The organism is Nitrospira sp. MA-1 (assembly GCA_032139905.1).
GTDB lineage: Bacteria > Nitrospirota > Nitrospiria > Nitrospirales > UBA8639 > Nitrospira_E.
Window position 1 is genome coordinate 1,441,786 of record JAQJDB010000007.1, and the last position, 334,314, is coordinate 1,776,099.

General features: G+C 49.0%; 298 protein-coding genes, 5 tRNA genes and 3 pseudogenes (1 of these 306 only partly in view). 159 read left to right on the forward strand and 147 right to left on the reverse strand.

Annotated elements, in window-relative coordinates:
• Positions 1–414: pseudogene (locus PJI16_19285) on the reverse strand (IS3 family transposase) (it extends 701 nt beyond the left edge of the window).
• Between PJI16_19285 and PJI16_19290 the strand changes: the two are divergent.
• Positions 413–721 carry a hypothetical protein gene (locus tag PJI16_19290; GenBank protein ID MDT3779709.1) on the forward strand — a complete coding sequence of 103 codons (309 nt, stop codon included), beginning with the start codon at positions 413–415 and terminating at the stop codon, positions 719–721. The pseudogene PJI16_19285 and the gene PJI16_19290 sit on opposite strands and share 2 nt — an antisense overlap.
• Positions 722–1,752: 1,031 nt before the next feature.
• On the opposite strand, the gene PJI16_19295 is transcribed toward PJI16_19290, so the two are convergent.
• Entirely contained in the window at positions 1,753–2,499 is a 747-nt protein-coding gene (locus tag PJI16_19295; protein MDT3779710.1) for an iron-containing redox enzyme family protein, read from the reverse strand.
• A 139-nt stretch (positions 2,500–2,638) separates the two neighbouring features.
• Between PJI16_19295 and PJI16_19300 the strand changes: the two genes are divergently transcribed.
• On the forward strand, positions 2,639–2,923 hold the full coding sequence (locus tag PJI16_19300; GenBank protein ID MDT3779711.1) for a hypothetical protein: 285 nt from the start codon (positions 2,639–2,641) through the stop codon (positions 2,921–2,923).
• 97 nt (positions 2,924–3,020) lie between these two features.
• On the opposite strand, the gene PJI16_19305 is transcribed toward PJI16_19300, so the two are convergent.
• Positions 3,021–3,461 (reverse strand): hypothetical protein, encoded by a 441-nt coding sequence (locus tag PJI16_19305; protein ID MDT3779712.1) that lies wholly within the window; start codon positions 3,459–3,461, stop codon positions 3,021–3,023.
• A gap of 62 nt (positions 3,462–3,523) precedes the next feature.
• On the opposite strand from PJI16_19305, the gene PJI16_19310 reads away from it, so the two are divergent.
• Positions 3,524–3,877, forward strand: coding sequence for a hypothetical protein (locus PJI16_19310; GenBank protein MDT3779713.1), 354 nt, complete (start codon positions 3,524–3,526; stop codon positions 3,875–3,877).
• 44 nt (positions 3,878–3,921) lie between these two features.
• Here the strand turns inward: PJI16_19310 and PJI16_19315 are convergent, their stop codons facing one another.
• Positions 3,922–4,548 (reverse strand): hypothetical protein, encoded by a 627-nt coding sequence (locus PJI16_19315; protein MDT3779714.1) that lies wholly within the window; start codon positions 4,546–4,548, stop codon positions 3,922–3,924.
• A 321-nt stretch (positions 4,549–4,869) separates the two neighbouring features.
• Between PJI16_19315 and metH the strand changes: the two genes are divergently transcribed.
• Entirely contained in the window at positions 4,870–8,541 is a 3,672-nt protein-coding gene (metH, locus tag PJI16_19320; protein MDT3779715.1) for a methionine synthase, read from the forward strand.
• A gap of 615 nt (positions 8,542–9,156) precedes the next feature.
• Here metH and PJI16_19325 read toward each other — a convergent pair.
• Entirely contained in the window at positions 9,157–9,669 is a 513-nt protein-coding gene (locus PJI16_19325; protein MDT3779716.1) for a hypothetical protein, read from the reverse strand.
• 356 nt (positions 9,670–10,025) lie between these two features.
• On the opposite strand from PJI16_19325, the gene PJI16_19330 reads away from it, so the two are divergent.
• A complete protein-coding gene (locus PJI16_19330; protein MDT3779717.1) occupies positions 10,026–11,921 on the forward strand; it encodes a radical SAM protein in 1,896 nt (631 codons plus the stop codon).
• A 19-nt stretch (positions 11,922–11,940) separates the two neighbouring features.
• Positions 11,941–13,908 (forward strand): radical SAM protein, encoded by a 1,968-nt coding sequence (locus PJI16_19335; protein ID MDT3779718.1) that lies wholly within the window; start codon positions 11,941–11,943, stop codon positions 13,906–13,908.
• Here the strand turns inward: PJI16_19335 and PJI16_19340 are convergent.
• Positions 13,893–14,156, reverse strand: coding sequence for a hypothetical protein (locus tag PJI16_19340; protein ID MDT3779719.1), 264 nt, complete (start codon positions 14,154–14,156; stop codon positions 13,893–13,895). The genes PJI16_19335 and PJI16_19340 overlap by 16 nt on opposite strands.
• Positions 14,157–14,318: 162 nt before the next feature.
• Between PJI16_19340 and PJI16_19345 the strand changes: the two genes are divergently transcribed.
• A complete protein-coding gene (locus PJI16_19345) occupies positions 14,319–15,554 on the forward strand; it encodes a hypothetical protein (protein ID MDT3779720.1) in 1,236 nt (411 codons plus the stop codon).
• Between the two features lie 398 nt (positions 15,555–15,952).
• Positions 15,953–16,885, forward strand: coding sequence for a PhzF family phenazine biosynthesis protein (locus tag PJI16_19350; protein ID MDT3779721.1), 933 nt, complete (start codon positions 15,953–15,955; stop codon positions 16,883–16,885).
• Positions 16,886–16,979: 94 nt separating this feature from the next.
• Here the strand turns inward: PJI16_19350 and PJI16_19355 are convergent, their stop codons facing one another.
• The 4 genes from PJI16_19355 to PJI16_19370 all read right to left on the reverse strand — a co-directional run bounded on the left by PJI16_19355 (position 16,980) and on the right by PJI16_19370 (position 18,979).
• A complete protein-coding gene (locus PJI16_19355) occupies positions 16,980–17,435 on the reverse strand; it encodes a MogA/MoaB family molybdenum cofactor biosynthesis protein (protein ID MDT3779722.1) in 456 nt (151 codons plus the stop codon).
• 121 nt (positions 17,436–17,556) lie between these two features.
• Positions 17,557–17,883 carry a (2Fe-2S) ferredoxin domain-containing protein gene (locus tag PJI16_19360; GenBank protein MDT3779723.1) on the reverse strand — a complete coding sequence of 109 codons (327 nt, stop codon included), beginning with the start codon at positions 17,881–17,883 and terminating at the stop codon, positions 17,557–17,559.
• 64 nt (positions 17,884–17,947) lie between these two features.
• Positions 17,948–18,391, reverse strand: a complete 444-nt coding sequence (locus PJI16_19365) for a gamma-glutamylcyclotransferase (GenBank protein MDT3779724.1) — start codon at positions 18,389–18,391, stop codon at positions 17,948–17,950.
• 237 nt (positions 18,392–18,628) lie between these two features.
• Positions 18,629–18,979, reverse strand: coding sequence for a retropepsin-like aspartic protease (locus tag PJI16_19370; GenBank protein ID MDT3779725.1), 351 nt, complete (start codon positions 18,977–18,979; stop codon positions 18,629–18,631).
• Positions 18,980–19,965: 986 nt separating this feature from the next.
• On the opposite strand from PJI16_19370, the gene PJI16_19375 reads away from it, so the two are divergent.
• Together PJI16_19375 and PJI16_19380 are read left to right on the forward strand one after the other, a co-directional pair.
• A complete protein-coding gene (locus PJI16_19375) occupies positions 19,966–22,410 on the forward strand; it encodes a TonB-dependent receptor (GenBank protein MDT3779726.1) in 2,445 nt (814 codons plus the stop codon).
• 6 nt (positions 22,411–22,416) lie between these two features.
• Complete coding sequence (locus PJI16_19380) at positions 22,417–22,863, forward strand: energy transducer TonB (protein ID MDT3779727.1); 447 nt, start codon at positions 22,417–22,419, stop codon at positions 22,861–22,863.
• 440 nt (positions 22,864–23,303) lie between these two features.
• Here the strand turns inward: PJI16_19380 and PJI16_19385 are convergent, their stop codons facing one another.
• Entirely contained in the window at positions 23,304–23,759 is a 456-nt protein-coding gene (locus PJI16_19385; GenBank protein MDT3779728.1) for a CBS domain-containing protein, read from the reverse strand.
• Between the two features lie 56 nt (positions 23,760–23,815).
• Positions 23,816–24,136, reverse strand: a complete 321-nt coding sequence (locus PJI16_19390; protein MDT3779729.1) for a hypothetical protein — start codon at positions 24,134–24,136, stop codon at positions 23,816–23,818.
• 523 nt (positions 24,137–24,659) lie between these two features.
• Between PJI16_19390 and PJI16_19395 the strand changes: the two genes are divergently transcribed.
• The 4 genes from PJI16_19395 to PJI16_19410 all read left to right on the forward strand — a co-directional run bounded on the left by PJI16_19395 (position 24,660) and on the right by PJI16_19410 (position 26,899).
• Positions 24,660–24,848 carry a Flp family type IVb pilin gene (locus PJI16_19395; protein MDT3779730.1) on the forward strand — a complete coding sequence of 63 codons (189 nt, stop codon included), beginning with the start codon at positions 24,660–24,662 and terminating at the stop codon, positions 24,846–24,848.
• Positions 24,849–25,188: 340 nt separating this feature from the next.
• Entirely contained in the window at positions 25,189–25,680 is a 492-nt protein-coding gene (locus tag PJI16_19400; GenBank protein ID MDT3779731.1) for an OmpA family protein, read from the forward strand.
• A gap of 357 nt (positions 25,681–26,037) precedes the next feature.
• Positions 26,038–26,412 carry a transcriptional repressor gene (locus tag PJI16_19405; protein MDT3779732.1) on the forward strand — a complete coding sequence of 125 codons (375 nt, stop codon included), beginning with the start codon at positions 26,038–26,040 and terminating at the stop codon, positions 26,410–26,412.
• Position 26,413: 1 nt separating this feature from the next.
• On the forward strand, positions 26,414–26,899 hold the full coding sequence (locus tag PJI16_19410; GenBank protein ID MDT3779733.1) for a MerC domain-containing protein: 486 nt from the start codon (positions 26,414–26,416) through the stop codon (positions 26,897–26,899).
• A gap of 214 nt (positions 26,900–27,113) precedes the next feature.
• On the opposite strand, the gene PJI16_19415 is transcribed toward PJI16_19410, so the two are convergent.
• Both PJI16_19415 and PJI16_19420 read right to left on the reverse strand, forming a co-directional pair.
• Positions 27,114–28,190, reverse strand: coding sequence for a 3-deoxy-7-phosphoheptulonate synthase (locus PJI16_19415; protein ID MDT3779734.1), 1,077 nt, complete (start codon positions 28,188–28,190; stop codon positions 27,114–27,116).
• A 1,166-nt stretch (positions 28,191–29,356) separates the two neighbouring features.
• Positions 29,357–29,515 (reverse strand): flagellar biosynthesis anti-sigma factor FlgM, encoded by a 159-nt coding sequence (locus PJI16_19420; GenBank protein MDT3779735.1) that lies wholly within the window; start codon positions 29,513–29,515, stop codon positions 29,357–29,359.
• A 337-nt stretch (positions 29,516–29,852) separates the two neighbouring features.
• On the opposite strand from PJI16_19420, the gene PJI16_19425 reads away from it, so the two are divergent.
• On the forward strand, positions 29,853–30,752 hold the full coding sequence (locus tag PJI16_19425; protein ID MDT3779736.1) for a hypothetical protein: 900 nt from the start codon (positions 29,853–29,855) through the stop codon (positions 30,750–30,752).
• A 43-nt stretch (positions 30,753–30,795) separates the two neighbouring features.
• On the opposite strand, the gene PJI16_19430 is transcribed toward PJI16_19425, so the two are convergent.
• The gene (locus tag PJI16_19430) at positions 30,796–31,080 is read right to left on the reverse strand and encodes a hypothetical protein (protein ID MDT3779737.1); all 285 of its coding nucleotides are present in this window, start codon (positions 31,078–31,080) and stop codon (positions 30,796–30,798) included.
• 197 nt (positions 31,081–31,277) lie between these two features.
• Entirely contained in the window at positions 31,278–31,718 is a 441-nt protein-coding gene (locus tag PJI16_19435) for a tetratricopeptide repeat protein (protein ID MDT3779738.1), read from the reverse strand.
• A 186-nt stretch (positions 31,719–31,904) separates the two neighbouring features.
• On the opposite strand from PJI16_19435, the gene PJI16_19440 reads away from it, so the two are divergent.
• On the forward strand, positions 31,905–32,996 hold the full coding sequence (locus PJI16_19440) for a hypothetical protein (protein ID MDT3779739.1): 1,092 nt from the start codon (positions 31,905–31,907) through the stop codon (positions 32,994–32,996).
• Between the two features lie 22 nt (positions 32,997–33,018).
• On the opposite strand, the gene PJI16_19445 is transcribed toward PJI16_19440, so the two are convergent.
• Positions 33,019–33,546: a hypothetical protein gene (locus tag PJI16_19445; GenBank protein ID MDT3779740.1), complete on the reverse strand. Its 528-nt coding sequence runs from the start codon at positions 33,544–33,546 to the stop codon at positions 33,019–33,021.
• 113 nt (positions 33,547–33,659) lie between these two features.
• Here PJI16_19445 and PJI16_19450 point away from each other — a divergent pair.
• Positions 33,660–33,863 (forward strand): annotated as a pseudogene (locus PJI16_19450) (DnaJ domain-containing protein).
• 611 nt (positions 33,864–34,474) lie between these two features.
• Here PJI16_19450 and PJI16_19455 read toward each other — a convergent pair.
• Positions 34,475–34,732 carry a hypothetical protein gene (locus tag PJI16_19455; protein ID MDT3779741.1) on the reverse strand — a complete coding sequence of 86 codons (258 nt, stop codon included), beginning with the start codon at positions 34,730–34,732 and terminating at the stop codon, positions 34,475–34,477.
• Between the two features lie 434 nt (positions 34,733–35,166).
• On the opposite strand from PJI16_19455, the gene PJI16_19460 reads away from it, so the two are divergent.
• Positions 35,167–35,931 (forward strand): FAD-binding oxidoreductase, encoded by a 765-nt coding sequence (locus PJI16_19460; protein ID MDT3779742.1) that lies wholly within the window; start codon positions 35,167–35,169, stop codon positions 35,929–35,931.
• Positions 35,932–36,381: 450 nt separating this feature from the next.
• Here the strand turns inward: PJI16_19460 and PJI16_19465 are convergent, their stop codons facing one another.
• A complete protein-coding gene (locus tag PJI16_19465; protein MDT3779743.1) occupies positions 36,382–37,740 on the reverse strand; it encodes a DUF481 domain-containing protein in 1,359 nt (452 codons plus the stop codon).
• Positions 37,741–38,591: 851 nt separating this feature from the next.
• On the opposite strand from PJI16_19465, the gene PJI16_19470 reads away from it, so the two are divergent.
• From PJI16_19470 to PJI16_19490, 5 genes are all read left to right on the forward strand, one after another.
• The gene (locus PJI16_19470) at positions 38,592–38,834 is read left to right on the forward strand and encodes a type II toxin-antitoxin system Phd/YefM family antitoxin (GenBank protein ID MDT3779744.1); all 243 of its coding nucleotides are present in this window, start codon (positions 38,592–38,594) and stop codon (positions 38,832–38,834) included.
• Positions 38,828–39,094, forward strand: coding sequence for a Txe/YoeB family addiction module toxin (locus tag PJI16_19475; GenBank protein MDT3779745.1), 267 nt, complete (start codon positions 38,828–38,830; stop codon positions 39,092–39,094). Before PJI16_19470 ends, PJI16_19475 begins: the two co-directional genes overlap by 7 nt.
• An 821-nt stretch (positions 39,095–39,915) precedes the next feature.
• Positions 39,916–40,209 carry a hypothetical protein gene (locus PJI16_19480; GenBank protein ID MDT3779746.1) on the forward strand — a complete coding sequence of 98 codons (294 nt, stop codon included), beginning with the start codon at positions 39,916–39,918 and terminating at the stop codon, positions 40,207–40,209.
• A gap of 45 nt (positions 40,210–40,254) precedes the next feature.
• On the forward strand, positions 40,255–41,004 hold the full coding sequence (locus PJI16_19485; protein MDT3779747.1) for a hypothetical protein: 750 nt from the start codon (positions 40,255–40,257) through the stop codon (positions 41,002–41,004).
• 742 nt (positions 41,005–41,746) lie between these two features.
• Positions 41,747–42,208 (forward strand): ATP-binding protein, encoded by a 462-nt coding sequence (locus PJI16_19490; protein ID MDT3779748.1) that lies wholly within the window; start codon positions 41,747–41,749, stop codon positions 42,206–42,208.
• A 157-nt stretch (positions 42,209–42,365) separates the two neighbouring features.
• Here the strand turns inward: PJI16_19490 and PJI16_19495 are convergent, their stop codons facing one another.
• Entirely contained in the window at positions 42,366–43,157 is a 792-nt protein-coding gene (locus PJI16_19495) for a hypothetical protein (protein ID MDT3779749.1), read from the reverse strand.
• A 375-nt stretch (positions 43,158–43,532) separates the two neighbouring features.
• Here PJI16_19495 and PJI16_19500 point away from each other — a divergent pair, with 375 nt between their 5' ends.
• The 5 genes from PJI16_19500 (at position 43,533) to PJI16_19520 (ending at position 47,724) form a co-directional block, all read left to right on the forward strand.
• Positions 43,533–44,201 (forward strand): SOS response-associated peptidase, encoded by a 669-nt coding sequence (locus PJI16_19500; protein ID MDT3779750.1) that lies wholly within the window; start codon positions 43,533–43,535, stop codon positions 44,199–44,201.
• Between the two features lie 400 nt (positions 44,202–44,601).
• Complete coding sequence (locus PJI16_19505; GenBank protein ID MDT3779751.1) at positions 44,602–45,087, forward strand: hypothetical protein; 486 nt, start codon at positions 44,602–44,604, stop codon at positions 45,085–45,087.
• 117 nt (positions 45,088–45,204) lie between these two features.
• The gene (locus PJI16_19510; protein ID MDT3779752.1) at positions 45,205–45,516 is read left to right on the forward strand and encodes a BON domain-containing protein; all 312 of its coding nucleotides are present in this window, start codon (positions 45,205–45,207) and stop codon (positions 45,514–45,516) included.
• Between the two features lie 101 nt (positions 45,517–45,617).
• Positions 45,618–45,887, forward strand: coding sequence for a BON domain-containing protein (locus PJI16_19515; protein ID MDT3779753.1), 270 nt, complete (start codon positions 45,618–45,620; stop codon positions 45,885–45,887).
• A gap of 1,258 nt (positions 45,888–47,145) precedes the next feature.
• Positions 47,146–47,724, forward strand: coding sequence for a hypothetical protein (locus PJI16_19520; protein ID MDT3779754.1), 579 nt, complete (start codon positions 47,146–47,148; stop codon positions 47,722–47,724).
• Between the two features lie 200 nt (positions 47,725–47,924).
• Here the strand turns inward: PJI16_19520 and PJI16_19525 are convergent, their stop codons facing one another.
• The 3 genes from PJI16_19525 to lexA all read right to left on the reverse strand — a co-directional run bounded on the left by PJI16_19525 (position 47,925) and on the right by lexA (position 53,117).
• The gene (locus tag PJI16_19525) at positions 47,925–51,083 is read right to left on the reverse strand and encodes a DNA polymerase III subunit alpha (protein MDT3779755.1); all 3,159 of its coding nucleotides are present in this window, start codon (positions 51,081–51,083) and stop codon (positions 47,925–47,927) included.
• A gap of 278 nt (positions 51,084–51,361) precedes the next feature.
• The gene (locus tag PJI16_19530; protein MDT3779756.1) at positions 51,362–52,564 is read right to left on the reverse strand and encodes a hypothetical protein; all 1,203 of its coding nucleotides are present in this window, start codon (positions 52,562–52,564) and stop codon (positions 51,362–51,364) included.
• A gap of 10 nt (positions 52,565–52,574) precedes the next feature.
• Entirely contained in the window at positions 52,575–53,117 is a 543-nt protein-coding gene (gene lexA / locus PJI16_19535; protein MDT3779757.1) for a transcriptional repressor LexA, read from the reverse strand.
• A gap of 379 nt (positions 53,118–53,496) precedes the next feature.
• Here lexA and PJI16_19540 point away from each other — a divergent pair, with 379 nt between their 5' ends.
• Positions 53,497–54,240 carry a TerC family protein gene (locus PJI16_19540; protein MDT3779758.1) on the forward strand — a complete coding sequence of 248 codons (744 nt, stop codon included), beginning with the start codon at positions 53,497–53,499 and terminating at the stop codon, positions 54,238–54,240.
• Positions 54,241–54,358: 118 nt separating this feature from the next.
• On the opposite strand, the gene PJI16_19545 is transcribed toward PJI16_19540, so the two are convergent.
• Entirely contained in the window at positions 54,359–54,925 is a 567-nt protein-coding gene (locus tag PJI16_19545; protein ID MDT3779759.1) for a MarR family transcriptional regulator, read from the reverse strand.
• A gap of 109 nt (positions 54,926–55,034) precedes the next feature.
• Here PJI16_19545 and PJI16_19550 point away from each other — a divergent pair, with 109 nt between their 5' ends.
• From PJI16_19550 to PJI16_19570, 5 genes are all read left to right on the forward strand, one after another.
• Positions 55,035–55,277: a thioredoxin family protein gene (locus tag PJI16_19550; GenBank protein ID MDT3779760.1), complete on the forward strand. Its 243-nt coding sequence runs from the start codon at positions 55,035–55,037 to the stop codon at positions 55,275–55,277.
• A gap of 88 nt (positions 55,278–55,365) precedes the next feature.
• The gene (locus PJI16_19555; protein ID MDT3779761.1) at positions 55,366–55,824 is read left to right on the forward strand and encodes a group 1 truncated hemoglobin; all 459 of its coding nucleotides are present in this window, start codon (positions 55,366–55,368) and stop codon (positions 55,822–55,824) included.
• Between the two features lie 169 nt (positions 55,825–55,993).
• Positions 55,994–56,866 (forward strand): MOSC N-terminal beta barrel domain-containing protein, encoded by an 873-nt coding sequence (locus tag PJI16_19560; protein MDT3779762.1) that lies wholly within the window; start codon positions 55,994–55,996, stop codon positions 56,864–56,866.
• Between the two features lie 70 nt (positions 56,867–56,936).
• Positions 56,937–57,875, forward strand: a complete 939-nt coding sequence (locus tag PJI16_19565) for an RluA family pseudouridine synthase (GenBank protein ID MDT3779763.1) — start codon at positions 56,937–56,939, stop codon at positions 57,873–57,875.
• A 172-nt stretch (positions 57,876–58,047) separates the two neighbouring features.
• Complete coding sequence (locus PJI16_19570) at positions 58,048–58,443, forward strand: hypothetical protein (GenBank protein ID MDT3779764.1); 396 nt, start codon at positions 58,048–58,050, stop codon at positions 58,441–58,443.
• An 84-nt stretch (positions 58,444–58,527) separates the two neighbouring features.
• Here PJI16_19570 and PJI16_19575 read toward each other — a convergent pair whose 3' ends face one another.
• The 11 genes and pseudogenes from PJI16_19575 to PJI16_19625 all read right to left on the reverse strand — a co-directional run bounded on the left by PJI16_19575 (position 58,528) and on the right by PJI16_19625 (position 69,288).
• Positions 58,528–59,685, reverse strand: coding sequence for a phage tail sheath subtilisin-like domain-containing protein (locus PJI16_19575; GenBank protein MDT3779765.1), 1,158 nt, complete (start codon positions 59,683–59,685; stop codon positions 58,528–58,530).
• A 108-nt stretch (positions 59,686–59,793) separates the two neighbouring features.
• A complete protein-coding gene (locus tag PJI16_19580; GenBank protein MDT3779766.1) occupies positions 59,794–60,834 on the reverse strand; it encodes a hypothetical protein in 1,041 nt (346 codons plus the stop codon).
• A 342-nt stretch (positions 60,835–61,176) separates the two neighbouring features.
• Positions 61,177–61,488, reverse strand: a complete 312-nt coding sequence (locus PJI16_19585) for a DUF2007 domain-containing protein (protein MDT3779767.1) — start codon at positions 61,486–61,488, stop codon at positions 61,177–61,179.
• 228 nt (positions 61,489–61,716) lie between these two features.
• Positions 61,717–63,066, reverse strand: a complete 1,350-nt coding sequence (gene mgtE / locus PJI16_19590) for a magnesium transporter (protein MDT3779768.1) — start codon at positions 63,064–63,066, stop codon at positions 61,717–61,719.
• Positions 63,067–63,484: 418 nt separating this feature from the next.
• On the reverse strand, positions 63,485–63,679 hold the full coding sequence (locus PJI16_19595; protein ID MDT3779769.1) for a hypothetical protein: 195 nt from the start codon (positions 63,677–63,679) through the stop codon (positions 63,485–63,487).
• A gap of 783 nt (positions 63,680–64,462) precedes the next feature.
• The gene (locus PJI16_19600) at positions 64,463–64,939 is read right to left on the reverse strand and encodes a hypothetical protein (GenBank protein ID MDT3779770.1); all 477 of its coding nucleotides are present in this window, start codon (positions 64,937–64,939) and stop codon (positions 64,463–64,465) included.
• A 580-nt stretch (positions 64,940–65,519) separates the two neighbouring features.
• Positions 65,520–66,878: a sigma-54 dependent transcriptional regulator gene (locus PJI16_19605; GenBank protein MDT3779771.1), complete on the reverse strand. Its 1,359-nt coding sequence runs from the start codon at positions 66,876–66,878 to the stop codon at positions 65,520–65,522.
• On the reverse strand, positions 66,875–68,272 hold the full coding sequence (locus PJI16_19610) for an ATP-binding protein (protein ID MDT3779772.1): 1,398 nt from the start codon (positions 68,270–68,272) through the stop codon (positions 66,875–66,877). The genes PJI16_19605 and PJI16_19610 overlap by 4 nt, the downstream gene beginning before the upstream one ends.
• A gap of 182 nt (positions 68,273–68,454) precedes the next feature.
• On the reverse strand, positions 68,455–68,784 hold the full coding sequence (locus tag PJI16_19615; protein MDT3779773.1) for a hypothetical protein: 330 nt from the start codon (positions 68,782–68,784) through the stop codon (positions 68,455–68,457).
• A 105-nt stretch (positions 68,785–68,889) separates the two neighbouring features.
• A pseudogene (locus PJI16_19620) lies at positions 68,890–69,135 on the reverse strand (response regulator).
• A 15-nt stretch (positions 69,136–69,150) separates the two neighbouring features.
• Positions 69,151–69,288: a hypothetical protein gene (locus PJI16_19625; protein MDT3779774.1), complete on the reverse strand. Its 138-nt coding sequence runs from the start codon at positions 69,286–69,288 to the stop codon at positions 69,151–69,153.
• Positions 69,289–70,739: 1,451 nt separating this feature from the next.
• On the opposite strand from PJI16_19625, the gene hyfB reads away from it, so the two are divergent.
• The 8 genes from hyfB (at position 70,740) to PJI16_19665 (ending at position 80,776) form a co-directional block, all read left to right on the forward strand.
• Positions 70,740–72,770, forward strand: a complete 2,031-nt coding sequence (gene hyfB / locus PJI16_19630; GenBank protein MDT3779775.1) for a hydrogenase 4 subunit B — start codon at positions 70,740–70,742, stop codon at positions 72,768–72,770.
• Positions 72,771–72,779: 9 nt separating this feature from the next.
• Entirely contained in the window at positions 72,780–73,733 is a 954-nt protein-coding gene (locus PJI16_19635; protein ID MDT3779776.1) for an NADH-quinone oxidoreductase subunit H, read from the forward strand.
• A 1-nt stretch (position 73,734) separates the two neighbouring features.
• On the forward strand, positions 73,735–74,403 hold the full coding sequence (locus PJI16_19640; GenBank protein ID MDT3779777.1) for a hydrogenase: 669 nt from the start codon (positions 73,735–73,737) through the stop codon (positions 74,401–74,403).
• Between the two features lie 5 nt (positions 74,404–74,408).
• On the forward strand, positions 74,409–75,893 hold the full coding sequence (locus tag PJI16_19645) for a proton-conducting transporter membrane subunit (protein ID MDT3779778.1): 1,485 nt from the start codon (positions 74,409–74,411) through the stop codon (positions 75,891–75,893).
• A complete protein-coding gene (locus tag PJI16_19650; protein ID MDT3779779.1) occupies positions 75,894–77,438 on the forward strand; it encodes a hydrogenase 4 subunit F in 1,545 nt (514 codons plus the stop codon).
• A 6-nt stretch (positions 77,439–77,444) separates the two neighbouring features.
• Positions 77,445–79,043: an NADH-quinone oxidoreductase subunit C gene (locus PJI16_19655; protein MDT3779780.1), complete on the forward strand. Its 1,599-nt coding sequence runs from the start codon at positions 77,445–77,447 to the stop codon at positions 79,041–79,043.
• A gap of 147 nt (positions 79,044–79,190) precedes the next feature.
• On the forward strand, positions 79,191–79,742 hold the full coding sequence (locus tag PJI16_19660) for an NADH-quinone oxidoreductase subunit B family protein (protein ID MDT3779781.1): 552 nt from the start codon (positions 79,191–79,193) through the stop codon (positions 79,740–79,742).
• Positions 79,743–79,870: 128 nt separating this feature from the next.
• On the forward strand, positions 79,871–80,776 hold the full coding sequence (locus tag PJI16_19665; protein ID MDT3779782.1) for a carboxypeptidase-like regulatory domain-containing protein: 906 nt from the start codon (positions 79,871–79,873) through the stop codon (positions 80,774–80,776).
• A 649-nt stretch (positions 80,777–81,425) separates the two neighbouring features.
• Here PJI16_19665 and PJI16_19670 read toward each other — a convergent pair.
• The 4 genes from PJI16_19670 to coaE all read right to left on the reverse strand — a co-directional run bounded on the left by PJI16_19670 (position 81,426) and on the right by coaE (position 85,246).
• Positions 81,426–82,244: a hypothetical protein gene (locus tag PJI16_19670; GenBank protein ID MDT3779783.1), complete on the reverse strand. Its 819-nt coding sequence runs from the start codon at positions 82,242–82,244 to the stop codon at positions 81,426–81,428.
• Positions 82,245–82,443: 199 nt separating this feature from the next.
• Complete coding sequence (gene thiI, locus PJI16_19675) at positions 82,444–83,646, reverse strand: tRNA 4-thiouridine(8) synthase ThiI (protein MDT3779784.1); 1,203 nt, start codon at positions 83,644–83,646, stop codon at positions 82,444–82,446.
• Positions 83,646–84,566, reverse strand: coding sequence for a thioredoxin-disulfide reductase (gene trxB / locus PJI16_19680; protein ID MDT3779785.1), 921 nt, complete (start codon positions 84,564–84,566; stop codon positions 83,646–83,648). Before trxB ends, thiI begins: the two co-directional genes overlap by 1 nt.
• 41 nt (positions 84,567–84,607) lie before the next feature.
• Positions 84,608–85,246, reverse strand: a complete 639-nt coding sequence (gene coaE / locus PJI16_19685; GenBank protein MDT3779786.1) for a dephospho-CoA kinase — start codon at positions 85,244–85,246, stop codon at positions 84,608–84,610.
• A 161-nt stretch (positions 85,247–85,407) separates the two neighbouring features.
• Here coaE and PJI16_19690 point away from each other — a divergent pair, with 161 nt between their 5' ends.
• Positions 85,408–86,463 (forward strand): pectinesterase family protein, encoded by a 1,056-nt coding sequence (locus PJI16_19690; protein ID MDT3779787.1) that lies wholly within the window; start codon positions 85,408–85,410, stop codon positions 86,461–86,463.
• Positions 86,464–86,752: 289 nt separating this feature from the next.
• Here the strand turns inward: PJI16_19690 and PJI16_19695 are convergent, their stop codons facing one another.
• The 21 genes from PJI16_19695 to PJI16_19795 all read right to left on the reverse strand — a co-directional run bounded on the left by PJI16_19695 (position 86,753) and on the right by PJI16_19795 (position 107,223).
• On the reverse strand, positions 86,753–87,502 hold the full coding sequence (locus PJI16_19695; protein ID MDT3779788.1) for a retropepsin-like aspartic protease: 750 nt from the start codon (positions 87,500–87,502) through the stop codon (positions 86,753–86,755).
• A gap of 48 nt (positions 87,503–87,550) precedes the next feature.
• Positions 87,551–88,150 (reverse strand): hypothetical protein, encoded by a 600-nt coding sequence (locus tag PJI16_19700; GenBank protein ID MDT3779789.1) that lies wholly within the window; start codon positions 88,148–88,150, stop codon positions 87,551–87,553.
• Positions 88,150–88,722, reverse strand: a complete 573-nt coding sequence (locus PJI16_19705) for a hypothetical protein (GenBank protein MDT3779790.1) — start codon at positions 88,720–88,722, stop codon at positions 88,150–88,152. Before PJI16_19705 ends, PJI16_19700 begins: the two co-directional genes overlap by 1 nt.
• Positions 88,719–89,333, reverse strand: coding sequence for a PilN domain-containing protein (locus PJI16_19710; protein ID MDT3779791.1), 615 nt, complete (start codon positions 89,331–89,333; stop codon positions 88,719–88,721). The genes PJI16_19705 and PJI16_19710 overlap by 4 nt, the downstream gene beginning before the upstream one ends.
• Positions 89,330–90,508 (reverse strand): hypothetical protein, encoded by a 1,179-nt coding sequence (locus tag PJI16_19715; GenBank protein ID MDT3779792.1) that lies wholly within the window; start codon positions 90,506–90,508, stop codon positions 89,330–89,332. The genes PJI16_19710 and PJI16_19715 overlap by 4 nt, the downstream gene beginning before the upstream one ends.
• Positions 90,508–92,235, reverse strand: coding sequence for a GspE/PulE family protein (locus tag PJI16_19720; protein ID MDT3779793.1), 1,728 nt, complete (start codon positions 92,233–92,235; stop codon positions 90,508–90,510). Before PJI16_19720 ends, PJI16_19715 begins: the two co-directional genes overlap by 1 nt.
• A 30-nt stretch (positions 92,236–92,265) precedes the next feature.
• Positions 92,266–93,471, reverse strand: coding sequence for a type II secretion system F family protein (locus tag PJI16_19725; protein MDT3779794.1), 1,206 nt, complete (start codon positions 93,469–93,471; stop codon positions 92,266–92,268).
• Entirely contained in the window at positions 93,471–94,400 is a 930-nt protein-coding gene (locus tag PJI16_19730) for a LysM peptidoglycan-binding domain-containing protein (GenBank protein ID MDT3779795.1), read from the reverse strand. The genes PJI16_19725 and PJI16_19730 overlap by 1 nt, the downstream gene beginning before the upstream one ends.
• A 7-nt stretch (positions 94,401–94,407) precedes the next feature.
• Positions 94,408–94,809, reverse strand: coding sequence for a prepilin-type N-terminal cleavage/methylation domain-containing protein (locus PJI16_19735; protein MDT3779796.1), 402 nt, complete (start codon positions 94,807–94,809; stop codon positions 94,408–94,410).
• The gene (locus tag PJI16_19740) at positions 94,809–95,348 is read right to left on the reverse strand and encodes a type II secretion system protein (GenBank protein ID MDT3779797.1); all 540 of its coding nucleotides are present in this window, start codon (positions 95,346–95,348) and stop codon (positions 94,809–94,811) included. Before PJI16_19740 ends, PJI16_19735 begins: the two co-directional genes overlap by 1 nt.
• Positions 95,326–97,710 carry a cohesin domain-containing protein gene (locus tag PJI16_19745; protein ID MDT3779798.1) on the reverse strand — a complete coding sequence of 795 codons (2,385 nt, stop codon included), beginning with the start codon at positions 97,708–97,710 and terminating at the stop codon, positions 95,326–95,328. Before PJI16_19745 ends, PJI16_19740 begins: the two co-directional genes overlap by 23 nt.
• Before the next feature lie 195 nt (positions 97,711–97,905).
• Positions 97,906–98,547 (reverse strand): hypothetical protein, encoded by a 642-nt coding sequence (locus PJI16_19750; protein MDT3779799.1) that lies wholly within the window; start codon positions 98,545–98,547, stop codon positions 97,906–97,908.
• A gap of 72 nt (positions 98,548–98,619) precedes the next feature.
• Positions 98,620–99,009, reverse strand: coding sequence for a VanZ family protein (locus PJI16_19755; protein MDT3779800.1), 390 nt, complete (start codon positions 99,007–99,009; stop codon positions 98,620–98,622).
• A gap of 59 nt (positions 99,010–99,068) precedes the next feature.
• Entirely contained in the window at positions 99,069–99,776 is a 708-nt protein-coding gene (locus PJI16_19760) for a hypothetical protein (protein ID MDT3779801.1), read from the reverse strand.
• Between the two features lie 107 nt (positions 99,777–99,883).
• Positions 99,884–100,552, reverse strand: a complete 669-nt coding sequence (tenA, locus tag PJI16_19765) for a thiaminase II (GenBank protein MDT3779802.1) — start codon at positions 100,550–100,552, stop codon at positions 99,884–99,886.
• 37 nt (positions 100,553–100,589) lie between these two features.
• Positions 100,590–101,249: a thiol peroxidase gene (gene tpx, locus PJI16_19770; GenBank protein ID MDT3779803.1), complete on the reverse strand. Its 660-nt coding sequence runs from the start codon at positions 101,247–101,249 to the stop codon at positions 100,590–100,592.
• A gap of 114 nt (positions 101,250–101,363) precedes the next feature.
• Positions 101,364–102,317, reverse strand: a complete 954-nt coding sequence (locus PJI16_19775) for an alpha/beta fold hydrolase (GenBank protein MDT3779804.1) — start codon at positions 102,315–102,317, stop codon at positions 101,364–101,366.
• A gap of 2 nt (positions 102,318–102,319) precedes the next feature.
• Positions 102,320–104,197: a sodium-extruding oxaloacetate decarboxylase subunit alpha gene (oadA, locus tag PJI16_19780; GenBank protein ID MDT3779805.1), complete on the reverse strand. Its 1,878-nt coding sequence runs from the start codon at positions 104,195–104,197 to the stop codon at positions 102,320–102,322.
• A gap of 112 nt (positions 104,198–104,309) precedes the next feature.
• Entirely contained in the window at positions 104,310–105,728 is a 1,419-nt protein-coding gene (locus PJI16_19785; protein MDT3779806.1) for an acetyl-CoA carboxylase biotin carboxylase subunit, read from the reverse strand.
• A 117-nt stretch (positions 105,729–105,845) separates the two neighbouring features.
• Positions 105,846–106,742, reverse strand: a complete 897-nt coding sequence (locus PJI16_19790; GenBank protein ID MDT3779807.1) for a substrate-binding domain-containing protein — start codon at positions 106,740–106,742, stop codon at positions 105,846–105,848.
• Positions 106,743–106,929: 187 nt separating this feature from the next.
• Positions 106,930–107,223, reverse strand: a complete 294-nt coding sequence (locus PJI16_19795) for a zinc ribbon domain-containing protein (protein ID MDT3779808.1) — start codon at positions 107,221–107,223, stop codon at positions 106,930–106,932.
• 202 nt (positions 107,224–107,425) lie between these two features.
• Between PJI16_19795 and PJI16_19800 the strand changes: the two genes are divergently transcribed.
• The 10 genes from PJI16_19800 to PJI16_19845 all read left to right on the forward strand — a co-directional run bounded on the left by PJI16_19800 (position 107,426) and on the right by PJI16_19845 (position 114,105).
• Positions 107,426–107,605 (forward strand): hypothetical protein, encoded by a 180-nt coding sequence (locus PJI16_19800; GenBank protein MDT3779809.1) that lies wholly within the window; start codon positions 107,426–107,428, stop codon positions 107,603–107,605.
• Positions 107,606–107,724: 119 nt separating this feature from the next.
• Positions 107,725–107,928, forward strand: coding sequence for a hypothetical protein (locus PJI16_19805; GenBank protein MDT3779810.1), 204 nt, complete (start codon positions 107,725–107,727; stop codon positions 107,926–107,928).
• 77 nt (positions 107,929–108,005) lie between these two features.
• A complete protein-coding gene (locus PJI16_19810) occupies positions 108,006–108,440 on the forward strand; it encodes a hypothetical protein (GenBank protein ID MDT3779811.1) in 435 nt (144 codons plus the stop codon).
• Between the two features lie 157 nt (positions 108,441–108,597).
• Entirely contained in the window at positions 108,598–109,629 is a 1,032-nt protein-coding gene (gene hemE, locus PJI16_19815) for a uroporphyrinogen decarboxylase (GenBank protein ID MDT3779812.1), read from the forward strand.
• A gap of 100 nt (positions 109,630–109,729) precedes the next feature.
• A complete protein-coding gene (gene hemG / locus PJI16_19820; GenBank protein MDT3779813.1) occupies positions 109,730–111,211 on the forward strand; it encodes a protoporphyrinogen oxidase in 1,482 nt (493 codons plus the stop codon).
• Between the two features lie 19 nt (positions 111,212–111,230).
• Positions 111,231–111,521 (forward strand): acylphosphatase, encoded by a 291-nt coding sequence (locus tag PJI16_19825; GenBank protein MDT3779814.1) that lies wholly within the window; start codon positions 111,231–111,233, stop codon positions 111,519–111,521.
• A gap of 85 nt (positions 111,522–111,606) precedes the next feature.
• Positions 111,607–112,122, forward strand: coding sequence for an adenine phosphoribosyltransferase (locus PJI16_19830; GenBank protein MDT3779815.1), 516 nt, complete (start codon positions 111,607–111,609; stop codon positions 112,120–112,122).
• 112 nt (positions 112,123–112,234) lie between these two features.
• The gene (locus PJI16_19835; GenBank protein ID MDT3779816.1) at positions 112,235–112,738 is read left to right on the forward strand and encodes a TraR/DksA family transcriptional regulator; all 504 of its coding nucleotides are present in this window, start codon (positions 112,235–112,237) and stop codon (positions 112,736–112,738) included.
• Between the two features lie 193 nt (positions 112,739–112,931).
• Positions 112,932–113,618, forward strand: a complete 687-nt coding sequence (queC, locus tag PJI16_19840; GenBank protein ID MDT3779817.1) for a 7-cyano-7-deazaguanine synthase QueC — start codon at positions 112,932–112,934, stop codon at positions 113,616–113,618.
• A 58-nt stretch (positions 113,619–113,676) separates the two neighbouring features.
• Positions 113,677–114,105, forward strand: a complete 429-nt coding sequence (locus tag PJI16_19845) for a cytochrome c (GenBank protein MDT3779818.1) — start codon at positions 113,677–113,679, stop codon at positions 114,103–114,105.
• A 109-nt stretch (positions 114,106–114,214) separates the two neighbouring features.
• Here PJI16_19845 and PJI16_19850 read toward each other — a convergent pair whose 3' ends face one another.
• The 3 genes from PJI16_19850 to serS form a co-directional block, all read right to left on the reverse strand.
• Positions 114,215–115,978, reverse strand: a complete 1,764-nt coding sequence (locus PJI16_19850) for a M3 family oligoendopeptidase (GenBank protein ID MDT3779819.1) — start codon at positions 115,976–115,978, stop codon at positions 114,215–114,217.
• A 174-nt stretch (positions 115,979–116,152) separates the two neighbouring features.
• Positions 116,153–116,240, reverse strand: a tRNA-Ser gene (locus PJI16_19855).
• Between the two features lie 260 nt (positions 116,241–116,500).
• Complete coding sequence (gene serS, locus PJI16_19860) at positions 116,501–117,796, reverse strand: serine--tRNA ligase (GenBank protein ID MDT3779820.1); 1,296 nt, start codon at positions 117,794–117,796, stop codon at positions 116,501–116,503.
• Between the two features lie 385 nt (positions 117,797–118,181).
• Here serS and rph point away from each other — a divergent pair, with 385 nt between their 5' ends.
• The 6 genes from rph to PJI16_19890 all read left to right on the forward strand — a co-directional run bounded on the left by rph (position 118,182) and on the right by PJI16_19890 (position 123,101).
• Positions 118,182–118,907: a ribonuclease PH gene (gene rph, locus PJI16_19865; protein MDT3779821.1), complete on the forward strand. Its 726-nt coding sequence runs from the start codon at positions 118,182–118,184 to the stop codon at positions 118,905–118,907.
• A gap of 11 nt (positions 118,908–118,918) precedes the next feature.
• The gene (locus tag PJI16_19870; GenBank protein ID MDT3779822.1) at positions 118,919–119,533 is read left to right on the forward strand and encodes an XTP/dITP diphosphatase; all 615 of its coding nucleotides are present in this window, start codon (positions 118,919–118,921) and stop codon (positions 119,531–119,533) included.
• Between the two features lies 1 nt (position 119,534).
• Positions 119,535–119,611: transfer RNA gene (locus PJI16_19875), tRNA-Pro, on the forward strand.
• 977 nt (positions 119,612–120,588) lie between these two features.
• A complete protein-coding gene (locus tag PJI16_19880; GenBank protein MDT3779823.1) occupies positions 120,589–120,909 on the forward strand; it encodes a hypothetical protein in 321 nt (106 codons plus the stop codon).
• Between the two features lie 885 nt (positions 120,910–121,794).
• Positions 121,795–122,529 carry an EAL domain-containing protein gene (locus tag PJI16_19885; protein ID MDT3779824.1) on the forward strand — a complete coding sequence of 245 codons (735 nt, stop codon included), beginning with the start codon at positions 121,795–121,797 and terminating at the stop codon, positions 122,527–122,529.
• Positions 122,530–122,960: 431 nt separating this feature from the next.
• Positions 122,961–123,101: a hypothetical protein gene (locus PJI16_19890; protein MDT3779825.1), complete on the forward strand. Its 141-nt coding sequence runs from the start codon at positions 122,961–122,963 to the stop codon at positions 123,099–123,101.
• Here the strand turns inward: PJI16_19890 and PJI16_19895 are convergent.
• The gene (locus tag PJI16_19895; GenBank protein ID MDT3779826.1) at positions 123,098–123,724 is read right to left on the reverse strand and encodes a hypothetical protein; all 627 of its coding nucleotides are present in this window, start codon (positions 123,722–123,724) and stop codon (positions 123,098–123,100) included. The genes PJI16_19890 and PJI16_19895 overlap by 4 nt on opposite strands.
• A 563-nt stretch (positions 123,725–124,287) precedes the next feature.
• Here PJI16_19895 and PJI16_19900 point away from each other — a divergent pair.
• Both PJI16_19900 and PJI16_19905 read left to right on the forward strand, forming a co-directional pair.
• Positions 124,288–125,151 (forward strand): DsbA family protein, encoded by an 864-nt coding sequence (locus PJI16_19900; protein ID MDT3779827.1) that lies wholly within the window; start codon positions 124,288–124,290, stop codon positions 125,149–125,151.
• Between the two features lie 149 nt (positions 125,152–125,300).
• Positions 125,301–125,377: transfer RNA gene (locus PJI16_19905), tRNA-Arg, on the forward strand.
• A 187-nt stretch (positions 125,378–125,564) separates the two neighbouring features.
• Here the strand turns inward: PJI16_19905 and PJI16_19910 are convergent.
• Together PJI16_19910 and PJI16_19915 are read right to left on the reverse strand one after the other, a co-directional pair.
• Entirely contained in the window at positions 125,565–126,545 is a 981-nt protein-coding gene (locus PJI16_19910) for a BRO family protein (GenBank protein MDT3779828.1), read from the reverse strand.
• 4 nt (positions 126,546–126,549) lie between these two features.
• Positions 126,550–127,242 carry an IS1595 family transposase gene (locus PJI16_19915; protein ID MDT3779829.1) on the reverse strand — a complete coding sequence of 231 codons (693 nt, stop codon included), beginning with the start codon at positions 127,240–127,242 and terminating at the stop codon, positions 126,550–126,552.
• Between the two features lie 394 nt (positions 127,243–127,636).
• On the opposite strand from PJI16_19915, the gene PJI16_19920 reads away from it, so the two are divergent.
• From PJI16_19920 to PJI16_19930, 3 genes are all read left to right on the forward strand, one after another.
• Positions 127,637–128,359, forward strand: a complete 723-nt coding sequence (locus tag PJI16_19920; GenBank protein ID MDT3779830.1) for a hypothetical protein — start codon at positions 127,637–127,639, stop codon at positions 128,357–128,359.
• A gap of 286 nt (positions 128,360–128,645) precedes the next feature.
• Positions 128,646–129,596, forward strand: a complete 951-nt coding sequence (locus PJI16_19925) for a hypothetical protein (GenBank protein ID MDT3779831.1) — start codon at positions 128,646–128,648, stop codon at positions 129,594–129,596.
• An 11-nt stretch (positions 129,597–129,607) separates the two neighbouring features.
• Positions 129,608–130,306 (forward strand): queuosine precursor transporter, encoded by a 699-nt coding sequence (locus PJI16_19930; protein MDT3779832.1) that lies wholly within the window; start codon positions 129,608–129,610, stop codon positions 130,304–130,306.
• Positions 130,307–130,683: 377 nt separating this feature from the next.
• On the opposite strand, the gene PJI16_19935 is transcribed toward PJI16_19930, so the two are convergent.
• Positions 130,684–130,986 carry a hypothetical protein gene (locus tag PJI16_19935; protein MDT3779833.1) on the reverse strand — a complete coding sequence of 101 codons (303 nt, stop codon included), beginning with the start codon at positions 130,984–130,986 and terminating at the stop codon, positions 130,684–130,686.
• 241 nt (positions 130,987–131,227) lie between these two features.
• Here PJI16_19935 and PJI16_19940 point away from each other — a divergent pair, with 241 nt between their 5' ends.
• From PJI16_19940 to PJI16_19950, 3 genes are all read left to right on the forward strand, one after another.
• Positions 131,228–131,656, forward strand: coding sequence for a hypothetical protein (locus PJI16_19940; GenBank protein ID MDT3779834.1), 429 nt, complete (start codon positions 131,228–131,230; stop codon positions 131,654–131,656).
• A 462-nt stretch (positions 131,657–132,118) separates the two neighbouring features.
• Positions 132,119–134,302 (forward strand): glycoside hydrolase family 31 protein, encoded by a 2,184-nt coding sequence (locus PJI16_19945; GenBank protein MDT3779835.1) that lies wholly within the window; start codon positions 132,119–132,121, stop codon positions 134,300–134,302.
• Between the two features lie 366 nt (positions 134,303–134,668).
• Positions 134,669–135,010, forward strand: a complete 342-nt coding sequence (locus PJI16_19950) for an STAS domain-containing protein (GenBank protein ID MDT3779836.1) — start codon at positions 134,669–134,671, stop codon at positions 135,008–135,010.
• 160 nt (positions 135,011–135,170) lie between these two features.
• Here the strand turns inward: PJI16_19950 and PJI16_19955 are convergent, their stop codons facing one another.
• From PJI16_19955 to rsmD, 6 genes are all read right to left on the reverse strand, one after another.
• The gene (locus PJI16_19955; GenBank protein ID MDT3779837.1) at positions 135,171–135,755 is read right to left on the reverse strand and encodes an OmpH family outer membrane protein; all 585 of its coding nucleotides are present in this window, start codon (positions 135,753–135,755) and stop codon (positions 135,171–135,173) included.
• A 232-nt stretch (positions 135,756–135,987) separates the two neighbouring features.
• Entirely contained in the window at positions 135,988–137,148 is a 1,161-nt protein-coding gene (locus PJI16_19960; GenBank protein MDT3779838.1) for an IS30 family transposase, read from the reverse strand.
• Between the two features lie 199 nt (positions 137,149–137,347).
• Positions 137,348–137,806 (reverse strand): zinc ribbon domain-containing protein, encoded by a 459-nt coding sequence (locus PJI16_19965; GenBank protein MDT3779839.1) that lies wholly within the window; start codon positions 137,804–137,806, stop codon positions 137,348–137,350.
• A gap of 139 nt (positions 137,807–137,945) precedes the next feature.
• Entirely contained in the window at positions 137,946–139,139 is a 1,194-nt protein-coding gene (locus PJI16_19970) for a pyridoxal phosphate-dependent aminotransferase (GenBank protein MDT3779840.1), read from the reverse strand.
• Positions 139,136–139,624: a pantetheine-phosphate adenylyltransferase gene (gene coaD / locus PJI16_19975; protein ID MDT3779841.1), complete on the reverse strand. Its 489-nt coding sequence runs from the start codon at positions 139,622–139,624 to the stop codon at positions 139,136–139,138. The genes PJI16_19970 and coaD overlap by 4 nt, the downstream gene beginning before the upstream one ends.
• On the reverse strand, positions 139,621–140,217 hold the full coding sequence (gene rsmD / locus PJI16_19980; GenBank protein ID MDT3779842.1) for a 16S rRNA (guanine(966)-N(2))-methyltransferase RsmD: 597 nt from the start codon (positions 140,215–140,217) through the stop codon (positions 139,621–139,623). The genes coaD and rsmD overlap by 4 nt, the downstream gene beginning before the upstream one ends.
• 136 nt (positions 140,218–140,353) lie before the next feature.
• On the opposite strand from rsmD, the gene radC reads away from it, so the two are divergent.
• The 12 genes from radC to PJI16_20040 all read left to right on the forward strand — a co-directional run bounded on the left by radC (position 140,354) and on the right by PJI16_20040 (position 149,611).
• Complete coding sequence (gene radC, locus PJI16_19985; GenBank protein ID MDT3779843.1) at positions 140,354–141,076, forward strand: DNA repair protein RadC; 723 nt, start codon at positions 140,354–140,356, stop codon at positions 141,074–141,076.
• Positions 141,077–141,253: 177 nt separating this feature from the next.
• Positions 141,254–141,547 carry an Asp-tRNA(Asn)/Glu-tRNA(Gln) amidotransferase subunit GatC gene (gene gatC / locus PJI16_19990; GenBank protein ID MDT3779844.1) on the forward strand — a complete coding sequence of 98 codons (294 nt, stop codon included), beginning with the start codon at positions 141,254–141,256 and terminating at the stop codon, positions 141,545–141,547.
• Between the two features lie 61 nt (positions 141,548–141,608).
• Complete coding sequence (locus PJI16_19995) at positions 141,609–141,956, forward strand: aspartate 1-decarboxylase (GenBank protein ID MDT3779845.1); 348 nt, start codon at positions 141,609–141,611, stop codon at positions 141,954–141,956.
• An 88-nt stretch (positions 141,957–142,044) separates the two neighbouring features.
• The gene (gene gatA / locus PJI16_20000) at positions 142,045–143,517 is read left to right on the forward strand and encodes an Asp-tRNA(Asn)/Glu-tRNA(Gln) amidotransferase subunit GatA (protein ID MDT3779846.1); all 1,473 of its coding nucleotides are present in this window, start codon (positions 142,045–142,047) and stop codon (positions 143,515–143,517) included.
• Positions 143,518–143,531: 14 nt separating this feature from the next.
• On the forward strand, positions 143,532–143,939 hold the full coding sequence (locus tag PJI16_20005) for a DUF948 domain-containing protein (GenBank protein ID MDT3779847.1): 408 nt from the start codon (positions 143,532–143,534) through the stop codon (positions 143,937–143,939).
• The gene (locus PJI16_20010) at positions 143,929–144,243 is read left to right on the forward strand and encodes a YtxH domain-containing protein (GenBank protein MDT3779848.1); all 315 of its coding nucleotides are present in this window, start codon (positions 143,929–143,931) and stop codon (positions 144,241–144,243) included. Before PJI16_20005 ends, PJI16_20010 begins: the two co-directional genes overlap by 11 nt.
• A gap of 44 nt (positions 144,244–144,287) precedes the next feature.
• Positions 144,288–145,718 (forward strand): Asp-tRNA(Asn)/Glu-tRNA(Gln) amidotransferase subunit GatB, encoded by a 1,431-nt coding sequence (gene gatB, locus PJI16_20015; protein MDT3779849.1) that lies wholly within the window; start codon positions 144,288–144,290, stop codon positions 145,716–145,718.
• Positions 145,719–145,789: 71 nt separating this feature from the next.
• Positions 145,790–147,076 (forward strand): phosphopyruvate hydratase, encoded by a 1,287-nt coding sequence (gene eno, locus PJI16_20020; protein ID MDT3779850.1) that lies wholly within the window; start codon positions 145,790–145,792, stop codon positions 147,074–147,076.
• Positions 147,077–147,085: 9 nt separating this feature from the next.
• Positions 147,086–147,439 carry a septum formation initiator family protein gene (locus PJI16_20025; protein ID MDT3779851.1) on the forward strand — a complete coding sequence of 118 codons (354 nt, stop codon included), beginning with the start codon at positions 147,086–147,088 and terminating at the stop codon, positions 147,437–147,439.
• Between the two features lie 88 nt (positions 147,440–147,527).
• Positions 147,528–148,421 carry a GTPase Era gene (era, locus tag PJI16_20030; GenBank protein ID MDT3779852.1) on the forward strand — a complete coding sequence of 298 codons (894 nt, stop codon included), beginning with the start codon at positions 147,528–147,530 and terminating at the stop codon, positions 148,419–148,421.
• A 62-nt stretch (positions 148,422–148,483) separates the two neighbouring features.
• On the forward strand, positions 148,484–149,248 hold the full coding sequence (gene recO / locus PJI16_20035; GenBank protein MDT3779853.1) for a DNA repair protein RecO: 765 nt from the start codon (positions 148,484–148,486) through the stop codon (positions 149,246–149,248).
• 12 nt (positions 149,249–149,260) lie between these two features.
• On the forward strand, positions 149,261–149,611 hold the full coding sequence (locus PJI16_20040; GenBank protein MDT3779854.1) for a DUF971 domain-containing protein: 351 nt from the start codon (positions 149,261–149,263) through the stop codon (positions 149,609–149,611).
• Between the two features lie 155 nt (positions 149,612–149,766).
• On the opposite strand, the gene PJI16_20045 is transcribed toward PJI16_20040, so the two are convergent.
• The 3 genes from PJI16_20045 to PJI16_20055 all read right to left on the reverse strand — a co-directional run bounded on the left by PJI16_20045 (position 149,767) and on the right by PJI16_20055 (position 153,486).
• On the reverse strand, positions 149,767–150,294 hold the full coding sequence (locus PJI16_20045) for a hypothetical protein (protein ID MDT3779855.1): 528 nt from the start codon (positions 150,292–150,294) through the stop codon (positions 149,767–149,769).
• A 254-nt stretch (positions 150,295–150,548) separates the two neighbouring features.
• The gene (locus tag PJI16_20050; protein MDT3779856.1) at positions 150,549–151,604 is read right to left on the reverse strand and encodes a DEAD/DEAH box helicase; all 1,056 of its coding nucleotides are present in this window, start codon (positions 151,602–151,604) and stop codon (positions 150,549–150,551) included.
• Positions 151,605–151,626: 22 nt separating this feature from the next.
• Entirely contained in the window at positions 151,627–153,486 is a 1,860-nt protein-coding gene (locus PJI16_20055) for a hypothetical protein (protein ID MDT3779857.1), read from the reverse strand.
• A gap of 169 nt (positions 153,487–153,655) precedes the next feature.
• On the opposite strand from PJI16_20055, the gene PJI16_20060 reads away from it, so the two are divergent.
• The 11 genes from PJI16_20060 (at position 153,656) to PJI16_20110 (ending at position 166,734) form a co-directional block, all read left to right on the forward strand.
• Positions 153,656–154,003 (forward strand): STAS domain-containing protein, encoded by a 348-nt coding sequence (locus PJI16_20060; protein MDT3779858.1) that lies wholly within the window; start codon positions 153,656–153,658, stop codon positions 154,001–154,003.
• Positions 154,004–154,678: 675 nt separating this feature from the next.
• Entirely contained in the window at positions 154,679–155,482 is an 804-nt protein-coding gene (locus PJI16_20065) for a carboxypeptidase-like regulatory domain-containing protein (protein MDT3779859.1), read from the forward strand.
• Between the two features lie 148 nt (positions 155,483–155,630).
• Positions 155,631–156,818 carry an MFS transporter gene (locus PJI16_20070; GenBank protein ID MDT3779860.1) on the forward strand — a complete coding sequence of 396 codons (1,188 nt, stop codon included), beginning with the start codon at positions 155,631–155,633 and terminating at the stop codon, positions 156,816–156,818.
• A gap of 40 nt (positions 156,819–156,858) precedes the next feature.
• Positions 156,859–156,990, forward strand: a complete 132-nt coding sequence (locus PJI16_20075) for a hypothetical protein (GenBank protein ID MDT3779861.1) — start codon at positions 156,859–156,861, stop codon at positions 156,988–156,990.
• Between the two features lie 16 nt (positions 156,991–157,006).
• Positions 157,007–157,663 (forward strand): riboflavin synthase, encoded by a 657-nt coding sequence (locus PJI16_20080; protein ID MDT3779862.1) that lies wholly within the window; start codon positions 157,007–157,009, stop codon positions 157,661–157,663.
• A 250-nt stretch (positions 157,664–157,913) separates the two neighbouring features.
• Complete coding sequence (locus tag PJI16_20085) at positions 157,914–159,815, forward strand: PAS domain-containing sensor histidine kinase (GenBank protein MDT3779863.1); 1,902 nt, start codon at positions 157,914–157,916, stop codon at positions 159,813–159,815.
• Entirely contained in the window at positions 159,812–160,486 is a 675-nt protein-coding gene (locus tag PJI16_20090) for a response regulator transcription factor (GenBank protein ID MDT3779864.1), read from the forward strand. The genes PJI16_20085 and PJI16_20090 overlap by 4 nt, the downstream gene beginning before the upstream one ends.
• A 389-nt stretch (positions 160,487–160,875) precedes the next feature.
• Complete coding sequence (locus PJI16_20095; protein ID MDT3779865.1) at positions 160,876–162,546, forward strand: SulP family inorganic anion transporter; 1,671 nt, start codon at positions 160,876–160,878, stop codon at positions 162,544–162,546.
• An 872-nt stretch (positions 162,547–163,418) separates the two neighbouring features.
• Complete coding sequence (locus PJI16_20100; protein ID MDT3779866.1) at positions 163,419–165,116, forward strand: CHASE2 domain-containing protein; 1,698 nt, start codon at positions 163,419–163,421, stop codon at positions 165,114–165,116.
• 82 nt (positions 165,117–165,198) lie between these two features.
• Complete coding sequence (locus tag PJI16_20105; GenBank protein ID MDT3779867.1) at positions 165,199–165,714, forward strand: SH3 domain-containing protein; 516 nt, start codon at positions 165,199–165,201, stop codon at positions 165,712–165,714.
• Between the two features lie 156 nt (positions 165,715–165,870).
• Positions 165,871–166,734 (forward strand): M48 family metalloprotease, encoded by an 864-nt coding sequence (locus tag PJI16_20110; protein MDT3779868.1) that lies wholly within the window; start codon positions 165,871–165,873, stop codon positions 166,732–166,734.
• 125 nt (positions 166,735–166,859) lie between these two features.
• Here the strand turns inward: PJI16_20110 and PJI16_20115 are convergent, their stop codons facing one another.
• The gene (locus PJI16_20115; protein MDT3779869.1) at positions 166,860–167,897 is read right to left on the reverse strand and encodes an iron-containing redox enzyme family protein; all 1,038 of its coding nucleotides are present in this window, start codon (positions 167,895–167,897) and stop codon (positions 166,860–166,862) included.
• A 136-nt stretch (positions 167,898–168,033) separates the two neighbouring features.
• Here PJI16_20115 and PJI16_20120 point away from each other — a divergent pair, with 136 nt between their 5' ends.
• Complete coding sequence (locus PJI16_20120) at positions 168,034–169,032, forward strand: L-histidine N(alpha)-methyltransferase (protein MDT3779870.1); 999 nt, start codon at positions 168,034–168,036, stop codon at positions 169,030–169,032.
• 1,808 nt (positions 169,033–170,840) lie between these two features.
• On the opposite strand, the gene PJI16_20125 is transcribed toward PJI16_20120, so the two are convergent.
• On the reverse strand, positions 170,841–171,011 hold the full coding sequence (locus PJI16_20125) for a hypothetical protein (GenBank protein MDT3779871.1): 171 nt from the start codon (positions 171,009–171,011) through the stop codon (positions 170,841–170,843).
• Between the two features lie 538 nt (positions 171,012–171,549).
• Here PJI16_20125 and hypF point away from each other — a divergent pair.
• From hypF to PJI16_20170, 9 genes are all read left to right on the forward strand, one after another.
• Positions 171,550–173,976 (forward strand): carbamoyltransferase HypF, encoded by a 2,427-nt coding sequence (hypF, locus tag PJI16_20130; protein ID MDT3779872.1) that lies wholly within the window; start codon positions 171,550–171,552, stop codon positions 173,974–173,976.
• Complete coding sequence (locus PJI16_20135) at positions 173,967–174,248, forward strand: HypC/HybG/HupF family hydrogenase formation chaperone (protein MDT3779873.1); 282 nt, start codon at positions 173,967–173,969, stop codon at positions 174,246–174,248. The genes hypF and PJI16_20135 overlap by 10 nt, the downstream gene beginning before the upstream one ends.
• Positions 174,249–174,259: 11 nt before the next feature.
• Positions 174,260–174,952, forward strand: coding sequence for an SIS domain-containing protein (locus PJI16_20140; GenBank protein ID MDT3779874.1), 693 nt, complete (start codon positions 174,260–174,262; stop codon positions 174,950–174,952).
• Positions 174,949–176,094, forward strand: a complete 1,146-nt coding sequence (gene hypD, locus PJI16_20145) for a hydrogenase formation protein HypD (GenBank protein ID MDT3779875.1) — start codon at positions 174,949–174,951, stop codon at positions 176,092–176,094. The genes PJI16_20140 and hypD overlap by 4 nt, the downstream gene beginning before the upstream one ends.
• Positions 176,095–176,182: 88 nt before the next feature.
• Entirely contained in the window at positions 176,183–177,223 is a 1,041-nt protein-coding gene (gene hypE / locus PJI16_20150; protein MDT3779876.1) for a hydrogenase expression/formation protein HypE, read from the forward strand.
• Between the two features lie 12 nt (positions 177,224–177,235).
• Entirely contained in the window at positions 177,236–177,802 is a 567-nt protein-coding gene (locus tag PJI16_20155) for a hypothetical protein (protein ID MDT3779877.1), read from the forward strand.
• Positions 177,790–178,119 (forward strand): hydrogenase maturation nickel metallochaperone HypA, encoded by a 330-nt coding sequence (locus PJI16_20160; GenBank protein MDT3779878.1) that lies wholly within the window; start codon positions 177,790–177,792, stop codon positions 178,117–178,119. The genes PJI16_20155 and PJI16_20160 overlap by 13 nt, the downstream gene beginning before the upstream one ends.
• Positions 178,119–178,964 (forward strand): hydrogenase nickel incorporation protein HypB, encoded by an 846-nt coding sequence (hypB, locus tag PJI16_20165; GenBank protein ID MDT3779879.1) that lies wholly within the window; start codon positions 178,119–178,121, stop codon positions 178,962–178,964. Before PJI16_20160 ends, hypB begins: the two co-directional genes overlap by 1 nt.
• Before the next feature lie 47 nt (positions 178,965–179,011).
• On the forward strand, positions 179,012–179,446 hold the full coding sequence (locus tag PJI16_20170) for a hypothetical protein (GenBank protein ID MDT3779880.1): 435 nt from the start codon (positions 179,012–179,014) through the stop codon (positions 179,444–179,446).
• A 281-nt stretch (positions 179,447–179,727) separates the two neighbouring features.
• On the opposite strand, the gene acs is transcribed toward PJI16_20170, so the two are convergent.
• The 3 genes from acs to PJI16_20185 form a co-directional block, all read right to left on the reverse strand.
• On the reverse strand, positions 179,728–181,614 hold the full coding sequence (gene acs / locus PJI16_20175; GenBank protein MDT3779881.1) for an acetate--CoA ligase: 1,887 nt from the start codon (positions 181,612–181,614) through the stop codon (positions 179,728–179,730).
• Between the two features lie 259 nt (positions 181,615–181,873).
• The gene (locus tag PJI16_20180) at positions 181,874–182,563 is read right to left on the reverse strand and encodes an inorganic pyrophosphatase (protein MDT3779882.1); all 690 of its coding nucleotides are present in this window, start codon (positions 182,561–182,563) and stop codon (positions 181,874–181,876) included.
• A gap of 172 nt (positions 182,564–182,735) precedes the next feature.
• Complete coding sequence (locus PJI16_20185; GenBank protein ID MDT3779883.1) at positions 182,736–184,292, reverse strand: DUF4301 family protein; 1,557 nt, start codon at positions 184,290–184,292, stop codon at positions 182,736–182,738.
• 176 nt (positions 184,293–184,468) lie between these two features.
• Here PJI16_20185 and PJI16_20190 point away from each other — a divergent pair, with 176 nt between their 5' ends.
• On the forward strand, positions 184,469–184,906 hold the full coding sequence (locus PJI16_20190; protein ID MDT3779884.1) for a DUF3015 family protein: 438 nt from the start codon (positions 184,469–184,471) through the stop codon (positions 184,904–184,906).
• Between the two features lie 99 nt (positions 184,907–185,005).
• Here PJI16_20190 and PJI16_20195 read toward each other — a convergent pair whose 3' ends face one another.
• Positions 185,006–185,176: a hypothetical protein gene (locus PJI16_20195; protein MDT3779885.1), complete on the reverse strand. Its 171-nt coding sequence runs from the start codon at positions 185,174–185,176 to the stop codon at positions 185,006–185,008.
• 184 nt (positions 185,177–185,360) lie between these two features.
• Here PJI16_20195 and PJI16_20200 point away from each other — a divergent pair, with 184 nt between their 5' ends.
• Genes PJI16_20200 through PJI16_20215 form a run of 4 tightly spaced genes read left to right on the forward strand, consistent with a single transcriptional unit; the run spans position 185,361 to position 189,275 of the window.
• Complete coding sequence (locus PJI16_20200; GenBank protein MDT3779886.1) at positions 185,361–185,933, forward strand: hypothetical protein; 573 nt, start codon at positions 185,361–185,363, stop codon at positions 185,931–185,933.
• Between the two features lie 57 nt (positions 185,934–185,990).
• Entirely contained in the window at positions 185,991–186,614 is a 624-nt protein-coding gene (locus PJI16_20205) for a penicillin-binding protein activator LpoB (GenBank protein MDT3779887.1), read from the forward strand.
• A gap of 41 nt (positions 186,615–186,655) precedes the next feature.
• A complete protein-coding gene (locus PJI16_20210) occupies positions 186,656–188,176 on the forward strand; it encodes a hypothetical protein (GenBank protein ID MDT3779888.1) in 1,521 nt (506 codons plus the stop codon).
• 13 nt (positions 188,177–188,189) lie between these two features.
• Positions 188,190–189,275 carry an LPP20 family lipoprotein gene (locus tag PJI16_20215; GenBank protein ID MDT3779889.1) on the forward strand — a complete coding sequence of 362 codons (1,086 nt, stop codon included), beginning with the start codon at positions 188,190–188,192 and terminating at the stop codon, positions 189,273–189,275.
• Positions 189,276–189,350: 75 nt separating this feature from the next.
• Here PJI16_20215 and PJI16_20220 read toward each other — a convergent pair whose 3' ends face one another.
• From PJI16_20220 to PJI16_20230, 3 genes are all read right to left on the reverse strand, one after another.
• The gene (locus PJI16_20220) at positions 189,351–189,869 is read right to left on the reverse strand and encodes a hypothetical protein (protein MDT3779890.1); all 519 of its coding nucleotides are present in this window, start codon (positions 189,867–189,869) and stop codon (positions 189,351–189,353) included.
• 33 nt (positions 189,870–189,902) lie between these two features.
• A complete protein-coding gene (locus tag PJI16_20225) occupies positions 189,903–191,006 on the reverse strand; it encodes a HEAT repeat domain-containing protein (protein ID MDT3779891.1) in 1,104 nt (367 codons plus the stop codon).
• A 134-nt stretch (positions 191,007–191,140) separates the two neighbouring features.
• On the reverse strand, positions 191,141–192,247 hold the full coding sequence (locus PJI16_20230; protein MDT3779892.1) for a HEAT repeat domain-containing protein: 1,107 nt from the start codon (positions 192,245–192,247) through the stop codon (positions 191,141–191,143).
• A 353-nt stretch (positions 192,248–192,600) separates the two neighbouring features.
• On the opposite strand from PJI16_20230, the gene proC reads away from it, so the two are divergent.
• From proC to PJI16_20245, 3 genes are all read left to right on the forward strand, one after another.
• The gene (gene proC, locus PJI16_20235; GenBank protein ID MDT3779893.1) at positions 192,601–193,416 is read left to right on the forward strand and encodes a pyrroline-5-carboxylate reductase; all 816 of its coding nucleotides are present in this window, start codon (positions 192,601–192,603) and stop codon (positions 193,414–193,416) included.
• Between the two features lie 61 nt (positions 193,417–193,477).
• Positions 193,478–193,663, forward strand: a complete 186-nt coding sequence (locus PJI16_20240; protein ID MDT3779894.1) for a hypothetical protein — start codon at positions 193,478–193,480, stop codon at positions 193,661–193,663.
• Positions 193,664–194,001: 338 nt separating this feature from the next.
• Entirely contained in the window at positions 194,002–194,736 is a 735-nt protein-coding gene (locus tag PJI16_20245) for a transglycosylase SLT domain-containing protein (GenBank protein MDT3779895.1), read from the forward strand.
• Between the two features lie 236 nt (positions 194,737–194,972).
• Here PJI16_20245 and PJI16_20250 read toward each other — a convergent pair whose 3' ends face one another.
• The 3 genes from PJI16_20250 to PJI16_20260 form a co-directional block, all read right to left on the reverse strand.
• Positions 194,973–195,947 (reverse strand): hypothetical protein, encoded by a 975-nt coding sequence (locus tag PJI16_20250; protein ID MDT3779896.1) that lies wholly within the window; start codon positions 195,945–195,947, stop codon positions 194,973–194,975.
• A 92-nt stretch (positions 195,948–196,039) separates the two neighbouring features.
• Positions 196,040–196,115, reverse strand: a tRNA-Phe gene (locus PJI16_20255).
• 180 nt (positions 196,116–196,295) lie between these two features.
• The gene (locus tag PJI16_20260) at positions 196,296–196,688 is read right to left on the reverse strand and encodes a hypothetical protein (GenBank protein ID MDT3779897.1); all 393 of its coding nucleotides are present in this window, start codon (positions 196,686–196,688) and stop codon (positions 196,296–196,298) included.
• Between the two features lie 604 nt (positions 196,689–197,292).
• Here PJI16_20260 and PJI16_20265 point away from each other — a divergent pair.
• The 12 genes from PJI16_20265 to PJI16_20320 all read left to right on the forward strand — a co-directional run bounded on the left by PJI16_20265 (position 197,293) and on the right by PJI16_20320 (position 211,901).
• Complete coding sequence (locus tag PJI16_20265) at positions 197,293–198,600, forward strand: glutamate-5-semialdehyde dehydrogenase (protein ID MDT3779898.1); 1,308 nt, start codon at positions 197,293–197,295, stop codon at positions 198,598–198,600.
• Positions 198,601–198,710: 110 nt separating this feature from the next.
• Complete coding sequence (locus tag PJI16_20270; protein ID MDT3779899.1) at positions 198,711–200,513, forward strand: hypothetical protein; 1,803 nt, start codon at positions 198,711–198,713, stop codon at positions 200,511–200,513.
• Positions 200,514–200,737: 224 nt separating this feature from the next.
• Entirely contained in the window at positions 200,738–201,289 is a 552-nt protein-coding gene (gene pyrR / locus PJI16_20275) for a bifunctional pyr operon transcriptional regulator/uracil phosphoribosyltransferase PyrR (GenBank protein MDT3779900.1), read from the forward strand.
• A gap of 2 nt (positions 201,290–201,291) precedes the next feature.
• On the forward strand, positions 201,292–202,233 hold the full coding sequence (locus PJI16_20280; GenBank protein MDT3779901.1) for an aspartate carbamoyltransferase catalytic subunit: 942 nt from the start codon (positions 201,292–201,294) through the stop codon (positions 202,231–202,233).
• A 9-nt stretch (positions 202,234–202,242) separates the two neighbouring features.
• Positions 202,243–203,565 (forward strand): dihydroorotase, encoded by a 1,323-nt coding sequence (locus PJI16_20285; GenBank protein MDT3779902.1) that lies wholly within the window; start codon positions 202,243–202,245, stop codon positions 203,563–203,565.
• 3 nt (positions 203,566–203,568) lie between these two features.
• Positions 203,569–204,105 carry a DUF4149 domain-containing protein gene (locus PJI16_20290; protein ID MDT3779903.1) on the forward strand — a complete coding sequence of 179 codons (537 nt, stop codon included), beginning with the start codon at positions 203,569–203,571 and terminating at the stop codon, positions 204,103–204,105.
• Between the two features lie 48 nt (positions 204,106–204,153).
• Positions 204,154–205,338, forward strand: coding sequence for a glutamine-hydrolyzing carbamoyl-phosphate synthase small subunit (carA, locus tag PJI16_20295; GenBank protein MDT3779904.1), 1,185 nt, complete (start codon positions 204,154–204,156; stop codon positions 205,336–205,338).
• 5 nt (positions 205,339–205,343) lie between these two features.
• Positions 205,344–206,300 carry a signal peptide peptidase SppA gene (gene sppA, locus PJI16_20300; GenBank protein MDT3779905.1) on the forward strand — a complete coding sequence of 319 codons (957 nt, stop codon included), beginning with the start codon at positions 205,344–205,346 and terminating at the stop codon, positions 206,298–206,300.
• A gap of 36 nt (positions 206,301–206,336) precedes the next feature.
• Positions 206,337–207,233 (forward strand): M48 family metallopeptidase, encoded by an 897-nt coding sequence (locus PJI16_20305; protein ID MDT3779906.1) that lies wholly within the window; start codon positions 206,337–206,339, stop codon positions 207,231–207,233.
• A gap of 9 nt (positions 207,234–207,242) precedes the next feature.
• Positions 207,243–210,545 carry a carbamoyl-phosphate synthase large subunit gene (gene carB, locus PJI16_20310; protein MDT3779907.1) on the forward strand — a complete coding sequence of 1,101 codons (3,303 nt, stop codon included), beginning with the start codon at positions 207,243–207,245 and terminating at the stop codon, positions 210,543–210,545.
• A gap of 76 nt (positions 210,546–210,621) precedes the next feature.
• Positions 210,622–211,098, forward strand: coding sequence for a transcription elongation factor GreA (greA, locus tag PJI16_20315; GenBank protein MDT3779908.1), 477 nt, complete (start codon positions 210,622–210,624; stop codon positions 211,096–211,098).
• Positions 211,099–211,100: 2 nt separating this feature from the next.
• Complete coding sequence (locus PJI16_20320) at positions 211,101–211,901, forward strand: SAM-dependent chlorinase/fluorinase (GenBank protein ID MDT3779909.1); 801 nt, start codon at positions 211,101–211,103, stop codon at positions 211,899–211,901.
• On the opposite strand, the gene bioA is transcribed toward PJI16_20320, so the two are convergent.
• Positions 211,898–213,277: an adenosylmethionine--8-amino-7-oxononanoate transaminase gene (gene bioA / locus PJI16_20325; GenBank protein ID MDT3779910.1), complete on the reverse strand. Its 1,380-nt coding sequence runs from the start codon at positions 213,275–213,277 to the stop codon at positions 211,898–211,900. The two genes, PJI16_20320 and bioA, sit on opposite strands and share 4 nt — an antisense overlap.
• 96 nt (positions 213,278–213,373) lie before the next feature.
• Here bioA and lepA point away from each other — a divergent pair, with 96 nt between their 5' ends.
• The 9 genes from lepA to PJI16_20370 all read left to right on the forward strand — a co-directional run bounded on the left by lepA (position 213,374) and on the right by PJI16_20370 (position 223,046).
• Positions 213,374–215,188 (forward strand): translation elongation factor 4, encoded by a 1,815-nt coding sequence (gene lepA, locus PJI16_20330; GenBank protein MDT3779911.1) that lies wholly within the window; start codon positions 213,374–213,376, stop codon positions 215,186–215,188.
• Positions 215,189–215,195: 7 nt separating this feature from the next.
• Positions 215,196–215,957: a signal peptidase I gene (gene lepB, locus PJI16_20335; protein ID MDT3779912.1), complete on the forward strand. Its 762-nt coding sequence runs from the start codon at positions 215,196–215,198 to the stop codon at positions 215,955–215,957.
• Positions 215,958–216,011: 54 nt separating this feature from the next.
• Positions 216,012–217,025, forward strand: a complete 1,014-nt coding sequence (rfaE1, locus tag PJI16_20340; GenBank protein MDT3779913.1) for a D-glycero-beta-D-manno-heptose-7-phosphate kinase — start codon at positions 216,012–216,014, stop codon at positions 217,023–217,025.
• Positions 217,012–217,815 (forward strand): 3-deoxy-manno-octulosonate cytidylyltransferase, encoded by an 804-nt coding sequence (gene kdsB / locus PJI16_20345; protein ID MDT3779914.1) that lies wholly within the window; start codon positions 217,012–217,014, stop codon positions 217,813–217,815. Before rfaE1 ends, kdsB begins: the two co-directional genes overlap by 14 nt.
• A gap of 80 nt (positions 217,816–217,895) precedes the next feature.
• Entirely contained in the window at positions 217,896–219,497 is a 1,602-nt protein-coding gene (locus PJI16_20350; protein MDT3779915.1) for a CTP synthase, read from the forward strand.
• 15 nt (positions 219,498–219,512) lie between these two features.
• A complete protein-coding gene (gene kdsA, locus PJI16_20355; GenBank protein ID MDT3779916.1) occupies positions 219,513–220,361 on the forward strand; it encodes a 3-deoxy-8-phosphooctulonate synthase in 849 nt (282 codons plus the stop codon).
• Positions 220,362–220,389: 28 nt separating this feature from the next.
• On the forward strand, positions 220,390–221,010 hold the full coding sequence (pgsA, locus tag PJI16_20360; protein ID MDT3779917.1) for a CDP-diacylglycerol--glycerol-3-phosphate 3-phosphatidyltransferase: 621 nt from the start codon (positions 220,390–220,392) through the stop codon (positions 221,008–221,010).
• A 23-nt stretch (positions 221,011–221,033) separates the two neighbouring features.
• A complete protein-coding gene (gene plsY, locus PJI16_20365; protein ID MDT3779918.1) occupies positions 221,034–221,630 on the forward strand; it encodes a glycerol-3-phosphate 1-O-acyltransferase PlsY in 597 nt (198 codons plus the stop codon).
• Between the two features lie 42 nt (positions 221,631–221,672).
• Positions 221,673–223,046 (forward strand): Do family serine endopeptidase, encoded by a 1,374-nt coding sequence (locus PJI16_20370; protein ID MDT3779919.1) that lies wholly within the window; start codon positions 221,673–221,675, stop codon positions 223,044–223,046.
• 27 nt (positions 223,047–223,073) lie between these two features.
• On the opposite strand, the gene fusA is transcribed toward PJI16_20370, so the two are convergent.
• Entirely contained in the window at positions 223,074–225,176 is a 2,103-nt protein-coding gene (fusA, locus tag PJI16_20375) for an elongation factor G (GenBank protein ID MDT3779920.1), read from the reverse strand.
• A gap of 459 nt (positions 225,177–225,635) precedes the next feature.
• On the opposite strand from fusA, the gene PJI16_20380 reads away from it, so the two are divergent.
• Positions 225,636–227,906, forward strand: coding sequence for a methyltransferase domain-containing protein (locus PJI16_20380; protein MDT3779921.1), 2,271 nt, complete (start codon positions 225,636–225,638; stop codon positions 227,904–227,906).
• A 244-nt stretch (positions 227,907–228,150) separates the two neighbouring features.
• The gene (locus PJI16_20385; GenBank protein MDT3779922.1) at positions 228,151–230,322 is read left to right on the forward strand and encodes an ATP-binding protein; all 2,172 of its coding nucleotides are present in this window, start codon (positions 228,151–228,153) and stop codon (positions 230,320–230,322) included.
• A 158-nt stretch (positions 230,323–230,480) separates the two neighbouring features.
• Here the strand turns inward: PJI16_20385 and PJI16_20390 are convergent, their stop codons facing one another.
• The 16 genes from PJI16_20390 to PJI16_20465 all read right to left on the reverse strand — a co-directional run bounded on the left by PJI16_20390 (position 230,481) and on the right by PJI16_20465 (position 245,588).
• On the reverse strand, positions 230,481–231,506 hold the full coding sequence (locus PJI16_20390; GenBank protein MDT3779923.1) for a class I SAM-dependent methyltransferase: 1,026 nt from the start codon (positions 231,504–231,506) through the stop codon (positions 230,481–230,483).
• A 52-nt stretch (positions 231,507–231,558) separates the two neighbouring features.
• Positions 231,559–232,002 carry a hypothetical protein gene (locus PJI16_20395; protein ID MDT3779924.1) on the reverse strand — a complete coding sequence of 148 codons (444 nt, stop codon included), beginning with the start codon at positions 232,000–232,002 and terminating at the stop codon, positions 231,559–231,561.
• A complete protein-coding gene (locus PJI16_20400; protein ID MDT3779925.1) occupies positions 231,995–232,798 on the reverse strand; it encodes a tetratricopeptide repeat protein in 804 nt (267 codons plus the stop codon). The genes PJI16_20395 and PJI16_20400 overlap by 8 nt, the downstream gene beginning before the upstream one ends.
• 63 nt (positions 232,799–232,861) lie before the next feature.
• The gene (locus PJI16_20405; protein MDT3779926.1) at positions 232,862–233,461 is read right to left on the reverse strand and encodes a hypothetical protein; all 600 of its coding nucleotides are present in this window, start codon (positions 233,459–233,461) and stop codon (positions 232,862–232,864) included.
• Positions 233,462–233,742: 281 nt separating this feature from the next.
• A complete protein-coding gene (locus PJI16_20410; GenBank protein ID MDT3779927.1) occupies positions 233,743–234,297 on the reverse strand; it encodes a TlpA disulfide reductase family protein in 555 nt (184 codons plus the stop codon).
• Positions 234,298–234,409: 112 nt separating this feature from the next.
• A complete protein-coding gene (gene purF, locus PJI16_20415; GenBank protein MDT3779928.1) occupies positions 234,410–235,861 on the reverse strand; it encodes an amidophosphoribosyltransferase in 1,452 nt (483 codons plus the stop codon).
• 79 nt (positions 235,862–235,940) lie between these two features.
• On the reverse strand, positions 235,941–238,214 hold the full coding sequence (gene purL / locus PJI16_20420; GenBank protein MDT3779929.1) for a phosphoribosylformylglycinamidine synthase subunit PurL: 2,274 nt from the start codon (positions 238,212–238,214) through the stop codon (positions 235,941–235,943).
• A 209-nt stretch (positions 238,215–238,423) separates the two neighbouring features.
• Positions 238,424–238,630, reverse strand: a complete 207-nt coding sequence (locus tag PJI16_20425) for a DUF433 domain-containing protein (protein ID MDT3779930.1) — start codon at positions 238,628–238,630, stop codon at positions 238,424–238,426.
• Between the two features lie 73 nt (positions 238,631–238,703).
• On the reverse strand, positions 238,704–239,417 hold the full coding sequence (purQ, locus tag PJI16_20430; protein MDT3779931.1) for a phosphoribosylformylglycinamidine synthase subunit PurQ: 714 nt from the start codon (positions 239,415–239,417) through the stop codon (positions 238,704–238,706).
• Positions 239,418–239,512: 95 nt separating this feature from the next.
• Positions 239,513–239,758 (reverse strand): phosphoribosylformylglycinamidine synthase subunit PurS, encoded by a 246-nt coding sequence (purS, locus tag PJI16_20435; GenBank protein ID MDT3779932.1) that lies wholly within the window; start codon positions 239,756–239,758, stop codon positions 239,513–239,515.
• 115 nt (positions 239,759–239,873) lie between these two features.
• Positions 239,874–240,578, reverse strand: coding sequence for a phosphoribosylaminoimidazolesuccinocarboxamide synthase (locus PJI16_20440; GenBank protein MDT3779933.1), 705 nt, complete (start codon positions 240,576–240,578; stop codon positions 239,874–239,876).
• The gene (gene purB, locus PJI16_20445) at positions 240,575–241,945 is read right to left on the reverse strand and encodes an adenylosuccinate lyase (protein MDT3779934.1); all 1,371 of its coding nucleotides are present in this window, start codon (positions 241,943–241,945) and stop codon (positions 240,575–240,577) included. The genes PJI16_20440 and purB overlap by 4 nt, the downstream gene beginning before the upstream one ends.
• 12 nt (positions 241,946–241,957) lie before the next feature.
• Positions 241,958–242,485 (reverse strand): transcription antitermination factor NusB, encoded by a 528-nt coding sequence (nusB, locus tag PJI16_20450; GenBank protein MDT3779935.1) that lies wholly within the window; start codon positions 242,483–242,485, stop codon positions 241,958–241,960.
• Positions 242,482–242,994, reverse strand: coding sequence for a 6,7-dimethyl-8-ribityllumazine synthase (gene ribH, locus PJI16_20455; GenBank protein MDT3779936.1), 513 nt, complete (start codon positions 242,992–242,994; stop codon positions 242,482–242,484). Before ribH ends, nusB begins: the two co-directional genes overlap by 4 nt.
• A 99-nt stretch (positions 242,995–243,093) precedes the next feature.
• Complete coding sequence (locus tag PJI16_20460; GenBank protein MDT3779937.1) at positions 243,094–244,323, reverse strand: bifunctional 3,4-dihydroxy-2-butanone-4-phosphate synthase/GTP cyclohydrolase II; 1,230 nt, start codon at positions 244,321–244,323, stop codon at positions 243,094–243,096.
• A 41-nt stretch (positions 244,324–244,364) separates the two neighbouring features.
• Positions 244,365–245,588: an MFS transporter gene (locus PJI16_20465; protein MDT3779938.1), complete on the reverse strand. Its 1,224-nt coding sequence runs from the start codon at positions 245,586–245,588 to the stop codon at positions 244,365–244,367.
• Positions 245,589–245,828: 240 nt separating this feature from the next.
• On the opposite strand from PJI16_20465, the gene PJI16_20470 reads away from it, so the two are divergent.
• The 5 genes from PJI16_20470 (at position 245,829) to queG (ending at position 250,934) form a co-directional block, all read left to right on the forward strand.
• Entirely contained in the window at positions 245,829–246,869 is a 1,041-nt protein-coding gene (locus tag PJI16_20470) for an RNA polymerase factor sigma-32 (protein ID MDT3779939.1), read from the forward strand.
• Between the two features lie 257 nt (positions 246,870–247,126).
• Entirely contained in the window at positions 247,127–247,444 is a 318-nt protein-coding gene (locus PJI16_20475) for a co-chaperone GroES (GenBank protein ID MDT3779940.1), read from the forward strand.
• Between the two features lie 75 nt (positions 247,445–247,519).
• Positions 247,520–249,169, forward strand: a complete 1,650-nt coding sequence (gene groL, locus PJI16_20480) for a chaperonin GroEL (protein ID MDT3779941.1) — start codon at positions 247,520–247,522, stop codon at positions 249,167–249,169.
• Positions 249,170–249,498: 329 nt separating this feature from the next.
• Complete coding sequence (locus PJI16_20485; GenBank protein MDT3779942.1) at positions 249,499–249,813, forward strand: hypothetical protein; 315 nt, start codon at positions 249,499–249,501, stop codon at positions 249,811–249,813.
• Between the two features lie 92 nt (positions 249,814–249,905).
• Positions 249,906–250,934, forward strand: coding sequence for a tRNA epoxyqueuosine(34) reductase QueG (queG, locus tag PJI16_20490; GenBank protein MDT3779943.1), 1,029 nt, complete (start codon positions 249,906–249,908; stop codon positions 250,932–250,934).
• Here the strand turns inward: queG and PJI16_20495 are convergent.
• Together PJI16_20495 and PJI16_20500 are read right to left on the reverse strand one after the other, a co-directional pair.
• Complete coding sequence (locus PJI16_20495) at positions 250,926–253,337, reverse strand: Smr/MutS family protein (GenBank protein ID MDT3779944.1); 2,412 nt, start codon at positions 253,335–253,337, stop codon at positions 250,926–250,928. The two genes, queG and PJI16_20495, sit on opposite strands and share 9 nt — an antisense overlap.
• 179 nt (positions 253,338–253,516) lie before the next feature.
• Positions 253,517–253,933 carry a hypothetical protein gene (locus tag PJI16_20500; GenBank protein MDT3779945.1) on the reverse strand — a complete coding sequence of 139 codons (417 nt, stop codon included), beginning with the start codon at positions 253,931–253,933 and terminating at the stop codon, positions 253,517–253,519.
• A gap of 169 nt (positions 253,934–254,102) precedes the next feature.
• Here PJI16_20500 and PJI16_20505 point away from each other — a divergent pair, with 169 nt between their 5' ends.
• The 3 genes from PJI16_20505 (at position 254,103) to PJI16_20515 (ending at position 257,640) form a co-directional block, all read left to right on the forward strand.
• Positions 254,103–255,338 carry a hypothetical protein gene (locus PJI16_20505; GenBank protein MDT3779946.1) on the forward strand — a complete coding sequence of 412 codons (1,236 nt, stop codon included), beginning with the start codon at positions 254,103–254,105 and terminating at the stop codon, positions 255,336–255,338.
• 103 nt (positions 255,339–255,441) lie between these two features.
• Positions 255,442–256,116, forward strand: a complete 675-nt coding sequence (locus PJI16_20510; GenBank protein ID MDT3779947.1) for a septal ring lytic transglycosylase RlpA family protein — start codon at positions 255,442–255,444, stop codon at positions 256,114–256,116.
• Between the two features lie 246 nt (positions 256,117–256,362).
• The gene (locus tag PJI16_20515) at positions 256,363–257,640 is read left to right on the forward strand and encodes a hemolysin family protein (GenBank protein MDT3779948.1); all 1,278 of its coding nucleotides are present in this window, start codon (positions 256,363–256,365) and stop codon (positions 257,638–257,640) included.
• 148 nt (positions 257,641–257,788) lie between these two features.
• Here the strand turns inward: PJI16_20515 and ligA are convergent, their stop codons facing one another.
• From ligA to PJI16_20530, 3 genes are all read right to left on the reverse strand, one after another.
• The gene (gene ligA, locus PJI16_20520) at positions 257,789–259,927 is read right to left on the reverse strand and encodes an NAD-dependent DNA ligase LigA (protein ID MDT3779949.1); all 2,139 of its coding nucleotides are present in this window, start codon (positions 259,925–259,927) and stop codon (positions 257,789–257,791) included.
• Positions 259,881–261,776, reverse strand: a complete 1,896-nt coding sequence (locus PJI16_20525; protein MDT3779950.1) for a hypothetical protein — start codon at positions 261,774–261,776, stop codon at positions 259,881–259,883. The genes ligA and PJI16_20525 overlap by 47 nt, the downstream gene beginning before the upstream one ends.
• 91 nt (positions 261,777–261,867) lie before the next feature.
• Positions 261,868–262,824 carry an AAA family ATPase gene (locus tag PJI16_20530; protein MDT3779951.1) on the reverse strand — a complete coding sequence of 319 codons (957 nt, stop codon included), beginning with the start codon at positions 262,822–262,824 and terminating at the stop codon, positions 261,868–261,870.
• Between the two features lie 242 nt (positions 262,825–263,066).
• Between PJI16_20530 and PJI16_20535 the strand changes: the two genes are divergently transcribed.
• The 10 genes from PJI16_20535 (at position 263,067) to PJI16_20580 (ending at position 272,408) form a co-directional block, all read left to right on the forward strand.
• Positions 263,067–263,723, forward strand: a complete 657-nt coding sequence (locus tag PJI16_20535; protein ID MDT3779952.1) for a LysM peptidoglycan-binding domain-containing protein — start codon at positions 263,067–263,069, stop codon at positions 263,721–263,723.
• 153 nt (positions 263,724–263,876) lie between these two features.
• Positions 263,877–265,373, forward strand: a complete 1,497-nt coding sequence (gene trpE, locus PJI16_20540; GenBank protein MDT3779953.1) for an anthranilate synthase component I — start codon at positions 263,877–263,879, stop codon at positions 265,371–265,373.
• A 20-nt stretch (positions 265,374–265,393) separates the two neighbouring features.
• Positions 265,394–265,981: an aminodeoxychorismate/anthranilate synthase component II gene (locus PJI16_20545; GenBank protein MDT3779954.1), complete on the forward strand. Its 588-nt coding sequence runs from the start codon at positions 265,394–265,396 to the stop codon at positions 265,979–265,981.
• Positions 265,982–266,021: 40 nt separating this feature from the next.
• The gene (trpD, locus tag PJI16_20550; GenBank protein MDT3779955.1) at positions 266,022–267,041 is read left to right on the forward strand and encodes an anthranilate phosphoribosyltransferase; all 1,020 of its coding nucleotides are present in this window, start codon (positions 266,022–266,024) and stop codon (positions 267,039–267,041) included.
• Positions 267,038–267,883, forward strand: a complete 846-nt coding sequence (gene trpC / locus PJI16_20555) for an indole-3-glycerol phosphate synthase TrpC (GenBank protein MDT3779956.1) — start codon at positions 267,038–267,040, stop codon at positions 267,881–267,883. The genes trpD and trpC overlap by 4 nt, the downstream gene beginning before the upstream one ends.
• Before the next feature lie 155 nt (positions 267,884–268,038).
• Complete coding sequence (locus PJI16_20560) at positions 268,039–268,668, forward strand: phosphoribosylanthranilate isomerase (GenBank protein ID MDT3779957.1); 630 nt, start codon at positions 268,039–268,041, stop codon at positions 268,666–268,668.
• 54 nt (positions 268,669–268,722) lie between these two features.
• Positions 268,723–269,916 (forward strand): tryptophan synthase subunit beta, encoded by a 1,194-nt coding sequence (gene trpB, locus PJI16_20565; GenBank protein MDT3779958.1) that lies wholly within the window; start codon positions 268,723–268,725, stop codon positions 269,914–269,916.
• Between the two features lie 63 nt (positions 269,917–269,979).
• The gene (trpA, locus tag PJI16_20570) at positions 269,980–270,837 is read left to right on the forward strand and encodes a tryptophan synthase subunit alpha (protein ID MDT3779959.1); all 858 of its coding nucleotides are present in this window, start codon (positions 269,980–269,982) and stop codon (positions 270,835–270,837) included.
• Between the two features lie 191 nt (positions 270,838–271,028).
• Positions 271,029–271,955, forward strand: a complete 927-nt coding sequence (locus tag PJI16_20575; protein ID MDT3779960.1) for an N-acetylmuramoyl-L-alanine amidase — start codon at positions 271,029–271,031, stop codon at positions 271,953–271,955.
• Between the two features lie 252 nt (positions 271,956–272,207).
• A complete protein-coding gene (locus PJI16_20580) occupies positions 272,208–272,408 on the forward strand; it encodes a hypothetical protein (protein ID MDT3779961.1) in 201 nt (66 codons plus the stop codon).
• A gap of 215 nt (positions 272,409–272,623) precedes the next feature.
• Here the strand turns inward: PJI16_20580 and PJI16_20585 are convergent, their stop codons facing one another.
• Positions 272,624–273,079 carry a metallophosphoesterase family protein gene (locus PJI16_20585; protein ID MDT3779962.1) on the reverse strand — a complete coding sequence of 152 codons (456 nt, stop codon included), beginning with the start codon at positions 273,077–273,079 and terminating at the stop codon, positions 272,624–272,626.
• Between the two features lie 35 nt (positions 273,080–273,114).
• Positions 273,115–273,645 (reverse strand): hypothetical protein, encoded by a 531-nt coding sequence (locus tag PJI16_20590; GenBank protein ID MDT3779963.1) that lies wholly within the window; start codon positions 273,643–273,645, stop codon positions 273,115–273,117.
• Positions 273,646–274,224: 579 nt separating this feature from the next.
• Between PJI16_20590 and zwf the strand changes: the two genes are divergently transcribed.
• Positions 274,225–275,754, forward strand: a complete 1,530-nt coding sequence (gene zwf, locus PJI16_20595; protein ID MDT3779964.1) for a glucose-6-phosphate dehydrogenase — start codon at positions 274,225–274,227, stop codon at positions 275,752–275,754.
• A 46-nt stretch (positions 275,755–275,800) separates the two neighbouring features.
• On the opposite strand, the gene PJI16_20600 is transcribed toward zwf, so the two are convergent.
• From PJI16_20600 to PJI16_20670, 15 genes are all read right to left on the reverse strand, one after another.
• Positions 275,801–277,234 (reverse strand): glycoside hydrolase family 13 protein, encoded by a 1,434-nt coding sequence (locus PJI16_20600; GenBank protein MDT3779965.1) that lies wholly within the window; start codon positions 277,232–277,234, stop codon positions 275,801–275,803.
• Between the two features lie 136 nt (positions 277,235–277,370).
• Positions 277,371–277,916, reverse strand: coding sequence for a hypothetical protein (locus tag PJI16_20605; protein MDT3779966.1), 546 nt, complete (start codon positions 277,914–277,916; stop codon positions 277,371–277,373).
• 23 nt (positions 277,917–277,939) lie between these two features.
• A complete protein-coding gene (locus tag PJI16_20610; protein ID MDT3779967.1) occupies positions 277,940–278,578 on the reverse strand; it encodes a hypothetical protein in 639 nt (212 codons plus the stop codon).
• Between the two features lie 89 nt (positions 278,579–278,667).
• Complete coding sequence (locus PJI16_20615; protein MDT3779968.1) at positions 278,668–279,144, reverse strand: hypothetical protein; 477 nt, start codon at positions 279,142–279,144, stop codon at positions 278,668–278,670.
• Positions 279,144–279,338 carry a hypothetical protein gene (locus PJI16_20620; protein MDT3779969.1) on the reverse strand — a complete coding sequence of 65 codons (195 nt, stop codon included), beginning with the start codon at positions 279,336–279,338 and terminating at the stop codon, positions 279,144–279,146. Before PJI16_20620 ends, PJI16_20615 begins: the two co-directional genes overlap by 1 nt.
• Positions 279,339–279,381: 43 nt before the next feature.
• Positions 279,382–280,842 (reverse strand): geranylgeranyl reductase family protein, encoded by a 1,461-nt coding sequence (locus PJI16_20625; GenBank protein MDT3779970.1) that lies wholly within the window; start codon positions 280,840–280,842, stop codon positions 279,382–279,384.
• Between the two features lie 59 nt (positions 280,843–280,901).
• Positions 280,902–281,630 (reverse strand): hypothetical protein, encoded by a 729-nt coding sequence (locus tag PJI16_20630; GenBank protein MDT3779971.1) that lies wholly within the window; start codon positions 281,628–281,630, stop codon positions 280,902–280,904.
• Between the two features lie 310 nt (positions 281,631–281,940).
• Positions 281,941–282,708, reverse strand: coding sequence for a hypothetical protein (locus tag PJI16_20635; protein MDT3779972.1), 768 nt, complete (start codon positions 282,706–282,708; stop codon positions 281,941–281,943).
• A 24-nt stretch (positions 282,709–282,732) separates the two neighbouring features.
• Entirely contained in the window at positions 282,733–283,446 is a 714-nt protein-coding gene (locus PJI16_20640) for a hypothetical protein (GenBank protein MDT3779973.1), read from the reverse strand.
• A gap of 36 nt (positions 283,447–283,482) precedes the next feature.
• Positions 283,483–283,911: a hypothetical protein gene (locus PJI16_20645; GenBank protein MDT3779974.1), complete on the reverse strand. Its 429-nt coding sequence runs from the start codon at positions 283,909–283,911 to the stop codon at positions 283,483–283,485.
• On the reverse strand, positions 283,908–284,114 hold the full coding sequence (locus PJI16_20650; GenBank protein ID MDT3779975.1) for a hypothetical protein: 207 nt from the start codon (positions 284,112–284,114) through the stop codon (positions 283,908–283,910). Before PJI16_20650 ends, PJI16_20645 begins: the two co-directional genes overlap by 4 nt.
• A 101-nt stretch (positions 284,115–284,215) precedes the next feature.
• Positions 284,216–284,923, reverse strand: a complete 708-nt coding sequence (locus PJI16_20655) for a hypothetical protein (GenBank protein MDT3779976.1) — start codon at positions 284,921–284,923, stop codon at positions 284,216–284,218.
• A gap of 116 nt (positions 284,924–285,039) precedes the next feature.
• Complete coding sequence (locus PJI16_20660) at positions 285,040–285,951, reverse strand: hypothetical protein (protein ID MDT3779977.1); 912 nt, start codon at positions 285,949–285,951, stop codon at positions 285,040–285,042.
• A gap of 463 nt (positions 285,952–286,414) precedes the next feature.
• A complete protein-coding gene (locus PJI16_20665) occupies positions 286,415–287,566 on the reverse strand; it encodes an NAD(P)H-dependent oxidoreductase (GenBank protein ID MDT3779978.1) in 1,152 nt (383 codons plus the stop codon).
• A gap of 81 nt (positions 287,567–287,647) precedes the next feature.
• The gene (locus PJI16_20670; GenBank protein MDT3779979.1) at positions 287,648–287,950 is read right to left on the reverse strand and encodes a cupredoxin domain-containing protein; all 303 of its coding nucleotides are present in this window, start codon (positions 287,948–287,950) and stop codon (positions 287,648–287,650) included.
• Between the two features lie 1,254 nt (positions 287,951–289,204).
• Between PJI16_20670 and PJI16_20675 the strand changes: the two genes are divergently transcribed.
• A complete protein-coding gene (locus tag PJI16_20675) occupies positions 289,205–293,359 on the forward strand; it encodes a filamentous hemagglutinin N-terminal domain-containing protein (GenBank protein MDT3779980.1) in 4,155 nt (1,384 codons plus the stop codon).
• Between the two features lie 271 nt (positions 293,360–293,630).
• Here the strand turns inward: PJI16_20675 and PJI16_20680 are convergent, their stop codons facing one another.
• The 3 genes from PJI16_20680 to PJI16_20690 form a co-directional block, all read right to left on the reverse strand.
• A complete protein-coding gene (locus PJI16_20680; protein MDT3779981.1) occupies positions 293,631–293,972 on the reverse strand; it encodes a hypothetical protein in 342 nt (113 codons plus the stop codon).
• A 180-nt stretch (positions 293,973–294,152) separates the two neighbouring features.
• Positions 294,153–296,129, reverse strand: coding sequence for a cation:proton antiporter (locus PJI16_20685; GenBank protein ID MDT3779982.1), 1,977 nt, complete (start codon positions 296,127–296,129; stop codon positions 294,153–294,155).
• A gap of 391 nt (positions 296,130–296,520) precedes the next feature.
• Complete coding sequence (locus PJI16_20690) at positions 296,521–296,880, reverse strand: sulfite exporter TauE/SafE family protein (protein ID MDT3779983.1); 360 nt, start codon at positions 296,878–296,880, stop codon at positions 296,521–296,523.
• Between the two features lie 354 nt (positions 296,881–297,234).
• Between PJI16_20690 and PJI16_20695 the strand changes: the two genes are divergently transcribed.
• The 3 genes from PJI16_20695 to PJI16_20705 all read left to right on the forward strand — a co-directional run bounded on the left by PJI16_20695 (position 297,235) and on the right by PJI16_20705 (position 300,692).
• Complete coding sequence (locus PJI16_20695; protein ID MDT3779984.1) at positions 297,235–298,092, forward strand: class I SAM-dependent methyltransferase; 858 nt, start codon at positions 297,235–297,237, stop codon at positions 298,090–298,092.
• A gap of 20 nt (positions 298,093–298,112) precedes the next feature.
• Complete coding sequence (locus tag PJI16_20700; protein MDT3779985.1) at positions 298,113–299,648, forward strand: NFACT family protein; 1,536 nt, start codon at positions 298,113–298,115, stop codon at positions 299,646–299,648.
• 576 nt (positions 299,649–300,224) lie between these two features.
• Positions 300,225–300,692, forward strand: a complete 468-nt coding sequence (locus PJI16_20705; GenBank protein MDT3779986.1) for a hypothetical protein — start codon at positions 300,225–300,227, stop codon at positions 300,690–300,692.
• Positions 300,693–300,967: 275 nt separating this feature from the next.
• Here the strand turns inward: PJI16_20705 and PJI16_20710 are convergent, their stop codons facing one another.
• Positions 300,968–301,864: a LysR family transcriptional regulator gene (locus PJI16_20710; protein ID MDT3779987.1), complete on the reverse strand. Its 897-nt coding sequence runs from the start codon at positions 301,862–301,864 to the stop codon at positions 300,968–300,970.
• 140 nt (positions 301,865–302,004) lie between these two features.
• Here PJI16_20710 and PJI16_20715 point away from each other — a divergent pair, with 140 nt between their 5' ends.
• Positions 302,005–303,495: an MFS transporter gene (locus PJI16_20715; GenBank protein MDT3779988.1), complete on the forward strand. Its 1,491-nt coding sequence runs from the start codon at positions 302,005–302,007 to the stop codon at positions 303,493–303,495.
• Between the two features lie 182 nt (positions 303,496–303,677).
• On the opposite strand, the gene PJI16_20720 is transcribed toward PJI16_20715, so the two are convergent.
• The 10 genes from PJI16_20720 to PJI16_20765 all read right to left on the reverse strand — a co-directional run bounded on the left by PJI16_20720 (position 303,678) and on the right by PJI16_20765 (position 312,848).
• Positions 303,678–304,469 (reverse strand): ABC transporter permease, encoded by a 792-nt coding sequence (locus PJI16_20720; GenBank protein ID MDT3779989.1) that lies wholly within the window; start codon positions 304,467–304,469, stop codon positions 303,678–303,680.
• Positions 304,466–305,221: an ABC transporter ATP-binding protein gene (locus PJI16_20725; GenBank protein ID MDT3779990.1), complete on the reverse strand. Its 756-nt coding sequence runs from the start codon at positions 305,219–305,221 to the stop codon at positions 304,466–304,468. The genes PJI16_20720 and PJI16_20725 overlap by 4 nt, the downstream gene beginning before the upstream one ends.
• On the reverse strand, positions 305,221–305,919 hold the full coding sequence (locus PJI16_20730) for a NapC/NirT family cytochrome c (GenBank protein MDT3779991.1): 699 nt from the start codon (positions 305,917–305,919) through the stop codon (positions 305,221–305,223). Before PJI16_20730 ends, PJI16_20725 begins: the two co-directional genes overlap by 1 nt.
• Positions 305,920–305,924: 5 nt before the next feature.
• Complete coding sequence (mobB, locus tag PJI16_20735; GenBank protein ID MDT3779992.1) at positions 305,925–306,428, reverse strand: molybdopterin-guanine dinucleotide biosynthesis protein B; 504 nt, start codon at positions 306,426–306,428, stop codon at positions 305,925–305,927.
• A gap of 81 nt (positions 306,429–306,509) precedes the next feature.
• Positions 306,510–307,739 carry a molybdopterin molybdotransferase MoeA gene (locus PJI16_20740; GenBank protein ID MDT3779993.1) on the reverse strand — a complete coding sequence of 410 codons (1,230 nt, stop codon included), beginning with the start codon at positions 307,737–307,739 and terminating at the stop codon, positions 306,510–306,512.
• Positions 307,740–307,958: 219 nt separating this feature from the next.
• Positions 307,959–308,924, reverse strand: coding sequence for an Mrp/NBP35 family ATP-binding protein (locus PJI16_20745; protein MDT3779994.1), 966 nt, complete (start codon positions 308,922–308,924; stop codon positions 307,959–307,961).
• Between the two features lie 66 nt (positions 308,925–308,990).
• A complete protein-coding gene (locus tag PJI16_20750; GenBank protein MDT3779995.1) occupies positions 308,991–309,470 on the reverse strand; it encodes a MogA/MoaB family molybdenum cofactor biosynthesis protein in 480 nt (159 codons plus the stop codon).
• Between the two features lie 24 nt (positions 309,471–309,494).
• Positions 309,495–310,451: a twin-arginine translocase subunit TatC gene (gene tatC, locus PJI16_20755; protein ID MDT3779996.1), complete on the reverse strand. Its 957-nt coding sequence runs from the start codon at positions 310,449–310,451 to the stop codon at positions 309,495–309,497.
• Between the two features lie 63 nt (positions 310,452–310,514).
• Positions 310,515–312,065 carry a Do family serine endopeptidase gene (locus tag PJI16_20760; protein MDT3779997.1) on the reverse strand — a complete coding sequence of 517 codons (1,551 nt, stop codon included), beginning with the start codon at positions 312,063–312,065 and terminating at the stop codon, positions 310,515–310,517.
• Between the two features lie 426 nt (positions 312,066–312,491).
• Complete coding sequence (locus tag PJI16_20765; protein ID MDT3779998.1) at positions 312,492–312,848, reverse strand: hypothetical protein; 357 nt, start codon at positions 312,846–312,848, stop codon at positions 312,492–312,494.
• A 241-nt stretch (positions 312,849–313,089) separates the two neighbouring features.
• Here PJI16_20765 and PJI16_20770 point away from each other — a divergent pair, with 241 nt between their 5' ends.
• The 3 genes from PJI16_20770 to PJI16_20780 all read left to right on the forward strand — a co-directional run bounded on the left by PJI16_20770 (position 313,090) and on the right by PJI16_20780 (position 315,752).
• The gene (locus PJI16_20770) at positions 313,090–314,043 is read left to right on the forward strand and encodes an alcohol dehydrogenase catalytic domain-containing protein (protein MDT3779999.1); all 954 of its coding nucleotides are present in this window, start codon (positions 313,090–313,092) and stop codon (positions 314,041–314,043) included.
• 84 nt (positions 314,044–314,127) lie between these two features.
• A tRNA-Thr gene (locus PJI16_20775) sits at positions 314,128–314,203 on the forward strand.
• 499 nt (positions 314,204–314,702) lie between these two features.
• Positions 314,703–315,752 carry a formylglycine-generating enzyme family protein gene (locus tag PJI16_20780; GenBank protein ID MDT3780000.1) on the forward strand — a complete coding sequence of 350 codons (1,050 nt, stop codon included), beginning with the start codon at positions 314,703–314,705 and terminating at the stop codon, positions 315,750–315,752.
• 99 nt (positions 315,753–315,851) lie between these two features.
• Here PJI16_20780 and PJI16_20785 read toward each other — a convergent pair whose 3' ends face one another.
• Entirely contained in the window at positions 315,852–317,123 is a 1,272-nt protein-coding gene (locus tag PJI16_20785; protein ID MDT3780001.1) for a transporter, read from the reverse strand.
• 633 nt (positions 317,124–317,756) lie between these two features.
• Here PJI16_20785 and PJI16_20790 point away from each other — a divergent pair.
• Positions 317,757–321,425 carry an SUMF1/EgtB/PvdO family nonheme iron enzyme gene (locus PJI16_20790; protein ID MDT3780002.1) on the forward strand — a complete coding sequence of 1,223 codons (3,669 nt, stop codon included), beginning with the start codon at positions 317,757–317,759 and terminating at the stop codon, positions 321,423–321,425.
• A gap of 98 nt (positions 321,426–321,523) precedes the next feature.
• Here PJI16_20790 and PJI16_20795 read toward each other — a convergent pair whose 3' ends face one another.
• The 4 genes from PJI16_20795 to PJI16_20810 form a co-directional block, all read right to left on the reverse strand.
• Complete coding sequence (locus PJI16_20795) at positions 321,524–324,328, reverse strand: PASTA domain-containing protein (GenBank protein ID MDT3780003.1); 2,805 nt, start codon at positions 324,326–324,328, stop codon at positions 321,524–321,526.
• Positions 324,329–324,527: 199 nt separating this feature from the next.
• Positions 324,528–327,752 (reverse strand): PASTA domain-containing protein, encoded by a 3,225-nt coding sequence (locus PJI16_20800; GenBank protein MDT3780004.1) that lies wholly within the window; start codon positions 327,750–327,752, stop codon positions 324,528–324,530.
• A gap of 296 nt (positions 327,753–328,048) precedes the next feature.
• Entirely contained in the window at positions 328,049–331,822 is a 3,774-nt protein-coding gene (locus tag PJI16_20805; GenBank protein MDT3780005.1) for a PASTA domain-containing protein, read from the reverse strand.
• Positions 331,823–331,985: 163 nt separating this feature from the next.
• The coding region (locus tag PJI16_20810; protein MDT3780006.1) for a PASTA domain-containing protein at positions 331,986–334,314 on the reverse strand (2,329 nt) is incomplete at its 5' end.

A 334,314-nucleotide genomic window follows, 5' to 3' on the forward strand; every position in this document is an offset into this window, starting at 1 on the left:
CACTCACCTCGGCATCACGCACCTGCCAATCAACTGGATATTGGTAGTAGGCTGACCGGGCGAACCCGACAGCGGCACAACTCCGACTCCCCGAGACCCCGTGGGTGTCATGCATCCTCTTAACCGCCGCCCGATTGCCGGACGGCGTGAAAGCTTTTTTTCGATCAAATCCTTCAGCGCCCGATTCTCTAAGGCGAGATCCGCATACATCCGCTTGAGTTTCCCCAGCTCGCCTGCGACTTCCTTAAGTCACGTGAGATCCGACGCCTCCAGCCCGCCGTACTTCGCCTTCCAGTTGTAATAGGTCGTATCGCTGATCCCGTGTTCCCGACACAGATCTTTGACGTTGATGCCGCCGTCGCCTTGTTTCAAAATCGCGATAATTTGGGTTTCGCTGAATCGAGACGTTTTCATGAGAACCTCCTGGGTAAAGGATGCCAGAAAGCTCTACTTTTGGTCTGTCCTCGATATGGGGAAGCTTACAATATTACATGGAACCTTCAGTCGAATTGTGGTCATTGACATCTTAGCTTTCTCAGATGGCGTGTTACGTCAAGTGGGGTTTAATTGGAATGTCGACAATGACCTGGAAATGCTTCGCCAGTTTTGGAATTGCACGGCTCAGGCTCAACTGTCTCTTGTCATTTCTCACAATGGACCGGGCTTTATTTGGCGCTTCAGAAAAACGGTCCATGATTCATCAAGAAAGGTCGCCCTTTGATGCCAATCTACCAAATTTTCCTCCGAGCTCGGGTGAGAGGTCATGCCCAGGCCGGATTGAATTCATTCATGGCAGTAAATGAATGGATGTAGGAAAATGATTTATTCTATCGAGAGGAACTGTCCTGAAGACGTCGAATTTCTTCAGCTTGTTGGTCCACTATTTTTTGGAGTTTTCGTAATTGGGAATTCAGTGAATCCATTGTCATGGGTGGTTCAGCCTTATTATTAGGGCTTGTCTTTGGACCAGGTTGGGTTACTTGATTCTCCTTGTTGTTTGGATTTGAGGGTTCGAGATTTTGATAATTGATGGCAATCCTATGATACGTTGATGGAACTGTCATGAAAGCTTGGACTTCCTCAACCCTTATGACAGCTTCCTGGTGGGAAAAGGTCAGAGAGGTTGTCTGGACATTTCGAAAGGAAGGTTGCATTTTTGGAGATACGGCAGGGTTGGGTTTCGAATCTTTTAAGGTCACCAGTAGAGAGGATGGAGAAAAGTTGGCGAGCGTTCCCTGGACCGGAAAGACCTGCTCATCGTTCGGTGGGCACTTGAAATGGATAACTTCCTCAGGGGTGACTTGAGAAAATGCCATGGATATATGATGTGGCAAGAAATCTATTTGTGAGGGAGAGAATGCTGGAATGGGGTCATAAGTTGAAAGCAGGATTTGTTGGAGTATGCCTTCCTCTTGACTAATGGCTATTCCTTTTAGAATTTTGGCGATAAGAGACTCTGAAAGAATTGCTGGATGACTGGGGGTCTTCTTTAGAATGTGGGATGTTTTTAGTGAAATAATGCACTCGGGCCCGTCCTGGAGAACTGTTTCTACTTCAGGGGTCCAAGAGCACTGCAGATTGAAGGTTGTTAGGGTAGCGATAAGCAGACATCGTCCGGTAAATCCTCTCGGCTTGAAATGATGTAATGAAGGAGTGAATGCCTGTAGAAATGCTTGGATCACTTCACCAGTGGTTCAGAAGTAAGGATCTAGAATTTTAAGGACAGCAATGGAGAAGGAAAGTTGATGGTGCTTAAATCTGTCGAATTCCACAGGCACGCGCAATTCCCTCCTGATATCGTGACCACAAGTTCAATGCTTCTTCGAGGAGAGAGAGAACTTTGACCTGATCATTGCTTTCATCTGTGTGATGGGTAACCATGTCATAGACAGTTTTGCGGGATCCTGCGGAAAACATATGTTGTGCACGAATATAATCCATAAATGCCGGCGATAAGCTTTGGTACTGACTTAAATAATGTTTTCGGACGATATCTTCAATCTCCTCCTGGTTTTGTGCCGGCTTCGGATAAAGCACTTCTTCCGGATCGTTGGAAGTCCCTTTAATGAAAATTGAGAGCACTGCCGCTCCCACCGACCAATCTTCTTCTTGGCATATTTGATTCAACCATTCTCGATATCCACGGCTCGATGCCAACAATTCCACATCCCGAAACCCAGCTCGATCAAACCCAAGTCCATTCATCATGTGGAGAAACAGTTCCTGGTGAGGCTGGCCAAGTGAAAACCCACCGGTTTCTTCTTCATAAATTATTGTGGCGAGCAGCCGGCGTGCTTCCCAAGGAGGATTTTTCCCGAGAATTTGAGCAAGAAGCACAGAGAAATCTCGAACATAGACGACGTATTCCTGATGAAAGTAAATATTCAATTTTTCTTTGGTGATCGTGCTTCCTTCCAAAAATGGAGTAGCCCAATGGTGTTTTCGGCGAAGCACATCAAATATGCGATCACGAAATTGTTCTGGTGAAAGTTTTCTCATATTGAGGGGTTATCCCTTATTACGGTCTATTTTCATGAAAAGAAAAAGGTAGGTTTTGAATAGGCATGGGATTATGGTAGACATGGTAAGTGCCTATGTAATGAAATTATATTATCACATATTAAAGGAGTCAGTAACAATGCAACCCATTAATCTTGCGGATCCTGGTGCCATTTTAGAATTATTAGCAAACGTGACTTTGCGTGGCGAAGGGGTCACTGCAGAGAATCTAATGGAATATGTGATGGATGAAGGATTTACCGAGCCAACTTACTTAAGTGCCAAAGGGGAAGATTCGCTGGCATTTTACCAGGGGCAACCAAATGCTTGGGGAATTTATCAAATCCGTGAATGGAAACGAGTCTTAGTTATTTCTGGAGGAACAGGAAAGATAAGGCGAGCTCAAATTACCGAAACTCCTTAAGCAAATTCCAATCATGGGTTAGATAAGAATGGGGAGTGCCCTGGCCTTTTCTGATGAGTCGTGCTTGACCACAGAATCTGTTTGCCAAGCACATTTCTCAATACCAACCTCCTATTAATTTCCCTTCTTCAAAATAGAGATATCTGTGCTTAATTGTGCTTGAATCCAGCCAGTCTTCATAGACCCATTCTTCTCGTCTGATCCCTTTTTCCGTATAGCTGACATTCATTTGATAGGGGGAGCCCCAGGCATCCATTACTTGCTCACGACTCATGCCAGCCATAACAGATTTATCTTGTAGGTGCTGTTCGAAGGTTGGGTCGAGTAATCGAGGTACGACACCCCATCCGAGCATCCATAGCGCAAAGGCTACCAAAAACCCATAAATTGTGATCCGAACTGGGCGTCGGCAGATCCATGGCGTAACTTGAGATTCGCTGCTTGTCTGCTTGGAAAACTCTTCAGTCTCCTGGGGGGAAATGCTTCCATCTTCAGATAGAGACGGAGGAGAAATTTTTATATTTTCGTGTGTTATCATAATTAAGGTAATTTACTCATTACTCTAGCAATGGATTTCAAGGTGGGTCAAGGAAAAGGTGTATGTTTCTCGAAGTTGAACAGAACCCCAATTTTGAAGGCTCATATTTCCTACGGTTTAAGGAGTTGGGGCCTCCTCGGAGTGTATCACACGTGAAATCCTATGATCGGATTTCCCAGGGAGAATGGTGTGCGGTGACGGGGTGGTGTGAGGATGTTGATCAACCAATCCGACCTGCTTATGCCCAAAGGGTAGAAGATTCCGGTTCCGGTTCAACATTTATTGTTTTTGGAGGCAACTGGGGGATTCGATTGAAATTAGAAAGCGATACCAATAATTGGAATATTGAAGACCCCAATCAATGGGGCGAGGGATATTTATCAATAGGAGAAGAACGGGATCTTCGATATGAGTAACGCTGAGGAGTGGTCAAGTTCCATAAAAAAATCTTTGCAGAGGGTCAATCATCATAGTGAGGTTGAGGAACGGATTTGATCGGTGGCGAAGGAGGAGAAAGACTTTCCTGAAATTCAGGTGAATAGGGATTGAGGGTGGATTCATGGGTTAATCGTTGCTGGGTCCTCACGATTTGGAGGCTTTGAGTGGTGATTTCGAGGCGGTCGATCGGCGTGTCAATTGAAAGAACGCTGGGAATTCCATTAATAGCAAATAATTGATAGGCTAGAGACCATGCGAGATTTCTTTTTCCCTGTTCTTTGACGATGAAATCGGCCTCTCGTGAAGGCTCACCCTTAAAAATCAGGACCCAGAGATTGGATCGAAAGGTTGGGGCCGATTGTTCTGTTGGGGGGATAAATTCAGGGACGAGCGAAGGAATGCTTTTTAGGGGAACCGAAGGGGAAAATTCCACTTCACATCGTTGCACATACAGGGTTGGAATGGTTTTGCCTTCATTTAAATCAGGAATATAAGCGAAGGAATACCGAACTTGGATACCATTCCGAACGTAGGTGTACACATCCTCGCCATTTCCTGGTGAAACCAAACTTTTGAAATATTTTTCCCAATCGGGGAACGTATAATAGCTGAAAACACGAAGGGCGGCCTTTCGTGATCGAACTGCCATCGGTATTCCTAATGTTTGGCGTAGTTCTTCCTGGGTTAAACCTAAATAACCATCTTCGAAGTAGGGTTTGGCTATAGCGGGGGTAGGCCATAAGAATCCCCCTGTGCTACAAAGTAGGGAGGCCAAGATAGCAAAGGCTACCCATGAAGTAGGCCTTTTACAAAGTGAGAAGAAAAATGTCATAAAAGGATGAATGGCAGATTTGTCATCCTATTTCTTGAAATTCCTGGAAGTCAAGATTAATGATGCTTGAAAATGAGGGAATAGGGCTCAGTTGTTGACCGTGAGTTGAGATGTATTTTGATTGATGAGGGGGTAAGAATGAACACACTGGAAGCGGCGTTAGAATCTCGGATCCTTGTGCTGGATGGTGCCATGGGAACCATGATTCAAGCCCATAATTTGAGTGAATCTGATTTTCGCGGGGCACGTTATGCCAACCATGTCTGTGATGTCAAAGGGAATAATGACCTGCTGACTCTGACACAACCAAAGATTATTGAAGATATCCACGTGCAATATCTGCAAGCCGGAGCCGATATCATTGAAACAAATACCTTCAATTCCAATTCGATATCTCTGGCTGATTATCAGATGGAGGGTTTGGCGTATGAATTGAATTTGGCGGCGGGGCAGGTGGCAAAGCGGGCTGTTGCTCGGGTGCAAGCTGAACAACCTGGGCGGACGTGTTGGGTCGCCGGAGCTTTTGGTCCTACAAATCGAACGGCCTCGATGTCACCGGATGTGAATAACCCAGCATTTCGAGCAGTTACCTTCGATGATTTAGAAGCAGCTTACTATGAGCAGGTGCGGGGTTTGGTGGAAGGGGGTGTTGACCTTCTTATTGTTGAAACCATTTTTGATACTCTAAATGCCAAGGCCGCCTTTTATGCAATTGCCCGGTATTGTGATGAAATTCAGCGTCAATTGCCCATTATGGCATCGGTAACCATTACGGACCTTAGTGGCCGTACGTTATCAGGACAACTTATCGAGGCCTTTTGGAATTCTATTTCCCATGCCAATCTTTTGAGTGTGGGGATTAATTGCGCATTAGGGGCCAAGCAAATGCGGCCCTATATTGAGGAACTTTCTAATGTGGCGCCCATCTATATTAGTTGCTATCCCAATGCGGGTTTACCCAATGCCTTTGGCGGGTTCGATGAGACACCAGAACGCATGGGCGCGGATCTCAGGGATTTCGCCAGCCAGGGATGGGTCAATATTGTCGGCGGGTGTTGCGGGAGCACACCCGAGCATATTCGGGCCATAGCCGAAGGGGTCAAGGATTGCGCCCCGCACAAAAAAACGCATGTTCCCCGTATGACTCGGTTAAGTGGGTTTGAGCCTTTAACCATCAGACCGGAATCCAATTTTGTCAATATTGGAGAACGTACGAATGTGACGGGTTCGCCAAAATTTTCAAAATTGATTTTAAACGGAAAACTTGAAGAAGCTTTGGCCATAGCGCGTCAACAAGTCGAAGGGGGTGCGCAAATTATCGATGTGAATATGGATGAAGGCCTTCTGGATTCGGAAAAAGCCATGGTGGAATTTTTGAATCTCATCGGATCCGAACCCGATATCGCTCGTGTGCCAATCATGATTGATAGCTCTAAATGGTCCGTCATTGAAGCTGGCCTGAAGTGTATTCAGGGAAAAGGTGTGGTGAATTCCATTAGTCTCAAGGAAGGCGAAGCTCAATTCCTTGAGCAGGCTCACCTGATTCGTCGCTATGGGGCCGCTGTTGTCGTCATGGCATTTGATGAAACCGGTCAAGCCGATACGCTTGATCGAAAAGTGGAAATCTGTACTAGGGTCTATCGTCTCTTGACCGAAAAGCTCAACTTTCCGCCGGAGGACATTATTTTTGATCCGAATATTTTGACGGTTGCAACAGGCATGGAAGAGCATAACGCCTATGCTGTGAATTTCATTGAAGCCACTAGACAAATCAAAGCCACATTACCTTTCTGTAAAGTCAGTGGGGGGGTCAGTAATATTTCGTTTTCATTCCGTGGAAATAATACAGTGCGCGAAGCCATTCATTCTGCGTTCCTCTACCATGCCATCAAAGCGGGAATGGACATGGGGATTGTGAATGCCGGTCAGTTAGGAGTCTACGAAGAAATACCCAAAGATCTCCTTAATTTAGTAGAGGATGTCCTGTTGAATAGACGGTCAGAAGCCACTGAGGAATTAGTGACCTTTGCTGAGACAGTAAAACAACAGGGCAAAACGATTGTGAAAGATGATGCGTGGCGGCAGGGAACAGTAGAGGAACGTCTGGCCCATGCCTTGATTAAAGGGATTGTTGAATTTATTGATGCTGATGTGGAGGAAGCCCGTCAGAAGCTCAATAAGCCTCTGGATGTCATTGAGGGCCCATTAATGGATGGGATGAATGTGATCGGAGAGCTATTTGGTGCGGGGAAAATGTTTTTGCCTCAAGTAGTCAAAAGCGCGCGGGTCATGAAAAAAGCTGTGGCGTATTTATTGCCGTTTATGGATGCGGAAAAAGTTGAAGGCGAGAGCAGAAGCCAGGGTAAAGTCCTGCTCGCCACAGTAAAGGGTGATGTGCATGACATTGGGAAGAACATCGTTGGAGTTGTACTGGCCTGCAATAATTATGAAATTATTGACCTGGGTGTGATGGTTCCTTGTGACAAAATTTTGCAGACAGCTCGTCAGGAAAAAGTTGATCTGATTGGGCTCAGCGGACTGATTACACCTTCGTTGGATGAAATGGCTCATAATGCACGAGAAATGACTCGAGAAGGTTTCTCTATCCCTCTGTTAATTGGGGGAGCGACCACCAGCAAGGCCCATACTGCCGTAAAAATTGCGCCAGGCTATACCAGCCCGGTTGTACATGTCTTAGATGCGTCCTTGGCGGTCAATGTCGTGCGCAAATTAATGAGTCCGGACGAGAAGGATGCATTTGTGCAGGAAGTTCAAGAAAAACAACGGAAAACGCGAGATGCGTATCTGTCCAAAAACACGGCCAAAAAGTTCGTATCACTGGAGGAAGCAAGAAAGCAGCGGTTCGCCATAGATTGGAAAACGACAAGTATTGCTAAGCCAACTTTCCTTGGTGTGAAAGTTCTTGAGGATGTTTCCCTGGAGACCCTTGTCCCCCTAATTGACTGGTCTCCATTTTTTCGCGCCTGGCAATTACGTGGGAAATATCCAATGATTTTTGAAGACTCGGTAGTTGGGCCAAAAGCCAAAGAACTCTTTGATGATGCTCAAAAGCTTTTGCAGGAAATCATGGACGGAAAGCTCCTCACGGCAAAAGGTGTCTATGGATTATTTCCAGCTAACAGTCAGGATGATGACATCATCATCTATTCCAATGAGACCCGTTCGGAAGCGGTATCGGTCTTTCATACCTTGCGTCAACAAGTAGAAAAACCCAAAGGTGACACGTACTATGCGTTGGCCGATTTTGTGGCTCCAAAGTCCAGCGGTATGGCTGATTATATTGGTGGGTTTGCGGTTACGGCCGGAATCGGCATCGAAGCTGTTTGTCAGCGTTTTGAAAAAGACCATGATGATTATAATGCCATCATGACTAAAGCCTTGGCTGATCGTTTGGCCGAAGCCTTTGCCGAATGGCTCCATCGTGAGGTCCGGCAGGTATGGGGATTTGGCCAAGATGAGCAATTGACAAACGACGAACTCATTCAGGAAAAATATCGTGGAATTCGTCCAGCACCCGGGTACCCGGCCTGTCCCGACCATACGGAGAAACAGCATCTGTTTGACTGGCTTCAGGTAGAGAAAACGGTAGGTATTCAATTGACCGATTCGTACGCGATGTATCCCACTGCGTCTGTTAGTGGTTTCTACTTTGCTCACCCCCAAGCCAAATTCTTTTCTGTTGGTAAATTAAAGAAAGATCAAATCGAGGATTATGGTAAGCGGAAAGGGATGGATGTATCGGATGTAGAACGGTGGCTCTCCTCAAATTTAGGGTATGACCCTACTTGAGGATTGTGGTGTGCAGCTTTTGACTTTTGAATTTACGGGATCGTTCTATTAAAACCTCAAGGAAAAAACCGGAAGAGGAGTGCGATGATGCTGGTTTGAAAGCTACAAGTGCTAATCTGGATCAGAATATCGTTGGCCCCGTTCACCCGACCATTTGGTAATTCCGACCTCTTGAGATTCCCATAAGTCCTGCATTTCTTGGGCTGCCAACTCTGCTTCCTTTGCCCGCTTTTCCACTTCTGGTAGTTTCTGGAATTCTTTTGAACGGGCTTGGTCTGGTTCCGGGCCCCTTCCTCGCGGTGAATTTTTAAGTAATACATTGATTGGCATATTTACCTCATAATGTTTCGTAAGGTTTCATGGATAGCGCCTCGTCACTTGGACTGTCAAGTCTGATGGAAGGAAAGACTGTCTGGCTAGGGTAGCCGGCAATGAAAGTCCCATCTAAGTGAGACCCTTTCTTGTATTTTTGGTGCTTTCCTTCCAAGCAACCCCACGAAAAATTTTGTCCTGGGATGGTCGCGTTTTAATTGAGCCTTCTTTAATGGCCCAAGATGGGAGTAGTTTCGCCCTACCTGGCTCTTTCGCCTGTGCCCTAACAAGTATGCTTAGTCTTTAGACCAGTATCGGTTGGAGGGTGTCGGAGCATTCAAGCATGGAAGATTCAATGGGGTGTCCAATGCTCTGAAGGGCTTTCACGATCCATTGATATCGTTCTTCGGCCCAGTTATCGAACGCAGAGGAATTTTCAAATACCAAGTCCCAGGCTGGCACCGAGTCTAATAGTAACAATTGGTGCGGAGCGTTTTGTCCTGGAAAATACACGACCAAAACTGCCGATTTTCCCATGAGACTGATATCCGTAAACATATGAATCATGGCTTGGCCTGGAATATTAACTGTGCGGGAGGCGGCTTCAACGATTGGTCCATAAATACGGTGGAGGAATTGTTGTATGGTTTCATAAGGGGATTTGCTTTGATGGAGATGCGGATTGGGTGCCTCACCTAGCAGGTTAGTCACGAGATATTGGAGGGCTTCCCATGAGGGCATTGTTCCAGCATTGACTAGTGAATCCATTAAGTACGACATCCAATTCCGGCATCCAGGCATGATTGTATTGCTCATTGTCATTTCCTCACGGCTCATTTCTAGGGATCCTAAGAAATTTAAGAGTTGTTGATGAAGGGTACGCTACCAGACAAGGAAGGAATTCCAAGGGCAGATAAGTGATTTTAATATGAAGATATTATTCGGTCAAATAATTATTCGGTCAAATATTTTAAATTTTCCTATTACGGTTCTCCTATGCAATTGCCCTTGACCATGGTTTTTTCAAGGACTTAGAATGGTGAATCTATCTGATGTAAAAAATATTTAAAATCAATGGGTTAGTTTAGATGTGAATATAGATGAATAGGTTTATCATCATTCTGGTTTGATTGACCTAATCGCGAGTAAACCATTTTACCTAGGGTGTAAAAATGAGGATAAATTATGATAAAGGTGGTTTGATTCGCCCTGATAAAATTCAATTACCAAGATCAACCAACTTTAAAGAGTCATCCAGTAAGGCCAAAATCCTGTTGGTCTTCCCCCCGGACTGGTATCCTTCTGAACCCTATCTGAGCCTTCCAACCCTAACGGCTTTTCTTCGATCTGCCGGTCATGATGTCGTTCAAAAAGATGTTAATTTAGAAATGTACGACTGGTATTTTAGTCGGGATTTCCTCCGTCGCATTCTTAAAAAAGTTCCTCAGCAACTTGATCGCCTCAAAAAGATTGGGAAGAGTCGTGAGTTAACGGATGCGGAAGTGGATCTTCAGTTAGCTCTCTGCAATTGTACCCGAGGCTATATGAGCGATTTAGCTGAAAGAGCTGAGAAAGCAAAGGAAATTGTTCGAAGCCAAGAGTTTTATGAAAGTGAGAAGCTGGAATGGGTGATGAATACCTTTAGGGAGGTGACTGCCACAATATCCTTGGTGTATGCCCCCGCAAGAATCTGCATGCCTCCCATGGAAACTGATTTATCCTATAAGCTGTTTATGTCGTCCGAAGTGCTGGAAGCCGTTGAAGATACTCAAGTCAATGTCTATCGGGACGTATTTGAGGAAATCCTGAAGCCTGCCATTCTAGCTGAAAAGCCCGATGTCATTGGGATTTCAATTGTTCTTCGACAACAATTGTTTTCCTCTATGACATTTTGTGCACTCATTAAGGAGCAATTCCCTGATATTCATATAACCATTGGAGGCAATACCGTAACCCGCCTGAGGGAAGTGCTTCCAGATACTCCAAAGTTATTCGCCTTATTTGACAGCGCGATTGTCTATGAAGGTGAAACTGCCCTGTTGCGATTGTTGGAAGCCATAGGCTCGGATGGGGATTTATCGCATGTTCCTAATTTACTATTCAGAGATGCAGCGGGAATTCATGTGAATTCCGAATCCTACGCCGAAAATATGGGCGAGTTGCCTCCCCCGGATTTCGACGGATTGCCATTAGAGAAATACTTTGTACCTGAGCCGATTCTTCCCTATTTAGCCACTCGGGGATGTTATTGGGGACGGTGTGAGTTCTGTGACCATGGTGAGGGTTATACGGCAGGGTACCGGACCAAAAGGGATTGGCAGATTATTGAAGAACTCACCTATTTGAAAAATAAGTATCATGCCCGGAGTTTTCATTTCACGGATGAGTCTTATCCACCCGCCTTATTCAGGAAGCTTACGAAGAAATTGATTGAGTCGAAATTAGATATTGCCTGGACCACACATATCCGCTTCGAAAAGAGTCTTCTTGAGGATCAAGTCTGGGCGGATGCCCAGACTTCTGGATGCAAATTTCTCCATATGGGCTATGAATCCGGAAGTGAGCGTGTGCTTCAACTTATGGACAAGGCAACCACGACGGAGGTAATCCAGCGAAGCTTGGAGTTGTCCTCCCAACATGGGGTTTGGAATCATGTCATGGGGTTTTTTGGGTTCCCAGGGGAAACATACCAAGATGCGAAATTTTCTATCCAATTTTTAGAAGATAATCGAGAACACGTCCATTCAATTGGATTTGGTACCTTTGATTTGAGCAAGCATACTCCCGTCGCGAAAAATCCTGAAAAATTCGGCATTACCTATTATAAAAATCCGGAATGGGATTTGGCCTTGGATTATTATTTTACGGTGAAAGAAGGATTGAGTGTTGAGGATGCCGAACGGGTATTCGAAGAATTTGAACAAAATCATTATGCGGGGTGGGATTTGAAAATCTTTATTCGGGAATATGTGTTTTTATACGTGACCCACTTCGGAACCAATAAATTACCTTCTCTGCAATTTCGCCTCGACTCACATGATTCCTCATCGAAATTAGCCTCTGTCTAATGTCAGGAGTGTTGATCATATGACTGAATCCTTAATTGAAATCGAGCGTGGTGGTTCCGTCGATAAATCCAGACGGACCTTTAAAACGATGTTGCTCTTTCCTCCGGAATGGGTTCCAACCGCTCCTTATCTTGCCCTGCCAAGTCTAACTGCCGTTCTTCGCTCATATGGACATGAGGTGATACAGAAAGATGTCAACATCGAAATGTATGACTGGTTTTTTAGTGATACCTTTCTAATCTGGGTCAAGCTTCGAATGGATCAGCAGCGACGAACTTTGAACGAACGGGACGCCCGAAATGAATTGACTGATTTTGAACGAGACCGACTGGCCTGTTTGAGATCCCAAGATGCTATAGACGTGATGGAATTGGCTGAACGAGCTATTGAAGCCAAAGTCATCGTGAGAGGCGAGGCATTTTATGATGCAGAAAAATTGGAATGGGCCTTAAAAATATTTAGAGATGTTATGCAATTTATTTCTGCAGCCTATTTTCCTGCTTCCCTCGTCTTCTATCCCATGGAAAGTAATCTGGGGTATCGCTCGGGAGTCTCGACTGAAGTGTTGGCATGCCTGGATGACGATCTTGTCAACGTGTATCGGGATGTGTGCCGCCAGTTAGTGCTCCCTGCCATTCAGAAAGAGAAACCGGAAGTGATAGGAGTTTCCGTCGGAACCCAAATGCAACTCTTGGCGGGCATGACCTTTTGCAAAATGATTAAAGAGGAATTCCCTGACATTCATGTGACGGTGGGTGGCAACGTGATTACCCGGTTAAAAGATGATCTTCCCAAACGGAAGAAATTTTTTACGCAAGTCTTTGACTCGGCCATTTTGTATGAAGGCGAGCATGCGTTGGTTTGGTTGCTGGAAGCTCTGGCGGGGGAACGAGACTGGGAAAAGGTCCCTAACTTGATGTGGCATCAAGAGGGGGAGATTCGTGTGAATGAGGAAATATATACAGAAAAGACGACCGCCTTGCCTCTTCCGGACTTTGAGGGATTGCCGTTGGATGCCTATTTCGTCCCGGTTCGAATTTTACCTTACCTAGCCACACGAGGGTGTTACTGGGGACGATGTACCTTTTGTGATCATGGACAGGGATATTTCGACCAGTATCGTGGAAAACCCGCGCATGATGTAGTCCGAGAAATCAAAGCATTGAAAGAAAAATATCAGGCAGAGCACTTTTTATTTTCAGATGAATCCTATCCTCCCGCGTTATTGAAAAAAGTGTCGCAATTGTTGATTGAGGAGCAGGTGGGGATAAAATGGACGACATTAATCCGGTTTGAGGAATCATTGCAGGATCCTGAAATTTGGAAGCAAGCCGTTCAAGCAGGTTGTTGCACCCTGTATTATGGAATGGAATCAGCAAATGAGCGTGTTTTGGAGCTCATGGATAAGCATGCGAAAAAGGCTGTGATTGAAAACAATCTACGGGAGGCTGCCAAAGCCGGGATCTGGAATCATGTCATGGCTTTTTATGGATTTCCAGGTGAAACACGAGATGAGGCGGAGGAGACACGGGAATTTCTTCTTGATAATAAGCGATATATTCATTCTGTGGAATTATTCTATTTTGTGGCCTACCGGCATACGCCAATGGTTCGGAATCCCGATAAGTTTGGTATCACCATTCATAAGCAGGAAGAGTATGATATGCCTCTCGATTACTATTACACGCTTAAGGAACCTGGTGGGATCACTTGTTTAGAGGCCATGCAATTGGCAGAGGAGTTTTATCAGAAGGACTTTGAACCATGGGCTGTTAGAGTCAATGCTCGTGAGCATGTATTCCTCTACATTTCTAAATTCGGTACGAATTACCTACCTCAGATCTATGCGATGAAAGCCGGGCAGGATGAACCGCGAATCGATGGGGTTCAAGGTCTCATTACTTGGCCTGTGTCTCATGCGCCCTCCGAGAAAAATTCAAAAGGTGAGCCCGGAATGTCCCGGGTGGTCAGTCATTCTGCTCCGTGATCATATTTTTGTGGAGAGGAACCGGAATTCCGCAGATGATCGGATAGAATTTGATAGGCTGCATGAATTTCTTTAGTTTTGGTCTCTCCCTTTTTGTACATTTCCATATATTTCGCTGGATTATTGGTGAGGCCCGCGTAACGTGATGGGAACCAGATTCGCCTGGCATCTTCATAGCGTTGCTGTAAGACATCATGCGAAAACGGCTCGCTTAGATTGAAGAGAAGCAGTGCGTATTCTAGGGTCATAAAGTTTGAATCCCTTGAGAAGGTATGAATTTTTTATCAGAAGGTCTTATAATACTCAGCAGGCCGATTAAGATTCTCAAGTGTTTCAAAGGAGCAGTGGTACTGTCAATTGGATTTCAGGCTACCCACAGTCGGTCTTTTTTTTAGAAAGGGTTGACGATATTGCGTGAACTTCCAATATTAGAAGCTCCAAAGCTATTTGCCGGACACGATTACCGGGACGTGTTGAAGCGGGAAATGGATGCAGGAAAAATTCCATTGAGCCTAGGAAAAGAATGTCCTGTCAAATGTGCGTTTTGTTATGAATTAGATCATTCCTACCGAGAAACGCTGGACCCACCAAAAACCTCCCAAGAGGACTGGCAGTTCATTTTGAATTATATTAGCTCCAAGCCAACGGATCCTCTTCAGTTCTGGTGCCTTGGTGGTAATGAATACATGGAATGGACCGATTTGTTTCTTCATCCAAAGGCCATGGAGTGGATCGAAGATTTTTTGAAATTTACCGATAAAAACATTCAATTTTTTACGGTTGGTTTTGTCCATGTTCCCAAGATTCATCGGTTGGTTGACCAATACCCTGGAAGAATTAATTTTGAGTTATCTGTCATTACCCTTGGAGAGTATCGACAAAAACTGATGCCGCATGCTCCATCTGTGAAACATCTGATGAAGGTCTTGGATGGCCCAGCGGTTTCTTCGGCAAACTTTTATGCTTTTGATAAAAATACGATGTCCACAGATGCGGAAAAGATTTCCCGGATCAATTCTCGATGCGTACTGTGGATGGGATGTTTGACGCCGGTGGGCGGGATTCAAGAGGACACAGCTCGTGTGATGCGACAAGGTAGAAAATATCTTGCTGTTGAAGCGGAAAGAATATACGATGCGGACCTTCCAAATTTTACGACAATTCATACGGAAGCCTATGTGACGGCTTTTTTGAATCGGAAGCGTATTGTTAGTCTCTTTGATTCTTTGGAATTGGAAAAGCGTGATTCAATTGTCATGGCGGGTAGTGTGTATCGGATTTTAGCCATGTTCAGGAAAAATCGAGCCAGGTTCCTCTCTGTTCCGAATGCCACGCTTGGAGGAGATTCTGATTGTACGGTCTTGCTGACCCTGAATGACATAGCCAAACGATTGACAAAGGAAAAATTTATCCATGTCCCTCAATGTATTGTGGAGTCAGGAAGAGGTCCAGGTCGCGATATTGCGGGGGTTCACATTGACGACTTTGTAAGTAAGACCGGAGTGAAAATAAGGATTCTGCCAAAAATTAGTACTAAGTTTGCCAATAATCGATTGTATCGCAATGGATCATTGCAAAACTATGTGGAGGATTATGTGCGTAATCCCTTGGTTCGTTCGTATGAAGCGATCGCGCCCATAGTGTAAATTGTCTTAAAGTTTTGTAATGGAATTTGATGGGAGGGTAGGTGGTCCAAAGCTACCCGACAAATAAAAATTTCTGAGATTATCCTGGTGAAAAAACTAAGAGGATTTTTATTTTTTTTGTTACTACTTGGGGCTATAGGGTGTTCCGGAAATCTGGAAAGCCAAGAGACGTTTAATCTGCAGAAAAATGAAAATGATTCTTTTAGATGTGAAGAAATGACTAATGCAAGGTTAGGGGGTAGAGGCGTTCCTGACTGGCAACGAGTGTATGAAGAATGCATGGTCACGGGAGGGCAGTAAAAGTGTTCGGATATTATGCAAAACCATGTAAGGTTTTGTGGATTTGAAATTCGTGTGACATGTTTCTAATCCGTCCTGAAATGTTTCTCTAGTTGATTATGGATTCTCCTAAAAACTGGCTGCAATTTTATCAGGTTGATGTATTCACAAGTGAGCCGTTTGGCGGGAATCCTTTAGCGGTGTTTCCCTCAGCGGGAGAGCTTAGTGAACGGGAGTTTCAACAAATTGCGCGTGAAATGAATTTGTCTGAAACGGTGTTTGTCCTACCGCCTACCGATCCCAAGGCTGCCGCTAAGGTCAGAATATTTACCCCTCTTCAGGAAATTCCGTTTGCAGGCCATCCAATTTTGGGGACATTCTATGTTCTCGGAACAATGAAACATCTGGCCTTGCAGGAGCCCGTGACGAAAGTTTTCTATGAATGTACCCTAGGCTTGTATGCGCTTGACCTCATTGTTCTGAGGGGGCAAATTGAACAGGTCATTATGTCGCAACCCTCTCCGCAATTTATCGATGTCATCACACAGGCGGAAGCCATTTATGATATTGCCAAGGCTTTGGGAATTCACAGATCGCTCATTGCCGACACAATTTTCCCTGTTGAAGTGGTCTCGACAGGATTGCCGGTGCTCGTTGTGCCTATACGAAGCTTGACGGCCGCAAAATCCATGGAGGTTGATCATTCTGAAGTTCTAGAGATTTGTGCTCGCTTTGGGGCCAATGGAATTATGATCTTCACGACGATGACAGTGGAGGAAAGCGCCACTGTTCACACTAGAATGTTTGCCGATCCAATTGGTATTTCCGAGGACCCTGCAACCGGCAGCGCAAGTGGCGCCCTTGGTGCCTATTTAGTCAAGAATGGAGTCGTGGAAGTTGGTCCAACCACCGAAATAGTTATGGAGCAGGGGTATGAAATTGACCGGCCATCCCGTATTTTGGTGCAGGTTTTTTCTGATGATGATGTGATTAAGGAAATTAAAGTGGGAGGGCAGGTGGTAATGGTGGCGGAAGGAAAGATGGTTTACTAGCGTGTAAAATTCCTCCCCCGCTCGCGTTAGAGGTGTTCTGAATGTTCCATAATGAGGATAAAAACTGAATTTTCAGGAAGATGCTTAGATTTGCCTACTTCGTTAGCTCTCCAGTTATGTGCCCTATTTCAGGTAGAATAAGTTGCTCCATTGCTAGGCGGACCGCCCCTTGAGAACCTGGAATAGAAAAAACGACAAGCTTTCCATGTGTCCCCGCCACGGCCCGACTTAACATGGCGGGGGATCCAATATCTTGATAACTCAAAAACCGAAAAATCTCCCCAAATCCATCAAGTCGTTTTTCTAAAAAGTCATCAACGGCTTCAAATGTGGAGTCTCGCCGTGAGATACCTGTCCCGCCATTGATAATGATAACCTGAAGGGCCTCTTGACCAATGGCTTGGAGAAGGAGGGCCTTAATTTCGGTCGGTTCATCTTTAATGATCCGGTATTCTGCAATGCTGTGTCCTTGCTCTTTTAAAAGATGACAGATTAACTTTCCACTGGTATCAGATTCTGGCGTTCGGGTATCACTACAGGTGACCACCATGCAGGATAAAGAGGGTGCTTCCTGTATTTTGTGTGTGAGGTGAGATGGGGCTACGGTATGGGATCCTTGCCCTTCATGATGTTGGTGGTCACGCATGGTTCCCAAGGTGGCTAAACCTGGCTTAGGCCCAAACGGAATCCGGTTTGAGCTGTGCAGCAGGCTCTCCTTTTTTGATGTGCTCATCTAAAATAACCGCTACATCGGAGTCTTTGACCTGGGAGTACCAAGTTCCTGTCGGATAGACGACCACGTTTGGGCCACTTTCGCAAGGCCCGAGGCAAGTTGTCCCAGTGACTAATACCTCGCCAGGTTGAACCCCACGTTCAATCAAGCCCATATTGAGTGCCATTAATAAATTTTGAGCTCCCGCAGCTCCACATGAAGGCTTGGGATGCCCAGGAGGACGGGAGTTCGTGCACACTAGAATATGATACTTCGGTTTTGGCATAGAAACTCCTTCTTAATGAAAAAATAAAGGTGAATGGAAATTCAATGATAAATGGATAAAAGGCTCATTTTGAGCGAAACAAATCCCACATGTCCACGCATTCATCCGGCAACTTCCAATGCTTGACTCCCGCGAGAATCCAATCTAAATAATGATCTTTGGCCTTAAATCTTCCAATGCTTTGGGCTACATGTGTGCTGACGAATTCCTTTTCTCCATCCTCAGTGAACACATGTACTTCAACATGACGAAAAGCTCCTTCGGGAAGATCTCCCTCGAACTTGTCCATTTCCTGGACATCCTCCGGGGTAAGGTCAAAAACCCCTCCCCACACTCGTTCACCAGCAGAAGGGGCAATAGTGGCCAATCCACAGCGCCATTGGTTAGACCAGCGCCCAAATTTGATGGTGTGGTCTGGCACGTATGCCTTAAATAAAAATTGTGCTTCAGGAGCACGTCGTTTAAGCTGCGTGGGATTCAAATTGTCTGCATAAATGAAAAAGCGCATGGTTTAAGTCCTGTCTGTTTAGGGGAAAGGTAGTATTACCATACTGCCTTCGCGAACTGTCAAGAACTGATTTTCGATATCCTAAGGGCGGTAACTGTATTTTGTATGGTCGGGAAGGATCTGAAGCAGAGCTTATGACCTGGCCATAAAACTCTCAAACCAAGGATTGGGGATGGGACTTAGGTCAAGATTGATGGAAAATGGACATCAAGGTAGAGATGGACCGGGCTCTTAGGCCTAAGTCCTTGGCGAGAGATGTAACTGTTGGTTGGAATGGTCCAGACGAACAAGAAAATGATCAAAAAAACTGAGACCCAGTAGGCCATCAATCCCGTCTGGGAGGTCCGGGATGGTAAATATGACTACCTGGACATTTTCCCTTCCTGTATTTCCCACACGAATTTTTCGTGCGATGCCTAACTCGGCCTGTACTTTTCCCCCAACAGTAAAGAGGGTAATCCGCGAATTTGCCAAATCTGAGCGAATTCCTGCATCAAATGCCAAATTTTCAGAAATGGTCGTATATGTTGCCCCCGTATCAACAATGAGTCTGGATTCATGGAAGTCATTTAATTCCACTCGTGCCACCCAAACACCTCCTAAATGTTCAAGGGGAATCACAGAATCATTGGATTCAGCAGTTATTGGGTTTGATTTGTATGAAGGTAAGCGAATGGAGAAGGGGGATTGGTCTAATGATAGTCGACTGAAAATTGCCTGGCTACCCACCACTGTTACGATGGCTATTCCCAAAAAGGTAATGAAAAGTTTGTTGGCAGTCCCCAATGCTTAAATCCCTTGTTGAAGGAGCAGGTGTTAATGATTCTTTCCTTTGTATGGACCTCAGAACGTTTGTCGGTTGGGTCGGGGATAGCCTTAAAGACTGAAGTGAACAGTGAAATGGTTCTAGTTTTTCTTGATGGAGTGGTGTAGGGGGTTTTATTGGTTTTATAAACGGTTGTCGGAAATTGGTCACAGACCCATGCTGTAAGTAAGGCAATGGTGTAGTTGCGGGCGATTTGATTTTTGTTGCAATTTAGTTGCAATTAATGTTGACTCTCGTAAGGCCATTTGGTATTTTCGCCCGCAAGGCTTTTATTGACCAAAAACTTCATGATCCGAATGCCGCCATCTCCAATTTCTCGATGTAATATCAGCTTATCCCTCGCACTTGCTTTGGTATTGTTGAGTTCAATACCGTTTGTGCAGGCCTTAGAAATCCATCATGTATTTGCTGAGGTGGATTATGATGGGCATCAACATTCTGATGATGATTTGTGCCAATGGGTACAGCACCATACTTCCAATTCCCTAGTTTGGGATGCCACGGGTTTATCTCATTGTTCTGTAGCCTCCGGTTTCCTTTCCCCTGATCGAGAAGAGAGGTATCGGTCTCTCACCATTCCTCTCGGTAACCCTCGCGGTCCTCCAGCTTCCTTCTTCTCCTAATTTTCTTTTCCACAACGGTCTTCCACCGCCGATTCATCCATGCGCGGCTTTCCTGACGGGGGTTGCCTGTGATGACGCAAGGGGAGAATACGCCTAATTGATTATTAGATGCTGGAGGTTTCTGTATGTTGATCGGGGATGGTAAATGGGGGGAGTGGTGTGCCCTTGTTCTCTGGATTTTCGGATTGGGGACGTTTATGGGTGTTGGTCTTGTCCAAGCTGTGGAACAAGACAATGACAAAAAAGTCTGGATTGTAACCGGTATAGTGCAATACGAGGATTTTCGCCGAGTTCCTCAGGTAACGGTGGAATTGCGGGATCAGGAAGGCACCATCATTAATACTCAGGTGTCGAATGAAGGGGGGGAGTTTATTTTTGCTCCTCCTGAGTCTGGTATTTATTCTATTCAAGCAACCCAGTCTGACTTATCGAGCGAGTCCACTATTCTTAAGATTGAAAATGATCCTTTGCTCGAGGTCAAGTTAACCCTGGCACATCGCCAGGAACTCACTCTTGATGTTGTGGCGTCATTGCCTCCCATTCAGAGTCGTCTCTCCGGAGAATCCTATTCGGTGAGTCGTAAGGATATCGAGGAATTACCCCGAGGGAATAATATTGCCCTTAATGATCTGCTTTTAACCCTCCCTAGTGCTGTAGACGGGGGACTGAAGCAAGTGCACATTCGTCAGGATCACGCTAATTTTCAATTTCGGATTGATGGGGTCCCCGTTCCGGATACCGTATCTTCTGTCTTTACGGATGTCATTTCCCCACGTACCTGGGAGCGCGCAGACATTATTTTGGGTGGGCCGGAAGCGCAATTCGGGAATAAAACCGCGGCGGTAATTGACATAACGACGAAAAGCGGGACCCAACCCGACTCTGGCTCATTGCAATTCTTTGGTGGCTCAAACGAAACACTGAACCCTTCTTTTGAATATGGGGGAACCGTCGGCTCAGAATTTCGGTATTACCTGATGAATAGCTTTATCTCTACAAACAGAGGAATTAATCCTCCCACTTTAGGAAAAAGCGTATTTCATGACCAAAGTAACCAAAACCAATCCCTTTTCCGTGGAGATTGGCAGATTGATAATCAGAACAGTGTCACGGTGTTGTTCCTGAATTCGATTGCCAAATTTGAGATTCCCACTCAACCTGGCCTAGCGGCCAATCCTACCTTAGTTGGACTGATCCAGGGAGAGAATCCAGGTTTTGAGCCGGTTAATTCTCAAAATATAAATGAATACCAAAAGGAAAATAATCAATATTCCCAGCTCGTCTGGCGCCAGGATTGGAGTCATGATCGGTTTTTCAGTCTGGCCGGATTTTTTCAGCATTCCCGAGCCACATTCACAACCGACCCCTTCAATGCCTTATCGTATACGTCAGATCCTGACGAACCTTTTTCGGCCGGAGATCAGGACCGATGGGCCTATACTGGAGGGATACGGTTTGATTACAGTCATCGATTAAATTCGAATCATTTAGTGAAAACGGGATTTCAGATTCAAAGGACCCAAGCTGTGAATAAAACCCGGCTATCGGCATTTTTGAGAGATGAAGCCGGTGATCCGGTAGGGGGAGTCATCTCTCGGAATGGCGATAATCGCACCATTGGATGGCGCGAGGAATTCTGGATTCAGGATCAATGGACTCCCTGGGCTCAATGGACCTTTAATCTTGGTGTTCGCTTCGATCAAATCCAGGCGTTAACCAATGATATGCAAGTGAGTCCGCGGATAGGTGCTACATACGCCATGACTCCAAATCATGTCTTTCATGCCTTCTACGGGAGATTGTTTACTCCGCCAAATATAGAAAGTGTGCCTTTTCTTCAACTGAACACGGTAGGAACTACGGCGGAGCCAGAGAATTTGACTAATACCACGGTGAAACCCGAACGGGCTCATTATTTTGAGGTCGGTTCTGCCCATGCCTTGGGGGATTCTTTGTCAATAGAATTGACCGGTTATTATAAATTAAGTAAAAATTTATCCGACGCCGGACAATTCGGAACAACCCCGCTCCTTAATTATTTTGCGTTTAAACGCGGTTGGCAGCGGGGAATCGACTTGGCTGTGAAAGCCAAGTTTTTAGAAAATCTATATGGGCGTGGGAATGTCGCATGGGGCCAGTGTCGAGGGAAAAAGCTTCAATCAGGTTTTATGTTGTTAGAGCAGGAAGAAATTAATGATATCAATTCCAGCAGTGGAGTATATTGTGATCATATGCAACTGGTCACCAGTTCGGCTGTCCTAACTTATCGTCCGTTCACGAAAACAACTATCACTGGGCAAATGTTATTTGGGTCGGGGATGCGGACAACAGACGGGGGAGGAAAAACCAATGCCACCCATAGCCCGTCGTATACCACTTATAATCTTTCCATTGAGCATCTGCTTCCTCTATGGGATAAGTATAAACTGTTGCTTGGGTTTGATGTCATTAATCTGCTCGACCAACATGTGTTTTTAAATGATGGAGAGGGAAGTATTGGGCTTGGTGTGGCACATGCTAATATGCCGCGATCTTTTTTCTTTCGTGGGCAATTCTTTTTCGGTGGATAATTTTTTATGAGTGGTTCGCGAATTCTTGTCTTCTCTTTGTCCATTTTCTGGCTGGTGAGTCTTCCCTGGTCATCGTATTCGGCTGAATCCGATTTTGCGACTCATGATTCTGACCACGAGGATGATCGAGAGGTTGAGACTCTTCCTGCTGTTCATGTTCATGGATTACGACTAAATAAAGACCAACAAATAGGACCGGTCCCTCAACGGACACCCTGGCCGACGGTTCCGCCCACCTTAGATGGGCAGGTCCTAGATGATTGGCTCAAAGCTCGAATTTTGGTTAGTAAATCTTCCGAGGTGACGGTCGTGATCCTTCAACCTGCCACGCATCGAGAACTCACTCAATCCTCATTGGCAGCTCTCAAACAATGGACGTTCTTACCTCAAATGGATGGAGATGAACCAATTGATGGTGAAGTCTCACTCCGTATTCACTTCCGCACTCAGTAAGCCATTCCTGTCCCCTAAATGCAGGACAAGTTGCCGACCAGTTTCCATCAGATGGCTAGAAACCAATTTCCCAATGGTCCTGAAATGTTGCAGTCTTTCAAGAAGTATACTGATTAATTTGATGTGATTGTGGCGAATCGACCCATGCATGGGATGCCGGCCGAATTGCTGGCTCATCAAGTCATGAGGAAATGTCCAGAATTCTCCGTTACTTCGTGGGCAGGATTTTGTTCTACAATGAATAAAGAAAATTTTTTTGCTATGGGTCCCCAAGTGTATTTGTCCAAGCCGTTGTAAATAGTCGATAGAGCGGAGACGCTTCAAGGTAAATCGCGTTCGCTCTTATCCTCTTCAAGACACGTGATTGTTTCTTTGATTTATTTTTCTGTCACGTGTTTGTCCTGATCTTATATTTGAAGCTGCTTGACGATTGATTCAGGTTACTGACCCAGAAACCCTCTCTGGAAAAACAGGCCACGGTTAATATCTCCAATGCTGATCATTCCCAGAAGCTTCCCATTTTCAGCAACCGGGATGCGACGAAAATGTTTTCTCCCCATAAATGAGGGGGCTTCAAGAATTGGGGTATGTGGGGCTACGGTAAGGGGATTTTTGCTCATAATTGATTCGATTTTTTTTCGAAGGATGTCCGGGTATCCCTCCTCCATTTCCGTGAAATCTCGGCTATGAACATTGTCATGTATATAATCCCCAAAATTAGGGAAGAGGGGAAGCATGACATCTCGAAGAGCGACGAGTCCGATTAAGTTTTGATGTTCGTCAATGACAGGTACTGCTCCGCAATGGCGGCTGAGCATTTTAATGACGACTGATCGTACTGAATCTGTTGGTAACGCGGTTACGACTCCAGTGGACAGGACTTCTTGGACTAACATGGCATCCTCCTTCTGTGAACATGATAGAGGGATATCCCCCAGACGGAACCACAGAGTCATGAGGGAATTTCTTTTCTCCTCCTGATGCATCCATCGTGAAGCCAGTTTTTTCTAAATAAGTGCAATTTTAAACAACAATAATGGGAGTGTTTTTTACCTTTGAATTTTACGGCGTTCTTTTCATTCTCCGCAATAACAAGGTCTGAAGGGGTTGGAAGAGAATTAAGGGTTTTTTTTGTGCCTCTCAAATCAGGCATCTCGGATTTTGCTACCGTGCAGGTTAGGGAGACAAGTTCTGAGGATCCCTCTGAAAATGCCTTCTTGAGGTGGAAAATTTCGATTAACTCCGAAATCTTGGTGAGACCATTCGAACTCATCCCAATTAGCTGCCGGCGTGGGTTGCAGTACCCCTACCATAACGAGTCGATGAGCCTATGATGAACCTTCCTATTCAAAAAAGTTGGGATAGTCAAAATTCGATACTATTGGGTCAGGGATTATCTTAGAGCCTTGTTCCGACTGGTCATCAAGAAGACCTCCTATTTCTGATCTACTCTTATTTGAAAACCCATAATCTGTTAGATCTTTTTGTATTTATTTCAAATTTGTCATATTCGCTGACAATTTTTGCATCTGTTTTGTTGACTATGAGGAACTTCTATTTAGATGTTGGCGGAATTACCTGCGTCTTTCCAGGATGTGTCGAGGTGTTTGTCAACTGAGTAAGGCACGGGTGTTTCCGACTCTTCCTCATAAGGACTAGCTGGGAGAAGAGAATTCAGACAAGCAAGTGGAAGTAATGCAAACGAGGCGTTCTGGGAATTCGGTTTACCGTTTGCATTATGGTTGTATACAGCAAAGCCTACAGAACAAAAGTGGTTTTAGAAGGAGATTGCGAGCATGGGTAATTTTTTTTCCAATGACCAGGGGACGGCAGCGATAGAATATTCCCTACTTTTAAGTTTAATCGGGATGGCGGTTATCGGATCTCTTCAGTTATTAGGCACCAATGTGTTTGATGGTATTTCTACTCTGAATCAGGTGTTTGTATCGACCCAATTAAAGGATGACTCGTTGCCTCACCCTTAGAGAGAAATTTCATACCATACCTTAACCCTCTGCGACCTAAGGGGGTACCTTCCTTGTGCTTTTCGGCAATGTATATTGAAACAAATTTCTAGTTCTGTTAGTCGCCAATTTTGGAAAAAATTGGTGAAATCATTCGAGGGTAGGAAAGCAGCTTTTCCTGCTAAAATTTCTAGTAAATGAGGCCAAATAGTCCGATTTAAATACAACGATCTTCTTTAAATCTTAAGTCTAGGGGGTGGCTTACCGAATAAATTGAGAAAAAGAAGGGAGTGTATATATGTTAGTACGATTTCTTGTGATCCTTATGGTGTGCGCCACATGGGGTTGTGAATCATATTCGATGAATCATCAGGCTTTTGATACCTTGACTACAGGGCCACCCCAGGCCACCATGACCTCTCTTTCGACATCGGAACTTCAAGGCTCCTCGAGTCTTACCCAACGGGTGAGCATTTCTCAAGCCGCGAAGAACGGATTATCTCAGGAAAAAGACATAATAGACCCATTCCCCACTGTGTATTTCCCTTTTGATAGTTGGGAGATTTCGTCAGAAGTTCAAGACCGTCTGGATGCCACTGCTAATTGGATGAATCGCTTTCCGAATTATGGCCTCACTATTGAGGGGCATACCGATGTACGTGGTACAGAAAGTTATAACATGATTCTTGGTGATCGACGAGCAAGAGCCGTCAAAGAATATCTAGCGGATCTAGGAATTTCACGCAAACGTCTTGATGTGGTTTCTTTTGGTAATACCTTGGTTCTGTGCGAGATCGATGATGAGCATCAATGTCATCAATTTAATCGACGTGCAGACTTGCTGCTGGAATAATTCATTTCCCTGCTCTTCTCTGCTCTTGACCCTGCTGACTTTAGTTAAGACGAGTGTAATTGACTTTTTGTAATTTTCCACTCTCATCCCTCTTCCAGTCTTTCCTCCCAAATTTTCAAAATTTCGAACAATTCATGTGGGCCTGGTTCTTAACTATTCTTGTTTTTGTATTTTTTTTATCAACAAGGGCGTTTCCCATTTAAGCGGCCTCCCTGAAGTTCTGTCTTGTAATTGACAATCATTTGCTGATATGGTATTTGCAATAGACTTGCAACAATGAGTCACAATGAAGGTTCAAATCTTTTGGTAAAATCTGAAACTAACATCAAAAAGAATCTGCGAGCCACCGGGCGACGCATGACCCGTACTCGCCAAGCGGTATTGGCGTTATTGCAAAGGACTCGCCAACCAGTTAGTGCCAACGAAATTTTTGATCAATTGCAACAGGAAAAAGTGGCAATTGATTTGGTGACCGTATACCGAACCATGCACGTGCTGAAAGAACTGGGCTTGGTTCTCCAATTGGACCTTCATCAGGAAGGTCTCTCAAGGTATGAACTGAAAGAAGGGCGGGAACATCACCATCATATTCGTTGCCAGATCTGTGGTCTTATCGTGGACTTGTTGTTATGCCCATTAAAAAAAGTCACAAAATTGATTGAACAACAGACGCAATTTATCGTGGATGATCATACGTTGGAGTTCACGGGATTGTGTCCACAATGTCAATAATATGATCAACACTCTTGGACCGAGACTTTCAAAAGCTGGCTCTATCGCCTCTCTGGTGTGTGCCGTGCATTGTGCGTTAACGCCTCTGGCATTGATTGCCCTTCCCGTCATTGCCGCACATTCGTGGGATGGTCTTGATGGAATTTTAGGAGCCTTTTGGGCGGATACCACCGAATGGATGTTTTTAGGGGTGATAGCCTTATTGGCAGGTTTTGGATTGTTGGCGACCTATCCTAGGCACCGAGATAGCCGTCCTGCTCTTCTGACTGCTGGCGGACTCGTGGTGTTAATGGCTGCCCATCTCTTTTTTGAATCAGGCGGGGGTGTGGAGATAGTTCTTGATGTGATTGGAGCATCCATGATCGCACTGGCCGGGTTTTGGAATCGACGTTTATGCCACCATTTGGGTTGCCATACTCATGAGCATACGCATGAAGCTGGCAGTCCTAAAATTCAACCTCTTCCCGATTTATCCTCAAATTCTTAAGCTTTCATATCTCAAGTTCGGTTCCTGCCGGCGCCATTAAAGGCATTTTTATCTTGAAATTCTCGTGAGGCGCGTTGCGACCTTTTTATGCAAAGCTTTGCCATAAATAAGGGACAGCAGAAATGGCACTCTTATCATTTGAGGACAGGTGTCAGACCATGCCAGGAGGAATCATGAGAGGGTCTTTGATATTCGTTAAAGAGTATCAAATAAGTTAAGAAGTCAAAATCTTACTTTTAGCCGACTTATCCATTGTTTCAGCCAAATCATCAAGAAGCTGTTCGGTTTCTTCCCACCCGATACAGGCATCTGTAATTGATATTCCCCACTCCAGGGGTTTCCCCGCTTCCCATTTTTGATTGCCCGGCTTCAGATTACTTTCAATTAATAGGCCAAGGATAGCGTTTTGCCCATTGGTGAATTGCTCGACCACGGATCGAGCCACCGGAACCTGACGCGTATGATCTTTTTCTGAATTGCCATGAGAGCAGTCAACCATGATCGGGCGACGAATGCCTTCTTTCGTTAGACAACGCACCGCCTCGGAAATATCTTCCGGGTTATAGTTGACTCGGCCACCGCCACCACGAAGAACTAGGTGTCGGTCTGGATTGCCATTTGTTTTAATAATTGAAGTGAGACCGTCCGCATTTACCCCTATAAAGCTTTGAGGGTGTCGTGCGGCAATCATGGCATTGAGAGCGACTTGGAGCCCACCATCCGTTCCATTTTTCAGGCCAACAGGCATGGAGAGACCACTGGCCATTTCCCGGTGGGTTTGACTTTCGGTGGTTCGTGCTCCAATTGCCGCCCAGCTGATTAAGTCTGAAATATATTGGGGTGTGACAGGATCCAAAAACTCCGTCGCACAGGGCAACCCCAAGTTATTAATCCTGAGTAAAATAGAACGGGCCAGTTCAAATCCTCCTCCAATTTCGCAGGATCCATCTAAATGGGGATCGTTGATAAGGCCCTTCCAACCCACCGTCGTGCGAGGCTTTTCAAAATAGGTTCTAAGGACGATCAGGGCATGTTCCTGAATGCGGTCAGCGACCAGTTTGAGGCGTTCGGCATAAAGGATGGCCGCATCCGGATCATGTATTGAACACGGGCCAATAATAACTAGCAGGCGATGGGAGTCTTGCCCGTGAAGAATATCTCGAATGGCTTGCCGGGACTGAAGAACCATTTGTCCGGTGCTTTCAGGCAAGGGCAGTGAACTTTGCATCTGTTTTGGGGTAGGAAGTGGAGAAATATCGATAATGTTTCGGTTATTAATGGGTTCTGCCATGTGACACGTCCTGGGTAAAAAGAGAGAATATCTGAAACTGCAGAATGAAAGACCGTAAACAAATTATGCCGGAATAAGCGTCATTGTAATAAGAAACCCTATATCCAGGCAACCAGTTAATGGCAGTCTGTCATACTCCTATTGTGAACAGGGTTGGTAGATTTGCTATCAAGGCCGTGCAAAGAGGAAAAGAGTATGAATCATGTAAGAATCCTTGGGATTGGAATGGGAAGTTATTGGGAGCCCCGGGTTCTGTTTGGGGAATGAAAGAGTTCAATTGAGGCTTGATAGCATGTCAGGCAGTGGTGTTTATTAGACTGGCTTGTTGAGAGGTAAACCATCGCATGACATCTCGATTGGCGGGGTCCTGAAGAGAGCTAAATGAAAATTTGGTGCCAATAACTAATTCCGTTGTGGGGTCAACCCACTCAATAGATGCGGAAAATTTTGAAAAGTGGTCGAATCCCGGCAACCGACAACTTATGTGGAGATGTGCTGAAGAGACGAGTGGCCATGCGGAAGGGGAGACACGAAATTGACAGCCCGTTGGAGATAGATTGCAGAGCTGAACAGGCAGTACAGCGAGGATTCTGCCTTTGTCACTGAGAGGCCGGACGGCTCCAGTCATATTGACTGCCAAACGAGGAAATGAGCGAGGATGTTGTCGTGAAACGTTTTGTGGGGCAGCTAATCTAATGATCGGAGGCAATGTGAGTGTTTCTTGAATGACTGTTTCAAATTCATAAATGTCTCCATCGATACATGAACGACCTTTACAAGAGGTCCCACATTTTAGATTGAGGAGTGCCGGATCATTAGGCAGGGCACAGAGGAGGGAGTGATCGGCTCCCAGCCCCAATAAATAGGTTTGGATTAGGAATTTCTCTGGTGTTGAGAAAAAGGTCAACCAAATTGTGTTTGACCCTATTGCCAGGTAGGAATTAGACGTATTCATGAAATCCTTTTCGGTAGCGTGAGGTCATGTTACAAGCCCAAACTCCAGCCCGCAAGATGATATAGGGATAACAAAAAAATACCACCCACAATGTACAGGAACAGGTTGAAAATTTTACAATATTCTCCAAAAGTGCTCATGGGGCGACAGAGTTTTCCACCAGCTCGGGATGGGAATGAGTGAAGCACTAGGCCGTTAAGAGGCGAAAAAATTATGACTTGGTTGCCGGGCGAGTTTCTTGTGGGTGAGGATGAAGTTCCTGAATGAGTGAGTCTGCTAACTTTTCAGCAGCAATAGCATAGGTCTGTGAGTCAATGGCTTGTTGAATCTGTGCAATTCTGGCTTGTCGAACATCCGGAATCTGAGACATGCGCTCGAGGTAAGATAAGACCTCTGGGGGCGGAGTTAAAGATAATAGTCCCTCATCTTTGGCTGGATTTGATGCTATAGCGGATACATTGCTGTTCCCATCAGGAGATGACGAAATTGTGACTTTAGGAGGAAGTGATGGCCTCTCTCCTTGTACTTTTGGGGAGATGGAAGAAACTGGATCCATTATATTGGGTGGTCTCAGGTCGAGAAGAAATTTTAAAGAATATAAATGGAAGAATCAATGACATCGCTAACTCTGCTCTATTGGCGGTGAACTTCTCCCTATGAAATTACTCGTCACTTTTTGAGAGTTCTCATATAGGAATGAGCTGATCATGGAACATGTTGTGGGCGCTCGGATTCAGCAATTACGGACCATTGATCCAGGAGAAATCCGTTTGGTCCGGTTAGCACTGCCTGAGGAGATCGAGATAGCAGGGAAGCTATATGCGATCCGGGATACGATGCGCCCAGGAACAGCGTTTCTCGCCAAGCCCTGGGGAGACCGGACGGGCAAGTATCGAAGACGAATGTATACACGCTCAAACGCCTCCTTTAACGAGCCGCGCATGTTGGAGACCTTCATCAATTATACTCATCGAGAGCAATCGGATACCTCAGGCTGGTGGCAATCAGAAATGGCAACCGACTGGTTTGAGAAGGGAAAGACGGTGGAGGTGCGCCTCCAACTGGACGAGGAAAGGGGCGTCGCGTTGGTTTATGAAAACACCAAGGTTTGTACGCCTGCGAATCTTCGTTTGGAAGATGATGGGATATGGGAAGGGATGCGAATGGTCTGTGTGGCCTTCGGCACGGGAATTACGCCATTTTTATCCTATGCCCGTTATCTAAAAGCCAACAATTTCGGTCGAAAGGGGGCGAGAGTTGGAGCCCACATGACGCTGGTGGCGAGTGTTCGCCATGAGGGTCAGTTAATGCTTCATGAGGAGTTGGCCGATCTTGAACAACAATTTCCCCAACATTTTCGATATCAACCAGTGCTCACTCGATCCTGGCCGACTGCCTGGGCCTATCTGAAAGGACGAATCCTGCGAGTAGCGCAATCCGTGGAGGGGAAGGATCAAATCGATATTGTACCATTCCAAACTATTGTGCCGGATATCACCCAATCGCATCTTCGCGTATGTGGCAGCGTCACGGCCTGCCGACAGCTCACACTGGGCCTTGAACAGGAAGGGCTAATTCCGCTAACGGTGCGCACGGAGTCCTGGTAACAAAATCGTCATGACAAGCCGGAGAATTGGTGGGGATGATTCCCTATTCCCCTGCGGGCCTTGTAATGGAGTCTGGAATCGTGACATTAGGACGGCGTAATAAACGAATCACAGGGCGACCAAGGAAGGTGTAATGTCCACAGATCAGGCAGTGCAAGCTGAGTGTGACAAGAAGTTCCTGCTCCAACTGTTCTAAATGCACTGTTCTCGACCCACATCGAGAACAACGAGGATACTTTTCCGTGGAGGCCTTTTTTGTCAGGGTCTTTTTGGGAGAGTTTTTGGCTGTCCTGCCGATGGGTTGGTCTGGCTGTGCTGACTTTTTCATGAATGAATCCTTGGTCAAGTTATTAGAAGAACTCATCTGGATATAACCAATTCTTGTGCCAAACTTAAACAGGGAAAAGTAGCAGGAAAGTCAAAAAATAGCCTAGAAACAGGATGAAGGAAGCGGACACTGGGTAAAATTTTCCGAAAGAGCAGGGTCAAAAATGCTGACCTGGAGAGCCGTCGTCCGGCTAAATTTCATTGACTGGAAGAGGGAGGCGAGGTTTGAGCGAGGATGGCTTCAGAACGAAGAAGGAGATTCGCCGCTTCCGGTTGTCGGTTAGCTGCTTGCAGCAGTCGTGCATATCGTTGAAGGATGGCAGCCACGTCTGGATGGTTGGGGCCACTCGCGGCTTCTTTTAATTTGAGGGCCCGCTCATATTGAACAGCAGCTTTGTCATATTCTTTCCGATCTTCGTAATAGGTGGCCAGGCTATACAGACTACTTAAGAGCAGGGGGTTCCCCGGTCCTAAGCTTTCAGCATGTTTAACGGTGGCCAATAATTGATTTTCCAGGTCGGGGGTTTGTGACTCCCCGGTTATTGCAGGAAGCGAGGATCTAGAAGGGGGAGAGGGTTTTCTTGACGGGGAGGTACATGCGTTGAGCAGGACCATCAGAAGGATGAAGGTCCACATCATTCCAAAAACACATCGTATATTCCTGTTCATGGAACCCCCCGACCAACGCATTTCAAAAAAAAGACATGAAAAGAAAATCAGAGGTGATTCTATGAACTCTGAGGCTGTTCTCGCAAGTAAACTCCCCGGTTTGTATTTATCAAAATAAACCTTCTCATGGTGGTCTTAAAGGGAGAAGAATAAACAATGACGGTTCTGTGGTGTTCGATCTCGGCCCATGGCTTCGGGCATGCCGCGCAATTAATGCCAATCCTGAATGAATTAGGTGAGGCGGTTGATAACCTGCATGTAATTCTACGCACGAAAGTAGCGGCTGATTTCTTTCAACGGCATCTCCAGGAGATCAGCTGGGAGTTGCAAGATGTCCAACAAGATGTTGGCTGTGTCCAGCGAGGGCCCTTGGACATTGATGTGGCGCGCACATGGGAGGCCTACACCGAATTTCACACAGATTGGAAGTCAAGGGTCGAGAAAGAAGCTAAGGCCATTCGATTGGCCAAGGCGAGTCTGGTGATATCGAACATTTCGCCTCTTGCCATCGCTGGCGCTGCCCACGCGAAGTGCCCGGTGGTGGGGGTTGCCTCGCTATCCTGGGATCGGGTGTTAGAAGCATATGTGCAAGCGGATGTTCCCGGTCATTGTGTGATTCTCGAAACCATCCGTAACAGCTATGCGTTGGCAGACTCTCTCATCCGTCTTTATCCGGGTATTGAGATGCCGGCGTTTTGTTCGATAGTTGATGTGGGACCTTCTGCTCCCGTGAGGAAATCGAATGGTTATGATCTCCGGAAATCCTTGGAGGTGGGAGATCAGGAAGTGATTGTGCTTATTGCCTTTGGGGGTGTACCGCTCAACCATCTTCCGCTAGAGCAGATGGCCGCAATGTCCGGATTTCATTTTCTAGTGAGTGGGCTGCCATCTTCGATTTCTTATGCCCGTGTGCATCGTGTAGAAAATCTTGAGATGCCATTTGGGGAGATCAGTCAACAGGTAGACATCATTATGACCAAGCCGGGATATGGTACCGTGATTGCCGCAGTCCAGGATGAAACGGCCCTCGTCTATGTCCGTCGCAAAATTTTTATTGACGAACAGAGTTTAGTGGACTATACCCATCGACATGGCCGGGGCATGGAGTTATCCCGTGATGACTTTGAATCCGGCAATTGGGAAGCTACGCTTCGAGAGGTGCTTACGGTAGAGTTTCCGTCTGAGCCTCCCCCGTCACCGGGCACGGGTGACGTTGTTCGTCAGCTGAAAAGGTATTTGGCGTACTAAGGGATGCCTGTAGCTGATCTGGTCAAGCATTGTCTGGTACCAGGGAGGGATAGGGGGCGACCGTATGGGCTTCAATCGTATTGATAACGTGTGATCCATTCATTTCTCGATCTTTCCAAAAAACTCCGATCACTTCCACGGAAAGATCCAAGGAAATTGACGGTGGACCTTGCGTCCGATCGTGTTGACCAAAGATGACAATGGATTGTTCACCCTCGGCAAGGCGAAAGACAAAGCGCATGACTAACTCGGAGTCATCAATGTGCAACTCCGGTTGGGTGACTATTCCTCGAACGGCCACGAGTCGTTGATGATAGGAAGCTGGGTTACTGAGCAGCATGGCAATGGAGACCTGTTCGGGTGATGTGGTAAAAGTGGAGGAGGTGAGTGGAGGAGAAAGTGGCCAGAAGAGACTGGGTGTGGATGGTGCAGCGGTTGTGAACTCCTGGGTAGTTTCCCAAGGAATTGCCGGTATATCCGCATAACTCATCCTAACGAACAGGACAACAATCCATACTCCAAAGAACGGGAATTTTAAAAAAATGGTCATAAAAGAAAAATTGTTTTTTAAAAACCCGATGCAGGAGCCAGGGAAATTGAATGTTCCAAACAAACGGTACAAAAGCTCGGGAAAAGAATTTCTTCCTGTAAGGAATCATGTGAATGGCAGTCGTTGATTATTATGCGGTTCTTGGAATCGCGCTTCAAGCCTCGCAGGATGAGATTAAAAAAGCTTATCGCACATTGGCCCTTCAATATCATCCTGATCGCAATCGAGGGAGTCGTCAAGCTGAACAAAAAATTCGTGAAGTCAATGCGGCCTACGAAATCTTAGGAGATTCGGATGCCCGAAAAACGTACGATCGAATGCGACTGGGCTATGCGGAACCGATGGCGCATCGGAGAGATAGAGATCGGGAACCTGAGCCGGAAGAATCCGTTTCTCCTTCAGTGGTCTTGGAACGAATGGAAGGGACTCTCCGGGAAGAATCCCGCAAGCAACTCTTTATGGTGTTGATACGCAATACACAAAAAATCAAAGAAGAATTAGTCATTATTCGGGAACGGGTCATTCGTGCCCAGGGGTATGATACCTTTCTGGAAAAAATTGTCGTGCAGCGAGGCCGGGAAGTGGTAGATGAACTGGTAACCGAGGAGTTTAAGCAGCGTCAAGAGCGCCTTGTGGAGATAGCTGTGGAGATGGTGTGCTCGGCAGTTCCAGGTTCGATTCGAGGCTCAGATCAAATGGATCAGGTTCGACGAAGTTTAGCGCAGGCGTATCAGGAAGGATGGGTTGAAGGGTACGAACAAGCTTGTGAACTGCTATACGAGCGCAGGTAATCAGGCCGGATATATTGAGAAAATCGTCAAGGCATTAAGGAAAGGGGAATGATGGACTCATGAGGCAAGCCTTGTTCAAAGATCGGAGCCAGCAAACGGGATGCCCCATTTGCCGGGCGATCGCAGTTTCAGGAATTTCAGCGATCAAATGGAGATGGGGGCTGCTGAAATGAATTGCTTTTTGAGACCGGATTCCTTGATGTGGCCAATGCCTGAGCCTCACTCGATAAGGTCACCTGGTCCTGAATGGGTGAGGAGACGCCTCGTTCCCGATGGCTTTTTGATTGGCTACTCTCCTCATCAGAATTAAGGGCAGTCACCTGCTTACGTGAATGATCCCCTCCTGATGATGCGGGTTGCAGAAATTGAATAGCGCCTATTTCCGGTAATGTCATGGTCAGGACTCCTTCTCTCTGCCGAATTATTTGGCACACTTCCCTTTCATTACCCTTTGTCGGTAGGTAAACCAAATGCTTGCGAACTGGGCTTGGGCGAGAAAAGCAAAAAGACACGAAATAGAGGACTATCTTCAGAAAACCTGCATGAATCGGATAAAACGCACCCAAGGAAGTATCAGCATCAAATATCCCAAACCGGATAAAAGGCCCGTGTGGCAAAAAGAAACCGGTGAGCAGTGAAACTCCGCCCAGCTGGTTAGGGGAAGTTTCCTCTCTTTCTCCCCTTATTATATTTCCAGATGCATGAGTGCTCTTTGCCTTGCGAAATCAGCCAATGACGGGCAATTGTCATCATTGGTGTTTAGCGCGGCATTTTTCCATAAAATTTTGTATGGGGATTTTGGTTTAGTAATGTGTAATGTAGCTCTCTAGTGAGTGAGCTCAAACTGCAGGGTCCCGAAATAATGCAAGAGTTTAAGGCCCATGTCAGTCGAATCAAGGACCTGACCCCTGATGTCCGGGAGTTGGAACTCAACCTTACCGCTCCGGATTCAATTAAATTCAAGGCCGGGCAGTGGATCTCTCTGAACGTCTGGCATCCGGTTTTGAAACAGCATGTTGCACGTCAGTATTCAATTGCTTCGCCTCCGAGTCAGTCCCATCAGGTCAATCTCCTCTTTAACCGGGTACCCGATGGCCCGGCCTCCAGCTATTTGTTTGGGCTTCATGAAGGGGATCCCGTAACATTTCAAGGGCCCAATGGGTCGTTTTATCTCGAAGAGAAACCCGGACGAGACCTCGTTTTTGTGGCCACCGGCACCGGTATCGCCCCGTTTCGTTCGATGATCTCCACATTCCTAAAACAGCCGGAAGCTGGAATTCTGACGTTATTTTGGGGGTTGCGGAGCGAGCGAGACCTTTACTACCAAGATGAATTGGGAACCCTTGCAGAGCGGTATTCCAATTTCAGATTTATGACCACTCTCTCCCGTCCCCAAAATGTTTGGAAAGGATCGACCGGAAGAGTGACAACATTAGTGGAGAACCACATTGCATCAGTGAGCAATGTGACGTTTTATCTATGCGGAAATGGCGGCATGATACGAGACACGACCGCCATTGTGAGAAAAAAAGGCCTCTGTCCCATTCGCACTGAACAATACTATGACAAAGCCGGGGCCGGAACAGGCGATTGAATCTGGCCCGACTCTACGGATAAAACAGGTTGATGCCAATGATTGTTGAGCCAAACAACAAGAGGAGCTTTTCAGTAAGCTGCCCTGTCATTCCAGAGAGCGAATCCATGTGGTTTATATTGCTGACGGATCCACACCAATAAACACGAGTTTTGTTGAGATTTGGATCGGCCAGCTAACTCCAGAGGTTAAGCCCGTATATTTCGGAAGTTTGTTCTGAAGCAACTCTGGCGGCGTAGTTTGTTAAGCCACTGGGGTACACAACTTGGGCGTGTTCTTTTCTCTCATGAAGTATGTCAAAAAAGGACCCACGAACTCTTGAGTTTTGCCCACATTAGCGGATGTATATCAAGATCAAGGCAGGGATCTTATGGATTTATTTTCCGAGTGCCGGCGGCCTCAGATGTGGTCCGCAGAGGTTGGGAGGAAAGGCGGAAGACTAACCGTAAATTAATTCGAAAACTCATACCCCAGTGCCCAGATGAACGCATCATCCGATTTCTTTTTCCCCGGCTCCGGGTCACTGTTATACCGGTATTCGAACGCCACCTTCAAAAACAAATTTCCATACACTTCTATGCGAGCTCCTTGCTCCGCTGTCAACCGCAGAGCGGTACTTCCCCCTACTCCCAGATCGCGAAATCCTTTTTGGCGGTGATACACTCGTAATCGATCTGAAATCAGATCATAAGTCCAATCCACTCCCCACGCAGCGGTAGCGGTTTTGGTCGTCCCGGTCTCTTGAAATTTTTCGTAAACAAATGCCGGACCAATGGACCCACTTAAGCTATGGCTTGGGGTATCGAAAAATTGATACCCGAGACCCAGGCCGGTCGTACTCCGGAGATCCAATCCCTGAAACTTATCATATTCGAGGAATTCGTAACTGTTGGCAAACAACCTTTTGGTGAAAAAATAATCATAACCTAGTGTGCCTCTGGCATTCTTGGCTGTGTTATCTCCATCCGCCTGGGCAAAGGCATACTTGCCGCTCAAGAGGCCACGGTGTCGTTCTGTCCACACCGTATTGTCGGTTGAGGCGTTCACAGCCGTGGTGTCCGTATTCCCCTTCGTGCGGTTACCTCCCAGGTCGAAGTTTCCTTTATAGCGAAGTTCTGGAATATTGATGGTCTTCACACGCGCCGGCGATAAACCTCCACTTCCGCCTAACGCGTTCATAGTCGTACGGGAGGTTTTGAGAAAACCATCTCCATCGGAATCTTTCTCCTCTTCAAAAACTTGAACAGAAAACGGTGTTCGGGATTGGAGTTGTTCTACCTCATCCCACTGAACCAATATATCCCCCGCATAAGCAGTTTTGAGAGTAAGAGCTTTGTCTTCCATCGAGTCAATGGTTCCGACCAGATGTATGCCATTTTTGAGAGTGATCTCATCTAACTCTTCACTCTCTTCACCCGCCATGGCTTCCTCTTTTGAGCTTTTGATAGCCTTTACGGAATTAAGGGTGATCATCAGGGGATCCGAGTCCTGGTCTCTCAACACCTGGATTGTCCCGGACTCAGCCAATTGGAGTCGGCCTTCATAAATCTCGCCGGTATCCAGAACCACCCTGACCGGCTCTTCAGTCGTCAACCCTGTCACCTCTTTCCAACGAAGCGGAATAGGATTGTGCATACTCGCCGACGCTCTCACCCGGAGGACACCATTCGTCATGCCAAATATCTTGCCTTGGAGAATGGTGCCATCTTTGAGAGAAATCTGTCCTGAGACTGCTGCATAAAGAGGACCGCCCGCACTTATTAGCGTAATACTAAAAAGTACGATGAAGAGTTTCAATCTCAATGTCATGATTCTCCTTGGTAGAGAAAATAACCTTGTGCGTGATCAATCGGATGCTTCATCACAAATCACGGACAATCAATAATCACATCCTATTAAATGTGACTTCGGACTATGTTACGAAACACTGTGTAGAAATTGGGCCTGCAACTGAAAAAATTGGCATGAGCGGACGTTGAGATGGAGCCCACTAACAGTGCACAGTACCCGAAAAGTTTTGGGATTATAGCCACAGATTCACCATAAAGCTACCCTAAAATGGTGCCAGACCAGGTATATTGTATAGCGTGATAAAGAGATATTTCACTTCTATTCAAATGCAAAAAGGGGAAAATCTCTACTGACGACAGGTAGGGAAAACAGAAGGGGATATCGCCTGATGTATTGTGGAGAAATATAAGGGAAGCGTTTCCTTGTGGAGAGAATCTTTTCCTCTTCAGGATGAAGCTTAGGCGGGTTGTACCGGCGTGGTGTTTTTTTCTGAAGGATCCCTCCCTTCTTCAATCATTTTAAAATACCGCTAAAAAATCTTGATATTTTGCTGTCCCTTTTTAAAAAATCCCCCTCATTAAAATCCGCTCCAGTGGATGCCCTGAAATTCCTGATTGAATAAGACTGTCCAGACACGGAATCAATAATTTGTCAGACAAGAACAAAACTGTTAGCGCTTTTTTTTGAAAAGGTGGAGCCAAAGGGAATCAAGTCGGCATAGCGCAAGACTGGAATGGTTACAGCTGTGAATGGCCAAATGGTGCTCCGCCCCCCACTCAGCTGCGGACTCTGTTGACCAATATATGAACTTGACGCATCTGGCAAAATGTCGTACGTTAAATCGTACGCAAATTAATGGAGAAATCACGATGACAAGCATCACTGCCACGGAAGCCCGAAAGCAACTTTACGCGTTGCTTGACGATATAGCGGATTCCCATGAACCGATTCAAATTGCCGGTAAACGCAATTCCGCGGTCCTCGTATCGGAAGAGGATTGGCGTGCCATTCAGGAAACGCTGTATCTCACGTCGGTCCCTGGCATGCGCGAATCGATTGCCAAGGGATTAAAAACCCCGGTTGCGAAGTGCAAACCGGACCTTGATTGGTGAGTTGGACGCTTGTTTATACTAATCAGGCCCGGCGCGATGCGAAAAAGGTCTCGCGGGCGGGTCTTAAACCCCAAGCAGAAAGGCTCCTTGGGATTTTGTCCAAAGATCCCTACCAAACCCCACCGCGCTATGAGAAGCTTCTCGGTGACCTTGCGGGAGCATGCTCCCGAAGAATTAATATTCAACATCGTCTCGTCTACCAAGTTCTCGACGACATCAAAACCGTCAAAATCATCAGAATGTGGACACACTATGACTAAGACAGGGGAATTTCCGCTTGTAGCGGAACGTCGCCTAGGCGCCCCTTCTGAACCGCGTCCGCGTTTGGGACCTCTTCCCAGCCGACGATTCTGATGCATCCACCCGAATCGACACGGGTCACATGATCCTCAATACATTCAAAAAAGATGACGTGATACGGTCAGCCCGACAAGGGGTTTATAGTGATTCCAAGTTATTTCCCAAGGATTCCCCTCTTGGAATCAAGCCAATATAGGTCACCTTGTCTTTGGAATTCCCTGTCGTTTCTCTTTCTCCCATTGTCCGACGCCTGCCGTTCGGCTCTATGGGAGGATGCTCTTTTTCTTGGCGGGCCTTGTCTGAGTCTGGTGAGTTGGCCCGCCCTCTTCCCTGCATCCACCCAATCCACTGAGGCCGAACGGGGCGTCAATGATTTTGGGTCCTTTTGCCGAAACAAAAGGACCTCGGCTGCCGGGCCGAAACCCGGTAACACAGAACATCACGTTGACACGAGAGCTGGGTAGGCACCTGCGATGCTTTCACCTACCAGCGCTTTTTACTGGCAAACCCCAAGAAAGATTTCTGACGCACATCGTAAAGCTGTAAGGCCAGAACCATACATTCTAAATAATCCCTCCCTTCCTCAGAACCATTTGTACCAATACCCATCAAGTGTTTCTTGACATTTTTCCTTCCTTGTTAAAGAATCCCCTACATTGAGATCGTCAGGTTTTAAGCATCAATAACAATTTCTCGCAAAGTCATAGAGCAACTGGAAGTCTGCGCACCTGGCCGCTACGTTATTGTCGCGCTGCAAAAGCTTCTAACCAAGGATGTATACTTGCTCAAGGTCGATGCCAATGAACGCTCTATCTTCTACCGTTTTGGCATGTATTTGCAGCAAGAGCTAATCGACTATTCCGTTGACTGTGAGTACAACAGAGAAGGAATTAAGCCAAAGGGCATCGGCCATCTTGATCTGCGTCCGGACGCAGAGGACACAGAGGGTAAGACTGTGTTCCCTGACATTGTGGCTCACGTTCGTGGGCAGAAACAGAACTATCTGGTTATTGAGATCAAGAAAAGCACCAACAAGGTCAGTCGTACCGTCGATTTCCAGAAGCTTCGCGGGTAGGCTAAATTCAGGAGTTAGGCATTTTAATATAGAAGGGGAGGCAACATGCAGATTTATCGAATGCGTTTGCCACGAGCTGCCCTACAACAGCTGCCCGAAGCTGAGCGCGCGTTCTTTCTGTTGGCTGGACATATGCAGAACGAGCTCAATTCGCTACATAAGGTGTTTGCGTGGTGTTTGCAAAACCAAGCGAAAACTCCAATCGAAAGCTTAGTCAACGGGGTGCAGGCGCAACTCTATGCCCGTCTACTTGCCGGCAAGCTACTCGAAGCGTGGAATGCACTGAATACGTCGTTTTTTGGTACAAAAATTTCGCAACGGATCGAGGCGTCTTTGCATCCATCTGCTCAGGAAGCACTTGTAAGCCTGAAGGCTTACTTCCGCAAGTCAAACCTGATCCACCGCGTCCGCAATTCCTTCGCCTTTCATTATGCAGCTGAGGAGTTTGAGCACCATTGGTTGGAGGTTTCTGACGATCCGAATTTCGAGGTGGTTCTAGGTGGCACCGTTGGGAACAATATGACTTTGGCCTCTGAACTTGTCGTGAACACAGCAGTACTCAACTCCGCCAATCAAGGTGATCAATCAGCGGCGCTGCAAAAATTCCTTGAAGAAGTGCAGTTAACAGCTAACCATTTTACCAATTTTCTTGAAGGCGTGACCCTTGTATTCCTTACGTCCGTATACCCCTCCCCAATACGAGCACAAGGGAGCATTGAAGTCATTGATCCCCCGTTCCAGTTTGAGGGTATCGCCATTCCACATTTCTACGACCATGGCCTTTCGGACGATTAACCTGCGCATCAACATGGACATGTAAACAAGTGCGCTTCGTATTTCTGCGCCGCTGACTCTCCTCTTTCTGCTTTACCAAGCCGAAACAAAAAGGATCACCTATCCCCCAACACATTCAAAAAGATGACGTGATACGGTCAGCCAGACAAGGGGTTTATAGTGATTCCACTTTGTTTCCCGAGCATTCCCGTCTTGGAGTCAAGCCAATATAGGATATCTAGTAATATGGATTTTTCTGTAGTCTCCATTTTTTCTATTGTTCGAAGCCTGCCGTTCGGCTCCATGGGAGGATGCTCTTTTTCTTGGCGGGCCTTGTCTGAGCTTGGCGAGTTGGCCCGCCTTTTTCCCTGCATCCGCCCAATCTTATGAGGCCGAACGGGGCGTCGCTGGTTTGGGTCCTTTTGCCGAAACAAAAAACCTGTCCTGAGCCCTGCCGAAGGAGACCTCGGCTGCCTGGCCGAAACCCGGCACTTAAACGTTATTAGCATTCCGGAAAGGAAATGAGCGAGAATGGCCATTCAACGCCATTTTTCTTATTTTTTACAGAAATAGTTTGGCGTTGAGAGAGCATTCTCTTTTTCTTGCTCTGAAGCGTCATTGAAGGGGAGCTATGGCCAATCCGTGTCCACCATCGAAACCCAAAACACTTGTTCCTGCTGGAACCGGCTCAGATCTAAAATTTGCAAAGGCGCAGATTGGCCTCTTAAGACAAATGGCTCGGGATTTCAGGAGCAGGTTTAAGGTGGCTCTCTTTCGCAATAAAAAAGATGAGACCGTTCAAGGAACTCTGGCCCTTTTTTCGGGTCCAAGTGGCACTGGAAAAAAGATAGCAGCGGAAATCGTGGCCAAAGAGTTAAGACTTCCGATCTATCCCGTGAATCTCAACAAGGTCGTGAAAAAATATATCGGGGAGACGGAAAAGAATCTGGCGCGCGCGCTGAAGACTGCTGAAAACAAAAAGGCGGTCTTGCTGTTTGACGAAGCTGATGCCTTGTTTGGGAAACGGAGTGAGGTGAGAGATACCGCTGAGGGGTATGCGAATATCGAAGTCAGTTATTTTTTGAAAAAGTTGAAGGCCTATCCCGGACTGGTCATTTTGGTTTCCAACCAGAAGGCCGGCCTTGACCCTCAAACGGGATGTGGCTTGAAATATCATTTCAAGTTTTCCGCTCTGCGTTCCACATCTCCCTCAAAGAGAAGATGAACCGGAGAAAATAAATAGGGATTGGGTTCCACGTTTCACATCAAATACACTCGAAAGTTAGTGAAGGCTACATGTAAATGGGGACTGGTTGCTTTGAGGCCAACGTAACCCGAAAAAGATCCGATCCTGCCATCTTACATCACCCGACTGTGTCTACTTAACCGGGCGACTGACCGTTGCCGCAGCCCTGCCCTTTGGCTCGGATCTGAAGGAAGTCTTGATGTACGGGAATGCGATAGCCTCCACCGGGAATGGCAAAGTGGGCCTCAATATAGGCTTCGACGTCTTTTCGGCTGGGAGCATGCTCGATTTCGAGCAGATTGAGCATGAATTCGGCGACGGCATAGGTGGTGGAGAGGTCGGGGGTGTCGACATGTGCCGGATCGAGGGTAGTCATGACCTCGTACTGGTTGCCGTGGTTGGCCCGGAATTGTTCGGCGGTCCGGCGGAGTTCAAACCTGTGGGAGAAGAAATGATGAAACATGTTCATGCAGCCGCTCTCGCGATTCTGGAGGACGATGATGGTGACGCCCGTCGGGGACATCCAGGATACGAGGCGTTCGAGGTGCGCGAGCCATTCATCGGCACGGATGTAATAAAATGTATGGGAGGAGAGCACCAAATCGCCAGGGGTGGATGGCTGGGCGGACAGTATTGGCAGACTTATCGCTTCTGCAGTGGGAATGGCCTGTTGTAGTTGATTCAGCAGAAAGGCGTTTGGTTCGATGGCAATGGTGCGGTCGAAGGCGTCGGTGAAGGCGCGGGTGAGTTCGCCGTTCCCGGCCCCGGCATCGACGAACACCTGTCGCCCCGGCAGATTGTTTATGACTTGCTGCAGCCAACGCTTTGCGTTCCGTTTTTGGTCGGTATGATTTAAGAAAATTTGAAAGGCCTGCTTGTAGGCCTCCCCCTGGGAATCAAAGATGCGAATGTGTTCCTGGTCGGTCATCGTTGGGGCCTCCGGTGATCTTTCGCAATGAAGAGGTATTTCCTGCAGTTTCCTGGAAAACGAAAACATGGTCCTGTATTTTTTGGTTCCACATCCGTGAATAACAGATAGTTTGTGACCTGGAAAAATTACGCTCAAAAAAATCTCAACAACCGCGATGAAAAGAATGATATCAGGAACCAGGGAATTTAACATCCATGATTGGTTAAAGAAAAAACGAGGTTCAGTCATCCCACATACATATGGTCGAGTTGAATAACCGTGAAACAGACCCTCGACTCTTTTTCGTTAATGGCGGCCTTTATGAATATTCTTCCATTTATTCCCATTTTTTTGTAGGGTTGGGTTCAACCGGAAACTTCATAGGACCCAATTATGTGCGGTCGCTTCACACGCAAAGAGAATTTTCAGCATTTGGCGAAACAATTGGGGCTACAGGGCCTCCCACCAATGGGTCCTCGCTATAATATCGCTCCCTCGCAGTTCATAGCCTGTGTACGCACCAATTTTGAGACTCGACAACGAGAATGTACGGAATTGAAATGGGGACTAGTGCCCTCCTGGGCCAAGGATCCCGGCATCGGAAATAAGTTGATTAATGCCCGTGGAGAGACTGTGGCGGAGAAGCCAGCCTTCCGCAAAGCGTTCAAACACCAACGCTGCCTGGTCTTGGCCGACGGCTTTTATGAATGGAAACGGGAAGGGAAAACAAAGCAACCTTTTTACGTTCGCTTCAAAGATCATCGGCTCTTTGCGTTCGCAGGCTTGTGGGAACGGTGGAAGCAAAACGAGACGGATACTTTGGAAACCTGCACACTTATTACGACTACTCCCAATGCGGTTATGGAACCTATCCATCATCGTATGCCGGTTATATTATCTTCCAGGGACTTTGCTGACTGGCTTGATCCAACTGTGCAAGCTGTTGAGCGAGTCAATACGTTGCTCAGACCATTTCCTCCCGAAGAGATGGAAGCCTACCCCGTCAGTCAACTCGTGAATAATCCCAGAAATGATCGCCCCGAGTGTATAAACCCCATTTAGTCGCCCCACTGGTCAAATCCCCCTCTTTCTCATTCAGATGAAAGAGAGGAAATGACCAATCTTATTCTTGAAGGAAGTCTTTTTTTGTTTGCCCCCATGTGGAATGAACCCACTATCGCCAATCTGCATCCACTGTCTATCCAAACCATTTAGCTCCGTTTTGAAAAAACCGTCGGGTCATGGTGATGACACGTCACGATTCCCTGCCTCTTACGAATCCCTCCCATTTCGTGTAGACGGGCATTATACGATGCCGTTCCATTTTTAGGATCTTTTTTAAAGACCGGGAAAGCAAGGGTTTCTGTCAGTTGGTCTGAACATTCCCCCGTGGTACTCATAGGGTATACACAGTGTCACCCCCCGATCGGAATTAACCACAAATGTCAAGGATGGAGGTTTTATGAAAATGCATACGTCGAAGTCAGTTTGGTCGCTCACCATGTTTCTGGTGCTTTCATTGGGTATGTGGGGGACGTCTACCTCTGCTCAAGAATCTGAATCGAAAGAGTCGGCAGCATTTTCGGACGTGGGGCCTTCCCTGCAGGAACTAGGGGAAGCCCAACGGGACATTGATCGGTATGAAGAAGCACAGGACAATTTCAATGAAAATGTTGATCAATTTATGAATGACCGGATGCGGTACAACGAAGCCAGGGCAAAATTTGATCGATCGCGATCCATATATGAACAGGAAGAGCATCGGTTCAATAAAACCTATGAAAAATTCAGCCGAGACCGCGATCGGTATTTAGAGGCACGGGACAAATTTGTGGGTGCCCGAGAAAGATTTCAAGATGCCCGAAGTAATTTCTTTGGTAGTTCGATTAACGCATCCAGCCGGTCTAATGACGGACGCATGAAGGATAACCCGGTCGATAAGCGGTAACCTGTTTATCGAGGAACAGGGAAGGAACGAAGGAGTACTGATCTTACAAACTTTCAGCGAGACATTCTGATGAATTGTTTCATTCACGAATGAATTTAAAATAAGGAGTAAAGGTTTATGAAATATTCAATCAAGATGAAAATGGTTGCTTGTCTTTTCTTTGTATTTTTGGCGGTGGGATGCGCGGGTGGTCCTCAAAAGGAAAGTTTCGGGGAACATATTGACGACAGTGTCATCACGACCAAAGTCAAAACCGCTCTTCTCAGTGATCCCGAAGTGTCTGGCACGGATATCAATGTGACGACCTTCAAAGGTCGGGTACAATTAAACGGTCTTGTGAATGACGCTCAGCAAATTGATCAGGCTGTACAATTGGCACGGCGGGTCGGTGGGGTCCAGGCAGTCGAAAACAATCTGTCCATCAAGTAAATGAACCATGTCACGATGAGTTCAACTTGAATATCAAAGGTTTTTACTACGAGGAACCGTAGAAAATGCAAAATGGCCTGGTTATCGGCGGGATCACTTTCATGATGATGATGTCCATGGGATGTGCAAGCAGTCCTCTTCATGAAAGTACGGGAGAATACCTTGATGATAGCGTCATTACCACGAAAGTGAAGACCGCTCTTCTCCGATGTCCCCTGGTGTCGGGTACCGATGTTCATGTCGAAACATTTAAAAATCGTGTTCAACTCAGCGGGTTCGTGGATGAAATGAGGCAAATTGACCATGCGATCCTCTTATCGAGAGAGGTGGAGGGAGTGGGCCTGATTGAAAATCGAATGAGTGTTAAATGAAGAATACCTTTTCGGTTGAAATGGATTAAAAATATGCAGTGAGTGAAGGTGGCTCAGGAAGTAAAGGGGACCTTTGGTATTGTTCCTCTTATGGGAGTTTCCTTGGTCCTACATGAGAAGAAAAAATTGCTCGATGGACCTTGTTCATCTTTGCGTGCCCTTCGTTTTAAATCAAGGGATGGGGGCCTTCCCCCATCCTTAGGCAACAAATTTTAAACGCCTATTGCCAAATCCAGTGATATGCCGACAGGCTTTCCGGCGTGGCCCTGAATTCCAGATAGAACGTAGCAAACATAAAAAACAATACCCCAAAAACAATTAAAATTATACGTTCCGTGAAAGATGGGGGTTGTTTCCTCCATGAACGGACTAAATGTGTTTGAGATTCATTCCTTCGTTCAAGGAGGATTTTCCCGCGATCCTCCCGAAAAAAATAGTCCTCATACATAACTGTTTCCTCCATCAAAGAATTTGGAATTTCAGGCGATGCCTATAATTCAAAAATACGCGTGGTTGCCATACTGGGTGGTGTGATGACAGATCTCATCTTTTCTTTAAGGCATCTTAACGAAGAAACCCCGTCAGCTTGGTGCCGGGCTCTTCATTATGAATAGCATTTTCCAGGCCCAAAGAACCCACCATAAGGTATTAGCACAACATTCTAATATTTCATTGGTGGAATGACACGTTTTGAGAATTTCAAAAGAACCCGGAAATCATTCTCTAAGGGTCCACGCACTCAAATCCATTCATTATTGACCAGGATAAAATGGCAGACCATGCTGTTTAACTTAAAAAGTTGTTGCACCTGTGAACAAGTCCGAACCTCTTCCGGAAAATATTGTAATCATAAAAATTTATAAAGGGGCAGGGATGAGTTCCTCTGTTCCTTATAACGCGACCAAGAAATGTTTCTGGTCACGGACCAATCGTAAAAATATCACGGTGAGAAGGGGTTTCTGAGAGGCGGATCGAGCACTTATTGGATCAAAATCGCACAGTGTGCTCACTGCAAAATCAATCATCTCTTGAAATCAGGGTAGTGGGAATGAAGAATTTGGAAGGGGGAGAGTCGTGGCACCAGATGGTTGTCGGGGATGTCATGGAAGAAATGCCCTATTCTGAAGACGTGAAACGAGAATCAGTTGCTAGCATCCTGATTGTTTTCAGGTCTGAATGGAAAAAATACCGATTCAAAATCTTCGGAAATGTTTAATTTATTTTTGAGGCACCAGCTTTGATATGGTAGAATCAGGCCATGCGTCACTGGATTCTTAGTGGAGTATTGATTGCGAGTGGTCTTTTCTCAGGCCTTGAGGCGTGGGGATTGGAATTTACTGCAGATCAGATCGTGAAGGTTGGGCGGAAGACCCAAAAGGCCAACCTGTACTATCGGGATGACCGGTGGCGGTTAGAGCACCAGTCGATGGGTCCGGTCAACGTCACCATTGTGCGTAAAGACAAACAGGTGATGTGGCTGCTCCTCTCGCGAGTGAGGCACTTCAAGACCCTCCCCTATGATCCTGCACAGGAACCGAAATTGAGCGAGCATCTGGAGGGGGAAGTCTCGCGGGAAGAGATTGGAAGGGAGACGCGCGAAGACCACCCGACGATCTTATACGAGGTGACAGTGAAGGAGGGCGATCAGACCGATGTCTACTACCAATGGTTCGCCACCGACATTCAGTTCCCGATGCAGTTGACCAGGAAGGACGGGAGCTGGAGCGTGGAGTACCGACATGTGAGGTTGCGGCCGGTGACCGACTATTTATTTCAACTCCCACTGAATTTTCAGCCGCTGGAAGAGTTCGACCCGCCAAAGAAAGAAGAATCCTAACCGCATTCAATGTCCTCACCTATTCGTTCAAAGGCGAGGTAGCCTGCGCCGGCTGTAATATCTCCTGATCACTAATTTCTCTGTCCGGACACAAACCCTCCCTCGTTGGCGAAGGGTGATAATCTGTTGTGGCTTTTCCTGAGCCCGTAACGTTCGGTCCATGTTTGAATGCTGGAATGTATGTTTAGACAGATGAGGTGTTAACCGATCACTTGCATATGCTGCACGGTCAGTGTTGTCGCGGTAAAGTCTTCCTCCACCAAGCCCTCCAGAAGAAGTGGCCGTTCGTTTGTCAGTAGCGGTCCGTATCGTTGAAATATTTTCGGGAACAGCGTGGCGTCATAGAGCCCCGTGGTATCTTCGAGCGTGATAAATTCCATCGATTCGCCGTGTTTGGTCGATGCGGCTTTTTCCGTGATCAGCCAGCCAACCATCTTTACCCGACGGCCGATATGCATGGCCATCTCAGTCGCGCGGGTGATCTGCAGGTCTTGTAAGTGTTTCGCGTAGAGCGTTAATGGATGGCAACGGAGCGGAAAGCCGAAGAGCTCAATCTCATGCTGGATCAGCCGATCTGTGGCATATTCGTGGGGAATCGGGAGCAGACGGGCCGCAGGCAACAGTGGGGTGGCGTGTGGTGTCACTGCTCTGAGCGAGGAGATCCCGCCGGTTGGATGATCGGCGTAGACGCGCCAGAGGAGGCCGGGGCGAGTCACCTCACCGGCAATGGCATCGAAGCAACCTGCCAGAATCAATAGACGCGTTTGTGCCGGCTCGGGGTCGAGCCTACACAGAAAATCATGCAACGACTGAAACGTGCCGTGGCGATGGCGTTCTTCGAGAAGCCGATCAATGAATCCTCGTGCGATGTCTTTGATTTGCATCAAGCCCATGCGAATGGTCGTTCCCGCTCCCTCATATGCCCATGTGCTGGCATTGACGTCCGGGGAGAGAACGGTCAGCCCCATCCGGCGGGCTTCTGATACATAGGCGAAGGTGGAATAAAATCCACCCTGATTGCTGATGACGGCAGCCATGAATTCAGCAGGGTAATGGGCACGGAGATAGGCTGACTTACATGACACCTGCGCATAGCTGGCTGAATGAGGCTTGCAAAAGCTATAGCCCGCAAAACTCATCGTCATGGCCCACACCTGCTCAATGGTCCGGACATCCACCCCGCGCGCGCGCGCGCCGTCGATAAACTGCCGTTGATAATCACGAAGCCGTCGTTCTTTATGCTTTTTGCTGAGGATTTTCCGGAGTTGATCGCCATCTTCTACGGAAAACCCCGCCAGGCCCATGGCCACTTTGGTGACGTCTTCCTGATACACCATGATGCCGTGGGTTTCCACGAGCACGTCTTCCACTAACGAATGCAAGGGGCGATAAGCACCGCCATGCGCCCGCCGGACAAATTCTTGAATGAACCGGTTCGCGGCTGGACGAATCAATGATGAGACGATGATCAGATACTCAAAGACGTCGGCGCGCGCGCGCTGATCGGCGGGCATGCCTGTCCAGAGTTTTCTCAGAAGCAGGCGGGTGGCGGGTGATTCAATATAAAAACACCCGATCGTTTCGCCTCGTTGAATGAACTGTTGCGTCCGGTGATCGGTTAACGGGTCCCAGGTGGCATAGTCGATGTGTCGACCGGTATGTTCCGCAATTGCAGCAAGAGCATCCCGAATGACGGCTAAAGACCGATTGCCCAGGAGATCGATTTTGACCAGGCCGGCATCCTCCGTTTGATCCTTTTCCCATTGAATGACCGGAATACCCTTTGCCGCCACTTCCACCGGCACATAGCGGCGGATGTCGTCAGGGACAATCACGATACCCCCGCAATGCAGCGACAGGTGACGGAAGCGTCCCTGAAGTTGAAGAGCGAGTCTGACAATTTCCGGCCATGGCTCGCGCAAATCGGTGAACGCCGAGACTCCATCAAGGGGTGAATGTGGTCTTTTGCCATTAGGTGGCGTTGAAGACGTTGTGGATGGGGAAGCGCGAGGTTTTCCATTTTCTCGACTGGTAGGAGGACGGGGAGGCTGCCGGGTTCCAGATTGGGGGCAAGGGGATGCGGAGGACTGTTGAGCCGGCAAATCGGTGAGCGGGAGGCGGGTCAGCAGTCGACTCATCTGCTGAATTTCCGCCGGAGGCATGCCATAGACTTTAGCGACTTCCCGCACGGCCGCCCGGAGCGCGAGCGTATTTTGATTGGCCACCATGCCGGCCTGCTGGCTGCCATAGCGCGCGAAGACAAAATCTATAATGCGGTCCCGCTCATCCCAGGGAAAATCCACGTCGATATCCGGTGGATCGTGACGCCCGGGATTCAAAAATCGTTCAAAAAACAGATTGTGACGGATGGGATCCACATGGGTAATGCCCAGGCAATAGGACACGATGGATGCCGCAGCCGATCCTCTGCCGCAGGTGCGAGGCGCCTGGCGGACAATCTCGTCGACTACCAGAAAATAATGGGCGTAGCCTTTATCCCGGATGACGCTCAACTCGCGTTCGATTCGATCGATCACGACCGGTGTCAGTGAACCGTACCGCCATCGGGCTCCGTTGTAGGTCTTCTCGCGTAGCAGAGTGAAGGCATGTGGGTCGGAGAGTTGGCGAAAATTCGGAAAAATCGTCTCTTTGAACGACCACTCGGTCTGGCACTGTTGCGCGATTTTCGAGGTGTTGGCCATCGCGTGAGGCACATGGGGAAACTGGGGAGCCAGTATCGCAGGCGGCACCAACCAATGGTTGGGTGCACAGCAGGCGTCCGGCGGTAATTGAGAGAGAGTCGTGTTCAAGGCGATCGCGCGAAGGATTTGATGGAGAGGGAACTCCTGCGGGGTCACGAAATGCACCCGGTTGGTCGCGACGGGAGGAATGTGTGTGCGGCGGCTAAAGGCCAGGGCCTGGTGCATGAGTGCGCCAGGCGAGAGCTCTACGTATAGATCTTTAGGTGAGTGACGTTTCCAAGCGGTCAGTGCGGGAAGGTCATCAGAGAGAATGATCAGTCCTTTTCGGTGTTCCTGAACTGAGGCGATGCCGTCAAAGTCAGCATCGCAATGGCGTTGGGAGAGCAGGCGGCAGAGGTTGGTATAGCCAAAAGAATCTTTAACCAGGAGCACGGCGCGGTGCCGGTTGTGGGTCAGTTCGGCTCCCAGGATCGGGTGTAAGCCATGGGCCTGGGCGACTTCGATAAAGCGAATGGCGCCGTACAGTCCGTTCGTATCGGTCAGGGCGAGTGCCTCGGCTCCCTGTCCACTTGCCGTCTGGCACAAGGCTTCCAACGTGGACACTCCTTGCATTGGGGAGTACTCAGAATGAACGTGTAAATGGACAAAGGCTGACATGAGAAGTAGGGCTTCGACGATTAATTGCGCGCCTTTTTAATTAAAGCATCACTTTACTTTATGTGTATGTTGATAACTTGTTGATGAAAGTAAGGCTTTATTTTTTCTATCTGTGGGTAACTTTATAATTAATGCCATTGTTTATATTTTAGTGTTTAAAAATGTGAAAAGCCTATTATCCATTGGTTATTTTTCATGTTAAGCAATGCCATAAAAAAGGCGATGCTCTCGCCAGATAGGCGAGAGCATCGCTAGGGAATTCCTCAAGATTCGGATATTTAATCTAAACGAGAGGCCATGTGTGAGCGTCCCCATTGTATGACTTTCATGCCGAACCGGGTATGCAAACGATCAAGGGCTAATGCCAAGCGATGGGGACGGGGTGGTTCCTGAGGTTCTTCCTGGTCCTGTGATGGAAAGAGCGACAGTTGTTCGGGCGGGGGACGAAAGCTATTGCTTCGAATGGTCAGTGAGCGAACACGCACGCGTCGTTGGAAGCAACGACGGAATAAGGTCTGAGCTGATGGAAACATATCAACCTCCCAATGTGTGGGTGTGGATAAGATAGATGAGCGGTGAACCCTGAGCTGATCACTAGAGAGTAGTGTCAGTCTGAGGCGATGACACAGGCGCTGTTGCCGACGTAGATCATGGCAGAGAGCATCCAGAAGACATGACAGGCCTCCAAGGAGCCGGTCCTGGTCAATCGTATCCGGCTCAAAGCGATAGGAATGGGTCAACGATAGCGAGGTCTCAGGAGCCACGACCGGCAAGAAATCAATCCCGCGTGCCCACTGGTAGAGCCGATGGCCCCATCGACCGCAGACGGCTTCCAAGGCTTCCAAGCTCACGTCGCCCACATCGCCGATGGTCTGCAGATTCAAATCGGCCAAACGTGTCTGGAGTGCAGTCCCTCCAGGGCCTCGTAGGCCGGGAAGGATTGAGACCGGTAAAGGCGATAAAAAGTCCTGTTCGGAGCCTGCCCGGACATCACAGAGTTGAGGCGGCGTGAGGATGGAACTGGCCATTTGCGCGACAAGTTTGTTGGTTCCGATACCGGCGACGGCTTGGAGCCCAAGCCGTGATGTGACATCGCGCTCTAAGCGCATCGTGGTGTCACGGGTTGGGCCAAAGAGTCGAGTGGTCCCGGTCAAATCCAAATAAAAATGTCCCGGCCTGAACGACTCCCAAACGGGTGCGATCGGTGTCATGAACGACACGAGGGCATGATGGGCTTGGGCAACACGGGTAGGGTTGGGAGGCACGAGTCGAAGTGAGGGACAGCGTCGTCTGGCCCGGTCGGCCGGAAGTCCCGGTATCACTCCCGCGTCTTCGGCTTCGGGGGAAACTTCACGGATGATGGCGCGGGACGCATGCGCGGAAGCCACGGCGACAGGTCTGGTGCGTAAAGAGGGGGTATCGAGGCGCGCCAGGGCCACTTCGAATCGAGGAATACATAAACAGACAATCTGACGATCCATTATTTTTCATCTAGCCACAATGCCGAATGACCCCGATCACCACTCCTTCAATCGCAAATTCATCCTGCGGGGTCACCAGAATGGGAGCCATGGTCACGTTTGCCGGATGCAGTTCTATCTGCCCTTCTTTATTGTAATATTTCTTAATCGTCGCCTCCTGATTCACCAGCGCGACCACAGTTTGTCCATTTCGCGCCATTTTTTGCTTGTGTACAATCACCAGGTCGCCGGGGAGAATGCCTTCATCCCGCATCGATTCACCTTTCACGCGTAACGCGAAATTATCTCCCGTTCGCAGCATGGAGGGTGGAACCTCCACCAGTTCGGTTTGGGGTATGGGTTCAATCGGGTTGCCGGCAGCGACGATACCGGCCATGGGAATTTGTGTCGGAGAGTCCAGGTGGGAGAGGATGGCTTCGACCACTCCAGGAATCCGGCGCATCCCGCACTCATAGCGGGTAATGGTCATGCGGGTGGTGCGGAGGCGTTCAGCGAGTTGGTTTTGGGTTAAACCGAGGCGTTGCCGAATGTGTTTGAAGGTTTCAGGTGTCATGTAACCAATGGTTACATAGCGAGATGAGAAGTGTCAATGATGGTGGTCGGCCAGAGATACACTCAAATTGCGCCAAGTGTGAATCTCGTAACTAGTTAATTTATATATTAATATTTTCAAATATCTCTCATGCTGAATGTGGGGCTCTATCGGGTCATCTATGGACGGCTTTCGAGAATGTCACGCTTAGGACAGCTCATCGTGAGAAGACCCGTCAGCAATGTTTCCTGTTTACGAACCAAGAAGTGATCAAGATCTACCCTATGAAAAAAGCCCGCATGTTCATACCTGCGGATCCTGTACGGTCGTGTAACGTCGTGCAGGAATACGGCTATGGCTCAACACATTCGATGGTCACAAGAAAAAAGAGGAGAATCTGATGTTTGAATGGCTGACAAGTCCTGAAGCATGGATCGCATTAGGCACGTTAACCGCGTTAGAAATTGTCCTGGGGATCGATAATATTATCTTTATCTCCATCCTTGTCGGACGTCTTCCCGAGAGTCAGCGGACGTTTGCCAGAAGAGCAGGGCTTGGCCTTGCCATGGTGGCGCGCCTGGGATTGCTGTTTTCAATTTCCTGGGTCATGGGACTCACCGAACCGTTAGTGACCGTGTTCACCCAGGCGATTTCAGGGCGCGATATTATTCTGGTCGGCGGTGGGCTGTTTCTCATGGCAAAAGCTACGCATGAAATCCATAACAGTCTGGAAGGGCTAGAAGAAGAGAGCGGGCACGTAACTGTAGCGGCCAGCTTGGGAATGGTTCTCGTCCAGATTGCGGTTTTGGATATTGTGTTTTCACTGGATTCAGTCATTACGGCGGTCGGTCTGGTTGATCAGATTTCTCTTATGGCGATCGCCATTATCCTGGCCGTGCTCGTGATGCTGATGGCTGCAAAAGCGATTGGCGATTTTGTCGATGAGCATCCGACCATCAAAGTTCTTGCCCTCTCATTTCTCATTCTGGTGGGTGTGACCCTGATGGTGGAGGGGTTCGAGGTGCATGTCCCGAAGGGCTATATTTATTTTGCGATGGCGTTTTCCGTTACCGTGGAAATGCTCAATATTCGCATGCGGAAAAAACGGGCCCCGGTCAAACTGTTCAAGACGATTTCCGAATAGCCGGAAACAAGCGGATGCCGCAGGAAGCATTTAAAGTCTGCACACAAGAGGGGAGAGGATGTGTTTTGGCCCACCGTCTGTATGGGGAGAGGTCCCAGGTGATGTGGGGCAAGATGTGCTAATGCGGATATTGGTGCTCGCGGCAGATCAATTGAACGTCTTGCATGCTTAATGGTTCTCGTGTCAAACCGCAGACATACCCGTTCTTCCCATGATCTTCATTGAAACGACAGGTGTGGCAGGCACCAAAGGCTTTTCGTCCATTGGCCTGCTGCATCCCTCGCAGGATTGAGCGCAAAGCAGAAGTCAGTTCAGCGATTTTCATGGGGTCCGTCATCGCCAGTGCCGGTTCCAGGTTTCTGGCGAGAAGGGCCTTTTTGCTGAGATTGCTCCCTTTGGTAGTCGGCGCAAGGCGTACGATCCGTTTGTCCTCATTATCCGCCTGCTTCCGCAGGAATCCCTTCTGCTCTAAAACCTTGAGCGATTGTGAGACAGTTCCCTTCGTGAGCCCCAGATACTCCGCTACGGCTTGCGGCGTATTTGAATAGCGGTTGCATTGCGTCAGATATGTGAGGGCTTCCATCTGCACTGGCTGTAATCCGTAACGCAGACCAAACGCCCGTGCCTCCATCCGTTGCAGGTTGCACAATCGCTCTAAGACCTCATTGGCTTCTTGGGTGCTCATAGGCCAATTGTATCGCCTCGATACAGATTTGACAAATGAAAATATCGCTGCTAAATTCCATATAGTTTCGACTCAATACTAATTACTTTTTTTCAAAAGGAGGCAGGTTATGAAGAAAGCCGTGTTTTATCATGCAGGGTGCCCGGTCTGTGTGTCTGCAGAGACGATGGTGACTCAGGCCATTGATCGTCAGCAATACGATTTGGAAATCGTGCACTTTGCGCAAAAACCCGATCGGGTGGGTGAGGCCGAAACGGCAGGGGTGAAGTCTGTTCCGGCGCTGGTGTTAGAGGGGCAGGTGTTTCATGTGAATTTTGGTGCGTCCATGGGTGATGTGAAAGCCAGTCTTTAAGCCGAATGATTTAATTTTACAGAAGTGAGACGGATTGCGATAAATCGTCTGAACCGGATCTCAATTAGCAACGAAAGGAGAAAATAGTATGCGTGTGTGTGTGAAGGGCCTGTATCTCGGGTTAGCTGTGGGGCTGTTCCTGAGTGGGGTTGCCTGTTCAACGGTTGAACCCCCGTCCGGAAAAGTGACGCCATCGTTGTACGACCGGTTAGGAGGAAAGCCGGCGATCACAGCCGTTATCGATGAATTTGTCGGCAATGTTGCCGACGATCAGCGCATCAACGGTCGCTTTGCCACTACCGATATCCCGAAACTGAAGGGACATCTGGTGGATCAAGTCTGTGGAGCGACTGGTGGACCCTGCACCTATACGGGCAGGGATATGAAGACGACGCATGCGGGAATGCGCATCAGCAATGCCGACTTTACGGCGATGGTGGAGGACCTGGTTGCTGCCCTCGATACATTCAAGGTTCCGCAAGCGGAACAGAAGGAGCTGCTCGGGTTGCTCGGATCCATGAAGTCGGATATTGTCGAAATTCCATAACTCTACCTGGGGTAATGAGTTCTGTGATATTCTTGGGGGGATGTGTCTCATCCTCCCAAGTATCCTGGCTTATCCTTATACATTAGGAGCTTTGCTTCAGAGTCAGCGATATCTGTGAATGGCTGTGTCATTGCGCCGGGAGGTTACTATTCAACAAGGAGAATTCAACGTGAGGAATGTTTCGCAAACCGAAATAGGAGTCGTTCAGTCGTTGTGGCGCTATCCAGTCAAGTCGATGAGGGGAGAGGCCTTATCCCTTGCTCAGGTCACCGCCCACGGACTTCAAGGAGATCGGGTCTACGCCATTCTTGATGGGGCCGATGGCAAAGTGGCCACCGCCAAAAATCCCAAAAAATGGCCGAATCTTTTTGCCTTTCAGTCGAGCCTCATGGAGGGAGTCAGTGACAATGAATTGGTGCCTCGCGTCCGCATCACTTTGCCAGATGGCACGATTGTCACCAGCGAGCAAAAGGATTTATCTCAGGCCCTCTCTCAAGCCCTGAACCGTGAGGTCTCACTGGCAGTCATCGAAGAGGGCCGGGTGACCGGAGTTCAATCAGCCATGGCTGGAACCTGGATACCCCAGTCGGAAGAATACTGGCCCGATATGGATGGCCGGGAGAAGCGGGACACGGTGACGGACTTCTCGCTTCCGGCCGGCACGTTTTTCGACGCTGCCATGGTGCATCTACTGACCACCTCCACGCTCAACCAGCTTCGTGGTGCGTATCCGGAAGGGCGGTTCGAGGAGCCGCGATTTCGTCCGAACCTGGTAGTGGAATCTGCAGGGGATGGGCAGGAAGGGTTTATCGAACAAGGCTGGATCGATCATACACTGGGTATTGGGGACGAGGTGCGCCTGAAGATCACCGGCTCCTGCGGTCGTTGCGTGATGACGACATTAGCGCAAGGAGACCTTCCGAAGGACACAGGGATTCTTCGTACCGCTGTCCAACACAATTCCGGCAATGTTGGAGTGTATGCCTCAGTCACGCAGGGCGGTATGATCCACTGCGGTGACCGCATACGACTGGTGGACTAATCGGTCTCTGCATGGTGCTCATAGCCATACGTCCGATCTTCCACTCGTTCACCAATTCTGATTGACTCCTATGATTACTGAATTTGTCGTGACGGCGGGTGAAGCCCGCAAACGCCTTGATCAATTTTTAGTCAATCGGGAGCGGGACATATCCCGTTCCCGATTGCAACGATTGATCGAGTTGGGACGGATCCGTGTCAATGACAGGATGGTCAAACCGAGTCACACCATTCAACCAGGCGATCACATTACGATGGATGTTCCCCAGCCTGGACCGCTCCTGGTCAATGGGAAAGCCATGCCATTGGAAATTCTTCACGAAGATGAAGCCCTTCTGGTGATGAACAAGCCTGCGGGAGTGGTGGTGCATCCCACGTCAGGCAACTGGGTGGGCACCGTGCTCAATGCGCTGTTGGCCCATTTTCCAAATCATGGTGATACAGAAATGTCCAATGGGAATCCGACGCTACCAGGACTGGTGCACCGACTGGATAAGGATACCTCCGGAGTGATGGTGGTCGCCAAGACCGATCATGCCCATCGTATGCTGGCGGCACAGTTTGAAGCACACTCGATCGATCGAACGTACGAGGCACTTGTCTGGGGGGCACCCCGGAATGAGCAGGGAGTGATCGAGTTGCCCATCGGTCGGGATCGGGGAGAACCGAAAAAGGTTTCATCCAAGACCGCACATCCACAACGGGCCATCACGGAATATCGGACTGTGAGAAAATTGGGTGACCTGGCTTCACAAGTGACGTTAGCACCCCGCACTGGGCGGACACATCAGCTTCGAGTTCATCTGACGTCTCTAGGGTGCCCGATTTTGGGGGATGAGACGTATGGCGGTCAGCATGTCTGCCGGGTCGCGGAAACCGACATTCCACGGGTGATGCTTCATGCACGCACACTGGGATTTCAGCATCCCGTATCCGGGATACTTCAGGAATATTCAGTGGACCTTCCATTGGATATGCAAGGGATTTGTCAGTCGTTACTCCGTAGATAGTGTACTTTGACCTCTGCTCCTCTCCTGGATTTTTAGTTAATCCCCATTAAGTTTTTTCTCATCTGACCGTTACAATCGGAGAGCCTCCTTTGCATGAGCTGCCATGGGTTGGGAAAGATTGGGCTTCTAAGAATATCTACAATCAATAGGCATCAAGAAAGAATGAATCAGAATGTGGCGTAAAATCCTCCTGCTGTTGGTGGCGGTGATTGTCGGGTATGTGTCCAATGTGTCCAGTCAAGCCGCCTGTCTTGAGAATGCCACGTTCTGGTACTCCCATGTGATGATGTCGAGTCAGCCGTTTTTTCTGAAATTGGAGCCGGGACAGGATCACGTCCGTCGAGCTTTGGATACTGTCGATGCCCCCTATACTGTGTGGCGTTCCGACTCCGATCAGGAAGCCTATCCACGAGTCGTCATTACGACCAGCTTCTGGTTTCCCTTCTTCGTTTCTGAACATTTTCATACTGAAGGGGATGCTTCAAGACGGGTCGTCTTTACCGCGCACTATTTGGGACTGTTTGGTTTTGCCTTATCGGTAGGGGATTCGGTTGAGATTGCAGCCTGAATCCTGTTTGGGCAAGCACCGTTATTTCCCATATTTTCGAACCTTAAAAAACAGGGGATCCCCAATACCTTTGAAAAAGGGTAATCACACTTGGCCGAAGGGTTTGGCTTTCTGTTGGATGTTAAGAATCATAAATTCAGCCGGTTTGAGTGGTGCGAATCCTATCATGATGTTAACGATGCCGGCAGTCTGGTCAGAGGCCGAAATGGTATCCCGTCCGCATTTGACAAAATAGGCTTCCTGGGCTTTTTGCCCTTGAAAAGCCCCCTGCCGGAAGATTGATTGGAGAAATATTTCAATTGCTTGGCGGATGTGGGCCCACAGGGGTTCGTCGTTCGGTTCACCCACCACCCACCCTAATCCCTGTTGTATGCTTGCTTCCAGAAACAATCCCAGACGACGGACCGAAAGATATTGCCATTCACTGGAAGGTGACAGGGTTCTTGCCCCCCACGCGACAAACTGTGACGGAGATGTTTGCCGGATTGGATTGATTCCAAATTTAGTGAGTTGCCCCATTTCCGATTGCGTCAGTGTCGGTTCGATATTCTGAACGCCATGAAGGATGGCCTCCGTTCCTGCCGGGGCTTTCCATACTCCTTGTTGTTGATCGGTTCTGGCCAAGACCCCAGCCATAGCTCCGCTGGCGGAGATGGTCTGCTGAGGTGCGTTCTTAAGTGACTGGGGGACTTGGACACGCGGAACGTACATAGCCACATTCGGATGGTGAATGTTTGATTGATGATTTACCCAGGTTGTCAGAGCTCTGACCGTTTGTCGGGGGGCATCGCGTTGGGGGACATCCAGGACATACATCGCACGGTGTTTGGCAACAAGGGCAATGGCTGCTTGCATGACTTTGACTGCATGGACATCCGGAAGCTGTTCGGTTTGAGGAATGAATAAAATATTAAAATTTACTATGCGATCGAGAAGAGAAAGGCCTTTGAGAAATGGAGACACACCTTTGATCGGTCTTGTTCCGATGCGTACCACCCAAATGGCCTTTCCTCCATTATTAAAGAACTGTTTGATGCAGTGGGAGGAGAGAGCGTCTGTTGTGAGTCCCCCGTATTCTTTCTCAAATGCCAACCAGTTCCGGACCTGTCGTGGAGACGTCATCGACCCTTTGGGAAATGAACCGATGATGGCCGCGGTTGAGGTGGAAGCCGGTTCGATCGCTGGAGGGAGGAACGAAGGTTTGTGGATAGATGCGCCAGGAGTCGAGTGAAATTTTTTCATAAAAAACCGTTCAATCTCTTTCTGTGGCCCTTACCTTTAAAGGGTATGAACATTGGCATGAATCTGAAAATGGCTATGGAGCAGAATTGCATTCCTGCTTCGAGATCTTCAGGACGAACGGGCTGATGCGGCCTTCAATCGCTTGGGAGAATTCCCGGCATAGGTTTCACCTCTGAGATCCTGATTTCCCAGATAAAAGGCTGCGACCGTCAGACATTCAAGGCCGAACGGTAAATAGCCGGCATACCCGAGGATCGGCATTTCCCCCATTAGGACTGCGTGGACGTAGGGAATTGAATATTCCCAGTGGACAAGGCTGTAGGCATTCCACATCTCCCAAAATACTCCACAGACCAAAGCTGCCAGAGCGGAAAGAATCGCGGGACCCCAGTTTCCTTTGGCCAATGGGGACAGGATGGTTGGAACCCTCCGTATTATTTGTATTCCTAACATGATCAGAAGCGGGCTCACCCAGAGAAGAGAATACAGCAGCGTGGGCCAAATCCCAATCATCAGAAGCCCGAAACAACCAAGGCTGAACATCAGCCATCCGGTGTGCGATTCATTGACTGAAGAGATGGCCAGCCAGTTTTCAAATGGTGCTCTTATCCAGGAAAAGGAAGACAGGTATTCATAGGTACCCAGAACGGCGGGTAGAACCGTCGAAAATGAAAGAGTGAACCAGGAATAGGTCAGAAGCGGTTGAGTTGGTACCAGACCGACATAGTGCCAGTTCTGTACATACTGATTGAGATATTCAAACGTCCACCAGAAGCCTGCACTGAGGAGAAAGAGTTTGAAAAGATAAGCGGGCTGATGCGTGATCATGCACCTGCCGGTTCGAGAAAAGCATAAGGCGTTGATGACCGCGATGTAGCCAAGCCAGAGCAGGGGGAACGTATAGGGCTGCCATTCCTGGAACCAGGAAAAACGTGTCCACGCGAGGATTGAAGCTAGAGTCGTCCATCCTACGGCCATCCAACCCCACCAGGGAAACTTTTTGGTAGAACCGGATTTGTATGGGCTGTGGCACCGGGTTTTCCCGTAACGCCAAAGAAACGGGGTAACCGTTGCGGAAATGAGCAGGGCCAGGAGTCCAAATATCGGCCAGGAAAGAGAGGCGTTTCCTGACTGTAGAGGAATGGGCAATAGAGCCAAATCCTGGGGAAGAGGTTGGCCAGATAGCACAATACCCAGAGGAGGCAGCCCAAGAAGCAAAAAAATAAGAATGCTGGCGTTGATTACCTTTGTGGAAGACATGGGAATGTAAAAAACAGAAATCCACGTGTAGAGATTGAAGGCACACATGAAGCCTTGGTTCAGCTTAAACCAGGCTTGCCTCCTGAGCCAACAGCCAAGAATGTGGGGCAAGGTTAAACCGCCGGAATTTAGCAAGATCCATTATGGAACTTGTCATGTGTGTGCCAAGAGCGCAGAATGCTGGAAACACTTGGAACCTATATAGCCTTGGCGAGCCCCGGCTGAATTCTTTTACCGTCTTTCCATGCCGCATTTCCAGCATGTAGTAAATTCTTTTTGATGCAATTCTCCGCATCCGGAACAGGTCCATTGCGTTGCTTCGAGAGGCTGAGCTTGTTCCCAGTCTTCAAGTAATCTGTTGGCCCGGTTAAAATTCTCGTCCTTCAGCACCCACAGTTCCGGGAAGACCTCAACAAATGGCACTTCCCCTCCCAACATCGCTGAGCGTTGATTCTTGATCGTGGACGGTATCTGGGCCTGATCCAACAGTTCTTTTCGGGATTCCACGTCGATGAGGCTTTGCGAGACGTACAGGTTTTTCATGGTTCATGTACCTGGTGTTGGATAGGCAACAAAGACGAAGAGGGGAATGTGCCAACCAACATATCGGAATGGTTCAGACTAAAGCGATCAAGCTCCATTACACAAATATAAGTAGGGGAAATCCAGTCAAGATCTTTAGTGAGGGGAGAACCTTCGATCCTGTATGGGGCCATGTGGGAAAAGAAGGCAATCTTTTTCGAAATGACTTTGGATGGAAAGGCTTTCTTCTTACATCCACCATCCTGTGCCCCCGCCAATAATAACTGTAGCAATGGAAAAGTAGAGAAGAAGGCTGGTCACGTCGGCAGTCGAGGTGACCATGGGGCTACTTGCAACGGCAGGATCGATTCGGAAAAAATTCAACGCGACAGGAAACAAGACGCCAATCAGATTGGAGACGAGGACAATAGCCGTCGTGGCTAATCCGACAGCGAGTCCAATACTCCAATCGCTTCGGCCAACGCCGATGAGACCCACCCCCATTCCCATGGTAATGCCCAACAGACTTCCCACGCCGAATTCTTTGCCCAAAACCTTTATCCATTGGCTGCCTTTGACATCTTCAGTGGCCAAGGCGCGGACCATTAATGTGGCGGCTTGAGTTCCGGTATTCCCGCCACTGGCCATTAACAATGGAATGAAAAAGACGAGGGCTATGGCCGAGGTTAGAATTTCTTCATATGCGGCAAGCACCACAGATGCGCCCAGATTCACCAGAACCAGTCCGATGAGCCAGGGAATCCGTTTTCGATACAGACCCCAGACACTCGCCTCACGGTAGCTCATCTTGAGTGGTTCAACGGCCGCCCCTTTCTGAATGTCCTCGGTGGCTTCTTCCGTGGCCACATCAAAGACATCGTCGGCTGTGACAATGCCGAGGAGTACCCCATTGGTGTCGACAACCGGCAACGCAAACAGGTCGTATTTTTGCATGATTCTCACGGCTTCTTCCCGATCTTCTTCCGGAGCCAAGGCCACAAAGGAATGATCCATAATGTTTTCAATGGTGGCTGAGGGAGCGGCCAAGACTAATCGCTCCAATCCTAAGGCATTTAACAGTTTCTCTTGAGCATCGGTCACGTAAATGATGCCAATTGTTTCAGCTTCTCTTCCTTTTCGTCGAATATGTTGTAAAGCCCGTTCGATTGTCCAGCTTGGGAGGACGGAGACAAAGTCAGGGGTCATGAGACGTCCGATGCTTTCTTCAGGGTATCCCAGAAGTTTTCTTGCTTCGATCAGGTCAGGAGGACTGAGGAGATTCAGCAGTCTCATGGTGGTCTGACGAGGCAGATCTTCGAGCAAAACGGTACGATCATCCGGACGAAGCTTCGCTAAGAGTTCGCGCGCTTCTTGATCGGTTAATTCCGTTAAGAGAGAATCCTGAATGTCCGGCTCTAGGTAGGAAAACACTTCACACGATTGGGGGAAAGGCAACGCATGGTAAAGAAGGACGCGATGGGTTTTCGCCATGGTAGAGAGCATTTCGGCTATTTCGGGGGAGGGTTTGTCTGTTAAAAGATTCTGGAGTTCCTCCCATTTTTGCTCATTGAATAAAGATTCCATCCGGGTATCTGCCATGATTTGATCTCCTTGATAGGCCTATGCACTCGGCCTGAGTGCCGGGTGAGGATCATATACTGGTAGGGTTGGAGCTGAAAATCAAATATGGAGGAACAGAACACAGTTTGAGGAAAACAATGTAGTCTTCCCCAACTTACTCAGGATGTCTAGTTCTGCTTCCTCTAAGCTTTGAAGATTCGTTGGAAAACAAAGGAGCGAAAGCAGCAAGTAATTATTCCTTCTTTGGATTAGGAATCAATTCAATATCAGAGATATCTCTAGCGCCCATAGCGACAAACTGCAGGCGACTGGGAACCCAAGCCACAGAATTCACCGGCCAATGACGCGAAGTCATGCAATAAGATTTCCACTGGCTATTTTCCACACCCGAATCCCTCCATACCCGGTCCCTGAGACCACCCAGCGGCCCATCGGATCAATGGCGCAACTGCTGCCCCAGGCCTGTATGCCCCTCCAGCGTCCGGAGCAATGCCGGATCGAGCAGATCCGGTATCGGCCACTGTGGCTTGAGATACGGAAAATCAAAAGTCTGTCCAATCCGTTTCGCTTCCTCCTGCAAAGAGGATTGGTCTTGTACCGGGTTTAATAAGGTCGTGTGTACGGCTTCCAAAAAGGTCTGGCCAGCAAACAGATGGGTGTCCTGTGGGATCAGGCGTTGAAGACGGTTGAGACCTTTGTCTTGTTTAGAACCGAGGATGGCACGGGGAATATCCCCCTACGACACTGGTTTTCAGACAATTAAGCTACTCTGGCCGTTCCTGAAAGTGTGGACGCTCGGAGGGCACGCCATACAGCATGCCAAGGGGAGCCGTTTCGTCTTGATTCAAAGTTTTCGGTCCGGGAAACATCCGCAGGGGCACAGGGGGAGTGAGGGTACTGGGTGGATCTCTACTGGTGATGGAAATATGACTTTGATCGGCCTGGGAATGAACTGCGATACATCCCCCTACTTTTGAAATGTCTCTACGAGGGTTTGGGAAATTATCATGAGGGCCGCATGTTGTTCTCGTTCTGAGAATAGATCCAACGGTTCTTGTGGTGGACAAGCCCATTGATATTTGTCTAGGCCCGTGGGTCCCGCCGAACTGGAACTGATCGGCACACAAAACATGGGGATGTGTCCGTTTGCCGCAGCTTCCTCAAACGGAGGCAGTTCATGGTTCATGATAAAGTCTGAGTCAAAAAAATGAGGGCTGAGAAATGAGATTGCGCGTTTCCTGCGGCATAGAAGGTCAGAGAAAAACATTGAAGGGATTGGAATGGTGAACAACCTGTAAAAGGTAGGTTACCGTGAAGGACGAAAATTCACAATATTTTGGAGGAAGCTTGTGAGGGAAAAAGGGAGGCCGATAAATGGCAATGAGAGTAGGTACTCTCTTCCAGGCATACTGTCTTACCGGATGCCCCAATGAATCTGATAAGACAAATCATAACCCCACTCATTTTGTGTCCCTCCCAATACCGATCCGCTGAATGAAATACGATAAAGGCCGCTCTCCTGTATGGGAAATGTTACTGTGCCTCTCCCGGATTGAGAAACCATCTTATGGTAGGGCGTGTCGCCAGATGGCGCAGTTCCAATTTTATACACGTGGATGGTGAGGGACCCTTTGTGTATCACCGTCTCATACTCAGCGAAAAATTCCTGGCCTTTTGTAAAATAAAATGTGTTAAGGCCCCATGAGTAGCCTGATTGAGTATTGGTAATTCCATTTCCCTTGATGTTACGAGATTCATAGCCCAAGGTCTCCATTATGCCGGTGGCCAAGGCCAAAACCATCCCAACGACTAATACGAACAACATTCCGAATCCGCCGACCACGACTTTTCCGGAAATTTGGTTTTGCTTTTCTAGAGCAACATTTTCCATAAATATGCCATGTTGATGTTGGTCTGCCTTTTTTCCATCTCAGTTCTCTCCTGGTGTATCTTTAGGAATTATCGGCCTCGTCCGCTACATCCTTAATCTCCACACGGCAATGTTTATGGGGTATGGGCGGAGACCTATGACGTGGACAGGTACGCTCTACCGAACCAGGTCTGTCCCCCAGCAAGCAAGGACAAGGAACCCATGATAGTGGGGTGATTCTGTATGTGATGGCTGTTCGGATGGGGCCCGTGCATCTGGGTAAACAGCATATGCCACCTATTACCGCAAATCCGGGTAACAGAGCCCCCCAGCACAGGTACATGAGGTAAAAATGGATCGGAAGTTGTTGCTTTTGCTTTTGCGATGTAAAGTTGAAAGAACGACGAAATATTTCGCGTGGATTTCTTCCCGGGCATCAATCATCCCTTTTCGTACTGTGGAACGTCTGGAGGTCTTTAGCGATTATAAAACCACACAGGAAGCGATCCCGAGGTCACCATTGTTTAGTTCTTTTTATACGCAAGTCCTAAAAGGTCAGGTTCCTCCTTTTGTCCTGGTTCCGCTTGTGGGCTTAGGGGTTCTACTCCTCTATCCCATATTCTTTGATTTTATATTGGAGCGATCTCACACTGATCCCGAGGAGTTTCGCAGCCTGTTCACGGTGATGGGTGACTTCCACGAGTGTTCGGCGGATGACTTCCCGTTCAATGTCCTCGAGAGGGGTTCCGAGGGAGATCACCATCCTGTTTGCGGGATTGACACTTGTTCGAATTTCATCTGGAAGTTGATCGGGCTGAATGGAGTGCTCCTTCACCGTGACGACCAGACGTTCAATGACATTCCTGAGTTGACGAATATTACCAGGCCAGTGGTATTGAACGAGAAATCTTAGCGAAGCGGAAGCAAGATTTTTGAGTGGAATCCGGTGCTTCTGTGCAAATTCCTTGAGAAAATAGTCAAGAAGGACAGGGATATCTTCACGACGCTCTCGCAAGGGCGGCAGATGAATCGGCACCACATTTATACGATAGAAAAGATCTTCACGGAACTGTCCGGTTTCGACCAAATGAGCCAAATCGCGGTTGGTGGCGGCAATAATCCGGGTATTGACGGTGATCAGGTTTTTTCCTCCAAGCCGCCGGAATTCACCGGTCTCTAAGACCCGTAGAAAATCTACTTGGGCTTTTAAGGGGAGTTCCCCCAACTCATCCAGAAAGAGCGTTCCCTCATCGGCCAACTCAAATCGCCCCGGCTTGGTTCCAACCGCCCCGGAGAATGCCCCTTTTTCGTATCCAAATAATTCACTTTCGAAAAGAGACTCGGGAAGGGCACCACAATTCATGGTGATAAAAGGTTCATGGGACCGCTGGCCTTGTTGATGAATGGCGCGTGCCACCAACTCTTTGCCTGTTCCACTTTCGCCGCCGATTAAAACTGTGACGTCGTTTTTGGCAACCATTCCAATAACATGGTGAATGCGACGCATCGCTTCACTTTCGCCAATCATTTCCTCGATTCGTTTTCGTGTCTCGAGTTGGTGACGTAAATCCTGATTTTCGGCTGCAAGCCGGTGGCGGTCCAGGGCCTTTTGAACCACAATCGAAAACCGATCGCGGTCAATGGGTTTGGTGAGAAAATCATATGCCCCCAACCGCATGGCTTCCACAGCCGTCTCAATAGAACCATAGGCCGTGATGACGATGATTTCGGTGGCTGGCCAAAGGGATTTTATTTGTGGGACGAGAGCGATTCCACCGATACCTGGCATTTTTACATCCGTAATAAGAAGGTTGCTGGGCGACTCTTTCATCAGAGTCAGGGCGGATTCGGCGGAGTCTGCGCCCTGGGCGCAATAACCAGCCTTTTCCAATATCGTCACCAACGCATTACGAATATTAATTTCGTCATCGACAACCAGAATGCGAGTGTCTTGTTTCACGCACCCTCCAGGAGGATGGTAGGGGCATTCATCACCACTGGTAAGCTCAACGTGACCGACGTGCCATCACCGGGAAGAGCGGCCACGTCAATGCGACCGCCGTGATTTTGTAAAATTCGATGTGCGACCGCCAGGCCAAGGCCGGTCCCGGTTTCCTTTGTCGTGTAAAAAGGATCGAAGATATGGACAAGCGATTGAGGATCAATACCTTGTCCGGTATCGTGAACGGCGATCTCTACCCAGTGACGCTCTTGTCGTTCACGTTCCTGGACGATAATTCGGCAGACCCCACCTGCCGACATGGCCTGGAACGCATTAATTACGATATTGATGAGCGCTTGTGCGATCTGCGTTTCGTCACCCTGGACATCCGGAAGGTTCGTGGGTACTGAAACCTGAAGCTGCTGATCCCTGTCCTGGGCCTCATGTTGTAATAACTGTGTGACGTGCGACACGAGGGACTGAATGTTCACTTTCTGAAATTGAGCAGGCCGTGATTGTGCATATCGCATGATATTGTCCAAAATTGTCGACAGCCGGTTCAATTCGGTATTCAGTACTTGGAAATAGTCATTGGTGCGACTGGACAAGTCGGTTGTCTCTCGGAGTTCTTCTTCAAGTAAATGAAGATTGAGATCCAAGGCGCTGAGAGGATTGCGGAGTTCATGGGCGACACCAGCTGACAACGTATGAAGCGCAGTCAATCTTTGGGCTTCGTTCACCTGTTTTTCGAGGGCTAGCCACTCTGTGACGTCGTGTAGTTGAAAAATCATTCCTGCCGGTTTGCCATTATCTTCCGTCAAATCAACATTGGTAATGCGGATCGTTCGTACCTCTCCATTTTTGGAATCGAAGGTAATCTCTTTCGAATGCATGGATCCGCCATGGTGGAGGATTTGGGAAAGGAGCACCTGAATGGGATGCCCTTCCCCAAACACCACCTCATAATGTTTGCCCAATAGAGAAGCCGCAGGGCGCTCAAGAATGGTTTCAGCTGTTGGATTGGCTGCGGTAAGAACTCCATCCTCACTGACTGTTAACACACCGGTCGGGATACTTTCCAATATGTGCCGGGCGAGCCCCTTGACCTCTTCAAGGTTTTGTTTGGTGTTGGCGTAATGTAGATAAGTGACGACTGCGGAAATACCAACCCCACCGACGATGAAGAGCAGAAGTGTGATGGCGATTAAATCCCGGCGGGATTGTCCGACTGCGGCATTTAATTCCGAGGATACGGTTTTGCCTTCTGTGAGGCCAACCACCACCATACTTTGATGCTCAAGACTAAAAACCAATAACACGCCAATTACTACCCCCACAATGATAAGAATGGGCATGATTTGGCGAATGAGGAGATTGTGAAAAAGTGGTGTTTCAGGGTGAGGGCGGAACATTCTTATTCTCTTTTTTTTTGATTCCTTCAAGAAACTCCTGTGGAATCCTTATCTATCCTTCTCATTTACCATAGCCAAGGAACAAGAGAGGCGCAATGGTCGATATTGTGGTTATGGAGGAGTGAATCGGTGGGTGGGTTCGAAATCATATCGGGATACAAAAGCGTAATTCCCGAAATTCTTTATTCATGATCCGGAAAACATCTGACGCATTTTTTAATCCGTGGGATATATTGATTGCGGCGATGCCGCTTTGGCGGCACATGGGCACGGGCTCTCATCCGAAAGTTGTCAATGACAGCTCTGGCCATGAGGTCATTCGGGTAGATGTTCAGGATGCGCTCACATTCTTCCCTGGCCTTTCCATACCGTCGATTGGCTATTAGGAGAAACACGAGAAAATATCGATATTGGATCACCGTACATTTTCTGTTGATCAAGCTCCGTAGTATAGTCTCCTGACTATTGACCCAGGCTTCATACAAGGGGTTCATGTTTAGAGTTGAGAGCATGGCCTTTCCCTTTCTGAGAAAAATGAGGTCATTCCAGGATTACGAAGAAGCGGTTTCATGGTCGTTTGGGTCTCTTGCCCATTTTTGATTATTGCGGCATATCTCTTATAGATCAGGTTTTAATCCCAGAACCTTCATGACCTGAGCAACCAATTGCTGAAGGTCATAGGTTTTTTTGAGTACCAGGCACGCGCCAGCCTTCATTGCCTGCTTTTGTAGGGTCTCATCCCAATCACTGGTAATCATGATGACCAGTGGAGAGTCGTCTGAGTTTTGCTGCTCAGTCAACTGATCCAGGAATTCCATTCCATCCATGATCGGCATGTGGTAATCCTTGAGTACCAAATCAAAATGCTCATTTTTGAGTTATTCGAGAGCCGCAGTTCTATTCACAGCCTGACGGCATTCGCACCCTTCTGCCTGCAGGGTTTTGCAAATCGATCGCCGAATGGAAAGGGTATCGTCAACGACCAGCACATGTTTGGCAGAATAGTAGACGGCCATATCCCAAAACCTTTTATTGGCAATCTAAGGCATGACTTATTCAGAGATCTTCAAAGGAATGTGACCTCGTTTGCAGAACAAAGGTTATGAAGTGAATGACAACATTCATCGTTGGTCACACTTTGGAATTTCTGCATTACCTTAATCGCAAACTGCAGGTACCCTGACAGAACGTATCGAAAATAAAGATATACACAAGAGCAGTGTTGGTTGGACAAGGATATTTCCTGAAATATTCTCCTATTGGTATTTCAATTCGTTAGAGTTTCAAAGATAACCCCGTAGCACGACATCCCTTCCCCCCGGTCATCATAGTTAATGTGCTTGCATTGAACTATTTCCCCCCAATGTCCTTCTCTCCATATTATTTTGGGCTTTGGCATGGTCATGGGAATTTCATAACAGTGTTTGAACCTTAGGCTGAGCAATGGACATGCCAAATGCCATATGAGACGTCGAACATCGTTTATTGAAGGAGAACTGAGCTTTTCCTCAAATTTTTCGGATTGGATGATTTTTTACTCGCCTATCAAGCAGGGTGTTCATGCAAAAGTTGCATGAGGAAGATCGACTTAGGAGAAAGGTATTTTGAAAAGCCTTTAATCTATACCAAGTTTTGATGAATAAGCATAACTATAGATGTGCAAATTTTGCATCATGACTGAGGAAGTTTTTCAGGAAGATAGAATTTACATGGATCAAGGGTTCACTGGTTTTTTGCATATATGGCGATGTGGACAACGTCTGTCGTGGTCGTTTTGAAGGAAAGGCAATGGGCACAGGAGGAGGTCGATTCCTATTGACGAAAGCCTTGTTGGAAACTTGTATCGATTTGAAGGCCACATGCATTCCTATTGGTGTGGTGGCATGGCTGGAAATATGTTGCACGTTAGCTGGAGGAATCATCGTGACCCAAGACCTGCAAAGTTTGCAGAAGAGATGCGGAAATGCGTTATTTCTTTGGAATTCCTTAACCGACTTCGAGCTATTTCTAGGGTCTTTTGCCGTGTTTCCAAGAACATTGGAGCAAGAACAGAATAAACATTCAAGGTATAGCTTTTGCACTGACATGGATGTGTGCATGAAAATCAAAACACCATTAGAGAATTTGAGGGGACGGTTAAACAGATACTAGTGAGAACGCCAAACTTCGACTCAGGCCATCAGCATGTTGTTTCTTTCCTAGCGTGGATATTTCCCCAATCCCGAATAAATTTTTGCGTGGGTCACCCCTTCAAGGAAACCAAAACCCCCTTGCACCCAACACGTCTACTCACCAAGAAATTTGGTGGTTTCTCCTCTAAGCATGTGTCTCTTTATGCGACGGTCATGAAACGATCTGATGACCAACATTCCTTAGGATATTCCTATTCTCTCAATCAGGTGAGGCCAACTGTCTTGACACTTCCGCTTGCCCGTTTGGTCACTGAAAGTGACACCGTAATCAAGGCATGACGACAATCCTGTTTTTGGCTCTGCTGTTGGCTTATGCGTGTGGGATGCTTCTCCCACTTTGTTTCCCAAGTCGACCGCATATTCAGAATGTGATTGCGCATGGATCAGCGTCCGTGGCCTGTGGCCTGGGGATAGCCCTTGGTCTGATTGGGCTTTTGGCCTCTGAGCCGCTGGTTTGGTTTTGGTCTTCTTCGATTCCTCTTCTGACGTTTTCTCTCCGGCTCGATTCCCTCAGTGCCTTTTTTGTCCTGACGATTTCCCTTGTGGGGTTGGCGGTGTCGGTATTTGCCAGTGGCTACGTCCGGGAATTTTACGGACGTATTCCTGTCAGTCTTCTCGGCTTTCTCTATAACGGGTTTCTTCTATCCATGTTGTTGGTTGTCACGGCGGATAATGCCTTCTTCTTTTTAATCGTCTGGGAATTGATGTCCCTCCTCTCATATTTTCTCGTAGTATCGGAGCATGAAAAACCGGACGTCCGTTTTGCTGGATTGTTTTATTTAATTATGACCCATGTGGGCACGGCATTTATTCTGGTGACGTTTCTCATGTTTTACCAGGAGACGGGTTCGTTTGCCTTTGAGGCATTTCGAAGCGCCGACCAAGCCCTGCCGGAAGGGTTGCGGACCCTGGCCTTTTGGACAGCCCTCATCGGTTTTGGAACCAAAGCGGGCATTGTGCCACTTCATGTCTGGTTACCCTATGCCCATCCCGCCGCACCATCTCATGTCTCCGCGTTGATGTCGGGTGTCATGATTAAAACGGCGATTTATGGCCTCCTTCGGATGTATTTCGATTTTCTTGGCGGACCGTTTCCCTGGTGGTGGGGATTTGTGGTCTTGTTGGTGGGCACGGTTTCGGCCCTTCTTGGGGTGATGTATGCGTTGATGGAACATGATTTGAAGAGTCTTTTAGCCTTTCACAGCGTCGAAAACATCGGCATTATTTTAATGGGAATAGGAACAGGCATGGTGTTCTATGCCTATGACATGCCCCATCTGGCAGCATTGGGAATCATCGCCGGGCTGTACCACACGATCAATCACGCGGTGTTTAAGGCCTTGCTCTTTATGGGCGCGGGTTCACTCCTGTATGCCACCCACACCCGGAACATGGAAGAATATGGGGGACTCCTTCGACGGATGCCCTGGACGGGCCTGTTTTTCTTAATTGGGGCCGTTTCCATTTCGGCCCTCCCGCCGACGAATGGATTTGTCAGTGAATGGCTGGTGTTTCAGGGGCTCTTTTTGAGCTTGGAACTCCCCTCTCTTTTTCTGAAATTGATGCTTCCCATCGCTGCGGCCTTGCTTGCGCTTACTGGCGCGTTGGCTCTTGCGTGCTTTGTTAAGGCCTTTGGGATTTCCTTCCTGGCCCTTCCGCGAAGTCCCCACGCACGAAAAGCTCAAGAGGTTCCTGTCCCTATGCGCGTCGGGATGGGAATTCTCGCCGGCCTTTGTCTGGTTTTAGGATTGGCTCCTGCAGTCGTGGTGCCCCTCCTGGATCGGGTGAGTGAACCCTTTGCGGGGATATCAATTGCCGGGAGGATGTTTGAAATGGGTGGTTGGACACTCGCACCGGTGAGTGGAGAGTTTTCAAGTCTCTCTACTCCAGTTCTGGCGATTATCCTGGTCGGTCTCACAGGATTGGGATGGGGGCTCGCCTATGTTCTGGGAGGGAAAGGGAAAACCCGGTTTTATAAAACATGGGGGTGTGGGTTGAATGTGACCGCACGAATGGAATACACCGCGACCGGTTTCGTGCAGCCCATTAAACGGGTATTTAGCACCATTTATCAACCGACGGTCAAACTCGAAACAGAATTTCTTGAAGAATCGCATTATTTTGCCAAGCAGAGACATTTCGAATTTTCCATCGAACCCATTTTCCTCAAGTATTTGTATCATCCAATCCTGAAATTCTTTTCAACCCTGGCTGATCGTTCCCGGGTGATCCAAGGAGGAAATTTGTCTTTGTACCTGGCTTATATTTTTGTGACGTTGGTGGTTTTACTGGTGGTAATGGGATAGGGCGTATTCATGAGCGCAATCGATTTCCTGCTGATTATTCTGCAAATGTTTCTGGTTTTAGGGCTTTCTCCCTTAATCGTGGGGGTCATTCGACGAGTGAAAGCCCACATGCAATGTCGACATGGGGCGAACGTGTTCCAGCCCTATTCGGATCTTGCCAAACTTTTTCACAAGGAACCGGTGATCTCTACAACAGCCTCGTGGATTTTCCCAGCTACGCCATACATCCTGTTTTCCTCAACCTTGGCTGCCAGTCTGCTTGTGCCCACCATTATTGCGCCCATGCCGCTCAATTTTGCGGGAAATATTATTGCCTTGGTCTATCTTCTGGCCCTAGGGACCTTTTTTCTGATGCTGGCGGGCCTGGATTCCGGATCCGCCTTTGGTGGAATGGGCAGCAGTCGCGAAGCGATTGTCGCCTCACTAACCGAACCGGCCTTGATTCTGTCCTTGTTTGCCGTGGCCCTCACGGCGGGCTCGGCCAATATCAGCGCCATCGTGTACAAGACGGCGATCTTGCAGGGTATTGTGCTGGATCCTCCGCCTCACTTAATGGCCTTGGTGGCTCTGTTTATCATTACGCTGGCCGAAACTGGCCGAGTGCCCGTGGATAATCCGGCCACGCATTTGGAATTGACCATGATTCATGAAGCGATGATTTTGGAATACTCCGGGCGATATCTGGCCCTGGTTGAGTGGGCAGCCGGAATGAAACTCATGATTTTTTTGACCTTGCTGGTCAACATTTTTGCGCCGTGGGGCATTGCCACCACCTTGTCCCCGTCAGCTCTAGGCTTAGGGGTGCTGGTCTTTGTGGGGAAGGTTGTGGGGTTGGCCGTTGTGATTGGTGTGTTTGAATGTATGTTTGCCAAATTGCGGTTGTTTCGCGTGACGGAATTACTTGGGGCAGCCTTTATTCTGTCATTATTAGCCCTGGTGTTTTTTTATATCCTGCGGGTGTGACATGCCAACTCTCCCGGTCAATATTGGTTCGTACCTGGTCAATCTGTGCTCGGCCCTCCTGTTGCTGACGTGTTTTGCCATCGTCGCACAACGGCGCCTGATGGCGTGCGTGGACTTGTTCGCGTTGCAGTCGGGGTTTTTGGCAGTGACCGCCACGCTGGTGGCGTATTTGACCGGCATCCACCATATTTACCTGGCGGCAATACTCACTATCGCCATTAAAGCCATTATCCTGCCACGGATTTTAAAGAAGATCGTGAGGCAATTAAATGTTCAGCGCGAGGTCAGCATGTATGTCAACATTCCAACGGGTTTGTTGATCTGCGGGGGATTGGTGATTCTCGCATTTTTTATTACTCAACCGATTGTTCATCTCGGTTTCCTTCTGACTCAAGATTCTTTGGCGATTGCCCTGGCCATCGTGCTGATCGGATTTTTTATCATGGTGTCCAGGCAAAAAGCCGTCACCCAAGTGATCGGGTTTCTCGTGATGGAAAACGGGCTGTTTCTCGCAGCCACCGCTGCCGCCTATGGGATGCCGTTAATGGTGGAGTTGGGAATCTTTTTCGATGTGCTGGTCGCCGGCTTGATCGTGGGTATTTATACCCATCAGATTCAGGAGACCTTCGGCAGTGTGGATACCAGCCGAATGAAGGCTCTCAAAGAGTAAGTCTCATGATTTGGCCGATAATTCTTCTCATTGCGACCCCGTTCTTGATTGGCGTCAGTGGGCTTGTCGTCCGTCATCGGCAGACGTTGGACGTCCTGCATTGCGTGCAAGCCGGCATCATGGTGGTTTCGTCAATCTTATTGGTCGATGAGGTGTCCCTGAGCGGACCTGTTTCTTTTTTATACTTCCTGCATGTTGATGCCATCAGCGCCTGGTTTGATTTGGTGATCGGGATCGTGGCAGGGACGGGAACCTTATATGCCGTAGGGTATGTGGGGGAGCAGTATGACCGTGGGCACATGTCGCTCAAACGGTTTCGTCAATTTTTTATGTTTTTCGATCTGTATTTGGGGGTCATGCTGTTGGCCGTCAATGTTGAAAATCTTGGGATGATGTGGATTGCCATTGAAGGAGCGACCTTGTCGGCCGCCTTGCTGATCGGATTTGAGCGGAACAAGGGAGGCCTTGAGGCGGGATGGAAATTTGTGATTCTCAGTTCAGTCGGTATTGCGTTGGCCCTTTTTGGGACAATCCTCGTGTATTACTCCTCGGAGCAACTCCTTGGGATTACCGAAGAAGCGCTACACTGGGCAACACTGTATGAGGTTGGGGACCAACTCGATCCTTCCGTGATGAAAATTGCCTTTATTTTCATTTTGGTTGGGTACGGGACCAAGGCGGGTCTGGTCCCTATGCATACCTGGTTACCCGATGCGCATGGAGAAGCCCCCACTCCCGTTAGTGCAATGCTTTCCGCAAATATGTTGACCATGGCGATCTATGCGATTCTCCGGTTCAAGATCCTGACCGATCAGGCGGTGGGGCTGGATTTCACAGGAACCTTGCTCCTGGGATTTGGATTTTTCTCCGTCGCGCTCTCCTCGATTGTCCTGTTGCTTCAAGAAGATTTCAAACGACTGCTAGCCTATTCCAGTATCGAGCATATCGGTATCGCATTAATTGGTTTTGGTCTGGGGGGCTTGGGAGTATTTGGAGGATTGTGGCATCTGCTGAATCATGCCTTGGCAAAATCCGCCGCGTTTTATGGCGCTGGCCTTGTCCTGATTACGCATGAACATAAGTTTATCGCTCGTGTCCCTGGCCTGCTACGTGAGCATCCAGTTGCGGGAGTGGCCTTATTCGTCGCAGGGCTTGTTCTTGCCGGCATGCCCCCCTTCGGATTGTTTGTGAGTGAAATCACGATCGCTGCGAACGCCATGAACACAACCCCATCGATCGCATATGGGTTCCTCGCTGTATTGACTCTGGCTTTTGCGACGCTGTTGTTTCAAATTTTGAGAATGGTCCTCGGTGTGCCCATGGAAACGGCCACCTCCACCGTGGGGCCACGGTGCCGGGCCTTTTCGACCGCCGCGATTGCAGTGAATCTGGGTGCCCTGATTTTTTTAGGGCTCCATGTCCCTGCCGGCCTTCATGATCTTATCGGGGCGATTCTGCCATTTTTTCATGCGGAAGGAGAGTATTTCTAAATGCCGGACGAGAACGATGTGACGCTGATGGTCCTGGCTGCGCCGGTTGTCGCCGCAACACTCAGTCTATTCATCAAAAATATTCGTCTGCTTCACGGCTTGAACGTGATGACTATGGTCATCCTGGTGGTAGCCGCTCTGGTTCTTTGGGCAACCGTAGTTCGTGATGAATCCTTCACGGCACTCGGAAATGTGGTGTTTATTGACAGCCTCTCGATTTTCATTCTCTCAATCGTGGTGGGTATTGGTTTTTCCTGTTCGATTTATCTGTGGTCGTATTTTGATGATGAGGCTATTCAACAGTTAGTTCAACCTCATCGTCTCTGGACTTTTTTCCCTCTGTATCACGTATTTTTGTTTGCCATGATCGTCGCGACCCTGGCGAACAGTCTGGGTGTGCAATGGGTTGCCGTAGAGGCGACGACCCTGGCAACGGTCTTCCTCATTACATTTTTTAAAAGCCGGGAAAGCTTGGAGGCCGGATGGAAATATCTCATCCTTTGCTCGGTCGGTATTGCCCTCGCTTTGTTCGGAACGGTCCTGACCTATTATTCGTCAATTCGTGTGCTTGGGGAAGAAAACGCCGCATTGAATCTGACCAGCCTGTTGCCCGTGGCTGCTCAGATGGATGGACACGTCCTTAAGTTGGCTTTCATCTTTATTCTGGTCGGGTACGGCACGAAGATTGGTCTTGTCCCGATGCATACCTGGTTGCCTGAGGCCTATAGTGAAGCGCCGGCCCCGGTCACAGCTATGCTGGCCGGAGTCCTGGAAACCGTTGCGGTGTATGTCCTCCTGCGGAGTAAATCCATCGTGGATCAGGCCGTCTCACCGGGATTTACAGGGAACCTCCTGATCTTAATCGGATTGGTCTCGTTTGGGACGGCAGCGCTGTTTATCCTGATTCAACGCGATTACAAACGGCTTTTTGCGTACTCCAGTATCGAGCATATGGGATTGGCCATGTTGGGGTTTGGTATTGGGGGACCACTAGGAACCTTCGGTGGGCTATGGCATCTCCTCAACCATGCCTTGGCTAAATCGCTGGGATTTTTTGCCGTCGGCAACATTTTTCGCCGTTATCGAACCAGACAGATTCATGAGGTCCAGGGTATGGCCAAAGTCCAACCCATTACCGCAATCGTCTTTCTAGCCGGTGGCTTGGCTTTGGTGGGCATGCCCCCGTTTTCACTATTTAACAGTGAGCTGTTAGTGATCACTTCACTGGCGCAAATGACCTTTCAATTTGATTCGTTTCATCTGGGGCGATTTCTAACCATCACCGTCTCACATGAAATTCGGAGCCTGGGAATCATCATGATCATTGTTCTGTTCGCGGTGGCTTTATTCGGAGGATTTATCTACCGGCTGACCGGCATGGTATGGGGCACCCCACCTGCAGGGGTCAGGCAAGGGGAGGCCTGGCACATCGGGCAACTCCCACTTGCCTTATCGGTCTTCGCCTTGGTGTGGATGGGATTTTCTCTTCCCACCCAGGTTGAAGCTCTCTTACAACGGGCCACCGACGTGGTGATAGGAAGATAACCAAACATGGAAACGGTATTTCAACCAGTTGAACATTTACAAAGCATATTCGGTCCGGCGATTAACCGTGTCTCCACCGACCACGGTGTTCCTGTGGTCCATGTGAACACCAATCAAATTTTGCCGATTACCCGATATATTCATATCAATGAGGAATTCAGAGGAACTCTTTCCTTGCTATGGGCTGTCGATCACCGTCCTCGTGAGGTGCGCTACGAACTCTGGTACTTATTTACGCTCGGTGATTCCAAGGACTGGCTTATTGTCTCCACGGATCTTCTGGGGGACGAACGGCTCTTTGAGTCCATCACACCCAAAATTCATGCGGCCAACTGGTATGAGCGGGAAATCCGGGATATGTTCGGCCTCATCGCACAAGGGCATCCGGATCTTCGGCGTCTGGTCCGGCACAATCACTGGCCCAAAGGGGTTCACCCCTTACACAAAAATTTCCCATGCAATTCGGTCTTGCAATGGCGCCAACCTCCCGGATCGGTTGATGGTCATTTTATTCACGGGGAAGGCGTGTTCGAAGTGCCGGTGGGCCCCATTCATGCGGGAATCATTGAACCCGGACACTTCCGGTTTACTGTGGCAGGAGAACCGATTATGCACCTCGATCTCCAACATTTTTGGAAACATCGTGGTGTGGAAAAGCTGTTCGAACAACAGACGCTGTCCGATGGCGTGGTATTGGCCGAGCGAATTTCAGGGGACACGACCTTTGGGCATAGCCTGACCTATTGCCAGGCTGTGGAATCGTTAATGGACATTCATGTGCCTCGACGGGCCAGATATCTCAGGAGTTTGTTCCTGGAATTGGAGCGGCTCCACAACCACATTGGTGATGTGGGAGGTCTTTGCAATGACACGGCCTATGCGCTGGCCCATGCCCACTGCAGTCGATTGAAAGAACGGGTGATGCAATTGAACGACCATCTGACGGGCTCCAGGTTCCTTCGAGGGGTGAACTGCGTGGGAGGAGTGGGGATCGATCCCCCGGCGGTTCAATTATCCGACACCGTGACTGAACTTGAACGTATTGAAAAAGATTTTTCCGAACTGGAACAGATTATCGCCGTCAATGCTTCGCTGATCGATCGGTTTGAGAACACGGGTATTGTTAAGAAACAGACCGCCTGGGACCATGGGGTAGTGGGTGTGGTTGGCCGGGCGTCGGGGATTGACCGGGATCTTCGAAGAGATCGGCCTTTTGCAGCCTATGATGAGCTGTCCGTCCGTGTGGCGGGTTCTATAAATGGGGATGTACGGTCCAGGGTACAGGTTCGGATGGCAGAGATCCACGAATCGATTCGATTGATTGGAGAGATTCAGCGTACCCTCCCTGATGGCCCCCTGAAGGGTCGTCGCCAGGTGGTTCCTGTTCCCGGAGCCTGGGCGCTTTCTGCTGTTGAAGGATGGCGTGGTGAAATTGTGTGTTTCCTCATGGCGGGGGAACACGAAGGGATTCATCGTTGTAAGGTCCGTGATCCTTCCTTTGTCAATTGGCCGGCGATTCAATTGGCAGTGATTGGGAATATTATTCCAGACTTTCCTCTCATTAATAAAAGCTTCAGTCTGTCTTATGCGGGGAATGATTTGTAATACATTGCAAGAGGTGCAGTGTGGAGGGTAGGGGAATGGGTGGGAAGCAGGGAAACCAACCACCGTGATGACATGGAAGAACGACGGGGGAGCCCTATTTTCCACTGGACGGCTTAGGGATTTGACCCGCAAAAATGAGGAGAGACCATGTTTGAAATTCTCAAAAAAAGTTTCAAAACAGGAATAGTGACCGACCAATATCCTCCTGCTCCTGCCGGACAGAAAATCTCTGTTGCGCCAACAGCTCAAAAGAAGGCTGAACTGTTTCGAAAGTCGCTCACCATTCGTGAAGTGGATACCGGTTCGTGTAATGCCTGTGAGATGGAAATGAATGCCTTAGCCAATCCTGTCTATGATATCGAACGCCTTGGAATTCATATTGCCGCGTCTCCTCGTCACGCGGATGCCTTGGTGGTGACTGGTCCGGTTACGGTGAACATGGAAGGTCCGCTGAAGGATGTGTACAAAACCACGCCCAATCCAAAATTAGTCATCGCCTTAGGTGATTGTGCAATCAATTGTGGAATCTTCAAAGGAAGCTATGCAGTGACTGGTCCGGTGGATCAACATATTCCGGTTGATGTTCGCATCCCCGGATGTCCTCCCCGCCCGGCCGAAATTATTGAGGCTCTGACGGAGCTTCGGAAAGGCGAAACGACCTTTACCAGGTGGTTTAGAAAATTCTCGGGAGAACCATGAAGAAGTTGTGACATTTACGGTTAACCTGTTCACAAGGATTTTTCTGTGGCCAGAAAAAACAATTTTAAATAGGGCGGTAGTGGCCGGCTGCCGGATTTTAAGGGGTCTCTAACTTTTGGGGGAATATCATGCGCGTATTATTACCCGTACTTGCCATATTTTTGATTCTCGGTGTCGGTCCGTCCTGGGCCTATCAAGAGATCCACGTCTCCAATGGAGGTGCGATTTCCGGAACCGTGACCATTGAAGGAGGGAAACCGCGGCCGATGGCTTTTAATTTGGTCACGATTCCTGATCCAGTGTATTGCGGGAGAATTTCGACGGGAACCGGTTGGCGTCTGGTGGAGGATTTCGTCATTGGGCCTGACGCGGCTCTTAAAGATGTCGTCGTTGTGCTAAAGGAGGTTTCAAAAGGCAAACCCTTTAAGGATGTTTCAACAAGGATTGAGGCCATTGACTGTGATTTTTTCCCGTTTGTGAATGTGGTGCGGGATCAATCGGAAATTACGGTTGTCAATATGGATCCCATCGAACATGATATCCAGGGGTATGAAACGGCTCGCACCCGCGGTGCGCGGGTCCTCTTTAACAGGCCGTTACCGATGAATCCCTTTCATAAAGCCGCAGGGTTCCTGGGGCATCAACATCTGGCCGGGGAGCCCATGGTGGAATCAATTCATCTCAGAAAAGGCCGCAATGTCTTTGTCATGCAATGCGGGTTTCATCCTTATATGTTCTCCTGGGGTTTGGTCGTGGATAACCCGTACTATGGCATCACGGGAGGGGATGGGAAATTTGCAATTGGTGATATCCCCTCTGGAGAATACACCCTTTCCGCCTGGCACCCTGGTGCCAATACCTTCATTGATCAATCTGTTACGGTATTAGCCAATCAGTCGGTCTCAGTTCAGTTAGTATTCGAGGCTCCCCAGGGGAGAAGAAGTGTCCATGAAATGGCCGAGAATCCACGATTCGGGTTGGAACTCCTCGGAGAAGAAGAAATTCATCCCTCGCTTCGTGTGCAAATACCATAAGCCGCTTCCTGATGATTTCCAGAAAATATTTCCTTATGCCTCATTCAATCTCTCTCCCCGAAGGAGTAAATTCAAAAAACGATTTCAGATCTCACCATTCTCTTTATGGCTTGTTCAAGCGGTAAATTTACATTCGTGAGTTGGAATATACTACGAACGGAATTGGCGGATTTTAATTCCCGGCCACGGATCCGTCTCATGCATACTCATATCGTCCCGGACATTTTATCGGGAATTGCCATAGCCTGTATTGCGCTGCTGATGGCGCTTAGGATGTCCTTTAGAAGGCGCACGCCATATTTAAACCGTCCCAAAAATGAGAAGACTGCACAGGCCTTTCACTGGTTCCCAGAACACCATGAGGTTGGGTGAGAGAATTCCGGAAATTCATGGCGTTCGAAATGTGTCCTGATTCTCATGGTGAGCGGGGCGTTGTGTATTTGGTGTGGGGAGGATGCAGGGTGAAGGAGTACTGTTTGAGAATACGGTAGGGTATTGGTCGCTCATCAGACTGCCCTTGAATTCGAGGTTGGTCCGAATCGTTGATTCACGCCCCGAATGATGTCACTCATTCGCTGTGTTGGTATTCGGTAAGAAGCTGATCAATGAGTGGGTTCTCCTTTATTGATATGTAGGGAGGGAACTCTCATTAGGACTCAGAATAGAAAAGTAATTGCACGCCGATTGTGATGACCAGGAGAGCCCAGAGGATTTTGCATCCAAATTTGACGCGGGAGGTCGTCTGCAACGCGGCCTGGGATCGGGGTATGAACTCGCCGACAAACCAGGCTAGCCCACCTGCTAAAGCCAATGTGCCCATGATGTTATGGTGAGTCTGAATGTCGTGGCCACCTGGATGGAGGCCATGCATGTGGCGAAACAACATAAAGCCACCGACCAGGGCAAAACTCGGCAGAAGTGATCGCCAGAACATGTGAGAAAATTTTCCAGCCCGAAGGAACCCTTCCACCAGGCCGACAGCCAGGGCCAGGATGCCGAATATTTTATGTTGCAGAATTTCAGGATCTTTTCCGGATAAGGTTTCGGCTAATGTCCATGAGCCAATGGGCCATGCCAAATGATCGCTCCAGATTAACAGGAAGATTCCTGATCCAATCAGTGAACCCGGCAAGAGCCAACGAACCCACATGAATGCCTGCCAGCCCAGTACTCTTTGCCATTCACTGAGACCCATCAGAATGACACCGACTCCAACGAACGCATGGTTGAATTCGCTATAGGCAATCCCTTCCGGGGAGCCTTCCCATTGTCCGACCTGCGGAGCAGCGTCCGGATGGTGGACGGTGTACTTGTGGTGAGTGTCTTCCTCCGAAATGTTGTGTGGTTCGGCCCAGGCGGAAGGTAGTCCAGGGTACAGCTTGTGGTTTATTGGTTCCCATAGGCCTTGAATTAGTAGTAACCCGAAAAAAACCCGATAGAGCCAGGTAAACAGGATAGTAGGAGGCATGATGCTCACGTGTTCCTCACTGAAGATTTTCCTTTGGTTATGGTTTTTCCAATGTAGGACGGTTGGAGAATTATGTTTTGCTGAAAATGGAAAATAGAATTCTGGCATTTCCCTAAATAGGACTGGTCATATCGTTTATCCAGAGTATGGACGGTTACCGTCACTGGTGTGCGATGGTTTGAACCGGTGAAGCAGCATTCTACTGTGGCGCCCTTCGATCCATCCTCTCTGCATGGGAGAAAGTGACCAATTCTTTCCCTTCTAGGCTTTGCTGAACCAGCTGGGGAATGTCGAGGGCTTGCTCGACTTTGAGTATATGGGGTAGCTGGCATCGTGTTTGTGGATGTTTTGGGACAAAGAGGGTGCAGCAGTCCTGGTCAGGTTCGATGGAGGTTTCGAATGACCCCAGTGCTTGAGCCTGTTGCGTGATTTCCAGTTTATCCATCCCGATAAGCGGTCGAAGAATGGGAAGAGACGTCGCTTCGTTAATTACGGAAATATTTTCCGGGGTTTGGGACGCCACCTGACCCAGGCTGTCCCCGGTCGTGAGGGCCCATGCCTCCTCCTGTCCGGCAATTTGTGTGGCGATGCGGAGCATCAAGCGACGGTAAAGCACGACGCGAACGGGTGGCGGCGTGTTGATGACGATTTGGCTTTGAATATCACCAAAGGGAATGAGATGAAGACGGGAAGAAAGTTGGTACTTCGTGAGCAACGCGACCTGATCGCGGACTTTTTCCTCAGAAACCCGTGAGAGATATGGCCGACCGTGAAAATGCACAAAGACGGCTTTACAGCCACGTTTCATCATGCGATAGGCTGCCACTGGAGAATCGATACCACCGGAAATGAGACAGATGACTTTTCCCCCGGTCCCCGTCGGTAGTCCCCCGGGTCCCGCGTCTCGTTGACAGGAGTAGTAGGCGTAGGGCGGGACTAATTCGATAAAAATCGTCATGGCGGGGTGTGAAAGATTGACTCGCTTGCCGGTATGGTCGGCGACGGCGGCCCCGATTTCTCGTTCCACGTCCATGGAGGTTTTGACGAATCGCTTGTCTGCCCGTTTGGCACTGACTCGAAAGGTAGCGTAAGGATGAGTGGGCAGGTGGGCAACGATCGCATCTTTGAGAACCGTAAGATCGGATTGGTCGTAAGCCAATGGCACGGCTCTGGTCAAAGAAAAATTGACGATACCGAATACGCGCTTGATCTGTTCCTGCAAGCGCGGCCATGCCGCCTCATCCTCGAAGCTCACCCGTATTCGTCCCTGGAGTGCTTCGACATGCACATGTGCCAGGGGTTTCAGGGCCCCTCGTAGATGGTGGACTAACCGGTATTCGAAATGTTTCCGGTTGCCTCCCTTGAGGGCGAGTTCATGATAATGCACTAGGACATGAAGCATTAGTGGAGTGATTCTAGGTATCGCTCGGCGTCGATGGCCGCCATGCATCCCGATCCGGCAGCCGTAATGGCCTGGCGATAATGTGAATCCTGCACATCACCTGATGCAAAAACGCCGGGGATGTTGGTGGTAGAGCGATTTGGCTGAGTGCGGATGTAGCCCTGCTCGTCCATATCGATGAGTCCGGTAAACAAGCTGGTGTTCGGCGTATGGCCGATGGCCACGAAGACGCCAGATAGGGGAATCTCTTCAACCTGGTTGGTTTGGACGTTGCGGACCCGGATTCCCTTCACGACCTCATCACCCAGGACCTCTTCAAGAGCACTATTCCATTGAAAGGCGATTTTTTCATTGTTGATGGCCCGGTCCTGCATGATTTTTGATGCGCGCAATTTATCGCGACGATGAACGAGCGTGACTTTTGAAGCGAATTTTGTCAGGAATGTCGCTTCTTCTACGGCGCTATCACCGCCGCCGATGACCGCAATCTCTTTGCCACGAAAGAAGAACCCGTCGCAGGTGGCACATGTCGAGACGCCATGACCCATGAGGCGGCTTTCGGAGGGTAGGCCTAGTAAATTTGCCGAGGCTCCGGTCGCAATAATCAGAGTTCGAGTTTCCAGAGTGGCTTCATCATCAACCGTGACCTTAAAGGGGCGCACCTGGAGATCTACGCTGGTGACATGCCCCTGGCGAAATTGGGTGCCGAACCGTTCGGCTTGGGCCCGCATGTCTTGAATGAGTTGAGGGCCCATGATGCCTTTGGGGAATCCGGGGAAATTTTCCACATCGGTGGTGATGGTTAATTGTCCGCCAGGCTGCGAACCATCAATGAGCAAGGGGGAAAGATTGGCTCGAGCGGTATAGACGGCGGCGGTTAATCCAGCCGGGCCCGAACCCAGAATAATGACGTCATGCACCATGCGTGAACTCCTTACAGTTAGACATGTAGGTGAACGGTCTATGGGGTATTGAGGCTGCGACGGGTCGTTCGTGACCGCGCCTCACTGTCATATGTCCTATACAATGACTGGACCGCATGGCGCAACCGGGTACGTGACCAAGTTCCATCCAACACGGCGTCGGCATAGTCAAGCTTGCGGCGAAGGGGCATTTGTTGTCTGATTCGCCGGAGGGCTTGGGCCTTGGTCAGGCCATCACGACGGCAGGCGCGAGCGAGTTGAGTGGTCCGGTCGGCGGTGACCACAATGACATGATCCATACGCTTGTGTGCACCGGCTTCCAATAATAACGCGGCATCATAAATGATAACCGCATGAGGATTTTCGTGTCGCATGTTCTTAACCTGTTTGGCCTGTTCGCGGGCGACACGGGGATGGATGATCGCTTGCAAAACGTGTAATTTCTTAGGGGATTTAAACACAATTTCGGCGAGAGCTTGGCGATTAATGGTGTGGTCTTTGGCAAGCACTCGTGGCCCGAATTCCTTGACGATATTCTTCCAAGCAGGTTTTCCAGGTTTGACAACGGCTCTGGCCAGTTCGTCGGCGTCAATAATCCTGGCTCCAAGTGATTGAAATATTTTGGCGACGGTCGTTTTTCCTGATGCCAATCCTCCAGTTAACCCGACAACGACCATAACCAACCTTAGCATAGGGGGTTGGGAGCGACAATAAATGAGGAAAATTTTTGACATTTGCTTGACCGTTCCAAACCCCTTGGGTTATTGACTCGATGAGAGTCCTTTCCTTTGGGTGAGCCGATCGACTGCCAAGAGCTTGATAAGGGGGAATTAACACCGTGAGAGTTCAACAAATGCCGACCACCTTTCGACCAGCTCTCTTTTTTTATGCCCTGTTTTTGTGTGTCCTGCCTGGATTGGGGTTTGCCAATTCTGAGGAACTTTCCCCTTCTGGGGCAATTGCCCCGTCGGTATGGCAGGTTGCCTTGGATGGGTCGGGGCATTTCACCTCGATTCAAGAAGCGATTGATCAGGCTGCATCAGGTGATACGATTTTGATTAAACGGGGAGCCTATGCCGAGGATGTTACTGTGCATAGCAAGGAGGGTTTGTCGATTATCGGTGAAGGCATGGACCTGGTAGTTCTGACCGGAAAAAAGCGTGTCGGGACTCTTCATATTGGCAAATGGCCCTATGGGGCAACGAATGTGACGATTCAAGATCTCTCCGTGATTCAACATGGAGGATTGGGGGTTGGCATTTTTAATGGCAGTGGCGTGCGATTAACACGGATTCGTGTCAATGGCATGGTGTTTAGTCAACAGGTGCAGGATGTTCTTTTGGAAGATTGTGTGATTGGTGACAGTGAAACAACAGGTGTGGCATTTGCGGATTCTACAGGCACCCTATCGGGCAATCTGATTTACCATAATGACCATGGCGTGGCTATCGGGGGCAACTCTGATGTGACCCTCAGACAGAATGTGATAACCCGAAGTCTTTATGAAGCCGTGTTGATGACTGATCAGTCCAAAGCCCGGTTGATTCAAAATACCCTGGCTCAGAATGGAGGTGGGGCTGCTTTTCATGACGATGCGCAAGCCGATGTACAGGGAAATATTATTAGTCAGAGCGCAGTAGGTTTTTTATTTTTTCCGGGGAGTCACACCACGCTGGCCTTTAACGCCTTGTCCAGCAACCAGGGGGATTATGTCATGACCGGAACTCCACCCACCCCGGCTCCGGATAGGGCAGGGAAAACCGATGTACAATTTGCTCCCGGATTTGTCAGTCCTGAAAACGGGGATTTTCGTCTTCAGTCCGATTCTTCCTTGATCCAGGTTGGTGCCTTCCCGTATTTAGGGGCTCTGCCTCCGGTTTCTTCCAACCCGTAAATTCCTTTTCAGTTTCGTCTGTCTGTCCAAGTGTCTGCGGCCTTCTCTTCGAGAGGTCTCAGTGCATAACGGGACCAGTCTTTTTCAACACTCCATGAATGTTCTCCGACTGTTTTTTCTTACCCATGCGTGAATGAGAAAACCAAATATTTGAAACCTTCAAGAGTCTTTTTGGTGGTTGGACATCCTTGGCGCAGAAATCAATAATCTATCCCTCTTTCGCTTTGTACCTACGCAATGCCACACAAACCCCGAGATTCTGAACATCCCGGAACGACGGTATATGAGATTAGGGTTTTTGCTTGGGACGGAGAATCAATTGAGCATGCTCCGCATCCAGCGTCACGAGAAAGTGTTTAAGGAAGGACATGCCGAGAAGACCCTCAATGTGTTCCGGAATATCGGGAAGATCGTGAAGGGCGACGGCGACATTGGTAGCTTGTGCCGTTCCTACCGAGATTGAGGAGAGATAATTCATGTTGACTTGGACTGACCCCCCGGCCGTGTTGACGGTCAAGAGTTCATTGTCGGTGGTTCCAAGGATTCCGAGATCAATGGCGACCTGATTTGAAAGGACTGTCATGGAGGCACCGGTATCCACAATAAGTTGGGCCGATCGTTCCTGGTTCAACACGACCGGAACGATGAATGATCCTCCACTTTTGGTGAGGGGGATGGTGATATCCTCATTGAAAGGCCCATCCTGATTCTCCCCATCCAGGGAGGAGGACAACCCGATAGAGATTTGTGTGTCAGGAGGTGCCTGATTAGGAATGGATTTAGTGGTAGCTTGAAGTGTTGGAACCGTGGATGGTGTTTGATTGGTGAGAGTCGAGCTCTGTGATGGCAATTGCGTGCAGTTGAATAGTTGGACCGGGTTGTCTGTTAATACACGTGCCCCGGATTCATCGAGACAGTCATAAGTCGCTGAAAAGACTGGAGATACCCATAGAACACAGTATGCCAACACTCCAACAAGCCACCACAAGGCGGTGTCCGGAGGATTCCTAAGAAAAAAAACACTGCGACTTTCCAACATAATGGGAAAAGGATACCAATATGCGAGGGGAAAACGCTATGAAGCCGATTACCCGCTGGTGTCGGGTGTTAAGGGAATGGTGGCCTGAACATGAGAGCCGGTTTCCCACACCTGGGTGGACAGGACCACGGTTTCTGGTTCGATCCTGTGCACCTGCACACGACCGTCCAAGATCTCTCCCTGTTTGACGATATAAATGGCCTGCCCATTGGTGAGGAAGGCCTGGCTTTCCCCCCCCTTGGTTAAATACCCCAGGAACCGGAATTGGTTGAGTTGTTCCCTGGCTCGCTGTCCTGCAAGATCGGCAAAAGAAGGACCTGGGGGCGGCGGTTGGGGTGGAGGTGGCGTCGGGGAGGGTGCCGCCTTGGCGAGGCGAGAGGTGGTGGCTTTGTTTGTGTCTTGTCGGGCGATCTGGGCCATGCCCAGAGGTGCAAAAATATTTCGAGGGAGAGAGAACGTGACAGTTTGTCGAGGATTAGGAAAATCCGGGTCTAACTTCAAATCTTTAAGTGGTGGAAGTGGGTTTTCGGACGTGGCAGAGTGAAGCATGGGATCTGTTGGCTCCGAATCCCACAATTGGAAGATTGTCACCATTCCCCAAGCCAATAGTAAGCCCCCCAACATTAGCCATTTTCGTTGATTTGTCATTAGGCTTTCGTCTTTTTGACCGGTTCAGGGAATTCTTTCAGAAAGGTAGAGACCTTTAGCTTAAAGATGACCCCTTTCTGTTTTTTAGATGTTTCAACGGACAGTTTTTCAATAAAGAGGTAGGGCCAGCGTTGCTCTAGTTCGAAAATGAATTTACGAATAGCCTCATAGGGTCCTACGGCTTCAAACGCAAACGTGCCTTTTGTGGCCAGTTTATGGGGGAGGGGTTTGAAGTCGTATCCCATACCTGGAATTTGTACGCGATTTCGTTTTGCTAAATCGGCAATGTCTAAACTTAAATCTGTGAATTCTCCGGAATCCGGAAGCGCGTTCCATATGGTGGATAGAATGGTTTGGGTCTGCCTGGCCGTCTGCATGGTTTTTTGTGTGTGCAGGGAAGCTTGATTCAGGGCCGTGATATGTTCAAAACGGTCCTGGGCCGGGTAAAAGATGAAGGCAAACATCCCGACCGATGACAGTCCTGCAAGGATTGTCACGATGAACAACGGACTTAAAAATTTTGTGATCCGGATCGTCGTCTTTGATCGTTGTATGATCTGAAAGGAATTCATCGTTGCCTGGGAACCCCTGTCAAGTGAGAGGTCGAGCGTCGAGGATCATACGTGACTGTGAGCGTAAACACGCTATGGGAGCCACCTTGATCCTCTTTGGTGTTTTTTGTGGAATGCTGCGATAGCAAGACATTCTGAAAGGCTGCGTGCTTGTCTAGCTGATGAATGAGCCGGTTGAGGTCTGGAAGGGAAGCTGCCGATCCTTGAAGAAGAATCGTGTCGGTTTTTTCATCGAGAGACACCGAGTTCACGGTGATATCCGAGGGAACGGCTGTTTCCAGATCGGTCAGTAATTGTGTCCAGGAAAATCCAACCCGTTCTCGAACCTGTTTCACAAAATTGACTTTTGATGGAATGCTTCGAATGGCCTGATGCGAAAGATCAAGCCCCGCCACCCTGGCTTGAGAGACCAATTGATTGTTGGTGGTCTCGATACTGGATGCTTGGTCTTCTAGAATATCAATCTGTTCATGTAATGACTTTCCCTGCCACCAGAATGAAGCGGTAAGAGCGAGTGTCCCGGCTGTGAGGAGGGTGAGCCCGAGTTGGGACAATTGAAGAAAATGAATGCCGGGTGCAGACAAATTCCTATGTACACGTGGAATCATCATGCCACCATCAGACTGGCATAGCCTGGCAATGCCGCTTCTTCCCGGTTGCTTGCCGCCAGGTGTCTGTTTAATAAATGAAAATGTGAGGCATGAGAAAGCGAGGTGACTCGAATTTGAGGCTCATGTCCTCCACTGGCCTTCAGGGACTGTTGAATGTGGTCGAGAGGCGGCATAAGGCTCTGTCCATAGGGCAGGTCGGTTGTCATGAACAGATTAACCGGAGAAGATGCCGTGGCAGAGATGGGAAACATCTCGAAATAATATTGCAGTGTTGCCAGGATTTCCTTTTCTACCTTCATGGCAATGTACGAATAATAGGGATTATTCCCTGTGTCGGATTCTTGGGGTGCGTTAGAAATCAGATCTTCTGACGTTGTTGTGCAATGTTCTCTGGTTTCCCTGTCCTCCTCAGCCTCAGGATTCACGGAAGAATCTTGAGAGTGATTTGCTTCCGTTTTGATGCCAAGAGCTTTCGTGCGGACGAAGCGTGGACTGCCTTCCTGACAAGCTAAAAAAGTAAAACCCCAATGACTTATGAAGAGAAACATGACGACTGGGGGCGCGGAGGCCTGAGAGGGGTTTTCAGCCGTGAGCATGTCCTGGATGTTGTGGCGGTACAGATCAAAGATATCGAGCCCCGACATTCCCACAGAAGTTGGGATCAGGCCGGCTTCTAAGCACATGTTCTCATATTGTTCAATAATTTCATGGCGAATGGCCGTGCCTAACACTCTGACCTGGCCTCTGTTGCCTGGGGAGGAATCCCTGACCGATGAGGGCACGTAGAGGCCAAAAGCCAGGCGCGATTGGGAGGTATCGAGTTTGAGGTCCTGTTGAAAACGCCAATTCACCAGTGCCGTTTGCTCCGGTTTTTTGGTGGGGAAGGATGCAAAATCAAAAATGCTAGTCCGGGCGCATATGTCGGGGAGACTGAGTGCAATGGAGAGCGGGCGACGATAGGGCTTGACCAGTGCCTTAAGTTGAGTGAGAAATTCATTTGGATTGGCAATGTTGGGTTTTGCCGAAGAGAGGGTGAGGACTTCCGGCGAGAGCGGGAGTCTGGCGATATGCCGGAGCGACTTTTTTCGCCAAGATTTTTTGATTTCCACCAGGCATAGCCCATCCTCAGAAATGGAGAGTGCCACGGTGGGTGCCGAAATGGGAAAAAAATGCATCAGATTTCCTCGATCGGAGTGACCCGATTAATTTCCTTGAGTGTGGTTTCTCCTCGATAGACTTTTTCAAGCGCTGCTTGCCGTAAGGTGCTCATCCCCTGGGCCATGGCAGCCGTGCGAATTTCAGATATGGATTTCTCGTTTAAAATCATTTCCTTGATGGAATCGGTCATATCTAAGAATTCTGTAATGGCCTTTCGGCCGCGGAAGCCCAAGCCGTGACATTCATTGCAGCCTTTGCCTTCATAGAAGGTCAGGTGTTTGACGTCCTCATACTCAATGCCGGATTCTTCACATTGCTCAGGGTGAATCTGGATTGGCACACGGCAGGTTGGGCAAATGGATCGGACCAGACGCTGGGCGAGAATGCAACTCAAGGAAGCCACAAAATTATACGATTCAATGCCCATATTCACAAAACGGCTAATGACATCAAAGGCATTATTCGCATGCACGGTGCTAAAGACTAAATGCCCCGTGAGAGCCGATTGTATGGCAATTTGTGCCGTCTCTACATCCCGAATTTCTCCAACCATAATTTTATCAGGGTCGTGTCGCAAAATGGATCGAAGCCCTCTGGCAAACGTGAGCCCCTTCTTTTCATTGACTGGAATTTGTACGATCCCCTTTAATTGATATTCCACCGGGTCTTCTATCGTAATAATTTTATCTTCATCGGAGTGCACCTCATTGATAGCGGCATACAGGGTTGTGGTTTTTCCGCTTCCCGTGGGTCCGGTGACCAGGACCATGCCATAGGGACGAATGATGGCTCGGCGGAAACGCCGCAGATCCTCGCCGGTATAGCCCAGGGCTTCCAGGCGCAGCCCTTGGACGCCCGCCGAAATATGTTGTTTATCCAAAATTCTGATGACCACCGATTCCCCGTACACACTTGGAAGAATGGAAACCCGGAAATCAATGGTTCGGTGATTCAGAAGTAATTTAAACCGGCCATCTTGCGGCGTACGACGTTCCGCGATATCCAGTTCGGACATGATTTTGAGTCTGGAAATAAGAGAGGGGTGAATGCCGGTATCAAATGGTTCCATCGCTAAATAGAGAACTCCGTCAATACGGAATTTCACATCGACCGTGCGCTCGGTGGGCTCAATATGTATATCACTCGCCTGCTTTTGCAGGGCGGTTAAGATAATCGTATTCACCAGTTTGACTACCGGGCTGAGGTCCTTGGTGATCCGTTCAACGGATAGGACTTCCTCCCCTTTCTCGTCTTCTTTGATCAGGACCGGATCCAGTTCGGCTTTGATGCGCGTGAGCACCTGGCTGTTGCCTTCGCTATTGCCCAAGGCTTCAAGAATGGCTGAGTGAGACGAGACGACCAATCGCAACTCAAATCCCAATTGGTGTTCCAGTTCATCAATGATTCGCAGGTCCTGTGGTTTGGCGATTGCGATTGTCAGAATCGGGCCTTCTTGTTCGATGGGCACAAATTCATACCGATGCATGAGTTCGACCGGGATGGACTCCATCAGCGATGAGGGGATACGAAATTCCTTGAGGTTGTTCCAGGGCAATCCATATTGATCAGCCAAAGCCTGGCCGATCACCTCCTCCGTGAGCGTACCTTGTTCCAACAAAATGGCCGCAATGGTCTGGTTTGTCGTGCGTGCGGTTTCGAGCAGAGTCTCCTTATCCCGTTCCCGGATGAGACCCTTTTCCACCAAGAGGTCTTCGAATGGCATGCGTTTGACGGGTGTAGTCATGGGTATTCTTTTGTTAAGGCCACTTGGTCCTTACACGGCCCCTGCCATTTGAAAAATAGGAAGATAGAGGGCAATCACCACTCCTCCTAAAATAACCCCAATCAGAATAATGAACATAGGTTCGATCCAAGTCATGAGTCGGGATAATTGAAAGTCCAATTCCCCTTCATGAAACTCCGCGACCTCAAAGAGCATGGCTTCAAGTGAACCGGTGGTTTCTCCCACTTCAACCATTTCCAGAGTGAGGCGTGGGAGAAAATTCTCTTTTTTCAATGCCGATGAGAGGCTGGTACCCTCTCGAACATGAACAATAACTGATTGGAGCGCTTGGGCAAAGACTTTATTGGGCATGGATTTCGCTGTTACCTGAAGCGCAGATAACAACGGGATTCCACCTCCAAGAATGGTTGACAGCGTTCTGGCCAAACGAATGACCTGGTTCTTCAAAAACAAGGGACCAAGTATTGGCGCATGGAGATATAACCAATGTATTTGCCATTGACCTTGAGGTGTGTTTTTCCACCAATAGATTACGATGCCCCCAAGTCCCATGAGGATCAGAAGTCCCATCAGCCATTGGGTAGCCGATTGCGTCAGATCAATCAGGAGCTGAGTGGCCCAGGGCAATTCCACGCGACTTTCTTTATAGACTTCCGCAAATGAGGGTAGGACAAAAAATAACAGGCCGATGGTCACCAGGAGTCCAAATCCCAATAAGAATACGGGATAAATAGTGGCTTTGACGACTTTTTCTCGAACTCCGATTAGCATTTTCAAATAGGCAATATATCGGCTCAGGACTTCCGGCAGATTGCCTGCCTGTTCTCCGGCACGTAGTGAGGCCTGGTAGAGTTCGGGGAAATAGGTGGGATGATGGGTCATGGCCTCAGAAATGGCCGATCCTCCTCGAATATGCTCTCGGACCGATTGTAAGGCTTGTTGAAATCCCCCTTGGGTGTTCCGTTCTGCCAGGAGATCAAAACACCGTAACATGGGTAATCCGGCTTTGAGTAACGCTAAAAATTCCTGGTTGAAAATCAGGAAATCTCTGAGCGCTAAAGGGCGTTGCCGTTTTTTACCTGAGACGATCTTTCTGGTGCCAGAGTCCGCCAGGTCAAGAACAAGCAGTCCTTGTGCCTCGAGTTGAGAGCGAAGGGTTCGAGGTGATTCGCCTTCCCCATCGGTTTCAATAATCGTTCCATCCGGACGAGCGGCTTTGTAATGAAACCGGGGCACTAGGGTGACTCAGGCGAATGGGGATTGCCAAGCGAGAGTATATGTTTTGGCTCAGGGACACTTTCCACACGATTGTCCTTTAGGGGAATGGTTTCATGTACCGGTTCAGTCAGGGGCTCTTGGATAGCAGGGGAAGTCGGCACCTCACTTGGACTACTCGAGGTATTTACCGATTTCAACTGGGGGACTGTCGGGGAGGTGACCTGAATTTTCAACCCGGTCATAATTACATCAGAATCGAGATCATTCCATTCGCGTAATTGGGCTATAGAGACTTGATACATTTCCGAGAGTTTCCAGAGTGAGTCGCCACTTTGAATGACGATCTGTCCCTGTGAATCTGGCATGCGTTTATCTCCGGAAGAGACCGGTGGTTGGGAGATTGGGAATTTCGTTTGAAGAGGTTGTCCCTTACCTGAGGGCTTGTGGATTTGTTGTTTAATAAGAGTTACATCAGTGGAAAGCTGTTTTATGCTTGTCATGATCTGGTGAAAAGATTGGTTGAGGGTCTGAATGTCTGCCATGAGTTGCGTGGTGTCCGGAATACTGGCAACCCGGCCTTCAAGTTCCATGTTGTGTCTTCGCAGTTCATCCCGCTCCGCTTGAGAGTTCAGAAGTTCTCCACGAAGGTGTTGCAGTTCAACCCCTTGATTCTGTTCTCGATGCTGAATGGATTGAGTATGGCCTCGTAGCGATTGCAATTCACCGGCTTGTTTGGCCATGAGAACTTTTATTGCCCCTATTTCAGCCCGTAAATTTTCGTTTTCGGTTCTAGCCTCCTGAAGGAGAATCTGATGTTGAGAAGGCTGGGAGGAATGCCCTATTGATGAATCGACCGCGACCGGTTTCGTCAATTTCTGAGTACACCCGCCTAAGGCCAGGATAAATGTGCCGCTCAGTACCATGTGTGTCCAACTATTACGTTTCATATGCTACCTACCATTCTGTATAGGGAGTGCCATCCAGCGCCTGGCCGTTACTCCCACTTTTAATATCAAAAATTCCAGCAGGAGAGTCCTCGCCCTCCTCCTGTTCTTCATAAATTTCGGACCATGTGGTCGAGGACCTGGTAAATGGATCTACCGGGATGGCTCGAAGGTACTTCTCTTCCACCAGGTCCTCCAAGGTTGCGGGATATTCCTTTCTATCCGCATAAAATTGATCGATGACCGCTCGCATTGTGAATAAATTTTGTTTCAGAGCCGCTTCCTTGGCTTTGATTGCCGTGTGTTGAAACGTGGGAATCGCGATGGAAACGAGAATCCCCACGATTGCCACAACAATCATGAGTTCAAGTAAAGTGTAGCCCTTTTTGCCAATAACTACAAAGTGGGTCATTACCATTCACGATAGGGGGTCCCATCAATTGCCTTTTTTTCGCTGGTGGTATAGATGTCAAACACATCTTCCCCGCACCACCGCGTTTCGTCTGATTCATCCTGGAAACACCGGAGCCCCCATTCGGTGGACTCTGTTATTGGATCAAATGGGATTTTCCGGAGGTACCGTTTAATTTCCGATTCCTCACCCAGTTGGGCTTTCTCTCCTGTTAATTTAACCTTCAAGAGTGTTTCCAGCGTCTTAGGATAGCCGGTCGCTCCGGTGGCCTCCTGACATGACGTCACGTTTTCCACGCAGAGCTTCCCTGTACGAACGGTCCCATCTCTCGCCCAATCCAGATGAAACGCATCAATGGCGCTTCGTACTGTTCGTAAGGTATGGCGCAGCTCTAACTCTTGCGATCGTTTAATGCTGATTTTCGCAATGGGTAGGGCGACGGAGGCTAATATAAACATAATGACCAACGTGACTAATAGTTCGATTAAGGTTACCCCGCCTTGAGTTGGCGAGGATTTATTCCACCAAAATTCTGCCATGTTGGACCATGACCGGGATAGGTTGGCCATTGGCTCCCAAGACCGTTGTTTGTTGAATATCAATGTTTGAATTCCCAGCTCCTGCGGCTTCGAATACCACCGTGGCTAGCGAGCCACTTCCTTGTACAGACTTTCCTTGTTGCCCCATTTGGAGCACGATTTTACCAATATTGGGGACGACAGAAACCGTGAGACTGGAGGGAACCGACTGGTTGCTCCAGAAGGGACCTTCCACTGCATTTTTAAAAGTCACAACGGCCGGATCATACGATAGCGTGAGAGACGAATTTCCGGTACTGGAGAAATTTTCCCCTTGAAGAGTAACGGAAATTTCTTCCCCCATTTTAATCGATGCGGCTGACGGTAGTATTTGAAGGTGAGGTTCATCGGCAATCGGCTGAGATGCCTCTGCCGTATCCTGTTCTACAGATTCCTGGGTGGGCGTCTTGCCCTCAGTGAATTGCGGATTTTGCGGAAATTCGGACGGGTCCGAAGAATTGGTCATTTCTGTAGGGAAGTCCTGGGTGTTCATAAGGGCCACAGCCGGGTTTGGTTGTGAAAACAGCGGCTTGGTGGTGTACTGATTGGCCGTCCCGGACCAGAGAGTCTGTTTCGCTAACTGCTGAGGTTGGACGTTTCGGACGATATGGGGGGTAATCACCAAAATGACTTCAGTCGTAATTTTTTCCTTATTGGTGTTACTGAGGAGGTCACCAAGGCCGGGAATGTCATCGACCCCGGGAACGCTATCCCGCGTCTTTGTGTCATCCTCTGAAAGGAGCCCGCCGAGCACGACGGTCTCACCATCCCGCATATTGAGTGCGGTGTCCGCAGTACGGGTTCCAAACTTGAATTGGGTAATTAAGGGAGATGTTTGAAGTATTTCCCTGGCTCCCAGGCGTGTGACTTCTATCTGCAACCGCAGGGAAATGCTGTTATTCAAGTGGATGGTCGGCTCGACGGTGAGTTTGATGCCCGTATCCTTAAATTCAATGGAGGTCACGGTCGAAGTGGTGGGAACTGCACCTGTGGATGCCTGACCTGGTAACACATTCGTGGTGGACAGAAGAATCGGTTGTTTGTCCCCGACATTGATGGAGGCTTTCTGATTATTGAGCACTCTGATTTTAGGCGAAGCCAGGGTTTTGGCCTGAGATTCCTGTTTGAAAAAATTCAGTAGGACACTGCTGGGAAACCGAAAAATAAACGATTCCTGACCAATGTCTGTTAATTGTTTGAACGAAAATGTTGAAGGAAGAGAAAATGCGGGAGATAACGGAGACTCAGTGCCGGGCGGGAAAATACCAAATCCGGCTTCTTTGGCAAACTGTAAGCCCAGGTTTTGTTTGTTGGTACGGTTGACTTCCAGGACTTCCACTTCAAACAGGACTTCCGAGTCGCTACGATCATTGGCCAGGATGATCTGCTCGGCCAGGCTGACCTTGGCCGGTTCGTCTCGTATGACCACGGTGTTCAACGGTTCATTCACATAGACGCGCTTGGTTTCCAGTATCGTCCGGAGAAGATTCGCGATATCTTTGGCCTTGGCATTGGAAAGATAAAACGTGCGAATTTGCAGGTCATCATATTGCTCCCGTTTTTGCTTGGTATCGGGGATGACCAACAGTCGGTCAGGCCCGACGCGTTTGGCAAACAGTTGATTGGTGGTTAATATAAGATTTAGGGCTTCATCGAAGGGGGTGTCTTTGGTGAAAATGGTCACGAGATCATCCCGCACATCCTTATCAAATAAAATATCGATATTGGCGGTTCTCGCCAAAATTTCAAAAACTTGCTTAAGACGGGTATTCTGAAACCGAAGGGTCACGGGTTCCGCCGAGCCACCGATGGCTTGGGTGGTTTTCTGTAATTGGACCACTCTCGTGATGCCCTCAACCGCCTCCGACAGGGAGGGGTCGAATTCCACAGATGATTCATACAGCGTCATGGCTTCGTCATATCGGCCAAGACCTTCCATGTGTTTGGCATCCAGCAAGTTTTGATGAGCGGTCTTTAAACGCCAGACATCGTTGAGGGCCGTATGGTGTTCAATATTCTGTGGATCGAACCCCAGAGCCATTTGAAATTCTTGAAGGGCGTCACCGATTTTCCGCTCTTTTAACATTTGCCTTCCACGGGAGAAATGCTGATCTGCGGCACGGATTTTAACCGATTGGAATTTATCCTCAATTTCTTTATTGAAGGGGTCTTTCCTCAGGGCGTCCCGATAAGCCGCCACGGCTCCATCAAAATCACCTTTTTGTTCAAGTTCATCCCCAAGCTGGGTTTCACGAAGAGTGCAGGACATCAGAAGCATCATAAAAACCATGGCCAACACGCAAAACGGCTTAATTCTAGGCATTATATCCTTCACTATATGTAATGAGAATGACTGGGGGGGTAAGACGAAGATCTCACAAATCCTCCTTACCCTAGCATATTTGTCAAATACGGGCTAGAGTTACTTGCTCGTTTCTTTAAGCTACTCTAATTTCTGTATCGGATATCCCTTCGTCAATATTGAGTCCCGTCCCTGCGGGCTCGAATGGGTTCAGGATTACTGTAAAGGTGAAGTTTCCTCGATTGGGGCTTCTGTAGATGGAGATTGAATCGGGGAATTTGTCGAAGGGGTATTCCCTAGGGAAGGTTCTCCAGAAGGGAGTGTGTTGGCCGCAGGGGCACAGTTGGTTGGCGCATTAGGATTGAGCGGATTGATCTGGCAGTTGGTGTTTCCCTTGGCTTCGAAGCGGATGGCTTGGTAAGTTTTGGCACCCTTGAAGTCATTCTGATTATATGGGGTCTCGGTGCTGGTACTTCTGACTCCATGTATCTCCTGGCCAATTTTTATCAACGCAAATTTGTTTCCGGTTATGGGATCAGCGTAGGACTTCCGGAGATACCGTTTTGGTGACTTCTTCGTTAATTCTTCAAGCGTTCGCGGCCATTGGTTGGGACGTGTGCTTTTCTGAATTTCCCAGTCCGCCACAAATCGCTCAATGGCTTTTGCAATACTAGTTCCACGAAATTGTAGTTCGGCCTCTCGATCCCGTTGCATTATAACCGACCACTGTTGAGTGACTTCCATCGTTCCAATGGACATGACGACAACCAGCATCATGACCAAAAGATAGGTGACTCCATTCTGGTTGCCGAGAATGGCCATCCGGTCATCTGGGGATTTCTTGATAGATTTCCTCATGTAGTGATGCTGTCTGTTTGTTGAGTGCGGATATCAGTTTGGTGACAACTGTGCCATGGTGCTGGGTGAGTGTTACTTGAAGATAGTCAGCCGTTTTCGTCCTTTCTCGGTAATGAGCACCCATCCAAGAATCAGAAAGGCGGCGCCAAAGGTATCGGCGACGAGATCCCAAATGTCAGCCTGACGCTGGGGGACAAACCACTGATGAATTTCATCGGAAATCCCGAATGCGATGACGCAGATGATTGCGAGGCCCATATTTCCAGCCATCGGGGTTGTGTATTTGAATGCCCGATAGAGCAAAATCCCGAGTACGCCATATTCGCAGGCATGTAAAATTTTATCATTAATTTTAAAAAGAAATGAAGGGAGGTGGAGTTGTTGGGCAGGATTGGATTGGGAGGAGAGATATACAATAACAAGAGCATAGAGGACGACTGGCCCCCAATACTTTAATAGCACGAATGGTTTAGATATGGCTTGGGTCGGAGAAATCTGACACGTCCTTTGTTAACAGTGGATTAATGTGATGATGATGGATTCGGGGGGAAGAGGAAATACCTTACACCCTCGATTTGGACGACGGGCAAAATCATTCCGTCCCCCTCCTGATCATGAGAAAAGCTATAGATGAGAGATTCATCGGCAACTAGAGTACCAAAAAAAAGGATGCCGATGGCAATTTGCTTACCCGTTTGTTGCTGACGCCGAATTTGCTTAACCAATTCAAGAGAGGGGATGGCCACCAAATAGTCGGGCAAGCCCACAGGCTTAAAGCGCACAATCCCCCACGATGTCGAGGTGAGTTCTGGACCTAAGGCTACGGAATATCCCTCGTATTCCGGCATATATTGCCGGAGAAAGCCTGACCATAGAAAGGCAATGGGTTTTTGAAGGATATTTTTGTGGATGAGGCGGGCCTCGTCCCGAGCGCGATTCAGTTGGAATAGACGCTCGCTTTGCTCAGTGTGATCCGGGCTCTGTAAGGTGGGCCAATCCGGTGGATGGCCTTCAAGTTCCTGAAGAAATGCTTCCTGTTCTTCTGGAAGGAGGAGGGGACGGGTATCCCTGGGGATCAGTTGGTGCAAGGACTGGCCTTCCAGTTGGATAAGGGGTTGGATTCCTTTTGCCATGTGAGGTTGTCCATTGACCTGGACCGGAAATTGAATCCCTGCACATACATTGAATAACACCAGGATATAAAGAAAGGGGAATTGGACTTTTTTCATGTGCTTGCGTTGTCACCGGGAGAAATTGCGTGAATGAACGGGCAGAGTTTTGAAAGCAGTGAATGCTGTCCACGTCATGTTGTTTAAAGATTAAGGAATGTAATGTCCTATATGGGCCATTTCTCTTCCCGCCAGGCCATATCCCAAAACATCCATTCGTATTGTGAACTAATTAAAAAGGCTTCTTCCATTCTGGCTTTTTCTGCCCGGCCTGCTGTCTTGGCGCATCGATCGACGACTTCGCGCATCCATCGGGTGACTTCCGCAAACTCGGGTGACCCATAGAGTTGTAACCAATCATAATACGGATGTGAGCGTTTGGGTGTTGTTTTCCCTAAAAGATGTTGTCCGACTTCACAATAGACCCATGCACAGGGTAGGGCCACCGTGGTGATTTCACCGAGTGTCCCGGTTTGAGCCACGCTTCTCATATGCCGACAATAGGCATAATTCGTCGGGGAAAGGGGGGTGGATCGCATGTCCTTGGCGGAAAGAGCCCATTGCTTTCCATAGGATTCATGAAGGCCTCGTTCGACGGTAATGGTATCTTCAACCAATTTTGCAAAGCGGAGGGCTGTATCTCCATCCGTCGCTTTGGCCGATCCTAGAGCAAAGACTCTGGCCAATTCTTCTAAATACCTGGCATCTTGTAGGATGTAATATTGAAACTTTTTTGCCGGTAACGTGCCTTTCCCCAATGCCACGACGAAAGGATGCCTTAACTGGGCAGTCCAAATAGGGGCGGCGCGATTTCGTAATTGTTCTGAAAACGTCATGAGAGTAAGTGGCGAATGTTTATGGACGTGCGTGGTGTCACGAGTTTGATAGTACGGATCGCGCTACTTGAAAGGCTCTCTCCATATCCGGCATATGGCCGAGATCGGGAGTGACCTGGAGATAGCGGATCACATTATTCGCATCGACAACCATGACGGCTCGAGCTAGGACATGGGGTCTCTCCAAGAGTAATCCATGCGAGATGCCAAACTCTCCACCTCGAAAATCTGACAGAAATTCAACATTGGCAATTCCTGCTTCTTTCGCAAATCGTTCTTGAGCGAAAGGCGTATCGACGCTAATGGTTATCAGTGACACCTGCTGATCAAGACCCTTGTTTTTTTCACTCAGGTAATGTGTTTGTTGTTCGCAAACTTTCGTGTCGAGGGAAGGCACGATACTGATGATGCGGACTTTCCCTTGAGATTCATGTATGTTCACGAGGGATAAGTCACCTTTTGCCAATGGGACCGCACGAAGAGTCTCCCCGATTTTCACTTCCATACCACTCAGCGGCAAGGGGGTACCTCGAAAAAGAATGGTCGACCCTTCTCCTGTCCTGGCGGTTTCTTTATCAATCGGAATGTTTTTATAGGAAAAATTCTGGTCTGATTGGCCATTCAGGGTGGAACATCCAGCTAATGAGGAAGCCGCTAGGATAAAAAGTAACGACATAATGGAGGAATTTTTTTGCATGATGATGCTCCTTCTATCCAACTCGATGATCCGGGTTAAGCTATCGGTGTTATATAGAGAATACCATTTTCTCAGATACGCGTGGGATAAATACCCGGTTGAGTGATGTGTCCTTTAGAAATCTCGTTCTAAAAATGAGAGGATAAATTGATTCACCATAGTAGGTGCTTCCCACTGGGCAAGATGCCCCGCTTCCGGGATGACATGCCATTCGACATGAGGTAATTGGTCTTTTACCCGTTCACCCACATCGAGCGGAAACACTCGGTCCTGATCTCCCCAGAGTAGCAGGACATGATGAGAAATCTGCTGAAACCTATTTCCATATTGTCCCTCCCATGTTTTGATATTGTCCATCAATGAATAAAGGGGGACAAGAAAATCGCCTCTTTGTCGATTGTGAAATGAACGGTCAATAATGGCAGGGGAGATGAGTGCGGCATTATAGATAATTTCTTTGAGAATATATTCTGTGGTCCTTCTCCCGGCCATCCAGTTTCCTAATTTTGCGAGCCAAATGGGAGGGCGGTGGTGGAGAAAGCGTTGGTAATGTGGTGAAGCGATGCTGTTCTCAACGTGGGCGGGAAATCCCGAGATGAGCACAAGTCGATCCACTCGCTCCGGATAGTCAAGGGCCATGGCCATCGCCAACCCGGCTCCCATGGAATTTCCGACTAACGTCGCTCGTGGAATATTGAGGGCATCCATGAATTGGCGAAAAAACTCCACGAGATATTTTGGCGTATACGCATCATCGGGTTTATCAGAGAGCCCAGAACCGAGCAAATCCAGGATGATGACCCGGTGAGTTTGGGCTAGAACCGAATATTGATGCTCCCATTGCCATATCGATCCGCCAAATCCGTGGATGAGGATAAGCGGCGGACCTTGCCCAACGTCAAGATAGGCAATGCGATGGGTGTTGACTCTGGTGGTCTGATAGGGCACACGTTGGATCAGGTCGATTCCGGAAGGGAGCGTTTTGAGGGAAGAACAACCCAAAATCGTCAAGCATCCTAGCACGACCATGAAAAGGAGAAATAATCGAAAGTGAGAACAGCCCCGCATTATTATTCCAGATGAATCAGCGTTTCATCAGGATTCACTTCATCTCCTTCTTTGACGTAGATGGTGATGACGGAACCGGCAATCGGCGATTGGACTCGATTCTCCATTTTCATGGCTTCCACTACCAGCAGGGAATCACCCACGTTGACAGTGGAACCCTCTGTCACCAGGACTTTGACCACCCGGCCGGGCATGGGTGTGGTCACGTCTCCAGGTTGTGATGGCTTGGGACGTTTCTCCGTCTTTGATGCCTGGGATGGTGGAGGGTCAGGTGATCCGGCTAAGACTTCTTGAATCGGTTCAAGATACACTTCTTCAAGTTTGTCATTCACTTTAATGTAATAGGGTTTCACGCCGTCTACTGTCTGGCCGGATCCCGACACGCGAATATGATAGGCTTCGCCGTGAACGGTGACGTTGAATTCTACCGGAGCTAAATGTAGATCGTGAGCCACCGCCGGCCCACTCTCCGGGGAGGCGTGAAGGGGTTCGGGTTTGAGTTCCCCTCGCTCCCGTTCATCAAAAAATTGCAAGGCCACGGACGGGAGGAGCGCATAGGAGACAATGTCCTCTTCAGCCATTTCCCGTCCTACGAGTTCCTGCGTTGCATCTCCCAGCTCAGGATCAAGGTTGTCAGCGGGACGACCGGCTACAGGCACGTCGCCTTCCAATGCTTTTTGCCGAATCTTCGAGTTGAGGGTACCAGGTGGTTTCCCATACAAACCCTGAAAATAGTTTTTGGTTTCATTCGTAATCACTTTATAACGCTCGCCGGTCAAAATATTCAGCGTCGCCTGCGTTCCCACAATTTGGCTCGTGGGGGTGACCAAAGGGGGGTATCCCATATCTTTTCGCACGCGTGGAATTTCTTCCAGCACTTCTTTGATTTTTCCCAGCGCATTTTGTTCGGCCAGTTGGGCTGCTAAATTCGAAAGCATTCCCCCGGGCACTTGGGAGAGGAGAATGTCCGTATCCACACCGGTGAAATCGCTTTCAAACTGCCGATAGCGTTTACGGGCTTTGCGTAATTTATCTGCAGCCGGGGCGATTTGTTCAAGATTTAATTTCGTGTCATAGGGAGTGTTGCGAAGGGCGGCAATAAATGATTCGGTCGGGGGGTGAGAGGTGCCGCCGGAGAGGGGGGATAATGCGGTATCCAATATATCCAACCCGCCCATAATGGCCATGAGGGAAGACATGGAAGCCATCCCAGAGGTGTAATGGGTATGCAGGTGAATCGGAACCCGAACGGTTGCCTTTAAGCGGGAGATCAGTTCATAGGCTTCAAAGGGAGGAAGAAGTCCAGCCATATCCTTGATACAAATGGTGTCTGCCCCGAGGTCTTCGAGTTGTTTAGCTTGTTCCACAAAGTGATTCAGACTGTGGACCGGACTGACCGTATAACAAATAGTCGCTTCAATATGCTTGCCGCAGGCCTTCACAACTTCCATGGCCGGTTTGATGTTTCTGATGTCATTCAGGGCATCAAAGATTCTAAAGACATCAATACCATTTTGCGCCGATAATTCGATGAATTTTTCAAGGACATCGTCAGCATAATGTCGATACCCTACAAGGTTTTGCCCACGCAAGAGCATTTGAAGACGAGTTTTCGGCATGGCTTCACGAAAGGCTCGAAGGCGCTCCCAAGGATCCTCTTTAAGGAACCGGAGACACGAATCGAAGGTTGCGCCGCCCCACACTTCTAGTGACCAAAATCCGACTTCGTCTAATTCTGAAGCCACGGATAAGAGATCCTCTGTGCGCATACGCGTCGCTAAAAGGGACTGGTGTCCGTCTCGTAGAGCCACATCTGTTAAAAAGACCTGCCGCTTCGGAGACGCTTCGATATCCAGGGCCGGAGCGGCATCCAATTTCATCCGGGTAGGGACCGGACGACTGGGCTTCTTGCTTTTATGGGTGTGTGATGTTTTTCGTGACATAAGGAGACCTTTCACATGGGCAATGGATCATAACGTTTCATAAAGGGTGTTATAATCCTTCAAATGCGGCGATAGCTGCGGATAGGGCAATGACGAGATCTTCCGGTTCTTCCGCCTCTTCATATTCAAACAGTTCGGGATGGCGTTCAAGATAGGAGGTATCAAATCGCCCGGCCCGGAAATCCGGTTCTTCCATGAGTTTTGCCATAAATGGAATGGTAGTTTTGACACCTCGCAGGACAAATTCCTCAAGGGAGCGATGAGTTCGGCGAACAGTTTCGTCCCAGGTCCGACCATGAACGGTCAACTTGGCGAGAAGGGCATCATAATACGGAGGGACGGTATAATCCTTGTACACCGCTCCGTCAATCCGAACTCCAACACCACCCGGGGACAAATAGGCGGTAATTTTTCCCGATGATGGGCGAAATCCATTTTGGGGATCTTCAGCATTTACCCGACATTGAATGGCATAGCCCTGGAGATTGACCTCATGCTGCCCGAAGACCAGAGGACGCCCTGCCGCAATCCATAGTTGGGATTGCACAATATCAACGGTAGTAATCTGTTCCGTGACAGTATGTTCCACTTGGATACGAGGGTTCATTTCCATGAAGTAGTAACGTCCATCGGGATCTAACAAAAACTCCACGGTGCCGGCATTATAGAACTGGGCGGCGCGAGCGATGGCGATGGCGGCTTCTCCCATTTCTGCTCTTAGACGAGGGGTTAATACAAGTGACGGGGCAATTTCTATCAATTTTTGATGGCGCCGTTGGATAGAACAATCACGTTCTCCCAAATGAATCACATAGCCGTTTTTGTCTGCCAGCAATTGAAATTCAATATGGTGTGGACGTTCCACATATTTTTCAAGAAATAAATCACCATTGCCAAAAGCGGCGAGGGCTTCTCGAGCCCCAGCTTCCATTGCCTCTTGTAATTCATCGTCTGATCGCACGACGCGAAGGCCTCGCCCTCCACCCCCGGCGCTGGCTTTGACCATGACCGGGTATCCCGCCTTATGGGAAAATGTCAGTGCCTCTTCCAACGTGCCAACACTGCCGTCAGTCCCGGGAACAACAGGAACACCGATTTTAATGGCCAGTGCTCGAGCCTGGACCTTATCGCCGAGTAGTTCAAGTGAGTGCGGAGATGGGCCAATAAAGAGAATGCCTGCCTCTTCACAAAGCCTGGCAAAATCAGCGTTTTCAGCCAAAAATCCATACCCTGGATGAATGGCATCGGCTCGAATACGCTTCGCTAATCCTACAATCTGTCGAGCATCAAGATAGCCTTGCACAGGACCCGGACCGACTAAATATGCTTCATTCGCTTTTTTGACGTAAATGGCGGTGGCGTCACTTTCCGAATAAATCGCCGCCGTGGCAATGCCGAATTCTCGACATGCCCTGATGACGCGCATCGCAATTTCTCCCCGATTGGCAACCAAAACTTTTTTTAACATACGATTCTAGTGTTCGTGTCTCAACTTTAGGAATGCATGACCGTGCCGATCGTGTTCTGAATTTTTCGAGGCCAGATGGTATCAGAAGATAAGCTAACGAATCAGGGATTCCGCGAATTATTGGTCCTTCAGAAGTGGATAATATTTCCCTTTTCGCATTAGGTTTTGGCCTTCTGGGGAAAGGGCAAACTGTTCAAAGGCCAGAACCTGCTGTGAGGGACTGGATTGAGTGATGAGCATCACCGGTCGTTGGAGTGGATAACGATTGTCCAATATGGTTTGCACTTCAGGCTCCACCCGATTGATAAACAGAAGATTTATCGCGATCCCATCTTCTTTGGCCCGGAGGGCTGGGGTCATGGATACAAAGGTAATGGCCTCTAAATTTCCGCTCACTGCTTTAATGGCTTCATTCTCGGTTCCCGCCCTATGAGCGGAACGCGGAATCCCATCTGGAATATGTAATGTTTTTTCGAAACCTTGTCGAATATTTTCATTAGGGGTGCGATTGATCAGCACAATTTTGGTTTGAGGGGCTTCCTCATGGACCTGAGACCAATAACGAATTTTTCCGGAAAAGACATCCGCAACTTGCTGGATAGTCATTTCTTTTACCGGGTTTGAAAAATTGGTTAAGACGGCAATGCCGTCTCTGGCAATGACCGTGGATCGGAGCGAAGGGACCTCCTCGCCCGTGATCCCAATATCAGCTTCATTAAGTTCGATGGTTCTGATTGGTTTGGCATTAGGATGCCAGAAAATATCAACGGAGACAGAAGGATGGCGGGACTCAAATCCCGCAGCCAGAATTTCCAGAAGATATCGCTCAGGTCCATTGCCAACAATGAGAATCGTTCCGGAAATCGTCCCTGAATCCGTAATCGGAGGTTCCGATTTAGTAGATTCCTTGGAATGAACCGGGCCTAAGGGAAATATCAGTCCACAGAGAAAAACGATTCCGATCAGAAAAGTTATCTTGACAGCATTATATTTACAAATCCTGATGGCCGCCATAATTTTTATCATCCCTACCAAAAACAACGGCCACGCCAGTGGTCGAAAAACCAGGTTACGATATGACCAAGAATAAAAAAACGGGCACATCTTTCCGGTTTATAGAAATAAATGTCAAGGGGCGGGAATTGTGGAGGATAGAATACCTTGAGCGGTCAGCTTTATACATGTCCGCCCAAGCCTCATCCTATTCTCCTGCTGGGGGGTTAAAATTTGACTCGGTCGGCTCTGCGCGTTGGCCCATAATAGGAGGGAGTTTGGAAAACTTATCCATTCGTTCATTCAACATGTTATAGGCTTTGCCTTCTGCAAATCCTGGTTTATGTGTTCCCACAATTTTCGACGCAAACGAGGACATGATGCGTCGGCTTTTGGTGGTGTTGCATTTAGGGCAAAGAGTTTCTTCTGGTTTCACGCTAAGCGCTTGCATGGCCTCATAACGATGATCGCAACCTTCGCAGACATATTCATACAATGGCATACCGGACTCCTTTGAAATTATACGATGAACATGATTAATATCGAGTCTGTCAGGACCCCAGTATATCGAAGAATGCCTAGGCGTGGCCAATGGATAAACGTAGTGACTATGGAAATGTCCAAAAAAATATTGACGGCAAGTTTATGATTTCACTATAATTTTTCGTTGGTCTTTTTACAGTCAAATTTTGGAGGAATGAGTCATGTCGGTGTTAATTAGGAAATTTAAATTGCCCACTGGAATGGTCAAGGAGGAACGTATTGACGATCCGGATCGCATTGAGCGGTATATGCAGTTTTTTGATAAGGAACAGCAAGCCAAGCTTGATGCGGGGCAAAAAGTTTTTTTAGATAAAGATGAATGGCAATTTGTCGATAACTGAATTCCTGCAGGTCAGGCTCCCTCTTCGTTAATATTCCTGACAGGTTGTTTTCACGTAAATCTTTGATCGTGCCTGTGGGGCAGGCTCGGCGTACCATCCAGTGAAGGAGCATCACGACTATGGGGTATTGGATCCATCTGAAACGATCACTTGATGAAGCAATGATCCATCGGGATCGTTGTCCGGAGGTGCCTTCAGGCCCGCATCGGGCGGACTTTTGGGAAGGCGGATGGACCGAATATCCAGATAAGGATACGGCTCTGGAAAATTTGGAAAATACGGATGCCACCCTCCAACTCAAATGTCCTTTATGTAAACCGTAGCTCGTGGGTTCTGATTTTGTGACTTTCAGTACAACCAGTCCGTGAGAGGGATTTTTCTTTTTTAAATAGTATTTGTTATGGCGGAAACATTTGCTAGCGCCCGGTGGGTGAAGGAAGGTTTTTTAGACAATCGGATTGTCGGATCGGTCGTTGGGCAAATCACCTTAGCTGGACTGGAAACCGTGGATGTGTATTTGGTTGGAGATTTTGTTGGAGAGATTGCCGGAAAAATCGTGGGTTTTCAAAACCCACGATTTTTAGATGATCCTCAAGCCGGAGGATCGCTTTATGATTTTTCCATCCCTCAACTAGGCAAAGTCAGTCTCATGTCGTTTGATCCGCACCCTCTTCTTGACCCCCACCCTTACTTTGAATGGTTTTCGACTGATCAACAACATTATCGCATTGAACTGCAACCGGATGAGGCGTGGGTCATGTCTGGTGATCAACGAGATGTTGTGGAGGGTCAGGCCCAGAGAATTCGCCAAGAGCTGGCACCTCTTTTACCATGAACGGAAATGGATTGGTGGTATCCCGTCGTATTTAACAGGTAAGAGAGGGAGATCATTTTTGATTAGAAAGACAATCTGCCGAACATAATAATAACCAGCATCACTTTGTGAACGTTATTGATTGACTCGCTTTTTCTCCATTCGTAGAATGCCAGCCATGAATGACCGATTTATAAAAGCCTGTATGCGACAGCCTGTAGACCGGACCCCGGTTTGGTTTATGCGTCAGGCAGGGCGGTACATGGAAGAGTACCAGGCTATCCGACGCAAGTATTCGATTTTAGAAGTATGCAAAACACCGGCGTTAGCTGCCGAAGTCACCCTTCAACCGATTAATCGCTTTGATCTGGATGCGGCAATAATTTTTGCGGATATTTTATTGCCCCTCCAAGCCATGGGATTAAACCTGGAATTTGTTGAGGGGAAGGGTCCGGTTATTGATAATCCGATACGAGGTGAGATGGGCATTGTGGACCTGCGTCAGGTCGATGGGGAGGCCTTCGCTTATGCCGGGGAAGCCATTCGCCAGACACTTCAGGCCCTCGATAATCGAGTCCCCTTACTTGGATTTGCCGGGGCGCCGTTCACGTTAGCCAGTTACGCCATTGAGGGCGGAAGCTCACGTGACTATGCCCGAACCAAACATTTGATGTTCTCGCAGCCAACCGTGTGGCATCAATTAATGTCCAAACTGTCTGTGGTTGTCGTGGAATATCTACGGGTGCAAAGTCGAGCAGGCGCCCAAGCTATTCAGCTTTTTGATAGTTGGGTCGGAAGCTTAAGTCCTGGCGATTATGAAGAATATGTCCTTCCTCATGTTCAAAATATTTTTTCAGCCCTACGCGTTGAAGGGATTCCCCTTATCTATTTTGGAACAGGGACGACTGGGCTTCTTCCACTTATGCGAAAGGCTGGAAGCGATGTCATGGGCGTCGACTGGCGTGTTCGTTTGGATGAAGCATGGAGGACCATTGGGTTTGATGTGAGTATTCAAGGTAATCTGGACCCCCTGGTACTGTTTGCCCCTGAAAAAGAAATCGAGCGTCGGGTGAAGGATATTATGCAGCAAGCTGGCGGCCGACCCGGTCACATATTTAATTTAGGTCACGGAATTCTTCCTAATACCCCTTTGCACAGCGTTGAATTTGCCATTGAATGTGTTCGCCGGTTTTCCACGGCTTCCTCGTAGGTGCTTTTTCCTGTCAGCTTTTCCCATCCCTCCATGAAAACCTGTTTATTTCAATTTCTCACCACGTTCTAGCATTTCCTCGTTGATTGCTCGAGACTTCATGAGGAAGACACCGTACCAAGTGGTTATTGTGGGAGGAGGGATATCCGGCCTCGCCACGTCGTATGCCATCATGGAAGAAGCTGAGAAAACCCAGACGGCCGTACAATGCACAGTCGTTGAACGAGATCCCAGATGGGGTGGGAAAATTCTGACACATGTCACAGACAAGTATCTGATTGAAGGGGGACCTGACTCCTTTCTCACTTCAAAGCCGTGGGCGCTCGAATTGTGCCGGACCCTGGGGCTTCAAGATCAATTAATTTCTACCAACTCACAACACAATCAAACGTTTTCATTTTGCCGGGGTGCCTTGAGAGAACTTCCACAAGGATTATTGGCCTTTCGGCCACGACGGGTTGATACCCTTGTTTCTAGCGGACTCTTGTCCTGGGGTGGAATGCTTCGGATGGCGGCCGAGCGCTTTTGGCCAAGGCGGAATCCTTGGCCGGCAGACGAATCAATGGGCGAGTTTTTTCGTCGACGGTTTGGGACTGAAGCCTTCGAAAACCTCATTGAACCATTGGTGGCAGGCATCTATGCCGGGGATGCAGATGAACTGAGTATTGAGTCGACCTTTCCTCGATTTCGCGAATTAGAGCGAGAACATGGCAGTGTCATTAAAGGAATGCGGAAGGCTTTGGGCGCCGCGCCAGCCGCCCCGCGTTCCTCCGGTGATACTCCCACGATGTTTATGTCGCTTCGAGGGGGATTAGGGGAGCTCATTCGAACCTTAGTGGAGGCATTGCGCAGACGTGGAGTAGAATTAATTGGAGGTGCCGAGTGTCAGGAAATTCAGTCTCCGGCTCCTGAGTCTGGCGTATTTCACGTTATGTTGGATAATGGAGATCGGCTTCCAGCTGATGCCGTTGTGTTGGCCACTCCCGCCTATCAGACCGCTCAGTTGCTTCGTGCCATTCAGCCTGAAGCAGCGAGTCTGTTAGATGGCATTCCCTATGCCTCGACGGCTACGATTTCTATGGCCTATCCCCCTGAATCCATTAGGTCGCAGATTCGAGGATTCGGATTTGTTGTTCCTCGAAAAGAACAACGCCCATTGCTTGCGGCAACCTGGACTTCGTTAAAGTGGCCGGATAGGAGCAGGGCTGGAGAAACTCTGATTCGTTGTTACATCGGTGGTCGAGGGCGAGAGTCGGTTCTTGAGCAGGATGATGACTCACTTGTGGAGTGTGTTCGGGGAGAATTAACGTCTTTGGTCGGGATCACGACCGCTCCGACCTATACAGAAGTCCATCGATGGAAGCAGGGAATGCCTCAATATGTGCTCGGACATCGGGACCGGTTGGCGAAGCTTCAGGAACACTTAGCTCATTCGCCAGGTCTCTATGTGACAGGAGCAGGAATGTATGGCATCGGTATCCCTGATTGTATCCGAGAAGCCACGAGGGTTGGAAAACAGCTACTACAGGATTATGCTGCTCACCATTCAGCAAAGAAATCTGGACGCACGGTATCCGGTTGAGGAGGAACTGAAAGAGCAGATGGAAGAGATTGTTCGGGCTCATGCCTGTGTGAGTGGAACAGTTCAAGGAGTCGGATTTCGAGCATTTGTACAAATGCAGGCCAACAGGAGGTCATTGCATGGATGGGTGCGAAACCGCGCTGGAGGAGAAGTCGAATTGGAAGTGGAGGGGCCACACGCCTCTGTTCAGACCTTTCTCCACACTCTCCACAAAGGGCCTCCTCTCTCTCAAGTTCTTCAGGTAATAGTTGACTGGAAAGACCCAAACAGGCAAACTGAAGGGTTCCAAATCCTTCGTACTTTTCTGTAAGGGATAGAGGGCGGTGCGGATCGGATAATTCCGATATAAAAGTTAGAAGAAACCACAGGTCTTATCAAGATTGAGTAGTTTATCTATGGACTATAAAGCGCATATTCGAGAGGTTCCTGATTTTCCTAAGCCGGGTATCCTCTTTTATGATATTACGCCCTTATTAAATAATCCTGTTTGCTTTCGTTCCATTATTGATGAATGCATTCGACACTACCAGGATGCCGGTATTACCAGGGTGGTTGGGATTGAATCACGAGGGTTTATTTTAGGAAGCCCATTGGCGTATCACTTGAATGCCGGATTTGTCCCTGTCCGGAAGCCTGGCAAATTACCGGCCGATGTGTTTGAGGTCAATTATAATTTAGAGTATGGCTCGACGACGTTGTCGATTCATCGTGATGCGATTCAAGAGGGAGAGCGAGTGCTTGTGGTTGACGATCTCCTTGCGACTGGAGGAACGGCCGGGGCGACAGTCCATCTCATTCGGCAACTGGGTGGAGATATTGCCGGCGTGGTGTTTTTAGTGGAATTACTTGGGCTTGAAGGACGAAACAAATTAAACGGGTGTGAAATTCACTCCCTGATTACGTATGAATAAGGACAAAGACTTTACTCGTATTGCATGATGCAACGGGGAAGGTGTGCGCAGACATTGATCCTCCAGTCGTGTGAGAGAATGGTTAACTTTCGAAGGAAGAAAGGAATGTAGTATGGCCGAAAGACCAGTAAAGAAAGAAACGAAAGCGACGGTCACCGCCGGGACGAAAAAAACCACAGCAAAAGCCACTTCCACAACCCCTGCTCCGCGGAAGCCGGCGAAAGCTCAAACAGAGGATCGTCATGTGGCGTTAAAGGAAATTCTCTTGGCCAAACGGGAAGCGCTGATTCAAGAAATCAAACAACAGCTTGGTCAATCAGTGACAGAAGAACAACAACGCCGGCTGGAAGCGGCGATGGACAGCGGGGACCAGGCGCTGGTGGATTTGGATCGCGAAATGGGGATTTCGCTTCAAGAAATGCGAAATCGCGAACGACAACTGATTGATGATGCCTTGGATAGTTTGGATGAAGGCACCTATGGTGTGTGCGCAGAATGTGGGGGCGAGATCAATGAAAAGCGTTTGCAAGCGCTTCCGTTTGCGCGTTTGTGTGTCGAGTGTAAATCCAAACGAGAACTGATGGAAAAAATTGAACGATCGGAACAGCGGCAATAATCAGAAGGATTGCTGCATCTGCTCTCTGACCCTGTCTAATTGGGAGTGGCATACACTCATCCAATTCGACAAATGCGTTTTGCGCCTTCAACTTTCTTTCCAACAAAACCTGAGGCCGTGACTGATTTTTCCTTATACCCCTCTGCTAACCATCTGATAGGCGAGAGGAAAAGGGTTCAGGGAACATTCTCGTATGCCTAAGTCAAGAATTGTTGTTCTAGCAAGTGGCGGGTTGGATTCCACGGTGACGGCCGCCATTGCCAAATCAGAAGGACATGAGCTGTATTTCCTGACTATTGATTATGGACAGCGTCATCGAACGGAAATTGATTGTGCGCATAAAATTTCTGAATATTTTGAGGTCAAAGAACACAAAATAGTCCAACTGGACTTACGAACGTTTGGGGGATCGGCCTTAACCGATCAGATACCGGTTCCCGCCCATCAGCCCGCACGGGATCGTGAACGGCAGATTCCCATCACCTATGTTCCGGCCAGAAATACCATTTTCTTAAGTTTGGCGCTGGCCTATGCCGAGGTGTTGGGTGCCACCAGTATTTTTTTTGGGGCCAACATTCGTGACTATTCCGGCTATCCGGATTGTCGGCCGGCATTTATTGAGGCATTCAAGGAGGTGGCCCGTCTCGGCACACAAATGGGATTGGAAGGTCGACAGATCGACATTCTCGCTCCGCTGCTCTTTTTGACCAAACGTGAAATTATCCAAAAAGGACATGCCTTAGGGGTGCCTTTTCAATGGACGAATAGTTGTTATAATCCAGGACGACATAATCAACCGTGCGGACAATGTGATAGTTGCGTAATTCGTCAAGAGGGATTTCAAGAGGCCCAACTTCCCGATCCGCTACTGGCCGGATAAATATGAGGCTGTGGCCACGTCTGATTGTGACCGAGTATGGGTGTAAAGGAATTTGGACATGAACCATCATTCTAAAGGGACAATTCTCCGGGGTTTTGCAGGGCTTCTTTGTTGGTTTGTTATTGGCTGTTCTGAGAATGGGACGAGTGCCGGGGAATCTTCTGCTCCCGCATCCATCGCACAAATATCGGTAGTAAAAGATCTTCCAACAGAATTCAAAGAAGGCGAGGAAAAATTTAATGCCTTTTGTTCTCCTTGCCATGGTTCCCAAGCCTCGGGAACGGGTCAAGGTCCTCCATTAGTTCATAAGATTTATGAACCCAGTCATCATGCGGATTTTGCTTTTCAGCGGGCTGCGGCCCAGGGAGTCAAAGCCCACCATTGGAAGTTCGGGAACATGCCGAAGATCGAAGGCGTGACCGCCGATGATGTCACGCAGATTATTGGCTACATCAGGTGGCTTCAACGCCAAGCAGGAATTTCCTAAGGCACCCCAGGGCGTCGTCCAGTTCGGCTTTCTTCTGTCACCATGGCCATCGTGGGAATACTGCCTGTTGTTTAATCTCACGGATTGACCCCGTTTAAAGCCAGATCCTTCACGGCATACTTCGTTCCAGTTCATTGACCAGTCCTTGGATTCTTGTAAATCCCGCTTGCCAGAAAGTCGTGGAGTTGATATCCACCTGTAGGGGTTTGAGCAAGTCTTGTGGGCTGGCCGACCCACCTCCTGAAAGCAATTGTAAATATCGAGGGACGAAGGAGGATCCTTCTGTTTGATAGCGTTGAAAAAGCGACAGTACTAATAAACTGCCAAAGCTGTAGGCGTAGCAATAAAACGGACTGCCAAAAATATGGGGAATGGCTAGCCACTCCCATTGAAACTCCTGGTCCACGGGTAAGCGAGGCCCGAATTGCTCACGAAGGAGTGCCAGGTAGGTTTGAGCAAGAGCATCAATGGTCGCGCCTTGTTGAACCATCTGATGAGCTTGCCGTTCAAATTGAACAAAATAGGCCTGTCGCATAATGGTGGCATACGCATCGTCGAGTTGATCGACAAGAAGTCCCGCCTTGACCTTAGGGTCCTTTTCCTGTTGGAGAAGTAAATCCGAAAGCAGGTGCTCGCCAAACACAGAGGCCGTTTCCGCCAGAGGGAGCGACGAATGAAATGTGAAAATGGAATGCTCCTTTGCCATCATGGCATGAACGGCATGTCCCAGTTCATGGGCTAGCGTCGAGACATCACGTGGCTCTCCCGTAAAATTCACCAGTACGTAGGGAGTCTGTGTCGGGAGGACGCTATAGCAAAAGGCCCCACCCATTTTCCCTGGTCGAATCGCAGCATCAAGATGGTTTTCTTCAAGAACCTGCTTCGCCCGTTGAGCCAATTCAGGGGAAAAGGCTTGATAGGCTTCCATCACAAGTTCTTTCGCCCTGGCAAATGAATATTTTGATTTCTTCGCCGTGAAGGGAGCATACAAATCGTATCGTTGAAATTGTTTCATCTTCAGCAGCCGTCCCTTTAACCGAAAATATTCCTGGAAAATGACGGCATTCTTTCGACAGGTTTTGAGCAGAGCATCAACGGCTTTTTCGGGGACATCATTTGTGACATTGCGCACGGCCATAGGCGAGGCGTAATGCCGCAAGGTGAGACCTTCATTACCCCAATCCTGAACCAGGCTTTTATACATTTCTCCAAGAGCATCACGGTGTTCACCGTAGACCTTAAAGAGGGCATGGTAGGCTTCTCGACGAACCGAAGCTAATGGATGCCGGACATATCCCATGAGTTGTTCGCGGGTCAGACGGGTAGTCCGGCCTTTTATTTTCATAGGAAATGTCAAACTATTCGTGGTAACGCCATACAATGTTTCGAGAGCCTGGCGACCGGTCGTACTTTTAATGGTTAAAATTCGTTCCTCAGACTCACTCAAGGTATGCGGTGTGAATCGAGTCAAGGTGTCAAGATGATATCGAAATCGCTCGGCTTTTTCGGTCAGCCGGGCCGCGTTGGTGGGATCGAGGCTTTGCCACCAGAGGTCAAGAAAGACCAGTCGATTTGAAAAATCTGTCAGTCGGTTCCGTACCTGGGTGTCAAACGCCCGGGCTTCCTGATTTTTCGTATTTTCCGAAAACCATAAAGACGAAAAAGCCCGCAACGTCGTCATTTGCTCGGTGACGGTTTCGTATTGCTCCCAGATTTTTTTGAAACGGGCGGCAGAAATATCGGGGCATAAATGCGGTCGTACGGCCTCGAGTTCAGAAATCAGGGAGTCAAGCTTTTTGGTGATCCGCTTGAAGTCTTTGGTCGGATGGCGCAAGAGACCTTGAAGGTCCCAGGATGGAAGAGTCTTCGACATATGTGCTCCTTTTTGAGGCTATAGTGAACGGTATATTCTATTTGGAAGGGTGGTTGTGTCCTCCTTCGCTAAAGCTTCGGCGGACAGCCTTCGTCCTTTCTACTTCGGTAGTTTACTTGGTGGAATTTTGGCTCTCTTCTGTGCTGGCTTGCCAGCCGAAGCCTTGGCGAAGGCTGGCGGAGGGGGTGGGATTCGAACCCACGGTCGCTTTCACGACGCCGGTTTTCAAGACCGGTCTATTCGACCACTCTAGCACCCCTCCGAATCATTTAGAGTCAAAAACTTGAGGATTGTTGGTAGGACTGACTCTCACCTAATTGCGGACCTAGCTCTTATTGCTCGACAAGAGGCTCCTTTTAAAGGGAGATGACTTGAATCTCACCACGCTCATCTCCATACAAGCCTATAGTAGCCGACTGAGGCGGGAATGTGAACTCTCCGGCTTAAGCAAATTTGTTGAGAGTTGGTGGAAAGATTGTGTCATTTCACCAGTCTGAAGATCACATGCATGTTTGGGGAACATCAACATTTTCCTGCTGGAACAGCACCCGGACTGATGACGCTAACCCCGTTCATATAAGGTTGCAATGCGGGGGGAATTTTTACGGTCCCGTCGGCTTGTTGATAATTCTCCAGAATTGCGACCACGGTTCGACCAATAGCCAGACCTGAGCCATTGAGCGTGTGGAGGAATTGAGGCTTGTCCTTCTTGGAGCGGAAGCGAATATTGGCTCGGCGGGCTTGAAACGCCTCAAAATTACTACAGGATGAAATCTCTCGATACCGTTGCTGCGAGGGAACCCAGACTTCAAGATCGTAGGTCTTCGCGGCGGAAAATCCCAGGTCGCCGGAGCATAAGGCGACGACACGATAGGGGAGTGCCAATTTTTGGAGAATGGATTCGGCCGCTTGGGTCAGTTGTTCCAGCTGGTCATAGGAATCCTCTGGTTGGACAAAGTTGACCAGCTCCACTTTTTGAAATTGGTGCATGCGAATCAGACCTTGTGTGTCTTTTCCGTATGATCCGGCCTCTCGGCGAAAGCAGGAGGTATACGCGACGAAGCGAATCGGGAGCTGTTCTGCATCTAGGATTTCTTCTCGAAACAGGTTGGTGACGGGAACTTCTGCCGTGGGAATGAGAAAGAAATCTTCTTCAGAAAGATGAAAGAGATCCTCGGCGAATTTGGGTAACTGGCCGGTGCCTGTCATGGAGGGCCGGTTGACGAGCATGGGGGGCAGCACTTCGGTATAGCCGTGTTCTTGGATATGGCAATCAAGCATGAAATTGGCCAGGGCCCGTTCCAATTGCGCGCCAAGGCCCATCGACACGCAAAATCTGGCTCCGGCAATTTTAGTGGCCCGTTTGAAATCGAGAATGCCGAGTGCCTCACCCAGATCTTGATGCGACCGGGCTTCAAAAGGAAATTTCTGAGGCGTGCCCCATTGTCGCACCTCCACGTTATCGTGTTCGTCCTTCCCCGGCGGGACCGACTCATGCGGAATATTGGGAATTCTGAGGGCGTGGTCTTGTAGTTGTTCTTCGGTGGTGCGTAATTCTACGTCCATGGTCTGGATGCGGTCACGAATGTCGCGAAGAGCGGTTGTGGCATCCTCACTGGGTTGTTTGGTACGTTTCAGTTCGCCAATTCGATCCGATCCTTTTTTGAGCTGGTGGCGAAGTTCTTCGCTTTGGGTGATGAGCACCCGTCGCTGTGCCGCTAGGGTCTGGACGGTTTCCCAGGGAATATCGTCGGCTCTAGCACCGAGTTGGGAGCGGAGAGAGTCGAGTTGGTCGCTAAGGATTCGGATATCGTGCATGGTGGCCTGGCAGGGAAATCGAATCTATCATGAGTCCCCATCTCAGTCAATGAATGAAAACCTGAAAATCCTTTTCATTCCGGCCGCAGCCTAGCACTCATGCCCTATATCTTTCCTGCTGAAGACGTGTTTGTGGTCCTGGTGAGTTTGGTCATTGCGGGATTGCTGCTTTTTCGCTGGTATATAACTCAGAATCGTAAGAAATGATTCCCGTTGCCAACGAAAATAAAAATGCAGATGGTACGTTATCACCATCCTATTAGATCAGCCATTCTTTAAAATTCCTGAGGTTAACGTGTCTGGCGCATTTGTGTTTTGTCTGAGCCCTCTTTATAATTCAAACCCTTTTTTTTTAATGTGAGGAATGATGTTACCGACACTTGGAATTTCGCGAACAGATAATCGACGGGCGGATGAACTCCGACCTGTCAAAATTACCCGTCCCTTTACCAAATATGCGGAAGGGTCAGTGCTCATTGAAATGGGAGAGACGAAGGTCGTCTGTACGGCTTCAGTGGAAGAAAAAGTCCCCCCATTTTTACGGGACAAGGGGCAAGGCTGGATTACCGCTGAGTATGGGATGTTGCCTCGTTCGACCCATGACCGGATGTCCCGTGAAGCCAGCAAAGGCAAGCAGGGCGGACGAACATTGGAAATCCAACGGTTAGTGGGACGAGCGTTACGAGCCGTCACGGATATGCGTCAAATGGGTGAACGCTCCATTTGGATTGATTGTGATGTGATTCAGGCGGATGGGGGAACCAGGACTGCCTCTATCACTGGCGCCTACATTGCCCTAGCTGATGCCTTTTCGACTTTGAAGGAGAAAGGTTTGATCAAGCAATGCCCGCTTCTGGATTATCTGGCGGCTATCAGTATCGGAAAGGTGGCCGGGGAAATCCTGTTAGACCTGGCCTACGACGAAGATTCCAAAGCTGACGTGGATATGAATTTAGTTATGACGGGGAATGGCCGGATGGTCGAGGTGCAAGGAACGGCCGAACAGTCTCCCTTTTCCAAAAAAGATTTGGATGAGTTTTTGGCAATGGGATGGGGAGGTATTCAACAATTGATTACCTTGCAGAAGGAACTCATCGGCTCTATTTCCTAATTTTGGTCCCCATGCCGGTCATCGCCTCATTAGTCCTGGCGACAGGAAATCGACATAAAGTTGAGGAGATTCAATCCATTCTCAATGATGTGGACATTCCTATGCTTACCTTGAATGAATTCCCTGATTTTCCCGCTGTGGAAGAAGATGGCGACACCTGTCAAGCTAATGCCGTCAAAAAGGCCGTAGCCACAGCAAAATATACCGGACACTGGGCCTTGGCCGACGATACCGGGTTGGAAGTGGATGCGTTACAGGGACGTCCAGGGGTCTATGCGGCCAGATACGCGGGTGAGCATGCCACCTACGAACAGAACTGCAAAAAATTATTGCAGGAATTACACGGGGTGCCTTCAGACCAGCGAACCGCCCGATTTATCACCGTGGTGGCGCTGGCCAATCCTGATGGGCAGACAGAAACCGTTGAAGGCGTGTTAGAGGGAATTATCACCCAGGAGTTTCATGGGACAGGTGGATTCGGGTATGATCCAGTATTCTATGTTCCTCAACTAGGAAAAAGCTTAGCCGAGATGACCTTTGCAGAAAAAAACCGCATCAGCCATCGAGCTCAAGCGGTCACCAATGCTAAGAGTCTTCTCACCGCAGACCGCCATCTAGCAAAATAGTCGGGGCGTAGCGCAGCCCGGTAGCGCGCCTGCTTTGGGAGCAGGATGTCGGAGGTTCAAATCCTCTCGCCCCGACCAATATAAACAAGACCTTACGCAATCTCCTATTCCTCGTTTACTCCCGCTGTCACGGTTTTTGTCATAGTATCGTTTTCAATTCCTTCCGAAAAAGGCCCCAGTCCTCCCCTCCTTTTCCTTCACCGTTCCATACCTCGCGATCGCTTCAATAGCTTCCTTCAAATGGGTAGGGGACAGGTGGACATAAAGCTGCAACATAGCTGTCCAGGTATGTCGAAAAGCAGGGCTGCGATCGTGCGGTCGCTTTTTACAATCGTCATTAATTGACAGCCAAGGGTATGCAGGGTGAAAAGCTACTTAAACGGGAGTGTGCCTTTTTTTAGGGATTAAAAAATTGACAGAGATTAGGATTCCACGTTATTCAGGCATGGACGGAGAAATGCCGAAGAATACGGCTAAGAATTAATCAAGTGATATGGAAAAATTATATTTTCATCGGCGGGTTGTCGAATATTTTCCCCACCTAGGGCACAATATTCTCACGTTTTATGTTTTCATTCGGTTGTTTCAATGGTCCATTACCTTTTTCAGCGACCCTCCTCGTGAGGTGATTTTCAATATCGATCCTGAGATATATAATATGGGAATTCTCCACCTTGTCTCTTTAATGGTTGGCCTTTTCTTGATATTTAAAGTGCGCTGGAGTCCGCTGCTAGCTCAATTGTACCAACTATTTCTTGTGGCTCATCCCATTTTTTTGCCGTCAAAAATGTCTGAGCTGATTGCGGCCGTCCTTATCCATGGTCTTTGGATTTTCTACTTTAGTTTCTCCCCAATGGTGAGAGACTTGTATGGCCCCAATGTGGGGTCGTTTATTGTTAAATCTCCCACCACATGAGAAAAATGCGTCCTTTTAATCTTCCCGAAAGTGAATGGGCCAAAATGAAGCATATCCATTCTCATCCTGGTGGAAATCAAACAATTATTCATCATTGGAAAAATCTAATAAACGGTTCAAGCCAAGGATTTAAGTTTAAATGAAAAGAAAAGTTTTGCAATTGGCGGCAGCCAATTTGGTCTTGGGCTTGCTCAATGGGAAAAATCTACCTGATATCGCAACAGAAGCTCTGGTGGAAGGAGAGGATTCCCATTCCTTGAGAATTTTGGCTGGCCTCCTTGAGCCATCTTCCTCAGAAGGACAAATACTTCTAGAAAAAGTATTTCTGGAACTGGCAATACTCAAGCCAAATCGAATCGAGGCTGTCCTTCACCTCTCAAAAGAAATTGCAGGAAAAATACTTGAAGGGCAACCTTCACCCTATCAAGGGTCCAAAAAGTTAGTGAGATTTCTTTATTAGTTCCTTCGGAAGACATTCTTCCCCTTCACCCCTTTATTTATCGGGCTAGTGAGTGGGAAGAGCGCCCAGAAGATCACGCTTTTATGGATAATGCAATTATTGAAGCGGCAAAAGATTTAAATTCCCATACTGAAAATGAGGAGAAGCAGTAGGTAGCTTGGGGATTAGGAATAGGTTGAATGTAATTATCTCGAATGTATGCCGGAGATGTTTGTTTTTGACTGTATTCGGGGATATCTCAGAGAAATACGTCGATCATAGTCATTGGCCCGTTGACTTGCCATGTTTTGCCTCACGGCAGAGATCAGGCGTCGCATGCAGGTCACGAAGTCGCTTAATGAATGCGAGACAGAGAATTTCCAACGCCCAGGTTTGGGCAATAGAGGGTAGGGGAAGGGGAGAGAATTTTTAGGAAAAAATTGTCACGGTTAGGCAATGCCACATGGTACTATTGCAACGAACACCAAGCATCGAAAGACCTTGTTGCTATTGATGAATCTGTGATACTGTGCCGCACCATGTTGACTGGCGTTGCAATATACAATCTCCTTTGGGAGCAGGATGTCGGAGGTTCAAATCCTCTCGCCCCGACCAAATTCTTCAGTTCTTCCATCATCTGATCTTCACGATCAGGACACCAACGTCTACTTTCGCCAGCCTTTGCCTTCCTAGCTCGGTGAGAGAGACCTCTTTAAATAAGTCAGGCACTGTGTCTGCATGACCCCGTGAACTTGATTGTGTGTGCTTGGGTCGAGAAGAAGCGACCGCTCGCCGTCGCCTCGTTATCTGAGGTAAGGTACCACTGCTCCGACTTGACCAGGCGAGATTACATCATAGGCAGGTTCTTGAAGATACGATCCATAGATAGACGCACGCCCACCACTTATGTCCGTTATTTCTAGTCATACCGTTCGGGCTTCCGTTTTTGCGAAGTACCAACCCATCATCGATCTCACTACCAATCGGATCGTAGGCTGTGAAGCCCTCGCCCGCTGGCGAGCGGACGATGGCCGTGAGACCAGCATTGAACCCCTCATTGAGGAGCTCGAATCGCAGGAGGACTTGGCCTTAGAGTTAACCACCTGTATGTTTACGTGTCTTAAAGCGGATTTAGGCACTCTGCTGGTCGAACATCCCACATTTTCTGTGAGCGTGAATCTGCCCCCTATTGTCATGGGGAAAAACAAGATTTTGCCGGTGCTTGAGAAATTAGCGTTGATGGACCATCTCCCGCAGCTCACCGGGGAAATCACTGAACGGCAAGCACTCAATGAGCAAGGTCGGGAGGCCATCCGCCAGGCTCGGCAACTTGGCGCCCGAGTGGCCATTGATGACTTTGGCACCGGTCAGTCTGGACTCCAACAACTCATTGGACTGGAAGTGGACACGATTAAAATTGACCAATCCTTTATTCGGCAGCTGGGGACTAATATGGCGGCGGAACGGCTGGTGCGTGGGATTGCAGCCCTGGCCGCCATCCTGAACGTGGATATTGTGGCCGAGGGTGTTGAGACCGCCGAACAGGCTTTCTTTCTGCGAGCCATCGGGATCGAAAAGGGGCAAGGCTGGTTGTGGGCGAAAGCCCTCACCCCCACTGAACTACGCAAGTGGCTGAGCTAGCGAGGCGCGATCATCTGGCTACCATGCCGGGCATGGCGGTCGTTGTCTAGAAAAGCCAAATAATCAAAGTCCAACCATTGACCTTCTCATGAGCCTGACTCCTCACGAAGTCGGGTTTTGTTGTGTGAGGCAAACTTAGGGATGGAGTCAAAACAAAAAAATCCTAGGCTCCCTCATGCGTACGGGATCCGATAGTCCCAAAGCTAGATGGGGCAAAGGTGGGTAGGGTATTCTTGGAGAATTTTGATAGAAAATTGGTCACGTGTTTTGTCACAGTTGAAAATCAAAACGTCTGAATTTTGTTACGCTTAAACTGAACCATCACGTCTCATGCAAGGTCATAAATAAAAACACATTCCCTTGCCATTATTGACGTTTCTATATTCCTTCTCACATTGTGTTGATGCGAGTGGCATTAGGTATTCCTCCTTTTGACGGAGGATATCCGAGGATTCGACGGGACATGGTATGCCGATCCGGCCCCTCATGTCTTGCCAGGTGATCTCCTGGTGAATAATCGGTATCGCGTCAAAATTGGTCGTGAGGTTGGCACGCCCCCCATTGTGATCTAATTATTTTCAAAGATCGGAGGGGCCTCCATATCGGTCTGTCTCCAGTTGAAAAAGAAAAATGCCGTATAGACCGTTTGAGTGACCTGTCCTACCTGCGGCTCCGTTGAGGCAAAAAAACGACCGGATGCTCTTTCGAAAATATCAAAATAAAAGCGCACATAGCCCTGGCTTTGAACACGTTTATAGAAAGCCAATTCTGGTGTGGCGATGGGAAATATCGTGGCCTGGGTGGCTGGCAGCCCCAACAACCTCGCATTTTGGGTCGTTCCTATAGACTCAACGATTAAATGCACACGGTACGTCGCCTCGTTTGCCTCTTCCCGAATGATCACTCCTTGTTGCCCTAGCCACCCGGTCACGACCTGTTTCATATGCTGCTGGATGACATCTCCGTTGAAACTCTGGTCCACCCTCAGATCTGAAGCGGTGAGGAAGATTGATGCCCCTTTAAGAATGCCCACATCAGAACGCTTCAGGCCTTTGTTGATCGCTGAGCTGAATAACAATTGCTCCGTGGGTGTCAGGGGATCCGAAGCCTTCTTGGAGGGTATGGCGCAGGCGGACAACATACTCAGAATCAACCCACAAGTCATGATAAATCGCACCGTCTTTATTCGGGTCATTTTGCCTTACTTCCTCATTTCAGGGTGATGGTCTAACTCCGACTTCCTCAAACCGAGGCGTTCGGCAGGGCCAGAGCTTCGATAATTCTTGCAGGAAGTAAAATGAGTCCATTTCATTGCTGTGGCAATTTGCGATTGGGTTGAGGACGCTATTCCAAATTATTGAAACGGATCTGTTGGCTCCGGATTCAATGCGGACCCGAATTTTTTGTCTGCACGATACGCCCAACACCCTTTTTCTGTTAGTCCGTTGCCGTTTGCCTGATATTGATCAACGCATCGCATGGTATCCCTTGACTGAAAGTCCATCTACCTGACCCAAACAAACCGGCTGATTTTTGATCGGTCAACAAAAAAAGTCAAGAAAAATCTCGTCGAACTCGGTTTCAAGTGGTTGTGGGATCCGCGTTGATCCATGCAATGGAATTCCTCGATCTTCTGATCTGGATTTGTTACCTTCCCTTTGAGATTGGGTTTTTATCGAGGTGGATCGTGATAACATTCGCACGATAGCCTGTCTGATGAATTGGGAATTTTTTATTGAAAGTTATTGAAAGGCGACCATGAATCGACGAATTCAGGAAATTGAGAAGCAGAAGAACACACCCAGAGGACAGGGAGGTCTCGCCCGAGGACTGATCGGCCTGCTGGTCTGTGTCAATTTGCTCATGATCAACCCTGGATTGGGCCAGGCCGTAGTTGAAGACGATGTCCGGGTCCTTCGTGAGGATATGGAGCAGGTGAAGAAGGATCTTGCTGAAATTAAGAGCATTCTTCAGAGTGCGATAAAACGGCCAAGTCCGGAGAAAAGCACCGGCACCGTGGGTGTGACCGGGGGTGCAATGCTGGGGGAAACCGATGCCCCGGTGACGATCGTGGAATTCTCGGACTATCAATGCCCATTTTGCCAACGGTATTCATTGACGGTGTTCCCTGTGCTCAAACGTGAGTATATCGATACAGGAAAAGTCCGGTATGTCTTCAGAGATTTTCCCTTAAGCAGCATTCATCAACAGGCGGGAAAGGCTCATGAAAGCGCACGCTGCGCCGGAGAATTCAATAAATACTGGGAGATGCATGTTGCGTTGTTTCAAAATCAGAAAGATCTCACCGTTCCCTCGTTGAAACAATATGCGGCTGACCTGGGACTGGATTCCACGACGTTCGGGGAATGCTTAGATAGCGGCAAATACGAAGTGAATATTCAGAAGGACGTTGATGATGGTGCTGCGGCTGGCATTAGAGGGACCCCATCGTTCTTTATCGGGAAAAGCGGCTCAGAAGACTCCATCACTGGAACGATTGTCCGTGGAGCACAACCCCTGGCGAATTTTCAAACAATCATTGATCAGCTCCTGGGCGATCATGCAGAGGACGTTGATGCTCCCTCCGTACCCGGTGAACGTTCTCCAGCTCCTCTGCCGTAAGCCCTATTCCCTGTTTACGAATCGGCAGGACTTTGGTGGTCCCTCAGACTAAGAATATTTGGTGCGTCAGTTGAAAATCACAAACATGGCCAGAACAGCGTCCAAGGTCGTTGACTCAAACTCACCAACTATGCGATTTTCCTAACGGGGCGCCCGTAGCTCAGTTGGATAGAGCACCGGCCTTCTAAGCCGGGGGTCGCTGGTTCGATTCCAGCCGGGCGCACCAATAAAAACAACGTCTTGTAAATTTATTCCATATTTGTATTTTCTTTAGGTGCGTATGCGGTGCGAGACGTAAAGCTGGGTATAACTAAATTTTTTTTAAAAATGGAGAAAATGTAGCTTTGGAAATAAATTAAGGAAACTATATACTTGTCGTACCAATTTCATGGAGGTCCAAAAAAAAGGAGTGGCTAGTCAGGAAGTTTTATTTGTTCCGGCTTAGGCCCAGGGAGGAAGTTTTCCTTCGTGACAACTGGCTTGCCCATTTTCTTTTCAATATTTCTTCTTGCACTTCCGGCAACATCCCCCCCAGCTATTGCTGCATTCTTGTTTTCATAGAACCCTTGAGCGTTTTGCGTCTTGGCCATTTCAGCCGTAGTCGTTTCGCCTAACATAGTTAGAGCTAATTCTAGAGGAGACATATGGTCCCTCAGATTGTGTGACTTTTTGAGTCCCTTTTTTGCTTTGTGTTGTTCAACCTGCAAATCAAATGTTCCCTTAGAGATAGTATTACTCAAAATTGCAAATTCAAGTCCCTCTTCCACCCCCCTCTTTTTCCATTCACTTGTTAATTCTTTGCGACTAGTTATTGTCTGCAAGCGTGACCTGACCCACTCATCGGAGTACCCCTTGGCTTTATAGGTGAGCATGGCTCGCTTGATGGCAATTTCTGGATCTTGAATTTCCTGAATTCGCTCATATCCGACCTTGGCTAGCCACTTCTTAAATGGTTGTGCTTTTGGTGACGGGATAGATTGAACAACCCTAAAAACTGTTTCAGCGTTTGCTCCATCTGTCTGGCGCATTTTTCCGTCAGAAGCCAACATTGGCAACTGTACGATTTCATCGTATAGTTCAGAAAAGCCTTCATTTTCAACTAGTTTCCTTTTTAGGTCACTCCAATATTGACTGGGCCTATCAGATCCCGTTAGGGCTCCAATGACATCTACAATTGAAAAAAACCATTCATCATCATGTAAGACTTGGCGAATCTCTTTACCACGAAACATGACTAATTGGGTCTCGCCTTCTGTGACTACTGCCTTGGTCCCGCCCTGCTGGCCAATTTCTTCCTTTGTGACTTTCGCAAATCGCTGTATAGCTTCTTCTGTGCTCATTTCTAGTTTGATGGGCTTTTCGTACACGCTGCTTTCTTCTGGCTTCTTGCTCATGCGACTACCTCCTTGTAAGTAATGCGCCCGCCGCGCATTGGCCCAACAGCCCATTGACTCTTTGCCCTTCATTTAACTGGAGCGTGTTATATCTATAGGAAAATTCGTGCAGGTAAAAAGGCAGGTGTTTTTGGCTAGCATGGTGGTATATTCCGATTTTTCCTCGCTTCAGAAGAGACCAAGCTCCCTCAATGGCATTGGTGTGCCGATCCCCAACGCTATATCCCCCGTCGCGGTGCGTGATAATTTCCTGCTTATTCTTTTCCTTGCCACCAATATAAGTTTCGTCAATTTCTACCGGACCGGCCAATGGCTCCTGAAAGGATTTGGTTTCTGTCGCAAATCTCAACCTTTGAAGCATGAACCAGGCGGTTTTTTGTGTGATCTTAATATCTTTTGCTAATTGGGTTGAAGCAATGCCCTTCTTATGTGAGGAAATAAGATAGATGGCCATAAACCATTTACGGAGAGGGATTTTACTCTCCTCAAAAATAGTCCCAACTTTTATGCTAAAACGTCGCAAACAAATTCCGCATTTGTGGTTCTTGTTATCTGTAAAATGATAAACCTTATTGGCACCACAATGAGGACAGTAGACTCCATTTTTCCAACGAATACTACGAAGATGATTGATGCAGGATTGCTCGTCTTGGAAGGTTTTCATCATTTCGTAAAGGCTGGAAAATTGTTTAATCAAGACTATCTCCTTTTTAGTATAAAAGGAGCATAGCATGAGATTCTAGGTCACACAAGTATATAATAATATAAATCAATTGTTGCTTCCTCGTTCTAACCAGTCAACTTTCCCTCCCTGTTAATTTCCATCTAAGCCAAAAAAAATTATTCTAAAATAACAATTAAATTCTCGATATTATTCGGTTTTTGGTTTAAGCTTCGGACTACAAAAAATAAATCGCCTTGAAACATGGGGTGGCTCAAAGTGTTGAGGCCATAGTGGGTGATTTACTTTAAGGTTTATTGGATCCAAGAGTGAATTCACATTGAATAGTACAGGTCAAAAACCGCATCGCAAGGCAAGATATATCGCAAAGATCGCCACCAGAGTCTAACAATAATGGAATCCACCTAGTATGAGCATCCAAGATTACATTGCTGCTCAAAGGGCAAACATTTCGTCCATCAGTCAGCTGCCGCACTTTTCCAAACTCGGTGATCTCACTTATAGACTCTATGAAAGTGCCGTTTCCCTTGTACCTAGATCTTTCCCCCGGCATTTTGGTCTATTACTCCTCATTTGCCACCGGTCATTTTTGTCAGCACTAACTTTGATTGGTCAGGCTCAGCCAGACGATGCTGCCCCGATTAGCCGACGGGCTATCGAAGCAGCCAGACTTGCCTTAGCCGTCAAGACAAATCCGGAGAGTGCTAGGGAATGGTTTGCTCATGAACAGAGGATGGAGCGTTGGCAAGCTAGGTATAGGGGGGAAAAGCCAAAAAAACCAGTCATACCGAAGCTTGATCTGCCAAGCGGCCATCTGATCTTGGCCAAATTAGAGGAGCATCTTGGTATCCTTTCTGACTCGTCTGTTCATTTTACTCCTGAATATTATGGTTCGCAGCATTGGATTCGAAACGGAACAAAGTACGAACTTCTGGACTTCACTCCCGACCAGAGAGCAATTGAATGCAGTCTGATTATTCTCATTGGGCTACATGGCAGTATATTGCGCATATTTGACGAATGCCTCGATGGTCCCTTTTTCTCGGACGACCAGTGGAAGCAGGTATGGGAGCAGAAAGAGATAATTGGCCGGCAATTAGTTGAAGCAACTGAAGGGCTTGAGGAGGCCTGAAACTACGCCTAGGTAATAGTTGATTTTGAGTTGGCAAGATTGCCGTTGGTTCTCAAATTCATTCAGAGGGTAATGATGCGGGATTTTTTCGGGTTTTTGAACGAGGTATTTTTTCTTATAAAAAATTATAATAATTTGTCGGGAAAAATAGCCGTTTATGATAAATACAAAAATTTGTAATCTAATGTGATTTTCGAATAAAAAACATAAAGGGGAAAAGTTTTATCTCTATTGGTGAGGGAAAGGTTTTGGCCCATGCAGAATAAGTTATTGGATTAGCATTGCCATGAACAATAAAATAATTTTTCTCTTTTCTTTTTTAATTTTTATCCCTTTATTAGGGGTAACTCAGGCAGATTTTACTTCTGTTAAAGCATCGGCCATTATTGACCTTGGCGACTCTCCAGATTCTACGATTGTTAAAGTTTCCTTCGATAGAACAACCTCAGAAGGTCCAGCCCTGCTTGTTACATCTTTAAATCTTTCACACAAAGATTCACCGAAGAGAATGGATCAATTAAAAGTCACCCCTATAAGTAATTACCTTTCACTTCTTACAGGGTGGTTTGTGGTCCAACAAGAAAGCCAAGAATTGTGGGTAGGGATAACATTACCCGCAGGCGAAAATCATGGGGAAATTGAATTAGTTGTTCCGGGGATGTTGAAGCTGGTAAGTGATTATCCAGAGATTTATGAGTTATCTTATCAACCATCTGGCCCAATGCTGTCTCAATTGGCAGGCTCAGCACAAGGAGCTCAACATGCCAGAATGGAATCTATTAGATTATCTTTGCCCAGCTGGGGGGAGATAATTAAGGAAAAATCTACTGGCTGGAAAAGAGTGCGAAGCAATTATTATACGCCAGAAAACAAGGAAGGAATGTTAAGCATTTTAACGGTAAAAAGTAATCCTGGCACTTTTTCAATTTGGATGAAAGGTAGTATGGTGCACTACTTTAGTGCAATGGCATTCGGTGTAATTGCTGTCGGAGTTTTATTTGGACCGCAAGCACATTTAACTAAGAAGCATCGTTACTTATCTCTTGGAATTGTGATGGTAGGATTCACTTTGCTTATATTTTTGGGTGGAGGATTTCCTCCAAATTTAAAAAAAATTATCTTTGATGGAGATTATATTTTAGGGTTTATATCTCCATTTGTTTTAGTGGCTGTATTTCCTTTGGGTTGGAGCGAAACTATAAAGGAGTTTTTTCATGAGGTCCGAAATGCCACATAAGGGATTAGGATATGAACAATGAAATTTTGTTTTTTCTCGTAACAATAATTGATCTTCTTTTTGTTCTGTTGGCCTGGAAGTTAGGCAAGGAGTGGGTCTATATTACAATTGTTGTAAATGTGATATTGGTTTCTACATTCGCTGCCAAACTTATTCCGATATTTGGTCTTGTCACTAATGTATCTAATACCTTTTATGCATCTATTTTCATTGCTACTGATATTTTAACTGAGCATCATGGGAAGAAAGTTGGTTATCGATCTATTTGGATGGGGTTCATTGGATTAGTGCTTTTTGTATCGATGGGACAGTTTGTTTTGAAATTTGAAATAATTCCAGAAAGTGAAAAAGTAGCTATGGCAATGGAAGTGGTTTTTAACGCCGTTCCAAGGATCGCAATAGCATCCTTTATTGCCTATGCTATTGCGCAGAGCTTAGATATTTGGCTTTTTCACTATATTGGGGAGAAATCCAAGGGAAGGTACCTCTGGTTGAGAAACAATGGGAGTACCTTTGTTTCTCAGTTAGTTGATAGCATAGTATTTTTTTCACTTGCTTTCATTGGAACAGTTCCTTTTCCTGTACTTCTGAATATTATATTTACCGGGTACCTTGTGAAATTGATTGTGGCAGTACTTGATACTCCTATTATTTATTTATCCTATACCGTAAAGGGAATTCCTGTGCCGGGGGGAGAGAAAAGAATCTAGGCTTAATTTTGTTTTAGAAAAATGGGTAGTCCAGAATTTTATTTACATTGGCAGTAGAAATATGTGCTAATTTTGCATTGCTAATCCGCGGGCATGAACCCCTAGCAAAAATCTTACTGACGTTTCAATAAATTTTCTTCTGTTCTGGGGCAAGTGTCCTTGCCATCGGCCACCCCCCTTAACCCTTCCACACGAATACCGTAAAAACCGTGACACATGCTTTCCTGAGCAATATCCTAATTTAATTCTCCAAGTAATCTGGCTATCGTAGGTTTCTTATTTGTTTTAATTAGAAAGGAATATAAGATCGGAAATCCCCTTTTAACGCATCATTTTTCTATAGGCGCTGACGCCCTGCCTGTAGAGTGTACTTCCTTCTATTTCTTTTTTACCCTAAAAGACATAATTGCAAAATCTAGTGAGGTAAATGGGGCTTCAAGGAGAGCCGTAGCCGGAGGATTTTCTCGAAGAAAGGTCTTATAAGCCCGGGGGTCGCTGGTTCGATTCCAGCCGGACGCACCACCAACCGCAACATCCACGAGGGAAAAACATCCCGCCAGGTCATTTACACCCTCATCACCAAGCACATTGTTGCCGATCTTGAGCAAGACGTCCGGCCATAGGCCAGAACGTGGAACGCTGAACACATCGCAGGAAAGATTAGCCGGCCATTGCGGCACAACGGAATGCCTTATTTCGGCATGAGTATCCTGGTGCTTTGGTCTTCCGCGTTCCTCTAACCCCTGATTGCCATCGGTGGTTGAGGGCTTTTTATGGTTCCTGCAAACAAAGAATGCAGCTTGGTCTTTCCTATATCTTGTGGGACTTGCAAGGCGACATCCTTTAATCTGTACATGGATTTTTTGAAGAAATTTGCTAGACTTCCCATCCTGTCTTAGGTCTTCATTTCAGGGTGCCTTTGTGGAACTGGATTCCAAAAAACGCCATCTTCTCACCCGACAACGCGATGAGCGGGGTGAGTTGCTTTACGCTCTGGAACTGCTACACGCCAATTTTCAAAAGCAATGTGAAGAGGTTCGGAGGCAGGTGCGGAAAAGCGCCTTTAACCGGGAGATCACCCGCGCAGGCCGGTACAGGGAAGAAAAACGCTTTTGGGAATACGTGAACAATATCATCGAAGATATCCATTTACTCACCTGGAAAAGAGCCGCCATTTCGGTCTGTCAGGCTCAATATGCCAGAAAGCTCAAGGTCTTAGAAGAAGAACTCCGGGAGTTGGAAACCACCCATCGCAAAGAACGCATCAATTTGCGCTATTCCGGTCAGCCGCCCCAGGAAAATTCTTCTGACCACACCAGCATCACGCCTCCCTTTTATTTTCCGCTTTGAGCTTCACACTCCCTTTCCAGACTCTACACGTTGCTCACCACCAGGTTCCCTGCCCTCTCTACAAAAAACTCCCATTGTAAGGTCCAAAGGATATTTCATTCGTAGACTTTCTTTTGGTGTTCCGCATAGTGGTTGCGGTGGGGTTTTTTAAGACCGTCTTTCTTCGTTTGTTGTTTTCCACTATTCACACCAGTCAGGTGTACGCTTCCCCGTCAAGGGGACAGTTGGTACCTAGAGCTTTCAGTTCTCGCTGATCCAGTTTTGCGGGATGACGTCCGTGTTCGTCCTTCGAAAACACTGAATCAGAGGAAGAACGTTTTCAACATTTCCTCCCTAGGAGATTTTTGTGTGTTCCTGCCTTTCCTATGCCGATGTTGGGTTTTAAAGCCAAGTCGTTAAGGTTGCTGCAATTGGAAACCGAGAATGCCTTGGATGGGGTGCACGAAGTTTGACAGGAAAGGAATGATGAAGTTTCTGCAAATTTTTCTGGTTGCGTTATTGCTTGGCAACCTTGCCTGTGCCGCCGAGCCGATACCGTTAACCATTGAGCAAAAGGAAAAGACTTTGGTGGTGTTTCGGAATCAACAACCCATCATGGTGATTCAGGATATCATGCTGGATTTTCACTCCTGGGATGATGTCCAGCTCAACAGGAAAAGTAACAGTTTCTATCGTTTACACCTGACCTACCGTGATGTTGCGAACGAGGATGAGATCGAATCCCTGGAGGATTCCAGAGTCATCATTGATATTGAAGCGGATCAGGCAGGGCTGCATTTCTCCAGTGATGCTGACTGGTTTTCCCATGTCAATATTTTCATGGAAGACCTCGGCGGACATATGTTTGGCGTGAAACAAACCACCGAGCCGTATAACCAAAAAAGCCCGGATTTGCGGGGTTTGGTGCAAGATGTCAATGCGATCGGCGAACACAACCGGTTTAGTTCCGACTTTGCCACCGCGGTTTCACCCATGTTCTTTAGTACGAAGGGGTATGTGAGCTTTTTTAAAACCTTCGCTGAGGGTCGTTATCAATTTGCGATGAATGACCGAACCGAGTTGTACCATGCCGCCACAGAGTTCAATTGGCATGTTCTTGATGCCCCCACGTTGGATCATGCGCTGGTGAATTATTACCGGCTTGTTGGGGCACCCAAACAGGTTCCGCTCTGGAGTACTGGCCCCGTGATCTGGCGTGATGTCCATAAGCGAGGCAAGCAGGATGTTCTTGATGACACCAGACGCTTTACTGAGATGAAAATTCCCTTCACGGGATTGTTTGTTGATCGCCCCTATAGCGATGGCGCCCATGGTTGGTCGGACATGAACTTTGGTCGTGGTTTCTCTAATCCCCAGGAATGGATAAAGACATTACATGAGGATTACCACATCCACTTAATGACCTGGATTGCGCCGATGACTTTTGCCGAACAGAATTTCCCCGGGCGCATGGCAGGTACTAAAGGGTATTTTGATCTCAGCAACCCCAAGGCTGTCAGCGAATTTACGCGGCGTTTAACCGACTTGCAGTACACAGTTGGCGTGCAGGGCCACAAAATGGATCGGGCGGATGAGAACTTTCCCTATGATGAAAGCTGGCACGATGGCACGCCGATTCTGGAGCGCCGCAGTAAATTCATTTGGCTCTATGCCAAACATACCCATGAGGCGCTGGCGGATTACTGGGGCGAAGACCAGTTTAATTTTGCTCGCGCGGCAGTCCATGGCACGCAGCCCCATTTAAGTGCGATCTGGGGAGGGGATGTCCAGACAAATTGGGAGGGCTTGCGCAGCAATATGGCCAATGCCATCCGCGCCAGTTATCTGGGTTTCCCCAATTGGGGGACAGATGCCGGAGGGTTCACCGGCAATACAGGCCTCATTAGTGAAGACCTGTATCTGCGTTGGATCCAATTTGGCGTATGGACCGGGTTTTTTGAGATTAAGCTGGATGGCGCCAGTGGTCACGGCAACGATCGGGCGCCCTGGCGGTACTCGGAATCCTTTCAGGACCGTTACCGGAAGGTTTTCGAAGAGCGCATGGCGTTGATTCCCTATATTTACTCCCTGCTGAATACCGCAGCGGAGCAGGGAACCTTGATGAAACCGCTTGCGGGTATGTACCCCGATGACGAACAAACGTATGCCATCTGGGACCAGTACCTGTTTGGCCCTTCATTATTAGTCGCGCCCATTCATGATCAAGAACCCATCCGGAAAGTCTATCTGCCGGAGGGAAGCTGGATTGATTACTACAACGGCACTATTCATGCCGGTCAACAATGGCTCGAGGTAAAGGTGGTGAGAGAGCATGTGCCGATTTTTGTGAAGGCCAACAGTGTGATGGTCAAAGGAAATATGTATCAGGGTAATGACCGTACTTGGAGCCATGCCACGCCCCATCTGGATATTTTCTATTATGCCCAGCGAAACACGACCGCGAATACCCTTTTTACCGTGGTGGATGCGGGCGATAGCAACAAACACAAGACCATACACGCCAAAATTTCTGGTAACCACGTCACCCTATCGATCCCGGGTAACAGTTATGGCGGGAAGGTGCATATTGTCCCAAGTGATGGACCCACGCTTGTCAGGGACTATTCCGTTAACAAGGACACCTTCATCACCCTTGAGTTGAAATGATGCTCAAAAAAATATTCTTTTTTCTTGTAAAGATTTCCACCTAGGCGGAGGAACCAGTTGCCCTGGTTTCTACACACTTCGTTTTCTCCAAATCTCAATGGATCTTGATAGTTGTGTCTGCCAAAGCAGGAGAAGTCCGCAATAGGGTATCTGGTGAAAAAGCTCAACTGTCCATGGGGTTGGTCCACTGTATCCTGCGGCCATCAAAGGGATGGTGTGAAAGCGAGGCCACTAGGTGGAATGGGATGAGTGCACGTGGCGCTGTACCTCCACAGTCGGGTAGGGGTTTGCCAATTTTGCATCTTCACTGACGGGTAAATTTTCACCGTGTGATTGCCGAAAAGGTCAGTAAGAGGGAAGACTGCGATGCTGACTGTCAGAGAAGATGTTCGCCGGGATACGAAGGTTCTGGAATTATCTGGTCGTTTTGATTGTGACTCGAAGCTTGGGCTTGAAGTCGCTATTCTCGGAGCTCAGGAAATAGGGTGCCAACATATCATTCTCAACTTCTCGAATATTACCTGGATTGACTCGATAGGGTTGGGGCAGATGTTTCTCTGGTACCATCGGATGAAGCCGGACCGGATTCGGTTGAGTATCGTGAGTCCCCAGACACCTGTGAGAGAGTTGCTCGAATGTGCTAATTTGCCACAAGTGATTCCCATCTATCAGTCTGAGGAAGAGGCTGTTGGAGGTATGACGCACTGAAACAATATTCTTTATTCCAGCATTTTTAGAAGATATCGCATTCTGTGATTCCTTGACGGTTGAACACATCTGATCTTTAAGCCCACCCTCCAGATACAAAAATCCCCTGTGAGTCTGACCCACAGGGGAGAATGTTCAAACGCTTTCTCTTAGTCGTTCGTTATTTAAACCGACGGTCAAATTCTTTAACGACTTCATTGGTGAGATCCAACCCATCTCTATTGTACAGCACAATTTTTAGCGTGTTTTCGCTTCCTTTATCAATGACGACATCGAAGCCATGGCGTGCGGCAACGGCTGCGGTCGCTTCTTCGATTTTTTTCATATATTCCTGGACCAGGTCTTTTTGTTTTTGGCCGAGTTCATTCTGGAAATCTTGACCTTGTTTTTGCCAGGCCTGATACTTTTGGGCAAAACGTTCTTGTTTGCGTTTTTGGTCCTCTTCACTCAGCTTGGAGTCCCTGGACTCTCCAGCCTTGAGTTCCTCCTGGAGGGTCTCTAATTCTCTTTGATCATTTTTCATCACGGTTTCTCTGGCTTGGGCATGTTCTTTTAACGCAGCCAGGGCCCGGCTTCCGGCCTTCGATTTTTCGATCACGGTCTGAGGATCAAGGACACCCACGCGGAAGGAATCTTTTCCAGCAGCAAGGGCATGCTGTTCCAAAGACCCGCCTAGGATACAGATGCCGGAGATGAACAGGACCCCAACAATTTTTGTCAAACCATTTACACACATCTTCTTCATGCTTTTCCCTCTAGCGTTTAAAGGATGACCCTCGGTTCGGCCAGAGTAGCCGAAGAGGCAGGAATTACGGGTAAACCTGATGAGAGTAACGAGGGTAAGCGGAGCTGTCAAGAGTCCAACTCCCTTGTGGCTAAACGGTATTGCCGTTTCGAATGGCATTCATTTTTTCTTCTGTCGAAGGGTAGGACACGTCGGCTTTTTATGGGGAAAGGGCCGGGTTTTGACTGCGGTTTCAACCGGTCGCTGCAACACATGGGTTAAATCGTTCAGCAGGTGTTTCAAAGTTTAACGTTTTTCTTGGTCGTTCGTTGAGACGCCGTGCAACGGCGTTTAGCTTGGCTTGTGGAACTCTCGACAGATCCATTCCTTTCGGGAAGTATTGCCTTAACAGACCATTGGTATTTTCGTTGGACCCTCGCTGCCAGGGATTGTGTGGATCACAAAAGTATACCTTTATGTCGGTCGCCAGCGTGAAGCGTTTATGGTCGGCCATCTCTTTGCCTCGGTCCCAGGTGAGTGACTTGTAAAGCTCCCGAGGTAACTTATGCGCTTGCTTGATCAAGGCATTGATCACCGTCTCGGTGTCTTTGCTGTCGACTTTGACCAGCATCAGGTAGCGTGTATGACGTTCGACCAGCGTCGCCATCTGGCTGTTATGACTACCGAATAGCAGATCACCCTCCCAGTGTCCCGGTAAGGCTCGGTCTGCCGCAGAGGCAGGCCGCTCACGGATCGATACGGTGTCGGTAATCCGGCCGTGCTCCTCCGTTTTTTGTGTGTGGTGGCGTGAACGACGCATCATTCGTGTGCGCCTCAAATGCTGCATCAACTCTTTCTTCAAGGCACCACGTGCCTGGATGAATAGGCTCCTATAGATCGTCTCGTGGGACACCTGGTAACGTTCATCGTCCGGATAGGTGTGCTTAAGCCAACCGGCAATCTGCTCGGGTGACCACTCCAATTGTAGCTTCCTGGCTACGATTCGAGCCAGTGCACGGTTCTCTACTAGTTTACAGGTTTTGGGGCGATGGGCCCGAGCCCAGGCCGCCTGATCAGCCTGACTTGCCCGGTAACCGCCTTGCCCATGGTTGCGTTTGATTTCCCGACTGATGGTCGAAGGCGCACGATTCAGGGAGGCTGCGATGGAACGAATGGAGCAACCTGTAGCTATGCCGCGTGATATTTCCTCCCGCTCCGCCAGGGTTAGTGCGCATGATGATCGTCGACGCTCTGGCGGGCGTATCCCCCCATGCTCTCGAAGGATACGTTCAATCGACGGATGATGCCGATCAAATAACCGCGCAATCGACTCCAGAGATTCACCTTTCTTCCAGCGATCCCACATTAAGGCCTTTTGTTCTTCTGTGTAATAAATCCTTGGGCGCCGCTTCATTTTCAACATCCTCCTCTCTATTATTAGAGATTAGATGTTGCAGCGACCGGTTGAAACCGCAACATATTCCAGATGGAGAAATTTGAAGAGGGTATCGGGGGCAGGGCGTGAAAATTTGGCTGGTTATCGTCGTGCAATGATTCCGGTTATTGTCAGAGCTGTTGCGCAGATGCCCGGGGCAATGCATCTGCGAAACAAATCAGGGCTTACTATCGGATGAAGAGGTCGTCCCGGATCCGGTGGAGGCACTCGAACTTGAGGATGTCCCCGATCCTGAAGTTGAACCTGCTCCTGATCCCGAAGACCCGGTAGAAGATGTGGCGGGTGCGGATGTGGATGGTGTGGAACCGGACCCACTATCAGAGCTGGTCGAATTGGTCTTGTTGTCGGTTTTAGCTTCAGACGTGCCGGTGTCAGCGGTTTTCCCTTTGTTCTCCGATTTACTCTCTGGCTCTTTGAGTTTGTCCGAGTAGTCCGTGACATACCAGCCCTTTCCCTTGAACATGATGGCGGGCGCTGAGATGACTTTTGTGACCGGTTCGACTTTGCCACAACCACAGGACAATTGATCGCAGGTTTGAATGGGAGGATCTGACATTTTCTGTTGAATTTCAAATCGTTCACCGCTACCGGTGCATTGATATTCATAAATGGGCACGGCATACCTCCAGAGAGTAAACGTCAATTAAAGAGACTTGTACACATATGTTCATAAGAATAAGGCTGATTCTGTTCAGGTCAAGGTTTCGTGGTGATGGAATTATGGGAAAACGAACCGCCGAATGGGGAGAGGTCGGCTACTCAAGTTTAGCCACGGCCTTGGTCAGGTGGTCTAATCCCTCCTCAATCACCCCTAATGTTCCGGTATACGAGAATCGTAAATGCCCGGAACTCCCAAATGGTTCTCCGGGTACGCACGCGACTTGGGCTTCTTTGAGGAAAAAGTTGGCAAAAGCCAACGGTGTGGACAGGGATTCTCCCTGGAAGCGTCGGCCAAGGAGTTGAGTGACGCTTGGAAATGCATAGAAGGCGCCTGAAGGCATAGGACAGTGAATGCCCGGGATCCTATTTAAACCCTCCACAATGGCTTTTCGTCGAATATCCAACTCTTTTACCATATGTTGAATAAATGCATCAGACTTTCGGAGAGCCCCAACGGCGGCCTTTTGCGAAATGGAGCTGGGGTTTGAGGTACTTTGGCTTTGAATGTCTCCCATGGCTTTGATCAGCCTCTCCGGGCCGGCGGCGTATCCAATTCGCCATCCTGTCATGGAATAGGTTTTTGATACCCCGTTCACAATAATGGTGTTTCTGGCGATGTCCGGGCCTAGCGAGGCAATACTGTGGTGTAGATGCTGGTCATAAATCATCTTTTCGTAAATTTCATCAGAGATAATGAGCAGGTTATGTTGGAGGGCCAATTGGGCAATGCCCTCCAAGGTCTGTCGATCATACATGCTGCCGGTCGGATTGCAGGGAGAGTTCAGGATGATCGCTTTTGTGCGGTCGGTCACTGCCGCTTCCAGCGCCTTCACGTCAATGGCATAGCCTGAGGATTCGGAAGTGGGGAAAAAGACAGGTTTGGCATCGGCCACGAGAATTTGTTCGGGATACGAGACCCAGTACGGAGCGGGAATGATGACTTCATCTCCAGTTTCAAACAAGGCCAGCGCGATATTAAATAATGTGTGTTTGGCCCCACATGACACCAGAATTTGAGATCGCGAGTAGGTTAAACCCTGGTCCCGCTGAAATTTTTCAATGATGGCTTCTTTTAATTCATCAATGCCTGTCACGGCCGTATATTTGGTAAAACCGGAGCGAATCGCTTCGTAGGCTGCTTCTTTGGCCTCCTCGGGGGAGTCTAAAGAAGGTTCTCCGGCTGTAAAATCGAAGACCTGTTGCCCATTCGCGACCAGGGCTTTCACGGTTGCGGAGAGTTGCAACGTAGGGGAGGGGGTAATACGGGTCGTTCTCGAGGCAAGGTTCATTTGGCATTTCTCCGTATTCGGCCCTGGAGGCATTCGGCAACCTCGGGATGAAGGAAATGGTGAAGGGGACCACCAACCGAGGCAACCTCTTTGACCATGCTGGAAGTGAGATACGAATATTCCTCACTCGACATCAAAAAGACGGTTTCCAGGTTAGAGTCAAGTTTTCGGTTCAGCAGGGCCATTTGAAATTCATGTTCGAAATCCGACACGGCTCGTAGCCCCCGGATGATGGCCAAGGCCCCACGTTCCCGCACGTAGTTCACCAGTAATCCATCAAACGGTTCAACTGTGACTCCCTTCAGGTCGCTGGTGGCGATTTTGGCCAATTGTACTCGTTCGTCTAGGTCGAACAAGGGAGCTTTCCGAGGGTTTGGGGCTACCGCTACGACCAATTGCTCAACCAACCTGAGGCTTCGAGCAATGACGTCGGTATGCCCTCGGGTAATGGGATCAAATGTGCCTGGATATATGCCAATGGTCATAGGTCAGAATCTTTTTCGGGTTGGGGCACAGGTCGGTAAAACGTCAAGGCCGTATCCCCATAGCGAGCGGTTCGGATGAGCGCCCATTTCCCAAGAGGAATCGGGGGGATGGTTTTATGGAAATGTTCATAAATGATTCGACCGGTCGGGGCCATGACGTCCGCTTCCTCTAAGTGATGCAAGATCTGTTGTACATTCGGGAGCCGGTAAGGCGGGTCCATGAATATCATGTCAAACGGACGCCATCCTACCAAAATTGAATTTTGTATGGCGAGTGACACATCCTCAATGAGGACCTGGCTTGATGAGGCAATCTTAAATTGGGAAAGCATCCGCTGAATACTCGCTCCGGCCAAAGGATTTTGCTCAACAAAGAGCGCTTTGGTCGCTCCACGGCTTAAGGCTTCCAGTCCCACCGCTCCTGTCCCCGCAAACAGATCGGCCACGGTGGCACCCTGAATCTGGCCACCCAGGATAGAAAAGAGGGCCTCCCTGGCTCGCTGGGAGGTCGGACGGGTGGTTCGCCCCGGAAGGGTAGGGATGGTTCGACCTTTCAATTCTCCTGCAACGATCCGGATAGAAGAGGGTTTCATGGCGAGTGGACGATATCATAGTTTTGGAAACCTCAACAATCTCTATCACAGGGTGGGGAAATGGTTTTTGACGGGGTAAAAAATAGCTGCGTATAGTTCAACGCATGTTCGTATGGGCCCCACTGGCATGACGAGTATGAATGAACCGCAACTCAAAAAAGGGATTCAATCCTGGCCGGAAAGGGAACGTCCCCGCGAACTCCTTCTAAGCCATGGGGCTCAGAGATTATCAGATGCTCAGCTGGTGGCCATCCTCTTACGAATTGGTCGACCCGATTCCTCGGCGGTTGATGTTGCATTGGACCTTTTGACGCGTCTTAAGGGACTGCGGGGTTTAGCCAATCGAAGTCTGCAAGAACTGTGTGTTGTCCCGGGTATTGGTCCTGCAAAAGCCGCCCAGATTCTCGCAGCAGTTGAGTTGGGGAAACGGGCATTAGCGATCCCGTTAACGGCAGGGTTACGAATTCACCATAGCCAGGATATTTATCAGCACTACTATCCTTTGTTGCGAGACCTTCGGCATGAGGTCTTTAAGGCACTGTTGCTAGATGCCAAGCATGGGCTTATTCGAGATGTCACCGTTTCCGAGGGAAGTTTGACGGTAAGTATTGTTCATCCGCGGGAAGTGTTCAACCTGGCCGTACGAGAATCTGCGGCGGCAGTCATCTTTGTCCATAATCATCCAAGTGGTGACCCGCAGCCCAGCGAGGAAGACCATGCCTTGACCCGTCGACTCATGGCGGCAGGGGAAATATTGGGTATCCGGGTATTGGATCATATTGTGATTGGAGATGGGCGTTATGTGAGCTTTGCGGATGAAGGCTTTCTGCTTTCCTCGGCAACCACCTTGGATCTGTGATTGCCTCAAGTTCTTTCTCTGGATTTTCCTGGTCTCTCCCTTTCCCACCCCCGCTTCGATCCTTTGTTTAAGTAGCTTTTCATGAGAATTTCATGGTAGAAATACGTGGTGGCATGTGGTTTTTGCTTGCAATGTTTCAGCATGGTTTTTAAATTCCTGCGTTCATAAGGATCAGATATGGCCTCTATCACTCAAAAAGAAGTCGAACATGTTGCTCAATTGGCCCGTTTGGACCTCACCGAGGCGGAAAAACCCGTATTTGCGGAACAATTGAATCATATTTTAGCGTATGTGGATCAATTGCAAGGGGTGTCGACGGAAGGTGTTCCTCTCACGGCTTCTGTTGTCCATGAGGAACCGGTGCTACGTGAAGATACCCCACGCGAATGCTTGTCCGTGGAAAAGGCGCTGGCCAATGCCCCATTGTCACATAATGGATTTTTTGTGGTTCCGAATATTTTAGGTAAATAAAGGCGACCTGATTAAACAAAAACCCTCGTTTCCGAGCAGGACTAAAAAATTAGGATTTAATATGTATAGACAATTGTTACGATGTAAAATTCACCGGGCGACCGTTACCGATTCCAGTCTTGACTATGAGGGTAGTTTAACGATTGACCAGGACCTCATGGATCGAGCGGGAATCATGGCCTATGAAGCGGTGATGGTCTCCAATTTGAATAACGGGGAGCGGTTTTCGACTTACGCGCTCCCTGGTGCCCGTGGCAAAGGTGAGATCATCTTAAATGGTCCCACTGCCAGGTTGGGAGTGGTTGGCGATAAGGTCATTATTTTTTGTTATGAATTATTTAATGACGAAGAAGCCAAACGGCACGTCCCTCAAGTTATCCAAGTCGATCATCAGAATAAAGCAAAGTAACCAATCTCGTATGAAACGGGTTGCTCCGGTTAAAGGCCGTTTTCGTGCCATCTCCCTATTTATCCACTGATCCCAGATTCTGGTTTGTATGTCTCTATTTAAACTTACGCTAAAAGAGCTTCAGGGGAAATTTACCGCTGGCGAGGTGAGTGCGATGGATATCGCCAGGTCCTATTTGCTGCGACTCAGTCAAGTAGAACCAAAAATTAAAGCCTATATTACCCTGACACCGAAAGAGACTCTGCTTCAGCAAGCCAAAGCGATTGATGATGGCTTGAAAGCCTGGCGAAAAACACAACCGCTCATGGCCATGCCATTAGGCATTAAAGATAATATTTGTACAGAGGGGATCCGGACGACTTGTGGATCTCGAATGTTGGAAACCTTTGTTCCGCCGTATGACGCTTCCGTAATGGGCGGTCTTCGACCTCACCAACCCCTGATTCTTGGCAAAACCAATCTTGATGAATTTGCCATGGGTTCGTCCACGGAACATTCAGCGTTCGGGCCGTCCAGGAATCCGTGGAATCAAAAGTATATTCCCGGAGGATCCAGTGGAGGATCGGCCGCCGCGGTGGCTGCAGATGAATGTGTGGCAGCCTTGGGTTCCGATACCGGAGGGTCGATCCGACAACCGGCGGCCTGTTGCGGGGTGGTGGGGTTGAAGCCAACGTATGGGCGTGTGTCCCGGTATGGGCTCATCGCATTTGCCTCATCTCTGGATCAAATCGGTCCTATTACCAAAACCGTGACTGATGCTGCTATCCTGCTCAATGCCATTGCCGGATTTGATCCAATGGATTCCACGTCTGCTAATCGTGACGTCCCGGATTTCACCAAATCCGTGAAAAAGAAAGACGTCAAAAAACTTATTATCGGAGTGCCGCGGGAATATTTTGCAGAAGGTCTTGATGCTGAAGTCTCCGAGAAAGTTCAAGATGCCATCCTGGTGTTGCAGGAGTTGGGCGGAACGATTCGCGAGGTAACGTTGCCCTTCACGGAACAAGCCATTGCGACCTATTACCTTGTCGCCACGGCAGAAGCCAGCTCTAATTTAGCTCGCTATGACGGCGTCAAGTTTGGGTTTCGTTCAAAGGAGTCGGGAGAGCTGGCAGAGATGTATCGGAGCACCCGGTCTCAAGGGTTTGGGCCTGAAGTGAAACGGCGTATTATGTTGGGGACTTATGCGCTGAGTGCCGGGTATTACGACGCATATTATGGAAAAGCCCAAGCGGTTCGCACCTTGATTCAACGGGAATTTGAGTCAGTGTTCCAGGAAGTTGATCTGCTGGTGAGTCCAGTCATGCCGACGCCGGCTTTTCAATTGGGGGAGCGATTAGACGATCCCTTGCAGATGTATCTATCCGACATCTATACCATTCCTGCGAGTTTGGCTGGACTTCCAGCAATTTCCGTTCCCTGTGGATTGAGTAAAACCGGCCTCCCCATTGGATTACAACTGATGGGTCGTCCCTTTGAGGAAGCCATGGTCTTGCGTGCAGCCTATGCCTATGAACAAGCTACCGACTGGCGAGTGAAACGGCCAGTGATTCGGTCTTGAAAGGATAGCGAGATATGGTGGATTTGGCAGCGATCATCATTGCCGTGGCCTTTGTCGTCTTGGTGGGCTATCTGGTTCCGATGATTCTTCAAGTGAAACGTACAGTTGGGCAATCCGAACGTTTACTTATTCGCTTGAACCATGAGTTGCCGGGATTATTGAAGGACGTCAAGGGAACCAACGAAAACCTTTTAGCTCTTACCGATCAAGCCAAGCTTGGTATTGATCGTGCCACTATTTTCTTGAATGCAGTTGGAGATGTTGGGGAAACCGTGAGTCATGTCCATCAGACCGTTCGTGAGAAAGGGGGAGGCCTTGCTGTGGGCGTTACCAGTTTACTTGCCGGATTCAAAGCAGCGACTTCGACGATGAAGAAACGTATACATAAAGAACAAAAAGGAGGGCCATCCTATGGCAGTTAATCAGTCAGGTGCATCAGCAGGCTCGGTTGCGTTGGCCTTTTTAAGTGGAGCGCTATTGGGAGCTGTGACGGCGATCATGTTAGCCCCTCAGCCGGGAAGAGATTCCCGAGAACGAATTACGGGGTATGCCCGACGCACGAGTGAAGATTTGCGAGACATTAAGGAGCGGGCCACGGATGCTGTGGAAGATGTCGTCGGTCGTGGCCGTGAACTGGTGGAAGAAATTTCCTGTGCCGTGCGAGAAGCGTTAGACGCGGGTCGGGATGCCATGCGCCGTGAACGTGAAATGAAATCCTTGGATTAAGATTCGAAAAAAGGCGAAATCGAGAGGAGTGGCTCTGCTGCGTTATGGCTTATGAACCTGTCATTGGAGTTGAGGTGCATGCCCAACTCCAAACGAAGACGAAATTGTTTTGTAGCTGTCCGACTTCCTTCGGACTTCCTCCGAATACGCAGGTGTGTCCAACCTGTCTGGGGTTGCCTGGAAGTCTCCCGGTGCTGAATCGCCGCGCGGTGGAAATGGCCGTGCGGACCGGACTTGCGCTTCACTGCGAGATCAAGCTGACGAATCAATTCTCCCGAAAAAATTACATGTATCCTGATTTGCCGAAGGGCTATCAAATTTCGCAGTATGATTTGCCGATCTGCGGACCAGGATGGCTTGACATTTCGGTCAACGGCGAGTCGAAACGCGTGCGCATTTGCCGGGCCCATTTGGAGGAAGATGCCGGAAAAAATGTTCATGATGTGCCTGTGGAAGGCAGTGGTGTCGATTTAAATCGGGCGGGAACTCCATTGTTAGAAATTGTCACCGAACCCGACCTGCATTCATCGGATGAGGTTGATGCCTATTTGAAAACACTGCATGATCTCTTGGTCTATCTGGAGGTCTGTGATGGAAACATGGAACAGGGAAGTTTTCGTTGTGAGCCCAATGTGTCGCTCCGTCCCAGGGGCCAGGACCGTCTCGGAACCAAGGTCGAATTGAAAAATATTAACTCTTTCCGTTTTGCCAAAGAGGCATTGGAATTTGAAATTTCCAGGCAAACTGAGGCCTTAACCGAAGGTGAAACGATTCGTCAGGAGACCCGGCTGTGGGATGTGCAGAAAGGACAAACGGTTGTCATGCGAAGTAAGGAAGAAGCCCATGATTACCGGTACTTTCCCGACCCGGATCTGCTCCCCGTTAGCGTGGATGCGGAATGGATGGAATCGCTGCGCCAGACGATTCCGGAACTTCCGGCTGTCCGCATGAAACGGTTTGTGATGGAATATCATCTTCCTGAGTACGATGCGAAGATTCTGACGGATTCAAAAAACTTAGCCGACTATTTTGAAGCCTGTGTGAAACTCTTTCCCCATCCCAAAACGGTCAGTAACTGGGTGATGGGCGAATTACTTCGTGAGCTCAATACCGCTAATACCCCTCCCGAATCCTCCCCGGTAGGCCCCGAACAATTGGTTCAACTCTTACAATTGGTAGAAGAGGGAACCATTAGTTTAAAAGTTGCCAGAGATCTTTTCCCGGAATTTTATGGTAGTGGAAAATCTCCGGATCAATTGGTCAAAGAGAAGGGCCTGGTCCAGGTTTCCGATGAAGGCATCCTGGAAACACTGATTAAAGAGGTGCTGACCCAGCATTCAACTCAAGTGGAGCAATATCGTGGTGGGAAGGAGACGGTGTTAGGATTTTTAGTCGGACAGGTGATGAAGGCGTCGCAGGGAAAAGCCAATCCTGGCAAGGTCAATACTCTGTTGAGACAGCATCTCACGCCTTGATCTAAGGCTCGACTCAGGGTACAAGATAAAGAGGTCGCCATTACTCACCATTACAAGGAATTACAGCTTCTATGAGCCTTATTCAGGATATTACCTCACGGATGATTCTGGATTCTCGCGGGAATCCAACAATTGAAGTGGATGTGCATCTTGCCAGCGGCATGGCTGGTCGAGCTGCTGTTCCTTCCGGAGCTTCCACTGGGACACGCGAAGCCTTAGAGTTACGGGATGGGGATAAAAAACAATGGATGGGCAAGGGAGTGTCTAAAGCCTTAGCCGGAATTCAAAAGCATATACTCCCGGCTCTTAGAGGCATGGAAGCCCAGGACCAGGTGAGTATTGATTCCCGCTTAATCCAACTAGATGGAACCAAGGGGAAAACCAAGTTAGGGGCAAATGCGACACTTGGCGTGTCGTTAGCTGTGGCCCGGGCCTCGGCACAGGAACTTGGAATTCCCTTATTTCGCTATCTTGGTGGAGTCTCGGCTCGAGAATTACCGGTGCCCATGATGAATATTATCAATGGAGGCGCTCATGCAGACAATGGTCTGGACCTCCAAGAATTCATGATCATGCCGGTGGGGGCGACCAGTTTCAGGGAAGCCCTCAGGATGGGAACGGAGATTTTCCACAATCTCAAGGCCATCTTGAAATCAAAAAACATGAGCACGGCGGTGGGGGATGAAGGTGGATTCGCCCCGGCTGTTCGATCAAATGAAGAAGCCCTGGATTTTATTGTTCAAGCGATTCACCAAGCAGGCTATCGAGCAGGGAAAGATGTGGTGTTGGCACTTGATGCGGCGGCCAGCGAGTTTTTTGAGAAAAAGACGTATCATGTGCGTCATGGGGTTAAACCCAAAATGTCTTCGGGGGACATGGTCGAATATTATGCCAAATTAGTGAAGGAGTACCCGATCGTCTCAATTGAAGACGGGCTTGATGAAAGTGATTGGACAGGTTGGAAACAACTGACGGATCACATAGGTGATCGAGTCCAGCTTGTTGGCGATGACCTGTTTGTGACCAACGTCGAGTTTTTGGGACGAGGGATTCGTGAAGGCATTGCGAATGCGATCTTGATCAAAGTCAATCAAATCGGCACGCTCACGGAAACAATTGAAGCCATGCGCATGGCTCAGCGGGCCGGGTATGGAGTGGTCGTATCCCACCGATCCGGCGAGACTGAGGATACGACAATTGCCGATTTAGCTGTGGCGTTAAATGCCGGACAGATTAAAACAGGATCCCTGTCTCGGACCGATCGTCTGGCAAAATATAACCAACTACTCAGAATTGAGGAGACATTAGGCTCATCTGCCTTATATCGCGGGAAAGCCGTTCTGCCAGTACAAGCATGATTTTCAAGTATGCGTCCCAATAATAAAAAACGGACGTCCACCGGGTTTGGGGGTGATCTGTTGGATCGCCTTCCAATGGTTGGGGCATTTTTGATGATGAGTGTAATGGCGGGGACCATGTTTTTTAATTCTGATGGATTGCCCTTATACTTTCATATGCGAGAAACGCGTGAGCATTTGACCGAACAAATCCAGCAATTACAAGATATCAATGCCCTGCTCGAAGAAGATATCACCCGTATTCAGCGGGATCCGCAACGACTGGAAGAGTTGGCCCGTAATCGTTTGGGCATGGTCCGGCAGGGAGAGGTGGTGTATCAATTTGTGGAGCCGGTCCCTTCCTCATTTACGGCCAGACCTTAGCGGCCAGACTTCTTGCGCCAGGCCCCTCCAACCCTTCATACTCATGCATTGATGTTTCTTCCGTTTTCCCATACTTAAAAGTTATTCGATGAAATCAGGTCAATTAGCCATTCTCGGCCGACCCAATGTCGGCAAATCAACGTTGCTCAATGCATTGGTTCGCGAAAAAATCGCCATTGTCTCTGATAAACCACAAACTACGCGAAACCTCATTTTAGGAGTCGGGCATTACCCGGAAGGCCAGCTCATTCTCATTGATACGCCAGGCCTCCATACGCCTCACCATCGAATGAATACACAGATGGTGCAATCAGCGTTAGGCACCCTGACTCAATCTGATGTGGTCTACATGATTGTGGACAGTCAGGTTTTGCCAGGCCCCGGAGACCGACAGGTTATGGAGCAGGTGACCACAGCCCATCAAGAACGACCATTTCAGGGAGTATTTTTATTATTAAATAAAGCCGATGCTGTCGCCAAATCCAGGCTGCTCCCTCTCATTGATCAATACCGCACGTGGTTTCCCTGGAGTGAAATTATCCCCATTTCCGCTAAGACCGGGGTTAATCTTCCCCAATTAGTTGAATTAACCTTTGCGTGTTTGCCCTCATGTCCGGAATTGATGTATGACGAAGATTTTTTGACCAATCAGCCTATGCGTCATATGGCTGCGGAGCTCATTCGTGAAAAAGTTCTAGAACAGACCTACGATGAATTGCCGTATGCAGTGGGTGTCATGATTGAGGAGTTTCAGGAAGAACCAGACCTGACAAGTATTCGGGCCGTTATCCTGGTGGAAAAAACCAGTCAAAAAGGAATCATTATCGGGAAAAAAGGCATGCGCCTCAAAGAGATTGGCCAAAGTGCGCGGATAGATATGGAGCGACTGTTCGGTATGAAGATTTATTTGCGCATGTGGGTGAAAGTGCAGGAGGGCTGGCGCGATAATGTGCAGATGTTAAGCGAATTGGGATATGGATGAACATGGGTGGTAATCACAGTAGTTTTCACATCTGACGTGCAGAGAGTCCTCGTGGAGTTCTCATGCCGCTCCTAAGAACCCGCGCGGTCATTATTCGAAGCCAACGCTGGGGTGATGCTGACAGAATTGTTACCCTGTATTCCCCTGATCTAGGTAAAATTCGTGGCGCCGCTCGTGGTGCTCGCCGAATGAAAACACGGTTTGGCGGGGTTCTTGAGCTCTTTGGGATTGTTGATGTCACCCTGTTCCAGAAAACCCCTGACGCTTTGGGACAAATTAGTCAAATAGATCTTGTCAAAAACTTTAAAGCCGTACGAGAAGATTTGGGCGTAATGGCTGCAGCCGCCAAGATGGTACGTATGGTGGAGATGATTACGGCGGATCGTGATCCCAATCCTGAGATGTATTCAGCACTGGTTTATGGCCTGGAAAGCCTGCTTCCTGACCGGGACCTGGCACTCGCCACATTATTATTTCAAATTCATGTGCTGAGCTATACTGGTTTTCGTCCACAAATTGATCGTTGTACTGAATGCGGAAATATGGCCTCCTCCAAAATGTCTCAGTGGTTTTCCCCTCGATTAGGTGGGATGGTCTGTAACGGCTGTGGTCAAGAGGGGGTAGGCCGATTATTATCCATTTCTAAAGGAAGCCTGGCGTTTATTGAACAGGCTCGACGACTCCCCATGGCCAGTCTATCTCGATTGAAAGCGATTGGAACGGTCCGTATTGAAGTGGAAGAAGCTATTGAAGCCTATTTCCAGGCAGTTGTCGGAAAAGCTCTCCCAACATTTGAACAATGGGTGTCGAAGGATGCCCACTCATAAGGAGAATCGGGTATGAATTCTCAATCGTCACTTGAACCTACAGATATGGAATGGCTGGAAAACGGGGTGTTGGGCATTACCTGGAGTGATGGGCATAAGGGCATCTATCCGGTTCGGTATTTGCGACAACATTGCCCCTGTGCAGCTTGCACGGACGAATGGACCGGTGAGTTGCGTCTCAAGCCGGACTCTATCCCCCTTCTTATTTTATTGCAGGATATGGAGCCGGTTGGGCGCTATGCCTTTCGATTTAAATGGAGTGACGGACATGATACCGGGCTCTATTCCTACACCGCACTGCGCAGCATGTGCCAATGTGATATTTGCCAGCCCAATAAGCCAAAAAGCAAGCAACTCCTCTAGCTTATTCTGGTTTTCTTTTCATCAAGATTCCAGCCAGATAGTGCCAGTATGAACCTATGAAAATGTTTAAAGGGAGGACCGTTACGAAAGATAGCGTGAAGCGGACGACCGAAGCAAAAAAAGGCTTGAGTGAGTGAACCAGGAGGGAACGATTTTTATTGTACCAGGACTTCCTGTGTAGATAGTGAGACGGGCCGAATGGTGGTCAATTGTTCTAACGCATGATTGGCCTTGCTGACGTAGAATGCATATTGAGATTCTGGATAATCTACTATGATTTTCTGAAAGGTGCGCAGAGCCGTTGGCCAGTCTGATGACAATTGGGCAACTTCTGCAAGGTGGATTGAGCATGAGGCAGCCATGGCCCGTGGATCGACTGCCAAACGGGAACCCCTCGCTGTCGATAATTTTTTTAAAAAGGCGGGGACAGGAATAGGAGAATCATCCAGTGAGATCGGTTTAGGTGCAGAGGCTAACACGGAAAGATTGGCCTGCATGCTTTGAATATCAGAACCATCTACGCATTGATTATAGGCGTCCCAAATTCCCAGGAATTCCTGATCCTCCATGGCCAACTCCCCAGGTGATTTTGGCTGAATACTCTGACAGCCAATAAAAATGACAGGAAGTAAGGTTACGAGGAAATACTTGATACATGTGGAAGCAAGAAATCTGGTCTTCATCGTTAAGCCTGGAAATCGAAGTTTAAAAAACATTTTAGGAATTCAGTATTATTAACGCAAAATTCATGCTCAGAAATAATAATTATGGATATGGGTTATTTCCTTAAAATTAACAATAAAAGCAATAGAATGATGGCGGAAGCGTATACTTATTACCACAACATGTGTTTATTTCGGCACAGTTGCTGGTCCCTTGAAATTTAATGTCACACTTGAGATTGCAGGCGATGTAAGTTTTCCCATTAATTCATAAATTATCGAAATGGTTTAATTTCGTATTCGGTGAACAGCTGTCTGGTGTCTGGATGAAATATATAGCCTTTGCCTTGGAGAATATCCTGGTTTTTGAATAATGGAACGAGTTGCCCTGTGGGATGGAGATACAGCCCTCGAAGAGGAACGGATCGTTTGGCATGTCGGATTAGATGGCAGGGAATAGGCCTGATGGCCTGTAGCCATTCGGCCAAATCTTGAGGGTTCCCGATAGATGCAGAGAGGAGGAGGAGCCGTGCCTGTGAGGGACACAAGATAATCGTTTCCTCCCACACCACCCCTCGTTCTGGATCAGCGAGGTACTGCGATTCATCCAGAATGACTAACCCCAGAGTATGCAATCGCAAATCAATCTCCCCACTGGCGGCATCATAGAATAAATTTCTCAAAATTTCTGTGGTCATCACCAATAGCGGAGCTTGGGCATTGTCCCTCCGGTCTCCGGTCAATATCCCGACTTGATCCGGTCCAAAAAGTTGGGTGAATTCCATAAACTTTGTATTCGACAATGCTTTAAGTGGAGAGGTGTATATCACCGTTTGATTGAGTGCCATGGCCTGTTTGATTGCTTGTATGGCGACATAGGTTTTTCCACTTCCCGTCGGAGCGCTGACGATGACATCGGAATGCGCCAGATGCTCTACCGCTTCGGTTTGCCATAGATCAGGAACAAAGGGCTGAGGTTTAGGAACACCAATTCCTTCCAAAATTTCCTGAAGTGTAATCGATGGCTGGGAAGGGCCGAAGTTGGGCTTTCCCTTCATTTGTCGATTTTTTGCTTGAAAGGGGGAAGCGGGCTTTTGATGGCGGGCAGCGGCGCGGACTTCCTGTGCGGCCACTCGTTCCTGTCGAGTGGTCAGTATTTGTTGTAACTCAGTTTCAATGGCCAGAATCTGGTCGGGAGGGAAAGCCAGCATTAATTCAACAAGCCGATGTTTCCCGAGGCGGAAATGTCGATGGATGCGGCCTTTGGCCATATGATGCAAATATTTCACCGGTAAACTCTGGAGTTCATGTTTGAGATCATCAAAATGCATGGCGTTGGGTCCCCATCTTTGGCTATGGAAGTTCCTGCAAGACTTCCCGTCGCATGGTCACCATCGCGGAGTGGGCGGTATCGGCCAAGCCCGGGTGAGTGATCTTGAGTCCATATATTTGAGAGAGAAATTCCAAAGTCCTGGCTAAGAGGCGATACACGTCCCCTTCGGCCATGGATGTGGAGCGAACCAGTGAGGCCCAAGTGAGCTGAGGATTCCCGATCCAGCTTTCCACCAGTGCGGCGACATCTGAGCGTAACAAGGGTGGGGGTTCATACGGACTCAATGAATCAGCCACCGCCCGCACTTGCGTCAACATCGTAGCCAAGCCGGATGGGAGCCGCATGTAGGATCCCGGACGATCATCATCATGGGAAATACTCGCCATGATGCCTGCCAACAATCCTGGAGCAATGCCTGAGAAGGCATCCATACGTATGAGTTCTGTTATGAGCAAGGAATGGTTAATACGAATGAGTCGAGCCCACTCTCCGTCAGCAGTGAGTTGCGAGGAGGCGGTGATATATCCAAATTTGTGGAGCACATCGGCTTTTTGTTGAAATCGGTGCCACAATCCGTCACGGAGTGCTTGAATCGTTTTGGTTAATTGCTGGGATTTCTGTCGGAGTTTCGAAGCCAGGGGAAAGTCTTTCTTACATGCCGAGTGGGACGGGCAGGTGGGACAGGGAAATTCCTCTGTTAATATTTCTGCAAGGAGCGGGTCGTCTGTTTCCTGGGTTTCCGGCAAAATGGGGACTGTCGGCAGACGCGTGGGCAATTGGGAAAGCTCTTTCTTGAGTTGAGAGAGGACCTGTGGCTGACACCAGGGAATAGTGCGAGAGGGCTGAAACTCAAACACCCGGTCGTAAACCTGAGTGACCGAATGAGCGGGACACTCACCCAACGTGCCTTTGGCCCGAATCACGGATAACATAGGGGCAAAGGTTCCACGGCTTCGATACTGACGAAGTATAATCGCCGGACCTTTCGGCAGTCCGATAAGGCGACCTGGAGTCAGAAACGGCAGACAAGCAGTCAAGAATGGCGTGTCATTGGTGACGATGGGATGTCGGTGCGCTTTGCGTCGACGGGCCAGATCAAAGCCCTTCCATTGAGTGATCCAATCGGCGCATTCCCTGGGCCCGTAGGGTTCCAATTGTTCTTTGATCTGATCCAGATGATCTTGATGGATGCCCGATCGTTGATTCAGCTGAAATTGCGCAAAGCTTTTAGCGAGCAGCCCCTCAATTTGATCCAGCGAATGGGCCTTTAGCAGATTTAGGACCATGGGGTAGGACACCACGAATTGACTGTCAATCGGTTCCGGATAGCCTGTGAGTCCTTTGCCAAGGATGTGCAAGTCAATGTACGGGGAGGGGGTAATGACCACGACTCCCACCAAATCTTTTCCCCGGCGGCCTCCGCGCCCGGCCAATTGTTGAATTTCGCTGTTCGTCAAATCCGTGAAATCCTGCGATTTGCGGACGCTGGATTGGGTAATGACGACGGTACGTGCCGGGAAGTCGACCCCGGCGGCCAAGGTCGTTGTGGCAAACACGGCATCCAACAATCCCAGGCGCATGAGTTCTTCAATCGCAATTTTCCAGGATGGGAGATGCCCTGCGTGATGAGCTGCGACTCCAAATTCTTGCACAACCGGAATGAGAGGGTGATGGGTAATACTCGGGAAGTCTTTGGTGAATTTCTCCAGAAATTCCCGGATGGCCTCTGAGCGTTGAGAGGACATCCTGGCTGAACTGTGGGCGAAAGTATCAATGGCCTCATCGCAGGCCCGGCGAGATGTCAAAAAGACAATCGCCGGAGTCAACCGGTGCTGGCGGAGAATTTCTATGAGATCAACGGGATGAATGGCTGGTGGCATGGATGGTGAAATTGTAGCAGGAGTCGGTGGGTGAAAACACTAATATGATACAGGTCGAACAAAAGAAAACGAACCGTGCTCTGTGGGGTTACCATGGATCGCGGAAGCCGAGAAGGCAGGAAACACCCGTTGTTAAGGTCTGGCATATTGGACCGATAAGGTTTCGATTATGGCCATTGAAGTCATTATACGCGGAATTCGAGGCGCCACCGTCGTGGATTTTCATGGCCGGTTGGATATGCATTCCCGATGGCATGTCAAAGCCATTATTAATCAATGTTGCCATACGGAAGAAGAGCACCTGATTCTCAACCTCAAGGGCTTAACATTTCTCGATAGCGCTGGGTTAGGTCTTCTCGTGTTGTGCTCCTATCAATTCAAAGAATTACGTCGCCGCATAACCTGGATTCAGCCACAAGGATGTGTCGGAGAATTGCTTCATAATCTCCAAATCAATGAACTCATCTCAGTGTGCCAGTCCGAACAGGACGCATTATCTTCAGTCTCTCCTTCCTGAAATCCTTCTCATTCCAAGTATTCATAAGATTTTCCGTCTTTGATTGTGTGGGATCCTAATGCCGGGAATTTGGCAAAAGATTTCCGGTTTCCGGACAATCAAAACCTTCTCCTCCCTCATTATTTTTGAAGGATTACCCACATCGACCTCAACGTTTATCTAATCGGGTATGGTCCTGTGATATAAGCCTTCAGGTTATCAGCATAATTCACAGAACCAATATCCTCAGTTCTTTAGCAAAAATGAGAGTTCTTTACTCTTGCCAGCCTGACATATAAAACGGCAAGATGATTTCTGTGAGAATATACCTCAAGAGATACAGAAAAAAAACGATCGTTCCTTGAAAAAAACAAAAGGCCATATTGCGTCCGTTCGAGTGGATATGACATTTTGTTCCAAGGAGTGTAGGAATCACCACGAAGTATTTTGGTCTAAATGCCAGGTACCGTTGTTTTTTGATGTACCAACCTGTGGGAAAATTGACCAAGTGCACTTGAATTCAGTGAGGCTAATCTGGATGGTTGAGTCACTGAATGTGAGACTCTCCGAGAGATTTAATGATCCTCGTTCCCTCCAACGATGTGTAGAGGTTATCCCCCACTAACCCGTCCCATGTGCGTTGGAAGTCCAAGAGGCTTCTTAAGGATAAAATTTATAGGTGAGGAGATTTGTGTCATGAATGGCAATCGGGTCAAAGGCCAGGAAAGAAAATATCCATTCCTATCATTGATCATGGTGGGTGTGATGTGGTGTGCCCTGATGAGCCAACAGACGGTGCATGCCTACCAGGAAGAGGAGGTTGCTGGTGGAGGGATAATTTCCGGTGTGATGAAATTTTCTGGAATTGTTCCATCGGCCAAGACCCATAAAGTCACCATGGGAAGCAATCCAGAATTCTGTCAGACCATTTCTGACAAAAATGGTGTCATTCATATTCCAGAAGTCCGGGTGTCTTCCAAACAACGCTTGGCTGATGTGATCGTGTTTCTTCAAGAGGTTGAGCGTGGCAAACCCGTACCGAAAGAAGGTCCGGTCGTGACGGTGGACCGTTGTCAATTTGCGCCACGAGTCATCGGTGCCATGTACGAACAAACCCTCCGGATAGCCATGCATGATCCGATTCTTCACCAGCTTCGCGGATGGGAGATGTTGGACAAGGGACGCCTGCCACTTTTCCATTTACCCAATCTGGGAGAAGGAGGGGAGGCGACGGTTCCACTCAAAACACGGGGTAGCAGTATTATCAAGCTGGAATGTGATCAACACCGATTCATGCAAGGTTGGCTCCTGCTGGCAGCCAATCCGTATGTGACCGTATCCGATGACCATGGGGTGTTCCGTTTGACGGATGTTCCAGAGGGCACACATACAGTCGGGGCCTGGCATCCGGTGTTGGGTTATCAGGAAGCCAAAGTGACGCTCAGTTCTGGACGGCAAGAGACTCTTGCGCTGACGTGGGTGTCCCCCTTGAAACCCTAAGGCCTTCTGAGGCAATCGAGCTGACCACCTGTCGGTCTTTAAATTCCTCAAAGATTCTGGCGGGTCAGGTTTGACCGTTTCAACCTTCGGTTCTTTTCCTCAATGACGGTTTTCTTCCACCGGCTCACGAACTTGTTCGCTCTCTGATATGAAAGATTCCAAGGCATTTCTCTTTCTTAGTCTTGTCGGATTTTGTAGTTTTGTCAGTTATGACATGGTGCGTCGACCGGCCTTGGCGTTGTTTGTGGAAAGCCTTGGTGCGGGACCTTTTCTTGTTGGCCTATTGGTGGCTGTCTCGACAGTGACCGGAGTGATACTCAAGCTTCCGATGGGATTGCTCTCCGACCAAGTCAATCGAAAACGGTTAATGTTAGGAGGAGTGCTGGCCTTTGCGTTTCCGCCCTTTCTTTATCCGTTCACCTCAGATCTCTGGACATTAGGGGCTCTCCGATTGGTTCACGGATTGGCAACAGCCATGTTTACGCCGCTGGCCTTGGCGATGGTGGCAGAGCTCTTTGCGAAACGGCGAGGCGAAGCCTTTGGTTGGTATACTTCGGCGACCCAAGGCGGTGGGCTGCTGGGTCCGATGATTGGCGGTGCTGTCGTGTATCAATATGGATTTTCGCCCACGTTTCTTTTAGCCGGTGTCTTTGGATTATTAGCGTTGGTCTTCTTCTGGTTGATCCCTCCGACTCAGGCTCCTTCGCGAGTTCATCAACATTCCTCCTCGACCATATGGAAGGAAATGCGCGAAGGCCTCCGCCGGGTCTGTCAGATTCCACCCATTCTCATCACGAGTACCGTGGAAGCGGCCAAGATGATGGGAAACGGCACGCTGATGGCGTTTTTGCCGCTGTATGGTTTGCTCATTGGGTTGAACGCTGCAGAAATCGGGGTTTTGTTTGGAGTGCAGGCGTTGACTTCCTTTATCGCCAAACCGGTGATGGGCCGGATCTCCGATCGTGGGGCCAGGCAACCACTGATTTTTGGAGGACTGTGCCTGTGCGGACTCATGGTGATGTTTATTCCGCACATTCAGGGGTATATTCTTTTATTGGTGGTCGCCGGAACGTTTGGATTTGGGGAGGCGGTGGTGACGTCCTCGACCACGGCCCTGGTTGCTGATTATTCAGAAGGAAAAGATCTGGGGGCTGGTATGGGATTACGAGGGACCATTATGGATATCGGGCATGCGGGGGGACCGCTTTTAGCGGGAATACTTATCCATGCCCTAGGCTATGGAGGCGGGTTTTTCTGTATTGGAAGCTTATTATTACTGACGGCGGCATTTTTTGGTGTCACGATGATAGGGATCAAAAAACCGGTTGTGCTATAATGAACTTTTTCCTGATGGGCAGGCAAAGGAGTCGAACACCATGAATGAAGAAATGGGAACCGGTGATCTTATCATCGGGATTGTGGCGTCCCTCGGTGTCGTAGTCCTGATCGTGGTCTTTGTTGTGATCGTGAAAAAAGTTCTCCTCAATAAAGACAGTCATATCCAATAACCAAAATTGGTGGAATATGTTTAGCGGAATAATCGAGGAAATGGGTGCAATTCAGTCGATTAATAAAGGGTTGACAGGTGCAAAGTTTTCCATTTTGGCTTCTCTGACATTAGAAGATCTGAAACTGGGTGATAGTATTAGTGTCGCCGGTGCCTGCTTAACGGCCAGTCAAGTGGGCGACCTGGGCTTTTCGGTGGATGTGTCGACCGAAACATTGAACTGCACAACATTAGGAACCATTTCCGTTGGAACACCGGTTAATCTGGAGCGGGCCATGAAACTCAATGCCAGGATGGGGGGGCATATAGTCACGGGCCATGTCGATGGAATTGGTCTTTTACGTGCTCGACAACAAGATGGGAATTCGATTCAACTCACCATTGAAGCTCCAGAGGAAATTATGCGCTATTGCGTGGCAAAAGGCTCAATTACCGTGGATGGAATTAGTTTAACCATCAATGCGGTCTCGGAACGTTCTATCGCCGTAGCCATCATTCCGCATACAGCCAAAGTTACCACCATGGGGCTCAAGCAAATTGGGGATACGGTCAATTTAGAATCCGATTTGATTGGAAAATATGTTGAACGCTTGTTACAAACAAGCGGGATGCTTCCCGCAAAGCCCGCCCCAATGATCAATCGAGAATATCTCGAAAAACGCGGTCTCCTATAGTTTTCTTATATATTTCATGTCCCAAAATCTTCCACAAAAAACCAAACATCCCCTTTGGCGTTTGTTTGCAGTCGTCACCCTCTTTGTGATCGTTATTCCCGCAACGTTGTGGGGAATCGTTCAGCTGTATGAAATTATTTGCGCCTGGTGCGGCTGCTGTAGTGCCATCGATCGTCCACGAACCGGGTAGATCCCCACTCAGGCATTCACTGAAACCGCCAATGTATGAGGAGAGCAGGTTTTTCTCCTTATGTATTCAAGCCAATTATACAACCCCAAAGATTTTGTCTTAACCCTTATCCTGGCTGGTGGGGTTTTCACGTTTGATCTCCTTCTTCCACGGGGATTTGCGGAAGAAATGTTGTACACGGGCGTGGTGTTCTTTGCCACACAACGGTTACCACGAAGGATGGTCTATGTTGTGGCCATTGGATGCACCGCACTCACGATCATAGGGTTTGGCCTCACATTTTCCACCTTGAGCGGGGCACCGTCATCCTTGAGTTGGCCATTTCGATTTCCCATCACGAACAGAGCCTTTTGTATTGGCGCCATTTGGGCGATTACCCTCTTGGCTCTTCAACGGAGGCGGGCGCTAGAAGCCCTTCGGACGAGTGAGGATCGATTTGGCTTGGTCGCCGAAAGCATCCAGGACTACGGAATAGTAATGCTGGATCCGGAGGGGAACATCGCGAGTTGGAATGCAGGGGCCGCACACATTTTCGGCTATCTCGCAGGGGATGTTCTGGGTCGGCCTCATTCCCTGTTATATCCACCTTTTGCCATTGATTCCGGCGAACCAACTCATTTTCTGAATGAGGCCAGGGCTTCGGGAAGTGTCATGAAGGAGCAATGGTTAGTGCGAAAAAACGGGGTGAAATTTTGGGGCCATGTTGGCATCACCGTCTTACGTGATGAAACTGATCAACTTCAGGGATTTGCCACCGTGATGGGGGATCTCACCAAACAAAAACAAGAAGAAGATGTTATTCGAGCCCTGCTGCGTCTGAGTGAAAAATTGAATTCCACTTTCGTTCTGGAAACGCTCCTGGACGAATTAGTGACAGAAGCCATTCAACTCGTCCAGGCTCATGCCGGGTTTGCCGGGTTGGTTTCGGGGGAAAAGCTGGTGTGTGAAAAATATTTTCACGGTCAGACAATGAAACTCTGTCATCGTTCGTGGTCCCCTGGGCAGGGATTACCCGGCTGGCTTCTCCTCCATCAGACTGCCTATCTCACGAATCGAGCGCATGAGGACAGACAGATTGAGCAGGATTTCCGACAGGCATTTGAAATTCATTCAGCCTTAAGCATTCCAATTCTCGATGCCAAGGATACCCTTTTGGGATGTATTGAAGTACATAACAAAGAGAAGACGAGTGGCTTTACACGTTTTGATCAGCAAACCATGATCGGGGTTTCACAAGTGGCCTCTATTGCCATTCAGAATGCCTTGGCCTACCAAAAGCTTCAAGAAGCTGAAGCGCTTCATAGCCAATTATTGGAAAAAATCATGACGGCCCAGGAGGATGAGCGGCGACGGATCAGCCGGGAATTACATGATGAAATTGGCCAATCGCTGACCTCCCTTCTTGTTGGACTCCGCGCAGCTGAGAATGATGCCCGTTCAGATGGAATGGCAGCACGGGTGAACGATCTACGAAAGATTACGAGTACGACACTGCAGGAAGTTCAGCGACTGGCAAAAGGTTTGCGTCCGAGCGTGCTGGATGATTTTGGACTGGAGGAAGCCATCGCCCGCTATGGAGGAGAATTTAGTTCAACATATGGCATAGAGGTGGATGTGGCTCAAAATTGGCAAAGTAAGAATCGCCTGTCTCCCGCAGTGGAAACCGCCTTGTATCGAATCGTTCAGGAGGCGCTGACGAATATAGCAAAATATGCAAAGGCCACCACCGTGTCGATCCTTCTGCAGCAAACCCCTACCCAGATTCGACTTATTGTGGAAGATAATGGTCAGGGGTTTGACGCGGAAGCGATTGTCGGGAGAGCTGCGGCAGGTGCCCATCTGGGCCTGCATGGAATGCGGGAGCGAGCGCTGTTGCTCAATGGTTCGATTTCCATTGAATCATCTGCGGGAACCGGAACCACCATCTATGTCAATATCCCTTTAAAGGCTGAGACGGCGTGAAGATTCGCATTTTTATCGTGGATGATCATGCAGTTTTACGATCGGGATTGCGTCTCTTGATCAATGGGCAACCGGACATGGAAGTCGTAGGTGAAGCCGGAGAAGCCCCTGCGGCCCTTGAGGCCGTTCAAAGCCTATTACCTGATATCATCTTGATGGATCTGGCCATGAATGGTCACATGCATATTGATACGATCGGTGAACTGAGAAAATGTTGTCCTTCCGGTTACATTCTTGTCCTGACCATGCACACCGAAAGCGGCTACGTTCGCGGATCCCTTGCTGCCGGGGCTTCCGGGTATGTCGTCAAGAGTGCGGCAGACACAGAATTATTAAGAGCGATCCGCACCATTGCCCAAGGAAAGACCTATGTTGACTGGACTGTGGGGAAAGGGGTGGGGCAGGATCTTCGCGGGGCATCAAAAAAAAGTCTCACCGACAAGGCGCCTGGGTTACTGGGACAACTCAGCCCGAGAGAGCGTGAAATTTTCGGTTTGGTCGCTCAAGGTTTTACCAATCAACAAATTGCCGATCAATTGGGAATCAGTATCAAATCGGTTGAAACCTATCGAGCGAGGGTTATGGAAAAGCTCGGGCTTCGTAGTCGTGCCGACCTTGTTCAGTTTGCCCTGAGCTGTGGTGTGCTGACGCCTGGAAATCCCCTTCACTAATCCCCCATTTGTTCCCTCGATTGAAAATATTCCCATCCCCTGCGTGCAGTATCTTGTCAGGTTTTCCCCTCTGCCATTTCCTCCTGATTCCCGTTATTTTATCCACATAGAGGTTCAAAGCTAGATGTGGGCCCCCTTGTCGTATTCCGGCTATTGGAAATTCAGTTGCTGAAAGGCGGGGCAAGAACGCCTCCTATTCACAGATCAATTCTTTTTCATTGCCCATAATGTTCTCTGAATTATGTACTGTAAAGAACATCTACCGTTTAGATACCCATTTTTCCCCTCTCAGATCAGTCAATAGTCCATGCGCCTCAACACGCTAGTTCGCTCAGTTGCGATAGGTGATGGTTTCGAAAAACCTCATTCATGAAGGAGTAAGAGAGACGATGCCCATGATTCATGGACTGCATTTCAAGAACATTCGAGGAGATATATACGGGGGTGTGGTCGCTGCAGTCGTCGCCCTTCCCTTGGCGCTGGCGTTTGGTGTGGCCTCCGGTGCCGGTGCGATTGCCGGACTGTATGGCGCCATCTTTGTCGGCATGTTTGCCTCCTTGTTCGGAGGAACACCTGCGCAATGTTCCGGCCCCACCGGCCCTATGACGGTCATCATGGCGGGTATACTCGTTCAGTTTTCTGACAATCCCGCCCTCGCGTTTACTGTGGTGATTATGGGTGGTGGATTACAAATTATTTTCGGTTTACTTGGCTTTGGTTATTATATTGCGCTTGTTCCCTATCCGGTTATTTCAGGATTCATGAGTGGAATTGGATGCATTATTCTTATTTTACAGGTGGGACCACTTGTCGGATTAGAGGCCAAACCTGAGGGAATTGTCGAAAACTTGATGGCCATTCCTCAGTTTTTGGCCAATCCTCTGCCTCAGGCAGCGATTCTGGGTGTCGTCACCCTCTCCATTATGTATTTGACACCGGTACGAATCAGTCAATTCATTCCTCCCCAACTACTCGCGTTATGCCTGGGTACCTTTGCCGCCTATATGTTTTTCCCCCAGGTGCCGTTAATCGGGCATGTTCCAGAGGGGTTCCCCTCTCTAATTTTTCCTCATATTGAGCCTCATGCCTTTGTCATCATGGCCGAAGGAGCGGTTGTGCTGGCTCTCCTGGGCAGCATCGATAGCCTCCTGACCTCGCTGGTGTGTGACAATATGACTCGGACCCAACATGATTCCAATCGTGAATTGATTGGTCAGGGAATTGGCAATATGGTGGCAGGGGTATTTGGTGGCCTTCCCGGAGCAGGAGCGACGATGCGGTCCGTCGCGAATATTCGGAGCGGCGGTCGTACCCCTCTGTCAGGGATGCTGACCGCGTTGGTCTTATTGGCCATGTTACTCGGATTGGGGCCCTTAGCGGAAAAGATTCCCTTAGCAGTGTTAGCCGGCATTTTGTTTAAAGTGGGATTGGATATTATTGATTGGAGATTTCTCCGGCATTTACTCAAGGCCCCACGAACAGATGTGATCATCATGGGAGTGGTGCTGGTCATTACGGTTCTCGTGAATTTGATCACCGCTGTTGGCGTGGGAATCGTACTGGCCAGTCTGTTGTTTGTAAAGCGGATGGCCGACCTTGAGTTGGCAAATTTGCGGATCATCAGCGCGCCGACAACCGAAATACCTTTTGGGCCGGAGGAAAAGGCCATTCTTGAACGCAATAATGGTCGAATTGTTTTAATCCACGTGGATGGACCCATGAGTTTCGGATCCGCTAAAAATATGGTACGTCGGCTGGAGTCGATAAAAGGCTTCAACAACTTTACCCATGTCCTTCTCGACCTGTCGGATGTCTCGGCCATTGACGGAACTGCCGCTCTTGCCATTGAAGATATGCTTCGTATGGTTCAGGCACATCGCCAGAATCTTTACTTTGTTGGAATAAATGCTGGAGTGCTTAAAGTTCTGGAAGGATTGGGGGTCTTGGATCAGATTGGCCCTGAACAGCGATACGACCTTCGATTGGATGCGTTGCGCCATGCCGATCAAGGGGATAATTTTTTACCCACAAATGAATTCTCCAGAGCGCAACGGGCATGACTGAAATATTAGCACGCCGCCATCGCCAATGGAGTAACCGGTTGTTCCCAAGGCCGACGCGACCTCAAACAAGAGAGAGAAACGGATGAGGTTCAACCATGGATAAGAAATGCGTGAACAGGGTTACTAGGAACATGGCGAGAAAAATTAAAGCCAGAGCCCGGTGAACGACTATCGTTGGCACCCGGGCAAAAAAATCACGTCTTGACGATGCCGCAAGGCAATACACACAAACCTTCCGATAATTCCGAACGTGGGCGTTTTAATTCCGCCAGCAGTCCCTCCTGCTACCCCCCCGATGAAAATGACAATGAGGTAGAGAGAGGCATTACCCCAAATGATATGAAGCCTGCCGTCCTGGCAGAAACAGTATGAAAGGCTCCCACCAGGACTTTATCCATTATCGGCAAATCCCCTAGCGTTTTAGGGATATTCCATTCAAGGAGTAAGAGACCCAAAGTTCCTCCGACAATCAGCATGCCGGAAATGACAAGCACCAGCTTGGAATGGGCCTGAAGACGGTGACGTTCTCTTCGAAAAATTTGAGCAACCTCAAGCAGGATAATAAATCCCAACCCTCAAAAAACAACCAAAATCTACGTGATGAGATTCACGGTCAGATCGGTCTGATAGGAGATTGAATTGGTTGAAAATGAGGGAAATCCGGGAAGGACAAATCATTAAAAATTCCGCCCCATGTTTCCCCTGTACATTTCTTCAGTTGTTGGCTACCATTTCTACTTGAATGTTTTAATTCCTACCTTTCTGATCACTTCTGCGGGATTTCTGTTTTTTTCTGTTACCCCAGGTCGTTGGTGTCTTGAGATGACAGCGATTCAGCCCAAACCCAGGTTCAAGGTCTTGCTTAAGAGATGAAGAACTTTTCTATCGAAAAACTCATTCAGGTCGGGTATCGCTTTGTCACGAAATCCCAAGGTCATTTTTATCTCTATCTGGCGATTTTCTGTAGCGTTCTCGTGGTCTTGGATGCCGGCTCCGTTGAACTGATTCGGGGAATGAAGCTGAAAACCTTTGATGCGATCATGAAGAACCGGGTGCTGTTTCACAAAGCCGATCCCGACATTGTGATTGTCGATATTGATGAAGCCAGTTTGGAGGCCATGGCTCAAGAATATGGCCGGTGGCCCTGGCCCCGTCAGGTTTTTGCCGAATTTCTGGAAACACTACAGGAACAACAACCCTCAGCCGTGGTGTTTGATATTTTATTTAGTGATTCGGATGTATTCAATAAAGAGTCCGACTCGTATTTCAATGACGTCGTCAGTGGTACGGAAAATACATTTTTCCCCATGATGCGTTTATCGTCAACGAACGATGAGCTCAGCAAGGTGACCCCTTCCATGATTCCCGGCATAGAACCCGTTCCCGGGAAACCCCAAGACGAGAAAGGAATTGCCCTGGTTCTGCCAGCCTTCACCGCCATTCTGGAGAGTGGAAGAATGGGCACCAACAATGTTTATCCTGATCGGGATGGCATTGTTCGACAGTACCCTATCTATCGGGATCACTATGGGTGGCGTGTGCCTTCCCTTCCAGCAAAGCTGGGGGAAACCCTGGGATGGAGACTACCGGATGATTCAGATGTGTATTTGAACTGGCGTGGGAAATTTGGGGCCTTCCGGTCTGTCCGCTTCAGCGAAGTGTTTGATGATTTCTTGCGTAGAGACGGGCAGCGGGCGCCGGATGAATTCACGAATAAAATTGTGATTATCGGGTCCACTGCCTCTGCACTGTTCGATACCAAACCCACGCCTATGGAGAAGATTCATCCCGGCGTGGAAATTCTGGCCACCGCGATCGGGAATATCAAGAATGGAGATTGGATCACCCAACCAAAGAATCCCTGGCTCTTTACCGCTCTGGCGCTTGGCCTTATTTGGGTCACGGCGTTGGCATTTTTAACCGGGGTCAAACGTAAAGCCATTGATATGGTGTTTGCCGGTTCGCAAGTGGGTTTGATGGCCTTTACCTTCTCGAGCTTGAATCTCACCACCTACTATCTTGATTTAACCGCACCCATCACGGCAGGGTTGATCTATTTTTCTCTCGCGCGGGTGTATGCCTATGCCGAAGCCACAATCATGGAAAAATATGTCTGGATTAATGTGGAAGAGGGTGTGGACGGTTGGCAATATACCGTGGTGGTGGTCCTTCAACCGGAGAGTTTGGAAAAAATTTCGGAAGCAAGGTTCCTGACCCTGTTAAAGCGGGGTCTCTATGGCAAAAAAGTCGGGTTTACGATAGAAGCCTTTTCGCGGAAACCTGCCGGCATTGAAAAAGCCTTTCAAAATATGTTTCTCATTTATTGGGTGGAAAATCATGTGGAAACAAAGCCATGGGAGGTGGGGAAATCCGGCGAACAGACGGTATCTCTGGTTCGAGAAGTTGCTCGCAGCATCTGTGAAAACGATAGAATAGGATGTAAGCTCGGATGGTGCCAAGGACCTCTAACGTATGGAAATGAGAAATCGAGGCTGGAGGCTTGGCAACAAATAGTGGTGAAAGCCATGGTGAATCTCAAAGACCAGCCGCTTGTGATTATATCATGATCCGTTATCCTGAGGCCCCATGTCTCAGGTAGTGGTTAACCGGGAACCGCTTGGTCGGTTGCATGCAAGAAGGAGGACGTTGATGAAAAACTGGGTAGCCTTCCTGGCAATTGTCCTTATTTGGGTCCTTCCCGCAGAGGGAAACGCTACGGATCCGGGGATAGCCGTCCGATCCTGCCAAGTCATGAGCGAACCCTTTAAAGATTCTCAAGAAGTGACATCATTGAAAGAAGGCGACACCGTAGAAATTCTGAAAAGGAAAGGTGGATGGTTGCAGGTGTCTCGGAAAGGTCATACCGGATGGGTCAGGATGTTATATATTCGTCGGGGGGCCTCCGCGGAAAATGTTTCGGCCGCGACGGAAGCTTCAGGACTTTTAGGTCTGGCTACCGGGAGAGCTGGGAGTGGAAATGTAGTGGCCGCTACGGGAGTGCGTGGATTAAATGAAGAGGAATTAAAAGAGGCTAAGTTTAATGAACATGAACTGCAGAAACTGAAAACCTATCGGGCTTCAAAAAAACAGGCACAAGAATTTGCTAATCAGGCAGGGTTAACCGTACAAAAGGTTCCGTTCATTCAGCCGACAGACGGGAATTAAAAAATGAGCAATCAGCATACTATGAAGAACTGTCTACCCTCTGAATCTTTACTGCCTGTTTCTCTGATATTCCACAAGCAACAGGCAATTCCGGGCTCGAAAGGATTCCTTCTGCGTGCATTCATTCTGACATGTGTGTTCTCCGGGGTGGCAACCATGACTCATGCCTTTGATCTGGGTGATGCCCTCAAACAATTGGGGCAGCCGAATGAAACCACCATCGGAAAAACCAAGGAAGGGACTCCGGAGAAAAAAGCCGGCAAGAAGGCTCCTTCGCTGACAGACTTGACCGACCTGGTCAAAGGGACTTCCACCGAAGAAGAAATAGCCATAGGGCAAGAGATTGCCGGACGACTTCTTGGAGCGGCCCCCCTGGTCGAGGATGAACGCTTGCAGCGGTATGTCAATCAAGTGGGGAAATGGCTCAGTTTACAGAGTGGAAGAACGGACCTGGATTGGTATTTTGGGGTGATCGATTCCGAAGACATCAACGCCTTTGCGGCGCCTGGGGGATTTATTTTTCTGACGAAGGGTTTATATACACAACTTCATTCTGAAGCGGAGTTAGCTGGAGTCCTGGGGCATGAGATCGGTCATGTTATCAAACAACATCAGCTGACCATTATTAAACAAAGCCAGGCGATTGAGATGGGAAGCAGCCTGTTTTCCCGAAAACTTGGCAAAATGAAAAATGAACAAGCCAAGCAGGCTGTGAATAATGCTATCGGGAGTGGAGCGGAGGTGATGGCTCGTGGGTTGGACAAAGATGCCGAATATCAGGCCGACAGGATTGGGGTGGTCTTGGCCACCAGGGCCGGCTATGACGCTTATGGCCTGCCCATGGTGTTACAGGAAATTGGTCATGCGGGTCTCAATGACAGCAGCGTCGCCTTACTGTTTAAGACTCACCCTCATCCCGACACGAGATTGGCAGAACTCGGCGATTCCATGGGAGAGACCTTTGATACATATTCTGACGGCAAAATTGTGAAGGAGCGGTTTTATAGATTGGGCAAATGAATAAATTAAATTAGTTTTGACCTGATTGGCGGGGAGGATGCCTGTCCTTCTTTAGAGAAAAGGCTGAGTCTTTGGGACTGTTCTCTGGTCTGGAGAGCTGCCGGGTTGACAGGCAGCACATACGATCAGGCGTTCTCGGCTTGTTGGACGGACTTGGCAATAGCCAGACCGGCGCGTGTGCTGAGGGATCGTTGCTGATCATAGCCCATCACAATTTCCCACGCGCTATCTTGATAGCGGGTAATCAGGGGAAGGGCGACTTCATTCAACATCCATTGACCGTGCCGAAGATCCTCCTTAATGTGGATATCCCAGTAGCCGATCGCTTTTTCGCTGAGGCCAAGCCGTTCTCCGGCGATTTTATAATGTTGGAATGCGGCAGGAACAGAGATCTCAAAGTAGAGAAGACTGCCAATATACCGTAAGAAATATTTTTTGCGTTCGGAAACGGTGAAGCTGTGGTTGATATTGGCCAGGACTTCCCATGGCACGATGTCAAAGTAGGCTTCCGGCGTGGGGTCCATACCCAATTCCTTCAGCATCGCCGAAAAAAACGACGTATGTTTTTTCTCTAATTTGGCCCCTCCATACTCCTCAAAGAGAATCTTCGTGAGTATCGTTTGGATTTCATTCCCAACGCCGCCAATTACTCGTGACAATTGACTTGCTTCCACCAAACCATCTAAAGAGGCGATGGCTAACAATTGACGGTAACCCACCGGGGACATGTCGTTGCGATAGAAGGCCCCGGCTTGGGAGAGTTCCGGGTTAAGATCTTCTGCGGCGCGTTCTCGAAGCGCGGCCTCGATGTCCAGTCCCTTTAAGGCAGAGAGATTGATGTTCTGAGCTTCCCAGGCCTGCCAGGCGGTTGCAATCTTTTTCCGTATGGAGAGAAGAAATGCGGAATCCTCATTCGTATAATTCTCAAGGTCGTCATACCAGAACAGTTTCAATCGGTTGATTCGATAGAGAATCTGTTGGAGAAACAGATGTGCCGTGGAAGATGAAGACTGGTCTTCATAGGCCTCCACCATCGCCTGATCTAAGACATCCTCGAACGGCTTCAAGCATTTGGGGGTGTGAGCGACATACTGATCGAGATTCTCCTGCTGAAGGAACTGCGTAAAGATCTCTTGGGCCTCGCAGTATTCGAGGTCAGACATGTTGCGAACGAAAGAAACACTCATCAGGGAAGATAAAAAATTAAAAAGGATGTATAAAGGGTGGGCGACTTCATACTAGCAAGCCTGAGCAGGGGGAGCAAATACCAATCATTTTCACCATGGAAGAAGGAAGCTAATGTCATTTCAATTTCACAATCTCCGATCGGGAGTTGCAGCACCGCCATCTGATGACCTGTTCGCTCAAACTGTGCTGAAAGGGCTGTCGAAAAGTCCGAAATGCCTGCCATCGTGGCTGATTTTCGATGATCGAGGCAGCGAAATCTTTACCGAAATCACCCAATTGAAGGGCTATCATCCCGCTCAATGTGAATATGAGATTTTCAGCAAGCAGAAACAGGCGATCACCGATATCCTCAGGAATCAGACTTTTCGGATGATTGAACTGGGGGCGGGAGATGGAGGGAAAACCCAAATTCTTCTTCAGCACTGCATACAGAGCCAGCTGATATTCGAGTATGTGCCGATTGATATTTCCGAGGGCGCAATCAAGACACTTCTATCTTCTCTTGAGTCACGATTTGGAGAAGGGCCTATGTCGGTGACAGGACTGGCCGCCGATTATTTTGATGGACTCCGCGCGATTGGTGAGCAATCGAGGATCCGGAACTTTGTGCTCTTTTTGGGTTCGACCATTGGGAATTTTGCGTTGCCTGCGGCCGAGGAGTTTATTGGAAAGCTGCGGGAATGTTTGAATGAAGGGGACTATATCATGATCGGGTTCGATCTCATGAAGCACCCGAAGACCCTGTATGCAGCCTATAATGATTCAACAGGAGTCTTCGAAAGATTCAACCTGCATCTTCTTGATGTCATCAATCAGAAACTAGGGGCAAATTTTGTGAAAGAACGGTATGTCCAGCAGGGCCAGTATAATCCACTATCTCATGCGGTCGAAAGCTTTGTTTACAGTACCCGTGAGCAGGTTGTATGCATTGAGACACTGGATAAGGAGTTTCATTTTGAGGCATGGGAACCGATGCAAACCGAGCATTCCTATAAATACACGCAATTAGAGATTGAAATGTTAGCGGAAAAGAATGGGTGCCGGATCGTAAGGCATCTGTTTGATACCAACAACCACTTTGTGAACTCGATCTGGGAAGTGAAGAAATAGTTGCCGTCGGATTGCTGCTTCACGGTAAGTGGTAGAAGAGGAGGTTCAGGTGTGGATCCCTTCTGGTTCCGGCGAGAGTTTCAGGAAAATTCTTTGACGTGGTCGAATCAATAGACGAAAAGGGGCCATGCCGCTATAAGAAACTCAGTCGAGTGCATGGGGTTACTGACCAGTTATTTACCATAATTAAGTATCAACAGTGGCCACATCAGGAAGGAGGGTTCAACTTCGTTACAAGGCATGCCAGAAATGGGTTTGCAGTCTTTTAGAGGAAAAAGCATTTCTACTAAACACTTAAACTGTACCGATGGTTAGGGCCATTGAGTGCGTAGAGACAACACATGGAAGAAGAGTTGAAAACTGTCAAATTAGGACTGGCACTCGTAAAGAATCTTCAAGATAACTTGAGGCTTGGGACGTCACGGGTTTTCTGAAATTCTTTTTACTTACAAAGAATTTCTGCTCATTTTTTAGAAGCCGGGTTCTGGAGTTGAACGTGCTGAAATGAAGAATCCTTACCGAGGACCTCTTGATGCCGGGCTTCTTTGAGAACAGGTGGGGACGATTCAATCCGAGGATTTGAGGATGTATTCGAAATTTTTGAAGAAAAGATAACAGGACTGAATACAAAAAGAAGAAACACGATAGGCCAGAAGACAGGCTTTCTCAACGGACAATACATGCAATCCTCAGAATCTGCGGGTTGGTGTTTGTCCTTCCTTGTTCCTGTTTTGCTATAGCTCATTTGGCGGTTGACCAACCTTTCACGATTTCTTTGGAAGACCATGGCGTTGGTTCTTCCATTTACATTTATCGGAATGTGTTAGGGATGTATTAATACTTCCCTGATTACCTCCTCCATCCGTTGGTCGTTTGGAGAGACACCGACCGCAGGTAAAAAAATATCGTTGGGACGCTGGGGGAGCAGGAAAAATTGGGAGATTCTCATTGATGCGATGTGAAAATTTTGCTGATGTGGAATGACGGGTCACTGAAGGGAGAGTTCAGTAATTCTACCTTCTAGGTTTCAGAAGACGGGTTAAAAACTTGTTATTGGATCTGTTTGTGGTGCCAAGTTGGATTTAAGTAAACGGTGAGTCGCAATGGCAATGCAGGACCCTTCGTTCCTAGTCAGATTTCAAAATATTGCTCCTTCAATTGCTCGCAGGCACCATCTAGGCCAGGAAACATAGAGCCTGCCGTAATTCCCATATATCTTAATTCATTGATGACCTTCTCTCGATCACAGATCGGAAGATCAATTGCTGATAAATAAATTTTCCCATTTGATTCTTTTGATTTTATATAAGATTCTATGTCATCGATATTGGTTACAGTGGAAGCTGCTTGTTGGGAATCATTCGTTCATTCTCAATTGCTAAAAACTCTCCAATTGAAAAATAGGGAGTTGGATGCGATAAAAGCATGCTTTGAGTTCCGTCCTCTTTCCACTGCTCTTGATCGAATATTAGAATTCTAATCGTTTCTTCTCAACGCAGAATGAGGGTTTATTGGCAACAGGAGGCTTGTGCGGAACCGAAGGGAGCGGCTTTTATCAGATGTTTTGAATAAGGCTACCGTAGTTGGGAAATTTTGATCCTGTTCAATTAAATACGCTACCCCTTGGAAGCATGTGGGCCTTTCATCAATATTAAGGATAATAGTTCCACTTGTGTCTCCGATGTAATTTCCTATCCACTGACCCTTGATTAATCAAATTCCCATCCATTTGAAAAATAGTGAAATTAAATTGTCCGTTCAGTGTACTTTCTTAGCACCTCTTATGCTGATTTTTCAAACTTCCCTGGCTAAGTATTCATTTCTTCAGTAGAATTATCCACGGGGTCTTGGCCGAGTTCTTTGGCTTTCAAGATGCGGCGCATGATTTTGCCGGAACGGGTTTTGGGCAGTGAAGGGACAATTTCAATTTTCCGGGAGTTGGCGATTCTGCCTAACTTCCCTAAGATATGATCCTGCAAACTTTTGATGAGGTCGACATTTCCTGCTGACCCTATTTCAAAACTACAAATGCCGTGATTTGTCCTTCTGCGTTTGGGTGTGGATTTCCGATAACGTCGGCTTCCGCCACTGTTCGTGGCTACCTAGAGCCCTTTCAACTTCTGTGGTACCAATCCAGTTCCCGCTTTACAGATCCAGACAAACGGTTCTTTCCCAAAATCAGCCTCCTCTTTATGCCGGTTGTCCTTCTGCGGAGTAGAAACCTCGATTCCTTCTGATGAAATCATTTTGGGGCAGATTCGGTATTTCGAGGATTTTGTTCTTGGTTTTTGGCTATTAAAAAAAGACAAAGCTATACTGGACAACACGCATGGCTTTCTTAGGGTGGTTGGCCGGCCAGCCAACTTTTCAGGCTAAAGGGGACCATCAATGAAGTTTTCCCGTGAGGGGGAGCCTGGGCTAGCCCTATCATGTTCAGGTGTATGACAAGTTTGTAGTGGTGTCGGACTCAGGCAACAACCGTATTCAACTGTGGGACATTGACGGAGCCTGGCTAATATGATGGAAACAGTAACGGTGAGAACCTCAAACGAACAGGCATTCAATATCCAAGTGTCTGGATTGGTCCAGGGTGTCGGTTTTCGTCCGAAGGTCTGGCAACTGGCTCAACGATTTGATCTTCGAGGTCATGTTTCCAACAATGGAAACGGTGTTCAAATTCTGGTGGCCGGCGAGGAAGATAACCTCAGGCATTTCATTCATGATCTGACGCACAATCCTCCACCACTCGCAAAAATTACGGAAATCTTCACAATGCCCATTTCCTTGAGTGAGATCCCTGAAGGCACATTTGTCATTGCCGGAAGCGACAAAAGTGCTGTGCAGACCGGCATTGTGCCGGATGCCGCCCCATGCCCGGAGTGCCTGAAGGAAATATTGGATCCTTTTGCCAGGCGCTTCCGTTATCCCTTTACCAACTGCACGCATTGCGGGCCCCGCCTGACGATTCAGGAAGGGATTCCCTACGACCGGCCTTCCACCACACTGAAGAATTTTCCTCTGTGCGAGGCCTGCCTGAAAGAATATCACGATCCCCGAGACCGGCGGTTTCATGCCCAGCCGATCGCCTGCCACGCATGCGGTCCGAAGGTGTGGCTTGAACGGATAGACGGAAAACCTCTAGCGGTGCATTCCGATATGAAACTTGATGAGGCCGATGCGGTCTGCAGTCTCCTCCGGAAAGGCCATATTCTGGCTATTAAAGGATTAGGCGGTTTTCAACTTGCCTGCGATGCCACCCAAGAAGAGACGGTCAGACGGCTTCGTGCCTTGAAACAACGGGAGGGAAAACCGCTGGCTTTGATGGCACGCGACCTGGAGACCATACGACGGTATTGTGTGGTAGGGGAGAGGGAAGCCGAACTCTTGCAAAGCGCGGCCGCACCCATTGTCATCCTCAAGCGCCATCCGGAGATGACCCTTGCACCGGGAGTGGCTCCCGGCATGTCGACATATGGGTGTATGTTACCCAACTCACCGCTTCACCATTTGATCCTTTGCTGTATGACTCATCCTATTGTATTAACCAGCGGGAACCATGCGGGAGAACCCCAGTGGATCAACAATGACCAGGCCAACGTACATTTGAAAGACATTGCCGAATTTGTGGTTCTGCATGATCGGGGGATTGCCCAACGTATTGACGATTCGGTGGTCAAAGTCATGGATCAGGTTCCACGGGTGCTGCGACGGAGTCGAGGGTATGCACCTTCTCCCATTTGGCTTCCTTCGGGCTTCGAACATTCTCCTGCTATCCTTGCTATGGGTGGTGAACTTAAAAACACCTTCTGCTTACTCAAAGATGGACAAGCCCTGCTCTCCCATCACATTGGAGATTTGGAGGATTCTTTGACCTATGCCGATTATCAACGGGCCATCTCCCATTACCAACGTTTGTTTGAACATAGTCCGGATAGTATTGCGGTTGATCTGCACCCGGAATATCTGTCGAGCAAGCTGGGACGGGCCCAAGCCAACGGTAGCCATCTCCCGATTCTTGAAATCCAACATCACCATGCTCATTTCGCGGCCTGTCTGGTCGAAAACGGAGTTCGCTTAACGACTGAACCGGTCCTTGGCGTTATCCTGGATGGATTGGGCTATGGAGAAGACGGCACGATTTGGGGCGGAGAGTTTTTGCTGGCGGATTATGGGGGCTTCACTCGTCTTGGGTCCTTTAAGCCCGTGCCGATGCTCGGCGGACCTCAGGCAATAAAGGAGCCGTGGCGGAACACCTATGCGCATGTGATGGCAGAAATGGGGTGGGCAGAGTTTGCGATGAACTACTCCGATCTGCCGTTGTTTGATCATTTCGAGATGAAACCTCGCATGATGCTGGACCGCATGCTGAGCCATGGGATTAATAGCCCGCTTGCGAGTTCCTGCGGTCGGTTGTTCGATGCCGCCGCCGCTGCGATGGGTATTTGCACAGAGAACGTTCTGCATGAGGGGCAGGCTGCCATGGAGATGGAAGCTCTGGTGGACGACGAAACAATTCGGCATGAAGACGAATTATTAGCCTATCCATTTTCCATTCCGCGCCTGAAATCCTCTGGAATGCCCTATGTCGAACCGTTAGGAATGTGGCAAGCGCTTTTGGGCGATCTAATCCTCCATACACCGGTTCCGGTCATGGCCGCACGGTTTCATAAAGGGCTTGCCAACGTGATTTGCAGCATGGTCACCCAATGCTCACACCCTCCTGACGGTCACGGCCGGCATCACACGGTGGTCCTTTCAGGTGGCGTGTTTCAAAATCAGGTGTTATTTGAACTCGTAAAACACAAGTTGGAGGTAGAAGGATTCACCGTCCTTTCCAACAAACAGGTTCCAATGAACGATGGTGGCATTGCCCTTGGACAGGCCGCGATTGCCGCAGCTCGTTCCTTGCAAGAGACCAATGAGGTTCGATCCACATGTGTTTAGGCATACCCGGGCAAATTGTAGAAATCAGCAATGTGGAGTATAAGCTCGCGATCGTGAACGTGGGTGGGGTTCGACGGGAAGTGAATATCGCCTGCATTGTCGATGAGGAGCATTCTCCTGTGGCGTGTGTCGGGGATTGGGTGCTGATTCACGTGGGATTTGCCATGAGTCGGATTGATGAAACGGAAGCTAAGCGGACAATAGAGTTGCTGACTGAAATGGGAGAAGTGCAAACCGCAATCCAGGCGATGCGTCAGTCAAATACCTCCTAAAGGATGGCCGCATGTCTAATCAAAAAATATTAGCCTCTCTTTATCCCTTCCTGCAGCCGTCTTCGAAAGATTCGGCATCCGTAAAATCCGGATTACTTGAATCGGTGCGAATGAAATCACAAGATAGCACCCAGGTCATCCAAACATTTTTTGACGCACAGAGCGAAAAAGTCGTGGCCGCTGCCATGGCCGTAGCGGATATTTACCGGCATGAGGGACGGCTGTTTACGATGGGCAACGGCGGATCGAGCTGTGATGCCGCCCATATTGCCGTCGAATTTTTGCATCCAGTGACCACCGGGCGCCCTGAGCTTCCTGCCGTCAATCTTGCGGCCGATCAGGCCATGATGACCGCTGTAGGAAATGATGTGGGGTTTGATCACATATTTGTGCGCCAGTTGATCGCTCAGGGAAAGGCCGGGGACGGGGTGATCGGCGTGTCCACGAGCGGCAATTCCGAAAATATTATGCGGACCTTTAGGAAAGCTAAGGAGATGGGGGTGACCACCATTGGCCTCACCGGGGGACTTGGAGGAGCCATGGCAACCTCTTCTGCAATTGATCATTGCCTGGTTGTGCCTACTGAGAGCATTCACCGGATCCAGGAATGTCACGTCCTGATCTATCACATCCTTTGGGATCTCGTGCACACCCTTCTTGCTGATCATCGCGGCGCGTCGGCCACAAAAAAGGACACTCCATGAAATTCGTCGATGAATTTCGTGATCCCCAAAAAGCTCGGATTCTTCTCCAGGAAATTGAGGGGCTGGTGAAACGGATACCCGTCTGCCGTGATCGCCCCATTTGGATCATGGAGGTCTGCGGTGGGCATACACACACTATTTTTCGCTATGGCCTCAATAAAATGCTCCCGAAGGAAGTAGAGTTCATTCATGGACCGGGCTGTCCGGTTTGCGTCCTGCCACGAGGCCGCGTGGATGACTGTATTGCTCTGGCTGAACGGGACGAGGTGATCATGACCACATTCGGGGATGCCATGCGGGTGACCGGCCTCAAGAAAAATCTCCTACAGGCCAAAGCCGAGGGAGCCGATGTGCGCATGGTCTATTCACCATTGGACGCCTTGAATCTCGCCCGATTGAATCCTGAAAGAGAAGTGGTGTTTTTCGGTCTTGGTTTTGAGACCACCATGCCCAGCACGGCCCTGACCCTTCTTCAGGCGAGAGAAGAAGGGATTAACAATTTCTCGATCTTTTGTAACCACATCACGATCATTCCCACGATCAAGGCCATCCTGGATTCTCCTGACCTTCAGCTTGACGGCTTTTTGGGTCCGGGCCATGTGAGCATGGTGATCGGAACGAAGCCCTACTCCTTTATCGCTGAATATTATCGAAAGCCCATCACCATCGCCGGGTTTGAACCACTGGACATATTACAATCCGTCTGGATGGTGCTTAAACAATTGGCGGAGGGACGCTGTGAGGTGGAAAATCAATATACACGGATTGTTCCTCCTGATGGGAACATGCAAGCGTTACAGGCTATTCAAGAGGTGTTTGAATTGCGAGAGTTTTTTGAATGGCGGGGATTAGGATCCATCGATCATTCCGGGGTCAGGGTCCGTGAGGAATTTTCTGCGTTTGACGCTGAACGAAAATTTCCTCTTCCCAATCTGAAAATTGCTGACCCCACGTCCTGCCAATGCGGTGAAGTCTTGAAGGGGGTGATTAAACCCAGTCAATGTAAGGTATTTGGCACGACATGCACTCCTCAGAATCCCTTGGGAGCGTTGATGGTTTCGACGGAAGGCGCCTGTGCCGCCTACTACAACTACGGCTGGATTCCTGAAGAAGATTTACATCCGGCAAAAAGCCCCGTGTGAGAAAATGGAAAATCTAAAAAATCAGTTGAATATGATGAATCCTTAATCGCTCACTTCTACTCAACCTGCTTTCGTCAAGACCAAGCCCATGCTGAACCGAACCACTAACGATGAACGGATTACCATGGCTCATGGGAGTGGAGGAAAAGCCATGCGGGCACTTATCGAGGACCTGCTGGTTCCAACCTTTAATAATTCTCTTCTCGATACCTTAGAAGATCAGGCCACCATTCCGTTGAGAGAATTACTCCAACATGGTGATCGGCTGGCATTTACGACGGATAGCTATGTCGTGGATCCGTTATTTTTCCCGGGAGGCAACATTGGCGAATTGGCCGTGAACGGGACAGTCAATGACCTGGCGGTCAGTGGAGCACGCCCGCTATTTTTGTCATGCGGGCTGGTGATTGAAGAGGGTTTTCCTTTGGACACACTTACTCTCATTGTCGAAGCCATGAAGCATGCGGCTGATCGAGCTGACGTGTCCATCGTCACGGGAGACACCAAAGTCGTCGAAAAGGGTTCCGCGGACAAACTCTTCATTAACACCGCAGGAATCGGCGTCATTCGAGAAGGTGTGTCCATTGCCGCGACCAATGCTCAACCGGGAGACGCCGTTATCACCAATGGATTTATCGGTGACCACGGGGTGGCCATTCTTCTTGCCAGAAACGAATTGGCCCTGGAAGCCGATGTTCAAAGCGACACTCAGCCGGTCCACGATCTGATTTCCCATATGCTGGATGTCTGTTCCCAGATCCATTGTTTGCGGGATGCCACGCGCGGCGGATTGGCCACGGTCCTGAATGAATACGCTTCCGCCTCGAACGTGTCCATTCAGATCAACGAGCCCCAGGTGCCTATTCGAGAATCCGTTCGAGGAGCCTGTGAAATTCTCGGCCTTGATCCCCTGTACCTGGCCAATGAGGGAAAAATTGTGGCAGTGGTCCCTTATGAAAACGCTCACGAACTTATTAAGGCCATGCGGGACCATCCCCTAGGCAAACACAGCGCCATCATCGGGAGGGTCAACTCCTCACCGGCGGGAATCGTGATACTTGCCACTACCTTCGGAGGTACACGAATTGTGGATACGCTGGTGGGGGATCAATTGCCGCGAATCTGCTAGAGAAGAATAGTCATGAAATTATTGACTCCTGAAATACTGGAAATCCTTGAAGACGGGCAACTCCAACGGTTGACCTATGCGGGACTTCCTGCTTTTCATCGCGGCAACGCCGTTTGGGAAGCATGCGTAGGGTATTGCGCCATGCAGGCAACTGGATGGGCTCTGTCTCATGAGCAATTATGGGATCGAAAGGGTTTATTCGTTGTCAGCGCCCATCCGGGTCCTGGTGTCCGTGATGCCATCGAGTTTGTGACACGGTGTGTGAGTCGAAAGCGGTTTCAATTACTCGAGCCTCACCAACCTGCTGTATGTAATCAGCACATGCAATTTCGTTGGTGGGTCACCCATTACGATCGAACGGTTGACGTGGAATTCAAAAATGGATTTGTCCCTGCACAATTTTTCGACCTCCTGGAGCCGGTGGGATCGGATCGGGAACCGCCTTCAGACTCTCTCAATCTCGAAAAACTGAAAGCCGATCTCACGGAGCGGCTGTGGGATGAACCCTTAACGGCTCTTTTTGACCTGACCCCCAGTGGAAAATCCACTGTTCTGGACCGGTTCGCATGCACGAATTAGGGATCACTCGAAATATTGTGTCCATTGTCACAGAAAAGGCTGGTGGAGAACCGGTGAGGCGAGTGACGATCGCCATCGGTAAACTCAGTGCGGTATTGCCCGAAGCCATCCGGTTTTGTTTCGACATTGTCAGTCAAGGAACCGTGGTGGAAGGCGCTGACTTGGAGATCCTTGAAATTCCGGGAACAGCTGAATGCCGAACCTGTGGAACGCATTTTGAACTCGAGCAACTTTACGGCCGATGTCCGTGTGGTTCTGTCGACATCACACGGCTCACGGGAGAGGAACTGCTTGTGAAACACATGGTGATAGCCTGATGTGTACGACATGCGGGTGCTCCGATTCAGGCAATCCGAGAGTGACGAACTTGCAAACCGGGCCTACCGATAAAACTGCCCATTCGCATTCCTATCACTCACATTCCCATGGTGACCATGACCACCATCACGAGCATGGGCTTGATACTCACCATGACCATCAACAGGGACACGAAACCACTGTTCACCTGGAACAAGCCATTTTAGAGAAAAATGACCGGCTGGCTGAACGGAATCGTGAGTGGTTCCTCGATAGAAATATTGTGGCCCTCAACCTCGTCAGTTCGCCGGGTTCAGGAAAAACAACACTTCTTGAACGCACGATTCATGATTTGAAGCATGCCATACCCATTTCGGTGATTGAAGGGGATCAGGAAACCGTATTTGATGCCGAGCGCATACGAAAGGCAGGGTGTCCGGTGGTACAAATAAATACCGGTACCGGATGTCATCTAGAGGCCGACATGCTGGCACGAGGCATGGAAACGTTGCAGCCTCCATCCAATTCACTGGTACTAATTGAAAATGTCGGCAATCTGGTCTGTCCTGCTCTATTTGATTTAGGGGAACAGGCTAAGGTCGTCGTGTTTTCGGTCACAGAAGGGGAAGACAAACCCTTAAAATACCCGCACATGTTTCAGCATGCGAGCGTCATGATCCTCAATAAAATCGATCTTCTGCCTCACCTCACCTTTGATGTCAAAACATGTCTGGAATTTGCTCATAAGGTGAATCCCAAACTTCAGGTGTTTCAGCTTTCAGCCATTACTGGCGAGGGACTTCAACACTGGTATGACTGGGTGACTTCACAGATCAAAAATTCAAAAAAACAAGTCATTCGCTGATGTTTATTTTATTGAGGCATGGATTCCTTCTTGGAAGGAGACTTGCCATGGAAGCCGACCACGCGGCGGCTGTCGCCACACTCGCGACCAAAACCCAATGTGTGGCCCACACCCTTAAGCAGGGACTAACATGGGGGCTGGGTCACACTATCACGTTACTGTTGTGTGGCTCGATGGTGTTCCTTCCGGAATCTGCGGTTCCGGAGCGATTGGCTAACTGGCTGGAATTGGTCGTTGGCGCCATGCTGGTAGGACTGGGAGGCGATGAATTACGGAAAATCATACAAGAGCGTATACATGTTCATGAACACCATCACCAGCCTCCGCACCTTCATGCCCAATCCCACCGGGAAAAACTCAATCACCGAAAGACTGACCATCAACATTCACATTCAACCGCATTTCCCTACCGCACGTTGTTTGTAGGATTGATGCACGGAATGGCGGGGTCCGCCGCACTCATATTTCTGACACTCTATTAAACGGTTTCTCCGCTACCAGGAATTATTTACATTTCTATATTCGGTTTTGGATCAAGGTGGGAATGGCCTCATTCTCGATGGGCATCGCCATCCCTCTTCGATATTCATCCCGCTCAATACGTTGGCTGCACAAGGTTCTTTTGCTGACCTTAAGCTTTAATTTCGTTTTTCGGCTTCCGATCGCTTCCATACAGGGAAGCAGTGGTCAACCCGCTGATTAGAAATCAGCGGGCTCAGGAAAAAAGAATTGCTCAAAAATTGAAGAAGGAAGTAATCTGGCTTCACTCTTCCAATGTGGAAATATCCCCGGGATCCTGACCGAGTTCCTTGGCCTTTAAGACGCGGCGCATGATTTTGCCGGAGCGGGTTTTGGGAAGCGAGGGGACCACTTCAATTTCCCGGGGGACGGCGATCTTACCCAATTCCTGTAAGACATGGTCCTGCAAACTTTTAATGAGATCGGGCGTTTCCTCCTGCCCTTGCTTCAGGATGACAAAGGCTTTGATCTGTTCCCCGGCGGTCTGATGCGGTTTGCCTATGACGGCGGCTTCCACGACCGCTTCATGACTGACTAACGCGCTCTCGACTTCTGCCGTCCCGATGCGGTTGCCGGCGACTTTTACCACATCATCAGCTCGACCCATAAACCATAAATAGCCGTCCTCATCCTTATGACACACATCGCCTGCGGTATAGACGCCGGGGATGGTATTCCAATACAAAAGATAACGATCCGGTTCTTTGTAAATGGTCCGCATCATTGACGGCCAGGGTTTTTTGATGACGCCGAATCCTCCACCATGCTCTACGGTATTGCCTTTGCGGTCCATGACATCGGCTTCGATGCCTAAAAACGGACGGGTGGCTGAGCCGGGTTTGAGTGGCACGCAAGGGAGGGGTGTGACCATGATCATGCCGGTCTCTGTTTGCCACCAGGTATCCATGATGGGTTTGGTGCCACCCGTCACGCGATGGAACCATTCCCAGGCTTCCGGATTAATGGGTTCGCCCACTGATCCTAAAATTTTCAGGGAAGAGAGATCGTATTTTTTTGGCCAGTCCTCGCCAAATTTCATCAGCAGCCGGATAGCCGTCGGCGTGGTATAGAAGATCGATACCCCATAGCGTTCAATGAGATCCCACCAGCGTCCGGGATTGGGATAGTCGGGTTTACCTTCTGCCGTTAAAATCGTGGCGCCGTTTAAGAGCGGACCATAGACGATGTAGCTGTGGCCGGTAACCCACCCCGGATCGGCTACGCAAAAATAGACATCTTCATCTTTGAGGTCAAAGACATATTTCGTGGTGATATAAGTACCCACCATATAGCCGCCATGGACATGGACCACGCCTTTAGGTTTTCCCGTGGTTCCTGAGGTATAGAGGATGTACAAGGGCGTTTCGGAGTCTAACGCCTCAGCCTCACATTTTGGTGATTGATCTTTGAGCCAATCCTCCCAATCCAATTCTTTGGGAGCCTGAAGAGGGGAGGCTGATTGTTCTCGTTGGACGACAATGACTTTTTCCACTGAGAGACATTTGGCGACCGCTTCATCAACGACCGGCTTAAGGGGTATTTTTCTACTACGGTCATATCCCACATCTGCGGTGATGACCACTCGCGCCTCGCACGCTTCTATGCGTGCGGCCAACGCCGTGGCGCTAAAGCCGGAATAGACCACCGAATGAATGACCCCGATGCGGGCACAGGCCAGCATGGCAACGATTTGCTCGGGGATTTTCGGGAGATAAATCATGACCCTGTCGCCCTTGTTGAGGCCCAGGCTTTTGAGACCATTGGCGCACTTGTTGACCTGCCGATATAACTCGCCATAGGTCAGGATTCGTTCCTGACCTTCCTCTCCGACCCAAATGACGGCCACTTTGTTTTTTCGCCAGGTTTGGACATGGCGATCGAGACAGTTGTAGGCAATATTGCAGGTGCCTCCCACAAACCATTTAGCCCAGGGATAATTCCACTCCAACACTTTATTCCAGGGGGAAAACCAGTGAAGTTCTTTGGCAATGCCGTCCCAGAACTTTTCCGGATTCACGACAGACTGCATGTACGCGGTTTCATAATCCTGAATATGAGCGTTGGCTGTTATGTCGGGGGAGGGAGGAATGACGCGGGTTGATCGTTGCAGGGTTTCAATATTTTCACTCATTAGGTCTATTCCTCCTTAGTTACGCATTTTAGAACACCACCAAGAACGTGTCTTCTCAGCGAATTGGCTGACAAGCCCATTATGCTGCCCTTGGCTCGTTCCTTCAAGAGGGTAGGAATGAAAGTCCGTGATAAAGAGATGGAAAGTGAATAAGGATTGGAGGCGATGAATATGAGAACCGTCGCTGACCGAAAGCTGGTTGCCATTTTTTGAAAAACGAGATTGGGGAAATTCAATGGGTTGAGAGGGACTGGTTATCTCAATTAAGAGCGTGGCGGGGTTTTGCGAGTTGGGCCTGTATGTGTCCATATTTGCCGGCGTAATCCTGTTGACTCCGACGAATCACCTCATGGGCCTCCTCTCGACCATAGACATGCGTGATTTCGCAATTCTTTTTTTGCGAGCCGGGAGCATCTTTGTAGGTCAGGAAGTAATGCATGAGGCGTTCGACAAAGTGAACCGGACAGGCTTTGATGTCTGTCCATTGTTCATGGAGGGCATCGCCTTTGAGAACCGCCACAATTTTATCATCGGCTTCATCCCCATCGATCATCCGCAAGCCACCTATGGGAATAGCTTGCAGCAACACGTCCCCATGGATAATGCTTTTCTCCGTCAGGACACAAATGTCTAATGGATCCAGATCGCCGACGAGGCCAGGCCGATTGGTACAACCGGCGCTGAATTCCGCGACTGATTGACCGCAATAGGTTTGCGGAATTAATCCGTACAGCGTGGGGCACACATTGGAATAGCGCTGAGGCCGATCTACGCGCAAATGGCCTGATTTTTTATCCAATTCATATTTGACGGTGTCCGTGGGTACAATTTCGACATAAACCGTGACGGTGAATGGTGCCTCTGCTCCTATTTCGACACCGTGCCAGGGATGCGATTTACAGGGGAACCCAAAGTTTTGCCAAATGGAGAAAAATTCTTGTTCATTCATAAAAATTTTCCAGGTGTGGGATGAGTAAGCCCAGTCAGGGCGTCATGACCTCCACTAGCTTTCGGTCTGAGACTTCTTCATCTTAACCGGCCACCCGTGCGGGGGATGTGCTGTTACGTATCGGAAAGGAACAAAGAGAAACGAAAAGGATGTTCACCCACGCGAGTGGTGGTTACTTCTGATTCGTCTCAGGTTGATGGGCAGGGTGAAGCCAATCAAGAAAGGTTTTGACGGGATTAAAGTTGGCGCGGGGAATTTCCACGAAAATGGTGATCCAATGCGCCATTCCTCCATTCCACAGGCCTGGCCATTCCAAGGCTTTGAGTGGACGACCCTGGTAGGATTTCATGCCGATGAACCCCGTTCCGGGATCGACGAACTCCAGAAGGTTAAACGGATTGCCTTGAAAGTCACGGACTCCGCAGACCATATCAACCGGATTGAAATGGGTTCCAGAGGCAAACAACTTTTGCTGAGCTTCCGAATCCGGATTGACCTGTGATTGCTCGACGATTTGCCTGGATGGGGCATCCTCAGGGTGGGCCACCCAAAATGGTCCTCCGCCCGGATCGCCCGTATTGGGTACGACACCACAGATCCGGATGGGACGGTCTAAATACTGTTTTAATAATGTGGCTTGATCGGGAAGTGCCAATTCTCGATACGATTGGGGAAGCGGGAGAAGGAGGTCTTGCAGGATACAGGCTTCGGCCTGGTGAACACTTTTTGCATCTGCGGGGAGCGAGCTGAGTTGTTCGATATGTTGAAACACATGTTGTTGAAGATCAACCAGATAGCCTCCTAAGGCCTTTCTCCATGCAACGATCGGATCTTTCAAATGGTCGGGGACGACATTATCAATATTGGAAATGAATACAATGTCTCCCTGGTAGTCATTCAAATTTTCCAATAGGGCACCATGCCCTCCCGGTCGAAAAACCAGAGTGCCGTCCTCAGCTCGAAATGGCTGATTGCCAGTGTCCAGCGCGATGGTGTCGGTTGACGGTTTTTGAAAGGAAACCGTGCAATCGAGTTTCCACCCCTCTCTGGCCAAGGTCTGTCGGATGGTGTGGAGATGGTCCTCAATGGCCTGTTCATATTGAGGAGAAACGGTCAAATGAATTTTAATTGTATGTATTTGATCGGGCTGATATCTAAGGGCTTCATAAATATGTTCTTCCAGTGCGGTGCGCGGGCCTTCTGCGTATCGATGGAAAGAGAGCAGCGCCTTAGGCAATTCGGCATAGCCAAGTCCCGGCGTTTTCAGTACCGCCTGAAGAATCGTGTTGAGATCGTGTGTGTGCTGATCGGTAGGAGGGGGTTGTCCCTGCCCATGAAAATACTTTTCTAAGTCCGATATAAATGGAAAATCCTGCAAGCGGGTCCATGCCTGGTCGACAGCATGGGGAAGAGTCGACGTCTGATTGGAACGGAATTCCGATGAGGCCTCTTCGGACAAAAATTTGAGGAGGTCATTGAACATACGAGTGGCGGCTCCGGACGCAGGAATAAATTTACTGATCCGATCCGCCTGCCGGGCAGCTTCAAATTGTTGTTGATACTGCGGGAAGTGTTCGGGATTAAGTTGAATAATACCATCGTTCACCCGGCATGGACGGATGATGGTGATCGGTGGGACTCCATGACGCAAACGCTGTAGTTGTGATTCCACTTGAAATGTGGAAATTCCACGACGTATTAATTCGAGATGATCCTCAGGGGTAAACATAGGGTTATGTCTATCTCAGTGTGTCTCAAGAATGTTCGGAGAGATCACACCAGACAGGAGTTGTGTTTCAGGACGAAAAATGTCAAAATTTTGATGCTCTCAACCCGACGAATATCCAATTGTAAAGTGTCATGTCGGCTATGTCATGTTCATGAATTAAGTTAAGGAGAATAATCATGATACCAGGCTTTAAAACGTTTCAAGGTCTCGCGGCATTAGGGGTTTTTCTGTTGGGAATTTCATCCGGTTGTTCCATCAAGGCGACATCCGATACCACTTCGGATGCCACCACCAATGTTTTGTCCTCCACCTCCGGCAAATCCTGGTGGACAGAAGATGGGCTTGTCAAACATGGGGAACATGCCAAAGCCTTTGTGGCGGTTAATTATGACACGCTCCTTCAAGAAATAGCCCAAGGTCACGGGGAGTATGTCCAGGCCTTCGGGACGATCTTAGGAGTCCAATCTCAACAACAGGCTCACTTTCAGGAATTAATTCAGAACGAGTATCCCGTGCTTGTTGAGATACCTATTTCACTTGGGGATGATCAGCTAAACAGGTTTATCGCCCATGCCCAGCAAGCAGGAACCCATGCTGCATCCTCAAATCTCTGACCCTGGTACCGTTAACAAACCGGACAGGGTTGTTTCCCTTTCGTGACATTCATCATTATCCAAATAGCAGTAAGGCCATTTGGAGGATGGAGGGCAGGGTCAAGGCTCTGCCCCTCCTTTTAAATAGCCCAGGCCAATCTTTACCGCACGCCTGGTGATTTCTGCCCATCTGGCTTCCGGATATTCCGCCAGGACCTTGGCGGCTTTTGCATCCTGAATGTCCAGGTCTTTCAACCGGATAATGCCATCTTCAATTGTTACATCAGCCACAATACATCCTCCTTGGTTTCCTGCATATCTCGAATGATGATGAATAAAATTCGAGGTAAGACAGAGTAAGACGGTAAAAAGTCCAATTTTCTTGACAGGTTGTAGGTCCGATGCTAGCATTTTCTTGACTCGTCTGACAGGAAACTCTGTTAAAAATTTTCTCAAAAAAGGTTAGGTTACCCTAATGATTGAACAAGCCCATGAAATGCGTCGGATTGTTCTCCGCATCGGAGGGTATGCTCTTCTTGCTTTCATGCTTGCGGCATGTGGAGGTCCTCCCAATTGGGTCAAGGAAGGATCGGGTGTCATGAATGCCGATGACTCCAAGTCTATTTATGGTGTCGGGGCGGTGGTCGGTGTGAAAAATGAACCACTCGCTTGGGAAACGGCTGAAAATCGCGCACGCGCCGAGTTGGCAAAAACCTTTCGCACCTATACGGCCTATCTCATGCAAGACTATGCCGCTTCAACTTCCGGGGGGAATTTCACCAAATCAACCGAAGAGCAAAACATAGAACGAGCGGTCAAGACTTTTTCAGCCGTAACCTTAAATGGAGTTCGCCCCATTGACCGTTACAAGGACGACGAGACCTCCACCTATTATGTGTTGACCAAGCTGTCTTTTGCGGAAATGAAAGAAGCGTTACAACAAGCGCAGGAACTGGACGAAGAGGTTCGGGATTTTGTGCGCAAGAACGCTGAAAAGGCTTTTAAAAAATTGGAAGAGGAAGAAGCCAAGCGCCCGGGAGGTCTTTGATCCTGGTTAAGTGACGACATTTTGCCTTCTTGGTTTATCAACAACAAAGGAATCACCTTGCTCCCCTTACTCCGAATGATCAAATCTTGCGCGATTGTTGTTCCCTGCCTTTCTCTCCTCTTGTTGGGCGGATGCGGAAAAGAAAAAAAGGTGACCAGGGTGGACCCCGGGCTCGTGACCGATTTTAGTGGTCGGTGGAATGATACCGATTCCAAATTAGTTGCGGAAGCGATGATGAAAGAAATGGTCAGCCAACCCTGGTTGGAAAACTTTTCCACCCAATTTAATCGGGTACCCACGGTCATCGTCGGGACCATTCTGAACAAAAGCCAGGAACATATCAATGTGGGCACCTTTATCACGGATTTGGAACGGGAAATGACCAATTCTCAAAGGGTGCTATTTGTGGCGAGTAAAAGTGATCGCGAAGAAATTCGCCAGGAACGCCAGGAACAAGCCGTTCATGCTCGGGAAGATACTCAGAAACGCCCAGGCCAGGAACTGGGAGCGGATTTTATGATGAAGGGAACCATAAGTACGATTGTTGATGAATCCGATGGCGTGAAGGGAATCTATTATCAGGTTGATTTAGATTTGATTAATTTGGAGACCAATGTGAAATCCTGGTACGGACAGAAAAAAATCAAAAAAGTCGTCGAACGGAAACGTCTGCTGTTTTAACGCAATGTCCTCCGGTGAGCCATTTTCATCCCTCGTGGTTCTTGCGTAACCCTCATTCAGCCTTTCCTCAACGTTTTAAATTTTTCCCCATCTCTCCTTTTTCCTGTCGGCTCCATGAGGCGAACTGCTGGTCGTGGTGGCGCCTTGGTCTGCTCGGTTTTGTTTTTCTCCTCGCGGGATGCAACGGAACATTTTCCCATTATAAGGAAGTCGACCACAGTCTCAAAGCGGGCAACCCTGACAAGGCCGTCACCCTGATTCAAGAAGCCGAAGATGACTATGGACGTAAAAACCGGCTTCTTTATCTGATGGACGAGGGAATGGTCCTGCATTTGGCCGGTCGGTATGAAGAGAGCAACACGGTCTTGGAAGAAGCCTATCTACTGGTTGAGGAACTGTATACAACACGGCTCCGGGATCAGGCTTCGGCGATTCTCATCAATGAGACCCAACTTCCTTTTGAAGGGGAGCCCTTTGAACATGTTCTGATCAACGTCATTATGGGATTGAATTATGCGTTGTTACAAAATTGGAATGAGGCATTGGTCGAAGCACGCAGAATCGACCACCGGCTCAATGTTTTGAGTGACCGGGTAGAAGGCGATGCGTACAAGGAGGATCCGTTTGCCCGTTATCTGACCGGGGTGTTGTATGAAATTGCAGGGGATCTGAATAATGCCTATGTGGCGTATCGCAAAGCAGAAACCATTTATGACGAGACTCAGTCCTGGTCCAAGATGCCACTCCCGGATGGTCTGAAGACAGACCTGATGCGGGTAGCCGACATTCTCCATTTGTCAGAAGATCTTGAGGAGTATCGAACGAAATATCTTGAAATGGTCGATGAGGTCCCCCTACCTTATGATGCCGATATGGCTCAACTGATCGTGGTGAGCTACCATGGTCGAAGTCCCAAAAAAGAGGATCTTTTCATAGACGTGCCCATTAGCCTGGATGCGCTGGCGTTGGTTGCCTTGGCTAAATCGGTCGGAGGACAAAGCACACGATCAAACAGAGAAGGAGAGGCGCTGATCTATGGAATCCACGGGCAAATTGCTCGTGTGGCCCTACCTCGGCTCGTTCCACAACATACGAAGATTGCCTACAGCACCATCCAACTGACGGATGGAACGACGACCTTCGACGCGCGCTCCCAACGAGTGTACGATATTGATGCCGTCGCAGAAAAGAATTTGGATGACGAGTATGCCACTCTGGTTTTGAGGGCTGTGGCTCGAACCGCCATAAAAATGGCAGCGGCGGAAGGAATAGGAATCGGCGCCCGGTCCGCGGTATCCAAAAATTCACAAGATTGGGTTGGGCTCGTCGCGGTTATTCTGGCTCGAATTTTCGTGCTAATGACTGAAGAAGCCGATATCCGCTCATGGCGGACTTTGCCGGGAGAAATTCACTTAACCCGCCTGTGGATTCCAGCGGGATCCTATAACCTCATGGTGAACGCGGTTGATCGGCAGGGACGGGTCATTGGACAGCCGAATACCGACCAACTGGATTTTCGGAGCGGAGAGGTTCGGTTGTTGCTCCGGCAGTATTCGGAATAAAAGGATTTTTGTGATGTGGGTCAAATATTTTCTTCCCTTCATTGGTGCTCTGATATTGTCCGGATGCTGGTTTGGAAATACGCCACCTCCTCCCGAATGGATCCTGACCCCACAGAAGGCCTATCCTGCCGATCGGTATTTAGTCGGAATGGGGGAAGGGTCTACCCGTGACCAGGCGGAAAAACGTGCGTATGCGGCAGTGGCACGAATATTTTCTGCTAACGTCCAAGCCAAGTCCCTGGATCAGGAATCGTATTCCCTGACCGAAACAAATAATCAATCTTCGACGCATCGGACCTTGCGAATTGATCAGGAGACTCAGGTGACGACAACCAAGCTCATTGAAAATGTCAAGGTATTGGATGCCTGGTACAGAAGCCTCGATCAACAGTTTTTCGTCCTAGCGGGCTTGGACCGACACCACACGGAGACCCTCCTGGTCGAACGCCTTAGTGATCTGGATGCCACGATTGAACGTTTGGTCGCGCAAGGTCGATCTCATCCTCAAAAACTTCATCGCATTCAAGGATATAAACAGGCTCTTGTTCTTCTGCAACAACGAAAGGTGATGAACACGGATTTGCGGGTCATTCGGGCCAGTGGAGAGGGTATATCCTCATCCTATACCCGTTCACAAATCCAACGAGAATTTATAGATTTTGTCGCCAAAAATTTGCTCATCTCGGTGGCTATTGAGGGAGAATACCATGATGACCTTGAACGAGCGATATTGGAGGGGCTCAAGCAAGAAGGCTTATTAGGCAGTCCCGCCAGTTCAAAGCCCTCTGAGATTGCGGACCTGGCTATTGTTGGGCAGGGAAGATTTTGGACGGTAAATTTGCCGGATCCCTTGTTCAAATATGTGCGCTGGTGTGGCGATATCGATATCTATGAAAACCCTTCGCATCGACTCATCGGTGTGATTTCAGAGACGGGACGGGAAGGGCATGTGACCGAAAAGGAAGCGCGGATTCGTGCCAGCAAAGTCATGCAGGACGTCATCTCCAAGAAAATCGCCCGTCTACTTACTCAATCCATGTTCAGTGCCGAACCGGATTCGTCACAGAGTCAGAGCGTTCCCAACGCCTGTTCTCGCTAACACACAGTCTTCTTGATCTCTTTAAAAAATTTTTTGTTGCGGTAGATGAATTTAGCTGGTCAGGCCGATTAAAGGCTAACAGGACAAGTCTTGCTCCAGGCCTTGGAGGAGTCTTTCCCATTCTTGGGTCTTTCCGATGTGCCTTTGCTGACGATCCCTCAACAATTCATTGGTGAAATCCGCCAAGGCTTTGAGATCATTCTGTGATTGTTTCACCTTTTCAGCAGCATGGGAAAGATATTGACAGACACCCTTGGAGGCCGGTGGCTGACCGCCCGCTCGTTCAAAGAGGGCAAAAGCACGATAGCCCTGTTCTTGGCCTCTAAAGAGGGTTTCTTCCGCCTGATACAGCAAGCGAGTCTGTTGGTGTTCTTCCTTTTGAGCGAGAATTTTTGCCATGAGCGCGGCCTTTCCAATGGAGAGGGCGGCGCCTTCAGGATCACCATTTGCAATAGCATTTTCAGCTTGCTGCTCCAGGCGATCCATCCCCCCAATTTCTCCAGGTACTTGCGCCAGGCCGTTTCCCGCATATGGGATCATGAGTACGATAAGGAGCACCCAAATCTCTGGGGGCTGAGGGAGAACCGGTTTCATAACGTCAGCCGATAAGGCTCAAGATGAGCAGGGCTACTGGATCTGCGAATCCATTTCGATTTGTTTATAGGTCCAACTCGTGGCCTCCCGCAGTTCGGCCATTTCTTTCGAATTGTCATGAATCACCCAAATTTTGTTTTCCAGCTCAGAAATGGGGGCAACAGCTTTTGCATTTCGCAGTTTGCCTAAACTCCACACGACCTCAGTCATAACGGGAAAATCGATGTCCGAAGATGTCTTGATGTGTGAAAGATTCTCAACAACATAGGCAAGCATGGGGGGGGTGATGGTGGGATCTCCGGTTAGCGAGGCAATTTCCCCTAACCCTTTGGCTGCGGCTGCTCGAATCGCCGAGTCCGTCTGGGTGTGAAAAATTTCTGTCAGGAGGGGAATAGCTTCGCTTCCCGCGCTGGACATGGCCACGATAGCTTCTTCCGCTATTTCAGGATCTTGGATGAGTTCTTTCAGTAAGGGAATGTATTGTTGGGATTCCACCTGAGGCATTAAGGAAAAGATTCTAATCTTTCGTTTATTTGGTGTCTGAGGATTATTGAGGAGCTTGAAAAGTCGGGTATTATGTCCCCATTCCGCAGCGAGCATAACGGGGAAATCGAATTCTTGAATTTGCTTGGCTAATTCTTGAATGGCATAGGGACCGGGCTGTGGTGCATTCGCGGCCTGGGCGGCTTGGCCGGAATCTTCAAACTTGGTTCGCGCTTCTTTGTACCAACCCAGGTCTCGTCCATCCAACTGATAGGAAAAAAGACAGGCCGGCCCCTTCCAAAGACGGGAGGGGGACCCGATTTGGTCGGCATCGCCGCCGGCCCGAGTGGTTCCTGACCATGTTTTTTGTTCCTCGCATTTGACGTTTACCCTCACATCGTATGGAACATCCCGACTGGTCACGACGGTGTACCCCAATTCTTCCAATCGCTGTCGTACAACATCTTCTATGACGGTCCCATCTACTTTCCCATGCTCTGTCAACGCCAGGACATGAATCAGAATGGTTTGAATGGCGTCGAGTTTCGCTTTTTGGTCTGCGTCGAGATACGTCCGCCTGGCCAAGCCCTCTGAGCCGAAAAGCCCAACGAGCAAAACTATGGTAATGAATCCACATGTTGCCCATGCCCTCATGCCTGACCTCCCACTGTACAATGTGAAGTGTTAACTGCGTATGATCGCAAATTCCCAACCATCATGACCCTCATGGTGTATGACTTGGTTAACAGGAAATCGTCAAAAATTTCTCAGAATTGTCGAGCCTATGATTAATAAGTTTGCAACATCGCAGCATCCTGTAACGCTATGGCCTTATAGGCCCAACTAGTGGCCTCTCGCAATTCGGCCATTTCTTTCGAATTGTCATGAATCAACCACACTTTATCCTGTAGTTCCGAAATCGGCTTGATCGAGGGGCCCCATCGCAATTTTCCAATTGCCCAGACCACTTCGGTGAGCAAGGGGAAATTAATATCTTCTGAGGTTTTTATATGAGGTAACACTTCGGAAACGTAATGCGCCAAGGGGGGAATTGTGCGGGGATCTCCCGACTTGGAAGCAATAATCCCTAAGGCTTTCGCCGCTTCGGCCCGCAGATTCGATTGACGACTGGTTTGGAATAAATCGATGAGTAATGGAATAGATTCGATTCCGGCACCCGAGAGCGCATTGATGGCTTCTTGCTGTAAGTCCGTGGACTCGAGGAGTTTGGTCAGTTGCGGAAGCGCTTCTTCCGCATGGGCGTCACTGAGGACCGAAAGGATTTTTACCTTCCGCAATTTGGGTGTGTTGGGATTATCCAGCAGTTTGAGCAGGCGATCAATTTGGCCCCACTCGGCAGAGAGCAGGACAGGGAAGTCAAATTCCATAAGCCTTTGGTTGAGATGCTCCATCGCATATTTCCCGGCATCGTCAACTTGGGCCTCTTGGGCGGCCTGCCTGGCATCAGCAAAGTTCGTGCGGACCTCTTTTTTCCATTGAAAATCGTTCTGTTGGAGGAAATAGGTCAACAGACAGGCTGGCCCCTTCCAGAGCCGATCAGGCGCATCGGCCAGGTCCACGTCCCCGCCGCTGGGAGAGGTGCCGGTCAATGTTTTTTGTTCTTCACATTTTACTTTCACTTCCACATCGTACGGCTGAGACCTTTCGGTTGTGACTGCATACCCCATTTCTTCAAAACGCTTCTTGACTGTGGCAGTCAAGGGCTGGGCATCATACCTCCCTTTTTCTGTTAAGGCGAGGACCTCGACTAACACAATCTGAGCGGTTTCTAATTTGGTTTTTTGCTCAGTGGTCGGAGAAATCTGCCGGGCGTCGGATTGAGTGCCATCAACCCACAACATTGCGAAAATCAGGAAAACAGGCCAGGCTTTCATACCTTACCTCCTTGGCTTCTAATTTTTGACCATTGTGGATGGCAACGTAGGCGAAATAGGGACGAAACAAATGTTTCTAAACGAATTTTCCAGGATTTTTTAATATACCCCTCACATTAAGCAAGGGGCAACCCAATGTCGTCGTGAAAACTTTTGACCAGGTTGCTTTGGCAAGCTGCTGATCGTCCTGCCACATGCAGAGGCTTTATTGAAAAAGTTAGTTACTCGATATCAATATTCGTTACAGAAAAAGTCCTCAATGGTTTTGATTGGGAATACGCAGACTGAAGGATTTTATTAATATTACCTGGGGATAAGTTGAACCCCTATCAGTCTCCGGCTATACTCGGCGCATGGCACAGTCACCAAAGTTGGCATTTTTAGGAGCAGGTAATATGTGTGAGGCATTGGTGACCGGCATTTTGAAAGCCAACCTTGCGTCTCCTGCCAATATTTCTGTGACCGATATTTCCTCAATCCGATTAGAACATTTCCAAAAGACATTTCAAGTCCAGGTGGGATCTCATAACGCTGATGAAGTGAAGTCAGCCGATATCATTGTTCTCTGTGTGAAGCCTCAGGTTATGGATATCGTGCTTTCGGAGATCAAAGATCAGCTTTCTCCGAAGCATTTAGTGATTTCTGTCGCAGCAGGCTATCCGTTGGCTCGCATACAACAGCATATCGGGGAAAATGTTTCTCTAATTCGTGCGATGCCCAATACCCCGGCAGTCATTCAGGAAGGCGTAACGGCTTTAGCCGGGAGTTCAGGTCTTCCCTCCCAGCATCTTCTGCTGGCTCAATCCATATTTGAATCGGTGGGCAGAGTGGTCACGGTGGAAGAATCCTTAATGGATGCCGTTACGGGTTTGAGCGGAAGCGGTCCCGCGTATATCTATCTGGTGATTGAAGCACTCACCGATGGTGGAGTGCGGATGGGCATCCCACGGACCGTTGCCACGGTGCTTGCGGCACAAACAGTTTTAGGGGCGGCCAAGATGGTACTCGAAAGTGGGGAACATCCTGCTTTACTCAAAGATCGGGTGACTTCACCAGGTGGGACGACAATTGCCGGACTCCAACAATTGGAAATCGGGCGGATACGGGCGACCTTAATGAATGCCGTCGAAGCTGCTACGGCTCGTTCTCATGAGTTGGGCCAATTATGAACTCGGTCGCACTGACGTGAGATGCACACATGGCATAAGATTTTATTGAAAGGAGTACACGGTGCAGTATTGGGTCAAAGTCATTTTTGTGGATAATAAAGAATTAGAATTCAAGGACGCGATTCGCCATACCATCAGCGATGACATGGAAATTCTTGAAATTGATACTCCCAAGGAAGTCACCATCATTCCCTTGAAGCAAATTAAGTATTTTTCTTGCGATGCCGGAGTCTTTGCCAAAACATAAGTAGAGGCAGTAAATCGGGTCAGGGGTCTGTTAATATTCAGATTGAATTATCCGAAAGGATTTAGGAGGTTCTTGTTCGTTATATGGTCAAATTTCCTATTTTCTTATTTATAATGGAAAGACCCTAAACCTAACCCCTTACATAATCCTTGCCAACAGAAAGGTATTTGATTTCGTCTCTTATAAAGGGAAATAAGAAAAACTCTTCTTGCCTAATTCATCTCTTTATGCCACCATCATATTATTCCTGTAATCCGACGTGGATCTTCTTTCATAAAAACCCCAATTGAAATTTGGAATGACAATTCGTTGAAGACACGGAAGGAATAATCATGATCATGGAAACGATCAAACAGGTTGGTAAACAAATCAGTCTGGTCCTGGTCTTATTGCTCGGGCTGTTGATCCTTTGGGAGCTTCCCCACCATGATCGAAATTACCTCTCCCATCAGGAGCGGACCGCCCAATTAGGAACGAAGCTGCCGTCGTATGAGGTAAAGACCTTTTTGCGCCATATTGAGACTAGGCTTCCTTCCTATCGGGAAGAATTTCAGCAGGCTGAGAAAAAATCAGGGATTTCATGGATGTTATTAGCAGCCATGGCCTATCAAGAATCTCAATGGAACCACAAGGCAGTTAGTCCCACAGGGGTGCGGGGAATTATGATGCTTACACGGTCCACTGCCTCGGATCTGGGAATCAAAAATCGGCTTGACCCTTCAAAAAGTATTGCCGGTGGAGCCCGTTATCTATCCTATTTGCAAAAACGGGTTCCTGACAATATTCGAATGCCAGATCGCATGTTTTTTGCCCTTGCCGCTTACAATGTCGGCATGGGACACATTAACGATGCTCGATTGCTTGCTAAGCGCCTAGGTAAAAACTCTGATCAGTGGGATGACCTTAAAAGCATTCTTCCCCTCCTGGCTCATAAAGAATATTACCAGGATCTGCCACATCGTTATGCCCGTGGATGGGAGCCTGTCAAATATGTGAAGCGTATTCGAGCCTATCGGAACATCCTTCAGCAGGTTATGAAGCGTGAAGGGAAAATGTCTCAAGTGGATATTTAATTCGTTCCTCTGTTGTATTTCAGTTGATCTTCAGCCTCTCTCGGATAACATTTTTCTGGCATTATTCCCTTTATTTTAGTCCTTTCGCATTCCTTGACCTTCCAGATTTCTTCCCTCTTCAAAATATACAGGTGTGAGATTAATGCGCATGGGCGTGACCCCAAAAACAGGGACCATCAAATGTAGATCTTTGAAGGTGAAATGATCGAACATTTGGGAAAAATTAAATCTGATCTCTAGGGCGTTTGGGTCCCAAGGGATTCATCTGGCTTGGCGCGTTCGATGGTTAGTGCAATATCATTTGGTAAAATTTTGGCTTTAATCCTATCTCCAAATTTAAAGGATTCCGAAATGGATGTTTGGGGAGTAACCTCGATACGAATTTCTCCACGGTCGCCTCGGACTATATACATGTTTTCATCAATCATTAAAACCTCGGCCACAACCGTACGAAATTTTGGAGGGGTCTTTGGCGCAGGTGTTGATGTGTCATTTTTGGAAGGAATTGATTCTGATTCTGGAGCAATCACAATGGAAGGTGCCGTCGGAGTTGAGGGTAAAAGCCCTTCTTCCAACCGAATGCCGGGGGATTCATCGGGAGTCGCACGAACAATGGATAATGCTTTATCCTGTGGGGTAACTCTTGCTTTGATTCGATCCCCAAACTCGAAGGATTCTGATAACTTGGTTTGGGGTGTCACTTCAATTTGAATCTCTCCATAGTCGCTTCTGATGATATAAAAATTTTTATCCACCATTAGGATGTCGGCAATAATGATCCGCACATTCGGTGACACAGTTGTAGGGGGAGTTGTCGGTTCTGGCTTATTAGTGCTTGAAGAGGGAGTAGATGGAGGAGGGGGAGACGTGGTGCCGGGAACTCTACTTTGTGTCCCAATCGGTTCGCCTGATTGGGCTTTTGTTATGGCAACTGCCTTGTCGTTTGGTAAGAGAATTGCTTTTATGCGATCGCCAAAGGTGAATGACTCCGTCACTTGAGTTTCCGTGGTGACTTCTATTCGAATTTCTCCACGTTCCCCACGAACCACATAAAACGCGCCATCGATCATCAAGAAGTCCGCAACAACAGTCCTGGTTTTTGGGAGAGGGGAAGGTTGAGAAGAGGCTTGGGCCAATTGCTTACCATTACCTTCATCGGCAAATGGGGCTTGAGGCCCTAGCATTCCCAGGGAGAATAGAAGAATCAACAACGACCCAGAAACATTGAGAGGAGATCTAATTGGAAGGAGGGTTATGAGCTTCATGTGAGTAGGCGAGGGAACAGGGGAAGTTTTTGTTTTCGTGGTGCCGAGGCGCAGAATCGAACTGCGGACACCAGCCTTTTCAGGGCTGTGCTCTACCAACTGAGCTACCTCGGCACATTCATAGAACCTTTAACTTCGACCTGTTTTTATACCATAAAGGATTCTTCCTTTTCCAATCAGTTCCGCAACTTTTTCCTGTTTTGGAGAATTCCTAGGAGCTGATTTTTTTAGGCCATTCTGACTTTGCTTTCGGGTTATTCGGAGACTTATGTTGGTGAGTTGAAGCAATTTTCACTACCAGGTGAACCGAATGAATCCTCCATTGTAATCCGGACTACTGATGGAGGGAGGAAGAAGAAGAGGTTTATCCTGCTTGGGATCCAGACCTTTTGGTAAATTCTCTGAGGGGATAATGGATTCAAAAGCCTTAATGCTATGCATTTCGACTCCTAATTCGATGCCTGGCAGTTTTCCTGGGGATTTCAGGTGAAGCAGAGAGCTATTTTGCGATTGAAATCGGTTATTTTGAAAAGTATTTTGAGAATATGTTTCTCCCAATAACCTTTTCTCCCAACCTTGTGGCTTTCTTACGTCAATAGGCTTTTTTATGGTCGTATTGTCCGTTGGTATCAGCAGATCCCCAGCGGACAACACGTCTTCATTGGCATTCAGAGCTGCCTCAAGCATCGAACTTTCCAATGGGAAGAGAAAAAGACATAAACTGAACGAAATGAATGTGAGTGCCGGGAACGAAAGATGGGCTACTTTTCCTTTTACCATGATGACATCCCTTCCCCTTTCGGAGTCAAAAGATATTTTATCATAGAAATGGGTTGTATGTATTGATCTACCATCTGCCTCCGGGTTTCAAGTCGATGCGCATATCCTGCACCATTCATTGTGCTTTAGCTGTCGGTAGGCATTTCAGGAAACCGTTTCTTGTCTACTTATACCGGGACTGGGATAGGCTCGGGACTGATTTCGAAAAATGAGCGTTTTCCGGTTTTCCTGCCTAAAGGAGCGTCAACTCTTGATAGCAAATTCGGCAGATGGCTTCAGAAGTGGTGAGGTAGGTTAACAGTTGAATCTATGAGCTGCTCAAAGCCAACTCTATGATCTATGATTGCATAAATTTTAATGTTGATTCAGGACGAAACATTTGAACATCCACTCCAAACCTCGCTTCCTTGACGGTTTTTGGAACTGCCAGGTATTCTCAACACTGTTCCGCTCATAATATTGTCACCTCGTTTATCCGCCACAGGCTTCTACCATGGAAAAACATAAGACTATGCCAACAGATGAATCTCAAAATGATATTGAAGTTTCAGCGGAAGAAGAAATCTCCCCAGAGGAATACCTGAAACCCTTACTTCAACGAGCCAAACAGGCTGCCCGCCCATTGAGTGGGTTGATTGCCATGAAAAAGAATGCAGCGTTAATGGCCATGGCTGATGCCTTAGAGGCTGGAGAGGAAGCGATTCTTGAGGCCAACCAAAAAGATCTTTCAGCATTCGAAGAAAATTCCTCACAAACTGCCATGGCGGATCGGCTTCGCTTGACACAATCCAGAATTGCCGATATGGCATTACACATTCGCGAGATTGCGCAATTGCGGGATCCGGTTGGCGAATCGATGGGGCTCTGGCAACGACCCAATGGAATGAGAGTCGGTCGAGTGCGTGTGCCGATTGGGGTGATCGGGATTATCTATGAATCTCGTCCCAATGTGACCGCTGATGCGGCTGCTCTCTGTCTCAAATCCGGCAATGTCTGTGTGCTACGTGGAGGGTCCGAGGCACACCATTCCAATTTGGCTCTTGCGACCATTCTGGAGGAGGCGGCCCAAAAGGCAGGAATTCCAGAAGGAGCGATTACCTTTATCGACAAGACTGACCGTGAGGTTGTTCTTGCTCTACTCAAAAGCCACCGGTTTGTTGATCTCATCATTCCTCGCGGTGGGAATACGCTAATGGACACGGTCACTCAGCATGCCACCATCCCGGTGATTAAGCACGACAAAGGGGTTTGCCATATTTATGTAGATTCGGATGTGGATCTGGCCATGGCCCAACGAGTCAGTTTTAATGCGAAAGTTCAACGTTCCTCCACCTGTAACAGCATGGAAACACTTTTGGTTCATGAGAAAGTGGCTAAGAAAATATTGCCACCGTTGGCCGATGAGTATATTGAGGCAGGGGTCGAAATACGTGGATGTCCGAAAACCTGTCAGATCCTTTCTCAGGCCAAGCCCGCCCAGGATGACGATTTCGGGAAAGAGTTTTTATCCTTAATTGTGGCGATCAAAGTGGTGAAGGACATAGAGAGCGCCATGGATCACATACATCAATACGGTTCCCGCCATACGGACTCTATTCTGACTAATGACTATGATCGGGCTTTACGATTTTTGCGAGAGGTGGATTCCAGTACCGTGATGATCAATGCCTCGACGCGCTTGAACGATGGCTATGAGTTTGGGTTAGGGGCCGAAATTGGGATTAGCACAACCCGTATCCATGCTCGTGGTCCCATGGGGTTAGAGGATTTAACCTGTTCCAAATACGTTGTTTACGGTTCCGGTCAAATCCGGGAGTAAGAGCCCGATCGGTTCGATGCCGTGGTCCCAACAATTTCTCTCACAATGATCCCGTTTTGGATCTTTGTTCTCAGAGACGATCTGCCTTTTGACATTTCTCATTCCTCATCATGAACCTTCAAAGCATATTGGATCATCCACAAGCCCTACGTTTTTCTGCCAATCAGATCTATAGACAGGAATGGAAGTCGGCTGGTGGACAGATCATAGAGCAACCCACTGGTCATTGTGTGTTCTATGGCAAGCATGGGCAACGGATTCTTCTGGTAGATCCAGATGGAAATCCCCTCCATGAATGTTTGTGGGAACAAAAGCCATCGGGTGGGTTCTCCCTGGCATCTGCCCGTCTACGATTGGATTGGGGACAATGGGTCGGGATTAAACCGGAAGGATTGGTCAATACCATTTCCCTGGATTTATCTCGGAGGCAAGGTTGGGAACGGATCACGCAGGACGACTTGCGTCAGATGGCAGCCCGATCCTTGAATTCCGACCTGGCGATGGTCCGTTTTTTTTATCGTGATGAGGATGTCGTCCTTCATGGTGACGGGCAAGCCACGATTCGCCAGGTTAAAGACGCCTTTTATGTCTTGCCAAGTGGATCGTTTGAAGAAGCAAAGTTCATGTCATGTATGAGCCGGATGGAATGGAGTCGAATAGATTACCTGCCAGTGGTGGAATTGTTTTTATCCCTGTTGCCGGGAACCGGTAGTGCGACCTTCGAATTCATCCGAGGTCTCTACGACGATCAAAACATCAACGGGGCACTTCCCTTGCACTACAGCGGTATTCCGGTATATCCCTCCGAAGCAGCGTTCAGACTCTTCAGCCTCTTTTTTACCCCTTCCGTTTCTTCCAGCCAATCCCCGCTGGAAGTGTTTTTGGATGTTGAACGGTCGCATGAAGTCCACTGGCTTCCAGCGTCTGCCTTCCCAGTTCGGTATATGGATGAGGAACAGCATCTTTGCGTCACGGTCCGAAACCAGATGGTTCAAAAAGTCACATGGTGGGATGATCCCTCTGGCCTATCGTTTAACCGAATACCCGAATCAGGTCTTCCGGTTTCCGACAATCGGGGAGTGGAAGTCACGACCGAGGGTTTATGGTTGATTGACGGCCGCGAACGAAAGAAATTGACCATTAGACCATCCTGGCAGCTATCCAAGCTTAACCATTCGGTTTCTTGTCAACCGCTCGAGAGCACCTGGCGGGACGCCTTCCCCATGAGGATGCCGCTACTTACTCCCGTGGAAGCCTTCTCCTCTGTCCTCCTCTATCCACAGAAGTCTGAAATGATTGGCGAACAAGAAAGCCAACCTTTTGTTTTTGATTTTCTAGAGGATTTTCTTGAAGAACACCAAGACCTCTTTCGCGCCAGATCTAACGCCACAGAGGTCTTGCTTTCACTTTGCGAAGCAGGATTGGGTTCGTGTCTTCAATACCAGGAATTTCAAATTCATACGGTTTGGTACAAGTGGCCACATTTTGCGCAAAAACATGCCCAATCTATTTGGAATAGGCTTTCCAGGATGGATCGGTTGGCGTGGTTCCCAAATTTTCAATTTTTACCCTTTGAGCGGCACATGTTGGAAACATTGCCGACCAGATATGATTGGATTTTTCTCTGGATTCCTTTTTCAGATTATTCCAATCACACGATGATCGACTCTTGGGTGAAGTTTTTAAAGACTTCTCTTTCTGAGGGTAGTGTCGGGTGCGTGGCCGGTCCCCCTGTTCTGGAAGGGTACCTCCGGAGCCAAGGGCTTCAGATTCTCCATTCCGCCGCAGGATCTACTTTGCCTCCCTTCCGGATTCACCAAACGATTCTTCCCCATGGATGGTTGAATCCTGAACTGACAGCCTGGATTATTCACAATCCTGCTCCGAATTTGTTTCAAGGATCCCTACCATAATATTTTAAATGTTGGTTGCTCCTCTGGATGAACATGCCTTTTCCGATCTTGACAGCGGAACCTTTCGCGAATAGTATGGGGAAACCTTTAAAACCCATCCGGTGAGGTGGGTAAGGAGAAAAAGAGATGCCGGCCACTAATTGGCCATTTCATGTGTTCCCTTCTCATGTTCTTCTGAGAAGGGTTTTTTTTGTCCTGATGAGGCGTGATAGCGGTCCATTAAGATGAACACTTCTCCACGACCCCACGAACGTCTCTTAATGGATGGTCAGGAAATGTCCAGAACCTTAACGCGCATTAGTCATGAGATTCTTGAGCGGAACAAAGGTATTGAAGGGTTAGCTTTGGTGGGGATCCGCACAGGCGGAGTATTTCTCGCCCAGAGACTTGCGGCCAGAATCCAGCAAATCGAAAAACGGGACGTGCCTCTTGGAGAGTTGGATATCACGTTGTACCGTGACGATCTCTCCATTCGAAAAGATCAGCCGGAAATACGAAAAACGACAATTCCCTTCCATATATCCAATTTGAAAATTGTGCTGGTCGATGACGTGCTGTTTACGGGACGAACTATTCGGGCCGCCTTAGACGGGTTGATGGATTTGGGGCGGCCTGCAGAAATTCAATTGGCTGTGCTTGTCGATCGTGGGCATCGACAGCTTCCCATTCGTGCGAATTATGTCGGGAAAAGCATTCCGACTGCCAGGGAAGAAAACGTCCAGGTCTTTTTTGAGGAATTAGGACAGGATGATCGGGTATCCATTTTAACACCGTAATTATGGGTTTAGAACGCAAAGATTTATTAACTATTGCGGCCTTAACAGCCGAGCAGATTCAACTGATTCTGACGACAGCCGAATCCCTGAAAGAAGTTGGGGGGAGGGATATTAAAAAAGTTCCCGCTTTGCGTGGGAAAACGGTGGTGAATTTGTTTTTTGAGCCTAGTACCCGTACGCGAACGTCTTTTGAATTGGCTGCTAAACGTTTGAGTGCCGATGTCATTAATTTTTCGCCTTCTACCAGCAGTATGGTGAAAGGCGAAACCTTAGTCGATACCGCCAGAAATATTGAAGCCATGCAGGCAGATATTATTGTGCTGCGCCATCCATCTCCTGGTGCCGCAGAAAACCTTGCGCGTTCGGTCAAATCATCGGTGATTAATGCGGGAGATGGGTGGCATGAACACCCCACTCAGGCACTTTTGGATGTCTTTACCATAAAAGAAAAAAAAGGTCGCATCTCGGGGCTCATGGTAGTAATTGTTGGCGATATTGCGCATAGCCGCGTGGCTCGCTCCAATATTCTTGCTCTGACCAAACTCGGGGCGGAGGTGAGAGTCGTGGCACCACCAACCATGATCCCCATCGGCCTCGAACATTTCGGTGTGACCGTCTTTTACAACCTAGATGAGGCATTAATCGGAGCGGATGTGATTATCATGCTACGCTTGCAACGTGAGCGGTTGGGGCAGGCGTTACTTCCCAGCCTTCGGGAATATGCCAAACTGTTTTGTTTGACCCCAGAAAGACTCAAACTCGCCAAACAGGATGCCATTGTGATGCATCCCGGTCCTCTGAACCGTGGCGTGGAAATTTCGCCTTCCGTCGCTGATAGCAAGGTCGCGGTAATTCTGGATCAAGTGACCAATGGGGTGTCTGTGCGAATGGCCCTTATGTATTTATTGTCAGGATCTGGTGAACGCTCAACCCTTAACGAATGATCGGACAACATGACCAAAAAGACCGGACAACATCCCACCACTTCTCATCTCCTGTGTATTCAAGGGGGAATCGTGATTGACCCTGGCCACGTGAATGGACGTGCAGATGTACTCATTCAAGATGGAAACATTCTTGAAGTCGGGTTTCCACTGACGAACCCCCTTAGTCAGGATTCATCGATCACCATTTTTGAGGCCAATGGATGGATTGTGGCTCCTGGCCTTGTCGATCTGCATTGCCACTTACGGGAACCCGGCTTTGAATACAAGGAAACCATCTCGACAGGAGCAGCCTCAGCTGCGGCCGGAGGGTTTACGACTATTTGTTGTATGCCGAATACGCAGCCCGTGAATGATAACGCGGCCATTACCAAATTTATGTTGGCCCAAGGACAAAAGGCCGGTAAAGCACGAGTGTTCCCAATCGGTGCAATCACCAAAAAATCCGAAGGAGAAGAACTTGCGGATATTGGTGAGTTGGTGGAGGCCGGCTGTGTAGCCATTTCGGATGATGGACGGCCCGTGATGAATAGTTTGGTCATGCGACGAGCGTTGGAGTATGCCAAGGCTTTTGGAATTCCTGTTGTGGACCATTGCGAAGACCTGCACTTAACCGATGGCGGATGTATGAACGAGGGCATGGTGTCGACCGAACTCGGGATGCCTGGGATTCCCGATGCCTCAGAGGAGGTAATGGTGGCTCGGAACCTGGCTCTGGCAGATCTTACGGGAGTCCATGTGCATTTGGCCCATTTGAGCACCGCCCGTTCGGTGGAACTAGTCCGTCATGCCAAAGGACAGGGGTTACCGGTGAGCGCAGAAGTCTGTCCTCATCACTTTTCCATTACTGAAGAAGCCGTTCGCTGTTATAATTCCAATGCTAAAATGAATCCACCACTGCGAACGGATGAAGACGTTCAAGCGCTTAAGCAAGGATTAGTTGATGGAACCATTGATGTCATTGCCACCGATCATGCCCCCCATGCTCTTCAAGAAAAACAATTGGAATTTGATACGGCGCCGTTTGGGATCGTGGGATTTGAGACCGCTCTTCCCTTAACCCTCCGCTTAGTGCATGAGGGGGTATTATCACTTGAGCAGGCACTTGAGAAGTTGACCAGATCTCCTGCTCAGCTCTTTCATCTGCCTGTTGGAAGCATTCGACCAGGTGACTATGCGGATATCGTGGTGTTTGATCCTCAGGAAGAGTGGGTGGTGGATCCCAACAAATTTTTATCAAAAAGTCAGAATACGCCATTTGGGGGTTGGAAAGTGAAGGGAAAAGTGAAGATGACATTGGTTGATGGCAAGATTGTCTATGATGCCCGTTAATTCATGCGTATGAAGCGGATCAATTGGGGGGTAGTGGGTTTTCTTTTTGAACTATGCGCCTTAATCTTATGGGTTGGCGGTTTGGTTGTCATAATTGGGTTGGTGATTCCGGCTGTATTTAATTCCTTCGGGATGGAACCGGCTGGGCATTTTTTACGGAGAGTTTTTGATGGTTTTGTCTTGATGAATGTTTGGATTTTGCTTTTGTTGAGTGTGGTGGCCGGGATTCGATTCCTGGCATTTGGCAAAAATCCCTCCGAGATGTTTGCCGTCCCTTCAGTGGAATGGTGGCTTCTGGCTGGAATGGCTCTCATAACGTTTAGCATTCTTGTGGTCCTTGGTCCCCAAGCCATGGCTTTACAGGAAGAGGCCTTTGCGGCGGTCTCGAAAGAGGATAAAGATATCGCCTATGCGAAATTTTTTCGCCTTCATATGATTGTGCGAGGTTGTCACTTGGTGAATTTTGGTCTGGCGGCCTCACTGTTTATTGTCAAGGTTCGGAAAATTCTCTTTTTCCACTCCATGGCTGCTCGATCATAATTACTCTTGGTCGTACGACGGAAATGAGAAGATGATAAAGGAAAGACCATGAAGCCCGCAGTTTTAGCGTTAGCCGATGGAACCATATTCCGAGGACGTGCCCTCGGATTCGAAGGCGAAACCCTTGGAGAAGTGGTATTTAATACTGCCATGACGGGGTATCAAGAAATTTTAACCGACCCTTCATATAAAGGGCAGATCGTCCTGATGACCTCCACCCAAATCGGGAATTATGGGGTCACCCCGGAGGATAATGAGTCCCATCGCGTCTGGGCGGAAGGGTTTATTGTGCGTGAAGCAGCCAGTTGTCGGAGTAATTGGCGAAGCAGGCAATCCTTCGAGGAATACTTAATTGAGCATCGTATTGTGGCGATTCAAGGGATAGACACCAGAGCTCTGACCTGTCATGTCCGTGATCACGGCTCACAAATGGGAGTCATTTCCCATTTAAGTTTCGATGACGATGCCTTACGGCAAAAGGCGAAGGCCGTTCCCTCCCTGATTGGACGTGATTTGGTTAGAGAGGTCACCTGTTCGGAGGCTTACGAATGGACCGAGCGATCCATCGTGATGGACTCGCCTCGTGGTAAATCATCAATTGTTCCTCAGGACATCGCTCAGACACCTTTGAAACTGGTGGTCATGGATTTTGGCGTGAAACAGAATATTTTACGAAGCCTTGTGGATCTGGGATGTCAGGTTCGAGTTGTGCCAGCTTCGACGACAGCCGAGGAAATCCGTCGGCTGCATCCAGATGGAATCGTTTTATCCAATGGACCAGGAGACCCCGAAGGGGTTCCCTATGCGGTAGAAACCGTCAAGCAGCTCTTGGACTGGAAACCGTTGCTGGGGATTTGCTTGGGGCACCAAGTATTGGGATTATCCTTGGGATTGCACACACATAAACTCACATTTGGGCATCATGGGGCCAATCATCCAGTCATGGATCTTCGCACCAGAAAGATTGAAATTACCTCGCAAAACCATAATTTTGCCGTTGGCCTTCCTCACAAGGAAGATGGGTGTACGACGTTGAAGTCTCAACAATTTGACTCTGCCGTTGGACGGATGGAAATTACGCATCGAAGTGTGAATGATGGGTGTTGTGAAGGAATGGCGGGAATAGAGAGTCCGATTCTTTCTATTCAGTATCACCCTGAAGCCTCTCCAGGCCCCCATGACTCATCGTATGTATTTGGACAATTTTTGGAAATGATGAAAGGCCGTGGATAATGATAATGACTCGTGGCTTCCTGATTCTTATTCTGTTTTTGGTCAGCGGGTGCATTCACATCGATCTGCTTCCCGGTGGAGGAAAACTCCATGAAGCCACTCTGTCTGGTGAAGGAGAGGATAAGGTATTGTTGATTGATATCTCTGGCATGCTCACGACAGGCAAATCATCGGGTATCTTGGAGGAACCCAGTCTTCCCGCACGAATCAAAGAGGAATTGACCAAAGCTGAAAAGGATGAACACGTCAAAGCCATCGTCCTTCGAATCAATACTCCAGGAGGATCGGTCACCGCATCAGATTTGGTCTATCATGAGCTGAAAGTCTTTAAGAAAAAACGCTCAGTACCGGTCATTGCCTCTATAATGGATTTGGGTACTTCCGGCGGTTATTACATCGCGATGGCGGCTGACCATATTTTTGCCCATCCCTCGACTATCACCGGAAGTATCGGGGTTATTATGGTAACAATGAATGCCGAGGGTCTGTTGGAAAAAGTGGGGGTTCAACCAGCCGCGATAGTTTCGGGTCCGAAGAAAGCAATGGGTTCTCCGTTTCGGCCGATGAATGATGAAGAGCGGGCAATATTTCAAGGGGCGATTGATCATTTGTATGAGCAGTTCCTTGCGGTGGTTGAAGAGGGAAGACCCGGATTGAGCAAGGAGCACATTCGTATGTTAGCGGATGGCCGGATTTTTACCGCCGATATCGCCAGAGACCAGGGCCTTGTGGATGACATCGGGTATCTGGATGAGGCTCTCGATCTGGCCAAAAAAGAAGCGAAATTGGAAGCGGCCAAAGTCGTGACCTATACCAGGGGAGGGGGAACTCAACAGAATATCTACTCGCAATTCGATCCTCCTCAGATTGAGCCTATCAGGTTTCCCCAAGTCGATACGCAGTCTCTTTTCAAGGTATTGACGGGAGGGACAACACAAATGCTGTACATGTGGATGCCGTAAAGTCTGCTGTTTGCTGATTTGAGGAATGTTTTGCCTATGACCAACGATCCACCCGTTTCTGGAAACCGATTTCAATGCCTGGTGGCGAGTACGGTGTGTGCGCTTCTATTGCTGAGCGTAGCTTGTCAAAAGGCTCCAGGAACAGCTAGAGATCAATTAATTTATATTTCGGAGGAAAAGGAAATTGCCCTGGGACTTGCGGCATTTCGCGAGGTCCTGAAGTCGGCACCATTAAGCAGAGATCCGGAAGTGACGTTAATGGTGAACCGTGTGGGGCAACGCATTGCCAAGGGAGCCAATAAACCGGAATACGTCTGGGAATTCGCCGTCATTGAGGATGATGATCAGGTGAATGCCTTTGCCTTGCCTGGAGGCAAAGTGGCAGTGTTTACCGGAATTTTGAAATACACAAAAACAGAAGCCGGGCTGGCGACCGTCATGGCCCATGAAGTTGCCCATGCGTTGCAACGGCATGGAGCCGAGCGATACAGTCGTGGAATTCTGGAACAAATTGGTCAACTCGGAGCTTTAGCTGGCGCCGCCGCAGGAGGCGTCGACCCAGGTCTTGCTATTGGAGCTATGAGTGCCTATGGGGTGGGTGTGGCCCTTCCCAATTCCCGTGAACAGGAAACTGAAGCCGATTTTATCGGGTTGCAATTGATGGCCAAAGCCGGATATGACCCGCGGGAAGCGGTGCCGTTTTGGGAACGCATGAGCGGGTGCCCGAGAAAAATGATCGGAAAATTTTGCTTTCGTACACAAAATGCCGTTCCGGAATTTTTATCCACTCACCCTTCGGATGTGACCCGGATTAACCGAATTGAAGCCTGGATTCCCCAAGCCATGAAATTTTATCATCCTGAGGGATTACCGCCTGGAGTACCTGAATCCCCGCTCAAAAAACCGACATCTGAATCGGATTTAAAATCCTGAGAGCCCAACATGCCACGAAGAAACGACATCCATCGAATTTTATTAATAGGCTCCGGACCGATTGTCATTGGTCAAGGCTGTGAGTTTGACTATTCCGGAACGCAAGCATGCAGGGCACTGAAGGAGGAAGGCTTTGAAGTCATCCTCGTCAATAGTAATCCTGCCACCATTATGACCGACCCGGATCTCGCGGACCGAACTTATGTGGAACCGATTACGACAGAAGTGGTGGAGGCGATTTTGGAGCGAGAGCATCCTGATGCCCTGCTTCCGACCATGGGCGGGCAGACCGCTCTGAATGTCACTATGGAATTAGTGAAGCGAGGGATTCTGGAAAAACACGGAGTGCAACTTATCGGAGCTTCCTATGAATCGATCCAGAAGGCCGAAGATCGGGAATTATTCAAACAGGCGATGGCACGTATTGGATTAAATGTAGCGGCAAGCGGGTCATTTCGCTCAAGAGAGGAAGCCTTACAGCTTCTTCAAACGATTGGATTTCCCGCTATCGTCCGCCCATCATTTACTCTGGGAGGAGCAGGGGGCAATATTGCCTATAACCGTGAAGAATTTGATAAGTACATTGATTGGGCTCTTGTGACCAGTCCCGTTGGACAAGCCTTGCTGGAACAATCTCTTCTGGGATGGAAGGAATATGAATTAGAAGTGATGCGGGACTCCAAAGATAATGTGGTCATTGTCTGCCCCATCGAAAATTTTGATCCGATGGGTGTGCATACAGGTGACAGTATCACGGTGGCCCCCGCCATGACCTTATCCGATAAAGAATATCAGCACATGCGGGACGCGGCGATACGTATTATTCGAGAAATCGGGGTGGATACCGGCGGGTCCAATATTCAATTTTCCTTGAATCCGGACAATGGGGGCTTGATGGTTATTGAGATGAATCCTCGCGTGTCCAGAAGTTCCGCCTTGGCCTCAAAGGCAACGGGGTTTCCGATAGCCAAAATCGCTGCGAAATTGGCCATCGGGTATACCCTGGACGAAATTCCCAACGATATTACCCAAGTGACGAAAGCCTGTTTTGAGCCGACCATTGATTATGTGGTCGTGAAAATTCCACGGTTTACATTTGAGAAATTTGATGGGGTGGATCGAGTGCTGACCACGCATATGAAATCCGTTGGAGAAGCCATGGCACTCGGAGGCACCTTCAAAGAAGCCTTGCAGAAGGCGATTCGGTCACTTGAAACAGACCGGTATGGGTTGATGTCGTTGCACGGGCTTGATGGGAAAAAAGACACTGCCGGACCGGATCATCCACTACATGACCGCCTTCAATCTCAGGTTCGAATCCCCACTGCCGATCGCCTTTGGTTTCTGGCTGATGGGTTCCGAATTGGGATGTCGGTGGATGAGCTGTATCAATTGTCTCGGGTTGATCGCTGGTTTTTACATGAAATTGAAGAACTCGTAGAATTTGAAGCCCAATGGGTTCGCAAAAGCAAGGAAGAATTTAAGACCGATCGTTCACACGACACCCCCAAAGGATGCCCTGATACTCTGCTGATTCCCCTTGAACAAGCGAAGGGCCTTGGATTTTCCGATCAACGGCTTGGGCAACTCATCGGGAGAGAAGAAGATACCATTCGTCAGTGGCGAAAGAGCAGGGGATCCGGCTATGGCACCGTCTTTAAAAGAGTCGACACGTGTGGGGCCGAATTCGAGGCACATACCCCTTATCTCTATTCCACGTCCGGTTTAACCTGTGAATCCCGCCCTTCCCAAAAAAGAAAAATCATGATCTTAGGGGGAGGCCCGAACCGAATTGGGCAAGGCATTGAATTTGATTACTGTTGCGTGCATGCCGCCATGGCCCTAAAAGAAGAAGGCATTGAAACCATTATGGTCAATTGCAATCCGGAAACAGTCAGTACGGATTATGACATTTCCGATCGCCTCTATTTTGAACCCTTGACGAAAGAAGAGGTCTTGCGAATTATCCTGGCCGAACGTCCGGATGGGGTCGTCGTACAATTCGGTGGACAAACGCCTCTCAAGCTGGCCGTTCCGTTAGAGCAAGAAGGGGTAAGAATTTTGGGGACACAACCCGATGCGATTGATCGCGCGGAAGATCGAAAACGGTTTAGTGATCTATTGATTGAATTGAATCTCCTGCAGCCGCAAAACGGTACCGCACGGTCCTCGCATGAAGCTCATATTATTGCCGTCAATATTGGCTATCCAGTCATGGTACGCCCTTCGTATGTATTGGGGGGGCGTGCCATGCAAATCGTATATGATGCTGACGCGTTGGATGAATACCTTCAGCGGCATGACATGGACTTGGGAAGACATCCCTTGTTAATCGATGATTACCTTGAAGACGCCATAGAAGTTGATGTGGATGCCATTGCAGATGGGACAGACGTCGTGGTGGCTGCCATCATGGAACATGTCGAAATGGCAGGCATTCATTCAGGAGATTCAGCTTGTTCATTACCTGCCCACTCCCTTGGTGCCGATATTCTTGAGACGATCAATCGCCAAACCATTCTTTTGGCCAAGGAGTTACAGGTGACGGGTTTAATGAATATCCAATATGCGGTCAAGGGTGGGGCGGTCTATATCCTGGAGGTGAATCCTCGCGCTTCTCGCACGGTCCCTTTTGTAAGTAAGGTCATTGGTGTGCCCTTGGCCAAACATGCGATGAAAGTTATGGCGGGACGAACCTTGAAAGACTTAGGCTTTACGCAGTCGCCGCTTTTTTCGCACATTGCCATTAAGGAAGCCGTCTTTCCATTTACGAAACTCGGTGTCTCTGATGTATTATTGGGTCCGGAAATGCGTTCCACGGGCGAGGTCATGGGGATTGATCGAAGCTTCGGGTGGGCGTTTGCAAAATCTCAAGCCGCATCAGGAATGCCTTTGCCTTTGGCAGGGACTGCTCTTCTCAGCGTGAAAGATGGGGATAAACCCGCCACACTTGCTATCGCGCAGCGACTGTCGCAACTCGGATTTTCACTGAATGCGACTAAGGGGACTGCGGCCTTTTTGCGGAAACATGGGATCACCGTAGTGACGGTGAACAAACTTAATGCAGCCCGCCCTCATATCGAGGATTTACTCAAAAACAAAGAGCTGTCTTTAGTTGTAAATACGGTAGGTGGTGCCTCTTCCCAGGATGATTCCGCCCCAATTCGCAAAGCGGCTGTCTTCGGCGGGATTCCTTACTTTACGACCATTCAAGCCGCGCAAGCAGCCATATCGGGAATAGAGGCGATGAAGAAAACATCCATAGAGGTTCGCTGTCTGCAGGAATATCATTCTGGATTGCCAGCCGGGTAAGCCAAAAAGGACCGAACGCGATGATGGTTTATGAACCATCCGAGTTTCAGGATCTAATAAAGGGGAGTGTGGTTTCATGAAAATTCCTATCACAAAAAAAGGATATGAGGCACTGCAAGCGGAACTGGCCAGGCTGCGACGGGAAGACCGCCCTAGAAACATTCAGGCCATTACCGAGGCTCGTGAACATGGTGATCTCAAAGAAAATGCCGAATATAAAGCCGCCAAAGAGCAGCAGCAATTTATTGATACACGGATGGCTGAGCTTGAGCATAAACTCAGCATGGCTCAAGTGGTGGAAATAGCCAGCGGGCAGAGTGACACGGTTGTGTTTGGCGTCACAGTCTCCATTGTCAGTTTAGAGTCTCAGGAGGAAAAACGTTATACCCTGGTGGGACAAGAAGAAGCCGATATCAAAAATGGTTCCATTTCGGTTCAATCGCCTATTGGGCGTGCGCTGATTGGGCATCGGGTCGGAGATATCGTTGAAGTGCATCGACCTGCTGGGGTTATTGAATACCAAATCCAGTCCATTTGTTTTGAGGAGCTATAATCATGACTTCCCCCATTTCCTTAGTTACATTGGTCACTGATTTTGGAGATATCGATTATTTTGTCCCAAGTATGAAGGGCGTAATGCTCGGAATTAATTCTCAAATTCGCATCGTCGATCTGACGCATCGAATCCCGGCGCATGGGATTGAACAGGCCGCGTTTTTTTTGAAATCGTGTTATCAATATTTTCCAGATGGAACGGTGCATGTGGTGGTCGTGGACCCTGCTGTCGGGAGTTCCCGACGGGCAATCTTGGCTTCAACCTCCAGACATTTCTTCCTGGCTCCGGATAATGGTGTTCTGAGTTACGTGCTCCAAGAGGAAACGTCGGTTGAAGTTCGATCGATTGAGAATAAACAATACCGATTAGATTCTGCGGGCGGAACGTTTGATGGCCGGGATTTGTTTGCACCCTCTGCCGCCTGGTTGACGAAGGGGCAGGTTCCTGGTTCTTACGGACGACTCATTCATGATTATGTCACGCTTCCCCTAGATCCCCCACGTATGCAACAGCAGGCCCTTCATGGGCGTATTGTCTATGTCGACCATTTTGGTAATGCCATGACGAATATCACCCTGGCCGATATCGAAACATTTCGATCAGTCACCAAGAAGGAATACTCCGGTTTAAAAATTGGGGATGCACTCATTAATGGAATAAAGACCCATTATGGAGAAGGCGCCATGGGAATCCCGGAAGCCTTAATCAATAGTAATGGTCATGTCGAGATTTTTGTGAAGCAAGGGCGAGCGGTGGACCGATGTGAGTTGCACGTTGGCCAAACTGTTGAACTCATCTAGGTTTGAACTGAGAAAGATGGGCGGGATGAACGAACAACTGAAATAGCGAGTTTTAGAATCGATACCATTTGCTCAAGTTCCTTGACGCTGGCGGAAAGTGGAGGCATGAGAATCATAATTGTGCCGATGGGACGGATCAACATCCCCAAGGTTCTGGCAGTCATGGCTATTTTCTGACCGATGCGTTCGTCCGGAGGGAACGGTTTTTTATTAGCTCGATCTTGAACCAGTTCAATCCCGACCATGTAGCCACATTGACGGATGTCGCCCACCCAAGGATCGTCGCTCAACGACTCCAGGGCCTTTCGTAATTTTGGGATTCTTCGTTGAAGCTTTGCAAGTGTGCGTTCGCTCTTAAAAATGCTTAGGTTAGCAAGAGCTGCCGCACAGCCCAAAGGATTTCCTGCGTAACTATGTCCATGGAAAAAAGTTTTGCCTTCATGCCCTTCTCCCAAAAACGCGTCATAAATGGCGGCTGTGGTTAACGTGGCAGCCAAGGGTAGATACCCTCCCGTTAATCCTTTGGCAATGGCCATAATATCCGGAGTTATTTCTTCATGCTCACAGGCAAACATTAAACCTGTTCGTCCAAACCCGGTGGCAACCTCATCGGCAATGAATAAGACGTTGTAGCGCGTGCATAGATCCCTAACGCGTTTCAAGTAACCTGGAGGGGAGGGAATAATCCCGGCGACTCCTTGCACCATGGGCTCAAGAATAAGGCCTGCAATTTCTTGATGTGATGTGTGCAGAAGCTTTTCAAGAGGATCGAGGCAGGCAAGCTGGCATTGGGGAAACTCCATATGAAGGGGACATCGATAACAATGAGGTGGTTCAATGGCGTGGCTTGGAAAGAGGAGGGAAGAAAAAGGTCTACGGAATAGTTCGACTCCGCTGAGGCTCACGCTTCCCACTGTATCCCCATGATAGGATAGGCCTAGATGGATAAATCGAGTTTTTTGTGGCTGGGGCGTTGGACATTGTTGCCAGTACTGGATAGCCATCTTTGCCCCAACTTCAACAGCCGTTGAACCGTTGTCTGAATAAAAGACTTTTCGTAAGCCTTTCGGAGCCAGGCGAATAAGTGCCTTCGCCAATTGAATGGCTGGTGGGTTGGAAAGCCCTAGTAGCGTCGTATGAGCCACCTGGGTCAGTTGCCGACGGATGGCCTGATTAATGCGGGGATGTTGATGGCCATGGACATTGACCCAGATCGATGCTGTGGCATCAAGATAGGCATTGCCGTCCATGTCATAGAGATAAGATCCTTTTCCGCGTCTGATAATGAGAGGAGTCTGGCCCTCCCATTCCTGCATTTGGGTAAAAGGGTGCCAAATGTACTCACAATCGTCTTTTTCTAATGCTGTGTGGGACATTTTTAGATCTCTGGTCCGGTTAAAGACAATAACCTAGCGGAATCCATCAATTTTTGACAACCTTTTAGGGTCACATTACAATCACGGTCACTTCGAATGAGTAAAGCCTTCCCTCAAACACACATCCGCAATTTTTCGATTATTGCTCATATTGATCACGGCAAATCCACCCTTGCTGATCGGTTTCTGGAAATCACCGGTGCCGTGTCGCCACGTGAGGCGCGTGCACAATATCTGGACGCCATGGATCTGGAACGTGAGCGCGGGATCACCATTAAAGCACATGCGGTCACCACGCGGTTTAAGAGCTCGGATGGGCAAGACTATCAATTTAATCTCATTGATACGCCCGGGCATGTCGATTTTGCTTATGAGGTATCGCGGAGCCTGGCTGCCTGTGAAGGAGCCCTTCTGTTGATTGATGCTACTCAGGGGGTTGAGGCCCAGACCATCGCCAATGCCTATCTGGCGATTTCGAATGATTTAGTGATTATTCCCGTCATTAATAAAATCGATTTACCGAGTGCGGATGTGGAGGGCGTAAAGGTCCAAATTCGAGATGTGTTGGGATTGTCGAGTGAGGAAGCCTTTTTAGTCAGTGCCAAGGATGGACGAGGGGTCAAGGAGGTGCTTGAAGGTGTGGTGAAGGTCATTCCGGCTCCAATCGGGTCCATTAATCAACCCCTAAAGGCCCTGATTTTTGACTCCTGGTTTGACAATTATCAGGGAGCCGTGGTGCTTCTTCGAGTCATGGACGGAGAAGTCACCCCCAATATGATGATTAAATTAATGTTTTCCGGACGTGAGTTTGAAGTCCTGGAGGTGGGCGTTTTTTCTCCGAAACGAACCAAGGTAAGTCGGCTGGGGCCCGGGGAAGTCGGGTATATTTGTGCCGGAATGAAAGAGCTATCCGACACCAAAATTGGTGATACCATTACGGATTCAAAGCGCCCCACAAGCGTTGCCCTTCCCGGGTACCGGGATGTCAAACCGGTAGTATTTTGCGGGTTATACACGACGGATAATGCCAAGTTTGAGGATCTGCGGGATTCTCTAGAGAAGTTGCAACTGAATGATTCCTCCTTTGTCTATGAACCGGAAACCTCCCTGGCTTTGGGATTTGGATTCCGATGTGGATTTCTAGGGCTCCTCCACATGGAAATTATTCGAGAGCGCTTGGAGCGGGAATATGGACTGGATCTGATCAGTACCGCCCCAACTGTCGTCTATCGTGTATTAACCACCAAAGGCGAAACATTGGTCATCGATAATCCATCAAAACTCCCGGATCCATCTCAAATCGAACGAATTGAAGAGCCCTATATCAAAGCCACGATGATTACGCCGGAGCGGTATATCGGAAATGTCCTTCAACTTTGCCAGGAGCGTCGAGGCATTCAAATCGGGCTGCAATATCTGGATCCAACCCGGTCCATGTTAACCTACGAAATCCCGCTCAATGAAATTGTGTTAGACTTTTATGATCGACTGAAATCCCGGACTCAAGGGTATGCCTCGTTAGACTACGAATTGCTGGGCTATCGCGAGTCTGATCTGGTGAAATTGGATTTATTGCTGAATGGTGAGACGGTGGACGCTCTCTCCATTATCGCCCACAAAGATAAAGTTCAAAGTCGGGGGCGGCAATTAGCTGAAAAAATGAAAGAACTCATTCCCAAGCAAATGTTTGAAATTGTCATTCAAGCGACGATTGGCAAACGCATTATTGCCAGAGAAACGATTGGCGCACTCAAGAAAAATGTGACGGCCAAGTGTTATGGTGGAGATATTTCCCGAAAACGCAAATTGTGGGAGAAGCAAAAAGAAGGAAAAAAACGAATGAAACAATTAGGACGAGTCGAAGTCCCTCAGGAAGCTTTTCTGGCCATTTTAAAGACCGATCCGAACTGAACCGCTGATGACCACAGAAGATCCACAACAACCTAAAATGACCGAATCTTCCGAAAAAAACATTCAAGAGGAATCCTCGGTTGCCTCAAGTTCCCAGGAGGGTGAGGTATCCAAGAAGTCGATTATTCGAGAATATGCCGAGGCCTTAATCATTGCTATTGTTCTGGCTCTCACCATTCGAGTCTTTGTGGTCCAGGCCTTTAAGATTCCATCAGGGTCCATGATTCCGACCTTGATGATTGGCGATCATATCCTTGTTTCCAAGCTGTCCTATGGGTTTCAGTTGCCGAAAGACTGTGAGTTTCAGGTTTCGTTCCCGCCGGTGACGTGTTTTTCTTCGACGATCGTGATGAATTTTGATCCTCCCTCGCGTGGAGATATTATTGTGTTCCGCTATCCTGAAGATGAAAACAAGGATTTCATAAAGCGGGTGATCGGACTCCCCGGTGATACCATTCATATTCAAAACAAACACGTAATCGTGAATGGACAGCCATTGTTGGATGAAGGATTTACGCAGAGGGTCGATCCCGGAATTATTGATGGTCGTATCAATCCTCGCGATAATCTTGGTCCCTTAACCGTTCCTCCAGAATCATACTTTGTGATGGGTGACAACCGCGACCAAAGTTTGGACAGCCGTTTTTGGGGATTTGTGCGAATGGATAAGATTAAAGGCAGAGCCTTTCTCGTGTATTGGTCATGGAATGGGCAGGGAGCTTGGACCGATTGGATCCGATGGGAACGAATCGGAAAGCTCATTGAATAGTGAGCACACAATCACTTGACCCAACCAAAACTTCAGCCTTGTACTGATTCAAGGATGAAATCGCTATCCGTTGTCCCATCGATTTCCGCTCGGAAATTCAAACAGTATATTCAACGCTTTTCTCGCGCCCGCATTCTGGTTGTTGGAGATCTCATTTTAGATCATTACGTCTGGGGCAAGGTGCATCGTGTCTCCCCTGAAGCGCCTGTACCGATTGTTCATGTGGACTCTGAGTCGTACCGAATGGGTGGGGCAGCGAATGTGTATCATAATATTCTGACATTAGGCGGGCAGGCTGAATTGTGTGGCGTGGTCGGTGCGGATCATGTTGGGAAACAATTCCTTGCTGACATCCGACAATCGTCCCCATTTACCTCCGGTGTGTTTGTTGATTCCGGTCGTCCTACAATTAAAAAAACGAGAGTGGTTGCGCACAATCAGCAAATTGTTCGATTTGATGTGGAGCAACGCCATGACATTTCGTCCCAACAGACAAAAAAAATGATACGACATGTGGCTTCCCGACTTCCTGGAGCCTCCTGCCTGGTGATTTCTGATTATGCGAAGGGCATGATCACCGTTGAACTGATGAAGGCCATTCATACCCTAGCTGTTCAGTTTAACGTACCGATTGTGGTGGATCCGAAGGTGGAACATATGGCCTATTACCAGGGAGTGACGGTGATTACACCCAATCATCTCGAAGCCAAACAGGCTGCAGGGTTCCTCCCAAGCCAGGATGTTCCGATTGATGAAATCGGCGTTGCTCTTCAACAACGCTTGCAGTGCCGGGCAGTCGTTGTCACGAGGGGAGAGGAGGGAATGAGTATTTTTGAAAATACAGGCAATTCCTGGAGCATCCCGGCTGTGGCCCGACAGGTCTATGATGTGACGGGAGCAGGCGATACCGTTATCAGTACTCTTGCCTTAGCACTGAGTGCAAAAGCCTCACTTCCTGAGGCTGCGGTCTTAGCCAATCAAGCCGCCGGTATTGTCGTGGGCATGGTCGGTACTGCCACAGTGACACAAGCACAACTTCAAGAGGCATTACTCCATGGCCACAACTGACTCACTCATCAGTCTGTGCATCCCCGCTCGCCATGGATCATCTCGGTTTCCGGGAAAACCACTCGCGCTCTTAGCCGGAAAGCCACTTATCCAACACGTCTATGAAGCGGTTCAACAGGTTTCACATGTAGGGCAAATCCTGATTGTCACCGACCAGGAATCCATCGAAGAAGAGGTCAAGAAGTTTGGTGGAGAAGTCTGTCGCGTAACGGATTTCTGTCGAACAGGAACGGACCGGGTGGCGAAAGTGGTTTCTCAATTAAAATATGACGTGATTGTCAATTTGCAAGCCGATGAAATTCCTCAACACCCTGGGCTGCTTGATGATCTCATTCATCCTTTTGTGTCTTCTCCGACGGGAATAGGGACCTTGAAACGACAAATACACTCCTCTCAGGATCTAACCAATCCGTCAATCGTAAAGGTGGTGACCAATATCCACGGTCAAGCCCTGTATTTTTCACGAAGTCCGATACCCTGTTGGCGCGATGGAATGACTTCTGGGAATAATCATATCGCGTATATGCACTTGGGAGTGTATATTTTCAGGAAATCGGATCTACTACGATTTGCCGAGTTGCCAACGGGCTATCTTGAGGATGCGGAAAAATTAGAACAACTGCGAGCCTTAGAACATGGCCTTCCCATAATGGTGTGGGAAACAGAACACGAATCTATTCGAATAGATACTCCTGAGGATATCATGGCTGCGGAAGATCTTCTATCGAAGAAACCCTTTGAGCCGAAAGTCAGACCGGTGGGGGCAACACAGAGGGTTGAAAACAGATAGAGCAATATGGTGGAGTCGAAAGAGGAAATCGTCTTAGAGGGAGGACATGTGGGTCATCATACAACCAACCGAAAAAAATCATGAGTAAGTTTCTTTTTGTAACAGGTGGGGTGGTCTCGTCATTAGGGAAAGGCTTGTCATCTGCGGCCATCGGGCATTTATTAGAAAGCCGTGGCATGACTATTACCTTTTTGAAGCTAGACCCCTATATTAATGTGGACCCTGGTACCATGAATCCCTATCAACACGGGGAAGTCTATGTTACCGATGATGGAGCGGAAACCGATTTAGACTTGGGTCATTATGAACGATTTACCACGGTCCAGTTGCATCGAGAAAATAATTGTACGACAGGACGGATTTATGAGTCGGTGATTCAAAGGGAGCGAAGAGGAGAATATCTCGGAGCGACCGTTCAGGTCGTCCCCCATATTACGGACGCCATTAAGCAGACAATTCTTAATGTGGCCCATGACGTGGATGTGGTGATCGTGGAAATTGGCGGAACTGTCGGAGATATTGAAAGTTTGCCGTTTTTAGAGGCGATTCGGCAAATGCCTTATGAGGTCGGTAGGGAAAACGTCCTGTATATTCATCTCACCCTGGTGCCCTATATTGGAACTGCTGGAGAACTCAAAACCAAACCCACTCAACATTCCGTTAATAAGCTTCGTGAAATCGGCATTCAACCCAATATACTGTTATGTCGGACTGACAGATTTCTCCCTCCTGGCGTCAAAGATAAAATTGCCATGTTTTGTAACGTGGATAAAGGCTCTGTCATCACAGCCAAAGATGTGGATTCCATCTACGAAGTGCCGATTATCCTGAGAAAAGAAGGATTGGATGAACTTATTGTCCGTTCACTGCATCTTGAAACGCGGCCACCCAACCTTCGGGATTGGGATATTTTAGTCCAGAAGATTAAGCGGCCACGACATGAAGTTACCATTGCACTGGTTGGTAAATATGTAGAATCTCGGGAATCCTATAAAAGTGTGTCGGAAGCCTTGACTCATGGCGGATTACAAGATGAAACAGCCGTTCATATTCTTTGGGTGGAATCGGGTGACATTGAGAAGGACGGCCCCGAACGCCTGCTAGCTGATGTGGACGGAGTCTTAATTCCAGGAGGGTTTGGGCTTCGAGGGATCGAAGGGAAAATTGATACGATCCGGTATGCCAGAGATAGAAATCTTCCATTCTTTGGCATTTGCTTGGGGATGCAATGTGCGGTGATTGAAATTGCCAGAAGTCTAGGTGGACTTCAGAATGCCAATAGTTCGGAATTCAATCCTGATACGCCATATCCGGTCATTGACCTACTTCCTGAGCAACGATCCATTCAAGAGAAGGGCGGAACCATGCGATTGGGAGGATTTCCCTGTCGATTAATTCCCAATACCCTTACCTTTGCGGCCTACGAGCAAACGGAGATTCGTGAACGACACCGCCATCGCTATGAATTCAACAATGAGTACCTGGAAGCTTTAACTTTAAAGGGTCTGACGATTAGTGGGACATCACCTGACGGAAGGCTGGTAGAAATCATTGAATTACAAGGGCACCCCTGGTTTGTGGGGACGCAGTTCCATCCGGAGTTTCAGTCCCGACTATGTGCTCCTCATCCTCTTTTTACGGCATTTATTGGCGCCGCGCTTCAAAAAAAATTCGGTACATAACGAACAGGAATGATCATGGCTCAGCCAACTCAAGTCGACATTGGCCCGTTCTCCGTTGGCGGAAGTTCCCCCCATTTTTTAATTGCAGGGCCTTGCGTGATCGAAAGCGAGAAGTTGGTCATCGAGACAGCTGCAGCGATTGCGGAAATCGCCAAAGATCTTGGTATCCCATACATATTTAAGGCGTCCTATGATAAGGCTAATCGCACATCGGTTTCCTCATTCAGGGGGTTAGGCATTACAGAAGGATTGAAAATTCTCAAGAAAATCAATTGTGAATTAGGGATACCCATCCTCACGGATATTCACGAAGTCCACGACGTTTCTCAGGTTGCGGAAGTCGTGGACGTGTTGCAAATTCCGGCATTTTTATGTCGACAGACAGATTTACTCTCTGCTGCGGCAAAATCAGGCCGGGTGGTCAATGTAAAAAAAGGGCAATTCCTTTCTCCATGGGATATGGCTAATGTTGTCCATAAACTTGAAGACGCCGGGACCAGAAAAATTTTCCTAACGGAGCGAGGGGCCAGCTTCGGCTATCAAAATCTTGTCGTCGATATGCGCTCATTACCCGTCATGAGAAATATGGGATATCCGGTGGTATTTGATGCAACTCACAGCGTGCAGTTGCCTGGTGGCGGAGGAACGGTCTCTTCAGGACAACGGGAATTTGTGGCGCCGTTAGCCAGAGCGGCAGCCGCTGCTGGATGTGACGGATTCTTTATGGAAGTTCATCCTCGTCCTGAGGAAGCCCTATCGGATGGGCCAAATATGATACGGTTAAGTGAATTGCGCGGATTATTGGAACAAATTCAAGCGATTTGGCAGGTAACAGGAAAGGGAGAAATCTCGCCTGTTACTTGATATTTCAGCAATAAATATCAGAGTTGCCATGAATCAATCGGAAGCAGTAGTAAAAGAAAAATCTGAACGAAATAATGTAATTATGGGAGAAGCCTATCTCAATCTTCCTAATTCTCTTACTCTTTTGCGGATTTTATTAATTCCTGTTTTCGTTTGGTTTTTTTCTGAATCCAGCCCTGAACGAGCCTTGGCAGCCGGACTGGTGTTTGCGTGTGCCGCTTTCACAGATTTTCTTGACGGGTATTTGGCTCGAAAAAGCGGGCAAATTACCAATTTAGGGAAATTGCTGGATCCAGTTGCCGATAAACTTCTGGTGGCTTCAGGACTTATTCTTCTTGTTCAATTTCAGCGAGTAGCTGTGTGGTTGGCCATCGTTATGATTGCGCGTGAAATGATTGTGACGGGAGCCAGGGTGGTCGCAGCAAAAGAAGGCTTTGTGGTTCCAGCCGACTCTCTGGGGAAATTCAAAGTGATCGGGCAAATAGGAGGAATTCTTTGCCTTATTCTTCAGGGAGTCTGGGTTCAAAGCGAGGGTCTACTGGCTACGATTGGGACCGGACTGCTGTATATTGCCTTGTTTTTCTCCCTTTTTTCCGGCTGGCGATATCTCATGCAAATCTTTAAGAAAATCAGTCCGCAATATTGGTAGGAGTGCTCAGAAGTCGATAGGAGATGGAATTCTATTTATTAGGAGTGGTTGGCGCCTATCTCTTAGGATCTATCCCATTTGGCCTCGTCGCCTCTCGTATTTTCGGAAAGGAAGATCCTCGCACTCGGGGGAGCCATAATATCGGATTCACCAATACCCTGCGGGTATCAGGGAAAAAAATAGGCATACTTACCCTAATTGGTGACTTAGGGAAAGGAACGGTCGCGACGGTTGTCGCAGGCTCAATGGGATTTCCTTGGCTATGGATTCTTTTCATAGGCTTTTCAGTCATTCTTGGTCATGTTTTTTCAATTTTTCTACGATTTAAAGGTGGAAAAGGAGTAGCCACAGCCTTAGGGGCCATTATAGGGATTCATCCGTTGATTGGATGGCTTCTTGTTGGTATTTGGTTGGGAGTGGTATGGGGCTTCAGATATTCATCAGGTGGAGCCCTGATAGCATTTGGTGCGTTCCCATTTTTGGTCTTTCTCCTGACTTCTGACTTCTATTTTTGCATTTTTTCTTTGGGAGTCATGGCAATCATATTCATCAGTCACAAAGAAAACATACACCGTCTTAGGCAGGGAACCGAAAGTAAAATTAATCTAACTTCTATTTAACATAATATTTATTATCCGACGTTACGAAATATAAGGTTTAGGATGAAATTAGGTCACTTTTCACTCGTATTTTCATTATCTTGCCATCTTTTGTTTATTGCTCCGTCACCCGCAATTAGCCAGACAGCCAAAGAACTTCGGGGGCTAGAACTTCTTGGAGATATCGAACAGGCCATCACCAGCCTGGCCGAACGGGTGACTCCTACGGTGGTCAATATTACACCAATCCATGAGATAGCTCAGGGACAAGGGTTTCAGCGACGTGCGCCATTCTCTAAAGGCAGTGGATCAGGAGTCATCGTGCGGGAAGATGGAATCATCGTGACCAATAATCATGTTGTTGGGGAAGACGCCACGGAGGCAGATGTCCGGCTATCCGATATGTCCAACATGATTGCTCAGGTCATCGGACGCGACAAGGAAACAGACATAGCGGTTCTCAAAATTCAAGCTGACCGAAAATTTCCTGCAGCCCATTTTGGAGATTCCAATGCCTTAAAGGTTGGGCAATGGGTGTTGGCTGTGGGAAATCCGATGGGGTTAGATCGCACAGTGACCCTAGGGGTTGTGAGTGGGATTGGAAGGGAACGCCTCAATTTATCCCGGTATGAAAATTTCATTCAAACGGATGCGGCGATTAATCCTGGCAATTCAGGAGGACCGCTCTTTAACCTACGAGGTGAAGTGATCGGGATTAATACCGCCATAATCCATATGGCACAAGGAATCGGATTTTCCATACCCGCCGACATGGTTTCACGTGTGGTCGATCAATTAGTGTCCCAGGGGCGAGTGGTCCGCGGTTGGCTTGGTGTCGGGATTCAATCTCTCACCAAAGAACTTGCGGAACAATTTGGGATTAAGGAAGGCCATGGGGTTCTCGTCAACGAAGTCTATGAACACGATCCCGCCCATGTGGCCGGAATTAAACCAGGGGATATCATCGTGTCCGTAGACGACAGCCCGGTTGATTCGCCCAACCAACTGTCTAGACTTGTGGCGCGAGTCGGACCTGGTGAGAACGCCAAAATTCTTGTGTTACGGGACGGCAAGGAAATGACCTACCTCGTACCGATGGCCGAAAGGCAGGAAAAATCCATGTTGGCCTCACTCCCCTTACAAAAATCAGAAGTCACCTTAGGACTAGATGTCCAGGGGCTTACCGCTGCACTTGCCGAGCAATTTGAACTACAAGAAACTGTGGGTGTGCTCGTGACCAAAGTTGAACCGGGTGGCCTCGCCAACTCTGAGGGAGTTCAAGAAGGAGATTTAATCAACGAGGTTAATCGGCAAACGGTTCGAACCGTCACGCAATTTTCTGAAGCGGTGGCCAAAGTAAAGCCGGGTCAAACGGTTTTACTTCGAATTATCCGAAAGACAAGGGCATTTTTCATTGTAATCAAAACGCTGCAATAGCGTTTCTCTCTGTTTATCATCAAGCAATTAGTGTGAGGAAACGGCTTCTTTTTCTTTTTTATGTTCTTCCACTATTCGATTTAGGCAATCCTTCGGAACTTCCTCGTAACCCGAAAATTCCATCACATAAATGCCCTTTCCGGCAGTCATCGACGTTAAGGATGGAGCATATTTCAGCATTTCCGCTAGAGGCACAAAGGCCTTCACGATTTGTTTATGTCCTTTCGTCGCCATTCCCTGTATGCGTCCCCGCCGTGAGTTAAGATCTCCAATCACGGTTCCCATCAAATCATCTGGAACTAGGACTTCTACCGACATGATTGGTTCAAGAAGGGTGCTTTGAGCAGAATCCAGGGCATGCTTGAGGGCCATTGATCCTGCCACTTTAAAGGCCATCTCGGAAGAATCGACGGGATGATGAGATCCGTCATAGACAGCCACACGGATATCCACGATGGGAAACCCGGCAACAATACCATGCTGCAGTGCTTCGATCACGCCCTTTTCCACTGCAGGGATAAAATTTCGTGGAATGACACCACCAACAATGTTGTTGTGAAATTCAAATCCGGTCCCACGCGGAAGAGGTTCAATTTGTAGCCAACAATCTCCATATTGTCCATGCCCACCGGTTTGCTTTTTATATTTCCCTTGCGCCTGAGCCATCCGATGGATCGTCTCCTTATAGGGAACTTTCGGCATATGCAAATCCACTTCCACTCCATACTTGCGCCTCAGCTTATCTAAAGTGGCCTCAAGGTGACCCTGCCCTACCCCACTCAACAACATTTCTTTTGTCTCTTCATTCCTTAGAAACTCAAGTGACGGATCTTCTTCGACTAACTTATGAAGACCTAAACTGACCTTGTCAATTTCATTCTTGCTTTTCACTTCTAAGGCATAAGACATGACCGGGCGTGATATTTTCAGGCATGGGAATATGATGGAATGTCGTTCATCACAAATGGTGTCACCGGTTTGAGTGTCCTTTAATTTACCGATTGCCACAATATCTCCCGCAGAAACTTGATGAACCTGGTGATGTTTCTTGCCAATGGAAAAGAAGAGATGCCCACCCTTCTCCCTGGTCTGCCGGGAGGCATTATAAAACCCTGAATCTGCCTGTAAGGTTCCGGACAGCACTCGCACAAATGAAAGACGGCCCATAAAAGGATCGATAGTGGTTTTGAAAACGAAGGCTGAAAACGGATCATTTGGATCAGATTTTCGTTGACCTTCATCATGTGTCTGGGGTTGCTGCCCGACGTGTGGATGGAGACTGGAACGGTCGGAAGGGGATGGGAGAAACCGTTGTACTGCAGCCAGCAAGGATGTTGTTCCAATATTGTGAATAGCCGATCCGCACAACACCGGAACAAGCTTCCGTTCCAATGTGCCGATCGTCAGACCATCACGCAAATCTTCGTCTGAGATTTCACCCTGGGAGAGATATTTCTCCACCAATTGATCATTCGTTTCTGCCACCTGTTCCATGGCACGGCGCCGGAATTCATTCGCAATGGGTTGATGTTCTGCAACAATCTCGGTTTGCTGGATTTTTGTCGTGCCGGAAAGCGGAGTGATGACATTCCTCGAAATGAGATCAATCACCCCGGTCGGCATGGCCCCCTCTCCAACCGGGATCGTGATTGGGACTCCGGTGAATCCCAATGTTTTCTCACACTCCGCCAAAATCGAGCGATAGTCCGCTCCCTCTTTATCCAGCTCATTAATAAACAGGAGACAGGGAGTTTCGTGTTCCTGAATGAGATCCCAGACTCGTTCGATTTCGGACCGAAGTCCGGTACTGGCTCCTACAACAAGCACCGCACCATCCACCGCCCTGAGGGCGGATTGAATCTCAAAGGCATAATCGCTCATTCCCGGTGTATCAATAATATTGATTTTTGTCCCCTGCCACTCGAACTGACAGATAGCCGAACTGATGGAATGGTGTCTGTGGACTTCCTCGGGTTCAAAATCACCAATGGTGTTTCCCTGGGAAATGGTCCCCATGGCTGGGATGACTCCAGTGGAAAAGGCCAGTGCTTCACAGAGGGTGGTCTTTCCTACCCCAGGGTAGGAAGTAATGACCACGTTGCGGATGGATGGGGCGGATTCGTGTGGCATGCGAACCTCCTCTCAATTTTCTTGAATTCTAGGTAGGAGAGGAAAGAGTGTCAATGGAAAAAGCGAAGTGGGCTGTCAGGAGATCAACGCTCTTTTTATTTTATCGTCAGTGGATCGACAGATAAAAGCCAAGAAAATATGCGCCGTGGCTCTAAAAAAAACCATTCAGGCAAAATTTTCCTAGTAAAGTCCAAGGTTTTCTCGTAAAAATGGTTCTTCGTCTTTTGTCAGAAAATTCTGGCATTCAGGTTGCTCTAGTGTCATATCTAAGAGAGTTGAATTGATACCAACTCCATGGTGGACCATCCACCCGTATCAATGACCGAAACGATGTAAGTCGTTCCATCTCTCACCCCTCTTCTATCACAGGCTGATGCCGACGTGAGGATCTTTTGAGATCCAAGGAAAGCTTTGCGTCAAAATCTAGGTATTAACACTTAAATTCAAGGGAGGGATCGCATGAGCACATTGACACCAGAGTTGGCGGGTATGACTTCAAAGAATCCATTTGCTGGGTTACAGCAGCTCAATGTGGAAGTATTTCCTGCTGACTTTTCTGATGTTCGTGGACATTCACCACTTCCCTTCTCTTTGCGGTGCCTAGGAGGGACTTGGGAGGGGTACCTGATTCAATGGGACGAGCACAATGTACGATTGCATTTGACTGGATTTCCTCCAATTGAGCTATCGCAGATCATTGAGTGGGAATATCGTATTTCGGATCAGGACCATTCCCTGAACACAATCCAGGGAATGATCAAAGATATCCATGTGGAAACGGGTCATACCGCCTGGGAAGGAACAACAAACATTTTTTTACATTGTTCAACTTCGACGGGTATTAGATTCCTTCCAAATCAAGGAGAGGGACTCGTGGCGTATGGGCACGTTAAGCCAGAAGGCTCGGATTCAGTTTTTGGTTTTGATCCTCGTGAGCAGGAGAAAGAGTTCAAGGCCGAGTCCATTCATCCCCCAAAAAAGGGCGTGCGCAGTAATCGTCTCACCATTGAAAAAAGCAATGGGCAGAGGATTCGTGCCTTTCATGACCGACCAATTGAAGAAAATCCAACAGAAGGACCTGTGGTCGTTATTGCCCCTGGATACGGGGAAACGAAGCGGGATTATCTGACCTTGGCATATTACTTTGCCAGCAATGGATTTCATGTCGTACGCTATGACCATACCAATCATATCGGCGAAAGTGATGGGCTGCACCATCAAATATGTCTTTCATCAATGAAGGATGATTTTCAAACCGTGACCCGTTACGTCAGGACAAATTGGCCGGCCTCAGCAATAATCGGTGTGGCCTCAAGTTTAGCGTCACGAGTCGCCCTCAAAGCCGAGGTTGAATGTCCATCAGTATCCCTCTTGATCATGCTCATGGGCATTGTCAATGTCGAACGCTCCGCTGCCACGGTTCATCAGGAAGATCTCTTCGCCGGCTATGGTAAGGGACAGTGCCCTGAGTCAGCGAATTTTTTGGGTTTTAATGTGGGAAATCATTTTTTGGGGGATGCTATTGCGAACCAATTTGTCACGCTTGAACACACCCTGACTGATGCGGCATCGGTAACCTCTCCCGTCATACTGGTTTCGGCCGAAAAAGATGCCTGGGTGGCCTCCGATGATCTACAGGCGTTTCGAAACGCATTGGGTCGACGTCTTGAAGAATGGATTGTGGTGCCTAATGCATTGCATCGTCTACAAGAAAACCCCAAAATAGCACGTGAAACTTATCGACAACTCATCGCACAGTGCCAAAACCATATCGCACAGACCCCTTCTTCGGCGACGATCCACAATCCCAATCGACTAGACTTGGGACGTCAAAATCGACGAGAAAAAATTGCGCAACAACAACAGGCAGAGACCGACGTCGGGGCAGGCTTTTGGCAGGATTACTTGGGCCATTTTCAGTCGGTTGCCAAATGCCGGGATTATGTGAAACTCCTCGACCATGCGTTTCATACCTTGGGCCCCATTACTCCTGGCCAAAGAATTCTGGATGCCGGGTGTGGAAATGGCAATGCGGGGTTGTATTTTGTGAATGGGCTAGTCTCCACCATTTCTCCTGGAATCTCGTGCCTGGAGGAGTCCATTCAGTATGTGGGAATTGATGTCGTTCCTGACGCATTGAAGCGCGCCCATGAAGCGATGGTCGCAGCCACCACCGAATGGCAACATACCAAGATCTCTTCAACACCTTCTGTCACAAAATCATGGGCACAAGTCGATTTAGGTCAGCCGCTCCCCTTTCCCGACAACCAATTTGACCGAATTGTCTCTAATTTAGTGATTGGATATGTTCAGGATCCAGGTGCGGCTTTGCGGGAACTATATCGAATCCTGGCTCCAGGCGGACGAATGGTCATATCCAATTTAAAACCGAATGGGGATTTTTCCGGGATTTACCAGAGCCTGGTCAGCAATGCGGCCCTCCCACAGCAAAGGGAGGAAGCACGGGATCTCTTGAATAATTACGGAAAAATCAGACAGGCCGAAAAGGAAGGGCAATTTTGTTTTTTTGATCGAACACAATGGGAATGGATCATCAATACTTTGGGCGGTGCAAATGCGGGGATTTTTTCAACGTTTGCAGGACAAGCCTATCTCATCGTATTAGAGAAACCAGTCGTCTGCGCCCAAGCGCAAAGACCAATGATCCTGAATAAAAAACAATCACCAAGACTAACACCCCTGCCGGGAGCCTTGAAACAAGTGGCATAAGGCTTCCCCGTTCTGCAAATATATTTCAGGAGTACCACATCGCCGCAGGCGACGCATCAATGACATTGATCACGCATGAAGGGGAAAGGACCGTGCCATTCACGGAGGCACAAGAGGAGATGCCCTCCGGCATCAAATTGCCAACCCTTTTGACTTCTGGATGCGTTTATTGTCCAATAGCCTTTCTAAATGATGTACATAGCCAATGATCTAGTTTAATCAACTATCTTTCATTGTTTTTGACGTGAATTTTTACGCCTTCAGCGGACTCCTGAATGGTCTCGCCGCCACGGCCTCCGGCCTTATTGTTTACGCTAAAAACCCTCGAAGTCCCAAACATCAAGCCTATGCCCTGTATTGTTTAGCTGCCGCCATTTGGGGATATGGTTTTTGCGCCTGGCAGCTTGGGTCCTCCCACGATCTCGCCCTTTTCTTTGTTCGCTTGCTGATGGTCGGAGCAATCTTTCTTCCCGCCGCCTATCTGTGGCACGTCCTAACCTTATTGGATGATGTGGAATCGAACAGATGGATTATCCGTCTTGGATGGGGAACCAGTTTCATTTATTTCTTCGCAAATTTCACCTCCTATTTTGTGGCCGATGTTCATCCTGTTGGTGATTTTCTCTTTTGGCCGAAGCCTGGGCCTTTTTTTCATTTCTATCTACTGGGGTTTGGCCTATCAACTATTTATGGAACATGGTTGCTCTACCATGGAGCACGGAGCAGAACTGGTCCTGAACGTTCGCGGTTTTACCTTCTCACCATCGGATCAGTCATTGCGTATGCAGGGGGAGTGACGACTTTTCCTCTTTGGTATGGGATTGAGATCCCTCCGAACGGGACAATTCTTCTGACTGTCTATACGTCGGTCGTAGCCTATACACTCCTGCGATACCGGCTCATGGATCTCGGGACGGCTGTTGAACGAGGCATTACGGGAAGCCTTCTGTTAGCCCTCGTAGCCTTCCCTGCTTATCCGATCCTCCTTCTTGGGCAAAGTCTGTACTTTGGGGAAATCAATATCGCCTATTCTTTTGTGGAATTGAGCGTATTGCTTATCTTGGTGCTTGGAGCGTCTTCTTTGAAACGGGAAGCCAAAACATTAATCACGAAATCATTGTTCAAAGAACGATATGACCGACATGAAACGGTCGTTCATTTTTCTAAATCACTCGTCTCCATTCTGGAATTAAAAGATTTGACGGCAACCATCGTGGAATCCATTTGTCCCACATTAGGATTGGAATGGGGAGTCTTATATCTACGAAGTTCCAGCAGTCAGGATTATCGACCGGTATCCAGCTTTGGGAAATCCACCAATGATCTTCCTGTCCTCTATTTGCAAAAAACTCCTACTTTGTTAGAAATGTGGAGACAAGGCACGTCTTGTTTTGTCATCAATGAATTGGAACTCTCTACCATCAACTCTGACTCTGAAGCCGTCATCGCGCAACTCGCGGACATTGGAACAGAAGTTTGTTTGCCCTTGGTTAACAAAACACGCCTTTTAGGGTTTTGTGTGTTTGGGCCCAATACGAAAAGTGGCGGCGGGTATACGACCCAGGATTTGGATTTATTGACGACCCTATCACAGGAAGCTTCCGTGGCATTAGACAATGCCTTGCTGTATGAAGAGCTTAAGCGATCACAGTCGTTAGTTCGTCGGACTGATCGGCTTCGTTCTCTGGAGACCATGGCGGGCGGATTAGCTCACGAAATTAGAAATCCACTGACGTCGATCAAAGCGTTTGTGGATCTGGCACCTGAACGAAAGGATGATGAGCAGTTTCTCGTACGATTCAGCAAGGTAGTCAAAGAAGATGTGTTCCGAATTGAACGGCTCACGCGGGAGATCTTGGATTATGCCAAACCGATGGAACCGTTTCTCAAGGAAGAAGACCTTAATGATATTGTAGAATCCTGTTTGTATACCCTCAGGATTCGTCCTTCTCACGAGTTGATTGTTGTCGAAACAGATTTAGCCCATGGGTTGCCAAAGGTATTTGCCGACCGGCAACAATTAAAGCAGGTGTTTCTTAACCTATTGTTTAATGCCGTGGAAGCCATGCTTCCAGAGGGTGGCGTGTTGACAGTTCGAACTCGAATAATTGGCTCAGGTCTGGCTCAGAATTGGGTGCAGGTGGACATTCAAGATACCGGAAAAGGGATTAATCCTGAAGACATCGAGCATATTTTTGATCCTTTTTTTACAACAAAACACTTGAGTCAGGAACATGAGGGAACAGGCTTGGGTTTGGCCATTGCACATCAAATTATTCAAGAACATCGTGGAAGTATTGAGGTACAAAGTGTGAGAGGAGGGGGAGCCACTTTTCTTGTGAACCTCCCAAGCTCACCAGCACCGACATCAGTTTCTCCAACGCAGAGTGTGTTGCCCAATCCGGAACACCGATAACATGGATTGAAACACCGGATGAAGGATCCGATCAATGTATGCAGTCTTAGGGTGGAGGGTTGACTTGTATAGCCACGCGAGGAACGGAATCTCTCCACAAGGCATACTCAGCAAGCTATATGACCGTTGAGTACGGGGTAAGGAACAATAAATTCACGTTAACCAGTGCGCGGAAGTCGCCCTTCAATCAATTGCCCATCCCAATCTCCGGTTCCCTCTTTCAGATGGAGAACCCGAGAACGAGTGAGTCCGGCTCGTTGAAGCCACTCTCGAACATCTCGGACGGAATAGGTATTGCCCTGCTCAGTATAAAGTAACATGGAGACGGCAAAGAGATTTGCTTCAAGAGGCCGAAATTCTTTTTGGTCCTCCAAAAATGTGTCTTGGATGAGAAGCCGTCCGCCAGGGTTGAGAATTCGTTTGATTTTTTTAAAAATTTTCAGGTTGTCTGCCGGAGAATAGATATGAAGAACATTGGAATACCAGACAACATCATAGGTGCCGGAAATCCGTGCAGTTAAAAAATCACCAGCTTGACAGGTCAAACGGTTTCCCAAGGAGGACTGTTCCGCCAGCATACGTGCCACATCCAGAGCAGCAGGCCGATCCATCACTGTGGCGTGAAGGATTGGATTCAGGGCTAAAAACGCCAAAGCATAAGTCCCGGGCCCGCCGCCTAAGTCGAGAAGGGAACGAGCCGCTTTTAGAGAAATCTGTTGTGCGACCTCTCTGGCCGGTTGGAGGGAGCGATGATGCATGGCCCAGGAAAACGACCGTCGATATTCCGTGGTTTCCGGTTCCTTGCTGTCCCATGGCTGACCGACACGTATGACTTCTGTCAGATGGGACCATTCGCTCCATTGACGCTGCATAAGTCCCAGATAGTCTCCCCGAAAGTCCGGACTGGATTCTTGGAGATAGCGTTTGGAAAATGGGGTAAGATGGTATCCCGATTGAGACTTGACTAATAACCCTGCACTGGAAAGATTCCGGCATAAGATTCCCAGGCCACGTTGGCTCGCACCTAGATGCTTGGCTAACTTGGAAATCGTCCAATCCCGATTTTCCATCTTGGTAAATAGATTGAGCTCTAGTGCGGAAAAAATAATCCGTGGCAATCGAAAGGCATAGGCGGCGTCTCGGAATTGTTTGAATGATGTGATAAACGTTTGAGGCTGTTTCACGATGATCAGACTGGTGTGGGTAAGTCGCTTGACCTTGGAGGCGGATGGGTCGTTAGTGTGAAGCCGGAAACAGGGTCAGACAGGTCTTAATTTGCTGATGAAGATCGGTCAGTTTCCCTAAATCGACCGGGCGTTCGTAGTGTGCGGCCACATGCGACTCATTCATCTCAATTCGTTCCTTGAAACCTTGGCGCAGGAGTTTTGGACGGTGCTTGGAAACCGTTTGTTGCAAATAAAATTTAGCTTGTTTCGCAAGTTCGTCCGTTCCTAAATCTTCGGGCGTTCCATCCGAAAGCATGCTTTTCATATCATCCAAATCGTACCCGGCCATGCACACAAGTTTGCCGTCAGCAGTGATTTCAAGCAACCAGTCCTCATCTGGTAGGGGGAGGGTTAGGGCATCCGTCGAGTGGATATCTAACCACCCGTGAATTTCCTTCACAAGATAGGTCCTGGCCTCTGGCCATAGGGTTGAAGGGTTGAAAGTCTCACTCATGAGTGTTTCCGGTTTTGGCGCTCAGACGAGATTCTAAGGCTTGTAATCGCTGGGTATTTTCGGTGAGTTTTGGTAATTGATATTTTTGGTCTATACGAACGACTTTTTGTAAGTATTGCACGGCTTGGTTCCATTGGCCTTGGGCCTCATGGCAACTGGCAAGAACATACCAGGCACCGCCCATACGAAGTTCATCCTTCAGCCGCCTGGCGACATCCAGACTGGTCAAGGTGCAGGATTGCGCTTCCTCAAATCGTCGTTGACTCAAATATAACCGCGCCATCATACGAAAGACATCGGATTGCCCGGCCTCATTTCCGACCCGACGCATCAGGATTAATGATTCTTGATAGTAGGCGAGCGCTTCTCCTTCCTTGCCGGTTTCCCTCGCAACTAATCCCAAATCAGAAAGTAAAACTGCCTTTCCGGCATAGTCGGACAACTGATTCATTAAATCCAAGGCCTCTAAATAATAGGCCTGGGCTCGTTCCCATTCTCCAGCATCGGCCGAAAGATTCCCCAAATTGGCTAAAGTCGTACTAATTCCCCGATCATCACCAAGAATTTTCTGAAGTTCTAACACCTCACTATAATACGCTCTGGCTTGTTCCCGGCGACCACTCACTGCGCAAATATTACCAAGATTGCCCAGTGTGGTGGCCAAAGATCGTTGGTCTCCATTTTGACGATCAACCTCCAGGGCCTGCGCATAATATTGAAAAGCTTCGGTATAGAAGCCTTTCGAAAAGTGCTGATTGCCTAAAGAATTGAGATTGGCGGATTGAGACCAGGCCATACATAGTCACTCGGCGTCACAGGACAGAAAAAATCTTCATGCCATTCTATAATATTGATTGATTCAATTATCTACCAAGAGGTCTTCAAGTGCGGGCTTTGCCCCAGTGAGGATGGAAGTGCCATCTCCAACAAGGAGACTGTCAAACGTATATTTTAATAACCTACGAAGTCCTTCACGGGCTAGGAGGATGTTCTCATATTTCTCTGGAGGTAATAGCCGTAGTGCACCTGCTGGATCCCCAATGATTCCATCTCCAACAATAAGCACACCCTTGCCTTGCTGCAAGAATAAGGCGCTTTCCCCTGGAGATTTTTGATCGGAAAGTTGAACAACCCAAATTCCCCCTGGAAGCAATTCACCGTCTTTGAAGGTTTTATCAATGGGCAGCGTCATTTCTTTGGCATCCAATTCCGGAGCCATCACCTGACATTTAAAGGTTTTACTGAAGTTGGCCGCTTCCCGTTCATGATCCCGATTAGTCAATATAATATAATCCGGAGACCCTCCCCGCTGCGTCATGGCCATATCACCTGCGCTCATGGATGGGGGGTCGACTAGTATCCGATGTTCCCCCACGGCTAATAAATGTCCGTTAAAATTAATCTGTTTTTCTTCACAGAACCAAGACCATTCAGAAATATTGGGTAGAATGGTTTTCATAAGGTTTCCAGGGTTTCTTGAAGAAGAGTTGTGATTTTGGTTTGAACGCCAGATTCTTCTGGAAGGTCCAACATATCATCCTCATGGATTGTAATAAATTTACGATTGGGGCCCTTCGTAAGGGAAATGAGTAAAAGACTGCGCGAAGGAGTGGTCGGGATGACTACTTCCACAGAGGAATCCAGAGTATTCACTATCTCAAGAAATTTTTGTTTTCCGTCTTCTAATTCGTCCATAGTGCCCTAACATCGGTTCAAGAATGCGTAAAAAGAGTCCTCAACCTACATGGTCGAGGGAGTAGACGGTGACTCCAATAATTTCTCCACTTCCTGCAGAATCGCTTCATGTCCGGCTAATGTGCCGTCGGTAAAGAAATTCCCTACGCGCTGCCAACGGATGAGGCCATGTTGATCAATAACATACACGTTGGGAATAAATTTTCCCCCGCCATAGAGTTTGTCTGTTTTTTTCTCGGGGTCTAGGAGATAGGGATACGTCACCTTCACCGGGAATCCTTGTAAGAATTCCCTGACATCGGCCATGGAGTCTCCAGAGGAATTGACTCCGATCACCGCTACAGGCTTGTCTTTTATGGCCTCATGCACCATCTGCAAATTGGTGCTTTGGATTAAACACGGCTCGCAAATATGAAAGAGTCCTAGAACCACGACCTTCCCCTTAAACTGCTCAAGAGATAGAGTTTGTCCATCCAGACCCGTCAGTGAGAAATTTGGAGCGGACTCACCGACTTTAAAAAAACTTCCCGCGTGTGAGATGAAACTGGTACCCAGTATTAATATGGCTACAATCAGTACCTGATGAATATTTTTTTTCATAGGTTCCTCCTGTTCATGGTGCCTCATAAGGCATATAACGAGAGATTCAATCTTCCCATCCCTGAAAGCCTACCACATGAATTTTTGGGGCGGCAACAAAACAGAAAGACATTTAGGAGTGAGAGAGTTGATCTGGTTCGAATAAGCCGAGTTGAAGTTGTTCGGCTTTTGTCAACATGATGGGATAATTATCCGTAAAACAGGCATTGCAATAATGATTAGAAAAGCCGGGAGCCATTGCTAACATGCCTTCTAGACTAAGGTAGCCTAAGCTATCAGCCGTGACATAACGACGAATTTCCTCAATATTGAGATTTGCTCCGATGAGTTCCTTTTGTGTCGGCGTATCAATGCCATAAAAACATGGGGCAATGACTGGGGGTGAACTGATGCGCAGGTGAATTTCTCGAGCACCCGCCTGCCGAAGCATTTTGACAATTTTTCGGCTGGTGGTGCCTCGAACTAGGGAGTCATCCACGACGACTATCCGTTTTCCTTCTAAGACATCGGGAACGGGATTTAATTTTAGCCTTACCCCAAAATGACGAATGGCTTGTTCCGGCTCAATGAAGGTCCGTCCCACGTAGTGATTCCTGGTCAGTCCGATCTCAAACGGTAACCCCATCCCTTCGGCATAGCCCAAGGCCGCCGGAACACCGGAATCGGGAACCGGAATAACCATGTCTGCGTCCGCTGGACATTCCTTGGCCAATTGACGTCCAAAGGCTTTGCGAACGGGGTACACGGCATGAGGGCCGAAAATTTTCGAATCGGGTCTGGCAAAATAGACGTATTCAAATACACATTGGGCATGCGGCCGTTCCAGAAACGGATGATATGAGGTCATTTCTGAATCGTGAATGACGACGATTTCTCCTGGTTCAACTTCACGAACGAATTTGGCATCAATCAGATCGAATGCGCAGGTCTCGGAGGCCACAACCCAACTGCCCTTATAACGCCCTAAACAGAGCGGGCGAAAACCAAACGGATCGCGGGCTGCAATTAAATGATTATCAGTCAATAGCACCAAAGAAAAGGCTCCTCGAACCAAACTTAATGCGTCAATCACCCGATTGACGATGGTATCCCCTTTTGAATGGGCAATTAAATGGATGATGACCTCGCTATCAGAATCCGATTGAAAAATAGCGCCATAGGCCTCGAGTTCACCACGAAGCACACCCGCGTTAATTAAATTCCCATTGTGGGCTAATGCCAAATTTCCAAAGGCAAAATTGACGGTCAAGGGTTGAACATTTTGCAACTGTCCACTGCCAGCCGTGGAGTATCGATTGTGGCCGATCGCTTTCGTGCCTGGAAGTTCGCGTAACGTTTTCTTTGAATAAATATCGGCAACAAGGCCTAACCCTTTTTTTTGAAAGAATTGCTCCCCATCCGAAGACACAATTCCGGAGCCTTCCTGCCCTCGGTGTTGTAAGGCATAGAGGCCGAGATAGGTCAGGTTGGCGGCTTCCTTCGACCCCGCAATCCCGAAGACAGCACATTCTTCATGAAACCCGTCTGAGGATGGCATGTCCGGCACCATGGGCAACTTTCTCATGAGATCCTCACATAGGCCAGATCTGCCTGATCAACCAGAAGGGCCGACAATGTCCAATACATCCAGGACCAAACTATTATCACGATTCTTCTGTTCCTAATTGGCGTGCGAGACTGTGATGCCATGCACTTCCCATTTCGGAAAGGGACAGGCTTATTTGAGACACGGGCTGGTCATTGCCTCCACGGACAGTGATGTCCATATTTTCCTGAGTGACCTGTCCCAATTCTATGCTCGGGACTCCGAAGCCTTCAACCAACTCTCTTACTCGCTTAATATTCTCGGGTTTTATGGAAATGACAACCCGTGAAGGACTTTCTCCAAAAAGCAGGGCGTCTAGACGCAGGCGATCTTGAGTCAGTATAACAGTTGCTCCGAATGGGGCGGAAGGATGCGTCAGACAGCACTCGGCTAATGTCACGAGTAATCCACCTTCCGAGCAATCGTGCGCTGATTGCACCAGCCCATCCTGTATCAATGAAAGAAGGCAGGAGTGGAGGGCCTTTTCCCGGTCCATATCCAACCAGGGGGGATTGCCTTGTTCACGTGAATGGATAACCTTAAGGTATTCTGTCCCGCCCAAGTCCTCCTTTGTCTCTCCCAGCAGGAGAATCTGATCGCCTGATTGCTTGAACCATTGAGTGATAATGTTTTCCGGGCGCTCAATGAGTCCGACCATTCCTACAATCGGGGTGGGATAGATAGAGAGTCCATTCGTTTCGTTATAAAAACTGACGTTCCCGCTCACAACAGGAATTTCGAATGTTCGACAGGCGTCGGCGATCCCTTCGACGGCCATGATAAATTGCCACATGATGTCAGGACGCTCAGGATTGCCGAAATTCAGACAGTCGGTGACCCCGATCGGTAGGGCGCCCGCACAGACTAAGTTCCGCGCGGCTTCAGCAACCGCTAATCCTCCTCCCAAATAGGGATTCAGCAGACAAAAGCGACTATTGCCATCCGTCGTCATGGCCAGGGCTTTGGAGGTTCCTTTTATGCGAACTACGGCGGAATCGGATCCAGGGCACACCACGGTATTAGTTCCTACCATATGATCATATTGCCGAAACACCCAACGTTTGCTGGCGATGGTTGGTGAAGCTAAGAGTTTCAGTAATACCTCAGCAGGGTCTTTAACGTCAGGAAGAGCGTCAATATTTAAGGACTGCAAAAACTCTTGATACTGAGGTGGTACGGCAGGACGTTCATAGCGTGGACCTTCCTCGGCGAGGGCATGAGCGGGTATTTCAGCCACAATCTCATGGCCTTCTCTGATTCGAAGGAATCCATCATCCGTCACACGTCCGACCACTGCGGCATCAATGCCCCATTTCCGGCAGATGGCAAGAACTGCCTCTTCCTTGCCAGGTTGAGCCACCAGCAACATCCTCTCCTGAGATTCCGATAACAGAATCTCATAGGGAGTCATGTGCGGTTCACGGCGAGGGACTTTAACTAAGTCCATGTCAATACCGGTTCCGGCGCGGGAGGCCATTTCACAGGACGAACTGGTGAGCCCAGCGGCCCCCATGTCTTGAATCCCGACCAACAGGTCCTGTTCCAAAAATTCAAGGCACGCTTCAAGTAATAGTTTTTCTAGAAATGGATCTCCTACTTGTACATTCGGACGTTTTTTTTCTGAGGCATCATCAAAACTATCAGAGGCCATGGTGGCGCCATGAATCCCGTCCCGTCCTGTTTTGGCACCAATGTAAAGCACTTGATTTCCAGCACCTTTGGCTAAGCCCCGCAGGAGACGATCTTTTTTTACGATGCCCAGACAAAAGACATTCACCAGTGGATTTTTTGAATAAATATCGTTAAATGTAATTTCCCCACCTACCGTGGGCACCCCCATGCAGTTCCCATAGGAAGAAATCCCGGAAACGACTCCTTTGAGGATATGCCGGTTCTTTGGCAGGTCCAATTCACCGAATCGCAGGGAATTCAATAACGCAATCGGGCGTGCTCCCATGGTAAAGATATCGCGTAGAATCCCCCCGACACCGGTGGCCGCCCCTTGAAATGGTTCAATATATGACGGATGATTGTGCGATTCCATTTTGAAGACTGCCGCAAGTCCTTCTCCAATATCCACGGCGCCAGCGTTTTCCCCAGGCCCTTGAACCACACGCTCCCCCTCGGTCGGAAATCGTTTCAAATGAATGCGTGAACTCTTATAACTGCAGTGTTCACTCCACATTACAGAAAAGATGCCCAACTCAGTGAGATTCGGCTCACGACCCAGGTGCTTGAGGATTTGCTGATACTCATCCTCGGACAGACCATGCTGTTCAATAATTTTTGAGGTAAGCGGTATATGCGGCGAAGCTTTTGAGTCCTGTGTCATAACAATTCAATTATCCTGAGGTGTGCTTTTCTCAATAGATAAATAGCGGATGAGAAAGGTCAAAAACTAAACATGATACTAAAAATTTAGAAACAAACCGATGAGGTTCATTTCCTCAACGCTTACAGATATGTAAATGGGAAAGCTAGGAAAGCCGCTATTTTGATGAAAGGTAATTTAGCATAAACACAATCATACTGTCCTGTGGGTTAATGCCCCGAAGGAAGGCGAAGGGGTAAATGGTCCGTCACATACGAAGCATATCGCAATGCAGTGAGGATCTGTTCATATGTCAGATTCAACGCTTCTTGAACATCATCGAATGATTTTCCAATGCCAAGGGTTCCTACAATGGTGGCCACGTCAACGGCGGTGCCTGCCACGCATGGTTTCCCGTGGCAAATGTCTGAGGTCATCGTAATTCCGGGAAAAACTTCCATGGTGGGCTCAACAGGCAAGGAAAGCACTGACTGATTAGTGTCATGTAGGTTATACAGTTTGGGGTGTTTTGTGTTTATCCAATGCTGAAATCATTGATCGAAAAATATACAACCCATCCTCATTATTGAGAAGGTGTTCTGCGCCTCGCTCTGGATGAGGCATCAGACCCAGAACGTTCCCGGCCGCATTACGAATTCCCGCAATGCTATCCAGCGATCCATTGGGATTAGCTTGAGAAGTGACTTTGCCTTCACGATCACAATATCGAAAAACGATTTGCGCATTGGCCTGCAAGGCGGACAACGTCACTGGGTTCGAATAATAATTTCCTTCAGCATGGGCAATCGGCAACTTCAGAATCTGTCCGGGTTCACAGTGATTGGTAAATGGAGTATTCGCGTTTTCTACCCGTATATAGCGGTCTTCGCAAATAAAAGAAAGATCCCGATTACGCAACATGGCACCGGATAATATTCCAAGCTCCAAAAGCATTTGAAATCCATTGCATATGCCCAAGACCATTCCTCCCCGCCCAGCAAAATCAACGACCGCATCCATGATGGGAGAAAATCGGGCTATGGCACCTGTGCGCAGATAGTCCCCATAAGAAAAGCCCCCTGGCAGGATAATGGCATCCATGCCTTTGAGGGATCTCTCTTGATGCCAAATAAAATGGGCAGTTTGTTTCATGATCTTCGAAAGGACATATCCACAATCACGATCACAATTGGAGCCGGGAAATACAATGATACCGATGTTCATATTGAACTCCCCCTTGTGTCATTACTACTGAGACGAGGGAGCTTAGCCGGGAAAAAATCGAATTTAATCAAGAGAGACAACCGGGAGACCATCAGTTACGCCTCAATGATCTCGTATTGATAATCTTCAATGACGGTATTGGCAAGCAGTTTTTCGCACATCTCTTTTATACTATTTCCTGCAGATGTCCTGTCTGTTTCGCAAAGATCCACCTCGATGAATTTCCCTATACGGACCTCTCCAACCGTGTCAAAACCAAGAGTTTGAAGCGATTGTTGAATGGCTCGACCTTGAGGATCCAGGATTCCGTTTTTGAGCGTAATGTAAATTTTGGCTTTCATGATTTCACAGAAGACCCGCCACGCATTAGGTGAATAAAGGCTTGACGTCACAGCCAGGGTTGTTGCCAAGGTGGCTTTTGCCAAAGAACGAGCGCATTATTCGAAATAATGCCAATTATCCGCAAACTCGTTTGAGAACTTCTTGATAGGTTTCCTCGATCCGTCCCAGATCTTTTCGGAAACGATCCTTATCCATGCGTTCCCCGGTTTGAATATCCCAAAAACGGCACGTGTCCGGGGAAATTTCATCTGCCAAAATAATCTGACCGTTCCACAATCCGAATTCTAACTTAAAATCCACCAGCATCATGCCCCTTTTCTGAAAAAAAGGTTTTAACACTTCGTTGATCTTGAGGGCCTGCTGTCGGAGTTCTTCAACTTGCGGGGGTGTGGCCAATTTAAGCAGGCGAATATGGTCCTCGGAAATCAAAGGGTCGCCCAGCGAATCGTCTTTATAGAAGAATTCGACTAATGGGGGATCAATGATCAAACCTTCTTCTAACCCCAGACGTTTGACAATGCTGCCGGTGGCTCGATTACGCACCACAACTTCAACTGGAATAATTTTCACTCGTCGCGTTAACATTTCCCGATCATTGAGTTGCTGGATAAAATGGCTGGGAGTACCCGCTTCAGCAAGGTATTGAAAAAGCGTGGCGGAGATTTTATTGTTCACCACCCCTTTTTCCAGAATCGTCCCCCGTTTTTGCGCGTTGAAGGCGGTCGCATCATCCTTGAAGTAGTGAATGACTTCGTCTAATTTTTCGGTCAGGAAAATTTTTTTGGCTTTTCCTTCGTAAAACATATCTCCCTTAGTCATTCTGTCTTCCTCTTTTTGGAGGGTTTTCTTGGATGAGTGGCTCGGGGTGGCGTTGATCGCTGGCTTTGGGGATTCATTCCAAACACCCGTCTAAAAATCTGCTGCTGGTTTCGCAAATAGGCTCTGGGATTGAAGCAGGTTGCAATCTCTTTTGCACTCAAGTGTTTGGCAATAAAGGGATCCCCCTCTATAAGAGATTGGAAACTTCCTGCCCCTTTCCAGGCAGCCATTGCCTGTTGCTGCACATGCTCATAGGCGTTTTTTCTGATTGCACCTTTATCTAACAACGCCAGTAACACTCGTTGCGAGTAGATCAGTCCACCGGTTTGATTCAGAGTGGCCATCATCCGTTCAGGATAAACCACTAGTTTGGATAACATGTTCGTTAACCGAACCAGCATATAATTGATCAAAATCGTGCTATCCGGAAGAATAATCCGCTCAGCAGATGAATGGCTAATGTCCCGTTCATGCCACAAGGCAACATTTTCCATGGCAGCCAGACTGTTACTTCGCACTACCCTGGCAAGACCACATAAATTTTCCGAGCTGATCGGATTCCGTTTATGAGGCATGGCGGAAGAGCCTTTTTGGCCTGGCTCAAAGTATTCTTCAGCTTCCAGGACTTCGGTTCTTTGCAAATGACGAATTTCAATGGCAATTTTTTCAATACTCGCTGCCATCAGTGCCAAGACCGAAAGAAAGGCCGCGTGCCGGTCCCGCTGAAGCACCTGGTTTGAAATAGGCGCCGGGTTCAACCCTAACCGTTGACAAACGGTTTTTTCGATTGAGGGAGAAAGATGGGCAAATGTGCCCATGGCCCCGGAAAGCTTGCCGACAGCAATGTCCACGAACGCCGCCTCTAAGCGGATTTGCTGCCGTTGAAACTCCTGATACCAAATGGCGACCTTCCATGCAAAGGAAATAGGCTCTCCATGGATCCCATGGGAACGCCCCACCATCAGCGTATCCTGATGCGCAAAAGCTAAATCCCGCAAGGCACCAAGCAAGGCTTTGACATCCTCACGAATCAATTGGGCAGCTTCCACTAATTGCAACGAAAGAGACGTATCGACGATATCCGAAGAGGTGAGCCCAACATGCAAAAACCGTCCGTCATTCCCTGCCTGCTCCGCCACGGATTCCAGGAAGGCAATAACATCATGTTTTGTGACTTGTTCGATAGCCGCGATTCGTAAAGGATTGACCTTGACCTTTTTTCGAATGCGGGCTGCCACACCAGGAGGAATCTGTCTCATTTTTTCCATGGCCTCACACACGGCAAGTTCGACCTCCAACCACAACTCATATTTGTGGGTCTGGGTCCAAACGGCCCCCATACGGGGTAACGTGTAGCGGTCAATCATGGGAAAGGACAGTTAGGAGGTAGGTGATGGATCAGAGAATTCCGGCGCTGGGGTTTTCTGTTGAATTTGGCCTCGCTTGATGGCAAGCTTTGGTTCAGCACGGAGAACATGGTCTAAAAGACCATTGACGAATCGCCTGGCCTCATCATCCGCAAAAAGTTTAGCCAATTCAACCGCTTCATTGATGGTCACCATGGCCGGAATATCAGGCTCCCATAACAATTCGTAAATGGAACATCTCAAAATATTCCGATCCACAACCGGCATACGTTGCAAGGACCAATCGATGGCAAAATCACGAATAATTTCATCAATTTCAGATTGATTCGTAATGACCCCACGAAAGAGATTCGAGGTAAATGTTTGGACTTCCGGTGATGCAGATTGACTTGCCCAAAACTTTTCTTGCCATGATGGGTTTTGATCTTGAAATTCGTATTGGAAAAGCATTTGCAATGCAAGCTGACGGGCCAAACGTCTGGATGGCCGACCCTGAGCCTGATTAGCTGGTGGTGTACCTGATGGGACCGTCATAGTCATGATGTTGTGGATTCTCTTAAAAAGCCAGACTGGCGGATGCTGGTCCTACTCAACTGCTTCATTAAAACGGCCATTTCCAAAGCCATGCGGGCGGCATCCGCCCCTTTATTCCGTTCAGGTTGACCGGAACGTTCCATTGCCTGATCAACGGTATCAGTAGTCAGTACTCCGAAAATAATAGGAATTCCAGTATCCAGGGATGCTTGGCCGATCCCGCGACTTGTCTCTGCACAAATATATTCGAAGTGTGGCGTTTCCCCGCGAATCACTGCCCCTAAACAGATAACAACATCAAATCGATGAGATTGGGCCAGTGTTTTTGCAATTAATGGAATCTCAAATGCCCCAGGAACTCGAATGACCTGCCTGTGGTCTGGTGGGGTTCCTAACTGGGTTAAGGTGGATTCAGCAGCAGCCAATAAGCGGCTGGTCACGACCTCGTTAAACGTACTAACCACGATCGCTACCTGACAATCTACCTCATTTCCACGACGCTCCTGATTCACCATGCTAGTTAAGTGTTTCCTTAAGACTCAATCCCTGATTATTAAAAGTGAGAGAGGGGCGATCAGTGTGTACCACTTGCCAGTGGGAACCGCAAGTCCCCATTACACATTATTCAAGAGGTGACCTAATTTGGCTTTTTTCGTGCGTAAGTAATGCACATTTGACTCCTGGGGCACAATCTCAATGGACACGCGTTCCACGACTTCCAAGCCATAACCCTCGATCCCCACAATTTTCCTTGGATTATTGGTGATAAGTCTGATTTTTTTGAGACCTAAATTTACTAAAATTTGGGCGCCAATTCCATAATCCCGCAAATCAGCTTTAAACCCCAGTTGCAAATTGGCTTCCACTGTATCACTTCCCTGGTCCTGAAGGTGGTAGGCCCGAATTTTATTGGTGAGTCCGATTCCCCGCCCCTCCTGATTTAAGTACAGCAAAACCCCTTTGCCTTCCCGTTCAATTATTTCCATTGCCCTATGGAGTTGTTCACGGCAATCACATCGCAAAGATCCAAAAACATCGGCTGTCAGGCAGCCCGAATGGACTCGCACTAAGGTTGGAAGGTTATCGATCTCCCCTTTTACGAGGGCGATGTGAGTTCCGGTATCAAGTTCGTTTTCAAAAACCACCGACTGAAAATGACCAAAGCGTGTAGGGAGATTTGCTGTGGCGACCTGTTTTACAAACGTCTCCCGATGTAACCGATATTGGATCAAATCTTTCACTGTGATGATTTTAAGGCCATGGTGCTTTGCAAATTTCATTAAATGAGGAACCCGAGCCATCGTGCCGTCATCATTCATAATTTCACAGATGACTGCTGCGGGATACAGTCCAGCCAGACGGGCAAGATCAACAGACCCTTCGGTTTGTCCGGCTCGGCGTAATACTCCGCCTTTATGAGCTTTCAATGGAAAAATGTGCCCAGGCCTTGCAAAGTCGCTTGGCTTGGCTTTTGGGTCAACGGCCAACTGAATGGTGGTGGCTCGATCAGCGGCCGAGATTCCGGTGGTAATATTTTTGGCGGCATCAATCGATACGGTAAAAGCCGTGCCGAAAGGTGCGGTATTTTCATTCGCCTGGGGGGGAAGCTTCAACTCCTCAACTCGCTCTGGGGTGAGGGCCAGACAAATTAACCCACGGCCGTATTTTGCCATAAAATTAATATGTTCAGGCGTGACTTTTTCAGCAGCCATAACCAGGTCGCCCTCATTTTCCCGATCCTCATCGTCAACAAGGATGATGCATTTACCAGCTTGGATATCCTCTAAGGTTTCAGCAATGGTGTGAAATTCAGGCTTGTCTATTGAGGCTGTTTCTTTTTTCATGGGTGACTCACTTGACGGTCAAACGTTTCAACTTCAGCTTGTTAACTGTCTGGAACGAATTTTGGCTTGCCTAACCAGATCGAACGTTGGCCTATCATAACACTAATGCCTGCTAATCCTGAAACAAGGGCCAGGGCAAAAAATCCAGAAGAGAAGGTTCCGGTAATTTCATTTAACCATCCAAACCCAGATGGTAAGAGAAATCCTCCAAGACCTCCTGCCGCACCAATAAAGCCGGAAGCCGTCCCCATTATGGATTCAAATCTATTGAAAACCACCTGAAAAATGGCTCCATTGCCAAATCCTAAACAAAACATCATTAGGAGAATAATGATATAAGTCAAGACAAAATGATCAAGATTCCCGGAGACAAGGCATAGGGCGGTTATTATAAGAAAAATCCCTTGCAATAAGATTAACCCCCCGAACCGATCAGCAAGCAATCCTCCCAGAGGGCGGGCACCGCTTCCCGTTAAAGCGCAAAAGGCGGTCAATGTTCCAGCTTGTACCATATCCATCTGAAATTGATCATGAAAAAGAATTGGGAGATAACTCGAAAGCCCTACAAACCCACCGAACGTCACCCCATATAAAAAACACAACCAGTACATGACCGGATCCTGAAGTCCTTTTCGCAATAGTACACGGATGCTGTCTATTGTCGAGGAGTCGGTTTCATTCGTTACCGGAGCCGATTGAACCAACCAGAAAAAGATGAAAGCTGTCCCCATAACAGGTAGGAGCATAATGCCGAAAACCTGATGCCAACCAAGTGTTTCAACAAGGCGCGGGGCCATAAACGCAGCTAATAGCACGCCGCTATTTCCAATACCTGCGACTCCCATGGCCAACCCTTGATGCGCTGAGGGATAGGCTTGGCTGGCCAGAGGCAGGGCAATCGCAAAACTGGCTCCGGCAAATCCTAAAAAAAGGCCAATTCCCAGCATAGACTCGAAGCTGGTTCCTCCCAGCCACCCCAGCAACAACCCGATGCCTTCCAAGCCCAGAATGCCCAATCCCACGACTTTGGCCCCTAACCGGTCTCCTAGCGGTCCGACAATAATTCGAAGCAATGCCCCCCCTAGCAATGGGGTCCCGACTAATAAGCCTTTTTGAGAGGACGAGAGAGCAAATTCCTCAGATATGGCGATGCCCATGGCCCCAATAAGGAGCCACACCATAAAACTTATTTCGAAGTGGAGCCACGCACCAAGGAGAGTTGGCCAATGCCCGGAACGGAGTGAATGGAAAACGTCTTTCACCATGATTCTGTCGAGAGCATGGAAAGTCCTTTCTTTTTTTCATTTTTCAAGCCTGCAGTCATGACCCAACTATAAAAAGTTTCACCAGACATTGCCAATATTTTTCTGAAATGAAACTTCTGAAAGCCTGCTTATTACCTTGAAATTAGAAAATTTCGCGAATGTGTTTGGTGATCCAAGAAAAATTCATTACAATAACAATAGAATGTAGCGACCCTGCCTTCTTGATCAGTAAGCCAAAGCATGAAACCGAAATTATCAAAAAAACAGTCTTCCAATGTGATCGACGTTGCAGAGAAAGACTCTTCATCTAAGCTAGCGAACGAAGAGGTCCATGAAGAAATACTCCTCGATGGAGCCGGGGAACCGGAGAACCAACCGGAAAGTGAGGAGGCACCTGAGAATAAGGAGACCTGGGATTCGGTCTCAACCGCACTTATTCCGACGACCACGCTCAGTCGTTATTTAGCCGAAGTCCGCCGGTACCCATTCCTTTCGAAAGAGGAAGAGCTTCAACTCTTTCATGAATATCAAACAGCAGGGACACGAGAATCTGCAGTGAAATTAATTTTAGCTAACCTGCGTGTGTGTGTGTCCATTGCCTCAGAATATGGTCTTGCCGGAATTGATCAAATGGACCTAATCCAGGAAGGGAATGTCGGGCTTTTGCAGGCCATGAAGAAATTCGATCCTACAAAAAATGTTCGCTTTTATGCCTATGCCGCCTGGTGGGTTCGAGCCTTTGTACTGCGATATCTCCTCAATAATTTTCGTCTTGTCAAAATAGGCACGACCCAGGAACAACGACGCCTTTTCTATAATCTTCGTCGTGAAAAAGCCAAATTGGAACGACAGGGATATGTCCCCGACCCTAAATTACTGGCTGACCGCCTTAATGTGCGTGAACGAGATGTTGTGGAAATGGATCAACGCCTGGGAAGTTGGGAACTTTCCTTGGATCAGCCAATGACCGCTGAGGGGGAAGGCACGTTTCATGACCTTCTTCCCTCTACTCAACCTCCCATTGACGATCAGTTGGGTGACTCACAGCTGCGACTCCTCTTCCGAAAAAAATTGGCAGAATTTGCAAAAACCCTTTCGGAGCGAGAGGAGGACATACTTCGCAACCGACTCCTTTCGGAATCCCCTGTGACCTTAGAGGACCTGGGAAGAAAATATATGATTACCAAAGAGCGGACTCGTCAACTTGAGGCCAAAATAATTAAGAAGTTGCGAGAACTTATGAAAAAAGACATTCAGGATTTTGAACATCTCCGGAAATAAGGTTTTAAGCTTATATACGTATGGAAATCCGCATGCCAGCAGATCCTGAGTGTATGCTTTCCCTAAAGATAGCATGCCCGACACTCTTCCATGTTGAAAATCTTGCCTTTCCCTCTTGACTTCAAATCAAGCGGACTTATCTCTCCTTTCAAGATGCCGCATCTATAGAAAATTCAGGCAGGTGTGCGTAATCCCAATTGATTACAGTTCTCACCATTTTTCCCTTCAATGGGCAACAAACAAAAAAGGAGGCAGACATGGCAGCCACAAAAGAGAAGGAAAAGAAGGAATCAAAAGAGGGAAGCAGTGCGAAGGGATTCCGTCCTTTAGGAGATCGAGTGTTCGTGGCCTACACTGAAGAATTGGAACGGACCGCAGGGGGAATTTACGTACCAGACTCGGCTCGTGAGAAACCCCAAAGAGGCACTATCGAAGCCGCAGGCCCTGACGTTGAAAATGTGAAGGTTGGCGATCAAGTATTGTTTGACAAGTATTCCGGAACCAAAATCAAGGTTGAGAATGATGATTGCTTAATCTTAAAAGAGGAAGATATCTTGGGCGTATTTGACAATTAACGCCGCCGTCACGTTCAAACCCAGTTTTTTGAGTTGTATTCCACACCACAAAAATGATTTCTAAGGAGGATTTGTATGGCTAAGCAGTTGCAATACAGTGAAAAGGCACGTGCGTCCATTTTGAGCGGAGTGAACCAATTAGCGGATGCCGTAAAAACGACATTGGGACCAAAAGGCCGGAATGCCATTCTCGATAAGAAGTTTGGCGCCCCAACAATCACCAAAGACGGCGTAACGGTGGCCAAGGAAATCGAATTAAAAAATCCCTATGAAAACATGGGGGCTCAATTGGTTAAGGAAGTGGCAAGCAAAACCAGTGATATCGCAGGTGACGGAACAACCACCGCCACCGTATTAGCACAAGCCATTTACCGTGAAGGCGTCAAGAATATTACCGCAGGCGCCAATCCGATGGAACTTAAGCGAGGCATTGACAAGGCCGTTGAAGTCGCAATTGAAGAACTGAAAAAGATTAGCAAGCCCTGCCAAACCAAAAAAGAAATTTCTCAAATTGGTTCAATCTCTGCGAATAACGACCACACCATTGGTGACCTGATCGCCGAGGCAATGGATAAAGTGGGAAAAGATGGCGTCATCACCGTAGAAGAAGCCAAATCCATGACTACGTCATTAGATGTAGTTGAAGGAATGCAGTTTGACCGCGGGTACATCTCTCCCTATTTTGTGACCAATGCAGACCGGATGGAAGCTTCCTTGGAAGATGCGTTTTTGCTAATCGTTGAAAAGAAAATCAGTGCCATGAAAGACTTGCTCCCTATTCTTGAGCAGGTAGCCAAAATGGGCAAACCATTGGTCATTGTGGCTGAAGATGTCGAAGGCGAAGCTCTAGCAACATTGGTGGTCAATAAGCTTCGTGGAACATTGAATGTGGCAGCGGTGAAGGCTCCTGGCTTTGGTGATAGACGGAAAGCCATGCTGGAGGATCTTGCCACCCTGACAGGCGGACAGGTGATTTCTGAGGAAGTAGGCCTTAAGCTTGAAAGTGTGAAGCTGACAGACCTTGGACGCGCCAAACGAGTGAACATTGACAAGGATAATACCACGATTGTGGAAGGTGCCGGGGATCCCAAGCGGATTGAAGGTCGAGTCAAGCAAATTAAGACGCAGGTTGAGGAAACCACATCCGATTACGATCGGGAAAAATTACAAGAGCGATTAGCGAAAATGGTTGGTGGTGTGGCAGTCATTAACGTAGGCGCCGCGACCGAAACCGAAATGAAGGAGAAGAAAGCTCGTGTAGAGGATGCCCTTCATGCGACCAAGGCTGCAGTAGAGGAAGGCATTGTTCCTGGTGGAGGCGTGGCTCTTCTTCGTTGCGTTCCTGCTTTGGATAAGATGAAATTAAATCACGACCAACAAGTCGGAGTGAACCTCGTCAAGCGTTCCCTGGAAGAGCCTATTCGACAAATCTCCATCAATGCAGGTGCTGAGGGATCCATTATTGTGGAAAAAGTTCGAAGCGAAACCACAAACCGAGGATACAATGCCGGCACTGGAGAATTTGTGGATATGGTTGAGGCTGGTGTAATTGATCCAACCAAGGTCGCACGTTGTGCGTTGCAAAACGCTGCTAGTGTGGCAGGCCTCATGCTCACCACGGAAGTTATGGTGACAGAAATCCCAGAAGCGAAGCCAGAAGGGGCTGGGATGCCTGGCGGCCATGACCACGGGATGGGCGGCATGGGCGGCATGGGCGGATTCTAAAATCCTGCTTACAGATATAGTAAAAGCCCCCTGGAGGATTGAATCTTCCAGGGGGCTTTTCTACTCCTGAACCTTTATTCCTTCCCTGTTCAGACCTCATCATACAATTTTGCAATACCCAGAATTAGTCTGCATAAGGGATAGATTTTTGACAGGTTGTTTGGGTGATGTGGTATAAGGAAATCCATCTTTGCAGAACTCCCCAGTCGTATTCGTGCAGATTTCCACACCCTTTTACCCAGCTACAGGTCGCTATGAATTCGTTTTTAAGCACAATCAAAATAAGATTTTCCCAACAAAAAACCAGTCATCTATTGATGTGGGCAATTATGGTGTTTCTCATTACCGGGAACGGCTTGTTGGGGATTATCAATAAGGGGGAAGCAGCTGATTCCCGGTCACGGACGGAAGCGAATTGTACCATTGGCATGGTGAAAGGCGAGACAAAGGCTGAATGCCGTGTTCCAATTCCCAATGGCTGTGCTGTTGCCCAGTTTCCCGAGTATCCCGAACCCTGGGTTGATATTTCCCAAGGAGGGGGGACTTCTTGTCAATTTAACGAGAAGCAAACCGACTGGAAAACGTCGATTGTCGGATCCTGTCAAGCTGCACAACTGAGCAATGTACAGGAAGATTTATGGTGATGTTTAATTGCGTAAACAATGTTCCTCCTGCTAATCCGGGAACCCCTGGACAGAAATAAATCGCGTTTTTTGCTTGAGAAGGAGGAGTACTCATGACTCCTCGGTCAATTCTGGCGAATCAAATCAAAGAAGAGGCCCGCCGCTTAGGTTTTGATGCGGTAGGAATTGCTTGCATACCAACGCCTCTTCCAAGCACGCCCTGCCCTCCGGCTCAAAGTACGATTCCCCTTGCGGAAGAACCGATTACATTGCGGTTATGGGGACGCCTAAAAAAATGGCTTGACTTGCGATTTCATGGAACTATGGAATGGATAGCCAAGGACCCGAAACGCCGTTCCAACCCGGCAGAAGTGCTTCCAGGTTGCCAATCACTGGTAATGGTCGGGATGAATTATTACACCGATCATACTCCAGATGAGTCAAAGCTTTCTGGACGCATTGCCCGATATGCCTGGGGAAAAGACTATCACGGGTTCATGAAGGACCGATTGACACAATTAGAAAGCTTCCTTCACTCACACGTACCGGATATTCAGACGAGGAGCTATGTGGATACGGGTCCCATCATGGAAAAAGCATGGGCTCAAGAGGCCGGCATCGGCTGGATTGGCAAACATACCAATCTGGTTTCCACCGATTTTGGGTCCTGGCTGTTACTCGGAGAAATTCTAACGACCCTGTCATTGGATGGTGATGAACCCGCCGTGGATTTATGTGGAACCTGCTCGCTCTGTATCCAGGCTTGCCCCACTGGAGCCATTGTGGAACCTTATCTCCTTGATGCGGAACGATGCATCTCGTATTTGACGATTGAATACCGTGGTAGTGTGGATGATCTTCCAGCAGAGCTGAGAAAAAAAATAGGCAATAGAATATTTGGTTGTGACGATTGTTTGGATATTTGTCCGTTTAACGTAAATGCAAATCCCACTACTGAGGCAGGATTCCAACCGTTTCCCTGGACATTACACCCGCAATTACCTTCATTGGCCAATCTGACAAAAGATGAATTCCATTCGCTAACAAAAGGGAGCCCCTTGCGCCGACCCAAGCACGAGGGATTTATCCGAAATGTACAGATTGGACTCAAGAATCACGCTCCACGGATTCCTTTATCGTAATTCGATCACCGTCACACCGTCTCCTCCCTCGGAGGGATCACCCGCTCGAAAGCTTTGGATATAGGGAGAGGATTGACAAAGAGTTCGAATTCCTGTTTTGAGTGCGCCAGAGCCCTGGCCATGAATGACCTTAAGATATTTGGCTTGGGTGACCAAGGCATGGTCAAGGGCCGCAAGCGTCATCTCCATCGCATCGTCAAAACGGAGCCCACGAATAACTAATTCCTGTTGATAGAGGCCTGTTTCCTGGTTGGAGGCTGGGGAACCCAACTCCGTGGAAATTGTGGGGAGAGCCCGCCTCCCACTCAATTGCTGTTGACCCGACAAGGGTTTATTGTCGGAAGAGGGTATCGCTCGACGTATGGCAGAAGGGGCTGTTTTAATTGTCCGGGTACCCACACGAATGGATACCTGTCTTTTCCCCTCAAGACTTTCCTGCAAGACCCCTATAGTCCCCAGTGCATTAATTTCTACCAGGTCCCCTTCATGCAGTGGCTCAGATGATACCCATTGATTATTTGGGAGGTGAGAAAGTATTTCCTGATTCAATGTGCCTATGGTTTGCTGAATAGACTTCACCTTCAAAAGAGTTTTGTCCTTTTTTAGGTCGTTCACGATTTGATTCAGATGCCGTTGTGCTTTGGAAAATTCTTGTTGCCATTGCTTTCGATATCGTTGGCGATCTTCCTGTTCTTGTGCCTTCAATTGGTTGCGCGTTACATGCGCCTCCTCAAGCAAGCGTTGCGCTTCCTGACGAAGATATTGAGCCTGTTCACATTCACGTTCCAATCGAGTGTGCGTGTTCTGTAGAGTTCGGAAAATGGCATCAAGATCGAAATCCTGCCCTCGAATTAAAGATTTGGCAGACTGAATTATTGTCGAATCCAACCCTAAACGTTCCGCAATATCCAAGGCGGAAGACCCTCCGGGAATTCCGTCTATGAGCCGGTATGTCGGAGCGAGAGTAACCATATCAAATTCCTGGCTGGCATTCCGAACATGAGGATTCCGAAAGGGAAGGGTTTTCAAGCTTGGATAATGAGTGGTCGCGACAATCGTACATCCTAATTCGCAAAGACGGGTTAAGAGTGCTTCGGCCAATGCGGCACCCTCAATAGGATCCGTCGAGCTGCCCACTTCATCCAGAAGTACAAGCGCATCCCGGTTCGTTGGTTCCCCAGACGATTCCACATTTTTTAATAAGGCGATCATATTGAGAATATGCCCGGAAAAGCTGGATACATCGTTACTGAGATCCTGGGAATCTCCAATGTCGGCATACACCTGCTCAAAAAGTGCCATCTTGGAGTCTGGGCCACAAGTTGGGTGAAGACCGACTTTCACCATCATCGCGAACAATCCTATCAGTTTCAATGACACTGTTTTTCCACCCGCATTCGGTCCAGAAATAATGAGAACCTTGGTCTCGTCTTCAATCCGAATGGAATTGGGTATGACCTGCTCCTTGGTCAACGCCAAGAGTGGATGTCTGGCCTGTTGCAAGTCAATGCAATGTTTTTGGTTAAGAAGAATGGGAGAGCCATGCGTTTTGATGCTTAATCGTGCTTTGGCCATGAGGCAATCAAGATCGGCCAGGCAGGACAAATTTCCATGAATGGCTGAGACATGTTCTGCCACACGGCTGGACAAATCTTGCAGTAGATGCCGTTCTTCCTGAGCCACCTGCAAGTCAACAAATTTAATAGAATTATTCAATTCAACCAAATGGCGGGGCTCAACAAACACCGTGGCCCCACTACTGGAAATATCGTGAACAATTCCATTGACAGCCTGTTGTCGTTCAGCTTTTATCGGAATCACATATCGATTCTCACGTTCAGCAAAGTACTGTCCTTGAAGAAGATCCTCATATTCTTGAGAAGCTAATATCGTTTCCAATCGTCGCCGAATCGTTTGACGAAGACCCTGACTTTTTCGTACCAATTGATAGAGTTCCGGGCTCGCAGACTCGCGCAGCTGGCCGTTGAGATCGATGCATGAATCAATTGTTTGCTTCACCCATATCAGATCTTGAAGGTTCAAGGAACGAGTTCTGATCTTCGGGAACGTGGAGCCATGAATCTGCAAGTATTCTTTGATTGTATGCCCAAGACCTAAGACCAAACTAATATCTCGCAGTTCCGGCCCCTCCAGAATTCCTTCTTTTTGAGCCCGTGCCAACACATTCCGGATATCGGGGAACACCAAAGAAGGCAGGGGATGAGGGCCCTGGAGAATGTGAACCATTTCTGATGTTTCTTGTTGTTGAATAACTGCAGAATGAAGGTCAGATGCAAAGGCGAGGGTACGACAGCAGCCCTCCCCTAACGAGGAGGAGGCTTCCTTGGCAAGGCAATCAATTAAAACAGGCCATTCCAGGACCTGTTCCGTGTGTTGGACCATGGGGGATACTCTCATAGGGGATCAGGGTAAAAAGACATTCCTATCAATGCCATTTTCAAATTTAGCGGAGGCTATAAAAAAGGGAACAAGAAGGATGTAAAGGAATGATATAAAAGCGAAAGGTCCCTGGCAAGTGATGTACTGCCAAAGTGGAGATAAACTGAGAGGACGGCACATCTCTACTTTTTCATGGAGTCGACGGAAAGCTTGAGATCTTCAATGGCCTTTTGAATGTTTTCCTTGATGTCCTGCCAAGCTGTTTCACTATTGTCACGGAGTTGCTCAATACGAGGAATAAGGGTATCTTGTTGCTTTTTGAAATTATCGAGTTGGGCTTGAAGTTTGGCTCGAGTTTTTTCCTGTAGCTCGATGCTTTGATCGCGGAGCTTCTGTATTTGTGTTTCTAAATCAGTAATTTGTTTATTCAGATTTTCAGTGGAAAAATCCTCTCCTCCAGCTGCGACCGGTCCTGGTTTCTTGACCGCTGAATCTTCCGCCGAGACAAACGTCACGCCGATTCCCAGGAATAGACAGGCGATAATCCATCCCAGGATAAGGACGGCACCTCTGGGTTTTTGCAAAAAGTCTTGTTGCATATTGAATCCTTTCTTCCGAACGCGCTGTTTTCTTGTTAGCTCAAACTTGTTGCTTCTCATTGTCATCAAAATAAAAGGGGATTCCTCAAATTGGCATAAACTTCACACGATACCTTGCTCCAATGACAAACTTACCTTAAAATGCCGTCCCGTAAAATAAGGATTCACTATGACACAAGAAGACGCTCGCGCTTATCTCAACTATCTCCTTACCCTCCATCTACGTCAGGAGGAAGCGTTTGGTCCGTTAGGTTTAGCATTTGTAAGAGAGAACGACCTGACCGAATTAGCCCTCATTCCTGAAGAACAGTTTAATTTGTTAATGGCCATAGCGACGGTCTTTTCTGCTGAACCAAAACGTTACACAATGAAGTTGGAATTACTGCAAAAAGCCTACCAACTACTACCACACACACGCTATAACGATCCTGAATTAGGCCGTGAACTTGAGCATTTGATCAGGAAGACGCAGAGTGATCTTCATCGATACAACGAAGCAATGAAGGTGGCTCGGTCACAATCCTCAGATCGACAAAGCTTAGTCGTCGAAACCGATATCCCTGAATATTTTCTTGAAACGGCACAAAAACGCGCCTCAGCCTATTATCAGGAAAAATACCGCTTAACCAAAGAGGCAAAAACTGCCCAGCATTTTGGTGGAACGGCGAAAAAGTTTGAACCGGACAATCCTGCGATCCATAAAGAATTTCCCGGTGCCTGCGCTCCATTTATTAATGCCCGGACCAATGCTTTTCATATTGTGTTACCATTTGATTTAAAAATTAGTCGAAGCCCGGAAGATCCGTTGGAAGCAGGGATTCGAATTTTCTATGGAAAAATGGGGTATTCATTTCCTTTACGCTATGAGATGGGCAAATTATGCAGTTACCATGACGGCCAAGTACTGGATGTGGACCTCCACGATCCGAATCTTATCTTTTTCTCTGTATCGGGTATCAAGGACCCAGAGTTTATCATTCAAGCCTCTCAAACCGACCCTTCTCTCCCACCAGAATTGGTCTATCCCATGACCGTGCTAGAACACACCGGGAGTTTGGGGCCATTTATCCAAGTCAGTTGTAACATCAAGGTGTGGTTTGATGCCTCTATGGTTTCGCTCCTCCTTCAAGGTGCACCAGATTTATCTGATTATGGATTACAAGGGGGAGCGGGCCTCATGACCAGGACGTACGCTTCCGATAAAGTTGAGTCATATGTGCACAATTTATCTCAACCTTGGCAAGAAGGCTTGAGTTTTAATTTTGTGAATCTTCATCTTCAACTAAGCCCAGGCATTGACAGTGCGGTTGTACCCTTTGGAACCCCGATATTTTCCGTATATCCGGTGTTCAATCGACAGAGCTACCGCTTTGTCGACCGCCGAACGATGGACCAGGCTCCCTAGAAATCCATGGCTATTGCATGAGTCCATGGACTCATGCGGTTCCCAAGGTTATCCAACTCGAAAAAAACACCTTCCCTTCATACTTCGGCGGGGAATACGGGTCATGAATAGTGGTATTCCAGTCAAAAGGATTTGTCTTATCCTGACTTTCATGCTCATGACCGGATGCGCAGGAGGTGGCCATTCCCGTACTGAGCCGATGATCTCAGAAACTTCTCAACAGGGAGTGGCTTCCTGGTATGGCCCAAGTTTTCATGGTAATCCGACTGCCAATGGTGAACCCTATAACATGTGGGCACTCACTGCCGCGCATCGTACGCTTCCCTTTGGAACACGGGTCCTCGTTCAAAGTGTCGAAACCGGGAAATCCGTGACCGTTCGCATCAATGATCGTGGTCCTTTTATTCGTGGTCGGATTATTGATCTGTCCTATGGAGCTGCTCGGGAGTTGGCCATGATTGGAAAAGGAACGGAGAACGTCAGGTTGACGATTCTCGAATCTCCAAGCGCAGGTTCGGGCCAATTGTCGAATGGAGAGTCTGTTATGTATTGGGTGCAGGTAGCCTCTTACACGACTTTAACCCAAGCAGTCTCCATGCGGGAACAACTGGCCACCCACTATCCCAATATACGATTGACGACCGTGGACCTTCCATCCGGACAATGGCACCGTGTTCAAGTTGGGACATTTCCCTCTCAGGAAAAGGCAAAATTCGTGGCGGAAGAACTGGAAAGACAATTTGATCTCGACCCACTTCTGATCCAGGTAACCTACTGAAACAAAAGAGTTAATCTGATAATTCATCCAGTAAAATTGCCTTAAACCAATCCCCTATGGTACGTTGGACCCAAGCAAATAGTGATGGCTCAAAATATCTCATAAACCATGAGACTTTTGGCCTTATTATGAATCCCTCTCAAACACTTCTGATACCAACTTCCTCAAAGACCAGACTACAAGATCTTGCAGCTATTTGTGCTGTAACGCTATCTCTTTGTCACGTCGGAGCTCGTTAATCCACCTATGGATTTCATCGCCGTCCTTATTTGTCTAGGACTTTCAGCCTTTTTCTCCGGCGCCGAGATCGCCTTTTTTTCAATAACGGAAAGCCGGTTGAAAGCCTTGGCCGATGAAGGTCATAAAGGGGCAAAACTTGCCCTGAAATTACGCTCAAATCCACAGCGCCTACTCTCAACTATTTTAATTGGCAATAATTTGGTCAACATTTTGGCGGCATCTCTGGCCACGCTGATTGCCATTCGGATGTTTGGTTCTGAGGCTGTCGCTGTGGCAACGGGGATATTAACTTTTATGGTGCTCTTGTTCGGGGAGATTGTACCCAAAACGCTCTGTGCAAAATATTCAGAAACGGCCGTCCAATTACTGGCATACCCCATCTATCTCCTAGAACAATTATTCTTTCCTTTTCTCTATTTCTTGGAACCGTTTATTTTAAAACTCACTGGGGGTCGTGGGTTAACCGTGCCGTTTATTACGGAAGAAGAACTGAAGATCATGCTCGATGCCGGAGGTAAAGCGGGAGTCTTAGAGACGGATGAAGTGAGAATGATTAAAAACGTATTTGATTTCAATGACGTGACGGCTGAAGATGCAATGACTCCCAGAATTTATATGTTCGCCCTCGATGGCAATCAAACACTGGGAGAAGCACGGGAAGAGTTATTTAAAGCTAAATATTCACGGATCCCCATATACGAAGGGAATCACGATAATATCACCGCCATTCTCTATCGCAATCATGCCCTGATGGAACTGGCTCAAAGTCATACAAACCTTACCCTCAAATCATTGGCGAAACCTGCATTGTTCATTCCCTCTACCAAAACGGCTGATGATTTATTGCGGCAATTCCAACAAGAAAAACGGCATATTGCGATTGTGGTTAATGAATTTGGTGGAGTGATGGGTTTAATTACCGTTGAAGATCTCCTTGAAGAAGTGGTAGGAGAAATTCTGGATGAAGGCGATCTTCACGAAGAATGGATTCGCCGGACGGGGAAAAATCAAATTTTAGTGGATGGCCGGACTGAAGTCCGACGTATCAATGAATTTCTTAAAGTCGAATTAGATGAAGAAGAGCAAAATACCATTAGCGGGCTCATCCTGGAAGAGTTAGGACATATTCCCGCCATTGGCGAAAAAGTTGAAACTGACGGTTGCCTCCTCGTGGTCCATGACGCAGATGAACGCTCAATCAAAAGCGTGCAGATCATCAAGGAAGAGCCTATTCCGGAAACCCCTCCCACCGAACCGTCCACCGTGTCTTCAGAATCCTCATAACACCTTCTCGGTTTCTTCCTTTTTCCTGCAGCTAAAAGTAAATGTGGTCTCCCCTTTTTATTTCCAGCCGAGAGATTGGTCTATCCCTTTTGGGTCACTCATTCTTTCCTGGTGAAAAAAAACCCTCTTAGATTATTCGTTAGAAATTTCACTCATTGGAGGGTGAGGGTTCAAGGTTCCCTGATTGACTGAATAAAAAGAATTCATTTTCGTCAATAATTCGCACACCTAATTTTGTGGCGCTGTCATATTTAGAGCCGGGGTCTTCGCCGGCGACAAGGTAATCTGTCTGTTTACTGACGCTGGATGTGACACGTCCACCTAACTCTTCAATTCTGCGTTTCGCCTCCTGACGGGAATAACCTTTTAAAGTTCCGGTTAGCACAAAAAGCTTTCCCCTTAGCGGTTGGGCATGAGGCTCTACCACATTGGCTTCCTGTTGAACCCGAACTCCCAATGATTCCATGTGTTGCCAAACAATCAAATTACGTGGTTCTTGAAAAAAATGAGTCACACTCGCAGCAATCTCCGGTCCAATGTCACGAATTAGCAAAAGCTCCCCTTCGGTAGCTCTCCTCAAATTGTCGAGCGAAACAAATTCCTTGGCCAGAATTCTGGCGATGTGAGTGCCCACATGACGTATTCCGAGTCCAATCAGAAGGCGCCCGAAGGGAACGTTCTTACTCTTTTCAATTTCTCCTAAAAGTTGTTTGGCGGACTTGGCTGCAAAACCTTCCAATAGAAGGATATCGTTGACGTCTAATGTATACAGGTCGGACAACTTCTTTACGAGGCCCTTGTCGACCAACTGTGCTACCGTTTTTTTTCCAAGCCCTTCGATATTTAAAGCACTCTTTGACCCAAAATGTTCAAGTGATCCCTTGAGTTGCGCCGAACACACCGTTTGGCCCGTACAATACAGAATTGGCCCTTCCTGAATGGTATGTGATTGACAAACCGGACATATATCTGGCGGTTGAAACGGAGCCCCACGCTCTTCACCCGGTACAGGCACTCGTTCCACCACATCCGGAATGACGTCCCCTGCTCGCTCGACCTTGACGGTATCACCCACCCGCACATCTTTACGAACCACTTCTTCCACGTTATGCAGGGAGGCTCGACTCACCGTCACACCACCGATTTCCACCGGGTCCAGTAAGGCAATGGGGGTGAGTGCCCCGGTCCGACCGACCGACATGGCAATCTCCTGAACCTTGGTCAGTTCTTTTCTTGGAGGAAACTTGAAGGCGATGGCCCATCGGGGACTGCGTGATTTTTCGCCAAGAGTCTTTTGCCAATCATACCGGTCAATTTTGATGACAATGCCGTCAATTTCGAAAGGCAAAACATCCCGTCGTTCAAACATCTCACGATGAAACTTTATAGCTTCTTGAATGGAGGGACAGTGCCGGCGAAATTGAGGAATGGGTAATCCCCATGCCTCCAGGCATGTGACAGCTTCAAAATGAGTGGTAGGCCTTCCTGGCCCGGGACTCATGAAATCGTAGCAGGTGATTGTCAGCGGGCGAGTCGCGGTGATGGCCGGGTCCAATTGGCGTAATGTTCCGGATGACGCATTGCGCGGATTGGCAAAGGGTTCATCCCCCTGCTCAGTTAAGCGTCGATTTAATTGGTGAAAATCGGGGAGCTTCATAAACACCTCCCCCCGCACCACCACACGGGAGGGATAGGTCCCGCATTCTTTTAACTGTAATGGTAAGGCGCGTATGGTACGAAGATTGTGCGTCACGTCCTCCCCTATTGCACCATTTCCCCTCGTGGCCCCTCGAACAAACATGCCATTGGCATAAGTGAGTGCAACAGATAACCCATCGTATTTGGGCTCAGCCGTATAGCTGAGCTGGCTCACTTCCAGTTCCCGGCAAACTCTCTGATCAAAAGCCAATACACTCTCTTCATCCATTTCCGAATCCAAACTGAGAAGAGGAAATTCGTGGGGAATTTTACTGAATTGGACAAGCGGTGTTCCTCCGACCCGCTCGGTTGGCGAATCAGGTGTCCTGAGGTCCGGGTAATGGCTCTCTAAGTCCTGAAGCTCCCGAAAGAGCTGGTCATATTCAGCATCAGAGATTTCGGGTCGGCTTTGAACATAATACAATTCATCATGCCGACGGATGGCGTGTTTTAACTCTTCCAACCTTTGTTTAACCTTTATGGATGGCACAGCAGGAGAGTGAGGAGTCTTGGTCGAACTCTCTTCTTCCGTCTCGCCAGAATTATTCTCGAATAAACTTGGCTGCATAACTTCGGATGTCGTGTCCATTTAGCACATGAAATCGTCGTAGACGAGCAATCGTTTGACCTGAAAACCGGTGCAAAGGAATGGGGAGGAGCTTCCGGCCGAAACGATTGGCAATTTTTCTCCAGACTGAAGTCAGCGGAACCGGAGAGACGACAGCCACAAAGGGTTCCTGTGAATAGGCGCAGGCTCCCGCAAGCAACCGTTCCTCAAGCGACGTCGCAAAATCAAATGCGGGATTTTCCCATATATCAGGAATGAGTCGTGGTGGATACAGGAAAAGCGCTCCGCCATAGCATGCCTCCCCGATTCCCGGTCCGACCAGATTTGTTGTAAAGGGGGTCGCGTAAAAACTGAGGGTGGATTCTTCTTGATGTTCGGCATACCAGGTCGTTTGCCAGGAAAACGTCTGAGGATCAGCCGGCACCTCAAAGAAAAACACCAACGCTTCAATAGTTCCGCGCACAGGAGGAACCACTTTAACATGAACATCGCGCACCGACCGGTTCGGGGAAATGGCCCATTGGCGCAAAGTCGCCCGCAGGTCAATTCCATCTTCCAGTGAGTTAGTAAATCGTTCAATTCTTCCCAAATCCGCACCCAAGATCTGTCGACTATGCTGACGAACATGCGCCGCAAACGATTCAATGCGCTGATCTTCCGGAGGCCAGGAACACTGCCGGTAAGGATTCCATTGTTGTGCCCAAGATTGTGTTTTGGGCCTTGGAGGATCGGGCCTGAGGGTGACACGGCGCCAAACTAAGGGATCTCCTTGCAAACGATTCACAGCCGGCAGAATGTTTCCATCCGGATCCTGAAGTTCACCAATTCCCAGCAACACAGCAGGCCGAGTATCCAGTACGGATGGTTGAGTTTGGTAGTCATAGGTTTTGGCGGTTTCCAATAATCTGAGGGCAAATTCATCACCAGCCATCTGTTTTGCGGCTAGGACCAAGGTATACAAATCCGGTTTAAGACGATGCTCGAGAAGCGTCAGATTCCGCACGTATTGAAAATAGCGTTGTAATAATTGCGGGGTGACCCAATTAGTCTCTTGCGCAATGGTCGTGGAACGAGACGCCATCCACCGGGCTCGTGCTTCCAAAACCAGTTCTTTCATGCCAACAATAGCCAAATGCGTGTCGGCTCGGGCCTCCTCCCGTCGCTGTTCATACAGTTGCGTGACATAGGGTAATTCACTCAACCCAAAGTAGAGCGAAGCCGGCTCGACCTTCCACCACTCAGGAAGGCCCATTCTCTGTTCGGGTGGAATATACGGCATCCGCTCGTGATAGGCCTGACGCAACCAGGGCCAATCTGTCATTGGACAAAGAAAAAGTACAGCAGAAAAGTCCAGTTCGAGTTCATGCAGTCGAAATGCCATCCAACGGATGCGTTCCCAACGAGAGGACTGGTCTTGAGGAGGCGGCAAAAAAGGCATGGTGGCAGCCGAGAAGGCTGCCAAAGGGACAGTCTTTAGGGTATAGGGATCAGGCCCGACCCAGGAGACGGAATGGTAGTGTTGGACCTCCCGATCAACATAGGCTCGCGGGATCCCTTCAGACATGGCAGATCGAATCCCCATGATGACCGGTTGGCAGGGATCAATGGGCACATAGGAACAGCTCGATGTTCCAGCGTCATTTTGTTCAGGAAGGACCACCAGACTGATGATTGGCAATTGGTTAATCCCCTCTTCTACGAGGGGTTGCACAGATGGCGGAAGAGGAAGGGCCACACAATCAATATGGCGCGACACAATAATCTCGCGCACAATATGAGCCATATCTCCACTTCCATGCACCACAGGCAAGACGTGAATATGGGAAGATAAGGCAAAGATCCTGTCAGGGGTCAACGCGGCGAGAGTCATAGTGCGTTCTGGAGGAAAACGGGGGAGCCCTTTCCACTCAAGAATTAGAGAATGGGCCGTTCATCGGTGTCGCCCAGGGTTACAGAGCTGACTATTGGTCCGGGTGCAGAGGATTGTCCTCCTCAAAGAAAAAATCCCCTAATCCTTTTGGGAGAGCTTGCCCGTGCAATGTCTGGGATCGGCGTTTCGCTAACACATCCAGATCCCGGGCTTCTTCTCCCAACACATTGATCAGGGCTTCCTGCCAAGCCGGATCACGGGCCACAGGATGGTGAGGGTCTTGGGCCATCCGTTTCATGGCGTATTGCACCATGTGCATCCCGTCCCGAATGGAGAACGGGAGATCCAGTTGATGCGCTTTTTGAAGAAAATTCACCGTGAGCGTGATCAATTCCGCAGACGCAAACGGGAGGTGATATCGCAAAATGGCTAACTCATGTTCCTTGTTAGGAAATTCTACTTTCAGGGTCGGTTGCAGGCGGGACAGGATATAATCCGGCACCTCATAGGTTGAGGCATCTTCATTCATGGTGACACAACACCGGAAATTCTCATGCGCATGAATTTGAACACCCGCCACCACCGAATCGACTGATCGTCGATGATCAAGCAGTGAGGCAAGGGAGGCCCAACTCTTTTCATTCATCCGGTTGCCTTCATCAAGAAGACAAACATTGCCGGTCAGCATGGCCGTGACCAAGGGCGAGGCCTGATAGGTAATCGTGCCTCCTTCAGAAATGACGGGGGAGACAAGGAGATCTTCGGGTCTAGTATCAGCGGTACATTGATAAATAAAGAGTTCCTGCTTTCGCTCCTGAGTCGCCGCCATAGCGAGTGTGGTCTTTCCAACACCCGGTTGACCGACAATTCTTGGTGATAAGGGGACATCTTTTTCATCAACAATAAACCAACAGGCGAGAAGCTGACGTAGAATATTTTGATCCCCCATCCAGGCTTGTTGAAGGGCAAGAGGACGAGCCAGGCGAAGAGCAACCTGTCCGATGTGCATCACCGAAGGATCGGAAGAATGTAAAAATGGAGGGGTCATAGAAAAGGACGAAAAATTTCTGTAAGTGAAATTATCACAGCCATTTTTCTATGGTCAATGAATCGTGGTGTTTCGGAACTTCTGCTGGTGTGAAAAATAGTTGTTTGACTTTATCCTTATTCGGAATTATTGTGTAGCAAAAGGTGACTAGACCGTGGAGATCTTCGCGTTCTCGTTATATTATATTGACCATTGTCCCTATAGAAGGGATAAATATGAACCTCAGAGGAGGAATGCGTAACATGACGCAACCATTGTTCGGGGGATGTCAAGAAGATCCCCAACCATCGGGCTGGTGTGGATATCTGAAAATTGTGGCTGGGGTATTAGTCTGTAGCGGGGTCCTGTCTGGATGCGTCAGTACAGAAAAGTTCGAGGCCGAGAAGGCTCGTGCGTTAAACTTTCAACGACTTTTGGCGCAAGAGGAAAAACGGACCGGTGAATTAAATGTGAAGTATCAGGACACGCAACGACAAATGAGCTCAATGGAATCGCAAAATCGGGACTTAAATGCCGAATTAGAAGCATTACGAGATCAACTCAATCGTTCCCATGACGAACTTTCGCGTGTGCGAGAGGGAGGGATGGAAAAATCTGATGATTTGAAACTTTCCGAACCTTCGATCTCTGAATTTGGGCTGAATGATCTGGACTTTAACGACTCAGATATGACGAAACTTGATTCGGACTTAAACTTGGGAGACAACGTTCCTTTGGATTCGCCTATGATGGATACTCTTGGAGGTCCTAGTGATGGATCACATATTGTGGCTAAGGGAGAAACCCTCTACCGGATTTCCAAAGAATATGGCGTATCCATTGATGATCTCAAATCCTGGAATCAGTTGACCGATAACACCATTCACGTTGGACAAAAGCTCATCGTCAACGGTCAGTAATTTCACCTCTACGCATTTATTAAGATTAGGTCGGAATCTTCAGGAAGCTTTTTTCTTCCGGTTCCGGCCTTTTCTTATCCCTCCCTCTGAAAACCGCGTGTCTCTCCACCGCTTTCGTTGACACCTTATAGGCCGTATGGTACCGTCCAAACCATGAAAAATGCTTATTATTCAGTGAGTTTTGACGAATTCTGCCAATTCGCCGCACAAGGAAATCTTGTCCCACTTTATCGAGAAATTCTGGCAGATTTCGAGACGCCTGTGTCGGCATTTTCCAAAATCAATACGGGAGCCAATGCTTTCTTATTTGAAAGTATCGAAGGGGGAGAAAACTGGGCAAGATATTCCTTCCTGGGTAGTAATCCTTCCGTCATGTTGTGGGAGGAGAATGGCGAAGTCGTCACCCAACAAGGTCGGAAACAGCATCGGGCTCCGCTGCAGGGGAATCCATTGGACCATATTCAAAATACTATGGCAGAGTACCACCCGGTTGTCGTTCCCGGTTTGCCACGATTTGTGGGCGGTGCGGTCGGCTATTTGGGTTATGACGTGGTTCAATCGTTTGAACCGATTCCATCTCGACCGAAATCTGGGATCAAGACTCCTCTCTTTGCATTTTGCATTACGGACACCTTACTCATTTTTGACAATATTGCCCATACCCTCAAAATCGTGGCCAACGCTCATATTACTTCCACAAAGAAGACCCGCCTTCGCCAGATCTATCAGGATGCCATCAATCGGATTGAATTTATCATTGCCAGGCTTCATAAACCGACCAGGCGCCCAACGCCCCCGACCCGACGTGGGCCACTCAAATTTCAATCGAATATGAGCCCTGGGGACTTTGAAAAAATGGTGATTCGGACCAAAGAATATATTCAGGCTGGCGACATCATTCAGGGCGTCATGTCCCAACGATGGCAGACCACCATCCATACGAATCCCCTGGAGATCTATCGAGCCTTACGGGTGCTCAATCCCTCGCCCTACATGTTCTATTTACGAATTGCAGGAATCGAGCTCGTGGGATCTTCTCCGGAAATCCTCGTACGATGCGAAGAAGGCAATATTGTGGTGCGGCCCATCGCCGGGACCCGTCCCCGTGGCCAGACGCCGCAAGCTGACGCGGCCTTGGAACAGGATCTTCTATCCGATCACAAAGAATTAGCCGAACATGTCATGTTGGTGGATTTAGGCCGGAATGATGTGGGCCGGGTGGCCAAAGCCGGAACGGTCCAGCTTGAGCGGTTCATGAAAGTTGAACGGTATTCCCATGTCATGCACATTGTTTCTCAAGTCAAGGGAGAATTAGATCCGCAATACACTGCCTATGATGTCATGAAGGCATGTTTTCCAGCCGGTACCGTATCTGGTGCACCGAAAATCCGAGCCATGCAAATCATTGAAGAGTTGGAACCCACTCGTCGGGGGCCCTATGCGGGAGCGGTCGGGTATTTCAGCTTTTCCGGAAATATGGACACCTGCATCAATATTCGTACGGTCGTCGTTCAAGGACAGAAGGCCTATATTCAGGCCGGCGCCGGAATTGTCGCCGATTCCGACCCTACCCGTGAATATGAAGAAACTCGAACAAAAGCCGGAGCCATGATGAAAGCCATTGAAATGGCGGAACACGGCCTAGCGTAAAAAAGCTAGAGAAGAAATTTATGATCCTGGTCATCGATAATTACGATTCATTTACCTACAATCTTGTCCAATATCTTGGAGAGTTGGGAGCCGACCTCCAGATTTTTCGAAATGATGCCCTCACAATCGAGGACATTCACCGCCTGGCACCGGAGCGAATATTAATTTCACCAGGCCCCTGCACGCCCAACGAGGCGGGCATTTCCGTTGCGACGATCAAGCATTTTGCCGGCCGTCTTCCCTTATTTGGTGTCTGTCTCGGCCATCAATCTCTGGCTTACGCCTATGGAGGTCAAATTATTCGGGCTCCCCGACTCATGCACGGGAAAACTTCCATGGTCCATCATGATGGAAAAACAATTTTTGAAAGCCTCCCGAATCCCTTTGAAGCCACACGATATCATTCCTTAATCGTCAAACGTGAAACCCTGCCCACGGAATTTGAAATATCGGCGGAGACCGTGGAAGGGGAAATCATGGGACTCCGGCATATCCCAACCGGAGCGGAAGGCGTGCAATTTCATCCTGAATCGATTCTCACCACGGCAGGGATGGATCTATTGCGGAATTTTTTATTAATGCCCGTCTGCTCTTCAACCGACCATTAAAGCCCCCAAGTCATCTGTTCATAAGCCTGTTCACATGCCCATACTCAAAAACCATATTGCCAAATTAGTCGAGGGCCTCGACCTCTCAGAGCTTGAAGCCGAGGAAGCTATGCGGGAGATCATGCAAGGAGAGGCCACTGAGGCTCAAATTGCCGCGTACTTAATGGGGTTGCGCATGAAAGGCGAAACCATTGATGAAATCACCGGATCGGTTCGAGCCATGCGCGAACGGGCGATTCGAATCCCTATTACCGATCCTCAGGTGGTGGATACGTGTGGAACCGGTGGGGACAAAAGTCACACGTTCAATATCTCTACGGCTGCCGCATTTGTTGTAGCTGGAGGAGGGATGACCGTTGCCAAGCATGGGAATCGCTCGGTGTCCTCTCAATCAGGGAGCGCAGATGTGTTGGCCGCCCTGGGCGTGAATATCGATTTGTCTCCTGAAAAAGTTGCCGATTGCATCAATGAAATTGGGATTGGCTTTCTCTTCGCACCCCTCTATCACGGAGCCATGAAATATTGCGCCAAACCCCGGACAGAGTTGGGGATCCGCACGCTGATGAATATCATGGGACCGCTTGCTAATCCGGCCCGGGCCTCAATACAGATTCTGGGTGTGTATGATCACACTCTCAACGAAAAATTGGCTCAAGTACTGTTGCGTTTGGGCACACAACATTGCTTTGTCCTTCATGGAATGGACGGGTTAGATGAAATTTCTTTAACCAGCCGCACAGGGATTTCCGAAGGAAAAAAAGGACGCGTCCTGAGCTATTCCATCGGGCCGGAAGATTTTGGCCTTCACCCGGTTTCGCCCAAAGAACTATTGGGAGGAAGCCCGGAAGATAATGCCCAGATCATTCGCGATATTTTTCGAGGACGAAAAGGCCCCAAACGGGATATCGTTCTCATGAATGCCGCGCCGGCATTTATCGCCTGCCAGAAGGCGACATCGCTAAAAGAAGGGTTCGAAGAGGCCGGTCGTGTGATAGACAACGGAGCCGCATTTGAAAAGTTGGACAAACTCATTTCCCTGACCAAAAAGCTGGCGGCATGATTCTTTCTCGTATCCTCGAACATAAAAAAGCCGAAATGCGGCGAAAACAGAGCCGGGGCTACCTAGCTGAACTCAAGGGCCGCATTGTAGATCGAACCAGACCACTGGGTTTCATTCAGGCATTGGAGACGGGGTTGACTTCAGCAGCTCCCGCATTAATTGCCGAAGTCAAAAAAGCTTCACCCAGTCAAGGACTGATGCGGCCGGAATTTCACGATCGGTTTGAGCCAGTGATCATCGCCTCTCAATATCGTGATCATGGAGCAAGTGCCTTATCCGTCCTCACCGATCGTGATTTCTTTCAAGGGGACTTGGAGTATTTGCACAATGTGAAAGAGGCGGTTCAACTTCCCACGCTCAATAAAGAATTTATGATCGAGGAGATTCAGTTTTATGAAGCGCGGGCCTATGGAGCCGACTGTGTGTTACTGATTGCGGCGGCGTTGGATCGCTTCCAGCTTGAAGACTTTTTCACTATCGCAAAAGAGTTATCCCTTGATGTGCTCATTGAAATCCATGATGAACGGGAATTAGATACCGTCCTTGAGAGGGTGCCCTTAGCCAGACTTATTGGCATCAACAACCGGGATTTGAAAACCTTCCAGACTGATTTGGGTGTCACCGAGCGGCTTGCCAAACGAATGCCGAAGGACACACTTATTGTCAGTGAAAGTGGAATCCACAGCCGGGCTCATGTCGTGCGAATACTGGAAGCCGGAGCCAAAGCCATGTTGATCGGTGAGTCGTTATTGCGCGCAGACTCGATACAATCCAAAATTCAGGAATTATTACATCCCCCGACATCTCCCAAAAAGGAAGTATCCACCACTCGTTGGGTTTAGGATTCGATTGAAGGGCGGTCCCTTATGTACTCGTTCTCTTTTTCCAGAGACTGGCCGAACATGAAGTGGAGCCTATATAACCAATGCAAAGGAATTAAATTGAAGCGGTACACCATGATAATTGAGAATTTTCCTGGCCAACCTCGAACGTTCCTATGTCGCCTAAAATAAAAATTTGTGGCATTACGAATCAGGAGGATGCCGACATCGCCGTTCGAGAAGGAGCCGACGCATTGGGTTTTGTGTTTTACGCTCAAAGCCCTCGATATGTCCAACCGGCTATCGCGCAACAGATTATTGCCAACCTCCCCCCTTTCGTCGTTCCGGTTGGTGTATTTGTCAATCATGATCTCGATACGGTGAAGCGCGTGTTCGATGACTGCGGATTGGGCCTGGCACAACTGCACGGTGATGAAACTCCCGGTTTTTGTGAATCGCTACAGCGTCCCGTGATACGCGCCATTCGGCTGCGAGATAGAAGTAGCTACCTTGCATTGGCAGAATGGAAAGGACGGATAGGCGTGAGAGGATTTATCGTTGATGCATTTTCAGATACCGCTTACGGGGGAACCGGACACACGACGGATTGGTCGCTTGCCGGTGAAGTGGCCAAAGCAGTTCCCATGCTGTTGGCAGGAGGATTAACTCCTGAAAATGTTCAAGATGCGATTCGCCAAGTTCAACCCTATGGAATCGATGTGAGTAGTGGTGTAGAACAGAGCCCTGGGCACAAAGACCCGGCAAAAATTCGGAAATTTATCCAATCGGTTCGTCTTGTGTGTTAACCGTTCCATCGCTATACTCCTTTCTTTTTTATTCCTTTTGCAGGCGGACATCTCATGGCAATCATTCCTAATAAACTCGGGCGCTTCGGGCAATTCGGAGGCAAGTATGCTCCGGAAATCCTGATGCCCGCCATACATGAATTGGAACAGGCGTATCATGCGGCCAAAGCAAGCCAACCCTTCCAACAAGAGCTTCGGGATTGTCTGAAACAGTATGTCGGTCGTCCGACGTCTCTCTTCTTCGCCGAACGTCTCACCAAAACCCTCGGTGGAGCCAAGATTTACCTCAAAAGAGAAGACCTCTGTCATACCGGTGCGCACAAAATCAACAATACCGTAGGACAAGCCTTGCTCACCAGGCGAATGAAAAAGAAACGCATCATTGCCGAAACCGGTGCCGGGCAACATGGAGTAGCGGTCGCCACCGTGGCCGCCATGTTCGGTCTGGAGGCCGAAATTTACATGGGCACCGATGATATGGAACGACAGGCATTAAATGTCTTCCGAATGCGGTTACTTGGATCAAAAGTGACGGGTGTGAATTCCGGAAGCCGCACACTCAAGGATGCCATTAGTGAGGCGATGCGTGACTGGACGACCAATGTGAGCACTACCCACTATTTGCTTGGATCGGTCCTGGGCCCTCATCCGTACCCCATGATGGTCCGGGATTTTCAATCCGTGATTGGTCGAGAAACCCGCAAGCAAATCCTGGCATTGGAAGGTCGTTTACCTCACTGTCTTGTCGCTTGTGTTGGCGGCGGCAGCAATAGCATTGGATTATTTTATCCGTTCGTCAAAGATACGCAGGTTAAAATGGTCGGCGTGGAAGCCGGGGGCTACGGGATAAAAAGTGGAAAACATGCCGCGCGCTTTGCAGGAGGGAAACCTGGCGTTTTGCACGGAACGATGACCTATCTCCTCCAGGATGCGGATGGTCAAGTCAACTCCACACATTCGGTGTCTGCGGGATTGGACTATCCGGCAGTCGGTCCTGAACACAGTTACCATCATGATACAGGACGAATCCGGTACACCTCCGCGACAGATGCTGAAGCCTTAGCTGCTTTCGACCTACTCGCCAAGGAAGAAGGCATCATTCCCGCGCTGGAAAGTGCCCATGCCGTTGCAGAAGTCGTCAAGCTGGCGCCAACGATGAAAAAGTCCCACATCATAATCATGAATCTCTCCGGGCGTGGAGATAAAGACGTTCAACAATTAGCTAAAATGCGGGGCATTCCTCTCTAGAAGATGGCATGACGCACGCCACGGTGTTTAGGGAAATAGAAGAGAGGAAGGCATCAGGCATCTATGAAATCTTTTGGTATGAGCAATCGCATTCAAGACACATTTGCACAGCTCCACTCCAAGGGTGAAAAAGCCCTCATCCCTTACATTATGGCTGGCGATCCAAACCTAGCCATGACCGAATCTCTGGTGTTAACTTTGGAACAGGGCGGTGCCGACCTGATTGAACTGGGTGTGCCATTCTCAGATCCCATCGCCGATGGTCCGGTGATTCAACAAGCGGCAGAACGAGCCCTTCATTCAGGGACTACCCTTAAAAAAATCCTTGCCACTGTCACAAACCTGAGAAAGAAGACGTCCATTCCCCTTATTTTGATGGCCTATTACAACAGCCTCATGGCCATGGGGATCACAGATTTTTGTGCCAATGCCATTCAAGCAGGGGTGGATGGACTCATCGTGCCGGATTTGCCACCGGAAGAATCTGACATTCTTTATCACGCCGCCCAGGCTTCGGGAGGACCTGTGAATATCTTCCTGCTGGCTCCCACCAGCACGGCGGAACGACGGCGTGCTGTGATACAACGATCACATGGATTTATTTATTATGTCTCTCTCACCGGTATTACGGGTGCCAAGTTAACCGATCTCAGTCGCGTGCGCCAAAGCGTCCATCAGCTTCAACGAACCTCACGAAAACCTGTGGCAGTGGGATTTGGAATTGCCTCGGCTGAGCAGGCCGGAGAAGTTGGGCGATTTGCAGATGGGGTCATTATTGGGAGCGCCCTGGTTCGACACATTGGTGAACACCATTCCGCCCCGACATTTCTCACCGATATCCAGGGCATGGCACAAGAATGGAAATCCGTCCTCTTGCCCGTCACAGGAAAATCTTCGACCAGACAAAAGCCAAAGACGTAAGGTGTCCGCGCATTCATAAAGGCTGCCATCGTTGAATTTGCACTTTCAATTCTTATTATCGATATTCATGCAATATTGTTGACAGCTCTCCCTGACGTAATTTTCTTGGAATTGAATCAGCCATCCTGTCCCTCGTGACGGATCCTTCCGACCCAGGAGGCTCAAAAAATTCTTAAAACAGGAAAATGAGCATGGCTCCTGCCAGAAAAACCCCTCGCAAACATTCCACTCCAAGCTCATCAAGGACGGGGTCGTCCAGTCGAGGGCAACTGGCCACTGCCCCTGATTCTTCACTGTTTCGTCTTGTAAACCACCGGTTAGAGGGAAACAAGGTTAACTACCTAGAGACTCCAAATAAGGGTGGGACTCTCCAACCGTCCTACTTGGTCTTTCATTATACAGCCGGACGAAGCTCCCAATCCTCGATTGCCTGGTTGACAAACCCCCTAGCAAAAGCCTCAGCCCATCTGGTCGTAGGCCGGGATGGAACAATTACCCAGCTTGCACCCTTTATCACAAAAACCTGGCATGCGGGGGTGAGTCATTGGGATGGCCTAACAGGCCTTAATCAGCATTCGATTGGGATTGAAATGGATAATGCCGGGCCATTAATCGCAGTGGGAACCAAATTGACGGCGTGGTTTGGGAAACCATATCCAAAATCCCAGGCCATGTTTGCTACCCATAAATTAGACACCGAGCCGAAATGGTGGCATGCCTTTTCCGAAAAACAAATTCTCATTGCGGTGGAACTAGCCAAAATACTGGTTTCACAGTATGCCTTAAAGGATATTCTTGGACATGACGACATTGCCCCTGATCGGAAGCGAGATCCGGGCCCCGCTTTTCCTCTAGACCATATCCGTGCATTGGTAATTGGAAGATCACAGGAGGAAGGTGATTGGTATCAGGTGATGGCATCTGCGTTAAATATTCGCTCCGGTCCCGGTTCGGAATATGACATTGTGGCCTCTCCCCTCACCAAGGGAACGAAACTCCTCGCTTTGGAGAAACAGGATCGATGGACAAAAGTGGATGTAGATCCAAGCGCACTTTCGTCCGGACAAGATCTCGAAGGTTGGGTCTTTAACCGATACATTGAATCCTTGGACGCATAACAATCAGGAGTAAACTGAGAAATCTTTCCTCTCCCTCCCTGTGTCATCATCCAGAAGAGATTCAGCAAATCTTTTTTACCTAGCCCGGGCAGACCTTGCCCGGTGTCAAAATCCACACAGGACAAATCAGGTAAAACTCTCCTGCTTTTCAAGCCTTTTATCAATTTCTTTATCAGCGATTTCTGGCACGGTTCTTGGTCTATTGGATAGTACGCACACGCCGAATCGTTCATAATTAACAAGGGGTTGTCCATGGGTGAAACTGAATATTTAGACCAGGAAGATCAAGAAAAAGCAGTAGAGATTCGCATTGAAGATGTCATTTATCGCTCAGATGAAAGCCCGGCCGTCGTGCTGGCGATCAAACGAACCTGTTCCCTGAGTGGAGAATGTAAAGTCGGACATGTCACCTTGGGACATGAAAACACCCTTCGTTTATATTTGGAAACCTAATCATGCATTCACTCTCTTAAATATATTAAGGCTTTAACCCAAGACTTTCATCCCCATGTTTTCATCCGCGTACCATTTTCATGTCCTCAAGGGGTATTGCACATCAATATCCCCTTGATCAGAGAGCAATCGGTAACCCCACCCAAATCTTAACCATTTCACAAGAGTGGACAAGGCGGCTCACAGAAGACTCACCATTTCTCCTCCTCTCTGACTTAATTTTCAATCTCAATAATTTCAGGGGTAAGGCCGGTATCCGTCAAATGAAGACAGGCTACGGTAATCGGAAGAGTAAATCGACGAGGACCGGCGCTGCCAGGATTGAGGTAGAGTACTCCCTTGCGTCTCTCAGCAGAGGCACGATGGGAATGACCAAAAATGACAGCAGAAATTTCCGAGGCGACAGGGTCTAAATCCAAGTCATCCAGTTCATGCAAGACATAAAATAAATATGATTGATGTTCGACGACATTCGTCAGAGGAATTTCCTCAGCCCAAGGGTCATGATCATTATTTCCACGAACAGCGATCACCGGAGCGATCGTCTCCAGCATCTTCAGGACGTCAGGGTTTCCGATATCTCCGGCGTGGATAATCAATTCAGCTCCGGTCAACGCCTCAATCACCTGAGGGCGAACAAGTCCATGCGTATCAGAAATAATGCCGATCATATTCTCGCTCTTATTTGATGCCCTCATCCTAAGAATTAGGATTCTTTTGTCGGTTGATCACCCATTTTCAAAATATCCCCATAATGGCGTTGGCCACACTCGGGACAAAACCCATGTGTAAATTGAGCATTAGATCGATCAGTAATAAATTGTTCGAGCGGTTGCCAGATGTTGTTCTGATCACGAATCTTTTTGCAAAAACTACAAATAGGGAGAAACCCCTCCAATACGTTGACCCTTTGGGCCAAGGCTCGTGTTTGCTCGGCGGTTCGATTGACCAAAAATGCCATACCACCTAGCACCAGGATCCTGATAATGGTGTTGATCGAAGCATCAAACATGGCCAGATGAATGGGCCATAGCATGCCATAAAAATACAAGCGGATAAGAGACATCGTCACCGCAAAGAATAGTCCCCAGAAAAATCCACTATACCAGGAGGCGAGAGACACCGGAATAAGATACAAAATGGGAAACTGAATGGTCGGACCTGCTACGTAATCCCCAAGTAATATTACGAGTGCCAACGCAATCAAATAGCTAGGAAATAATTTTGAACGTGTCAAGGCATCTGACAAAAATCCTGCTCTGGAGAGGAGTAAAGAGAAAGCTCGGGGAGGCAGCATAGGCCTAAACAGGACAGAGTAAAAAAGATCCTTTTCAAATCATCATACCATAGTCCCATATGTCGAGCATGGGGTTCTGAGTCAAATCATTCTGCCCAGAAACCACCTGATGCCGCACTGGGACAATAGAAGAGAAGCCGCACTACTCCGGAAACCGGACCCTCCCCATTGATAAACCCAACATGGCTCGCCAGTCGGTCTAACTTCTCAGGGATGGTTCACTGAAGGAGGTCTCCATTCAGATGACGCATGAATTCGTTATTTCCTTATGGTAGAGGAGAGTTACTTATGGATAGCGCTTACTACTGGAAATGGTATAGTAAAAAGTATGTTGGTCACGGTTTTGGAGGCTGCGTCCCATTATCGCAGCCTTTTTTATCATGAAAAGACCATCTTAGGAATCAAGATCCAACCCTCGTTGGAATATTTCCTCCATGGACACCAATGGCGAATGCTACTTCCGGAAAGGCAAGCAGACCAGTGAAACCGTCCCATCCTGTTTTTGATCAAGCAGAAGACTTGAAAGAAAGTCCCCTCTTCCAACAGCGGGGTAATGGCCAGACGCGACCACCCACATTATTTGTCATCTTTGGTGCCCAGGGAGATCTCACGAAGCGAAAATTGATCCCTGCCTTATATAACCTGGCATCAAGCCATCATCTTCCTCAAGAGTTTGCCATCCTTGGGATAGATGGGATCCCCATGCATACGAATGACTTTCGGGATAAGATCCGTCAGGACATCGATGAATTGTGTCCCCGTCCCATCGATGCCACGATCAAAGAATGGCTCCTTGATCGTCTGCATTACCTTTCAGGGGATTTCCGGGATCCTCAGACCTACGAACGCCTTCAGGTTCTGCTGACACAATTAAATACCACACACGGAACCCAGGGGAATTACCTCTATTACATGGCCACGGCTCCGACATTTTTTTCGGAAATCGTGCAACAACTTGGTGCCAAAGGATTAGTGGAGTATCGCAAAGAATTTTCACGGCGAATTGTGATTGAAAAGCCATTCGGCCATGATTTGCCATCGGCCCGATCGCTCAATCAAGCTCTGAAACAGGTGTTAGATGAAAGTCAGATTTATCGGATCGATCATTATCTGGGAAAAGAAACCGTACAAAACATTTTAATATTTCGTTTTGCGAACGGCATCTTTGAACCCATCTGGAACCGTCAATACATTGATCATGTCCAAATTACTGTGGCGGAAACCTTAGGAGTTGAGCATCGCGGGGCCTATTATGAAAAAGCCGGTGCGCTCCGCGATATGGTCTCCAATCACCTCTTGCAAATTTTGGCATTCGTGGCGATGGAGCCACCCAATACGTTTGATCCTGAAGCAGTTCGGAACGAGAAAGCCAAGGTCCTTCGCGCCATCCAGCCCATGAACCCCGTAGAAGTCTTGCAATCAACAGTCGCCGGACAGTATGAAGCCGGATCGATTAATGGTCATAGCGTCCTTCCTTATCGAACAGAAAAGGATGTCGATCCAGCCTCCCTGACCGAAACGTTTGCCGCCATGACCTTAGGCATTGAAAGTTGGCGATGGGAAGGCGTGCCCTTTTACCTTCGGACCGGGAAACGATTACACACCCGTGTTACCGAAGTGGTCATTCAATTCAAATCGGCCCCGCTGATGTTATTTCGTAAGACCCCCGTCGACCGACTCACGCCGAATGTGCTGGTCATTCGCATTCAACCGGACGAAGGCATTTCCTTAAGTTTTGGAGCGAAAATACCCGGACCCAAAGTCCAGGTAGGGACAGTAGATATGGATTTCCAATATGCGGAATATTTCGGTGATGCCCCAAGCACGGGCTATGAAACGCTTCTACACGACGTGATGGCTGGAGACGCGACACTTTTTCAGCGAAGCGATAGCGTCGAGGTGGGCTGGAGTATCGTCGATCCCATCGTCAAAGTATGGGAGAGCCTGGGTTCGCATGCTATTCGTCCCTATAGCTCGGGTAGCTGGGGACCACCCGAAGCCGATGCCTTATTGGCCAAAGACGGCCGAATGTGGAGAAACCACGGGTAACCAGACCATTGAGTATCCGGGAATTTCATTTGCTACTATAAACTTCTCACGCACCAGCCTGGCTCACAGGAGTCAGTATCATCCCTGAACGTGGTCCAAAATCGGCTAAGACCACCTTTCCCTTTTCACACTTGAACTTATTTCCCGTGAGGTGGTCCTCAAGCCATCGAGCGGTCTTCCCTACCCACTGGGCGAGATCAATCTGAATGGAGACCGGATGATCATCATTATGAATAAGAATAAACACAACGCTTCTTTTCGTCTTTCTCAGAAATACACAGCACTGTTGATCTTGGAATTCCTGGATTACCTTCCAATCCCCCTGTCGTAACGTTGGAAGAGATTTCCGGATTGCGACAAGTCGCTTGGTAAAATCCCGCAACTCGTCATTCCATTTGCTCTGATTCCATTCCATGCCCCTACGATTGTCCGGGTCCTTTTCTCCCTCCATCCCGATTTCATCCCCATAATACACTGCCGGTATCCCTGGGAAGACAAACTGAAACAGCAGGGCTAACTTCAGCCGTTCAATATTTCCTTGAGCTACGGTATAAAGGCGTTCAGTGTCATGGGACCCTAACAGGTTCACCATCGCTGAGGTCTTTTTCCATGGATACATCCGAAGCAGTTTGCTCACGCGGGACACAAACTTCCTGGTTGAAATGGAACCTTGAATAAAATAGTCCAACACGATCTGACGGAATACGTAGTTCGTTCCTCCGTCAAATTGTCCATCCCGAATCCAGGAGCGACCGGGACCCCAGATTTCCGCCAGCATATACGCGGAGGGGTTAATCGTTTTGACTTCATGCCAGAGCGCTTTCCAAAATCGATGTCCCCGGACATCAGCCACCGCATCCAATCGCCATCCATCAATACCCTGATTCGTCCAATATGCTGCCACCTCAAGAAAGTACCGTCGTGTGGCAGGATTGGCTAAATTGAGAATAGGCATGAGGGGCCGCTCTTGCCAGCCCCGATAATTAAATGGTCCAAACGCATTGACCGGAAATCGTGTGATGTAAAACCAGGATGCGAAGGGGGATGCCTGACCACGCTCCATCACGTCATAAAAGGGAAAGAAGCCCCGGCCGCAATGATTGAATACACCATCCAACAATACGCGAATGTCATTGGCGTGAGCCTTGGACAACAATCCCTGAAAGTCTGCTAATGTACCAAGACGAGGATCAATCCTAAAGTAATCGTAAGTATTGTATCGATGATTGGCCGAGGCAAAAAAAATGGGCGCCAGATAAATAAGATTCACACCAAGGTCCAAGAGATAATCGAGGCGTTCAGTGATTCCCCGGAGAGTACCCCCCATAAACCCGTGGGCTGTGGGCTTGGATCTCCAGGGTACGATACCAGGTCCGGACTTAGTCTCGTGGCTATTTCGCGCAAACCGGTCCGGAAAAATCTGATAGAGGATCGCGTCACGAGTCCAGGAAATGTCCGAAGCGGGTTGATGATTTCTCATGGATACAGAACCGGAATCTTGTTCATGAGAAAGATGCGGGCGTTATGGTACAAAGAAAAAAAAAACCCGGAGTCACAGGAAACTCCGGGCTAAAGGCAGAAGAAGAAATTCGCTAAGAGTCTTCCAAAACTGACGTTCAACAACACGAGCCGACGCTGGGAGAACAACAGCAGGAGGATGCGCACCCTAAGTGCTGACAACAATCCGCACAATCGCAGCCACAGGTCATTTGGCACCCGTATCCGTGAGATCCATGAGAATAGTCGCCGGCACCGTGGGCATGGCCCCACCCAGCATCTCCGTGATGGTAATCAGGGCCAGCTAGCCCTTGAAGGAATCGTAATCCGACACCCAACCCCGAGTTCAAAAGATCCATTCCCAATTTCAAGGTTTCCCCTACCCGATCAGCAATTTCCCCACTTGTCTCGCTGACCGTTTGTCCCAAGGCCGGATTCAAATGAGGCATCTGGGGAACCTGAGGCATGAAACCAGTCATAGGGGGGAAAGGCCATCCCATAGGCATTTGAGGCATTCCTGTCGCACCCGTGCCGAACTGAGGGCCGCCGTGTTCTGCGGCCGGAGCATGTTCAATTCGTTTTTTATATTCCTGAAATTCCACTTTGGCCTTGTTGGCTGCGCCGACATTTTTTCCTTTTGAAGAACTTTTTGGTGTTGCCGCCATTGTTATGCTCCTGGTTAAACCGATTAACAACTAAAGACTTCACACCATCGAACCCTGGCGGTCATGTTGACGACCAAGACCGTCAGATGAGCGCCTGGTTTGGTTGTGATAATGCCTTCCTTAATGACATAGCCATCCTGAGGCTCAGCCTGTTTCACCCATCCCAGAGTTGTTTTTTCGCTGTCCTGTACGGCGACCATGACCAGGGCTGGGGCAGTTGATGCGGCATTCGTCGGAGTATATTCGATGGATAGATGCACGCAACATCCGCCCCCGATAAAAGCTTTTCCTATTCCCGCTTTTCCTCGCACATCCACCTCGCCGACAATTGGAGCCACGGCAGCCTTCGTCTCTGCATTCTTGCCGACTGTATCGTCGACTGACAGTTCAACCGGAGCTGCAAACATGGCCATTGCCCGGACCCGCTGGAGGACCATGGAATGGGAATCCGTCTTTCCATCCACATTAGTGTCTGCTTCTACAAGCAATTCCTTGGCTTCCTTCCGACATTCGCGATGCCCGCAACAGCATTTAGCCCTGGGATGGCAACAACCAGGACAAAATCCAGCGCCCCCATGCTGAAAAAGCGGTCCGGACATGTGACCAGGTCCATGGTGCGCATGAGTGGGAATTCCAGAATACATCGGTTGAGTGTAATTCATTGGCGTGACCTTCCTTAATCTTGCCTCAAATTAAACAGCCATTCACAAAAAAATAAGCCGACGATTGAGTCATCCTCAATCGATCAACATCAACAGCAAATTGTTTCGCACCAGCGCAATCGGGCCATCGCTTCTTTTACTTCCAATGTCACTTTGGCACCTGGCTCAATGGATAACAATTGAGATTTCACATGATAGCCGTCCGTCATGGAGGTTTCCTGCCAGGTTGAGATACTTCCATCGATTTCAACCGTGACCTTGACCAAGGGGGAAGCCGCCCCCCCATCCGGCACGTATTCCAGGGTCAATGAGGCCTTGGTCGTTCCTCCGATCAACACTTCCTTCATGCCGGTTGCGCTATCCACACTGACTTCTTGAGGAAGAGGCATGGAATGCGTGGCCTGCCCGCCCCATCCGTATCCGGCATAACCGACTGAGGGGTAATACGGCATTGGCATCAGGACCGGGTACCCCATTGGAGCCATGCTGCGATAACCAGTCGAATGACAATGCGGTGACGAATGGTGGGACGTCGGGACACAGCAATGCGGTGAATGGTGATGCATTAGGAATCTCCTTCGTTAGAGTCCGATGCTTTTGTCAAATCCTGGGTAATCTTCAACACATCTTCCACAACCTGGAAACCCGTATTGACCACGGTATTGATCATGTCGGCCAATTTTTGAGGAATGTGATTCTCCAGAATTTGCGTGGAAGTCTGATTAATCAGTTTGTTAACGGATCCTATAACGGTGGCCATGATGTGTGCCTTTCTCCGGATGGGAGGGATTCCCTGCCGGTAATCAAATGGGGCATTTAGTCAATGCGGTTCCCGTCGGCGTCAATGATCCTTCGGCATGGCCCCTGGCCAATCGAAGAACTTTGGTCATCACCTCGAGGCTCCAGTTTAAACTTTGCCAGGGATTCATCAGCATACGGCTTGACGCTTTCGCACTACTGGTCAATGCGTCGGTGGCTAAACTCAAAGGCCCGGTCACCACTCCTTTTTCGTCTAATTGTAACATAGCCAACCAGGCCGCCGGATTGCGGGGCATGGCATGAAACAACGCTTGCGGGACAAGACAAATATTCTGAGAAAGAACCCCACTGAACACTCCGCTACAGAATTCTTGAAATTGCCGGTCATGGGTGGTCATGCGAGCAATGTTGGCAAGAACAAATAAGCAGAATTCTTTCAAATCGGGATTTTTGGCCACCGATAAAAATAATTCCCCCGTTCGCCAGTCCAAATCAAATTGTTGTTCCCATTGCATTTGGTATTGTTGAAGAACGCGGACGGAACAATCTCCTTGTAACACGGCCTGATGCGCAGTTTCGGCCGCTAAATACGCCCCTTCCATCGCTTTATGAATGCCTCCGCCATTGAGTGGATCGGCTTGATTCGCGGCATCACCCACCAGCATCACCCGATCGGCCACAATGGCCTTGGGTTTAAAAAATGAGACGGCCCCACCTGAAACAGCTCCGCAACGTGAGGCATGACGCAAGAGGTGACCCAAATCATGGTCAAGAAAATCCTGGAACACCTGCTTCAGATTCGGGATCATGGGAAACGGCTTATCAAACGCGTACCCCAACCCGATATTCGCAAAGCCATCATCATCCACAAACACCCACGCATACCCTGGAAAAAACCGCTCATCGAAATACACCTTTATTTGGGCGCCTTCGGCATCCACATTTTGGTAATAGGCACGAAGAGAAAGGGCCGTCGCTCCATTTTTTAAGACGTTCCCGATAGAGCGTGACACGACGGAGCTCACGCCGTCTGCCCCGATAACAATTTTCCCCTGTACTTCCGTGCGTTGACCTTTATGATCCAGAACAACACGGGCATGATCGGGTTTCTGGTGAATCTCCCGAACAAGGGAATGCGCTTGAAATTTGGCTCCGGAGTCCACGGCATGTTGAAGAAGGATATGATCAAAACGGCGGCGATCCAACAACACGCAAAAATCCGGATATTGAGTGGAATTCGGAAATCCCCCGGTCAGCAGTAATTCGCCGTTAATAAAGAGGTCACACGTCTTAATACAGGATTTGGTGTGCGTCAGCACTTCGTCGATACAGCCCAACTGGTCAAGCCAGTATAATGCTTGAGGGGTCAACCCATCCCCACAGACCTTATCCCTGGGAAAATCGGTTCGATCAAGGATTAAGGTTGACAGCCCCTTCCGTGCCGTAAACGCGGCAGTACTGCTCCCTCCCGGTCCGGCGCCAACCACAATCACATCGTACGTCATAGGTTTTCCCAGAAAATATCCATATGGACAGAACAACTCTCACTCAAGAGCTTTTCCCTTTACGTTGCCGACGTCACCAATAATTTCACCGGAATTTCAATGGCCTGTTCGGAAACCACAAGGATACGTCCATGATAAATGTCCGGCGGAAGCCCAGCGGGAATGACACCTTTCAACACAAATTTTTCAAAATCCATCGGATTAATCGTTTTCGTTCCAGGGTTGACCGTGAAGCCTTTGCAGGGAAATACCTGACCTTGAGTCGATCCGATAAACCCGTCGACTTTCAACTTGACGTTCTTGGCTGAATCCATTGAATCATTATTTATAGAAAATGACACCTGCACGGATTGCCCTGGTGTCAGCGGCAACCGATTGGCGATGTAATAGGCAGGGTCCTGTGGTTCGATACCTTCTGATTGTTCCGAGGAAGGCATTGGAGCAGCCGGATCGCGTGGGCTGGGGGTCGGAGGAGCGGATTCCTGAGGTGAAGCCGTGGCCGTTGCCATGACCCCTGAAAATTTCTCCATCACGGAATCTTGCATTATCGTTCCAAAACGATTAATCAGAGTCAATCCCAAACTTAAACCCGCTTCAGCCAGATCCAATCCTTTGGCAAACGTCGTGCCGATTTGATCACCATGCCCGAACACCGAATCCTCAGAGTTGGTGCGTTGATCCGTATGAGCAGAGGCTTGGGCTTTCGACGTTTTTTGAGTTGGAGACCTGCGGGTTTGCGGGGTCTTTTTACTGTTCTTACCGGCCGTGGCTTTACTTCCGGACTTCATGCTCATGACTCCAAAGACATTGTGCGGATTAACAACATGAATGACACGTACAGGGTGAAGGTTGGCATTGCACACAGTAAAGGTGCTGAACAACCGGTCCACATCCCTGACGCATGGTACATGTGCATCCGTGGGAACAAGGTGGATCCTGCCAGATAACCCCGTGCATGAAGTGCCGGAAAAAATGGGCACCAGCGCCGACCAGATGTAAGGCAAGGCCAAGAGCCTGACCAGTGGTTTGTCCCAATGTGATAGCCCCATCGGGTTTGTATGTTGAGTATGAGGAATGCGAATGCGAACAGGACATGAGTTAATTCTCCCCGCTGCTGACAGCACTATCCATGAAATCCTTCTGAGATCGGGGTTTGATCATCGGAAAAGTATGAGAAGGCACATTTCCCACTTTCAACCCACCCGAAGGGGCTTGTCTCCCTCCTCCGAATTTACCTCCCGGCTTGAGGCCATCTTTACCTTTTATTGGTCGTTCCGTGAATGTCCCGTGCATTGGCTGATGAGAGGGAGGGATGGGCTGACAAGGTGATCCCGTGGCCACGACCCGTGAACCTTTAGTCATCGATCGAGATGGAATAGCCGGATTGCCGGCAGTCGCTACCTGAGGAAAACTTTGCGCGGGAGTACGCGATTGCTCACGCCTGACCCTATCTCGTGGAGAAACCATGGTCCGCCCGTCCAGGTTGAGGCGGAGGAGTTCAATCCCTAACACCCGCGCGCGTAACGTATAGCTGGAAGGCAGACAAAAATCCTGATGAAGTCCGATCGACACAGGGGGCAAGCGCCGGATATTCATATCAACAGCAGGGAGCTGCCGGAGTGACAAATTGACGGTTGGCAGATTGGTCACATTGAACTGTTCAACACGTATCGGATCCAGATTGCGAATTTCGTCGATTCGAAGAGATTCAATAGTCAGGGGATCAATATGGTTCAGTTCCTTAATGTGAACAGCGGCCGGGGCAATATTCCGAACTTCGCTGATCACTAGCGGATCAACATTGCTCAGTTCACTGATCCGCAATTTGTCGAGATTTTTTGCTTCTTTAATTTTTATATCGCCCATATGAATGCCCTTCCTTGGCTGATGCTACACCAGTCCTGGCCAGCTATAGTTTAGGTGAATCGCCTTGGCCTCATCGATGATGGCCGGTTGGGTTTGTAATCGAGCCGAAATTGTCACAACTTTGGAAGAGCCCGATCCGTTGAGTTGATAGAGAAACCAGGGAGCAGTCCCCGCCCCGCCCTGCACCACTGAGTCCACAAGCCATTGGACAGTCGCCCCTGAACTGTGCCGAATGGTCGCCCGAAATAATTGTTGAGTGTTGCTCTGATCAATGTAGGCGTTGTCATGTCCTTGCGGATAATAGAGATACGCCTGCTTGGGGAAAACTTCAAGTGTTGGTTGAGGAAGCGGCTCGGGTCCATTTCCCATCAAAGTGACAAAAGCATAGGCTTTCCGAAAAGGGCTTTCCGCCGCAGTGGCGATGATAATGTCAGTTGTCCCATGAGCAAGGCTGCCTTTCGGAGGAGCGACATATAAGCCGGTCGGATCAATCGAACCAGACCCGGGATTTCCTGCAGGATCCTGAACGGCCCAATTCACCTTACTGCTCATCCCGTTATACACCGAAGCTTGAAATCGGACCTGGGTATTCACAGGATCGCCATATCGTTCATCACGAAAATACACTTCAGCGTTGGCCGGCCAGACCTCTACTTCAATTTGATGCTGACAGACGATCTGATGGTAGACCTGGTAGGTCGGATGGGAATGACGACATGGTGCAGTGTGAACCGGCACGGCTAACCTTTCTCTATCATTTGCTCACGAGGACATCTACATTGTGTCGACGTGTTCCTCAAAGTCATCGTCCGGGAGATCAACGGAACAATTGGCAATCTTCCCGAAGAGTTTGCCATTGAAGCTTAGCTTGGATTTACATCCAACCTTCCCCTCCAGTTGCGTCGTGATTCCTTTTGTGCCTAGGACCCCGGCTAATTGCACATTGGCCCCTTCAACCGCGACGGTAAATGGAGAAAGCTTTATACCAAAACTGCCAATCGAAGCCACCGTATGGATTCCACCGGCCCGCCGGAGAAACGGAATCGAAAGATTGATCGGGATCTCGCTGACCTGTACCGAAATTGAACTCACCTGCGCGACAAAAGATCCTTTGACCTTTGTGGCAAAGGCGATTGGTTCGGTTTTAGCCTGGACAGAAAAATCCGGGCAACTCTCCATACCCAGTTGGCCTTTGAAATTCACGTAGACTCCTCCTGTGCTGTCTGCTGAGTCGTCATCCCATCCGGATAGACCCGCTCGGCCAGATCACTACACATTGCATCAATCCGTTCATTCAAATGTTCAAACCCCTTCAAGGATTGACAAATTTCTTCACAGTTTTCCCCTTCAATCTCAAACGAGACAAAGGGACCAAGTTTAATTCGAAGAACCATATTGGCCGCCATTCTATCACCTTTAGTAAAAAATGAAACCGGGGTATATAAATAAGGGCGTTCCCCTTAATACATTGCTTCCCCTTAATTTGACCTGGCCATACCGCCCTTAATTACTTCGATTTCCTTGAATCCTGGCGACGCACCGGACGCTTGCCGTTTCCATTCCTGGGTTTCATCGTTCCGGTCTCATTGGCCTTCTTTTTCGCCATACCATGACCATTCGTCTGGACGTGCCCATTACCAGGCTTGTCGTTCACCTGACTCAGGTTTCTATCTGCCTCTCGCAAGAATTTCACAATCTGATCCATGGAATGTAACATGACTCCAAGCGTGTCTTTTTGTTGCCGATCAAGATTTTTGTATAAATCTTCAAGCTTTCGTTCAAGTTCCTGCCCGTCACTGGAAGTGCGGTATTCTTTGCCACGTTCCCGTAGAACCGTTCCGAACTGATCCAGGATGGAGATCACACCAAATAAAATATCCAACGTTACGTCCTGTGCTTCCTGGCCACGAGGATATGGGTGCGGACGGCAATGGGAACAAGCCAGAACCTGTTCACCTAACCCCATACTCCATCTGGCGAAAAGAGCCGATCGGGAATCGTCAGCAATATTCGAACATCCCCGACGATGGAGTTTCCCATAAACAGGATCGAATTGATACGGGGCCATGGCCGCTTCCGCTTGGCCATCAATTCGCAACAGGGGGCGCGCATCGCTGACCTTTCCTTGAGATCGTAGCTCCTGAAGGGCAATCGCAAACACATCACCCCAATACACTTCTGTGCTTCCCGATGCATCCTCAGGAAAACGTCCCATAACTCTATGTGCGCCTGACCACCGGGCTTCCTCTTCCTTAAACGTTTGCCTCTGTGAAAATGGAACAAACCGGACACACCATTTCCTAAACGATCCTGATCCTTCTTCCTGGGGGCTTAATCATAGACTGCCCAGGCCAACTCTCGATGTATCCTTTGCAAACGATGTTTCTTGAGACGGGTCGCAAAATATTTTGTCAAAAAGGCAATCAGCAAATCCCGCCCCGAACCTTCTGGTAGCCCCTGACGCAAACGGGCAATATGGCCTTGAAAGATCCGACGAAGAGTGCGTTCGGGGTCGGCAACCTGATTGAGATAGGTCACCCGATGATAATGCAAGTCTGAATAGCAATCCCCGTGATCGTCAATATGCATAATCAAGGAGCCTGCGAGATAGATCATACTTAAATAATGCAGAGGAACCGCTGGGACTAAAAATCCTGTTAGAACTAAAATAGCATGGCCGCTTCGGTTCCTGGCACTTTCCCGTAAAACCCGCAATTGTTCTCGGCGGGGACGTGAGCGAATGATCTCAGGATCAGAGCGGAAGGTCACATCCCGTTTTTGCGCTTGAAATAGCAGCAGGATGGCTTGCCGAAGTAAAGGATCCAAGACATCCCGTTCAGCAAACAAACGAGCTATAATCACATAAAACAGTTTTTCTCGATCCGTTTGAATCTCAAACCAACCCTTGGTCAAAAGGTCATCCATCCGATCAATATAGGAATGAGCAACATCCAAGCCAAAGTCATCAATAAAGCTATCCGCAAGGAAACAACAACCCCCGAACAAACTGCCAATCATTTGCCGACGCGCATCATAGGGAAATCCCGCAATTTCCGCGCAGGCATGTCCCACAACGGTCATCTTGGCACTCAGTTCCATCATCTTCCGGTATTCATCCTGGCGTTGTTCAAAAAGATCGGGATAATACTCCAGCACTAACGGCTTCAGAAAGACCACTACCTGTTTCCGATAAAAACTGAACAATTGATCAAGAGGCGTATGGAGGGATTGGGACGCGTACATGAAAAAAACATCTCGTTAGAACGAAAGGGTTGCTATTATAAAGCGTTGAAGCGAAACTTTAAATATTTCCCAATGAATCTTGAGAAAAAAGATTAAATTTAACCCAAAGCTATATAATGCAACGGTTATGCCTTCAGACAGACATGCAAATGTGAATAAGTGTGAGCCGGCGAAGATTCGTGTCTCACCCAAAATTTCCACCAAATGAAAGGGTTTTATCAGAATTCTGGCAAACACGAACTCTACCGGAAGAAAAGACTCACGGGATCCGTGAGGGAATGTTGTAGGCATTCAACTTCACTGCACTGATGTAAAAAGCCTCAACATCATACTTTGAAATCCCTTAGAAGCCGAGATACTTTACGACACAAAAACAATTGGTGGGTTGCAGGTTGTCCAATACAAAACAAGATTGGATCAGACTTCGAAGTTGACAGAAAAGTTATTTTCTCCTACCCAAAACTCAATCCGGTTTGGCCACTGGATTTTTTTCGGCGTCTGTAGAGCCATGCAATTGAGCCCTGGTGTCTAGTTCGTGGGCTTTTCGCCCGCCCCTCGCCGTCCGGCATTCGCCTAAATTCCCATGTATCATCACGCTGGCCATTTGAACACAGCGTTCTACCAGGGCAGTTGCGCCCTCCCTGAGTGATTGGGACTTCTGCACATATCGCATATTATTTTGCATGTCTTCCGCACTCCATCCTCGGGAATGGGCAATATAGGGAAACTGCGGGAACTGCACACCGATTTCGGCGAAAAACCCCAGCAGTTGTCCCGCCACAGCCTGAATATTATCCTGCCCACCCGTAATGATAAACCCGCCCACTTTATTATGAAGCAGATGTGTATCTGAAATCGTTTCTTGATTCTGTATGCAGTTCATCCGCTCAACCATCTTGAAATAAAGGCTGCTGGCCGCCCCCCACCGAATGGGAGTGGCCAGCACCATGACATCAGCCCAATGCACCAGACCCTCGTAGACCTGGTCCATCTCATCTTGTGGATCCATCTGCGTAATCGAACAGGGCCAGGTACAGGCCCGTGATGATTTGGAATAAAAACCCTCGCAAGGGCGAAAAGACAAATCCCGAAGACGCAACAAGCGGGTTTCACAATCTAGATTCTCCGAGGCATGCTTCAGTCCGACTTCAAGCAAATCTTCCGAGGTACTATAGCGAGGATGATCAGGCGTCATAACCGTCGTGGAAAGCCCGAGAACCCGAATCGGACCTTTTTCCCTGTGGGGAGTTCGAGCAAGCGGATGGGGTTCATGTGCTTTCCGAGTTCGTTTCGAAATCGCCGTGGACCGAATCAAGACTCGCCCCTCCGCTACTTTCACCTCATAGGCCGGCACCGCGTCTTCTTCATATCCCGGTTCCCCTTTGCCCGTTCGATAATGAAACTTCCAATAATGCCAGGGGCAGACCACGTACTCCCCGTCCAAGGTTCCTTCACCCAACGGCCCACCTACATGGTTGCACGCGCCATTGATCGCTCCGAACTCCCCATTGCGGTAGGTTAACGCCACTGGGGTTCGTCCGATCAGCACCTGCTGCACCGGCTGATGCTTCAAATCTTCGACACCACCCACATCGATCCAGGTTGAATTCGGCATGTTGACTCCTGGTAAAAATGAATCGTCAATCTTTTTTTAACGAAAAAAACGATTATCACAAACTGGAAAGACCGTGCGACCCTATTGCGGAGGCAAATCTCTGCCTTTCGAATCCTCGACGATTAATATACCGCCCATAATCGGATGGATTTGGCAGTGGTATGAATAGCGGCCAGGGGGTAGCCCAGGAAGTGTATATGTTTTCCCCGGTGCAACCTTCCCGGAATCAAACAGACACGGTTTCCCTGTTCCACAATCGTCATGTTGAACGGTATGAGGAGACGCGGTCGCATTAATCCACTCTATGGGAACACCGGCCCAGACCACAGCTTCATGTGGATAATAATAGGGAGGAAAATGTTCCATCCGGATCGGTTCATTCACAAATTCGGTTCCTGATGTGACAGTGCCTAGCAAGACGATATAGAGAAAAATAACACACTGGAGTGTTTTCAGAGGATATCTCCTTTCCGATTGTATGGTTTTAGGGATTGTACTGTGCCTACTGGTCTCAACCAAGTTCTTAAATAAAGGAAACAGTGGCAAGGAAGTTCCACGACCTCTCCTTTCTCAAATCCTGAGCTATTAGCCAATTGTCACCTTCTTCATTATAACTGACGCAGCTCCGGGATTTGGATGCCTCAACACAGAAAGACAGGGAATGTCCCGGGGGAGTATATGGGGATGGGGAAAATGATGCTGAATCAGTCCCTCGTCATACAATGCTAATCCCTTAAGATCAAGCTCCGGTTCGTCAAACTCATCATGACATAAACCAAAATCGGCAGATCTCTCATTCCCTCTGCCATGCCATCATCCATCATTAGAAGAATGCTTCTTTTCTCCAAAACCTCTGCTCACCAGTCCTCAAAGTACACGATTCATCTCACTGAAATTTTTCTGAACGAAATTTGGGTATTTCTTTCAATGAGTTGATTCCACTCTTTAGACAAATGACAAACAGAGAAACTGAAAAACTATCGCAATGCGACATTCTTGGCCGATGAAGTCAGGCTTAGCAAGATCATAGGACTTCCAGAAAGGAATTTTCTTTGCCCCTGTGAGAAAACCGCTGCAGTCGTACCAGTGGAAGTTCTGCGGGTTCGTCCGATGTGCAATCTCAATATTACTCATGCTCGTGAACTCGCTTCGCGATAACTCAAAATTTCACGCCCTGTCACCGCTCTGTTTTTAATAGCAGGTCTTCCCATACGGCATCTTTGGCGCTTGTCTTGGTCAACTCCAAGATTTTCTTCCTTCCCTGTTTTCTATTGAGCGAGATCCAGGTGAATGGGGAGGGAGTATTTCACTTCGGTTGTCTCCCCCCTCACTGGAAACAGTTTTTAAAACCTTAGAAAAACACCAAATAAAGAGGGAAAAGCTTACTTTCCCGGGTACACTCCCCACCTCTGAAAGAGAATGCCGCATCTATTACCTTTACATATCCTGGCTTATTCCCTCAAAAGGGTATCAGGCATAATCAGGAACCTTTGCTTGTAACCAAACCTCCGGGCAGTAAACTCTGATCCCGTGAGGCACGGATCGGATCGTTCCATTTATAAGCCCACTTGATTCCTAAGCCAAACGGAATAGAATAGTATCACCTTCGACCGGAAAGAAAAGTCAGGACTGAACCGAGTGCTTCGCTTTCCTTTCAAAATCTTCCACAGACAATTGCGAAGGATACTCGTTGCCTTTTTATCCGTTGGGACCTTCGTCATTGTGGATGGAAGTCCGGCTCAAGCTCAAACACCACCCATTACTTCATCCGGACTCAATACTCAGGTCAGTGCGCCGAGGCATCTTCCCGGCGGAGCGGTTCAACATGATATTACCGGTGGAACAAGACCGGGTGGCGGAAGTAATCTCTTCCATAGCTTTGGGGATTTTGGTGTTCCCACGGACAATATTGCCAACTTCCTGAACGATTCGGGACTTCCGACTTCAAACATCCTTAGTCGCGTCACCGGCGGCAATCCATCCAATATTTTTGGAACCATTCAAACCAAGGGTTTCGGAAATGCAAATCTCTTTTTGATGAATCCCGCGGGAATAGTCTTCGGCCCCAATGCTGCCTTGAATGTGGGCGGGGCTACCCATTTTACGACCGCTGATTATGTGCGGCTTGAAGATGGGGCCCAGTTCACCGCCCTGCCCGGTGCTCAGGATTCTCTTCTCAGCATTGCTCCGATTGTGGCCTTTGGATTTCTCGGTCCGAATCCAGCCGGCATATCGGTCGAAGGTAGCACGTTGTCGATATCCGAAGGCCAACCGCTTTCGCTCATAGGCGGCGACATCACCATTGGCCGAAGCAATCTCACTGCCCCCGGAGGGCAGATTGCCCTGGCTAGTGTCGGCTCGCCGGGAGAAATCCTGGCGAACACTTTTGACCAGACATCCAATATTCATGGGCATACCATGGGGTCGGGTGGCACTATCAGGATCTCAGACCAGTCTGTCATAGATGCCGGCGGAGAGCATGGTGGCAAGATGTTGATTCGGGGTGGTCGATTGGTCCTCGACCATGAATCCCAAATCCGTGCCAATACGCTGGGAGCGCAAGACGGTGGCCATGTCGATATTGCCGTAAGCGAGAATGTCCTGATAGCGGGTACAGGTGCGCAAACGGACACCCCGAGCGGAATATTTGCCAAAACAGAAGGCGGCGGAAAGGGGGGAACGATTACGATCAGTGCAAGCTCTGTGAAGTTGACTGATGGCGGAAACCTGTCAGTGAGCACCCGAGGGGAAGGGGATGCGGGAACCATTATGGTCAATGCCCCTGATGGCAAGGTCATCCTATCAGGGAGTGATAATCGCTTGACTGATTTTTCGCCTGAGGAAGAGGCCGTGAGCGGCTTGTTTGCCAACACAGTGGGAACAGGTCGGGCGGGTACCATCACGGTGCAGACCGGGGATCTCACTATAAGTGAAGGGGCTCGCATTTCGGCCGGCACCTTTGGGCGAGGCAACGGCGATGCAGGAAAACTCTTTATTGCGGCTACAGGAGACGTTCTTCTTTCAGGCACACAAGTCAATGGCAGCACCTCATCTGGTCTCTTTGCGGGTGCAAGTGAATTGACTCTTCCCGGGAATGGACTTCTGGGTTCCGGCGGAACGATTAACATGACCGGTCAAACTGTCCGGATCCTGGATGGGGCGAAAATACATGTCGCCTCAATAGGACAGGAGCAACCGGACATGAACAGGCTCGATAATGCTCCATCGGCCGGGACCGTGAACATTAAGGCGGCCATGCTGGACCTTACTGGAGCGGAATTGGACGGAAAGGTCATCGACATTATTCCAAGTGAGATAACAGCCAGCGCGACTGGCCCGGCCTCGGCGGGGCACATTCTGTTGGAAGCAGACAATATCACGATTAAAGATGGAGGGGGCGTCACGGCGGATACGGAATCCATAACCAGAATAGAAAAAACCGGGGATATCCAGATACAGGCAAAGGAAAATCTTGTCATCTCGGGAACCGCGGATCGAACGGAGTTTCCACCAAATCTTCTTCCACAAAACACACTTAACCCCCGAACCGTCGTTCAGAGTGCAGTTCGTGCTCAGACAAAGGGCGTGAATCGCGGAGGCGAAATTCACATCAGTGCAGAAAATCTATTTGTTGACGGCGGAGGCCTCATCTCCAATGCGGCTCTTAATGGAGCGGGAGCTGGTGGAAACATACACCTTGACGTCGTAGATACGATTCGATTGTCAGGTGCGTACGAAAAAGTGGACAAGAACAGGACAATTTTTAGAAGTGAGATTTCTAGTGGGACAGAGGGGCCCGGTCATGGTGGTGACATTTCTATCACGGCCAAAAATGTTGAGATGCTGGATGGGGCATGGATTTCATCAAGAACCAGAGGCCGGGGAAGTGGTCATGCCGGCCGGGTGAGTATCACGGCAGAAGAAACCGTTTCTCTCTCCGGATTCATGAGCGTATATGATCCAGAAATCAATAACACCAGCAAAACCCAGGAAATATCAAGTCGAATTATTGCACGCGCAGAAGAACACGACAATCGGCTAGCGGATTTACCTCTTGGTAATGCTGGCGATATCTCGATTACAGCGAAAAATGTCGTGATGAAAGATGGGGCGGAAATCATAGCCCCGTCATCCTCCGGAAGAGTGATACCCATAACGGATGCCATAGAGGAAATCGTTGCCAACATGCCAGAAGAACAGCGTCCACGTGCAGGGAATATCACTGTTAAAGCTGATACAATAATCCTATCCGGCGCGCGAACGGTTGGAGGATCAGGAAAATTCGGTTGGGCTCCAACCACCATCCGCGCTGGGGTTATCGGACCGGCAGGAACCGGGAATGTTTCACTGACTGCCAATACTATTGTCATTCGTGATGGGGCCGATATCAGCGCTGAAACTCAATCTAGCACTCAGGGAGTTCAGCGGGGCAACGTGACGATTACCGCTCATGACAGCTTAACTCTCTCAGGATATCTTTTGCGTACGGAATTTCCAGAAAACCCTATAGGATCAGACCCCTTTCCTGAAGCCAATGGGCGGACGATCAGGCCGACCAGCATTGTTGCCCGAACGAGTGGGACAAATCAGGCTGGGGATATCATTCTCTCGGCAAAAAATCTCATAATTACTGAGGGAGCTCAAATTGCAAATGGGACCCTCAATCATCAGCTTGACAATGCAGGGGGGGGTGGGAAAATCCTTCTCACAGCCGACCATTTGACTATATCTGGCATGGCCCCATTCCCTGATGCCATCGGAAGACCCCTGCCAAGTATTATTTCAAGCAGAACCGATGGGCCTGGTCAAGCCGGTCAAATTGACATTACTTCGAAAACGATAGAAATCAAGAGCGGGGGGCAGATTTCCGCCAGCAGTATTCCCCGCGAGGATGCGATTGGCGCGGGAGCAGGAGGCAATATTCAAATAGTGGCGACCGAAAGATTCCTGGCAAAAGGAGTGGGAATTCTTGAGGGAACCAGAGGTGTTCGAAGTGGAATCTTTAGTAGCACGGAAGGAACTGGATTAGGAGGGAATTTGCGGATTACGGCCCCCGTGATCAAAATGAAAAATGGAGCCGCTATTAGTGCATCCACGACCGGCACGGGAAATGCCGGAGATATTTTCATTACGGCCAGTGACTCAATCCTGCTTGACAAGGCTTCTGTGACAACAGAGGCGGGGTCGGCGGTGGGTGGAAATATTAAACTCACGGCCGATAATCGCATTGATGTGATCAACAGTCAGGTGACTAGCCGAGTTAGGGAAGGATCAGGGTCCGCCGGAAGTATCAATTTCGACCCAGACTTTATCGTACTCAAAAATAGTCAAATATTGAGTACCGCCGTTGCAGGATCTGGAGGTGATATCACCCTCACCGCCAATTCGGCGATCGTGATGGACCCATTTACATTCTTAGACGCGCGTTCGCGGTTCGGGGGCAACGGCAGGGTCAACATTGAATCCCCGGTTCAATTCCTGAGTAGTACCATTGTGCCCTTGCCGCAAAATCTGTTTCCGGTGACGACTCTGTATGGCACCAAATGTGTGGCGGAGCAAGGTCGGTTTAGTTCGTTTGTAGAATCCAAGGCCGACTCCATTGCGCCGACTCCTGGAGCCTTGTTAGCCAGTCCCCTTCTTCCGTTTTCCTCTCATTCTGTTGCGTCGAATCCGATCGATATTCATGGAGATTCAAACAATCAAACACAGGCTGATCCCACTCACGCGACGACATATTCCCCGCCGGTTCTCTTTAGCCAGACCACTGGTCAGCGTGCAACCTGCCGTCCGTAACCACTATGAAACACCTATCCCTTTTAATTCCTGAATTTCTAAAATAGATATTCTTTTCCCTGGTTCGATTACTCTTTGCCATTTCTTCCTCATGTTTATAAAAGGAAGTCGGGCTATGAATACGTATTTCCCTGGTTATAGAGATACGATGTGCCGCGTTTTCTAGTTTGGAGGTAGTGCCTTGAAAAACGTGTTTGCGCAGGAGCTTCAGAGGTAGAACAAGTGGTTGAAACCTACATGGCCGATACTTTTAACGAACCGGGACAGCCCCTTAAAGGAAAAGAACATGCAAGAGGACGGCACAGAGGGAGATAGCGGAGAGGGCGATCGCCACAAGACTGATTTGCAAGGCGCGTTGCTGATTAGATGTGGCCACTGAGGCAGCGTGTTCGATAGCCGCAACCGTACTTTGCAATTGTTCGGCAAGTTCTTTGACATGTGTGGCGTTTTGGGAGGCGGCTGTTTGTAACTCGCTGATCTGTTGCTGCAACAAATGTGTCTGATCAGTGGTAGGGGCAGAATCTTTCTTGGTAAACGCTGGTGCGGTAGCCGAAATGATTGTCCCGATATGTGGAAGAACGGCTTTAAGTGCCGGAATAAGCCATGTTGCCATAAGATTACCTCACAACAATAACCATCTATTAGTCCGATGAAGTACCGAAAGCAATATGCTAAAAATGTAGCGGTTTGTCAAAGAAATGGCCATAAAGCTCAAAAGATGTTCTAAGGAGATTTCCCTGTGCCGGGTGGAGTTACGGTTCGACACCAATCCACTGTGGGAGATCTCCCCACCTTATCCAAACAGGGCACGCTCAGCTCGCTGGAGATCATCAGGCGAGCCGAATAATACCACGACATCCCCTGCCTCCACCCTGGTTTCGCCTGACGGCATGAGTTGTCGTTGCCCTTGCCGTACCAAAGCGGCAATCGCAACGCCCTTAAGATTCAGTTCATGTAATGAGTGTCCCACAACAGAACTGTCCGGATGTAGCACGACCGGTCGAAGGCGGTCGACGTTGTGTTCTTCCCGCGTGTCAGCCAGCAGGCTATCGCCCAGAAAGAACTCACGTAATAAATGATAACGCCCATTGCGCTGTTCCCGCATTCGACGTGCCACGCGGGAAATGGGCACGTCCAGTAACACGAGAGCATGTGCGGCGATCATGAGACCGGCCTCCAGCGTCTCCGGCACCACCTCTGTCGCGCCAGCCGCACGCAATTCCTCGACGTGGGTTTCATCGCGGGTGCGTACCATGATCGGAAGATCCGGACGTAAAGTCCGAAGGTGATGCAGAGTTTTATGGGCCGAGGCCACATCTGCGTGGCCGATCACGACCAGCCGGGCCGTGCCGACACCAATCCCTTCTAAAATCGTACGTTCGGACGCATCTCCGTAAAAAACTCCCTCTCCTGCGATATTCGCCTCCTTTACCCTGGACGGATCCAGATCCAATGCCACATAAGGAATCTGTTCCTCTTCCAGAAGATGAGCCACACTCTGCCCAATACGTCCGTACCCGCAAATGATGACATGATCGCGAAGATGTCCGATTGTTTCTATGCTGACTTGGGGCACCGCATCCTTTCCCTCTCGGGCCGGACGAGGAGCACACCAGCGAGCAAGCACCTGGTTGTACCGGATAAGAAATGGAGCAACAATCATCGAAAATAATACAGAGGTCAGCACAATCTGCCCGATTTTTGGTTGGATCACACCCACGTCCAACGCGATAGAGAGCAAAGCGAACCCGAATTCACCTCCCACAGCCAGCAGCCAACCGGTACGCCAGGCCGTCATCGCGTCCATTCCGGCAATGCGTACCATCAGTGCCACGAGTAAGGTCTTGATGAGCAACAAGACCGTGGCTCCCGCCAAGGCCAAATGCCAAATTTCCGGGATTGTCGACGGGTCGACCAACATACCGATCCCGATGAAGAATAGACCAAGCAATACGTCGCGGAAAGGACGAATTGTCGATTCCACCTGATGTCGGAATTCGGTCTCACCCAGCATCATGCCTGCCAGGAACGCACCGAACGCCATAGACAGGCCAAGGCTACTCGTGGTCCATGCCGAGACCAATGACACAAATAGCACTGTCAGGGTAAACACTTCCGTGGAGCGGAGCTCCGCGACCAGATAAAACAACGGGCGCATGACCCATCGTCCGGCCAGAAAGACCAATCCGAATGCCAGGGCCGCTTTCGCAAATGCCATTCCGAGCGAGCTGGCCAGAACCACGACCTCCGTATTCGCCATAGCAAGCACAGGGATGACGACCACGAAAGGAACTGCCGTAACATCCTGGAAGACGGACATGGCTATCCCCAACCGTCCATGCCGGCTATGCTCCTCTCCCTGATCAGTGAGTTGCTTACTGATAATGGTTGTGGAGGACTGAGCGAAGACCGCTCCCACCACGAAGGCCGCCGCAATGGGCATCCCCACGAGCCAAGCCAGGAGGCCCACCGCGATCGTCGTAAGCAGGACCTGTCCCGTGCCAAGACCCAGTAGCTGATGACGCAAGGCATGGATCTGCGGCATCGAGAAGTTCAGGCCAATGGTAAACAATAAAAAGACGATGCCGAATTCTGCCAGTGCGCGAATGGGCTGGGCTTCAATCACCGGCCCAGGGGTGTACGAACCGAGCAGAAGGCCAACGAGCAGATAACCAAGAGGCGAAGGAATATGCAACCGGTGGAATGCAACTACAACAACCACGGCTGTTCCGAGTAATAAAAGAGACTGCAGGAAAAACTGCTCTATCATTGGGATCCTTTTGGAACCATCGATGCCATACCGGACTAAAATTGTTCTTGCGTCACAAACAATCCGCCACCAATTACTTACGTCTGTTCCGAAGATACTCCGAAACCTATCAGGGGAAACGTATCACGACGGACGGTGTCGAGTCCTAAGAAGTACAAAACTCATCCTGAAAGGATAAAACCGGCCATGCGGGCTACAATCAAAGATGTAGCCCATGAGAAACCATGCCAACAATAGTTACTATTAAATATGATTGATTGGCAAGAGCCACTTCTGGAAACATCTCATTCCAACAAAAAATGAATGTAACCTTCACGAGAGATTCAATAGCGAAAATAAACGACCCCCGGTACTGCTTCTGATGTTCATTGGCTAGTGACTCCCCCTGCACCTACTTTTTTACAAACAAATATATCGCCAGGCCGATGAGAATGACGGAAAAGATTTTTTTGAACATGTCAGTGGGGACACCTTCAATAAGGCGAGCACCGATTTGTGCCCCGATGATTCCTCCCAGGCCGAGCAGGAGGCCATATTTGTAATCCACGTTAGCCAGCCTACCGTGGGCAACCAAAGCCGAGACCGCAATAACCAGGATCCCCACGAATGAGGTGCCTACGGCTTTTTGTGCCGTGAAGCCCAGGAAAAGGAGAAGGGGAACCATCAAGAATCCGCCACCAAGCCCGGTGAAGGAAGCACCCATACCCACAAATACCCCGCTCGCAATAATGGCTAACGATGTCACATCCATGAAAGCTTTCCTTTTCGATCTTGTGTGCAACCAAAGCACCAAATGTTACAAAAAACCATGAAGTTGAATGACAGCGAATTTAACCGGAACAGGTAATTTTAAAATTCTTTTTTCTCCTTTCCTCACCCCAGGACTAATACACTTAAAAGAGCGGAAAAGGTCGAAGATGGAATGAGTTTGGAGTGATTCAACTGTTCCCGGCCCATATCTCTGGAAAGAGACCACCCCATTCCCGTAAGATTGCAAACCACAACAAGCCATCAATTGAGGGTTTCCTGATTTCAATAATACCCCACCCGACTGTTTGGCGAAATCTTAAAATGAATTCACTCTCATAATAGAAATGAGGTTTCCATGAGTTCTGCTGAATTTGACTCTTCCCAACCAATTTCAATGGCTCAATTGGCCGATCCCCATCTTCTTTATCAAAAGAGCGTGCAAAGCCCTGAACTTGACATGCCGTTCCTCACTGAATATTTCGAGAGCTATACCAACACTCCCCTTCGCCACTTTCGGGAGGATTTCTGTGGAACCGCCTTTTTATCCTCCCATTTTGTAACCAGGCATCCCGACAATCATGCCATGGGCATCGACCTGGATTGGCCCACGCTGAATTGGGGCATCAAACACAACGTTTCTCATCTGACTCCCGAGCAACAGCAGCGACTCACATTGGTGAATGACAATGTCTTGAACGTCCAATACCCCCTCTCGCAACTGACCGTCGCCATGAATTTTAGTTATATGGTTTTTCGTGACCGCCCGACCCTTTTAGAATATTTCAGGAATGCCAGGCGATCGATTCAGCCCGGCGGGTTGTTTATGCTGGATATCTGGGGGGGCAGCGAAACGCAGGTGGAACAAGAGGAACATCGAGACATCGAGAATCCGGTTGATGACGGCATCGGCGATTTTATCTTTGTGTGGGATCAGGATGTCTTTGAACCCTCCACGTATTTCTGTACAACCCGGATTCATTTTCTTTTCCGCGATGGCAGTGAGCTTCGCAATGCCTTTGTCTATGATTGGCGCTTGTGGACGATTCCCGAAGTCACAGAACTCATGAAAGAGGCCGGTTTTAAAGACGTGCACTTTCTCTGGGAAGGCCTCAATGCAGAGGCAAATGAAGGGACAGGCACCTATCATCGCGTGGAGAAAGGTGATTCCGATCCATCATGGATCGCCTATCTGGTTGGCCAGAATCCAGAATAAGGGATGGTGTCAGCCAAACTATGGCTCTTTCCCTTTTTGAATGTGAGTCTATTGTCGGAGAATTGAACCGGGCTCTTGTCGGTGGGTTCATCCAGAAAATCCACCAACCCCGGCTCCTTACCCTCACCCTCGATGTCCGAACACGAGGACAGACGAGTACCTTACTCGTGAGCGTGGAACCCCGGTTTGCCCGCCTACATCTTACCTCTCAGAAGTTTGAGAATCCGCCGACTCCCCCACCCTTTTGTTCTTTTCTGCGTTCCCACGTGGAGGGTGGGCGCATTGTGGAGATCAGCCAGGAGCCCGGGGACCGGATTGTGTTTATCACCATTGTGAAAGCCGAGCAGGTGTGTGTTTTGGTGATTGCGTTGATCGGCAATCAGGCGAATGTGCATTTGTTGAATGAGAAAAAATTGACGTTGTGGTCATTACGGGAATCGCGTGTGAAGGTCGGAGAGCGCTATGCGCCCCCAACATTGAGGCCGGTGAAACCGTCGGAGGCTCTCCCTCCCCCCTCCATGGCTGGACGGGTCCCTCAGAACGGGATCGTTATTCAGCAGGAAGGCGAAATGAGTGAACCGCTTTCTGAATCCTTTACTGAAGGAAAAGGAGCGTTTAGGGAAATATTTCCGGTGTCGGCTGAACTGGAAGCCCGATATGGCCAACAAGAACAGGAGGAAGGCCAGGATGCCATTCTTGAACAGCAACTGTTTCAGGCTCGAAAGGCGCTGAAGCATGCGAAAAGAAAAATTCAGGCCTTACAAGAAGATTTCAAAAAGACGGAGCGGTTTCGGGAATATGCCCGGTATGGAGAACTATTGAAAAGTCATCTCCATGAAATCAAAAAGGGACAGGAGAGCATCGCCATGGTTGATTATTATGATCCCGCCTTGCCCACTCTGACTCTCCCTCTTGACCCATCTAAAGATGCCGTGTGGAATATGGAAGATTACTTTCGAAAATATCGTAAATTTATCGGGGCTCAGGAACATCTCCAACCCCGTGTGGACCATGCCCAACAGGAGATGGCCCGATTGGAGGCAAAATTGGCGCAGTTGGAACAAGGGATCGTAGATTCTGATTTTTCACCAAAACCCAGCAAAACACGAGGCTCCTCTGTTCCTTCTGGCACTCGAGTATCCAAAGGCAAACCGGCTCCAGCCCAAGCCTACCGGACATATACCTCTGTCGACGGGCTCCCGATTTTAGTCGGAAAAACAGCCAAGGATAATGATCATCTGACATTGAAGGTCGCCAATGCGGATGACCTGTGGCTCCATGCACGAGGGACACCAGGCTCTCATGTGGTTGTCCGGTTGGAGAAAGGCGCCACGGTGCCACCGGAGACCTTAAAGGATGCGGCGACGCTGACCCTCTGGTTTAGTAATTTGCGAAAGAGCGGGAAAGGCGAAGTGATTTATACTCTGCGGAAGTTTGTCAGGAAAGGCAAAGGCTTTAAACCCGGTTCCGTCACGGTGGAGAGAGAAAAGTCGCTCTGGATTGAATTAAAAGAAGATCGATTGAAGAGGTTGAAGGGCGAAACAAGCCCTGGCTAACCATGTCATCCAGATCCATTCGAATTCGCTCAGGAAAAGGTCCGACGAGACTCTAAAAAAGTCGATCATCGTCAACCGTGGCACAGACCCTTCGCCCGTGACCGATAACCAGGAAATTATTGACTTTTCCAATCCGCCGTTTTCTCTATCAAGAACAAACTACTTCTCTGAGAACGGAGCCATTACTATAAAACTGTTTCCCCTTCCTCAGTCTTGGACCGGCGCCACGACAGCCTATGAATGAGATGCTGGGCTAACCGAAGGATTAAACCCAGAAACACACAAGATGAAAACGAAAAGAAAGTGCCTGCAACTCCTTCAAGAAATCATCTTCAATTCTCACACTGCACAAAGCACTCACTAATAGGGTGCATGCCCTCACCCCCTTTTCCGTATTGCCTGACTTTTCTGACTTAACCACTAAAAAAAAGACCTAAAAATCACGATTATTACCAGAGAAAAAAAGAAAAACGAAAACAGTTCACCTCTGAACTGCGCGATCTTCACATGAAGCGCTAAGTTCGTGCGTATAGGAAATTCGAATCCAACCGATAGGATGAGCTATCGGAGGGGGAAATGCGAAATATTTGTACGCTTGGCCTTGTGGGTTTCTTCGTACTCCTTGGTGGATGTGCCTCTCACCATACGGTTAATGATGAGCAGATTGATCTCTATCTCAGCACAATGGATGATAAGCATTTCGTCTGGTGCGAATTAGATCTGGAGCAATGTCGACATGACTTTGAGCAATGGAAGGATACCGCAGGAGGTCGCAGGATAATTCAGGAATTCGAAAAAGAGGATACTGGTCAAACGGACAATATTCAGCACTTGCCGCATGTCTTTCGTACGCGGTTTGTGGATGAAGGCCAGTTAGGAGAGGAGTTGCTAGGAGGAGAGGGTAAGGGGCAAACTTTCGGTCAGGATACCGAAGGATTGGTCAGGTCCGATTCGAGTATCGATGAAAAGGACCATGCCACACAAGAAGGAATGAGCATGATTCCAAAAATTCAGGATCCCCACTTCGTGCCCCAAATACCTTGATAACCCATTAGGGAATAAATCACCAAGACAGTGAGTTTTTCCGGTTCGTTCGCAGACTTCCCGCTTTCGCTCTGATACAGCAGATTTAACCTCACCATTCGGTTCAGATCCATCCCCCGTTGTTAGTCGATCATCATTCGTCTCCACCTTGGAAAGAGCAAACAGTCGTGTAACCAACAGTATCTTCAGGACTGCGCCCCTACCTCGATGGTTTGCACCTGATCCGGTAGGCAATCGGCAATCATGCTCGGGTGGACTTCAGAAAATTTTCACCTTCAGCGGATCGCCGCGCAGATATCACGAACGTGTCCGCGCAGCCAGCGATGCGCGAGATCGGCATCCAGGCGCGGGTGCCAGAGCAGGGAAACCGTGACCTCCGGTAGAGAGACCGGAAGGGGAAAACTATGCATCCCGGCCCGCAAGTTTCCTGTGTGTCGTTCAGGAACCGTGGCGATCAGGTCGGAGGCTCGGGCGAGAGCCAGCGCCGTCGAAAAGCCACCGACGATCGTGACAATTTTTCGCTCCAGCCCGAATGGCTCCAAGGCTTCATCAACCGATCCCTTGTCGAGACCCCGCCGTGAGACGACGATGTGCTTCCCGGCAGCATAACGGGAGGGCGTGATCTTCCCCTTGCTCAGCGCATGCCCCATTCGCACGACCCCAATAAACCGGTCTCGGAACAAAGCCTGCGCGCGCACCTCCGGAGCAGTCGTATCGGCCACAACGCCGGTTTCCAGATCGACGGTCCCGTCGCGAAGGGGCGCGCTGTCTTTGTTGGGCTTCTGCACGAAGCGCAACCGCACACCAGGAGCTTCTTCGCCGATGCGGGCAATGAGGGCCGGTCCGAAGTTCTCCACAAAGCCTTCGCCGGTCCGGAGCGTGTACGTCCGGACGAGCTGTTTGAGGTTGAGTTTCTCGGCAGGCCGTAGAACGGCTTCTCCGTCCTGCACGAGTTGCCTCACCCGCTCGCGGAGTTCGAGCGCTCGAGGTGTGGGAACGAGGCTGCGTCCGGCCCTTACCAACAGCGGATCGCCAACCGTCTCACGCAATCGCGCCAGCGCCCGGCTCATCGCCGACGGGCTCAGCCGCAACCGTTGGGCCGCGCGCGCCACACTCCCTTCCGCGAGCACCACATCAAGCGTGACAAGCAGGTTGAAATCAGGGGTCGACATGCATTGATTTTAGCACAGTTTATTCCTGATGTAGCGTCACACGCACGAATAAAGTGCAAGTGGTGCGTCTTCCGCCATATCAAACATGAGGGTATATTTTGGATAGCAACATATCGGGAGTTGCCAAAAAGTGGGAGCCTATGTTGAAGCCAACCATTGCAACACAAGATGTGATCGTAACTGGAAGTGCAGAACAGACACCGTCAGTTCGGTGGGCGCTCATCGCCCTTTCCCTATCCATGTTGCTATCTTCACTCGACACGAGCATCGCCAATGTGGCGTTGCCGACGTTGACACGGGCCTTCACCGTCTCCTTCCAGGAAGTCCAATGGGTGCTTCTCGCGTATCTCCTTGCCGCCACGACTCTGATCGTCAGCGTCGGACGGCTCGGTGACATCATTGGCCGACGACGGCTGCTATTAGCCGGAATTTTCCTGTACACGGTGGCCTCGGTTCTCTGCGCAACCGCGCCCACGTTCTGGTTGCTGATTGCCGGGAGGGCGGCCCAGGGCCTCGGCGGGGCCATTATGATGGCCCTCTCCATGGCATTTGTCGGTGAGACAGTTCCAAAGGCAAAGATCGGTAGCGCCATGGGCCTGCTCGGAACGATGTCTGCAATCGGCACCGCTCTCGGTCCATCGCTCGGCGGCGTGCTGATCGCTGGATTCAGCTGGCAGGCCATCTTCCTCATCAACCTACCCCTGGGTATCCTGACTTTTCTTCTGGCACATCAATACCTGCCAGTTGACCGCCGAGGGCCGAAGACGGATCGGGCCGGATTCGACTATGTGGGTACGCTGCTGCTTGCACTGACGCTCGCGGCTTATGCACTCGCCGTGACAATTGGGCGCGGCAGTTTCGGTGCCCTCAACATCGCTCTCCTGTTGGCTGCGGCCTTTGGGGTCAGCCTCTTCGTACTCGCTGAGAGGAGAGCAGCATCGCCCTTAATCCAATTGGCGTGGTTTCGCGATCCAGTGCTGAGTGCCGGCCTTGCCATGAGCGCACTCGTCACGAACGTGGTGACGGCGACGCTCGTAGTCGGACCATTCTATCTCTCTCGTGCGCTCGGGCTCGATGCGGCCATGGTTGGACTCGTTTTGTCAGTCGGTCCGCTTGTCGCCGCACTGACTGGGGTGCCCGCCGGTCGCATGGCGGACCGTTTTGGCGCGCAACGCGTGACCATCGTCGGGCTCATCGGAATGGCGGCTGGTTCCTTCATTTTATCCATGATGTCGACGACATACGGTATCCCTGGCTACATTGTCCCCATCGTGCTCATCACCGGCGGATATGGGTTGTTCCAGACCGCCAACAACACTGCCGTCATGACAGATATCAGCCCTGACCAGCGTGGCGTGACTTCCGGAATGCTTAATCTAGCGCGCAATCTCGGACGCATCACGGGTGCATCGGTAATGGGCGCTGTGTTCGCTTATGCATCGGCAACGATCGACATCACAACTGCACATCCCGAGGCCATTGCCACGGGTATGCAGATTACATTCGGAGTCGCGGTGATGGTGATTGTCGTTGCGTTGGCCCTCGCGATTGGAACTAATCGCCGCACATTGCACAATCGGGAATTTGCTCCGGAGGCAGAGTTCCAGGCCGACGGGAAAGTTTTAGAATGACCGCTCTGCACATTAATTCAAGTTGCGCATTCCATTGAAATTCATCATGGGCGAATGGCACATCCCCATGATGATAATAGGAACCAGGGAAGCATTAATGGATTGCAACCCATTTGTTCTTTTCTTCCTGTCCGTTGGACAGGGGGAAAATGAAGGAAGATGTTTGGTCCGTTTTGAAAAATTTATTCCCCTACCCGGACAAGCATACCGCGCTCTTTGCAGATACTGAAGGTGTGATAAAACCATGCCACGATGATCACAAGAAACCCAAAATTGAGGCCGGTCGCCCACAGTAAATGCATCACAGGTAAATCCCCAGTGGTGAGGACTCCACGCATCCCTTCAAAGATATGCGCGGGAGGGACCATCCAGGCAATCGACTGGAGCACAGGCGGAAGAACCTCAATGGGGTAAAACACGCAAGATATGGGTTGAAAAAGAAAGACCATGCCCCAGGCCAGCACTTCGGCCTGCTGCCCGAAGCGCATAATGATGGAAGTGGTAAGCACCCCAATGATCCAGCCGGATATCACCAGGTTGAGAACGAAGGGAAGTAGCGAGAACCCCATCTGGAGGATATCGTAGGAATAAAACACCCAGGCAAAGAGCATCATCAACCCGCCTACGGCCGTCACCTTGAGCACACTCATGGTCATGGTCGCGACAAGATATTCTCCGACGGTTAACGGACTGGCAAACAGGTTCATCAGATTTCGAGCCCACATTTCCTCTAGAAATGAGACGGCAATGCCTTGCTGCGCGCGAAACAATACATCCCAGAGGATCAGTGCTCCAAGAAAAAAGGAGACGGCGCCATGCAGCGACATCCCGACCTTTTCCAGATAAATCGTAATGAATCCCCACACCACGAGATCTAAAAACGGCCAATAAAAAATCTCCAGCAAACGGGCAAAGCTTCGCTTGTAGAGATACATATGACGCGATAATAAAGCGAGGATACGACCGAGACTCATGGGCCGTTCTGTTCCCTGGCCAACTTTAAAAAGACCTCTTCCAGATCTCGTTGGCCGTAGCGTTGAATGATTTCCGGGGCGGTGCCTTCTGCCACAATCTTCCCTCGTTGCAGGAAGATGATCCGATCGGACATTTCCTCCATCTCCCGCATGTTGTGCGAGGTATAGAGAATACTCAATCCTTCAGAGCGTTGGTATTCTTTTAAAAACGATTTAATTTTATTGACAATATCAGGATCCAAACTGGCTGTAGGCTCGTCCAGAAACAGAACCTTTGGTTCGGTCATGATGGCTTTGGCCAAGGTGAGCCGCGACATTTGGCCTGAAGACAGTTTTCTTGTGAGGCGATGCCGGATATCCTCCATCTCCAACTTTTTGACAATGTCATCAATACGCTGTTGAATATGCTTGAGTTCATAGAGCCGCGCGATGACCTTCAGGTTTTCCTCTACCGTTAAGGAAAACGGCATCGAAATATAGGTGGAGGAAAAATTCACCTGTTGAAGAATAGTTTCTCGATGTGTGGCCAAATCCAGGCCAAACATGTGAATGCTCCCGACGGTTGGTGTGATCAAACCCAACAACATATGAATCGTGGTGGTTTTGCCAGCACCATTCGGCCCCAGCAGACCGAGTATTTCACCTTTTTTGATGTCGAAAGAAATATTATCGACGGCCGTAAAGCCTTGAAACCGTTTGGTGAGGTTTCGAACTTCAACCACAGGAGAAGCGTTGGAACCCGAGGCAGGCATTAAAACAAAAACCCACCGATTTTATCGGGTAAATGGCAGGTTTCACAGCGATTACTCAGCACTTCGCCTTCGTAACGTTGTTCCCCATCATGACAACGAAGGCAATCGGCCATGTTGGCCTTCCAGAGCACCGAGTCTTTTGGATGATCTGGTTCATGGGGTTGGTCATCGAGTTTGACATGCCCGCGCGGGATCACAATGGGATACGCTTTAATCGGCGATCCATGGACGACACGCCCGTGACAGGTCGTACACCCCTCCCCTTTCCCACGCTTCTCAAAGGCCTCCATGTGTTCCCGGTGATTCATAATCAATCCCACATCTTTCACTGGTGCGGGAAGATCACGAACGGAGACTTCTGTCACCCGCAAGATGGCTCGATGACAATTGATGCACACGGAGGAAGTCACATCGGATTTCAAATTGTGCGGTTCGGTCGGGGTTCCGAAGAATGTGATCGCGACGTCTTCTATTCCGGCAAAGACTTTATCCTCAATGAACCCGGAGATGCCTGGACGCACGTGGCAATCAACACAGGTGACATCTTTATGACTGGACCGAATCCAGGAATCGTAGGAGGGTTTGATGGTATGACAACTCGCACAGAAGGTAGGCTGATTAGTCAGCGGGATTGCCGCAGCGCCTCCTAAGGCCAGCACCAGGAATGTGGCCGCAATGAGGGTCAGGCCTTTTCCCATGGAGGTTACGAATCCCTTTTAAGGGGGAACTGTTTCATGATCAGCTGCGCCAGGCCCTGGACGTCGTCCCGATCAAACCAGGGTGCCGCGCATTCAATGTGTTTCATCGAGGCTACCGCCAACAAGCCATCCAATGACACATCCACTTCTTGTAACTGCTCACGCACGACGACGACCTTGGGAAAGCCGTGGCTTTTCCAGCCTTCGGCAATAATTAAATCGATTTCTCCATTAATGAAACGGTCCCGAACTTGATCGACAGGAAGTTCTTCCGGGACGTCAGCAAACATGGCCAAGCTACCTTTGGATAAGACGATAACCGCGCTGGCCCCTGCACGTTTGTGACGCCAACTGTCTTTGCCTTCGGTATCCAGGTCAAACCCGTGCCCGGCATGCTTGATGGTAGCTACTCGATAGCCCGCATGCGTCAGTTCCGGGATCAATCGTTCGATGAGAGTCGTTTTGCCACTGTTGGAGCGGCCAACAAAACCCAAAATGGGAGGTGTCATGATGAACCCTATATTTCCTTCCAGGAGATCGAATAATTACCAATAGGCGACATGAATGATAGATAATAATGCGTATATTGCTTAAAAGTTCCGCGATAATAATTGGACGTTCACTGAATCGCCGGGCTTAAGAGATTCGACGTCTTCCGGTACGTCAATGAATCCATTGGCTTTGACCATTGAGGTGAGTATTCCTGAACCCTGCCCACCGGTCGTCCTGACCGTGAGAACGCCGTTTTCGTGTTGAAGAATGCCACGGAGAAAATGTCGCCGATCCGTATGCTTAGAAAACGATTCTTGAAAAAGTGCCCTGACAACGGGCCGTTCCCACTTTCGATGCCCGCCCATTTTCAACATGGCCGGGCGCACGAGTTGATCAAATGTGACCATGGAAGACACGGGGTTTCCGGGCAAGCCAAATGCGAGTTTCCCTTGGATTTTCCCGAAGGCTACCGGTTGCCCCGGGCGAATCGCCAATTTCCAGAAATTCATGTCTGCTCCGAGTTCCGCAAACACAGGTTTGGTAAAATCATAATCTCCCATAGAGACTCCGCCGGATAACACCAAAATATCACAGGTGAGACCCTGGCGAATTTTGTCTTTTAAGGAATCAGGGTCGTCCTTCGCAATTCCCAAAAGAACAGGTATCCCACCGGATTCCTGGACAGCCGCAGCAATTCCGTAACTATTGGAATTAACGATTTTATGCTCATCAAATGATTCATCCAGATCTGCCAGCTCATCCCCGGTAGAAAGGATAGCCACTCGAGGACGCTGGGACACGAGGACAAACGATTTAGCCAGGATGGCCAACATGCCGATTTCCCCTGAACGCAGTTGGGTCCCTTTCGGAATAATACACTCTCCTTCCGTAACATCTTCCCCTTTAGGCCTGATGTTGGATCCCTGCCCGGCTTCCGCCTTCATGATCCGAACTTTCGTACCTGAAGGCTCGGTGTATTCCACTCGCACAACGGTATCTGCTCCAGCCGGCATAGGAGCTCCGGTCATTATCCGAATCGCTTCCCCTGGACCCACGGTTTTAGTAGCCACTGCCCCTGCCGCGACATCTTCTACAATGTTCAATTCCGGGATGCGCGTGATGGCATAGTCCTGCTTAATGTCAGCCCACCGGACCGCAAAGCCGTCCATCGCCGAATTGTCCCATGGCGGATTGGATCGCGGGGCGAGAATGTCTTCTCCCAAAACCCGACCCAGGGAATCAAGGAGTCCGATTTTTTCACAGCCCAGGGGATGGGCCGCATCCAGGACAGTCTGTTGGGCTAAACCTAGCGAAGTAAGCTGATCCATGTATCTTGCCTAATCATGTGGAAGGTGAATGTGATTCTCTACAAGCGCCTGCACCCCAATCAGAGTCTCGCCACAGTAACGCAAAAATTATTTGCTTATTCATTTATCATGGCGGTCGCTACAAATAATTCAACTCTTGGTCATCCGACTATCCTATGCCGTTCTGATCAAATAGTCAGATCGTTATGAGAACACTTCGCGCCCTGCTTCAGTTGCCGGTTAGGCCTTCTTAAATGGAGCCGGTCTAGCCGATACCTTCACCAGGGAATCTTTCTTCTTACAGAACTCCTCGACTTTGTTCGCAATCCCATGAATAGCGTCAGCCGTGGGAAGATCTGAATGAAACAGAGCATAGGGTTCACCACGATCACATTGAAGAACCATTTCCGGATCCAGTGGCACGCGACCGAGGAAGGGGACACCCATGTCCGCGGCTGAGGCTTCGCCACCACCTTTTCGAAATAACTCAATGGATTGATGGCAGTGGGGACAATCTAAGCCACTCATATTTTCCACGATGCCGATGATAGGAATCTCGCTGTCTCTGGCGAAAGTGACCGATTTTCGAGAGTCTAAGAGAGCCACTTCTTGCGGAGTGGACACAATCACGCATCCCGTGACATCACCAATGAGATCAATCGTCGTCACCGATTCATTCCCGGTCCCGGGCGGAAGATCGATGAGCAGAAAATTGAGGTCTTGCCATTCGACTCCACCCAACAGTTGGTTGATGAATTCAAATTTATAGGCATCCCGCCAAATGATGGGGTCATCGGAGTTTTGCAAAAGAAAGGACATCGAGGCAATTTTCAAATTGTAGGCTTGATGGGGAATAATCCCACCGCCTGTACTGATTTTGAGCTTTTGACCTTCGGCTCCTACCATTTTTGGAATATTGGGACCATGAATATCCATGTCGCAAATCCCTACTTCATATCCTTTAAGTGCCAGACTAATGGCCAGATTCGTCGTCATCGTACTTTTCCCGACCCCGCCTTTATTACTCATCACCAAAATTTTGTAATCGATACGCTCCATCCGTTTTCCAACCAACCAGCGACTATGACCTTCACGGTCCTTTTGACAGGTCTCGGTTTCATCACAGATTGCACAGGCCCACATATAGGTACAGACATCCCCACTCGAACTTGAGGATGGTTGAATCATATTCAGCTCAGTTGCCATGAATCCCTCCACATACATTCAATACGATAATTTTTTGGATAATATAAATTCGACCTTGCGCCAATCTCATTGGGTGGCCACGTTTCCCATTTTCTCCACCATATGCTCTAAAAGCGGTAACACCATATCTAAATTCTCTTGCATGCCTTTTACGCTACCCGGCAAATTTAAAATCAGGGTGGTCCCCCTAATTCCAGCCGTTCCGCGTGAGAGCATGGCGGTCCGAACTTTTTTAAGACTTTCAGCCCTCATGGCTTCTCCGATTCCAGGGATCTCTTTTTCAATCACGTCTCTAGTTGCCTCTGGAGCCCAATCTGTTGGTCGCACCCCCGTTCCCCCAAGAGTCAAAATAACGTGTGGAGCCGTTGTCTCACAAAGTGTGACTAATCGACGAGAAATGGCCTCACGATCATCCGCTAGGACATCATAGGATAAAAGGGTCAATTGGTGGTTCGTCAAGATCCGTTCCAATGGTCTCCGATTTTCATCGTGGCGCTGGCCTGACTGTATCTTGCTACTAATCAAAATGGCAGCTACCCGTATCATCAGAAGTCCCCACCGGCGTAAATTTCATCGAGGACCAGAGTCCGGGACATCGACATATTCCTCGTCCCCTCCAGATCCGGCTCCCACAGGTTGCGGGGCTAATGGGGGACGCCGAACGGTCGGCGGGCCGGAGGCTGGTGCGGGGGCCGCAGCATCCTCACCTTCCGGGCCTTTTTTCTTGCCAAAGACTTGGGCACTGATAATCCCCACTTCATAAAAGAAATACATCGGGATGGCCATAATGCATTGGTTAAATGGATCAGGGGTGGGTGTCAGAATTGCCGCAAAGAGAAAGGAGCCCAGAAATGCCCATTTCCGGTATTTTCGTAATAGAGGAGCATCCACCCACCCTAATTTAGCCATCAAGGTCAGAGCGAGCGGAACCTCAAAAATCAGGCCAAAAACCAACATAAACCAGAGAATAAAACCCACATAATTGGCAATAGATATTTGTGCAATAAATCCAGAAGCCAGCCCATAGGAAATCAAAAAGTGTAACGCGAAGGGCAACACCACAAAAAAACAAAAGGTCAACCCCAGATAAAAGGCCACCGTGCTAATGGCAGTGAAAGGCCCGACAAATCGACGTTCCTGGGCATGCAAGCCAGGAAGAACAAATTGCCAGACTTCCCATAGCCAGTGCGGCGTCGACAAAACCAGCGCACATAATCCGGCGACCTTCACATTTTGCCATAAGGCCTCAGCCGGGGAGAGAAAAACAAAAGGAATTTTTGGCAAATCCGATGGCATCCATTCCCAGGAATCTAAAATGAAATAATTTTGCAGGGGAATCCGTAGCCAGGACACTAGCGTATCCGCATAAAAAAATGTCCCAACAAAGACACAGGCCATGACAATGACTGCCCGTGTGAGCCGCCATTGAAACTCGTGCAAATGCTCCATGACGGGCATTTTTTTGTCTTCCAGTGGCTTGAAGACTTTCTCTTCAAACCAGGAACCCATTTTGCTTTGTTTGGCCATGTTTGTTGTGTATCCCAAAAATCCGAGGGGGGCTCACGCCGCCCCCCTCCGAATTTACATCCCTTATTGAGGATTCACTGCGATAAACAGATTATTGCCTCGCCGGTTGACCAGTAGAACGGCCAACTCATCCTTGGCAATTTTTGACGCAATCTGCTTGAAGTCGTCAATTGTTTTCACACTTCCGCGACTCACTTCTTGAATGACGTCACCGGGTTGAATCCCAGCTGCCTCCACGGCGCTGCCTGATTCAACTTTCGCAACAACCACACCTTTAATGTGTTCCGGAATATTGAATTCACTCCGGTGTTCCCCACTAATCGGTGCGACCGTCATTCCCGACAACACATTATCGAGTTTTTCCATGGCCGGAGCTTTTTCTTCTTCTACCGGACCAGTCTTTGCCAATGCTTGATCGGAGGGCCGCTCGCCCAACTCCAGGGTCAGGATCGTCTCCTTGCCCTCTCGTAACACTTTAATTTCTTTTTTCTTTCCCACCTTCGTTCGAGCCACAATATTACGAAGATGATTCACATCCTTGACGGCTTCTCCTCCGTATTCAAGAATGACATCGCCCCGCTGGAGTCCGGCCCTTGCCGAAGGGCCATCTTCATGCACTTCGCTGATTAACACCCCGCCCTGTCGACCTTCAGGTAATTGGAAAGATTGCGCTAAGGCGGGTGTTAATTCCTGAATGGCCACTCCCATCCATCCTCTTACCACCTTCCCTGTTTCAATCAGACTTGCGGCAATATCCTTGGCAATACTAACTGCGATGGCAAATCCGACTCCTTCGGACCCGCCCGTCCTGGAGAAAATGGCCGTATTGATCCCGATGAGCTCCCCTTTCATATTTACCAGGGCCCCACCGGAATTTCCGGGATTAATGGCGGCATCTGTCTGAATGAAATCTTCATATTCCGTAATACCGACACTACCTCGCCCCAGGGCACTGATAATTCCCAAAGACACCGTATTGCGTAATCCAAATGGACTCCCAAGGGCCAGGACCACATCTCCAACACGAAGGGATTCATATTCTCCCCAGGCCACTGAAGGAAGAGGGCCATTTTCAAGTTTGACTTTAATGACCGCTAAATCAGTCTTTGGATCGGTTCCCACAACTGTTGCTGACATCTCTCGTCCATCATGAAAGGACACTTTGATATCGCTTGCATCCTCCACAACGTGGTTATTCGTCAAAATATATCCGCGAGAATCAATAATCACTCCAGACCCCGCACTCATTCCTGGAGGGCCGCCGGGACCGCCACCCGGAGGGCCGCCGCCTGGAGGGCCACCGGGACCACCACCGGGAGGGCCGCCGCCTGGAGGGCCACCAAACGGCCCGGGAGGTAAGCCTCTGGATGGTCCACCTCCACCACCAGTCACTGCCACATTGACAACTGCGGGACCGACCTTTTCAACAATTTCTGAAAAACCTTCAATAAACGCTCCGGGTATAGCCGCTTGCGTCTGGGCGGGAACCAACCACCCATTTCCAAAAAATCCACCTACCATCCCCAGTCCTAAAAATAAAGAAAGAACCCCCCATGGAGGGGCAATTCGAAACGGCCGGGCAGCGCCAGCAAACCACCGTGACATGTGCATCATCCCGATCTCCTGTTCAAAAAATTTAATAGAAACGGAGTGAATAGGAAAATTTCTATCTCACAACCCTTCGCATTCTCAAGAAATTCCCCAAGACAGTTCGCCTCACTTCGTATAACCGTTTGATTCTACAATAATTGTTTTCCCACGTTCAAAGTCAAATCCCCAGTTTTTTCTGGCACTCGTACACCTCTCTGACTGACAGAGTCTCATCCATCTTGTCAAGGCTTTTGCTTTAATGAAGAATATAAGCGCCCTTCGAAGACCTAAACACCTTCAGAACTGGCTATATGGATTGATGAAAATGCAAAAATTCGTCATTCTCATGAGCGTAACACCGGCGAAAATACCGCACGAGAATTAAAAAGAACGAAGTAGTTGAAGTGGAGGCTCGATCGAATGATAAGTGGTTACATGAGGCAGGAGGAACTACCCGGTAATATCCAAGAGGGAGCCAAATATTTTGTCCTGAATTCTGGTACTGGCGATATTAGCTTCTATGAGATTCACCGCTTGCAGATTGGAAATAATTTCTTTCCCTAGATCGACATTAGATCCTTCCCGCAGACTGATCGAATCTACACTTGAGAGAAATTGTGGGCCAGGGCGTTCATCTGTTTGCAAAGTGACCCTCACCCCATTACCGGCTGACGATTCTACAGGAAGAGCACGGATACGTTTAAAACTTTCTGTTTGTGCATTGGCAGTATTATGGGCGCCAACGCTGAGTATTCTTCCTCCAGTTTGAATTCCAGATAGTGCAGAGGCCATACCGGCAATCATCATTGTTCTCCTTCTGTTTCGACAGGCATCCCACAGTCCTCCCGACACCTTCACGTTATCGACCAAAGTCCAGAAACCTTTCCTGACAAGACGGAAGATGTTTCATCAAACTGAAGGAGAAATAGCTATCCATACCGGGGAAATTCGTCTTACTGAAATATTCATAGAAATTGCTGAAGAGTGCCAGCATTTTTGTTATGTTCCTATTGTGTCCATGATCTAGGCAATTTCATGAAGGAACCGTATGCGGGGACTAGTTTTTCATCAGAGGCTTCAATTTCAAGCAGACCTTCCCATTCCCCCGCGACCACATGGGGAAGCCAGAATCAGGGTCATCCAAGCCGGAATTTGCTCCACTGATCTACAGCTGATGAAAGGGTATATGAGCTTTGAAGGTGTCTTGGGGCATGAATTTGTCGGGATAGTCGATGAGGCTCCGGATACCGCATTGATTGGGAAACGAGTTGTGGGAGAGATCAATGCCGCTTGTCGCGCTTGTGAAACCTGCACCAATAGACATCCCACTCATTGTCCTCATCGCACCACCTTAGGAATCCAGGGTCGAGATGGCGCCTTTGCCGATTTCCTGACCCTGCCTGTTGAAAACCTTTTTGTTGTGCCTGATTCTATTTCCGATGACCAGGCCGTCTTTATTGAACCCCTGGCCGCAGCCTGTGAAATTCCCCAATTAGTCTCAATTAAACCAACAGACCGGGTGGTTGTCATCGGAGATGGGAAGTTAGGGATCCTGTGCGCACAAGTTCTTGTGTTATCAGGATGCGCAGTCACCCTGTTGGGTCGCCATTCAGACCATGACGCGTGGCTCACCCACATGGGAATCAGAATAACCTCCCACCTCACTGATATTTCTCGAGGCGCAGATATGATTGTGGAGGCCACTGGAAGCCCCGAAGGGCTTTCCACAGCCATGCAATTGATTCGGCCAAGGGGAACACTTGTCCTCAAATCCACGTATCACGGAAATGTGTCTGTGAATATGGCGGATTTTGTTATTCAGGAAATATCCTTAATTGGATCTCGTTGCGGTCCTTTCCCTCCGGCCATCCGCTTACTGGAAACAAGTCACATCCGGGTCGACCCGCTCATCCATGCCCGTTATCCACTTTTTGATGGCGTTCTGGCCATGGAAAAAGCGGACCAGAGTGGCATACGAAAAGTCATGCTGCAAATGAACTGAAGCAGGGTTGGTTGGAAAATTTTTTATGTATTCATGCTGGTTGATTGCTTCATCCTTTGGTATGATGGTCCTTATATTCGCCGAGCTGGCGTAGCTCAATCGGTAGAGCAGCGGTTTTGTAAACCGCAGGTCGGAGGTTCAATTCCTCTCGCCAGCTCCACACAACATACGTTTCTCAAGATTCGGCAGAGGTGCAAAAGTACCGGTATCAAAGAAGCACCCGCACTCCTATCCTGGTAAAGACTCCATTAGTCTCTTCAGCCCTTTTCCAACGCGCTAAGCCCGACACAAGGGTTCAAAGTATTCTGATGTGTCAGAAACTGACACTTACCTCCTGATCCTCGAAAGTCAGGATAAACAACCTCATTCCTCTAATAATCTAGGAATTTAACCTTTTATCAAAATTTGCGGGACCGCCCTTGTGTAATGCGTATTAAATTTTTACATTAAGAAACAAAGCTTTCGTTCAGGGGGCTATCTGTTAAAATACGGTGAAATGAGGATCGTCTTTTTAAAAAATTATAAAATACGGCTTCAGGCTTTAACGGAGAAACTGGTCATTTCGTGACAGCATTGACCGGAAAATCGCAGAAGAATAAGAACCGTCCCTATAGGCGACTTAAATCTGTTCGCATGTGTATGCTCAGATTGCGCACACCATGAACGACGAAAACCAATCAACCCTACCTGCGGAAAAATCTTCCACCCCCCAGGCTGATCACACAAAGCCTGACCGTCCCGGACGACAAACGTATCCAGTCGGAACATCTTCGCCTAAGGGCCGAGCGCCAAGCCTGAACCCACACGAATCCTCACATGCAGAAACCGTGTCCATGCTGAAGAAACAATACCAGCTTGCAAAGCGTCAGAAACAATGGCTGAAGATAACAGGGCTCATGGGGGTGCTCGTTATGCTATTGGGTGGGTTAGGCACATGGTTAGCGGAGGAGAATAAGGATTTTAAAATGGCCATACTGAGAGTCGTCTCTCCGGTGGTGAGCATCCATCTGGACCCTGAAATGGTTGCAATTCCTGCCGGAACATTTCAACAGGGTGATAGCCGGGGGGAGGATACATTAAGCGAGCACCCGCTACGAAAGGTCCATATCAAAAAATTTGCTTTGGGGCGATTCGAGGTCACATTCGAAGAATATGACCGGTTCGCCATGGCGACAGATCGGGCGTTTCCTGGAGATGAGGGGTGGGGACGTGAAAAGCGCCCGGTCATTAATGTCTCGTGGGAAGATGCTCGCGATTATGCCAAATGGTTATCGGAGGGAACCGGCCTTCGCTATCGACTTCCAACAGAATCCGAGTGGGAATACGCTGCCAAAAATAGAGCAGAAGACGAAATTTGGGCGGGAACCTCAGAACAAGAACAACTTGGTACTTATGCCTGGTTCAACACAAACAGTACTGGAAGAACGCAGCCGGTTGGAACCCGACAAGCCAACGGTCTCGGGCTTCAGGACATGAGTGGAAATGTATGGGAGTGGGTCCAGGACTGCTGGCATGACGACTATCACCGTGCCCCAACAAATGGTTTGGCCTGGTTAGAGGCGAATAACGGACGATGTGGAACACGAGTGAGGCGAGGCGGTGGCTGGACTAACGATCCCATATCCTTGCGTTCTTCGTTTCGAAATGGATACAACGCCGACTCGCGAAGTATCCAGATCGGGTTTCGCCTTGCACAAGATATCGATTAGCACTTCGATTCTCCCATATTCCTATTTTCTTCCAAATCCCTTCCTGTCCTAAAGCATCCTTATAAAAGGCAGCAGCCAAAGGGGTGACGATTCAATACCTTAGAACGTTCCTCCAAGTCCCAATGTCCAGACCGCATCCGGCCGGAGGCCTTCATTTTTATTGAGGGGAAGCTGGACTGCTGCCTGAAGCAACGTATTGGGATAAGGGGCCCATTTTAACCCGGGAGCCAAGTCCACAATGTCCTTTCCACTTTTATCCTTATCATCCAATTCATGACGGCCCAGAAGATCAAGGGAGAAAGCAAAAACCGGAATGGGAGCTAGATCAAACCCTGCCACATAGGTAAAAAGATTCAGTTCGGATTTGTTGTTGACCAGCACAAAACCCGTGTTCATATGAGGCCCAATCATTCCGATCGGGGATGAATAATATTTAGAAGCCACAGCCAACCCTTCAAATTTGTATTCTCCAACTCCCATGAAGTTATCTTCATTTCCCGTTGGAAAAGAAACGCCCCCACGTACCCCCAAATCGGGTAAGATTTCATGATTTTTCAGAAAATTATATTTGGTTCGAAGAAGGACGTCCCCGATCCCGGTTTTATTCCCCGAAGAACTGTCTTTTGAAGGGTCTCCCGTGCCGGGTGCCGTTCCATTGATCACATAAATACCACTACAATTTCCACCTTGAGTACAAGGAACGCCGTTGGCATCAAGCATGGTCGCCTTCGACTTTGCTTTGATCTGGTTATTGATGAGAGGAACCAAAAGGTTGACATCCCAATTATCCGTCAGCCCATATGTGCCAAAAAATCCCACAAAATTGGTGATCACTTTGACGTCCAGGTTAACTTGTAACAGCTCATCTAATCCTGGGGCATTCGGCGGAGTTCCAGGCCCGGCGGTAGGAGAGACATCTTCACTGAGAGAAGACAGTTTCTGTCCATTAAATTTTTTGTAATTGGCGTTTGACCAAACGACCTGGAAATCAAATCTTCCTTTACCCAATGTGTCAGCCCGTTCCGCAAAAAGTGGTCCGAGGCTTTTGGTAACTTCGACAGGCACTCCACGCTCAACATCAAACCGATACGCCGCCACCGTTGAGTTCACCGCAAATTGCCCTGTTTGTGCACCGATGCCATTGGTCAGTTCATTAAAGGAATTAAACACCGAATTACCGAAATCATTGGAACGGTTGCCTGCAAAATTTGGATCTGTTTGAAACCCATTACCCCCATAAAGATCAGGAATCACATCCTTTAATTCTTTACCATGAGTGACGGATGGACTGATGACGAGCATTGCCAACAAAAAGAAACAGGCCAACGGCTGAATTCGTCTACAAGAGTGCTGCATGAGCCAATAGGTCATTTTTGCTCCTCATAAATTAGAATAAACCCAAAGAGGCTTCCCGAACGATCCCGAACAAAGGATTTGGCACAATTGCCCGAGCACAGTTATCGACTTTAACTATGGGTTTGGGGGATGGTACGCTCAACACCACAGGTCCAAAAGGAGGGTTTTAATTCACTCCCTCATTCAGCTTATGTGGCTATCAGATGGATTCATATCCAAAAAACGCGATGTTGCCGAAGTAGGGAAAACCAGGCGATCGTATAAACTCTTTCCCATGAAGTCAATGCATATTTCCCAGGGGCACCGGCTCTACCTTTCCCCCATTAGACATAGTGGCCTCTTTTTGGGAAAAAGACCGTCAGGCTGCATGGAGAAACAAAACGTCACTTAAATTTTGACCAGACATAAAGGCAACACTCGCATCTCTGACGCAAGACCCAGTAAACTGGTCTCAAGAACTGACAACGCCACAAGACCACTATTAGTCCTGCTACACATTCTTCCAATTCTTGACCCTATGGTGATCTGACGCAACGAGATCGAGAGTCCTTGAGAAAATCTGAGAAAAAAAGAGAGTTGGCTATTGTCTATTTCATTCTGAGATTTTTCTTGAATAAAATACACATGCGTCACAGGAGCCGGTGCCCCGTGTCTGATTCCGTTTTATATAGTTCCATTCCGAGGAGAGGATTCCTTGCCCATCCCCGCTTCTTTCTCCTCTCTTTCTTGGTATTTGCCCTGATCACATTGTTCCTCCCGGTACAGGCGCAGGCAGATCCACGAAGTAATGCGGTGAACGGAAAAACTCCTGCCCAATATATAGCCGAGACTCAGGGAAACGCCTGGGCTGTCATCATAGGAATTGATAAATATCTGAATCTCGCCGGTCTGGCCTATGCGGTCGATGATGCGAAATCCGTGGCCCGTATGCTCGAGGGGCAGGGATTTAAGGTCACATCACTGTACAACACTCAAGCCACCAGAACGGCAATTCTTCGCGAGTTGCGCCAGAACCTTCTTACCCGGGTACAAAAAAATGATCGGGTCCTTATCTTTTTTGCGGGTCATATTGGAGAAACTCCAGGCAAGGACAAGCAACAACCGGTTGGCTACATGATGCCCGTCGATACCGAACCTGGCCTTCTTCCAGACACGGCAATCAGCGTGGAGATTCTTCGTGAACTGTCTGAGGCCCTTCCGGCAAAACAGGTCTTATTTCTCATTGATATTTGTTATGGAGGCATTGCCGGCCGGAATCAGCGTTCGTTTCCCCCAATGACCGGCCATTATCTGGAGATGATTACCAGTGAACCTGCCCGCCAATTGATAACCGCAGGCGGAACCGGGCAACAAGCCTTAGCCGGACCGAAGTGGAAACATAGTGTGTTCACCTATTATCTTCTGGAAGGCATCGGGAAAGGCCGTGGGGATCTGAACGGCGATGGCATCATTCCCACATCCGAACTCTTCACCTTTCTCGATGAGCATGTGCAATCGGCAGCTCTCACCCATAAACATGCGCAAAGACCGGAAATGTGGGGGTTAAGTCCGGATAAGGGAGAATTTGTGTTTATTCCCGAAAAAAAATCCTCCGGGCCTCAAATTGCGAATAGCCCAAATCGCCAAGGAGGTTCAAGCAATCCTGTTCCAGGGACGATCGAGACAATTGTCGGACTCTTAAAGAGTTTTGGAAATCCCCTGGATGTCTTCAATAACAAGGTACCATCCGGAAAGAGTGAGCAAGCTCAAAAACAAAAATCCTTGGCAGAAGAGGCGGCCACGTTAGAGGCAGAACGGGAAAAATTTGAACTACAGGCTCTCCAAACGTTGAAGGAACAGCGACAGCGAGAGAAAGATCTTCAAGCGCAACTGGCCGAAGCCCAGCGCCTGGCGGCCGAGGAAGAGCGGCGGAGGGTGGCTGCCGAACAGGCCCGCCAGGAACAAGCGGCCCTGTTGGCTCAACAACAAGCTGAATTAAAGGCCGAACAAGCCAGGGTGGCCGAAGAAGAGGAACAAAGAAGAAAAAAATTGGCGGAACAGGAACGAACGCGTCTGGCCCAACTGGCCGAAGCCAAACGACTGGCGGCCGAGGAAGAGCGGCGGAGGGTGGCTGCCGAACAGGCCCGCCAGGAAAAGGAGACCCTCCTTGCTCAACAAGAAGCCGCGTTAGAAGCCCAACAGGCCAGGGTGGCCGCGGAGGAAGAACAACGCCAACTGGCCTTAGCGCAACTTGCCGAAGCTAAACGAGTGGCTGCCGAAGAGGAACGGCGACGGGTGGACGCGGAAAAGGCCCGTCATGAACAAGCCATCCTCTTAGCTCAACGACAGGCCGAATTAGAAGCCCAACAAGCCAAGCTGGCGGCTGAGGAGGAACGACGCAAACAACTCTTGGCACAACAGGAACGAGAACTTCAAACTCAACTGGCCATAGCCCAGCGAATGGTAGCAGAAGAGGAACGACGGCGAGCGGAAGCCGAACAAGCCAGACTGGCCGAGGTGGAAGAGAGACGAAAACAAGCCTTGGCGCAACAAGAACTCACACGTCAAGCTCAACTGGCTGAAGCCCGACGAATGGCCGAGGAACAGGCCAGAATTGAGGCCGAGGAACAGCGGCGCAAAGAAGCGTTGGCCCAACGAGAACTCACGCGTCAAATGCAACTGGCTGAAGCCCGACGAATGGCCGAAGAACAGCGACGCCAGGAGGCCTTGGCCAAACAGGAACAAATACGCCAGGCTCAACTGGCCGAGGCCCAACGAATGGCGGCCGAAGAACAGGAACGCAAGGAAGCTTTGGCCAGGCAGGAACAAACCCGCCAGGCTCAACTGGCCGAAGCCCAACGAATGGCGGCCGAAGAACAGGAACGCAAGGTGGCTTTGGCCAGGCAGGAACAAACCCGCCAGGCCCAACTGGCCGAAGCCCAACGAATGGCGGCCGAACAAGCTCGTCTGAAGGAAGAAGCCGCATTGAAAGCCGAACAAGCACGACTCGCCGCCGAGGAGCAAGAACGCAGGCAAGCCGCAGAAGCGCGTCGCTTGGCAGCTCTGGAAGAAGAGCGGGAACGAGTCGCTCGACTGAAGGAAGAGGCCGCCTTGAATGCCAGAAAGGCCCGACTCGCCGCCGAGGAAGAACAACGACAGGAAGCCGCGGAGGCGCGTCGCCTGGCAGCTCTGGAAGAAGAGCGACGACGAGTCGCTGCGGAAAAGGAGCGTAAGGAACTAGAGGCGAAAATTGCGCAACCACAAATTGTTCCAAATGGTGAAAACAATCCGTCAGCGACCCCTGAAAGATCGCCATCAACTGGGACCGTTCCCGCTTTCACTTCCCCCACCACTCCTCCTGTGGTTGATTCACCCCCGAACGAGAGTTCCGGGTTTTTCGGATTTTTTGAGAATATGTTCAAGAAGTCTCCTGACTCACAGCCAGTGACCAGCGATCAACCGATCGAATCTCAACCTGAGGCTGTCCTTGAAGCACGGCTACATCCACAGGATTTACCGGATACCGTTCAGTCCGCCCTGTCAGGCAAGAAGGCCGACCCCATGATCTTGATTCCCGCAGGAGAATTTAGGATGGGAAGTACCGAGGACCAAATTTCTGGCTTTCTGAAAGATTTTGCAGGAGTCCAGTTCAATGCCTTTCAAGCAGAAATTCCTCAACGTCAGGTGAGCCTCAATGCCTATTATATTGATCAATATGAGGTCAGCTATCGCCGCTACCGTGAATTTCTTGAATCCACAGGTCGGGACGCCCCCGCATTCTGGGAGAATGAACGATTTCACCAACCAGACCATCCGGTCCTCGGAGTGACATGGTATGATGCGACGGCCTATTGCACCTGGTCGGGTAAACGCCTTCCCACCGAGGCAGAATGGGAACTGGCTGCCAGAGGACCTCAAGACTATGTCTACCCTTGGGGAAATACGTGGGATCCTCAACGAACCAACACAGCGGATTATTGGGCAGGGAAACCATTTGTATCCATTGCAAAATGGGCTGATTGGATGCAAACGGCTTTGGATCGAGGAAAAGCCGGCCCGTTAGAAGTTGGAACCTTCTCGAATGGAGTCAGCCCATTTGGTGTTCATGATATGGCTGGAAATGTATCAGAGTGGGTCTTCGACTGGTATTCACCCTATGACAGTCAACCAAGCCTCGCCCACAATCCCAGCGGACCGGACTCCGGGTCCATGAAAGTGCATCGTGGAGGATCCTGGAGTGTGAGTTCGATTTTTGCCCGGTCAACCTATCGGGCGCGAGAAAATCCTGAAAAGAAAAGTCCTTACATTGGCATGCGGTGCGCCAAGTCCTATCAGTAACTTCTTCAATCCATTCTCAGATCCTACTCAATAGTCCATTTTCGAATGGCCCTTTGCCTGGTTTCTCGATAAGGCCCTCCATTGCGGGAATTTATGAGCTACTGAATCTCCCAATCTGTGGAGGTCGATCCCGGGAAACCCACGGCGGAAATAGTCAGGCCGTTCATCAGCCACACAGCTACCATCCCATTCGTCCTATTTCGCCAAATAACATCCGCCTTGCCATCCCCGTTTACATCCCGCGCCTCTGCTAGTTGCCAAACGGCTGGGACCCCGCCAGGAAAACCGGAGGCGGCAATAGCGGTCCCATTCATCAACCAGATGGCCGTACTCCCATCAGTCGTGTTGCGCCAAACCAGATCCGCCTTGCCATCGCCGTTCACATCGCCCACGGCCATGATCTCAAACGCTGTCGACGCACTTCCGGGAAAGCCCACGCCTGTCACCGATAACCCGTTCATTAGCCAAATGGCCACACCCCCACTGGTGCTATTCCGCCAAATGACATCGGCCCGGTTATCCCCATTCACATCCCCAACCCCGGCAATGTGCCATGTCTCCGGCACCCCACCAGGGAAACCGGAGGCGGCAATAGCCGTCCCATTCATCAACCAGATGGCCGTACTCCCATCAGTCGTGTTACGCCAAACCAGGTCCGCCTTGCCATCCCCGTTCACATCGCCCACGCCCATGATCCGAAACGCCAGCGAGGCACTACCAGGAAATCCTGTGGAGAGAATGGTTAACCCATCCATCAGCCACACGGCCACACCTCCGCTCGAACCATTTCGCCAAATGACATCTGCCTTGCCGTCGCCATTCACATCGCCCACACCCGCGATCTGCCAGGCTGCCGGCACCCCGCCTGGAAAGCCTGAGGCGGCGATCGTCGTTCCATTCATCAACCAGATGGCCGTGTTGCCATCGGAAGTATTGCGCCAAACCAGATCCGCTTTGCCATTGGCATCAAGATCTCCCAGGGCCGGAGCAGTCCTGATTGGCACCAACGTCAAGGCCGTCGTGACAAAAAAGTCCTGGCCCGAAAGCGGAATTGCGGTTCTGGCTTTGGTGGTCTGTTCAATCGCTTCAAACAGAATGTTTTTGGAAAATCCAGAGGTCACCTTATGCTGCCCGGAAAGATGATACAGCAGATCCGACGTAGGCCCTATCCCAATAGTTTCACTTTCTCGAAAATTCGGTTGTCCCGCCACTGCTCCGGCCGAAACATCTAGAAATTCGGTTGCCGTACCCGTCGTTTTATTCACCGTATAAATCCGCGCGGGTAACACGGGCGACTCCCCGGGCACCGGTCGGTTATCCGTGATGGCATAGAGCGTCCCGGCCGCATCAAAGGCCAGATCCATAAAGTTTCCAAACAGTTTGGCCTTTTGCGTGGCCAGGCCCGTAGACGGATTAATCGTCACCAACCGGCGGAAACTATTCACTTCGGATGTCACCACGAGCAAGCCCCATAGTTGCCCAGTCCCAGGCTCCGTGGCCAGTCCCCGCCCACCCGTTAGAGATTCTCCCGTCGATAACGACAGAGGAATCTTGCCCAACTGGACGCCGGTGTCGGGATTAAGCCGATACAGATTCGGCGGGGTCCCTGCCTGTTTCGCAAGCGTCAGCTCTTCAACCGAATACAGGGTAGACCCGACAAAGGCCAAACCGTGCGTGCGGTGCGTCAGATCTCCAATTTTGGTCACCACCCCATTGGTGCGAAGGCGGTAGAGGCTATTTACGAGCGGCCCGGTCTTGGAATCATTTTGTACGCCAAGAAGAAATACCGGCGGTCCGGAAGAAATGACCAGGGCAACGGAACTGCCTGGGGTCACTTTTATTCCTGCCACGGGTATTTGACTGATGACGGTGCCGCTAGGCACTGTCTCGCTATTTGCCGCAGTCACGGTCCCCACAGTTAAGCCCCCGCCGATCAGGGTCGTTTGAGCACTGCTCTGTGTCAAGCCTACGACATCGGGCACGGCGGTCCCCAGCGACACGACTAGCGCTACGGCACTACCTGGCACCACATTCGTGCCCGCCCCTGGGTTTTGACTAATGACTTTACCCACCGCCACTGCGGCACTATTGGCCATCGTCACCGTCCCCATAGTTAAGCCCACGGTGGTAATGGCCTTCTGGGCCTCAGCTTGCGTACGACCAACGACATTGGGAACCTTTGCCCCAACGGACACAACCAGGGCCACAGCAGTGCCCGCCGCCACCTTAGTTCCGGCTCCAGGTTTCTGACTCATAACCTTGCCCGGGACAACTGTGACACTAATGGCCGTCGTGACTGCTCCCACGGTAAAACCGGCCGTAATAATCACCGATTGCGCGTCCGCCTGCGTCAACCCCACCACATTCGGTACTCTGCCGCCCAGAGACACCACCAGGTCCACCGGACTGCCAAATGCCCCTTTGGTTCCGGCCGTGGGAGTTTGACTGATGACTCTGCCCTCCGCCACAACGGTACTATTGACCGTCGTCACCCTCCCTATGATTAAGCCTGCTTTGGTCAGATCCTTTTGGGCGTCAGCTTGTTTCCGGCCAACGACGTCAGGAACCTCCACCCCAGAAACCACCAGATCAATCCGACTGCGTCGAACCACATTAATGCCTGCTGCCGGATCCTGACTGATAATGGTACCCGGCAGGATAGTCACACTCTTCGCCGAAGTGACAGTTCCTACCCTCAGATTGGCTTTGGTAATGGCCTCCTCAGCCTTAGCTTGTGTGCTCCCCACTACATTGGGGACTTCTACAGCCCTTGCGGTCATAGGCATGGCACAGGTGAGAAACAGCAGACATACCAGCACTCCCAGTTGCAAAACGAACGAATTGAGTCTTCGACAGGTGGCGCGGTGAGCCAGGTTCAAGTCGCCATGAGGCTGAATTTGCATTGTGTCCACGTTGTGTGTTCCATACGGCAACAATTGGCTGAATATTATGGCATCACAGGAGTTTAAATTCATACTCTCGTCTGCACTTACCTTTCCATGAATACCCCCGCAATACCTTCCTCTCCATTGGAAGAACTGGAGATGATGGCGGATTCCGTACGTATGAATGTGCCGGTTGGAGTTCTGTTCCAACCAATGTCTACTGAATCTCCCAGTCCGATGGGGCGGAGCCCGGGAACCCCACGTTCGAAATCGAAACTCCATTCATCAGCCAGATAGCCACGGTCCCACTCGAGCCATTGCGCCAGATGACATCCGCCTTACTATCCCCATTCACATCGCCCACCCCTGCAATTTGCCAACCTACCGGCACACCGCCAGGAAATCCAGGGGCCGCAATTTTCGTTCCGTTCATCAACCAGATCGCCGTACTGCCGTCATTTGTGTTACGCCAGACCAGATCGGCTTTCCCATCACCATTGACATCGCCCACGCCCGAAACCTTAAACGCCGGGGAGGCGCTTCCGGGAAAACCGACCCCCGCAATACCTAACCCGTTCATCAGCCACACGGCCACTGTACCGCTCGCCCCATTGCGCCAGATGACATCCGCCTTACTATCCCCATTCACATCGCCCACCCCTGCAATTTGCCAACCTACCGGCACACCGCCAGGAAATCCAGGGGCCGCAATTTTCGTTCCGTTCATCAACCAGATCGCCGTACTGCCGTCATTTGTGTTACGCCAGACCAGGTCGGCTTTGCCATCGCCATTCACATCGCCCACACCGGATATCTCAAACGCTGTCGACGCACTTCCTGGAAAACCCACAGACGTCACCGACACCCCGTTCATCAACCACACAGCCACCGTGCCACTCTTACCATTGCGCCAGATAACATCACCCTTGCCATCGCCGTTCACATCACCCACACCCGCGATCTGCCAGACCGCGGGGACTCCGCCTGGAAAGCCGGTCGCTGCGATCGTCGTTCCATTCATCAACCAGATGGCCGTGGTGCCATCTTTGCTGTTTTGCCAGATCAGATCAGTCGTGCCGGACGCATCCAGATCGGCCAAAGCCGGAGGACCGGTACTTGAATTCGAATTCGTGGATGGGACCAACGTCAAGGCCGTCGTCACAAAAAAGTCCGGGCCCGTGAGCGGAATTGCCGTTCTGGCCTTCGTGGTTCGATGGATCTGCTCAAACAAAATATTCTTGGTAAATCCAGAGGTCACCTTATGCTGCCCAGAGAGATGATAGAGTAGATCTGGCGACGACCCTACCCCTATGGTCTCACTCTCTCGAAAATTCGGTTGGCCGGCCACCGCGCCGGCCGAGACATTCAGAAATTCCGTTGGAGCGCCGGTCGTCTTATTCAGCGTATAAATCCGGGCCGGCGCCACGGCTCCCCCGGACACCGGTCGGTTATCCGTAATCGCATACAGTGTCCCAGCGGCATCAAAGGCCAGGTCCATGAAGTTTCCGGAAAGTTTCGCTTTTTGTGTGGCCAGCCCGGTCGTCGGATTAATCGTCACCAACCGCCGGAAACTATTCACTTCAGACGTGACCACGAGCAAGGCCCATAATTGATTGCTCCCAGGCATCGTGGCCAGCCCGCGCCCACCCTCTAAGGACTCACCTGTGGACAGCGATAAGGGAATGGTAGCTAAGGTGGCCCCAGTGCTGGGATTGAGCCGATACAGATTCGGCGGAGTCCCTGCCTGTTTCGCAAGCGTCAGCTCCTCTACGGAATACAAGTTGGCCCCGACATAGGCCAAGCCATGCGTGCGGTGCTTCAGATCCCCAATTTTGGTGACTACCCCATCGGTACGAAGGCGGTAGAGACTATTCACCAGAGGCCCGGTCTTGGGATCATTTTGCACACCCATGAGGAGAACCGGCGGGCCCGAGGAAATGACTAATTCGACGGAACTACCTGGATCCACATTCTCCCCACCTTTGGGAGTTTGACTGGTTACGTTTCCGATAGGAACCTTCTCGCTAAAGACTGATGTTACATTCCCCACCGTCAAGCCAACGTTGGTAATGGCCGTTTGCGCCGCAGTCTGTGATTTATTTACAACAGTGGGTACCGCTGTCCCCAGCGACACCACCAGATCGACCGCACTTCCTGGAGCCACATTTGACCCTGCTGGCGGATCTTGACTGATTACATTCCCTACGGCCACAGTTTGACTGTTGGCCGAGGTCACCTTACCAACTTTCAGCCCGGCTGAACTCAAAGCTGTTTGCGCACTACCCTTTGAAATCTCGACGACATTGGGCACCTTGGCCCCAAGGGACACCACCAAATCCACAGCACTGCCTGCCTTCACCTTAGCCTCTGCCGCCGGATTCTGACTAATGACCCTGCCGGCCGCAACGCTAGAGCTATTGGCCTTCGTGACCCTGCCTACCGTCAGGCTTACCGTGGTAATCGCCGATTCGGCTGCGGCTTGTGTTAAGCCCACCACCTTTGGCACCACTACTCCCAGGGATACCACCAAGGACACAGCGGTACCTGGAGCGACATTCGACTCGGCCACCGGGGATTGACTGATGACTGTCCCCGCGGGCACCGTCTCACTGGTAGCCGTCGTCACCGCTCCCAGCGTCAAACCTGCCTTGGTGAGGGCGGTATCTGCAGCGGCCTGAGTCAACCCCACCACATTGGGCACCTTGGCCCCAAGGGACACGACAAGAGTCACCGCACTACCCGGCGGGACATTGCTCCCCGCTGCCGGGGATTGACTGATGACCACGCCCGCCGGCACCGTCGTACTGGTAGCCGTCGTTACCGGTCCCACGGTCAGGTTGGCCGTGGTAATTGCCGTTACTGCCGCCGACTGCGACATGCCAACCAGATCCGGCACGGCTGTGCCCAGGGACACCACCAGGGTTACGGCATTACCCGGCAACACATTGGTCCCCGCTGCGGGGGTTTGACTGATAACGTCACCGATGGGCACCGTGCCACTATTGACTGTGGACTCTGCTCCCACCGTGAGACCTGCTGCCGCAATGGCGGTTTGGGCCACAGTCTGCGCCAATCCCACCACATTCGGCACAGCCACTCCGGATATCACGAGGTCCACAGGACTGCCAGGTACCACATTGATTCCTGCCGCTGGATCTTGACTGATGACCGTGCCGATGGGCACCGCGGGGCTATTGACCGGCGTCACGACCCCCACTAACAGATTGTTGCTGGTAATAGCCGCCTCTGCTGTGGCTTGTGGGCTTCCGACAACATTAGGGACCTCTTCGGCTCCTGCCGTTGCCGGTAAGGCACAGGTGAGGAAAAGCAGACTCACCAGAACCACCGGGCGCAAAAGGATCGACGTGAAACCTTTTTCAAATTTCTGGCAGGTCAAATTAAAATTCAATCCATTCTGGTGCAGAACTTTCATCACGTTCATGTCGTTAACTCCATTCAGCAAGAATCGAGCCCATTACAGGGCGACCAAGGCTCGCCTGTTTAGGCTGCCGCATGCACCTGCCCCATGGGTTCTTATTGCTTATTTCGTTGAATTTAAAGAAGGGGGTCTCGTTGTCTCTGCAATGGGGGAGGGTTCGGTTGTGTGGTAAATCAGGTGACTAAAGGGTGACTCATCAGGAGCAAGGAAAAATAAGTCTCATTGTAACATGAAGGGGTTTACGCGTGTCATCCTCTCAACACGGTGGCCTGGTGTCCCCAACCGACTGAAATGCATATCTACTGAATCTCCCAGACTGAGGAAGCCGAACCGGGGAACCCCACAGTGGAAATTGACAAACCGTTCATCAACCAGACGGCCACCGTGCCAGTGGCATTCCGCCAGATGACATCCGCCTTGCCATCCCCATTCACATCACCAACTTGAGAAATTTTCCATGCTAATGGCACACCGCCCGGGAAACCCGCCATGGCAATGGCAGTCCCATTCATTAACCAGATCGCGGTACTCCCGTCACTCTGGTTGCGCCAGACCAGGTCGGCTTTGCCATCCCCGTTGACATCGCCCACGCCGGCAATCTCAAACGCCGTTGAAGCACTACCGGAAAAGCCGACCCCCAAGATACTAAATCCGTTCATCAGCCAGACGGCCACCGTGCCAGCGGCATTCCGCCAGATGACATCCGCCTTGCCATCGCCATTCACATCGCCTACGCCCGCGATGCGCCAAGCCAGCGGCACCCCGCCCGGAAAACCGGAAGCCGCAATTGCGGTCCCATTCATCAACCAGATGGCGGTACTCCCATCAGACGTGTTGCGCCAGACCAGGTCGGCTTTGCCATCACCATTCACATCGCCCACCCCGGCAATCTCAAACGCTGTCGACGTGCTTCCGGGGAAGCCCACGGACGTCACCGACACCCCGTTCATCAACCACACGGCCACCGTACCGGTGGCATTTCGCCAGATGACATCCGCCTTGCCATCGCCGTTCACATCGCCCACTCCCCCGATCTGCCAAGCCAGCGGCACCCCGCCTGGAAAGCCGGAACCGGCGATTCTCGTTCCGTTCATCAACCAGATCGCCGTACTGCCATCAGCGGTGTTCCGCCAAACCAGGTCGGTCGTACCGGACGCGTCCAGATCTCCCAAGGTTGAAAGGCTCGGGCTCATGGGTGGAACCAGGGCCAAGGCCGTCGTCACAAAAAAGTCCGGGCCCGTAAGCGTTATCTCATTTCTGGCTTTATTATTTACATTGATCGTTTCAAACAGAATATTCTTCGTAAATCCTGGGGTCACCTTATGCTGCCCGGAAAGGTGATACAGCAGGTCAGATGAAGTCCCCACCCCAATGGTCTCACTTTCTCGGAAATTCGGTTGGCCGGCTACCGCGCCGGCCGAGACATCCAGGAATTCCGTCGTGGCCCCCGTCGTCTTATTCACCGTATAAATTCTGGCTGGATTCACGGCTCCTCCGGACACCGGTCGGTTATCCGTAATCGCATAAAGCGTTCCAGCGGCATCAAAAGCCAGGTCCATAAAGTTTCCGAAGAGTTTGGCCTTTTGGGTCGCCAGGCCCGTCGTCGGATTTATCGTTACTAACCTGCGGGCATTGTTCACTTCGGAAGTGACCACGAGCAACCCCCACAGCTGATTGGTCCCAGGTTCCGTGGCCAGCCCGCGCCCGCCCTCTAACGATTCACCCGTGGACAACGACAGGGAGATCGTAGCCAGCGTGGCACCGGTATCGGGATTGAGCCGAAACATCTTCGGCGGAGTTCCAGTCTGTTGCGCAAGCGTCAACTCCTCGACGGAATACAACATAGATCCAACAAACGCCAAGCCATGCGTGCGATGCGTCAGATCTGCGATTTTGGTTACCACCCCATTGGTGCGAAGGCGGTAGAGGCTATTCACCAGCGGTCCGGTACGGGAATCATTTTGCACGCCCATCAGAAAAGCCGGGGGCCCGGATGAAATCTCCAGGGCCACCGAACTGCCCGGTGCTACCTTCATCCCTGCTGTGGGATTTTGACTGATCACATTTCCGAGAGGGATCGTGTCGCTAAAAACCGGCGTCACCGTCCCCACTATCAGGCCCGCCGTAATCAAAGCCGTCTGAGCGATGCCCTGCGTCAAACCCACGACATCGGGCACCTGGGCTCCTAACGATACCACCAAGTTCACCGCACTGCCCGGCGCCACATTGGCGCCCGCTATGGGATTTTGACTGATGACGGCGCCAATCGCCACCGTTGGACTCGTGGCGGTCGTCACCGTCCCCACCGTCAAGCCCGCACCGGTTATGGCGGTTTGCGCGGCCGCCTGGCCCAAACCCACGACATTCGGCACGGCGGCGCCAAGGGAAACGACCAGGTTCACTGCACTGCCCGCCGTCACACTGGTTCCTGACGCGGGGGTTTGACTGATGACTCTCCCAATGGGCACCGTAGCACTCGTGGAAGTTGTCAAGGTACCCACCGTCAAACCCGCCGAGGTTATCGCCGTTTGCGCCGCCGCCTGCATCAAACCCACCACATTCGGCACTACCGGCCCCAGGGACACCACCAACGCCACTGCGCTACCTGGCGCCACATTATTTCCGGCCCCTGGATTCTGACTGATGACATTACCCGCGGCCACCGTCGCACTGCCGGCCTGCGTGACGGTGCCCACTATCAAACCAACATTCGTAATCGCCGTCTCGGCGGCCGCTTGCGCCTGGCCCACCACATTCGGGACCGCAGTACCAAGGGAAACCACCAAGTTCACCGCAGTGCCCGCTGTCACAATGGTTCCCGGCGGGGGAGTTTGACTAATGACTCTTCCGATGGCCACCGTCTGACTATTGGTCGAACCGACCGTTCCCACCGTCAAACCCGCCGAGGTTATCGCCGCTTGCGCCGCCTCCTGCGTCAAGCCCACTACATTGGGCACCGCCGGCCCCAGGGACACCACCAATGCCACCGCACTACCTGGCGCCACATTACTTCCGGCCCCAGGATTCTGACTGATGACATTACCCGACGGCACCGACGCATGACTGCTGTTCGTGATGGTTCCTACCGTCAGACCCGCTCCCGTAATGGCCGACTGCGCCGCCGCCTGCGTCAAACCCACCACATTCGGCACCGAGGTACCCAGGGACACCACAAAGTCGACGGGACTGCCTGGTGCCACATTGCCCCCCGCTACGGGATTCTGACTGATAACAGTCCCAATAGGTACGGTGGCACTGTTAGCCGATGTCACCGTGCCCACTGTGAGACCCGCATTCGTAATGGCGGTCTGTGCCGCAGCCTGTGCCAACCCCACCACATTCGGCACCGAGGCACCCAGAGACACCACCAAGGCCACCGCACTGCCCGCTTCCACATTGGTTCCTGCCACAGGATTTTGACTGATGACGTTCCCAATGGCCACCATCGGACTATTGGCCATCGTCACGGTGCCCACAGTCAGACTGGCACTGGTAATCGCCGATTGTGCCGTGCCTTGGGGTAAGCCCACCACATTCGGCACCGCAATACCAAGAGACACCTCAAAGGCCACTCCATTACCCTGAAACACAATGGTCCCGGCCGCCGGATTCTGACTGATGACGTTCCCAATCGGCACCGTGGCATTATTGGCCGTCGTCACCGTACCTACAGTGAGACTCGCATCTGTAAGAGCGGTTTGGGCCGCGACCTCTGCCAACCCCACCACACTCGGCACTGCCACTCCGGAAATCACGAAGTTCACCGGACTGCCCGGTACGACATTAATCCCGGCCGCCGGATCGTGACTGATAACGTTGCCAATGGGCACCCCACCACTAATGGCAGCCGTCACAACTCCCACAGTGAGACCGAGATTCGTAATATCTGACTCTGCAGTAGCCTGTGGGATCCCGATTAAATTAGGAACTTCTACGGCACTTGCTGTCGCTGGGAAAATAAAGGTGAGGAAAACGAGGCTTACGAAAACCGACAGCCGCAAAAATATCAACTTGTGACATCTATGTAACCTCTGAGGGGTTAGATTCAACCCTGTTTGGTGCTGAACCTGCATCACATTAATGGGGGTCCGGTCGTGTATTAAACTACGTGGACGAAAGATACCTGATCACGAGCAAGAGAGAAATGAAATTTGATAAAAAATGCACCATGTGGAAATTTACGCGTTCCACCTTATCCCTATGAGCCCGGTAAATGGATCAGCTCGGAATCCGTGTCTACTGTATTTCCCAATCTGAGGGAGCGGAGCCAGGGAAACCCACTGCTGAAATGGACAACCCGTTCATTAGCCAGACGGCCACGATGGCACTCTTTTCATTGCGCCAGATAACATCGGCATTGCCATCCCCATTCACATCACCGACTTGAGAAATTTTCCAGGCTACGGGCACTCCACCCGGAAAGCCTGCCGTGGCAATGGCGGTCCCATTCATTACCCAGATCGCGGTACTGCCATCAATCTGATTGCGCCAGATCAGATCCGCCTTGCCATCGCCGTTCACATCGCCCACGCCGGCAATTTCAAAAGCGGTTGGGGCGACTCCGACAAAGCCGACTGCCGTCACCGACACCCCGTTCATCAACCACACAGCTACTCCCCCATTGATTCCATTGCGCCAAATGACATCGGCATTACCGTCCCCATTCACATCGCCCACGCCCTCGATTTGCCAGGCCAAAGACACTCCGTCCGGAAAACCGGAGGAAGCAATTGCGGTCCCGTTCATCAACCAAATGGCCGTGCTGCCATCAGTGGTGTTCCGCCAGACCACGTCGGCTTTACCATCGCCATTCACATCGCCCACCCCGGCAATCTCAAACGCTGTCGACGTGCTTCCGGGAAAACCCACGGACGTCACCGACACCCCGTTCATCAACCACACGGCTACCGTGCCACTCGAACCATTTCGCCAGATGACGTCTGCCTTACCATCGCCATTGACATCGCCTACGCCCGCAATCTGCCAAACCCTCGGCACCCCCCCTGGAAATCCTGATGCGGCGATTGTCGTTCCGTTCATCAACCAGATCGCGGTGCTGCCATCATTCTGATTGCGCCAGATCAGATCGGCCGTGCCCGACGCATCCAGGTCTCCCAAAGCCGGAGGACCTGTGGGTGGCACCAGGGTCAAGGCTGTTGTCACAAAAAAGTCGGGACCCGTGATCGCCATCGCCTTTCGGGCTTTCGTGGTCAGATTGATCGATTCAAACAAAATATTCTTGGTGAATCCTGGAGTTACCTTATGCTGACCGGAGAGATGATACAATAGGTCGGATGAAGGTCCGACCCCAATCGTTTCACTTTCTCGAAAATTCGATTGCCCCGCCACGGCGCCGGCCGAAACATCCAGGAATTCCGTCGTGGCCCCCGTCGTCTTATTCACCTTATAAATTCTGGCCGGAAGTACGTTGGCCCCCCTTGGCACCGGCCGGTTATCCGTGATCGCATAGAGCGTTCCAGCCCCATCAAAGACCAGATCCATAAAGTTTCCGAAGAGTTTGGCCTTTTGGGTCGCCAGGCCGGTGGTCGGATTAATCGTTACTAACCGGCGGATATTATTTGCTTCGGATCTGACCACGAGTAAGCCCCATAGTTGATTGGTCCCAGGCTCCGTGGCCAGCCCTCGCCCGCCCTCTACTGATTCGCCTGTGGACAATGACAGTGGGATCTTGGCCAGCGAAGCCCCGCTCCCCGGATTCACCCGATACAAATTTAGCGGCGCCCCTGGCTGTGGAGAAAGAGACAGTTCCTCGACGGAATACAAGGTGGTCCCGACATAGGCCAAGCCATGCGTACGATGCGTCAGATCTCCAATTTTGGTTACCACCCCATCAGTGCGAAGCCGGTAAAGACTATTTACGAGTGGTCCGGTCTTGGGATCATTTTGCACGCCCATGAGAAAAACCGGCTGCCCGGACGAGATAACCAGGGCGACTGCACTTCCTGGATCCACATTGGTCCCTGCGCCCGGCTTTTGACTCATAACGTCGCCAATCGGCACCGTAGCACTAATGGCCGTCGTCACAATTCCCACTGTTAGCCCAGCCGTGGTAAGGGCTTCTTTTGCCGCAGCCTGTTTCAATCCCACGACATTCGGTATCTGAGCCCCTAGCGATACCACCAGGTCTACCACACTGCCCGCCGCCACATTGCTTCCCGCAGTCGGATTTTGACTGATGATCGAACCAATCGCCACGGTCGCACTATTTGCTGTCGTCACCGTCCCTACCGTCAAGCCTGCACCGGAAATGGCGGATTGCGCCGCGGCCTGCGGCAAGCCCACGACCTTCGGAACTGCGATTCCAAGGGAGACGACCAGATTCACAACACTACCTGCCGCCACCCTGGTTCCTGGTGCGGGAGTCTGACTGATGATTCTCCCAATAGGAACTGTCGGACTGTTCGTCGAGTTCACCGTACCCAGCTTCAACCCTGCCGTGGTAATAGCGGTTTGAGCTGCTGCCTGGGTTTTTCCCACGACATTCGGCACCGCCGGGCCCGTCGAGACCACCAGGTTGACCGCACTGTCGGCGGCCGCACTCGTG

Bases quoted from the DNA above. Each gene is read 5' to 3' on its own strand.
- lepB (MDT3779912.1), top strand. From the start codon at position 215,196: ATGACCACAGAAGATCCACAACAACCTAAAATGACCGAATCTTCCGAA.
- PJI16_19340 (MDT3779719.1), bottom strand. From the start codon at position 14,156: ATGACCCTAGAATACGCACTGCTTCTCTTCAATCTAAGCGAGCCGTTT.
- PJI16_19645 (MDT3779778.1), top strand. From the start codon at position 74,409: ATGATTTGGCCGATAATTCTTCTCATTGCGACCCCGTTCTTGATTGGC.
- PJI16_20510 (MDT3779947.1), top strand. From the start codon at position 255,442: ATGAATAGTGGTATTCCAGTCAAAAGGATTTGTCTTATCCTGACTTTC.
- PJI16_19510 (MDT3779752.1), top strand. From the start codon at position 45,205: ATGAAATATTCAATCAAGATGAAAATGGTTGCTTGTCTTTTCTTTGTA.
- PJI16_20730 (MDT3779991.1), bottom strand. From the start codon at position 305,919: ATGGGAAAAGGCCTGACCCTCATTGCGGCCACATTCCTGGTGCTGGCC.
- queG (MDT3779943.1), top strand. From the start codon at position 249,906: ATGACTCCTCGGTCAATTCTGGCGAATCAAATCAAAGAAGAGGCCCGC.
- PJI16_20200 (MDT3779886.1), top strand. From the start codon at position 185,361: ATGATTGAACAAGCCCATGAAATGCGTCGGATTGTTCTCCGCATCGGA.
- PJI16_20100 (MDT3779866.1), top strand. From the start codon at position 163,419: ATGAAGAACTTTTCTATCGAAAAACTCATTCAGGTCGGGTATCGCTTT.
- PJI16_20350 (MDT3779915.1), top strand. From the start codon at position 217,896: ATGAGTAAGTTTCTTTTTGTAACAGGTGGGGTGGTCTCGTCATTAGGG.
- PJI16_19520 (MDT3779754.1), top strand. From the start codon at position 47,146: ATGCGTCACTGGATTCTTAGTGGAGTATTGATTGCGAGTGGTCTTTTC.
- PJI16_19695 (MDT3779788.1), bottom strand. From the start codon at position 87,502: ATGTTGGAAAGTCGCAGTGTTTTTTTTCTTAGGAATCCTCCGGACACC.
- PJI16_19440 (MDT3779739.1), top strand. From the start codon at position 31,905: ATGACGGTTCTGTGGTGTTCGATCTCGGCCCATGGCTTCGGGCATGCC.
- PJI16_20005 (MDT3779847.1), top strand. From the start codon at position 143,532: ATGGTGGATTTGGCAGCGATCATCATTGCCGTGGCCTTTGTCGTCTTG.
- PJI16_19380 (MDT3779727.1), top strand. From the start codon at position 22,417: ATGAGTGGTTCGCGAATTCTTGTCTTCTCTTTGTCCATTTTCTGGCTG.
- ligA (MDT3779949.1), bottom strand. From the start codon at position 259,927: ATGGACACGACATCCGAAGTTATGCAGCCAAGTTTATTCGAGAATAAT.
- PJI16_19290 (MDT3779709.1), top strand. From the start codon at position 413: ATGAGAACCTCCTGGGTAAAGGATGCCAGAAAGCTCTACTTTTGGTCT.
- lepA (MDT3779911.1), top strand. From the start codon at position 213,374: ATGAGTAAAGCCTTCCCTCAAACACACATCCGCAATTTTTCGATTATT.
- PJI16_19920 (MDT3779830.1), top strand. From the start codon at position 127,637: ATGAGCATCCAAGATTACATTGCTGCTCAAAGGGCAAACATTTCGTCC.
- PJI16_19550 (MDT3779760.1), top strand. From the start codon at position 55,035: ATGAAGAAAGCCGTGTTTTATCATGCAGGGTGCCCGGTCTGTGTGTCT.
- PJI16_20140 (MDT3779874.1), top strand. From the start codon at position 174,260: ATGTCTAATCAAAAAATATTAGCCTCTCTTTATCCCTTCCTGCAGCCG.
- PJI16_19565 (MDT3779763.1), top strand. From the start codon at position 56,937: ATGATTACTGAATTTGTCGTGACGGCGGGTGAAGCCCGCAAACGCCTT.
- PJI16_20715 (MDT3779988.1), top strand. From the start codon at position 302,005: ATGTTGAAGCCAACCATTGCAACACAAGATGTGATCGTAACTGGAAGT.
- PJI16_20215 (MDT3779889.1), top strand. From the start codon at position 188,190: ATGTGGGTCAAATATTTTCTTCCCTTCATTGGTGCTCTGATATTGTCC.
- PJI16_20785 (MDT3780001.1), bottom strand. From the start codon at position 317,123: ATGACCTATTGGCTCATGCAGCACTCTTGTAGACGAATTCAGCCGTTG.
- PJI16_20525 (MDT3779950.1), bottom strand. From the start codon at position 261,776: ATGACTCTCGCCGCGTTGACCCCTGACAGGATCTTTGCCTTATCTTCC.
- PJI16_19505 (MDT3779751.1), top strand. From the start codon at position 44,602: ATGAAAATGCATACGTCGAAGTCAGTTTGGTCGCTCACCATGTTTCTG.
- PJI16_19750 (MDT3779799.1), bottom strand. From the start codon at position 98,547: ATGAGGAAATCTATCAAGAAATCCCCAGATGACCGGATGGCCATTCTC.
- PJI16_20320 (MDT3779909.1), top strand. From the start codon at position 211,101: ATGACTTCCCCCATTTCCTTAGTTACATTGGTCACTGATTTTGGAGAT.
- PJI16_19495 (MDT3779749.1), bottom strand. From the start codon at position 43,157: ATGACCGACCAGGAACACATTCGCATCTTTGATTCCCAGGGGGAGGCC.
- coaD (MDT3779841.1), bottom strand. From the start codon at position 139,624: ATGACCATTGGCATATATCCAGGCACATTTGATCCCATTACCCGAGGG.
- PJI16_19435 (MDT3779738.1), bottom strand. From the start codon at position 31,718: ATGATGTGGACCTTCATCCTTCTGATGGTCCTGCTCAACGCATGTACC.
- PJI16_19640 (MDT3779777.1), top strand. From the start codon at position 73,735: ATGCCAACTCTCCCGGTCAATATTGGTTCGTACCTGGTCAATCTGTGC.
- PJI16_20635 (MDT3779972.1), bottom strand. From the start codon at position 282,708: ATGGGCGATATAAAAATTAAAGAAGCAAAAAATCTCGACAAATTGCGG.
- acs (MDT3779881.1), bottom strand. From the start codon at position 181,614: ATGAGTGAAAATATTGAAACCCTGCAACGATCAACCCGCGTCATTCCT.
- PJI16_19415 (MDT3779734.1), bottom strand. From the start codon at position 28,190: ATGGCAGAACCCATTAATAACCGAAACATTATCGATATTTCTCCACTT.
- PJI16_20765 (MDT3779998.1), bottom strand. From the start codon at position 312,848: ATGATGATTGCCGGTATGGCCTCTGCACTATCTGGAATTCAAACTGGA.
- PJI16_20060 (MDT3779858.1), top strand. From the start codon at position 153,656: ATGGCCATTGAAGTCATTATACGCGGAATTCGAGGCGCCACCGTCGTG.
- PJI16_20120 (MDT3779870.1), top strand. From the start codon at position 168,034: ATGTCATTTCAATTTCACAATCTCCGATCGGGAGTTGCAGCACCGCCA.
- PJI16_20545 (MDT3779954.1), top strand. From the start codon at position 265,394: ATGATCCTGGTCATCGATAATTACGATTCATTTACCTACAATCTTGTC.
- PJI16_19405 (MDT3779732.1), top strand. From the start codon at position 26,038: ATGACCCGTACTCGCCAAGCGGTATTGGCGTTATTGCAAAGGACTCGC.
- PJI16_19945 (MDT3779835.1), top strand. From the start codon at position 132,119: ATGATGAAGTTTCTGCAAATTTTTCTGGTTGCGTTATTGCTTGGCAAC.
- PJI16_20405 (MDT3779926.1), bottom strand. From the start codon at position 233,461: ATGAAAACCATTCTACCCAATATTTCTGAATGGTCTTGGTTCTGTGAA.
- tenA (MDT3779802.1), bottom strand. From the start codon at position 100,552: ATGACGTTTTCAGAACAATTACGAAATCGCGCCGCCCCTATTTGGACT.
- PJI16_20700 (MDT3779985.1), top strand. From the start codon at position 298,113: ATGGCTCTTTCCCTTTTTGAATGTGAGTCTATTGTCGGAGAATTGAAC.
- PJI16_19830 (MDT3779815.1), top strand. From the start codon at position 111,607: ATGGACTATAAAGCGCATATTCGAGAGGTTCCTGATTTTCCTAAGCCG.
- PJI16_20650 (MDT3779975.1), bottom strand. From the start codon at position 284,114: ATGGCGGCCAATATGGTTCTTCGAATTAAACTTGGTCCCTTTGTCTCG.
- PJI16_19300 (MDT3779711.1), top strand. From the start codon at position 2,639: ATGCAACCCATTAATCTTGCGGATCCTGGTGCCATTTTAGAATTATTA.
- PJI16_19700 (MDT3779789.1), bottom strand. From the start codon at position 88,150: ATGACAAATCAACGAAAATGGCTAATGTTGGGGGGCTTACTATTGGCT.
- carB (MDT3779907.1), top strand. From the start codon at position 207,243: ATGCCACGAAGAAACGACATCCATCGAATTTTATTAATAGGCTCCGGA.
- purB (MDT3779934.1), bottom strand. From the start codon at position 241,945: ATGATTGACCGCTACACGTTACCCCGTATGGGGGCCGTTTGGACCCAG.
- PJI16_19610 (MDT3779772.1), bottom strand. From the start codon at position 68,272: ATGTTCCGCCCTCACCCTGAAACACCACTTTTTCACAATCTCCTCATT.
- proC (MDT3779893.1), top strand. From the start codon at position 192,601: ATGGCACAGTCACCAAAGTTGGCATTTTTAGGAGCAGGTAATATGTGT.
- PJI16_19995 (MDT3779845.1), top strand. From the start codon at position 141,609: ATGTATAGACAATTGTTACGATGTAAAATTCACCGGGCGACCGTTACC.
- PJI16_19570 (MDT3779764.1), top strand. From the start codon at position 58,048: ATGTGGCGTAAAATCCTCCTGCTGTTGGTGGCGGTGATTGTCGGGTAT.
- hypB (MDT3779879.1), top strand. From the start codon at position 178,119: ATGTGTACGACATGCGGGTGCTCCGATTCAGGCAATCCGAGAGTGACG.
- PJI16_20040 (MDT3779854.1), top strand. From the start codon at position 149,261: ATGAATTCTCAATCGTCACTTGAACCTACAGATATGGAATGGCTGGAA.
- PJI16_20495 (MDT3779944.1), bottom strand. From the start codon at position 253,337: ATGGTCCAACACACGGAACAGGTCCTGGAATGGCCTGTTTTAATTGAT.
- PJI16_20705 (MDT3779986.1), top strand. From the start codon at position 300,225: ATGCGAAATATTTGTACGCTTGGCCTTGTGGGTTTCTTCGTACTCCTT.
- PJI16_20135 (MDT3779873.1), top strand. From the start codon at position 173,967: ATGTGTTTAGGCATACCCGGGCAAATTGTAGAAATCAGCAATGTGGAG.
- PJI16_20560 (MDT3779957.1), top strand. From the start codon at position 268,039: ATGTCGCCTAAAATAAAAATTTGTGGCATTACGAATCAGGAGGATGCC.
- PJI16_19785 (MDT3779806.1), bottom strand. From the start codon at position 105,728: ATGTTAAAAAAAGTTTTGGTTGCCAATCGGGGAGAAATTGCGATGCGC.
- PJI16_19350 (MDT3779721.1), top strand. From the start codon at position 15,953: ATGGATTCTCCTAAAAACTGGCTGCAATTTTATCAGGTTGATGTATTC.
- PJI16_19930 (MDT3779832.1), top strand. From the start codon at position 129,608: ATGAACAATGAAATTTTGTTTTTTCTCGTAACAATAATTGATCTTCTT.
- kdsA (MDT3779916.1), top strand. From the start codon at position 219,513: ATGGCTCAGCCAACTCAAGTCGACATTGGCCCGTTCTCCGTTGGCGGA.
- PJI16_20050 (MDT3779856.1), bottom strand. From the start codon at position 151,604: ATGCATTTTGATGATCTCAAACATGAACTCCAGAGTTTACCGGTGAAA.
- PJI16_20045 (MDT3779855.1), bottom strand. From the start codon at position 150,294: ATGAAGACCAGATTTCTTGCTTCCACATGTATCAAGTATTTCCTCGTA.
- PJI16_19670 (MDT3779783.1), bottom strand. From the start codon at position 82,244: ATGCCTCCTACTATCCTGTTTACCTGGCTCTATCGGGTTTTTTTCGGG.
- PJI16_20185 (MDT3779883.1), bottom strand. From the start codon at position 184,292: ATGTTTACCCCTGAGGATCATCTCGAATTAATACGTCGTGGAATTTCC.
- PJI16_20395 (MDT3779924.1), bottom strand. From the start codon at position 232,002: ATGAGTGAGACTTTCAACCCTTCAACCCTATGGCCAGAGGCCAGGACC.
- lexA (MDT3779757.1), bottom strand. From the start codon at position 53,117: ATGACACCTGAAACCTTCAAACACATTCGGCAACGCCTCGGTTTAACC.
- PJI16_19325 (MDT3779716.1), bottom strand. From the start codon at position 9,669: ATGAGCAATACAATCATGCCTGGATGCCGGAATTGGATGTCGTACTTA.
- purQ (MDT3779931.1), bottom strand. From the start codon at position 239,417: ATGAACATCGGTATCATTGTATTTCCCGGCTCCAATTGTGATCGTGAT.
- PJI16_20065 (MDT3779859.1), top strand. From the start codon at position 154,679: ATGAATGGCAATCGGGTCAAAGGCCAGGAAAGAAAATATCCATTCCTA.
- PJI16_19420 (MDT3779735.1), bottom strand. From the start codon at position 29,515: ATGTCTCAGATTCCGGATGTTCGACAAGCCAGAATTGCACAGATTCAA.
- PJI16_19425 (MDT3779736.1), top strand. From the start codon at position 29,853: ATGGAACATGTTGTGGGCGCTCGGATTCAGCAATTACGGACCATTGAT.
- PJI16_20795 (MDT3780003.1), bottom strand. From the start codon at position 324,328: ATGCAAATTCAGCCTCATGGCGACTTGAACCTGGCTCACCGCGCCACC.
- PJI16_19330 (MDT3779717.1), top strand. From the start codon at position 10,026: ATGAGGATAAATTATGATAAAGGTGGTTTGATTCGCCCTGATAAAATT.
- PJI16_20225 (MDT3779891.1), bottom strand. From the start codon at position 191,006: ATGAGGGCATGGGCAACATGTGGATTCATTACCATAGTTTTGCTCGTT.
- PJI16_19385 (MDT3779728.1), bottom strand. From the start codon at position 23,759: ATGTTAGTCCAAGAAGTCCTGTCCACTGGAGTCGTAACCGCGTTACCA.
- PJI16_20780 (MDT3780000.1), top strand. From the start codon at position 314,703: ATGAACGACGAAAACCAATCAACCCTACCTGCGGAAAAATCTTCCACC.
- PJI16_20080 (MDT3779862.1), top strand. From the start codon at position 157,007: ATGTTTAGCGGAATAATCGAGGAAATGGGTGCAATTCAGTCGATTAAT.
- PJI16_20515 (MDT3779948.1), top strand. From the start codon at position 256,363: ATGGATTTCATCGCCGTCCTTATTTGTCTAGGACTTTCAGCCTTTTTC.
- PJI16_19805 (MDT3779810.1), top strand. From the start codon at position 107,725: ATGGGGTATTGGATCCATCTGAAACGATCACTTGATGAAGCAATGATC.
- PJI16_19825 (MDT3779814.1), top strand. From the start codon at position 111,231: ATGGAAGAGATTGTTCGGGCTCATGCCTGTGTGAGTGGAACAGTTCAA.
- PJI16_20620 (MDT3779969.1), bottom strand. From the start codon at position 279,338: ATGGCCACCGTTATAGGATCCGTTAACAAACTGATTAATCAGACTTCC.
- PJI16_20500 (MDT3779945.1), bottom strand. From the start codon at position 253,933: ATGCAACAAGACTTTTTGCAAAAACCCAGAGGTGCCGTCCTTATCCTG.
- radC (MDT3779843.1), top strand. From the start codon at position 140,354: ATGAATGAACCGCAACTCAAAAAAGGGATTCAATCCTGGCCGGAAAGG.
- PJI16_19970 (MDT3779840.1), bottom strand. From the start codon at position 139,139: ATGAACCTTGCCTCGAGAACGACCCGTATTACCCCCTCCCCTACGTTG.
- hemG (MDT3779813.1), top strand. From the start codon at position 109,730: ATGAGGAAGACACCGTACCAAGTGGTTATTGTGGGAGGAGGGATATCC.
- pgsA (MDT3779917.1), top strand. From the start codon at position 220,390: ATGAATCAATCGGAAGCAGTAGTAAAAGAAAAATCTGAACGAAATAAT.
- PJI16_20610 (MDT3779967.1), bottom strand. From the start codon at position 278,578: ATGAATTACACTCAACCGATGTATTCTGGAATTCCCACTCATGCGCAC.
- PJI16_19360 (MDT3779723.1), bottom strand. From the start codon at position 17,883: ATGCCAAAACCGAAGTATCATATTCTAGTGTGCACGAACTCCCGTCCT.
- kdsB (MDT3779914.1), top strand. From the start codon at position 217,012: ATGGCCACAACTGACTCACTCATCAGTCTGTGCATCCCCGCTCGCCAT.
- PJI16_19880 (MDT3779823.1), top strand. From the start codon at position 120,589: ATGAAAAGAAAAGTTTTGCAATTGGCGGCAGCCAATTTGGTCTTGGGC.
- PJI16_20655 (MDT3779976.1), bottom strand. From the start codon at position 284,923: ATGGGACGTTTTCCTGAGGATGCATCGGGAAGCACAGAAGTGTATTGG.
- oadA (MDT3779805.1), bottom strand. From the start codon at position 104,197: ATGAAATTGGATGCCGCTCCGGCCCTGGATATCGAAGCGTCTCCGAAG.
- PJI16_20725 (MDT3779990.1), bottom strand. From the start codon at position 305,221: ATGCCTGCCTCGGGTTCCAACGCTTCTCCTGTGGTTGAAGTTCGAAAC.
- trpB (MDT3779958.1), top strand. From the start codon at position 268,723: ATGGCAATCATTCCTAATAAACTCGGGCGCTTCGGGCAATTCGGAGGC.
- mobB (MDT3779992.1), bottom strand. From the start codon at position 306,428: ATGACACCTCCCATTTTGGGTTTTGTTGGCCGCTCCAACAGTGGCAAA.
- rsmD (MDT3779842.1), bottom strand. From the start codon at position 140,217: ATGAAACCCTCTTCTATCCGGATCGTTGCAGGAGAATTGAAAGGTCGA.
- PJI16_20695 (MDT3779984.1), top strand. From the start codon at position 297,235: ATGAGTTCTGCTGAATTTGACTCTTCCCAACCAATTTCAATGGCTCAA.
- PJI16_19455 (MDT3779741.1), bottom strand. From the start codon at position 34,732: ATGACATTACCGGAAATAGGCGCTATTCAATTTCTGCAACCCGCATCA.
- PJI16_20615 (MDT3779968.1), bottom strand. From the start codon at position 279,144: ATGCATCACCATTCACCGCATTGCTGTGTCCCGACGTCCCACCATTCG.
- PJI16_20010 (MDT3779848.1), top strand. From the start codon at position 143,929: ATGGCAGTTAATCAGTCAGGTGCATCAGCAGGCTCGGTTGCGTTGGCC.
- PJI16_19375 (MDT3779726.1), top strand. From the start codon at position 19,966: ATGTTGATCGGGGATGGTAAATGGGGGGAGTGGTGTGCCCTTGTTCTC.
- gatB (MDT3779849.1), top strand. From the start codon at position 144,288: ATGGCTTATGAACCTGTCATTGGAGTTGAGGTGCATGCCCAACTCCAA.
- PJI16_20800 (MDT3780004.1), bottom strand. From the start codon at position 327,752: ATGAACGTGATGAAAGTTCTGCACCAGAATGGATTGAATTTTAATTTG.
- PJI16_19910 (MDT3779828.1), bottom strand. From the start codon at position 126,545: ATGAGCAAGAAGCCAGAAGAAAGCAGCGTGTACGAAAAGCCCATCAAA.
- PJI16_20805 (MDT3780005.1), bottom strand. From the start codon at position 331,822: ATGCAGGTTCAGCACCAAACAGGGTTGAATCTAACCCCTCAGAGGTTA.
- mgtE (MDT3779768.1), bottom strand. From the start codon at position 63,066: ATGGCAGATACCCGGATGGAATCTTTATTCAATGAGCAAAAATGGGAG.
- PJI16_19530 (MDT3779756.1), bottom strand. From the start codon at position 52,564: ATGGATCGTCAGATTGTCTGTTTATGTATTCCTCGATTCGAAGTGGCC.
- PJI16_19545 (MDT3779759.1), bottom strand. From the start codon at position 54,925: ATGAGCACCCAAGAAGCCAATGAGGTCTTAGAGCGATTGTGCAACCTG.
- hypF (MDT3779872.1), top strand. From the start codon at position 171,550: ATGATGGAAACAGTAACGGTGAGAACCTCAAACGAACAGGCATTCAAT.
- PJI16_20470 (MDT3779939.1), top strand. From the start codon at position 245,829: ATGAAACCGAAATTATCAAAAAAACAGTCTTCCAATGTGATCGACGTT.
- PJI16_19395 (MDT3779730.1), top strand. From the start codon at position 24,660: ATGGGTAATTTTTTTTCCAATGACCAGGGGACGGCAGCGATAGAATAT.
- thiI (MDT3779784.1), bottom strand. From the start codon at position 83,646: ATGCTTCATGTCCTAGTGCATTATCATGAACTCGCCCTCAAGGGAGGC.
- PJI16_20190 (MDT3779884.1), top strand. From the start codon at position 184,469: ATGATACCAGGCTTTAAAACGTTTCAAGGTCTCGCGGCATTAGGGGTT.
- PJI16_19575 (MDT3779765.1), bottom strand. From the start codon at position 59,685: ATGAAAAAATTTCACTCGACTCCTGGCGCATCTATCCACAAACCTTCG.
- PJI16_20380 (MDT3779921.1), top strand. From the start codon at position 225,636: ATGAGCACATTGACACCAGAGTTGGCGGGTATGACTTCAAAGAATCCA.
- PJI16_19555 (MDT3779761.1), top strand. From the start codon at position 55,366: ATGCGTGTGTGTGTGAAGGGCCTGTATCTCGGGTTAGCTGTGGGGCTG.
- PJI16_20770 (MDT3779999.1), top strand. From the start codon at position 313,090: ATGCGGGGACTAGTTTTTCATCAGAGGCTTCAATTTCAAGCAGACCTT.
- PJI16_19315 (MDT3779714.1), bottom strand. From the start codon at position 4,548: ATGGCAGTTCGATCACGAAAGGCCGCCCTTCGTGTTTTCAGCTATTAT.
- PJI16_20505 (MDT3779946.1), top strand. From the start codon at position 254,103: ATGACACAAGAAGACGCTCGCGCTTATCTCAACTATCTCCTTACCCTC.
- bioA (MDT3779910.1), bottom strand. From the start codon at position 213,277: ATGTCCCACACAGCATTAGAAAAAGACGATTGTGAGTACATTTGGCAC.
- PJI16_20070 (MDT3779860.1), top strand. From the start codon at position 155,631: ATGAAAGATTCCAAGGCATTTCTCTTTCTTAGTCTTGTCGGATTTTGT.
- PJI16_20680 (MDT3779981.1), bottom strand. From the start codon at position 293,972: ATGGCAACATGGCTTATTCCGGCACTTAAAGCCGTTCTTCCACATATC.
- PJI16_19835 (MDT3779816.1), top strand. From the start codon at position 112,235: ATGGCCGAAAGACCAGTAAAGAAAGAAACGAAAGCGACGGTCACCGCC.
- PJI16_19310 (MDT3779713.1), top strand. From the start codon at position 3,524: ATGTTTCTCGAAGTTGAACAGAACCCCAATTTTGAAGGCTCATATTTC.
- PJI16_19845 (MDT3779818.1), top strand. From the start codon at position 113,677: ATGAACCATCATTCTAAAGGGACAATTCTCCGGGGTTTTGCAGGGCTT.
- PJI16_20400 (MDT3779925.1), bottom strand. From the start codon at position 232,798: ATGGCCTGGTCTCAATCCGCCAATCTCAATTCTTTAGGCAATCAGCAC.
- PJI16_20585 (MDT3779962.1), bottom strand. From the start codon at position 273,079: ATGATCGGCATTATTTCTGATACGCATGGACTTGTTCGCCCTCAGGTG.
- PJI16_19430 (MDT3779737.1), bottom strand. From the start codon at position 31,080: ATGAAAAAGTCAGCACAGCCAGACCAACCCATCGGCAGGACAGCCAAA.
- PJI16_20750 (MDT3779995.1), bottom strand. From the start codon at position 309,470: ATGATACGGGTAGCTGCCATTTTGATTAGTAGCAAGATACAGTCAGGC.
- hyfB (MDT3779775.1), top strand. From the start codon at position 70,740: ATGACGACAATCCTGTTTTTGGCTCTGCTGTTGGCTTATGCGTGTGGG.
- PJI16_19465 (MDT3779743.1), bottom strand. From the start codon at position 37,740: ATGACATTGAGATTGAAACTCTTCATCGTACTTTTTAGTATTACGCTA.
- PJI16_20305 (MDT3779906.1), top strand. From the start codon at position 206,337: ATGACCAACGATCCACCCGTTTCTGGAAACCGATTTCAATGCCTGGTG.
- PJI16_20265 (MDT3779898.1), top strand. From the start codon at position 197,293: ATGCCAACAGATGAATCTCAAAATGATATTGAAGTTTCAGCGGAAGAA.
- PJI16_20025 (MDT3779851.1), top strand. From the start codon at position 147,086: ATGCGTCCCAATAATAAAAAACGGACGTCCACCGGGTTTGGGGGTGAT.
- PJI16_19775 (MDT3779804.1), bottom strand. From the start codon at position 102,317: ATGCGGGGCTGTTCTCACTTTCGATTATTTCTCCTTTTCATGGTCGTG.
- PJI16_20660 (MDT3779977.1), bottom strand. From the start codon at position 285,951: ATGTACGCGTCCCAATCCCTCCATACGCCTCTTGATCAATTGTTCAGT.
- PJI16_20370 (MDT3779919.1), top strand. From the start codon at position 221,673: ATGAAATTAGGTCACTTTTCACTCGTATTTTCATTATCTTGCCATCTT.
- PJI16_20710 (MDT3779987.1), bottom strand. From the start codon at position 301,864: ATGTCGACCCCTGATTTCAACCTGCTTGTCACGCTTGATGTGGTGCTC.
- PJI16_19335 (MDT3779718.1), top strand. From the start codon at position 11,941: ATGACTGAATCCTTAATTGAAATCGAGCGTGGTGGTTCCGTCGATAAA.
- greA (MDT3779908.1), top strand. From the start codon at position 210,622: ATGAAAATTCCTATCACAAAAAAAGGATATGAGGCACTGCAAGCGGAA.
- PJI16_19485 (MDT3779747.1), top strand. From the start codon at position 40,255: ATGCAGATTTATCGAATGCGTTTGCCACGAGCTGCCCTACAACAGCTG.
- PJI16_19355 (MDT3779722.1), bottom strand. From the start codon at position 17,435: ATGGTGGTCACCTGTAGTGATACCCGAACGCCAGAATCTGATACCAGT.
- PJI16_19960 (MDT3779838.1), bottom strand. From the start codon at position 137,148: ATGAAGCGGCGCCCAAGGATTTATTACACAGAAGAACAAAAGGCCTTA.
- PJI16_20745 (MDT3779994.1), bottom strand. From the start codon at position 308,924: ATGGCAACTGAGCTGAATATGATTCAACCATCCTCAAGTTCGAGTGGG.
- PJI16_20575 (MDT3779960.1), top strand. From the start codon at position 271,029: ATGGCTCCTGCCAGAAAAACCCCTCGCAAACATTCCACTCCAAGCTCA.
- tpx (MDT3779803.1), bottom strand. From the start codon at position 101,249: ATGCAAAAAAATTCCTCCATTATGTCGTTACTTTTTATCCTAGCGGCT.
- PJI16_19745 (MDT3779798.1), bottom strand. From the start codon at position 97,710: ATGCCTAGAATTAAGCCGTTTTGCGTGTTGGCCATGGTTTTTATGATG.
- PJI16_19735 (MDT3779796.1), bottom strand. From the start codon at position 94,809: ATGACCCACTTTGTAGTTATTGGCAAAAAGGGCTACACTTTACTTGAA.
- PJI16_20625 (MDT3779970.1), bottom strand. From the start codon at position 280,842: ATGACGTACGATGTGATTGTGGTTGGCGCCGGACCGGGAGGGAGCAGT.
- PJI16_20580 (MDT3779961.1), top strand. From the start codon at position 272,208: ATGGGTGAAACTGAATATTTAGACCAGGAAGATCAAGAAAAAGCAGTA.
- PJI16_20760 (MDT3779997.1), bottom strand. From the start codon at position 312,065: ATGATGCACATGTCACGGTGGTTTGCTGGCGCTGCCCGGCCGTTTCGA.
- PJI16_20460 (MDT3779937.1), bottom strand. From the start codon at position 244,323: ATGAAAAAAGAAACAGCCTCAATAGACAAGCCTGAATTTCACACCATT.
- PJI16_20630 (MDT3779971.1), bottom strand. From the start codon at position 281,630: ATGAAGTCCGGAAGTAAAGCCACGGCCGGTAAGAACAGTAAAAAGACC.
- PJI16_19615 (MDT3779773.1), bottom strand. From the start codon at position 68,784: ATGCTCTCAACTCTAAACATGAACCCCTTGTATGAAGCCTGGGTCAAT.
- PJI16_19600 (MDT3779770.1), bottom strand. From the start codon at position 64,939: ATGGAAAATGTTGCTCTAGAAAAGCAAAACCAAATTTCCGGAAAAGTC.
- trpE (MDT3779953.1), top strand. From the start codon at position 263,877: ATGAAAAATGCTTATTATTCAGTGAGTTTTGACGAATTCTGCCAATTC.
- PJI16_19925 (MDT3779831.1), top strand. From the start codon at position 128,646: ATGAACAATAAAATAATTTTTCTCTTTTCTTTTTTAATTTTTATCCCT.
- PJI16_20690 (MDT3779983.1), bottom strand. From the start codon at position 296,880: ATGGATGTGACATCGTTAGCCATTATTGCGAGCGGGGTATTTGTGGGT.
- PJI16_20270 (MDT3779899.1), top strand. From the start codon at position 198,711: ATGAACCTTCAAAGCATATTGGATCATCCACAAGCCCTACGTTTTTCT.
- PJI16_19790 (MDT3779807.1), bottom strand. From the start codon at position 106,742: ATGGCGGCCATCAGGATTTGTAAATATAATGCTGTCAAGATAACTTTT.
- PJI16_20685 (MDT3779982.1), bottom strand. From the start codon at position 296,129: ATGATAGAGCAGTTTTTCCTGCAGTCTCTTTTATTACTCGGAACAGCC.
- PJI16_20260 (MDT3779897.1), bottom strand. From the start codon at position 196,688: ATGCTTGAGGCAGCTCTGAATGCCAATGAAGACGTGTTGTCCGCTGGG.
- PJI16_19500 (MDT3779750.1), top strand. From the start codon at position 43,533: ATGTGCGGTCGCTTCACACGCAAAGAGAATTTTCAGCATTTGGCGAAA.
- pyrR (MDT3779900.1), top strand. From the start codon at position 200,738: ATGAACACTTCTCCACGACCCCACGAACGTCTCTTAATGGATGGTCAG.
- PJI16_20410 (MDT3779927.1), bottom strand. From the start codon at position 234,297: ATGAAAAAAAATATTCATCAGGTACTGATTGTAGCCATATTAATACTG.
- PJI16_20425 (MDT3779930.1), bottom strand. From the start codon at position 238,630: ATGACCTCAGACATTTGCCACGGGAAACCATGCGTGGCAGGCACCGCC.
- PJI16_20220 (MDT3779890.1), bottom strand. From the start codon at position 189,869: ATGAAACCGGTTCTCCCTCAGCCCCCAGAGATTTGGGTGCTCCTTATC.
- PJI16_20285 (MDT3779902.1), top strand. From the start codon at position 202,243: ATGACCAAAAAGACCGGACAACATCCCACCACTTCTCATCTCCTGTGT.
- groL (MDT3779941.1), top strand. From the start codon at position 247,520: ATGGCTAAGCAGTTGCAATACAGTGAAAAGGCACGTGCGTCCATTTTG.
- PJI16_19515 (MDT3779753.1), top strand. From the start codon at position 45,618: ATGATGATGATGTCCATGGGATGTGCAAGCAGTCCTCTTCATGAAAGT.
- PJI16_19585 (MDT3779767.1), bottom strand. From the start codon at position 61,488: ATGAAAAACCTGTACGTCTCGCAAAGCCTCATCGACGTGGAATCCCGA.
- PJI16_19650 (MDT3779779.1), top strand. From the start codon at position 75,894: ATGCCGGACGAGAACGATGTGACGCTGATGGTCCTGGCTGCGCCGGTT.
- PJI16_19540 (MDT3779758.1), top strand. From the start codon at position 53,497: ATGTTTGAATGGCTGACAAGTCCTGAAGCATGGATCGCATTAGGCACG.
- plsY (MDT3779918.1), top strand. From the start codon at position 221,034: ATGGAATTCTATTTATTAGGAGTGGTTGGCGCCTATCTCTTAGGATCT.
- PJI16_19390 (MDT3779729.1), bottom strand. From the start codon at position 24,136: ATGAGTTCGAATGGTCTCACCAAGATTTCGGAGTTAATCGAAATTTTC.
- PJI16_19720 (MDT3779793.1), bottom strand. From the start codon at position 92,235: ATGACTACACCCGTCAAACGCATGCCATTCGAAGACCTCTTGGTGGAA.
- PJI16_19625 (MDT3779774.1), bottom strand. From the start codon at position 69,288: ATGGCCGTCTACTATTCTGCCAAACATGTGCTGGTCGTTGACGATACC.
- PJI16_20740 (MDT3779993.1), bottom strand. From the start codon at position 307,739: ATGGATCAGCTTACTTCGCTAGGTTTAGCCCAACAGACTGTCCTGGAT.
- PJI16_20245 (MDT3779895.1), top strand. From the start codon at position 194,002: ATGGAAACGATCAAACAGGTTGGTAAACAAATCAGTCTGGTCCTGGTC.
- PJI16_19810 (MDT3779811.1), top strand. From the start codon at position 108,006: ATGGCGGAAACATTTGCTAGCGCCCGGTGGGTGAAGGAAGGTTTTTTA.
- PJI16_19660 (MDT3779781.1), top strand. From the start codon at position 79,191: ATGTTTGAAATTCTCAAAAAAAGTTTCAAAACAGGAATAGTGACCGAC.
- purL (MDT3779929.1), bottom strand. From the start codon at position 238,214: ATGACACAGGACTCAAAAGCTTCGCCGCATATACCGCTTACCTCAAAA.
- hypD (MDT3779875.1), top strand. From the start codon at position 174,949: ATGAAATTCGTCGATGAATTTCGTGATCCCCAAAAAGCTCGGATTCTT.
- purF (MDT3779928.1), bottom strand. From the start codon at position 235,861: ATGAGAAAGTTGCCCATGGTGCCGGACATGCCATCCTCAGACGGGTTT.
- PJI16_19410 (MDT3779733.1), top strand. From the start codon at position 26,414: ATGATCAACACTCTTGGACCGAGACTTTCAAAAGCTGGCTCTATCGCC.
- PJI16_20230 (MDT3779892.1), bottom strand. From the start codon at position 192,247: ATGAAAGCCTGGCCTGTTTTCCTGATTTTCGCAATGTTGTGGGTTGAT.
- PJI16_20105 (MDT3779867.1), top strand. From the start codon at position 165,199: ATGAAAAACTGGGTAGCCTTCCTGGCAATTGTCCTTATTTGGGTCCTT.
- PJI16_19730 (MDT3779795.1), bottom strand. From the start codon at position 94,400: ATGAAACGTAATAGTTGGACACACATGGTACTGAGCGGCACATTTATC.
- PJI16_20720 (MDT3779989.1), bottom strand. From the start codon at position 304,469: ATGAGTCTCGGTCGTATCCTCGCTTTATTATCGCGTCATATGTATCTC.
- PJI16_19715 (MDT3779792.1), bottom strand. From the start codon at position 90,508: ATGCATTTTTTTCCCATTTCGGCACCCACCGTGGCACTCTCCATTTCT.
- PJI16_20280 (MDT3779901.1), top strand. From the start codon at position 201,292: ATGGGTTTAGAACGCAAAGATTTATTAACTATTGCGGCCTTAACAGCC.
- PJI16_20085 (MDT3779863.1), top strand. From the start codon at position 157,914: ATGTATTCAAGCCAATTATACAACCCCAAAGATTTTGTCTTAACCCTT.
- PJI16_20535 (MDT3779952.1), top strand. From the start codon at position 263,067: ATGACGCAACCATTGTTCGGGGGATGTCAAGAAGATCCCCAACCATCG.
- PJI16_19705 (MDT3779790.1), bottom strand. From the start codon at position 88,722: ATGAATTCCTTTCAGATCATACAACGATCAAAGACGACGATCCGGATC.
- PJI16_19445 (MDT3779740.1), bottom strand. From the start codon at position 33,546: ATGACCATTTTTTTAAAATTCCCGTTCTTTGGAGTATGGATTGTTGTC.
- rfaE1 (MDT3779913.1), top strand. From the start codon at position 216,012: ATGAAATCGCTATCCGTTGTCCCATCGATTTCCGCTCGGAAATTCAAA.
- PJI16_20440 (MDT3779933.1), bottom strand. From the start codon at position 240,578: ATGACTAAGGGAGATATGTTTTACGAAGGAAAAGCCAAAAAAATTTTC.
- metH (MDT3779715.1), top strand. From the start codon at position 4,870: ATGAACACACTGGAAGCGGCGTTAGAATCTCGGATCCTTGTGCTGGAT.
- PJI16_19850 (MDT3779819.1), bottom strand. From the start codon at position 115,978: ATGTCGAAGACTCTTCCATCCTGGGACCTTCAAGGTCTCTTGCGCCAT.
- PJI16_20055 (MDT3779857.1), bottom strand. From the start codon at position 153,486: ATGCCACCAGCCATTCATCCCGTTGATCTCATAGAAATTCTCCGCCAG.
- recO (MDT3779853.1), top strand. From the start codon at position 148,484: ATGCCGCTCCTAAGAACCCGCGCGGTCATTATTCGAAGCCAACGCTGG.
- gatC (MDT3779844.1), top strand. From the start codon at position 141,254: ATGGCCTCTATCACTCAAAAAGAAGTCGAACATGTTGCTCAATTGGCC.
- PJI16_20115 (MDT3779869.1), bottom strand. From the start codon at position 167,897: ATGTCTGACCTCGAATACTGCGAGGCCCAAGAGATCTTTACGCAGTTC.
- carA (MDT3779904.1), top strand. From the start codon at position 204,154: ATGAAGCCCGCAGTTTTAGCGTTAGCCGATGGAACCATATTCCGAGGA.
- PJI16_20485 (MDT3779942.1), top strand. From the start codon at position 249,499: ATGGTGTTTCTCATTACCGGGAACGGCTTGTTGGGGATTATCAATAAG.
- eno (MDT3779850.1), top strand. From the start codon at position 145,790: ATGAGCCTTATTCAGGATATTACCTCACGGATGATTCTGGATTCTCGC.
- PJI16_19800 (MDT3779809.1), top strand. From the start codon at position 107,426: ATGTCGGTGTTAATTAGGAAATTTAAATTGCCCACTGGAATGGTCAAG.
- PJI16_19655 (MDT3779780.1), top strand. From the start codon at position 77,445: ATGGAAACGGTATTTCAACCAGTTGAACATTTACAAAGCATATTCGGT.
- tatC (MDT3779996.1), bottom strand. From the start codon at position 310,451: ATGGCCAAACAAAGCAAAATGGGTTCCTGGTTTGAAGAGAAAGTCTTC.
- PJI16_20110 (MDT3779868.1), top strand. From the start codon at position 165,871: ATGACTCATGCCTTTGATCTGGGTGATGCCCTCAAACAATTGGGGCAG.
- PJI16_20170 (MDT3779880.1), top strand. From the start codon at position 179,012: ATGGAAGCCGACCACGCGGCGGCTGTCGCCACACTCGCGACCAAAACC.
- PJI16_20465 (MDT3779938.1), bottom strand. From the start codon at position 245,588: ATGGTGAAAGACGTTTTCCATTCACTCCGTTCCGGGCATTGGCCAACT.
- PJI16_19470 (MDT3779744.1), top strand. From the start codon at position 38,592: ATGACAAGCATCACTGCCACGGAAGCCCGAAAGCAACTTTACGCGTTG.
- PJI16_20155 (MDT3779877.1), top strand. From the start codon at position 177,236: ATGAAATTATTGACTCCTGAAATACTGGAAATCCTTGAAGACGGGCAA.
- PJI16_20665 (MDT3779978.1), bottom strand. From the start codon at position 287,566: ATGCCGAATTCAACCTGGATCGATGTGGGTGGTGTCGAAGATTTGAAG.
- PJI16_20075 (MDT3779861.1), top strand. From the start codon at position 156,859: ATGAATGAAGAAATGGGAACCGGTGATCTTATCATCGGGATTGTGGCG.
- coaE (MDT3779786.1), bottom strand. From the start codon at position 85,246: ATGGTCGTTGTCGGGTTAACTGGAGGATTGGCATCAGGAAAAACGACC.
- PJI16_20475 (MDT3779940.1), top strand. From the start codon at position 247,127: ATGGCAGCCACAAAAGAGAAGGAAAAGAAGGAATCAAAAGAGGGAAGC.
- PJI16_19955 (MDT3779837.1), bottom strand. From the start codon at position 135,755: ATGAAGAAGATGTGTGTAAATGGTTTGACAAAAATTGTTGGGGTCCTG.
- gatA (MDT3779846.1), top strand. From the start codon at position 142,045: ATGTCTCTATTTAAACTTACGCTAAAAGAGCTTCAGGGGAAATTTACC.
- trpA (MDT3779959.1), top strand. From the start codon at position 269,980: ATGAAATCTTTTGGTATGAGCAATCGCATTCAAGACACATTTGCACAG.
- PJI16_19305 (MDT3779712.1), bottom strand. From the start codon at position 3,461: ATGATAACACACGAAAATATAAAAATTTCTCCTCCGTCTCTATCTGAA.
- PJI16_19795 (MDT3779808.1), bottom strand. From the start codon at position 107,223: ATGCCATTGTATGAATATGTCTGCGAAGGTTGCGATCATCGTTATGAG.
- purS (MDT3779932.1), bottom strand. From the start codon at position 239,758: ATGAAAGCCAAAATTTACATTACGCTCAAAAACGGAATCCTGGATCCT.
- queC (MDT3779817.1), top strand. From the start codon at position 112,932: ATGCCTAAGTCAAGAATTGTTGTTCTAGCAAGTGGCGGGTTGGATTCC.
- PJI16_19900 (MDT3779827.1), top strand. From the start codon at position 124,288: ATGAATCGACGAATTCAGGAAATTGAGAAGCAGAAGAACACACCCAGA.
- PJI16_19295 (MDT3779710.1), bottom strand. From the start codon at position 2,499: ATGAGAAAACTTTCACCAGAACAATTTCGTGATCGCATATTTGATGTG.
- PJI16_19760 (MDT3779801.1), bottom strand. From the start codon at position 99,776: ATGAAAAAAGTCCAATTCCCCTTTCTTTATATCCTGGTGTTATTCAAT.
- hypE (MDT3779876.1), top strand. From the start codon at position 176,183: ATGCTGAACCGAACCACTAACGATGAACGGATTACCATGGCTCATGGG.
- PJI16_19665 (MDT3779782.1), top strand. From the start codon at position 79,871: ATGCGCGTATTATTACCCGTACTTGCCATATTTTTGATTCTCGGTGTC.
- PJI16_19870 (MDT3779822.1), top strand. From the start codon at position 118,919: ATGCCGGTCATCGCCTCATTAGTCCTGGCGACAGGAAATCGACATAAA.
- PJI16_20180 (MDT3779882.1), bottom strand. From the start codon at position 182,563: ATGAATGAACAAGAATTTTTCTCCATTTGGCAAAACTTTGGGTTCCCC.
- PJI16_19365 (MDT3779724.1), bottom strand. From the start codon at position 18,391: ATGCGCTTTTTCATTTATGCAGACAATTTGAATCCCACGCAGCTTAAA.
- serS (MDT3779820.1), bottom strand. From the start codon at position 117,796: ATGCACGATATCCGAATCCTTAGCGACCAACTCGACTCTCTCCGCTCC.
- ribH (MDT3779936.1), bottom strand. From the start codon at position 242,994: ATGGTGAATCAGGAGCGTCGTGGAAATGAGGTAGATTGTCAGGTAGCG.
- PJI16_19525 (MDT3779755.1), bottom strand. From the start codon at position 51,083: ATGTCAGCCTTTGTCCATTTACACGTTCATTCTGAGTACTCCCCAATG.
- PJI16_19710 (MDT3779791.1), bottom strand. From the start codon at position 89,333: ATGATGATTCCACGTGTACATAGGAATTTGTCTGCACCCGGCATTCAT.
- PJI16_20095 (MDT3779865.1), top strand. From the start codon at position 160,876: ATGCCCATGATTCATGGACTGCATTTCAAGAACATTCGAGGAGATATA.
- PJI16_19950 (MDT3779836.1), top strand. From the start codon at position 134,669: ATGCTGACTGTCAGAGAAGATGTTCGCCGGGATACGAAGGTTCTGGAA.
- nusB (MDT3779935.1), bottom strand. From the start codon at position 242,485: ATGACTATGACGGTCCCATCAGGTACACCACCAGCTAATCAGGCTCAG.
- fusA (MDT3779920.1), bottom strand. From the start codon at position 225,176: ATGCCACACGAATCCGCCCCATCCATCCGCAACGTGGTCATTACTTCC.
- PJI16_20600 (MDT3779965.1), bottom strand. From the start codon at position 277,234: ATGAGAAATCATCAACCCGCTTCGGACATTTCCTGGACTCGTGACGCG.
- hemE (MDT3779812.1), top strand. From the start codon at position 108,598: ATGAATGACCGATTTATAAAAGCCTGTATGCGACAGCCTGTAGACCGG.
- PJI16_19740 (MDT3779797.1), bottom strand. From the start codon at position 95,348: ATGGCAGAATTTTGGTGGAATAAATCCTCGCCAACTCAAGGCGGGGTA.
- PJI16_20290 (MDT3779903.1), top strand. From the start codon at position 203,569: ATGCGTATGAAGCGGATCAATTGGGGGGTAGTGGGTTTTCTTTTTGAA.
- trpC (MDT3779956.1), top strand. From the start codon at position 267,038: ATGATTCTTTCTCGTATCCTCGAACATAAAAAAGCCGAAATGCGGCGA.
- PJI16_19400 (MDT3779731.1), top strand. From the start codon at position 25,189: ATGAATCATCAGGCTTTTGATACCTTGACTACAGGGCCACCCCAGGCC.
- PJI16_20530 (MDT3779951.1), bottom strand. From the start codon at position 262,824: ATGACCCCTCCATTTTTACATTCTTCCGATCCTTCGGTGATGCACATC.
- sppA (MDT3779905.1), top strand. From the start codon at position 205,344: ATGACTCGTGGCTTCCTGATTCTTATTCTGTTTTTGGTCAGCGGGTGC.
- era (MDT3779852.1), top strand. From the start codon at position 147,528: ATGAAATCAGGTCAATTAGCCATTCTCGGCCGACCCAATGTCGGCAAA.
- PJI16_19635 (MDT3779776.1), top strand. From the start codon at position 72,780: ATGAGCGCAATCGATTTCCTGCTGATTATTCTGCAAATGTTTCTGGTT.
- PJI16_20605 (MDT3779966.1), bottom strand. From the start codon at position 277,916: ATGGCGGCAACACCAAAAAGTTCTTCAAAAGGAAAAAATGTCGGCGCA.
- PJI16_20160 (MDT3779878.1), top strand. From the start codon at position 177,790: ATGCACGAATTAGGGATCACTCGAAATATTGTGTCCATTGTCACAGAA.
- PJI16_19885 (MDT3779824.1), top strand. From the start codon at position 121,795: ATGTCCGTTATTTCTAGTCATACCGTTCGGGCTTCCGTTTTTGCGAAG.
- PJI16_19895 (MDT3779826.1), bottom strand. From the start codon at position 123,724: ATGACCCGAATAAAGACGGTGCGATTTATCATGACTTGTGGGTTGATT.